This window comes from Legionella lytica (genome assembly GCF_023921225.1).
Classification (GTDB): Bacteria; Pseudomonadota; Gammaproteobacteria; order Legionellales; family Legionellaceae; genus Legionella; species Legionella lytica.
Genome location: NZ_CP071527.1, coordinates 630,001 through 1,077,500 on the forward strand (window position 1 = coordinate 630,001; position 447,500 = coordinate 1,077,500).

A 447,500-nucleotide genomic window follows, 5' to 3' on the forward strand; every position below is an offset into this window, starting at 1 on the left:
TATCGACGGCGGTGTTTGGCACCTCGATGTCGGCTCATCACATCCTGGGGCTGAAGCAGGTCCCAAGGGTATGGCTGTTCGCCATTTAAAGTGGTACGCGAGCTGGGTTTAGAACGTCGTGAGACAGTTCGGTCCCTATCTGCCGTGGGCGTAGGAAAATTGAGAGGAGCTGCTCCTAGTACGAGAGGACCGGAGTGGACGAACCTCTGGTGTACCGGTTGTGACGCCAGTCGCATCGCCGGGTAGCTAAGTTCGGACGGGATAACCGCTGAAAGCATCTAAGCGGGAAGCCTCCCTCAAGATGAGTTTTCCCATGAAGCCCGTTGAAGACTACGACGTTGATAGGCAAGGTGTGGAAGCGCAGTAATGTGTGAAGCTAACTTGTACTAATTGGCTGATTGTCTTGACCATATAATCTGAGTTGCTTTGGGAACAAAGCACTACAGAATAGCGAGTGTTACGAAGCGCAAAAAAAAAGCGCACTCTTTATTTACCTAATGCGAAATTGCGGTATAATGGCTGCAATGAGCATAAAACGAGTTTTCCTGGCGACAATAGCGGTCTGGAACCACCTGAATCCATCTCGAACTCAGAAGTGAAACAGACATGCGCCAATGATAGTGTGAGGTCTCCTCATGTGAAAGTAGGTCATCGCCAGGGTTTTATTAAGAACAGAGAAGCGGCTTTTAGCCGCTTTTTTTGTTTCTGAACCATCAAAATCAAAAAAATCAACACCAACACAATTTAATTCCTTTTGACACCACACGACGCGACAATGACGTGTAGGTTCGGCCATGTCTCAACATAGATATCCCATACGGCACATAACCCCATATGGCTGAACGCAATTAAAAGAAAATCCCGCTCATAAGGAAAACCTGGTTGCAAGCAACCAGGCCACCTTTTGCCAATAATCCAGAACCTCCGTCATGGCAAACACAGGGAAGCAATCCAGAGTACGGTGCCTCAAGCTATCTCTAATAAACGAAATAATAATCAGGTTGCAAGTTATATTGATTTAACACCAGGCTATACGAACCACCCCAGGCAGAAAAATACTGGTTGCACGCAAGTAGAGAATGCTAAAAAATATTAATAGTTAATATTTGTATGTCTGTAAACTAATTAAAATAAGCGTGGAATGAATTGCCAATAATCAAGGACATAGTTAAATGAAAGTCTATCTATTCCATATTTGCTCAATTAGTTGATTGTAAAGTCATTTTATCAATCAAAAGTTGATTTTTTTCCCCCTTTAGTTTAAGTTATTTCCATTTAGGATAAATAATAAATTTTATGAAAGTCCAACGAGTATCGGAATGTCTTAATGAACTACGCGAAGAAGCGATCCAGGCTGAAGGTGATGCCGTTCTTCTTGATAAAATTAACACATATTTTTTCAGTAAACCTACGGAAACGCTTCTTGATAGGTCAGATATTGTTTTTTTACTAGAGTGTTTTACTATGCGTTGGGAGGCTGTGCGCGGCAAGGATCATGATTACACTCTAAGCAATTCACCAATAGAGCTAAAATGGGTTAGTCTGGCAAAAGAACTGGGTAAACATGCTGGTATTCCATATTTAAAAATTCTAATGAGTACGATTACCAATGATAAGGATCCTCATGATGGCTCAGCATTAACCCAGACGGAAACAATGACTAATTTTTATTTAGCAAATAACGGGACTGTTCTCTGTCGTAAAAGAAGCCTTTGCGATTACTTATTAGATCATGAGCTTAAACTTGTAACAAGCAAGAATGTAGAGGCGGCGGTTGTTTTTACGTTGGATGAATTAAGTAGTTTAAAACGTTGCAAAGTTAACTCGATTTTTTCTATCGTAACTGACATTGAGGATAGCCCAACTCAAACAAATGAGAGACAAACAGTAACAGAATATTTCACAAGTTTTTGGGATTTCCTACAAAGAAAAGTATTTGCACGCAGTGCTCACGACGGTGAGTTTCCAATAAGTTTTTTAGCTCCCTTATTTGATTTAGTTGAGCACTATATTTGTTTAAAACTTGAGGACAAAGATTTTAGTGCTTTTCAAAATGAGGCTAGTAAATTTTTCGAGCAGCTATACAATAACCCAGTATCGAATGTTAACTCCTTATATGGGCAGCGGGTTTTTTATAAGGGACGAGAACATTATTTACTGGATGTCTTGATTGTAATTTTTGATGCGAACCAATTTAATCTAGAACAAGAAATGTTAGCTATAAGCAAATTATTATTTAGCATTCAGCCGGAGTTAGAATCTAAGAATAATGTTTTAAGAACATTTTATCTTGAAGAACAAAAAAAGGTCGTTCATACACCCGAAAATGAGGTTGAAGCATATATTAACTGTTGTCGGCTGCTAGTATCACTATTTGTGACTAAATTCGATTTAGGTATTTTTGTTTATAAAGGACAAGAAATATTTACCTGGGATCAAGAAAATGAGATTCCGAATGAATTTTCTGGCATCTATACGAAGTTGCTAAAAGTATTTAACTCTGAGAAGCCTAATTATATCCATGCATATTATAATGTCATCAAGAATGAAATTGTATCGTTAGTAAAAGAGAATGCTCATTGGGCACGAAAAATTAGAACAGGCACCTCCCGTGATTGGCTGAAAAAGGCTCATATTTCTTCTTTGGCAGAGATTGATGGCTATTGGTATCCTCCAGAATTAATTATTCATCGACTCTTAAAATTCATTCAAACTGATACTCCGTTTAAAAAGCAAATTGCAAACTTTTTGGATGAGTTAGTGACTACATATACTCAGGAACAGGGGGATTTTAGAAAAGAGTTACGCGTTAATATATTATTTTCACAATTTCTTTCGAAACTAAGCGAACAGCAATGCCATACTGTAGTGATGTTCATGACTTCAGGTGATGACGTATCGGCTGATGGAATTGAGTCAGATTTTTTAAATAATTGCATAGTCCATATCAACAGCCGTTTGGTGGAATTGGGTTATCATCAACCGATTGACAAATCCCTTGCCTTTTTCCAAGCGGAGCCTTGTTATGATATTGATCCGGCACTTATTTTGGGCGCAACTCATCTAATCGAAGTAATTGAACAATATGCTACTAAATTGGAGTTAGGACATCTAGATAATGAGGTACAAGGAAAAATCCGACGCTTCTTATTTGATTTGAAAAATCCAATTTTAAGCTGTGCAGACAAGAGTGAAAGTATCAAAGACTCTGAAACTAGGGTTGATCCCATAGGGCAACCAAGTTAATCACAGCAAATAACAGGCCTCAGCGATGAGGGCCTAGGTATTCACCTCTCTGGATTGCTTTGTCACTATATTTCTCGCACGGAGTATTATTTGAGTATTCTTCCTCCCTCATTGTGGACGGAGTGAAGCAATCCAGGGGGCTGTGCTTTGTGTTTCTTGATTGCTTCCTTGTTATGCTCCTCACGAATAGAGAATTAACATATTCCATAAAGAGGAGAGGGTTATTCTTTAGATGTATATTGTGCACAAAGTTTAAGAAAGTTTTCATACCTTTTTTTCGCAATGAGGCCATCTTGCATTGCCTTTATAATTGCGCAGTGAGGTGTATCCTTATGGGTGCAATTTCTAAATTTACATTGTGATAAAAATGGCCGGAATTCGCTATAACCACGGGCAATCTCTGCCGCATCGATATGCCATAAACTGAACTCTCTAACACCGGGCGAGTCAATTAGGGCTCCACCACTAGGGATATGATAATAGCGTGAATTACTGGTGGTATGTCGTCCTAATTCAGAAACCTCAGAAATAGCTCCGGTCGCGATGTTTTCCTCGTGGGGTAAAATGGCAGAAATTAACGATGATTTACCAACCCCGGATTGTCCTACAAAGACACTTACTTGGTGATCTAATACTTTTTTTAATTGAGCGATACCCTCAACATCATCTTGGCTAGTAAACAGGAGTGGATAACCTAATTGATGATAGTCTACTAGTAATTGTTCTTTAAGTTCTGTGCACGGCAAATCGGTTTTATTTAAAAGTATGATCGCCGGTAATTGTAGTGTTTCTGCCATCACTAAATAGCTATCCAGAAGTGGCCAGGAAATTTCGGGTTTCGCTGCAATAACAACAATGATCTGAGTAATATTGGCTGCCACCGGTTTTACTACACCTGCCCCCGTTGGTTTGGCAAGCACACTTTTTCTTGGGTAAAGGCTTAAGACCACCCCTTGAGCCGTTCCTTCGTTTTGCCATACCACGCGATCACCTGCAACTAATGTTTCAAGATTAGGCCTAATAGAGCAGCGAGTGTGCGCGCCCTGATTATCTTCAACTTCTACGTGACGACTGAAACGAGTAATAACCAGACCATCCATTAAATTATCATGGTTTTCTTTATTCGTTTGATACGTTTGTTGAATTTTTTCAATACGCGCAGACTGTTGTTTGTTAATACGTCTTTTACTCATGATTGCAATCTATATTATAATTAGTGTAGTTTTTTTTAATTTTGTGCATTATTGGATAATAGAACAAAATTCATTACCATTATTGCAAATTTAAAGCGCAAAATTAACAAATACTTTTATTCAAACAGTATGAAGGTAAATTACATATAATGAAAGTCTACTTAGTTGGTGGCGCTGTTCGCGATCAATTGTTAAATCTGCCCGTAAAAGAGCGGGATTGGGTGGTAGTTGGTGCTAGCCCTGATGAATTACTAAAAAAACGATTTAGACAGGTGGGGAAGGATTTCCCGGTATTTTTACATCCTGAAACTAACGAAGAGTATGCTTTAGCGCGAACCGAACGCAAAGCGGCGCCCGGTTATTATGGGTTTACCTGTGACTTCAGTAATACGGTTAGCCTAGAAGAAGATCTGGCTCGTCGCGATCTTACGATTAATGCCATGGCTATGGATGAACATGGACAATTAATTGATCCTTATCAGGGGCAGCAGGATTTACGTGATAAAATCTTACGACATGTTTCCCCTGCGTTTGTTGAGGATCCTGTACGTGTTTTACGTGTCGCACGCTTTGCGGCGCGATTTCATCATTTAGGTTTTAGGGTAGCAGATAAAACGCGTTCTTTAATGTATTCTATGGTGCGCAATGGCGAGTTAGCGCATTTAGTCGCAGAACGAGTTTGGCAGGAATGGCAACGAAGCTTGGAAGAGCGAAATCCGGAACAATTTATTAGTACTTTACGTGCTTGTGATGCATTGCGTATCATTCTCCCAGAACTACATGCTTTATTTGGGATTCCTAATCCTTATCGTTATCACCATGAGGTGGATAGTGGTGTGCATACGCTCATGGTCTTACAAGCGGCGGTTGCTTTAACAACGGATCCAGTGATTCGTTTTGCTGCCTTAGTTCATGATTTAGGGAAAGCCAGCTCACCTATGTCGAATTGGCCTAGCCATCATGGACATGAAGAGCGCGGTGTTCCAATTATTGATGCTTTATGTACGCGTTTGCGAATTCCAAATGAATATCGTACATTGGCAATGACCGTTTCCCGGTTTCATTTAACTATTCATCGCTTATCGCAGTTACGTGCAGCGACTATAGTAAAAGTTTTAGAGCAAGCGGATGCGTTTCGACGCCCGCAGCTTTTTTATAATATGCTCATTGCCTGTCAGGCGGATGCCGAAGGATGTGGACGGAAGGTTGATTATCGACAAGCTAAGCTATGGAGCGGCATATTAGCAGAATGTGCTAAGGTAAATGTACAAACTATAATAGCGCAGGGTTATACTGGTGAGGCGATTAAACATGCTTTACACCAACATCGAGTAGCCTGTGTTGACTTAATATTAAACTCCTGGAATACAAATGAAAAACAATCATAATTTAATCTGGATTGACTTAGAAATGACGGGTTTAGATCCGGAAGCAAATCGCATTATTGAAATTGCTACAATCGTGACGGATCCGCATTTAAATATTATTGGCGAAGGCCCCGTTTTCGCAGTTTCACAACCAAAGGCTGAATTAGATGCGATGGACTCATGGAATACCCGGCAGCATGGCCAATCTGGTTTGGTGGCGCGAGTTCTAGAAAGCACCGTTGATGAGAAACAAGCCGAGCAAGAGACTGTTAATTTTCTAAAACAGTTCGTTGATAAAGGAAAATCACCGATGTGTGGTAACAGTGTATGCCAGGATCGCCGGTTTTTATATAAATACATGCCTGAATTAGCAGCCTTTTTCCATTATCGTAATTTAGATGTAAGTACTCTTAAAGAATTAGCAATTCGCTGGAAACCTGAATTATTAAATGGTGTTAATAAGCAATCAAAACATCTTGCTTTAGATGATATTAAAGACTCAATTGCCGAATTGGTTTATTATCGCCAGCATTTTATAAATTTACCGGAAGTAACACCATGATAGAAAGAGAACGATTGGAATTGCCTAATGGAGCAGATAAATTATTACTGCATTCCTGCTGTGCACCTTGTTCTGGTGAGGTAATGGAAGCTCTGATCAGTTCAGAAATTAATTTTTCAATATTTTTTTACAATCCTAATATTCATCCTGTTCAAGAATATGAAATTAGAAAACAGGAAAATATAAAGTTTGCCGAAAAACATAATATCCCATTTATTGATGCGGATTATGATAAAGATAATTGGTTTGAACGTGCCAAAGGCTTAGAGTGGGAACCTGAACGAGGTAAACGTTGCTCCATGTGTTTTGATATGCGTTTTGAGCGTACGGCTTTATATGCTCATGAGCATGGTTTTCCAGTGATTAGTAGTTCCTTGGGCATTTCCCGATGGAAAGACATGAACCAAATTAATGATAGTGGTCTGCGTGCAGCCGCTCATTACCCCGAACTGGTTTATTGGACTTATAATTGGCGGAAAAATGGTGGTGCAGCGCGTATGTATGAAATTGCTAAGCGTGAGGAGTTTTATAAGCAGGAATATTGTGGTTGTGTCTATTCATTAAGAGATACCAATGCTTGGCGCCGGCAAAAGGAACGCAATCGCATTAAAATAGGGATTAATTATTACAATGCCGCCGAGGCAGAAAATAAAGAGGATTTATGAGTACACATTCACACGGTGACGGCCATGATCATCATAGCCATGCTCATTCGCATGGTCCAGTTACCTATGATCGAGCTTTTTTAATTGCAATTATTGCGAATGGTCTATTTGTTATTTTGCAAATTGTGTTTGCTTACTTATCAAATTCAACCAGTTTATTAGCTGATGCATTCCATAATTTAGGGGATGTGTTGAGTTTGGTTTTAGCGTGGGTTGCTACAAGTCTAATGAAACGAGCCCCTACGATGAAAGCTACCTATGGACTGAAAAAAACCTCTATTTTATCTGCTCTAGCCAATGGAATTCTGTTAGTTTTCACTTGCGGTATTATTGCTACAGAAGCAATGTATAAATTATTTTCTCCTGCGGAAATTCAAGCGGTATCAGTTATGATCGTGGCCGGTATTGGTATTGTCATTAATTTTTCAACCGCGCTTTTATTTATGCGTGGCACAGATGATCTTAATATCAAGAGTGCTTATCTGCATTTATTTTATGATGCATTAATTTCCGTTGGTGTCGTGGTTTCGGCTGCCTTGATTTACTTTACGGGCTGGCTCTGGATTGATCCTGTTGTCGGCTTATTGATTGCGGTGATTATTTTAAAAGGGACTTGGTCTTTATTTGTTAATAGTTTCCGCCTCATTATTGATGGAGTACCAGAGAATATTTCCTGGTCTGCCGTGAGCGAGTTTTTGCTAGCGAAACCAGGGGTTGATGGTTTCCATGATTTGCACATATGGGCAATGAGCACCCAGGAAAATGCAATGTCTGTGCATTTATACATGCCCGAAATCGAATTAAATGATGAATCACGGATGGAGTGGACTGAACAGTTAAGACACGAATTTAGTATTCAACATGTAACCATTCAAGTAGAAAAGACACAATCAGCGTGCAATGACAATTGTCATAACCCTAATTTTCTATAAACTCCTCTGACTAGCGCTTGAACTACTAGGAATCCCCGCGACATGGATGCGGGGATTGAGAGGCGGTTCATGGATATTCACACCAATACATGATGCGTTGTTAACGCCAATCCCTTTTTATAACTATCACAAGCTTGACTGGCATCACCTAATTTTTCCTGTAGCTTGCCTAGCGTCATATATGCTAAAGGTGTGGGGTCGATTTCATTCGATTGTTCAAGATAATATTTCGCCTTACCCCATAGCTGACGATTAATACATAATTGTCCTAAGCATAAATAAAGTTCAGCTGAGTGTGCATGTTTTTTTAATAGGCTTTCGGCAAAGGCGAGTTGACTATCATCACTGGGTAATGAGCCATAAAGGGTAACGAGTTGAGGATTAAATTCCTTACGCAGGTTGCGGCGTAATAATTCTTTGGCCTTGGTATGCTCATTGTTTTTGAGTAAGAAACGTACATACTCTGTAACAATATTGGGATCCGCGGCTAATGGTTTTGGCAATGATTTAAATAACTCAGTTACTGCCTCAGGCTGATTTTGCTTTGTTATATCCACTAGTGCTTGCAAATAAGCACTATGCTGTAGAGCTTCAAACTCTTGTGGCTCAATCACATTATATCGTTTCAAGCGAGGTAGTAAGGCTATCAATTGAGGCCAATCACGAACTTCTTGATACAGTTGTACGAGTAGTTTTAAAACATAAGGATGACGTGGAGCAATATCATGTAAGTGTCTTAGCGTGGCTAATGCCTGTTCCCATTGATGATTTGCCAATTGTAATTGTGCTTGGGTAAGCTCAACGGCAATTTTTGCTTCGGGCATGGATTGTTGTGCTTCACGGAGAAAGTCATCACGTAATTGACTATCTCCCATCTTTTGCGCCGCACGAGCGGCAGTTAAGTAATTTAATAGTGGGGTATCTGTGTTTGGCAGGGCCTGAATTAAATGATTCTTCGCCTTATCCCAATATCCTTCACTGTATTCGATTAATCCTTTACGCGTAATAGCTTGAGCTTTTTGTGCTAAGCGCTTAGAGTGCCAACGACTCATCGCCTTAGGGGCACGAGTCACTTTGTGGCATAAACGGACAACTAAATAGACGATAAGAAATGCAAGAATTAAACCTAAAATCATAATCCACAAAGTAGTTTCAACGGTCCAATGATTTATAGCAATTAATACATAGCCCGGATCTTTATTGAGCTGTACTCCTAAAATGATCGCGGCTAGTAAGATGAAAAACGCAATAAAAAGACGCATCATTGTGCGGTTCCTCCCTGTGCTTCATTATCGGCCGGCTTGGCAGCCGGCTCTTTGGAATCAATTAATTGATTTAATAAGGGCAAGGAGTTAATACCAACATCAGGTCTTTTTTGTGTTAACTGAATTTGTTGGAGTTCATTTAGTTTTTTTATTAGTGCTGCGGTATTGGCGGCATTTTCATTAAAGTTCTTTTTCAGGGTTTTTATTGCCTGATTGAGCACCAATTGATATACCTCTGTATTATTATTGAGCACAGCCCATTGTGCCTGTTGCAGATCTAGGCGAATGTTTTCCTTGAGTATTGCTTCAAGAGCGGGGGAGATCAATGGTTTAATCTGTTCATCGTTACGACGAATAACTACCAGCTTACTTAAAACATCCATACTATCTTGCCAGCGAAGACGCCAGACCGATGGTTTTTTTTCAGGGTTAGACGGTGTTTCTGCTGCTGGAGACGCGGGTTTCATATCACTTAAAGTTGAAGCAATACTTAAATCCACAAGGCTATTTTGTGCTGCATCTAATTGGCTTAGTGTTCCTGCAATGTCCATTTTGGGAGTTGCTTTTAATTCAGCGATGTCTTTAGCTATTGCTTGTCTGATCTCAAAAATTTTAGGATCATTTAATTGCAGTAATAACTGGTCTGATTGTTGCAATAAGCTAATGGTTGCATCAAAGCTGTTGTTCCAGTGGGCATTGATTTGCGCTAACTCGAGATAATAACGAGCTTTGAGTAACAGCCAATTTTGATTCTGATAAAATCGCTCGCTCATAGCGGCTTGCAATTGTTTGTTTAATTCGCCAAATTGCTTTTGTAGCGTAGAGCGTGTTTCTTCAAGCATATTGCTCTTAGCTTCAAGTTGTGCTTGAGTCTTATCTTCATTTTGTTCTAACTTATCTAATTGCCTGTTTACTTGACTATTTTGACGACTCTGATTAATTAATTGCGCTTGCAATTGCTTATTAAGTGATAACGTATACAGTGATGAGGTAAGAGCACCTATAGCAATTACCACCGCTCCAACGACCATGGTCGATTTTGTTTTTGCAGGGGCGCTTTGGTTTTTCATTGACGGGCTATTTGTTTGCTCCGTAGTCTGTTTGGGTTGTGTTTCTGATGCTTTTTTTTGTTCTTCATTGCCATTGGTCATAAATTAATCCTTGATAACAGAGTCAAACAATGCATTCATTATCCCCTCGGGATGGCTACGAATAATATGTTTTATTCCCAATGAGGAGGCACTTTGAGCCAGGCGTTCACTAATAACCAGGCATGTTTTATTGCGCAGCCAATGATGAGCATCTTTAGGAAATAACTGAAAAAGATGGTGCATGGACTGCTCACTAGTTAACAGTATAATATCCACTAAATCATCGCGCCATATTGATTTTATAAATTGGGCATTTATTTTTGGCAGGGCACGTTGATAAACATTTAATGCAATTAAATCAGCGCCTTGTTGCAACAAGCTTTCTTCAATAAGTGGTCTCCCACCTTCCCCTTTAAATAAAAGAATCGTTTGTTTTTTGGGGTGTTGTAGGCTAGGTAATGCCAATAAATGTTCACTATCTGGCATTAAGGGCGTGGCATGTACCTGTACCTTAAATTGCTTAAGTAGTGTTGCGCTACCGTTACCTATTGCAATGACTTCGATGGTTGATGGCCAATGAATTTGAGCTTGTTCCAGTTGCATAAAACAGTGTTTAACGGCATTGGCACTAATGAAAATAGCTTGTTGTACGTTGTGTAAATCGGGCAATTGGCGGAGCCAATCAGTTATTGCTCGAATTTCCAACGTGGGTAATTCGATGGCTATGCCTTGTGCTGCCCGAATGCTCTCACTTAAGTGCAAAGCTTGTTCTTGAGGGCGCGTATTTAATACGCGTAACCCATGGAGTGAACGGCTCATTTAGGAATCGACGCCAGAAGTTCTGCTCCACCTTGAGCAAGTAGTTCTTGAGAACAACGCTTGGCTAATTGTGGTGCATCCTCCAGTGCTCCTGTTTGTTGATTGCTAAGAATTTGCGTACCATCCTCGTTTAATATTTTTGCACGCAACATCACTTGATCGGTTGCGACTGGCGCACAAAAAACAGCTAAAGGCACATGGCAGTTTCCTCCCAATAATGCATTCACCTGGCGTTCAGTGTGTACACAAATAGCGGAGGTAGGGTCATTAAGTCCAGCGATTAGGGTTTGGGTTTCCAGGTCATCGGTTCGACACTCAATAGCCAATGCTCCTTGACCACAAGCTGGAAGCATAATATGTTCAGGAATTTGTTCGCGAATTGCCTCAGTAAATCCCATGCGCTCAAGGCCTGCGGCCGCTAATACAATGGCTTGATATTCTCCGGATTCTAATTTAGCGAGACGGGTATTGATATTTCCACGTAAGGGTTTGATGTATAAATCAGGTCGGTACGCTAGTAATTGTGATTGACGTCTGAGACTTCCTGTTCCCACAATGGCTTGGGGGGGAAGATCTTGCAGGCTACTGTATTGTTTACTGACTAAGACATCAAAGGGATTATCGCGTTTACAAATAGCCACCAGGCTTAGGCCTTTAGGAAATTCTGCTGGCATGTCTTTTGATGAGTGAACAGCGATATCTGCTCTTTTATCCAATAATGCCTCTTCTAATTCTTTCACAAATAAACCTTTGCCTCCTACGGCAAGTAGCTTATCTTTCAGAAATTTATCTCCAGATGTGGTCATCGGCACAAGCTCAACTTTTAGCATGGGCCATTGTGCTAATAGCAAATCACGCACATGGTTGGCTTGCCATAAAGCAAGAGGACTTTGGCGTGTTGCAATACGTAGCGTTTTGATATTCATAGATAATTAGAACGACTTATTTAATGATGCGCTATCATAGCATTTTATTTGCATGAGCGTGAGTTTGACGTCAAGAAATGTAACCTGGATTAGGGCTGCGCCTTCTCCAGGTTAAGAATTGCTTATTTTTTATAACCAGCACGTAGTGCAAGGGCCATGAAAATATAAGTCCAACCACTAACAATCATGTCAATAGCAATGAACATACCAATAACCCATAAACTACTCATCGGCCATTTGATGAGGATTAAAACTCCTAAAATCAGTGAAGTAATACCAGCAAATAATATCCAGCCCCAACCTTCAGTATCTCTTAAAGAAATAGACATTGAGATGCGAGTTACGCCGATGATAATGAGTAGCCAGGCTAGCATGGCAGTAATTACTGCGGAAGCAAGAATGGGATCGTACAACACAACACCGGCCGCAATAACGTATAACAGCGCGATAAGAATTTGCCAAACAGCGCCTTTCCATTTTTGGTATTTGAACGCATCTGCAAAATGCGATAAACCTGAGACTAACAGCATGGCCGCAAAGAAATACATGCTTACTAAGGTCAGCATAATGTCCATGCCTAAACCAATAGTACCAATAATCAGAAGTATTATTCCTAGTCCTAACAGCCATCCCCAATGACGTTGTAATGAATCAGCCATTGGAATCTGCATCTTTTCTGTGTTGTCCATATCAGTTCCTTTTGATTGTACTATTTTTAATATAGCCTATTTTCAGCAACTGTTGACCTTAGGTCCTATAAATGAATAATTATCCGGTATGCTGGAAAAAAAGCTTACTTATAGGTATGATTTTTAAATTGTGTTTTAGAGGTGTATGGGTATGAAATGGTCTGTTGTGATGTTATTGTCTTTTTTCTCATTTGCAGGGTATGCAGATAGTGATACAGAGCGACAGGAAACGCAATTAAGAATTCAACCCGTAGGTCAAGTTTCAGTGCAAGAACAACCCGGCTCGGAACATAAAACGGTGGCAACGCCCGCCAAAAAAGAGCCTGGTGCAGAAACTTACGAGCAGTATTGCATTGTATGCCATAAAGATGGATTGGCGGGTGCTCCTAAGTTTCGCAATGAACAAGATTGGAAACCTCGTTTAGCCGGTAGAACATTAAGTGATTTAGTTGCTTCTTCAATAAAGGGTTTAAATGCGATGCCTACAAAAGGAACTTGTTTTAAGTGCAGTGAGGATGATCTGAACGCTGCAATTTCTTATATGTTGCCAAGATCATGACAAAATTAAATTTCAGAAGAATTCAAACGTTCAATGCAATAGTTACTTTATTCGTACTGTTCGCCTCATTGTATTTTCAATACGTTGTGGGTTTGGTGCCTTGTCCCTTATGCATGATGCAACGCCTTTGTGTGTTTTTCCTGTTGGCAGTTATGAGCCTAAGTTTTCGTACTCAAAAGAGGGCACATGCAATTAGCGGATGGATGATCTTTTTTGCCGCTTTAGGCTTATTTTTTGCTTCACGCCAGCTATGGTTACAATCATTGCCAGCAGGAAATGTGCCTGCTTGCATGCCTGGTTTGGATATTATGATTCGTTATTTTCCATGGAAAACTGTGGCGCAAACCTTGTTATGGGGTTCTGGGGAATGTGCTGAAGCTACTTGGCATTGGCTAGGTATTTCTATGGCAGGTTGGAGTGCTATGTATTTTATTTTTATGATTGTTATGGGGCTGTTTTTGTTTTGGAATACCCATCGCTCTCGTTTTGATAGGATGTATTCAAGAATGTAACTCGTATCTGCGTCGCGTAATAGGGGGATTTTGCACTAGGCTATCCCGTATTTCGACCTTGTCTAATACGGGCTATGGATGGTGTTATCGATATCTCTTAAATTTCTACCGTCTTATTAAACGCATCATTAGGTCCCGCAATAATCTGAACTTCATCAACAGATTCTTTCTCATACAAGGAATAGGGTGAAATATGGCTTTTAGAAAAACGGACCATTTGTTTTTTGAATGCGGTAATGCGGGCAGCAGATTCAGGTGTCTGTTCAACAGAGAGGGAGCGCATCAATTCCAATAATAATTCGCGAGGTTGGTGGCATACGATCAACATATCACATCCCGCCTTAAGCGCACGTTCTGCTCTAGTTTTTAAATTACCAATGTCCGCGCCTTTCATACTTAAGCAATCACTTAAGATTAAGCCTTTAAATCCTAACTTAGTGCGTAGAATATCGTGCAACCAGATCTTGGAAAAACCAGCAGGGTTATTTTTATCAATAGCCTCATAGGTTACATGAGCAGGCATCACCGCGGTTAATAAGCCTTTATTGATTAGTTCACTAAAGGGCTTTAAATCGTTTGCTTCTAATTCCTCTAGTGATGCTGAGGATGTAGGCATCGCAATATGTGAATCTGATACAATCGAGCCATGGCCGGGAAAATGTTTTCCAACAGCAGGCATGCCAGCATCGTTCATGCCTTGAATAAAGGCGCCGGCTAAGTCTGTAACGGCATCTGGAGATGAATGAAATGCTCTATCTAAACCAGCAATTATACGACTGTTTCCTTCTAGATCTAATATGGGGGCGAGACTCAGATCAATATCATGCGCTAAAAGGTCTTGCGCCATGATTTTTCCATATTCGTGAGTATGGGCTAAACCGACCTCCCGATGCAGATCATAAACCTTCCCATAGGAGCGGGCAGCAGGAATAGAGCTAAATCCTTGACGTTGAAACCTTTGAACATTGCCTCCCTCATGGTCTACTGTAATAAAAAGAGCGGGATTAATTCTTCTTATCTCACCCGTCAACTGTGCGAGTTGTTCCGGATTAATAAAATTACGGGTAAACAAAATTACTGCACCTACATTAGGGTGCGCTAAAAGCTCCCGCTCTATATGAGATAGTTCAGTTCCTTCTATATCAACCATGAATTGCGATGGCATAATGATGCTCCTCGTTCAAATTAGCGCATGATTTTATCATAGATTGATGAGGGATTAATATTTCTGAGTATCCTTTACTGGTAATCTGAGGTCGAGTTAGCTATCATCGCCTTCTTTTGAATTATTTTTGACACAATGAAAAGCTTTTCTTGCGAAGTGCTGTATCGGCATTCGGCCACCAAAGCCCGAGTTACCCGTGTTACTACTGCCCATGGTGAATTTATTACACCTGTATTTATGCCTGTTGGTACTCGTGCAGGGGTGAATAATATGATGCCAGCTGAGTTACAAACAGCTCATAGCCAAATTATTTTAGGTGGTAATACCTATCACATGTTGTGTGCTCCAGGCATGGAGGTCATTGAAAAGGCCGGTGGAATGCATCCTTTTATGGGATGGCATGGCCCTATGTTAACGGATAGCGGCGGTTTTCAAGTTTTTAGTTTGTCCAGAAATAAAGAAATTTGTACCATTGATGAAGAGGGTGCTCATTTTGTCTTGCCTGGCAAACAGGGGATAATCCATATGACTCCGGAAATGTCTTTAGAGACTCAGAAGATTATTGGTGCCGATATTATTATGGCTTTTGACCAATGTACGCCAGATAGCTGCACTAAAGATGAAGTGAGTCATATTATGACGCGTACACATCGCTGGTTAAAACAATCAATTGATTATCATCAGCAATACCCCGAATCACGTTATGGTTACCAGCAAGCGTTATTTGGCATTATTCAAGGGGGCACGTTTAAGGATTTACGACGTGAAAGCGCTGATTTTGTTGCATCTATGAATACTGATGGACTTGCTATTGGCGGTGAGACCATTGGTTTTGACATGAACACAACGGTTGAAGTAATTCGTTGGGTACGCGATTATTTGCCTGAGAATAAACCGCGTTATACCATGGGGGTGGGTATGTCCCCTCAAGATCTTTTGGATGTAGTTGCAGAGGGAATCGATATGTTTGACTGTGTTGCGCCAACGCGTAACGCACGACATGGGGCTTTGTATTGCGGTAAGTTAGTACAAGAAGGAAATTGGTTGCGTTTTACCAGTGAGTATGAGAATGAGCGTATTCAAATTAAGAAATCATGCTTTGCTGATGATATGTCACCGATTATGCCGGACTGTACGTGTTATACCTGTCGTAATTATTCACGCTCTTATTTGCACCACTTAATAAAACAGAAGTCTAATCTTTTCACTGCCCTGGCGACGATTCACAATATCCATGTGATGCATGATGTTTGTGATAAAATGCGCGAGTTGGTAATTAATTCACAGGAGAAATAATGGTAGTTATTAGCACATCTAAAGGTGACATTCGTCTTCAGTTAGATACAGAAAATACTCCAGTTACAGCAGAGAACTTTTTAAGTTATGTGCGTAGTGGGTTTTACGATACCACAATTTTTCATCGCGTCATTTCTGGCTTTATGATCCAAGGCGGTGGTCTTGATTCCAATATGGAGCAAAAGCAAACACAAAGCCCAATAAAAAATGAAGCAAAAAATGGCAAGCCAAACAAGCGTGGCACGATTGCTATGGCAAGGACGATGGACCCACATTCTGCAACAGCACAGTTTTTCATTAATGTCGCTGATAACGCGTTCTTAAATTACACGGCTGATTCAATGCAAGGTTTTGGCTATTGTGTATTTGGTGAAGTAGTTGAAGGTATGGATATTGTCGATGCGATTGCCAAAGTAAAAACTGGACAAAGCATGGGCCATGCCGATGTTCCAGTTGAAGAAGTAAGTATTCTTTCCGTTAAAGAAGTAGAGTAATTTCGTATTGCCGCAAATTTTCGCGGCTTGACCTATTGTCATTGCCAGCGAGGTGAAGCAACCTCGGGTTCGGTGCCTCGCACTCCCAGGTTGTTTCGTCACAGTGCTCTTAGCAACGGCGAAATGGCTTAATGTAATCCAGAAAAAATTCTATTCGCTTCGGCGTTTCTTAATACTTTCCGAATAATCAAAAATGGGTATTTCAATATGGAAGAAAATAGCTAAAAGACGCGCAATAAAGATACTTATCAAGGTAATAATCACACTGAGGTTTTCTGCAACTTGAAAATAATTCAGTGTAATAAAGAGTAAGGCCCCACCAATAGCGATAACCGCATACAATTCTTTTCTTAGCACCAACGGAATATCATTGCATAAAATATCGCGCAGCATCCCACCACAAATACCGGTAATAACACCACTAATGACCGCAATACTTGGGGATAAGCCATGATTTAATGCTTTTTGAGTGCCAATAATAACGAAGGTCGATAAGCCAAGCGCATCAAGGATTAAAAAGAGTTTCATAATTTTTATCAGTGAATGGGCAATAAAAATAGTGAGAAATGCGCATAAGGACGTGTATAATAGGTACTCTGGATGAAGTACCCACGTCAATGGGTAGGTATTAAATAGCGAGTCTCGTACAGTGCCACCACCAAGTGCTGCAATGCATGCAATGAGCATGACACCAAAAAAATCCATTTTTTTGCGGCCAGCGGCTAATGCACCTGTAACCGCCTCGACACAAATGCCCATGATGAAAAGAAAATGTAACAACATACAACTCACTGCCTGCAAAAAGGCCAATGATAGCATTGTTGAGTCAATTGGCGGAAGAGATAAACGTGCGAATTCTTATCCAGAACCTACATTAAAAAGTATTTTTTATTTGGAGCGTATTCATGAAGATAGGTATGCCGTTTTTCCTAAATGAAATTGATACAGATACACGTAAAAAAATTCTTGAACTTGATCACAAATTAAAGACGTTACGTGCCGAGGTAGAATTGAAATTAAATGAAGCGGAAGAAAGCCATTTGCCTCATCTAATGCAAGATATTGAGCAAGCAATCAAAGCAATAACCCCTGTAGTCTCATTAGTTGTTGATGAATAATTAGTATAACCAGGTTTGAATCCGCTGGCTTCATGGAATCGTAGCCCGTATTGGCACAGCCTAATACGGGAGTAATGCTCAATTATACTGAATACTAAACACTGGCGACTCATCCTTGATGGACGTACTCGCATATTGGTTTTTACCGAGACGATATCGTTGTGCCAAAATTTTAATATTGGTTAATACTATAGCCGCCAACACAATAATGATTAGGCTGGGGGAGCTTGGCATTTTGGTTGTGCGCGCTAAATAATCGGAAAGTAGTGGCGGCACTCCTGCAGCTAAGCTTGCTGCAATTGAATAGACAATCGATAAAGCCGTACAACGTATTTGCAGTGGAAATAATTCGGTTAGTAATACCGTTGCAACACTATAATAACATGCACAGGGAATGGAGATGAGCAGCTGCATTAAAATATAATAACCTGCACTTCCATAATTAATACCGTACATAAATGGATAAGCAAGCACTAATAAACCACTGCTGGCAAAAGTGAGCATTTTTAAACGGTCTTGCTTATCAGAGAGCCAACCAAAAATAGGGATTAGTATCGTTACTAAGGCCAGAGCCAGGGTATTTGACGTCATAATTAATGAACGAGAAAGATGTGCGTATTGAATTGCGTGCAGCGGAATATAGAGATAAAAAAAGAAGCCAGTGGTTACTGAAAGAAAACTAGAGAAAAACGCATAATGGAACATAAAGGGATATTTTTTGACGTAGTTTAACGATTGTTTGTAAATATCTCGGGTCGTAGGTTTAGCTCGATTCGCATAATAGACAATATAGGCCAGACTTTCTGGCATCTTAGCTCGGATCGCAAAACCAATAATTGTTGTCAGCAAGGCAAATAAAAATGGAATACGCCAGAGGTAATCTATTTCTGGATGAGCATCAGCAAAATAGCGCATACTTTCAACAACTAAACATGCAAGTAAATAACCTGCTTTTACACCAACAGAAGACCAACAGCCACGAAAACCACGTTGTTGGTTGTCGCCACTTTCAACTAATAATGACGCTGAGTTCAAAAACTCAGAACCTAAAGCCATACTTTGGATGATGCGCAAGGTTAATAATAAGCCTGCTGCGGCAAGACCTATGTGTTGATATCCTGGAATAACACCGATTAGAGCAGTGGATATCCCCATAATCAGGATTGATACCATAAGGACATTTTTACGCCCATATAAATCGGAAAATAAACCAAGGATGAATGCGCCTAAGGGTTTGGCTAAATAAGCAATAAAGATTAAAGATAAAACAACAGTAAGACTGCCTTTGTTATCGCCAATAAGGTAGCGAGACATCTCCGTTGCCATAAAATAACAGATAGACATGTCATAGGCTTCTACGACATTCCCCATAAGGCCGCCGAGTATTGATTTATTTTGGTGTTTCATAGTTCAACCTGTAATGGGTAGTAGGGATGTGGATGAATGATCATAGGTATTTAAAAGAGGGATTAGATTGTTTGAACAATATTGCCCAATTTTATAAAAGTCTTCATGTTGATTCGCAAATAGTTCACGAGTATGCGCACAGGATTTTCGACTGGCCAACGAATAGATAAGATATTCTTCGCCCATTTTGGCCGCAAGGCTTAATCCTATTGGATAAGCGTGTTTGATTTGTTTTAAATAATACAGCTCATCGTAACGCGTATAGTCGTATAAGTTTTGCCAATAATCCTGTACACATAATTCAAACCATTGATGCCTATAACTTTTATCATAACGCCAAAGTGGACTATTAAATAAATTAAACTCCATCGCGGGTGTTGAGGATAAGGTTAGTAGTTGATTATGTTTATTGATGCGGGCAAAGGCGATATGATCAATTTCATGTATGCCTAAAACGTCTCGGAATACCGAAGATACTTTGCTCCTAAATGCAAAAAGGACTTCCAGTAACTCTGGATGACGCGTTACTTCATTACGACAATTTTCCATAAAACCATTCTTATTTTCAAGTTCCTTGCGGCCGGCTAAAATGCTTCACTGAAGCTAAAGCCAGATCAATAATTTTTTTTGACTGCTCTTCATTGGCATTGATTAAACTTACGTCATTTATCAACTCCATTAAGAAGTCAGAGACTTCTTGTTCCATAAGCGAGCTATTATATAGATTTGCTGCCTTGGTGAAAATATAGTGCAGTAATGTTTTACTAATTGATACCTTATCTTGCTCTAAACCGCGATCATCATGAGAGTCACCAAATAATAACCAGCCTGGCGAAACATGAAGTTTCGTAGCGATTTCAACCAGCTTTAATGGCTCAGGTATGGTTTCGCCGCGAAGGTATTTTCGACAAATTTGTAATGAATAACCGGTAATTTCTGATAATTTATGAATGCAAACGCCAGAAGTAGAGCGTTGCGAGTTAAAGCCTGCAGCGATCATGGCATCACGTAAGCGGTATGCAAATTGTTTTGTTAAATCAACTTTTTCCATGGGCGCGCAATAAATTTATAGAGTAGAAACTGTGCTGAATTGTAACAAAGACTGGCTCATCCTGCAAATTTTTATATTGAAAGGAAACTTTTGGTTTCGTTTAGAAATTAAGTGTTGACATTGGAAACTTAAGCGTTATAATGGCTCTGAAATTTACGGAAATATTTCACCAAAGTCCAAAATACATGGAAAAATATGGCACCCGATGGAACATCGTGTCATGAACAGTTCAACAAACAGGAATAGTGGTTTAACCATAGCGGTTAACCTCGCAAAATCAAGGCCTGAATGATAGGAATCATTCAGGCCTTTCTTTTTTATTAACTTAGGTTTCATTAATACGAAAAAAACAGTTAAGACGGCGCTTAATAATTTGTATGATGCGCTAAAAATCTATTGCGATAGGTCTAATCCGACAATAAGTGATTGGGAGTTCCTCCTGGCTGCAAAGGGAGAGTATGGCAAGAATCTGACCCCTCAATATAAAAGCACCGAATTAGAGTATTTAATTAAGCAACTTGATGCAAATAATCAAAAATTTAATGATATAGGCACTGGTTTAAAACAAATAAAAAACCAAATAAACATCGCGATTCAATCTTATTTGAATAGATATGATAAAGGATCTGATACCGATGCTCTTCATCAACCCAAAGTGGCTGTTATGAAAGTTATCCAAGCCTAGGTTAATGAACCAACTGAGACAAATTGGGGGGCGCTGGAAAAGGCCAGTGCAGATAATCCAGGTTGGGATAAAGGATGGTTCTCAAAAGTTAGATTTTTTATGTCTGAGGTGAGGTCGGCGCGTAAAGAACCGGAAGATGAAACAGAACGTCTTTCTGCTGGTCATCGGATTTAGACTGTTTCTGAACCTAACATTATTCTATTTAATTTGATTGCTGTTTAAGGAAGCCCTGGTTGCGAGCAACCAGGCTACTTAAATATTTAAGTGGTTTTTATACACCCATTCCTAATATGCGTATAAATTCACGATGAATTTCCGTCATACGATCTAGTTCGGTACCGCCTGGTTGTTGCCAGAAGGTAAGTCCTACTTTGCTGTTAGAGTGTTTTTTGGTTTCTTTTGGTGCGGTGACTTCTGGTTTGGGGGCGAGTCCAGAATCAAGTGATTTACTGCGCTGTCTTTTATGTCCTTTTTCTTCAACCATCGGTTCAGTTTTCTTTTTAGGAAGTTCTGCATCGGCAGAATTTCTTCGTGGTCTTGTCGTTGGTTTTGCGTTCTCGTTCGCTAAACGGTCGTTACGTTGCTGTAACTCCGCTTGTGCAAGATATTGCTCTTCAAGAATTTTATAAGTTACTTGTAAATGAGAGGGTTGCTTTTTAACTTCTGTGCTTTGTGTAGCAACAAATTGGGCAAGAATCTCTTCTTTTTTCTTAATGTTTTCATAGCTTTCATGAGTTGTTTTGATTTCGGAACTCTTCAGGTTTTTATGTTTTCCTAGAGTCTCATTGAGAAACAATATGTCTTTTGACAATAAAAAGCTTGGTCTAAGCACTTTCGGATCATTATTGTCCTCCATATGCTTTCTTAATTGTTTGAAGTTTCCAAGAGGGCTTATGTATACCCGAAGCGCATCATAGGTATCTCTGGAGCTATCTGCTAAGCCTACTAAATTTTTTAAATCAGTTTCTACTACAGATAAGCGCAACATAACTAAGGTGAATGCCTCATAATTTTGATGTTGGTTAAGAAGAATGTTGGCAACTTCTACCCAGCGTTCGAAGGCATGCAGTTTCGTCGCTCTTTTAGCATGTCCGGTAATATCAGCCTCAATGAATTTATCCATTACATTGTAGCACTGAAAATAATTTTGCATGTTGATACTGCCGTGGCTGATGTCAGAAAACCCAACCGGGTTTGCTATGTCATTTACTTCTAGTTTTTGAAAAGCGCTTCTTAACTGAATATCTAACAAGTCTGCATAGTCTTGTGCTAGACGGGTTTCAACTTGTTGGCAAAGGACGGTTTTTTCGGTGCTGGTAGCAAGTGCTTTTCGGACTCGTACTTTAGAAATCTGTTTATCCCACTCTTGGGATGCGAGGGGAGTATCTAGGAAGGAGTTATTTTCTTGATACCAATTTGAAAACGATCGTAAGGTTGTGTTTGTGCCTCTGAACCAATTTACAATAGTACTTATGGGGTTAATTGCCATGATTATTATTCTTATAAGTTAGACAACAGACGATCACTATGTATTTTCTTTGTCAAAAAGTCAAATGGTTAATTGCTTCAATAGTGTAAATAATAGGTTGCTTTGCAACAAGCACTATTATATACTGCCTAACTATGCTTTATGCAGGTCTTTTTATAGGCACGTAGCTCAGTGGTAGAGCACCACCTTGACATGGTGGTGGTCGGTGGTTCGATCCCACTCGTGCCTACCAATATAACAGAATTCTTTTAAGTTTATTAAGTGTAGAATATATTGCGCTTAGATTGTAGTTATTTTCAGATTATGTTAAGCCCTGCTCTGCAGGGTTTTTTTTTGAGATACAGTGATCGACGGACATACGGATACTAATCATGCCAAACATTAAATTACCTGATGGAAGTGTAAAACATTTTGAAGCGCCTCTGACTGTTTATGATGTGGCTCACAGTATTAGTCCTGGGTTGGCAAAAGCAGCTTTAGCTGGTCGTGTTGATTCAAGTTTGGTTGATACTTCCTATCTTCTTGAGAATGACTGTTCTTTAGTTATCATTACTGAAAAGCAAGAGGATAGCCTAGAGGTTATCCGCCACTCTACTGCGCATCTATTGGCGCAAGCAGTAAAAAGTCTCTTTCCTACAGCCCAAGTAACCATCGGTCCTGTGATTGAAGATGGCTTTTATTATGACTTTGCATTCCAACGAGCATTTACGCCGGAAGACTTAGAGCAAATTGAAGCGAAAATGATGGAGTTGGCTAAGGCTAATTATCCTGTGAGCCGCAGAGAGTTGCCACGCGATGAGGCAATTAGCTATTTTAATAGTATAGGCGAGGAATATAAGGCGAAGATTATTGCTGACATTCCCGCCGATGAAGTGCTTTCTCTTTATAAGCAAGGTGATTTTGAAGATTTATGCCGTGGCCCCCATGTGCCTTCGACGGGTTTCTTGAAAGCATTTAAATTAATGAAAGTAGCTGGCGCCTACTGGCGTGGCGATTCCAATAATGAAATGCTACAGCGTATTTATGGTACGGCTTGGGCAGATAAAAAATCTTTAGCAGATTATCTGTTCCGCATTGAAGAAGCTGAAAAACGTGACCATCGTAAATTAGGTAAAAGTCTTGAGCTCTTCCATTTTCAAGATATCGCTCCTGGGATGGTTTTTTGGCATCCTAAAGGCTGGACTATTTATCAAGAGCTTGAGCGTTACATGCGTTCACGCTTAGTGGATTTTGGTTATCAAGAAATTAAGACGCCACAATTAGTTGATCGCGTTCTCTGGGAAAAGTCAGGCCATTGGGCTAACTTTAGAGATGAAATGTTTGTTACCGAAACAGACAATCGCCATTATGCAGTAAAGCCTATGAACTGTCCTTGCCACGTGCAAGTGTACAACCAAGGCTTGAAAAGCTACAGAGATTTACCTTTAAGATTATCTGAGTTTGGTAACTGCCATCGTTGTGAACCATCAGGTTCATTACATGGTTTAATGCGAGTACGTAATATGGTGCAAGATGATGCCCATATTTTCTGTACCGAAGATCAAATTCAATCTGAAGTAGATATGATGTTGCAATTGGTGCAGTCAGTCTATGCTGATTTTGGTTTCCATGAAATTAAATACCGCCTCGCATTACGACCCGAAAAACGAGTCGGTAGCGATGAGGTTTGGGATAAAGCTGAAGATGCTTTAAAACAGGCGATGAAAGACCGCAATATCGAATGGGTTGATGCTCCGGGCGAGGGTGCTTTTTATGGTCCAAAGATCGAGTGTTCGCTTTCTGACTGTTTAGGCCGAATCTGGCAATGTGGAACGATACAAGTCGATTTCTCGATGCCTGGCCGCTTAGACGCGAGCTATATAGCTGAAGATGGCAGCAAGCAAACCCCAGTAATGGTGCATCGCGCAATTTTAGGATCTTTTGAGCGCTTTATGGGAATCCTTATTGAGCATTATGCTGGCAAATTACCTCTATGGTTGTCTCCAGTACAGGCCGTAGTTTTAACGATTAGTGAAAAACAAAACGCATATGCTGAAAAAGTAACCCAAATTTTACAAAAAAGAGGGGTTCGTGCCAACTTTGACTTGAGAAATGAGAAAATTGGTTTTAAAATTCGCGAACATACTTTACAAAAAGTCCCTTATCTTTTAGTGATCGGGGACAAAGAAGTCGAAGCAAACCAAGTCGCTGTGCGTACCCGCGAAGGTGCAGACTTGGGTGTGATGACAATAGATACAATTTGTGATACCTTAATGCAAGAAATTGCCCATAAGGGATCAATATCCAATTAACCAGTAGGGGAGATTAAGCCATTAGTGCACCGACTAAGCGTGAAAGTGATCGCGCACGAATTAACGAACAGATCAATGTACCTGAGGTACGCTTAATTGATGTCGATGGTAATCAGGCAGGAATTGTATCAACACGTGAAGCCCTGCGCGCTGCGGAAGAAGGCGGCTTGGACTTGGTGGAAATTTCCCCAACAGCCAAACCTCCTGTATGCCGTATTATGGATTATGGAAAGTTTCTCTTTGAACTGAGTAAAAAACAAGCTGAAGCTAGAAAAAAGCAAAAGCAAATTCAGATTAAAGAGCTGAAATTCCGTCCTACGACGGAAGATGGAGATTATCAGGTCAAGCTACGCAACCTGATCCGTTTCCTCAATCATGGTGATAAGGTCAAGATTACGCTGCGTTTTCGTGGTCGTGAGATGGCGCACCAAGAACTTGGTATGAAGATTCTGGAGCGTATTCAACGGGATACTGCTGAGTTTGCTGTTGTTGAACAACATGCAAAACGCGAAGGAAGACAATTACTGATGGTATTATCACCCAAGAAAACTAAGTAGCAGAACAAATGCGGAGTAATATGTTATGCCGAAGTTAAAATCACATCGTGGAGCGTCCAAACGCTTCATTAAAACAGCAAGTGGTCGAGTAAAACGCCGTGGCGCTTACAGAAACCATATTCTCACCAAGAAGTCTACAAAGCAAAAACGTCAATTACGCGTTGGAGCGAGTAGTTTGAAAGCATGCGATGCACGTTTAGCAGAACGTATGTTGCACGGTAGTTAAGGGGAGAATAGAAAATGCCAAGAGTTAAACGTGGTGTGACTGCCAAAGCGCGTCATAAGAAAATAATGGCCCAAGCGAAAGGTTACTACGGTGCCCGTAGTCGTACCTATCGTGTTGCCAAACAAGCAGTGATTAAAGCGGGTCAGTATGCTTACCGTGATAGACGCCAGAAAAAACGTCAATTCCGTGCATTATGGATTACTCGTATTAACGCACAAGCTCGTGAATGCGGATTATCATACAGCCGTTTAATTGATGGTTTGAAAAAAGCATCAATTGATCTAGATAGAAAGGTTCTAGCTGATCTAGCGGTTCACGACAAAGTTGCATTTGCTGCCGTTGCTGAACAAGCAAAAGCTGCATTAGCAAAATAATTGTTTTAGCGTGACTGTAACAACAGTTAACTAGAGCAACTATAAAATGTAATTCCTAAGGAGGCTCAGGCCTCCTTTTTACTTGTGGGTATAATTATGCAGGATATCACCGCCATACAAGAACAAGCTTCAGACGCAATTAATCATGCACAAGATGTTGCTGCGTTAGAATTAATTCGCGTTGATTTTTTAGGTAAAAAAGGCCGATTAACTGAAATCCTAAAAGGATTAGCTCATTTATCTGCTGAAGAAAAACCTAAAGTAGGACAATTAGTCAATCAGGTTAAACGCGATATTACCGCGCTGATTGAAGCGAAAATGTACGAGCTCAAAGAAAAGCAATTATTAGAAAAGCTTACGGCAGAGCAAGTTGATGTTAGTCTTCCTGGCCGTAATAAAGACAGCGGATCATTACATCCTGTAACCCAAGTAAAACATCGAATTAATGAATTTTTTAGTCGTTTAGGATTTGACATTGTTGATGGTCCTGAAATTGAGACTGAGTTTTATAATTTTGAAGCATTAAATATTCCTGGACATCACCCCGCACGTGCAATGCATGACACCTTTTATTTTGGGGATGGTCGTCTATTACGAACACATACGTCACCGGTACAAATCCGGACGATGGAGCAACGTACGCCACCATTTCGTTTGATCGCCCCAGGGCGAGTTTATCGTTGTGACTCTGATTTAACGCATACGCCAATGTTCCACCAGGTAGAAGGTTTGCTCATTGATAAGCAGGCTACTTTGGCTGGACTAAAAGGTCTTTTGCAAGACTTTTTCGCTCATTTCTTTGGACGCGAACTCGCATTAAGATTCAGACCCTCTTATTTCCCGTTTACTGAGCCTTCCGCTGAAGTAGATATTGAGTGCACTCAATGTGACGGTAAAGGTTGTCGTTCATGTAAGTTCACTGGCTGGTTGGAAGTATTAGGTTGCGGTATGGTTCATCCAAATGTTTTAAGAGCCGTCAACATTTCTCCTGATGAATATCAGGGGTGGGCGTTTGGAATGGGAATGGATCGATTAGCCATGTTGTATTATGGAATCGATGACTTGCGTATGATGTTTGAAAATGATTTTACTTTCTTAAGTCAATTTTAATTAGGTGGTAAGGACTATAAATGAAATTAAGTAAATTATGGTTACGTGAATGGGTTAATTTCACATTAACAGAACAAAAATTAGCCGATCAATTAACAATGGCAGGTCTGGAAGTCGATGCAGTAAGCCCTGTAGCTGGAGAGTTTACCCACGTAATCGTTGCTGAAGTTCTTAGTACTAAGCCTCATCCTGATGCAGATAAATTAACTTTATGTGAAGTAAACATTAACACCGATACACCTTTACAAATTGTTTGTGGTGCATCCAATGTGCGTGCTGGACTAAAAGTTGCATTGGCAATGATTGGTGCGGTTCTGCCTGGCGGCTTTAAAATTAAAGAATCAAAGTTGCGTGGTCAGTTATCTCAGGGGATGCTATGTTCAGTGGCTGAGTTGGGAATGGCGGAGCAATCTGATGGCATTCTGGAGTTGGAGCCCGAAGCGCCAGTGGGCATGGACTTACGTGAGTACTTGGCTTTAGATGACTATGTTTTTGATGTTGATTTAACCCCTAACCGCGCTGATTGCTTTAGCGTATTAGGAATTGCTCGCGAAGTAGCGGTACTAAATAAACTACCATTACTTGAGAAAGCCATTCCTGAAATTATTCCTAGTATTGATGATGTTTTGTCAGTGAAATTACAAAATCCCGAGGCTTGTGCACGTTATTGTGGTCGTGTTATTCGTAATATTAGTCCTCATGCAAGTACGCCTGTTTGGATGGGCGAGCGTCTACGCCGTGCAGGCATTCGTTCCTTGCATCCAGTTGTTGATATTATGAATTACGTCATGCTGGAACTTGGGCAACCAATGCATGCTTTTGATCTGAGTACGATTAACGGTGGAATTAATGTTCGCTTTAGTAATGAAAACGAACAATTAGAATTACTCGATGGACAAGAACTTCGCTTCAACGAGAATGTTTTAGTTATTGCCGATCAAGAAAAACCTTTAGCAATGGCTGGTGTTATGGGAGGAGCGAAAAGTGCTGTGCAAGAGCAGACAACAGATGTGTTCCTTGAAAGCGCCTTTTTTAATCCCATTACTATTGCTGGTGTTGCCCGGAAGTTTGGCCTGTTTAGTGATTCGTCACAGCGTTTTGAGCGAGGTGTTGATCCTTATTTACAAAGAAGGGCGCTGGAGCGTGCAACGGAGCTTGTTCTGTCGATTGTTGGCGGAAAAGCAGGACCTGTAATTGAAGCGAATAACAGCACGCATATACCTGCTACAGTTAACTTTGCTTTTGATACTGATAAAGTGAAGCGATTGACTGGCCTTAATATTTCACGTGAAGAAATGAAAAGTTTATTGCAGGGTATTGGTATTACTATTGTTAATGAACACAATTCGATTCTTGATGTGACTGCTCCTTCACACCGTTTTGATATTCAACAAGATGTTGATTTAGTAGAAGAAATTATTCGCCTCTATGGCTATGATAATTTAAAAGCAGAGCCGATGTTGGCTTCCGTACAAGCGGGAACAACGTGTGCCAATGAAGAGATTGCTACACGTGTGGCTCGTTGGTTTAGCGCTAATGGATATAATGAAACCATCAGTTACAGCTTTGTGGATCCACGGTTGCAAGAAGAACTTTACCCGCAATACCAAACCATGCAGTTATTGAATCCTATTTCATCGGAATTATCGCAAATGCGTGTGGGAATGTGGCCGGGTTTAATTGCTTCAATGATTCATAATGTTCATCGCCAACAACAGTCAGTAAAGTTTTTTGAAGTTGGGGTGGTTTTTGACATTAAACAGCAACAATTATCTGAGCGTCCTTGTGTTGCTGGGCTTATGATGGGCTCACTTGGGGATGTAAATTGGAGTGAAACCAGCCGGACCTTTGATTTCTTTGATTTGAAAGGTGATTTGCAATCGTTGTTTGCTGCATTAAAATTAAACCGAGTTGAGTTTATTGCGGCATCACATTCTGCATTGCACCCCGGACAATCCGCTGAAATTCTAGTGAATGGGGTATTTGCAGGATGGCTCGGCGCATTGCATCCACGTTTGGTTGATGCCTTAGATTTACAAGATGATGTGTTTTTGTTTGAGTTAAATTTAGATGCGCTCATTGGCCATGGTGCGCCTCGTTATAGGCCAATTTCAAAATACCCTCAGATTCGCCGAGATTTGTCGTTTTTAGTGGATAAGCAAATTAGTGTTATGCAGATTGAGTCGGCAATTAGAGCCGTCATCAAAGAAAATTGGTTAAAAGCCTTTGATGTATTTGATGTATATACTGGCCAAGGTATTCCAGAAGGTAAGAAAAGTTTAGCTGTTGCAATGACGTTACAAGATGATAGTCGTACATTAGTTGACGCTGAGATCAATTCTCTAATCGGTGCTATAATCAAAGCGTTAGAAAATGAATTTTCAATCATATTGAGGGAATAATCGTGAATGCACTTAGCAAAGCAATAATGTCTGAAACCTTGTGTGATGAATTAAACATGTCCAAAACTGCTGCAAAAGAAATGGTCGAAAATTTTTTTGAAGTGTTAAGGCATGCACTGGAACATGGTCATCATGTAAAGTTATCTGGCTTTGGTAATTTCACCCTAAGGGATAAGCCACAAAGACCTGGTAGAAACCCGAAGACTGGTGAAGAAATACCAGTTGTTGCCCGCAGGGTAGTTACATTTAAATCCGGTTTGAAGTTGAAAACCAAAATTGAAGAAATAGGAAAGTAGTTCGTTGACTTATTATTCGAAACATGTACTTTTATGCACTAACCAGAAGGCTGCAGGCAAGCAATGCTGCGCTAACTCTGGTGGTGAAGAGTTTTTTACTTACATGAAATCACGCTTGTCGGAACTGGGTATGCATGGCCCGGGAAAAGTTCGTGTGAGTAAATCAGGTTGTCTTGGACGTTGTGATTTAGGGCCTTGTGTTGTTATTTATCCTGAAGGTGTGTGGTATACCTATTCATCCTTTGCTGATATTGACACAATCATTGATTCACATTTAATTTCTGGGGTTATTGCCCAGGAATTAGCTATTGATCCTGAGCACGTATAAATCACTTTATATGTGCCTACGATGTGCGTTTAATCGCATCAATTAAGGAAAAATCGTAGGCTGGGCTGTAAAGCCCAGCAATAATTCTTTGATGCTACTCCGTTGCTGGGTTTTACAGCCCAGCCTACTGTTGAGTTCCAAGATATTTTCTTTGAGCCGATGTTATGATGTGAAAGCGTACATTGTTTTAGTCCAGTAATTAAACAATAGTATTATTGTTTCTTTAACTGAACAATATTTTTATAGTGGTTTTATCTCACAGAATTTGTTATATTTACGCGGATTTATTTATTTGTTTGTAAATTTTTATCCTTTTTACTTGTAGGATGTTTCTGTTTTGGTTAAAATCGCCCGTCCATGATAGAAGATTACTAATTTAGGCAGTTCGGAGTTCATTTAATGAAGACATTTAGTGCCAAAAGCCATGAAGTCAAACGTGACTGGTTCGTGGTTGATGCCAGCGATAAAGTTTTAGGTCGCTTAGCTACTGAGATTGCCCGTCGTTTACGCGGAAAACATAAAGCTGAGTATACCCCCCATGTTGATACTGGTGACTACATTATCGTCACAAATGCAGAAAAAGTTACTGTGACTGGTCGCAAATTTAAAGACAAAATGTATTACCGTCACACAGGTCACCCAGGTGGTATCAAATCAGATAGTTTTGAAAAATTACAGGCTAGAAATCCTGCTCGGATTATCGAATTAGCTGTAAAAGGTATGTTACCAAAAAATCCTTTGGGTCGTGAGATGTATCGTAAGCTGAAAGTATATGTTGGCAGCGAGCACCCACATACTGCACAACAACCCAAGCAACTTGATATTGAGGAATAAGTATTATGGCTGAAATGAAGCAATACTATGGCACTGGCCGTAGAAAAAGTTCAACAGCTCGTGTGTTTTTGCGTCCAGGTAAAGGTGAGATCAAAGTTAATGGTCGCACTTTGAAAGAGTATTTCTGCCGTGAAACTTCTTGCATGGTTGTGATGCAGCCACTAGAAACTGTTGAGTTAGTTGACAAGTTTGACATCTACATTACTGTTGTTGGTGGTGGTGTTTCTGGTCAGGCTGGTGCGGTTCGTTTAGGTATCGCAAGAGCTCTAGTTGCTTATGACGAGCATGGTTTAGCTGAAGATGCAGAGCCAAGCCCGGATTCATTCCGTAGAAAGCTTCGTGCTCGCGGTTTGCTAACACGTGATTCACGTCGTGTTGAAAGAAAGAAAGTGGGTCTACACAAAGCACGTCGTGCTACTCAGTACTCCAAACGTTAATCGTTTACTGGACACAAAAAACCCCGCAACAGCGGGGTTTTTTATTGGTGTAGGCTTTTTGGCTGCAGTAGTGTAGGCTAGGCCCATGGCTCAACCTATAATATAATCCTTAACTTAATTGTAGTGGCCAGGGCGAGTCCGGCTTACTTGTGCATTAAACGCCCGTGTACTCTAATATCATTTTGAGGTGCCCTCATAATGGATGAAGTTAGCAATCCAGAGCCAAATCAAAAAACAGATGATTCTGTAGATGAAAGCAGACGTCGCTTTTTACTAGGTACTACTTGTGTTTTAGGTGGTGTGGGTGCCTTATGTGCCTTGACTCCTCTTGTGTCGTCTTGGTTGCCAAGTGCTAAAGCACAAGCTGATGGTGCCCCTATTCAGGTCGATTTAAGTAAAATGGAGCCTGGTGAGCAAGCGGTTGTCGAATGGCGTGGAAAACCGGTATGGATTATTCGCCGCACTCAAGAAATGTTACAAAAACTTAATGAAAATGTAAGTCAATTAAGGGATCCTCAATCCTTCACTGCCCAACAACCAACTTATGCGCAAAATATACATCGCTCAATTAATCCTGAGTATTTAGTATTAATTGGTATTTGTACCCATCTTGGTTGCTCACCAAAATACAAGCCGACACTTGGGGAATTGGGGCCAGATTGGCCTGGAGGTTTCTTTTGTCCCTGTCATGGTTCTACCTTTGATCTTGCGGGACGCGTTTTTAAAAATGTGCCAGCACCTATAAATATGGAGGTGCCACCTCACTATTTTATTGATAAGCATACTTTAGTAATTGGTGAGAATAGTAAAACGTAGCCGTATTAGACGTAGTCGTAATACGGGAATTGGTACCGTACCTCCGTATTTGGACTTCGTTTAATACTGCTTCGTTCGTGATGACTTTAGAGACCTAATGAATGAAAAGATTATTTAAATGGTTGGATGCGCGTTTCCCATTGCTAAATACCTGGAAAGAATATTTTAGCGCTTATTATGTCCCCAAGAATTTAAATTTCTTCTATTTTTTTGGTTCTATTGCACTAGTTGTTTTAGCAAATCAGTTTATTACTGGTTTATGGCTTACAATGTTTTATACACCTACCGCTGAGCAGGCTTTTGCTTCCGTGGAGTACATCATGCGCGATGTCAATTACGGTTGGCTACTGCGTTATATGCATTCTACAGGGGCGTCCGCATTTTTTATTGTGATTTATTTACATTTATTTCGTGGTTTACTTTATGGCTCTTATCAACGGCCACGTGAACTAGTGTGGCTGTTAGGTATGCTATTGTATGTTTTGCTTTTGGCCGCTGCTTTTTTAGGATATTTGTTACCCTGGGGACAAATGTCCTATTGGGGCGCAGAGGTGATTACCTCATTGGTTGGTGGCATTCCTTACATTGGCAACAGTCTCGAAATTTGGCTAAGAGGTGATTACTCAGTAACGAATGCAACGCTACAGCGCTTTTTTGCTTTGCATGTTATTGCCATCCCCTTGCTTTTACTGCTCCTGGCTTTTTTACATATCGTTGCCCTGCATCAGGTCGGTTCAAATAATCCAGAGGGTATCGACATAAAAAATAACTTAGATCAGAATGGAAATCCAGTTGATGGTATTCCTTTCCATCCCTATTACGTTGTAAAAGATTTGGTGGGAGTACTGTTCTTTTTATTTCTCTTTTTTGCAGTAGTATTTTTTGCCCCAGAAATGGGGGGCTACTTTTTAGAACACAGTAATTTTGTTCCCGCCAATCCGATGGTGACCCCGGATCATATTGCCCCTATGTGGTATATGTCGCCATTTTATGCCATCTTGCGTGCTATTCCTGACAAACTTTTGGGGATTATAGGTATGGGAGCCGCTGTTGCCATATTGTTCCTTTTGCCCTGGTTGGACCGAAGCCCAGTACGCTCGATGCGCTATAAAGGCCGTTTTTCACGTATTATGTTAGGCCTCGGAGTCGCATCATTTTTAATTTTGGGGTACTTAGGTACCATTCCTGTTAATCCTCCACGTTTACTTCTCTCCCGTATTTGCGCCGTCCTTTATTTTTCATACTTTATTTTTATGCCTTTTTATACACGCTGGGAAGTGACACGCCCTGTCCCGCTTCGGATCGAGGGTTAATTATGTTAAAGCAACTAGTATTAGTAGTAGGGATCTTAGGATGTGTACTGGCCCCAATATCGGGGGCACAGTCTTTTGCTATTGATAATAAGCCTAGTTTGCAACGTGGGGCTAAGTTGTTTATGAATTATTGTTCCGGCTGTCATTCATTAAAATATTTACGTTACAATCATATGGCAGACGGTTTAGGCCTTATAGGCTTTGATGGACGTGTTGATGAGGATTTACTTAAAAATAATCTTATTTTTACCGAAGCCACGGTAAATGATCCTATTCGCATCGCATTGCCCCCAGAAGATGCGAAGCAATGGTTTGGGGTAGTACCTCCTGATTTATCTTTAGTCGCGAGAGCAAAGGGTGCCGATTGGCTATTTGCCTATTTTAAAAGTTTTTATACGGATAACTCCAGACCTTTTGGGGTAAACAATTTATTAGTGCCAGGGGTGGCTATGCCGAATATTTTAGAACCCTTAATCGGTGAAATGATCTTGGTGCGAGAGACAAAGGAGCATGCGACACACTTATCATTGGTTAAAGAAGGGGAGCTATCTTCCGCTCAACTTGATATTCTACTGAACGACCTGGTAAGTTTTCTTGTTTATGCCGGTGAGCCTACGCAAGTTGCTCGCCATCGGCTCGGGTTCTTTGTATTGGCGTTTTTGCTGGTGTTTTTATTAGTTGTATTCGCCTTAAAACGTGTGTATTGGCAAAAAACATCATAGTTTAGATAACAAAGTAACCCAAAAGGTTAAAAATATGGTAAAATATCACGTTTGTACTGTAGGGTAGGGATTTGAGTAATAGCTCAGTATCTCCTTCGAGAATTATTATCCCTAGGTGCCTTACCGTTTTTCATGAAATGATAGGAGTTGCTCATGGCAATTGTTGCAAAGCGCACTATAATGTCTTTATTTTCTGATATCGATGATGTGTATAGTCATCAGGTTCGTATCGTTTTGGCGGAAAAAGGAGTGAATGTTGAAATTCTACCTGCCAAGCAAAATGAACCCAGTGCTGATCTTTTAGCTCTGAACCCTTACGGAACAGTGCCAACTCTGATTGATAGAGAGCTTGTACTGTATGAACCACGCATTATTATGGAATATTTAGATGAGCGTTTTCCTCATCCTCCACTATTGCCTGTATATCCGGTTGCACGTGCAGAAACACGTAAAATGATGCATCGCATTGAACATGATTGGTATTACTTAATGAACCAAATTTTAAGAGATACTAATGTAGAACAGGCAAGAGCAAACTTGTTTGAAAGTTTAACTAGCTTAGATCCAGTTTTTGCTGACAAGCCTTATTTCTTAAGTGATGAGTTTTCGTTGCTAGATTGTGCATTAGCTCCTTTATTGTGGCGTTTACCTCGTTTAGGTATTGAGATTGGACCTGAATATAAAGGATTAATCGCATACATGCAGCGCTTGTTTAAACGTGAGTCGTTTCAAGTTAGCTTAACTGATGCTGAGCGACAATTAAGAGCGGCATAAACATGACTATGACATCAAACAAACCTTATTTAATTCGTGCTTTTTACGATTGGATTGTAGATAACGGATTAACACCTTATGTTCTGGTTAATACAGCCTACGTAGGTGTACAGGTTCCTCACGAGCACATTGTTGAGGCACGGATTGTGTTAAATATATCTCCAGCAGCCACCCGAGGGTTGCTATTAGAAAACGATCGTATCGTATTTACTGCACGCTTTTCAGGAAAAACAGAGCAAATTTTTGTTCCTCCTAGTGCAGTATTAGAGATTTATGCCAAAGAAAATGGTCGAGGAATTGCGTTTGAGCTTGAAGAAGAGCCTCCGTCTTCTCCTCCTCCTGCAACCGCTGGTGGAGATGTCACTGCGGCTATGGCTAAAAGCAAACCGTCGTTAAAATTAGTTAAGTAATATGTAGCCTGGATGGAGCGCAGCGCAATCCGGGATCGGCGCTTTATTCAAGTTCTAGATCTCGGGTTGCGCTGCGCTCCATCCAGGCTGTATTATTTTCAGTTCAAACCAGGGTCTGTTACCAGCCCAATCGTTATCGGAGCACACAGGTGATTAAACCAGAAAATGCCCTTTATCGTTGTGAACACATCAGAGCTTGCGAACAACAAGCAATGTCCTTATATCATCTAGATGAAAATGAGTTAATGTCTCGAGCAGGGGCAGAAGCTTTTGCGTACATTAAAAAACTTTATCCTCAGGTGAAACATCTCGCAGTATTTTGTGGTTCAGGCAATAATGCTGGTGATGGCTATGTAGTGGCGCGCTTGGCTCATGAAAACGGATTAACTGTTACGATTTATCAGGGCAAGGCTTTAGCTGATCTTCCGCATGCGGCGCAATACGCGGCATTAATGGCTATAGATGCCGGAGTTGAGTGCCAACCTGTTGACGAGCCTATTGATAGTGAGGTTGAGCTCATTGTTGATGCATTGCTAGGTATTGGCTTGCAAGGCCCTGTTCATGGGTTAATCGCTTCGGCAATTAATCAGATTAATGACAGCGGCATACCCGTGGTGTCTTTAGATATTCCATCAGGGCTTAATGTTGATACCGGTTGTGTTGAAAATCTTTGTGTTAAAGCGTCAGTTACTTTGACCTTTATTGCGCTTAAAGCTGGGCTGTATACAGCGGATGCTCCTGATTATTGTGGTGATATTTATTGTTGCCCTATCCAATTGGATGCTTGTGTTGCTAAACACCAACCTGCAGCTCGCTTGTTGGGACCGTCTAACATTGGATTGCCTTTAGCTGCGCGCAAAAAAAATTCCCATAAAGGCGATTACGGCCATGTTTTGGTGATTGGTGGCGGGTTGGGCATGCCAGGGGCGATTAGCTTGGCGGCTAAGGCTGCCATGCGCACTGGCGCCGGTAGTGTCAGTATTGCAACCTTACCAGAACATGCGAAAGGCGCTTTAGCCTTAATCCCTGAAGCGATGGTCTGGGGAGTTAATTCCGCACAAGAGTTGCAACCCTTGCTTGCCCGAGCAAGTGTTTGCGTTATTGGTCCTGGTTTGGGAGATAGTGATTGGGCGGTTAGCTTATTTTTAGCTGCGATTACGTCGCAATTGCCCATGGTTATCGATGCCTCAGCATTAAGACTCTTGGCAGAACATCCACAGTTGGATGATAATTGGATATTAACGCCACATCCCGGCGAAGCCGCTGCATTACTTTCTTGCTCTACAGAGCAAGTACAAAAGAATCGGTACCAGGCTGCTGCAAATATTCAAAAGCAGTATGGGGGAGTGGTCGTATTGAAAGGTGCTGGTTCAATAATTCAAGCCCCTGAACAAAAAACCTTTGTTTGCCCTAAAGGCAATCCGGCTATGGCGAGTGCGGGTATGGGGGATGTTTTAAGCGGCATTATTGCCGGTCTTTGCGCTCAAGGTATGTCATTACCTGAGGCTGCTCGGTGTGGGGTATATGCGCATGCAGTAGCTGGGGACAAAGTTGCTTATGCGCAGGGAGGAGCGGGGTTATTAGCTAGTGATTTGTTTGACGTTTTACCTTATGTATTAAATTATTGTGAATGAATTAAATAAAGTGGTTATTTTAGATTTGCCTGATGAGCAAGCCAGTGAGCGGTTTGCAACCCAATTGGCCTCTTGTCTTAGCCTTCCCCTTATTATCACCTTGAGTGGTGATTTAGGGGCAGGAAAAACAACGATTGTACGTGCTATGTTACGTGGTTTAGGCGTGACGTCTGCAATTAAGAGCCCAACTTTTTCGCTTGTAGAAAGTTATCCTTATCAGAATGAAGCCATTCATCATTTTGATTTATATCGTATTCATCACGAAGAAGAATTAGAATATTTAGGGTTTCGCGATTATTTTACGAAAGAGAGCATTTGCTGCATTGAATGGGCTGAAAAAGCAGGAAGGGCATTGCCTAAAGTAGATATTCGTTTTAATTTAAGTATAAAAGGGGTTGGACGCGAGATGCAAATTACTGCATCAAGTGATGCTGGCCAAAGAATTTTAGCCTGCCTCTCAGGGGAATTATGATCTTACGTTCATGGTCTTTATTGCTCGTACTGTTTTTTAGCTCGGTAGGAGCCTTCGGTGGCCAACTCAAGGCAATTGCTTTAAAACAACAAAAGAATCAAACGTCTCTTTTTTTCTCGCTTGATGGGCCGTTTATGCATAAGCTATTTGTCTTGTCTCAACCTGATCGTGTGGTTATTGATTTAAAAGACACGCAATTAGCAACTAATTTAAATCATCCAAGTTTAACTAATGCGCTTATTCAACATATGCGTACGGGGAATGCTGATTTCAGAACCTTAAGATTAGTTTTGGATATAACTCAAAAGGTACAAGTTCGTTCCGTTCCTTGGCAACCTCCTGGTGGTACGTATGGAGTGCGCGTTGATTTAATGTATACGAAAGAGCCAGTTACCGTGGCTGCAGTAGCCACACCTGTGCTTGCTTCTCCGGCTCCAGTTGCAGTAAAAGCTTCAGTGAAACTGCCGGTAAAACCTATTCTAGCGCGGCAAGCCCCTGTTAAAGTAAGTACTGGTTCAACCAAGGCATTACGTGACGTGATTATAGTGTTAGATGCTGGGCATGGGGGGAAGGATGCGGGGGCTCGAGGCCCGCATGCGTCTAAGGAAAAGGACGTGGTTCTGGCCATTACTCTTAAATTAAAGCGTCTTATTGATCAACAGCCAGGAATGCGTGCCGTATTAACCCGTTCTGGTGATTATTATGTGGGGCTTCGAGAGCGATTGGACATTGCCCGCAAATATAATGGAGATATCTTTGTCGCGATCCATGCGGATGCGTTCCATAATCCACACTCTAATGGCGCCTCGGTATTTGCTTTATCTCAACGAGGGGCAACCAGTGAGGCGGCACACTGGCTGGCAGAAAAAGAAAACTATTCTGAATTGGGTGGGGTGAATTTAGGCGAGTTAGATGATCGAAATGGTGTCGTGCGCTCGGTATTAATCGATTTATCACAAACCGCAACCATTAATGCAGGCTTAGAGATGGGTAAGCGCGTTTTGAATCAGTTAGGTGGTTTCGCAACCTTACATAATTCGCGTGTGGAGCAGGCTCGTTTTGTGGTGCTGAAGTCCCCTGATATTCCCTCCATTTTGGTGGAAACTGGATTTATTTCCAATCCTCGAGAAGAGCGCAATCTTACGAGTCCTGCCTATCAGTTGCGCTTAAGTCAGGCAATTTTTCAAGGGATAAAAGGTTATTTCTGGGAAAATCCACCTCATGGTTCGCGCATTGAGGCAATGATTACGAACAAGTTTCATTTAGTGCGGGCGGGGGAAACATTGCCAGCAATTGCTGCACGTTATCGGGTGACAGTGAATGCATTGCAGGCAGCGAACCATTTACGCGGCATAACACAGCTTAAACCCGGTCAAAAATTGATGATTCCTGCGACATGGGCATGAGAATACACCAATTACCGCCACTGATTGCAAACCAAATCGCTGCCGGTGAGGTCATTGAACGACCTGCATCTGTAGTAAAAGAATTGCTGGAAAATTGTTTGGATGCGGGCTCTGATGCGATTACGATTGAGATTGGTTATGGAGGACTGAATCAAATTAAAATCAGTGACAATGGCATTGGCATTGTTGCGGATGATCTTCCCTTAGCGATTGCGGCTCATGCTACTAGCAAGATTAATACCTTAAATGATTTATACGCTATAGAGAGCATGGGGTTTCGCGGTGAGGCTTTAGCCAGCATTGCTTCTGTGGCCAAAGTAACGATTAGTTCTAAACCCGCAGCGCAAGATACGGCGATGGCACTACGGGTGCAGGGCACGGAAGTATCCATTACTCCCTGCGCACGTAACCAAGGTACCACCATTGATGTGGTTGATTTATTTTTTAATGCACCGGTGCGGAAACGATTTTTGAAAGGTGAAAAATTAGAGTTCCAGGCTATTGAAACGGTGGTTAAACGTTTTGCCTTAAGTGCTCCAGGCATTGCTCTAACCTTAAAGCATAATGGAAAACAGATTTTAGCTCTACCCGCAGCAAGCAATGAACAAACCCGTTTAACCCGAATGACGCGCATTATGGGCGGCACGTTTATGAAGAATGCTATTTATTTGGATGTGGAACGTGGTGCTATGCGCCTGTATGGGTGGATTAGTGGTACAGGATTTCAGCGTAGTCAAAATGACCGTCAATGGGTTTATATTAACCAACGCATGGTCAAAGATAAGTTAATTACACATGCAATTAAGCAAGCCTATGATGATTTGCTATACCCCGGACGTTTCCCTGCTTGCGTGCTGTATTTTACTATTGAGCATGCTGAAGTGGATGTTAATGTGCATCCAACCAAGCATGAAGTGCGCTTTCAACAGCCGCGCTTGGTTCATGATTTTTTTACTTCCCAGCTTGCAACTGCATTGCGGTCGGTGGCAATTGAAACTGAGCTAGAGAAAAACTATAAACCAAATGATGAGGTCCTAGCTCCCCTTGCAAAAGAAATCTGTGAGCCCTATCCGAAATTGGAATTATTAAGTAGAGAGCGTACGCTCGTAGAAACGGATGTATCTTGGGTTATTTTAAATAATCAGTACATCCTTCGTTTCGTTCAGCATAAGCCCTATCTCATTAACCTTTTAGCCTTGCATCAACATGCGGTGCGGGAGCGTTTGGCACAACAGGCGTTACCTTGGGCGAGCCGCCCTTTGTTAGTACCTATTCGTTATACTTTACAGCAAGACTCAGCGCACAAGGTTACCGAGTTCACTCAAATCCTTGAACAATTGGGTATTCGGTGTGAACTTTCAGGCATACACGAAGTGCTGATTCGAACTATTCCTGTAAGTGTTCCCTATTTGGATTTGCGCTTATTTTTGGATGCTGTGGTTGCTTTAGATGAATGGAATTTGGAACGGCTTAGTGAATTAATGAGTCAGTCCCAAGTTTTTGACCCTCGATTATTAAGTCGTGAAGAAAAAATAGAATTGGATCAGGTCTTTGTTATGCTTCATGGAGGAGATGAGAAACGAGTTGGGCTCTTTAAAGCCTTAACAATTGCACATTGTCAGAGTTTGTTACATGTCTAAATTGATTTTTTGTTTAATGGGACCCACTGCATCAGGAAAAACGGCGCTAGCGATGGAGTTAGTTAAGCAGTATCCTTTGGAAATTATTAGCGTTGATTCTGCTATGATTTACCGGGATATGGATATTGGTACAGCTAAGCCCACCCCGGAAGAGTTACTAGTCGCTCCACATCATTTGCTCGATATTAAAGACCCAACGGAAACCTATTCAGCTGCGCAGTTTTGTACAGATACAACCTCTTTAGCGCATACAATTATCCAAAAAGGTAATATTCCCTTATTGGTCGGTGGAACCATGATGTATTTTAATGCATTACAACAGGGATTATCGGCCTTACCGGAAGCGAACTCAGAATTGCGGCAGCAATTAGAGGCGGAGGCCGCTCAGTATGGCTGGGAGGCTTTGCATCAAAAATTAACGCAAGTAGACCCTAAAGCAGCGTTACGTATTCATGCTAATGATACACAAAGGATCCAGCGTGCTTTAGAGGTTTATTATTTAACAGGAACGTGTTTATCTGATTTTTTAGATCAACAACAAAGGGAAGAATCTGCTTATACCTTTGTCAATTTAATCCTTTTTCCGGAACAGCGGGCCTGGTTGCATGAGCGGATTGCTTTGCGTTTTGATCAAATGTTGGCGCAAGGTTTTGTTGATGAGGTACAGCGATTGCAGCAGAAATGGAGTTTAACGACCAATATGCCTTCAATGCGTTGTGTTGGCTATCGCCAAGTATTGGACTATTTACACGGCAATGATGATTATCCTACGATGCGTGAAAAAGGCATAGCTGCTACTCGGCAGTTAGCGAAACGGCAATTAACTTGGTTACGGCATTGGGAAGAGGGAATGCGTTTTGATCCACAAAATACAGCTTTTGCTGACGAGGTTATAGCGAAAACTGGGGAAATATTAGATAATCGCTAAATGCTTCGTGGTGCATTGCACTTGATTCTTTGCCCCTTCGAATCAATAAGGGGTATTTTTTAATTGAGGAACACAATGTTAAAAGAACAACTAGAACCAGCAAGTACGAAAAAAAATTATGTAGTACATCGTGATCAATTACCTTTAAGCTGCCCTACAGATGATATGGTGTTGTGGAATGCGCATCCCAAGGTTTATCTACCCATAGATAAAACCGGTGTAGAAGTATGTCCTTACTGTGGTTCGCGATTTGTATTACAGAATGATTGATTCTATTTGTATTGTTCGATTATCTGCTTTAGGTGATGTCCTAATGGCGGTTCCGCTCATCAGGACATTGCAAGCCAGTTTACCACATGCCAAATTGACTTGGATTATATCCCGGCCTGCTTTTGATTTAGTTGAAGGGATGGATGGTGTTGAGTTTATCGTAATTGATAAGCCTCATCGTTTAGCAGATTATTGGCGTTTTAAAAAACAAATGGATGGTCGGGTTTTTGACGTACTGTTGGCTCCACAAGCCAGTTTGCGCACTAATTTTTTGTATCCATTTATTAAAGCGAAACGTAAGATTGGCTATGATGAGCATCGTGCTAATGATGCCCATGGCTGGTTCGTTAATGAGCGTATTACTCCGGGCTTTGAGCATACTTTGGATGGCTTTTTAAAGTTTGCTGAGGCTTTGGGTATCAAAGAAAAAGTGATTCGCTGGGATTTACCGATTACTCCTGAGGATTATGCATGGGCTGATCAACACTTGCCAAAAAGTGGGCCTATTTTGGTGATTAACCCTGCTGCAAGCAAGCCAGAGCGCAGTTGGCCTGTTGCTCGTTACATTGAGGTCTTACGCCTGGCTCAGGAAAAATGGCAGGTGCAGGTGGTGATTACCGGCGGTCCTGGCGATTTTGATAAACAATTGGCCGAGCAAATTCTTCAAGAGATTCCCGCCATTAATTTGGCTGGAAAAACAAAACCAAAGCAGTTATTGGCATTGATTAGCAAAGCAACGGTTGTTCTTTGCCCAGATACTGGCCCATCACACATGTCCACTGCGGTAAATACGCCGGTTATTGCTTTGCATGCTGTAACTAATCCGCTTATTTCGGGTCCTTACCTTTTCCAGCACTTGGTGGTGAATCGCTATCCAGAGGCTGCAGAGAAAATTTTAGGTAGTGCATCCATTGAGGATGTATGGGGACAGCATGTGCATGGCGAGGAAAGCATGCAGTTAATTTCGGTTGACGCGGTAATGGATAAGCTTTCTGAAGTGCTATCGTAAAGATACATAAGAGTAATGATTCAGAGCTGCAGGTTGGGCCTCTTGGCTGAGGTATCGACTGGTTTTATTTGAACAGTTTTTTGAATGAACTATTTTCAAATAGAGAAAGTTTCATCCTCTAGAACGCGGAAAACCATCCATAATTAAGCCATATTGTTAAATATGACACGTGGATCCTGCCTTCATGAGAACGATAACAAAAACGAGTCGATACCTCAGACCAGGAGCGTACCTATACTACCTAGCCATTGAATGGCTTAGATGAGTGTATCGGCGTGCTTGAACTGTCTTTGGGTGAGGTCGGTTCTGTCGTAAAGAGCGAGAAAATACTCGTTTTTTCTTCTTTGCGTGGGCTTGTTACCGCCCCATCTTTCCGGAAAGTTAACCCAGAGAATTCCTCCGTCATCAAAAGTTCACTTAATTGTTTTATTGTAGCAGAATAATTCAGTGATACTATTTTGTTGTCATTATGGGTAGGCGTTATCCCTTCTAGTAGCTGCAATTGTAATCCATCTTTAACAGCCGCATAGAGACTCATTCGGAAGTCTTCATTGTGTACGACACTATTAAAGAGAGCCGATGCTAATGATTGTTGCTCAAGTTTTTGCTCAACGCGGGAGGCTTGTTGTTTAGATTGTTCAACACTAACTAACGGTGCAGCAATTCCTTGAAGGGCTGAGGAGAATACGTGTATATACCAGATTTGTAGATTAAGCAGTTTCCCATCGAAGAATTCTTTTTCATCTGTTTGTAAGTTAATGATCCCCAATGCATTTAAATTATCTAATGTTAAATACTCTCGCGCTTCTATCTGAATAATTGCATTGATAAAGCGTAAGGCAATAAACGATATTAGGGAGCGTATTACCGAATCATTATTCGTTATATCATTTCGGTTCACTAAATCATGGTAGCCACGTTTTATAATTTCTTGCATGAGAGGCGGGAAGTTTTGCGGGTCAAGTAGTTGTGTTAACACCGAGGTGAATGATTGTTGCAGAGCTTCAATATCTTTTTGCTCTGCAGAAAAGCTTGCTGGTTTAAATTTATCGTCTAAGGAGGGGTGAAGATTAATCTTGGCAAAGAGTTGATTTAGCGTAAAAACGGTATTCCAAATGAATTTTTTAAAGTCATTCATACTTGGCTGAGCAAAGTAATGTTGAAGTAAGGTATAAATGAGTTGATTGCCACGGCACCAAGTGCTTTTGTATTCTAGTTTGAATAATTCAACAAAAACATGCATTAATTCTGACTCACTTAGATTTTCAAATAATGTTTTAGTGATGTCTAGATGACGTTTGTCGCTTGCCGCATTTAGGGCACGAATTCCCCAGGAATACTCTCGTGTTGCCAATGCAATTACAAATTGAGAAGCCTTTTCACGATCGCAGGCGAATAAGTCATCAAAATAAGTTTCCAGGTTATCTTCAATCTGCGATGGTCGTGGTGAAAGCGGGGATTGCTTGGCATTTGAAGAGGATGCTACCGAGATATTAAGAGACGGCACCTTGTAAAAACTAATGTTTCTTGGGCGTTGCTGCGCGTATTCTTCTCTTAATTGAGCGCTGTTTGACGAGCCTGGTTTTTTTTCTTTAGGTGATATATCCAATACCGGTATTTGCGGAATTGACGATTCGGTGAAGGAGCGCTGGCGGCCATGCTGGGCTTTTTTTGGTGTTTTCGTTTTTAGTTCCGATGAGCTTGATGAACTCGCTTCATAGTTGTTCTGGACATTAAGAGCATCGATTAATTGCTTTTGCACATAAGCCACAATGTCAGCGAAGGAAAACTGTATACCTTTACTTTCTTTTATTTGCTTAAAAGTTTTCTCACTGGGCTTAAAAAGTTTTTCAAAATCGACTTTTGAGTTCAATTTGCTGAGTAACGTGATTAATTCTTTTTTTACTTGAGTGTAGGTTGTTTTAAACGATTCCTCTGATGAGCTTTTCGATTTGCTATTAAGTTCGCTGGTTATTTGTGCTACATCAACAAGTTTTTTCAGTGTTTCTAGACGTTTCAGTTCAAGTTTATCATTTTGTTTTGCCGCATCAGTAGCTGTTTTTATAATAGCAACTAAGAGTTGGTATTTTTCATGGATGTTCAGGTGCATTGAGAATCTCTGTGTACTAGGCTAAAAGGTTGTATTATATATCAATAAGGTTAAAAAAAGAACGGATCATTGGTTGTTCAGCCATCATGAAAAATACATCATCTCTATTGACGTAATCTAGCTAAAACATTATTGATTTATCGAAAGATTTTATGTGATTCCTATCCCTGTAGCTTAGTTGTACGATAAGAGTTAAGCAATTCAGTTGCTTTATTACGCATGATTTACTTAAAGGAATTCGCTGTGCTCATGAGTTTCCGGATTGCACTACACTACATCCACAACTATGCTCAGCTATTTAGATGGTGCGGGCAGTGCGTCTAAGGCTTCTTGGTATAGAGTATGAACTAATTGGCTTGCATCCATGCGGCGAATTAAATTAACCCCTTGCCCTGCCCATAAGGATAAATACTCTGCTTTGCCCAAATCCGCTGCTTTTTTCCTGATATCGCGTGTAAATACATTTTGTGCAGGGAAGGGTAGAATCGGTGAATCTTCCATTTCCAGCATAAAACGATTTGGAATTCCACGTGCCCAGCGGCCGGAAAACGCACGAGTAAGCCGTGTGTCTTTGTCTTGAGCATGATTTAATGCATCTCGATAAGCGGCAGATGTTCCTGCCTCATCACATAAAAGAAAGGCAGTCCCTAATTGTGCTGCTTGCGCCCCTAAGGTTAGAGCGGCAACAATACCGTGACCATCCATAATGCCGCCGCTCGCGATTACGGGGATTTTTAGGCTTTGTGATAAGAGGCGGGTTAAGGCAAAAGTTCCAATTAATGAGTCATGCTGCTCTGGAGTAAATGTACCACGATGTCCACCGGCTTCCGCACCTTGAGCAATTACCGCATCTACCCCATATTCTTGGAGGGTCAAACCTTCTTCCACGGTGGTTGCTGTGCCCATGGTAAAGATTTTTTGTTGGTGGCATTCTTGCAAAAGTTCTTTGTTTATGAGGCCAAAGGTATAGCTTAATGCCGCGGGACGACATCGCAAGACACTGGTGAATTGTTCCTCAAAGTTTTCGGCAAAGGGCGCTTGTAATGAGGGCTCAAGAAGGTCTAGCTCCTGCCGGTAACCTCGGGTGGCGTCGCAGGCGGCGTCAATTGCTTCTTGATTCAATATAGGCGTATTTGCAGGTGCAAAGAGATTAACACTAAAGGGATGCTGGGTAAGTCTTTGTGTCTCTTTGATTGTTTGTTCAATACTTTGGGGAGTTAGATAGGCTACCCCTAAGGAACCTAAGCCTCCGGCATTGGAGACCGCAGCAACTAATGCTGGAGTTGTTGGGCCCCCGCCCATAGGGGCTTGGATAAGGGGCCATTTTATATCCAATTGTGCACAGAATGAGTTGTGGAGTAGGGGCTTGGGCATAATGTGTCATCCTTTTCATAAACCTTTAGTTTGTTTTTCTTCTAACCAGTAACTCATTAAAAAAGCCATTTATACGTTGTTCTAACCAACATTTAGCATGGTGTTTATTTTTGCCTGTAATAAAGCCTACATGACCACCATGTTTGCTTAATTCCAGTACTACATTCTCGGATAACTCTTGAACTCTGGGAATTGTGGTTGGCGTCATAAAGGGATCATCTAGGGCGTGAATAATTAAGGTGGGGACTGAAATGCCGCTGAGGTATTGTCGAGAACTCGCTTTTTGATAATAGTCTTCTACACTGGCAAATCCATGTAAGGGGGCGGTGATTTGTTGATCAAAATCATAGAGGGTTTTTAAGCCAAGTAAGCGCTCCTCAGATATAGGCAGTTGGCAGTTAACGATATCTAGCTTTTGCAAAAATACCGCCCGTAAGCGCTGCAATAAGTTTGCTTGATATACTCGTGCAAACCCCTTATTAATGTGATTCACCACATCATGCAATTGAAAGGGTACGGAAACCGCAACCGCCGCATCAATTAACGCTTCGGAGCCTGACTCACCAAGCCATTTTAGCAGCACATTGCCTCCTAGTGAAATTCCAACGGCGGCTTTTTGGGTTTTAGGTTCTCGGGCTTTTAACAGTTCAAGGACATAGGATAAATCTTCGGTATCCCCTCCATGATAGGCGCGAGGCAGGCGATTGGGTTCGCCACTCGCTCCCCGAAAATGCATGAGCATTCCCCGATAACCGGATTTATTAAATGCAGCCAGTAGCCCCGCTACATAGGCAGAATTAACACTTCCACCTAAACCATAAAGTAAAACTACCAGGGGGGCTTCGGAACTGAGTCCATTAATTGCCCAGGCGATATCAATAAAATCTCCATCTGGTAATTCAATGCGCTCGTGGAAATCAATTGGTGCCTGTAAACGATTAGTTAATGTACGATACAATGTTTGGCCATGTTTATTTGTTAGCCACCAAGCAGGTTTGAATTCACTATGAATAATCACGATACAACTTCCAAAAAGTTATTCTTATCTATTTAGTATAAATTTAAAACAATAAGAAATAAAATCCGTAGTGGCTCATTGGGGCTATTCAGAGGTAAATTTGCAATCCATCAATGGGATAGCCTTCGTTTTATTTATCCACTTATGCCCCAACCAAATGCATAAAAACAGGGGAATACAGATATAGGAAATCAGTAAACCATACCAATCAATAGGATTTGCTATGAGTGCCGAGTAGTTTTGTCCACCAATGACAATCGTGCATAAAACAAAAGCACAGATAGGACCAAAAGGATACGCTTTGGCGACATAAGGTAGTTTTGACAGGTCTTTTCCTTGACTTACATAAGCTTTGCGAAAACGATAATGGCTAACGGCAATACCCATCCAGGCAATAAATCCAGAAAGACTGGTGGCATTGAGTAACCAAAAATAAACCGTGCCATTGCCAAATACTGAAGATAAAAAAGCTAAAATAGTCACACTACTGGTTAAGGCTAGTGCGTAAATCGGTATGCCCCGACTATTTACTGTGGAAAAAACTCGTGGCATGTGGCCTTCTTTGGCTAGATACCACATCATTCTGCTGCTTATATACATGCCAGTATTTGCGGTTGATATAATGGCAAGTAAGATAACGGCATTAACTATGCTTGCAGCAAAAGTTTCGTTATATTGCTTGAGCACTAAGGTAAAGGGACTGGTTATGACATCTTCACTAGCAAGTTGCGGTGCATTATAAGGCAATAACAGGCTAATAATGAAAATGGATAAGATATAAAATATTAAAATTCGCCAGAAGACCATTTTAATGGCCTTGGGGATATTTTTACGTGGGTTGCTGCTTTCTCCTGCGGCTATACCAATGAGCTCTGTACCTTGAAACGAAAATCCTGCGACTACGAAGGCTCCAATTATTCCGCTCCAACCCCCGTGAAAAGGGCCATCACCAATGTACCAGTTGTGAAGTCCCCCTGTGTGTTGACCGGTCATACCTGTAACTAAAAGAAAACCCGTGATAATAAAGAGCACTACCACCGTAATTTTGATAAATGATAACCAGTACTCTACCTCACCAAAAGTTTTCGTTGAGATGGCATTAAAACCAATGATTAAAAAGGAAAAAATAGAACACCAAATGAATGGGGAACTATCAGGAAACCAATAGCGCATAATCAAGGCTGCTGCTGAAATTTCGGAAGCGATGTAAATGGCATAGCTATACCAATAGTTCCATCCTAAAGCATAGCCTAATGAAGGATCACAAAATTCTGAGGCATAAACATAGAAGGACCCTGTTGTCGGCATCAGCGCGGCCATTTCACCCAGGCCAGTCATCAAAAAATAAACCATAATGGCCATGGTACTGTAGGCTAGCAAGGTGCCTCCTGGGCCTGCTAAGGCTAAGGCATTGCCACTGGCTAGAAAAATCCCAGTACCAATTGAGCCCCCCAAGGTAATCATAACTAAAACACGAGCGCTAAACTGTCGTTGTAGGGTGGGTTCTTTGGCTAATTCCTGCATTATCAATCCTTGTATCTTGAGAGTAAACAAATGCTCATTATTTTGGTGGTCACCAGACTCTAGTCATTAAGAAACTCACACAGCAAACGCTGGAAATGATGTGTTCCTTGTTCTTTGGTAGGGGAGAAACGTCCGGTATCATAAAAGCGAGAACGCACCCCTTTTTGCACTGCTTCCACTACAGCTTCATCTTCACGTTCGACCTTATCCAGATCGCCTCCAGCTCCTTTGCCTAATTTTTCCTCATCCAAAACATAGGTTAAAAATGAAACTTTAGTTAGCTCTGGTCCCAGGGGTTTGACTACGTTAACCGAACATCCCCACGGATAGAAGTTGAGCATGGTATTGGGAAATATCCAATAGTAATATGCGGCTACTTGCTTGCCATAGTCAGGGGAGTCTTTAGGTAAATCAAAGCTCTCTTCGCCAGGGCTAGCTAAGGCCAGTTGCAAATTACAATAGGGGTACAACTCAGTGGTGTAGGTTGTGCAATCAATTACTTTTCTTAATGAATGGTGTACGAAAGGAATGTGTAAGGCTTCGAGATAATTTTCACAATATAAGGCCCAATGTGCTTTGACCAGATAGTCTCGGGAACGATTGCTATCCAGGCGCATTTTTTCCATAGGTAACCAGTAAAGGCGCTCCTGTATTTCTTTAAATACTTCATTGAATGGTATTTTGGGAGTTAATGAGGCGAAAAGAAAAGGGGATAATTCACCAAAGGGGATTTGCGATAAGTTATCTTTTGCGGAGGGAAAATTGCAGGCTTTTTCAAATTCAGGCATATGCAAAAACTCTCCGCGTAAACTAAAGCGGCGGCCATGGTAGGAACATTTAATTTTTTCGGCAGTACAGGGGGCGTCAATGAGAATATTTCCGCGGTGGGTGCAGACATTGCTTAAGCAATGGATCGTATCATCATGATCACGCACAAATAATAAGGGTTCATCCAAAAGCCCAGGGAGCAAGGTGAAGGGAATTAATTTGGCATCTAATTGCAAGTCTTCAGTACTTAAGCAAAATTGCCAGGTCGTGGGGAATATCTTTTCTTTTGCCTGTTCGTACCAGTCTACAGAAGTATAGAACTCGGCTGGTAGAGTGGAGGCTTTTTCAATGTCCGGGTCAACATACAATCTATTCATTACAAAAATCCCTTAATTAATACTGTATCCAATTCTTCTCGGGTATCTTTTCACCAGAAATTGTTTCATAAGATTTAAAAATATCCCCATCTTGGGACAATAAAATGGCAATAGGACGAGTTGCTTCGAAATGCGCAAATATGATCATCATCATCACGGTAATAGGAACGGAAAGAAACATTCCTAAGACACCCCAGATGGTGCCCCAAACCGTTAATGAGAGTAAAATTGCTAAAGGGCTTAAATTCAATGAGTTACCCAGAAAACGCGGTTCAATTATGTTGCCAACAAGAAATTGTATCGACCCCAGACCGATAATAATTTCTAGAAAATGGAGCCAGTCAGCAAACTGTACTATGGCTAAAGTGGCTGGGAAAAAAATGGCGATAATTGCCCCGATATTGGGAATAAAATTGAGAAAGAAAATGAGCAGAGCCCAAAATTCGGCGAAATCGACTCCTACCCATTTCATAATGAACCAACTTGCCATTGCGGTAGCAATACTTAAAAGCGATTTTAAGCCTAAGTAAATTTGGGTGTCGTTAACTATATGGATCAAAATATTATTAACTAATTGTTGATTCTCTAGCGAGGGGACTAGGGCATCGATTTTTCGGAGGAAGTAGTGTTGCTCTACAAATAAAAAGGCAACATACAAGGCGATGAGAACAGTGGAACTGGCGAGAGTAGTAAAAACACCAGAGACTTTTAGAAGCATCGTTTGAATATTAATGGTTTTTATAATGTTATTAACGTTAGTTAATACTTCAATGTGATATCGCTTGTCGATGCCATCAATAATAGACAATAGATGATCTTGGTAACGTCCAGAAGCATAAACAACATTACTGACATTATTCGAAATAATATTTATGAAGATACTGATAAAAATCGCAGCGACACCAAAGGCTAAAATCATACTCAGCCAATTAGGGAGTAAAGCGCCGTATTTAGGAATGCGTTGGATAATACCTTGAATGGTATTGAGAATGTGCCAAATAAAGATTGCCAAAACAACTGGAATAAAGATGTTGCTGCCAACGATAAGAAAATAACCGACTATCCATACGATAATTAAGCTGGCTGCAAATCCAATAACGCGCCCCATTGCTTTATCTCTTTTAAAGTGAATTCACGTTAATATACCTACTTTTTTTGAGCTGTGCTATGCCTATCTGCAGTGGTAAGCAAAACCTTTCATCCCATATTTTATTTTCGTACACGGCTGTGATTCCGTCAGCAAGAATTACGAAATAAAATTTTTAAAAATCAATTGGTTAGTTACTACCAAAAACTCGATAGGAAGTACCTGGGAGTGATTTTGCTTCATACATCGCTGCATCTGCTTGTAATAAGACCGATTCACTGCTGATATAACGGTTATTATGACAGTTTACAATGCCAATGCTGAGTGTAATGGGGAGTTCATTTCCAGATAAATTAAAAGGTGCATCCATAAGCGAGGCAATTTTTTTTGCCACGATTTCACTTTGATGAGGATCGGAAAGATTTTCAAGCAGAATAGCAAATTCATCTCCCCCAAAACGAGCTACAACGTCATAGGAGCGCAGAGATTGTTTCAACCGCGAGCTTACTTCCTTTAGTAGTTTATCCCCAGCAATGTGCCCATAGGTGTCATTAACTTGTTTGAATTTATCGAGATCAAGTAAGAGCACACTAATTATGCCTCCAAGTTGCCTCATTTTTGCGAGAGCAATTTCCAGGCGATTTTCAAAGAGCATACGATTGGCAAGCCCTGTCAGCATATCGAAATTAGCTCGGATAATGAGTACATCTTCGAATTGTTTTCTTAATACGGCATATTGGATCGCACGTTTAATTAAGTTAGCATCTAATTGATCTTTAAATAAATAATCTTGAGCACCCTGCTTTATGGCTTCAAGTGCTAAACGCTCATCTTTATAACCAGTTAAAAAAATAATAGGTAGTTTGGGGGACATATTCTGAATGCTATGTAATCCATTAAAGCCGTGAGAATCCGGTAGGGTGCGATCTAATAATGCAACATCAAACTCCTGCTCAGAGACAATTTTTAGCGCCTCGCTAATTGTTGAGGCTCTTTCCAATAGGTGAGCTTGAGGCATAGCCTGCTGTAACACCTTACTAATAATCATTGCATCACCGACAGAGTCTTCAATGAGCAAGATTTTTAGAGGATTAGAGGCAGATGAATCGTGCATCATTTTTTCCTATGTTATTTAACATATCTCTACGTGCCGTTACTGCGAGGACATCAAAGTATTTTACCTGCTATTATAATACTAGTCTTCTTATTCAGGCATGTAAAATGTTATCATGTTTTGGAAGGGTGAGGGTAAAGTTGCTACCAAATCCTAGCCTGGATGTGACTGATAAAGAGCCATTGTGGTTTTCGGCAATTTTTTTGCAAATGGATAGACCAAGTCCACTTCCTTTAATTGAATCCCATGCATGTAGGCGCCGAAATGGTTCAAAAATTTCTTTAATAAATTGCTCATCAATTCCTAGTCCGTTGTCTTGGACCGTGATTTTCCAATAGGGATCTGCATCTTCTACACCAATATGAATAATAGGGACATTACCAGGAGGTTGATATTTTATAGCATTGGTAATTAGGTTTTGTAGGACACGCATAATCTGCATGGGATTACCATAAAGCAGTGGGATGGGGTCATGAGTTATGTAGGCTTTTTGTTCCTCGATTAATGTTTTGATGTTTTCTAATGCACTTTTTAAGATGCCCTCTCCATCAAAGCAGGTATTTTTAGAGTCTTCATGCACACGAGAATAGGCAAGTAAATCATTAATCACTGCACGCATACGTAGGCCTGCATCGGTCATAATTTTCAAATATTCTTTGCCCTCATCGTCAAGTTTATCTCGTTTTTCAGTTAATAATAGTTCGCCGAAGTTATTGATCATGCGTATTGGTTCTTGTAGATCATGGGAGGCCACATAAGCAAATCGCTCCAATTCAGCATTTGAACTTTCTAAGGCTTGCAGGAGTTTTTTATTTGCTGCCTCTGCTTTTTTGCGATAGGAAATGTTTTGCACTAATGAAACAAAGTATTTGGGGGAACCATCATTATCCCAAACTAAAGAGACGCTCAATAACCCCCAGACCAGATGGCCATCTTTGTGAATATATCTTTTTTCCATTTGATAGCTGTCAATTTGTTTATTGAGCATCAAGAGCACATTTTCCAAATCAGTTTCTAAATCATCAGGATGCGTTAATGTTTGAAAATCACTTTGTAGCAATTCTTCCTCACTGTAGCCGAGCATGGTGCATATTGATTGATTCACTATTAACCATTTTCCTGTAGGCGAGATTAAGGCCATCCCGGTTGAGGCATGTTGCATGGCTGAACGGAATATTTCTTCACTGGCTTTGGTTGCATCCTCTGCGGCTTTACGTTCGGTAATGTCGCGCGCAATGGTGGTAAGGCAGACAGGTTCTCCCATCACATTTCTATGTAAGGTTACTGATTGTAAGACCGGGATTTCCCGGCCACTACGATGTAATAAAGCCAATTCCCCAGTCCAATATCCTTTTTCAAAGGCGGTGGGTATGACTTCATTAATTATTTTTTGTACCGCCCACTGAGGATGCATGTCGGAAATTTTCATCGGTGACAGATCGTAATCTTCGGGTAAACCAACCATCTGTTTAGCACTTTGGTTATGGTATAATAAATTTCCTTGTAAATCGGCAATTCCTACGAAATCAGAGGATTCTTCGATTAGGGCGATTAGTCTTGAATGTTCTTCTTCCATTTTGCGGTTTTCAGTCACATCTCGGGTTATATTAATAAACCCTGATAATCTTTGTTTGTCATTATATATAGGCTCCATTAAAATGCGCGCCCAAAAAGGTTGGCCATCTTTACGTATTCGTATCGCCTCACCCTCAAATTTGCCTTGCTTTTTGGCAATGGTTATTGTGCTTAAAGGAATGCCTTTTGCGGCATCCTCACGGGGATAAAACAGGGAGAAATGTCTACCCACTATTTCTTTTTCTGAATATCCATAAACGCGTTGTGCGCCAATATTCCAACTTTTTACATGTCCTAAAGGTGTTAGGGTGAAAATGGCATTGTCTTTGATGCTGTCTAGAATCATTTTATAGTGCTGTTCATTATCAAAGAGTGACTTACTTTTTTCGTGTGATTTAAGTATCAAATACATGCAGGCCGCCATTAGAACGGTTATCAGCAAGCAAAAAGTAAAAATAAGCATTACAACATGGAAGGCAGCAGAAGGTTCCCCTATCCAACGATGTAGAGTAATTAATGCAAAACTCATTACAATAATCAGGCATAAGAAGATGATCCACATCCATGCGTTGAGCTTTTTATAATTTATTTCTGTCATCATTTTCCAAGGATTCATAAGAAATTATTTTTATACATTGGGGGGGCTGTCTCCAAAATTTCCACTGACTATGGACGTTAACTATGGAGAGGCTCCTCTTTTAATCTTAGCAGAATATTAACTGCGCATTTTAATCAAAAGATGGTCTATATTTACTTAGGTAAACCACGGATATGGAGTTCCAAATGAAGAAGAATAATTTAGCAGGAAAATGCAGCAGTTTAAATCATCTTGTTATTGCCTTGTTTTTATTTGCTAGCCCATTAGCAGGAGCTTATGCTGCGTGTTGCGCAGGCCATGGAGGGGTCGCTTCGTGTAACAAGACTACAGGGGTTCAGATGTGTAAAGATGGCACGGCTTCTCCAACCTGTACTTGTCCTAAGTCAAAAAATACGAAGAAGACTGAGACACCTAAAACGACCAATACCACTCCAGCAACTACAACAAAAAATAAAGCAACAAAAACTGTTCCTGCAACAACTAAGAGCACAACCAAGTCTACAACTACTACAACAACAAAACCCAAAAGCAGCTGGTGGGGTGGTAAATCAAAAACAACAACCCCAGAAACTACAAAGGGAGCTTCAACTTCAGGTAGCACTAAAGGTTGTTGTTCTAATCATGGTGGTATTGCCCAGTGTGACAAATCTACTGGCCACCAATTGTGTAAAGATGGTACTCAATCACCATCATGTACTTGTCACTAAATATAATATGCTTGTTGTGGTACTCGTGCATCTGTATCGTGTGAAACTCCTGACTCTACGAGACAATTAGCGTTGGGAGTTCTATCATCTCGAGAACAATACGACTGATAATCTGAGGTACAGCCTTCAGTGTTTTCATTGGAAGGCATTCGTCTCAACATGTGGGTATGGGATACCGTGTGCGATGCTTGTGTTTCCTTCGCTTCTTCTGTCAAATGGTTGAGTGGTTGATTTTTAAATCGGTAAACATTCAATAAGATAAGACAAGCTTGTGACATCATAAGAACAACGCCAATCGCTGGGGGAATTGTGAGGCCTGCGGTAATAAATAATACTCCCGAAGTCCCGACCATACCAAAATTGTAGGCAAAACTCCCAATCATGTTTTGATTAATATTCGCGACCGTTTGTTTGGAAATGGCAAACAATGAGGCAATCGCCATTAATGCACCAGGATGAATTACAGCATCAGCGGCTTCCTGAGTTACCTGATCTCCAGAGGCAATGGCACCACTAAAATCGCTTGCAGCCATAGCTTCTGCATCATTTCCTGCATCGCCAAACATCGCTACTTTACGGCCTCTACTTCTTAGCTCATTGATATAAATTGTCTTTTGGTTGGAAACACACTCAGCGTACACATGGTTAAGGTTGATGCCAAGCTCTTTTGCATAGCGAAGAGCCGTTTCTCTAGCTGCCCCGGTGCATAGATGAATTTCTTTGCCCATACTTTTTAAGGCATTAAGCGTACGAAGGGCATCCTCACGCAGAGGGTCAGTCATCACCATATAGCCAATGATGGTTCTGTCACGGGCAACCAGGACTAGATCATCACCGCTGTCTAGCTTCGGTAATGTTTCATTTTCAGGAAGAGTTATTCCTTGTTTTTGCATTAGGGATCGGCTACCTATGATATAGCTCGTTCTATTTATTTCTCCAATGATCCCTGAGTGGTGCTTTCTATTGAATTCGGTTACATCTAATTCATCTGAATTATCGTCTTTAGTATATGCATAAATTGCCTTACCGGTCGGATGAGCCGAGGTTTTTTCCAAGGCAGCACAAATTTTGCGGAGTTGTGATTCAGATAGTTCTTGTTCATTGAGCGCTTTTATCTGCTTGACTTGGGGAACTCCGGTAGTTAGGGTACCATTCAAATCAAAAATAACCGTGTCTATTTGTTCTGCATTTTGTAGCACTTTGGTGCTTTTAAATTGTACGCCATTTTCCGCTGCTTTATGCATTCCCGAGGTCACTGCAAGGGGAATAATTAAGCCTAATGTACAAGGGCAAGCGCTTACCAGAATCGATGCTACACATTGAATTGCAGATGCCATCGAGAAGAACAGACCAATGGCAGCTCCTGCCGTTAATGCGAATAAGAGCACCAGGGGAATGAAGTATTCTAAAAGCTGTACTGCTTGCAGCTCTATAGGGGATTTATCTAAAGCTGCCTTGATAATTTGGGCATCGAGTCGGGAAAGGTAGGAGTTCTGATAGTTTCTGCTAACGCGAATTCTTAACGGGGCTGCATTTTCTGCAAGGCGCATTCCGGCGAGCACTTTAGCGTCGGGCATAAAATGGCGTGGAAGAATCGCACCAGTAGTAATCGTATTATAAATAGTGCTTTCTGCAAGACATGTTCCATCTAGGGGAATAATTTCTCCTGGGTTAACGAGGATGATATCACCGGGTTGAATCTGAGTTAGCAGGGCCTGTTCTTCACGGTCTGCCGCTTCGTCGTCAGTGTCTATGCTAATTTTTCGAACTATTTTAGCGGCTCGGTCTTGGAATTTAGCTGTGCCTATTCGTGCTTTAATGCTGTCTTCGATGCCAAGGCCAATATGTCTAAAGCCATAGATAAGCAGGGCAGCATCGAACATCATAGGTAGCCACGGGGCATATAAAGAGGCAAGAGAAATAACCAGGATCAAGCTCGTACTTAGTGCGAATAGGCTGTCCATAGTTAGGGCGCGGCTTGCTCGCCATTTTTTCCATGCATCAGCATAGGAGTTTGCACCTAATGCTAAAGTTAGCATGGTACTTAAACCTGCAAGTGGCAGCATCACTGCAAGTGACATGGCAGCACCGCTCAAACAAGCGATTAATACAATAACGCCCGCACTACATCCGAGAAATCCCTTAAACCAATGTGACGAAAAATATTTTTTTGCTTGGTTAAGGATAAGCGCGCTGAGTTGAGGCGATGGCTTAGAGTGAGGCTCTGTAGTCGTGGTCACTCCAGCAATTGGAGGTATTTCTGTTAACTGTTCCAAATTTTGGCGGGGTTCTGTTGCATACTCCAAGGGGTGGGGTATTGATGAATGCTCTTCAATTGGGATTATTGGTAGAAGTTCTGCATCTGGGTCGTAATCATAGTCTTCGCAAGTAAATCTTAGGTCTTCGATGTATGCTCTTATTTTTTGCCAGCTTGCACGTTTTAATTGTTCTTCTATCAGCACACGTTCTTCGCTTGTTTGTGCTTGTTCTAATAGTTGTATTTCTTCAGGGGTTTCCGAAATAACCATAGTGGTTCTTTTGGGGTCTTTAAATTGAGAAAGATCGGCATTAAATGCTTCAAGAGTGATTGATTCTGAAGCGAGATTAAGGCCTACAATACGTTGAATGCTGCCACTACAACCACCACAAGTCATTCCGGAAACATAAAAAGTTAAAGTCTTAGACATATTTACCCGCTAAAATTTGATTTATATTTTGCCTGTTAGTTTATTTTGTGAGTCACTAGATGAAATTGACTTAAAAACAGCATGTTACAATTTGAATGAAATCATATCACATATGACATTTTTTGCACCCTTTTTTTGCAAAATTGTTAATTTATATTTACAGAGGGAGGTAAAAAGGCCTTTTCTCTGTATTTTTATAGTTCTAATTAAATCAATTGAGTATTAATGAAGCAAGGAACAGCACCAGCATTTTCTTATATAGATGAAAAATCGGATGACAGCATTATTACTTATCGTTATGCTTGAACCACTTTTTAGCAACAGCGGAACATTAAATTTTGAGTTCTTTATCATCGAGAAAAGAAAGTTGGCTAACAATTATTTTTGCCGTTTATTGTACTTATTATTTAATTGTTTCCTTGGCGGCTGCGTGGGGATTTACTACCGATGATGCCTACATCACTTGGCTTTATGCGCGTCAGTTGGCTGAGGGTGAGGGGATTAGTTGGCCTGCGCTTTTACCTCGTGTTGAAGGATATTCAAATTTTCTTTGGCTTTTAATGGCCTCTTTAAGTTTTAAGTTGCATTGGCCTGTTGTTCTTACCATGAAATGGGTCTCTGTTGTTAGCTTAGGATTGGGGCTGGTTTTTTTATATCGTTTGAGTCGGCTTTTTTTAAGCCCTTTATTGGCAATGATCCCTGTGTTCATTTTTAGTCATTATACTGGGGTGGTCTGGTGGACGGTTAGTGGATTAGAAAGTACTTTTTTCTGTGCTTTATCACTCTTATTAATCTGGCAATGTGCTGTGGCTTTGGGGTTTTCTCCTGTTGTAGAGACGTCTCCAGGGGAGAGTCGATTATCTACACGGGCTTGGACGATTGCCAATATTAGTTTGCTATTACTTGGGTTAACCCGATTTGAAGGAATCATTTGGGGCATCCCAGTTGTCTTATTTATTTTTTGTCAGTGGAAATCAAAACATCTAGGCATGATACTACCGAGTAAAAAAACAAGCTATTTATGGGGAGCCATTACGCTGGTGTGTTTAGCACTTCCTTATACCATTTATTTCTTTTGGCGTGTGCATTATTTTGGACATTGGATTCCCAACAGTTATCAATGTAAAGCTTTTCTGGCTGGGCAGGGTGGGGTAGTTGATCTTGATTATGTCCGAGTCATTCTTCCTTTAATTGTGTGTGCCTTACCCTATTTGTTAGCCCCTAAAGATTGCCGTCATATCCTCCTGTGGTTACCTTCCCTGCTTTATGGAGTGATGTTGTGGGGGGCGGACCCGGTTTTAGCACATATGCTACGCTTATTTTTAGCTCCGTTCGCTTTGTTTTCTCTGTTGGCAGTTTTGGGAGTATTTGAGTTTTTAAGTCATTTTAATTTAGCAAAAGAAGATGTAAGACTCCTCAGTTGTTTTGTATTTATTCTCATAACATTTTTATTAATCCCTAGAAATAATTTGACCACTCTACATGTATTGGCTACTAATTACCAAAGTAGAAATCAAAGCCGATTATTGATTGCCAGACTCTTGAATGAGCAAGCAGCAAAGGGAGATACTATTTTATTAGGGGATTGTGGGGTAATTCCTTTTAATGCTCGTTCTGATTTACGTTTTATTGATAGCCAATGCTTGAATAATGCGGAGTTAACACAACCTCCTTATAATCGTAATTTTGCCTTGTATGCCTCCTATATTCGCGACCAGGTCAAACCCGATTGGGTTATTATTAGTAAGCCTGTTTTAGAGGCTCGTGTTGATTTCTTAATCAGCCTACTCCAAGGTAGCGACTTTTTAACTCATTATCAGTTTATTGCGCGGTTTGAATCGGGACCTGTTGCTCATGATGTAAAAGGGCATTCGCAAAAGACGATTGATAATGTTTATTTAGTGTATAAAAGAGTGAGCTAGTCGTTATCTCGATACTTGCCAAAATCCCGCGTCTTTGACCTCCATGGATGAACTCGCTGGAGTCTGTGGTCAAGTTATGGTGTTCAGCCGAGGTAGTTTTTCTTAACTTAAAGGTCTGTCGACTTAGTGTCCTGCCTACGCTTCGACGCCTTTGAACTAGAGTAGGTTTCCGATGAGCATTTTTGTAAGTACAGGCTTTTGTTGATGTTCAGATTGGAAAAAACTGTGGGTCCTAAGACCCACACTATATTTTATTGAGAGTTTGTTGCTGAGCCACTGGTGAAATTGCCGCTAGGTTGAGTTGAGCGGGTATTTTGTAAAAGCATAATGCTGTTTGTAAGTAAAATACGTTCTTGTATTTGGCGATCTAGGTACATTTGATAACTAATTTCAGCCAATAAGGTTGCAATTTCTTTTTCGACTGTAGCTGGGGAAGCACTATTAATTTGATTGATCCATTGATTATTCTGGCTCATATCCGCATTAAATAATCTCCAGGTTGCCATTTTAAATTCACTTAATGCTTGGCTTGCAGGGGCTTGTCCAGTTGTACTTTGGTTTTGTGGTAGCCTTTTTGACATGATGAAATATAAGTTACTTAGCCCTACGGAGTATTGCGCCGCATAGGTACGTAGTGAAGTAAAATAATTATTGAGCGTGGATTGCGCTTGTATTTGTTGGAGTGTTGGTTGCTGGGTACTGCTTCCTGATGTTGCGGTACTATATAAGGTATCATAAGATTTAAGATTAGGTAATTGTAATGGTGTTACAGAGCCAGAAACATAGCGAATAAAGTTCGCAGCCTGTTGCGCTTGGTTTTGTGCACTTAAGCCTTGATTTTGTGAGTTAGAACCTGAATTAGGTATGCCTAAGATTGAATTACTTGAACCCGTATTATTTGATGTACTTTGGGTTGAATATAAAAGTGGGGCAGTTAGGTTATTGCTGTTTAACTGACTTAAAAATTGTTGATTATATTGAAACGTAAAATATTGGTACGTCGAAGGAAGCTCCCCAATGATGTTTGCAGAAACCACGCTTCCTGGTACTAGATTACCATTGGCATTAGAGGAACATCCAACCCACTCTGTGCCATCATAGTTCATACAATAGCTATTATCTGGGGTGCCGAGTATATTTAATAATCCCTGGTTCACGGGGTCTGGTTGGAATGTCTGTTGGTCGATATTATTGACCACGGAGACCTTCCCTTGTTGTTGGGATGCAGGATTACTGAAATTCTGTGCATTAAATGTGTTATTGGCCCAAGCGTTTATTGATGATGCACCAGATACCTCTCCGGGAACGATTTGTGCTAGAGCCGTATTGAACGCGTTAACGGGAAGCGCACCTAAAAAGGTATTAAACATATAGGTTTGCACAACCTGAGTTGCAGTTGCATTAAGTAGAGTTTGACTGACTGTGCTGTTATTCTTAGTGGGTGATTGAGTAATGTTATATCCTAAATAGCCCCCAAGGTTTACTAAATATTGTACTAAGTTTTGTGTGTTGGCCGCTGTTTGCTGGGTGCTGTACTGGGAAATATCATCTGCTACCGCAGGCAGAGTTGTCCAGCAAAACAAATTAATCACAGCGAATTTTGATAGTCGTTTCATCATTCATCCCCTTCAAGTGCGCGCAAAACGAGTTTAAGTCGATATTGACAAAAAACTCGTGACAATAAGCGTAAACGTTCAAATACAATGTTTCTCTTAAGAAAAACTCCTGCAGGATCATGGCTTCCAGTACTCGTTTCTTCCGCATGAATTAGCACACGTGAAGCGCTTCCCGGATGAACTGTATCGATTGCTTGCAACAAACGTAGTCCTCTCCCTGATTTAATATTTCCTACGATACGAATGAACTTTTCCTCTTCAGACAGAAGCCCTAAATCGATTTTTTCAATGTCATCAAGCTCCTTACCCAACTGCGTCATAGCAGCTTCAAATTCGGGATTTCCATCGAGGGTCCAGTCCTCAACACTTTCCATAAAAGTAATAACGCGGTAGATCATCGGGTCAATATATTCAAACCAATATTGGGAGGATGCTTCATGGCTAAGATCGGGCATGATTTACTCTTTTTTTACTGTGTTAGATTAATGGACGAATTCATTACTTACTACTATAGTATATTATGAAGGGTAAAAGATAGATTTCTAATTTAAAGAAGTAAAAAATATGAAGAAACAATCGAGAATTGTAAAGCTTGTTGGCAGCATTCTAAATGTTCGCGCATGGTTTGATTGGGAACGAGTGAGATCTTTTACTCTATACCTATCTAATGGATTTAAACGACTGTTTGTACCACAACAGAATAAGGAGGTTGAGTCCTTTGATGAGGCTGCAACCAAATTAAATCTGAGTGATGCAGCTTTAATGACAAAGCAAAAAGCGTTGTTTCGTTTAAGTATCGTAATGTTAATCGCTGCTGGCTTAATTTTAAGCTATGCGGGTTATCAGCTTTTTTATGGTTCATTTCCGGCCGTTATAGTGAGCTTAATAGTCACTTTAATCGCTTTGACATTGGCTTTTCGCTACCACTTCTGGTACTACCAAATTAAAAATCGCAAGTTAGGTTGTACTTTTGACGAATGGTTTAAGCAAGGATTATTAGGGGAGAAAAAATGAACAATTTTCTTACAAAGACTTTATTCCTCTTCCTCTTTCCTTCCTTGGCATTGGCGGATAACTCGCTAACCTTTGCACCGCCGGCCAGTGACTATTCAATGGTCTTTTTAGGTAACTTGTTTGGTATCGTAGATGGCGTTTTAAGTGGAACAGGCAGCCAAATAATGGGAAGCATGTTTGGAGTGTTTAACTCTGCCGTTTTAGCCTTAGGCGGTATGATTATCATGTACACGCTGCTTGTCTCCACGATGAATACGGCCCATGAAGGACAAATGTTAGGGCAGAAATGGTCTTCCATTTGGATTCCAGTACGCTCCACCGTAGGCTTATCCTTATTAATTCCTAAAGCATCTGGTTATTGCTTGATGCAAATTTTTGTTATGTGGATTGTGGTGCAAGGGGTTGGTGCTGCAGATAAAGTATGGAATGCGGCATTAAGCTATTTGAATCGGGGTGGGGTAATTATCCAAGCCCAGCAAATAAATCCTGCTTCAGCGCTGGTTAATGGTTCTGCTGGAATGTCTGGTATTGCTTCTGGCGCGATGAACATTCTTGCAGGGCAAGTGTGTATGCTGGGTTTGCAAACACAATTACAAAATCAGCGCCAAAAGTATTTAGATCAAAAAGCAAGAAGCTCAGGACCTTGTTCTGGAACCCCTTCTGGAACTATGGCCACATTTTGTAACACCTCCGTGCCTGATTTTCTTGGCTCCGTAAATGCAGTGACTACGCAAAATGGTAATCCCACCGCTAGTTATTGGACGGTGTCTATGCCTAATTTTGATTCTGGCTCTCCTTATAATTTCTTAAATGGTATTTGCGGACAAATCCGCTGGAATAAGATTGATACACTTGCTTCAACCTCTACTACTGGTACTACCTCTGCTAATTCGGTGTGGGGAGCTATTGGAAAAACTTTTGGTTTCTCTGCGAGTGGAAATGGCAACCCTCTGGCGCAAGCCGCGGGGCAAGGTTTGGGTTGGACCCAGGGTTCAACAACCATCTCAAATAATGTAAGCGGTAACTCAGCTGCTTTAGCTTCTCAAACAGGACAAGTTGGACAGACAACAAGTATAGGAGGTGTTTCTCTTACCGCGGATGAGTTGCAAACAGCACAGATGTCACGGGCAATTGCTATTCAACAAATGTTTGTGGATTTGTCTAATGTAACCCAAACTATAATTGGGAATGCCCCTGGATTTTCGCCACCTGGCTCGAATAACTCCAGCAACTCTAAGCCCTTTATTCCTAATTTGGCAAATCAGCAGTTTGGAGTGCCTTATACTCAAAACTCGACAGTATGTACGTCTTATAGCCAAAACTGTCTGATTTGGGGGCCTGCTGCGGGTAGCAACGGTGGCGGTACATTGTTTAATGGAACAGAGTTTATTAATGCCCTAAATGATTACAGTGGTATTATGATGCCAACGCTAAATCTATTAACACAAATGAACGATAGTTCTAATGCTAATAATGCTCGCGCCTTCATTGCCCAAGCATCTGCACAAGGCTGGATTATGGCAGGAGCTTACTTCTTTAATCTCGTGCAAATCCAGGGTAGTTCAACTCAAAGTGCGGGCATGACTGATAGTAATACTGGTTTGGACCAAAGCTCTTTTGATGCAACCCAGATTACTTCGCCTTTTGGCGATAATAACAGTTGTAGCGGAGGCGCTTTCTCAACCTTATGTACTTGGTTTGGAGGAGATCGTACCGCCGTAGCAATGGTGCAATCCTTAATTGATGGTTCTGGTATCTCAACGCCTACTTCTACTTCTGCAAGTAGTCTAGTACCTAAACCTAACCTGACGGCAAACCCTAATAGACCTGCTGTCGCTGGTTCACAATCATCGACTGTCTATGGATTTATCAATAACTCAGTCATGATGCAAACCCCTGGTCAACCCGGGTTAAAACCATTGACTTTTGCGAATACCATTAACTTCCATGTTGATACGACCCTGTATACGTTACAACAACAAAGCTTTTCATGCGGTAAGGTACAGATTTTATTCTTCTCTTTCTGTTTGGGGCAATTGTTGGGTAACCTGTTCTATAATGTGATCTTCCTCTTCATCTATAACACATTAATGCAGGTTTTTGGGCAGATAATTAACCAGGTAGTCATGGCGTTTCTGATGATTCCTCTTAGTGGTATGGCGGATATCTTTAAACAAGGGGTACAAGTTCTAGCTGCCCCAGGCGTTAACCCTATTGTTGCTTTAGCAAATATGGGAGCACAATACATTAACTTCTCTGGTAACTTATGGCTCATGTTGTTAAATATGGCAGTTACGAGTGCGTTAATCCCTGTGTTTGGTATCTTTATCTTTGCGTTGATGTCTTTGGCTCTGCCTCTTTTACTCGCTTGGGTAGGGGTCATGACAACCGTAGGATTTACAACGGCATATTATATTCCTATATTGCCTTACATGATCTTCACCTTCGGTGCAGTGTCATGGCTGATTTCGGTGATTGAAGCGATGGTGGCTGCGCCAATAGTGGCCTTAGGGGTAACTCACCCTGAAGGACATGATGCTTTTGGTAAAGGTGAAGCGGCAATTATGATCTTAATCAACGTCTTTTTAAGGCCTTCGATGATGATTATTGGATATATTGCGGCTATTGCTTTGTCTTATGTTGGCGTATGGATTCTTAACTCTGGATATGATACGGCCATTGCCTTTATTCAACAGGAGAATACGAGTAAGAGTGGCCTAGGTACCGCGATTTCTACCTTAGGTGGTGGGGTCAACGATATGGCCTCAGGAACTGGAGGCTATTCTGATTGGGCCGGTATTTATGCCTTCTTCTTTTCGATTTTGACCTACACGTCAATGTATTTAGTGTTAATACAAAAATCCTTTACGTTAATATCCTACTTACCTGATAAAGTGTTACGCTGGATTGGTGGTAACCCTGAAAGCTTAGGGCAAGAATCTGCACAATGGGCAGGTGAGGTGCAAAAACAACAAGCTGAAGGTTATAAACCAACTCAGGATGCTCAAGGTCAAATTGACAAGCAACTTGGTGGCTACGGTATGAAAGGACTTAATAAAGCTAAAAGTGCCATAGGCAGTGGTGGCGGTGGCAGCGGTAACGTTGAGGCTACTGGCGATGGCGGCAAAGGCGGCGGTAAAGGTGGCGGTCTTGGCGGCAAAGGCGGCGGTGGTGGCGGCAAAGGCGGCGGCAAAGGCGGCGGTCTTGGCGGCAAGCTTCAAGGTCTTGGTGGGGAAGGCGGTTAATAATAGGATTATTTACATGATTAAGGTCTGTTTACATCTCGGTGGTCAAGCCGGGGGTACACAGGCCTTAGTATTTTAATGAGTTGAGGATTAGTGTGATCGTAACGGATGAAATAAATTATAATGACGCGAATACAATCTGCAAAGGTTTCATCGCATACAACAACGACTTTTCATCACCACGACCCACTGTGATGGTCGCCCATGATTGGGGGGGGCGGGGGAATGATGCCTGTAATAAGGCCATACAACTTGCTAAGCTAGGTTATGTTGGCTTTGCTCTTGACATGTATGGGCAGGCTCAAGTGGTTTTTGACAAGGTAGAAAAACGAGCGCTAATGACCCCCTTTATGAATGATCGGCAAATGCTGATTAAGCGTATTCAATCGGCCTTTAATTTACTCACGGAATTACCTCAGGTTGATAAAAACAATATTGCGGCTATAGGTTATTGTTTCGGTGGTTTATGTGCCTTGGATTTGGCGCGTTTTGGTGTTGATGTTAAAGGTGTGGTTAGTTTTCATGGAGTGCTTAAAGCCCCAGAAGAGGAATTATTTGCTCCAATTAAAGCCAAGATTTTGGTGTTACATGGTTATGATGATCCTTTGGTTAAAGTGGACCAGGTAAATCAATTTGCAATTGAAATGAGTGCTCGTAAAGCAGATTGGCAAATCCATATTTATGGCAATACGGCTCATTCATTTACGAATCCGTTAGCGAATGATGATGAGATGGGTTTACATTATAATGAACAGGCAGATCAGCGTTCTTGGCAGGCAACAGAGGCCTTTTTGAAAGAGATTTTTGAGGAGTAGATTAGTATTTGAACGCGGCAGCGTGCAAATAATGCTCACCAATTTCCGCGGCTTGACCGCTGCGGTCTTCCAAACCGAGTAAGGCAAATAGGATGCTGGTAATTATATTATGAAAGTAGCTTAATCACATGCTCTCGCAGCAGCTCACTTTTCCTTTGTTCCGATAGATGCAACTCGGTAAATAACTCAGCAGAATAACGAATCCAATCTTTAATGTCCATCTGCGTTGTTTGCCCGAGATCTGAGCTATAAATAACCCGAGGAATGGCTTGTAATACCGTGCTAAAATCTTCCTTATCCTGATGTCCTAAGAGATAAGTCAGTGCAGTTTGCTCAATCCAGACAAATTCATGTTGAGCTAGCTCTTTTAAGGCTGGTGCTTTTAAATTAACCAATGGATGAGCTGGTTGATTTAAGATTAATGCTGGTACTTTATAGCGAATACACGCATCCACTAAGCAGTAGACTTCTTCTTTGGATGCATGTCCTGTAGTTAAAACAATTGGATAGTCATTTGCCATTTTTAAAATATCAATCACATTTTTACCTAATTGCTGTTTGCTATTAAAGAGGGTTTCGCCGCGTTGGCTAAATGGGCTTAAATGTGGATAGCTCAATTGACGTGACAATTTTGAGGGATAATTGCGACCTGTAATGGTAGGAAAGTGTACCAAAAGTTTTGAGGGGCTAAGTGGTTGATATTCATTCAATGCTTGCATAATGACGCGATAATCAATTCCTCCCGCGAGCTGATTTAATATCAATGAAGGAAAAACCGGTAATCCTTGTTGCTGCGCTAAGGTGGCTTGAATGCTGGTTGCGCCAAGATGACTGGTTAAAAAAACCGCTCCGCGCAAGGATTGATAGATTTCTCCTGCTTGCAATGCATTCCAGCGACGAGCATAGAGATCTGGACTGGCATGGTAATGAATATCGATAAATTGATAATCAGCTAACTGGTTCATTTCTTTTTAGCACCTAGCCAGGGTTGGTCATAACGATAATCAATTCGTGCTTGTTCCAATGAGGAACCCTCTTGAATTGCTTTTGCGATATTGAGCTCGGTGAATTTTACTTTTTCGGCTTTCTCTATGACCTCAGACATTAATTGTTTGGGGATGACTAAAACTCCATTATCATCCGCAAAAATAATATCGCCTGGATTGATTGTAATCTCATTAATGACTATGGGGCATTGTTCAGCCACTTTATGAATGCGATTTTTGCCTGAGCGCATGTAGGTTCCTGCGCAAAAAAGTGGGTAGTTGGCTTCACGAATAAAGTCTACATCACGAACAGCGCCATTGACGACGGTGCCTGCTATATTCATATGTAGGGCCATTTTAGTAAGTATGGCTCCCCAGGCCGTGCAATCAATGCGCCCATTATTATCAATAACAATAACCGAGTTCTCTGGCACTGCATCGATGTAATTTGCTGCATTTTTAAATTCGGTGATTTTTTGCTCATTAGTGGCATAGCGTACGGTATAGGCGGGCCCTGCCATCTTCATACCTGGTGCTAATGCTTTTATGTGTAGCAAGGCGCCTTCTATCTGACAGGCATCTAATGCATCCGAAATTTCGGTAGTATTAAAGGAATATAGTTTTTTCAGACAGGCATCCATGGAGTTTTCTTCACTTAGAGTTGGGATTTGATGCAGGTTTTGAGTGGCGCGTAGGCATTGGTCGATAATTGCATTGGCCATATCGGTAGTGCTTGATTTGCCTCCCACATCATAGGTCACAAATCGCTTTTTATTGATAATGGTACGCACTGATTCATTAATCAGTTTAGCTTGTTCTTCATAACCAAATTGTTGCAGGAGCATGCTGATTGTTAAGAACATAGCGGTTGGGTTCGCGGATTGGGGGGGCATTTGTGGCCCGCTGCCGTGAACCGGCTCAAAATAGCATTGTTTTTTGCCAATATTGGCGCTGGGTGCAAATCCTAAACCGCCCATAACCCCAGCTCCTACATCCGATAAAATGTCGCCAAACATATTTTCTGCGACAATAACCCCAAATTCTTCAGGGCGGCGAATTAGCCACAGACCAACGGCATCAACATTGAGGATGTCGGCATGAATATGTGGGTATTTCTGAGCTACAGACTCAAAAATTTCGCGGGCAAAATGACCACTGAGACGTAAAACATTGGGTTTATCTGCAAAGGTGACCCGTTGCATTCGCTGTTTTTCTGCATGGTGGAATGCAAATTCAAATAGACGTGTTAAGCCTGCGGTCGATTGTAGACGTAGTGCGCAACTTAGCTCCTCGGCAGGCACTTGCTGCCAGTTTTTTTTCTTGGCAAGTAATCCAAGTATTGCCTCTGGAGGTGGGGCATAATCAAAGCCGGCATAGAGGCCCTCAGTATTTTCGCGGATGATACAAAAATTAAAGGGTTTTTCCCTGGTTTGAATTGAAAAACAAGGACGGACATTGGCATACAAATCTAAATTTTGTCTCAGCAAAATAATCGGTGAGATGTAGCTCAGCTCGCGATCGTGTAGTGTCAACGCCAACTCTTGCTGTGCTTCGCGTTGAGGTTTACTGGTGATTGCTCCTAATAGGACCGTATCGCACTCATGGATCAGCTCCCAGGTTCTTTCCGGAATAGGGGTCCCCTCGTTTTGCCAACAGGACCATCCGATATCGCCTATATGTAAGCTGATGGGGAGATCGAGCGCAGTAAATAGAGGTAGCGCAGCTTCAGTAACCTCAATGCCAATGCCATCGCCAGGAAGGACGGCAATTTTCAGCTTTTTATTGAGAGCCACTTAAAACCTCCAGAATGATTTTTTGACAATAGGTGGGGTTATCTTGTAGTACTCGCATGCTAGAATGAGGCACGGTCACTAATTGGCCGTTTGCGGCTGCAATAACATTTTTATTATTAACCAGATTTGAGTATTCACCGACCAAATGTAAATGAGGAACTTGGTTGGTTTGTAAGATGGGCCTTGAGTCTGTTTGTAATACCCGGTTTAAACCAAAAATTAGCCGTTTGTAGGCTTGATCACGGTTAAGACTAATAGTTGACTGGGGTGGCATAGGATTCGGGTAAAAAACTGGCTCATAGAGCGCTTGGAGCGCTTCTTCAAGTTTATCCTCCTCACATAAATGAACCACCAGCCCGAGTTTTTGGTTTAAGGGGCCATCTGCAAAACTTGGGGCTGAAAATAAGATAATTGGTTTCTTCAGGGAGCGGAACAATGAAAAACATTGTTGAATGACGACACCACCAAATGCAAATCCAAAAAAGGCATCATAATCATTGAGGCAGGTTGCTAACTTTTGTTCCCAAAGTTTGTAATAAGCAGCATTGGGTAGTTCTTCCATAATGGACAGAGAGTCAAGATAGTCAATGGCATAGTCCTCAGTGAGAAATGTCAGCGTTTTGGCAATTGACGCCATGTCTTCAGGGTGTGCGGAAACCGGCCCAATGACTAATATTTTCTTTTTTTGCATGCTGCTGTACCTCTAGGACAATTTATTTTTTTCTTTATATGCTTTGAGATCCGCGGTGGAGAGGTCGGTAATCCCGCGAATAAATTCATCCATCTCAATGGCTTCATGTCCTATTTTTAGCACATCTCGTACGTAATTGGCAGCATTCAATACATCTTGTAAGTTATATTTTTTAATATCAATTGCATGAAGGTATGCTGTAAAAAATTCGGTTCTTAAATTACCTATGCCTTTACCCATTCCTGCAAGAGAGGCATCAATAAAACGAACACCTGAATTGAGAGCCGCCAGCGCATTAGCTTGAGCTAAACCAATATTATCATGGGCGTGGAAACCAAAAGGAATCGAACTCTCCCCCAGATAGCGGTCGTAGATTTCTTTAGTGCGCGAGGGTAATAAGCTTCCATTGGAATCAGCAAAATAAATAATATCGGGTTGATGGCTGCTGGCTAGGCCAACTACGTCATCTAATTCAGCATTCGTGTAATAAGAAATGTGAATGAAATTAACTGAGACCATCATACCGAGATCTTGAGCCATTTTTATTAAGGGGAGAGCAACGGGGAGTTCGCCTCGGGCAATACAGATTCTTAATAAGGCAACACCACAATTTTTGAGCTCTCGTAAGTCTTCCTGCGTGACATTGTGCGGATGGGCCATGACTGCCATTTTAGAATTTTTAATCAAGCCTTGACAGAAAAGTAAATAATCCTTGTGGCACCATCCAGCGCGCCCTAAATCTGGAATAAAATGCAAGGAGCCATTACGATAGCCAATTTCAATATATTCAATGCCAGAATGGTCGAGAAGGGGTAGAAAACCTTCTAATTCATTGTCTTTAAAATGAAAATTTGTTCTATGTCCACCATCTCTTAATGACGCATCCAACAGTTGTATGGAATTGTTCATATAATGCCTTTTGTTTTAAGTAATGGATAGAGCACAGTGATAATTACGGCAATAATCAATGTCCTAATATAAAATGCTGTGCGTTTATTAAAGTATAGCGAACATAAATAGGCAAAAGGGTGCCGATAGATAAAATGACGCATTATTTTTCGGGTTACCAGATTAGCCGGCCCATGCATAGGAATTTCATGAATGCGTATGCTCGGGATTTCATTGGCTTCAATAATAACTCCCTCAGGGTATTTTATGGGTTTATTTATGTCTTCACATTGTATATCAATGCCAACCAATTTTAGGTTGAGGGTATTAGCAACTTGAATCATAAGTTTGCGATTTTCTTTGCATATATTTTTACTGATATTCTCATAGCTGCCTCCTCGCGTAGCATTACTCGTGTAGCCTAAGCTTATTTTCTCACCGACTCGAGGAATATAGTCTTCTTTTAGACCTTGTTCTCTAAGGCAAATAGATGCTTCAGCATCCAGGCTAATCGGGCCTAAAAATTCATTGATTTGTTTGCGTTCTTTATTGGTTTGCTCAATTAAGTCGGTAATGTTGTGCTTCCCATCGCCAAGCACAAAGGATGGATGGCGTAATACCACCCCAATTACTTTTTGATTAAATACTAGGACTCTATAAGATTTTAAATTACCATGAAATTCTTCCACAATGATTTGTTCATAGGTGGAAAAGGCTTCGGTTAGTACGGCTCTTAATTCATCCAGGCTTTGGATGTTACATAAAACGCCTCTTCCTTGCCGCTCGTTGAGCGGTTTTATAACCAACGGAAATTGTAGCTGATCGGTCTGTTCGGTGAAGGCATCATTTTCCAGCTCTTCTTTATCAACTAAAACTGCGCTAGGAACAGGGATTTCTGCTTCTTCTAATAAGCGGTTTGCAAAATATTTATGTCTGCCGATGCGGGTGCTACTAGAATAATTTATTGGCGGTTCGGCACCACAGAAAAAATAACGATGTTTATGTAGGCGAAGCTCAAAACCATCTAACTCTTCGATAGGTTTTACTGGTAAAAATAAGGCTTGAGCACTTTTATAATATAGTAAGGCATTCCCGTTAATAGCTGTACCCCTCTAATTGAATTATTGCTGATAATCTTTTGCCCCTGCAATAATCAGTTTATAGACGCGTTCGCTAATTATTCCTTGTTCGAATTTATTTTTTGCATCCCAAGTCATCAGTTGCCCTTTTTGTCGTACTAATTTCCGTGTTGCTGCAGTGACATCATTGGGATCACTTTCTAATAAAATATCCCGCACCTCTTCGTCAAACACAAGATATTCACGTAATGCCACCCGTTTTTCATCAACAGTAGGGACTAGTTTTTGCCAAATACACAGTCTAATAGTTTCCAGAATATCAATGGTGCGCCCCAAGCGTTCTTCCCCTGAGAATGAGGTAACAAGACGGCGCATGGTTTCTGCAACCCCTGAGGTATGCAACGTAGTATAGACTGGATGTCCAGTGAGTGCTGCCTCAAGTGCGGCACTAATGGTTTCTGCGTCACGACACTCCCCAACCATGATTAGGCGAGGCTTACGTCGTAAAGCGTTTCTTACTCCATCCGCGAAACTAGGTAAATGACGAGGGATTTCAGACTGGCTTACTACTGAAGAAATCGTTTCAATTTCATCGTAAACGAATTCAATAGGTGATTCATAAGTTAATACTTTTCGGTGTGAATCTTCTTTTTCAATTAAATCACGAATAATCGACGCCAAAAGAGTTGATTTACCTGAACCCGTTGCTCCCGTGATAAAAACAATTCCTTCCTGAGGCGCTACGGCTTCAAGCACGATGTCAGGAAGATTCATGGTTTCTAGCTTGGGAGGGGTGGTAGGAATGGTCCTCAGGGTGATTTGAATCGCATCATGGCCCTCAACGAGACAAGCAGTACCATTGACCCGATAACGATAACGTACACCGCGATTCGGACGGAATTCATAGTGCGTATCGATATCCTTTCCAGAAAGGAGCTGGGTTGTTGCGTTAGGCCCATAAATAGAATTAATTAAATCGCCAAGCTCAGTATTGGATAAGCGGCGATTTGTAATGCGGAGCAATTTTCCATAAACCTCAGCATAGATAGGTTCACCAGTTTGAATGGTGATATCTGAGGCGTTTAGTCGCTCCGTATGTTCCAACATTTTATCCATGAACAATGGCGTAAAACGTGTTGGTTCATCAGGCATTAAATGGTCTGTAGTCATAATTAAATTATCAGTTCGTCGTTGGTGTAATAACAGGCTGCCAAGATTTGTCTGTTATGATAATTTTAGACTGACTTGCCAATTTTTCCATATTCTTAAATTGTTCCAACGCATTTTCATCTTTGGCTACAGCTGCTCGCCATTCATTGCTGTTGATATTCAAGGCTGGCAGTGCCGTAATACGTAAGACGCGATCATCAATACGAATTTCAGAGGCATCCCCAGTAACCCCTAAATCGGTATGGGATACATAAGGAGGGGAAACCATATTCATTGCTAATAATTTGCGATAAAGAATCATACCGCCAAAGTCTTCTTTGATACGAGCAATGTTTTCTTCAAGAATCGTATTGGCTTGCTCAATACCGTTTTTCCAACCTTTAGCAACATACATGCACCAAATTTTCTTCTCTAGTCGAGTTTTTGGTAGCAAGGTATGGTTTGGATATTCTGGCTTAACATAATCTAGCCATAAATATTGGCGCCACGTAGGAGGAGTCGTCACAAAGTGGGCTTGTTTCGCTACTTTATAAGTGCGATCCGCGACACGAATATTTTGTGCATCAGCTAGATTTAAGGTGTTTCGTCCTTCCAATAGTACGGGAGGAAGAATGTTATGTTCCAGAGTCAGCGAATTAAAATCATAAATTGTATCTAAAGTACGTGTTTGCTTTGCCAATTGTTCATCAATAGCTTTAGCTCGCCATGCCAAGCCTGCTTGAGCCCCAAGACTGAGCGCAGTTTCTTTAAGAGCCATTTGGCGAAACTTACCAGATTGTCTTTTGGTTCGTTCCTTGGCCGTTGTATTGGCCATAGCTTGTAAACCAGCTAATGAACCGGTATCACCTATATAAGCTGATTTGTGACATGATGCCAGCAATAAGGCAGACACCAGAACAGTGAGACTAAGAGTAAATTTTGGCATAACGTAATTCAACAACCTGACTGTTAGGGTAAACGTGAATAAAAGCTTTTATTCCAGCTTGATAATCTATATCACGCAGGATTTCAGCTAAGCTTTGATCTTTAACGGTAAGACTAATAAGTACGGGTATCGCTGGAGATTTTCCTAGGATACGCATTCTATAATGCGCCGCTTTAGCGATGCGCTCGGTCAATTCTTCAATTGGACCTGACCAGTCTACGCTTGCACGAGCTTGTAAGTTATAAGCATTAGGTATCGTTAATGTATTATCTTTGTGTGGTGGCACGACTACTTTTTCTATACGAGCCATTTCATGCATCGAATCACTAACAGAAACTGCAGCTTCCGCCAGTTTAATTGTGGCATCATCACTGGGGTTATTTACGGGTGGTTTTTTAAAAAAGACGCCCGTAGATTTACAACTGGCAAGCAGGATTGAAGCAATTAACAGCGTGACAAGCTTGTTGTTCATTCAAATTCTTTCGATCTAGATAATATTGGAATGATTGAAACAGGAGCCACGCTCCTTGTCAAGTCATAACGTAAATTCTGGAAAAGAATCACCGAAAATCTTTGTTAAATCAATTTGCTTTTTACTAAGGCAGGTGGGTTTATCCATAAAAAAAGCACTTCGTTTGAGCATTGGCTATTACGGCACTAACGACGCTGGCAGGAGGAATCCGTTACGCTTAAAATGTATAGGTTGGCGTTGCCCAATATGGGGGGGAGTTATGCACTGTTTGTATACCTGTAGGTCGGGCTCATGGTCGGTATTCTCAATCTTTTTAAGAATTTCTTTTTTGAGTAAACGGATGGAGTATTGCCCGTTTTGTGGCTTTGTAAAGGATTGGAGTCTTTGAGGAAATGTCGGGCTATGGGCCCGACCTACGCTCTTTATTTAAGGAAGTCCTGGTCACAGGTAGTCAGATTTATTATATTTTTTCAAATAAACCGTAAACTACTTGGCCTGCTTTTTTAAGTTTGACTGTTCGCCAGGATTGCTCATCTAATTCGATTGCAGTTGGCGATTCCAGGTAAACTAAACCTCCGGGAATTAAAATATCCTTCTGAGTCAGTTCCTGGATGCATTGAGGAAGGTAGTCTTGTGCAAACGGGGGATCGAGGAAAATAATATCAAATTGCTCTTTGCTCGATTGCAGATAAGCGCGGGCATCCATCTTTAAAAGCTTTAAAGTTGGGCTATTAAATGAACTAATTATTTTGTGCAAATTTGCATGAGCCTGAGGCGAGTGCTCAACAAAGACGACTTGTGCTGCACCACGCGAAAAAGCTTCTAAGCCCAACGCGCCGCTGCCAGCAAAGGCATCTAGGCAGCGTGCGCCTCTAATGTCGTGCATTAACCAATTAAATACGGTTTCGCGTACCCGGTCAGGGGTGGGTCTTAAACCTTCAATATCGGGGAAATGTAATTTTTTTCCACGATATTGGCCTCCTATAATACGAATTTCCTGTTTCAAGATTGCCCCACTGTCACGAGAAGTAATTTATCTGGGTTTAACTGTTGTTGGAATGCCTGTTTTATTTCGTCTTTGGTTACGGCCTTGATGCGGGCGACATAAGTATCCAAATAATTATCTGGCAAACGGTAAAAGGTCATACGCAACAATATGGTTGCAATGCTGCGATTGCTTGCTAACGAGAGCGGAAAACTACCGGTAAGATATTGTTTTGCCGCATCCAGCTCTTGTTCGCTGGGACCATTATTGATGTAGGTATGTAATTCTTTTTGAATGATATCCAACGCTAGCTTAGCTTGCTGATTACGAGTTGATAAGCTGATGAGAAATGGTCCTTCCCCCGGCATGGGTGAAAATTGACTCTCAACACCATAAGTTAATCCTCGTTTTTCTCTTACTTCAACAGCCAGTCGTGAAACTAAGGAGCCACCACCTAAAATATAATTACCTACCATGAGTGGGAAATAACGGGGATTCTTATGATCAATTCCTATTTGACCAAGACGAATCATGGTTTGAGAAGAAGGAAAGGCAGTATTCACATGCTCTGCTTGAGCTAATTGTGCTGCTTGAGCAACAGGCTGAGCGGGAGTTCCTTTAGCTAAGTTGGCGGTAAACTGCTCTGCTAATTGGTGAGCCGTTTCGCTACTAATATCACCCACCATGACGAGCACCGCATTTTGTGCCACAAAATAACGGTGATAAAAGTCCGTTACTTGCTTTTTCGTAATTGCATTGAGTGATTTTTTGGTGCCGTTAACTGGATGAGCGTAGGGGTGCTGCTGATACAAGGCCTTGAAAAACGCGCGATCCGCAACGTCTTCTGGTGATTCGTGGCTTTGCTCAATAGTCATTAGTAATTGTTTTTTTTCTCTAACAAATGCCTCATCTGGAAAATCCGGTTGATTAATAATTTGGGCAAATGTTTTACCTGATTGAGCTAACGCATCCTTACTGACCAGTGAGCGCAGGTTTAAAACAACCATGTCTCTACTGTTTTCCACACTGACTTGTGCTCCAGTATCCGCCAATGCTTCAGCAATCGCTGTTGCATCTTGGCCCGCACTACCCTGATTTAACAGACGTCCAGTTAATGAGCTTAAACCATAGGATTCTTCATCGTAGGAGGAGCCTGCTGCAAATGCGAGACTAACATCCAGCATAGGTACTTCTTTTGCTGGGTAAAAAACTACGCGTACGCCATTCGCTGTTTGCCATTTTTCCGTTTTAAAGCTAGTTGCGTGGGCCGGCTTGTATAAGCCAATAGTTAACGCCATAAGGCAAGTAGTTAAAATTTTCATGATTTCACCTTAGGAGTTGTTTGTGGCTCTAATTTGGCGACGGTCATATTGTTTTCTTGAAAATAACGTTGAGCCGTTTGTTGAATTTGCTCCGCAGTTACCGCATTAATTGCCTGAGTATATTCATTGGCCTTATTCCACCCAAGTCCTACGGTCTCTAACAACCCCAGCTCCATTGCTTGGCTAAAAATCGAATCCTTTTCATAAGTTTTTTGGGCAATTATTTGATTTTTAATGCGTTTTAACTCTTTGTCGCTGATGGGATTTTTTTTCAAATCGTCTAATTGTTCAACTAAACCTTTTTCCAAAACATGAACGTTTTGGTTTTGGCTGGGGGCGCCATAAACGATAAATTGAGTTTGATAGCGAGTATAAAGGTTATAATAGGTGCTGGCTCCTGTGGCGATATGTTGTCCACGGATGAGATTTTTCGCAAAGCGAGCTCCCTCTCCGGCATCTAAAATACCGGCAATAATTTCCAGAGCATAAGGTTCATAGGCTGCTTTTGCCGTCTTAATTCCAGGCACTGAATAACCAATCATGACCAGTGGCAGTTTTGCGGTGCTTTGCACACTAATTGCCTTCTTGCCTAATGCAGGTGGTTCTTGTTGTGGTTTACGTATGGGGATTTTTCGTTGGGGCAGGGCTGCAAAATAGTGTTGAGCTAAAGCACGGACTTGCTCAGCATTCACATCGCCAACGACTACTAGCGTTGCGTTATTAGGGGCATAATAACGCTTATACCATTTTCTTACATCGTCAACACTCATTTGCTTTAGATCACTCATCCAACCAATAACAGGATGATTGTATGGAGCGGCTAAATGTGCTGTTGCTAAAAAGCGTTCAAAAGCCAGAGCTTGGGGGTTATCGTCAGTTCGTAAACGACGCTCCTCCTGGATTACCTTAATTTCTTTGGCAAACTCATCAGCACTCAGCAGCAAATTATTCATGCGATCAGCTTCTAGCTCAAAGCTGGTTGCTAAGCGTGAGGCATCGGTTTTTTCAAAAAAAGCGGTGTAGTCATTGTTGGTAAATGCATTTGATTGGCCGCCAATTTCGGCGATTGTCTTAGAAAAAACACCTAATGGGTATTTTTTTGTACCTTTAAACATGATATGTTCAATGGCGTGGGAAACCCCTGTAATACCACCAGGTTCGTCTGCGGAGCCTACGTTATACCAAATCATAGATACCGCAATAGGAGCTCTATGATCTTCTTTAACCAATATTTTTAATCCATTATTCAAGGTATACTCTTGAACTTGGCTGAAGGTCTGGCAAGATAGTACCATAAGTAAGGTGATTAATATTTTGCGCACAAATTAACCTCTAAGCAAAAAGATGATAGAATTCCACATTTTTTAGGATTTGTATACTAATATGATTAAATGGTTTAAACGAGGCCAAAGTGAAGCTCCGTCCAAGAGCAATGAGCAGCAGGAAATCGAAGAGTCTATTTCTGAGGTGGCTCCACGTCCTGTAGAACCGGAACCCGAAGTCACCAAAGAAGGTATTTTTGCTCGTTTTCGCAAGGGCTTAAGTAAGACTCGTCACCAATTAGGTGATGGTATTGGACGGCTTCTGTTAGGTAAAAAAGAGATCAGCCAAGAGCTGTTGGATGAGTTAGAAACTGTGCTCATTACCGCAGATCTTGGGATTAATACGACGCAGAAAGTATTAAAACAAATCACCGAGGGCTTAGAGCGTAAGCAATTAGCTAATGGCGAGGCCGTTTATGATGCACTTAAAGAGCATTTACAATCTATTTTAACTCAAAACGATACCCCTCTTACTTTAGAGACTGGCGATCATTCGCCTTTTGTGATTTTAATGGTGGGTGTCAATGGCGCTGGAAAAACCACCACAATTGGTAAATTAGCGAAACAGTTTCAACAACAAGGAAAAAAGGTCATGTTGGCTGCAGGCGATACCTTTAGAGCCGCAGCTGTAGAGCAATTACAAGTTTGGGGTGAGCGAAATGATATTCCTGTTATTGCCCAGCATACTGGCGCTGATAGTGCTTCAGTAGTTTTTGATGCGTTGCAAGCAGCAAAAGCACGTAAGATGGACGTACTCATTGCGGATACTGCCGGACGTTTGCATACTCAAGGCAATCTGATGGATGAGTTGAAAAAAGTAAAACGAGTCTTGCAAAAACTGTGTCCTGAAGCACCCCATGAAACGATGTTGATCTTGGATGCAAGCATAGGTCAGAATGCATTAGTGCAGGCACGGCAATTCCATGAAGCAGTAAATTTAACGGGCATTACGATGACCAAGTTGGATGGAACTGCTAAAGGCGGAATCTTGTTTGCAATTGCGAGTGAGTTGGGAATACCCTTTCGTTATATAGGGATTGGTGAAGGGATAGAAGACTTACGTCCCTTTGGTGCTGAACAATTTGTTGGTGCATTGTTTCATGATCACATTTGAGCAGGTGAGTAAACGTTATCCTGGTGGCTATGAAGCCTTAAGCAATGTTAATTTTTCGTTACAAAGGGGCGAGATGGCGTTCCTTACTGGTCATTCGGGAGCTGGTAAAAGCACTTTATTGAAGCTCATCGCGCTTTTAGAATGGCCTACCTCTGGGCAATTAACGGTGAATGGCGCGCGTTTAAATCATTTGAAACGTCGTGACGTAGCGACACACCGCAGCCAATTAGGTATTACCTTTCAATCGCCGTATTTACTGAATGATCGTAGCATCTTTGATAACGTTGCCTTACCCTTACAAATTCAGGGTACTCCATATCCCATGATTGCAAAGCGAGTTCATGCTGCATTAGACATGGTTGGTTTATTGAGCAAGGAAAAAATGCTTCCTTCCCATTTATCTGGGGGAGAGCAACAACGGGTTGGTATTGCACGTGCTGTAGTACACAAGCCCGCTTTATTATTGGCCGATGAGCCAACTGGAAATTTAGATCCCAAGCTGTCTACAGAAATTATGTCTCTATTTGAGCAATTTAATCAGGTTGGTGTGAGCGTATTAATTGCCACCCATGATTTGCCTTTAATTGCTCGCATGAAACACCGAATTGTCATGCTTAAAGGAGGCCGGGTGTGCTAAAGAAATTACAATCGTTTTTTGCCTATCACGTCCAGGCAGCTACTCAAAGTTTGAATTATTTATGCAGCAAGCCGGTGGCTACTTTAATGACATCAGTGGTGATTGCAATTGCATTGGCATTGCCGGCCCTTTTTTGGGTGTGTACTGATAATGTGAATAAACTGACGGGTGATTGGAAACGTGGTGGTCCTATTTCTATTTATCTAAAACCTAATTTAACGGAAACAGAACAGCAACAACTTGTACAGAGAGTACGTGACACCGAAGGGGTTGGCCATGTTTCATTAAAATCATCTGCAGAAGGGCTTGCAGAATTAACAAAACAAGAGGGAATGCAGGACATCATGCATTATCTTCCTGAAAATCCATTGCCTGCGGTAATAACTGTACAGCCAGCTGTATCGGTTGATTCCCCAGTTAAATTAGACCAACTTGCCCAACAATTGCAAACCTTAGCTGGTGTTGAACAAACAAAGGTGGATATGGAGTGGATTAGCCGACTCGATGCACTGATGCGATTTGCCGCTCATTTTGCGGATGGCTTATTATTATTGCTCGCTTTAGCGGTAGTGCTTATTATTGGCACTACATTGCGTTTAGCACTACACAGTCGCCAGGAAGAGATTCAAGTGTTAAAGTTGATTGGTGCTAAAGACCCCTTTATTCTTCGGCCTTTTCTGTACACAGGGATTTGGTATGGGGTTATCGGGGCTGTTTTCGCTGCTTTTTTAGTTAATATTTTTATTTTGAGTTTAGCAAGGGCGGTTAATCATCTAGCATTTGTTTATCAAATGCACTATTCGGTTGATCTTCTTTCAATGCGGCAAATCTTGCTACTCATTATATTTGCTATTATACTAGGTTGGTTAGGGGCCTGTTTGTCGGTAAAACGGCAATTAGCTTCTATAGAACCTCAATTGTAGTTTTATTCCAAGAGGAAAACGTATGAGTCAACAATTGCAACTTGCTGCTATGAATTTACCCATAGGCAGTCTTGATGCGTACATTCATAGAGTTAATCAAATTCCTATGTTAACTTTGGAGGAAGAGCTTGCCTATGCTGAGCGTTTTCATTCTGAAGGGGATCTTGAAGCAGCTAGACACCTGGTTCTTGCTCATTTACGTTATGTTGTTCGAGTTGCTCGAGGTTATTTAGGTTATGGTTTGCCTTTGAATGATTTAATTCAGGAAGGCAATGTTGGGTTAATGAAAGCCGTAAAACGATTTGATCCTAAAATGGGCGTACGCTTAGTTTCTTTCGCGGTTCATTGGATTAAAGCGGAAATTCACGAATTTGTATTACGCAATTGGCGTATTGTTAAGATTGCGACTACTAAAGCACAGCGCAAGTTATTTTTTAATCTTCGTCAGATGAAGAATCGCTTAGGCTGGTTTAGTAATGAAGAAGTTGAAGCCGTGGCAAAAGATCTGGGTGTAAGTACTAAAGATGTTTTGTTAATGGAGCAACGCTTGAATGCGATGGATTCCCCATATGATGCCCCTGATGCGGATGATGGTGATGAGTTCCATAATGCACCAGAGCGCTATTTGTTTAATGCAGATGATGATCCTGCTTTGACATTAGAAAAAGAAGACACTGGCGATCAAGGCCGCGAGAAATTAATGTTGGCATTAGAACAGCTTGATGAACGTAGCCAAGACATTTTGCAACAACGTTGGTTAGCAGATGACAAACTGACTTTGCATGACTTAGCAGAAAAGTATGGCGTATCTGCTGAGCGTGTGCGACAGCTTGAAAAAAATGCGATGAAGAAACTGCGCCAGTATATTGAAGCTTAGGGAGCGTTCTTTTCTATTCGGTGTAGCCTGGTTGCTTGCAACCAGGCTACACTTTTTATATTTTATTCGCGCGTCCCACTTGCTATTCTAAAAAGTCCCGTACCAAGCTTTCTACTCGCTCGTCCATCAACACACTTACATGATTCGCATCAGTCAAAATTCGTAAATCAGCATTTGGGTATTGTCTGCAAAAGCGAATAGACTCTTGTGTGCTCACGGTTTGATCTAAATCACCATGAATGCATAAAAAAGGAATATTCGGTGATTGAGATATAAAATGATTAAGTTGTATTCGATTTAAGGCAATTTTTGCTTGTCCTTCCACCAGATGACGTAAATGAATGTATCCACGCCCACTAAGTTTGAATTTTTTGGCGACGTGATTTACTGGGCCACGCATGTGGGTGGGGGAGGCAATTAATATGGCACGTTCCGGTTTATGAAGTAATCGCCATTCAGGAAGTTGTCCGGATAAATTTAAAGTATTAAGCAACATGGAGCCACCAAAAGAATGGCCAATTGCTCCATGGAAAGGACCGTACTGGTTTAAGGTTTCCTTAATTACGCTGGCCGCATCCATCCATGGTAATTGTAGCCCTTTGGCTTCCCCATGAGCGGGGAAATCAATGGCGTAGACTTCGTAGCCTTGCTGCTGCAACGTATCGATAATTCGCATCATATAAGCAGCTCGAGATATCCAGCCGTGAGTAATAAGAATTTTTTTATCTTTAGTTGTTTGGGTAGGTGTAAACCGATGTAATACGTGATGACGGGGATATTCCTTATGAATTACTTCAGTACGCCTTTTCTCCATAATTTCACAGGCTAATTTTGCAAAACTTCGATATTCTTTTTCTAGGGGGAAATGGATGGGCGTAATAAAAACTTGATAGCAGAATTGAGCATGTAATAAATCCCTAACGTGTGTTAATGATGTAGTTAACATGATACTAATTCCTTTTTTCTTTTAGTGTAGACCAATTTTTATTAGTGGTTAATAATTCTTTTATTATCAAATAACTATATATTAAAAAACTCCTTAGCTTTACTGGCCCAAACCCCAGTATTTGTATGCACGACCCCGGTTAAATTACTGGACATTTGATTAGATTCACCTAGACTATCGTTACCGTTTATTTCAGGGATAGTGCATGCATACTTCAAACTATATTTATCATCAGGATGAACTGGAACTTCATGGTTTTCTGGCTTATGACGCTTCGAAAGAAGGCACTCGGCCTGCAGTAATTGTAGCTCATGATTGGTCAGGGCGTAATGAATTTGCTTGTCAAAAAGCAACGATGCTCGCTGATATAGGCTATATTGGCTTTGCACTGGATATGTTTGGTAATGCTCAGATTGGCACAACGACTGAAGAAAAATCAGCGTTAATACAACCATTGGTTTCTAACCAGGCATTGCTTCGTCGACGTCTAGATAGTGCTTTAAATACGCTGCTCTCTATGCCTGAAGTCGATAAGGGGCGTGTTGCGATCATTGGTTTTTGCTTTGGCGGTATGTGTGCTTTAGAGTTAGCACGTTCAGGGGCTGATATCAAAGGTGCGGTTAGCTTCCATGGCTTGCTGAATAAGCCTGGAATGATGAAGTCAAATGCGATTAAAGCAAAGGTTTTAGCTTTACATGGTTATGAAGATCCTTTGGCAAATCCTGAGCAAGCGAATGCTTTTTGCCAAGAAATGACCTCAGCAAAAGTTGATTGGCAGCTGCATATGTATGGTCAGGTGCAACATGCATTCACTAATCCTAACGCTCATGATACCCAATTGGGTTTAATGTATAACGTTGCTGCTGCGAAGCGTTCATGGCAGGCAATGACTAATTTTTTACAAGAAATTTTTATGTAACAGATGGTACGTCATCCTTGGTCGTAAATTCTTCAAGATGACGTGCTGCAGCGCATGACTTGGTAAAAATCAATGTGTCTATTTTGTTATCGATAAGTGGTGTGGAGGTACAGAAATTACTGCATGGTATGCAGTCTATGATTTTTAAAAAAATTTATATCTTGGAGTGTCGCTTGTAAGATAAGAAAGAATTATAATCCTTCAAATTAAGCTCTGCTTCTGTGTTTTTTCCATAAGCCTTTTACTATTGATGCTAAATATAATATATTTAAAGTGCGGGGTTTTCTGTGCTTTTTTGTCAGCAAAAATCAATGAGTTTGTGGGGAATGATGCGTTTAGTAGGAGCAAGCCAACTTGAGTTTTTCATCCGGTAATAACACTATGCAGTTGCATCATTTTTTTGAGCGATCAGTCGATAGCTTTTCGAGCAATATTGCCTTAATTTGCGATAATGCCTTTATTTCATACCAAGAATTAGAATGTCGTGCGAACCAGTTAGCTCATTATCTTGTGGAGAACAATGTATCAAAAGGCAGTGTAGTCGGTATTCTTTTAGAACGTTCAGTTGAATGTTATATTGCTATCCTCGCTACATTAAAAGCAGGTGCTGCTTATGTTCCCATCGAAGTGGATTATCCTGAAGAGCGAATTAATTATATTTTTTCTGATCTGCCGTTTACTGCAGTATTGACCTCCTCCCTTCAGTTAGAGCAAAAAAAACTAGCATGGCCAAAGGTTTTTGCTCTTGATGAGCTTAGTGAAGAGCTTTCACAACAGCCCACTAAAAGATTGATTTCCGCTCTAAATGAACAGAATGCAGATGATTTATGTTATGTTATTTACACTTCGGGTTCCACTGGTAAGCCCAAAGGTGTAGAAATCCCGCAAAGCAGTATTTGTCACTACGTAAGAGAAGCAAGTACCCTTTATGCGATAACCAGCAATGACCGTGTTTATCAAGGTTTTTCTTTAGCTTTTGATGCTTCGTTGGAAGAGCTGTGGATGGCTTTTGCCAATGGTGCGGCTTTAGTTGCCTGTACTGCAAAAGAAGTTCGCTCAGGACTTGGTTTAATTTCTTTCTTACACCAACATCAAGTCACTGTACTGTCTACCGTTCCGACTTTGTTATCTACTCTAGAAGGGGAGTTACCTGATTTACGTTTATTAATTTTAGGCGGTGAAACCTGTCCTGCCAGTTTGGTTAAAAGCTGGAGTCGTAAAGGACTTAGAATTATTAATACTTACGGTCCAACAGAAGCGACCGTTATTGCAACTTATGCCGAATGTCATCCAGAAAAAGAAATTACCATAGGCAAGCCACTTAATGGTTATGGTGTTTTGATTGTTGATGAACATTTAAACGAAGTAAATGATGGGGAAGAGGGCGAATTATGCATTAGTGGCTTGGCTCTGGCTCGTGGCTATGTGAATCGTCCAGAAAGTACTGCGGAAAAATTTGTAATTAACCCGGCAAATCAGCAGCGTCTGTATCGTACGGGGGATTTGGCGTCTAAAACGGAACATGGCGAGATACGCTTTGCCGGGAGGATTGACGACCAGGTGAAGTTACGTGGTTTTCGTATTGAGCTCAATGAAATTGAAGCGGTAATGATGCAGTATTCAGGGATTAAGCAGGCGGTAGTTTCTTTGCAAACGCTGGATCAACCAACCTTAGTTGCGTATGTTTTACTTGAGAAAAATGCAAAATTTAATGCCAGCGAACTCAAGTCCTTTTTAAAGACTAATTTACCAGATTATATGATTCCCGCGATTACCGAAGTTCTGGAATCTTTTCCTGTCTTATCAAGCGGCAAAGTAAATCGTAAGGCCTTACCTAAACCAACTCAAACCAGGCCTGAGATTGTATATATTGCACCCAAATCAGAGTTAGCAAAAGAAATTGCTCATGTCTGGGAGAAGGTGCTGGATTATCCTAAAATTTCAGTGGATGCCGACTTTTTTTATGATTTAGGAGGACATTCTTTACTGGCTGCAAAAGCGATATCTAGCTTACGTAGGATTCCTGCATTACGAAATATATCCATTTTGGATTTATATAAAAATCCAACAATTAGCCAGCTGGAGCAAAAATTCAATAATGCGAATACAATCCAGCAAGAGGAAGTTCAGCGCAAGCCTAAATACCGTGCTCCGCAATGGAACTATTATCTATGTGGAGTAGGGCAGTTTTTCGGTTGTTTATTGCAATATGCGGTTGGCACCTTTCAATTGTTGGCGGTGGTTTTATGCTACAGTTGGGTGACTGCAGAATATTCAATTATTTCTCGTGAATCACAATTAGCCTTTTTAGCTTTATTTTTATCCTTGCCGATTATCTCGTTACTGATTACGGTCGCGATGAAGTGGATTTTATTAGGGCGAGTGAAGCCGGGAGAATATCCGCTTTGGGGTTGGTTTTATTATCGTTGGTGGTTAGTACAGAAACTACAAAAGAACTTATTTTTGGCTAAGTACTTAGTAGGTTCACCCTTAGCTAGAATTTATTACTGCCTGTTAGGGGCAAAAATAGGTAAAAACTGTCATATCGGCTCTATGCAGATTGCAGCTCACGACCTGTTAATTATTGGTGATAATACATCCATTAATACGGATAGCCGACTTTATGGATATATTGTTGAAGATGGTTGGCTGAAAATAGGGACCATTACTATTGGCAATAATTGCTACATTGGTGCACGGTCTGTAATTGGTTTAAATAGTGTTGTTGAAGATAATTCGGTCTTGGATGATATGTCCATGCTGCCTGAGCAAAGTTATGTAGCTCAGGGCGCTTATTTTTCAGGCTCTCCAGCAGTTCCTGGAATAGTTCCAGCCGATCACATCACCAGGAAAAAGGTAGCAGCTGAAGAGTCAACAATGCTGGAAAATACAATGTTTGGTATTTTGCACTATTTAGGCATTGTCTTTGTTATGGTCATGTTCTATTTATGCTTGGTTCCTGCACTTTCTTTTATCAGTTATTATTATGATGAGGGCAGCTATTTTACAACGATTTTCTTTGCGGTTCCTTTGGGTTCTGTGGTTTTCTTAAGTTTGTATTATCTTTGTGTCATTGTCTGTAAAAAAATTATTATGGACAAGGTAAAACCTGGCCAATATTCATTGAAGAGCTTTTATTATCTTCGCCATTGGATCATCGTAAAAATGCTCGATGGCGATGAAATATCCGTAATGGCCGATACTCTTTATTTGCCGGCTTTTTTGCGACTGCTGGGTGCTAAACTTGGAAAAAGCGTGGAGATGGGAGAAACTCCCCACATCATTCCTGATCTAGTAACGATCGAAGAGGGTGGTTTTACGGCAAGTTCCGTTGCTTTAGCTTGGCCCCATGTTTATCAGGGCGCAATTAACTTTGCTCCAGTATCTGTCGGGCGTCGTGGGTTTGTAGGTAATGTGAGTTTACTGTCCGCGGGTAAAGAACTGGGAGAGCGCGCCTTACTTGGATGTTTGTCAATAACCCCTCCAGGAGATAAGGCGACCGAGGTCAATTCTGCTTGGTTAGGTTCTCCAGCCGTGTATCTGCCAAAACGCGAAGTATTTGTTGGGTTTTCTGATAAAGAAACCTTTTATCCATCGAAAAAACTATATTGCACACGTTTGCTAATCGAGTTTTTACGGATTATTTTACCTACCTCGTTTTCTTTAATTGTTTTGTTTAATTTGCTTTATATTCTGGACTACATGTTAGCAACCTATTCTTGGGGCCTGACAGCGCTTGTATTACCTATTTCTGAGCTATTCCTGACTGTATGTATGGTTGGTGTTTTAGTCGGCCTAAAATGGATGCTTTTGGGTAAATTAAAGCCCTTAACCAAACCTATTTGGGATCCTTTCATTTGGAAAAATGATGTAATTGAATATTCCTATAATTATTACACCAATCCTCATTTAACAAATAAATTGTTAGGTACTCCATTTGCACTGTGGATTCATCGTTGTTTAGGTACTAAGGCTGGAAAACGTGTATTTACTGATAGCGCCGAGTTTTCTGAGTTTGATTTAATCACTATTGGTGATGATGTGTGTATTAATGCAGAAACCATAATTCAAACTCATCTTTATGAGGATCGTATATTTAAGGTTTCTAACGTGACGATTAACTCAGGTTGCAATGTTGGTACCGGATCAATCGTACTTTACAACACGGTAATGGAAGATAATTCTACTTTGGGAAGCCTCTCTTTATTAATGAAAGGTGAGTGTTTGCCTGAAAATACTCAATGGGCCGGTATCCCTGCTCAATCAACCTTAGTTGGGGGCGGATATCAACAAGCACCTCAAGTTGCGACGGTTGGAGATGCGGTTCAACCGGGAGCAATACCAGAGTTATTGTAGGTAGGGAGTTAACCCTAATGTAGCCTGGATGCAATGTAGTGTAATCCAGGTGTTATGAGCGTAGCGAACTCATTAAAGCAAGTCCTGGTTGCAAGCAACCAGGTAGCTGACTTAAAAATTACAAACGATAATTATCAATTAAACGAATATCGCCAATGCGTACCGCTGCAAAACGGCGGTTTTCGTATTCTTCAATGTATTCAACAGCTATATTTTTCGCGGTTATCTCTGTTTGAATTTGTTCGCAAGTCTTCTCTTTTTGCTGGAATAGCTGAGCAAAAATCTCGGCTAAAGCTTTTTCTTCTTTGTTTAACCGGTTATTGCGTGAGCTATAAGCTAAACCACTGGATTCACGAATAATAGGGCAGGGTATAATATCTACGTCTATAAAAAAGGCTTTAACCATTTCACGGATTAATAAATACTGTTGATAGTCTTTTTCGCCAAAATAGGCTTTATGAGGCTTAACCAGATTCAGTAATTTCATAACAACGGTTAACACGCCATTAAAATGGCCAGGGCGGTGAGCTCCTTCCATGAGTTGGCAAAGCTGCTGTTCATGAACTTGATAATTATATTGGTCAGGATACATTGCCTTTTCTGTAGGCAAAATACAAAAATCTACCCCTGATTCTTTCATAATAAGAATATCGGCCTCTAATGTTCGAGGGTAATGTTTGTAATCATCTGCTTGATTAAATTGGGTAGGGTTAACAAATAGAGTGGTGGCCGTATAATGATTTTCTCTTTGGCTGGCTAAAAATAAAGAGGCGTGGCCTGCATGTAAATTACCCATCGTTGGCGCAAAACCAATAGTCTGCTCGGTTGGCAGCTGTTTTCTAAAGTTTATCCACTCGTGAAGATCATGAAAAATTTGCATGAATTACTCCTGCATGTTGCTCGTAAGTGTTTTAGATAGTGCCAAGTATTGTTTCTACAGCGATTTTTCTTGTAGGCTAGGTTAAGCCCAGCATTTATAGCATGTATTGTATTTGCTGGGCTTAACAGCCCAGCCTACGTGTATCTTTGGCACATATAAAATGTGTTCAGGCTCTGTAAATTCTGCCACCTAAAATGAATGCTCAGGTGTTGGGAAATTCACTTGATGTACCTGCCGTGCGTAAGCATTAATTGCTTCAAGCAGTACTTCCTTGCCTTGAGCATAACGTTTAACAAATTTAAGATTAAGGCTAGTTTGCAGGCCTAACATATCATGCCAAACCAGGACTTGTCCGTCGGTATCTGCACCGGCTCCAATCCCAATCGTGGGAATGCTCAATGCATCAGTAACGCGCTTGGCAACCTGTTGTGGCACACATTCAATGACGAGAGCAAAGCAACCTGCTTGTTCTAATTCAAGTGCTTGTTGCAGCAGAATGTCTGCTTGCTCCTGGCTTTTTCCTTGAACCTTAAAGCCACCTAATTGGTGAATCGATTGAGGTGTTAGACCGATATGACCAATTATCGGAACGCCAGCAGTCACAAGATGGTTAATGGTTTTACAGGTATCTGCATCACCACCTTCAATTTTTACCGCATGGGCTCCTGCACGTAAAAGGCGAGTTACGTTTTCAACCGTTTGCGCCAGAGAAATTTTATGGCTTAAGAAGGGAAGGTCGGTAATTAAAAATTGTTGCTTTAGACCACGAGCTACTGCTTCAGTATGCAGAGCCATCATGTCCATGGTTGCCGTAATAGTCGTATCATGTCCGTGTACTGCCATTGCAACTGAATCACCAACAAGAACACAGTCAATCTCAGATTCAGCAATAGTGCAGGCGGAGGGATAATCATAACAAGTAAGCATGGCAATTTTTTGCTGCTCTTGTTTTTTACGTTTAAAATCATGAATTTTCATGCGGCACTCCTTCGCAGGCTAAGTTGCGCATGACTAATGAAATATATTTCAGGTACCTGTCGCATGGATCAAGTCCTCCATAAATTGAAATGATAAGGGGTCGCTGCCGAAGGTCAACGCGCCATGAGGCTGATAATTCTATTATTTCAAGCAATTAACAGCCTTAGGTATCATAGTTCAAATTCAGGTAATTTAGAAGGCGTTTCTTCCTTGTCTTTCTTAGCTGGAGCTTTTAAAAGGAATAATAATGGTAAGGCACATAACACGAGCCACATCATAAAGCGAAAATCCTGCAAATAAGCCATTAAGACGGCTTGGCGTGTGACTTCTGCGTTAAGGGAAACGAGACCGCTAAGTGAATTTAAGGGATAAATACCAGACTGGCTAGCCTGTTGTAAATTCATATTAAACGGGGTAATAAAGTTCGCATAGGCGGAATGATTTATTTGTGTGCTTTGGGCTAATTTGGTCATGACAATGGAAATTCCAATGCTGCTGCCGATGTTTCGTAATAGGCTAAATAAAGCCGTGCCATCATTCCGATATTGAGTCGGCAAGGTAGCAAAAGACAGGGTAGAAAGAGGCACAAAAATAAAACCTAAACCAAGCCCTTGAATGACGCCGCTGAAGACAATGTCATGGCCACTAATATCGGCATTGAATAGGGTCATCATCCATAAGGAGTAACAGGTAAGAATTAGGCCCAGAAAAATTTGGTAGCGCGTATCTACTTTCCCAGAGAGTTTACCTACAATCATCATGGCCGTCATGGTCCCTAGTCCGCGCGGAGCTAAGAGTAGTCCTACATCAATTACTGGGTAATTTAATAAGCCTTGCATGTAAGGTGGCATTAGTGCCATGGTCGCCAAAAGAATAATGCCGATAATAAAGATGAATACTAGTCCCACACTGAAGTTACGGTCTTTAAACATTGCGGGCTCAATAAATGGGCTGCGTGAGGTAAGGATATGGGCTACAAACAAGTACAAACAGATTAGCCCTATTAGTCCTTCAATGATAATTTCATCACTATTAAGCCAATCTAGAGATTCGCCACGATCTAAGAATAACTGTAATGCACCAATAGCAATACTTAAAAATGCAAAGCCCATTATGTCAAAATGCTTGCCAAGTTTGAGTTTATTTTCTTGTAGGTACATGGTTAAGCCTAACCAAGCAAAAATACCGAAGGGTAAATTAATATAGAATACCCAACGCCAATTGTAGTACTCCGTTAGCCAACCGCCTAATGATGGGCCAAGAATTGGGCCAACCATGACTCCCATGCCCCACATTGCCATAGCCGAGCCATGCTTTTCAGGGGGATAAGTATCCAGCAAAACCGATTGAGATAATGGTACTAAACTTGCGCCGAAAATTCCTTGCAGTAGACGGAATAAAATAATTTGCGGCAATGTTTGTGCTGCCCCACACAACATAGAGGCAACAGTGAAGCCAATAACTGACCAAATGAAAATACGCCGACGGCCGAAATGATCGCCTAAAAAACCAGTTAGCGGGGTGAAGATTGCTGCGGCAACGATATAGGAGGTAAGCACCCAAGAAATCTGTTCTTGCGTCGCTCCCATACCTCCTTGCATGTGAGGCAAAGCCACATTAGCAATGGTGGTATCTAGTGACTGCATTACGGTGGCAAGCATTATTGATAACGTAATGAATAGCCTATTTGTTGTGTTTGGGGTGGGCGTATTTTCTAGCATGATTATTTAAGCGCATAGCGTTTATGCTCTGTATCAATTTCTACCCAGGAACTCAACCCTGAGCGTAATTGAAGGCTCTTCTTGCTTTGATCCAATTGAATGCGTACCGCAACTCGCTGAGCGATCTTAACCCAGTTTCCCGTAGCATTTTGTGCTGGGATGATGGAAAACTCAGAGCCAGTCGCGGGACTTATACTTTGAACGATACCAGTCCATTTTTGCCCAGGGTAAATATCTATCGATACGGTTGCTTTTTGTCCTGGGTGTACGTAAGTTAGTTCTTTTTCTGTAAAATTAGCTTCAATCCACGGATGCTCATGTGCCACTAACGACATAGCAATGGCTCCTTGAGTTACATACTGCCCTTTCTTTGGGGGAATATTGATGGTTCCTGAAACAGGGGCTTTTACTTTGGTGTGTTCTAAATCAAGCTGCGCTTGTTCCAGCTCAGCTTTGGCCACCAGATACGTGGGATGTTGCTCTACTGGGGCATTAATGCTGCCTGCAAGTGACTCTGCTAGGCTTTGCAGGCTATGTTCTGTCGTTACAATTTGTTGCGCTGCAACTTCAGCACCTTCACTAGCTTCATCAAGGCTGGATTGAGAAGCAAAATGTTTTTCTGCTAGGTCTAATTGACGCTGCTTATTACGTAAAGAAAAATTATATTTGGTACGTGCCAAAGCGATTTCAGCCTTCTTTTCCAGATAATTAGCTTTGAGTGCTTTAATATCGATACTTACTTGGGCCAATTTAGATTCTGCTTTAGCTAGGGCAACTTTATAAGGGCGTTGATCGATGCGGTAAAGTAGCTGCCCCTTTTTCACCCTTTGGTTTTCTTGGACAAACACTTCTTGGATGACTCCTGAAACTTGGGGGCTAAGTGGGATCAGATCGGCTTTGACGTAGGCATTGTCTGTTGAAACATAACGACCACCGAAAAGGTATAAAACCATTCCTGAAACAAGTACAGTGGCAGGCACTACGACTAAGAGAATAAAGCGCTTAGACCAGAGTGTAGCCTTGGCTTCTCCTGGGATAGCAGATTCTTTTTGTGCGTTATGCATTTTCATCATATTTGATTCTGAGTTATCATTTATGTTCGTTATAATAACAGGTTTTTTATGCAAATCACTGAAAAATTAGCTGTCCCCGGCGAGCATCTTTTAACTTTACGCGGTGTGGTTGGTCAATTGGAAGCTGTTTTGACGGTTCCAGAGCAACGTGTTGCTAATTACATTGCTTTTTTGGGACACCCTCATTCGTTGCAGGGTGGGACAATGACCAATAAAGTAGTGACTACTTTAGCACGTACATTCAAGGACTTAGGCGTTCCCTCGTTGCGTTTTAATTTTCGCGGTGTTGGTAAGTCTGAGGGGGCGTACGATGCAGGGATTGGTGAAAGCGAAGATATGCTTTCTTTGGTGCAAGCCTGGAAAAAAGAGCAGCCTGAAGCACAGTTTATTTTTGCTGGTTTTTCTTTTGGTTCTTATGTGACTTATCGCGTGGCAGCGCAATGCGCACACCAGATTTTGATTAGCGTTGCGCCAGCTGTGCACCATTACGACTATAAGGAGTTTCGTTCCGCACCTTATCCTTGGCTAATTATTCAAGGCGAAGAGGATGAAGTGGTACCAGCGGATATGGTTTTTGATTTTGCGGCACAAGCTCAACCTGAAATACCGGTGATACGCTTTGCTGAGACAACTCATTTTTTCCATGGAAAGTTAATTGAGCTTAAAAATAAACTCACAGAGTATCTGCGTACACAGGTAACGCTCGTATGACATTGACGGCTTACTATGATGCCGCGATTGAACGTGGTGAGATTAATGATGATCCTTTGCAACGCGATATTTTGGCGCATATGGAGCGGCTTGCTCAGGATTTAGAAAAGGCAAACTCATCCTGGTTTTCCTGGATTCGCAAGCCTCATATTCAGGGTTTGTATATTTATGGACCTGTAGGTGCGGGAAAAACGTATCTGGTTGATCTTTTTTATGATCATATTGCGGAAAGTAAAAAAGCGCGTTTTCATTTTCATCATTTTATGCAACAAATTGATGCTCAGTTACGACGTTTACAAGGTCAAAAGGATCCCCTACGGCAGATTGCTAAAAACCTGTCTAAATCAATTCGAGTGTTATGTTTTGATGAGTTTTTAGTGCACGATGTAGCCTATGCTATGATTTTAGCGGAGCTCTTACAGGCTTTAATCTCGCATGGTGTCATCTTAGTTATTTCCTCGAATACTAAGCCTGACGATCTGTATAAAAACGGAGTGCATCGGAAGCGATTTTTGCCTGCGATTACGGCAATTAATAAAAATTGCCAGGTTTTAAATCTCAATGAGCTAAGAGATTATCGAGTAGGACGTGAACCATTAGTTGATGCTTATTTGTTTCCGTTGAGTCTGCAAACTCAACAAAAGATGGAGCAGCAATTTGTAAGCTTAGCGACGCCCACCCAAGGACCTGGGGTGATTTCGATCCAAAATCGTGATATTCCTTATTTGGAGCGGGGAGATAAATCCATTTGGTTTGACTTTAATGTATTGTGTAATTTGCCGCGCAGCCAGTTGGACTATTTAGAACTTGCAGATAAGTTTGATTCTATTTTTATCAGTGATGTGCCGGAGTTAACGGAGAATCATACTTTACAAGCAATTATGTTTATTCATTTTATTGATGTAATGTATGACCGCGGGGTTAATATTATTATTACCGCGGCAGTTGCTGTGGAGCAGCTGTATCTAAAGGGCGAGCTGCTGGAGATGTTTAAACGCACCCGTAGTCGACTGATGGAAATGCAATCGGTTGATTATTTAAGTCGCCATCCTAAGCGAGAAGTGCAGGAGATGGGGTAGGGCGTTAAGAGTATTTATGGGTTGGGCCCATGGCCCAACATTTAGTTCTAGTGTGACTCAAGGACTTGTTGCTCTTTTTGCTTCGCATAAATCATATGATGGTTAAAGCCCAGTCGTTCCATCACCGGGCTTCGGTATATTTTTATCTCATATCCTTTTTCTTCGAGAAAGGCGGCCATATGCTCAACGCGATGCTCAATATCATGAACCTCTATTGCCAACTGTTTTATGTTAGAAAACTGATGTGGGAAAATACTTTTAATGACTTCAAATTCAGCCCCCTCAACATCTACTTTTAAAAAATCGATGTGATTAATATTATGTTTCTCAATAAAACGTCCTAGAGATTCAAGTCGACATAGGACTTTGTGCGACGTTGTTCGCTTCTTATAATTCTTTTTAATAAAATACTTGCGCAGAAAAGGCAGATATTTTAATAGATAATATAATTTACGATCTCGCCGACTTGAGAGTTTCAACAAGGTGTCATAATTCAATTGAGGTTGAAAATTTGAAATAATTTTATCTTCAGGCCGATACGTTGCGGTAGCTGTTGCAGCCCCAAAAAGGGTAAATTCAACCGTGCATTCCTCAGCAACATTACCAATTCCCATATTATAAACCTGCACCTTTTCGCCAAAAGATGCTAAATTATTACGCAAACACTCAAATGTAGCAGGGATTGGTTCGAAGCTGTAGATTTTTACTTGTTCATCACATTGATATAAGGCATATAACGAAAAAATACCTATATTAGCACCTATATCAAAGACCACTGAATTGGGTTCTAAGGTTAAAAAATCTCGTAAATAAGCATCTAATCCATATATCTCTCTAATTAGGATAGAAACTTCAAGCTCATTTATATAGTACAACTCACCAATTGCGAATTCCTTTTTATTAGTCATTTTTTACTCTAAATGAGGATCGACTACATCGGATACATCTGTCGGTCTTTGGGTCATGCCAACTAATATTACGCGCTTACCTGTATGAGCTGTTTTTCCATGCAAGCAAGAGTAGTTATCAACAATCATTACATCACCTTTTTGCCATGGCGTCATTACTTGCTGCTCAAGCATTAATTGATTAATTATACTGATTTCATTTTTTGAAAAATGCTCTTCATTACCAAAACGAGCCATCAACGGTGATAAGCTAGGTAGTTGCATAATATAACGGGCAATGGGATTTTTAACCTTCAAACGAATAAAATTGGTGTTCGTGCTGTAATAACGATTAAGATTATGGCATTGATTAAACCAAACGACCTTATCTGATATTGGATGTTGACGATAAGGGGGCATTATTTTTTTAGTGATTAAGCCATTTCCTATAGTCCATTGATGTTGGTAAATTGTATCGGCAAGTATCTCATCAACGACGTTTTTTTCCTGCGTATCAAACTGTTCCATCCATGTTCTGCAATTAATTCCTCCTCCTATTTTGCGGATTAATTTCAGTTTTATTCCTTCGCCATAAAAATAGCGACAATACATAACACCATGAAGCTCCAATTTATTCTTTAGGGGCTCAGGAAGAGAAAGCCATAATTTATTACCATCAATTAAGGGGGTGAGGCCGCCTGTTTCAGAAGGTTGCGTGCAATTAAAATAGATATGGCTTGGCGTATCGTAGTCATAAGCTTTTTCATTATGCATCGGAATGCTTTTTTGAGTGTAATTGATGGAGGTATAAACGCCAGGTTGAATTTTTGTGCGAAGAACAGTACAAAAATCATAATTAAAAACAGTGCCCAGAGCACAGGCATTAATTACGTTTAAAAACTCATCAGGAGAATTGACTTGAAAATTACGTAATAATACGGCGCCATACTGCAATAACTGCTCCTGGAATAAGGTATTTTCCTCAGTAAGAAATTGCACTAGATGCTCTGCACTTAACTCTTTTTGGTCCTGAGGTTGTATAATTAAGGGGAGTTTCTCTTCATTCACAAAGCTGAAAGATACCTTAATTTTTTCCATAAAATCACCCTTATTGATGAACGATTACTAAAATTTATCTATATGGTTTCTGAGCGATAACAACGACACCTTCTCGGCCATCAAGAGTAACTTTTTTTGATAAATCTTTACGTGGATATAATTTAGCTTCTTTTATTATAAACCCTACATGCATTAATTCTCGACTTAATACTTTGTCGTCTAGAAAGTGTAATGTATCTGCTGCAGCATAACGGGCGAGTCTCCCGCTAATTAGTTGTTTTATTTCTTTAAAATAACCTGGCCATTGTTGATGTTCTCGAACACGTTGTTCATATATAGGGAGAAGATCTTTATAGATGGCACGATATGGGGAGGAGGATAAAATAAATAATAAGGCTCCGGGTTTTAGCCAACGATAAACTTTCATAAACCCTATAGGTAAATCCTCGGGAGCCAGATAGCCGAGCATATGGGCAATATAACAGCCAGCAATACTTTCATTAGCTAAATTAATATCTTGAGGAAATTCACCTGGTAATAAAGTTAAACGTGAACGACATCCTTCAGGAGTATTATTGTATAAAATATTGAGATGCCGTGGATCCAAATCATTAGCAATCAGTGTGGCCCCAGCTTTTAACGCTTCAATTGCGACAAAACCATAGGCTGCTCCTAGCTCTAAAACGGGATCTTTTTGGGACGCAGCATAGTGAATAAATTGTTTTGCATACTCATCAATATATGTTGAAGATGGTCCTTTCTTATTTAATGTTTTTACAAGATAACTGTTAGGATAACGATAGGGAGTTAAATCATCGTGCATGCAAAAACCTATTGATATGTATAATTTAAATGGTGAGTTAAAAAAATATCATTGTCAAATGAATAGGGTTTAGATAATAATTATTTTCATATATTTTACATAAGGATAAACCCTGTTGTCATCCATGAATAAAAATACGGAATGTTATCTCAAACATGCTTTGGAGATGCATTTTCCTGTTACATATAATTCTGAATTAGGCACATTAGAACTTGCTTTAGGTACAAAACACTATTTTTTTTTCGTGCTGTTACCCCTTTAAATAGTTACACCAATGCTTTTGTTTCCAAAAATAAATATGCCACTAATTTACTTCTGGAAAACGCTGGTATACCTGTACCTAACACGACGGTCATTTACCAGTCTCAATTTCAAAATGGAGAACTTGAAGAGATAATTTCCGAGTTGTCCTTTCCCTTGGTTGCCAAACCAGTCACCGGAGGCTTGGGGGAGGACGTGCTTTGCAACATACAGAATTTCACTCAGTTGGAAGAACATTTACGTGAGCAATTTTTGAAGTATGAGTCTTTATTGATTCAAGAATATCTTGGCAACTTACAATCTTATCGCGTTTTGGTATTAAAAAATAAGGTGATTGGCGTTGTCTTACGCCATCCAGCCCATGTAATTGGCGATGGCAAACATAATTTGCAAGAGCTCGTAGAAATAACCAATAAGCAACGGCAAAAAATAAATGACACTCTTGGTCCGATTTGCATTGATACAGAGTTTAATATTCGCTTAAATGAGCTAAATATTGATTTGAGTTATATTCCACCGACAGGGGAATGGGTTACTGTAGGTTATACTTCCAATGCGACTCGTGGTGGAACTTATATTTCCTTGGGAAAAAAGATTTGCAAGGAAAACAAGAATCTTTTTGTCCGCGCAGCCAAGGTATTGGGGTTGGCGTTAGTTGGTTTTGATGTGCAGTGCGCTGATATTAATGTGCCGCTTGACCACTCCAACGGAGCGATTATTGAGGCAAACCACGGACCCAGTGTGCGCATTCATGAGCAAGCAATGGATGGAATTCCTACCCCGGTTTGTAAAAAAATATTACGTACCTTAATTTACAAGCATCCTTTTGCCTACCTGTATAATTTATACCTAAATGCACCTATTGCCGTTTATATGAAAATTGGCTTTATCTTGGCGTTAGGTTATGGGCTTTATAAATTGTTATCCTGAGCAGGGAATGGGGCAATTGTTCAATGAATTATTTTTCTTAAATGAGAATGATTCTCGATATCATCTGTGTTAGAATATATATAACGTTTTTACCTCTTTTGATGATTCCATGACCAGAATAACTGAATTAGCCCAAGGTGACCGTGCTCGATTAGTGAGCTATGGGAGCACTGATGTGCAATACAGGCGTAGGCTTCTGTCTTTAGGAGTTACTTGTGGAACTGAATTTAGTGTTGTCCGAATGGCGCCTTTAGGCTGCCCCATCCAAATTGAAGTACGAGGCACCGCATTGACTTTGCGCAAGGAAGAGGCAAGCCAATTGATTTTGGAGCGTATATGACCCATGTTTTATTGGTAGGTAATCCGAATTGTGGCAAAACCACTTTATTCAATGCATTAACTGGTGATAATCAGCGTATTGGTAATTGGCCGGGCGTTACCGTCGAAAAGAAAACGGGGTCTTTTTCTATAGGAAAACAATTAATTAACATCACTGATTTACCGGGAGTTTACTCTTTAGTGGCTAACTCGGGTGGTGTGAGTCAGGATGAGCAAATTGCCGCCCAATCTGTTGCAACTATGCAGGCAGATTGCATTATTAATGTGGTTGATGCATGCCATTTAGAGCGCCATTTATATTTAACCAGCCAGATTTTAGAGCTGGGAAAACCAGTCATTATTGCTTTAAATATGATTGATATTGCCGAGCAGCGCGGTATTTCCATTGATGTGAATGCTTTAGCACAGCAGTTAGGTTGCCCGGTCATTGCGCTTCAGGCACATAAAAAAGTAGGGCTAGCTGCTCTAGAACAGACTTTGCTTAAAGTACCGCAAGTCATTTTGCCTTGGAGTCTTCCTTTAGCATCTTCAGTACAACAAGGCTTAATGGAGATAGAAAAGGCCTTAATCGCTGAAGGTTATAGCCAAGCACTCGCGTACTATTTTTCACGAAGAATAGCTGAGGGCGATGTGATTTTGGTCAATGAGCGGGTAACTCAGGCCTTATCTGCATTGAACAATAACGATTCGGGGCTTGATGTTTTATTGGCAGATGCTCGTTATCAGAAAATTCATGAGTTAGTTACTGCTGTGCAAAAAAAACGTAGTGATGCGAGTGAGAATTTTACCGCTAAGCTAGATCGTATTGTCTTGCATCGTTTTTGGGCTTTGCCAATCTTTTTTGGCATGATGTACCTCATGTTTTTATTTGCTATCAACATAGGCGGAGCATTCCAAGACTTTTTTGATATCAGTACCGATACCATTTTTGTGCAAGGGGTTGCTTGGCTAATGCAACAAATTCATGCGCCAAACTGGCTCATTGCCATTCTGGCAAATGGAATTGGAAAGGGGATTAATACCACGTTAACCTTTATTCCAGTAATAGCTGCTATGTTTTTCTTTTTATCTTTATTAGAAACATCTGGATACATGGCTCGAGCCGCTTTTGTTGTCGATAAAGTCATGCGTGTGTTGGGATTACCGGGTAAATCGTTTGTACCCATGATTGTTGGCTTTGGTTGTAATGTTCCTGCAATTATGGCTGCTCGTACTTTAGACTCAGAGCGCGATCGCCTCCTAACGGTTATGATGAGCCCCTTTATGTCATGCAGCGCACGCTTGGCCATTTATGCCGTATTTGTTGCTGCTTTTTTCCCTTCTGGCGGCCAAAATATCGTATTTTCGTTGTATCTGGTTGGTATTTTAATGGCGATTCTCACGGGATTTATTTTACGTAAATCCATGCTTAAAGGGCATTCTTCACCACTGATTTTAGAGTTGCCAGCATATCATAAACCGTCAATACGCCGCTTGTTCAAAGAAACCGCCATGCGGCTTCGTTTTTTTGTTCTGCGTGCAGGTAAATTAATTATTCCCATCTGCGTGATCTTAGGTGCTTTAAATGCAATGACCTTAGGTAGTGGTATTAATGCTACTGAGGGAAATAGCGAATCTTTATTATCGATAATGGGGCAATGGCTTACTCCTATATTTACCCCAATGGGGATTCATCCAGACAATTGGCCGGCGACGGTGGGCTTATTAACGGGAATGTTAGCTAAGGAAGTTGTGGTTGGTACGCTAAACTCTCTTTATGCACAAGCAGGACACTTAGGTGAAATTGCTGCAGCACATTTTGATTTTTGGAGTGGTATTAAGGCTGCTTTATGGTCTGTACCACAAAATTTATCACAACTAGGTAGCGCCTTTGCAAATCCTGTATTAGCGAGTGCTGCTGATAATTCTGTATCGCAGTCAGTCTATGGCATTATGGCTCAGCGTTTTGATGGACAAATTGGAGCTTATGCTTATTTGTTATTTGTTCTCCTATACATTCCATGTGTTTCCACAATGGCGGTTATTCGTCAGGAAGCAAATAAAAAATATATGTGGATGTCGGTTATTTGGTCCTTTGTTGTTGCTTATGTGGCTGCGGTCGGGTTTTATCAGGGAGCCAAATTTATTGAGCATTCGCCACACGGTTTCTATTGGCTTTGGATATCCATACTGATGTTTTTCTTGATTCCAACTTTATGGTATTTCAATAAACGTATAATGGGAGGGCGAAATGTTATTGCAAATACGTGATTATATTTGCCGCCAGGGAGTGGTCAGCACACAACAGTTAACTCGTGAGTTTCACCTGGATTTACCTGCCTTACAGCCAATGTTGGATCTTTGGGTTAAAAAAGGGGTAATTCGTAAATGCCAGGAAAAAGCGAATTGTCAGAGTACTTGTTTTAAATGTCGTATCAACGCACCTGAATATTATCAATATCAGGCGTAATGTATCCTTCAAGGCTTTTTTAATTTTGGCTTGAAACCGCATAGCCCGTAATACAGTATGAATTAGGCTTCACACCCGTATTACGCTGGGCTAATACGGGCTGCATAATCTTTGTCTTGACGACATACTTTGCGGCCTAATTACTGTTTTTATTGTTTTTTTACATCTTTTTTACCACTATGTAATTCAACTTTGATGCTCATTCTTGAAATTTGGGCTAATATATAATCATAAACAGAAGCATTACATTGGGTACTCATACATGGCCAATGAACCAGATGAAAGTAACATTGATCCTTTAGATAATATGCCCGAAGAGCGCAGCATTGATGTGCGCAAATTGGAAATGGAAGCTGATCTTAATGATCCCGTCGCCTTAGTTGAGCGGGTTTATCAGATTTGGTGGCACTGGGCTGATTTCCACCTTTATATTATTTCTCCTACTATTCCACCTGTATCTCCGCCTGTAGTGATTAAACCGGAACTTATACCAGGGACTCAGGAGTATGAATTTGTTTATGATATTCATGACTATGGCTCAAAACTCTCGACCTCGAAAGGCGAAGACATGATTAATTCAGGCATGTCCATGTGTAAGTTATTCTATACCATAGAAAAAATGATTTACATTCTGGTAGAGCGATTGAAGTCTGGAGGCGTGAGTACTGAAGTTGAAGTACAAGTTGCTTTTGGTGGGCACTTGTTATCACAAAGAAAAGCTTTTGAATCAATTATTAACTTGAATTATAACGTAGTTGTTACTAACTTCGACCCAGGTGCTTGGGGCGAGCGTTATCTGCAAATTGTAAAACAAAATGCCGAAAAATATGGTTACCCTCCAGAGGCACCACGGTCAACCTTTAAACAACCACATAAGTCTCCTGGTATGAAGATTTAAGAACCGCCCTCATCTTTTTCGCACTCTCGAATTACCTTGGTTTAACCACGGTAATTCGGTCTTGCATATTTTTATAAGCTCATTAGCCAAATAACTGAGAAAGTAAGTGCCATTTGTTGTTTCCAGCCAGGAGCGTGGTTAATAACATGACCTCTTAAGCGAAAATCTTCGTTGTAAGTAACCAGGCTACGCAAGCATATGGGTTGTTTCCCCTAATTCCGGTTAAATTTTAATCATTTAAACCGTTATATCTCCACACATTATGACTTAATCTTGCGTGATAAAAACAGAGTGCTATACTTCGCATTCGTGCGTCCTTTATCTAACTTTTCAAATTAAGGAAGAAACTAACAGTGAACAAAAAAAGACCCGTTAATCTTGATTTGGGTAGTTTAAAATTTCCCCCTATGGCAATCGCATCGATATTGCATAGGATTTCAGGGGTGGTTTTATTCCTATTATTGCCAGTAATGTTGTTTATTTTTGGTCAGTCAGTGCAATCAGCAGAGACTTTTGCTCAGATGAAGGCATTATTAACACATCCGTGCTATAAGTTGATCTTATGGGCCTTTGGGGCTGCATTGATTTATCACGTGCTCGCAGGTATCCGCCATATGATTATGGATTTGGGATTTGGTGAGCATCTTAGTGCTGGTCGGCGTACTGCTGTTTTAGTAATAGTTTTTGCCGTTATTTTGTCAATTTTACTAGGATTCTGGATATGGTAACTAATGTCACCAGCTTAACAGGCAATGGGTTAAAAGATTGGTTAGTTCAACGTGTTACAGCAGTATATTTCGCTGCGTATGTGTTTTTCTTTTTTGGATTTTTATTGTTGCATCCGGGATTGAGTTATGAACAATGGCATAGCTTATTTACCAATCCAGTGGTGCAAATTGCAACTGCTTTAGCATTGTTTGCATTAACGTTGCATGCCTGGATAGGTATCTGGACAGTAACTACCGATTATATGAAATGTACTGTTTTACGTTTATCAGTACAGATGTTGGTTCTTTTATGGCTCCTTAGTCAATTGATTTGGGGCTTCTTGATCCTTTGGGGGCGGTAAGCATGGCTATTGCACGGAATACATTTGATGCAGTAATTATTGGTGCTGGCGGTGCTGGAATGCGCGCTGCACTACAGATGGCAAACTCTGGTTTAAAAGTTGCACTTTTATCTAAAGTATTTCCAACGCGTTCACATACAGTTTCAGCTCAAGGGGGTATTACTTGTGCTTTAGGAAACTCGCATGAAGATGATTGGCGTTGGCATATGTATGACACTGTAAAAGGGGCTGATTACATCGGCGACCAAGACAGTATTGAGTATTTATGTAAAACAGGCCCAGAAGCTGTTTATGAATTAGAACATATGGGCTTACCGTTTTCACGCATGGACAATGGTAAAATTTACCAACGTCAGTTTGGTGGACAGTCTAAGAATTTTGGTGGCGAGCAAGCGGCTCGTACCTGTGCTGCTGCAGACCGTACAGGGCATGCCTTACTTCACACCTTATACCAACAAAATTTAAAAGCGAAAACTCACGTTTTTAGTGAGTGGTATGCTTTAGATTTCGTTAAAAATGCAGCAGGTCGTATCTCTGGTGTTACGGCAATGAGCATTGAAACTGGTGAGGTGGTATTTTTCCAATCCCGCGTATGTATTTTAGCTACTGGTGGTGCGGGTCGTATTTATCAGTCGACTACAAATGCCTTTATTAATACAGGCGATGGTTTTGGTATGGCATTAAGAGCCGGCATTCCATTACAAGATATGGAAATGTGGCAGTTCCATCCTACAGGAATCGCTGGTGCTGGTACTCTAGTCACCGAAGGTTGTCGTGGAGAGGGCGGATATCTTATTAACAAAGATGGCGAGCGTTTTATGGAGCGTTATGCGCCTCGAGTTAAAGATTTGGCGTCACGTGATGTAGTTGCCCGTTCTATGTCTTTAGAAATGCGTGCAGGCAAAGGTTTTGATCCAGGCGGTGTTGATTACGTTAAGTTGAAGTTGGATCATTTAGGTGCGGATTTGATTATGTCGCGTTTACCAGGAATTCGCGAATTATCGATGAAATTTGCCGGTGTTGACCCAATTGTTGAACCAATTCCTGTAGTACCAACATGCCATTACAGTATGGGTGGTATACCGACTAATGTGCATGGTCAGGTTATTAGTAAATCGAATGGCGAAGAACATATTGTCGAAGGCTTGTACGCGGTAGGTGAGTGTGCTTGCGTGTCTGTGCATGGGGCTAACCGTTTAGGTGGAAATTCTTTATTAGACTTAGTCGTGTTTGGTCGTGCTGCTGGAATTCATGTTGAAGAATTATGGCAATCCAATAATTTACCTGATATGGCTTACATCAGTGATGAAGACGTTGCTGCATCTTTGGTTCGTTACAACCGTTGGAATGAATCTAAAGAGGGTGAGAGCATTGCGGTGATTCGTGCTGACATGCAACGCGTAATGCAAGAAGATTTCGGTGTATTCCGTACTGGTGAAGTTATGGAATCTGGCTTAAAACGTTTAGAAGCATTACGTGAGCGTTTGAAGCATGCGAAGCTGGAAGATAAAAGTCAGGTCTTTAATACCGATCGTGTGAGTGCTTTAGAGTTAGATAACTTAATGGCTACCGCTTATGCGACAGCACATTCTGCAATCGTTCGCACCGAAAGCCGTGGAGCACACAGTCGTGAAGACTACCCACAGCGTGATGATGCCAATTGGATTAAACACATACTGTACTTTGAGGAAGGTGAAGTAATCGATTTTCGTCCGGTTAATGCATCACCTAAACATATTGCGCCTTTTGAGCCGAAAGAACGCGTTTACTAAAGAGGATATATCAGAATGTCAGATAATAGAAATTTGACTTTATCAATTTATCGCTATAATCCTGATGTGGATGCTAAGCCTTATATGCAAGATTATCAGTTAACGATACCGGCTAAAAGCGATCCGATGTTGTTGACCTTACTTGAGCGTTTGAAAGACGAGCAGGATTCTACCATTACCTACAGAAGATCATGCCGTGAAGGGGTATGTGGTTCTGATGGTATGAACATTAATGGAACCAATGGCTTGGCCTGTATTACTCACGTCTCTCAGTTAAAGACGGATAAAATTGTTATTCGTCCTTTACCTGGCTTCCCAGTGATTCGGGATTTAGCAGTTGATATGTCTCAGTTTTATCAACAATATGAGCGTATTGAACCTTATTTACAAAATGATCAGGTCGCTCCAGCTCAAGAACGTTTGCAATCTCCGGAAGAGCGAGCACAACTTGATGGACTCTATGAATGTATTTTGTGTGCATGCTGCACCAGTTCATGTCCTTCTTTCTGGTGGAATCCAGAGAAATTTGTAGGCCCTGCAGGATTATTACAGGCCCGCCGTTTTTTAGCAGACAGTCGCGATACTGCAACAAATCATCGTTTGGAAAAATTACAAGATCCATTCAGTGTGTTCCGTTGCCGTACCATTATGAATTGTACGAATGTTTGCCCGAAGGGACTCAACCCAACTAAAGCGATTGCAGAAATTCGCACGCAAATGTTGAGACAGGAAACCTAATCGCAGTAATGATTCAGTAACTACCCCTTCGATAACGAAGGGGTGGAGTCGTTACATAAACCTTTAGCTACACCCTTTGGAGAACGATAATGAGCAGTTCCAATCTGCAAAATGAATGGGCTTCTTCCTACTTGTCTGGTGGAAGTATGGCTTACGTTGATAGTCTTTATGAAGATTATCTTGCTGACCCTGATTCGGTTCCTGCCGATTGGCGAGCAGTATTTAGCGCCTTACCTAAGGTTAATGGTTCTAATCAAGAGCTATCTCATCGTGATATTCGCGAATATTTTTTGCAGAATGCGGACAAGAAGGCTGCTCATGTTGTTCAATCTGGAGATAGCCACCAATATGAAGTGGCTAGTTTAATTAATGATTTCAGAGCGTTAGGGCATCTTGCTGCAAGCCTCGATCCATTGGAAATGACTGAGCGCCCAGTCGTCCCTAATTTAGATTTGAATTATCATAATTTGACCAACGTAGATAAAAATCGCAAGTTCTTTGCGGGCACTTCCTTTAACGGTCCAGAAATGGCGTTAAATGAAATCTATGACGCTTTACGCGAAACCTATTGTGGTAGCATTGGTATCGAATACATGCACATTTCTGACACTGCAGAAACTTCATGGCTACAAAAGAAAATGGAATCTGTACGTGGACGCGCTACTTTTGACGCCGCAAAAAAAATGGAAATTTTAAAGGACTTAATTGCCGCTGACGGTTTAGAGCGTTACTTAGGTACTCGTTATGTAGGACAAAAGCGCTTTTCATTAGAAGGGGGAGATTCTTTAATCCCAATGATGAAAGAAATTATTAATTGCGCTGGCAAGGATAATGTAAAAGAATTGATCATTGGGATGGCACATCGTGGACGTTTAAACGTATTAGTGAACGTCTTAGGTAAAGAACCTAATGTGCTCTTCCAGGAATTTGAAGGCAAAATTAAATACGAGCGTACCGGGGATGTGAAATACCATCTTGGTTATTCTTCTGATATTAAAACAGCTTCAGGCAATGTATTGCATTTAGCTCTAGCCTTTAACCCATCTCATTTAGAAATTATCGGCCCAGTAGTTGAGGGTTCGGTGCGTGCACGTTTAAATCGCCGTAATGACTTAGAGAAGAAAGATTCCGTAGTTCCTGTGGTAATTCATGGGGATGCTGCTTTTGCCGGTCAAGGCGTGGTGATGGAAACCTTTAACTTTTCTCAGGCCCGTGGTTACTCAACTGGGGGTACGGTCCACATCGTCATCAATAACCAGATTGGTTTTACGACCAGCAATCCTTTGGATGCTCGTTCTACACTTTATTGTACTGATGTTGCTAAGATGGTTCAGGCGCCAGTCATCCATGTGAATGGTGATGATCCTGAAGCAGTTGTGTTTGCCACCCAAATCGCCTTTGATTTCCGTATGAAATTTAATCGCGACGTGGTTATTGATCTTGTATGTTATCGTCGTCACGGCCACAACGAGGCTGATGAACCCGCAGTAACACAACCCGCAATGTATAAGAAAATTAAATCCATGCGCCCATTGCGTGAATTGTATGCAGAAAAGTTAATTCAACAAGGTTTGTTAACTGCTAAAGATGCAGAGCAACTCGTTGATGCTTATCGTGACGGCCTCGATCAAGGTAAGCCCGTAGTTAACCTAGTGCATGGCGATTACGAAGGTAAATACGCGATGGACTGGAGTCCTTTCATTAATGGCAAGTGGACTGATAAAGCAGATACCACCATTACTAAAGGTGACTTACAAAAACTCACCAAGCAATTAAATGATTTGCCGGAAGGTTTCTCTTTGCATCCCGTAGTACAACGTTTATTAGGTGAGCGTGACAAGATGACTGCAGGTGAATTACCGATGAACTGGGGTTATGCAGAGACTCTGGCTTACGCAAGTCTAATTCAAGAAGGTTATGGTGTTCGTTTGTCAGGTCAAGATTGTGGCCGAGGAACCTTTGCACATCGCCATGCTGTATTACATGATATTGAAACCGGTGACTCATTTACACCTTTAGAGCATATTTCGAATGGACATGGTCGTGGTTTTTCTGTCATTGATTCCGTGCTATCTGAAGAAGCAGTATTGGCATTTGAATACGGTTTCGCTTGTTCCGAGCCTAACTATTTAGTGCTTTGGGAAGCTCAGTTTGGTGACTTTGCTAATGGTGCACAAGTTGTTATTGACCAATTTATTAGCTCTGGTGAGCAAAAATGGGGTCGTTTAAGTGGTTTAGTGATGTTATTACCCCATGGTTACGAAGGCCAAGGACCGGAGCATTCATCTGCACGCTTAGAGCGTTTCATGCAACTTTGTGCGCAGCATAACATACAGGTTTGTACACCAACTACCCCGGCGCAGATCTTCCACTTATTAAGAAGACAAGTGATTCGTGATTTCCGCAAACCATTGATTGTGATGACACCAAAGAGCTTATTACGTCATAAGTTAGCTGTATCACCTCTAGAAGACTTATTTAAAGGCAAATTCCATACGATTATTCCGGAAATTGATGCCTTAGATGCAGAAAAAGTAACGAAAGTGGTGCTTTGTGGTGGAAAGGTTTATTATGACTTATTACAAATGCGTCGTGATAAAAACTTGGATCATGTTGCGATTGTACGAATTGAGCAAATGTATCCATTCCCTAAAAAAGCACTTATTGCCGAGATTAATAAGTATCCAAATGCTAAAGATGTAGTCTGGTGTCAGGAAGAGCCACAAAACCAAGGTGTTTGGTTCTCTTCTCAGCATAATATGAAAGATTGTTTACGCCCTGAGCAATCATTGCAGTATGCAGGACGAGAATTTGCTGCGGCACCAGCCGTAGGTAGTCCCGCCTTGCATGCACAACAACAATTGGCATTAGTTGAACAAGCGTTGTTAGGATAGTTTTTAGACTATTGCTGTCTGGTGTTTGCTCCAGGCAGCGCTCTCTTAAATGAATTTAATAAAATAAGAAGGTATAACCATGTCCATTGAAGTTAAAGTACCTGTACTGCCTGAGTCGGTTGCTGATGCAACTGTAGCTGCTTGGCATAAAAAAGTAGGTGATAAAGTTACTCGTGATGAAAATCTATTGGATCTGGAAACAGATAAAGTAGTTCTTGAGGTACCAGCTCCTGCTGACGGCGTGCTCAGTGAAATTCTTTTCCAAACTGGAGACACTGTAACTTCGGGCCAACTCCTAGCAAAAATCACTGCAGGTGCCACAACTCCTGCGGCTGCTGAGACTACTAAGCCTGAAGAAAAAGCTGCTGCAAGCAGCGCTGAGGTTAGTGCTCATGAAGATAAATCAACCAGTCCAGTTGTACGTCGTATGATGGCAGAGCATGATTTACAACCAGGTCAAATTCCAGGAAGTGGTAAAGACGGTCGTATTACCAAAGACGATGTTCTTTCTTATATTGAATCCAATCGTGGTAAAGCTGCTCCAGCAGCCAGCAAATCAGCCCCTGCCCCAGTAGCGGCAATGGGAGCTCGTGAAGAGCGTCGTGTACCAATGACTCGTTTAAGAGCAAAAATTGCTGAGCGCTTACTAGAGGCGCAACATAATGCCGCGATGTTAACTACCTTTAACGAAGTTAACTTAAAAGCGGTAATGGATATGCGCGCTCAATATAAAGACGGTTTTGAGAAGAAGCATGGCGTTAAACTTGGTTTTATGTCGTTTTTCACTAAAGCAGTGGTTGAGTCATTAAAGCGTTTTCCTGCAGTGAATGCATCTATTGATGGCCAAGATGTGGTTTATCATGGCTTCTATGATATTGGTATTGCCGTATCTACTGAACGCGGATTAGTAGTACCCGTGATCCGTGATGCAGATCAAATGAGCATGGCTGAAATTGAAATGGCAATTAACGATGCCGCCAGCCGCGCGCGACAAGGTAAATTGTCTATGGAAGAAATGCAAGGTGGTACTTTCACCATTACTAATGGTGGGGTGTTCGGTTCATTATTGGCAACGCCTATTATTAACCCACCACAAACAGGTATTCTTGGTATGCATAAAATCGAAGACCGACCTGTAGTTGAGAAAGGTGAGATTGTTATTCGTCCAATGATGTATGTCGCTTTATCTTATGACCATCGTTTAATTGATGGAAAAGATTCCGTACAGTTCTTGGTGAGTGTTAAAGAGTTATTGGAAGATCCTGCTCGTCTTTTACTTAATGTTTAATAATCACAATTAACAGCAAGCCCGTGTTTGCGGGTTTTGCTTTTTTATAAAGGTAATTGCAATGAATTTACATGAATACCAAGCCAAACAATTATTTGCTAGCTACAACTTACCTGTACCAAATGGCCAAGTAGCTTATACAGTTGAAGATGCACTACAAGTTGCTTCTCAATTATCAACGAAACGTTGGGTTGTTAAAGCACAAGTACATGCGGGTGGCCGCGGAAAAGCGGGCGGTGTTAAATTAGTTTCTGACCGTGATGAATTAGCTGCAGCAGTTAAAGCATTACTTGGAACTCGTCTGGTAACTTATCAAACAGATGCGCATGGACAACCGGTTAATGCCGTATTGGTCGAAGAAACATGTGACATTGATCGTGAATTATACCTTGGTGCGGTTGTGGATAGAGCAACACGCCGTGTAGTCATTATGGCGTCTACTGAAGGTGGCGTTGAGATTGAAAAAGTAGCTGAAGAAACTCCAGAGAAAATCTTCAAAGTAGTTGTAGACCCATTAGTTGGTGTTATGCCATTTCAAGGTCGTGAAGCTGGATTTAAATTAGGCCTGAAAGATGACCAAATCAAACAATTTACTCAGTTAATGATGGGCTTGGGTAAAATGTTTGTTGAATGTGATTTAAGCTTATTAGAGATCAACCCATTAGTTGTTACTAAATCAGGACAATTACTGTGTCTGGATGGAAAAATCAATATTGATGGCAATGCTTTATACCGCCAACCAAAATTAAAAGGCATGCGCGATACATCGCAAGAAGATGAGCGTGAAAACCGCGCTAGTGATTGGGAATTAAACTACATTCCTCTTGATGGTTCAATTGGTTGTATGGTTAATGGTGCAGGCTTGGCAATGGCGACTATGGACGTGATTAAGCTTCACGGTGGTGAGCCAGCAAACTTCCTGGACGTAGGTGGTGGTGCAACCAAAGAGCGTGTTAGTGAAGCATTAAAAATTATTTTATCTGACGATAAAGTTAAAGGTATTTTAGTGAATATTTTCGGTGGTATCGTTCGTTGCGACCTTATTGCTGATGGTATTTTGGCTGCAGTAAAAGAAGTCGATGTTAAGATCCCTGTAGTCGTTCGATTGGAAGGAAATAACGCTCAATTAGGCGCTGACATTTTAAATAAGAGTGATTTAAACGTAATTGCTGCGACCAGTTTAACTGATGCTGCGAAGAAAATTGTGGCAGCTGTTGCTTAATTAATTGATTGCTATAGAGCGATTGCCTGCAGCATTAGTCTGCAGGCTTAAACTAAATTTCGAGGTCAACAATGAGTGTATTAGTTAATAAAGAAACCAAAGTACTATGCCAGGGATTTACTGGTAAGCAAGGAACCTACCATTCAGAGCAAGCAATTGAATATGGAACGCGTATGGTTGGTGGGGTGACCCCAGGTAAAGGTGGCCAAACACATTTAGGCTTGCCTGTGTTTAATACAATGCGTGATGCGGTAGAAGCAACCAATGCTGATGCAACAGTGATTTATGTTCCAGCACCATTTTGCAAAGACTCTATCATTGAAGCCGCTGATGCAGGAATTAAGTTAATTGTTTGTATTACTGAAGGTGTTCCTGTTCTTGATATGTTAGAGGTTAAAGTTTACTTAGAGAACAATACTCAAGCTCGTTTAATTGGACCAAACTGCCCAGGAATTATTACTCCAGGTGAATGTAAAATTGGTATTATGCCAGGTTCAATTCATTTACCAGGTAAAGTAGGTATTGTTTCTCGTTCAGGTACTTTAACTTATGAAGCCGTTAAGCAAACTACTGATAAAGGCTTTGGACAAAGTACGTGTATCGGTATCGGTGGCGATCCAATTCCAGGAACTAACTTTATCGATGCATTAGCTTTATTTGAAAAAGACCCACAAACTGAAGCGATTATTATGGTTGGTGAAATTGGTGGTTCTGCAGAAGAAGAAGCTGCTGAATACATTAAATCTAATATTAGCAAGCCGGTTGTATCGTACATCGCTGGTGTTACAGCACCTGCGGGTAAGCGTATGGGCCATGCTGGTGCGATTATTTCTGGTGGTAAAGGTACTGCCGCTGAGAAATACGCTGCGCTAGAAGCTGCTGGCGTAAAAACTGTTCGTTCTCCTGCCGATTTAGGCGATGCAATTGCAGAGGTAACTGGCTGGTAAGGTATCTTGAGCTGTAGGTTGGGCCATCGGCCCAACCTACAGCAATAAATAGGCTCCTTAACCCATCCAGGCAACAGTGTTTTTCAAAATGGATGTAACACCATGACAAATTTTCGAAGTATTGCTGATATAAGACGTGATTATGGTGAATTAAAACTGCAAGACCAGAATATCCCTGATGATCCGATTGAACAGTTTCACTTATGGTTCGCCGATGTTTTAAAAAATGAAACCAATGATCCTACTGCAATGGTACTTGCTACGGTAGATAGCAATGGCCACCCTGACTCCAGAGTTGTTTTATTAAAAGGTTTGGAGGATGGCAATTATGTTTTTTACACTAACTATCAAAGCAGCAAGGCAATCCAGCTGCAACATAAACCTTACGCAGCACTTAATTTTTATTGGCCACAAATGGCTAGACAAGTTCGCATACGAGGGCACGTACAGAAAGTAAGCCAGGAGCAATCCAATACTTATTTTTCATCAAGACCCATAAAAAGCCAATTTAGCGCGATTGCATCACCTCAAAGCCATGAAATTTCCAGCAGGGAAATGTTGGAACAATCATTAAACGATTTAATTCAACAATATGGGCAGGAACCTGTATTGCGACCTGAATATTGGGGGGGGTATATGGTTATCCCTGAAGAGATTGAGTTTTGGCAAGGAAGAGACAACCGTTTACACGATCGAATTCATTACTACCGGCAAGAAGGACGCTGGCAGCACCATCGCCTGGCACCCTAACGGCAAAATTTGTCGGCAACGTAATTTTGCCTGTCGATTCACTTTAAGGAATTCGCCGTCTCCATAAATTCTCGGATTTCGCTTCGCTGCCTCCAGGCTTCGAGTAGGTCGGGCCCATGGCCGGAGGCAGAACAGAGGCTTTAATGCTCAGAGCAATTGGAAAATATCGGCCTATGGGCCTGACCTATACTCAGATAAAACCCCTACTATTCAATATCTTAAAAAATAATTTCATAAAATAAAAAAGTTGGCCTGCTAATTGCATCTATATATATAGAAATCATAAAACAGAATTAAGTACATAGTTTTTGAAGAAATTGTCAAAAATGAGTAAAGGTTTCTAATTTGGCTGTTACTAGTATTTTAAAGTCGTAAAATTGCTTTAAGTGCAGAAATTATCGACATGAAAAGATAAAGAATTGCACACAGCTTTAATAATAATACAACTTGGAGTATCACAGTTGAGCTTGGGAAAATACATACAGGATACATAAATTGAGGGTACAATCATGAACGACATTACTGCCTTACTACCACATATTAAATTACGTTTTAACATTGATCATCCAAGCCATGAAGAGAGCTATGCCTTAGGATATGAGTGTGCGTTAGCTTATGCGGCAGAGGAAGATAATCCTTTTCCTAAGGGATCTAAAGAAGCCGAGCATTGGTTAGAAGGATGGTGGGATGCGTTATCTGGTGATGAGCCTTTATTTGATATTAGTGCGTATTCACAAGAAGAAGATTCATTAGAGCCAGAAATAGCTGCAAACGATCAGCAATATTGCCAAAAGCATGGGTTCTTATCACTGGTAATTGAAATCAGTGGGGCAATAGCCGCCTCTGCGTTCGTTGGCTATCAATTATTTGAGTTAGTAGCCTAATCAGGCTACTAACTCAGTTGAGAGCTATTCATCAGCGGTAGACTTGGTTATAATTTGCCTTTTACCGGATCAAATCACTCTGATGAATGCACTCGACAATGCCATAAAAGAAGCGCTTAATACTGCTGGAGCTTCAAAAGAAGCCAATAAAGCCTATCTGGAATTTATTAAAGCCAACTTCATTATCCCTGTAGAGAAACATACAGAAGGCGAAGAGCCTCGGGTATTATTTTTTCAAGAGGGGAATGAGCTATTTCTTCCTGTATTCACTGAGAAAGCTTATCTTGATGCATGGGCTGAGGAAATTGCCACTGAAATTAACTTACTTAAATTATCCGGAGTTGATTTACTCAAAGGGCTTGGTGAGCAGGTTACCGTGTGTTTAAACATCGGTAGTGATGTTTATAAAGAGTTTAATCCATCTGAAACAGCAAGAATGCGTTCTATGGTCTTAAAGTTTTTTAAAAATTAGGGGGAGCTTTATTTTGCTCCCTTTTCTGCACTCAGTAACGTAGAGCTTTTACCACGAGATGAGACGTGCTTATGTTTGATTTTAAATTACATAGCAAGAGTTGAAATAAACAGCGAACACGCGATTAAATGCATCTAGATAGTACCATCTTGTTTCATATCCAAAACTGTTTAAACCCCTCTTTATATAAATCCAGGAAAGTTCCTGCCTAACCCAATCTTCCGCGCCATACAATATGGCGCAAAAGACGATTAAAATAACAGTGATTAATTGATATTTTATACGATTTATTCGAGGCTCTTTTAAGCCTTTAAAGTGTTGGTGAATGCTGATTTTATTCATAATTAATGTTCTCAAAAAACAGAAATAGGTCAATTAGTTAGAGTTCTTTTCAGTAATATTTTATGAAATTTAGATGAGACTGCTTCATGGTCTGATTGACATTCCTATATCTAATGATTAGAATTTTGGCAGGAGTCCCTCTTAACTTTATACTAGGGGGAATTTTCTTAGTTTAGGTATTTTTTGGAGAAAAGCATGGATTTGTCAATTTGGTATCAAACCGTACGTATGAGTAGTAAACTGAGAAAGTTAATAACATCAAATAGTTCACTGGTATCTCAATCTTATATTGTTATTGAATAGTTGCCGCAAATCTTTGATTGGGGACGACAAAGTTAAGTTTTAGCGGGGTGTTTGGGAGTAAATGTTTTGGATCGAATTTCAAATCATCAGTCATCATGTGTCAATTTCAGTTATTATTTAAAATATCAGTTACCTAATGAAAAAAGTAATAAGATAATTGTTGCATATGAAAAAAAATATCATTCAATTATTAACGAACTTCGCCCTTCACTTATGAACGAGTTTGATGTGCTCGGATTTTATGACATATCAGAGGATCAATCACAGATAATTGATGGTTACTCTGAAGCTGACAGAGTTTTATTTTTCTATGACCATTTTACACGGCAAAACTTGCAGCCAGGATTTTCTAAAGAAATGCAGGCTTATTCACAGCATTTCTCGAAAGACCCTTTAAAAGTCATTTTCATAAATGATATGTATGAGCAGTTTCCTGATATTTATTCTGTAAATCCACAGCGTATTAAATCGTTAAATAAGAGTTTAATTAGCCTGGCTGAAAAATCAAAAATATTGACTATCACCGATAATATTGGAACGAACGTAACTGTCGATCTTGCAAAGACCAATCCGTGGACAAGTATTGATGGCACTACTTACGGTGAAATAATACCGGGAGAAATCGCCTCATATTCGCCCGGAATTAACGGGGTCTTATATTTTACAGGTTCATTTCTTTCTATGATTCCTATTGGATTAAAATATGGAGTAATAGAAGATCCCATAAAATTTGTTTTTAAAAACAGTAAAGTAGAATCATTTTCAAGCTCAAATATTGAATTAAGCAATGATTTAAATTATTTTTTTGAGTATTCAGAAGATCATCTTCAAATTCATGAAATTGGAATAGGTACCAATGAAGGAATAAAAAAACTATTTGGTAAAAATGCCAGTTTTGAAGAAAAACATTGCGGGATACATTTTGGGTTAGGCGGGAAAGCAGATGATACATTCCATCTGGATATGATGATGAGTCACAGTATATTTAAGTTTGATGATCAATTGGTTTATAATGGAGCTTATCAACTCTAGTTCTACTCTTTTCAGCATATAAATAATATTTGCTTGGATGATTGTTGTTAAAATAAATTTATTTCGTGTTCAACGTATATTATAACATATGGCATTGTTCTGATTTTTGGAAGAGGTCAGTTTTTTCTTAATAGTCAATTAGTGTTGACATGATGTAAAAATAACGATTTCAAATAATTAATTAGTTATTTAATATCAAATGATCTTCTTATGATTTGCAGTAGTATGTTTTTATGTATTTTAATTTGTAATTAAGAGGGTAAATATGACTTTACGAAAGGTCAATTATGGAAAGCCTTATGTAGTATGGTTTTTAGGCGCTTTTTTCTTTTTTATTGATTATGTTCTTCGTGTTTCTACTAGCGTTCTGACCCCGGTTCTTATGGAGAAATTTCAAGCGACTGCATTTGCAATAGGTGGATTCTCTGCATGTTTTTATTATGCTTATATTAGCATGCAAATACCGGTTGGTATCTTGGTCGACCGTTTTAGCCCCAAATGGCTGCTTATTATGGCCTCAGTAATTTGCGCGGTAAGTGCACTTATTTTTGCAGAGATGAATAATTTATATATTGGTTTTTTTAGCCGATTTCTTACGGGTTTTGGTGCTTCATTTGCATTTGTTGGTACATTGAAATTAATTTCACTTTGGTTTAAGCCTGAGCGTTTCGCTTTCCTCGCCGGATTAACCCAGGCATTTGGAATGCTGGGAGCTATGGTCGGCCAAGGCCCCATGGCTGCTATCTACCATTCTTTCGGTTGGCGTGCTAGTATGTATGGTTTTTTCGTTTTATTTTTACTGATTTCACTGCTTATGATTATATTTATTAACAATAAATATAATCAAATTGCCCTCAAAAATTCCAATGCACATCATGAAGTGAACACTTGGCAATCCATCAAATTAATTTTATCCAATTCACAATCTTGGTTGAATTGCTTATTTATTGGTCTTTTATATGCTCCGAGCGCTTGCTTCGGCGAGCAATGGGGAGCTAGCTTTCTCAGTAGATGCCAAGGCATATCGATTGAAGCGGCTGGGCATGAAGTAGGGATGATGTTTATAGGTCTGGCGATAGGCTGCCCGATTTTAGGATGGGTTTCTGATCGAATGCAGAATCGTTTGATAGTCATGCGTGTAAGTGCTATAGCATGCTTTATCTTTTTAACTATCATTATTTATGGTGGCTCTTTGTCTATGCATGAGTTACTAAGCCCCACAGTTTATACGGGCATTCTTTTTTTATACGGATTTTTTAATAGTGGTATCGTTGTCTCCTATGCATTAGCCTCTGAAATAAACCCACGGCAACTTACTGGCATGGCTTTAGGAGTGACGAATATGGCCTCTGTAATGATTGGGGCAGCTATGATACCTATCGTAGGGTTTATACTTGATAAATTGAGAGCAGATATCCTGTTTAATAATGTACATGCTCTTGGGGTACAAGAGTATCAAATAGCTTTTGCCACTCTGCTGGTTGGATTGCTTATTTGCTTTTTCATTACGTTTTTTATAAAGGAAACATATTGTAAACCTCAATACCTACTTGATGGCAGCGTTCTTAATAAACAGCTCGGCATTTAATTTATTATGAACAATTTGGTGTTAAGCGAAATCATTAACGAAGAGGAGGAACGCTTATTTTTTCATTGGAATGAAACGCAGCATAATTTCAATATTACTCGTTGTATTCACCAAATGTTTGAAGATATCGTTCAAAAAATTCCTCATGAAATTGCTTTAATATATCAAAATGAGAAATTGACTTTTGATGAGTTGAATAAACGTGCCAATAGGTTTGCTCATTTTTTGCTGACCAAAGGAGTAGGGCCTGGATGTTATGTAGGCGTTTGTACATATAGAAACATTGATCTTATAGTAATTTTACTCGCAATTTTAAAGACAGGCGCGGCCTATTTGACATTGGATCCAAGATCTCCTGTCAAGCATTTGCAGTATCAATTAAATGACAGTGGCGCGATGCTTCTTGTGACTACATCATTTCTTCAGGATAAATTAAATAGTTATCCGAACGTAATTGTTAATTATAACGTAAATTATTTTTTAAATTTCCCAGACGTAAATATTGAAAGCGTGGCTAAGGTACAAGATATTGTCGATATTTTTTATACTAGCGGAACAACAAGTCACCCCAAGGCAGTTTGCAGCTCCCATTTGAATCGATTAAATCGTTTTTTTTGGATGTGGAAACATTATCCGTTTACAAAAGATGAAACTGGGTGTCAAAAAACCTCTCTAGTTTTTGTTGATTCTTCCTGGGAAATTTGGGGTTGCTTATTACAAGGAGTTAAACTGGTTATCATTCCAGAAGAGTTAATTCTAGAGCCTGGAAAATTCATTGATAGCCTGGTTCAGCATAATGTAACTCGCCTTGTTGTTGTACCCTCTTATCTTGAGATGTTATTAAAGAATTGTTATCAAGAAATTAATAAATTGACTGGATTGAAAATTTGCTCGATTAGTGGAGAAAAGCTTACTTCCGCTTTGGCAAATAAAGTAACGTCTCTTTTACCAAATTGCATTTTCTTAAATTTATATGGCCAAACGGAAGGAGGAGGAGACAGTCTTTTCTACCAGGTGCCTTCAAAAATCCATTTGGGGAGTGTAATTCCCATTGGCAGACCAATAGCTAATATGAAAGCATATGTTTTAAATAAGACATTATCTTTAGCTAAAATCTTGGAGGTTGGAGAATTAGCTATAGCTGGTTATGGATTGGCTGAAAATTATCTTAATAATCCAACCCAGACAGCAACCCAATTTATGCTAAATACTTTTTGCAAAGAACCTGGATATGAAAGGCTGTATCTTACAGGAGACTTGGTAAGATGGCTATCGGATGGCAGTCTTGAATACATAGGTCGCAAGGACAATCAAATAAAATTAAGAGGTTACCGAATAGAGCCTGGTGAGATAGAGCATGCTATATCATCTTATGATGGTATTCAGCAAAGCGTGGTATTGGCGAGAGAGAAACGGGCCAGCGAGAGTACGTATAAATATCTGGTAGCCTATTATACCTGCGACAAAGATATAGACGAAGTCAAGTTAAGGGGTTATTTATCTGAGCAACTTCCTGATTACATGATCCCTAATGTTTTTGTATCGATGAGTTCTTTCCCTTTAACTCTGAATGGTAAATTAGATAGAGCGTCATTGCCAGCTCCTGATGTTACGATGGAAAGCGCTTTATATGTGGCCCCCGGAACAGAACTTGAGCAAGGGATGTGCTCAATCTGGCAAGCCATTTTGGGATTGCCACGTGTGGGTATTCATGATGATTTTTTCAGGCTGGGTGGGAACTCAATTTTGGCGATACAGGCGTCTCACCAGATAAGCCAATTAACTGATAAAAAAATTTCAGTTATTGATATTTTTTATTACAAAACCATTGATGGCCTGAGCAAAGTACTTGCCACAAAAGAACAGCGCTTGGTTATCCCCGCTTTAAGAAGCAACCGAGCTGTACTCTCTTTTGCTCAGGAACGATTATGGTTTATTGAGCAATATGAACAAGGCACAAATGCTTATCATGTTCCATTTGCTTATGAGTTGACTTCGTCAATTAAATTATCTTCATTAAAGAACGCACTGAACTCTGTTGTAGCTCGCCACGAGATTTTTCGGACTCTGATTGTTCAAGCCCCCTCAGGCGTGAGTTATCAGCAAGTAGAGGAGGTTGCATCATTTCCGCTTATGGAAGAACAAATTAGTGAGCGAGAATTATCTGCCAGGATGGATAAGGCCATTAATACGCCATTTAACCTTGAGCGTGAGTATCCAGTTAGAGGATATTTGTACACCCTAGATGAAAATAGTCGTAGGTATTTGTTGATTATTATTCATCATATTGCTTTTGATGGCTGGTCTATCGAACTCTTGATGAAAGAGTTAAACCAATATTATCAACAGGATGTAAATGGTTTGGTGGTTGATTTACCTGCGCTCTCTATTCAATACAAAGATTTTTCCGTATGGCAACGGGCTTATTTGACAGAAGCTAAGCTGCGGCAGGAAATAAGCTATTGGCAAAGTAAATTGGCTGGTTATCAGCCATTAGATTTACCAACAGACTCCCCCAGACCCAATGTAATTGATTATCGTGGAGAGAGCTTTAATTTTACTTTAAGTGAAGATGTTTCTTTTAAGCTTCGACAATTAGCTAAATCAAAGGGTGTGACTTTATATGCAGTGTTGTTGAGTGGGTTTTACATTTTACTCTCAAAATATACGGGTCAGGACGATTTGATTATCGGCACTCCGTTTGCGAACAGGCATTATGAGCAATTGGAGGATTTAATTGGATTTTTTGTTAATAGTTTACCTATAAGAGTGCAATTAAAACCTGAGCAGACGATCGATGAATTTATAACACAGGTTTATCATGAAATAATTGATGTGCAGCGGCATCAGGATTTGCCCTTTGATAAACTTGTATCCAGTATGAAAATTGAACCGGACCAATCAAGGCACCCTATTTTTCAGGTCATGTTTGGTATGGAGCGTGTTAACATTCCGCAGGCTATGGAGCAATTATTAAAACCAATCGAGCTGCAAGACTATTACAAGATTGCCAAATTTGATTTGAGTTTGTTTGTTGATGATGGTCATCCGGCTTTAAGGGGGGGGATCGATTATGCAAAAAACCTATACAAACAAGAAACAATTCAGCGATTCATGGAACATTATAAATGGATTTTAGAACAAATTTCAGACAATCCCAGTATACCAATTCTGGAATATGAGGTATTAAGTTCTAAAGAATATACCGAAATAGTGTATGAGTGGAATGCTACTGATAAAGAGCACTCTTTTGACAAAACTCTGCATCAGTTATTTGAAGAGCAGGCGGCTCGAACACCAGATAATATTGCTGTAATGTTTGAAGGGCAGCAATTAACTTATCAAGAGCTGGATGAGCAATCAAATCAGTTGGCAAGGTACATTCGACAACAGTATAAAATGGAATCTGAAGCTCATGAACTCCCTAAAGATACCTTGATAGCCATATTCCTGGACAGATCTTTGGATATGATTATTGCTATTCTTGGAATTCTAAAAGCTGGCGCCGCATATGTGCCTATAGATTTGAAGTGTCCTACTGAACGGCTTGTATATATGTTAGAGGATACAAACAGCATTTTCCTTCTGACCCATTCTTATTTGATTAATCAATTACAGACAAATAAATACTATAAAACAAGACTGATTTTTCTAGATGATAACTTTTATCAATTAGAGGCCAAAAGTAAATTGCCGATTTACAGCCGAATATCCGATTTGGCTTATGTGATGTACACATCAGGTACAAGCGGTTTTCCAAAAGGGGTAATGGTAGAACATTGTGCTATCAGTAGCAAGATACAGAGTTTGATAAGATATTATTCATTAACAGCACAATTTCGTTGTTTGTATTATGGCTCGTGTGGTTTTGACGTTTCAATAGAGGATATTTTCCTGCCATTGTTAACTGGATCCACATTGTGTGTTGCTCCCTCTGGTGTGCAAACTAATATTGAAATTCTTGTGGAGTTAGTAGTTAGGCACAAAATTAATATTATTAATTTTGTGCCATCATTACTTAGTGTTTTTATTGATTATATTTCCAATAATAAAAAATTAGACTGTAGTAGTCTGCAATATATTATTTCTGGGGGAGAGGCATTAAATTCTGATATTTTGCATCGCTATTTTAAACATATCGATGCGCTACTCTTTAATGCTTATGGGCCTACAGAAAATACTATTGATACTACCATAATGAAATTTTCTTCTAGGGTGAATCTACCCATTTCAATTGGTTATCCTATAGCTAATACTAAAGTTTATATTCTAGACAAACATAAAAAACCTGTACCCATTGGAGTTGTAGGCGAGCTATACATTGGTGGAGCTGGTTTGGCCAGGGGGTATTTAAATAATCCTGAGTTGAACGAGAGTAAATTTATACTGAATCCCTTTGCTACCGAGTCAGATAGTGTCAAAGGTTATACCAGATTATATAGAACAGGGGATTTAGTAAGATGGCTATCGGATGGCAGCCTTGAATACATAGGTCGCAAGGACAATCAAATAAAATTAAGAGGCTACCGAATAGAGCCTGGTGAGATAGAGCATGCTATATCATCTTATGATGGTATTCAGCAAAGCGTGGTATTGGCGAGAGAGAAACGGGCCAGCGAGAGTACGTATAAATATCTGGTAGCCTATTATACCTGCGACAAAGATATAGACGAAGTCAAGTTAAGGGGTTATTTATCTGAGCAACTTCCTGATTACATGATCCCTAATGTTTTTGTATCGATGAGTTCTTTCCCTTTAACTCTGAATGGTAAATTAGATAGAGCGTCATTGCCAGCTCCTGATGTTACGATGGAAAGCGCTTTATATGTGGCCCCCGGAACAGAACTTGAGCAAGGGATGTGCTCAATCTGGCAAGCCATTTTGGGATTGCCACGTGTGGGTATTCATGATGATTTTTTCAGGCTGGGTGGGAACTCAATTTTGGCGATACAGGCGTCTCACCAGATAAGCCAATTAACTGATAAAAAAATTTCAGTTATTGATATTTTTTATTACAAAACCATTGATGGCCTGAGCAAAGTACTTGCCACAAAAGAACAGCGCTTGGTTATCCCCGCTTTAAGAAGCAACCGAGCTGTACTCTCTTTTGCTCAGGAACGATTATGGTTTATTGAGCAATATGAACAAGGCACAAATGCTTATCATGTTCCATTTGCTTATGAGTTGACTTCGTCAATTAAATTATCTTCATTAAAGAACGCACTGAACTCTGTTGTAGCTCGCCACGAGATTTTTCGGACTCTGATTGTTCAAGCCCCCTCAGGCGTGAGTTATCAGCAAGTAGAGGAGGTTGCATCATTTCCGCTTATGGAAGAACAAATTAGTGAGCGAGAATTATCTGCCAGGATGGATAAGGCCATTAATACGCCATTTAACCTTGAGCGTGAGTATCCAGTTAGAGGATATTTGTACACCCTAGATGAAAATAGTCGTAGGTATTTGTTGATTATTATTCATCATATTGCTTTTGATGGCTGGTCTATCGAACTCTTGATGAAAGAGTTAAACCAATATTATCAACAGGATGTAAATGGTTTGGTGGTTGATTTACCTGCGCTCTCTATTCAATACAAAGATTTTTCCGTATGGCAACGGGCTTATTTGACAGAAGCTAAGCTGCGGCAGGAAATAAGCTATTGGCAAAGTAAATTGGCTGGTTATCAGCCATTAGATTTACCAACAGACTCCCCCAGACCCAATGTAATTGATTATCGTGGAGAGAGCTTTAATTTTACTTTAAGTGAAGATGTTTCTTTTAAGCTTCGACAATTAGCTAAATCAAAGGGTGTGACTTTATATGCAGTGTTGTTGAGTGGGTTTTACATTTTACTCTCAAAATATACGGGTCAGGACGATTTGATTATCGGCACTCCGTTTGCGAACAGGCATTATGAGCAATTGGAGGATTTAATTGGATTTTTTGTTAATAGTTTACCTATAAGAGTGCAATTAAAACCTGAGCAGACGATCGATGAATTTATAACACAGGTTTATCATGAAATAATTGATGTGCAGCGGCATCAGGATTTGCCCTTTGATAAACTTGTATCCAGTATGAAAATTGAACCGGACCAATCAAGGCACCCTATTTTTCAGGTCATGTTTGGTATGGAGCGTGTTAACATTCCGCAGGCTATGGAGCAATTATTAAAACCAATCGAGCTGCAAGACTATTACAAGATTGCCAAATTTGATTTGAGTTTGTTTGTTGATGATGGTAGATCTACCTTAAAAGGTACTATCAGCGGTGCAACAAGCTTGTTTCATCATGAAACAATCAGGCGATTAGCTTTGTATTATCAAATTGTCCTTGAAAAAATGTCTGAAAACTTGGATATAATGACACGCGACTGCAATATTTTAAGTCCTGAAGAATACAATAAAATTGTGTATGAGTGGAATGAAACAGAACAAATTTATCCATTTGATAAACCAGTCCATAAATTATTTGAAGAGCAGGTAGAGAGGACTCCAGATAAATTGGCAGTGATTTATAAAGAGCAGTTGCTTAATTACCAGCAATTAAATGAGCAAGCTAATCAACTAGCGCATTATCTTCAATCTCTTGGTATTAAACCCGAGACACATGTTGCGATTTCAATGGATATATCTATTGAGATGATCATTGGACTTATGGGGATTTTAAAATCAGGAGGAGCGTTTGTTCCTTTCGATCCTAACCTACCTAAACAGCGGCTACAGGCATTATTAAACGAGACGAACGTAAGATTTATTATTACACAATCTTTTCTTAATGAAAGATTTAGTGATAGCAATATAATATGTATTAACCTAGATCATAAGAATCTTTTTATTGAAGAAAAAAATACCAATATTGAACTGTGCGTTTCCGGCAATAATTTAGCCTATATAATGTATACCTCCGGCTCAACCGGTCATCCCAAAGGTGTGGAAATAGAGCACCATTCATTAACCAACCTATGTGTATATTGCAAAAGTCAATTTAATTTAAACATTGACGAAACGGATAGAGTAAGTGTCTATGCCAAGTTTGGTTATGATGGTTTTGCATCAGAGGTGTTTCCTTATCTCATTTATGGAGCATCATTACATATAGTACCTGCGGATATTCGCTATGATCCAGAAAGGCTAAATAATTGGATGCACCAACAACAGATTACAACAGCATCCTTACCAACTAAAATAGCCGAGGAGTTTTTTAATAAACCCAATGAAACATTGCGTGTTATACATACGTCTGGCGAACTTCTAAAAAAGGTTTACAGTAATAAGTATAAAATAATTAATAATTATGGCCCTACAGAGGGGACTATTTTAACAACGAGCTACTTGATAGAAAAATCAGAAAATTTACTTATTGGAAAGCCAATAAGTAATGTTAAAGTTTATATATTGAATAATAATCTATACCCTAATCCAATCGGAGTTGTTGGAGAGTTATATATTGGTGGTGTTGGTCTTGCAAGAGGGTATTTAAATAGTCCTGAATTAACAAAAGAAAAATTTATACCTAATCCTTTTGTAACTGCTGAAGATTTAAATGAGAATCGAAATCTGAAGCTATACAAAACAGGTGATTTAGCTCGGTATTTTTCAGATGGTAATATTGAAATCATAGGCCGGATTGATGAACAAGTAAAAATTAGGGGATATCGCATTGAGTTACCCGAAATTGAACAAGCTTTATCAACTTATGATGGTATATTTCAAAGCGTTGTCTTAGCAAAGGAAAGAACACTTCCTCAAGGAAATATCAAGTGTTTAGTTGCTTATTATGTAAGTAAACAGTTTATCAACGAAGACATTTTGAGAGACCATTTGTCTAAATATTTGCCTGATTACATGATTCCCATTTCATTTATATTTATGGCTAATTTACCTCTAACAAGAAATGGAAAGTTGGATAAAAAACGTCTTCCTTCACCTGACTTCTCTATCAAAAATATCCCGTTTATTGCTCCTGAAACTGATTTGGAAAGAAAAATGTGCTTTATTTGGCAAACGGTTCTTGGGATTAATCAGGTAGGAGTTACTGATGATTTTTTTAGATTGGGAGGAGATTCAATTTCAGGAATGCAACTAACCGCAAGAATGAACCAATCATTAAAAATGAATATATCTGTTTCTGATATTTTTAGTCAAAAAACAATTTTAAATATTGTGAACAGTTGCGTTGGAGATAGAAATAAAAATCCATTGATCAAGAAACTTAATACTAAAAACCATTTTTTGCCAATTATATATTTTGTACACCCAGCATCATCTGGTTGCGAGGTATATCAATCTTTAGCCGACTTGCTAGATTGTCAATTTCAATCTATTGGGGTGGATAATTATAATATGAATAATAAGGAAAAAATTGATAATTTAGCAGAGATTTCTAACTACTATATTCAGGAAGTCAATCAACTATTTCCTTTCTCACAAGAGATTTTTTTATGCGGTTGGTCTTTGGGGGGGCAAATTGCGTTAGAAATGGCGTACAAACTTGAACAGAAAGGATTTAACAAGATCAATGTTTTTTTACTGGATACGGTTTTGTATTATGATGAAAGCTTGCGAGATATAATCGATACATTTGATGATAATTCATATGAGGAATTTAAAAACTACTTGCTTAGACAGAATTTGGATGAGCAGGATGTTGAGAGGATGTGTGATGCATATAATGCAGAAGTATCGATAAGTTATAATGAAATTTCTGGGAGGTTGAGCAATACTAACATTACGTTGTTTAAGGCCCTGGAAATTAATAATACATTTAGCGATGCTCATCACCTGAGATTGGAAAAATACAAGTGTCTAATTGAAGATAATAATATACAAAAAGTTTCAGCCCAAAAAATAAAAGTCGTAACACTAGATTGTCATCATGGCAATATAATGAAGAAAGCAAATGAAATTAAAAAAATCATACTGGAGTCTGTTGAAGACCTGCGGTGAGTAAAGGCGATTCCTCACTAAAAGAAAGAAATCAGTGAATAAATAAAGGGCTAAAAAATAAAATTAGAGCGTTAGCCCAGATATATAGCAGATAAAGAGCGAATATTGAAAGGTTATTGCTTTGAGTAACCACTTAATACTATAACTTATGGTATCTATTAAGTTAACGTTAAATTATTTGTCTGGAGAGTGTTCATTTAACTGTGTCACCTCATTGCTTATCTAAGCCCCAAAGTTAGTCTGTCTTCAAAATAGATTTGTAGTTGGGACACGATAAGCGCCCAATTGTGCATGGGCTGATTCCATTTTTCCAGTACTTTCTGAGCAGCACAGTAAATGAGTTTGATAAGGGCGTTTTCGCTGGTGAATACGCCTTTATTTTTAGTGTATTTGCGAATTTGTCGATGAAAACCTTCGACAATATTGGTCGTATAAATGATACGTCTGAGCTCTTCTGGATATTTAAAGTACTGTGATAGAGCTTCCCAGTGATTATTCCAAGACTTTATTACAGCAGGATATTTTTTTCCCCATTTCTCTTCCAGCTCAAGCAGATGATGCTCCGCTAAGTCTTTGCTTGACGCTTTATAAACAAGTTTTAAATCAGCCATAAAGGCCTTCTGGTCTTTGCTGACCACATACTTCAATGAGTTGCGAATTTGATGAACAACACAAAGCTGCACTTCAGTATGAGGAAATACTTCGGTTGGCATCAGGAAATCCCTTAAGCCCATCGATGCTGGCAATAAGAATATCTTCTACCCCGCGAGCCTTAAGGTCATTTAAGACACCAAGCCAGAAACGAGCGCCTTCTGCCTCAGATAAATAGAGTCCTAGAATATCCTTTTTACCTTCTGAGTTAACAGCGAGAACCGTGTAAAAGGCTCGACTGATGACCTTGCTGTCAACACGTACTTTAAAGTGCATGGCATCAAGAAATACGATGGGGTATACCGATTCTAAGGAGCGATTGCGCCATTCAGTAATCAGCGGTAAGAGCTTACGGTTATTAAACTGATTTTAGCGCTGGAGATTTCTAATCCATACATCTCCGATAAATGCTCGCTTATTGCCTCGTAGCTCATGCCTATCGCATAAAGTGCCAAGACTTTATTATCGAGTGACTCGTTGAGTACTGTTTGACGTTTTTTGACTATCTCAGGCTCAAAACTACCATCCCTATCTCGAGGCGTTTCCAAGTCAAAAACGCCAGTGGTCGATTTAATCGTTTTAGTCGTTTTACCGTTACGACGGTTGACGATACCTGTCTCAGAGCAGTCCGTCATATGAGAATCCATTTCTCCTTCTAAGGCAGACTCTAATAACTCTTTAATTAAGGGGTTAATGATTCCGTCTTTTCCTGTGAGCGATTGTCCTGATTTTAACTGCGCTAATGCTTCTGATTTGAACTCGTTGAAATCAAAATTCGATAAATCGATTGTCTTCTTACTCATATGCACCTCTTTTAAGTGTTAAATTATAACAAGTTAAAAGAGATGACACAGTTATTTAAACACTACCTTTGTCTGGAACAAATTGAGTAACTTAGCTATATTGTTAATAGTTATTATACCTTCCGATGACTTGTCCGCGACAACTTACTGCCTCAACATGAGCTTGTTAACACAACACTATATATTTACATATAATACTCTGACGTTTTGGGTTAGGCTTAGTGTAGCTCTGAAGTTGTTCTCATCAATCGCCATGTTTTTTAACTTTGCTGCTAGTTTTTCTACCCAACTCATAAATTGATTGTGGTACAACATGTTTCATATCAAAAAAACTGTTTAAACCGCTCTTTACGTAAATCCCAAAAGTGTTTTATCTAAGCCCATCTTCGCATAGACAATTAAAATAACATTGATTAATTGATATTTTAAAGTACGATTTATCCGAGGATCTTTTAAGCCTTTAAAGTGTTGGTAGATACTGGCTTATTTCATGGTTCCTGTTTTCAAAAAGCAGTAATAGGTCAATTAGTTAGAAATTTGTCAATAATATTTTATGGAGTTGAGATACGATTACCCTGAATAAATGGTTGCAGTAGTATAATCCTAGGATAATTTCAGTTATTCTGAGGAGAGACGCGCTGATTCTTTGTAGCCTGATCTACGGAAATTTGTGACTTTGTACAATTCAGATAATCTGATAACTACATTGTTGAATGTAATGGGGGTTTAGAGCAAAGTTACCATGAATCAGGTAATTAGGAGTTTTTTTGGAGTATCTAGCCCAGCAATAATTCTTTGCTTATGTTTATAAAACAAGGCGAATTAGGGCTTTATTGAGTAGAGATTTATGAACAAAATGCATAATGCTAAAGTAGATATCTATAATTGCAAGAGTTATTTAGGGAGGGCTTGGTTAGTTTGGGGGCTAGCAGCTGCTTTTTATTTTTCCGAATACATGGCGCGTGTTGCACCAGGCGTAATGCACCGTTATCTACAAATGGAGTTCAACATCAGCGAGGTTGGATTCGGTATTTTAACTGCTTCGTTCTATATTCCTTATATACTCATGCAGATTCCAGTGGGGCTGACCGTTGATCGCCTAAGTATACGAGGGTTGTTAACCGTGATGTCTCTGGTCACTGCTTTTGGTTGCTGTGTTTTTGGCCTAGCTGATGGGTTACTTATGGCTTCAGTTGGTCGAATGCTCATAGGCTTTAGTGCGGCATTTGCGTTTATCTGTTCCTTGCGATTGGCTACTTCTTGGTTCCCACCAACCATGTTGGGATTATTAGCCGGCTTAACTCAATCTTTAGGGATGTTAGGAGCTGCGGCTGGAGAAGCTCCGGTATCCTTTTTAGTAAGTAATGTAGGCTGGCGTCATAGTATGCTTATTATCGCCTTTTTATTTATTGCCCTGACAGGTCTTCTTTATCAGTTTGTTCAAGATACTCCAGCGGGACATCGCAGTGATTCGCATTCGATTAATCGGATTAGCATTTTGCAAAGCTTAAAAATCATTTTATTCTGCCGACAAACTTGGATTAACGCGCTATATGCAGGGTTTTTATTTGGGCCTACCGCAATAATTGGCGAGGCAATTGGACCTGCTTATTTACAGTTTGGTCATGGTTTGGGGGCTCATGCTGCTGCCTTTGCAACCGGTTTGATTTTCATTGGCTGGGGAATTAGCGGCCCAATTTCTGGGTGGCTGTCTGATAAAATGGGGCGTCGTAAACCCTTAATGATCATTTCTGCTTTATGCGGAATGGTACTGACTTCTATCTATGTATTTAGCCCGTCTTTAAGTCAAAACTACGCTTATTTTATTTTCTTTCTTTTCGGTTTGACTAATACTGGGGTTGCTATTGCCTATGCAGTATCAACGGAAATTCATCATCGCAACGTGGTTGGTACTTCAATTGCCTTTACGAATATGATTTCAATTTTTGTTGGTGCATCCTTACAGCCTTTGGTTGGGCGTTTGGTCGACATGGTTTCTGGCGCGCGTGCGTACAATGTAGAATCTCTGCTATTGTCTGACTTCCAAGCCGGTTTAAAAATATTGCCAGTATGTTCTTTCATCGCACTTATCTTGGCGTTGCTGGTTAAAGAAACTTATTGCAAGCCTGTTGAGCACGCATAATTTCTTTCACGTTGCGGCTGCTTCTTCGTCACATCTTCCTACGCACGGCTTGTCAGTGGCGTAGGAGTATAGAGTAGGTCTGTCTCGGTAGAGACATAATCAACAGTCAGTTATTTGCCTGGGTTCTTCCTAAACGGCAAAAAATCGGATTGCACAAGGTCGTTCATGAGGGCAAGTAATTCTGCCTATTGTTCAATTTTTTTCTTTGTTTTCAATCACTAGTTTGTCGCACAATAAGACTATTTACTGTTATACTTTATGTTGCATTTCGAATTACTAACATGGAGAGCATAATGAAAAAACTGACAGGATTAATAATTATCCTGGCCGCTTTGGTTCTAGGCGGATATTATGGTATGGGCATTCTTACTGAAAAAACAATCAGAAAGAATATTGAGGTAATTGACCAATCGAATGGATTGCGAGCAGAGATTAAGCAATATAATCGCGGCCTATTTAGCTCAGAGGCTCAGATCCAATGGCAACTACATATTCCTGAACATGTGGCCGATGTAGATGGCGCTGCACAAACTGTTCCGGCACAAGATTATTCCATGGAAATGCCTTTAACGATTCATCATGGTCCAGTTATTTTTGCTAATAACTCCGTACGATTTGGACTTGGATATGCTGAAGCTGTTTTCCCATTCCCTAAACAATATGTTGATCAATTCAATGCGAACTTCACTGCTGATTCAACTAAGCCACAATTAGACTTAAGTATTTTTGTGAATTATTTTAATCAAAGCACCTTGGATTTTAATGTTCCTACATTTAATTTGACCTCTAAAGACGGTGGCCGTTTTAACTGGTTAGGATTGAATGCGACCACAACAATGTCTCCTGGAATGAAAAAAGTTGGTGGTACGGTGGTTGTTGATGGGGTTCATCTTGCTAAAGGTGATGCACAAGTTGATTTGGGCAAAGTCTCTAGTGATTATGATTTACATGAAACAGATACTGGCTTGTATTTAGGTGATGCAAACTTCACTTTGCCTGAGTTTAATATCCAGGTTAAAGGACAAAAAATATTCGAAGTTTCAGAATTACTCTTTAAATCAAAGAGCGATATTGAACAGCATTTATTTAACACAAGCTTTACTATGACCATTAAGTCAGTTTTGGCAAATGCACAAAATTATGGTCCAGGTGAAATCAATATATCGGTAAGAAATCTTGATGCGGATGTATTAGCGAAAATTAACCAGCAAGCCAATACAATGCAAAATGGTACTGAAGAACAGCGCCAACAAGCAATGATTGCTTTACTTCCTGAACTACCTAAGTTATTCAACAAAGGGGCAGAGTTAGAAATTTCTAAGCTCAATTTCAAATTACCTGAAGGCATAATTGATGGTACTTTGCTTATTTCTCTACCTAAAGATGAAAATGCTAATCCATTCCAATTGATGCAAAAAATTCGTGGGAATGCCAAATTGAGTGTTCCAGCTGCTACCGTAAGAGAATTAATGAAGCAGACAGTAGCCCAACAAATGGCGAAACAACCTAATGCTCAACCATCAATTGCGAAACAGTTGGGTGCTCAGCCGGCGGCTCAACAACCAGGACAAGCTGCTGCGGTACAACAGCCTGCACAAGCGGCACAGCCATCGGTAGAGCAGCAAGTTGATCAGCAATTAAATGCGCTGAAACAGGCGGGTTTAATCGTCGAAAAAGGCACTGATTATTTCATTGAGGTAAGCTTAGATCAGGGTAAATTTACTGTGAATGGTAAGCCATTTAATGACTCGATGTTGAAGTTTTAATTCGAATCTGCTTTGTTTAAAAAAGGGGAAATTGTATTTGCAATTTCCCCTTTTTTATTTTTCAGCAACTTTGGGATATTACGGGCTCCAGTATTGGTTATTCTATATTGATTTAACGTAGTTTTTTCAATTCGACCCTTGTCTGACACGGTTTGATTCGGTAATATACTGTTTTTAAAAGGAGGAGCTAATAATAATGACAACAATCAGTAATGAAGTAGTGGATAACACCGCTTCACTGGCCGAGAGCGTAACACATTCAGTACAAAAATATTTTTCAGAGCTTAAGGGAACTGATCCTGTTGACTTATACCAGTTTGTACTTGAAGAAATTGAGACACCTTTATTTCGAGCAGTAATGGAACACTGTAAGTACAATCAGTCACGAGCTGCAATTATGCTGGGAATTAGTCGTGGAACATTGAGAACTAAGTTACGACGTTATTTTGATGACAAATATGTTGGTACGCGTGATTAATTACGCTGGATCAAATAAAAAAGGGAGCTAAGGCTCCTTTTTTTATTTGAGCCATATTTTGGTATCAATTGACCATCAAGTCTGGTAAAAGCGTTTGCGCTATTCTGAGGCTGAGCTTGACTATCCAGCCTACATTTAATGACATCCTTCGCTTAGTTGAAGTGCTTAATTTGCTCCTGGCCCTTTCGTAACAATCAATGGATTGCTATCAGTATGCTCCGAGGAGCCAAAAGGCCCAATATTTTTCCCAGTGATTCGGTACTTAATATAATCAATAAGATGTAGGATAATATTGAGTAAGTTTTTAGTGTTATGCTTTTCAAATTGCATCCACGTTCTTTTCCTACCTTCAGCATCCTCGGTTACACCGAAAAGAACCTCTTTTGAGATTGGATAGGAAAGAGAATATTGCTGGGCTACAGAATGATGAGAGGAGATTCGTTTACTGATGCTGGAGTTAAAATTCTTAACTAGCTCATCATAAAATTTACCACCATCTTCCATATTCAGATGTCCACCATTTAACATTTCTTGCAGTATATCCTGAGTACGAACGGGGTTCGCTTCATGATCTGAATTCAGGTGTAATGCAGAAATTAACCTAAGTAAAAAGTTAACTTCTTCACAGCTAGTCTCAATATGATGCTGTTCCTTTCGTAATCCTGCCTGTATGTGTTCGAGCATGTCCGTATATGTATTTTCCACTTTATCGAAAAATCTAAATAGGTTGGTATATTTAGACATAGTGCTCTCTTTTTTTATTAACTGCGCTAATTGTAGCAGCAATAAATTAAGAGACTATTAATATGTGTCTAAGTAAATAAAATACGGAGGTTTTTTAGGGTTGTTTACAAGCAACGAAGGACACTTACTAAAGGAATGTTCTGAGCGTAGGTCGGAACTATGACCTGACTTTTTCTCGGGTTCTCCAGCCTTTTGCAACGGAGCTCTTAAAAGGATTGGAGAGGTAATGCTGATTTAATCTATTCGATTTTGGCGGTAAACGATGAAAAGCGTCGGGCCATGGGCCCGACCTACGATACGAAAGGGATTATTCGGCAAACATAGAACTAACAGATTCTTCTATGTTCACGCGTTTCATTGCCTGCGCCAGCATGTCTGAAAGACTGACTACACGGATTTTATCGCAAGCACGTGCTTCTTCTGATAAAGGAATCGTATCAGTAATTACTACCTCATCAATTTGAGAGTTTTTAATGTTTTTGAGGGCAGGGCCTGATAAAACGGGATGGGTAATATAGGCTCTCACACTTTTCGCGCCGCATTTCTTTAATTCATGGGCAGCAGAACAAAGAGTTCCTGCAGTATCAACAATGTCGTCAACGATGATACAGTCCTTATTTGCTGGTTCACCAATGATATGCATTACTTCGGATTTATTAGGTCCACTGCGACGTTTATCAATGATAGCCAGTTCCGCATGTTCGAGGCGTTTGGCAACAGCACGAGCGCGGACTACGCCACCAACATCTGGTGATACAACCATAATGTTTTGCAGATTTCGTGTGGCAATGTCCTCAAGTAGCATGGGCGTTGCATAAACGTTATCTACAGGCATGTAGAAGAAACCTTGGATTTGATCCGCATGTAAATCAACGGTAAGAACACGACATATTCCTACAGAGGCCATCATATCAGCTACAATTTTTGCCGTAATAGGCACACGTGCAGAACGTACCCGTCTATCTTGTCGCGCATAACCGAAGTAGGGAACTACGGCGGTTATTCGGGCTGCAGAAGATCTTCTTAGAGCATCTGCCATAGCCAGTAGCTCCATCAAGTTATTATTTGATGGGGCACAAGTCGATTGAATAATAAATACATCCCGTCCGCGAACGTTCTCAAGGATCTCGACCATGGTTTCGCCATCGCTGAAAGTACCAACGGTTGCTTTGCCTATGGGGATCTGTAAGTGGGAGGAAATTTTTTGTGCTAGTTCCGGATTCGCGTTACCGGCAAATATCATCATTGTGGACATGTGTAAAAAGCCTTAGACCTAGTTCATCGTTTAACTTAAACACATAGCAGAAGACAGCCAAAAAGATATTATTATTATTTGAGCATCAACTAGGATGCATCCTTCTAGGTTATCTTCTGCTGTCTGTTTACTTGTGAATCAACAAGAAAGTGGCAGGGGTGCTAGGATTCGAACCTAGGTATGCAGGGATCAAAACCCTGTGCCTTACCGCTTGGCGACACCCCTAAAAAATTGCAGATTCTATATAAAAGCTTCCATAAATTATAATAGCTTCCATCCTTGCGATGTGGGGGTATTTTGCAGTGGTTTTATTAACATGTCAACTTTGAAAGCAATAAATTTTATAAATTTTTTAAATTTATATCTTTGGTAGGTTCTTGCTTGGCAAATTAGTTCAATTTGAACGCAAGAGTTTCATTTAATGGGAGGTTGGCGTTGAGTGTCGCTCAACAAAATTTCTTGAGCGAACTCAGAATATAGTGCTTCGCGGTATTCAGCGCCAACCTACGTTAATCAAATAGCCCAATTTTTTATGACAACTTTCACCATCACCCCATTTCCGTCTAAACGAACGATGCCAGGGAGGGCGACTCCTTTTACAATTGTGTAGTTTGCAAAGGTAACGGTATAGCCACTTTGTCTTAACATAACCAGATTATTCGCGGCATCACGTTTTTCTGAACTTACCTTACCGGGAGCAGGCAGGCCTCTAACCCAATAGTAAAGATTGTTCACCGGAAGCCTAACCCCTGTTTGTTGCAGTAATAATTCATCCGCATTGGTTGAGGTAATTCTTTTGGGGCCATCTTGGAAGGTAATTGCGCTCCCTTTTTTATTAATTAGAACAGCTCCGGCCCCTAAAGGTCCCATTAAACGGATTTGGTATGAGCTTGGCCCATTTTGCGCCCAATGCATTGCTGCCGACCAACCTTTCGATTTATTTTTGGTTGCTAAAGCACCACGAACTTCCCAAGAGGAAACTGTTTCGGCTTTGCCGGTTGCATGTTGTTTTTCTGCTGGCGTTTCGTTAGGAACGGCTTTTGCTATTTTGCTTGGTTGTTCTGGCATCATTGCAGGTCTTGGTGGAGCACATGCCGTTAACAAGAAAATAGGAAGCACAATAAAACGTTTTAAATTATCCATACTCACCTCGGTCCGTGATCTGGTAAAGCACCGCATCCTACTGTTTTACCAGGATTATTGTAGTTTTTTGTACAACAATACGCTAGACTGGTCTTCTTAGCAATCAGTCTTAAATCATATGAAATCAAAAGCAATATATCCAGGCACCTTTGATCCGGTGACCAATGGTCATGTGGATATTATAGGACGAGCTGCGAAAATTTTCCCTGAACTTATTGTTGCGGTTGCAACTAATAAGGCCAAAAAACCTTTTTTGCCTTTGGAAACTAGAATACGTCTTTTGCAGGAAACCTTAGCTGATTTGCCTAGTGTGCAGGTCATGGGCTTTGATAATTTACTAATCGATTTTGCACAGGAACAAAAGGCAACGGTAATCCTACGCGGTTTGCGCGCTGTTTCTGATTTTGAGTATGAGTTTCAACTTGCAGGAATGAACCGTAAGTTATATCAGAATATTGAAACCATATTTTTAACACCATCAGAACATGCTATGTTTATTTCCTCCAGTTTGGTACGTGAGATTGCGAATTTAGATGGAGACATTTCTCAATTTGTTCCTCCTTGCGTCGCTCAGGAATTAAAAAAGAGATAAAGAATAATGATTTTCAATAGAAGAAAACCCAGGCATTTATGGTCTGCGGTACTAGTTTTCAGTTGTTTTCTTTCTGGTTTTAATACCTATGCAAAACAGACGCTTAATCATCCCCCTGGATATGCAGTAGCTACGGCTAATCCTTTAGCGACTAATGCTGCATTAGATATTTTAGCTCATGGTGGAAATGCCTTCGATGCTGGTGTTGCCGCAGCTGCGGTATTGGCTGTGGTTGAACCTTATCATTCCGGCTTGGGTGGGGGGAGTTTTTGGTTATTACATCAAGAAAGTACTCGCTCTAATGTTTTTATTGATGCCCGTGAAACAGCCCCAGCCGCGGCTCACAAAGATATGTATTTAAATGCAGATGGAGAGGTTGTTTCGGATTTATCCCTAAATGGTGGCTTGGCTGCTGCGATTCCAGGGCATCCCGCAGCTTTGGTTTATCTTGCAAGGCATTATGGTCGCTTACCCTTGAGTAAAACGCTAGCCCCGGCAATCAAACTAGCCCAAGAGGGATTTTTAGTGGATAAGCAGCTTAATCATTTTTTCAAGATGGAAGGTCGAATTGAGCAGCTGAAAAAATATCCGGCAACAGCCGCGATATTTTTAAAAAATGGACAGCCGTATGAAATTGGTGAGCGTTTCGTCCAAACCGATTTAGCGAATACCTTAAAGCGAATTGCTGAACAGGGCGAGAAGGGGTTTTATACTGGGGAAATTGCGCAGCGTCTCGTAAAGGGGGTTAATGCTGCGGGGGGGCGATGGGCTTTATCGGATCTCACCGATTATCAAGTGAAGCTTAGAGAACCCTTAGTTGGTGCTTATCATAATATGCTCGTGATTACTGCTCCTCCTCCTTCTGCTGGTGGAGTTGCTTTATTAACCATGTTAAATATTTTATCTCATTATTCCTTATCTTCCCTGCCTAAGGTGCAATGGGTACATTATTTGACTGAATCTATGCGTTTGGCCTATTGGCAACGCGATGAGTTTTTGGGCGACCCGGATTTTGTGTCTGTACCTGTAGAAAAATTGATTTCTGCTGAGAATGCGAAGCAATTAAAAGCATTAATCCCTGAGAATAAAGCAATCTCGAGTAAAGTGCTGCAAGGATCTAGTCAGAGTTCTACTAAGGAAAGCAATACTACCCATATCTCAATCATTGATGCAGAGGGTAATCGTGTTGCGGCAACTATGACCATTAATTTTATTTTTGGTTCCAGCGTGGTCGCAGAAGGAACTGGTGTTTTACTTAATGATGAAATGGATGATTTCACCGCTAAAGTAGGGGCGTTAAACGTATTTGGGGTTGTGGGAAGTGATAAAAACAGCATCGCCCCGGGTAGACGTCCGGTATCAACCATGACACCAACCTTTCTTGAGTTGCCTGGACGTGTCGCAATTTTAGGAACTCCTGGTGGTAGCCGTATTGCTACGATGGTTTTGCTTGCTTCATTGGTGTTTCACGATGATTTTGGGGCAATTAGCATGGTTTCGGCAATGCGTTTTCATCATCAATTTCTTCCTGATTTACTACAGTTTGAGCCGGATACTTTTTCTCCAGAAATTCAAGAAGCACTCAAGGCTATGGGGTATACCCTGATGCCTTTAGGACAATATTATGGCGATATGCAAGCGATTACTTGGGATAAGGATACTAATATTCTTACGGCTGCCTCAGATCCGAGAGCGATAGGACTAGCGGCTAGTGTTGTCACTAGCACTCGTGGGTATGGGGTAAAATATTAGAGGGTATTTTTTAATTTGTAGCCTAGTTACTTGCAACTAATGACAGGTACTTAAGGAGTTCACCCGGTTGCAAGCAACCAGGCTACTTCTAATGGATGCAGCGAAATCATGGTTATATCGCCTTATTTGCCAATTAACGCTTTAATTGAATCATAAGTTTGCTGAATTAACTCAGCCTTGTTATCCATAGTAAATTCTGTTGTATCAATAGGCTTACCTATATGTATTTCTGCTTCCTGATTCAGGTGAATATTAAAGGTACGCGCTGGCAAAATATTATTAGCGCCTCGAATACCTATAGGGATGATGGTCGCACCAGACTCAATTGCTGTAATAAAAGCCCCTTTCTTAAAAGGTGCCAGTTCTCCATCTTTAGAGCGTGTTCCTTCTGGAGCGACCCAAAGAATAATGCCACTTTCCATTAATTTTTTTGCAAAGGCTAAATCTTTAATCGCTTGATAGCGGTTTTTTCGATCAATAAATGGAAACTCTGCTGCTTGCATGGCTTTACCCATCAGTGGAATTTTAGATAATTCCTTTTTCGCCAGCATACGGATTGAATGATTAGGAAATGCTTTAAAACCAAGAGGAATATCATAGGCACTGGAATGGTTACACATAATAATTGTGGCTTTTCCCTGCTCGGGTTGGACCTTATATGGATTAACTACTTTATACTTTACCTGCACACCATTGAGTAATTGATCAACCCAATGATGAAGTGTTTTATCAATCCATGCTCGGGTGGTGTTACCGAAATAGTATTTGCCAATACAGCGGAGACTGGTTACTGCTGTATAAAAAAACAAGGAACCAACGACCCATGCTGTTCTTATCTGGTTTATTTTCATTATTATTCGGTTAAGTTAAATGAGGCGCTAATATAACTTAAGTCGCTACAATTGCCCAGATGCTGCACGATCAGGAGCTAATATTTGGCAGTTAGGACAAAATGCGGAACTGCGACCTCCGATCATAACGGTTTGGATCGAGTGTTGGCATTGCATACACGGTTGATTTTTACGGCCATAAACTTTAAGCGAGATGCTGAAATAACCTGGTTTCCCATCAAAGGCATAAAAATCGCGCAGTGTCGTTCCCCCACTTTTTATCGCTTGTTGTAACACGGATTTAATGTGCTTTGCCAAAAGATGATAAGAGGTTTCATCAATATTTTTTGCTGGGGTGGAAGGGTGAATATTTGATAAGAATAAGCTTTCAGTAGCATAAATATTACCTACGCCAACAACGATTTCATTATCCATAACAAATGATTTTATGGGTTTATTTTTATTTTGAGCTCGTTGGTATAAGTAATGCCCATCGAAGGCTTCAGAAAGTGGTTCGGGGCCTAGGTGAGTCAGTAGTTTATGCTGATGGGGGTTTTCATCTATATAGATGAATAGACCAAAGCGTCGAGGATCACAAAATCTCAGTGCTTTTCCATTAGTTAAACATAACGTAATGTGATCATGTTTTTCCGGTAAGCTGGTGTCGGATACAATGCGTAAGTGTCCTGACATTCCTAAATGAATTAAAAGATATCCTTCACTTAATTGGAGCAGAATATATTTGGCTCGGCGCGTTACAGCGAGGATCTTTTTTTGGGCACAAAGCTCATTAATATCGAAGGGCACTGGAATTCTAAATCCATAGTTACGGACCTCAATGTTCCGAATGCTTTGCCCTTCGAGATGAGGTTTAATTCCCTCTTTGGTTGTTTCTACTTCAGGTAATTCAGGCATTATTTCTTATCGTCATGTTCAATGATACGACCTTGCGTTTTTTTAATAATGGTTGTTGTTTTTTTTGTATTTGGAAAAAGTAGTTCTTTAACTACCGATATGAGCCAAAGAGTTCCGCCAATAATTAAGCCCCAAATAACAACATAGGAAAACATAAACAGCAGACCAACAAATAAGGCAATGGCAATTCCGGCAATAATAAATGGAATTAGAGTCTCAAAGATCTTTGGTACTTGAAATTTATTGTTCATAGCATTATTCCAAAATGTGTATATGATGAGATAAGGTTAATTATCGACTACATCACGAAATGTTGCAACGGAATGAGTAAAAATGTGTTATCCTTATACTATACTTGAGGGATCTGATGTAAAACACCGCTACAAGCGAAGTGTTTTGCCTACGGAAGTGGCTTTTTCATAAACTAGCATTAGACGCGGAGTGATTATGCTTTTTGGTTATCTAAACCTGTCTTTTTGGGGGTATGTGGTTGCAGTTCTGGTTATGACGCAAATTACCATTGCCGCAGTAACGCTTTACCTACATCGCTATCAAACTCATCGAGCCTTAACGTTACATCCTGTTGTGAGCCATTTTTTCCGCTTATGGTTATGGTTAACTACTGGAATGGTTACTGCAGATTGGGTTGCTATTCATCGTAAACATCATGCAACGACTGACGTTGAAGGAGATCCACATAGTCCTGTAGTTCTAGGCATTAAAAAAGTATTTTGGGAGGGGGCTGAGCTTTACCGTACTGCGCGTAAAGATCGAGAGATGGTTGCTAAATACTCTCATGGCACACCAACTGATTGGATAGAAAGAAATATTTACTCGCGTTATTCTGCCGGGGGAATTGCATTGATGTTTTTCATCAATTTATTCTTCTTTGGTCTTCCGGGAATTACCATTTGGGCCCTTCAAATGATGTGGATTCCTTTCCATGCAGCAGGTGTGATTAATGGAATCGGTCATCACTGGGGCTATCGAAATTATGAATGCCGAGATGCTGCAACCAATATAATTCCTTGGGGATTTTGGATTGGTGGCGAAGAGCTGCATAATAATCATCATACTTTTGCCTCATCAGCCAAGTTTTCAGTGAAGTGGTGGGAGTTTGATATTGGTTGGATGTACATTCGTATTCTGTCGTTCTTGGGTTTGGCACGAGTTAAAAAATTACCACCAAAGTTAGCTATGGAGGCAGGTAAGTTGCACGTCGATATGGATACTGTAAAAGCAGTTATTTCGAATCGTTTCCAAGTGATGTCTAATTATTATAAAGGCGTGATTCGCCCGATATTAAAGCAAGAACGAATTAACAGTGATGACAGTAGAGAAACGAAAAAGATGTTTGCGCGAGCAGGCAGTTTATTACGTCGTGAAGATTCTTTACTCAGTTCTAAAGCCAAAGCGCGTTTGTCTGCTTTATTAGAGGCTCGTGAGCAATTACGTGTTGTTTATGCATACAAACAATCATTGCAAAACGTTTGGTTAAAAACAGCGGCAACGCAAAAAGAATTGATTGACGCGCTGCAACAATGGTGCCGTCAGGCTGAAGAGTCAGGTCTTGAGGTGCTCAAGCAGTTTGCACAGCAATTAAAAGGATATGTTCCTGTTGCTCAAACAATTTAGTTAATTCCTCTAACCTGGTTGCTTGCAGCTAGGTTCCTCCAGTTTGCAATCAAAGTAGGTCGGGTCAATGGCCCCGACTTACAGCATGCGAGAAAATTCTTTTATAATCCATTTGCTTACCTAAAAACTTCTTCTATACTCAAAAGCCTTAGAAAAGGTATTTTGAGGTTTTTGAGAATAGTAGTACTATGATGATTGGAGTAATAACAGGGAGTTATTTATGACTAAGAGTGTTGCAATCGTTACTGGTGGTACCGGAGGAATTGGTAGTGCAATTTGTCAGCGTCTGGCTGCAGATTATCAAGTAGTTGCTTGTTATTTTAAACATGGACGACATGAAGAAGCCAAACAATGGCAAGAAGAACAAAAAAAACTAGGTTTTGATGTCGACATTATCTATGGTGATGTAGCGCAATTTGCTGATTGTGAAAAAATAACAGCACAAATGATGGAGCGTTATGGACGCATTGACGTGTTGATTAATAATGCAGGCGTTACTCAAGACTGTAGTTTAAGAAAAATGTCTCCAGAACAATGGCAGCAAGTTCTTGATGCCAACTTAACTAGCGTTTTTAACATGACACGCAATGTCATTCCGCATATGTTGGATAAGGGATATGGCCGTATCATTAGTATTTCTTCGATTAATGGACGTAAAGGGCAATTTGGCCAATGTAATTACGCTTCTACCAAAGCCGCATTATTCGGTTTTACCAAAAGTCTTGCCTTAGAAGTAGCAAGCAAAGGAGTTACCGTAAATACTATATCTCCTGGCTACATAGAAACCTCGATGCTCTCAGGCCTTAAACAAGAAATTCTTGATGCAATTATTGCTAATATTCCTGTCGGGCGTTTGGGGCGTCCCCAAGAAATTGCTGATGCGGTTGCTTTTTTTGCTTCCCCAGACAGTGGTTTTATGACTGGAGCAAATTTAGACATTAACGGCGGCCAGTACATGTAGTTCCTTTCATATATTGATGCAGTAATCGCCTAAATTAGAAAAGAATAGCTCCCAAAAGTTGTTACTCTTGGGAGTTAAGTCTATGCTTAATTAAGGTAAAACAACAGTAGAGAGTCCTATGCACAGTCACAACGTCGTATTAATTACTGGGGGTACCGGTGATATTGGTACTGCAATCGCAAAACAATTAAATGCATCCTCTAAGCATGTATTTGCCCTTGATCTTGCTACTAAAGAGCATGGAATAGCCTGGGAAGAGGAGTTGCGAGAGACAGGGTACCGAAATATAGCGTTTCGACATATGGATGTGAGTGATTATGATCAATGTGAGAAGGTCATCTATTCCATTATAAAAGAGTTCGGTGATGTTGATGTTTTAGTAAATAATGCGGGTATTACACGAGATGCGGTATTTACTAAAATGACAAAACAGCAATGGGATGAAGTATTGCGAGTTAACCTTGATGGAATGTTTAATGTAACCCGTCAGGTTGTCGAAAATATGAGAGAACACGAATCAGGACGAATCGTTAATGTTTCTTCCGTAAATGCACAAAAAGGCCAGTTTTCTCAGGCAAATTATGCGGCTTCTAAAGCAGGTATTTATGGATTTACCAAGAGTCTGGCACAAGAGTTAATGAGTAAAAATATTACTGTAAACAGTATTTCTCCTGGTTATGTGGATACTCGTTTAATGAAGGGGATTCGCCCTGATATTTTGGAATCAATTATTGAGCAAATTCCGGCAAAGCGTTTAGCACAACCTGAAGAAATTGCTTGGGTAGTTGATTTTTTAGTTAATGAGAAGAGCCGATACATTACAGGTGCAAATCTGAGTGTTAACGGTGGACTTCATATGTATTAGTTGGCATTCACGAGTTATCTGTTCTTCACAATACGACTTTTTGATAAGATGGAGTATTGGGCTGAGACAGATAACTCAGACTATATCAATATTCATGAGAACGCTATGACTCGATTAATAAAAAAATATAAAAATCGTCGCCTTTATGATACAGAAACCAGTCAATACATTACTCTTGAAGAGCTACAACGTTATGTCGTGGATGGGGTACAATTTACCGTTGAAGATTCAATGACAGGAAAAGATTTAACAAATACCATTTTGTTACAAATTATTGTCGAGATGGAGGCGGGAGCAAATCAATTTTTATCATCGGCAATTTTGCGACAGATCATTTCCTTAGCGAATCATCCGATGCATGCATCGCTAAAAAAAATGATGGAGCAGATGTTCGTGGCTATGGAAAAACCCCTGCAAACCAATCCTTATACTCAAGCTACTGAAAACTGGAATCAGCAAATGCAAACGATGATGCAGCAGTGGCAGTCTTTATTTAAATCGTAACACGATTCATTAATTACTCCCCTTAAGTTAAGGTTTATGCTTATAAATTATAGGTTGGTCTTATAGCCCAACAAGATCTCGAGCCACGCAGGTGCTTCAGGTTGAGCGATCGGTTCAACCTACGGTGGCTCTATATGGGGCGCCGAATTATGCTGCACTGCAAAAAAATAATTTTTTAATGCATTGACAAGAATGTTCCCCATGTACTATTATTAAATTGTGCGATGCAACATAATAGTGGAGAATATCATGAATCAACCCAATTTTGAAAAATGGAGCGATCTGGCTAAGAAATTACAAGAGCCTTTCCAAGCCATCGCTGAATTAAATGTTAAAACATTGCAAGGTATTACTTATATTAAACCAGAAGAACTTGCTAGTATAAAAAAGCCTGAAGAATTATTAGAAAAGCAAATTAATTTGGCTGTGGAAAATGGTCATAAGGCTTTGGATTATATGCAAAAATCTTTTCAAATTGTTGAAAAGGCAATGTTAAGTCTGGTTGAAGAAGCTAAAAAAACCGGATCTGATAAGCATTAATTATAAGTTTCTACCTACTTTAAAAAGCCGCTATTTAAGCGGTTTTTTTATTTTTATCCAAAAACATACTTATCCTCAATTAAGTTTTTAGGACAAAACAATTATTTTGCTGCGGCGCACAAAAATAATTTGTTAATCTATTGACAAAAAAAGAGATAATGTACTATTATTAAATTGTGCAATGCAGCATAATAGTGGAGGATACTATGAACCAACCTAATTTTGAAAAATGGAGCGATGTGGCTAAGAAGTTACAAGAACCACTCCAAGCCATTGCTGGATTAAATATGAAAACAATGCAGGGCATTACCTACATGAAACCAGAAGAGCTTGCAAAAATTAAAAAGCCTGAAGAGCTATTAGAAAAGCAAATTAATTTGGCTGTTGAGAATGGTCATAAGGCACTGGAATACATGCAAAAATCTTTTCAAATTTATGAAAAAGCAATGTTAAGCCTACTTGATGAAGCTAAAAAATCAGCTTCATAAATTAGAAAAAGATGTAGCCTTGGTACCACCCTGCGTAATCAAGGCTACGGTTTTTTATATGTAGATCTACAATCCCCAATAAAGAATATCTTTTCTCAGCTCCGAATGAGCATAGACGCCAGGAACATCAATAAACACACCATTAGTAACTAGTTTGTCACTCATTTTTTGTGCGCCAATTTGAATAAATTCTTCATGTGCTTGGCAAAGAACTATCGCGTCGCAATGTTCTAGTTCTTCTAAATCAATCCAATCCATATCTATTTTTTCCTGAATGACTAAGGGGTCGCAGGCGAGGACATTAATACCCATGGATTTAAGATTATCGTATAAATTAATTGACAAGCTGTGACGGATATCATTTACATTTGCTTTAAAGCTCATACCCAAAAGGGCAATTTTGGCATTGGATATCACTACTTTCTGTTTAATCAGCAGCGTGGTTAATTTATTAATTATAAAATAATAAAATTGTTGGTTTGTTTGATAGGCACAGCTTATTAAATTATGGATGCAATCAGAGGTGCTGGCTTGGTAAATTAAGTAATATGGGTCTTCGGGAATGCAATGTCCTCCAACTAAACCTGGAGTATATGGGTGGAAATTAGATTTTGTTTTTGCAGCATCTAAGACATCGTGAAATGGGATTTTCAGTTTATCCATTATCTGAGCAAATTCATTCATCAGGGAAATATTAACGCTACGTTGAATGTTTTCCAGAAGTTTACTTGATTCAGCTACCTCAAGACTTGATGCGCTATGCACTTTTATTCCGGGAATTAATTGGTACAACTGTTCTACTTTTTTTAATGCGTGTTCGTTTTGTCCTGAGATAACCCGGACTGAGGTATTGAGTTGAGTCAAATGCTCATCTCCTGGAACGATGCGCTCAGAAGCATAGCCAACAAAGAAATCAGTACCACTTGTTAATCCACTGCGTTTATTAAGAATAGGGATTAACAATTCACGAGTTGCTCCGGGGAATACGGTTGATTCCAAAATAACGAGATCTCCTTTTTTTAAAACCGAAGCCACAAGTTTTGATGCAGCTTTTAAAGGGCGAAGATCGGGTATTTTGTGGGAGTTTATGGGGGTTGGCACAGAGATTAAATAATAGTTTGCTTCTTTTAATTGTTCAGGGTCATGGGTGAACTTAATATTTTGGGTATAGACTGTTGTAATTTCCATATTTTGGTCAACACCAGAAGCAAGTTCGTTAATTCGTTGTTCATTGATATCAAAAGCAATGACTTTGATTCCTGCATTGGAGAGGGTAAGTGCGCTATGTAACCCAACATAACCAACCCCTATTATTGCAACGATTTGCGTCATAATATCCCTTTGGTATGCAGTTCGTCTTATAGGAAGTATAGATTATATTTTGCATATTCTGGGTATTTAATGGTGTAAATTAGCAAATCGGTTACGGTTATTGCTTTAAGAAAAAATCGATGGTTTCTTGCAATCCAGTAGAGAAATCATATGTTGTTGTAAAACCTAGGGCTCGCATTTTCTCTACGCTGCCGACAGAATGCATAATATCGTAAGAGCGTTTAGGATGATGTATATGATTTATATTTTTCCCCATAAGTTTCGCAATTTCAAACGCCAATTGATTGATGCTAATTCCGCTACCAGTACATATATTAACAACATCGCCATCGGTAGTTACTTTGTTCATTGCATTGACTAAGGCGTGGACTACATCTTTCACAAAAATAAAATCTCTAGTTTGATTCCCATCACCAAAAACTATCGCGGGGATGTTGCTTTTGAGCGCATTAATAAACTTAGTGATTACTCCTGAGTAGGGTGATTGTGGTACTTGTCTTGGGCCATATAAATTAAAGAGGCGTAAACCCAAGGTTGGTAATTGATAATTTTTTCCTAAAGCATAAGCATTTAACTCAACTGCTAATTTGTCACAACCATAGGAGGAAAGTGGTTTAGCTAATTGGTTTTCTTGAAGTGGAAGCTTTAGGGGCTCACCATAAACAGCACAAGAAGAAGTATAAACCACGGGGATTTTTCCTGCCTCAATGGCTAATTTAAAAACAACTAAACTTCCTTGCATGTTTGTCGCATGAAAGTGAAACCAATCCTCCATAGTCATAATTACCGATGGAATGCCAATTAAATGGAAACAGCCGTCAATATTTTGGAAATAAGGACGAACGAGCTCTACATTAAGTATGTTGGTTTTAATCGTTCTCGCTTGTGGGTGTTCATAAGTTCCGGTAGAGAAGTCGTCGATGACCGTAACTTCATGCCCTGCGTCAATTAAATAATCAACCAAATGTGATCCTAAGAAACCAGAACCGCCTGTGACTAAATAACTTCCCATTGTTGGTGTCCTTTGAGATAGATCTATATTGGGAGTATAGCCTAAATAAAATGCTTGTTTTTTAAATAAAAAATATAGTTTATTAGGCTTAACGAGAAGAATTTTCTATTTTTTTTCTGTATTCTCATCCAGACAAATCGCCTCAATACTCGTTAGATTGGTGATGCATTTACCCCCATCTTTCAAGTCATAATGCCAACGATGTCTTGGACAGACTAAGCAGCCATTTTCAATCCAGCCTTGTGATAAATCGGCTCCCTGATGTTTGCAATATCTTAAAATAGAATACTGTTTCCCTTCATAATGAACGATGATGCGTTCGCGACGCTCTAAATACGATTTCATTAGTTCACATAGCCTACCGATGCTGCTTGCATCTAAAGTAATAAATCCATGAATAAGCGTACTATACAAATCGGGTTTGCGAGACAGTTTTACTCTAAAGGTTAAAGCAAAATCAGGCCAGTTGATTTCTTTTTGTAATACCTTATGCACTTGCCAGGCAGGGGCCTCAATTAGGTAATAATGATGGGTATCGAGGATAGTTTTGACCGTGGTTACGGTTTTTTCCTTAAAATTAACTTGATACATCAAGTCATAATCTTGAATTTTCCAATAAAGAGGAACCGTTACTTCTTCATGGACTAATTTTAAGCATTTAACTTTTTCCTCTAAGTCCTTTTGCAAAGCCAAAAAAACTTGTTGTGGATTTATCTTATTATTTTCCAGCTCACGTTTATAAAAATAATCAGTATAGTCATTCGCATAGGATTGCACGGTGTGATAAAACTCAGCATCGTTAAGTCGATTAGGCGCTAAATGAAGCCATTGAGATGCAACCACATCTAAAGCATCTCCTGGCATCAGCTCTGGCCATTTTGTATTTGAATCGTTGCAACGCTTATTTAAATACTCAATGAGTTCGGGTGCTCTGGGGAAAATATTAATTGGCTCAAAATTTTTATGGATGAGCATCGGATCTAAAAAGCAGGGGGGGCCTGCGGAAGGAAAATAAAACGTAGGTTTTACTGTTTCAATTGCTCGTGCCGTCAGTTCAAATTTCACTGTTTTTTTGCTTAAGGAAATTTTTTCATAAGTAAGTAGATCATAGTCATAACAGGTAGGATGCCAGATGGCTCCGGAAAATTGAGCTGCGAATACATCTATTGGTCCGTATTCTTTGGTTATGGCTTCTAAGCGCTCGTTAATCTTACAATCATTAATATTGAGAAATGTTTTCGCATTGGCTTTGATGAGGACACCTGAGTCGCATTCAAGCTCTGAATCAATAACAAACATGTTGAGGCTGGAACCATCTTGAAAGACTAGGCTTTCCTTATCTTTTAATTCAAGGATTTGTTTACACTGATAATCCATTTGCATTAAGTCATCTTTGACTATGGGATGCTGAAATTCGGCCAAAATAAAGGAGAAATCTCTATTTTCTAGTGAGTTTAAAAAAGCAGGATCAAAATGGTCCTTGTGCTCATGGCTGATGTAGATGTATTTTTCTTTTTTGCTTTTGTTAAATAAATCAATAATATAATGAGCCATATGATGGTTTCTTGGATATTGAAACCAGGAGGAGTCAAACGCCCCAAAGGGGGACAACCAAGGATCTAAAACGATAATGGTTGACGTGGTTTCTACACAAAAGCCCGCATGCCCTAAGTAAGTAATTATCATTTTATACCTATTTGTTTAAAGTAGGCTGCAATATCCGCAATGGTTGTGTCTATATTCCATTTATAAGTATAGTGGGTCAGGTTCAATAATTTGCTGATGTCTGGTTTGCGATCAGCGATGTAGATAAAGTCATTATGATAAACCTCACTAAAAGGAATATGAGTAATCGGTGATTTGCTTTCGCAAATTTTTTTTATTTTTTTTGCTAAGGAATTAATGCTGATGTCTTCATTGAAACCAACATTCACGATTTCTCCAACAGATGCTGGATTATTGGCGAGTAGATTAATTAAATTAACGGAATCTTCCACATTGCAGAAGGATCTTTTTTGCGTTCCATCACCAAAGACGGTAATGGGTTCATTACTCAGTGCTTGTTTAATTAATCGTGGTACTACCATGCCATAGCGCGATAATTGATTGCGCCCAACGGTATTAAATAATCGTAGAATAATAGTTGGAATTTGATGTTTGTGCCAAAATGCTAAGGCGATGGATTCATCACTGAGTTTGCTAATTACATAAGAAGCATGACTGGTGATGCTGCTTTCAATAATTAACGGGGTATGCTCGCTCATGGTTTTATGCTGATTCCCATAGACTTCGGAGCTGGATGCGATGATCACTAAGGGGGGGCTCTCTAGAGAAAGAATGGTTTCCATAAGTTTTAGGGTAGCAAAAATATTGCATTTTAAGGTTTCAACCGGGTGATTTAAAACATGAAACATGCCAACAACGGCAGCCATATGATAGATTCTATCAACACCAACAAGTACTTGGGCAAGCCCCTTCCATTTGAGCAAGTCTTTTTTGTAGAAGGTAAAGCCTGGTTTTTGTTGTAAGGCTTTGATGTTTTCGATCCTACCGGTTGATAAATTATCAACAACAATGACTTCATCACCTTTTTGCACATGATATTTTGCTAAATTCGAACCTATAAATCCCGCACCGCCAGTTATTAGAACACGCATCATGGTCTCCAACGCTTTTTATCCTTTTTATTGAGCCTCGAATTCCGCAGAATTTCGGTGAAGATGTTTTTTTCTTTGCCGCGTTTTTAAATAAGCTTCTTAAATTATAGTCGAAGGTTTTTTAAAATTAGTAGCATAAAATTGTTAGAGTCGTAGCCCGTATTTGCGCAGCGTAATATGGGCTACGCGCTAGCTTCATTATTCGGCCCTCACCCCCAAGACAAGAAAAAACTTTTTTAGTTGCGGACTAGAGGTTACAATGTATCTTTTATCAGGGAAGGTGTTTCTCTTTACTAAGGGCTGTTTATATCCTCGATACAGGGGCATTGAGTGATCATTTTTCGTTATTTAGCTAAAGAAGTGTTTGTCACTTTGATTGCGCTAACATCTATACTCGTTTTAATTTTTTTGAGTAATCAATTAATTCAATATTTAAATCGGGCTGCTTCTGGAAGCATTCCCGGGGTTATTATTATGAAATTAATGATGCTTGAATTACCAACTTTGTTAAGCTTGTTGGTTCCTTTAGGCTTTTATATTGCCATGCTTGTCGCTTATGGACGTTTGTATGCCGAGAGTGAAATGACCGTATTAAGAGCCTGTGGTTATGGCTCAGGCCAATTACTAAAACACAGCTTTATTATGGCATCATTCGTTGCGGTTATTGTCGCTGCGGTGATGATCTGGGCTAGTCCATACATCTATATTGAGCGAGCTAAATTACTCCGTACTACTGGTATTCAAACTTTAGTCCAAACAATTATGCCGGGACGATTCCATGCGATTAATGATGGGCAGCAGGTTTTTTATGTGCAATCAATGAGTCGCGATCATACAAAGGCGGAACAAGTCTTCTTGGCAAAACGCAGCACTGAAAAGGAGAAGACTCGTTGGGATGTCTTATGGGCTGATAAGGCTTATGCAGAAACTGACGCAAAAACCGGGGAAGACTATATTATCTTGCAAGATGGTAAGGAGTATCAAGGAACCCCTGGGCATGCTAATTATCAAATTGCTGAGTTTGGTGAATATAAGGCACGTTTACCGCACCCTATTGTCAAAATAAGCGATGATTTGCGTACCTTCAGTACCGCAAGTTTATGGCCATTAAATAACGTTGATCGAGGTAAGGCTGCGGAGTTGCAATGGCGTTTATCCGTCCCTTTAATGGTACTCACGCTTACCCTAGTTGCGGTGCCCTTGAGTCGTATTAATCCACGTTCAGGTAAATATGCTAAATTATTTCCGGCAATTCTTATTTACATTCTCTATGCCAACTTGATGTTCATTGGGCGTAATGCCGTAGTTTCTGGAGCGATCCCTCAATGGATAGGCTTATGGTGGATACATCTTCTCGTAGCGGCTCTGGGATTATTCCTAATCTGGCGTAATCAGGTGAAATTAGCATGAACATTCTAGATCGTTATATTGCAAAAACTGTCCTTATGTCCATTGGGATGGTTACCTTAATGCTGGTTGGGTTACAGATTTTTATTTTATTTGTTGACCAGCTTGGCGATTTAGGGCGGGTTGATTATGGGATTATGCAAGCGGCTTTTTTTGTTCTATTGCAAATGCCTTATCAAGTTTATTTATTTTTTCCTATGGCCAGTTTATTAGGTTGCTTGATTGGCTTGGGGATTATGGCGAATCATAGTGAGTTAGTGGTGATGCGCTCCTCTGGGAAATCGATATTACAGATTACCGGAGCGGTTTTAAAAGCATCAGTCTTCTTAATTGTACTCGTTACCATCCTCGGAGAAACGGTTGTTCCGTTTTTATCTCATTATGCCCATGATTATAAAACGGCGGCGGTGAGTGGTGGTCAGACATTAAGAACCTCCAAAGGGTTTTGGTTACGTAATAATAATGATTTTATTTCTGTAGGCCAGGTTTTACCTGATTATGTATTGCATGATATTTATCAGTTTCGCTTCGATGAGCAGCGTCATCTAAAAGTAGCTCGTTTTATTCGCGAAGCCAAATACATCGACCAAGCCTGGATGGCTTATGATGTGCAAGAGACAGAGTTTCAGGGCGACAGCACAAACGCTCAAACTTTTGCAACTATTCTTTGGGATGTTCCAGTAAAGCCTAAGATCTTAACTATTAGCAGTATTGATCCGGACGAAATGACCTTACACGAGCTTAATCGTTATATTCGCGAGCAGAAGCGTAGCCATCAAAATGTGCATACCTACCAGTTCGCATTTCTGCAACGAATAGTGCAACCATTTACTACGATGGTAATGATGGTCTTGGCTATTCCCTTTATTTTTGGTCCCTTACGTTCGTCGACTATGGGTTCCAAGTTATTGGTTGGTGCTGCGGTTGGATTCGGTTTTCATATATTAAGTCGCTTTTTTGGTCCAGTAAGCACTGTATTCCAATTACCACCAGCATTAGCTGCTTTAGGTCCTACCTTTATTTTTGCTGTATTGGGAATTTATTTGATGACTCGGGTGAGGTAGCTTCGAAGGATGGTTATTAAAAAATATGCCGACATTGCGAGAATTGTATGATGGAGATTGAACAGACACCCTTTGAAAGAGGACCTACAGAGCCTTGAAACAATTAATCCTACACAACTTGCCCGGCTGCCCATCCTGAAGACCAGGCCCATTGAAAATTGTAACCACCAAGCCATCCGGTTACATCTAAGGCTTCGCCAATGAAATAAAGTCCAGAGACTTCATTCGCCTCCATCGTTTTTGAGGAAACTGCATTGCAATCAACACCACCAATGGTTACTTCGGCAGTGCGATAGCCCTCAGTCCCATTCGGCTTTATTTGCCAGGAGTTAATTTGATTGGCTATCAGCTCTAAATCACGATTGGCTAAATCGGCTAGTTTTTTTTCTGCTAGCTGTGGGGGGGCAAACAGTTCAACAACCCGCTTAGGTAGGTAATTGGCTAATACGGAATTTAATTGTTTATGTGGGCTGGTAGTTCTTGCCGTTTTTAAGGTTTCTAACAGATTGATTTCTGGGAGCAGATTAATATCAATGTGTTCTCCGGCATGCCAATAAGACGATAGCTGTAGAATTGCGGGGCCACTTAAGCCGCGGTGCGTGAATAGGGTGTTTTCGCGAAACGCAATGCGCTCGTTTTTGGCAATGCTATCGACGCTCACTCCAGAGAGTAAGGCTATTTTTTCTTTTTCGGTAACATCTAAAGTAAGAGGGACTAAGCCTGCACGTGTAGGCCATACTTTCATACCAAATTGCTCTGCCACTTTATAAGCAAAAGGGCTAGCTCCCATGGTGGGAATGGATAGGCCACCACTCGCAATAACCAATGATTGGCAATGGAATGTTCCTTTTGTGGTATACAGCTTAAATTGTTCGCCTTTTTGTATTTTCTCAATACTCGTTTGCAACTGGATTTTGCTTCCCGCTTTATCACATTCCTTTAAGAGCATGTCGACAATGTCTTTTGATTTATTGTCACAAAACAATTGTCCTAAAGTTTTTTCGTGAAAGGGAATGGAATGCTTTTGAACTAAAGAAATAAAATCCCATTGTGTATATCGTGATAAGGCGGATTTAAAGAAATGGGAATTGTGGGAGTTATATTTTTCAGGCTCGATGTAATAATTGGTAAAATTACAACGGCCGCCACCAGACATTAAGATTTTTTTGCCGACTTTATTGGCATGATCAATAACTAGTACTTTTCGACGGCGTTTGCTGGCTTCAATAGCGCACATGAGGCCTGCAGCCCCTGCACCAACAATGATGACATCTACTTCTTCCATACGTTAAGGACTACTCTAGTTCTAGGGAGACTTCTACTTTTCTATGCCAAATAACCTGGGCTAATTCAGTAATTTCACAATTGAGTAAGAATGGCGACGTCGAGCTCGTGTCTAAATTAGTACAGATTAAATTATAATGTCCCTCTTCTGAACTAGGTCTTAGCTTTCTCACCAGGGTTTCTCCAGTGATTAACTTAACAATACAGAAGGTGCCAATATAACGATCGGCGTAATCGACAGGAACTAATTTACCGCCAACATAATCTCCAATTGCATAAAATGGTTGCATAGAGTCATCGGTAATTACTGTAATAATTGGGTTTTTATTTTCTGTTTCAAAGAAGTTAATTTCTCGTAGGATGGCATCTTTTTCGGCAATAGAATTGAGCGAAAATTTATTAATTGGCCTTGGTGGGAGGCCCTCGCCATTTATAAACCATTCTGGAGATGTGATCAGGCCGCAGTCAAATAATGTTTTTACATATTTGATCATGCTTTTTTTAGGCACAGGATATCTACCGTCTTCCCACGCTTGAAGTGTTGCAGCTGAAAAACCACACTTATCTGCAAACTCGCGCCTGGAAAAACCCAACTGCATCCTTACGCTTTTAAGGCGTTCTCCGACAATTTTATAAAGTTCTCTATTCAAATCAAATTCAAATTTTAACATGGAAAGAATATTAAATATTAACGATAAAACCGAATCAACTTAATTTTATTTTTAATATTTATCCATTACAGTACATTAGCTATTGTAATAAGTGGGCTCTCGATGTCAATTTTTTTAAATAAAAGATTACAGAAAATCACATTCTGCGACATAAGTATAGACTATTTTTAAAAACAAAGGTTATTTTGTATATAAATTGTACCATTGTAAAGAAAATTAAGTAACTCGCATCATATTAAAATTTTATATTTTAATATAATCAAATATATTGAATTTAATTGATAAATGGATATTCTATTCCTTTAATCAAAAATTCAGTTGGATCTACCCATGCTGAAAAGGCTGTCGCGTTTGTATTAATGTGTTCTAATTTCATTGCTGGAGCTACTTCAGGATTTGCTCCCATCGGAAAGAATTCCATGATGAAGATGGGAGGTGCGTTAGCAAACTACCTTGTGGTATTTAGTTAAATTTTCCAATTTGAATGGAATTTTTTTAGACATTCATTAATACTTGATATTAATGAATGTTTTTTGATTTAAGGTGATTATTGTGAATGAGCTAGATATTTTAAAGTTATTTTATGATGAGATGAAACTTTTAGGGGTTACTCGCGATCAAGTGTTTTTAACGATTGAAGAAGAAGCTGCAGCTGTATTAACGCAGAAACTTAAAACTCCTGTTTCTGTAGAAGAGGCGCAAAAATTAACAGATATTTGTATTGCCAATGAATGGTTAGAGCGTACCACTGCAGACCCCTATTATAAGTATTTGTCCTTGACTGAGGCAGGCCTCCAGATGGTTTTGGCGAATGAGTACAGTTAATTTATTAAAGAATGCCAATCAAAGGTATAAACTTTAAGCAAAAATCGGTAAAATACATCACTTTATTTTTTTAGTTGTTGCCATGCCAAAACGAACTGATATTAAATCCATATTAATACTTGGTGCAGGGCCTATAGTTATTGGGCAAGCCTGTGAATTTGACTATTCCGGCACTCAAGCAGTACGGGCGCTTAGGGAAGAGGGGTATCGCGTTATTCTGGTTAATTCTAACCCAGCAACGATTATGACGGATCCAGAATTAGCTGACGCAACTTATATTGAACCTGTTTCCTGGAAAGAAGTAGCACGGATTATTGAAATTGAACGTCCTGATGCCTTATTGCCTACGATGGGAGGGCAAACGGCTCTAAACTGTGCTCTGGATCTGGTTCGTGAAGGTATTTTGGCAAAATACTCCGTAGAAATGATAGGTGCTACCCGTGAGGCGATTGATAAAGCGGAAGATCGCGAAAAATTCCGACAGTTAATGATTAAAATTGGTTTGGAAATGCCACGCTCAGCCATCGCTCATTCAATGGAAGAAGCTTTTCAGGTACAAGCACAATTAGGTTATCCTGCGATTATCCGTCCTTCATTTACCATGGGTGGAAGTGGTGGCGGTATTGCTTATAACCGTGAAGAGTTTGAAGAAATCTGTACTCGTGGTTTAGAGTTGTCACCTACCCATGAATTACTCATTGATGAATCTGTACTGGGTTGGAAAGAGTATGAAATGGAAGTGGTACGTGACAAAAATGATAATTGCATTATTGTCTGTACCATTGAGAACCTTGATCCTATGGGGGTACATACTGGTGATTCCATTACGGTAGCGCCAGCACAAACCTTAACCGATAAAGAATATCAACGCATGCGTGATGCGGCAATTAAAGTTTTGCGCGCAGTTGGCGTGGATACTGGCGGCTCAAACGTACAGTTTGCGATTAATCCTGAAGATGGGCGCATGCTGGTGGTTGAAATGAATCCCAGAGTTTCGCGAAGTTCCGCTCTTGCCTCTAAAGCGACCGGTTTTCCGATTGCTAAGATTGCCGCAAAATTGGCAGTTGGTTACACGCTGGATGAATTGAAGAATGAGATTACTGGTGGTAAGACTCCCGCCTCATTTGAGCCGAGCATTGATTATGTGGTTACTAAGGTGCCACGTTTTAACTTTGATAAATTCCCACAAACTTCGGATACCTTAACGACGCAAATGAAGTCGGTTGGTGAGGTGATGGCGATTGGTGCTAACTTCCAAGAATCTTTACAGAAAGCGATTCGAGGATTGGAAACTGGGCGTTGTGGTTTACACCCAATATTTAAGAATGACGATTTGGCTGAGTTACGAGGCCATTTACGTGAACCTACCCCCGACCGTTTATGGTATATAGCCGATGCATTTCGCCACAATTTGTCACTTGAAGAAATTCATATGGAGAGTCGGGTTGACCCTTGGTTCTTGGCACAAATTGAAGAGTTGGTACAGCTTGAGCGTTCGATTCAAGACAAGAAACTGAATGAACTGGATAAGACAACACTAAGACTATTAAAACGCCGAGGTTTTGCTGATGCCTATTTGGCACAACTATTAAGTTGTTCGGAAGATGAAGTACGTGCTTGGCGTAAGGAATTAGGTATCTTGCCCGTGTATAAGCGTATCGACTCCTGTGCGGGTGAATTCCCCAGTGATACCGCATACATGTACTCTTGCTATGAGAGTAGTTGCGAGGCACGTCCAGACAGTGATAAGAAAAAGATTATGATTCTTGGTGGCGGGCCTAACCGGATTGGCCAAGGGATTGAATTTGATTATTGTTGCGTGCATGCGGCAATGGCATTAAGAGACGCTGGATGCCAAACCATTATGGTAAATTGTAATCCAGAAACGGTTTCTACTGATTTTGATACTTCCGATCGCCTGTATTTCGAACCAGTAACACTAGAAGATGTGCTTGCGATTGTGGATGTAGAGAATCCAGATGGGGTCATCGTTCATTATGGTGGACAAACACCATTAAAATTGGCGCGTGCTTTAGAGGCGAACGGCGTGAAAATTATAGGTACTTCACCTGATGCAATTGACCGGGCCGAAGACCGGGATCGTTTCCAGAAATTGGTTACGGAATTACGTCTACATCAGCCAGAGAATGGCACTGTGCGTAGTGAAGCAGAAGCCATTGTTTTGGCGAATAAAATTGGTTATCCCTTAGTCGTTAGACCTTCTTATGTACTCGGGGGAAGAGCCATGGAAGTGGTCTATCAAGAAGAGGATTTACGGCATTATTTATCCCATGCAGTAGAGGTATCCAATGATTCCCCCGTATTGCTGGATAGATTTTTGAATGATGCCATTGAAGTGGATATTGATGCAGTCTGTGATGGTAAGGATGTATTGATTGGTGCGGTCATGGAGCATATTGAACAAGCAGGTATCCACTCAGGTGATTCGGCTTGTACATTACCACCTTTTAGCTTGAGTGTGGTGGTGCAACAAGATCTGATGGAGCAAATGCGTCAAATGGCATTGAAATTAGGTGTAGTTGGTTTAATCAATGCGCAATTTGCAATTCAAGCGGATGATATTTATGTATTGGAAGTGAATCCGCGTGCATCGCGCACGGTTCCTTTCGTATCCAAAGCGACAGGCTTTCCTTTAGCGAAGATTGCGGCACGTTGTAAGTTAGGTATGAGTTTAAAAGAGCAGGGTTTAAGTCAAAATCATCATATGCCGGCATTTTACTCCATTAAGCTGCCGGTTTTCCCTTTTATCAAGTTTTCTGGCGTCGATTCGATTCTTGGTCCTGAGATGAAGTCGACAGGAGAGGTAATGGGGATCGCGAGACGTTTTGGACAAGCATTTGCCAAAGCACAATTAGGTGCAGGGTGTAATATTCCCAAACGGCGGCGTGCTTTTGTTTCAGTACGTGATGCGGATAAGACCAGGGTGGGAGAGATTGCAAAACGCTTAATTGAATTAGGTTTTGAAATCATTGCCACTCGGGGTACGGCTTTAGTATTACAAGCGGCAGGAGTTGATTGCCGCAGGGTATTTAAAGTTACTGAAGGGCGTCCCCATGTATTGGATTTCATTAAAAATAATGAGATCGATTTCATTGTAAATACTACTGAAGGCAAGCGAGCGATTGCAGATTCTTTTGCAATCAGACGTAATGCTTTACAGCATAAAGTGAGTTATACGACGACTCTTTCTGGTGCTGAGGCAGCATGTCTTGCAATGAAATATGAAGACCGAGAGACTGTAACTCGTTTACAGGATTTACATTAACTATTGGTATCATTTATTGGGGGGCGTTAGTTCCATTGCCCCTAAACAATCTTCATTCTGGTCTAGGGGAGACAACTGGAATGGAGGTTCAATGAGGTATCTTTACCAGGGAATTACATTTAGAGGTTGATATGAATAAACATCCCATGACAATACAAGGTGCAGAAGCACTGAAAGAAGAATTACAACGTTTAAAGTTTGTTGATAGACCACGTATAGTAGAATCAATAGCTACGGCACGTGCACATGGTGATTTAAAGGAAAATGCTGAGTATCATGCTGCGCGCGAACAACAAAGTTTTAATGAGGGGCGTATTCAAGAGTTGGAAGCGAAATTATCTAATGCGCAAATTATTGATATTAGTAAATTAGCTAATAATGGAAAGGTGGTATTTGGCTCAACCGTGACGGTTTGCCATCTCGCAACAGAAGCTCAGATCACTTATCAGATCGTTGGCGAAGATGAAGCCGATATTAAACTGCATAAAATTTCATACAGCTCACCAATTGGTCGTGCACTTATTGGGAAAGAGTTGGATGATGTCGTAACCGTCAATACGCCAGGTGGCATGGTTGATTACGAAATCATTGACGTACAATATGTTTAAACTCTTCTGCTTTTTATTTTGTAGTTTACATACGTTTATATCACCATCTCATTAAACATCCCTGAGGTTGGGTTTTACAACCCAGCCTATTATCGTGAAAGTGACGGTCATCATTATTGAAAAAACTAAAGTACTATTCATTCTCTTAGTTAGTTGATCCTATTAAGAAATAGACTTTACATGCGAACAAAAGAAGAATTTTTTGCTGTCAAAATTTATTTTTTTCGATTAATATGGCTTTTTTTTGGCCTTTCATGGGAGGCAGATAATGACTCAACGATGCTATGTAGTTTTACGGGGAAACCTTGCTTTTAATTTTCGGAGCATTGACCTTCAAACAATTAGTGCAAAAGATTTAACAGACTTAATATTTTCACAGACAATAGATGCTACGTTAGTATACGAGTCACACGATGAAAATAATGCAAATAAAGAGCTTGGGCGTGAGGATGCTTACTTACCCGTTAAAAGTGCAAACCTTAATGTAAAATTTACGCTCCATTGCAGTAAAGAGGCATTTGTAGAAAAGCAAAAAAAATACCAACAACAAAAAGCTCTTTCCGTTGAGAACCAAGTATCATTACCTATAGATCCTACTATAGGCGTCAAGAGGCAGGAGAGACCGGCGGGACGACTGGCCATCAACGTAGTTGAAATTATCAATAATGAGTTAAATATCTTAACTCAAAAAGGCAATGGTACTCTGATAAGTCAGCACTTTTCTGTTCATAAACGCTATAGTCCCAGCATGTTTTCTGGAAATTTAGCCGATATTTCTATTGTATTTGGAGGAAGTCATCAAGATGTGCCTACTGACGAGGAGCAAGATGCGCGGAAAAGATGTTGTGTCATAGCTTAATGACTACGCCATATTACTACCTATCCCGTATTAGACTAGGTTAATACGGGATAGGTAATGCTTAAGATTGAGAGTCGTTTTGCTGAATACCACCAACAACCCAAGCACTATTGCCATCAAATTGGCGGAAATGCCAAATTTCATCTAGTTGCGTTATTGGCTCATCATTTTCTTTAACGGAACCCGTAAAGTGTACGCTGGCAATATAGGAATTAGTTTGTCTGGAGATATCCAATAATTCCGCTTCTAGCGTAATTACTTCCGTTTTATTGGGCTCATTGCCAAGCTCATCCAATTGCATTTTTATTTCAGCAAAGACTTCGGGAGCGGTAAACTCTCTTAAATCTTGAGTATTTTTTTCATCATAAGCTGCTTGCAGGCGATTAAAGGTTACTTTGGCTTCGCGCAAAAAGCTTGCTGGTGAAAAGCCGGCTGGAACGTCTGCCGCACTGCTACTGCTGGGAGTAGAGTTGTTAAATGCTTGAGTAAAATTGTTAAACGGACTCTGCTGCTGGTTAAATGCACGGTTTTGCTGTCCAGCTTGCATTCCCGGCTGCATGCGTCTGCGGAAAAAGTTAACGGCAAAAAATATGACCGCTCCAACGATTAACCACGTCAGTATGCCAGTACCGAATCCATGCCCCATAAATAGGCTTGTTAATAGACCGCCAATTAATAAACCACCTAAGAGTCCACCCCATTTGCTGGTATTGTTAGTACGTTGTCCCAAGGGTTTTGCACTTTGAGCTTTATTAGGGGAGTACATACTGCTTTGTGAGCGCTGCACGCCAAAACTTCTGCCACCTCCAAAACGCTTGGCTGCTGCTTCATTAACTAACAGACCAAAGCTTAGTATGGTGATAAGTAAACATGAAATGAGAGTACGCATAGTATCTGACCTTTCTTTAAATAGGGAGTAACAGTATATATGAACTAAGGCTATTTTTCCTCTATGTGGATAAAAAATAAACTATAATTAATAAAGTAGTTATTGAAATTAATTCTTTTACGACCAATAAATACACAGACTTCTTGAAGTTAGCTTATTTTGAGTCCTTATTTTCCATTGCTAGTGTTGTGCTAAACCCCTTACACGAAGTGTCACCAGAGCATTTTATATTGCAGCCTGAGGAAGTATTTGCACTGACTTCTATGGGTATCGCGATGGATGAGTTTCTATCTTGTCAACCTAAAAAAAACATGGTTTATTCTACCCAGGATAAATTGGAGGCTTTACAGGATTTGGTTAATCGTATTGAGGATGAAATCGAACATTGCCAAAAAGAAAAAGTAACAAATCTTAAAATGGCCCGGTATGAACATAAGATTATGGTGTTAAATGCAACAAAGAATTATCTATGCGACAATATCGATATTGATATTTTAAATGCGTATAAGCGGCAATATCCTAAGTGGAATAAGGGCTTAGGTAAATCAAATACCGAGGCTCTTGTTGAGGAGGCATGTGACTTGAAAGGAACGGGCCAGTCATTGGGAATAACGTATAAGTTAGCAATGGTGCCTTGATTAGGTTGTGCGCTGCATCAAGGCTGGTTTCAGGCAAAAGCGTGTATTATATGGGAATATAATGACCTTTATTTTCTCATAAAACAACAAAAAAATACAACTTTTGTGCTTTTATCATTATTCATAATGTTCTCTTAATGTTTCATTGTTATAATTCTCCAACTTTTTAGTCCAATATCATTTCCTTGTTTATGGAGAGTAATTATGCCTGGTTTTTTTAAGCGTCCCGATCCTGAGAAAAATTTCTTTTACAATTATTTTGATCATCTTAATGCTTTAGGAAAAGGTGCAGATGCTCTTTATCATCGGTTTAGCGAGTTGAGAACCGTGGATGAGCAGTGGGATTTTCTTGAGAAAGTACTCAGTGACCGCAACCTTATATTGCAACCTCTACGCGATGGTTATGATTATATGGATGAGGTTATTGGGGCTACAGTTTTACCTACAGCAGGTGCGCTGACTTCGCTTGGTCTTCTTGTGTTTGCGGTATGGGAAGTGGCTCAATCATTAGCTATTAATTTGGGATTTGCTAGAAATGACCGAGAAGCACATGCAGATAACGCGCTTCAGTATTTCCTAGGAGCAGCACTAGTACTCGCATTTTCTGCTATGTCTTTTATCAAGTCATGCATTAGCTTGATAAGCCGTCCTATAGCTACGGCAGAACATGGCTTTGCAAAACAAGATAAAGATCGTTTTTATAATGAAGATAAAGAGCCAGCTGTTGAAGCAGCTAGAGAAGGTATTAAAGAGGCTGTTGATGGTGCTGCGAGTGTTTTAAACCGCATGTTTAACTTTTAACTAGCTAATTATTTAAGCTGGGCTGTTAAGCCCAGCCTTTCCACTCTTCGATAATTAACTTCAGACAATCGCCTCATTTAACACAAAGCCATTTAAAATTCCTGGAGTAAATGGGTTTACCTGATTATTGGTTTTTAATAAATAACGGCCTGAATTACTATTCACTTCAAAAAGAATTTGCAAACTTGAGCTGTCTTGCTCGTCAATTAATACATTTACTTTTTCCAGAAGTTTAAATAATGCCCAATTACCTTGCTCCGCCAATTCATAGTGATTGCCATCAATAGAATCTAATGCGAGTTTGACATTAGGTTGAGGCCAAATAAAACGAATATGCGATTCACTACTTTGATTATCTGAAATTTGAGTATGTCCAATTTCCAGAACCAGGCTTGCAATTACGGGATCCAGATTTATTTTTTGCAGACTAAAGTCGATCCGGCTCTCATTACCGCCGTTGGGGAAAAACATATTTGTAATTATATTTGCCCGCATAAGTGCATCCAGTGTTTCCGTGGCGATAGGGAGGACCGAGTCATTAACCGCCTTTGGTTTCCATTCTGCGGTAGCTGTGTCTAGAAACGGTTTAACAAATTGCTCCGTAAAGACGTTTAAGGAACCATTGGTTGCGAAAAAGTGGTTAAAATCAGCAATGGCAATTTCTTCGGATTGATTTGCATCCAAGGGATAGCGTTTGGCAATTCGATGTTGGAATTCCTGATAAATCGTTTGTTGCCATTGCTGATTAATGTACTGACGACTGTCTTTGAGCAATAGCCCCCAGGTTTCACCGGCTAATTGCTTCGCCCAACTACTTAAGGGTTCAGGTAATTGTTGCCCTTGATTAAAGAGTAAGCTGACCGGATCAGAAGCTGTATCACTCATAAAACGGGAGCGAGTAATATTAAATGCTGTTTTTCCCCCATCATTAATCATCGATAAAGTTGAAATGAAGCGATCTAGTTCTTCTATTTTGATACTTAATTCTTTAGTGCCTGAGAGGCTCATTAAATTTAAATCGGTAAACTGGCTGGCAATTGCCTGGTTAAATAAGGATGATTCATTGCTTAAATCGGCCTTGGTTTCTTGTTGTAATAAGCCAACTAAAGTGGTGACAGCATGGGATTGTTCCAAGCGTTTAGCCACCTGGCGACCTTCCTGATAATTCTGATAATGTGCTGGTTGCGAGCGACGCATAAAAGTTTGCCACCAGGTAACATAATCGTAGCAATAAGCTTGAGTGAGCATATTAGGCAGGTCTGATATGTCCTGACGTGCCAGCACCCAGTTTTCTTTTTGCAGATTTTGGCTCATTTCAGGGATTTTCTTTATTATTTCGTTAAAACCTGCTCGGGTGTAATAAACAGGCAATTCATCAGTAGCTAAAATAAATCCATCAGCGGTAATTTTTTGTCGCGTGCTGGGGAAGGATTCTTTCGCGATAGAGTAATAAAGATAACTGCTGGGCAAGGCATTTAAATAATTACGTGCATCACTAACCACTTGCGATTTCATTAACATATCTTTAGGTGGTTTGCTTAAAGATTGTTTCAGTAATGCCATTTGCTTTTGCAATTCCGCAGCGGGCAAATTACGCCATTGAGTACTAAACCAGTCGTGAACCTGTACTGCAGAAAAATGCTCAGGCTGTCCTAACATCAGATACACTTTAAGGGCATTATAACGAGCAATAGGAGTATTGCCCGGGCTATTAATTACGGTTTCCAATTCCGCTGTGATTGCAGGTAAAAACTCACCTTGTAAGCGATGCTGCGTATTATTATGCAAGTTCGATTTTAATTGATGTACTGTAGGCAAAGATAAGGAGTTACTGGATACATGGGCTAATTTTTTAGCTGCATTCGACAGATGATACAGTGCTTGCTTGCCCTTATCTTTTTGGCTAATTAGCGCATCATATGCCAGCAATTCTTTACTTGCCGCATCTAATAAATGCACCGCTTTATAATGATGGTAACTTAAAATACATAAAGTAATTCCGGCAATCCCGGCAATAAGTGCAACCAATGGTTTTTGGGAAAACTTACGTGATTGTGGGACTTGGCTACATTGTTCCTGTATGGACTTTAAAGCGCCCTCAACAAAATAGGCTCTAAAATTAGTCGCCTGAGGAAATGTATCTTGTACCACCAATGCATATTCATGCTGGATTTTCTTATTTAAGCGGTCAATACTGACCCCACTTTGTTCCGCACTGGTAAAATAAATCGAGTGTAGCTGAAATAATTTGGGTGAAATTCCTTGCAGTAGGGAATGAATAGGCGGGCGCAAGCCTGCCATTTGAATAGGGAATTCACGAATTAAGCTTCGTCGCATTGTTGAACGAGCAGGATGCATTTTGGGGATTACTTGTTGCCCTAAAGTTTCAAGAAGTTGATTGAATTGTGAGGTAAAGGTTTCTATTTTTTTGTGTAATTCATTCACGCAATCTAATGAAAAACCTAGTGGTTTTAAGAGCTCAGAAGCATGATTCGATTGATAAAACTCAGTAAAGCCGGCCAAGGTGTCCATTTTTGTGAAAACTAACGCTAATTCCACGGGATAACCTAGGTTAACTCCCCAGCGCTCTAAGAGTTGTAAGTGAGCTTTTCTTTTTTCGCCAAATTGATTACGGTCACTAATAAGTAAATCTTCAACATCAATACACAGTACTACCCCGGTAATTTTAAGGTAACTACTGCAACGATTGAGTTGTTTTAAGGTATTTTGCAGCAAGGTTTTACTGTTGGTAAACCAGCCTTCACCAAGTTCGACAATAATACCGCGTGGATTAAAATAAACTTTGGCATGTTCTTCACTAAAGACAGGCATTTCTTCCATATTGCTTTGCTTTAATAAAGAAGATTTACCTTGAGCATGTTTTCCGGTGATCACGATAAACGACAATTGGTTGCTTTGTGGTTTTAATCGCGAGAGTGTTTTTTTAATTGCATCACATAATGCATGTAAAGAGTTGTCCATTATTTATCCAGTGCTGCAAGTTGGGTATGTCCAAACAAAACGGCTTTTGCTTTATTTTCTAATAAAATGTGACTGGTAAAAAAAGCAAGGGAAACAATAGCTGCAGCAATAGCTGCAGTTAATATGGCTGTTTTATAATTTTTTTTCACGATTTTGGGCATGGGGTTTTCATTGAATAAACGCTGTGGTTTGTGAAAACGATGCTGTTGGGTGATTTGATATAGATCTTCAATATAATTATCTAAAACTTGTCGTCCATCTGCTGTAAGATGGTAGCGCCCTTCAAATCCAAGTATGAGTAAGTAATATACCAATTCGATCAGATCGAGATATTGATTTGGTCGCTCTTTAATGTAGTCGACAATCTCAAAGAAACGGTCTTGAGGTTGGGCATTATCGTTGGTTAGTGGGGTAAACGCGTTGAATTCAGCCGTGATATTATAGACACGCATGTAACTTTTACCGAGCACTTCATCGATTGTTGCTGACACTAGGTAGTATGCAATACCAATTAATGCCTCTGGGTATTTTGAAGCATGGAGCTTGCTGTGAAAGGCTAATAGTTCATGTTCAATGTTATCCCTGATATGGTCAACCGGGGGGAGGGCTGGACTCAAGCACAGGCGTTCTAACAGTGATAGCAACGGTCCGGTTGCTGCAACCAACGTATTGGTAGAAAAGGGGGCAATAAATAATTTAGAGCGATAATAGCCTTGCGGGGCAGGCAACGGACCCGAATTCGTGATGGGATTACTGACAAGTGAGGTGGAATAAAGCTCAGCTGCCATCGTTTAGCTCCTAACGGTTTTTTGCTCTGTCATCCATTCTGATGTGCAAAAACTCTAAATTTAAAAGAGAAGATAATACGTTATGTAATTGGGATTAGCAATTGCCTCGTGTTGAGCACTATAAGGCCCATGGCCCAACAAGGCATCGTGCCGCATCAGAACACATGGGGTTAACCTACATGTCGCGGCTCAAATCCCTGTATTGTACTGTGCTAATACGGGCTACGATGTGGAATTTCCAAACATCTCTAACTTGCGCCAACCCACTATAATAAGGTACCATTCGCCTGTGCCGCATATAGAACTATTTTAGTACTATATTTAAAGTAAGAATAACAATAATTATGCACCGGCTTTGTCTTTAATTAAGACTTATTTAGTACTAGATTATTTGGCTTTGGAGTGTTATGCTGCGCATCAGCAAATTGGCCGATTATGGAACAGTTGTGATGGTGTACCTTGCCAGGCACCCACAAGATTTATGTAACGCCCGTGATATCGCCTTACATACTCATTTGACTGTTCCGACGGTAAGTAAAATTTTAAAACGTTTAACCAGTGCAGGCTTGCTCACCTCCGTGCGAGGAGTAACCGGAGGATATCGGTTACGTAGGCCTGCTACTGAAATTTCCGTGTCGCAAATTATTTTTGCGTTGGAAGAACATCGTGGTTTCACCGAATGCAGTTTGCAACCTAATGACTGCTCGTTACAAGGAGTTTGTACGATTCAGGGCAATTGGCGACTTATTAGCCAGGCGATAGAGACCGCGTTGGATAGTGTGAGTTTGGATACCTTGGCAAAACCAACTCTACAGGTACGCGATATAGAGCGTATCCGACAATTAGCAAGTGGAGTCAATCGTGGCTAAAAGCAGTGAGCAACTTAATTCTCTGCTCGATAGAGAATATCAACATGGTTTTATAACCGACATTGAAGTAGAAACTTTTGAACCCGGACTGAATGAAGACGTAATTCGTCGTTTATCAGCCATTAAAGGGGAGCCCGAGTTTTTACTGGAATGGCGTTTGCAAGCATTCAGGCACTGGCTAACTATGCCACATCCTGAATGGTCTAGTGTGCATTATCCTCCAATCGATTATCAGGCTATTTCTTATTATTCTGCGCCTAAAAGCAAAAAAGATGCGCCTAAGAGTCTAGATGAGGTTGATCCTGAATTATTAAGAACCTATGAAAAATTAGGGATCCCTTTAAAAGAACAAGAGTTATTGGCTGGTGTTGCGGTTGATGCTGTATTTGATAGTGTTTCTGTAGCGACGACCTTTAAAGCTAAATTGGCTGAGAAAGGGGTAATCTTTTGCCCATTTTCAGAAGCAGTACACACGTATCCTGATTTACTCATGAAGTACTTAGGTTCTGTAGTGTCTTATCGTGATAACTTCTATGCTGCGTTGAATTCAGCAGTATTTAGTGATGGCTCATTTGTATACATTCCTAAAGGCGTGCGTTGTCCTATGGAGTTATCTACTTATTTCCGTATCAATGCTGCATCTACGGGACAGTTTGAGCGTACTTTGATTATTGCTGATGACGACAGCTACGTTTCCTACCTTGAAGGGTGTACCGCTCCGATGCGTGATGAAAATCAATTGCATGCGGCTGTAGTTGAGTTAGTGGCTTTAGATGGCGCGCAAATTAAATATTCTACCGTACAAAACTGGTATCCTGGTGATAAAGAAGGTAAGGGCGGTATTTATAATTTTGTAACCAAACGCGGTGCTTGCCGTGGTAAACGTTCTAAAATTTCTTGGACTCAGATTGAAACCGGCTCTGCGATTACCTGGAAATATCCTAGTGTTATCTTACAAGGTGATGATTCGGTGGGTGAGTTTTATTCGGTTGCCTTAACCAATAATTTCCAACAGGCCGATACAGGCACGAAAATGGTTCATATTGGTAAAAACACCCGTTCTACCATTATTTCTAAAGGAATCAGTGCGGGTCGTGCTCATAATGCTTATCGTGGTCTAGTACGCATTGCGCCAACGGCAACGAATGCACGTAATTACACTCAGTGTGACTCCATGTTGATGGGGTCTGAATGTTCAGCACATACATTCCCATACATTGAGGTGAAAAATCCAACCGCACAAGTAGAACATGAAGCAACAACGTCAAAAATCAGTGAAGAACAATTGTTTTATTGCCAACAACGCGGCATCGACACTGAAGATGCAGTTTCTATGATTGTGAACGGTTTTTGTAAGCAAGTATTGAAAGAATTACCCATGGAATTTGCTGTAGAAGCCACTAAATTGCTGGGTTTAAGTTTAGAAGGGGCAGTAGGCTAATATGTTAAAAATTAATGAATTAAATGTTGAAGTGAACGAACAGTCGATTTTAAAAGGCATTAACCTTAATGTTAATCCTGGTGAAGTTCACGCCATCATGGGCCCTAACGGTTCAGGAAAAAGCACCTTATCTAAAGTCTTAGCTGGTCATCCTTCGTATCTGGTAACCAGTGGCGAGATGATGTATTTAGGTAATGATTTAGCGCCCTTGTCTCCTGAGGAACGTGCGCGTGCTGGAATTTTCCTATCGTTTCAATATCCAGTAGAAATTCCTGGGGTAACCAACATTAATTTTCTTAAGGCTTCTGTCAATGCCGTGCGTAAAGGCCAAGGCAAAAATCCTTTAGATGCTATTGAGTTCTTAAGCTTCATTCGTGAAAAGTGCGAATTATTGGATATGGATGAAAGCTTTTTATATCGCAGCATCAACGAAGGATTCTCCGGCGGTGAGAAAAAGCGCAATGAAATCCTGCAAATGGCGGCATTAGAACCTAAATTAGCAATCCTTGATGAAACTGATTCAGGCTTGGATATTGATGCATTACGTATCATTTCCCATGGCGTAAATGCTATGCGTTCACCTGAGCGTTCAATTGTTTTAGTAACGCACTATCAACGCCTATTAGATTATATTGAGCCTGATTTTATTCACGTGTTAGTGAATGGGCGAATTATTATGTCTGGTGATAAAACCCTAGCACTCGAATTAGAGAAAAAAGGGTACAGCTGGCTTGAGGAAACGGTGTAGTGATGAACGAGATTCTGGATTTTTATCAGCAACAGGCAGCAGCCAGTTTATCAACGACTCCCTGGCTTGCACAGTTGCAAACAAAAGCGTTAACGAATCTAAACCGCCGAGGTTTTCCTACTCGTCATGATGAAGAGTGGAAGTACACGAATGTTGATGCCTTATTAAAACAGTCGTTTACGCAGTATAAGCGCGATGCAGTTGCGGTAAGCCCGCAAGTTGCCGGTTTGCCTATCGCGCAACAAGTGCTTATTCATAACGGATTAATTTCTGGGATAGAGCAGGTTGCCAAAGCAATGCCAGCAGGTGTTTTAGTATTGCCTTTAGCGAGCGCATTAACTAGCCATGCTGCATTAGTACAGGCGCATTTAGGCCACAGTTTAAACGAAGAACATGGGTTCCATTTCTTAAATACCGCCATGATTCATTGTGGAGTATTTATTTATATTCCCAAAGGTGTCTGCGTGGATGAGCCGATTGCATTAACACATGTCCAAGACCAAGCCAATCAGGCAGTGCACTTGCGACATTTAATTATTGCTGAAGCAGACAGCCAAGCATCGATTATTGAAGATTATCAAGGTGTGGAAGGCACGTGTTATTTAACCAATGTGGTCACTGAAGTTTTTCTAGGTGCTCATGCCAAACTTACTCATTATAAACTCCAGCGCGAAAGTAAAATGGCTTATCATTTAGGTCATGTTTCGGTGAAGCAAGGAGCGAGTAGTGATTTTGCGAACCATTCATTAAGTTTAGGTGGGAAATGTGTACGCTCTGATTTAAGCCTGTATTTGCAAGAAGAGAAAGCTCATTGTTTAATGAATGGGATTTATGCCCCTGCTGAAGGACAGCATGTGGATCATCACACAACAGTACACCATTTAGTGCCGAACTGTACGAGTGAGCAAGACTATAAAGGTATTTTAACCGGTCGTTCACGCGCAGTATTTAATGGTAAGGTGATTGTAGCGAAAGATGCACAACATACCAATGCCAAGCAGCAAAATAAAAATCTAGTACTTACTGCTAATGCGGAGGTTGATACCAAGCCGCAATTAGAGATTTTTGCCGATGATGTACAGTGTTCACATGGTGCAACAGTTGGCCAATTGGATGAAGAGGCACTGTTTTACTTAGCAACGCGGGGAATAGGCCGTGTGGAAGCATCCCATTATTTAATACATGCTTTTGCTCAGGATAATTTGCGGCTCATTCCGCAAGCTAAGTTGGCGGAAGTTATGGGTCATTTATTAATACAACAACTGGGGTAAGCACATGGACACGATTGACTCATTAGTTGACACTTTAAATATCAAAGCGATCCGTGATGACTTTCCGATTTTGCATCAGAAGGTCAATGATCATGATTTAGTGTATTTTGACAATGCTGCGACGACGCAAAAGCCGAAAGCGGTTATTGATGCAATTAAACGTTATTATGAGTTGGATAATTCCAACGTGCATCGTGGCGTGCATACCTTAAGTGTTCGTGCAACCGATCTTTATGAAGTCGCACGTTCGCGGGTGAAGCATTTTATTAATGCTCGTTCTGCACGTGAATGTATTTTTGTGCGTGGCACTACTGAGGCAATAAATTTAGTGGCGCAAAGCTACGTTGCTCCCCGTTTGCTCCCAGGTGATGAAGTATTAATTACCCATATGGAACATCATTCGAATATTGTTCCTTGGCAAATGATTTGTAAAAAGGCTGGTGCCAAATTACAAGTAGCGCCAATTACTCAAGAAGGGGAGGTTATCCTCGAAGAGTTCGCCAAAAAATTAAATGAGAAAACGCGTTTTGTTTCACTTAATTATGTGTCGAATGCCTTGGGCACTATTAATCCAGTTAAAAAAATGATTGAAATGGCCCATGAGTACGGTGTGCCTGTTTTATTAGATGGCGCACAAGCAACGGCACATCTACCGGTAGATGTACAAGCATTAGACTGTGATTTCTATGCATTTTCTGGGCATAAAATGTATGGCCCAACAGGAATCGGGGTATTATGGGGTAAAGAGGCACTTTTAGAAGAAATGCCTCCTTATCAAGGTGGGGGTGAAATGATTAATTACGTCACTTTTGATTCCACTGAATACGCACCGTTACCGCAAAAATTTGAAGCAGGTACTCCAAATATTGCTGGGGCAATTGGTTTGGGTGCTGCTATAGACTATTTATGGTCTTTGGATTTAGAAACTATTGCTGCCTATGAGAAAGAGTTGCTTGATTACGCAACGGCAGGGGTCCTATCTTTGGGCGGCTTTAGAATTATTGGTACAGCAAAGCAGAAAGTTCCTGTGGTTTCATTTGTTCATGAAAGTATTCATGCGCATGATATCGGTACCATTATGGACAGTAGGGGCGTTGCTTTACGTAGTGGCCATCATTGTGCCATGCCCTTGATGGATTTCTACGGCGTTGCGGCAACATCGCGTATTTCGCTGTCGTTTTATAATACCAAAGAAGAAATTGATCGTTGTATTGAGGCGTTAAACCAAGTTAAAGAGGTATTTGCATGAGTGCTGATTTGCGTGAGTTGTATCAGGAAATCATTATTGATCATAATCGCAACCCTCGACACCATTATGCGATGGATGATGCAACCACTCAAGCCAATGGGTTTAATCCCTTATGTGGCGACAAATTAACTGTTTATGTCAAATTGGATAAGAATAAGATTTCCGAGTTGAGCTTTTTAGGCTGTGGTTGTGCGATTTCACAAGCTTCTGCTTCATTGATGACCGATACCATTAAAGGAAAAACGGTGGATGAGGCTCATGAGCTTTTTCATCGCTTTCACCATATGTTGACGCAAAATGAAGATGGACAATTACGGATAATGGATAAACTCACGGTATTGGCTGGAGTTAAAGCATACCCCGCGCGCGTAAAATGCGCGACTTTGGCTTGGCATACCTTGGAAGCGGCATTGAATAAAGACTGTAATGTCGTGAAAACTGAATAGATAGAGCAGGTACCTGTATGTTTGGCTTAAAGAAAAAACAAGATCCTGAAATGATGAAAGAGGCGGTAATTACTGCACTCAAAGGCGTCTTTGATCCTGAAATTCCCGTCAATATTTATGACTTAGGACTTATCTATGACGTCTCTATTGATGAAGAGGCGCATGTGGCCGTACAAATGACGCTAACCACTCCTGGCTGCCCGGTTGCTCAAACCTTCCCTGGAACCGTAGAGCAAGCCGTAAATCAAGTTGAAGGAGTACGTGATTGCACGGTTGAGTTGGTATGGGAGCCACCCTGGACGCAAGAGCGAATGACGGAAGCGGCACGACTTGAGTTAGGGATTTTTTATTAAAATGTGGCAACCTTCCGCTTCCATCGAATCATTGCGACAACGCGCGCAGTTTTTAGCTAATATACGTGATTTTTTTAATAGCCGTAGCTATTTGGAAGTAGAAACACCCGTAATGGCGCGCTATGGTACAACGGATGTTTATCTAAGCAATGTCAAAGCTTTATTTCGTGGAGAAACCTACAATCTACAAACTTCCCCTGAGTATCACATGAAACGCTTGCTTGCTGCAGGCAGTGGTCCTATTTTTCAACTAGCTCGGGTGTTTCGTGATGATGAATTAGGGCGCTGGCATAATCCAGAATTTACTCTTTTAGAATGGTATCAGTTAGGCATAGACCATCATGCGTTGATGGAAGAAATGGATTTATTTTTACAAACAGTAATGCATGCGCCGCCGATGCTTAAAAAAACGTATCAGCAAGCTTTTGAAGAGGCTTGTGCACTCAATCCATTAACTGCATCGATAGAACAATTGCGCCAGGTTTTAGTACGTCATGATTTGGATAATGTACTCCCTCCTGAAGAGCAGGATCGGGACCAGTATTTATTCTTACTCATGAGCCATGTGGTTGAGCCATTTTTAGGTAAAGAAAATGCCCCCGTTGCGGTTTACAATTTCCCTGCATCTCAAGCTGCTTTAGCTAAAATTAATGATGGGGTGGCTGAACGCTTTGAAGTGTACTACCAGGGCGTTGAATTGGCGAATGGTTTTCATGAATTGACGGATGCCACCGCGCAGGCAAAACGTTTTACTTTGGATCAACAAATTCGCCAAAAGAAGGGATTCCCGGATGCTCAGGCAGATCAGTACCTTATACAGGCTTTGGAACATGGGTTACCGGCATGTAGTGGGGTGGCATTAGGTGTGGATCGTTTATTAGCTGTGGCATTAAAAAAACCGGAGTTGGCGCAGATTATTTCTTTTGATTTTGCTCGGGCTTGATGCGTGTTATTGGATCATGGTTGGGCGTAGGGGAGAGCACATCATCCACTTAACATTCCCCATCGTCGTTCTCCTTCATAATCAACACTCACATTCATATTGATATCAAAATAAGATAATGATTCCTCCTCACTAGCATTATATCCATACAACCCATAATTTTCTGATTCAGAGCCATCTTCGCAAAGATCAAACTCAAACTCTTTTTTATAATATGGAGCAGAGGATAATTTTGGCCCCAGTCGTTGCAAGCTTGGATGTACCATGCCTTTTTTAGCAGCTAAATTTTGCATATAATTTTCTTTTTGAACAATATCAAGAGCGTCAAATTCACTAATTTTTGCTTTAATACGCCGAATAATGATTTGCTTATACTCCGTATAATTCTCTGGTAAGGCCACATAATCCTCAGGAGAATCCAGATAATATTTAACCATAGAAACTCGTTCTTCTATATATTTTGGCAGCGCTGTGGGTGGTGGTGTAGGAAACAGAATGTCTTTCACGTAGCTCCAAATGCCGTAATCAGGAGGAATAAGTCTCTGTAGGGCGGAGCTTATTAGGCCATATTCTTCAAGAGTATTAATAGCAATATTATCGAGCTCATCGTTGATTAACTCGGTATAGTCTGCTACTAATTTATTATCAAATGGCATGATTTATGTCCTTGAAAGTAATATTTTATTCTCAGTGTATTAGATAAAAACAAGAAATACCAGTGTAAGAGTGCAATAACTCCATGGGGGTTCTATGGCCCAACATGGAGCTATTGTGTGGCTCAATGTTTACAAGTTATAAATGCGAAGAGCTATTCATATTAATTACAAATCCACTTACTCTCAGCGATAATCGAATACACCTCATTATCACCAATAACAATATGATCTAACAAACGCGCATCGACCAATTCGAGTGCATCCCGAATACGTTCCGTTGCCGCAATATCTTGTTGGCTTGCATCGGAGACTCCCGATGGATGATTATGTGCCAGAATAAGGGCTGCAGCATTAAGCTGTAATACACGTTCTACGATAGGCCGGGGATGAATGGTTGCGGTATTAATGGTACCCGAAAAAAGTTCTTCATAAGAAATAATACGATGTTGATTATCTAGAAAAATAGCGGCGAAGGTTTCATTTTTATAGTCACGTAATCTTTTCTTTAAGTATGCATAGGTTTGTTTGCTGTTGGTAATTTGGCTTTCCTTTTGCAGCTGGATAAAATCACTACGCCGGCAAATTTCTTTAACTGCTTGTAATTGAGTATAGCGAACCTCTCCAAGCCCTGGGACTTGCTGAAAGTGCTGTTGATTGGCATTGAGCACTCCACGTAAATCCCCCAAATGTCGGAGCAGATCTGCAGCTAATTGCAGGCAGGAACGTTTCCCACTGCCGGAACTAATGAAGATAGCTAATAATTCGGTGTCAGAAAGGCTTTGTACACCATTGGTAAGTAACCGTTCACGCAGATTTAACTGCCGTGTTGTTTGGACAAACGTCATTATTTATTCCTTTATTGCGAAGTTTTGCGGGGCTATTTTTATCAAAAATAGAAGGAGTTGCAATATTTTTATCAAAAATAGCCTATTTGATTGAAATAAGGCGGCTGTAAACGGCTTTTAATAATTTTGTATTTCTTTATTGCATGGTTTATGTTTTGATCAGCATCATTTTTTTCAAAACGGTAATCATGCAAGATTTTACAGGTAAAAAAATTCTTTTAGGCATCTGTGGTGGAGTTGCGGCTTATAAGTCGGCATACCTAGTCCGCGATTTAACCCGTTTAGGGGCTGAGGTTAAGGTGGTTATGACTGCATCAGCTCAACAATTCGTGACTCCTTTACTGATGCAAGCATTATCCGGTAATGAGGTGCGCACCGATTTGTTTGATGCGCAGGCTGAACGGGCTATGGGGCATATTGAGTTGGCGCGCTGGGCTGATTATTTAGTGATTGCCCCTGCTTCTGCCAATTTTATGGCAAAAATGGCCCATGGTATTGCGGATGATTTATTATCTACTTTATACCTGGTTGCTGAAGTTCCCGTTTTTGTGTGTCCGGCAATGAATCACAGTATGTGGTCGCATCCTGCAACCCAAAGCAATTGTAAGTTATTACAGACTCGCGGCGCTATTTTGGTAGGGCCTGAAGAGGGCTCCCAAGCCTGTGGTGAATTTGGCTTGGGGCGGGTTAGTGAGTCAGAACAAATCATTAGCGCCTTGCGTTTGTATGAAGTGAATCAATTATTATCCGGAAAAAGAGTCCTTATTACGGCAGGTCCTACACGGGAGCCTATTGATCCAGTACGTTATATTAGTAACCATAGTTCCGGAAAAATGGGTTATGCGATGGCTGAAGCTGCAGCAAGGGCAGGGGCGCAAGTAACTTTAGTTAGCGGACCTTGTGAGTTATCCGTATCTGCTGGAATTAAACGGTTAAAAGTAGAGTCAGCTCAAGAAATGTTGGATGTGGTCATGCAAGAATTGCAGGTTGGTAGCATTTTTATTGGCACTGCTGCTGTAGCCGATTACCACATCCAATCACCAGCGACCGAAAAAGTAAAGAAAACCGAGCATGCTGAACTTAGTTTAACGTTAACGAAAAATCCCGATATCTTAAGCTCAGTAGTTGAAACGGGAAAAGCCTCTTTTGTGATGGGATTTGCTGCGGAAACTACGGATGTTATCCACTATGCTCAAGATAAATTAAAGCGTAAAAAATTGGACATGATTGTGGCGAATGCCGTAGGGCGGGGGCTTGGCTTTGAAAGCGAGTTAAATCAAGTGACGGTAATTACTCCAAGCAAACAAATTGATTTGCCTTTAACCCATAAAACACGATTGGCAGGACAAATTATTGCAATTCTTGCCGCATCTCTGCACAATGGCGCCTGAACATAACGCGACATTACGATTTAGGAACAATGATAATGCAAGTAATTCAACTAAAAATTCTTGATTCACGTATTGGGGAGAGTATCCCTTTACCTACTTATGCGACTGATGGCTCTGCGGGCTTGGATTTGCGCGTGTGTATTAATGAGCCAATACAAATTGCTCCTCAAGAAACGGTCTTACTTCCTACAGGGATTTCTATTTATATAGGTGATCCAAAACTGGCCGCGGTGATTTTACCTCGCTCGGGATTAGGTCATAAAAATGGTATTGTTTTAGGTAACCTGGTTGGTTTGATTGATTCAGATTATCAAGGGGAATTAAAGATTTCCTGTTGGAATCGCAGCAGTGAGCATTTTACTATTAATCCCGGTGAGCGCATTGCCCAATTAGTATTTATTCCTGTAGTGCAAGCTGCATTCGAATTCGTTAATGAGTTTACGGAAAGTTCTCGTGGTGAAGGCGGCTTTGGCAGCTCAGGGAGACATTAATGAGCTACCAGCAACGGCCAATTTCTCGTTCTGTTTTTCGGGCTTATGACATCAGAGGTATCATTGGCCAAGAATTGGATGAGGATGCTTTTTACAGCATCGGTTTGGCCATCGCCTGTCGTTTGCATGCGTTGCAACGCCAACAGATTTTTTTAGCGCGTGATGGGCGATTAACGAGTGCCGCTCTAGCTTTAGCACTTAAACAGGGTTTGCTTGAAAGTGGCATTGATGTGGTTGATCTTGGCATGGTTGCAACCCCTGTTATGTATTACGCAACGCATACTCAAGGAATTGATTGCGGTTTGATGGTTACTGCAAGCCATAACCCTGCAGATTATAATGGCATCAAAATGGTCTTGGCAGGCAAAACGCTGATACAAGAAGATATTGAGATTTTGTACCATTTGATTGCGCAGCAAAAGCGAGAGCTGGGTGTGGGCAAAGAGTCTGCAGTCGACATGCTACCCAAGTACATGCAACGTGTTAAAAGTGACATCCAGATTAAACGTCCAATAAAGGTTGTTGTTGACTGTGGGAATGGTATTTCAGGCCCGGTGGTTCCTAAAGTGCTTAGTGACTTAGGTTGTGAAGTAATTCCCCTGCATTGTGATGTCGATGGAAATTTTCCTAATCATCATCCTGACCCCAGTATGGCAGAGAATCTGAATGATTTAAAAGCAGCAATTGCACAGCATCAAGCCGATTTAGGCTTAGCCTTTGACGGCGACGCAGATCGCTTAGGTTTAGTTACCAATACGGGCGAAATAATCTGGCCTGATCGCTTGATGATGTTTTATGTGCGTGCGTTGCTTGCTACCCAGTCTGGTGCCACCATTGTGTTTGATGTTAAGTGTTCTAGTCATTTAGAGGCTGAGATTCTGGCTGCAGGTGGCGTGGCTAAAATGTGCCCTACAGGTCATTCCATTGTGAAACAAGTGATGCGTGAAGAGCAGGCAATTTTGGCCGGCGAGATGAGTGGCCATTTGTTTTTTAAAGATCGTTGGTATGGATTTGATGATGCCTTATACAGCGCATGCCGATTATTAGAAATCATTAGTGCTTCAGAGTTAACAGTAAGCGAGCAATTTGCCTTAATTCCTAATAGTGTAAATACCCCAGAACTCAAAATATATATCGCTGAAGAAGAAAAGTTTTTATTTATGCAGCGTTTTGTCGAACAGGCCGAGTTTGCGGGGGCAAAAATTATTGCGATTGATGGATTGCGTGTTGAGTTTCCTATGGGATGGGGATTATTACGTGCCTCAAATACTTCCCCCTGCTTGAGTGCGCGTTTTGAAGCGGTTGATTTAGCTTCGTTGGAACAGATAAAGCAATTATTTAAAAATGAGATATTGAGGGTAAATCCGGATTTAGAATTGTCCTTCTAAAGGAAGCCTTGATTACGCTGTACTGCATCAATGCTGCGTTTGTTATAAAATTACGTCCTATTCTGCACTACATACAACATCACTTCTAACTGCTGTTGATTTTGAATGCGCGCCGGTACTTTTTCATTTTGGATTAATTGCAACTGATTTTCTTCTACTAATTGTTTTACATAATCCAGGTGATGACTAAAACGGGCGCTGGTTTGTAAAAACCATGGCTCTTTTTCACTAATTTCGGTGGTAAAAATAAAATAACCTTCTGGAGTTAAATGCTGTTGTACGCTATGTAGCAAAGTATCTAATTCACCGAAGTAGGGAAGGACATCTGCGGCGACAATCAAGTCATAATGTTGTTGATTACTCTCTAGAAACTCATTGAGTTCTGATTCAACTAACTCATCATAAATATGTTTTTCTTTGGCTTGGGCCAGCATTTTCGGGGCAATGTCAACTCCTGTGAGGCGTTTGCTTAACTCGCGAAGCACTATCCCTGTCAAACCAGTACCACAACCTAAATCTAGTGTTTGGGTATTTTTTGGTAGTCCGAGTCGGTGAATAATACGTGTAATATGCTGGGGGATTGAATAATGCAAAGTACCTTGCATGTGCTGATCATAATAAAGAGCATAGTTATTAAATAAATTCTGAGAATACTCGGGAGTTGTTTCTGCCGTTGAGTCCCCCTCAATCGCATGCAACATGTAACTACTTACTCGATCATCAGGATTAATGTTTAAAGCTTGTCGCAAATATTCACGCGATGTTTCTCGTTGGCCCATGCGCAAATAAATTGCGGATAAATTATTTAAAGAGGCTGTATGGGTCTTATCTAAACGCAGTATATGATCAAAAAAGATAATGGCTTCGTTTAAATGTCCTAGGGCCATTTGAGCTACCCCTGAATTGTAGAGGTATTCGATGTTGTCAGGATCTTTTTGTAACAACACATCATAGTGCATGAGTGCATTTTCAAAGCGGTCATGATGCATAAAGGTTGCTGCTAAATTATTGCGGGCATCGACATTATCATTATCTAGGGCGATTGCTTTACTGAAATAGTCTACAGCTAATTGATTTCGCTCTCTTTTTAAAGCCACCACGCCTAAGTTGGTGAGCGCTTGTATTTGTTCACTATCTTGTTCTAAAACACGTTGAAAGGCATGTTCTGCTTCATCAAGGGTATTGCTTTCTAAGTGCAAAATTCCTAAATAAAAATGGGCTTCAATATGGTCTGGATTCAAGGTAATGACGTTATTAAATTGAACTTTTGCTGCTTCTAACTGATTGTTTTGCAGCAAGAGTAAGCCGAGATTAAAGTGTGCTGGACTAAAATCAGGCTCAGCATGAACAGCCTTAGTATAATGCTGTAGGGCTTGGTGGTAATTATGTTGCAAGGCATAAATGGTGGCTAAATTATTATGGGCTTGGGCATAATCAGGGCTTAATTCAATGGCTTGCAAATAATATGCAACCGCTTTGTCCAATTGATGGGTTTTTTTATAAGCATTTGCCAGGTTATTCAGTACCGTGGCATCTTGGGAGTTCATGGCATGGGCTTGGGACAAATAAAGAATTGCATTATGCATGTCTCCAGCTTGGGCATGCGCTAATCCTAAAAAATTCAGGGTATTAAAATGCTGCGGATCTTTAGCCAATATTTGTTCATAAATACAAATGGCTGAGGGTAATTTTCCCTCGTGTTGGAGCTTATAGGCTTGTGCAAAGAGTCCTTCTATTTCTGCGTTCATGATTGATTCTGAATAAGTGTGCGCAATTGTTTTAATGCGTGTGCGCGATGACTGATATTATTTTTAAGTTTAGCAGGTAACTGGGCTGCTGTGCATTGGTATTCATCAACATAAAAGATAGGGTCATAGCCAAAACCGCCATCACCTAGTGTGCAGGTATGGATTGTCCCTTTAAAAATACCGGTGGCAATCACGGGGGTAGGGTCTTTCGCATGCAATACGAAAGCCATGGCGCAATAAAAATAGGCTTGGCGTCGTTCGCCTTGTAAATGCGCCATATTTTTTAATAACAAGTCGATATTTTCTTGGTCAGAGGCGTTGTTGCCGGCATAACGTGAGGAATAAATTCCTGGTGCTCCATTTAACGCGGGAACTACTAATCCTGAATCATCCGCTAGAGCGGGCTTTTGCGCATGCAGGCTGGCATGGCGCGCTTTAATCAGCGCATTTTCTATAAAGCTTAAGCCATCTTCCACGGCATCGGTTATCCCTAAAGTTGTTTGTGAGATGCATTGGATAGGGGCTAGAAGCGCGTTTAATTCGTTAATTTTTCCCTGGTTACTGGTGGCTAGAACCAGTTCGTTCATTGGAATGATCATGAGTACTGAATTTGAAGGTATTTGATTTTATTGTGAGTTTAACCTGTTCACTTGCAAAGCGGAACTGAATTTTTTTATAGTTAGGTATATAATTCACAAGACAGGCCCCTTCAGGGATCATTAATGCGTTTTCTCATTTTAATACTAGGATGTTTTCTTATGAATACTACAACATCAGCGGATGCACCTAATCTTCATGATAATGCTTATGATTACGCGTTTCATACATTGGTTGGCGACAAAGAATTACCTCTAGATATGTTTCGAGGTAAGGTGGTAATGGTTGTGAATACTGCGTCAAAATGTGGTTTTACACCTCAATATGCTCGCTTAGAAAAGCTTTATGAAGACTATAAAGATCAAGGTTTTGTCATTTTAGGTGTGCCTTCTAATGATTTTGGTAGCCAAGAGCCAGGTGCAGCGGAAGAAATCGCTACTTTTTGCCAGATTAATTATGGAGTTTCTTTCCCTATGGCGGCAAAAGAAGTTGTTTCCGGTAAGCAGGCACATCCATTTTATTTATGGGCTAAGCAAAAATTGGGTTTTGGCACCGCACCTAAATGGAACTTCCATAAATATGTAATTAATCGCAAAGGCGAATTGGTTGATTATTTTTATTCAACTACGTCACCTGATGCCCCACGGTTGATTAAGGTAGTGGAAAAGGCACTTAAGGAAGACGCGTAAAGCACCTTGCTTAAGAGAGCCGTAGCCCGTATGAGTGTAGCTAATACGGGCTACGGCTCCTGAGTGTATCCTCTTATATTTCCATACTGAATTTCCTCATTTTTTACACGATGAAATGTATAAAAATTAAACTTTGTATCTAGCTTTGTTACAGCTTTTACGCTAAAATAAGGTTTTAATTTGTTGTGCCTAAAAATGCCAATCCCTCATGTATTGTTAGCGTTGGTTGTCGTTCTCGTTTGGGGAATAAACTTCCTCTTTGTAAGCATTGGGCTTACCGAGATCTCTCCTTTATTGCTTTGCGCCATCCGATTTCTCGTTGCCAGTGTTCCTGCCATATTTTTCGTTAAATTTCCTAAGAAATCCTTCAAAATGGTGGCTTTATATGGTTTGGTGATGTTCGCATTGCAATTTGCACTGCTTTTCCTCGGTATGAGTTTTGGTATGCCCGCGGGTATTGCTTCAATCCTTATCCAGGTACAAGTCTTCTTTAGTATGTTTTTTGCGGTTATCCTTTTAGGAGAGCAACCAAATATCGGGCAGATCATGGGGGCTTTGGTTTCTTTTTCTGGGATTGTTTTAGTCGCCATGCACTTTGACCATGATATTTCTTTAGCCGGCTTTATTTTTATTCTTGCTGCTGCTGCGACTTGGGGAATTGGCAATTTAATTACCAAACAAATTAAGGGCGAACACGTTAATATGATCGCACTTATTGTTTGGGGTAGCTTTGTCGCCTGTATTCCTATGTTTTTAATTTCTTTAATGGTGGAGGGGGTGGATAATTTCACTTCTACCTTTGCTCACGTAACCTGGAAAGGAATAGGAGCCGTGTTTTATATCGTTTTCGCTTCAACCTGGGTGGGTTATGGCTTGTGGAATTGGTTAATGGCTCGCTATCCTGTAGGTATGGTGGCTCCATTCACTTTGTTAGTTCCTGTAGTGGCTATGGTAAGCTCGGTGTTCTTTTTGGGTGAACCGTTTTATATGTGGAAACTGGTGGCTGGATTATTGGTAATTAGTGGTTTATGTATCAATATCTTAGGCTCTCGATTCTTTGCAGTAAAACCCAGATCAATGTAGATGCGGAAGCGGCCTGATTTTCTTATTGAGATGCGTTATCATAGGTTTTTCTCAGAAAATAGGTGTGGGTGGTGAGCGAAATAAAAAGCATTAGGCTATGCGCTGATGACTTTGGATTAAATCCTGGTGTGTCCCAAGGAATTTTAAAACTAGCAAAAATGGGGCGTTTATCCGCGGTAAGTTGTATGGTCAATATGCCCTCATTCCCGGCCTATGCCCAAGAATTATTGGCTTTACACGAGCAGGTGCAGATTGGGTTACATTTTAATTTAACCGAAGGCAATTTCTTATCAATGCCTGATCGGCCTTGTTTTTCACTCAATGAATTACTTATTAAGAGCCATTTAGCCTCAATTAAATTATCCTTTATTGCCCAAGAGTTTAAGCAGCAATTGGCGCAATTTGTTCATGTGATGGGGAAGCTCCCTGACTTTGTTGATGGGCATCAACATGTTCATCAATTTCCCCGCATACGCCAAGTGATTGTTGACCTTTATGATGAGCAATTAAGGCAGCATGGGACATCTATTCGTTCTACTTATCCTACTGTTGATGTGAAGCAATATCGGTTGAAAGCGAAAATTTTGGCGTTTACAGGGGGTAGGGCCTTGCGTGCGACTTTAGCTAAGGCTGCGATTCCACACAATATTTTTTTCTCTGGTATCTATGATTTTGCAGCGCATACTGATTATCGCAGTTTATTTCGTAGTTGGTTGCATTCCATATCGGGTCCTACCTTAATCATGTGTCATCCAGGTGAGCACTCGAATGAACCTGATGTCATCGCCGCTACTCGTACCATTGAAATGAATTACTTTTCCAGTAATGAATTTTTACACGATTGTCAGGAGTATGGAGTGGCTTTAGGTGTACTATAATTTGAATCTTAAGTTCGTCCTGCTTGCAACAGGATAACTGACTCCCATTATAAGGATATAAATCATGAATACTGACGCATCTATTCTATTTACTCCATTTGATTTAAGAGGTCATCAATTAAAAAACCGTTTGGTTATGGCGCCGTTAACCCGTAATCGCGCTCTGCATGAGATTGATGCCCCACATGCATTAAATGCAGAATACTATGAGCAACGAGCTTCAGCAGGGCTTATTATTTCTGAAGCAACCCAAATTTCACCAACTGCTAAAGGTTATGCTTGGACCCCTGGCATTTATTCTCCTAAGCAAGTCGCCGGATGGAAACTGGTAACCCAGGCGGTGCATGAACAGGGCGGGACTATTTATGCTCAATTATGGCATGTAGGACGCATTTCTCACCCAAGTTTACAGCCTGGTGGGATTGAGCCTGTAGCCCCTTCGGCATTAACGCCTGTAGGGCAAAAAACCTTTATAGAATCTGGTACATTTACTGATATTGGACAGCCAAGAGCATTAAGGTTAGATGAACTTCCTCTAATTATTGAGGATTACCGTAGGGCAGCACGTAATGCGATGGAGGCTGGATTTGATGGGGTTGAAGTTCATGGTGCAAATGGCTATCTTCTCCAACAATTTTTATCGGATGGAGCGAATCATCGTACGGATAATTATGGTGGCTCTGTTGCCAATCGTTTACGTTTTCCACTAGAAGTGATGGAAGCTGTGGCTAATGAAATTGGTGGACAGCGCACTGCAATTCGCTTATCGCCTGTGGGCTCTATGAATGGAATTACAGAAACCTCACCCCAGTCAGTTTATTTTCCCTTAGTGCGTGAATTAAATCGCTTAAATTTAGCGTACATTCATGTTATTGAAGGAACAACGGGAACCTCTCGTGACTTTTTAGGATTCGATTTTCATGCCTTACGCGATGAGTTTCATGGCCCTTGGATGGTGAATAATGGCTATACACGCGAATTAGCGATAGAGGCTATTGCTTCAGGTTATGCTGATTTGGTCGCCTTTGGTAAAGACTTTATTGCCAATCCTGATTTAGTGGAGCGTTTTCGTCTTAATGCACCGCTTAATCAATGGGACCGAGGTACTTTTTATGGTGGGGATGAAAAAGGGTATATTGATTATCCCGCTTTAGGATAATTTGTGCGCCTATGACCAATACTAAGGATTTTAATGAGAATTTTACTTTTAATGCTTCTTTATACTCCCCTAATTGCTATTGGCAATGAGGCACCTAATGAAAAAACCTTATCTCGATTGCAAAAGTTATGTCGTGAGGACACGACCCCTGAGCTGCGTAAGTTGTATTGCCAATTAGCTAAAGATTATCGTAGAGAGATTAAGCGGGTGGATACAGTTGCGAAAAAGGATGATAAGAAGGAAACAGAAAAGACTAAGGTAAAAGAAAAGGCTTAAAAAAATACGCATGAGGAAATATTGCAAGGACGTGTAGGTTGGGGCCATGGGCCCAACCTACAATTTTTACCTATTCACTGCCCTTATCAAGAGCATAAGTACCTGTAAAGTTAAGCGTTACAATTCCAAGTTGTCTACTCGACCCATTTGAGCTTGTAGTAGTGTTATTATTGTTGCTAGGATTGAAGGCTGAGGTATAACGGATATCTATACCTATGGTTGCAAAATCATCTAAATAAGAACCAACTCCAATAATTCCTTGAGCAGCAAAACCATTATTTGAGGTGCTTACTGTCGTAGAAAAGGTGCTACCAAGAGCATTATATTGATTACTGGCAAAGTTGGCTTTATTTTTGATGATGGCCCCACCTAAACCAACACCAATATAGGGAAACATCTTAGTATTCGGATCACTGGAAAGAAAATCATAAAATACGTTAAACATGCCATAAATACCGGTGGTATTACCATTAAAACCTAAACCGATACCTTGGTCATTACTGATTGCAGCAGGACAAGTGCCCTCGGGGCCCATAACATTCGGACTAATTAGGGTACATGAACCAACTTTTAATTCCCCATAATTATTAATATTAAAAAGGAATTGCCCTTCCAATCGCACTGTATTTATTCTATATCCCAGAGAAAAACCGGCACCGCCACCAACTGGGCTAAGCGTAACAGGACTTGAGTCTGCGAGGGAGAACTGACTATTACCAATATTAAAATTAACATTGGGGTTGGAAATCGTACGGCTGATTTGCCCTAAGAGCCCTAAATAAATACCTTGAACGGGGTCTGAACTAAATGCCTGAGAACTGAGGGTTAGCCCTACTATGAATCCAAATTTAATGAAGTGTTTCATTAGAAAATCCTAATCTATCCTGATAATAAAAAATAATAATCCTTTAGTCTATCGTTCTTTTAAGTGACCAAGGAAGGCTATTCTTAATTTATAAGGCAATGGCCGTGAAATGGAGGCTATACGAAAGTTTATTTAGATGCAAGCTTTTAATTTTATGGATATCTTTTTATTTTGTATGCAAAAATCAGTGAGATGTTTGGCATTATTTTTTATACTAACTTCTGTACATTAGAATATAGGGCATAGGCCCACAATACATAGGAAGGGACATCTTGATTGATATTTTATGGATCTCCATGGGGGCGATTATTGGCGCTAATTTGCGTTATTTTGTGAATCGTCTTTCGCTGCGTTATTTATCTTCAGGCGTTCCTTATGGAACATTTATTGTTAATTTAACCGGAAGTTTTATCTTAGGTTTTTTTCTAGCTTGGAGTTTGGGGCGAATCGAACTTGATCCTAAGTGGCGTGCTTTTGTTGCTGTTGGATTTTGTGGCGCCTATACCACCTTTTCAAGCTTCAGCTATGAAACGTATGCTTTAATTGAGCAAGGGGATTATGGCCTTGCTGCTATGAATTTTATCTGTAATAATCTTTTTTGTCTCATTGCCGTGATTGCGGGAGTTAGCCTTGCGCGAGCAATTTAGATTTGCTCTCAATAAATAGAGCCAAACGTAAGGATACGTCTATGAATTGTATGAAAGTTTCTATCTATATTAATGAGTCTGATAAATGGAAGCATCGTCCATTGCATTTAGAACTCATGTCTATGCTGGATGAAGAAGGAATTGCAGGGGGAACCGTCTTACGTGCCATCGCAGGTTTTACTTATAGAGAGCCGGTTGAAACGGCTTCATTTGTTGATATTGGCGCTCGCTTACCCTTGGTTGTGCAATTTGTTGATACTGCAGAGCGTGTGGAGTCCGTCTTACCTAAGATAAAAGAAATGTCGGGAACTCGTTTGATTATTCGTGAGCCTGTAGAAGTTGTGCAGGGAATGTTAGCGACAGGCCCAATATCTTGAGAGTAAGAAGCTATACACGGAAACTAAAAATAAAACTAAACCAAGCGCAAATAGATAATTTAAATGAGTGGAGCGTAACACTAGAAAATAAAGGCCTTCGTTAATTGCACCTGCAGATGCTGCTACCAGAAAAAAATGGGGTAAGCGCAATACTTTTTGATCATGCAGTTGTGAAAAAGTAAGGTATTTGTGGCCAAAAAAACTGACGTTAAATGCAGTAAAAAAGGCAAAAATATTGGCTACTAGTGCGTGCATATGCGCAAAGTTTACTAGTAAAAAGACAATACTAAGATGTGTGGCTGCCGCTGTGGCTCCAATTCCTGCGTAATAAACCAGTCGGTGTTTTAACTTAAGTTGTACTTTCATCAAAACTGGCTTCCTCATCAATAATGTAATGCGGTCTATGTTTTACTTCATCAAAGACACGTCCTATATATTCGCCGACCACTCCTAAAGCAAAAAGCTGCAAACCACCAAAAAAGGTAATTGCAGTGACTATGGTTGCCCAACCTGGTGTTTTAATGCCAAAAATTAAGGTGCTTATGATAATCCATGCCGCATAAAGTATCGCTAAGGTCGCTACTCCAATACCTCCGAGAGCAATGAGGCGTAGAGGAAAGGCTGTAAATGAGGTGATTCCCGTAATCGCCAAATCGATTAAGGAGTAAAAGTTCCATTGCGAAGAGCCCGCTTTTCGTGGTTGTACCTCAAACGGAACCGCGGTTTGTTTAAAACCTACCCAGCTGTATAAGCCCTTCATAAAACGATTTCGCTCGGGAAGCTTTTGCAATTCGTCGACTATTTTGCGGTCTAATAGCCGAAAATCTCCGGCATTAGCTGGAATATTAACGCGGTTGATTCTGGAGGTGAATTGATAGAATGTTTTTGCACAAGTACGTTTTAGCCAGGATTCATCGGCGCGATTTTGGCGTACCGCATAAACCATGTCGTAACCTTCCTCCCATTTGGCAACAAATTCACTTAATAATTCGAGTGGATGCTGAAAGTCACCATCCATTAAAATTACCGCATCACCACGCGCATAATCTAATCCTGCACTAATCGCTTTTTCTTTGCCAAAGTTACGACTAAAACGTAGGTAACGAAAAGAATATTGGCTTCTTAACTGTTGAATGATTGCTTGGGTATTATCTTGGCTGCCATCATCAACAAGCACTATTTCATAGGAATAAGCAAGTTGCTTGAGTGTTGTGTCTAGGGCGGCAATAAACTCCGCAATAACGGTTTCTTCATTATAAACCGGGACAACACAGGAGATTTGTTTGGTTCGAATTAGTGAATTGGGCATGTCGTTGAGTAATGTCTAAACTTCTTATTTGCTTGGGGCTTATTTTAACCTGAATCTGTTGTTCTCGTAAGTAGATTTGTAAAATTACTCTGTAATTTATTCATTAGATCAAAAAAGAGAAACTTAGATGTATTGCTGATCATGTTTTTAACGTAAAATCGCACATATTTTGAGTTTTGGTAGACGAGTAATGCCTTTTATTGATTTAAGCTCATTAACTAGACTGCAACCAACACCTTTTTTACTTGATAAAAAGGTCGCCAAATTTTTGCATGAATGCAAAAAAAACAAGTTGCTGCCTCCATTGTCTATGCCTATAAAAATTGCTAAAGACGATTTTGTATTTAGCCATCAAATGGTTAAATCAGCAGAGAATCAATGGCATATCTTGGAGTCTGAGCCCGTAGGAGAGGGCCAATTTGGCGTATCTTATAAGTCAAAATTTAAAATTACGATAACGAAAGTTAAACATGATTATCAGGCAGAGGTTACTGCAACAAATGATATAGCGAAAATACAACGCGTTGGTACACGCCAGATTTCCCATCAAGAGTTAGTACGAAGTACTGTGTATGAAGCACATTTGCAAAGACAACAGCACGTACGGGTGAGTTCGGTAATCGATACAAAGCAGGAAGTGATTACGGTAGTTGAAGATTGTGGTCCTAGTTTTGATAAATTACTTCCCTTTAAACCGGGAGATGTGCTCTTTCCTTTTCTGAAGCGCGTAGAAGTTGCATTACATATTGCCAATGAAATGTTCATTCTACAGCAACGAGAAATGGTGCATTGCGACATTAAGCCATCGAATATTTGTTATAAAGAAATTCCTGATGATCCTCGGCGTGGCATTCCTCCCGGACAATTTCAGATTATTTTTATTGATTTTGGCTTGGCGAGAAAACAAGCATATCAGAGTGAGTCTGTTGTAGGTTCCATAGGCTACATGGCTCCTGAGGTACTCACTGGAGCAGAGTATAGTTATGCATCAGATATGTATGCTCTGGCAGGAGTTTTTGCGGAGCTTTTTGGCTGCACGAACATACTTCGTAATAAAGAGGTGTACTCTCTTGCACCATTGCTTGTTAATGCGCCTTATTGTTTAGATGGTATATTTACTGACTACGATGTTTCTGATGTTGATCCGTTTTTATTGGAGGACATTAAAACCTTGATTAATCAGATGCAAGCTAAAAAACCTGAGCTGCGTCCAAATATTAGTGTGGTTAGTAAGTTCTTCACTTCATTGCGAGCACGGATGGATGCGTATAATAAATTTTGCGCTGACTGGTTTTTACTGACGGAAGAATTTAAGCGGTTGGAAAGTCACTACTTGAATTGGCATTTATTAAAAGAAAGGCATCACTTAGAGTCTAATATGCCAAATCGGCTTAATGTTTCGTGGCCTGCAAGTAACTTATTTAACCGAGCTATGGTCCGATCGAAAGAAGAAATTTATCAGCTACTTTCTACATTGACTAAAAAACCTAAGTCTCATTATGTGTTGGCAAAGCAATTGGTTAATGAAAACCGCTTAGTTGATTTTGAAGGAGAAGATTGTCCATATCCTCTATTAGACAAAGCGATTGCCACCTTGAATGCAGAAAATCTAAAGTTGGATAGGGCTATAAATTGTTTTAATCACCATGCGCAGATCCTTGGTGATGAAAATAAATTTCGGGGAAGCAACAGTTCGGGTATTTCCTATATTTTTAAGATTTTAAATTCTGATAAATCACCCATAGAAAAATTGTGTGAATTAAAAGCATTGGGGCATCAGAAAACTGAGAGTAGTTGGGCAAATTATTATAGTCGCTCGCGCTTTTTTGGTAAGGGGCGCCATGAAAATATGGAAGAGCTATATCAAAAATTGAATCGATTGACTTTGGTTCAAGATTTACGCCAGAACGCGTATATAGAAGAGAGGCAGTTGGAGGAGCTCAATCAATTTATTAGTGAAAATAGGTTTACACATTCTTAATGTGTAGGGCGTTTTGCAATGACGTGTAGGTTAGGCCCATGGCCCCAACCTACAATTTAGAAATATAATTATTAAAATCCATAACCATAAGGATTGCGTTTTTTTCCCTGCGCTCTTTTTTCAAAATGCTGGTAATCTTGTAAATCAAACCAGCCACCAGCCCAATCCCAACCGTGTTTGATAAAGGTTTGATACACAATATCACCATTAACTATTTGTCCTGGGTCAGGATGAGCACGCTCAACATAAACTGTTCCTTCCGGAGGTAAGACGAGGTTTCCTTTGACATAGGGGTTCATTAAAGGATTAATATCAATAGCACGCCCATAACTATGCTGTGAATATTCTCCAGCGCGTCCGGTAACTTCACGGCAATTAAACGCTGAAGTGTTATTCGCCACCATAGATGCGGCATCATCCCCATAAAAAGTATCCATAAGTTCCATACGTTGGATGGGGAAGTGATGGTGGTAAAGCTCTTTAAAAATATCAACGACTTCATGTGCCAGTTCTTGGTTGACGATTAATTTTCCCGTATGAGTTTTATTATCAAAACCCCAGTAGCTGAGTTGGAGGTAAGCTAATTGCTCTAGTGGTACAGGGCAGCCTTCATGCCAAGTATAGTTTTGCATTTGCGCAGCAATGGTTGGGGGAATAGAACTTATTTCGCTATGAAACACAGGATTTTCCTCAGTTGCTGCGAAAACAAGTGATGAAACGATCAGTGTTACGCCCGGAAGATAACGTATTTTCATGATTTAATTAGCAAGCCAATTAAAACAAAGAGATAAAACAAGTATAGTCTAAGTTTTTGTTTTTAATTTATAGGCAATGAAAAGCGAAAAATCGTTCCTTTGCTTGGAATATTTTCTACCCAAATCGTCCCTTGATGTGCGGAAATTATTTTCTCACAGATGGATAAGCCTAATCCTAGGCCATGCTCCTCAAGAGCCTCCTTACTGCGGTAGAATTTTTTAAATAATTCGGCTCGTTCCTCAGCATCAATTTCCAAACCAATGTCTTCAATACTCACAATCAAATTAATCGTAGTAATTTGTGCAGAAAGGCGAATTTGTGATTTTGGGTCAGAAAATTTAATGGCATTATCGAGCAAATGCATGAGTACCTCTTGAATGTATCGCGGATCCACATTAATTAAGGGCATATGCTCGGGAAGAGTTAATTTTATGGGTCTTTGCTCAAAGAGAGCACTGGAAATTTTGAGAGCTGCATGGATAATTTCCTCTAAGGCACAGGGGGTTTTTTTCAGACTGATTCCCTCGGTTTCAAGACAGATCATTTGATAAAGGTTATTGTTTAAGTGATTTAATTTATTTATCTCATGATCGATGTTGCTTTCAATAAGACGAAGATTTGCTTCTTGATTACTTTTTAAACCATTTATGGCATTAATCACGCTTTTCAGTGGGAAACTTAAATCATGATAAATTGAGGTTAATAATGAGGTTCGTGCGCGATCTCTTTCTATTTCCAGTTCTTTCTTGCGATTTTTTTCATGTAATAAATCAATTTCCAAGGCTAGGGACATTTGATTCACATAAGAATCGAGCAATCCACGTTGTTCAGGAGTAAGTAATTGTTGGTCTCGGGATTGCACCCTTATTACGCCAATGACTCCAGAAGCGCTGGCTAATGGCAAATAAAGAGCGTTAGATAAGGATAGGGTATCTGTACCCATTCCTGCAGGTTGCCCCATATCAAATACCCATTGAGCAATACTTTGTTCTTTTGCATCCAGCCTCATTGATGAGGGAAAACTGACTTGAACTGCGAGATGATTTTTTTTAGGCATTAACGCCATAACATCACTTTCAAAAGTATGAGCAATATACTCGACGCCAAAACTTAATAGCTTATTAATGCTACGTGAACGGATAAGTTGACGACTGAATGCATACAAGGCGGTTGTTTGGTGTTGGGTAAAGCGAGAAGATTCTTCCTGATGGCGAATGAGGATAGTTAAATAGCTAATAGTCTGTGAAACCAGTAGCATGATGATCAGGGTAATTGAAAATTGGATGTCGCTGATTGCAAAACTATATCGTGGTGCAACGAAAAAATAGGCACAAGCAAAAACACTCAATATCGAAGCAAAGAGCGAAGGCCCGCGATGCCCGCATAAAGAGATAAGGATAACTGCCAACAAATAAATCATAATAAGATTCGCAGTGTCGAGAAATGGTTCTAAAGCAAAATTGAATAGGGTCACAAGAGGCAGTACTAGGAGGACTAATCCATACACTTTCCATGGGTATGTTCGCGTTGGTGCTTTTGTTTTTTTTCGCGGTACTTTGTCGCTGCGTCCAGTAATGATGTACACATCAATATCACCGCTTTGACGAACAATCTCATCAGTTAAATTTCTATAAAACCAATCGCGAAGGCGGGTTCTAATATGTTTCCAAATCATAATTTGCGTGACGTTTTGTTCATGTGCAAAACGCAAAACCTCTTTGACAATGTCAAATCCGGATAGTACGTGGGTCTGCGCACCTAGCAGTTCGGCCAAACGTAAATTTTTAATTGCAAGTGTGCGTGCACCATGATTTTTTTGTGGAACATCAATGTATACAGCGATCCATTCTGCCTGTAGGTGTGTTGCCAGTTTTTTGGCTGCGCGAATGAGTTTCAGCGTTTCTGGATTCGGGCCGACGCAAACCAGTATTTTATCTTTTACAGGCCAAATCTCTTTAACACCTTCCCCATGCCGGTACCATAAAACATCAGAACCTACTCGTTCGGCTGTGACACGTAATGCTAATTCGCGTAAGGCAATTAAATTACCTTTACGGAAAAAATGTTCACGGGCAAATTCTGCTTGTTTGGGGATGTATATTTTCCCTTCCTGAAGTCTTTTTAATAAGTCTTCAGGAGGTAAATCAACGAGCTCAATGGTGTCGGCACGTTCAATCATTGAGTTGGGAACGGTCTCGATAATTGGAGCATGAATAATTTGTGCCACATCATCTTTTAAACTTTCAATGTGCTGAATATTTAAGGTGGTATATACATCAATGCCGCGTTCTAAAAGCTCTTTAATGTCTTGCCATCGTTTGGCATGCCGTAATCCTGGGGTATTCGTGTGGGCCAGTTCGTCTACTAAAATTAGCCCCGGATGTCGTTGAAGTGCGGCATCAAGATCAAATTCATAGTAGGTTTTCTCACGATAAGGTACTCCTTTACGAGGAATAATCTCAAAATTATTAAGAAAGCTATCTATTTCCTCACGGCCATGAGATTCGGCAATGCCAATAACCACATCAAGCCCTTGCTGTTGCTTCTCATAGGCATCGTGGAGCATTTCATGAGTTTTACCAACACCAGGTGAGGCACCTAAATAAATTTTGAGTTTTCCATGATGCTCTTGACGTTCTTCTTCCGCTATTCGTTGTAATAAATGGTCTGGGTTAGGGCGATTTTGGGGCATTTCTGCTCCTTAAATTATCCAAAGCAAGATTTAACTCCAAAACATTAACACGCGGCTCACCTAAGATTCTCAATGTTCGTGGCTTGCTGTATTGTTCCACTAGTTGATAGATATCCGCTTCAGGAAGCTTACGTATGTTGGCAATTCGTGGCACTTGGTATCTTGCAGCAACGGGGCTAATCTCAGGATCGAGACCACTACCTGATGCGGTAACCAAATCGATAGGTACAGCTTGTTCATTCTGTGGATCTGCTTGCCTTAAGTGGGTCATCCTTTCTTTCACTATAGACAAAAAATTAGGATTTGAAGGGCCAAAATTTGAGCCGGAGGATGCGGCGCCATTATAGGCATAAGGTGTTGTAGCCGATGGTCGGCCCCAAAAATAGGCTCCATCGGAGAAGGGTTGTCCAATTAATTGTGAGCCAACAAATTGATTATTTTGCTTTATTAAGCTGCCATTAGCTTTCCACGGGAAAAAAATCTGTGCTAATCCAGTTACGGTAAGTGGATAAATAAAGCCAGTTAAAACACTAAGTAAAATAAGCAATATCAACGCAGTTTTCATTTGATTTATTGCTTCTTTTAGCATGATATGTCCTTATATTAAATTGGGCTTAGGTGTATTGCTTTGAGTGCTGATAACATCAAATCAATGATCTTAATGCCGATAAAGGGAATGACTAAGCCTCCTAAACCATATACTAGAACATTACCGCGCAGCAGTTTGGCTGCTTCCACATGGCGATATTTCACTCCTCGTAAGGCTAGAGGAATAAGAAAAATAATAATGAGCGCATTGAAAATCACTGCAGACAATATGGCACTTTCAGGAGTGCTGAGTCGCATAATATTTAAGTTGTTTAAAGTAGGGTAGGTGCTGGCAAATGCTGCGGGTAAAATAGCAAAATATTTGGCGACATCATTGGCAATGCTAAAGGTAGTCAGTGAGCCGCGAGTCATTAACAATTGTTTACCAATTTCAACGACTTCAATTAGCTTTGTGGGATTAGAATCTAAATCAATTAAGTTTCCTGCCTCTTTGGCTGCTTGAGTACCCGAATTCATAGCTACCGCAACATCTGCTTGTGCCAAGGCTGGGGCATCATTTGTTCCATCTCCAGCCATAGCAACCAAATGGCCTTGTGTTTGTAATTGACGAATGAGGTTTAGTTTTTCTTCGGGCTTGGCATTGGCTAAAAAGTCATCGATACCTGCTTCCGCAGCGATTGCGGCTGCGGTTAAGGGATTATCTCCCGTGACCATAATGGTTTTAATACCCATACAGCGTAATTCGGCAAAGCGTTCACGAATCCCTCCTTTGACGATATCTTTAAGATGCACGACACCTAAAATTTTTTTATTTTCAAGAACAACTAAAGGAGTTCCTCCTTGACGGGAAACCTGTTCAACAATTTGATGAGCTTCCTTAGGGAAACTGCCGCTAATTTCTTGCAGATACAATTCAATTGCTTGGGTTGCCCCTTTTCTAATTTGCCGTCCAGGCAAGTTAGCACCACTCATTCGGGTTTCAGCGGTAAAGGGGATAAAGCTTGCTTTTAATTCGCTGATGTCACGGCCACGCAAGCCATATTGTTCTTTCGCCAAGATAACAATACTACGTCCCTCGGGAGTTTCATCAGCAAGTGAAGACAGTTGTGCGGCATCAGCAAGTGCTTCAATGGATACACCTTCTAAGGGGATAAATTCAATTGCTTCACGATTGCCTAAGGTAACCGTACCGGTTTTATCGAGCAGTAATATATCAACATCTCCTGCAGCCTCTACTGCACGGCCAGACATGGCGATGATATTTGCTTGAATCATGCGATCCATGCCTGCAATACCAATGGCGGATAGTAAACCACCGATGGTCGTTGGAGCCAGACAAATAAACAGGGCAACTAAGGTCGTGATGCTGATTACTTTTCCGATGCCTGCACTCGTTACACTGTAAATAGAAAAAGGAAGTAGCGTGGCACAAACTAAGAGAAAAACGATGGTTAGGGCGGCAAGTAAAATGGTGAGCGCTAATTCATTGGGGGTTTTTTGACGTTGTGCTCCTTCAACCAGGGAGATCATTTGATCTAAAAATGTTTCTCCTGGATTGGAGGTAATCCGAATAATTAACCAGTCAGATAGTACCTGAGTTCCTCCGGTAACGGCACTGCGATCGCCGCCACTTTCACGAATTACGGGGGCGCTTTCACCGGTAATAGCGCTTTCATTGACGGAGGCAATCCCTTCAACTACTTCTCCGTCACTTGGAATAAAATCCCCCGTTTCTACTAATACAATATCGCCAGCACGCAAACACCCCGAGCGGATGTGGGTAATTGCCGCATCTTTTTTAGGTTTTGCTAATTTTTTTGCCTGAATTTCATGGCGTGCTTTTCTTAAGGCTTCAGCCTGAGCTTTTCCACGTCCTTCCGCCATGCTTTCTGCAAAATTAGCAAAAATAAGGGTAAACCAAAGCCATAAAGTAATCGCTAAAATAAAGCCAGTATCCGCTTCGCCCTGGCCCAACCATGATTGAATAAATAAAGCGGTCGTTAATAGTGAGGCAATATAAACCGTAAACATAATCGGATTACGAATTTGATATTGTGGAGTCAATTTTAAAAATGAAGCACGTAGGGCAAGTTTGACAATATCACTACCCCAAAAGGATAATCGATGCATTTTAAGATCCATATTGGCCCCACAAGGTTAGATGTTCTACTATTGGCCCTAGTGCTAAGGCGGGTAGAAATGAGAGTGCACCGACCAGAAAAATGATGCAAATGAGCAGGATAATAAACAGAGGGGTATGGGTAGCTAGCGTTCCTGTCGTTTGAGGAATTATCTTTTTTTGTGCTAATGAACCGGCAAGGGCAACTGTGGGTATGGCTATCCAGTAACGAGAAATCAACATGATGAGACTACCAAGCAAATTATAAAATGGCGTATTGGCATTAAGCCCTGAAAAAGCGCTGCCATTGTTGTTGCCTATGGAGGTGAATGTATACAGAACCTCAGTAAATCCATGCATTCCAGGGTTACTAATCGCACTTAACCCACTTTGAGTTACTACTGCTAATGCGGTGGAAACAAGAACACTAAGTGGCATGACTAAAACGGCCACGGATGCCATTTTCATTTCATAGGGCTCAATCTTTTTGCCTAAATATTCAGGCGTTCGGCCGACCATTAACCCGGTTACGAATACGGTAAGAATGACAAACATTAACATTCCATATAGTCCAGAGCCAGCTCCACCAAAGATTGCCTCGTTTAAATGCATCATCCATAAGGGAATTAATCCGCCTAGAGGTGTGTAGGAGTCGAGCATTGAATTTACCGAGCCATTGGAGGCTGCAGTCGTCGCCATACTCCATAGAGCAGAGCTGGTGATTCCGAAACGCGTTTCCTTACCTTCCATATTACCTCCAGGATAGCTGCTGGCGATAGCCGTTGGACTAATACCCATAGAGGTTAACGCAGGATTTCCTTTTTGTTCTGCCATGATTCCGAACATCACAAAAGGAATAAAAACAATAAACATAGCTGTAAGAATAGCCCAACCCTGGCGACGGTCATGGACCAATTCTCCGAAGGTATAACAAAGAGCTGCAGGAATTAATAGAATCGCGAGCATCTCTAAAAAGTTGCTTAAAGGCGTCGGATTTTCAAATGGGTGCGCTGAGTTGGTATTGAAAAAGCCGCCGCCATTAGTGCCTAATTGTTTGATGGCAACTTGGGAGGCAACTGGGCCCATGGGAATAACTTGTTCTGTTAGTGGCTTTGTGGCTGTCTGAATAGTATTGCTCTTGTCTTTAATAGGTTGTCCTGATGCATCAATGAGTGACTGTTGGTCGGTTTGTACAAGGTGGATGGTTTGATTGGGTTTAATATTTTGAATGACTCCTTGCGATACTAGAATTAAAGCAAAGATAAAGGATAAGGGCAGTAGAATGTAGAGGATGCTTCGTACCATATCTACCCAAAAATTACCTAGGTTTGTGCTTTCGTGTTGAGCAATGCCACGACTTATGGCAACCAATAAAGACATCCCCGTTGCTGCAGAAATAAAGTTTTGGGGGGTTAACGCGAGCATTTGTGTAAAATAACTCATGGTGGTTTCACCCGCATAAGCTTGCCAATTGGTATTGGTGGCAAAGCTTACTGCGGTATTTAAGGCTAAATCAGACGTGGGGGAGGGGAATTGGTGTGGATTTAAAGGAAGATAAATTTGCAAACGTTGAATGAGATAAACCGCGAGTAAGCCGAGGAGGTTAAAAATAAGCATGGACGTTAAATAACATTTCCAATCCATGGCTTGGCTCGTTTTAATGCGGCATGCTCGATAAATGAATAGTTCAAGTCGATCCCCAATACGATTCAACCAGAAATGTTTTCCTTCATAGACTTTAGCCATGTACCAGCCTAATGGCTTTACCGTGGCTAAGAGGACTAAAAGAAAAACTATGGTTTGCAATGAAGCGATTAACGTAATCATAGAATCCTTTCTAAGAGCTTGTTTTTATCGGATTAAAAAAATTCTGGTTTAAATAAAACAAACAGCAGATAAACCAGCAAGCCAACAGCAATTATTCCTGCAACTAGATAGGTAATCATTGCTCACTCCGTGACAGTTTATAATAGAAATTGATTAGTCCTAGGCTCAAAATAAAAAACAGTACGGTCACGCTAATTAATAGTAAATCGTCCATAATGATCTCTGTTATTAGGTAATTACGTCTTTTTATTATTCAAAACAATAGCATATGAATGGACATTTGACGATGTTTTTGAAGATGCTTTAAGAAGGGAGTAATTTTTTTATCAAAATGGATTTAATTATTCATTTTTATTTTATAAAATGCCATTTTTGATTTTTTATTGAGCAATAAGATGAAAAAGTACCTGACTCAGTTACACCATGCCATGAGCATTCTTCGTCAAAGACTGACCAATGACAACATGAAAGCGCGCCTGATACTAGCAGCCAAAGTAGAAAAGGAGTTGCAGATTTTCGATGACGAATTTGGTGAGCGAGTAGCTGAGGCCCAAAAAATAGAGGCAGGACGAATTCGCGTCGCAATGGCAAAGACGAAAACCACTGATCCGATTCATGAGCAAAAAGCTGGATTATTAAAGACAATGAGCGAGGTGGGGCATTCCCTGGTTCGAATGAATTTTGATTTAAGAGTCAGCAGCTTATCCTTAAAAGAAGGTTTTAATGGTTGCACGGAACATGCAACATTGATGTTTCTTATTTTAAATAAAGAGTTTTTGTTCGATTCCGATGTATTGATTGAAAGTATTTGTGTCTACGATAAGCTAAATCCAATGATTAACCATAATTTCTTAGTGATTAATCGACGCAGTGGCGATTACCCGTTAACTGATGTCGCCGCATGGGGGGACGATTGTCTCGTAATTGATACCTGGCTCGGTGTGATTGCTGCTCCAGGCGAAATGCCCACAGGTTCGTCTGTTTATGCTTTTCTTCAGGGAAAAGATTTTTGTACGATGGAAGTAATATATAGTAATCGATTGGGTAGGGAGCTTTGTGTATATCCTGAAAACCATTTATTTCATAAAATTGAGCGTGATACCCAACAGGTTATGCAGGCCGAATTTAAAAAAATCATCGATAAATATATTGATGTATTAGATTTACCATGGCTTAAGTCAACCCCTACAGCGATGGCCGGTTCAAGGGCGCTATCTAGGCATGGCCTGTTTCCTTCTAGTAGCGACGCTGACTTAAAAGAACCGCATGAACAATTATATAATGAAATCAAACAACACTGTGCGGGCAAATATCAGCCGGTACTAGAGGCCGTTGAAGGTAAACAATATGCTTTGGCATTACGCAAAGTCAGTGCCATTGGTCAGATAGAACTTCTGAACATATTATTGAGCTATAAGGATTTATTAGGTTTTGATATTAATGAACCCTCAAAGAGTAATGGCAAGACTGCTTTTGACTGGGCTGCTGAGTGTGATAGCACTGAAGCCATGGCTTTAATTGAAAAGCATGGTGGAAAAAGTGGTTTTGTCGAAAATTTATCCCCAAAAATCGGGCAATGATTTTAAGTTTTGAAAGTAATTATAACTCAATAGGTTAATAACAGTGGCGGTTATAACGCCACTACTTATTGAAAGAGTTATGCCCACTTAACGCATTGCTATCAGGTAGGGCACGTTCGTCTTGGCATCGTGTTAGGGCTAGTGCCTAGTTTATTTTCCCTCAATTTATGTTATACCTTAATTAATAGACCACAAAAATTCTCTAATATGTCTCTGCGACGAGGCCACCTATGAAAAGTCGTTATTGGTATTTACTGGTTTTTATCTTTCCTCTTTCCGCAATCATTGGTTTTGTGTTTAGCGGGGTTGCCAGCTATGCGACATTTTTCTTTTTTAGCATGATACTTCCTGCTGCTGAATTTTTTTGTGGTGAGGATTATGTAAACCCCCATACCCTTGAAACGGATTCTCGTACTTACTATAGAGGGGTATTGTATGGGGTGGTTATCAGCCAGGTTATTTTAACCTTTTGGGGGGCTTATGCTGCCAGCCATAGTCAGTACTTATTTGAGGCGATTGGCTATGCGGTTGCTGTTGGTATCAATGGCGGGATTGCCTTTTGTGCAGCTCATGAATTAATTCATAAAAATAATCGTTTTGATAATTGGATGGGGAATATTGTTTTAATTTTTACGGCTACAGGCCATGCTCCTATGGAGCATGTGTTGGTTCATCACGGTCCTTTTATTACGGGAACTCCTGCGGATCACGTACATGCTCCAGATGGGATGAATTTTTACACTTATTATTTAAAGTCTATGGTAGGTCTACGTACCTCAGCTTTTGCTGCAGAAAAGAAATTAATGCGGCGTAAAGGGTATTCTCTATTCAGTTTGCATAATCGCTTAGTGACATTAAATCTCGCCACATTTTTATTGGCTTTATTCTTAACCATCTTTTGGGGGTATGTGGCACTTTTTTATTTCATTGGGGTGGTGCTTGTTAGTAGTATCGTTATTCTGGGGGCCGCCTATATTCAACATTATGGATTGGAACGATTTACGTTGCCGGATGGAAGTTACGAAAAGTTTAGTGCCATGCATTGTTGGAATTCCAATTATATTTTAACTAACTATCTCTTGTTTCAGTTACCTCGCCATTCGATACACCATCTGCGTCCAGGCCGTGATTATGAGGTTAGTGTGGATAGCCCTGAAAATCCGCAATTACCTTATGGATATTTTGTATGTAGTTTGCTCATCTTCATTCCGGGCTGGTGGCGCAAGTTGATGGAGCAACCAGTTCAGAAAAATTTGGAGTTGCGGCGACGGGCAGTATTGTAGTTGGGCCCATGGCAAGCTAAATTTTATAGTCTTTTTTCCATTGTGCATGGGTTAGAGGATCAACTAAGGATAGATCGACATGGTCGGCAGGATTACGAATCCAATAGGCGTAATCCGCGGCAGCCAGAATATAACGATCACTAGCACTATCACCATAAGCATAGACAGTCCCATGTTCTTGGTTATGTAGGAGCTCTCTTAATGCGAGTAGTTTTTTTTCTCCGACAAAGCTATGGTTGGCAATGTTGCCGGTTAAGAATCCTTCATCCGTTACTTCAAGTTGAGTGGCAATCATGTCATGGATTTCGATTTGTTTACCCCATGGCCTCATATAAAGATCTAAAGAGCGGGTAATAATGATGTTACGATGCCCTTGTTCTTTATGCCACACCAGTCGTTGTACAATTTTTTCATAAAGATGATTGGGGATTATTTCTTTGGAAAACTCATCAGCAATCTGGGTTAGCTCTTCCAGTTTTCGCCCTTTAAAGACGGAGTGGACCATTTTATTTAGCGCGTATTCATCACTGAGTCTTGATAAAAAAAGTAAGCTCCAGAATGCGTTACGGAAAATGAATTGGCAATAACCCATATTGCCTAGTAAATAACGAAAAAATCTAAGGCCACAAACCCCGTTGCTGAGCGTGCCATCAAAGTCAAAAACAGCTATAGGTTGTTGCATAAAATCCCCTAACTGTGCGGGAGCATAATAATAAGCCATACTATAAGTGCATTGAGTATTGCCAGCATGACGGCGGCAGAACCAATATCTTTCGCTTTCTTGGTTAATTCATGCCAACTTCGATCAATACGATTTAATGCAGTTTCTACGGCGGAATTGAGTAGCTCAACTATAGGAACTAATAAAAAAGAGCTGATTAAGGCTATACGTTCCAATGCTGAATCTCCTATCCAAAAGGCGGCAGGCAAGGCAATAAAGCTTGTATAAACTTCTAAGCGGAATGCAAACTCCTCTTTGAATGCAACTTTTAATCCGTCTAACGAATAAAATGTTGCTCTTTTAATTTGCAACCCTACTTTTGCCAGAAACTTTAGCATTCAATGTACCTTTAAAAAATAAACCTAGTTTGACCTGAATCCTTGCTTAATTCTGGACCAGACCCTTGTTTTTTTCAAATTGCTAACCAATAGAAAATTGCCAATCATCTTGATTATTCAATCTATTTTCCTTCTTTATGCTAGCCCGTTTTTGACAAACTATTTATCGTTTGCTAGCTTTTTAATAAGATCAGCAGAGCTATTAAACCGTGGTTGTAACCATTTATTGTTCTCCGAGGGATCGATGTATGAGCAGCCGTTACAGTAGCTTAGTCAGCTTATTAGAAGCAAAAGCGCAGTCAAAACCTGATTTTCCTCTGTATACTTTTCTAAGCAGAAACACGGACGAAAACAGGATTCTAACGCTTGAGGCCTTAGCAGAACAAGCAAGAAAAATAGCAATCCTCTTACAAAAGAGCACTCATCCCGGTGAACGCGTTATTATTATCTATCCCCCGGGGCTGGAATTAATTGCTGCATTTTTTGGTTGTTTGTATGCAGGTGTCATCGCGATCCCGGTTTATCCGCCCCATACTAAAGCGTTGGTGACTAAACTGCACCATATTATGCAAAACTCTGGGGCCAGAGTTGCCTTAACTACAGACGAGATTTTATGCAAAATTAAAAAGTTAAGGCTAGTAAAATTATTAAATAAAACACCCATTCTCGGCAAAATGGTCAATCATCTTGCCGGTCCATCTTTTGAACGGCATAGTCAATTGCTGGGCTGGGATTTTGAAAAAATGCATTTTCTTGTGACTGACTATTTATCAGATTATTCAGCTGATGGTTGGAGTAAGCCATTAATTGCTACAGATTCGCTTGCTTTTTTACAATATACCTCTGGGTCTACGGGAAAACCCAAAGGAGTAATGGTTAGTCATGGAAATTTATTAAATAACTTAGCGGTAATGCAATTGCGGAATCGCTCATCTGAAGATGATATTTGTGTCTCATGGTTGCCACCGTACCATGATATGGGGCTTATTGCTGGAATTTTGCAACCTCTTTTTACTGGCTATCCAGTAAAGTTAATGGCACCCATATCTTTTTTACAGCGTCCGGCCGCTTGGTTAGAAGCAATGTCCCACTTTAGAGGAACAATTACCGGAGCACCTAATTTTGCTTATGATTTATGCATCGATAAGATTACCGATGATGAAAAAAGTCATTTGGATTTAAGTTGCTGGAGAATAGCTGCCACAGGCTCTGAACCGATTCGTTGTTCAACTATAGAAAAGTTCACCCATCTTTTTAAAGGCTGTGGCTTCCCAGCAGATGCTTTTTATCCTTGTTATGGTTTGGCAGAGTCCACATTAATGGTCACGGCGATAGCTCCTAACGAAGGAGTCCAAAGCCAGTTAGTCGATAATAAAGCTTTGAGTTTAGGGCAGGTGCGTTATTGTGATGCAAGCTATCCCCACGCGCGCCGTTTGGTAAATTGTGGAAAGCCGGCGGATGATTTTCATGTCATGATTGTTAATCCTGAAACTTTACAGGTATGTACTGAGCGGAAAGTTGGGGAAATATGGGTGACCAGTAAAAGTGTTACTCAGGGCTATTGGCAATTACCTAATGAATCAAAATATTGTTTTCATGCAAGAATTCCGGGGGATGAGCGTACTTTTCTGCGAACAGGTGATTTGGGATATTTGGCAGAAGAAGCCTTGTATGTTACTGGGCGGCTTAAGGATATGATTATTATTCGTGGTTGTAATTATTATCCTCATGATTTGGAGGATACGATTAATGGCTGCCATCCTAAGGTGCGGGTGAATTGTTGCGCCATTTTTTCTGTGGAGGAGAATGAACGGGAATATTTAGTCATCGTTCAGGAAGTAAAGCAGCATATAGAGGCTGAGGTGGCCAGAGAGATTATTAAAATAATCCGCAATAGAATTTTAAAAGAGTATGGGATTACTGCCGATATTGTGGTGCTTGCAGCACACAAAGCAGTTCCTAAAACAACCAGTGGCAAAATTCAGCGTTTATTATGTAGGAAAAATTATTTGGAAGGTTCATTAGAAATTTTCTATATTGATAGTATCCATGATTCAAGTTCTATATCGAAAATACTGAAAAATGTTCGATTTTGTGTACTGTGAGGGGTGGGGAATTGTGTATTAATCCATCACAAGGAGGGGATGATGTTGGCGTTACGACAAAAAGTGCCCCAAAAACAAGAGATTCAGCAAGGTTTGCTGCCTCTCCTTCATCGCTTGCATCGGGTTGATTCCTCATCTGCTCTGTTGGGTTTAGATTCTTTGGCAAAAATTGAATTGCTAACGGCGATTGAAAAAAAATTTGGCATTCGTTTAGAGGATCATGAAATTGCTGCGGCAAATACTCTAGATGATTTAACGGAAACTATAGTAGCTAAGCAAAAGCAGTACAAACATTCTGCTGCCTCGATAATTGATCCGATAACACATACCCAAATTTCTTTTAAAGCATCGCAAATGCGCAGCACAGTGCATCGACACATGGCAGGGTTTGTTCGTAAGCGCTTTGGTATTGAGGCTCTTGGGGACGAATTTTTACCCTCAGATGGCCCCTTTATTATCGCGGCAAATCATAGCAGTCATTTAGATAACCTGGCATTGATGGCGGCGGCGGGAGGTACTTTTAATAATTATGTCTTATTGGCCGCCAAAGATTATTTTTATGAACGTCGCTCATGGGCTCTTTTTTTACTGAAAAAGCTATTTAATCTGATTCCTTTTGATAGAAGTTCCGAACCATCAGCAATGTTAAATAATATCAATAGGTGTAAGGCGGCAATTAATGCCGATAAAATTTTAATTATTTTTCCCGAAGCAACACGCTCTTTAAATGGTGAAATCCAAGTGTTTAAAGGTGGTTGTGCGATGTTGGCTTGGGAATTACAAATTCCTATCGTTCCTGCGTATATTAAAGGCGCGTATGAATGTTTACCTAAAGGAAAAACCTGGCCTAAGAAAGGAAAAATTACGGTCAGTTTTGGCCCGCCAATCGTCATGAGAAATTATGTATCTAGTGTATCTGAGCTAAACTGTCAACTATATAAAATGATTACGCAAGAGCTTGAACAGCAGATCAAAAAGTTGGGAAATGATCTGTACGTTAAGGAGCAACCATAATGAGAATCGCAGAATTAATTTCTATACCAAGTGATGAATCCGAGGTTCATTTTGAGAAAAAAGAACATGATTTTGCTCTATTGGAGATGCAAGGGTTACGCCCAGCCCAAGAGGATGCCGCGGTAGCTTATTGGTACACCGCAGGCTCTTTTAATGAATTAACCGCGCAGGATATTGGCCATCGTTTATGGACCAGTTATAAATTGATTAATCAGCATTGTCTCAAGCCGGGGTTTGGCGGATCTACCGCATCGACCACCGTTTATGATGGGAAAGGTAATTTAATTACAGCCACGTTAGGGGATTCAGTAGTTTTTGCTGTGGTTTATTTTCCCAATGGACATGTGGCTTCAGTCGTGCGGTTAAATAGTGTTATTCATCATCCTGATCTCGATCAAGAGCGGTTGATCCAAGTGCGAGGTCTTGTAAAAAATGGACGCCTGTTGGGTCGATATGGTTCTTTGGCTCTATCAAGGGCGTTAGGGGATTATGATTTTATCGAGTCTGGAGTTTGTGACGATGCGCATATTGATATAACACCAAGCGATTTTACCCATGCTTCTGGGATGAAAACCCAAATTATTACTACTTGTGATGGGTTTACGGAGCCTGTTCTTGGCCAAGCGAAAGAAAATCAGGAGCAATGGTTTTGGCAGCAGTTGCGGGCTATTGATAATCCAGGCCTACATTCGGAATCTGAGTTGGCGCAGTTGCTTGCTTATAAGGCATTTCATGCTGGCTCAAGGGATAATATTTCTGTTTCAGTGCAGGTTTTAGTAAAAAATAAACCTTTTTTAGTTGGCATTTATGATGGGCACGGGGGGAACTCAACCTCGACGTATATTGCGAACAGCATTGGTACGGTATTTGAGCAACAATGCAGTTTGCATGCACAAGCCTATGCAGAACAATCATTAAGTGTTGATCAGAGTTGGTCGATTTATTCTCGAGATAATAATTAACCAAATAGATAGATACCGTCATATGTTTTCAGATTTTTTTATCAAATTTATTTGTTTTTACTGCCTTACTAACTATAGTTAAAGATAGGAAAACACTAGAAATACTATAGGAGAGCTATTATGGATAATACAAAGCGTAGTGAGAAATCGCATGTTTCTGAAGCGGCTAGTGAATTGTTAAATGAAGGAAAAAAATGGGCTAATGAGGTGCGTGAAGAGGGTATAAATCGTGCCTGCCAAGCAGAAGAGAGCCTTAAAGAATGCTCTGATCAACTAATGAAAAAAATACAACAAAATCCATTGTCCTCTGTCTTAATTGCTGGCGGAATAGGCTTTTTATTATCTAAGATTTTGAGAAAATAATGGAAGCCTTAAAGCAGGTAGAAGAACTTGTTTCTACAAGGATCCATCTTGTAAAAACGATATTTTCAGTGATGCGTTTAGAGGCGCGACTGGCGGGGCTAAGTGTGTTTCCGCTGGTATTGAATATCTGCCTGCTGCTCATTGTTTTAATGACTTTTTGGATAGGCATTTCATTATTACTTGGGTATGAGTTTTTTGTAATTTCTAATAATTTTTTACTCTCGCTGGTATTAGTTGTTCTATTTAATCTGGGGGTATTACTTGGCTTAGCTAAGTACCTTACTTTTAATCTGAAAAATATGAGCTTTGAAAAAACCCGATCCTATTTTTCCCAAAATAAGAGTATGGATGATGAGCAATTCAAGGAAGCAGTTACGAGCGCAAATAACCGCAATGGACAAGATGGTACATCTACAACGAACTCTTGTGGCACAGAATAAGCGATATTTGGGATTACATCGGATAAATTATACGGTTGTTTTGGTGATTACTGTATTAGTACCTTGTATGTGGCTGGGTTGGAAGCTTAGTGAAGAAAAATGGTTTGACAGAATAACCGCGCAGCTTGCGGAGTTGCTTACTTTAACGTTCTTCACCTATTTTCGTAAACAATTGATGAACTTGTTGATGCCCGACCAAATAGATCAATAAAATACAATTTTACTTTAAAATTACCAATGCGGTTTAATTGCCCAAATTAATTTTATGGGGCAAGTCACTGGCTTGCTTTTTTCTCTTCATGGTCGGCAGGTTCAGATACCGAGCAGGGGCAAACTTCTTCCTGTATTATCTCATAAAATTCTAAGCTCACTTAACCTTGATTACACTGCATGGTGTAATCAAGGTTTTCAGATTAAGCGTGCTGGTAACTCTTGGTAGATGCCAATTCATCATCATTCGATGGGGGGGGGTGCAGCAGGGTATGCGCTCTATTAATACATACCTTTGCATAACCTGAAGAGTTCAATATATTTTTCTGGCAACTTTCTGCCATTCCTAAGGCAACCTCATGACATTTTTCAAGTAATGCCATAAATCGGGGATCATTTTTTCCTTCACTTTCAATGCATAACTCGCCAAACTCCTGCCACAGCCTATCTATCACCATGGCTTGAATGGCATTCCATATTACATTTTCCCCCTTAAATTTCAGGAGCTTCATTTGCTCTGCTACTTTACGGTACTCTTCTTCTGTAGAGGGCAATGAATAAGCTTTTGCTTCTTCCTCGATAATGGTGTTCATTTGATTGAGCACGAGTTCACTATTAAATAGCTTTTCGACGGCTTGTTCATAGGGTAAAAAATGTTGCGTGTTGGGTTCATAAATAAAAAATTCACCTTCTTCAATGTCATAATACCAGGCATGAATTTTTAGTTTATTTACTTCCACACGTTCTCTAACAATATCCAGAGTATGTAAGTGTTCTATTTGTAAAAGTATATTTTCTTCAGTAAGACATTTTAATTTTTGTTTTGAATCATGCTGCTCAGGATGTTTTTCATGTACGCGCTCCAAAGCGGGGAGGGCATAAGCTTCAAGGAATTCGGCAACTAATGGTAAACTCTCCGCAAGATTAGGGTTTAATAAGCCTTTCATCGCACCGCAGTCTGAATGCCCACAGACAATAATTTCGCTTACATTGAGTACTTTCAATGCATATTCAGCTGTTGCTCTTTCCCCTGTAGGGTAAGGTACTTTCGGTGGAAAAATATTTCCTGCATTACGAATAACAAACAGCTCGCCGGCATCTGCATTGGTGACGTATGAGGGAACTATGCGAGAGTCAGAACACGTGATCAAGAGCGTATCTGGTGATTGTCCCTTGATTAAGGATTGAAATAAGTCACGCTTTTCAAGAAAACCATTATTTTTAAAATGGCGGATTCCTTTGAGTAGCTTTATGGGCATATTTTTCTCCAGTTTTTTTCATCAACAAAGATTCCTCCTTAAGATAGATTAATTTCCTTTATTTTTGAACACTTATTAAATAAATAAGAACTTAAAATATGCAAAGGGTCATACTGTTTTTTTAACTCAAGCCATTCGGAGTATCGCGCTCCATAATGATTTTTCCAGTAGTCGGGCTTTAGCGATTCCCCTAAATACCCAGAGAGATAACGTTTGCCTCCTAAAGGTAAAAAAAGCGTATCCAAATGTTTGATAGCTTCTACACAGCTTGGAGTGAATACTTTAGGTAAGCCGGGATTGATAATCATAAAAGAGAAGATGTGCGGTTCTTCAGGAAGCATTAAGAAGCCCGTTGCTTTACGATTAACGATGGGGATTAAATGGACTAATGATGCATAATGGACGGGTAGGGTATCCAAAATTTCTTCTAATTTATTTAACGGAAATTTGGGGATAAAACATTCATACCAAGGATGCTCTAACTCCCATTGGCCACTCATTTTCATGATATTTAAACGTGCGTCATGGCGATGTAAATAAGAGTGAATCGTCTCATCTTGAGTATGGAGAACTTTCCAAGGTTTTAAGGACAATTCATGAAACTCAGGTGCATGATGGTCGTATTCAATTGAGACATGTAATGCATAAAGCCATTGCGCGAAAGGAGTACGTTCACTTGCTATGAGCTTAGCTCCTTGTATTGCTGGAGTACAAAAGGACTCAACATAATCCGCATAGTTCTGACATTGATGTAAATCATGCAGCCAGCTCTCTTTATCCAGATAAGTTAAATAGAATGTTCGTACCGATTTTTTGCATGTTCTTAAGGCAATGCGGGCTTTGGTAATTACGCCAAAATGACCTTGTCCACCTAAACAGGCTTGCATTAAAGGTGAATGCCTATCTACGTGTACTAATTCGCCATTGGCAAGAATAACTTCCAATTCGCGTACATGCGCAATGACACTGCCGTATTTAAATGATGATGCGCCTATTCCTCCAGCGGAAAGCACACCACCAATCGATAAATTGCAGTTATATGGTAGTACATAAGGAGTCAGTGAGTGAGGCAATGAGTGTTTGAGCAAATCGGCCCAGGTGCAATTTGCTTCCATCCAAATGGAATGATGTTCTGGTTCCTGGGCTTGATTAAAATGCTTCATGTTAAGGATTAATCCTCCAGGAGCTGCCAGCGATTGCCCATTTTGGCTCATGCCATTACCACGAATAGTGACCGGAAGTTGATGCTCATGAGCATATTTGAGTAGGGATTGCAGCGCTTCACGTGTTTGCGGCTCGCAGACTGCGGCAGGTTGGGAGTGCACCAACCCGCCGAAATCGCGGCCGAAAGGAACCAGCGCCTGCTCATTACTTAGAATGTTTTGTTCTGGCTTTTTTTCCCATTGCATGAGATGTTGGCTGTTCCACTGGTTCACAGTTTGCGGCATGTTTTCGGTTCCTCTTTTGAGCTAATTCCAGTTTACGGTTGCATGCAATGACTAATCCATCAAACATTTTAGTAAAGGCATCATAGCAACGATCAATCATTTGTAGTGCGTCACGTCTTACGTCGATAGGGATTTTTCTGGAAAATAACTCACGTTCCATTTCGGTCTCAAATAATGCGTGCGCTTTTTCTACTTCCAGATGTGTCTTGGAAAAATATTTTAAATGTGCCTCCTCGCCGGTTTTTCTCACTTGATCGGAAACTTTTTCAAAAAATACGTGTCCTGAAGATTCAAGGGTTAAGAGTAGGGCGATGTTCACAATATCATTTTTAGCATGGAATACTTCGGCAACAAGTGCATAGGCCGCATCACGCGTAGAGCGAGTGTCTCGACTGTAGAGCCAGCTAACTCCATTTTTATTACAGGCCTTATTAATGCTGGTTGTTCCCATATATTTTTTATCTTGTAAGAACCAACGATCATGGCCTGCGTCTTCGTGCCGATGATGGCGTGCTATTTTTTTGAGGTAGGGATCGGTTACTCGTTCCTCATTGATGCGTAAAATATCTTGGAAGGTCATAGTCCAAAAAGTTAATTCTGGGACAAAATAGCTGATTTCCTCGAGGCTATTTAATTGCTCTAAAAGATTAAAAAACGGATGTTTTTTAAATTCACTTTGTTTTGAATCAATATAATCTTGAATAAGTCGCATCATCTCTCCCTGTTTTTTTACGTGCTCTAATTCATTGAATGTGCCAAGTTCTTGTCATGTTGATGGATGAGTTTGTCTACTTGCTCCCAATCAATAGCTTCAAGGCTGGTTACTTTTTCGCAAATTTGATTTAAAAACGCGGTTTGTTTTGCGCCAATTTTTAGTGCTTCTGCATACGGTGTATTACTAAACATAACCAGTACGTGTTTGGAAATGTACTGTCGGGGGTAACGTTGCATGAGCAATTGTTCTACTTGTTTTTTTAAGTTAAATTGAGAATCACGAATGTTGGTTTGAATTTCCTGGAAGTTATCCATAGACATTTGTGCCACCGCATCCGTATTTGGTTTTCTGGATTGATAAAAGGCGGGCATTACTTGGGTCCAATCATCCTGATATTTATCCAACAACATATTTAAAATACGACAATCCTCAAAAGCGCTATTCATGCCTTGGCCGAAAAAGGGAACAACGCCATGTGCCGCATCACCAAGTAACAGGCAGTGATCTTGATAATGCCATGAGTCACATTGAATGGTGCTCATGTTGCCTGTTGGGTGTTCGGTAAACTCATGCAGTAAATTAGGCATGACCTCATAGGCGTCAGAAAATTCTTCCTTAAAAAAGGCATTAATTTTTACTTCATTTTCTAATTCAGCAAAGCTATTTTTTCCTTCATAGGGTAAGAATAAGGAGCCTGTAATGGAATGATCGCGATTAGGATTACCCAATAATAAAAAGGCATTCCTAGGCCATAGGTGTAAATATTCATGTGCAAATTCTTGCTGGCCTGGAGCGCCAATGGATAATTCCTTATAGCCGTATGATAAAAAAGTTCGGGTTGCCTTGATCAAACCGCGAGTACTTAATTGCTCGCGCACGCAAGAATTAACGCCATCGGCACCTATTAAATATTGGTAGGGAAAACTTAAGAGCTCATCATGATGGGTTTTAAAATGCATGACTTTCTTTTCAAGATCAAGATGAGATAATTTGCTATTAAAGCTAAAACGTACATTAGGATATTTTTCTGCTTCATTCAGTAGGAGTTTATTTAATTCATTACGTTCAACGGCATTAATGTATTCTTCATGGTGACGGCCAAAGGATTGGTATTTAATTTGCCCTTGAGTATCATGAATTGCTCGAGCCCGCATAGGGACCATCAACTGTTCTACTTCCGGCATAATATCGACCCCGGCAAGACCTGTAATTCCCCGGCAAGATAAGGCAAGATTTATGGAGCGTCCATCATGGCTTTGGTTTAATCGGAGATCGGGTCTTGCATCAAAGACATGGAGTTTGTATCCACGTTTTGCTAGGTAGAGTGCAAGTAGAGTTCCGCATAAACCAGCTCCAATAATGCTTATCTCCTTCATTCCTATCTCCCTGACTCATGAACTCTATATATAGGTATGGGAGCAAGAATTGTGCCTGCTTGAGGAAATATTGCTGTGGGATAATCGTCTTGAATTACCGTGGCTTGAGCACGGTAATTCGGCTGTCCGTTAGGTGTCGTCGCTTACAAATAATCGCTCAAAAACTGCTCCAAATCTTCAGCCTTTTGTGGCGGCGAAAAGTAATAACCCTGAGCATAATCACAGCCATGCGTCATAATAAACTCACGCTGTAATTCGGTTTCTACTCCCTCGGCTAAGACTTCGAGATTTAGGCTATGGGATAAGTTAATAATCGCGCGGGCGATGGCCGCGTCATTTTCTTTATCCACTAACTCGGTAATAAATGAGCGATCAATTTTTAATTTATCCACGGGAAATTGTTTCAGATAGGCCAAACTGGAATAGCCCGTACCAAAATCATCGATGACCACTTTAATTCCCATATCTTTGAGCGCATACATCGCATCAACTGCATGCTTTATATTATCTACCAATAGGCTTTCAGTTAGTTCTAACTCGAGGAATTTAGGCGATAAGCCTGTTTTTTTAAGAATTTTACCAATCATTTCTGGCATTCGTGGCTGCCGTAATTGTCGGCCAGAAATATTCACCGCCATGGTTAAATGAGAATAGCCTTGTTGATGCCAGCGAACGAGTTGTTTACATGCTTCTTCCATAGCCCACAAGCCAATTTCTAAGATCAAACCATTTTCTTCTGCAATGCCGATAAAATCATTTGGAGGGACTGTGCCTAAAATGTGGCTATTCCAACGCAATAACGCTTCAAAGCCAATCAATTTATTTTCTGATAAATTGATTAAGGGTTGATAGAGCAAATGAAATTCGTTTTTTTGCAGTGAATCACGTAAGGCATTGTTAATTTGCATGCGATTAACAATTTGTGTATTCATTTCCTTGTCATAATTATGGTAGGTATTACGTCCATTGTCTTTGGCATGATACATCGATAAATCAGCACTTTTCATCAAGGATTCATAATCATTACCGTCCTTGGGAAAATAGCTAATGCCAATGCTTCCGGTTATTTTTAAATGATGTTCGTCTATTGGAAAGGGCAGTACTAAGGCGTTGAGTATCTTGTCGGCAATTTGATGTGCTTGTTGCTCCGTATGGATGTCTTGCAATAATATAACAAATTCATCTCCACCTAGACGGCTGACGGTATCAATATCATTAGTTGCTAGAAGTAATCGGTTTGATACTGCCTGCAAAAGCCGGTCCCCCATGCTATGCCCTAAGGTATCGTTGGTTAATTTGAAATGATCCAAATCCAGGAATAAAAAGGCTAACATGGAGCCTTTCTTTTTCGCTTGTAAAATTGCTTGATCAACGCGGTCGATTAAAAGCACTCGGTTCGGTAATTCGGTTAGGGAGTCATGTGTTGCTTGTTTGATTAACTGTTCTTCCATCTTTCGGCGTTCAGTCACATCATTGATAAGGCAAATATAGTGTTTCACTTTGTCAAAAGAATCACGAACTGGGGCTACACTGATTTCGCACCAAAAAACCTCACCATTTTGTTGGTAACTTTCCAGCTCAACTGTTTCTTCACGTAATTCTTTTATTGCTAAGATAATGCGTTTGTGGTTCACATGTTGGGTTTTATTTGCATGTAAGAAAGTAAGATCCTGGCCTAAAAGCTGTTCTTCGCTATAGCCAGTAATACGTTCAATCGCACGCTCACGAATACGCAGCTCATCTTCATGCATTAATTTTTTGGTGATGTCTCTAAAACTATATACGCGTCCGACAATCTCGGCGCCTACCCGTTGTGGTTGCGTATAACGCTCGAAAATACGCCCGTCTTTAAAATGTAATATGGGTAATTCACCTTGCCAATCGGGGTTTTCATAAAGAAAATTGACATCGGAAATTAAACCTTCTGGGTTAATTAATTGCTCCAGAATGTATTCGAAACTAATGCTTTCAGTGCCTACCTCTAACATAGAGGTGGGAATACGCCACATTTCTACGAATTTTTGGTTCCAATCGACAACCTTACCTTGGCCATTGACCATCATGATGCCATCGGCGGTTGACTCAAGTGTGGCACGGAGCAGGGAGAGTGATTTTTCTAGCTCAATATTTTTTTCAAAAAGGTTAACTGCTTTTATATTAATATTCTCTGAAAGTGGGGCCTGGACTGAGCGTTGAAATTCTGGTTGAGTATGAAACCATTGTTCTAAAAATGCAGGCAGATTGGGCGTTGGTGAAATCATACCCAGTTCTTCACATACATTTGTAATTGAGGGGATTTTTCCTTTCTTTTTAACTGAACCTGCCGCTTGCACAACTCTTGTGTAGTCTATTTCTTTTAAAGCCATACGCTATTAACTATCCACCACCGTTAGAAAAATTCAGTTTAAATCATATACTTCTTAAATAATACAGTTTATAACTTTTTTATTCATTAACTCGAGAGTGGAAGTGGATGTTTAATTTGCTCCCTGCAAGGCGTAGTTTTTCTTGCAGCGCCCCAAGCATACTGGGGGCCTCTTTAATTGAATTGGTCATATTAATTGCTTGTAATGACTTGGGTAATGCCGTAAGCAATTCAAAATTTTGCTCTAAAGAATAATCATATAAGCGATTATTGCTAAAATCTAAATGGCTGATTGGTAACTGAATCTTAGAGAAAAAATCGAGTAATTGCTGAAAACCTATCTCGCTAAATTGATTAAAACTTAAATTGAGTTGGGGAATTTGCACCTTAATGGCATCGGGTATGCTCATCAGGAATTCCATGGCGTATTGAGTTGGTGGGTGGTAAGGTCTGTCGCACTTAGAGGCTTATCATTGCCAATTAAGAATGGTTTATATTCGGTTTGTTCAGAATGTTTCAGTGGCGTGATTCTGTATTGCTTCCTTACTGCATACCCACGTACAGCGCTCTGTAATCTTTTGGGCTCTCCTCTTTACTTGTAGTCATGAGAAGGTCCCTTAAAAATGACGAGTGTATATAGTTAATTTTAGACTATTTGTTGTTTACGTGGTCTTTTTTTAGTCTATTTTGGGGAATTTAATAGTAAAATTGGTGTATTCGCCCAGTTTACCTTGACAGGCGATGGAACCGCCTGCAGCGTTCATGAGTAGTTTGCAATAGGCTAAACCAATGCCTGTGCCACCCTGTCTTTCAGAATAAAAGGGTTCAAAAATCAGCTTAGCTTTTTCTGTAGAAATGCCTTTGGCAGTATCCTTAATATGCAGATAATTAAAATTATCCTTTTCTTGTCCTTCTGCCATACTAATTGATACCTCACCTTTACCTTCTTTTTCAATAAAATCAAAGCTATTGTTCAGTAGGTTCCAGATTAGATTTCTAAAGGCGATTTTTTCAATCCAGATTACAAAATCGCATTCGATAAGGAGATCGATGAGTTCATGTTGATTATGTTTAAAAGGATAATCTTCTAAGGCATGTTTTAAGAGTTCATTGATGGAGTAAAACCCAAATTTGCAGGTATCAAATTTATCGTGACGGATGTTATTTAATTGCGTACTAATAAGTTGATTTACACTATCAATGCCACGTTCGATTTTCGCAATGCTTTCGTTTAAATTTTGTTTTACTTCCTTATTACCAGACAGAGTTTCAACTTGTGATTTTTGCATTTTGGCTTGCAGGTAAATACTGGACAACGGTGTACGTAAGTCATGCGCTAAACTCCCGGCGAGTAAGCGCATGCCTGAAATTTTAGCACTATAAATGAGCTCTCTATCCCGGGCAAAAAGAGCCCCGATGATAATGGCTGCGGTAAAGGTAATTCCTAAACCAAAAATAGATACATCACCAGGAACATACTTAATTATTTTATCGGCACCATAAACATAGGAGAAATAGGCTAAGCCGCTACCTAAAATAAGTAATATTAACGAGTCTAAGGCGTTAGTTACCAGGAAGAGGAAAAAGGTTGCAGACATGCAATTCATTAACCACAAGGTTGCGCCATCATTTAATAAGGTTAGGTAGGTGAAAAAGTAGGGCAGGCAAAAGAGCAAGCTTAGATACCAGAGAAATGGGAGCACTCTTAAGAACTTGGGAGACCAAAATCGGTGCAGCGCTAATAACGCACAAAGAATGGTCGCGATTAATCTGAGGAAAAATTCCTTATTTACTTGAAAATTTTGTAATTTCCATAAAATTCCAAAAAGGGGGAAGTTGATCATCATCACAATACCAAATAAGGTGATTTGATGGCTGGCCTCAATGGTTTTTTCCATCAGATAATTATAAACAGCAAACATTCCTTTTTTGAAAAAATATAATATCAATTAGCTGCCCCTCTTTGATGACTTAGGGCAAAAATTTCATCGGATAATTTTTGCCACATTTGAATTTGATGTGAATAAATAAACTCAAAGGCTTTTTTTATTTTATCGCTGGTGTGTTCCCAAATGGGTTCTAACTTTTCAATAACAGAGCTAAAATGTTCTACATGAGTATGAACTTTGAAAAAAATCATTCCTTGAGTGGAGGTATTCATCGATAAGGCACATTCACTCAGATAGATGTAATCAATATTATCGAGGCGCTCATAAGCGGCAAATGCAGCGATTTGAGCTTCGGCATCATGGGCTGCAAGCCAAGCTAGGTGACCTTTGTTAAATTGTTTAGCAAATGGTAGATAATGCGTTTCGTTGACAATTTCATCGTGAATATCCACGCCATATTCTTGCGCAAAACTCGCATAAAGTTGTTCATGAGAAAGCCTGTTTTCCGTACCAAATTCTTCATTAATATTGTTTAAGATAATTGATTTCGATAGCGAGTCAGCAGAAAAATTGGCGATAAACCACATGAAATTAATAAAATGGCCTCTTAAATGATAAAAAATAGCGGCAAACAAGCGCTTTTGATCTTTATCCCAAGCTCTGGTTTTTTCGCTATTAAACAAAGGAATAGAGGATAGTTTTTTGCGATACTCATTATCGGCCTGCTGTAAAAACTGACTGAATGTTGAAGATGGTGTTTGCATATTAAACTTTTTATTCAAATGAGTTGTGTTTATGTCTAAATGAGAGTGCAATTAAAATCCTACCAATGTACTTGTATCGAGATCAAATTGTATATTATTTTAACACAAGGTGATTTAAATTGAAAATATTTGGCAGAGATGAAAAGGAAGAAAATCGCTTGAAGCCTTATTTCAAGCGATTTTATGGTGATGATTTATGGGTAAAAGCGCTGTTTCATCCGTTCGCAATAGGCAATCAACTGGGGTTGGGTTTTCGCATAATCGTGTAATGGAGAGGCAATCGGTACTTCCAATATATTGGCCAGAAAGGCATAAGCACTGGCATCGATACTGGTGGGTTCATCACCCAGCAAAAATGCGGAAGATTTTAAGAACGTACTTAAGACGCTTAGATCCTCGATACCTAATTGATAAATCTCTGCCGTACTATGTCTGCCAATTCCTTGTTTGTAGAGATCAGCACGGATCTTTTTTTGCAAAATTATAGGAAGAATTGCTCGTAGGGGCTGTTTCAAATGGCTGAAAAATGTATCTCGGGTAATTGGCCAATAACGCTCATCTATCCAACGTGAGTACACCATGATCCAATATAAATGCTCTTCAAGTAAACGTTGTACTGCTAGGGCTTGAGCCTTTTGTTCGCTTGATAAGTGGCTATCCAAAGGGTCACCATATTTTTCTTGTAGATAGTTAATGATGAGTCCGCTATCGCCAAGTATTTTGCCTTCATCATTAATGGTAGGAAGTTTTTTCTTTGGGCCTTTTGCTGGGTTTATAACATATACGGATTCAAAAGGCAGTTTTGCCATACGCAAATAAGTTTCCAGTTTCATGCAAAATGGGCTGGGATTTGGTAAGGACCATTGGGGTGGAAATTGGTAGAGTTTTATCATCGCTTTTCTTTCCTTGTGATCGTAAATTTCGTAGGCGGGACCTTGATCGCCCAGCCTATATTTATAGAACGTGTATTAATGCATGTAATAAACCATCCAAATGCTTATATTGAGATACAAGATATCCGGACGGGCTCATACATATTCATACCTACCTCGCCACCCACACAAAAAATAGAGTTAACAAAGCCTGCTTCAATTGCCGGTATTAACGTAGGTAAAGGATTAACCATCCAATGTTTACAAATGCTTCCTTTCAAGCCTAAGGATTGTGCGTAAGTAGGCTACGGGCAAGAAAGTCAACTTGTTTTTGGTTGTCCCCTTCGAGAGAAACCTTGTCGTAGGGCTTAATCGCGGCTTCCAGTAAAGGGACAATGTTTTTTGCTAAAACGATTTTCCCATTTAAAAAAGGCTTAATATTTGTCAGCCGCTGCTCATAATCTTGGCGATCTTTATTCCAGTCCATAGTCATCTCGGCAAAGAATGAATTTAATCCCTTAATGAAAAGAATGTAGCACAATTATTGCTGAGAAACCTAGAGACTCAATTCTGAGCGCAAATATTTGGTATCAAGGGGAAGGGAAGGCCTAATGGTTAAAAATAAATGGTAAATGCTAACAATAATCATTTGCATTTAATATGAACGGGTTGTTACCATGCGCATTCCCTTTATATCAATATGGATTATTTATGAGGAATTTTGCTGGAACGCTAACCAATGCAACTGGAAATTTGGTGGATTTTTATAACCTTGGGGGATTAGTAGCACAAAGGACTAAAGAGTCATTGTGGGGGTTATGGACTTATTACAGCTGGCGAGAACTAGCTATTCGTGCCAGTCTTTTAACGGCTACGGTACTGTGTGCTGCGGTTGCTGCGAATACGTGTGAGAATGAGCAATGTTCTTCGCTGTTAAGAGGAGCAGGGGGCGCGGCTGCTGGTTTTTTTGTAGGGCATGCTGTGGTTATGGTACCTACACTGAAACGCCGCCTTAAATTAAAAAATGATGCTTATGCATTTCAAGATCAAACTAGAGAGTTGCTGGTTTCCTTGAAAACAGCGGATGCTACAAACAGCGTGCAAATAGAAGCTATTGTCGAGCACGTTAGCCAATTCTGTTCTTATCTGAAAAACGTATCTTTGCCTGTAACTAAACGAGGTGATGCTGTACTCAATTTATTAAAAATTAAGCGAGTATCCGGTGCTGCTTATGAGCAACTTAATGATTTGGTAACTGCATTGGAAGGTTGTGAGGAGCATGAGCGCGCACAACTTTTGGAGGACGCTCAGCGTTTTTGGGGACAAGATCATCCGTCCTTATTCAATGAGCTGACCAATAAAAAAGATGATGCAAATGTGACTTATAGTGGTCCCAGAATGTAACAACAAATATAGCCCGTATTAGCCGCAGCGTAATACGGGATTTGTGTCCACAAACAAGGAAAACCTTAATAGATTTTCAAGGAAAATTGAACCAGTATTTTAGAGCTATTTAATCTTACTTAATAATGAAAAATAAGTAATAACCTAAGTAACAATAAATTTCATCAACGCCGTTCTATGGCCTGTTTTTTTTATTTTAATGGCTAGGCATTAACAATTATAAGGAAAGCAAACATGGAAAATCGAGGGACCGAGAAGTTAGGTGAAATAGTGTCCCAATTTACCACGCTAATTACTAATTTTTATACTATTCAGTAGGGTGAAAGCAGCTGAATATTTAATCAAGGAATAATATGTCTGAAAAAATAAAAGGAACCGTTAAATGGTTCAATGAGCGCAAAGGATTTGGTTTTATTCAAAGTGATGGTAAAGATTACTTTGTGCATTTTAGCTCTATTCAAGAAAGTGGTTTTAAAACACTGCGAGAAGGAGAGCTGGTTCTATTTAAGTACGGACATGGGCAAAAAGGACTTTGCGCTGAAGACGTTCAAGTTGTTGCTCAGTAATCGCGTGGAAAGGGCGCTTAAATAGAAGCAAGGTGTTGTGAAGTAACCCCAAACGAGCTTAGGGTTACTTCGACATGGCCCTCAATTAACGAATGTTATTTAGGTCAATTTTCGCGTGCATCGAATTAAATGTGTTACATCTTTTACGTCAAAGTGTGTAACGCTACTGGAGCCATCAAAGTATTGATGCCATGCCCAAGTAGTGTCCATCATTCCACTCTGTAGATGCCCAATAGTTACCACTTAAGCAAGAAGAGCCTATGCCTAAAAAAAATAAAAGAGAAATGAATCCGATTCGCGTTTTTTTATTCATTAATTTATCCTTAAATTACAGTTAGCCGCGAACTAAATTTGATGCGCTTTTTATTGTAAATTCTCAAATAAAATAAATAAATTCGTTGGCTTAGCTTGTGATGGCATTATTATTCGTGCCTAATTAACCAACTTTTAATTAATTCAATCTCATCGTGCTTCATCAAGGACACAGGGTGACCAATATCAGGAATCTTTACGGTTTGTAAGCTGGGTTGCAATTGTTGCATTTGGGCTACGGTATCATCTGATAAAACATCAGATAATGCGGCATGCAATAATAGCACAGGGCATTGAATTTTGCTCCATAATGCCCATAGAGGGATATTGTTTTGGGTTGCTAAGATCACATTATCAATTATTTTAGGATCATACGCTAATTGGTAATGCTTATTGGGGCTTTCCCATACTCCAGCTACGACAAGTTGTTGCCATTGTTCTGGGCTTAATTGTGCATAGCTTGAATAGGTTTTTTTAAAATATGTTTCTACTTCCTCTAGGGTTTTAAAGGAATGTTTGCTTCCTTCTTTTCCATAATCAATAATTCGTTGCAGAGCTTTGGTGTCAACCTGGGGACCTATGTCGTTAAGCACCAGTTTTTTAATCGGTGAATTGTTCATTGCAGCCATGATCATGCCGATCATTCCTCCCATCGAGGTGCCAATGTAATCAATTTCGGTTACACCCAGTTGGGCTAATAAAATAGTGATGTCAGCAATGTATGTCGGCGCCGAATAATCGTTGGCATTAGTTACTTTATCACTTAAACCACGACCTACCATGTCAGGACAGATAACGCGATAATGGGAAGAAAGTGCCTGAGCCAGCTCATCAAAATCTCGAGCGTTACGAAATAGGCCATGAACACAGAGTAATACCTTGGGATTGTTCGGATTTCCCCATTCATAATAATTCATTTGATGAAAAGATTGGCTGTCTATTCCCATAACCTGGTGTTTTTGCATGAACTCATCGCTCCTTGTTCCCTATGTTCTATATTATAGACCAGCTAATTCAAAGACAGTCATGAAACTATTTGATTATAAAAATCAAAATAACCCCGTACACCAATGGATTAGGCAAATTGCATTTAAAAGTATTACGTAATGTAAGAAGGGCAAATTACCGTGGCCAAACCACGGTAATTGAAGAATTACTTTACGCCAATATAAATGGTCACCTCATCAGAGCCTTTATATGCTTCAAAATCGCTAACAAAGCTACGCTGAAATTCAGGGTTTCGCTCAAAATAATTCCAAATGCGCTGCCAGGTTTCCACCACTGTGGCAGGTATGGGCCCTTTCCCTTGGAAAACAAAATAGCTCCCTGTTTCAATAGTAACTGAATTCAATTGAGCTGGGGTTTCATCGGAGGGAATACCTACAGTAACCGTGTAAAGCCCGTTGGCATCAGATTCATAGTCGGAATAAACAGCTACGAGCGTTGCATTCGCAGCTAAACCACTGGAATGAACTTGTTGCCAAAGATTAGGCAGTTTCGCGGTACTTTCCCCAAACTCATCACTATTTTGAGTTCGAGTACTTAAGCCGGTTACTCTAAAACTATTTACCTGTTTTAGGCTTGGTAGTATAGAGGACATTTGCATTACTCCTATTTAGTCGGTGGTTTTTCCAACAGAAACAACCCGTAGTCGATTCGCATCGGGATCTTGGGCAAGAAAAGTATAACCATAGGGTACACCAGTTGGTGGATGGATTATATTTATTTCTTTAGCTTGCCAATGAGCAAAAAGCTCATCGACTTTTTGATGATCACCCACCGTAAATGCCAATTCGCCATTACCATTATTTTTATCCGTAGATGGCTCCACCGTATGTTTCGCTTTCAATGCTAAACTCATTCCATTTGATAATTTAAACTCATGAAATGTTGGTGAATGTTCTTCTGGCATTATGCCAAGTAAATCACGGTAAAAATTGCTGCTTAGAGCAACCGTCTCAACATACAGTACAATAACACTAGGCTCGAATATCATGTTTTCTCCTTCAATTGATAAGTGATATGAACGGGCCTAGTTTACTGATCTACACTGACAGTTTTTGTCAGTAGTGAGTAGCTACTGTTCAGGAATATTATGAGCTTCACGCCATTTTTGTAAGAGCGTTTGCCGTCGTTTGGGATAGCGGATTTCTAACGGTGCTAATGTGACAATTCTATCCGTGCGAAAATGGCGGAAATCTGAGCGCAATTCGCACCAGGCAACAATAACATGGACTTCTTCAAAAAAACCAAGAGCCAATGGCCAGAGTACACGTTGCGACTCATCTCCTTTGACATCAACATAGGTCATTTGCAGCTTGTATTCTTTACGGATTGCATGACGAATTAAGGCTTCGTTTTTGTCATTATGTTCTATTGCTGTTTTGGCAGGTCCAATCAGTAAGCCTGAAAACTCAAGCTGGTGTCGCAGATCCTCTGGAAGGACTGCAGATATTTTAGCCAGGACATTGGTTGCTGCAAGCCTTAATTTCTTATCGGCTCTACGGGCTACCCAGCGTGAACCCAGTACTAAAGCTTCAATTTCTTCTTCAGAAAACATAAGGGGAGGCAACATAAATCCCGGGCGTAATACATAGCCCATACCCGGTTCTCCTTCGATGGAGGCGCCTTGGGTTTGTAACGTAGCAATGTCTCGATAAATTGTCCGTAGACTTACATCAAGCTCATCAGCTAATTGTTGCCCACTAATGGGATATCGGTAGCGCCGCAATATCTGGATTAGATCAAAAAGTCGTTGGGTTCGAGACAAAAGAAAAACCTCTCTATCGTTTAATACTAACATATTTTGGCAGTATTAATCTAAATTTTCTATAGGTGTTTTTTATATCCCCACAGTTTTCAGTATGTTGCTCTTTAGTCTATTTATCGCCCAATAAGATCTAAATATGTTAAAATAATTTTATTTTGTTGCCTGGAGGATTTAATGCAGCATTCATTGGTGATTTTGTCTCTTGATGAGCAGGAATTAGTTTTTTTATTTCCAGAAAAGAATAGTTGGAAAACATCCAATACTCCTCAAACACCTGCCTGTATTGCGGCAGAAACATTGCTTAATTTTGTCCACATGAATAGACAAACAGATTATCAGGTTTCTAATTCAGACCATGAAACGCAAACTCAAGATCAGATAAAAGTACTAGGTCGCGTTAATGTGATTTTAGCTTTAGATCTTTTTTTAATCCAAAGTGCTCATATGTTTTATCTTCAGGATTCGCATCGAGAGTACTATATGCGGGCGTTGAATCGTTTTCTTGTAAACGGCATGCAGGAAGATTTTTTAACCACATCAGAGAGGCAACTTCTTAAACCAATACTCAAGAAAATATTAGACGCTGCGTCTAATGAATTGCAGGCAGAGCCTGCGTTGAGTGAACGCGGTAGTACTCTTTTGGTTGAGGTGCAAGAAGATAATTATTTAACACATCCTTTTTATCAAGTATTAGCTCAATGTTTTGTTGCTCAAAAACAACAATTGACGCTGCATGAACAAGGTAACTCTATTCAATGGATGTGGTGGAGAAGGAAAACCGATTTTGCTACTAAACTTTTGGAAAAATATCAGGAAAAAGGCTTAATTCCACCTTGCTTTGTTCTGTCAAAAGAGAAACATACTGTGGATGGCGAAGCATTGTTAAATGCGATCAAGCCTGAAGCAAGTTCTTCCGTAGCATTCCCTTCAAATTAACAAAGCTAGATTGCAAGTAATTGATGGCACTTAGACTGAATTACCACAGGCAAGCTGTGGTAATTCAGTTTTCTACAGGCCATGCGGTACTGCGTTTCATCTAATCTGTGTGATTAATTAATCCGCGTTCATTCTAGAGAACTCCAAAAATCCGAGCATTGACTAGGGTTTTTGTTTATAAATCAAAGAGTTTATGATATGTGATTTTATTTAGGTATCTTATCAGGGGATGGAATATCAGAGCCCTACAGACGAGTTGGATTAAATTTTGTTGATGTTTGGATCAAGGCTATGTTGGTTAATAAAATATAGTCTTGATGCTAAGTAACATATATTATCTGATCTTAACTTCATGAGTTGTGCTAAATTTAGTTTTATGCATTGATTATTTCGGTCTTAGGATGAGGAGTTACTATGAGCAAGGTTGCTGATTTTTTACTCATCGGCGGGGGATTAGCTGGTGTTTTTGCCGCAAATGTTCTTAGACGAGAAGGCGAAACAGGTAAAATTGTCATACTGTCAACAGAAGAGTATCTTCCTTATTTTCGCATGCAAATTCCCAAAGCGTTTCTTCTTGGAAAACAAACAAAAGAGCAATTATATATATTCGATGAGCACTACTATCAAAAGAATAATATCGAAATTATTTTGAATACCAAAGCACAGGCCCTTGATACAAAAAATAAACGTGTCAAAACGGCGCATGCTGGAGAATTTCACTATAAGAAGCTACTTATTGCAACAGGATGTAGTCCTAAAAAAATTACCATCCCAGGTGCAAAATTACCGGGAGTACATTATCTAAGAACAATTGACGATGCTGAAGCAATTATTAAAGAAATGGAGGCCGCAAAAAAGGTCATTATTTATGGTGATAGTTATCTTACGATAGAGCTTGCTTCTACTTTGAGCCAAAAAGGGATCAGGGTAACCATTATTACTCCAGAGTTTGATACAGGAAATTTCAAAGTTTGTACGGAGATTGCTCATTTTCTTACGAACAATGGAGTAGAAGTTATCCTCGGGGAAAAAATTACCAAAATTGAGGGTAGTGAGCGTGCTCAATCAGTAAAAACGAATACAGGAAAAAAGGTCTCTTGTGACTTTATCATTGTCGACATGGGCTTAAAGCCGAACACAGACTTTCTTAATGAGAGCGGTATTGAGCTTGATACTGATCATAGCATTTTAGTGAATCAGCATATGCAAACCAACATCCCTGATATTTATGCGGCTGGTGATGTAGTTACATTTTATGATCCAATCTTCGAAAAATTTCGTAAAACGCGATATGGTGATACGGCAATTAAGCAAGGAAAAATTGCCGCAGCGAATATGTCAGGTGCCAGACACTACAACCGTACCGCATCCTATTTATTTTTCTATGCCTTTGGTACTGCAATTATCATTATCGGCGATGCAAGTGACGCTACTGAGCTTTTAGTAAGAGGTTTTCCTAAAGAGAAGAACTTCGCCAATCTTTATTTAAAAAATAACATACTTCAAGGCGCCATTTTAATTGGACGTCCTACGACTGAAATTAAAGCGGCCGAATCACTTATTGAAAATCACACCGATTTAAAACCAGTTAAAGAGCAACTTATTGATCTCTCATTTCCTCTGGAACCTCTTGCAACCCAAACGCTTATTGCGCTTCAAGGTGGCGGTGCCTTTGGTGCTTTTGAGTGTGGGGTAATTAGGGCAATGGAAGAATTGGAAATTTATCCTGACATTGTGGCAGGTATATCAATAGGTGCATTTAATGCAGCGATTGTTGCAGGGAATCCACGAAATGCAACTGCGGCATTAGAAGCATTTTGGAATGATCTTGCATTAGAGACTCCCGAAATTTTCGATGAGCAATCAAGAAGATTTTTATCCTATTTGCAAGCCATTATTTGGGGCTCACCAAATTTTTTTCATCCACGATGGCTCTCTCCTTTTATGAATTTAAATGAGATTTCTGCGCATTGTACTAGTTTTTATGACACCGATCCGGTAAAAAAACTCCTTCATAAGTACGTTGATTTTAAAAAACTAAAGAGTAGTCCGGTTCGTTTGCTCGTTATGGCAGTGAATGTCGAAACCTCTGAGTTTGAAACTTTTGATAGTTATACTGATGATTTTACCCCTGAGCACATTATTGCTAGTGGAAGTTTGCCTCCAGCATTTCCATGGACAACCATTGGTGGAAAACATTATTGGGATGGAGGAATTGTTACGAATACTCCTCTTGATTCCGCCCTTGAAATTTGTGGCTGGAGCGGTAAAAAAGTTTATGTGGTTGATGTGTATCCAAAAAAACGAGGTCTTCCGAAAAATATCGTTGAAGTGCTTTCTAGAAAAAACGAGATTTTATTTGCTGAAAAGATGAGAAAAGATTTTCGCACTCAAGATCTAATTGGTGATTATAAAAAGCTGATTGAGTTTATTTTAGCTTATTGCGATCCGGAGGCAATTAAGGAAATTACGGAATTACCTATATTTATTCAAATAATGGGCGATCCCGGTGTATTGTCCGTCACCAGGATTATGCTGCAAACAGAAAAAGAAGGTTTGTATTCATGGGATTCCGATTTCTCAAGAAAAACAATCGAAGAGCTTAAAGTCAAAGGTTATGACACGGCTAAAAAAATACTTAATCAATAGTGTACTCATAGCGAGATAAATAATTTTTATAAAATCAAACCTGATTGCTTGCAATCAGGATCTCTTTAAGTGGCAACTAAATTAGCCCATGGATCCCAAAAGTAAATGAGGACATAGAGACGCCCGATAAATTAAAATTTGTACAATTTGGTTTGTTGTTGTAGAATGAAGAAAATTTACATGAATTAGGTTTTATGAGTTCTCTTTGTTCTGAATTGATGCAGAAATCCGCTGAGGATAAGTTTGAATTTCTCTATGGTTTGTTTCTCGAACTCAATGCAGAGGTAAAAACTATTCTTTCATTTGGACCCTGCAATACGGCGCTGGTCCAAAAGACCGATGATTTATTCCATTTTTTAAAGAATAAGGGAACATTTTTCCCATTTCATCTGCAAAAAGATGAATTAGCTATAATGCCAACCATATTTGCGAAAAATTTGCTTTATTCGGCTAAAGAGGACAAAGAGAAAACAGGGAATATTTATGAACACTATTTGCAATTGTCTTTACAATACGGAACGGGGACTTGCGAATTTTTTTCCATAGTTGGAGCCTATTTTCTGGCTAAAAAATACAACGTTGCTCTATCCATTGAAACGATTTTTTCTCAGGAAAGTCATACCTATATCAGGCTATACACCCAACCTGAATACATTCTGGATTTCTGGGCGGAAATGGTATGTGAATATAATGATGATGTTACCTGGCTTGAAGTTCTGGGGCCGAGTTATCAGCGAAGGGATGCTACTTATAGAACTGACTTGGTATTGAATAGTAAAGATTTAATCGCCATGGGAGACCGTGTATTTACAGAAGCAAATGCGAGTGTTCGTTCAAAAACATTACATGAGATCGAAAATAGAGTGGCTCAGTTTTTGCACTCGGTGGCCAGTATTTCCCCTGAAAGAAAACAGGCTTCGATTTTGAAGTAGGCTTGTGGCATCTTAAAAATGCGGCGCAAAGTATCGCTCTAGTGCTGCGTCAAGGTTTTGTCAGACAATTCCTTATTCAAGTTCTTTGTGTAGCGATTTTCCCATTAAAAAATTAGTTAATTCTACTCCACGAATCTCGACTTGTTGTTCTTTAACTGTAGTAAAACCGTATCTTTCAAAAAAAGGTTTTGCTGTAATGCTTGCTTCTACAGCAATCTCTTGAATATTCATTTCATACGCGCAAGCTTCTAGCTTTTTTACAATAGCTGCAGCAATTCCATGTCCTTGATATTCATGATGCACAAATAATCTGTCTAGGTACCCTTCATGTGTTAAATCGCCAAATCCAACGATATCCTGATTATATTCAGCAACATAAGCCACATTTTTTAATAAGGTTTTCCAACGATCAGTGACCTCCAGAGTTGTTTTAGGAGCCCAGGCTTCGAGTTGTGCGGCAGAGTAATCCCTTGCATTAATGTTGTGGATTGTATTTTGAAAAAGTGAAATACATTCAATTAGATCGGCTTCTTTGAGCTTGCGTAACGTGATGGGTAATTTAGACATGATACATATTAGTTCGGATGCGGTGCGAAGTATTGTATTATCACGAGATAATATTTAATAGGAAAAATAATGAAAAGATGTGGCTGGGTGGACGAAAACAAACCTCATTATGTAGAGTACCATGACACGGAGTGGGGTGTTCCGGTACATGATGATATTAAACATTTCGAAATGCTCACCTTAGAAGGAGCCCAAGCAGGTCTTTCTTGGGAAACGATTTTAAAACGACGAGATGCCTATCGACAGGCTTTTAAGCAATTTGATCCCAATACCGTAGTACAAATGACCGATAATGAGCTGGAGGCACTACTAACCGATTCAAACATTATCCGCAATCGCCTCAAAGTATTTTCCGTACGAAAAAATGCCCAAGCATTCCTAGCAATTCAAAAGGAGTTTAGTTCCTTCGACGCCTATGTTTGGAGTTTTGTTAACAATACGCCCAGAATTAACCACCCCAAATCCTTAAAAGAAGTCCCCGCATCAACTCCTGAATCCGATGCCTTATCTAAAGATTTAAAGAAACGAGGCATGAGTTTCGTAGGGTCCACCATCATCTACGCCTACATGCAAGCAATCGGCATGGTCGACGATCACATAACCGACTGCTTCCGCTGTTCGAAATAAACGTAGCCTTGATGCAGCGTAATCAAGGCTTCAGTTATATTTAATTAGTATCAGGAATATCTTTCGCGATATTATTATTGAATAAATTGTTTACTGAGCTGCATGATGAGTCTTTTTTTAGAAACGAAAAACTTAATTATTAATACGCCAGCATTATCTGATTTTAATGATTTATACGCCTTACAATCTGACGCTGACGTGATGAAATATATTGGTCAGGGCGTGCGTACGGAGGCTGAGGTTCTGAGTGGTTTAGAGAAGGCTATTGCGCATTATCAGAAACACAATTTTAGTCTGGGCAGTGTATTTGCAAAAGAAAGTAAGGTATTTGTTGGGCGGGCAGGTTTAATTTATCTGGCGTATGACGATAGCCAACCAGACATAGAAGTGGGGTATGCTCTAACGAAAAATGCATGGAATAAAGGTTATGGTACAGAGTTAGCTCGGGCTCTGATTCATTGGGGATTTGCACATCTCGAAGTTGAAAAACTTGTTGGGGTTATTAATCCTAATAATGAACGTTCACAGCGAGTGTTGGAAAAAGCAGGAATGAATTATGTTGGCTGTTCGCGGTATTGGAATAATGAAGTAAGCTTATATGAGATTCAAAAGGCAGTGTGAATAGGTTTCTATTGAATGAAAATGCTGAGGCAAAACATAACAAATATTTATGGTTCGCAAGGAACGGAGTGGATTGCTAATTTACCTGCTCTGATTACGTCACTTACAAATCATTGGGGCTTAAGAGAGGTAACTCCTGTTGTTAACATGACCTTTAATTATGTTGCTAAAGCCATCTTAAATAATGAGGAGCCAGTTGTCTTAAAAATTAGTTACGATAGGCAAAGTATTTTCAACGAACAACACGCTTTAACCAGCCTGGGGCCCCGTGGTTCTATTAAACTAATTGATTATAACTGCAAGTATAATGCTTTATTATTACAACAAGCAGTTCCTGGGATTACGCTTAAATCCTTATATCGAGAGCAACCAGATTATGTGATGGATTGTTATGTCGAGACAATGCAGCGACTCCACCAGCATCAACCACAGCTGAAACAATCCCCCCATCCTCAAGTTGCCGATTGGCTTAAAGTACTTGAGAGCCCTACGTTGCAACAAATACCTATTACTATGTTAGATAAGGCGGTTGCGTTAAGAAATAAACTCCTTGCCTCACCAAAGCCGCTTATTTTCTTACATGGCGATTTACATCATGACAATATTTTAAAACATGATAATAAATGGCTAGCAATTGATCCCAAAGGGGTTATTGGCGAGCCAGAGTTTGAAATTGCCGCTTTTGATTTTATGTATATTCACGAGCTTACAACAACCCCTGATGTTAAAAGTCTCTTTGCTAGGCGGGTTGAACTGCTTGCAAAAAAATCAGGGCTTGATGCGCAGCGGATCAACGATTGGGTATTGGTACGCTTAATTTTGATGGCTGCATGGTTTATTGAGGATCATGGTGATCCAAGTTCAGCAATAAAATTAGCTGAGCTTATACTGTCTTGATGCAGCGCTGCGCTGCATCAAGCTACATTTAGTTAATTAACTAATTTTACGAACATGGATTTTGCGGCCTTTTAATTTCCCATTTTGTAAATACTGATAGGCTTTGTCGACATGGTTGCGGTGAATTGCAACATAGGAATGCATGGCCGTGACATTAATTTTACCGATCGTAGTTCCTGCCAATCCAGCATCTTTGGTCAATGCACCCAGAATGTCTCCCGGACGAATTTTATCTTTCTTACCAGAAGCAAGGCATAGGGTAACCATTTCTGGCACTAGCCGAGTAGAGTTGCTATTGGCAAACTCATTCGTGTTTCCCCAGACAATGGGGGCGGGTTGGTTTTCTTCAATAGCACAAAGTCGTTGTGCATCTGCTGGCGTGGTAATGCTTAAAGCAATACCTTTATTTCCAGCCCGTCCGGTTCGGCCAATACGGTGAATATGCACGTCATGATCAAAAGCAAGATCAAAATTAATAACAGCAGGAAGCTCCTTAATATCAAGCCCGCGCGCGGCTACATCCGTTGCAACTAGGATAGAACAACTTTGATTGGCAAAACGTAAGACTGCTAGATCACGATCTACTTGCTCCATATCGCCATTTAGCGCAATTGCACTAAAGCCTTCATGAATAAGTTGGTCGGTCACGTCAGCTGTTTGCTGTTTAGTATTACAGAAGATTAATGTGGAAGCGGGTTGATGATGCAGTAACAATGATTTTAATACGGAAAACTTCTGAGCTTGTTTTGCTACTTCATAAAATCGTTGTTCGATATCAATTTCATCTTCTGGGGTTTCCACAACAATTTCTTTCGGGTTCTTCATAAACTGCTTTGATAGTTGTTTTATTTCTTCAGGATAGGTCGCAGAAAAAAGTAAGGTTTGGCGTTGTTTGGGAGTCGCTGAAATGATACTGGTGATGTCATCTAAAAATCCCATATCAAGCATGCGATCCGCTTCATCTAAAACTAAAGTTTTTAGCTGACTCAAATCTAAGGAGCCACCTTTTAAATGCTTAAGGACTCGCCCCGGTGTTCCTACAATGATATGTGCTCCATGCCTTAATGAATCCAATTGGGGTTTCATTGGTATGCCACCGGACAAATTAATAATTTTAACATTGGGCATCAAACAGGCTAAGCGACGAATTGCCTGGCTTACTTGCTCTGCCAATTCACGGGTAGGGCAAAGAACCAAAGCTTGTGCACCAAAAAACGAAATTTTTAAATTATTTAATAGGGATAAACCAAAAGTAGCAGTCTTTCCACTTCCGGTTTTTGCCTGAGCAATAATATCCTCATGGTTAAGGATTATGGGCAGACTTTGCATTTGGATGGGAGTCATATTTTCGTAATTTAACGAATTAAGACTCTTTAATAATTCTTCGCGCAGCGGTAGCTGAGAGAACATGGGGAGGTCAGATTGGATCATTGAAGGCACTTATGTCTTATAAAGAGGGCATAGATTAACATTTTTTAGTTCAATATTAAATCAATTTGTTTGGTGAAATTGGATATTTATCAGCTCCATAGCCAATTTAAATCTCCTAAAAATGCTAAGGTGCATGCTTATTGTCACAAATAATGTTAAAATTGCACAAAAAGAACAAATAGATTCAATTGTGAACATCCTGTTTTGAGAGGCTGGGTTAATGTTAGAAGTAAAAAGCTTAAGTATGTTGTTTGGACCAAAATCGTTATTCCAAAATGTGGATTTGACCTTACTGCCTACGCAACGTTATGGTGTAGTCGGTGCCAATGGCACTGGAAAGTCTACTTTTTTAAAAATATTATCAGGCGAAGAACAAGCATCACAGGGTTCCGTTGAAAAAGCAAAAATGCATAAAATAGGCTTTTTGAAGCAAGATCATTTCCGTTATGAGCAAGATCGCCTAATTGATGTGGTAATTCGTGGAAATCCTGTTTTATGGGATGCACTTACCGAAAAAGAGAGTTTGTATTCTAAAGAAGAGTTTACCGAAGAAGATGGCTTTCGACTCAGCGAATTAGAAGAAATAGTGATGAATCAAGGAGGCTATGAAGCCGAAGCTACCGTAAAAAACTTATTGCTTGGTTTAGGTATCGCCGAAAAATTTCATTATGGTCCATTGAGTGCGTTATCAGGCGGTTACAAATTACGTGTTTTATTGGCACAAGTTCTGTATCAGCAACCCGATATTATGTTGCTTGATGAACCAACCAACCATTTGGATATTGTCTCGATTGCTTGGCTGGAAGAGTTTCTAAAAACTTCATTTAAAGGATTATTGATATTTATTTCGCATGACCGAAGTTTTCTCAACAATACTTCCACGAACATCCTCGATATCGACTACGACACGATCCTGGATTACCCAGGTAATTATGACAAATTTTGTTTTGCTAAAGAGGAACGCTTACGCTTGAAACAAAGTGAGCTGAAAAATCAGGAAAAACGAATTGATGCATTGCAAGGCTTTGTTGATCGCTTTGGTGCAAAAGCAAGTAAGGCCAGTCAGGCGGCTTCACGACAAAAAATGATCGATCGCATTGAATTGGTCGAGATTAAAGACTCGAATATTTTCAAACCTTATTTTAACTTTCAGCAGAAGAAATCTTCAGGCAAAGTAGTCGTCACAGTAGATCAGTTGCACAAAAAATTTGATGAACGCGTTTTATTAAAAAATGTATCCCTTACCATTCAACGTGGCGATAAATGTGCCATTATCGGGCCCAATGGTATTGGCAAATCAACATTCCTAAAAATTTTATTAAAAGAATTACATGCCGATCAGGGGAATTTTGAATGGAGTGATACGGTAAAGGTTGGTTATTTTGCCCAGGATTATCGAACACAACTGAATCCAGAGCAAACTATTTTGCAATGGATGGAAGATCATATAGCCGCCCCTAGCCAGGAAATTAGAAAGGTGCTGGGGCAAGTATTATTCCGCGGAGCGGATGTTGATAAGAAAATTGGCGTATTAAGTGGCGGGGAGTCCGCTCGCCTAATTATGGCCAAATTAATTTTGGAAAAACATAATGCGTTGATCTTTGATGAGCCAACTAACCATTTAGATCTTGAATCTATCGATGCATTAATCGAAGCCATTCAGCTGTTTCCTGGTACTGTATTATTTGTCAGTCATAATCGTTATTTTATTGATGATATCGCAACACGTATCATTGTCTTGACTGAACAATATGGGGTTCAGGATTTTCTCGGTAATTATAATGATTATTTAGAACAGTATGGTAAGGATTATCTGGCAACGGCATAAGCTTCTCAGCCTGCCTCTATTCGCTCTAGGAGTTGGTTTGATTAAAATATATGCATATTTGTTAATCAACTCCAGTAAAGCAACAGTCTATTTTGCACCGCTTATTGAGTTCAATAAGCCTATCAGCTTAAGATATCCGTTTTAGTAATTTTAAAATACCGAACGGTTATTGCTCACAAGTGGATTTACAATGCAATCAGACGAACTAACAAATAAAATAGTAAATGAAGAAACCTCAAACCTCTCCGATGAAGAGCTACATGCGCAAGCGAATCAATATATAGGTGAATTTAATCAGCTTATCTCTCAGAGCCTTCCTTCTGTAATATCTCAGATTATTACACGAGAAGTTTGGAGCAAAAGAGCAAAGGCCTACGAAAACTTTGGTGAATATGCTCTTGATAAATCATCTGATGGTCTAGGTATTACTAACAATGAAATGTTGTGGTTCTTGCGCTCTGCCATGAATGTAAATACTCAGCATGTCGCTCATTGGGGGGAGGTTCTTACCCGGGTGGATCGCTCCGTTAGGACCTATGCCAAAGAAAATAAAATCTCTATTAAAGATTTGAATAATGATCTTAGAGAACAAGATAATGCTAATCCAGACCTGTACCAGGAAAACACGATTACGTATTTACCTTCCCATTCGCGTTCGGTTGATGGGCAGCTGTTGAAGTTAATGAAGAAAGATCCTGACGCCTATGAAAATGTGGTGCAAGGAAAAATGAATATTAACGAAACTTATGTGAAAGCACCAAGAAAACAATACCAACCAATTGAAACAATTAAAAATAAATTTTCTAGCTTGTCTAAATCAGATCGCGAAGCCTTTTTGGAGTGGCTTGAACAAGAAAAAGAAAATCTTGTAGATTAATTGACACAAAGGTAGCCTTGATGCGTCGCGTAATCAAGGTTTCGACGCATATCTTCCTACCAGTTGAGCAATAAAAATGGCTAAATAGGCTTGGCCGCAGAAGGCTTCCATCCAAGACAAGCATTGCATAATAGGAGCGGTAGCTACCACATCGCCGTATCCTACGGTAGTTAAGGTGATGAATGAGAAATAAATTGCTCTGGTGTCGGCATAGGGCTCTAAACCGGTGATTGCTTGGGGATATATTAAATAAACAAGTAAATATAAATAGGCAAAAGTTAAACCGATAAACAGATAAGCAGAGAGGGAGCCAAATAAGGTCGTTACACTAATTGTCTTATCCTGTAATGTCAGTTTGATGCAAGTAACTGTCATTAAGAGGAAAAAAAGTAATCCGAAGAGTAATTTTAAAAAATGATCCGGAAAACTGATTAGCCACATGCTCACGGCAATTAGAACTATTTCTAACATGCCTAAAATAAATAAGCCGTGAATCAGTCTTTGTTTATGCTCCGCGATTGCTAGCAAACTTACAATAATTAGCGCCACTAAAAACAAATCTGCAAGTGACTGCTTGCCTGTTTGTGCTTCAATGGCTTTAAATAAGCAAAAAACTAAAATAACAAAGAATAAAAAAAGGAAACGCCATTTTTTTATAAGAGCCATCATTAATCTTCTTGTTGTTCTTTCTTGGGTTTAATCCGATACAAAATACAATAAAAGGCTGGAACTAAAAACATAGTAAGAATCGTTCCAACAGTTAATCCAAACATAATAGTTACTGCAAGAGAAACCCAAAAGACATCTTGTAGTAAGGGTATCACGCCTAATATAGTGGTCACGGCCGCATTAACTACTGGCGATAAACGGCTCAATCCTGCAGACACCACGGCATCATATGGCTTCATACCATTGGCTAAATTTAAATTCACTTGATCCAAGAGCACCACGGAGTTTTTTATCATCATGCCCGATAAACTCATCGCTCCTAACAAGGCAATAAAACCAAAAGGTACTCCGGTAAGCAGCAAGCCGAAGGTAATCCCGATCATCGCAAAAGGAATTACAGCAATAATGATAATCGGCGGACGATAAGCATTAAATAGCATGACAATAATTAACAGCATAATGACCACGGCGGGAAACAGGCCGGGTTTTAACGCATTCGCCGATTCGGTGCTGCTTTTATATTCCCCATCCCAGGTCAAGGTGTAGCCTGGTGGTAATTTAATTTTTTCGAACTGTGGCAAGATACTCTCACGAAGAGTATTGGCGGTAACTTCATAGGGTGAGCATTGTACGGTAATCGCTCGTTTACGATCCCAACGCCAAAGTATAGGGTCTGTCCAGACAAGCTTTATCCCATCAACTACTTGTGAAACAGGTGTGGTTTTCGTGCTTAATTGTGAATTGACTTGTAATAAGGGCAGCTCAACAGCAGCGGTATCCCGTTCACTCAATGGCTGACGTAATATAATGGGAATCAAACTCTCTTGTTCGCGATAAAGCCCTACAGAAATTCCATCACTCGCTCGTTCTAAGGTTTGGGCTAAATCAAGCCGTGAAATACCTGCCCAACGCGCGCGCTCTTGTTGATATTCAGGAACAATTTGTAATACCGGTTCACGCCAATCAGTGCGTACATCAATTGCATGAGGACTTGCTCTTAAAATTTCCACCGCTTGATTTGCAAGATGACGTAAAGTTTTTGGATCGGCATTGGCGGGTCCACTAAATCGAGCAGCGATTTTCCAGTTATTAAATGCGCCAACGGCATATTTACGTACTCTCACCATGGATTGTGGGTAATTTTTATCATTCCATTTTGGCAGGGTCGCGACTAATCTATCGACATCCTTCAAGCTGTTCATATTCACGATCAATTGCGCATAAGAGGAATAAGGGAATTCCGATTCCACTGGCAAGTAAAAGCGAGGAGGCCCTTGACCAATAAAGGTGCTTACACTGGTAACACCTGGGTCAGACAAAAGCTTTTTCTCAAGTTGTTCAAGATCCGTGGAGACCACCTGGATGCGAGTACCTTCAGGCGCCCAATAGTCAATCATTACTTGTAAGCGCGATGAATCGGGGAAATACATAATAGGGACGAAGCGAAAACCAATAACGGACAGTATCAACAGTCCACACATGCCCAGGCTAAAAAGTATTCGATAGCGTATCGCGGATTCAAGTACGAACTTATATCCTTTATAAAATTTGCTATTATATGCTTCTTCTTGCCCCACTGTTTTCTTGGGATCAGGCATAAATAAAATACACAAAAGGGGAGTGGCTGTTTGGGAAAGCACCCAGCTTAAAAGAAGCGATACGGCAATGACTGTGAATAAACTTCCAGCATATTCTCCGGTATCGTAGGTTGATGCAAAAATGGGGTAAAAAGCCATTGATGCAACAACTGTTGCCCCTAATAATGGCCAAGCAGAAATTTGAGCGGCCTCTTCCGCGGCTTTTTCTCTCGGCATACCTTGCTGCAAACGATGAATAAATCCATCGACTACTACAATGGCATTATCCACCATCATCCCCATGGCAATAATCAATGCCCCCAGAGAGACACGTTGCAAATCGATACGCAGCAATTGCATGACAATAAAGGTGCCCAAAATTGCTAAGATTAAGCCAGAAACACCAATGATCATTCCTGCTCTGAATCCCATGGTAAACGCTAATACCAGTAAAACGATTACTACCGCTTCGAGTAAATTAATGAGGAATGCGTCTATTGATTCAGCAACAATATCGGATTGCCATGAAATTTTATGAATCTCAATTCCTCGGGGAAGTTTGTCCTGCAATTCCTCAAGGCGTTTGTCTACATCTTGGCCCACTTTTACGGCATTAACTCCAGCAAGAGGCGCCAACGCGATTCCAATAGCGGGTAAGCCAGAATAGCGCATTAATTGCTCGGGAGGATCGATATAGCCTTCTTTAACCTCCGCAAAATCCCGAATTCGGATAATTTCATCATTGTTTTGTGGTTTGTTGGGTTTTAATTGGGGGGTAATTGCTAAATCACCAATAGCTTCTGCCGTATTAAACTCACCAGTTGGCGCAATTCGCATCCGTTGCAGCTGATAATTGACGTGTCCTGCATTCACTACTTGGTTTTGCAATTTGAGGGTTTTTTCTATGTCTGCAAGCGACACCTCCAATTGCGAAAACTGAGTATTGGAAATATCCAAATAAATTCTTTTTTGCTGCACACCCCATAAATCAACTCTGGCTACTCCGGGAACAATGTTGAGTTCTTTTTGAATTTCCTTGGTGTAATTTTCAAGTTCAGCATAACTAAACCCATCAGCGGTTACTGCCAAGAGAAAACCAAAGACATAACCAAAATCATCTCCAACCACTGGTGTATCTGTTCCTGGGGGTAAACTGCTCTGAATATCCTGTACTTTCTTGCGTAAGTTATCCCAAACTTGGGGGAGGCGATCGGACCAATATTCGTTTTTGATGTTCACCTTAATGATGGAAAGTCCGGGTCTGGAAATAGACGAGATATCTTTTACTTCCGACATTTCTTGAATTTTTTTCTCGATACGATCCGTAACTTCTAATTCAACTTGTTCTGCGCTAGCGCCTGGATAATGCGTTGTGATCGTTGCTGTCTTCACGGTAAATTCCGGATCTTCCAAACGCCCAAGATTAAAGAAACAAATTGAGCCGGCAATAACGAGTAACAATAAAATAAACGAGGTGACTGTTCTGTTTTTAATGGCGCTGTTTGCTAGTGAAGCCATTTTAATTTCCTTGTTCATCTAAAATGGTGACTTTTTCCCCTTCTTTTAGGCTATGAATGCCTGCGGTCACCACCCATTCTTTTTCATGCAATCCTTGAATAACCGAAATTCCAGTCGGCGTGAGCTCGCCAATGACCACTTCACGTCGGTGCAGTTGTTGTGTTTGTGGATCGATTATCCAGACATAAGTTTTTTTTTCTGAATCGGTGGTCAAAACTGAAGAAGCAGGGATCGTTACTTTATTTTGAATCTTTGCTTGTTCCACACGTCCAGTAGCTTTACCAGCCATGCCAGGTAATATCTCAATATCCGTAGGTTGTTGCATAAGGAGTGTAACAGGGTAGGTACGTGTTTCCGGAGATGCTTCATTACTTATTTCTTTTACTTGTGCGGTAATTGGGTGATTGGGAAATGGGTCGAAACGTACAATAATATTTTTTACCAATGGAATGTAACTTATCAGTCCCTCGGGAATCTGAATGACCATTTCAATTTGCGAGGTATCTAATAAGCGAGCGATGTTTTGCTTACTCGCAATGGTTTGATAATTTTCCACATATAAGTTTGATATTTTTCCATGGAATGGCGCTAGGAGTACACTGTCTTTTAGTGTTTTCTCTGCTAAATCTTTATTTGCCTGTGACACGGCAAGCTTGGCTTTTAACAGATCATAATCTGCTTTGGAAATATGTCCTTTACCTACGAGTGCTTTAGCCCGTGTGTAATTTTGTTGATCACGAATAAACTCTGCTTGAGCTGATTGTATTTTTGCTTCAAATTCTCGCTGATCAAGTTTCGCAATTAAGGCGCCTTTTTTAACTTGGTCCCCAATTTTAACAGGTAATTCGATTAAAGAGCCGTCCACATTAAATGATAGATTAACTTGTTGAAAGGCTCTGGCTCGGCCTGGAAACGCTCGGCCATTGAGTTCATTTGAGTTGCCTATTTGAATTGCTTTAACCGGTCTGATTTGGGCAGGGGGACGAGTATTATCATTTTGACTACATGAAATCCCTAGGGCTGTAATCAGGATTAGAATAAAATAATAAACGCGTGATGGAGCAAGCTTTCTCATAAACATCATCCTTGACTATAGAGATTTTATTATTAGTTAATAGTGCATTGCCATTTTCAGTATAGTTTAAAAAAGCATAACAACTCATACAATTTTATCCCTAAATCGGCTAAGTTGTTTTTTCTACATAGCTATTTTTTTAATCCATATCCCGTTTTAAAAATCCAGCCAATAATAGCCAGACACAGCACGGTAAATGTTAAAATCATGGTGACGCTAATCGTTATACTTACATCACTGTGTTCATAAAAGCTCCAGCGAAATCCGCTCACTAAATAGACGACGGGATTTGCCAATGAAATTTTATACCAGAGTGGGGGAAGCATATGGATTGAGTAAAAACTGCCGCCAAGAAAAGTGAGGGGGGTAATGATGAGCAGTGGAATTAATTGTAATTTCTCAAAGCCATCAGCCCATATGCCGATGATAAAACCAAGCAAGCTAAAAGTCACACTGGTCATAATTAAAAAGAAGGCCATCCACATCGGATGTGCAATACGTAATGGTACAAAAAACCAGGCGGTAGCCAGCACAATCACCCCAATGATCACGGATTTAGTCGCGGCAGCTCCCACGTAACCTAACATGACTTCGACAAAAGAAAGAGGGGCAGAGAGGATTTCATAGATGGTGCCGGTAAAACGAGGAAAATAAATCCCAAAAGATGCGTTGGATACGCTCTGCCCCAAGATGGTCAGCATAATCAGTCCAGGAACAATAAATGCACCATAGGGGATGTCATTAATCGCTTGCATGTGAGAACCAATAGCCGAGCCAAACACAATAAAGTAAAGGACCGTTGAGATAACAGGTGAGGCAATGCTTTGTCCTAGTGTACGAAACATGCGTGCCATTTCAAACTGATAAATTGCACCAACACCACGTAGATTCATTTTTCCCCCAATAAGCCAATGAAGATTTCTTCTAAACTACTTTGATGACTATAGATATCTTTCGGGCGGATGCCATTTGATTTTAGATTATCCAATACATCGGAAATATCATTATCGGCTTCAGTATCGTAAGTTAAAATCAATTTACCACCATTGTCATCGTGTTCTAATGTTAACGGATAATCTTTTAAACCGGCAGGTATGCTGGCTAATGGTTCGCGTAACAGGAAAATCATTTGTCGTTTACCCATTTTGTGCATTAAGGTATTCTTATCTTCAGTGAGAATTAAATTACCTTTATTAATAATTCCCACACGGTCAGCCATTCTTTGTGCTTCCTCAATATAGTGGGTGGTGAGAATAATGGTAATTCCGGTTTCACGTAAGGCCCGCACTTGTGCCCACATGGATTTACGCAGCTCCACATCGACACCAGCGGTAGGTTCATCAAGAAAAAGGATTTGCGGCTCATGGGAGAGCGCTTTGGCGACCATAACGCGACGTTTCATCCCGCCGGACAAATGTTGCAGCTGTGAGCCTTTTTTATCCCACAGTGAGAGCCGCTTTAATAGTTCTTCAATATATGAGGGATTCTTGGGTTTGCCAAACAAACCGCGACTGAAACTAACGGTATCCCATACCGTTTCAAATGCATCTGTCGTAAGCTCTTGGGGTACTAAACCAACCGCAGTACGTGCCTCGCGGTATTGGCGGATGTTGTCATAACCGGATATGGTGACTGTCCCATGAGTAGGTTGTACAATGCCGCAAATCGCATTAATCAGTGTTGTTTTGCCCGCACCATTAGGTCCAAGCAAAGCAAAAATTTCCCCTTGACGAATTTCAAGGTTAATATCTTCTAATGCTTTAAAACCATTTTCATAAATCTTTTGCAGTGCATTAATTGAAATAGCAATATCATTTGGCATGAAGAGCGTCGCTCCTTACATCTTAAGGATCATTTATGAATAACAGGTACTGCTATGTTACCCTCAAATGGGGCTAGTCGTCATCTAACTTGCTTATAACAAAAAAATTTATACTCACTTCGCTTCGTATGCCAAAAGGGTGTTAAGGCAGGTAGGGCCTACTTTCATAGGTACTTCGATGCGAAAAAATAAACTACTAATTTATGATTTTCCTCTAATTATCTTGAAATTAGCCCCAACAATCCTTATATAGTTCTTATCTCTTAATTTAAATTGCAGTGTTAATTTAACAATAAGAGGATTTAAGTTATGTCATCAGTTCAAATATTTCGTTCTGTTTCATACTCATCGGCAATGGAAGTGCCGCTCTAAATAAGAAATTTTATGGAAAGGTAAAAATTGTCGATTGCTAATCGATGTTCCGTTTTAACTATGTGAGACAACCACGGGTTGTAGGCATAAATTAGATGCGAAGGGTTATGAAAGAAAATAAGAAAATTAGAAATCAATATGAATATCCTAACTTTATGGATTGTGCGCTTGCCATTCATGGTTCGGTTACTCCCAGGGTATTTAGCAAGGTTTTGGCAGTATTTGTTTATGCCTGTTTTATTTCTGCGCTAAGTATTTTTATTCCCGATTTGGCTTTGCCAATAAGCCCTTTTGAATACGCAGGGGTAATTATGGGATTAATTTTAGTTTTTCGGGTCAATGCGGGATATGATCGCTGGTGGGAGGCAAGAAAACTCTGGGGTACTGTGGTTAATTGCAGCAGAAATATGGCAATTATCATAAAAAGTTATGTAGATCCTGCAAATAAAGGCGAGATAGAAAAAATGCTTGGTCTGGTTGCAGCAATGCCCTTCCTGATGAAGAATAGTCTGCGGGGCAGTGATTCTGTCGAAGAGGTAAAACATTTATTGAGTGAGGAAACTTATGCTGAAATGCAGGAGTGGCAGCATAAACCTAATTTTATTTCAGCAAAACAAGCCTCAATCTTGTCGCAAATGCAAGAAAGTGAGCAGTTAAATCAGTTTTCTTTTTTGAAAGCAGAAGAGGTGCGGGAAACAATTATTGATTGCCAAGGCGCATGTGAGCGGATATTAAAAACGCCTATGCCTTTTGTTATGGCAATTAAATCACGTCGATTTATTTTGCTCTTTTTGCTCATCCTTCCGGCGGCTTTAGTTAACTATTCTCCGTATATTAGTCCTATGGTCGTGACTTTGGTTGCCTATGCGCTTTTTTCTCTGGATCAAATAGGAGTGGAATTACAAAATCCCTTTTCTATTGATAATTTGAGTCACTTACCTTTGAATGATATTTGCAAGACCATCGAGAGAAACGTCATGGAAATTAAAAAAAACGATATAAATAATTAAGTTAATGGATTGGAGTATTTATGAAAACAATTGGTAAAAAAGAACAACATAATATCACCCCAGACCAAGCAATCGATTTGCTGCACAAGGGAAATCAACGGTTTATTCAAAACTTGCGATTTAATCGAAATTTACTACAACAAGTGAATGAAACCGCGGACGGACAATTCCCATTTGCTACCATTTTAAGTTGTATTGATTCACGCACACCTGCAGAGCTGATCTTTGACCAAGGCTTGGGAGATGTTTTTAGCGTTAGAATCGCAGGTAATATTGTTAATGAAGATATTATCGGCAGTTTAGAGTTTGCCTGTAAAGCAGCTGGGTCTAAATTAATTGTCGTACTAGGCCATACCAATTGCGGTGCAATAAAAGGTGCATGTGACAATGCCCAGCTGGGATCTTTGACCCAGTTGTTAGAAAAAATAAAACCAGCAATTCAACAAGAAAAAACATTTAAAGAAGACCGAAATGGGAGTAATCTAGCTTACGTTAATGAAGTTGCCAAAATTAACATCAACAATAGCATTCAAAATATTTTAAATAAAAGCAATATTATCAAAGAACTAATCGAGCAAAAAACGATTAAAATTATTGGTGGTTTGTACGATGTGTCTTCGGGCGAGGTCTTATTTTTTGAAGAGTAAATAAAATAGTGGCTTGCCTATTTTGCTTAGAGAAGAAGTAATAATTGGTTTGAGTACTCGGTTGAATCGCGATTACTCGAACCTTTGTCCTAAAGCTTTAATTTTTGCAAAGGAGATTTATATGAAAAAGAAGCTCATTCCTATTTTAATCTCTGTCCCTTTTATCACTATGATATCAGGAGGAGCCGTAGCGCTTGAGGCCAAACCAAATACTCAAGTGCAAAATAACAATCAGCAAGCAGCTTTAGATCCGTTTGGCAGCGATCCATTCTTTCAATCACCGGATGATATTTTAAAACAAATGGCGCAAATGCAACGAGCTATGGCCCAGTTGATGAAAAGCCAATTTTCACGAACGCATCAACCTAATCAATTACCCTTTGGTAGTCCAAATACAGTTGAAATTAAAGAAAATAAAAATGAGATTGTCTATAAAATAAAATTACCCAAAGAGGGAAATAGTAAGGTGGACGTTTCCGTGAAACAGGAACAATTAATAGTGAGCTCAAATATAACCCAACAAATTACCCGAGAACAGGATAATAGCAAAAGTGTAAGCTACTCTCAGAGTAATTATAGTCAGGCATTTCAACTACCTAAAGGCTATGATCCTAATTCGATGACGACCAAGACGATAGATTCCAATTTGATTGTTACCTTCAAAAAGTCAATTGCGAGTTCTTCTGTTCTTTAGCCGTTGTCAGCCCGTCCTTGAGTAATGCTACGAAATGACGTTACTCAAGGAGGGTTCTTAAATAAATTATGTTCTCAGCGAAAAGGAAGGTAAATGAACCCGATTTTTTTTATATTTGGTTTTGGCTACACGGCTACTTGGCTTGCTCAAAAACTCACCTCGCTGGGTTTTGAGGTGGTTGGAACAACACGCCAAGAAAACAAAAAATTAATGAATCATTCTTCCACGATCAGGCTTATTGATTTTGATGCTTCCGATATTGAGAGCTACCTTAGTAAAGCGACTCACCTTTTAATTAGTGTTCCACCATTGGAGGGGGATGGAGATTCTGTATTATCTTCTTATTCCCAATTAATTAGCAGGCATGCTGAGCATATTAAGTGGTTAGGTTATCTTTCTTCTACAGGAGTTTATGGAGACTATCAGGGAAATTGGGTTGATGAAGAAAGTATTTGCATCCCTCAAAGCGCTTCTGGAATTTTACGTATGGAGGCCGAAAACGCATGGTTTGCTTATGCAAAAAAAAATCAACTTCCTTTGCACGTTTTTAGATTAGCGGGAATTTATGGCCCCCAAAGAAATCCGCTTGAACGACTGCACGCGGGGAAAAAATACAGTATTTATAAAGAAGGACAGGTATTTTCACGTATTCATGTTGATGATATTACCTCTGTACTTTTGGCTTCAATAAAGAACCCTCATCCTTTATCCATCTATAATGTGGCTGATGATGAACCTGCAGCCCCTCACGAGGTGGATGCATATGCTTCCTTCTTACTTAAACAACCCCCTTTACCCTTAATCGCCTTTGATCAGGTATCATTATCACCAAAGGAACGAGATTTTTATTTAAGTAATCGTCGTGTATCTAATGCAAAAATAAAAAAAGAACTTAATATTGTTTTAAATTATCCTTCATTTCGAGAGGGATTAACAAAAATCTGGAGGGATGATTTTGAGCAAAAAAAACGGGATTAAATTAATTCTTTGGATTTTATCTTTTGAATTAATCGGGTTTTTTTTAGGTTTATTAACGCAAGCTAATATTCTTTCTTGGTATGAAGGGCTTAATAAATCAATCCTAACGCCTCCTGGCTGGGTTTTTTCCATCGTCTGGCCTCTATTGTACGTATGTCTCGCAATCGTGGGGTTTCATTTATGGCAACATCACAGTCAACCTCGTATTGCAAAGTTATTTAATCTTTATCTAGTACAACTTCTCATGAATTGGCTATGGACCCCATTCTTTTTTCAATTCCATTGGTTAGGATTCAGTTTTTTATGGCTTTTAGTAATGGTTGTTTTGAATGCATTTCTAATTATTAAAATTAAGGAAAGAATGCTGAAGTTATTATTAATACCCTATTTTTTGTGGCTTAGTTTTGCAAGTTATCTTAATGGGGTCATATGGGTTCTTAATTCATAGGCATTACTCAGGCAAGGTGGAAATTTTAATTAAAGATAAAAGAAATTTTCCCTCCTCGTTCAAGTGTTGCGCACTTTACGGATTTAATCGATTCCATACTGTGTTGGATTCGTAAAGATTGCAAGACATCATTTGCAGTTAATCGACAGCAACGCATGTTTTTTTCAATGTACCTCCCTTGTTTAATTATCCTAACTTTTTGCCCCTTAATGTATTTACCGAATTTATGGTTTTTATAAGATAAATAAGCTAAAAAACGATGAATAATAACGATTAATAAGCATACCACCATGGAGGGAAGTAACGGGATATTATTAACTATGGCCTCTCCTAAGATTGCACCTAGGATGATGTAAATAATAAAATCTAAAGGGGAATGTTCGCCATAGATCGCATTGGAGTTTGTTCTAAATAATACAATTGCATATAAGGTGATGAGAATCCCTCTTGTATAAAGACCATATTCTAAAAGTTGATTCCAACCCAAAAACTGTTCCATGTTTTTCTCTTTGAAATTAGATTTAAAATCAGGACTGACACTCAAAAAAGCTTTTCATCTTATAACTATTTTATGGTGAAAATCTAGTAGTGCTTCTCCCAAGCTTGTTTGTGGGTCTCTATTTTTGCGTGGTACTTCCTTGGCCAATGTTACCAACAAGGCAACAGGCCTTCATGAGGAATATGAGTATAAAGCGATTAAGCTCAGTTTGCTTTTTAGACTAGCTCTCTTTTACTTTTTGATTTTTGTGGTTAATCCAAGACTCATCCTTCTCAAAAATATACTGGCAAGCTTGTTGAATAAAATAATCTTTGTATTGAATACCCGCCCATTCACAATAATCTTCAATTTCTTTAAAGACAGAGGCTTTAATTCGAACACGAAACTGGATTTTATTTTCATCTTTTTCTGGACTGATTAGCATAGGATACCTTTGGACGATTATGGATTAATACTCAAGCAACACTTTGTGCTTGAGTATATTCTATTAAAATTAAAAGCTCTACTTACCGGGGGAACAGATCAATTTAATAAATTCCTCGGTGTCATTAGTAATACCTAAATGAGCGCCTTTTTTTAGCTCTATCGTTAATTTACCCTGTTCTAAAGAGTGAAAGGATAGGCTCATAATAGTGCCCTCGGGTAAAACCAGGTTATTTACAATACTGGTACCGCTTTCTGAGATAAAGCTCAATAAATGATAGTTTTCTTCTTCATCTGCCTTAACTAGACAAGTTAAGGGCTTATTTTGTAGTAAATCTTCATCAATCATTATTAGTTCATTAGGGGGCAATGCGAAATGGCGATCCGCTGTATTTACTGAAACACTAATTGCCAATAAAAAAAGGCCTAAGATAATGTAGGGATATGATATTTTTATTTTCATTAAAAAACTCCTGTACGCAAAATAATGCGTCCTCTATTGATGTAATCAGTCAAATAAAATGTGACTGAATTGCGAAATTAATTGTTTCGCAAAAGGGCTTCTCAGATATTCTCCAGCTGGTTTCGGTGAGTTTATTATAATGCCACAAGATTTTATTGTCAAAAAAGCGGTGACAAATTATTACTTATTTTGTGTCAAATAAATTTGCCATTTTATTTTGTTCTTGTTATTATTTTTTTGTCATTAGGTATTTGACGAAATTAATTATTATTTGGTAGTGAAACTACTGCCTTCGCATTATGAAAAAGGAGTAGCATGTGAACAATAATAAATTTATTAAAAGTAAAATAATAAAAATCATTGATAATTTGTATCGATTGTCGGGACGGAGTGAGATTCCTGATGTAAAACAAATCTGTTTGGAAACTAAGGTAGACCGTCAAACAGCAATGAAGCTTCTTTGTACATGGTGGGATAAATGCTATATCAAAGAACATCAGGGAACAGAGCATAAAGATTCTATCTCACCCAATGAGCTAAAAGAGAATTTGAGCAAAATTATTACCTTGATTGAATGTTTATCGAAAGAAGTAGCCTTGTATAGCGAGTTGTTAAATAATGCTCCTTCTACTTTTCCTCTTGGCAATCATATCCTAAACACTTTACAAGTAATCGAAGACCAAATTTTACTTGATTTTAATCAGTTAGAAAGTAACAAAAACTTAATCCAAAGTGAACTTAAGAACGCACTAGAGGAAAATAATCATCTTTCCTTAGCTTATCTTGAGTTAGAAAATAAAAGCTCAAAAGAATTGCGGGAGTTACAGGAAAAGTTGGACGCGAATAAGCGAGAGGTATTAGCCGCAACTCAAAAGATTAAGTCGTTAAAAAGAGATAAACGAAAAATTTCCTTTAAGAACGTTGTGGGTGAAATTTATTAACCTAACGTTATTACCCATTAAAAACCTGCCTAGGTGGTGCATGCCCCGACCTAGGCAGATTTAATAACAGCAATGCCTTATTTATTGTGACGCGCTTAAAAGGGCACTGGTTTCTGATGTGGGAGTGTAATCATTCTTATCCGTACTTTCTTCTATTTCTCCTGTATCAAAAAATCTTAGCCCAGCTTGTTTGCCATGAGAATTACTCGCTGAAGGTGATTTGGCTATGCTTGATACCACAGTATTATTGGGAAGTAGATCTAGGCTGTGGTTTAGGCTGCCGTGGTCTATTAAAGGCTCTTTCGGTGAAGAATCTTGAGGGGCTTTTTTGTTATGAAACACGGCAGGCCATGTAAATGCTATCGATACAAATACCAATACCACTGGAGATAATATGGCCATAGTAACCGTTAAGGCAAATTTTTCCCCTATTGCCTCACCCAACGTTTCTCCCACATGAATACCGCTTCGAATCCCTCCGGCAACAGAATAAGCGAGCGAATCACCGATGAGAGCACATAATTTGAGGAGATTAACCACGCTATGCTTTATCTTTTGCGCTTTGCTGAGGTTTTCTTCAGGTGGTTGATATATGGATTCAAATTTGTCTTTGAGATCAACATAGGTTTTTGGGTTAAACACTTTATAAACTTGTGAAAAAGTATTAATAACCATGGTGGTCGAAGTACATATTATTGCTAGAACATGTGCCAAGAGGGTACCAGAGTTTGCGCCTATCGCATCGAAAAACCGATTAACCCCCGATACTGTAGTAAACCAGGTTAAGGTCGCATAAACAGCTAAAAATACCGTACTTACCGCCCCTAATAAAACACAGTGCAAAAAGCCATAGGGTTTTTGATATGCGTCAATAAAGAGGTTTTTAAATTTGGCATAATTTTCACGTATACCTATCGCTTGAAATGAATAGAAAGAGATTGCTGCAACCACTGATAAGCCAATCGTAGCCGCTAAAACAAGAGGAGTAGAAGCGAGAGCGCCTAGCCCCAAAAAGTTGAGAAGTCCTACCAGGCCAGCATATCCAGAAATACCCGCAGAAATACATGCTAACAAAGTTACGATACCAAAAAATAATTTCTGGCCTTTATCAAGCAGCGTTTTTTCTTTTAGATTGTCATCAAGGTTCTGAACTGCTTTTTGTTTTTTAGGCTGAAAGCCCGCGCTATCCAGCATCGCTTGCCCACGACTTAACAAACAGACCACACCGTTACAGCATGAAAGTACGATGGCTAAGCCAAGACTAAGTACGAAGGGAGCGCCTAAGGTGCTTAGTAATCCTAAGCAAAATACCATACAAAGCGCCATGGAGGTGACGACCTTGCCTATGACTAATGGTACGCCCTTTAAGAGCCTGTCTCTATCTTGAGCGGGAGTTCTTTTAAACTCCTGACCTTTGCTCGAGTAGGTGGCAATTTGTAAGACCTGTTGTTTCGATAATTGTTTCCCACCCGCAAGTATCTCTCCCCATTTAAAGGTAAGAAAACTCCACAAATGATGGGACATAGACCGTTCTAGAAGATCGGTTACGCGAAGGTCCCCATTAAGAATAGCTTTTTGGACTGTAGCCGATTCTTCTTCAGTAAATTGATATTGGTCGAATGACGCAATAATCCAATCTTTTTGAGTACGAAATTTTCTTCTTAAAACCATTAAGACTTCAGGACGTTTATGAATAGAAAAATCGATTTGTTCTTGTTCTAATAAAGTTACAATTTCTTTCATTCCGATAAATCCCTTTTTAATGCAAATCGCTTATTTTATTTATAAATTGGCAAGAATTCCATTTAAATTTTTAATTAATTACCACTAGGCATGATTGACATACAGTGCAAGTTACATTCTAATCTTGTTTTTTTATCATGATATGGACAATCATGTCATTTTTGAATTTTTTAAAACCGGCTCCTTATCTTGATGAGATTCAAGATAAAAACATTGTTAAGCAGCAATATCGTTATTGGCGTATTCGCACTTTTTATGCAATGTACATAGGGTATGCTTTGTTTTATTTTACGCGAAAAAGCTTTACCTTCGCGATGCCTGCATTACAAAGCACCTTAGGAATGACCACAACTGAACTGGGAATGATTGCTAGCATTTTGAGTTTAAGTTATGGCATCAGCAAATTTTTGAGTGGAATTCTTGGCGATAAGTCAAATCCTCGTTATTTAATGGCGATTGGGCTAATTTTGACAGGGGTTTGTAATATTCTGTTTGGATTGTCTTCCACTTGGTGGTTATTTGCTATTTTTTGGGGATTGAATGGTTGGTTTCAAGGCTTGGGATGGCCTGGGTGTACTAAATTATTAACACATTGGTACTCTCAATCCGAACGTGGTCGTTGGTGGAGTATTTGGAATACTTGTCATAACGTTGGCGGTGCATTAATTCCATTGATTGTTGCTATGTGCGCACAGTATTTCGGCTGGCGTTCAGCTATGTTTGTGCCGGGGATCATCTGCATTTTAGGCGGGTTCTTTTTAATCAATCGGTTAAGAGACACCCCGCAGTCGCTTGGTTTACCAGCGATAGAGCAATATCGGGAAGACTCTTCTGCCTCATCAGATCAGCCCCAAGAAAAAATAGAACTCTCAGTCAAAGAAATTCTTTGGACTTATGTGTTAAGTAACCATTATATTTGGATACTGGCTATTTCTTATGTGTTTATTTACATTGTCCGAACCGCTCTTAATGATTGGAGCATGCTGTACTTAACGCAAGAGAAGGATTACTCTTTAATTACAGCAGGTAGTTGCGTCATCTGGTTTGAAGTTGGTGGTTTTTTCGGAAGCCTGGCTGCTGGTTGGCTTTCTGATAAAGTATTTCAGGGTAAGCGCAATCCAATCAACGTTCTCTTTACGGCAGGTGTATTTGTCACCTTGCTGTTATTTACATTGACTAAGGCATATACTCCATTCCTTGACTCGTTGTTCCTCTTTTTCTTTGGTTTCTTTATCTTTGGACCACAAATGATGATTGGCATGGCCTGCGCTGAATTATCACATAAAAAAGCAGCAGCGACAGCAACGGGCTTTGCCGGATTTTTTGCTTATTGCGTAGGCGCTGTTCTGGCTGGTGCTCCTTTAGGGATAATTATCAAAAACTACGGCTGGGATAATTTCTTCCTTACATTGTTTATTTGCTGCTTAATTCCATTATTGATGATGCTGCCACTTTGGCATGTGAAATCTCATTCCAAAGATGGTAAGCAAGAATTTTCAGGCAAATCCGAATTTGCTTAAACAGGAAAAAAATCAACGTAGGCTGGGCTGTAAAGCCCAGCAAAGCATATTGAATTCCGCCCCTAATTTAGTTTTATAAACATCAAAACGGAATACGACAAGAGTCCAATTTATGCATTACAGAAGGGTGCTAATACCTGACGCCCCGTATTTTTTCACATTAAATTTGCAAAACAGAAACAGCAGGTTACTTACAAACCAAATCACAGCCTTAAGAGATGCTTTCAAAAGCGTTCAGCAGATACATCATTTTTATATCGATGCCATTTTTATCTTACCGGAACACATGCATATGATAATGACCTTACTGCCCAATGATCTTGACTATTCCAAACGATTAACCGAATAAAAGTGATTTTTTCTATGCAAATACAATTTTATGAATCACTTTTTGGATAACAGCGGGTATGTTGGTCAAAATCCCACATACTTGCTATTTGGGCAAATGATTCCAATACGTGCTGAAATAGTACAGATAGAAAATATATCTGCACACGCGGATTCTAAAAAATGCTGAATTGGTTGGTGCATCTAAAAAAGCTCCCCGTAAACTAATTCACCCCACATGCTGAACCAGATGCGTTGAGAGCACTACAATTTCAAATAGAAAAAAGGTTTCACTCAACATGTGATACCATTGTATTTGTAACATTATGCAAGGATGAACCTTAAATGAAAATGCAGGCTAAGCTGAGATAGTCAGGAAAAATTAATCTATACTCAAATTGAAAAACCACTCCTAGGGCGTTCCAAATTCTAAAAGTTACTGCTTGTATATGTAGAACTGATTTTTATGTTGTTGATGGCGAATTGAAGTAACGAAAATCTCCTCTGTGGCTTGGCGATCTTCGACATGGGCGATTTACTGCATCTGTTGTTACTATTAATTGAGGCATTGCTAATAAAATGAAGAGTAAGAATTTAATAGCCGTAGTAAATTTTTTAACATCCAAGTGGCAATTGGTTATTGTTTTTCTCTCTGTTGTCGTTATTGTCATCTATCTTATCTTGAATATTACAAATGCGTCCTTCGCCGATCTTCCTTTATTATTTTTAATTCTCACTGGAGGAGTGCCATTATTTTTACAAATTATTTTGAAACTACTAAGAGGAAATTTTGGTGCTGACTCTCTCGCTGCAATTGCGCTAATTACAAGTGTAATCTTGCAACAATATTTAGCTGCATCGCTAATTATTCTAATGTTAGCCAGTGGTCAAACATTCGAGCACTATGCATTACGAAAAGCCTCTGGTGTGTTATTGGCACTCGTAAAACGCATGCCCACCATTGCTCATCGGAAGCGCGATAACCAAATTGAAGATATTTCATCGGCCTCTATTAAGATCAATGATAAAATTGTTATTTATCCCCATGAAGCTTGCCCTGTGGATGGAATTGTAATTGAAGGCAATGGCACTATGGATGAGTCTTATCTTACGGGAGAACCTTATCAAATCTCTAAGGCACCAGGAGCCTTGGTTTTATCAGGTGCTATCAATGGGGAAGCAGTACTCATTATTAAAGCAACCAAACTAACAGTGGATTCAAGATATGCGGTTATTGTAAGCGTATTAGAAGAAGCCGAACAAAAACGTCCATCAATTCGTAGGTTAGGTGATCAAATTGGAGCTATTTTTGCACCTATAGCCTTATTATTTGCCGCTGCCACTTGGTATTTTACAAACGATGCGGTTCGTTTTCTTGCAGTACTCGTTATTGCAACACCTTGTCCTTTGTTAATCGCCATTCCCATTACAATTATTAGTGCTATTTCGCGAGCTGCGAAACAAGCCATTATTATAAAAGACCCTGTTGTTCTGGAGCAATTACCTACCTGTAAAACGGCTATTTTTGACAAAACAGGTACACTAACCTATGGAAAGCCCACGTTAACAGAAATTTATACAGCTTCAAATTATACACAAGAACAAATATTACAATATGTAGGTAGTCTTGAACGTTATTCAAAGCATCCCCTTGCTAGCGCTATAATTAAAGCAACACAAGAGAGACATATTGATTTAATAGAATCAACGAACGTATCGGAAAAGCCAGGACAAGGTTTAAATGGCATTATTAATCAACGAAAAGTAAATGTAACGAGCCGAAAAAAATTATTAGATGTAATACCTGATTGTAAATTATTACTCCCCCCAGTTACTCAAGGCTTAGAGTGCGTTATTTTATTGGATGATCAATATGCGGCTACTTTACATTTTCATGATGCACCACGCGCTGAAAGCAAATCATTTATCAGTCATTTGATGCCGGCACATCAATTTGAGAAAATTATGTTAGTTTCTGGGGACAGGGAATCAGAAGTCAATTATCTCGCTGAATTAGTCCCTTTTACAGAGGTATATGCATCGCAAAGCCCCGAACAAAAGTTAGCTATTGTTCGCAATGAAAGAAAAAAAGCCCCCACTGTATATATGGGCGATGGAATCAACGATGCGCCTGCTTTAACCGCAGCCACTGTAGGCATTGCTTTTGGACAACACAGTAATGTTACGGCGGAAGCCGCAGGGGCTGTTATTATGGAAAACACCTTAAACAAAGTAGATGAGCTACTTCATTTAAGTATTAGTACGAGAAATATTGCAGCACAAAGCGCTATTGGTGGAATGATCTTGAGTCTTATCGGTATGGGATTTGCGGCGACTGGCTTTATAAGTCCGGTCATGGGGGCAATTCTTCAAGAGTGTATTGATATTCTTGCTATTGTTAATGCATTACGTTTGGCGATGGGCTCTCAAATTAAAACTGATTTGCCGAATAATTAAATAGACGTCTTACTTAACAGGATGCTTCTGAACAATAGCATTACTTTTCATTTCCTGGAAAATATCTGCTCATTCTTTAGAAAAGAAACTGCAGAGGCTCGCTCTTTATAAAGATATTTCCCGATGGTAGATCTCGCACTGCGCGGTGAATTTCAATGTTAGAATAATAAGATAGAACTATCTAATATCTCTGAGCGCGCTAACATTTAATCCTTTATCATATTTATTCCAACAAGTGTCATTTTAACAAGCCAATCGATATTTTCTAATTTCGCATCTCTTTTTCTTTGATACAGATTTGAATCCAAAACTAGTACGATATGGGTAAGAATCAGTTGCATCGATTTTTTTAACCGTTCATAAAGGTTGCTTGTGCTATTGAAATATTAGTTTTTACTAATATAATGGATTTATGAATACATTAATAAACAACAGCCTTGATGTGATGAAAAAGAATGCTTCTAAGGCTGAGCAGTTACTTAAATTATTAGCCAATTCCAAAAGGCTTCTCATTCTATGTTATCTCCTCAAACGAGAATGTACGGTCGGTGAGCTCGAGCCGATTGTGGGTTTATCTCAATCGGCGCTGTCACAGCATTTAGCTAAAATGAGGCTTGAAGGCGTACTTTCGGTAAGAAAAGAGGGGACTCGAGTTTATTATTTTATTAGTAAACCGGAAGTGGAAGCGGTTTTGTCGACGCTGTATTTAATTTATTGCAAAGAATAAAAACCGCTCTATTTATTAGGATTGTCTAATGTTTTATTTAAGGATTTCCGTCATGTCATTAAATAGTATTATCCTAAGAAAACACATGGCCTTTATTATTGTAACTAGTGCGCTGGCGACTTCTCTTTACGCAGGATCGGTACCTATCCCATATTCTAAAGCGATTCAGCTAGCACTCGTTAATAACCCTAAAATCCATGCAGCAAAAGCCTCAATAGAGGCAGCGACCGGAGCCTCAAAGCAAGCAGACAGTATGAGTTGGCCGCAACTAGGTCTTGAAGTAAGTGGGGCACGCACTGATAATCCGATGTCGGTATTTGGCTATAAATTAAGTCAGGGAAATGCCAGTTTTGCTGATTTTGGCGCGAATCAATATACGGGACTAAACACCCTATATACCAAGCCCCAAGCCTTAAACCACCCAGGATATTACAATAATCTGGATACGGCATTTAAATTAAGCGTTCCTATTTACTCTGGTGGGCGAATAAAAGCGCAGCAAGTACAGATGCGTGCTTTAGTTGCATCCGCACAACGAGGTAATCAACAAGCTCAGAATCAGCTGGCATATGAGGTCTATGCATCCTACGAGCGCTTTCTAACTGCCAATCAGCTAGTAGGTGTCGCTCAAAGACAGGTTGATCGAGCAAGAGCGTTTCTATCAACAACAAAAGCTCTAAAAAAGCAATCAATTACCTTGGAGAGCGATGTATTAATAGCAGAAGCTTATTTAAACAGCTCCCTTATTGGTTTATCTAATGCGAGAATCCAAACAGAGGATGAACTTGATAGTTTTCGGACTCTGCTTGGTGCTCCTGGAAGCTCCTTTGTTCCAAGTCGGCATACGAACTTAAGCACAAAGATAAAGCTCAACACCTTATTGATAAAGCAAGCATTGAAGGACAATCCCTCTATTAAAGCTCTTCATGCGCGCCTTTACTCCGAAAAGGCGGCAATCGCGGCTTCTCAGGCACTGTATAAGCCCCAAGTGTCAATGCAATTAAGACATGATTGGAATGGCAATACGATAGGCTCAGGTCTTCCGTCAGATACGATTGCGCTAGGTGCTAACTGGACTTTATTCAGTGCAGGTGAACGTGCCGGTGCAGTACAAGTGGCAAGTGCAAATGCCAAAAAAATTCAATTTGAGCTTGATGAGCAACGAAATCAGCTGCGTTTGCAATTAAAACAAATACAGCGTGCCGAGCGACAAACTCGATACGAATTGCAATTAAGTCGACAAACAGCAGATAAAGAAGAGGCGATCATTCAAAAACTAAAGCAGCGCTTTGGTCGGGGACTGGTGCCTCTAAGTACCTTATTGGAGAGTCAGATGAAGCTAACACAAAGTAAAGCACAAGAGTTGCAAGCGCTTCATCAATTGAGAGTGTATGAAGCCCACTGGCTGATGCTCAGTAATCAACTCATTCCTAAAGCGATAACAAGCGCATAATCGAATGTATATCAGGAGACTATAGTGAAGGATGTGTTTTACTCCAAAAATAAGCTCAATAAAGCAGGGCAATTAGTCAGGATTTTTATTCAATCCAAGCTGACTCTTCTGCTGATTATTGGGATTTTGTTATTCGGTATACTGGCCCTGGAGCGCACCCCGCGAACTTATAATCCTGAAATCATTGTGCCTGCAGTAACTATTTCTGTAAGTCGACCTGGCAGTGACAGCCAAGAAATGCTTCATCAAATTGTTCGTCCGTTAGAGGGTCTAATGGCCTCTATTCCTGGTGTTGAACATACTTACGGGATGGCTATTGATGATAGCGCTATGGTTACGGTTCGCTTTAAAGTTAATGAAAATGAAGAGGCAAGCTTGGTTAAGGTCTATAACCAAATCAACAGCAATATGGATAAAATGCCCCCAGGTACTTTAATGCCGTTGATTCGCTCTATCAGTTTGTATGATGTTCCACTCGTGACATTGACTTTACATGCTAAAGACACAAATCCAGTGGACTTACGTACTCTTGCTAATAAGGTCTTGGAGGAGTTGCGCGCTGTACCTCATGTGGGGAAAAGCTGGGTAATTGGCGCATCACCTCAAGCTATTCGTGTCTGGCTGAACCCAAAGCATATGGCAGAGCACGCTATTTCAATTGCCAACATTCAACAAGCCTTGTCTATTAATAACATCAGTCTTGACGCAGGAACATTAGAGCATGAATTAATTGAAACACCTCTTCGCATCGAGGGCTCACTCATTTCCAATCAAGACTTAGCCAACATTATTATTGGAACTGATGGGGCCAAACCGATTTTATTAAAAGATATTGCGACTATTGAAAAAGGTCCTCAAGATGAGACGATTGCCTCCTATTTTGCTTTTGGAGCCAAAGACCCATCAAAGAGTACAGATATAGAGCCTGCAGTAACCATTGCTCTTGCACGGCAAAAAGGAAGCAATGGTGTTGATGTGGCAAAAGCGATTTTGAATAAACTCGAGCAATTACAAAACAGCCAGCTCATTCCAAAAAACATCGATATTTCAATTACTCGTAATTATGGCGATGAGGCTAATGATGCAGTGAATACTTTGGTCGAGCACTTAGGGATTGCGATTCTAAGTGTCGTGGTATTGCTGATGGTGTTTTTAGGATGGCGTGAAGCATCAGTGGTTGTTTTTTCTATTCCCTTAATTTTGTGCCTGGTGCTTGGTATTGGCTGGCTATCAGGTCAGACTATTAACCGAATTACTTTATTTGCGCTTATTCTTTCGTTAGGCCTTTTAGTAGACGATAGCATTGTGGTGATTGAAAACATTCACCGTCATATTATTAAGGGAGTACAAAAAAACGTTACCCGCTTGATTATTTATGCAGCCAATGAAATTGGCAAACCGACGATTATTGCTACCTTTACGGTGATGCTGGCGCTACTGCCAATGGCTTTTGTAGGTGGAATGATGGGGCCGTTTATGGCGCCTATACCTTTTAATGCTCCATTGGCAATGATTGTATCTCTTTTTATTGCCTATAGTGTGGTTCCTTATCTTGCTTACCGTTGGTTAAGAAATAAAGCTAAAAAACAAATGAATGAGCATCATAAGAACCATAGCTCATGGTTGCAGCGAGCGTACCTTGTATTATTCAACGGATTACTTAACTCCTCGAAAAAAAGACATCTCTTTTATTTGAGTATTGTACTATTACTCTTTGCGGTATTGCTCCAACCTGCCTGGCAATTTATTCGCCCTGGAGGCTCTAATGGGCCGCTAAGCTTGCTTGGGGTTGAAATTAAAATGCTACCTGATGACAACGTGAATACTTTTTTAGTGTCAGTTGATGCTGGAGCGAATGCTAACTTAACAAGAACAAACGAGTTACTCAGCGAACTCAGTGCAGCCATCCAAAAGAATCCTTACGTCACCGACTTGGAGTTGTATGTAGGAGAGGCGGCCCCAGAAGATTTTGCCGCTCTGGTGCGAGGTGATAATCTATTAAGAGGGAGTCAATACGGGCAAATACGCGTGAATTTGGTGAACAAACATCATCGTTCTATTGGCTCGCACCAAATTGCATCAGAGATATACCAGGGACTAGTGCCTGTGCAAAAACAACATCCACAAAGCCATATCAAGCTTTTTGAAAGCCCTCCTGGGCCGCCTGTTCGCTCGCAAATGGAGGCAGGGCTCTATGGACCTAACTACAATGAATTGCGGTCTGTTGCCAATAAGATAACCTCTGAAGTGTATCCCCAAATATACGGCATGATAAATATTGATAACTCGGTGACTCAAGACACTAGTCAATACCGCATTGAAATCAATCATAATGCAGTAATGCTAGCAGGCTTAGCCCCACAAACGGTAGCGCAGGAGGTAAGTGCTTTGTTTAAGGGTATTTCCATCGGAAATGGCCATGAACCCAATTCCAGAGAGCCCGAGCACATCATCTTACGTCTTCCGCAAAAGGCACGTGAAGATGCTCAGGTACTTAATCAGCTGTATCTAAAAAATCAGCAACAACAACTCATCCCTCTGGCACAAATTGCAACCTTTCATGAAGATAAGGAGGAAAAACCCATCTTCACTAAAGATCAAACGCCTGTCGTTTATGTAACTGGTGAAGTGTTGGGCTCGAGTCCCGCATATGCAGTCAATTCTGCAACAAAGATGCTTAACAAACCTCCTTTTTCATTGGAGGTTGAAAATTTAGGATTTCATGAATCACAGCCTAATCGCTTTGCTGCAAATCAACTTTTTTGGCTTGGTGAAATGCGCCTGACGTTGGATGTTTTTCGTGATTTAGGCTCTGCCTTTATTGTGGCTATAGTCTTGATTTATATTTTACTAACGGCTTTTTATCAGTCATTTTTTATTCCCCTTATTATTATGGGTGCTATACCGCTAACCATCATTGGCGTTTTTCCTGGGCATTGGTTAATGAACCAACCGTTTACTGCGACGTCCATGATAGGGGTCATTGCTTTAGCCGGAATTGTTGTTCGAAACTCGCTTTTACTCATCGATTTTATTTTAGAACACCAACATCGAGGTTCTTCTATAACAGAAGCCGTTATTGAGTCAGGTGTAGAGAGAATTCTACCGATTGTCTTAACGGCACTTGCTATTATTCTGGGATCCGCTGTGATGTTATCCGATCCTGTCTTTGGCGGCCTTGCCATTTCTTTGATATTTGGTTCATTTGCCTCAACAGTACTTACCTTGTTTTTAATTCCATTGCTCTATTTAAGTTGGTGGAAGCGTACCCATTAAATTAGTATTAGGAGAATAGATGATGACTATTGAAGGTATTATTCGAATTGTCGCTGGTGCCTTAGTTTTGATATCACTCGCGCTTGGCGTGTCGACCAGTCCAGTGTTTATAAGCGCTAATTTTTTATGGATTACTGTATTTGTAGGGGCTAATCTTTTTCAAAGTGGATTTACAGGATTTTGTCCTCTGGAGATGATTTTAAAGAAGTTTATTGGGTAAGAGTTAGCATTCGGATATAAAAAATTAATGAAGTAAAATAAATAGGAACTAATGTTATGAGTGATTCAATCCATATTGTTTGTCCTCACTGTCAGACAACAAATCGTTTGTTTTCTACGCGATTGGTTGAGAACCCCAAATGTGGGAAGTGTCAAAAAGCACTCTTCGATGGAAAGCCTGTTGCTTTAGACGCAGCGCAGTTCGATCTTCATCTCAAAAAGAACGATATACCATTGCTTGTTGATTTTTGGGCTGAATGGTGTGGTCCATGTAAAATGATGGCACCTTATTTTGAGGCGGCTGCAAAGCTTCTTGAGCCCGGAATTAGGTTTATTAAAATAAATACTGAAACACAACAAGCGTTAGCTGCTCGCTACCAGATTCAAAGTATTCCTACTCTAATAATTTTTTCTCATGGACAAGAACACGCTCGACGCTCCGGGGTGATGAGTGCTCAAGATATTGTTCGCTGGGTTAAACAATATTTTTGAATTTTGCATCAGAGCACAGGTTCCGATGTGTTAGGTCTCATAGGCCTGAATAGATATAGTACTTATTTACAAAACTCAAGCGGAGAAACTAAGTCTGTTCGGCTTTCTAAGCCGTTGTTATCATGACCACTTGTAGCACTCGTCGCCTTTCATTTTTAGATAGATATTTAACTTTATGGATTTTCATGACGATGGCTGCTGGGGTCGTTATCGGCTCATTTTTTACCAGCGCACCACAATTTTTAAACTCCCTGTCAATTGGCTCCATCAATGCTCCTATTGCGATTGGTCTGATTTTAATGATGTATCCTCCATTAGCCCGCGTAAAATATGAAGAATTACCACTGATATTCAAAGACTGGCGAATTCTCCTGTTGTCACTGATTCAAAACTGGCTCATCGGACCATTTCTCATGTTTGGTCTCGCCGTTTTATTTTTATGTGGGTATCCCGAGTACATGACAGGGCTTATTCTTATTGGGCTAGCTCGCTGTATTGCCATGGTAATTGTCTGGAATTAGTTGGCAGAAGGGGACAATCAGTACGTTGCAGCCTTAGTGGCATTTAACAGTATTTTTCAACTGCTTTTCTTCAGTGTCTATGCCTGGTTTTTTCTAACAGTCTTGCCACCTATTGTTGGCATGAGTGGACAAATAGTCCACATCAATTTTATGACGATTGCCCAAAGCGTCTTTATTTATCTGGGCATTCCTTTTTTTGCAGGATTTCTGACTCGTTTTGTATGGATAAAAAGAAAAGGGTTAACCTGGTATGAAACTATTTTTTTACCAAAAATTTCTCCCATTACTTTGATTGCTCTGCTTTTTACAATTCTTGCGATGTTTTCTTTGAAAGGCGCTATGGTGTTGCAACTTCCACTCGATGTCCTACGTATTTCCATTCCATTGACCATTTATTTTGTGGTGATGTTTTTTGTCAGTTTTGCGATGGGGAAGCTCATTGGTGCTAGTTATGAAAAGACAACAGCGGCATCCTTTACTGCAGCCAGTAATAACTTTGAATTGGCTATTGCTGTTGCAATTGCCACCTTTGGACTTAATTCTGCCATTGCTTTTACAACGGTCATTGGGCCACTTGTTGAAGTACCAGTTCTTATTTTACTTGTGAATGTTGCATTTTGGTTACGAAAGCGCTGGTTTTTAAGAGCAACTATTAAGTAAGCGCTCTAATCTAATATTGAAATCATTCAGTGGCTGCTCCAGCAGTGGTTATTGAAACAGGGAGGCAAACTGATGAAGATTCTACAACAACCCCCGCGCTTCCTATTCGTTACTGGTAAAGGTGGAGTAGGAAAAACATCGATAGCTTGCGCCACTGCAGTTCTACTTGAGCCGTTGATAAAAGTAAAAAGCCCCATTAAGGGGCTCAATAAGAACCTTATTTATAAAGCAATAAGAGAATCATAGTAGAGGCAGCAAACAATGTGGCTGAAGATGCCAATGCAAATCTACTAAATTGCTGTGTCTTTTGTGTGAAGGAGTGAGCCTCAATCGATGAATCAGAGATCAATTTCTGCATAGCTTGAACCGATTCTTCGCAGATAGTCTTGAGCTACCTGCTTGCTCATGCATTAAAGCGACTTCTTAATCATAAAATGAATAATGATGTAACCGCTGGGTATATCATGAAAGACGTTGAGCGGTTGAGGAAACCCATACAACAAGTAGCTAATTTTATACTTAAGCATATGATTGAGACGACTGCGGATATCAGTTAATCAAAAAAATTTAATCGCTTGCACCGTTGCTCTAGCAATTCGAGATATTTTTCCTGCATCGGTTGAGATAAGAAACTGAAACCAATCAGCTCTTGCCATTTTGGTATTACCTGATGGAACTCTTGTACGATCCCATCGATGACGTTCTGGTTTAATCCTAATTTTTCAATGGCAAAATATTTCAGAAAATCATTTTTTGTTAAATTATTTTTTTTTCCTTTTAGAGGTAAAGCCAGTTCTTCTTTAGTATTTTTTTGAGCGATGGTTGAGTTAAGTAAATCGTAGGCTGGTGATATGGAAGTTTTTCTATCCTTAGTAATCAGGGAAAAATTTTTTAGATGCATGTCTTCATTGCCGACCAGGAAGTTAAATAACGTCAGCTTAAATAATTTCACGAATTCAATTTTTGGGAATGTACAAAACTGCTGTATGACTGCAATTACTTTTTCCATAGAGCTATTATATTTTGTATGTCGATCTTCACCTGATAGCTGTGCAAAATCTTCTAAAGCTAACTTTTTATTATGGCCTATTCTATCAAAGCGTTTAATGAAGTAGGTCAAACTGTTGTCTTTAGAATAAACCAAACCATGAACCGGAACTTCGAGGCCAATGGCCTTTGCAATGGTCATAGTAATGGCTTCATTTTCCGGCAATTCTGGGTAAATATCACTTTGTGGTTTTAAAATGTACTGCCCCTTTTGATCAACGATTTCAAAACCTCCTTCCTTAATCTTTAGTTTGGCACTTAGTTTCTTTTGGACACCTTGAACAGACATCTTTCCTACTCGAGCAATTGCTTCCTGACGTTGCTCAGCAGCAGTTAAATCTAATGGGCTAAGATTTTTTAATTGAGGAGAAAGCAAATGCAATCCACGTTGCGAATAGTTTTCTTGGTCACTAATCTTTTCATAAGTAATAGGGCAGTGTTTCATCTTATTTCCTCAATAGTCACTGCACCTACGACATCTTGGCCCACTAGTATCAACTGACCAAAATAGTCATTTTTATCAATTTTATATTTACGTAATAGTGCTTCAAGCATAATGCCTTCAGGAAGTAATCCTTCAAAAAAGGGTGGAAATACGCCAAAATCATAGATCTTATTGTTCAACGGCATAGTGAGCGAAACAGGTGCGCCCTGATAATCTTCAAAGTAAGTAAATTGATATGCTCCACCTTGTAATTCTTCTAATATTCCAGCTTTAATCCCATTCACTGATACGTATGCTTTTCTCATGTATTATTATCCGTTGTTTGAGGAAAAGGCGTTTCAAATTTCATTTGGATATTTAAAACATCGAACACTTTTAGCAAGGTGTTCAAGCGCACCGATTCTTTCCCTTTTTCGATATCATAGATAACCGTCTTACCGACACCCGCTAACCGGGCTAACTCTTGCTGCGATAAGCCGCTTTGCTTACGGTAGTAATGGACTAAATTGGCAATCTCGTTTGTGGGCATGGAACACCATAAATTAATCATATATTACTGTTATAGCAGTAAAAGCAATAAAAATAAATTTATTATTACATTTTTTTGTATTAATTAGCTATAAATTACTGTTATGGCGGTAAATTTGATGATTTCCTGATGTTACCCATATTTATTTATTATAAATTCCTGAAAATTACTGTTACCGCAGTAAATTTATGTGGGAATAATAAAAAGTCATGTTCAGCCTCAAAAATTCGTCCAATAAAGCTAATTAGCAGGGAGCTAAATTAAGCTAAGGAGAGGGGAAGAACAATGTTTTGTTTTGGCTTGTTCAACAAAAGAAAATTTAAGATTATTTGCATGGGCTACCTGGCCATTTTGAGCATGAAGACGCATTGCAAGAATATTTAATAGAGTAGATTTTCCACAACCATTATGCCCGATAAGACCTACTTTTTCTCCTTCACAAAGTACCAAAGAAAGTTGTTCAAATACGTAGTTATGTACACTATGATAACAAATACTTTCAGCAGAAGTTAGCGTAGAGCCTTTGCTATTTATTGTTTGTGGGTTCGATAACATGTTCTTTTACCATTAAAATAATCACAATTGCACATAAAGCTATTATTGCTTGGAAGTTATACATTTTTTGGATATCAAGAAGTTCAGTATGGAATGTAATGAGCAAGTATATTGCGAGAACTCCTAGCCCTGAAATACTATTAAAAGTTGATTGCAAACGTCCTTGAAATGTCTTATCGGCAAGAAGCTGAGCTTGGGTTAGAGATAAGGCCCAGCTTGATAAACCAAAACCAATAATAAAATAGAATATATAACTGATTATTATATTCTCATTAATTGAGAATATATGCAGACCTAATGCTATACCAATCATGAGTAGTAACAGGGTTCGTTTTATTTTAATTAATCTGCATAATATAGGTGATATCAGACAACCAATAAAAACCCCCATAGAGAAAAGGGCTTCTAAAATTGAAAATTTATCTGCGCCTACTTTCAGCACTTCTTTTGTGTATGGAAGAAGAAGGATGGGGATAGTCATTAACAGTATCATGATGCACGTTTGGATTGCGTAAATTCCAAGAAGGCGCGGATTGTCTTTCAGATAGTGTAAGGAGCTTACATAGTCATCTACAAAACTACTTTTTTCTTTATTAGGTGTTCCATAGCAGTGTTCTGGTTTGCATTGCATGAGCCAATTAAATATTCCAGCCAATAAAAATAATAACCCACCCAGGGCAAGAGTGTTCATCAGTCCTAAATATAAAACCAAAAATCCGCTTACTCCCATTCCAATGATTGTTCCTAGCTCATAAAGCATATCTACAGTTGCATTGGCATTCATTAAATCATTTTCTGGAACAATACTACTTATCATGGGTACTGCTGCTGGCATATAAAATGAGACAAAAATACCCAGACATATGGCCAGGACAAAAATATTTGTTGATAAGCCTAAGTAATAAAGTATCACAAAAACAATAACAGCCAGCCCACGAACCATATTGGACATAATCATTAAATTTTTACGGTTATATTTATCTGCGCATACACCAAAAAAAGGACCAAATAGTATTGTGGGTAACCAAATACAAAACATCATTAAGGCTATCCCACTAATAGAATGCATTTTCTCATAAGCAAGCCAGGATACTGTAATATAAATTAATCCATTGCCTAAGGTCGCTAAAATGCCACTTAAGGCAAAATAGAGATAAGGCTGAATAGAAAAAAGCCTAAAGCGCGCCTTTAATTCATCTATAATCATATTAATAATTCTCTATAGAGTAATGAGTTTTCATTCATTTCTTCCAAAAGCATCTTTGCTACATTCGTAAGAAATGGTGCATTATTTAGTGTGTCCAATGCAGCTATAAGGTTCTGGTAATTATTTGGCTCTACCCCAACGAAGGGGGCACTTTAATTAAATTAGTCTAGACTAAGTCCTTGATTTAGCGGTCAAAAGGAAATTAAAGTGCCGAAATATAATCTTATCCTAAATTTACCTGGATTTACTATAGTAAAAGTGAGTGGTTATCAACCTTTACTCTTAGATGTTCGCTATAGTGGTTTAACGCGTTGTGGTCATTGTCAAAGTAAACAAGTTAGAAAGAAGTCGGCTTATACTCGAGAGGTTCATCATGAGCTGATAGGTCATCGAAGAACTATCTTAAGATTTAAAGCGTATAAGTTGTATTGTCATGCGTGTAAGCGTTGTGGTAATCAACAATTCCCTGGAATAAATAAACACCAACGTTCGACTTGGCGAGCCCAAGCGGCAGTATTTCATGAGCACAGCCGAGGGGGCTCTCAAAAAGACCTATCCGAGCGCTATAAGAAAGGTAAAGCGACAATAGAACGTTGGTATCAACGCCATTATGAGGAACAACATCGAGAGTTAATCAATAAACCCTGTCCTACAGTACTGGGTATTGATGAACACTTCTTTAGTAAAAAAGAGGGATTTGCCACTACCTTTTGTGACCTGAAAAAACCATAAAATATATGATGTGGTAAAGGGACGAAGTGAAGGCGACTTGAAGGATTATCTAGAGCGGTTACCTGGAAAAGAACGAGTAAAAGTAGTTTGTATGGATTTAAGTAGCACGTATCGTTCGATAATAAAAAAGCACTTCCCTAATGCCCTGATTGTGGCGGATAGATTTCATGTAGTTCGTTTAATTCACCATCAATGCATGATGACTTATCGAGAACTATCCAGTCAGATAAAAAGCAATAGGGGTATCTTGGCTCTGCTTAGAACCCGACCAGATAACTTAAGTGCAGAAAAGAAAGTTAAACGAGACGCGTTTTTAATTCAGAACCCCGCGATTGATGCCATCTATCAATTTCAGCAACAGCTTCATGTTCTATTAATGAAACGAGCATTAACTCAGCGTGCTTGTCGCCAAGTGATACCTACCTTCTTGGGTATGCTGGATGAATTAAAACAAAGTGGATTTAAGGCATTAGTCTCATTAGGAAGGACCTTAACCTCTTGGAAAGATAAGGTGGCTAGAATGTGGCGATTTAGCAAATCTAATGGAATAACAGAAGGGTTTCATCGAAAGATGAAATTGATTCAAAGAAGAGCTTATGGGTTTAGGAATTTTGAAAACTATAGAGTCCGTGTTAAGGTCCTCTGCGGGTGATTATAGCTGCCCCCTTAAATGGGAAAGAGCCAACTTACTCCGAATGCTGTTGGGGTATCAAGAAGGGCTGCGAGACGAGTTTCTTTTAAGATTATCCAGTCTCGTTCTTCAGTTGCTCGGATTTTTATAGTCATTTTAAATTTGTTGCAAGATGCAATTTTTGTTGAATACTGTGGTGAAGAGTTGCTGTTTGTTATTATTAAGTGCCCATCAGTGCCCCTCAGAGGTCTTTTATTTTTTCGAACTACACGTAACTACTTGATTTTATTGGTGGGCCCACTAGGACTTGAACCTAGGACCAACGGATTATGAGCCCCCAGCCTTAAAATTAACTCGTTGATTTTAAAGTAATAATTTGCAACGGGATACCACTACAAATGTCGTACAGAGTATAACAGTGTCGTACTCAAACACGCAAATCTCACGCAAGGATATTTTTGCAACTTTATTGGCATTTTACTGGAAAAGTCATTTGGTTTTAATAAAAATGACTATTTGAGACGTAATGATGAATAAGATAAAATGTAGATCATTTGATACAAATATTCGTTATTTATTTGTAATTAACGAAATTATGTATCATACTTTAAATATGAAGACTGAAGCTACCTATAAACAAAAAGTACTCCAGATGGCTAGTAAAACCGGCATTGTTCGAATGTCCGATCTAACCGAAAGGGGGATCACTAGAGCGACCATTTCAAGGCTTGTTAGCGAAAACAAACTTGAAAAACTCGCTTCTGGGCTCTATTGCTTGCCCGAGACTGAGTTTTCAGAAAAAGAAAGCCTAGTTATTATAGCAAGCCGAGTACCTCAAGCAGTGTTTTGCCTGCTAACTGCTTTGCAGATTCATGATCTAACAACACAGCTACCTCGAAAAGTATGGATAGCTATGCCAAAAGGGAGCCATGCGCCAAAAATGGATTATCCTCCGCTAAAAATGGTGCAATATTCCGATGAAGCCTTTAGTGAAGGAATTGAAATTATAGAATCAGATAATATTAGACTAAGGGTGTATAACCGTGGCAAGACTATTGCAGATTGTTTCAAACATCGCAATAAAATTGGACTTGATGTAGCCATTGAAGCACTTAAAGAGGCTTATACAAAGAATAAAGTTACAGTTGATGAACTATGGCATTATGCGAAAATTTGTCGCGTTGCAAACGTAATGCGTCCTTATATTGAGGCAATTCAATGACAAAAAATATTGGTGAGTCTGTACGCTCACGTTTGAAAAATATAGCTGTTAAAGAAGGTTCTGATTTTAATGCGGTATTGACTCGTTACGGGCTAGAGCGTTTGTTATATCGGATTGGAGCATCAGACTTTTCTAATCAGTTTTTATTGAAAGGTGCTTTATTGTTTAACCTTTGGTATGACATGCCCCATCGACCCACTAAAGATATTGATTTATTGGGGTTTGGTGAAAATGATCTAGCGTATATTAAACAAACGTTCAGGAAAATCTGCAGCATCTCTGGAGATGATGGAATAAATTTTTTATCTGAATCAGTGACGGTAGACACTATAAAAAAAGAAGGAGGATATACTGGAGCAAGAGTTGAATTATTTGGGGAATTAGCTAAAGCAAAGATTAAAATACAAATTGATATTGGTTATGGTGATGCAGTTACACCTGGTCCAATAGATGCCCATTATCCCGTGCTTCTTAATGATCTTCCTGCCCCTAAGATCCGTACTTATCCAATTTATACGGTGATTGCAGAAAAATTGCATGCTATTGCATTATTGGGTATGGCGAATAGTCGATTAAAAGACTACTTGGATCTTTATGTGCTATTAAGTAATGAGCAGTTGGATAATCATGTTCTAGCTCAAGCCATACAAGCTACATTTACTCGTCGAGGCATGACCGTTCTTGAAGAGCTACCTATCGGCCTAACCGATGAGTTTGCCAATGACCCAACCAGAGAATCAATGTGGAAAGCTTTTTTGAGAAAAAATGAACTAGAGCAGAGGCCATTGACTGACATTATTATTGTTATCAGGAATTTGGTTCAAATCCCATTATCTTTAGCAAAGTAATATTTTATTTGACTAACAAACGCCAGATATCTGCAGCGATAATTATTCAGACACATAATGTAACACAAATGGGTTTTAAGAATGAATCATAACCCGCCATGCCTCTACGATCCTAATGATTCCCGATGTATCTAATTCAAAGTATCTCAAGTTTTTGATCAAAAAGAATATCTGTTGATCAAGCTATTATTTATAAAATATTTTAGGTGAATCAATTGACATATACCCATGCAGGGTATATACCTATAGGGGTATAGGAGAAAAATATGAATAAACACTCAACTCATGAAAAAGAATTGCACGGTCTAAATCGCGCAATTGGCCAACTTGAAGGCATTAAGCGAATGATTGAAGAGAAGCGCTACTGTATTGATGTCTTAACACAAATTCGTGCGGCGCGCAGTGCTTTAAAAACCATCGAACTAAGTGTTTTAGATACTCATATTAAGGGTTGCTTAGGTCACATTGCCACATTAAATGATGAGAACACGCGTGACCAAAAATTGAATGAAATTATTGAGTTATTAAAAAAATACGAATAGGTGCATTATGAACAATCATCATCACACGGGACACCATACTGCAAAAGCAGAGTCTGCTTCGTGTTGCCATACGCCTAAAATACCAAACGATGCAGAAATAAGGGACTCAAGTGGTTTTTATATTTGCCCCATGCATCCAGAGGTGCGTCAAAATAGGCCCGGTAATTGCCCTATTTGTGGTATGGCTTTAGAGCCAGAAACAATGAGTATTGAAGCAGAGGTCAGTTCAGAATATCGGGATATGAGACGCCGTTTTTGGATAGCACTCATTTTGACGTTACCTTTATTTCTCTTGGAGATGGGCGGTCATTTTCTAGCACATACAATTCCTGCAGGGTTATCTACTTGGTTGCAACTAACCTTGGCAACCCCGGTAGTTTTATGGTGTGGCTGGCCCTTTTTTCAACGTGGATATTATTCTCTTAAAACACGTCAACTAAATATGTTTACCTTAATTGCTATGGGTATTGGCGTGTCCTGGATTTATAGTGTGGTTGCAACCTTAGTACCCAGCTTGTTTCCAGCTGCATTTCAAACAGCAAATGGACATGTCGCTGTTTATTTTGAAGCTGCTGCAGTCATTACGACCTTGGTTCTATTAGGTCAGGTTCTTGAGCTAAAAGCACGAGAGCAAACTGGAAGTGCAATTCGTGCCTTATTGAGCCTATCTCCGGAAACGGCTCATCGTATTGGAAAAGAAGGCTCGGAAGAAGAGGTTTCATTAGAAAAAGTTCAAGTTGGTGATTTATTACGTGTACGCCCAGGCGAAAAAGTACCCGTAGATGGTGAGGTAATGGAAGGACAAAGCTACATTGATGAATCAATGGTGACGGGTGAGCCGATGCCTGTGAGTAAAGAGGTGGGTGCCAAAGTCATCGGTGCTACGATGAACCAAACGGGAAGCTTTGTAATGAAAGCTTTACATGTGGGAAGCGATACTATGCTCTCACGCATTGTGCAAATGGTGAGTGAGGCGCAAAGAAGTCGTGCTCCTATTGCGCGTTTAGCGGACAAAGTATCGGGCTGGTTTGTACCTATTGTTCTTTTGATTGCAGTTTTAGCGTTTATTGTATGGGCATTAGTAGGACCACAACCTTCACTTAGTTATGGTTTGATTGCCGCAGTATCGGTTTTAATTATTGCATGCCCTTGTGCTCTTGGTTTAGCAACACCAATGTCAATTATGATTGGTGTAGGGCAAGGCGCACGAGAAGGGGTTTTGATTAAAAATGCTCAGGCCTTGGAACAGATGGAGAGGGTCAATGTGTTGGTTGTGGATAAAACAGGAACATTAACAGTCGGACGTCCCACACTTACCCGTATAGTAACTATTGATGTATTCAAAGAACAAGAAATACTCGCCATGGCTGCCTCAATTGAGCAGCTGAGTGAGCATCCAATAGCTCGTGCAATTGTTGATGCCGCAACAAAGCAGAAATTATTTTTTGAGTCTGCAGAGGAGTTTAATGCCCCTACGGGAAAAGGGGTTACAGGTAAAGTAGGTAGCCATCAAATAACCATTGGTTCTCATAGTTTCATTCATGAATTGGGTATAAAGGATAATCCTGGGTTAACCAAAATTGCTGATGAAGAGCGGGCTAGAGGTGCAACTGTGGTGTTTGTAGCAAGAGATAAAGAAATAGCTGCGATTTTGGTTGTGCAAGATCCTATTAAATCAAATACCCGAAGGGTTATTGATGAACTTCATCTAAGTGGGATAGAGGTCTACATGCTGACCGGAGATAGTAAAAAAACAGCCGTGAGCGTAGCAAACACACTCGGCATCAAGAATGTAATAGCAGAAGTAATGCCTGAAGAGAAGAGTCGGCAAGTCCGCGCATTAAAAAATAAAGGGTTCGTGGTTGCAATGGCTGGGGACGGAGTTAACGATGCTCCCGCACTTTCTGAGGCAGATATTGGTATTGCGATGGGAACAGGAACCGATGTTGCAATTGAAAGTGCCGGGATTACTTTGTTGCATGGTGATTTGGAAGGAATTCTTAAAGCCCGTCATTTATCGGCAGCGACCATGCGAAATATTCGTGAGAATTTATTTTTTGCTTTTGTTTATAATGGGTTAGGAGTACCGCTTGCCGCTGGCGTTTTATATCCAATAACAGGTTTATTATTGAGTCCTATTATTGCAGCGGCTGCTATGTCGTTGAGTTCGGTTTCTGTGATCGCTAACGCACTGCGATTACGCGGTCTTAAATTAAACGTTCTAAGTGAAAGAAAATGAAAAAACAGGATGCATTATGCACAGGGATAATTTTAATAATGGTGTTTTTGGTAAAGCCCACTCTTATGTGGGCAAAGTCCGGCGAGCTTACTTTAAAACAAGTGACTCAAATGGCTTTGTGTGCAAACCGTGATTTAAAAGCAGCACGTTTAAATGTATCTATAGCGCAGGCACGTCTGGTTCAGGCGGGACTCTGGTCCAATCCCAGCCTTAATCTCAACAACAATGATGATAGAATCTTTAATAATGAAGGGGAGTACTCACGAACCGTAGGATTTACACAGGCCTTTCCGATTTCGGGACGTATTGCCCGACAAAAAAAGGTAGCGCGGATTGATGTGGCTAAAGCCATGGTTGAAATTAGAGAAGCTGAGCGTCAGTTATCTGCTAATGTGGCCAATGCGTTTTATAGTTTAGTTGTTACCGAAGGTCGGTTAAAACAACAGGACTATTTACTTCATTTAAACAGGCAGTTAATTGCCGTCACGCAAAATCGTTATCAGGTTGCTGAAGTCTCTGAGTTAGATCTCAATACCGCACAGCTCGAATATCAGCGCATCCATCAAGAAAAGCATTTGTTAGAAAGCACCAAAATCGCACAAGTTGCGCAGCTCAATCAATTATTAGGGCGGCCCTCTAATGCCCTTTTAAGACTGGACTTAAATCCTCCAAAAAATAATTCCTGGCCAAACGTGAATGCCCTAATAGCAATTGCCTTAAAAAATAGGCCTGATCGCCAGGCATTGCTCTTAACTATTCATCGTTCTAATGCGAATGTCCAGTTGGCTCGTGCTGAGCGTTTTGCTGATTGGACTGTAGGCTTGGGTGTTCAGCAAGATAAAATTGTGGTTGAAGGTGGTGAACCTCAATCTGCAGATCGCACATTAGGGGTGAGCCTCTCGGTTCCTTTGCCTTTGCTTAACCAAAATCAAGGGTTGATTGCCGAAGCAAGTGCCACAGGAACTCAAGCCATTCTGGCCTTACGTGCTTTAAATTTAAATATCGAAACACAGGTGAGTAGTCAATTGGCACAATTAAAGCTTTTGCGGCATACGATAGACCAGACTCAAAAACAGTCCTTACCGCTCACATTAAAAAATGTGCAATTGGCCAATACAGCTTATAAAAATGGGCAATTGTCATTATTGAATTTAGTACAAGTTCAAAGGCAACAAAATGACGTGCAATTGGCTTATCTCACCAATCTTGAAAAGTACTTACAAAACTACGTGGCATTGTGTACTGCGATTGGAACAAGTGCGGTAAAACCCTGCAACTATTTATCTTAAAAAGGAATTGACATGACACGAGGTGTGCGAAAGATATTTGGAATGCAAACGCTTTTAATAGCTTTGTTGCTTGGCGGTGGTTCACTTCTTTGGGCTCATGGTGATGAAATTGAGGTCAGTGATGTAGGGGCTAAAGGGCCTGTGCAGCTTACCAAAGCGCAAACTGACATGTTGGATATCAAGGTTGCTGAAGCGACTAACCGCCCCATGGCACAATTACTTAATTTGAACGGCCAAATTCAGCTGTGGCCGGATGCTCAATCAGATGTCAGTGTTCGTATTAGTGGGGCTATCAGTGCGATTGATGTTAATTTAGGGGATAAAGTTACTGTGGGTCAACGTTTGGCAACAGTACAATCACGATTAATTGGTAATCCTCCACCCAGTGTCGTGGTAAAAGCACCTATTGCAGGAGTGATTGATGTACGTAATGTCAATTTAGGACAAGCAGTTGAACCTAATACCGTTTTATTTCACATCAGTAATCGTGACCAATTATTGGTGGTTGCACAAGTCTACGAAGAGGACATAGGAAAAATTAAGACAGGGCAAGCTGTTACTATTCATCCTTTAAGTTATCCCAAAAAAAACTTCCCTGGAAAAGTGCTTCTAATGGAGCCTAACCTTGATGCATTGACACGTACGGCTAATGTGCGCATTAGTCTTTCTAATCCACAAGACCTATTAAAGCCTGGAATGTTTGTTCGTGCCAGTGTGGTTTTAAGTCGCAATGAAGCCTCTCTGACGGTCCCTAACGAAGCTCTGTTGCAAGCTGATAGTCAGAGTTTTGTTTTTGTACGCAATGGGATGACGTATGACCGTGTTGTAGTTCATGAAGGTGCCAGTGATGATGAGTACACGGAAATTCTTGAAGGTTTAGTTCCGGGAGATGAGGTGGTTATTCAGGGAAATCGAGAGCTATATACTATGTGGCTCAGTGGCAGTGGCAAACTTAAGGAAAATACTAAGGAGAGCCATTAATGTTTACACGTCTCATTGCTTGGTCATTGCATAATCGCCCCTTGGTTTTAGCGCTTACTCTAATTCTTTGTATATTAGGTGGTTATACTTTAAAGCAAATGCCAGTCGATGTGTTTCCAGAGTTTGCGCCGCCACAGGTGGTGGTACAAACACAGGCTCCTGGCATGGCAACACAAGATGTGGAAACCTTAATCACTTATCCTTTAGAAAGTGCTATTAATGGCACTCCTGGAGTTGCTAGCGTGCGCTCTAAAACTTCAGTGGGACTTTCTACGATTACAGTGGTCTTTGATGATCAAACCGATATTTACCGTAATAGGCAGTTAGTGAATGAGCGTATTCAACAGGCAACGAGTGCATTACCTCCGGGAGTTACTCCACCGGTTATGTTGCCAGTAACCTCTGCTGTGGGTTGGTTGGTAAAGTATGCCTTAGTCAGCAAAACAGACAGCCTTGAGACCTTACGTACTTTGTCGGATTGGACGATTCGACCTCGTATTCTAGCACTTGGTGGTGTTGCCTCGGTCGTGTCTATTGGCGGTGAGGTAAAGCAATATCAGGTACGACTTATTCCTGAGAGGATGTTAGCCTATCGCATCAGTGTTGAAGACGTGCGCCAAGCACTGACTACAGCCAACCAAAACGTACCGGGTGCTTTTTTACATCAAGCAGGAACAGAGCTTGTTGTTGGCACATTGGGACGTATTCAAACGCTTGAGGACATTAAAAAAACGCTGATTACTGTGCGTAATGGTGTGCCAATCACTATTAATAACATTGCAACCGTTGCTTTTGGCGGTGAAATAAAACGCGGTGATGGGGCTTACAATACAGAAAAAGCAGTTGTTGGCACCATTTCTAAAGCCTATGGCGCTGACACGGTGACGACCACTGCGAAAGTTGAAAAGGCACTGTCCGATATCAAAGCTTCTTTGCCCAAAGGCGTTACCCTAATTACTGATGTATTTCGCCAGGCGAATTTCATTGAGTCAGCCATTCAAAATTTAACAAGGGCTTTGTTAGAAGGAGCCATCATTGTTATTGCTGTACTGTTTCTCTTTTTAATGAATTGGCGTGCTTCATTTATAACTTTTTTGTCGATGCCTGTCTCGTTTGTTGTTGGAATTATGGTGCTTCATTTTTTTGGTATTGGTATCAATTCCATGACCTTAGGTGGGATGGCGATAGCGATTGGTGAGGTTGTGGATGATGGAATTATCACCGTTGAAAACGTGGTGCACCGCTTACGCATCAACCGACAGGAGAAAAAACCGCTTCCTAGTATAGAGGTTGTTTTTGATGCGGTATTAGAAATTCGAAGCTCTGTCGTGTATGCCACGGTTATTATTAGCCTTGTTTTTTTACCTATTTTCTTTTTGTCAGGTATTGCTGAGAGAATTTTTAGCCCCTTAGCAATTGCATATATTGCCTCTGTTTTAGGCTCTTTAGTGGTTTCCATTACCATGGTTCCAGCACTATGTTATTTGCTATTGGTTCGCAGCTCAGAGAAAAAAGAGGATGAAGGAGTCAGCTTACATGCATTATCACAAACGGAACGCCATTATGAAGTGGCAACACAAGAAGAATCTCATGAGCAAGAAACGCGTTTTGTGATTTGGCTCAAGCGCCATTTTTTAGTCGGTTTGGAATGGGCTTTAGCGCATTGTAAGGCGGTAGTTTTGATGTCATTAGCAGCCTTTGTTTTTGCATTAGCATTATTACCTTTCTTTGGCACTTCTTTTTTGCCTGAGTTTCATGAAGGTAATTTTATTGTGGCGATGACCACGCTACCAGGTACCTCTCTTGATGAATCGGTACGACTAGGCACACAAGTACAAAAGGCGTTGCTACGTTACCCACAAGTTATATCTATTGCACAACGCGCAGGACGTAGCGAATTAGACGAAGATGCCCTGCCACCGAATGTCAGTGAATTTGATGTGCGCCTTGATTTTGATAAGGATAAGTCGATGCCGCCCGATGAGCTGTTACGTCGCATACGTCAAGATTTAGCCAATATTCCAGGAGCAGTATTTAATGTGGGTCAGTTTATTGCGCACCGTATGGATGAAGTGCTCTCTGGAGTCAGAGCGCAGGTGGCGGTTAAAATTTTTGGTGATAATCTCTCCACATTAAATGAATTAGGTCAGTCACTAGAAACGGTACTGAAAACTATTCCGGGTGTTGTAGACGTCAATAAAGAACAACAAATTAAAGTGCCGCAATTGGTGATTCAGCTTGATCGGGAAAAAGCCGCACGCTATGGGGTTAATGTGGGTCAAATTTCGGAAGATATACAAGTTCTCTTAAATGGGGTAAGTGCATCGACTGTCTTGGAAGGGCAGCGCACTTTTGATTTGTATCTGCGCATGGAAGCGCAAGATCGCGATAGCGTAAAAGCCATTCAAAACATGCTCATTGATGCCCACGGTACCGGCGAAAATAGCGCGAGCCAAATTCCCCTGCGCGCGGTAGCGGATATTAATGTTCAGCCTCAGCCTTTTGCTATTAATCGTGAGAACGTACAACGTTTATTAGTTATCGGTTTTAACGTGCAGGGACGTGATTTAGGAAGTGTCATTCGTGATGTTCAGCTTGAAGTTCAGGAAAAAATTAAATTGCCAGCAGGTTATTTCATTCAATATGGTGGGCAGTTTGAGAGTCAGCAACAGGCATCGCGTGTCATTTTAATCTTTGGCGGCTTAGTTATTTTTGTAATGCTCATATTGCTGCATAAAGCTTTTGGTACCGTACGCGAAGCTTTATTGGTCATGTTCAATTTACCACTCGCTCTTATTGGTGGGGTCATTTCCTTATTCTTAGCCAGTGGCGAGATGAGTGTCGCTGCGATGATTGGTTTTATTACGTTATTTGGTATCGCTGCTCGTAATGGAATTATCTTGGTCAGTCATTACAATCAATTGCGCTTACAAGGCAAAACACGTAACGAGGTGGTTATTTACGGAACCCTTGATCGATTAGTTCCTGTTTTAATGACAGCAGCCACTGCCGCATTGGGTTTATTCCCCCTATTGTGGGGCTCTCCTGCAGGCAAAGAATTGGAGCGACCTTTAGCACAAGTGCTTTTGGGAGGATTATTTACCTCCACGGTATTGAATATGTTTGTAGTGCCTACGGTGTACAACGCCATCGAACATTGGCGGGAACAAAGACTATCGCTTAATCAAACCAAAGAAGGAGCTTAAAATGAGACGTATTATGACGGGTACATTGTCTGTGGTAAAAAAAATGATGCATGCTGCCGTGTTGTTTTGTTTATTAAGTCCCGCACTTTACGCGCATGGCGATGAAAAAACTCAAAAGCCTACAACCATTCCAGCAATTTGGCAGGCTGTCGATAAAGAATTATCTGATATCAATGATGCAATTACCAACAACCAGTTAGGTGAAATACATCATCATGCCTTTGCCATTAACGAGCTCATGAATAGTTTACTGCCTTTAAGTCAGTCCTTATCTCAAGTGCAACTTACAACGGTCAAAAAGCAAATGGGCTACATTGATGAGTTAGCAAAGCGTTTGGATAAAACAGGCGATGCTAACGACAAAGAGGGTTCACTCGCTAACTTTGCAAAAATGCAAAAAATCATAGCTCAGATTCGTGTTCCATACAGTGCTGAACTCAAACAAAACCAATAATATCGTTTCTAAAAGGATGATTATGCTTAATACTTCACCAAGCCGCCTCATTGTAGGCGGTATCCTAATGGCCTGTGCTGGGACTGTTTTAGCTAAGGAAACTGTACAATCGACTGTGTTAACTATCAAAAAATACCCTATTACGGTAGATGGTAAAAAAACACAACTGTTTCGTATCGAGCAGCCTGATGGCACCTGGGGTTATCATGGCGTGGAGGGGGACTTTTTTGATGCAGTGGTAAAAAACACAACAGACAAGCCTACTGTAATCCACTGGCATGGTCTTATAGTACCTAATAATCAGGATGGGGTTCCTTATGTAACACAACAGCCTATTCCTCCCGGTGGCGAATATCATTATCGGTTCAAACTCAAGCAATCAGGAACATACTGGATGCATTCACATCATGACCTACAGGTGCAACAATTTCTATCCGCACCGTTTGTCATTAGCGAACCGCAAGAGGACAAAACAACGAAACAAGTCACGTTATTTATTGGCGATTTCAGTTACAAATCTCCAGAGGCTATTTTTTCTGAATTAAAAAAAGGAAACATGACTCATTCTGATGCTCATATGAATCACAACGCCATGGCGAACATGGATTCGATGAAAATGGATAAACCTGCCGCTGATTTGAATGATGTGACTTATGATGCGTTTCTTACCAATTATCATACGCTAAAAAATCCAGAAATTGTCACTGTAACTCCGGGGCAAATAGTTCGTCTTCGTCTGATTGCAGGTTCTGCAATGACTAATTTTTTTGTAAACACGGGAGCCTTGGAAGCTCAAGCGATTGCTGCTGATGGGCAAAAAATAACACCGTTTAATGGCACTGAGTTTCAGTTGGCTGTGGGACAACGCATGGATGTGTTAGTCACAATTCCTAAACAAGGAGGAACTTATCCTATTCTTGCTCAAGGAGAGGGCACATCAATGCAAACCGGATTAATTCTAACGACAGATAAAACAAAAATAAACACGCTATCAGAAACAACAAAGAATACAGCTGGTGCTTTAAACTATGATCAGGAATTTAAGCTTCATGCTCTCGCACCACTTAAGAAAATGAATCCAGGACAGACATTGACTGTCAATTTGGAGGGAGCAATGAGGCCTTATTCCTGGACTATAAACAAACAAGCCTGGCCTGAGATTAAGCCCTTACTTGTAGCCCCCAATAAACGAATAGAGATGGTATTTGTCAATAAAACCGCGATGGCGCATCCCATGCATTTACATGGGCACGTGTTTCAGGTGACTGAAATTGATGGAAAACAATTATCAAATGGGGCTATGAGAGACACTGTTTTAGTACTGCCTAAGTCTACGGTTAAAGTTCAATTTGATAGTGATAATCCCGGAAATTGGATGATGCATTGTCATATGCTCTATCATCAAGAAAGTGGCATGATGACTTTAATGTCTTATGATGGAGTAAAATTACCTGATTTAAGCTCTCATCATATCAGTGAATTATAATTTGGATATATTGATAGAAGGATAGTCACCTAATAAAGAAGAAATGCACTTTATGATGAAGTTATAAGTAAGAAATTACATTATGGATAATTCAACTGGTATCGTCTTACTTGTTCATGGAGCATGTTACATTTATAAACTAAGTCAAATAGTGGATTATTATCATTAACCAATGGTTTGATTAGCAGATTTTTCGTTTGACGGGGCAAATAAATTAAATCGTACCAAACAAATAATTTGAGGCCAAATTAGTGGCCTCAAGTCAGTATTTACTAGTCAATACCAAAGTAAAACACAATTACATTACAGCATTTTCGTACAGAATAAGAAAATCATACAAGAGGCAATAAAAAATGTGGCAGATGATACCAATGCTACCCGACTGAATTTTTGTGTCCTTTGCGTTAAGAATTGGGCTTCATTCAATGAGTCGGAGATCAATTTTTTAATAGTTTGAACCGATTCTTTAGTAGATTCATGCAGCAATCTGGTTATTGCTTCTTTACTACTAGCCAATGCCGCATTGAGAACCTTTTCAGATTTTTCTTTGGCATCATCTTTCCATCGTGAGGAAATGTCTTCCATTTCCTCTTGGAACAGTCTCAGCAGATCCTGTTGGGCTTTTCGATTTTCCTCAATCAGTTGTTCATTCATAGTCTGAAGCATGAGGATTGGATCATCTTTACCCAAAAGTACACCATGTTTGACAGCGATGTCTTGAACGATTTTATCAAGTTTCTCTGACATTAGATCACCCTGGCGCTATCCAGCTGTTCAAATAGTTGATCGCGAACGATTTTTAAACGTTGACGGGTCATAATGCTTTTCTCTGGCGTAGCCAGGACTTCATCGAAGGTCAGCTTTTGTTGAAGCATTTCGGTTAGATCTCTGCCGTATGTTTCTTTTTTTAGATCGGGGATTTGAATCAAGGCTGATATTCTGTCTTTATTATCTCGGTAGGCTTTCAGTTGTTCAAATGCTTTTCCTTCATGCTCTATGGCTCCCCAATAGGGATTGAGCCAGACTACAAACTGAGCTTCATTTGCAAACTGGTCAATCAGTTGTGCAAAGCCATTAATGGTATCGAATAAAGCCTGGCCTCCGGTGATGACAGTATGAATCACCATTTCATGGCCTAGTTCCTTTAACAACGCGGGAACTTGGTTGCTGATGAGGTAATGAGATAGCGGTACAAAAGAACTGGCACCGTTGTCAATGACTACATCATTGGTTGTGGAGGCAATTTTTTCAATGAGAGCATCAAAAAGACGGGGGTTAATTTCATCACCACTCATAACTTGAATATGATCGACGTTTAGAGCCTTAAAGCCATGAAAGGTTGAATTGATAGGGTCGGTGTCAATACACAGCGGAGTGTGACCTTTGTGTTGTTTGTATTGTGCGGTTGTTGCTGAAATAAATGATTTGCCGACACCGCCTTTTCCCTGCAGTGTGATATGTATTTTTGCCATTACAAGAGTTCCTCCAAGTTGGGTTTGGGATTAAAAGTAAAACCGCGAATTTCAGTTTTTGTTTTACTTTTAGCCTTTTCATCTTCCTTGGTGTTTTCCTGCATAGATGGCTTTTTTTCTGCAGCAATCAAACGTGCTACATAGCCACAAAAAGTTTTATATGAAAATGAGATTTTGCCTTCCTCAACTAATGTTTCCCAGACAAGCTTTATAGACCAGCCGTCAGCTAGCGCTGAAGCGATATCATTTTTTAATGCAAGAAATGCGGCTTTATTTACAGATTTAGCAGAGGCTTTTCTTAACATTTGCTTTGCTGCGATTCGTTCGCTGAGGGAGTTTCCCATGTCATACCATCAACTTATTATTATTCTCTTTCTGATGGTACAAATTATTTTGTTGCCGTGCAATGAGTTAAGTTATTTTATTTCCTTTTGGCGTAATTAAATATCCTATTAAACGCATAAATATGTAATTTATCGTAATTATTGGTAATTATTAGAAATTAATTTGGTTTTAAAACAAATAGCCTTGAAATTACATAAAATTACCTGATAGTATGCTATTAGATGAACTTAAAACGCAGGGCAAGATAGGTGAAGTTAGCTAACCAGCAGGCTGGCTACCAAACTTCACAAATCTTATTCGCACCTTCGGTGCTCAACGAAAAACCTGTGTTTTGAGGTCAAATCAATACCCAAAGGATTGCATAACCACTTTATTAAGAGGTCAGCATCCTTATGGACGATAAAAGCAAATCCCCCACTCGAAAAAACGGGCGCCATCTCCGTGTGCCAGTTCTTCCCAATGAAGAAAAACAAATTAAAGCCAATGCCGCCAGTGTTGGTTTGTCGATTGCCGAATATTTAAGACGAATCAGCCTTGGTTACCAGTTGCAAAGCGCTATAGATAAAGACCATATTCTTCAGCTTGCCAAAATCAATGCCGATGTTGGCAGGCTTGGTGGCTTGTTAAAACTCTGGTTGACTCAGGATAAGCGTGTTGCCCATTTTGACTATGCTACGGTAATGACGCTGCTCAAGAAAATCAGGGTGTTGCAGGAAGCTATGTTCGATGTGGTGAAAAAGTTATGATTATTCGTCATATCCCTATGAAGACAGCGCGGTTAAGTAGCTTTGCCGGTCTCGTTCAATACATCACTGATCCCCAGGATAAACAGGAACGGGTGGGCAAGATTAGCCTGACTAATTGTAACAGCATCGATCCGGCCTGGGCTGTTCAGGAAATATTGGCGACTCAGGCCAAAAATCAACGGGCTACCGCAGACAAAACATATCACTTATTGATCTCCTTCGCCTCAGGGGAAATCCTGTCTGATAATCTGTTGAATACTATCGAAGATCGGGTTGTGTCCTCTATTGGGTTTAAAGAGCACAAAAGAATCAGTACCATCCACCACGACACGGATAATCTTCACATCCATGTTGCCATCAATAAAATCCATCCTAAAACCTTCAACATGATTGAGCCATACAGAGCCTACAGAACATTCGCTGAAGTGGCCACCTGCCTGGAAATTGAGTTTGGACTGCAAACAACCAACCATCAAACTCGAAAAGGACGGTCGGAAAATATAGCCGATGATATGGAACAGCATGCCGGTATAGAAAGCTTGATCAACTGGATGAAACGCCATTGCAAGGATCAAATGGAGGCAGCTGCGAGCTGGTATGAGTTACACCGAATATTGGAAGCGCATAGCCTAACCATAAAACTCAGAGCTAATGGATTTGTTTTCTGTGACAAGAAGGGACTTATAGTTAAAGCCAGTTCTGTTTCCCGTAATTTTTCCAAAAAGAACCTGCTGGCCAAACTGGGGGAATTTATACCCGTCTCATTTCAAGCTAAGACTGCTTCGCAAAACACTTATCGTTATGAACCGCTTAATAAGACCCAATCTAATTCCGAGCTATATGCCCGTTATCGTGATGAACGGCTTAATAACAAAACCATCCTTGCAGACAAGCTCAAAAACCTGCGGACAGCCAAGATCTGTGCCATTGAAAAAGTCAAAAAGCGAGCCAGGTTAAAACGAAAGGCCTTGAAATTAATGAGGATGCCGAGCATTCAGAAAAAAATTCTGTATGGGCAAATCAGCAAGACTCTCCTGGAGGAGATTGCGAAAATCCGCAACAACTATTCCGCTCAACGCCAACAGCATATTGATGGACATCAAAATCGAACTTGGGCTGATTGGTTGAGGTATAAGGCAGAGAATGGTGATCAAGATGCTTTGACCGCAATGCGTTCTCAAAATCGAAAGAACAAAGGCAAATACTCCATATCCGGGGGCAGGGCAGATACTGCTTCAGCCGATTTTAATATTCTTGATTCAATCACCAAGGAAGGTACAGAAATATACAAATATGGCAAAACGGTCATCAGAAATAATGGCCATGAAATCAAAATTTCCAGAGGCGCTTTTATTGACTCATTAAAAAAGGCGCTAGAAATGGCTCAACGACAATACGGCAATTGCATTCGGGTCAACGGCTCACCGCTATTTAAAAAAATCATCCTGCAAATCGTGATCCAACACAACCTGCCAATCACCTTTGCTGATCCGGATGTGGAAGCCCAACGAATTAAACTCAAACAGGGGACTGATAATGAACATCCAAGACGAAACCGATATGGCCATGGAAGAAGAATTGCTGCAAACGATGAAACTGTTGGAGCAAGAGGCAGAAAAAAGCGAGGCAAAACAAGAACAAAGCCCAACTCTCACCGTGCTCGACGCAGCTCGCCGGCCGAAAATCAAAACGGCATGCGAGACCTGTCCCAACTCGATGTGGTTCAGTTCGCCGAACGAGGTGAAGTGTTATTGCAGGATCATGCACATGATCAGTTGGAGCGGGAAAGACTCAAACCTGATAACCATGTGCGATGGTAATTTTTAGGCTAAATGGCTTCTTTGAAGGGGCATCAGTATTAGAGTCTTTTGACCTCTACTGTTAATTTGTGTCAAAGTAATCATCTTACGATGAGTTGCTTATCATTATTTTTAAGGAGGAAACTATAGATGTCATCTGAGCTATTAAATCGCCGAAATTTTCTTAAAAAAGCGGCTCTAGTGGTTGGTGGCTCATTAATAGCCAGCCCCCTGCTTTTAGCAAGCCCAATCCTCAATCTTGATAAAAAAGAGGAAGAAGAAGTCTCCCCTAATGAGGACTTAATGAGGGAGCATGGTATCCTGCGCCGCATCATTCTTATTTATCGGGAAGCCATTCATCGAATGAATGAAAAACAGGAGTTAAATCCTGCCCTTATTAATAAATCAGCCACCATCATTCGGCATTTTATTGAAGAGTATCATGAAAAACTTGAAGAAAATTTTCTGTTTCCACGGTTTGAAAAGAAAGGTCGGCTGGTTGATTTGGTAAGCACCCTTAAAATTCAGCATCAGGCAGGAAGGAAATTAACCGATTACATTTTAGAAGCATCAAGTTCGAAACACTTTAAATCCCATAATAAGAATTTTATCGAAGTCTTATATCAATTCATTAACATGTATGAGTCACATGCGGCAAGAGAGGATACGGTTCTGTTCCCCGCTTTCAAGGCTATTGTTTCAGACAGCGAATACCAGGAAATGGGTGAGCAATTTGAAGAAGAAGAGCATAAACGATTCGGTAAAGATGGATTTGATGGGATGGTGTCCCAAGTAGAAGCGATTGAAAAGGAATTACATATTTATGACCTCGCAAAATTTACGCCCCAATCCATTTTCGGAGAAAAGATTTGATTGTTTTTTGGCCGAATAACTTTTAATGGCAGGGCTAATATTAGTTTTATATTTTCCTGAAAAACTGGTGAAAGGAGTAGTGGGAAACTTTGGTCAGTTTTGTAATTTCTACCTTTTTCATCAATGTTGTCTTCACTAAAGAAAAATAATGAGGAGGTTAAGTCTAAAATGGAGCATCTAAACTTCAATTGGTTTCATCAAATTAATGCCAGTGAAAACATATCCAACTATCAGTTGTGGGTTGGTATTTTTACCGCGAAATATCTCGTCTTTTTTATTGTGATAGGGCTTGTGTTCATATGGGTACTAGGTGACTCAAAAAAGCGCTATACTCTATTTTTAGCATTTGGCGCTAGTTTATTTGCATTACTCATTAATTGGGGAATTAGTCTCCTATGGTTTCATCCGCGACCATTTATGTTGGGTATTGGACATACTTACCTTCCTCATGCCCCAGATAGTTCATTTCCCAGTGATCACTTTACAGCTCTCTGTGCTATTTGTTTCGTTTATCTGTGGCGGGAATCAACGGAAGCTATAACAAGTTTTATACTTGTATTGTCGTCTTTTTTGGTTGGTTGGGCTCGTATTTATGTGGGTGTGCATTTTCCTTTTGATATGTTAGGAGGTGCTATTGTTGCTTTGCTTTCTGCAAGCATCATAATTTATATTTCCCCCCTAATTCATCAATATGTATTTCCACTTTCTGAGCAACTTCACGAAATAGTATTTGTAAAACTAATACGTAAACAAGTGAAGTGATAAAAAGTTAAGAGTTATTCGATTAGATAAACAATTATTAATCTGGTTTAATGCCATCCTAATCCGGCCGATACTGCACAAAAAAGGACAACAATCCATGCTGGAACCCGCCAAAATTGGAGCAAAAGAAAAGCAGTCATTGCTAACAAATAATCATTTAACGAAAAAATAGCACTGGTCCAAACGGGTTGGTAAAATGCGGTTAATAACAAACCTACCACTGATGCGTTTATTCCCAGTATGGCTCTTTGCATGGAAGGATGTTGGCGCAGGTTTGCCCATAAAGGTAATGCTCCAATTATCAATAAAAATGAAGGCAAAAAGATAGCAACTAAGGCAATGCTCGCGCCAAGCCATCCATTTGGTGTGCTTGTCGACACCGCACCAAGGAATGCTGCGAATGTAAAAAGAGGCCCAGGTAGAGCTTGAGCAGCCCCATATCCTGCAAGAAAAAGAGAGTTATCGACCCAACCATTCGGAACAACCTTGGCTTGCAACAGAGGTAAAACCACATGTCCCCCACCAAAGACCAAAGAACCAGCTCGATAAAAGGATTCAAATAATTGCATAGGATAGCTTGCGATATAAAAAGACAAAATCGGTAGCAAAGTGAGTAAAATAAAAAAAGTAAGCAACACAATAATCCCTGTGCGTCTACTAAGATTAATTCTCAACTCACTGGTAGGAAGTGATTTTTCAGGAGAAAGAAAAAACAAACCAAAAAGACCGCCAAGCACTATCATCGCTATTTGTCCACTGGCATAAGGAATGATGCTTGAACCAATGCAAGCCAACACTGCAAGGCTTGCTCTTGTTTTGTCAGGACATAAAGAAACGCTCATGCCCCAAAGTGCTTGAGCAACAACTGCCACAGCAACTACTTTCAAACCATGAATCCAGGGAGGATTATCATGAATACCCATCTTGATAAGAGCAAGGCCAAATATCACCATCAGCAAAGCAGAAGGTAGAGTAAATCCAAGCCAGGCAGCTATGGCACCTCGAACGCCACCTTTTGACAGGCCAAGTGCAATACCCACTTGGCTACTCGCTGGTCCTGGCAAAAATTGACATAATGCAACCAAATCAGCATAGGCATGGTCACTCAGCCATTTTAATCGACCTACAAACTCATCACGGAAATAACCAAGATGCGCTATGGGACCACCAAAGCTAATGCATCCCAATTTTAAAAAAATCAGAAAAATGCTCGTTATGGTTACCCGTTCCTTTTTATACTTTTGGTCAATCAATGATTTCTCCATTAGCACAGGGGCTTTTCTCTTCTATTCAATAGGAATAGCTGTTTATAATAATTTAGTCTCAAGAGGCAAAGTCTACAATAAAAATATCATTAAATGATGAGGTTGCACAGAAACCAATATCTCCTCCATACTAAACGATAATTTTTGCAACTGTTTTTCATAACGACCATAAAAAAGGAAATGTAACGAATGGAATTTCGAAAATTACAATGGAGTTTGATAAAAACAGAAGATTCTTCAGTAACTATTTTAATCAGGCTCTTGGTGAGTTTTGTATTTCTTCCAGAAGGAATACAGAAATTGATATTCCCCGCTATTTTAGGCAGTGGGCGATTCGCCCAGATTGGAATTCCCTTCCCCGATATCATGGGGCCATTTGTAGGAATAACTGAAATAACATGTGGTTTATTAATTCTATTGGGTTTAGTCACTCGGCTGGCAGCTATCCCTCTAATTATTATTATGATAGTGGCTATTATTTCAACTAAAATACCTATTCTGCTCGGACACGACTGGTGGATGTTTCATGTCGCCAAATTTTCACGTTATGGTTTTTGGAGCATGATGCACGAAATCCGTACGGATGTGTGTATGCTTTTAGCTTCTATTTATTTGTTGATTAGGGGCGGAGGACGATGGGCAATTGACGCATGGATTTTTACTGAACAAGCATTCTTAGACTGAGATTGCAAGCAATTAAGCAAAAGTAATGTCATCTAAAATGGTTTTCTTCATAGATTTTATACTTCAAGCAAAATTTCAACCACTCCAAAGTTGCAATATCTTTCAGCAGAATGAGATCTTGCAACTTATTGTAAAAGCATCAAAGTCGTTAATGTATCTCTATAGCTTGATTTTAACTGATGTGAACAACATTACCCCGCCATGAATAGCATGGCAGATTGTGTTTTTTAGCTAGTTTTTCAACTTTCGGCTTGAACTGTCGTCTTACACCTCCACGCCCAAACGGCTAAGCCTGGCCATATCATTAAAATCGCTAAATTTTTTAGGGTTTTCAGACTGTTCGCCAGGCGCAAAGGTAGGAAGGATAATCAGGCCATTGACGGCCTTGGCAGCTTCTGTGGCCTTTTCTTTGCCCGGGTTCACGCCCTTGCTTAGCTCTAGATGCTTATCGTCATCAGCGGCAATTATGATTGGGATATGGGGGTATTTTTCATGCAAGGTTTTGGCGACTGCTTTGAGGTTGCCTGAGTCTAATGCTGATACAACGGCTGGTAATTCTGTGGCCTGTTTTATGGTTGCGGCGGTGGCATAGCCTTCAGCGATGACGATCACAGGGACATTGACTAGTTTATCCAGACCTCCCAGGACATGAAAACAGCCTTCTTTTCTTGCATTTTTGGCAAAGCGTTTTGTACCATCCTCGGCAATATACTGAACTGTCCATACGTTACCCTCAATGTCGGTGGCAGGGATGTAGGTTAAGCGCTTGTCCTCATCAGTGTAGATACCGGAGTGAACCTGAATTCCTTTGGCTGTCAGGTAAGGCGTGGGTTCGGTTAACTCGTTCATCAGGGATAGCTTTTCCTTAAGCCTGACTGCCGTAGTTCTTTGTAATTCTTCAACCTTAAGTTCCCGATTTTTTTGATTCTGCAGGGCTTGGGACTTAAGGGTAGCCTTTTGTTCATCAGTTAAGATATAGCCTTTGCTCTTCCATTTCAGTTCTTCCCCTGTACGATTGTTTTTGATGTAGCCAGCCGGGATGCCATCTAAATGTGCCACGTAGAATCCAGCCTTTTCACCTTGTTTATCTCCATCCATTTCGATTCGATGCGGCTTGCTGTCCATGATGGGGTGTTTGCCTGTGGCGATTGCTCCCATGCTAATCAGCGCTTCTTTGAACTCATCTTCTGGTGAGATGGCTTTGTCTTGAGCTAATGCTTGTGGATTGGGTAGCCATGTCTTGATTGTATCTAAAGGGACACCGGGATTTGCATACCAGCATTTCTGGGCTTTATCCCAGGCGATGGCCGCGGTGCCATCGGGCAGTTTGCCTGTCTGGGTTTTTGCGGTTTCTTTGTCTTTGAAGGGAATGCTTAGCCAGATCTTTTCAGTGGTGTGTTGTTTATTTTCCATAACGGCTCTCTCAATGGCGCTGTCTTCTCTGATGTTTATCCGCTGTGCCTGCTGTATTTCCTGAACTTGATCAAGAGCACAGATGTGATTGACTATCTTTTCAGCGTCCGCAGAAGCTTTGAAGATTTCGAGGGGCTCATTTTCCAAAACACGAATCCATGATTTGATATAAGCAGTGTGTTGCGATGGATCATGGCCTATACCAAGTTCGGCACCTAACAGCATGCTTGCAATTTCTGCTCTCAATTCTTCTTTTGCATCAAAGGGATGGCCTAAATCTCTATCCAATCTTGAGGGATGACCACTCCAATGTCCTAGTTCATGCAAAGCAGTAGCATAGTAGTTCGCTGCGGATTTAAATTGCTCTTTTGGTGGAAGATGGATGCTATCAGTCGATAATCTGTAAAAAGCTCTGTCTGCTTCAGAGTGTTCAATGTTGGCGCCAGATTTATGTAATAGCTTTTCTGCTCTTTCAATTAAGGACCAATCAGACTCTTTTGCATTAAGCTCTGGCATATTATCAATTTGAGAAGCATGAAATACCGTTGCATAAAATACCTTAGGTCGTTCAAGATTCACCTGCACTTTTAATGGATTACCATGCACATCAAGCACAGGTTTACCAGCATCATCGTGTTTGGTTTGTTCTTCATGAAATTTCCAATATTGGATTGTGGTACCTTTTTCTCCCTTGCGAACTTGCCCGTCCATATTTTGTGCTTGCTTGTAGGTTAACCAACGGTTGTCATCACTTTGGTTCAGCATTAAATACAATGCATTAATTCCTCGATAACGCTTTCCTGTGATCGGATTATATGGAACTTGACCATTGCCTATACCTGGCTCCCATGGTTTCAACCAGGGAGCGGTTCCTGCTTTCAGGCTTTCAATAATTTGATTGGCAACAACTTGATGGTAGGGTATTTTAGTCATACATGGCCTCCATCGCATCTTCTTCATTGAGTGCATCTTCAAAAAATGCGCCCATGATTTCAGCTTCTATTGGACTGACTTCGACAAGAAAGCCAGGGATTACTAAATCCTCGTATTTTTCTGAAATCACATCCATTAACTCGGTTTCATGACTCATGTGTATTCCCCCGTTTATTAATAACCCATATGGGTGTGATCATTCCTTTGATTTGTTTCGTATGAACAAGACCATAATATCGACCATCAAATGACCATTCGCTTTGACTGGTCATAGTCATCACTTCATCTTTTTGGAGTTGGTAATTCATTACTTGCCATTGAGGTAAGTCACGCTTCATCCCATCCTGTAGTTTTGGTTTTGAATAGGGGGTTAGTATGTGATTAACAAATACCCCTTTATTGGTCACAGAGAGGATATCGCCAGAAACAGCCACCACTTTTTTCATTAAGTAACCATATCCATCACAGTAAAGACCATGGTCTATATAACCTCTATCCCTCGCTAACCCAAATGACTCTCTGTTATCAGGACAAAAAATCACATAAGTATTTTTGATAGGGGCTTCGCTGGTAACGCGATATAAGCCTATAGGAATGGATTCAGTCAGGTTTATCCTAAAACCCATGGCATGAAATAGTGTGCCTACAACAATAAGGCTGATCAAGAAAATAGAGATGATGGCTGACAGTTTTTTCATAACCTGATGACCTCATCTTCACTTAAACGAGTACGTAAAATATCTGAGTGGACAGGAGCCTCAACGGATGCTCTTGCCATGAAGATCGGATCTTTAAAGTAAAGAGGTTGTTTACCATAAATAGCAGGGAAGCCCGCTGCATATACAACCATATCCCCAGCCTCAATAATCAGGCCATTAGCATCTTTTTTAGGTCCTGGCATACGTAGACACTCATCAATCGTTAAAAGAGGTCTTGATATTTCCTGAACGGTTTTTGATATTTGATTTAAGAACGTAGAAAAGCGTTTGCCACTGGTGGTAATGTGTTCTTTAACAATAGTTGTTTGACCTGTCAGCTTGGACAGATGTTCTGCGGTTTCAACTCTGTTGGGAGGATAAGCATTTTGGATATGACAATTTGAAGTGATGGTTTCATCGGGGCCATAGCCTCGTTCACGGCTTTTAAGCTGATTAATGTCCTGACAAATTAAGTAAAACTTTAAACCATAGCCGGCAACAAAAGCTAATGACTCTTGTAGTATGTCGAGTTTCCCAAGGCTTGGAAATTCATCAATCATGCAAAGCAGTCGATGTTTATACGTTTTTTTAGCACTAACATAAGATAATCCTTTGTCATCGGACACACGCTCAAATTCCATTCTGTCGGCCAATAGTCTCACTATCATATTTATCATGACTCTAACCAGAGGCTGAAGCCTTGCCTTGTCATTGGGTTGAGTAACGATATAGAGGCTCACGGGATTTTCATGATTCATTAAATCGCGGATACAAAAATCTGATGCAGATACGTTATGCGCAACCACTGGATCGCGATATAACGCCAGATAAGATTTTAAAGTAGATAACACAGAGCCTGCTTCTTCTTCCGGTCTATCTATCATGTCACGAGCCGAGGCTGATATAACAGGATGGGTTTTACCCTCAACATGCGGGTATTGGGTCATTTCAATGAGCAGGTCAGCAATGTTAATATTGGGATCAACCAGCATGCGGTCAATGTTAGGAAATGTGGCTGGCTCTCCCTGGTTGTTCAGTTTATAAATCGCATGTAGAATAAAACCAACTAGAAGGGCTTGAGAGGTTTTCTGCCAGTGGGTTTCCAACCCCTTACCATCGGGATCAACCACAAGTGTTGCCAAATTTTGTACGTCACCCACCTCTGATTCCGTACTTACTCTTATTTCATCCAGAGGGTTCCAGCGTGCGCTTCCTTTTAACGTTGCAGGTTCAAATCGAATGACCTTGTTGGTAGCATGTTTCTGCCTCCATCCAGCAGTCATTGCCCAAAGCTCGCCTTTTAAATCAGTGATGACGCAAGAATGTTTCCACGATAGAAGGGTGGGAATCACAAGACCAACACCTTTGCCTGAGCGCGTTGGTGCATAAGTTAAAACATGCTCTGGCCCATTATGGCGTAGATAATGAATTGCTCCTTTGTCATCTTCAAACGCGCCAACATAAACTCCTTCATCATGTCCAATGAGGCTTGCATTGTTTAAGTCCTCCCAATTAGCCCATCTGGCTGAACCATGGAGGTAGTCACTCACATTGTTCTTTTTAAAATACTTGGAGGCCAACACTATCATCATTAAAAACAGACAACCCATCATAACAATGAGGCCAAAGGCAGCATTAAAAGAATCTGGGTAATAGGGTTGATACTTAATAGCCCAGATAAAAATCTGCCAAGGCATATAAATAGGTGCAAATGCCCCTCCAAGGGCATCAGTATAGTGAAATTGATGCGCGAAAAACTGAGTTCCAATTTGCATGCTGAATAAGAAAGAGCAAATCACTAATAAGACTAACGTTCTATTTATCTTGCCGTGATTTTTTTCTCTGACTTGAGGACCTATAGCTTTATTAGGTTTGTTTTGGCTCATTGGCTCTCTCCAGATGCCTTTTGGTTCACAAATTGGCTCACCTCATCTGAAGCTTCAACTCCTGAACTAAGGCTACCCGCAGGCGTGCCCATGGATAAAATATTTTGCGCATTGGATTCTTGTGATTCAGAAGTGGATGAATTCGCATTACTTTGTATTGCCTCCGCAATTTTACCACCCGTTGTGTCCGCGATTTTCTCAGCAATCGATTCTTTAATTGAATTCGCTTTCTCGCGAGCAACATCCATAGTGCCTGAGGCTAAATGTTGCCCAAATGAACCTGCAAATTTGGCAGCAGTTCCCATTGCTTCAGCTAAACCACCAGTTCTGGAACCTTTATCCATTCCTGACAGTGTACTTGTTTCACCAGAATTGGTTGATTGACTGGCTGCTTTAAACGCGGCATTAAGTGCGGATAATCCACCACCACTTTGGGCAAGTGCGGTGCCTGCTGCGCCTGCCATGGCAGCACCTGCAATTCCAGCGGCTCCCATAGCTCCACCAAGACCGAGTCCACCGCCAGAACCACCTCCGGACACAATGCCAGCTAAAGCAGGCGGAATTTTGTCAATAAGAACCAATAACAGTACGGCAACAACCAGCATGACAAACATTTCTTTAAGCATGATGTTTTCAGACATCGCTGCGTAATATTGATCTACAAAAGATTTACCGATACCAATAATCAAAATCATGGCAAAAGCTTGCAATGCGATACCCAATACGGTTTTGTAGTAGTTAATCGCAATATCCTGCGTCCAACGGCCACCACCAAACCCTAATAAAACAATGCCACCATAGGTTAAGATCCAGGCGGTGATTAAGATAATGAGCATGTTAATACTGACTAAAGCTAGAATAATCAGAATGACCCCGGCAACGAGCAAACCAACTGTAGTTGCTGCAGGGGACCAGATGGATGAACTGTCTATAGCTTTTGAGACAATATCAAACCCAACATCCACAATATCAGAAGGAGAGACATGCTCATTAATTCCAGAAGCCTTTGCTGCAAGTTGCCGCATGGAGTCTATGATTGCTTTTGCAATTGCAGGTCCATTGTCTAAAATCCAATAGAAAAAACCGACAACCACAAAAAATCGTACCGTTTCGCTCAAGAATTCTTGAATGTCTGCTTTTCGCAATGCCATCAAGCCGTAAGTCCACACCATACTGATTAATGCCAAAGACCAGAACAGATATCTGGCATAACTCAACATGGTTTTGCTCCATAGCGCGGATGTGCTGGCAAACCGTTGTAAAATATTATCCAGCAAATCACGACTATCCATGCCATGCCCCTGAGCATGGCAGCAAGCAGAAAACCCAAGTAAGCAAAAAAGAATAAAATAGGGAGTTATTTTTTTATTCATACCATCACCACTTTTTGCCAGAACTTTTGGAATAACTACCCCCTCGGAAACATGCATCGCCAATCGCTTGGAGTTCTTCTTTAGTACGACCTTCTCTTGAACTGTCACATCTTAGCGAAGCCAAATGATCAGCTTTTTTTTGAGCTGTGGTTTCAGCACTGTCGCAACCTGACAGGACACAAGTAAGAACCAAAATTGATAAACATAAAATTTTCATTTCCTCTCCTTTTTATGATGGATTACCATTTTTTCCCTGAGCTTTTATGGTATGCCCCAGATCTGAAATGCTCATCTCCTGCAGTCTGTATCGCTTCCTTATTGGCACTTGCTGCATCTTTGACTGCCTGTGCATTTTGTTGCGCCAATAACACGCCTCTGATTTGGAGCAATTGATGGGATTGATTACTTGCTAATTGAGAAGCGGCTTGGAGAGCCTGTTTTTGGCCTGCAGCACTTTGTGCTTGAGATTGCAACGTACGCAGCTTTGCAGAATCATTTTTTAAGCTCTGTTGTTGTTTATCAATCCCTTTGAGCATGGCATCATTGGAGCGTTTTTCAGCAACAGAAGCCGCTAATCTGCTTTGTTTGATTTTTCTAAGTTCTTCAGCAGAACATTGACCCGTGCCATTAAAACACGGGGTCTTTTGGTAGTATTCCTGACTTTGGAATCGGTCAAGATACCCTTGGAGGCTGCCAGCTTCCTGCTTGTAGTAATCAATGGTATCAGTCGACTCCAGCAAATTATTAATAACCGAGTTGGCATTATCCCATTCAAAGGAAGTCAGTGATTTGGTGTTGTCTAACATGTTTTGATATTGATCCATCTGATTTTTGTATTGATCGACTTGCGTTTTATACTCGCTAAGCTGAGTTGCAATCATTTTTCCATTTTGAATCCAGTTCGCAATGTCAAACACAGGCGCACCACCCGCGAATACTGGTAAAGCAAAGCAATAAATAATCATGGATTTAAATTTCATAATGCTCTCCTTCATTGATAAGCAAATTGCTTATATGATTGTTTAAACGTTAAATCTTTCACTACGATGATATTGAAACGATAACCTGGACGGACATTGATAGTAGGAGACACATTCAGGTTTTTTGAAACCAGTTGCGAAGTAACCTCGCCCAACTGTTGCCCTAAAGCCTGACTCATCACACTGCCAGCTGTGGGCTGAGCGTAACCCAATTGGTTAGATTGATTGGTATTTTGGCTATAAGTAATACCCGCAATAATGCCTGACATTAAAAGCGCTGAACCATAAATTCGCGCATAATGATGATCTACCTGATCGCGAAAACCACCATATCCAGCACTATCAGCACCCGGCATAGACCCAATATCCAAAGCTTTACTGTCTGGAAACACTAGGCGTTGCCAAGCCACTAATACGGAAGACTGACCAAAAGGGACATCACTGGAATAAAGTCCCAATATCTTCGTTCCTTGAGGTATTAAAAGATATTTTCCGGTAGCGGTGTCATATACGTTTTGTGATACTTGAGCGATGATTTGGCCTGGTAATTCTGAAGAAATACCACTAATCATTACCCCTGGAATCACGCTGCCAGCTCTTAGTTCGTATCGACTGTTTGGATTTTGCAGCGTTGAATTTAAATGCCAACGCATTTCATTTTCCTCGCCACCTAATGTTTGTGGCATAGGTTTGGCCTGTCTTCCTTGTAATAATGCGAGCTGCTCTTTAAATGCTGATGAAGGGTCGATGTTTAATGTCATCTCAGTGCTATTCATAGATGTTTTAGTAGTGTCGCGATTATTTAATCGTGGGTTATCGACCATTACGGATGACTTAGCTTTGACAGCCTCTTCAAATTCTTGAGTTTTTTCCTGACGAATACGCTCGATTTCAGCTTCAGATACCTCTTGTGTCAGAGTATCTTCTTGATGAGGAAGTTGTTCAGGAATGGGCAAAGGACCTGTTTCATTATTAGCTATCGTGTCACTCTGGGAAGGAATCACTGCTGTTTTATGATTTCCTACCACATCATTGGCAAGGCTCATGGTATTTTTCTTAGGGTTCTTAACCTTTACTATTTCTGATGGCTGGTTTTGCGCATTAGCCCGTTTATTGGCAACTAATGCGATGAGCACCACAAAAAGAGTTAAAATACCAATTGCAATTATGAGTGGCACATTATTTACTCGTTTTACACCTGTGGTTTGAAGCTTTTGCGGTGAATTGTCTGGTGACAAATAATCATTATTTCGATTCATCGTTCTACTCCTTATGAGTCCATGCGCTGACAGGGATGATATTTTCATTGTTTTTTGCATACAGCCGGCTCAATGTTTGTATTCCTACAAAAAGGCTTATTCTGTAACTTTGAGGTTTAAGCTCATCAAGAACGTAGAAAAAATTAGCTTTATTCTTAGGGCATTGATTTTCATTGATGCCATAGCCCTTTTTTCTCAAGTTTTGAATAAGACTTAAGCCAAAGCCATCGTTGACTGCCTGACCAATACAAAATGTATTTTGAGCAGGTGGATAGACTCGGATTAATTGAGTGGCTGCATCTGCCGCCAAATAAGCATCTTTACCCTGAGGCATTTGGGTGAAATTGCCATAACGCATGCTGGCACAGCTTGATAACAAGACAGCGAGCAGTAAAACACTTAATTCTTTCATCTTCAGCACCTTGTAATCGTAATTTTTTCTTGAGAGGAACCGCTGCCGATAACCAATACGGCTTTATCAAAAACACCATCCACGATGTAACGACAACCCTGAAGGCGATAATTGACCATGACGGACTCTGATTTTTTAAATAGCCCTCGACTTCTTAAAACTAGCAGCGCGGGCGCTTCACTTTGAGCCATGGTTCTTGGCATCTCAATAATCGTTTTGACGCCATTGTTATAAACTCTAACTGGCTTAAATCGGGCATTGCCTTGAATGCGATAATTGAAGTTAAGATCGCCTAGATATTCATTGGTTTCTGGTAAGGTATCTACTTTTCGTCTTTCAGCCTGGATGCGTTGTAGTAACTGCCATTTGGCTTTAGCTTCATCAGGATAAGTAAACGAAATGTAAGGCATAAATTCGGTTCTATCTGACTTTAATCTAAAGTGATATGTTCTTCTGTCTGTGGTGACTACCAAAGAAGAATCAAGCCCTACATCTTTAGGTTTTATTAGCAGATGGATTTGTTGCAGTGCCCCAGATCCTGTGAGAGATGGTTCAACAACAAAGCGTGGGTCACCGACGTTCATGTCGTTAAATTGCTCACCTGGTTGAAGGGCAATATCACACACTTGTAAAGGGGCACAAACTACCCTAATTTGCCCTGATCCATAAATAAAACTGACTGAACCATCAGCAGAAGCAAAGGGTATACTTGTTTTTTCTCCTTGTTGTGTACGCTCCGCAATATCTAAACCTTGTTTTTCCTGACTCGATAGCATGGGTACAGTATCCGAAAAATAATGCTCGGCCAGAATAGTGTTATCCAATGCAAAACTTGTGAGCGGTGTTAATAAACAAAATACCTGCATTATTCTTTTCATTGCTGTTCTCCATGCTTTAATTCGTAGGACCAGTTAAAATCACGCACATAAATCAGGTGGGGATTTTTTAAAATGGATTCACTGGTGGCATCATTGATTTCATTCTCTTGATACAGAGTAATCATCGCTTTCATCATGCGAGGCTTTTCTTTAAGCGATCCATCACGATTTCTCACCGTTTCAATCCAGTCGACTTGCCAGGTCTCATCGGACTCTTGAAGCACTGAACGAATGTCTATGCTCACAATCTCAAAGGCAGCTCTTTCAAAGGGATTAGATTGCTGTTTGTCGCTGTAGAACTCTTGAATCTTGGCCAAAGCCGCATCATTGGCATTTAAATAGGAATACACCTGAAAAACTGCTTTCTTTTGCAGTTCGGTATCAAGGCTTACCATGCGAACGTTTTCAATAAAATGAGCAGCTGCAGCACGATAATCATCAATGCTTGCCTCACCAACCTTATCAGCACGGGTAACTGATAAGGTATTGCCATTGGCATCTTGTTGAAACACCAAAGGGATAAATTTGGATTGGCTACCTATCGCGATGAGCCCACCAACAGCCGCCAATGCGATTAACAGACTACCTAATCCCACCAATTGCCAAAGGTGTAGTGATTTCATCAGTCCTGCGGTATGAACATTCCAGGCGCGTCTGGCGTTGAGATAAGGGTTATTCGTTATACTTTTTTTCATGCTGCTTCTCCGTACTGAGCCAAAGGAATACCTTTTTCTGAAAGCCATTGAGAGACCCACTCACTTTCATACTTCGATTCTAATTGCTTCATACGCGCAATCGAATCGGGATCTGTTGCACCAACAAACGCCAAGGCATAAGGTCCTAACGCCAATTGATAAAGTCTTTGGCCTTTTTCACTGACGTAGTAGTAATCACGCTTGGGTTGAGCAGATGCTATGATGTCTATCTGGCGTGGATTTAAGCTCATGCGCTCATAAATGAGTCGGGTCTCAGGATCTCTTGCATACAGATTGGGTAAAAAGATTTTAGTGGCAGTTGATTCAACAATAATATCTAAGATTCCAGAGTTGGCTGCATGAGATAAATGTTGGGTTGCCATAAACACCACACAGTTTTTCTTAGCCATGGAATCAAGCCATTCAGCAATCTTGTTTTTAAACACAGGATGCGCCAGCATTAACCAGGCTTCATCAAGCAAGATTAAGGTGGGGCGACCATCTAATGAGGTTTCAATCCGCCTAAAGAGATAAAGCAACACAGGCAATGCAAATTTTTCACCTAAGCCCATTAAATGCTCGATTTCAAAAGTCATAAAGGAAGACAAACCAAGCCCATCACTTTCTGCATCCAATAAATGTCCCATCAAACCATCAATAGTGTACTGCTTTAATGTTTCTCTGATGGGTTCATCCTGAATCGTCATGACAAATTCTGATAAGGTTTTAGAGCTACTTTGATGCATGCTTAGAATGGCATGACCGATTTCATTGCGCTGAGCTGGTGTGGTATTCAAACCATTCAAAGCTAGAATCGTATCAATCCACTCCATAGCCCAGGCTCTATCCGCTTTAGTTTCTAAAAACTGCAAGGGCGCAAAGGCAAGGCGAGAGTCTTTGCCTGCGATAGTGAAATGCTCCCCACCTGTTGCCTTACAGGTTGGATACATAGACATGCCTTTATCAAAAGAATAAATACGTGCATCTTTATATCGACGCCAGGACAATGCCAATAAACCAAGATGGGTTGATTTCCCAGAGCGTGTTGGACCAAACATAATGCCGTGACCTAAGTCTCTGACATGAAGATTCAAACGAAATGGCGCATTACCACTGGTGACACAGTGAAGCAGAGGCGGTGATTGAGGTGGAAACAGGGGACAGGGTGCTTTATTTTCACCTGTCCAAATGCTGGATGTTGGCAACAAGTCTGCCAGATTCATGGTATTCATCAGAGGTCTTCTGATGTTTTCAACACCATGGCCTGGTAGACTACCCATGTAGGCATCCATAGTATTAATGGTTTCTGTTCGTGCGCTAAAGCCTAAAGCGTTGATATTCTTTTCAATAAATAGGGCGGCTTTCTCAACGCTCGTTCTATCCTCATCCATTAATACAACGACGGATGTATAGTAGCCTTGACCCACCATTCCTGAATTGGTTTCGGCAATGGCTGCTTGCGCGTCATTAACCATGCTGAGTGCATCTTCATCAACGATACCGGAGCTGGTATTAAACATTTGGTCAAAAAAGCCTCTGACCTTTTGTTTCCACTTTTTACGGAACTTAGTGAAATGAGCTACAGCTTCATGGGGATCCATGAATATGAAGCGAGAGTTCCAGCGATATTCCACAGGCAATTGAGTCAACAGCGTTAAAATACCTGGGTAAGATTCCATGGGGAATCCTTCAATAGCAACACATTGAATGAACTTTCGGCCAATTTTGGGTGTTATACCTGGAATTAATTCCTGACCACCTATGAGTGCATCCAGATAAATTGGATTTTTAGGCAGATTTACGGGGTGGTTAATCCCTGTGACACAATATTGAATGTGTCTTAAAAAGTTATCCTGAGTGACTTTATTGTTTTCATTGATGAATATTTCTGAGCCTAACCTTTCGAGGTGAAGCGCAGCGCTCATACGAGATTCAAAGTTTCTGCATGATTGCTTGAATGTTTCAATTAATTGATGGGTTTTTTCTTTGTGGTTTAATTTCTCCCCTGAATCATCAAACATCAATTCAACAAAACGCTTTTGAGCCAATACAGGTGGATACCAGGTTAGGGTGATAACAAAATAACCTTCATACAAAGCACCAATACTTTCAAAGTATTGCCTTCTTTCCTCGTCAACAGCCTTCGACACGAGATCGGGGAAGTATGAAGCACTAGACTCACTATAACTAGGAGCAGCACGTCTTATGGCATCTACATGAATCATCCAGCCATTACCCATAGAGGACATTGCCTGATTGATTCGAAAAGCCATCATTTCACGCGCTTCATCGGTAGTGTTGGCAATATCCTCACCTTGATAAAGCCAGGCTGCCATAAACGATCCATTTTTACCGATAATTACGCCATCATCGACAACTGCCGCATAATTCAGTAAATCAACCAATCCTGCTGTATGACTTCGATGTTTTTTGACATGATGTTTACGACTTTTCATTTGAGCTGTGCTAAACAAAATACCTAATAGCAATAGCCCCGTGATACTGATTAAAAAGGTAATGAACTGGATCATAAATAACCCCCTTTATTATTACGAAAAGGGGTTGAACGAGCTGGGTAATATGCCTGATAGCCTCTTTGTCTCAGATAAACTGCTCTCATATAAGGATCAGCCTTTGCCATAAGCCTTAGACCTTTTAAAGATAAAAACCAAAGGGCAAAACCAAAAATAGCGGCAAGCCAATCCTGAGCTGCGAATACTAAGATTGCTGACAGTAAACCTGAGAACATAACCAGCTCGCGGTCACCACCCATAAAAAGACTTGGGCGGTTACCACATCTGCGTATAGGAATGGTGCGAAGACTCATGGCTGTGTCTCCATAGCTATTTTTGAGACTGAAGGTTTAGCAATTTCGGCTCCTTTGCCTGTAATTGCTGTCATGGTATTTTGTGCTGCAACTAAGAATGCAAGCACCAGTACAATAAAGAGAAGGGTTCGCAAAAAGCCATTCATTTCACCACCAAAAATCAGCGTGGCTCCTGCGCCAACCAAACCAATAATTGCTGCGGTAAATGCAAATGGGCCTGTTATGGATTTTTGTATTTTGGTCAGATACGAGTCAAAAGGTAATCCTCCACCTGCGCTAGATGCACATGCAGGGTGTGTTATTAACAGAAGCAATAAAACAATCGCTCCCATCATCAATAGACTTCGATAATTTATATTAACTGCTTGGTTCATACCTATTCTCCTTAAATAAGTTGTTCGATGTTGTAATGACCGTTTTCATACCCTTTAACCGATATGATTTCTTCAACTCTGCGTCCTTGCGGTGTTCTTGTGATATGCACCACACAATGAACCGTTTCACCAATCAAAGGTTCAATTTCAGCAGGTGCTGCGGGGTTACGAGTAATCAGTGATTTCAAACGATGAAGTCCTGCAAGACAGTTATTGGCATGCAAAGTGGCAGCACCACCCTCATGACCAGTATTCCAGGCATCGAGTAAATCCAATGCTTCACTGCCTCGCACTTCACCGACAAGGATTCGATCTGGCCGCATCCTAAGTGTGGTTTTCAAAAGCTGGGTAATATTGACATCAAGAGTAGTGTGATATTGAACGCAATTCTCAGCTGCACATTGAATTTCACCAGTATCTTCAATGATGAAGACGCGCTCGGATGGTGAACTTCGAACCATTTCATTGATAATGGCGTTCACTAATGTAGTTTTCCCAGACCCCGTGCCACCAATAACTAGAATGTTTCGATGTGCAATAACAGCTTTTTTAATCACTGCACATTGTGCTTCTGTCATAATTTCTGATTTTACGTAGTCGTCCAGTGTAAAAACCGAAATGGCTTTTTTACGAATTGCAAATGTTGGCTTTGAGACCACTGGTGGCAGCTGCCCTGCAAAACGTGATCCATCCAGTGGCAGCTCACCTTCCAGTATCGGATTAAAACGGGTTATTTCCTTACCATGAAAGCCTGCAACAGTTTTAATGATGGATTCAGCACGAGCGTCATTGATACTACCTATACAACGCATTGTTTCACCAAGACGTTCCTGCCAAAGTTTGCCATCCGCATTGAGCATAATTTCAACGGTTTTAGGATCACTTAGCGCCTGTTCAATCATGCCACCCAAATCACGCCTTAGCTTTTCACGGGCGCGGTCTTTAACCGTTATCCCTTGTTCTTCTTGTGCTTTCATACGAATAATCCTCGATGTTTTTATGCTGACTTCAAGCCGTGTTTGAATTTGCTAATTAAACGGTCAACAATGCTTTCCTTATTGGAAGGAGAGTCGCTGAACCATTGATCTTTTTGGCGTTCTCGATAAATACGTCTTTGGATTTCATCACGGTGAACAGGAATTGATTGAGGGGCATCGAAAGCAAGGCGAACTTCACCATCACGATAACCCACTACAGTGCAGTAAACTTCCTCACTGATAACAACAGATTCCCCAACTTTTCTTGTTAAAACCAACATATTGCTTCTCCTTCTATTATTTAAATAAATAGGCTTTGCACTGCCTGATATTCTCTTCAACCACTTCTTTGCTGGCTGGTTGATATTTTTCTGGTACGACATTAAAAGAATTTCGTCTTTTAATATCACGACAAAATCCAATCATTTGCGGCAGGGTAGGAGGCATTTCGCAATGATCTCGGCAATCAATAATGACCTGATTCAAAATCTCATCACTGAATTGACTTAAGCCTTCCAGCCACTCCTTCTTGGCAAACTCCAAAAAACCATCGCTCTTGAACTGACTGCGCCACAAATGTCCGTAGTAAACTGCAAAGCGAGTAAACAAGTTTTCAATACATTTTTTTCTACTGTCGGTAGCATTGCAGGTTGATGACGTTTGACTGCTTGTATTCGTCTTCATCGGTGATTGCTGCGTCTCCTGTTTCTGGGTTCCAGAATGGATCAATGGCTCCGCTCTTAGTATTTGTGCCGCACTTCTCATTCCTTTTCTCCTGCGTTAATTCGACTTTGACTTCATCTTCCCAACATTTTTGAGACAACCAATTGGCTGGAAATTTCCATGCTGGAACCCATTCCCCATGGGCTTCTTTTGCTGTACGGGTTTTGATTTGTTGATCCAGGGCTTGCAGCATGCTTTGCAGCAAAGGCTCATCTGGATTGATTTGTTTAAAGATTTCAAAGGCACGTTCACGTGACTTTTTCTCGGGGTACATACCCCAGAAATGGTCGAAGCGTTGTAATAAATAAATATAATTATTTTCTTCTATTAGAGGTGTGTCGGCTTTTAGGATTTCATCTGTGTCGGCTTTTTCCTTTACACCTTCAGAATACCCTGTATTTACAGGGAGTTTTGCATACGGCTTTGTGTCGGCTTGCTGTGTCGGGTTTGTGCCGGGTTTATTTTGGACACAATAACTGATATCCGCCAGAAGACATTTTAAAATAAGATGTTTATCGAAAGACTGAATGACAATAAGACCGGAGCGTTCAAGACCTTTAACGGCTCGTCGAATTTGCTGGCGGCTAGGACTCCCAGATTCTGTAATGCCTTGATGGGGTTCAATATAAAGAACCTCAGCTAGCGATTGGTAACTAATACGTCGTTTAATCCCTACTATGAAGGTATTGCGATCCATGTAAGGTCGAATACCTCTTATGTAGGTTATTTGCTGTATATATGAAAGCCCACTGAGCGCATCCAATTCATTGTCATTCACTGTAAAGTACATAAATAGTCCGTTATTCCTTAACTAAAAGTCTTAGCACCCTAGGAAACTTGTGGTACCATTTTGAGAACTTAAGACGTTTAATAACTCTAAATGTATTTAATTACTCAAAACGAGTAGTTAATAAATCTCAAAATAACACATAATGAGTTATAGTCAATATATAAATGGATTAATTTATTAACCAAACACCGTGGAATAGGTATGAACATCAAAGAGAAAATCGGCCAAAGAATCATGAATGAACGAAAGGCCAAAGGATTGACGAGAAAAGCATTGGCTGAGTTGACCAGTGAGCTGAAAATTTCTCGTATTAATAATTATGAAAGAGGGGACCGAACTCCTGGTCCAACAGAAATTAAATTGTTGGCAGATGCACTGGAAGTTTCAGCTTCTTATTTGATGTGTTTAACTGATAACCGTGAAGGGAAGATGACGAAATCCCTTGGCATGGGGGCATTGATTCCTGTCTTGGATTACAAACAAGCAATTGATCCAGCTGCTTTCATCCAGAAAATTAAAGAAGATGTTGATACTAAAATTGAGTTTATTCCTGTCAGTACAGCTGTTAGCGATAGCATTGGAAAAAATGCTTTTGCACTGCAGATTAAAGATGAAAGCATGATGCCCGAGTTTCGGATTAATGATGTCATCATCGTAGATCCAGATACAAGCCCCAAACCTGGAGATTTTGTAGTGGCCTTGATGGAAGGGGATCAGGAAGTAATTGTTCGCAAGTATAAGCAATTATCGGCCTCCAAAGAGACTCACCAGTTTGAGTTAATCGCACTTAATGGGGATTGGGCTGACATTCGTGTTGGTTACAGTGAGATGCAAGCCCAGATTATTGGATGCAGTTTTAGTCTGGTTAGAGCATTAAAAAGCTAAATACTTAGGAATGTTCCACCGCAATCCCGATAGTCATTGCCATGACATGTTAAGAGTATAATTTGATGTTTTTTAGATGCACGGTGCAGAATTTGTTTCATTTTCTCGCGTCTGAGATCATCAGAATTAACTAATGCGTCATCGAGAATTACTGGAACAGAAGCTCCTTTTTCAGCCAGTAAGTCTGCATAGGCTAAGCGTAACAAAATGGCAAGCTGCTCCCGAGTACCTATACTTAAGTTTTCAAAGGGTTCTCTAACACCATCCCGCAATATATGCTGAAGTGAAAACTCTTCATCGATTACTGGCTCTGAATTAGGGAATAAAATTTTTAAATAGGGTGTCATTGCCTCTGTTAAAGGTTTAACCAGCATTTCTTTGGCGGATTGGATGTTCTCTTTTATCAGTTGGCACAATAAGTTTAATGAACCAACGTGCATACCTAGTCGTTTGACTTCTTTGCTAATGTCTTTTAGCTCCTGTTCAGCTTGCTCTTTTTCTTCAGCCAGTCCTCGATGACCACTCGTTTGCAGCTCAATAGTTAAATCTCTAACTTGCTGCTTTAGGTCAGTAATTCTGTTTTTAGTAGAATTTAAAACGCCCTGACGTCTCTCGACTTCAGATACAGCACCCTCATGATCGAGGTCTTTTAATGTACTTTCAAAAGATTCCAGTTTGTTCTTTAGCTGTTGCTTTTCTTTAGCGATAGACTGTTCAGCACTTTTCAGTTCTTCATCTGAATGATCATTTCGTGCTGCGTCCAGTTTATTATTAATTGCAGTCAAAATTTCTTTTGTTGTTGATAGTGCTGTTTTTGCATGTTTAAGCGCAGCATCTTTTATTAGAAACTGATCATGTGCTAGTCGTTCATTATCGCTGCAATTAGTAAGTTCGTTAGAAGATATTTCTTCCTGTTCTTCGGCTATTTTTATAGAAACATGTGCTGATTCGCCCAATAGTTTTTTTAAACTCGCTTCCTCTAATTGGTTCTCAGTTAATTCTTGTTCTAATGATTTGATACCGTTAGACGCAAGAACATCAATTTGGGTTTTTAGTGAGGTGATTTCATTTGAAAGGGAATTTTTCTTATCTAGCAGATCCTCTGCTTCAGTCATTGAAGTAATCTGGTATTTTTCAAAAGCAGCAAAGAGCTGTATCTTTGCTTCTTCTAATTTTGTTTGTACCGCACTTAGTTCTTCTCCACCAGGGATAATGAAAATATGACTATTACCAAAAGTTATTGTCGACTTATTGGAAATAAGTAATTCCCCCTTACCAGCAACAGATTGATCATTTATTTTCACTGAATCATTTTTAATTGAATATTCAATTCGGGTGGCTATAGTGTCAAACTTCATTTGCAGTGAACTAACTTGTTCAGTAAGCTGTTTGAGATTTTTTAAGACGATAGCATCTAGTTGTATTTGTGATAGATTGTTCTGTTTTATTGTAATGTCACTATTCAGTGCTTGTATTTTTTTAAGTTGCTCATCAATGCGTTTGATATGACTTTGAACTCCGACCAGTTTTTGATAATCTCTTGCTTTTTTTATAGCTAACTGACTTTGCTCATGTTTTTTTCGAGCTGTAGCCAAAGCTTTTTGGGCAGTGTCCAAATTTGTTTTGAGCTGATTAGTTTCAGCTTCTAATTCCTTGATCTGTGACAGAAAGGCATCATGGCTTTTGGTTTCTTTATCCAGATTATCAATTAGTTTACTTCGTTCACCTAAGGCAGTTTCAGCAGTTTGATGCTTAAGTACAGCGAGTTTCAGATCTTGCTTACATTGTTCATATTCTTTATTAACTTCTTCCACATGCTTTAAATGCTTTTGTGCTTGTTCAAGTTGTTCTTTGTCATTTTCTTCAATCTTATCCTCAACTAGAGAGGCCAGTTCCTGTTGATAGTCAGATAGTTTATCCACTTTTTTCTGGTAGGTATTTAATTCATTTATCAGGTCTTCCAATTTTTGTTCAGCAACAACTTTGGCATCCAGTTTTTCTTTATATTTACCCCGTGGCTTTCCACCTTTCTCAGTTTGAAATTCATTCAGTTCATCAGTAAATTTGTTCAAAAGGATTTCACCTTTCCCCTGGCTCAGCATATCGGTTAATTCATGACTGAGTACATTTTGGATGGTCTGACTGGCTTTGGTGTTATTTGATATGGAGACTTGGTGCCAGGCGTTACCTTGCTCAACCCATAATACCCCATAAATCCCTTGTTGCTCCGATTTGGCTAACCCTCGTTCTACATTATCGAATTTTAATAGTTCAGCTAGCTGAATTTCAGCCTCAGAACCAGTCCATTGAACACCCTTTTCATTGGTCAATAAGGCTCGTCCATCTTTTTTCTTAGAAAATATCTTTTCAAGGGTATAACTGTTACCAACTAGTTCAAACTCAATCTTAATTTCTGGGCTACCCCCTTTGTAACCAGCAAAGTCATCAGCGCCCATGCCGTTAAATCTGTCAAATAATATGGCTCTCAATGCACGTAAAAGGGTGGATTTTCCTGCCTCATTATCGCCATAAATGACATTTATACCGGAAGAAAGTCCTGTTAGTTCAAAAGGCTTTTCATACTGTTGAAAATTTTCAATTGCAATCGATTTTAGCAACATAATTTAACCAACCCCTTTATTTGATTGCAGCTCTTGCCAAAGCATTTGGATAGCTCTATCAGCAAAGGGATGCTGTTCATTTGATTCATTCTCTTTGATCGCTAAAAGTTTCTCTAAGGTATTACTTAAGAATCCTGCGGATTGAAAAGCCTGTAAATCCTGTTCAGAAGGACTTAGCTTTAGATTTGTATCGTCTATTTCCAGCATTGCGAACTTCGCTTTCCAGCTGTCTAGCAACTGTTCTAATTTCTGACGATTCTCCAAAGATAAATTACCATCTAAGCTCAATGATATTACCTGGTTTTTAGCAGATTGAAACTTTGAAAAATCATCATTTAGAGCTTCGATATCATTTGCCGTAAATATAGCAAATTGAATTTTATGCCATTGGTATTTTCCAGTATCTAAGGATTCAACCCTTGGCATGTGGTCATTTTTATTTAGTGTCACCAATAAAGCCTTGCCCGGCTCGTTATCTTGAAATCGATCTTGTTCTGGCGTTCCGGCATACCATGCTTTAGTTGAGACCTTCATTTGGCCATGCCAGTCACCTAAAGCGAGATAGTCCAATTCTGCTTTTTCGGTTCGCTGATAAGATATCATATTATGAATTTCAGCAGATTCAGGTAGGAATCCTTCAATCGAACCATGTGCCAGTCCCACTTTAAAAGCTGATGAAGGGGCTTGGAATGTATCATACCATTCTGTTAAATCTTTATATTCATGGCGTAATTTTAATGGTGCCGGCAATATTAGAAGTTTATCATTAGCAACTGATATAGGTTCAGGGTCCAAAGCCAAAATAATATTATCTGTTTTTTCAGGTAAGTTTTTCATTCTTGTCCAAACACTTTGCGCCAATGCCGGATCATGGTTACCTGGCAATAATATCCATGGTCCTTTGTATTCCTGCATGGCGTTGAGTGTTTTTCGGATGGTGGTATCACTAATTTCGTTGGCATCAAATACATCACCTGCAACCAAAATGGCGTCAGCTTTATGTTGATTTGCAAGGCTGCCAAGGGTCTTAATGACATCGAATCTTGCTTCGCGAAGGAAGGCGGCAATGTCACCTTTTATATTGGCGAATTGTTTCCCGATTTGCCAGTCAGCTGTGTGTAGGAATTTCACTGGACCTCCTGCAATATCTTATTACATTCATCTACAATATACTCAGGTATTAGATCAAACTTAATAGGATCTAGCTGACATATAAATTCATTCTCTATGTGATAAGTTTCATTAATAAATTTTTGAATAATCGAATTTTCAATTTTTGTACCAAAAAGCCTAAACACTTGTAACTTTTCGTATCCGTTTTGGCAACTCTGATAAAGAGTTTTTAAGCTGTTCTCATCTGATATGCAATTCAGCATATTCTGGTAATCAAAGTTCGTTACTTTTTTTCTAATTTCATCAATACCTTGAGAAAACTTGATAGGGTCCATCTCTGGGTGTCCACTCGATGTCTCTTCTCGTGAATCAAAAGCCTTTTCTCTTTTGTGAAAAAGATTTGATAAAACCTGATATGCATCACCATGATCATCCATAATCTCATAGTGGCGCCTTAGATATATAAGTTTGATGACATTGTCACAATCTGATTTGATAACATTTCCGCATATCTGGGCAAATGTCTTAATATCATTTTCGCAGATTGACTGCTCAAACACTTGGCCTTTTTTATATCTTAGATAAGAGGCCGAGACCTGATTATGAAACTGTTTTTTCACCGATTTAAGGGTGTCAATTATCGGCTCAATGTCATGCGTTAACATTAGTACGGTTTTGCCTTTAAGACATGATTTTGAATCCCTTCGGAATAACATTTCTAATATTGCAAATTTTTTATTTTTGTCAAAGGACGATATGGGATCATCTAAGATTATTAAATCGGATTTTTTAGCCAAACACTCATACATAAATAACACAATAGCAAAAGCATTTCTCTCGCCAAAGCTTAGATGCTGGTTCCCACCACTAAGATGTTTACTATGGTCAATATGCATTAGCTTAAGTTGAGAGTTTCCCTCTTTTCCTGATATTTTTACTTTATATCGATAACCAGCATATGACAAAAAATTATTAATATCAGTCTGATGCTTTTTAATGAGTTTCTGCATTTCCTTCCGTTGGATATTAATCTTCGCTTGTAACTGACCACCTTTAACTATTAGTTCATCAATCGAAGTATTGATTGATGTGATAGCCTCTTGGGTTTTAACTGACTTAAGATTAGAAAAAAAATCAAGGCTCAACTTATAGGATGGTAATTTCTCCTCAACCTTTTCACCTTCTTTAAAGTGGAATCCTGATAGTGTTCTGAGGTGTTCTAGCTTTTCAATGAAAATATCAATTTGTTCTTTAACATTAACGATAAAGGCCTCATGTTCTTTTTCAATTCCATCCTTTAATTTTGTGATGGAGATGAGCTTTTCTCTAGCTTCATCTGAAAAATAATCACCAAGCTTATTCACCATATCGATTATGCCGGTGAGGTTTTTTATCAAATTTTTATCGTATTCTTTACTGACTCTACTAATTTGTTCTTTCTTGCTGGTTGAATCAGTTGAGCAAAAAGGACAAACGTTAGCCAAGTTTGAATATTCTGCATGCCCTTTTGTTTGCCAATCTATCCAGTTGACGTTTTTATCACTTTGAATGAATGGAGTATATGATTCCAGTCCTTGAGGAATGTGTGTAATCTTATTTCCAACCGACAGCCCCTTTGATCCGGTTGAAGACTTTGAAAGTTGGCCTGAACTTGTCAGTTTAAATGCCCCGCTTAACTCCTTAAGATTATAGATCAATGTTTCTAATTCTGGGTTGTTTGTAAATTGATGCTGTATATTTTTGACGATTTCCTCAATTTCTTGCTCTGTTTTTTTATATGCATCAGTTCTGATGAAAATGTCGAAACTGTTACTAACAAGTTCTTCGGGCTTAAAAATAAACTGGTTGACGTAATCCTCATTAAAACACATTACATTTTTAACATTATCCGCACCGATTACTTTTGGTTGTACATTGCTTGGATTGTCATCCCTATATTTAAAAGGCATCAAGCCTTCTAAAGTACTATTATCTCCAGTTGAATAGCATTGTAAGGCTTTGGCAATAGTGCTCTTCCCTGTTCCATTATATGCAAATTTTATATTTATTATGTTTTCAGTAATCGATAATTTTGCTGAATCGATGTTATTACAGTTTTGGATTTCAACATTCATCTAAGTGTCTCTTTTAAATCTATTTTATCAGTCCGACAAGTACTGCTCTGAAGCTGTTTAGACCCGCTTCAAGATTTTCGATGATCTCCTCAGCGAGGTCATCTGGCTCAGGCAGGTTATCCAGATCAGTCAAACTTTTGTCCTTTAACCAGAAAATATCAAGGCTTGTTTTGTCTCGCGCAATTAATTCTTCATAGCTATATTTGCGCCAGCGTCCATCTGTGTTCTTTTCAGGGTGCCAAGTTTCTTTGCGTTCACTTGGATTATTGGGGTTATAACATTCAATGAAATCTGCCAGATCGTCAAATCGCATGGTTTTTTTCTTGAGTGTATGGTGGATATTTGTACGGTAGTCATAGAACCAGACATGTTTAGTCCAAACATTTGGGCTAGCGGGTTGGTTGTCAAAAAATAGGACGTTTGCTTTAACCCCATTAGCGTAAAAAATACCTGTTGGTAAACGCAGGATGGTATGTAGGGTGGTATTTTCAAGCAGCTTTTTTCGGATAGTCTCGCCAGCGCCACCTTCAAATAACACGTTATCTGGTACCACAACTGCTGCCTTACCCGTGGTTTTTAGCATGCTGCGTATATGCTGTACAAAATTAAGTTGCTTGTTCGAAGTGGTTGCCCAAAAATCCTGGCGGTTATAGGTTAGATCATCAGTTTCTTGTTCGCCCTCTTCATTGGTAAAACTCATTGAGCTTTTCTTACCAAAGGGTGGGTTTGCTAGTACATAATCAACGCTGACATCGCTTGCTGCTATCAATGCATCATTCGGGGAAACCAGACTATCGCCATCAATTTCGCCAATGTTATGTAAAAACATATTCATTAAACACAAACGACGGGTGTTTGCGACGATTTCATTACCATAGAATGTATGGTGTTTCAGAAACTGCTTTTGCTCTTTGTCGAGTTGATAGTTTTCGGGGTTTGTTAAAAAGTCATAAGCTGCAAGGAAAAATCCACCAGTACCGCAAGATGGGTCGGCTATTGTTTTACCTGGTTCAGGTCGCACGCACTCCACCATTGTGCGAATCAATGCCCTCGGAGTGAAATATTGGCCCGCACCAGATTTTGTATCTTCCGCATTCTTTTCCAGTAATCCTTCGTAAATATCACCTTTAACATCTGAACCCATCATGATCCATTGGGTACTGTTTATCATGTCTATCAGGCGATATAACTTGGCTGGATCTTGAATCTTGTTTTGCGCTTTCGTAAAAATTTGCCCCAGCATGCCTTTTTGTCTGCCAAGCTCACGTAACAACTCAACATAAAGCACTTCAAGCTCAGCACCTTTCTTGTTGGTGAGTGTTTGCCAGTTATACTTTTCCGGGATACCAACATCACGATTGTAGGGTGGTTTGGCATACTCATCCGCCATTTTCAGAAAGATTAGATATGTGAGCTGTTCAAGATAATCGCCGTAGCCTACACCATCATCGCGTAGAGTGGTACAGAAGCTCCAAACTCTGGAGATGATAGAAGAAGTATTCATCAAATTTGTTCCTTAAATTTAAACTTAAATGTATATATGGGCAATTTTTACTTTCAAGCCTCGCTGCTAACTTTTTTTCGGCTGTGTTTGATTGCTGATTTATTAGCTGGCTTTTTTTTGTGTTCTTTCTCGGCTCTAATCCGTGCTAATAATTCGCTGGCTGATTCATCACTTGGGTCTTGGGGTACAAGCCTACCGGAAAAAGCTTTTTTCAGGATCGATTGACGGAGGGTTTCCGCTTTTAATAGTTGTATCTCAATTTCCTTAGAAACTTGAGAAATAGATTCAAGTTTTTCATTGATGATAGTATCTATCAAATCCATTTCCGAACTACCACAAACAGGAACAACGATGCTTTGAATCCTGTCTTGTCCAATATTGCGCATAGATTCTTGATTTCCAGTACTTCTCTTCATAATTTCATTGCGACCATAGTGTGAGCGTAAGTACTGAAGTACATATTTTTTATTTATACTGCTGAGGTTAATTCGCAATGTTTTATCGCTTAACATTATGGGTTTTGTGACTTTTCTAGAGATTACACAAGCACCTACTAATTCAATGGTATTTGCACGGCTAAGAATAAAATCACCACTTCTTATGAAGTAATCCGGATTTACCCTGGCCGTATCAAGACAGGTTTTACTTTCAGATTCATCATACTCACCCCATGTTACTGCACTAACTTTCGCAACCCCAATTTCACCAGCAATTGGTTCGCGCTCATCGCATTTAAAACTTTTACCGGCATCGATTTTATCAATAAAATTACCTAACCTTAAAAATACCCATCCTTCTGGTAGCTTATACAGATTCTGAACCTCAGATATCAATAATGAAGTTATTTGTTCTGGCTCTTTTGGTTTAGTCGGTTTACGTTTCGCTTTCCACTCATTCAGTTGTTGCTGATAATGAGTGTTGCGCTCATGTTGGATGCGGGTGAGTAGTTGTTCTTGGGTTTCCAGTTTCTCGAAATTTTCCTCACGCCACTTGGCGGTAAGTTTGCCTTCAAAGGCATGTTTGAGTAAGGCTTGGCGGTACCCCTTGAGTTGTTCGCGGGCTTTTTTGAGTGCAATGATGCCGTTATCTAGCTCGGAAAAAAGTTCTTCGATTTTAGCAACAATACGTTTTTGTTCGTTCAGAGGAGGCAAATCTAGTAATTGTATTTTAATTTGTTCCTCTTTTACGGCTGGATAACTAACTCCATACTGCTTACCTGAAACCAAATTAATGAATTCACCGGTCAAGACCTTAAAGAACAAAAATTTTTCGTCAAGACCAAATGATGGTCTTAAAACGCAAAATCCAGTCGAGGCAATTTGGTTGTTTAAACGGGATGGTACAGCGGCTATATTTTTTAAATATGGCCTAACCAGTGAAAAAAGAACATCTCCAGCCTTGATTACTTGCTTGGCTCTAGACGGAGCATCCTTAAGAAGGAAGGTTTTAGTAAAACCTATAGTATTTTGCTGGTTGTCAATTGCAGAAATATCTACATACTCAATTTGAGTATCTTTATCCCAATCTCCTCCAATTTTTCTAACGTCAGTGACAAGATCGGATAGGCTACACGTAATCCATCCGCTTGGAAGTTGATTTTTCATTATGCTACTAACTCCCGATTCAATTCATCTATCACCCAATCCATGCGACCACCAAATAGCTGGTGCATACGCCCTAAACCACCTTGGGCATTAAAAGGTGCCATATCCAGATCGTCGTGCTCAAAGTGGCAGGAGCTGGCCATATGATCTCGAATTAAATGCAGCCAAGCCATTTGTTGCTCGTTAAATTTGTCACTGTTACCGGAATGATATTTCATAATCCAATCCTGAAAGTTCTTTCTAACAATTTTGTTAAATGGGGTGATGCATTTGTCGATACCACAAACACGGCGAATCAGTGCCACCAAGGCGGTCAATTCACTTATGGGGTTATCACCGTGATAGTTGTCGATATGTGCATAAGCATGCCAGATGCGCAGCGGGGCAAGTTTTGGTCGATCTTGCTTGAGCTGTTCCAGCAGGGCTTTGATTTGCGGATATGTGATTTCAGAGCGCCGTGCCGGAGTATGAAAATAAATACTCAGTGCATCTATTTCGTTGGCTTGCTCTTGAAGGTACTGAGCAAACTCTTGGGTTAAGGCATTGGCATTTTCGGTGGTTTCACCAGCCCATTCAGCTTTAAGTAGGGTATCCAAATCGTCGTGAACAATAGTTTGTTCTTTGTCACGGCGAATCGTGTCAATTAGCTCAATGAGTTCACCATTAAACATATTGGCCACTTTACGCACCAAATCTTTTTGTGCCTTATCGCGGGCGATCTCCCCTGGATCGGTGCCCACTGGTTGGCCCGTTATTTCTAGTGCTTTTTGTTCCACTCGGTCACCATCAATGGCATTAAATAGCTCACCGACAATCATCAATAATGGTGTGCCACCAGCTTTTTCAGCTATGCGGGCGCGTTCTTTGTCGTCTAGTTGTTTATCGAGCCGTGCCAGGCGACCAGCAAGCGAGGATACTGTATCGTTGTCACTTGCACCCATCATGACACCCATTGCCAAATCTTTGAGTGATACTCCGGGTTTGGTGATTAAAGGTTGACTGGCAGTTTTCAACGATTGGGTGACACCAATGGCATCGACAATCACGTAATGCGTTTTTGCACTTTGTGCTGAAGGTGTGACCTTTTGCAGACTGTCTTTTTCCAGCGTTCGGGTGCCGCGACCTTTCATTTGCTCGAAGTAGTTTCTGCTTTTCACATCTCGCATAAATAGCAGACATTCCAATGGTTTGACATCAGTTCCGGTGGCAATCATATCTACGGTGACAGCAATACGCGGGAAGTAGTCGTTGCGGAACTGGGCTAACACCGATTTTGGATCTTCACCTTTTTCTATGATGTTGCCATCAGCATCGGTTTTGTCGTTAGCTACTCGATAGGTGACCTTTTTACAGAATTGATTGCTCTCCCCAAATTCTTCACGCACAACTTGGATGATGTCGTCAGCGTGACTATCAGTTTTGGCGAAGATCAGCGTCTTAGGTACTTCCTTGCGACCAGGGAATATAGAGGGTAAAGCATCTTTAAATGTATGAATTACAGTACGGATCTGGTCAGGGTTAACTATGTTTCTATCCAGTTGCTTGTTGGTGTAAGCTTCCTCTTCGTCCTGGGTTTCCCAACGTTTACGACGGGTAGTGCGCTCGCGTTTTTCCACCTGCTGTTTAGCGGTAATCATTCCACCTTGTTTGGTTTTTTCGGTTTCAATTACAAAGATCTCATTACCGACGTTTACACCATCGGCTACAGCTTTTTCGTGGTCGTACTCGCTGACCACATTCTTACGGAAGAAACCATAGGTACGATTATCGGGCGTTGCAGTCAAACCTACCAGATAAGCATCAAAGTATTCGAGTACCTGTCGCCACAGGTTGTAGATGGAGCGGTGACATTCATCGATGATGATGACATCGAAAAACTCGGGTGGAATTTTCTTGTTATATACCACTGGTAAGGGCTCTTTAGGGCGGGTGTACTGTTCTGCTGGGTTTTGTTCTTCCAACGTTTCATCAAGTGGTTCATCTTTTAAGATGGAATACATACGCTGGATGGTACTTATACAGACTTGGGCATCTTTGGCGATGTACTGATTTTTTAGCCGTTGCACGGTGTATAGTTCTGTGAACTTGCGGTTATCGTCATTGGGTAGAAAACTCATAAACTCCTGTTCTGCCTGTTCCCCCAAGTTTTTTGTGTCTACCAGAAACAAGATGCGATTAGCACTTACAGGCTCTTTTAACAAACGATAGCTAGCGGTGATAGCGGTAAAGGTTTTGCCAGAGCCAGTGGCCATTTGCACTAATGCTCGTGGTTTATCTTGCTTAAGCGAAGCTTCTAAATTGGCGATTGCTGTAATTTGGCAATCGCGTAGACCATCGGTTTTTAATAGTGGGAAATCTTGTAGGCGGCCGCGCAGACTTTTGCTCTCACGCATCCATTTGGCTAATGTTTCAGGGCAGTGAAAATTAAAAACTTCACGTGAACGAGGATTAGGGTCTAAGTTATCTGTAAAACGTGTGATCACTCCAGTGCTTTCATATATGAAACGCAATGGTTTTTCGTTATTGACCCACTTTAGTTTCGCGCTTGCATAATTAAAGGATTGCTCTTCAACGGTAGTTATTTTTTCGCCCCAATACTCCGGCTTGGCTTCAATGACTCCTACTGCCTGTTTGTTCACGAACAGCACATAATCAGCAGGGCCAACATCTGTTTGATATTCACGCACGGCCACACCCAGAGAGGCAGAAAAGTCTATTTTTTTCTTATCTTGCACATCCCAGCCTGCTTTTCTGAGTCGAGCATCTATCTCATCGCGGGCTATTTGTTCGGGATTCTGGTTAACCATTTTTCCTTCCTGGTGAATGAGCCACGCTCTTAATTATTCATTTCGGTTTGCTGTGTGCTTCCAGCTTCTATCCAAGCATCAACTTGAGAAATCTTAAACTTCCAAAGTCGTCCAATTTTATGGGCTGGCATTCCTTTATCATTAATCCATTTGTATACAGTATCTCTCTTAACCCCGAGATACTCGCCAATTTCATCAACCGATAACCACCTATCATTCATTGCTCTTCTCTTTTAATTGTTTGCAATATAAAAACAAGTATAGCCAATGAAAAAGGGATCACATTAGGCTAAAAAGGTTTAAAACCGGTTATGTTAATGAATTTATCTTGATTAATCAATTTTTAAGCATGATTATATTCAAAGTGTTCTAGTCTTGATTTATTTGCGGGGTGGGTCTGTTCTATGAATTATTAAATTCATAGAACAGACTCGGCATCACAGAAATTAAAAATATTAATGGCCAATCAGCATAGTGAAATAATCAAATAGGCTGTGTGCCTTCGAAGGTCCTAAGAACTCTTTTCCAGCTAATACCTGGCTGAGCATTAATGGGCTAGCTTCAAGTATCTGAGCTAGCTCCTTACAGTCCAATTCACTGTAGGACAAGATATAATCAATTAAATATTTCTGGGTATCTTTTTTTAATTGAAACTTAACATTAATAACAGGTTCCGAAACCTCGATAAAACATTCCATGTAAAACATCCTCGCTTTCATATTATTACGGCATAGTCCAGTCAAAAAACAGTAAACCATAGCCGTGATATCGATAAAATTAGTTTTTTTACATGAAAAAGATCAGAGGTAAAATGCAATTTTGATTAATTTGTTACCTATTGAGGCTTTTCTCTTAAGCAGCTGTTACAACCTTCGAGAGTTCTGAATCTTTCGTTTGCTCGATAACAGGTCTGATTCTTTTTGCGATCAAGTAAAGGAAAACAGCACCTAATATTGCCCACATACCCAGCTGGTTAAATACATGCAGGTAATCACCATTAGATAGCAATGGATTTGTGGATTCACCTTGGGTCATCGCATTGGAAAAGTAATGAGATAAAGAGGCTGATACGCCTGATACCATCATCCAGGTGCCCATAAGTACACCTTGTAAATGTGGAGGGGAAATTTTGCCAATCATGGCGTAACCGACTGGTCCTATTAATAACTCTGCAATCGCTTGCGAGGTGAAATGGAGCATTACCCAATAAACACTAACATATCCATGCTTATTAGCTGAGAGAATACCGCTGGATAAGCAGAAGAAAGAGCCCGCTAATATCAGGAATGCCCAAACAAATTGTTTGGTTATTGATACATTGTATCCTTTTGCTTGCAGTCGTGTGAGCACAATCGATAACAACGGAGCACCGATAATGATCACCATGGCATTGATATTCAAAAGCCATTGGGTCGCCATTTCATAATGGAATAAATGTTTATCAACATTGTTTTTAATAAATAGGGTTATGCCCATTGGGCCTGTGAAGTAGATCATCCAGAATAAGATTGATGTTACTGTCAGTATTAGAAAAGTCATTATCTTTTGTTTATCCAAAGTCGATTTTTGTTGGTAGCCAAGATATAAGATGACAAAAAACATAATAACGCTCAGGCCTACTACAACTCCATTGCTGAACTGAGCTTTATGAAAACAAAGCAGAGTGAATGGAATAAGAGATAATATAATTCCCCAGCCAATAGCTTTTTTGAAGTTTAGTGAAGTTTTGCTTTTAACATTGAGCAACGGAGTGTCGCGATCATTTAAGTTTGTCCAGTAACCCCACATTAGCAAAAGCGTAATTACGTTTGGAATGATGCTGGCATAGAGAAGCGTTTGATATTGATTGGAGTAATCAAAAAAGCCACTGATGATGTAACCCGCGCAAAAGCCTACATTCATGTAAGAATAACTTAAGAAAAAGGCTTTATCTCTGCGGTTATCATTCGGCGCAAAACGTTGTGTCAGTATACTGTTGTATGCAGTAGTGTTTAAGCCACATCCTACCAGAAATAAACTCAGTCCAAGATAAAGCAACGATTTAACTGAAAGTGCTAAAAGTAAAATACCGATCGTTTGTATGGCTGTGGTAATTAAAAATAAGGCTCTGTTACTTAGATATCGTCCACCAACCACTCCGCCGAGTAAATGCAGAATATAGTTAAATGCTAGAAATAACCCAACAATGCTGTTTGAAAGGGTATTCGTTAATCCTAATTGTTTAGTGAGAAACAGAGATAATGAAGAATATAGAATCGCATAGGAAAAGGTTGAAAAGGCCTGTATTAAATAAAGAGGCATTATTCCTTTAGGCATTTTTTCTGACAACATAATTTTTCCCTAAAACTATTTTTGAAGGTGACTCTAACATTTAAAATGGATAAAATTAATCCTTTTCTGCTATTATCCTGTTTTGAAGATAGGATAATTAATATTTAATTTGTTGTATGGATGTTTAGGAATGAACAGTATTACTAAAGTTTCATGGGATGAAATCAAACACAAAGTAAAAAAAATAAACAAGTCAATGTATCGTGTTATTGAAGAAATTAAACCTGACAAAAAAATACCATTCTTTGTAGCTCGTTATAAATTTGGTGAACATTTCGGCATTAAAAATCATGCTTATCTCCCAACCACCAACGGTCAAATGGAAAAAATTGACAGCAAGCACACCGATAATTATTTATTCAACCATCTTGGTTATGGAAAAAATAGTTTGCCCTTGGGCTTAATACTGGATAAGTTTTGCGAGTGGCATTATTTTGGTGAAGATGAGCGCATCTTTCCTGACTGTGTACAGGGTCCTGGTGCAATTTTTAATATGCAGGTTATTTTTGATGAGGATCAGACCGTCGATAACAATGTGCTCTCTGTTTCTTCTGGGGCTCTTTCGTCCTTTTTATTACCGAATATCGGTTGTAAAAGAAAGCATACAAGAATTCAAAAATATTTTAATGTGGCTGTTCCTGCACCTAAATCTCCTTATGAGCATTACCTTGTATTTAAAGAAATATTGAAGGATAAAAATACTATAGATAACTGGTATAGCGAGATTCTTTATTTTTCAGAGCAATTTATCAATGAAGTTAAACATAATGATAAATGGCTTAAGCTGAAACTGTATTTCTCGGAGTCGTTAAGGAAAAAGCTGACGCAAAATACTTACGATGCTTCTTGTAATGATCTATTTCTCAGTGCCAAGAGCATTAATCGTTTCAGACCTACGCCATTTATCATGGATACAGCAAAATACATTTTTAATATTTGTATGGGCTCAGGTATTGGCGTTAAACCGGCAGTTGATGAACAGTATTTTCCAGTTAAGACAATTCAGAAAATTTATAATGAATGTTATGACTTGGAATACACAGCGACAGTTATGGTTCCGTCAACTTTGAATGGTCAAGCTGATAGTGTTTATTATCCCTTACAGTGTCCCTTTGCCAAGATTAATACGTTTAAAACCAATCAAAGCAATAGTGCTTATAGTGAACTGGAAATGCTAAAAAATGTGCTGTTGGCTTATCAGTCGGAGTTTACTGCGGATAACAGTTCCGCTTTTGGAAGCCTTCTTTATCATGTAAGCAAACAAACGGAGTTTTCTTTTTACCACTATAAATCCTCTAGTAATAAAAGCATTAATAGTTCTGAAGAACTAGAGGGAACAGATAACAGATTTGCTTTTTCTTATTGCAGCGATAAAACGCAATTTGCCAGCGATGCGAAGTTATTTAGAGGTTGCGTTAGATTAAGAAAACAATAAGGTTATATAGATGAGAATATTAGAAACAAAACGATTATTTCTACGAACTTTTCAAGAAAAGGATGTGGAATCATTAATTGCCATTAACCAGGACCCAAAAGTAATGCAGTTTTTCCCAGCCATACCCACGCGGGAAGAAACCATTGCATTCATAGATAAAATCATTTCTCATCAAGAAGAAAAAAACTTTTCCCTATATGCTGCTGAAATTAAAAATACTGGTGAAATGATTGGTTTTGTAGGTTTATTTACTGCAACATTTCAAGCTCATTTTACTCCTGCGGTTGAAATTGGTTGGCGTTTATCCTCAAAACACTGGAACCAAGGCTATGCAACAGAGGCCGCCAAAGCGGTGCTTGATTATGCTTTTAGGAAATTAGATTTGGGTGAAGTAGTTTCATTTACATCGGTATTAAATAAACCGTCTATTCGAGTAATGCAAAAGATTGGCTTGCATACTACTTCAGAAGATGATTTTGACAATCCAAAGGTACCGTTAGGGAGCCCACTTATTAGACACGCGTTGTATAGATTAAAACGAGCGGAGTATTTATCAACTTAGTGTTAAATCGTCAACTGTCAGATCGAGCAGCTTCAGGTATTCGTTGCTAATAGTCTTTTTTTCGATTGGTGGGATGTATACTGTTGTTATTGAAGAAATAATTGATAACTCAAGGTTACAAAGTTGAATCCATTCAATTCGGGGGGAACAAGTAGGCAGGGAAGGGGCTTCATAAAGACATATAGAGTAATTCGCTTGATAGTAGCCACTTAGATAATCTTTTAAAATTGCTAGATAGTTAGTTTTTTTCCCATCAGTTCTACCAAAGTTTGCAACTTGCCAAAGTATTAAATGCGCATGAACATCAATGAACCGTTCAAATAATACCAGCTCTGTAGCTTCAATTGAAAAACATCCCTGATCACCTGGGTCAATTTCAAGATCACTAAATAAGCAGTCTTGGGTAGATACTGCTGGCAGAATGATGGCGTCACCACCATCTTTCTTAATTTGTCTCACGGCATTAAGTGCTGAGTCTGCAAAAACGGTAGGGTGGCCGTAAAAAACAACACATAAAATTGAAACTTTCTTATATTCTTCAATAATATGATTTGTTAATGCTTGATAAGCTTCAATACGTTTTTCGCTGCTAAAGTAGATAGAATCCAACGATTCAGAATTTTTTGCTTCTCGTTGAATCCATTGTTTTAGGTTATCTTCATTGAGAAGGTAGAGTACCTTATCAGCGTTTTGAATAACTCGTTTAGTTTCTTCGGTCAGATGGGAAATCGATTTAATTCCCGACCCTACTACTATAAGCTTATGCATTAAATTGTTTTATGTTCACTATTTTATTGCTATCAGGCTGGTACTGTTTTTGTATTGAAACAATTTTATTAGAATTAGCCTGGCTCTGTTTGTTTTGATTTATATCTAACAATAAATCTTTGTGGCTGATCAAATACTCATTCCCTACAGCATATTCAAGTTTGTCCATTAAACTCATTTTGATGTCACCTTATATTAAATTCTGATAGCCATTGTACAAATAAAATTCTTATAGGTATAGCCTAAAAAAATATTTGCAGTGAAGTGCTCAATATGCTCTAATAAATACTCGAAACGAGTATTTTGATTTATGAGTTACAGGAGTTGAGAAATCATGGGTAATATTCACCTAATCCCCCGACTAATTCGCTTAAGAGATGCCCCAACCTATGTGGGTATGGATCGCCATCGATTTAATAAAGATGTCAGACCTAATTTGGTTGAAATCCCTATGGGAGTTCAGGGAGTTGCATTTGATCGACTTGATTTAGACGCCTGGGTGGACGATTATATACAGTGTAGTGGTCGTCCTGCGGTAACCAAGCAGAGGAGTTTGGAACAATGGGACGAAAAAAATCGCCGGGTCTCTTCAAAAGAGGTGACTATTGGCACATCGATAAAGCGGTCTTTGGATGCAGAATTCGAGAAAGCACTGGTACGGGCAACCTCGAAGAAGCAGAAAAATACTTTGCAAAACGTTTAGAAGAAGTAAGGCAGGCGAGTGTGTTTGGTGTAAGACCCAAACGTACGTTTATGGAAGCAGCCATTAAATTTTTGGATGAAAACCAACATAAGCGAAGCATTGATTCTGATGCAGGGCGTTTACGTGTTCTGGTTCAGTATATTGGTAAAATGCCTTTAGATTCGATTCACATGGGAACTTTACAGCCATTTATTGACGGGCGACGTCAGGATCAGGTTAAAACGAGAACGATTAACCATGGTCTAAAAATAGTACGTCGTATCTGTAATCTGGCTGCAACCGAGTGGATTGACGAATTTGGACTAACTTGGTTGCTGAATGCACCTAAAATTAAATTATTACCAGAAGATGATTTGCGTAAGCCTTATCCGCTAAGTTGGGATGAACAACACAAGCTTTTTTCTGAGTTGCCATCGCATTTAGAGCAAATGGCGCTATTTGCGGTAAATACGGGATGCAGAGAGAGTGAAGTGTGTCATTTGCAATGGGATTGGGAAATTAAGATCCCTCAATTGTCACACTTATTGGTGTTCATCATACCGCCTGAAATGGTTAAAAATGGTGAAGAGCGCTTAGTTGTCTGTAATCAAACGGCAAAATCGGTAGTTGATAACCAAAGAGGCAAACATAAGCAGTTTGTGTTTACCTTTAAAGGCAATCCGGTTACCCGTATAAATAATACAGGCTGGAAAGAGGCTCGTAAGAAAGCTGGTTTGGAGTTTGTGCGTGTTCATGATCTGAAACACACCTTTGGCAGACGCTTGCGTTCTGTTGGTGTGAGTTTTGAAGACAGGCAAGATCTGCTTGGGCATCGTTCAGGTCGTATTACAACGCATTACTCATCAGCCGAATTGCAGAATCTATATGAAGCTGGAAACAAGGTTTGCGAAAAGCAACAAAGTGGGGTAGTTCTCACGTTGCTTCGTAATCCAAATAATAGGAAAGAAAAAGATACATCTCATGGACGTAAGGTAGTTAGTTTATGAGTTTGTGTCTACTGTTCCCCACAAAATCCCCACAATGGTTTTTGAGGGGGCGGAATAGTCGATTGCAAGTTGTTGATTTTACTAAATTTAATTGGTGGGCCCACTAGGACTTGAACCTAGGACCAACGGATTATGAGTCCGCTGCTCTAACCAACTGAGCTATGGGCCCGGAAGAGGAGTTTATTTTAAACTTAAATTGATTATTGTGCTAGTTTTTTTCGTAAGTTTTTATAAGCAATTGGTTTTATGTGTTTTAAATGCATTTTTGCATGTGTTTTTGTGGGGTGGTATGTTACTTTGAATGATTATTTTGTTTGAGGTAAATATCTATGTCGTATGTTCGTCTTTCTAATAATGGTACGACTCCTTTTGAGCGTTTGTTGGGCCATGCTCCGCATATCTTGGCGGAGTGGAACGATTTGGAAATGGCTTTTTTTAAGAGTCCAACGTTGGGAGCTGATTTTTTAGAGCAGGTGCGACGGGCTTTGGCTTTTACGAATCAGTGTCAGTATTGTATGGCGAAAGCAGGGCCTCCTGATAAAAATGTGGAAGAGGCTCGGTTGCTTGTGGCTTTGCGGTTTGCTAATAAATTTGCCATCGATCATAATTCGGTTAGTGAGCAAGATGTGAATTATTTAAAGGATTATTTTTCTGAAGCGGAAGTTATTGAGTTGATTGCTTTTTGTAGCTTTATTTCGGCTTCACAGCGCTTTGGGGCGGTTTTGGGGTTGCAGGAGGCGGCTAAGTATAATAATTGATAGAAGGGACGTTTTTAGTTCTTTAGGCGTTAAGTTAAGGAATTGTAGGTTGGGCTCATGGCTCAACAATGGAATTGAGCCACAGCGGAACTTAATGTTGGGCCAAGGCCCAACATTAAGTGATGGTGGTGCTCATTTTCCGAAACAGACTAGCCTTCGTCACCTTCTAGGAAGCTTCTTAGCTTCTCTGAGCGTGATGGGTGGCGTAGTTTGCGTAGAGCTTTTGCTTCGATTTGGCGGATACGTTCGCGGGTTACGTCGAATTGTTTACCAACTTCTTCTAGAGTATGGTCGGTATTCATTTCGATGCCAAAACGCATGCGTAGTACTTTGGCTTCTCTTGGGGTTAATGTTTCCAAGATTTCCAGAGTTGCTTCGCGTAAGCCTTCGGCAGTTGCCATATCGATTGGTGATTCGATGTTGTTGTCTTCAATGAAATCACCTAAGTGTGAATCATCGTCGTCACCAACAGGTGTTTCCATTGAAATAGGCTCTTTAGCAATTTTTAGAACTTTACGAATCTTGTCTTCGCTAAGTTCCATTTTTTCTGCTAACTCTTCCGGAGTTGCTTCACGACCAGTTTCTTGCAGTATTTGTCGGGAAATACGATTGAGCTTGTTAATGGTTTCAATCATATGTACCGGAATACGAATGGTCCGTGCCTGATCCGCAATCGAGCGGGTAATTGCCTGGCGAATCCACCAAGTAGCATAGGTAGAGAATTTGTAACCGCGACGGTATTCAAACTTATCTACCGCTTTCATCAAACCAATGTTCCCTTCCTGAATTAAGTCTAGGAATTGTAGACCACGGTTGGTGTACTTCTTAGCAATAGAAATTACCAGACGTAAGTTTGCTTCAACCATTTCTTTCTTGGCGCGGCGAGCTTTGGCTTCGCCAATCGACATTTTACGGTTGATGTCTTTAATTTCACTAATGCTTAAGCCGTATTCAAGTTCAAAAGAAACCAGGCGCGATTGGATGCGTAGAATTTCTTCTTTGTATTCTTCAATACGAGGCATATCTAATTTTTTAGCATGCTTCGCTGTGACGTTTCCTAACCATTCAAGATCAGTTTCTTGTCCTGGGAATGTATCAATAAATAACTTACGTGGGATACGCGCTTTTTCAATACAGAGACGCATTATATTACGTTCGTATTCACGAATATGATTACGTAATTGACGGAAATGGCGGGTTAAACGATCAACCTGGCGTGAAGTTAACTTCAGCTTTAAGAATGACTCGGACATTGCATCTAAAGCTTTTAGGGTTTTAGCATGCGCTCTGCCGTGTTCATTTCCAACGTTAATTGCTACCTCAAGACAGGCACGAAGCTCATCAAAGTAAATTTGTGCTTGCTCAGGGTTTGGGCCATCATCAACTTCGGCCATAGTGCCTTCACCATCGCTCTCTTCGTCTTCTTCATCCGATAAGATCATAGCTTCTTGCTGTACTTCATCGAGCATAGAGCCAATGCTTGCAGCAGGAGCAACTTCTTCATCACCGTCAGCAAAGCCGCTAATGATTTCGTTAAGGCGAATTTCTTGAGTGCTGACGCGTTCGTAGTCATCAAGAACTAATTGAACTGTTTCTGGATAGTGAGCCAGAGATTTAAGAACTTGATAAATCCCTTCTTCAATGCGTTTCGCAATGCGGATTTCACCTTCGCGAGTCAATAGCTCAACAGTACCCATTTCGCGCATGTACATACGTACAGGATCGGTGGTACGACCGGTTTCTTTATCGACGGACGCAAGTACCATCGCTGCTTCTTCAATATCAGGTACTTCTTCAGTATTAAGAAGAAGAGCTAATTCATCATCGCCTGGCGGGAGTTCAAATACTTTGATGTTCATCCCTTCTAACATGCTGATAATGACATCGAAATGTTCGGTATCAACGATGTTAGGTAATAAGTCATTGATTTGACTATAAGTCAAATAGCCTTGTTCTTTTCCCAGGCTAATGACTTTGGTTATCTGTGAGCTTTGCTGTTCTTGATCATTCATGGTCATAGGCACTTCTTTTTAAGGACAATTAAGCATTACAAAATGTTCTGATTATAAACTGGCTAGCAGGAACATGCCAGTAGTTTATTGAACTATTTGCACTGATTTGTTCTACCCCCGCGCCAGGCGTGGAGTAGGGGTTGTTTACATTTCGCTGCTCGCGCCATTTTGGATCAAGCCAGCGAAATGTAAACAGCCCCGATAAGTTTTTTATGTTTACACGTGTCGCTCCTGTAACATTTTTTGCAAACTCATTCGCTCGGCTTCGGTTAAACCCTGTTGACGGGATTTTTCAATTAGTCGGCGTATAATTAATTCTTGGTTTTGTTTTTGCAAAAATAAGATTATATCGATAAATTCTTTTACTAGTTCTGCTTCAGGAACTTGATGATTCCATGCTGCTAGCCGGTTAATAAAGTCAAAATAAGAATGGTTGCGCCAGGTTTCAATTAATGAAGCAGTATTGGCTTGTGGATTTGCTGCAAGTTGCTGGAATAGTTGTAATAAAATTTCATGCTCGTTGGCATCTAATAAACTCGGATTAATTTGCTCTTTACACTTGGCATAGATTTCTGGGTGTTGTAAGAGTAGGGCCACTGCAATACGCATTGGGGTGCGAGCGATGCTTGTTGTTTGTTCTTTGGGTGCTGGCGCAGGGGCTTGATCGGTTAGCAAAAGGTTGAGTCGATGGCTTTCGATATGAGTTAGGCGAGCCAGTTCATCAATCAATAATTGTTTATATGATCCTTCTGCCATTTTTTGTAAAAAAGGTTTGACCAAGTTGATTAGCTGCGTTTTTCCTGCGGGGTTTTGCAAATTAATATTTTTCGCTAGAGTATTGAGGAAAAAACGGTGCAAAGGTATTGCCTGTTTTAGCCGGTTTAAAAAATTCTCATTGCCTTCTGCGCGAACCAAACTATCTGGATCATGTTCTTCAGGAAGGAAGATAAAACGTGCATCTAATCCTTCATTTAAGTAAGGCAAACTGCTTTCAAGAGCGCGCCAGGCAGCTTGTTTTCCTGCATTATCCCCATCAAAACAAAACACTAGGGATTTAGTATGTTTGGCAAGCAGTTGAATGTGATAGCTGCTAGTAGCTGTGCCCAGGGTTGCCACGGCATTCATAATGCCGTGTTGCGCTAAGGCAATCACATCCATATAACCTTCAACAATAATGATGTAATCAATGGATTTTTTTTGTTGTAAAATTTGATGTAACCCATAGAGTTCTTTGCTTTTTTGAAAGATTATCGTCTCAGGGGAGTTCAAGTATTTAGGCTTTTGGTCATCGAGTACGCGGCCACCAAAACCAATAATGCGTCCATGACGGTCATGAATCGGGAACATAACTCGATTGCGATAACGATCATAAATTTTGCCTTCATCATTTTTTATAAGCATACCTGTAGTGATCAATTCTTTTTGATCACGCGGGAACGCTTTTTCCAGGTTATGCCAACCTTCATTGGCAAAACCTAATTGATATAATTTTGCTATTTCGCCACTTAAGCCTCGACCACGTAAGTAGTTAACGGCTGGTTGTCCTTCGTGTTTGAGTTGTTTTTGGTAGTAAAGGTTGACCGCAGACATCAGTTTATATAAATCCTGCGATACATTATTTTTCTCGTTTTGCCCATCACGAGGAACAGTAAGTCCTACACGTGTTGCTAAGGTTTCAACAGCATCAATAAAGCCCTGGTTGAGATAATTCATCACAAAGCTAATGGCATTACCTGATGCTCCACAGCCAAAGCAATGGTAGAACTGTTTCCTGGCAACTACGTTGAAGGAAGGGGATTTTTCATTGTGAAATGGGCAGCACGCAGTATAGCTATTTCCCCTTTTTTTAAGGGGAACATAGCTATCAATTAACTCAACCAGATCAGTGCGTTGCAGGAGATCGTCAATGAATGGCTGCGGAATTAAGCCAGACATAGATATCCTCAGCTTAACTTGGCCTTAATTAGAGTACTCACTTGCGACATATCAGCACGGCCTTGCAAGCTTGGCTTTAGTTGCGCCATAACTTTGCCCATATCTGCCATTTTTTCAGCGCCAGTTGAGGCAATTGCGTCTTGAACTAGTTTTTCTATTTCAGCGGCAGACAATGGCTCAGGTAAGTATTTAGCAATTACGGAAAGCTCAAATTGTTCTTGCGCTACTAAATCGTCACGATTTGCTTTTTCGTATTGAGAAATAGACTCTTTACGTTGTTTGCTCATTTTATCCAAGATCGCTAACATGCGTTCTTCATCGACATCAATACGTTCATCAACTTCAATCTGTTTTACTGCAGCAGTAATTAAACGTAATGTGGTTAATAGATTTTTATCTTTTGCACGCATTGCGTCTTTAATATCATTGTTGAGACGTTCTTTAATAGTCATGATCTAATCCTTAGGTGAAGGAAATGAGGCTTGTACAAAAACCAAAAGGCCACAAAAATGTGACCTTGGTCAATATACAGAATGAAAAACTTTATTTACGGCGACGTTTTACATTTTGTCGTGAAGATGTGTCACGAGATATTTTCTTTAGGTGACGTTTTACTGCAGCAGCTTGTTTACGTTTACGCTCAGCAGTTGGCTTTTCATAAAATTCACGACGGCGTAGCTCGGTTAAAATTCCGGCTTTTTCACAAGAGCGCTTAAAACGGCGCAGTGCGTATTCTGGGTTTTCGCCTTCTTTGACGCGAACTGTAGGCATTAAGTTTATCCTCTAACAATTTATTCTCAGTAGGTGGGCAATTCTAGTTCGACTTGAAGCCCTCGTCAAGATTATAGCACGAAATTATTTTGTTTTTATTTTATGTTATAATTTTGAGTTGATTTATTATTGTCAGGTTTGCCATGTTGGTATTAGGTATTGAGTCGTCTTGTGATGAAACTGGAATTGCTATTTATGATTCGGATGCAGGCTTATTAGCGCATGCTCTACACTCCCAAATTGACACTCATCGGGTGCATGGTGGTGTCGTACCTGAGCTCGCGTCGCGAGACCATGTGAATTACCTTATTCCCTTACTTGATGAAGTATTGCAGCGAGCTAATCTTAAGAAACAGGATCTTGATGGCATTGCTTATACCGCAGGCCCAGGTTTAATTGGTGCTTTATTGGTCGGGGCTTGTTTTGCTAAAAGCTTGGCTTATGCATTAAATATTCCCGCTCTGGGTATTCATCATTTGGAAGCACATTTACTCGCAGCTAAAATGGAAACTCCTTCTTTGGAATTTCCTTTTATTGCTCTTCTAGTGTCTGGTGGCCATTGTCAGTTAATTGAAGTTAAGGCATTAGGCCAGTATCGATTATTAGGGGATACCTTGGATGATGCAGTGGGGGAGGCCTTTGATAAAACCGCTAAATTAATGGGAATTCCTTATCCAGGTGGCCCAGTCTTAGCCGCACTTGCGGATCAATGTGAATCAACTCCATATCGTTTTCCACGCCCGATGACGGATCGCCCTGGTTTAGATTTCAGTTTTAGTGGCTTAAAAACCTTTTCACTGAATACTTGGAATCAGAGTAATAAAGATGAGCAAGCACGTGCAGAAATTGCCAAAGCATTTCAACAAGCCGTTGTGGAGACCTTAATTATTAAGTGTAAGCGTGCGATCCAAGAGTCTGAATGCAAGCGTTTAGTGGTTGCCGGTGGTGTAGGTGCTAATAAGGCACTGCGTTTAGCTTTGCAGCAATGGATGCAGAGCATTGGTGGGGAGATTTATTTTCCTGCGCTTGAATATTGTACGGATAATGGGGCCATGGTTGCCTATGCGGGGTGTTTGCGTATGTTGTCTGGGGAAAAGGATTCACACGTTGGGGTTGAGGTTAAGGCGCGGTGGCCATTAGCTTGAGTGCTCTTTTGTCTTGAATTTTTTTGATGAGTTCACGGATATGGGCCTCAAAGAGCTCAATGTCTGCTTGGAGCTGTTCGCAGCGTAGCAGATAGGGCGCCAATTTTACTGGTGCCTCGCTGATAAATCGCAAGAGCTGTGCTTGTTTTTCGCGTAGTAGCTGTTGTTCGTATTCATGAGCTATTTGCACATTTAATTGAGCAAGCTCTTGTTCTTTGAGCGCTATTAGTTCACGATAGTGCTGTATTAATTGCGTAGATTCCTTTAAGCACTGCTTTGCAGCCAGCAGATGATTTTTCTTATCTGCCAGCTGCCGCTGGTACGGTTTGGCAGGTTCTACCTTACCCACTCGAAATAAACTTGATTTAATCGTCATATCAAATTTTCGGTTGATTATTATTATTATTATCTTCTGGGCTCTTGGGCTCGACCTCATGTGTCACTGAGAGGTCTTCTTGGGGTAATTCCACCGTAATTTCCGAACCGTTAAGAAGGTGTTGTTCACCAGCATCTAGTGTTTGGTCAATTAATGATAATAACCCTTCATCATCTGTTGCCTGTACGTGTATTTCTTCCGGTACTTCAACCTCTACAATCGCCTTATTAACGTTTTGTTTTTGTCGGGGTAACTCTAGTTCTAGTGCCGCTAACCGAGCATTTTTTTCAATAATTAAACTATTTAACCACGATGTGTATTTATTATATGAGGTCGTTGCTGAATCAAATTGTTTTTTGCGTTTTAGCTCATCATTGGCAATGTTTACTTCCGTTCCAAGAGCTAAGGCTAATGTACTCGCTGCTCCCACTATCGTAGCGATTAAGGCCAGGCCTGTAAGTGTGATAAAGAGTCCAGAAGCCACTAAAAAGAGTCCGATGCTGAGAAGTGTTGCTGTTGTAGCGACGCTAAGGCTTGGCCAATTACGACGGAAGAAATTCCGGGGCTCAACTACCGGTTTTTCAACGACCGGAATACTTTGGGTTTTGATATTTATTCTCTCTTCAATGGTTTGCTTTGCTTGCCGTTCTGCAGTCAAAAAAATATTGTCAATCAGTTCATTAAAGGATTGATTCTGAGCTGCTAATGCATTTGTGGCTATTTGTTGGTCTAGCTCCTGGGCTTTAGCGGCAAAGGCTTCACGCAGCAATAGTCCTAAATAATCAGAGGATTTATCATTGCTTATGGTTGCTGCGAGTTTCAGCTTAGCCGACCATAAGTTTAATTGATTAATTACTCTAAGGAAGGGTTGTCTGGGCCCCTCAACACCGTTTATTGCGTGTTCTATTTGTTCATACAGTTTGTTGACCACGTGAATAAACTGCTCATCTTGGTAATTGCTTTCACTAGGGGCTGGTAGCTGAATCTGCGCAATGCTGGCTGCTAGAGTTGGAGCGGTAGATAGATTATCAGCAGCGAATTGATAAGAGCCTTTTAACGCGTTGAATTTTGCTACCTGAGTAAGCTGTTTTTCATGGCCTACTTTTTCTTGTTCGAGTGCTTGTGCCTGCAGTTGGCTTGCCCACAGATTTAAATTATTGAGTGTCTTAAGGAGGGTTTGTTTTGGTTCTGGAAACTCTGCAATTGCTTGTGCAATTCGCTCATGCAATGTTTTAAGCTCATTTTCGAACTGCTGTTTTTGGAAGAAATTGGTTTCGTTAGCGAGCCGTAGTTTTATTTCATCTACATCGGCTTGAAGCACTAGGTCGGTAGATAAATTATGAGCAATAAATTGAAAAAAATATTCTAATTGGTTTTGTTTATCATCGCGATAATCAATGTTTCTGTTTGAGCCCAGGCGTTTTGATAAGTCATTAAAATACTCAAGTGAAATTTGGGTACCATTAAACACATTCGTAACTAACTGCTTTAAATGAGTTGAGCCTAGAGCTTGCTCTAATTCAGAACCGAACTCATCATCGCCAATATCTTGGCCCAAAGCAATAGCCTTTCTATCGAGCAGAGTCTCTGGGGCAAAATAAGTTACCTGCCGTTCGTCGGGAGCAAAATGAGGATTCTGGATAATTGCCACCCCAGTATTTAAGGGGCGCTCTGCTAAGGGTATATCTAAATTCGAATCATCGCGTATGTAATAGATGCAGAGTGCCATCAGTTCGTTCTTATCATTCGTGTAACTAATGCGCAGCTGTTTGGAGTCGGGGATGGGTACCGCATAAATTTGCTCGTCTAGAGCCTCAATTTGCTCATCAAGTGCCAGGCTTTCTTCGGGAGTTGCGGCCGATTTTTTTTGTTGTAGAAGAGTTTGTTGTTCACTTAGTCTCTCTATGTGTTCTTGCATTATCTTTAGCGCATTTGTGCTCGGTATCGCAGAAAAAACGCCTGCGTCAAAATTGCCTTGAGTATATGAAAGGGTTTTTCCTTCCAAGTGCTCTGTAGCGCTAAGGCGCTGCTGCATTTGTGCAACAGTGGATGTATAACTTAAATAACCTGTGCGGTTTCGATCGGCCTTAATAATGCGATTATAGGCTTCAATATCTTATGCTTGATAAAAGTTTTTTGGATAGAATAGAGCGTCCATTACAGAGATATAGGTACCCGTAAATTTTTTTAATGACATGCTTGCTTCTCCATTATGGGCGTATAAAGGCATTATGTTATGCGCCAAATTTTGTCATAAAATAAGACAAATTGCTATTAATTATTTCTTCGCATCTAAGCAAGGAGGGGGAGGCAAAAAGGTAGATTGAAGTGCCTTCTGCTGCAAAAAGTTCTTGATTTTTATATGCATCTGATTAAAGATAGCCCACCTCAAAAAGTATTGAGATATTGAGGATTTATTGATGTCTTTAGCAGATATACATACAGAAATGGAACGTGATTTCAATAGGCTAGTGCAAGCAAGATTAAAGGATGCAAAAACAATTCTGTCTAAGTATCCTCAGCAATTCGATGATGACTTTTTAACTGATGTTATTAAGGCTATTTTCCGCGAGCACAAAATCCATGCGGATAGTGATTTATCAGACGTAGAATGGATGCGAGTAGTTAATGAAAAAACATTAGTTCATGCCATCCTGTCATGGCATATCCAATTACTATACGAGCAGGTCACACCTCAATCCAGATGGCTTGGTAGCAATGATGTAATTTCAACGTCTACCCAATGGGATAACCGTAGCGAATTTTTGGGTGAGCTTATCCACATCCTTTCACAAGAATCTGAGGCCAAAACCATAGAGGAAAAATTAACATCTAAATTAAAAATAGCGAAACAATTAGGTGATAAAATAGCCAGTACCGACATCGATGCACTTAAAGATGCTCAGACGTTAGGTTTACTCGCGATAATTAGTAGCTTACTCAAATATTGTTGCATACTGATGCCCGTAATTTTTCCTTCTTATAAAGATCCTATTGTTGCCAACAAATGCACTATGGGAAACGCATGGCATACCTTGTGGTCTGGGAAATCATTGCATACGGTTTATCTTGAACATGTAGAGGCAACGCTAGCTAAGATTGATGAAATTCATTGCTTAATTGAACGGAATGTGGATATGAATCTAGACGAGGAAGACGTGCTGCGACCATTAATAAGTAGTGTGTAGAGTAAGAGAACAAATGTAGGCTGGGCTGTTATGTTCAGCAAACGGAATTCGTGTTTATTTTTAATCTGATGCTGGGCTTTACAGCCCAGCCTACATTCTTTAGGTGCTTTTGAGTTTAGAGTTAAAGGTTATCTTTGGGTTCATCATCTTTAGGCTTTTTCGCCTTTGGTGTGGCAGGTTTTTTTTCCGCATTATCTTCTTTAGCAGCAGTCTTTTTCGCCGTTTTTTCTTGTTCTTCTACTGGTGTATCTGTAGCTCTGTTTACCGCCGTTTTGCGTGCGGAAGATAATTCGATGACTTCAGCAGTTTTCAGGTGTTCGTCTGCGGTAATATCAGCCGAATTAGCAGGGGGAGGGGGATCATCCATTACTTCTTCCATGACACTTTTTTGTTTGAATTTAACTTTAGATTCCGTGCCATCGATTAAACGAAGAATATTGTCTTTATGTTTGATTAGTATTAATACGGCCATAAAAAATATGGGAGGAAATATATTGATACGGCCGATAATTAGTATCGAATAGAAGGGGGCCAAGCCGATGGAAACAATTGAGGCCAGTGAGGAGAATCGAGATAATCTAACAACCAATAACCAGGTTGCGGTCACCATCATTCCTACAATAAATTGAAAGCCTAAAAGGGCACCAATAGCAGTAGCAACCCCCTTTCCACCTTTAAAGCCGAAGAAAAACGGGTACATATGACCAATCACTGCAGCTAAGGCAACATAGCTGATAAGCGTTGCGTCAGCGCCAAACATTTTCGCAATTAGAACGGGAATAGTACCCTTGAGTAGGTCCGTAACGAGAACAATGATAGCGTATTTTTTGCCAGCGAGTCGTAATACATTCGTTGCACCTGGATTTTGAGAGCCCTCTGTGCGTGGATCAGGCAAAGCAAAAGTTTTACATACAATAACCGCAGAACAAATTGACCCCATTAAATAGGCCAGTATGATCAAAAAAGCAGCTAAAATCACGGATTACTCCTTTATTTAGACTATTAACGTCAGTTTTGGAATAAGAATTACCTAAAACATTTAATAAATCAATGTCTTTTTCGTTAAAAAATCCCCTAACAGCCCTGCTTATTTTGCACTTTCGGAGTCTTAAATCGTAATAGAACTGATTTCCTTATATTCTAGGCGATCCTTGGCTAAAATTCGTGTATTACTGCGCTTCCGGCAAAAAAAGTGCTTGCAAGTTATTGGTGTATCTCCTGCCAAAATCGGTAACTTGCCAATGCGTATCTGTCAGATGGACTAGTTTTTTTTGGGCAGCCATCTGTAAGGGCCCCAAGAGTTCCGCTAGCGCTAATCCGGTTCGCTCAGTGAATAGTTCCAGGGGAATGGCTTGTTCCAAACGCGTTGTATTCAGCATGAATTCAAAAATTAGCTCATTACTCTCTACTTGTTCCATAGCCGCAAGAAAAGGTTTTTCCACATTGAGGTAATCTTTAGGTTGGCGATGTTTCCGTGTTCGTAAAACACGACCCTCTTCGGTTATTTTTCCATGAGCTCCAGCACCAATCCCTAAATAGTCGCCAAATAACCAATAATTCAAATTATGGCGTGATTGTTTATTTACTTTAGAAAAAGCAGAAATCTCATAACGAGTAAAGCCGGATTCATTTAACATGGCTAGACCTTGCTCCTCTAGGATGCAGGCATCGTCTTCGGAGGGCAGTGGGGGATTTTCTTTGTAAAAAACGGTATTCGGTTCTATGGTTAATTGGTACCAGGAAAAATGTTCGGGCTGATAGGATAGGGCTGTACGTAAATCATCCATTCCTTGAGCGATACTTTGTTGCGGTAAGCCGTGCATAATATCTAGATTTAGATTATCAAAACCGGCATTGCGTGCGGCGGCAATAGCTCGATGTGCTTGTTGCTCATCATGAATTCGTCCCAGAACTTTTAAGTGCTCGGGATTAAAACTTTGAATGCCTAGAGACAGGCGGTTAATTCCGCTGTGTCGATAATCAGTAAAGCGTTGTTGCTCTACCGTTCCTGGATTTGCTTCCATAGTGATTTCAATATCTGGAGCAAAAGGCAGTATTTTTTTTAGTTCGGAAAATAAAGTGTGATAGGCTTCCGCTGATAATAGGCTTGGGGTTCCTCCACCGATAAAAATGGAACTGATTTCACGATACTGGAATTCCAGTAAATCAGTTTCTAAGTCGGAAAGAAGTGCCTGAATGTAATTTTGCTCGGGCAAAATTTCCGGACTTTTATGGGAGTTAAAATCACAATAAGGGCATTTTCGAATACACCAAGGAATATGAATATACAACGATAAAGGAATCATTACGCTTTTAGACTGGCTTGTTTGGAAATGCAATAGTATCATGACATACGTTTTGTCACAAAAATGAATAAGAAAAAAAGGGGATAACATGGCAAAAAGACGAGTTAGAGTCGCTGTTACAGGCGCAGCAGGACAAATTGGATACGCATTACTATTCCGTATCGCTTCTGGACAAATGTTTGGTGCGGATACTGAAGTGGAATTAAACCTATTAGAGCTTGAGCCAGCACTGCAAGCATTAAATGGGGTTGCCATGGAGTTGGATGATTGCGCATTCCCATTATTGAAGCGCATCGTTTGTACTTCTGATTTGAATAAGGCAATGGATGGGGTTAATTGGGCTTTATTAGTCGGCTCGGTACCACGTAAGCAAGGTATGGAACGTTCTGACCTGTTACAAATTAACGGCGGAATTTTCACCAAACAAGGTCATGCGATTAACGATAATGCTAGTGATGACGTGCGTGTGTTTGTAGTGGGTAACCCATGCAATACTAACTGTTTAATTGCTATGCATCATGCACGTGATGTTCCTAATGATCGTTTCTTTGCGATGACTACTTTAGATGAATTAAGAGCACGTACTCAATTAGCACAAAAAGCAGGTGTTGATATTACTGCTGTGAGTCAAATGACTATTTGGGGTAATCATTCTGCAACCCAATACCCAGATTTTTATAACGCGAAAATTAATGGCAAGTCTGCTGCAGACGTAATTAATGATGATGCTTGGCTGAAAGATACGTTTGTTTCTACAGTGCAACAACGTGGAGCAGCAGTCATTAAAGCACGTGGTCTTTCTTCAGCTGCATCTGCTGCAAATGCGATAATTACTGGCGTAAACCATCTTGTTTTTGATACTCCTGCTGGTGAGACGTTCTCTATGTGCCGTCACTCAGAAGGTGAGTATGGCGTTGATAAGGGCTTGATTTTCTCCGTTCCTTGTCGTCGTGAAAATGGAGAGCTAAACGTTGTTGAAGGTTTAACAATGAATGACTATGGTCGTGAAATGTTTGATAAAACTTTAGATGAGTTGAGACAGGAGCGTGATACTGTTAAATCTTTAGGGTTATTAGATTAGAATGTTAGTTTAAACTCTCCTTCTTCCAATAAAGAGGGAGAGTTATCCGACACCGGAAGCGTGTTTTTCGATGATTTCTTCGCCAATTCGACTGTTTGATATCGTTGTATTAGTTCTGAGCTGTCCAAAATAAATTTTGCTTCTGCATTACGTAATATGGTTGATATCGAACGACCATTAGACAAAATCTCATTAAGTTTTTCCACCAGCTGGGCCGCTTTGGTAATCGGGTCAGGATTGTTTTGTACAAAGTGAGGAATGTGTTTAATGATGGCTTCTGCTAATTGCCTATCAGTTAAATAAAGTACTAGACGTGTGCGTACAATTTGCACGAAGTTATCTTCTGATTCCATAATCAGGTTCGTTAAAAATTGCGGTTCTTTTTTCAGTTGAGCACTTAATTTTTGACTAAAACCAAAATGCTCTCGGTACTCCAACAGCATGGTAATAATTGAGTTTGGGCTATCGTGTTTAATGGTAGTCCCTGATTTATGAGTTAGCCAGGTTAATAAGTCTGCTTCTTGGGGTCTATGATTTAATGCACTGAATTGGAATTTGAGAGAGGCACTAGAATGGGACAGGTAATTATCCCACTTCATCGGCGGCAAATTAAGGGTCTTCGTCAAGCAATCAATTTGTGCTTTAATGACACCAAAGTCCAGGTGCCATTTTTCCAGATGAGGGATAACCGCTCTTAGAAATTTTAGCAACTCAATAAACTTTCTTTGTGGAATAGGATGATAATTATCCAAAGATTGTTTTAGTTGTTGAATCTCAGAGTAAATAAAACGCTCATTTCTCATAGGTGCTCTATGAAAAACTGGCTGTAAGGCGTCTTTTAGTGCTGCAAAAGGATCCTTCATAAATCTATCCCCAATAAGCCCTCTTTAGTAGTATAGTTTATTAAAATGCAAATGTACATAAATTAATCTAATTGGTTTTGTTTTTCTGGTTTGTTTGAGGGGGAGATCAGACTTGCAAATCTTTCCCTTAGTTTGCAAGAACGACCAAGTAGTTATGTTACAACTGAGGTATGGGGCGTTTTCATGAAACAAAGCTAGGGTTTTGATTTAAGCCACTAATAGGTCAGTGGGCGAGCTTTCTTTTAAGAAGTTAATGCGCAGCTCTAACTTATCAATAAGTTCTACTAAGGTATATATAAGTTATTCCTAAGGTAGCGTAATGGTTAATCAGTTAATTACGCATTAAAAGACCAGGTGGCTCAATATTTTTTCTCTTCTGGGGCTAATTTTAAATATGAAACTCTCCTTGGTTCCTGAACGAAAAATATTTACAGTGAAAAACACGGTGACCCGGTTTATACTTTTGATTTTACAGCCTTATAGTGAGAGCGCTCATGGATTTGAGAATTGACAATACCCCATTCAAAGCCTTATTCCAGCCTTTAGATTTAGGCTTTACTCAATTAAAAAACCGTTTATTAATGGGTTCAATGCATACGGGCCTTGAAGAGGATAAGAGAAGTTTAAATCGCTTAGCGCAATTTTATCGCGAACGTGCGTTAGGAGGGGTTGGCTTAATCACCACGGGTGGTTTTGCTCCGGACAGAGCTGGGCGTTTAGCTCCTTTCTCTGCAAAATTGACCAATAGCAAAGAACAGCAATTGCATGAGTTGGTTACGCAGACTGTCCATGATGCAGGCGGAAAAATTTTGCTTCAGGCTTTGCATGCAGGGCGTTATGGGTTTCATCCTTTTATCGTAGCCCCTAGTGCAATTAAATCTCCCATTAGCCCGTTCAAACCTTGGGGTATGAGCAAATACCGAATTAAAAAAACCATCAAACATTTCGCGCGTTGCGCACGTCTGGCCCAATTTGCTGGGTATGATGGGATTGAAATCATGGGGAGTGAGGGCTATTTAATCAATCAATTCATTGTTACCCATACCAATCAGCGTACGGATGAGTGGGGCGGTAGTTATGAAAATCGGATGCGTTTTCCTGTTGAAGTAGTGCGTAGTGTGCGTGAAGCAGTAGGTGAGAAATTTATTATTGTTTATCGTCTATCTATGTTGGATCTTATCAACGATGGAAGTAGCTGGGAAGAAGTGGTGCAATTGGCTAAAGCCATTGAGCAAGCAGGAGCGACCATAATTAATACCGGTATAGGATGGCACGAAGCGCGTATTCCAACTATCGCCACGATGGTACCTGAAGCAGCATTTACTCCGATAACCAAACACTTAAAGCCTGAAATCAGCATTCCTGTAATTACCTCGAATCGCATAAATACGCCAGAGCTTGCTAATCAGCTGATTGAGTCAGGAGTGGCAGATATGGTTTCTATGGCAAGACCCTTTTTAGCCGATGCGCAATTTGCCGAAAAAGCTAAACTCGGGGAAAGCAGAGCGATTAATGTATGTATTGCCTGTAATCAGGCATGTTTGGACCGTATTTTTGTTAATAAAACTGCTTCTTGCTTAGTCAATCCTCGAGCATGTAATGAAAGTGAGTTGATTTATGAAGAAACCTCTGAACCTAAATCAATTGCGGTAGTTGGCTCTGGGCCTGCTGGTTTAGCCTTTGCTGCAGTTGCCGCTGAGCGTGGTCATAACGTCACAGTTTTTGAGAAAGCCGAGCAAATTGGTGGGCAATTTAATTTAGCGAAAAGAATTCCAGGTAAAGAGGAGTTTCAGCATACTTTGGATTATTTTAAGTATCAGTTAGAAAAATATGAGGTAAACGTGCTTCTGAAAACCGAGGCAACCGTTGATAAATTGAAAGATTTTGATGAGATTGTTTTGGCAAGCGGTATTAAACCGCGTACTCCAGATATTCCCGGAATAGATCATCCAAAAGTTGTAAGTTATATCGAAGTGATCAGCGGTCAAAAATCAGTAGGAGAGCGTGTAGCGATTATTGGGGCTGGTGGAATTGGTTTTGACGTTGCTGAATTTTTAACACATGAATCTCATACTTCTGCAGCAGAATTTTATGATGAGTGGGGCATTGATGTGACAGGGATGCACCGAGGAGGCATTAAACCTGCGCAAGTAGCTCCAAGCCCACGAGAAGTTTATTTATTGCAACGTAAAAAAGAAAAATTGGGTAAGCGGTTGGGTAAAACTACAGGCTGGGTTCATCGCCTGAGCTTGAAACATAAGCAAGTCCAAATGCTTTCCGGGGTGACTTATGAACGGATAGATGATGAAGGCTTGCATGTGCAGATCGACGAAGTGCGCCAGCTTTTAGCTGTAGATAACGTGGTAATTTGTGCAGGCCAAGTTGAGTTTGCTGCATTGCAGGGTCCACTAAAAGAAGCTGGTAAAATAGTGCATTTAATAGGTGGTGCTTATAAAGCTTTAGAACTTGATGCACGTCATGCGATTGATCAAGCTTGTCGTTTAGCCGCGTTAATATAACGGTTAGGTGTAACCTGGTTCCTAGCAACCAGGTCACACCATTACTAACTTGCAAAAGTTAAACCTCTCGTATTCAACGAAGTCATAATACAGGTGATTGGGAGTTAATGGATAACATACCCGCTGATTGTATTACTATTTGCGTTAATAACATAAACAAATAAACCATTAGGAGTCACGATTATTGCCGAGGGTCCATTGGCGGTGGCATAAGGGCCGTAGGGTAGAATTGATAATAATCCCGAAGTTGGATCAACACTACTGGCAATGATTAAGTCATCTTGATAGCGTGTATCATAAGTAAATTTATCATCAGGCGTTAAAGCAATGCCTGATGCTGCGGTATCTGGCATGATGGGAGTTACATCAGTTAAGGCTCCCGTTGTAGAATTTGCTGAATAAATCCAAATTGAGGTGTTAAACTCAGAGGTTTTCAAGCCAGGTCCATTACCTGCTGCCACATAAATAAAAGAGCCTGTAGAGTTTGTAATAATTGATGTAGGGTAGGTTCCTGTTTGATATGGGCTACCAGGGAGAGCAGTTAATGCTCCGGTACTTTGATCAATACTAAAGGCATCAACTTTACCACCGCCGAACGCACTAAAATAATCAATTACATAGAGGAACTGGCCATTAGGTGACGAGGTGAGGCCTTGGGGTTGAGAGCTGCTTGGGGGGACAGAAAAAGGACTTCCTGCAATTGCTGTTAATACTCCAGTCGTGGAGTTGACAGTATATGCTGAAACAGTGTGTCCGTTTAGGTTGGCTACATAGGCAAATTGCCCATTTGGGGTGAATCCAATAAACACAGGGGTTGATGATCCCGTAGGGTAGCTATTTACAAATGTTAGAACACCAGTAGTTTGATTAATAGCAAATTGTGCAACAAGGTTATTTGTAGAGTCCGTAGTATAAACATACTGACCATTAGGGCTTACAGCTATGCCAGCATAATTATCACCTGGATTGTAAGGGCTTCCTGCTAGTGGGACTAAGACACCTGTGGTGGGGGTAATTAAATAACCTGTTACACCACTCCCATAGTTTGCAACGTAAAGAAATTTACTATTTGGTGTTGCGGCAAGATTACTTGGATTTCCGGTTGGAAATGGACTTCCAGGAATAGGTACTAATGCTCCTGTTTGTGGTGTTGAACATTGAAGTGCATTAATGTTAAAAAAGGTCGCGTTTGTATTACTTCCTTTAACCACTACATTAGGCACATAATATGCACTTGGGGTATTCGAGGTGAATGATATAGTGCAACTAGCGTTAGGTTTTAATATTGACGGACAGTGGTTATTTTGTATTACGGAACTTAAATAATTTGTATCTGAGGAAGAGGCTGCTATATTTCGTGCGTTCACGATGGAATTATTAGTAACAGTAACGAAACCAGGGGGGTTGACGCAACTTGTCGTGCCAATATTGATAGTACAGTTTTGAACGAAATTGGAGCAGATGGTTGCGCTTCGATCGTTAGCAGCTACCGATAATTCAGCAATGGCGTCGGAGCCTTTGTTGTCTAATGTTTTAGCTAAAGTAGGCACTTCGGCAGAAACGTATTGTGTAAATAGGAGGAGCAACCCAAATAACCCTTTGTTTATCATGATAAAAATCCCTAGTTTAATGTTACTTTGTTTCCTAATGAACGTAACAAGGAGTAAAGTAAAGACAAAATATAATTCATAAGCCCGATGAATATTAATAATAATTTCAAATTTTTAATAGTTAAATTTGAATTAAATGTAACAAATATAGTGCATCACACTGGTTATTTTGTTATTATACTGAGCAAATTTTATATAGCTCGGCCTTTTTAGGCTATGCATTACACGATTAGGAAGTTTATGATTCAAGATATACCAAACTTTGCCTCCTTTAATTTTTCAGATGCTATAAATAAGGCACTGGAGGATATGAAGTTTACTATTCCATCACCCATTCAAGCTCAAACTATTCCACTTTTGTTGGAAGGAAAAGATATTATTGCCTTGGCGCAAACAGGAACTGGTAAGACAGCAGCTTTTGCTCTACCAATTTTACAAAGCATATCTCCAAGTATTCAAGGTACTCAAGCGTTGATTTTAGCGCCTACTCGCGAATTAGCGATTCAGGTTGCTGAGCAATTCGAATTATTAAGTGCCAGACAACGTGGCGTGACTGTTGCTACCTTATGTGGTGGACAAGAGTATGGCCGTCAGTTAAAACAATTGCGTGCTGGTGCGCAAGTGGTTGTAGGTACGCCTGGTCGTATTTTAGATCATATTGATAAAGGCACTTTGGTTTTAAATAACTTACGTACGTTCATCCTTGATGAAGCTGACGAAATGTTACGCATGGGTTTCATTGAAGATATTGAAACCATTATGGCAAAACTCCCAGAGAAAAAACAAATTGGTCTGTTTTCAGCAACAATGCCACATCGTATTCGTCAAATTGCCAATACTTATTTACAAGACCCTGTTTCAGTTGAAATTCGTGCAGAAACTGCAACAGTAAAAAGCATTGAACAGCGTTTCTTGTTTGCTGCGGGTTATCAAAAACCAGATGCATTATTACGTGTTTTAGCGGTTGAGGAATATCAAGGCGTAATTATTTTCGTGCGTACCAAGAGCAGCACGGAAGAAGTTGCCGAGTTACTGCAGCAGCAAGGTCTGCGTGCTATGGCAATCCATGGCGATATTACTCAAGCCTTACGTGAGCGCATTATTTCTCAGTTCCGTCAAGGAGCAATCGATATTTTAGTAGCGACTGACGTTGCTGCTCGTGGTTTAGACGTTGAACGTGTTACTCACGTAATTAACTACGATTTACCACATGATAACGAGACTTATGTTCATCGTATTGGCCGAACTGGTCGAGCAGGTCGTTCTGGTGTTGCTATTTTGTTTGTTACACCAAAAGAATCACGTTTAATCAGCAGTGTTGAGCGACATACGCGTCAGCGTATTACGAAAGTAACCGTGCCGAACGATCATATGATTCAAGTTGCACGACAACAGCGATTTATGGCAAATATCACGGCGCGTTTAGAGAGTGAACATTTACATTCATACAAAAAGATTGTTGAAGAGTACATTAAAGAAAACGAAGTCTCTGCTGTTGATGTTGCCGCTACCTTGGCCTTATTAATTCATAAGGATCAGCCATGGCAGCAAAAAGAACAATCATTGCCTAAAGCTGCTCGTCCTGAAAGAGAAGGGCGTGGAGAGCGGGGATCTCGATTTGACCGTGAGCGTTCATCCTCACGTTCTGATGATCGTCGTTCTAATGACCGAAAAGGTTTTGGTGAAGGCCGTAAGAAATTTAATGATGAGGGTGGTGCTGAGCAGGATTTATTCCGTATTGACGTGGGTAAAGTCCATGGCGTAAAACCAGGCAATATTGTAGGTGCAATTGCGAATGAAGCAGGCTTACAAAGTCGTCATATTACTGGTCTTAAAATTCATGACGATCATTCTACTGTTCGCTTACCCAAAGGTATGTCTAAAGACGTAGTGAATGATTTAACCAAAGCATGGGTTTGTGGCCGTCAATTAAAATTAACTTTAATTAGTAGTGGCGCTTAATTAGCTATAGAGTGACTCTTCTCCTAATTAAAGGAGAAGAGTTGTTTCTATTTTGCTGCAAAATAGAGTGTTGCTGCCGCTGCGAGTGATGCAGTGAGAATCAAACCTGCCGTTGTAGTTTCAGGAGTAAAAAATTTATAGGGATGGGCTGTTGGTTTCTCTATAACTGGATTACTGTCTTCCGTGCCAATCTTATCAAACTTTATTTGTGCTAGCGTGTTTATAATCGAGCTAATTCGTTGCTTCGGGGTGGTATTAGACGTTATTAAGCTGAAATAGTCTTTTTCAAATAATGTGATTGCTGCATCAATTTGTTGAGGACTTATCGTGGTGTCTTGGCTATAGGAACAGATGGTGCGAAATAGAGTCTCAGAATAGGCTGCACTTACTTGAAGTAATTCAAGCTGCTCCCAATCATTGGCATCAGCGATTTTTGAATTGAGCTGATAACGATGATTATGTGGATCATTTTGAGTAAATGCATGAATTGCATCAGCTAATTTTGTTTCGCAGGAAAGAATCTGATGGAGCAGATTGAGGGATTTTTCGATGAACTCTTGTTCAAATATGGTCATTTAAGGTTTCCTTACCGTAAAAGAAATACTATAAGGATCTTTCGAAATTAGGGCAAGAAGAGGAGCACAGGGTATTTCCTTATGGATAAAGATGTGTTCTTATGTTGGGCTCAGAGGTATTGGGGATCGGTAATGCGAATTAAATAAACAAAAAGATTATTTAATGATATAATTATCGATAAATTTTGTTTTTAAAAACAATCAATTATAATTAAGGGTATACATGAGACTGTTAGCAACTTTAGCTGCTTTTTTATTTTCTGGAATTGTTCTAGCAACACCTCTCCATAATATAGTTGTCTTTGGTGATAGCTTGTCGGATAACGGCAACCTCTACGAATTCATGAATCAACAATTGCCTCCATCTCCTCCTTATTTTAAGGGCCGTTTTTCTAATGGGCTTGTATGGGTAGAACATTTAGCTGCCTCTTATTTTCCTAAGGATCCAGGCGCACATTTATTAGATTATGCTTATGGTGGTGCCGGTGTTTCTTCTGATGAAGAAGATGATGATGTTTTGTTTACTTTAAGAAGAGAAGTAAAAGATTACCTCGCTTCCCACCAAAATAAGGCGAGTGCAGATAGCCTTTATGTGGTGTGGATTGGCTCCAATAATTATTTAGCATTGCCTACCGAAGTTGATAAAACTCTACGTGATGTAAATGAGGGAATTACCGAGAGTTTACAACGTTTGGCTGATAAGGGAGCAAAACATATTTTAGTAGTTAACATTCCCGATTTAGGAAGTACTCCTGCGGCTATTGAATTTGACGCGATTGAAACCATGTCTTACTTTTCGCAAGAACATAACTCGCTATTGAATAACACTCTAGTTAATCTAAAGCAGAAGTATCCTGATGTTGAATGGTTGTTTTTCGATATGAACCAATCGTTTAATGATGTTGTTGCTAATCCACAAGTGTATGGATTTAATAATATTAATGGTTCTTGCATCGATTTAATCAACGATAATTTCGCTAAGAAGTCAGTGCTAAATCTGGTTAGAGCAGCGAAGCCTCAACAGATGAAGAGGGATGCTTGTGACGGTTATTTATTCTTTGATTTAGTGCATCCAACGGCATTAGCTCATGAATTGTTAGCAGATAAAGCTAAAAAAGCACTTGATGAAGCGGGTGTTACGTTTACAGAATAGAACACAATGTAGCCCGTATTTGCTGCAGCGTAATATGGGATCGCTCTTGAATTAGGTCCCGATCCCGTATTACGCTATGTTAATACGGGCTATAAATTTTTTCAGGGACGATATGTATTACATTTTAAGAGCAGTTTTAGCATTTTTCCTCATTATTTCCAGCGCTCAAGCAGAGCAGTTTGAAGTCAAGCTTAATGGCAAGAGCATTCAATTGCCTTATTGGTCTGCATTAAAAGATCCGCATGGTGCCATTGTTGTCGTTCATGGTGGTGAACAGGCGCAGTGGTCTGATTTTTTAGAGTTCGCAGCAAAACATTTATCAGACTATGGTTGGTCTACGGTATTGTTGAATTGTGATCAAGGTAGCACCGAGCCATGGGTCAAAGCACTTCCAGAAGTAATCAATACATTACGCCAGCAAAAAAATAATCGCATTGTGGTTCTTCATTACGGAGAGCAAGTAGGGCAAACCTTAGCTGCCTTTGATAAACAAGGGGGAATTGAGGGCTTGGTGTTACTTTCTGCATATGATTTATCCAACGCAGATGCTAAAAAAGAGGATAAAAAAATCGAGATAAAAGTTCCTTTATTCGATATTGCGGGTCAATTTGACTATGCTGCGGTCCTTGAGCAAATGAAGGAGCGCCAAAGGACGTTTGCACAAAATAAATATACCTCTATGCAAATACCCGGAGCGAATCATGACTATGAATACAATCAACCTATGGTGATATCATTTATCAGCGGTTGGATGCAAAAACTAACTGAAAATAAACCTAAACCTCCACCAGTACTGGTTTCTTATGTTGCATCTATAGCGGCCCTTATTCCTAAAGAAGAGGTCGCTTTGGATGACGAACCAGAAGATTGGACAGGCTACAATAATGATCCTTCAGAACCAACCCAAGAGATTATTGTAGAGAAAAGTTACTAAGGCGTAGCTTGCAACCGTATCTTATGCATATCTCTTAGATGGTACGTGACTTTTCGTGGGCCCAACCAACAATTGGAAGGGCTGAGAAACCTGTCACCATCCTTTACTTTCACAAATCAATTCATAAGCCTTCACAATTTTCTGGGTCTTTTCATTTGCAACTTTAATCATTTCCTGCGGCAAGCCTTTAGCAATTAGCTTATCAGGGTGATTACGACTTAATAAACGACGATAGGCTCGTTTAACTTCTTGCTTGCTCGCACTGGGTGATACTTCCATTAAAGCATAGGCATAGTCTAAATTTGATTTTGAAGGCTTATAGTTATCTTTGCTGTATGACGAATAAGAGTCAGATGAAGACTGATGAGTTTCTTGTTGTTTATGAGCGGAACCAAAATCCTCATAAAAGCGATATTGTTGATGAAAGGGCATAAAACCCAGATGAGAGAAAATAATATCTAAGGTCTGTATTTTTCGAGTAGTCAGACCATCAATTTGTGCTGCCTGATATTGAATGTCGATAAAGACTTTTAATAAATCACGATTATCGTTGCAGGCACGTCGCAGTCTTGAAAGTACACCCATGAGATCAAAATGAGCCCCTTTGCCTTCATTAAATAAACGCATGGCGAGTATTTTTTGTTGTTGGCCCAAATGCATTTCATTCATAATTGAACGTGCCATGTTCAACTCTTCTTCAGTAACACGGCCATCTGCTTTTGCCAGATAACCCATAATTGAGAAGGTTGCCTCAAAAAAGGTCGTTTGTACATTGCTGCGTTTTTCAGTCAAATACAACAAGAGTGGATTTGAAAAATGATTAGCAAGGCCTCTGTCAAAGATATTCCCTACTAAAATACCAAAGATTGCACCTGTGGGACCTGCGGATAAAAAGCCAAAGAATGCCCCGAGAAGTTTTCCCCACCATGTGCTAATTGTAAAAAATTCCTTAAAATTCATTATAGAGAATTACCTTAAAATTAATGCCCGTTCCATTGTATATGGGGGTGAAGCCCTCATCTGCAATAGCCTTATCGCTTTATACCACATTTTAAGTATATACTGTCGGCTTTTAGGTTTGGCTTTATATGCGATTTTTTTACTCTTTTTTAATGTATTTACTTACACCATTTATTGTAGTCCGTTTATGGTGGAAAGGGCGTCGCTTACCAGCCTATAGGGAGCGTATTGGTGAACGTTTTTGTTTGGGAATAAAAGAACACCAGCCAGTTGATGTTTGGGTGCATGCGGTTTCTTTAGGGGAAGTGATTGCAGCGATTCCGTTGATTGATGCCATGTTAGAAAGAAATTGGTCCGTATTTGTTACGACCATGACACCGACAGGTTCTGGGCGAGTGCAAAGTCATTATGGTAATAGGGTAGGGCATCAGTATGTACCTTATGAACTTCCTCTAATTCTTAAACGTTTTTTCAAACAAATTAAACCGCGAGTTGGTTTGATTATGGAAACGGAACTATGGCCTAATTTAATTTATGAGGCACGCGCCGCCAATGTCCCCTTATTACTTGCTAATGCGCGTTTATCTGATGGGTCGATGCAAGGCTATAAGTGGATTAAATTTATTATAAAACCGCTGCTTAATCGCTTTTCGGCTATTTTGCCCCAAGGTGAAGAGGATGCACTGCGCTTTATTGGCTTAGGGGCACAAACAGAGCGAGTGCGGGTTTTGGGTAATATCAAATATGATTTAAAAACGCACAGTATCGATCGCCAAAAATTTATTGAATTAAAAAGTCATTGGGGAGCTGAGCGAGTAGCGGTTATTGCTGCCAGTACTCATGATGATGAAGAAGCACAGATTATTGCTCAGTTACGGCGTCTGCAAGAAGCGATCCCTGATGTAGTCTTACTTATTGCACCAAGACATCCTGAGCGTTTTCAAGAGGTGTACCAGCAGAGTATTCAGGCTGGCTTTAATACCGGATTACGCTCTAATTTAGCTTCGTTAAGTACTGAGAATGAGATTGTGGTATTGGATAGCTTAGGTGAGCTATTAGGAATGTATCAGATAAGTGATTATGCTTTTGTAGGGGGGAGCCTTATGCCTGTTGGTGGGCATAATGTGCTTGAACCCATTGCGGTGAATATTCCTGTTATTAGCGGTACGCATGTTCATAATTTTAAGTTAATTTGCTATGAATTAGAAAAGGCAAAAGCAATAGTCTTAGTGCAACAGGCTAATGAGGTGATCGATGAATTGATTAAGTTGCATACGGATCCTTCTTACCGTCAACAGCTTATTCATAATGCAACCACAGTATTTGAAAAAAACAAAGGTGCGGTCTTAAGACACATACAACAAATAGATAGTCTTTTGCTAAAGCCCTAGGTTGTTCCTGATAAGCAAATCTTCGAATTACCACCATTAAGCTGTGGTAATTCGCTCGATGTACATCTTATTTTAATCCTTAATACACGGTCCTCTATATGCTTCTTTGCTTAACTCTTGAGGTGCTTGTAGAGCTTCATATTCGTCGGTATCAGAATCATCTTCAACCGTAATGTCTGAATCATAATTGGGTATTGATATAATGTTTAATAATGAATTAGGATTCTTTGGATCGTTAAAAGTGATTGCTGCCGGTTCATCACGGATGAAATACTTCTCCAGTGGTTTATGTGCAATTAAGTTGAGAAATATTTGAATACGCATAAAATAATCATGGCTTGCTGGTATTTGTTGCAAAATCATCTTTCCAAGAGGTAAGAGCCAATCATATTCCATGGAAGTACCATCAATTGCCTGTCCGGAAATTAGAGTACTTAATACTTGAAAGATTTTATAAGGGTCAAGATTTGTCGGTGCTTTTCCGGGGTTAATGATCCACTGAGCATTCGGATGCAATTTGCCACGCACACATTGTTGCTGATGATAACAAATATTAGCAAACATCCCCCAGGGAGCTTTTTGGAACGAATTAAGTAATTTATTCAACACGTCCTCAGAATCATCGAAGAAATACGACTGAGCTTCTTTGAATAAGGTTGCCACCAAGCTTAATTGCATATAAATGATGGGAAACTTCGATTCGTAATTGGGTATTCTACGTAGGGCATTGCATGCAGCTACTTGTCCTTCATCATAACTGCCATTATAACAACGCATAATTTCTTCATAAGTTGTTCCAACAGGTAGCTTCTTTACTAAATCATAAAGGGATAAAGGAACTATTTTTACTTCTAAATCTGCAGAGCAGCTCTCAGACGATTTTATCTGCTTGGCAAAATCCAACAAATAATGAAATGCTGAACCATTCTTATTTCTCACCGCGTTGAACATGTCTACATTGCTCGTTTGGCGAGCACTGGATACAAATAACAACAGTAAGTTAGTTCCAGCAGCTTTTTTTATCAATTCATCGATTAATGCCTGATTAGTTTGCGTTACTCTATTATAACGAATGCCAATACACCCATCATAATCTAAATGAACACTCGTCACTTTATTTTGTGAATGTGTTTTGACATCATCCTCGGTAAGAATATAACCTTCCAAATCTTGGTAGGAATAATTTTGCTCACCAGGGTAATTACTCATTTGTTCTTCAGTGATGACAACTTGGTTTTCTTCTTGAGAGGAGAAAGGTACAGCAATACTTGAAAAAAAGCTAAGTCCTGTTTCGAAATTTTCTTCCATTTGTTTTGGTCGCTTATTAATAGAGTTAGATGCTTCTAAATAATCTTGTTTACGTTTCATCGTTGAGCAGTGATAGAAAAAAAGATAGCCATAAAAGTATTTATCTTAAATAAACATTAAGCTAATGGGACATAAAAAAAGTCCGCGTTTTATGTCGCGGACTTTGGATGGATGCGGACACATGTAGATATTAAGAGCCTTGATTTTGTCGCTCTTTGATTTCAGACAATGTTTTGCAGTCGATGCAAAGAGTAGCTGTTGGTCTAGCTTCTAAACGTTTAAGGCCTATTTCTATACCACATGCTTCACAATAGCCGAAATCATCATTTCTCAGTCGTTCCAACGCATCCTCAATTTTTTTAATAAGTTTGCGTTCGCGGTCACGAGTACGTAATTCAATGCTGAACTCTTCTTCTTGACTTGCTCTGTCAGAAGGATCTGGGAAGTTAGCTGCCTCATCTTTCATATGAGTAACTGTGCGATCGACTTCTTCCATTAATGATTGACGCCACGCTAGCAAAATCTTTTCAAGATGGGCTAGCTGCTTTTCATTCATATATTCTTCCCCTTCGCTTTCAATGTAAGGAGAAATTCCCATGCTACCTATCGTGTCATTTTTCACGTTGTATAGTCTCTCATTATTTTTATCAATTAATTGTTCGGTCATTTTAGTCTCCATCCCACTGTCCGCTGGTCTTCTAAATAGTAAACCAATCAAGACGATTTTTACTTATTTGGGATCTTTTCAGAAGGCGGTAGGTATACCAAAAAACTGTTGTATCATCAACAACATTTATCGCCAACCCCCACTTACTCTGTCATGACCCTGTAAATCTTTCCAGCATTGTACGTTTTTGTAGCCTAGTTCATTAAGTATAGCTCTAACTTTTAACTTTTGATCATAACCATGTTCGAGTAAAATCAGGCCATTAGGTAAAAGATAATCATAACCTTGTTCGATAATCAAGTGAAGATCAGCTAATCCATCTTGAGCACTAGCTAAAGCACTTCGTGGTTCAAAGCGTAAATCGCCTTCTTGTAAATGGGGATCTTGCTCGGCAATATAAGGTGGGTTGGAAATAATGGCATGATATTGTCGCTTGGGAAGGGCACTGTACCAATTTGAATGATGGAAGCTTAGGTTTGGCACTTGATGCCGTTGAGCATTTTCTTGGGCGACTTGTAATGCTTCCTGACTAAAATCACAAGCAATAACATTCCAGTTTGGCCTTTCTTTCGCAATAGCAATGGCGATTGCGCCACTTCCTGTCCCTAGTTCAAGAATCCATGCTTGGCTATCCTGAGGTATTTTTTCTAAAGCCAGTTCAACTAATAATTCGGTTTCATGGCGCGGGATTAGCGTATGTGTATTAACCTTTAAATTCAGTGACCAAAATTCACGCTCACCGGTAATGTAGGCAATAGGAATACCTTGAGCTCGCTTTACTAAGAAGCTTTGATAGGTTTCATATTGCTCTTTAGTGAGTAATTCTTCAGGGTGAGCAAACAAATACGCTCTGTTTTTACCCAAGACGTAACAGAGTAAAATCTCGGCCTCGAGCTCAGGGTTATTACCCAAAGCTGCGCGTATGCTAATCATTGCGTCCCAACTCTGCGAGCAGTTCCGCATGGTACTCACGTTGTAATGCATCAATAACCAGGGATAAATTACCTTCCATTACGTCACCAAGTTGGTAAATGGTTAAATTAATGCGGTGATCTGTCAGACGGCCTTGGGGGTAATTGTAGGTGCGAATGCGCTCAGAGCGATCTCCCGTTCCCACAAGTGATTTACGTGTTTGTGCCTGCTCTTGTCGTTGCTTACTTTGTTCCGCATCCAATAGGCGTGTTTTTAACAAGGACATCGCTTTCGCTCGGTTTTTATGTTGCGAACGTTCATCTTGGCATTCAACAACAACACCCGTTGGAATATGAGTGATGCGAATCGCTGAGTCGGTTTTGTTAACGTGCTGTCCTCCAGCTCCCGAGGAGCGGTAGGTATCAATGCGTAAATCATCAGGACTGATTTGAATCTCATCAATTTCATCAACTTCCGGCATAACCGCTACAGTACATGCTGAGGTATGTACACGGCCTTGAGATTCCGTTTCTGGAACTCGTTGTACACGGTGAGCCCCTGACTCGAATTTAAGTTGCGAATAAACTGCAGTACCACTGATGCGGGCAATAACTTCTTTGTAACCCCCATGCTCACCATGACTGGCACTGATTAACTCCAGTTGCCAACCTCGATTCTCGGCATAACGGCTGTACATGCGATACAGATCGCCTGCAAAAATTGCTGCTTCATCGCCACCTGTTCCAGCACGTACTTCAAGGTAAATATTACGCTCATCATCAGGGTCTTTAGGAATCAAATGCCATTGCAGTTGCTCATCTAATTCTTCAATTTGTTTTTTGGCATCATCAAGTTCTTCTTCGGCCATTGCCGCAAGTTCTTGGTCGTTCCCCTCCAGCATCTCTTGTAGGGAGGTCAAATTATTTTGTGCCTCAATATAGGTTTCGTAACAGGTGGCTACAGGTTCTAATTGCGCATATTCTTTGGATAAGGCTTTAAACTGATTCTGATCTGCAATCACCGAGGCCTCAGATAATAATCGCTCCACTTCCTGGAAGCGTTCCAGCATTTGCTGCAGTTTTAACTCAAGAGATTTCTTCATATGATGATTGATAATTTGTTGTATTAAAGAGGTATTGCGCTAGAACAAATAAATCTTCACGCCCATCACGTGCTATTTGTTTTAAGCCGGTAGTGGGGGTATGCGTTAATTTATTAACTAAGCGCTCGCTAAATTCATTTAAAACCGACTGTTGGCAATGTCCTGCAGACAGTTTTTTCAATGCACGTTGTAATTCTTTTTGGGCTAGATGCTGCATCTGTAAGCGATAATCACAAATGACTTTTTTGGCTTTTAGAGAACGTTGTTTGCGCAAGTAATTACTTAACTCTTCGTCGATTAACTGCTCTGCATGCAAGGCTGCCTGGCGTCGTTCTTCCATGCCTTGTTCAATTTTATTTTGTAAATCGTCAACATTATACAAATGCACCTGTGCCAGCTCGGTAATATTGGCTTCAATATTACGTGGAACTGCCAAATCTAAAAAGAACATGGGGGCGGATGCTTTTTGTTGCAAGGCATGAGCAACTAAATCTTTATTGATAAATGGAATGGGGCAGGCTGTTGCCGTGATGACCACATCAACTTCGGGCAAATGTTGCGCCAGGTTGCTGATGGGAATCGTTTTGCCTCCAAAAGTCTGGGCTAGTTTCTCAGCATTTTCCCGAGTACGGTTAGCAACTAGAAAATGGTGCACTCCTTGCTGATGTAAATATTTAGCAACGAGAGCTGCCGTATCTCCTGAGCCAATTAATAAAATACGTAATGATTTATATTCTGCAAAAAATTGGCCAATTTGTTGAACCGCCGCATAAGCTACGGAAACAGGATTGATACCGACACCACTTAAGGTTCTAATCCTTTTTGAAGCATTAAAAATATATTCAAAAATGGGGAGTAATTGAGTCTTTATCGAGCCAAGTTGATTTGCATGTTGATAGGCTTGCTTCATTTGCCCAAGAATTTGGGGTTCACCAATCATCATGGAGTCTAAACCAATAGCAACTCGCAATGCATGTTTTATAGCTTGCTTGCCTTTATGAATATATAAATAAGGGGTTAATTCCTCTGGAGCTAATTGATGTTCACCTGCTAACCAATCAATAAGTACCTGCGTGTCTTTGGCATCGCAATAAATTTCAGTACGGTTACAGGTAGATAAAATCGTGGCTTCACTGACTTCGGGCAGGCTTATTAAGCTATTAAGCAATGAATCTTGGGTAGCCGGAGATAGCGCAACTTTTTCACGCACGTTTATTGGAGCAGTTTTATGATTGAGTCCGCAAGCAACAAACACCATAGAAATATGAATTAGTCTATATTTAAAGTAATCGGGGGATTGTAAACGATTAGTCGCTAAATTTGTAGGGTTTAGCAACAATTCTGCTGTAATGGCAGCAATTAATTGCTTTTCGTAAAGGCAACGGGTTGCGATAAAAGGGATTTAGGAAATGTTTTGTAAAATTAAAGTACAAAATTATTTAGCCGCTAACATACAGTAGAATGCTTTTGCACTATATGTGCTAACTGATGGGGAGACGGTCATGGATATAATCCTTCAAGGCGAACATAGCGGCGATGAGGCAGCGCAAAGTTTAGAACGCGTTTTGCAACTCTTTAAAGAGCGCTATCATATTGCTGCCTTTCGTGAAATTCACCTAACAGTAACATTAATTGATGAGCAGGGAGATGACGTAGAGTTAGTGGATAGTGAATCCAACCAGGCTTATCGTGTTTTTGAGGTGTATCGACAAGGATATGAAATGGGAAGAAGAGGCACTCCTATACTACAATTAGTGGTTGATAATACAAAATAAAGACTTAGTCTATGCAATAGACATCAGCTATGAGCGCTGTCATCCAGACCCCTAGGTTCGAAATGACGTAGGCTTGAGTGCGTTTTTATTGTGAGGCAAGATACCTAGGCATTCTGAAATTAATGTGGAGAAGGAGCTAATTATGTTTTTGGCTATTATTGCCATAATCCTGACCTTACTTTTAGTCATAGGCATTCATGAAGCAGGGCACGCCTTAGTTGCTCGTTATTTTCAGGTTAAAATTAAAAAAATTTCAATTGGCTTTGGTAAGCCATTATTGCGTTGGCAAAGTAGTAGTGGATGTGAATGGGTTTGGGCCATGTTTCCTTTAGGCGGTTATGTACAATTAGAAAACACGCGCATTAGCCCGGTGGAACCCGCCGAATATTCTGGATGTTTTGATAAAAAGCCTATTTGGCAGCGAATTACGATTTTATTGGCCGGAGCCGTAGCGAATCTTATTACGGCGTGGATTGCATTGGTCTTGGTTTACAGCATGGGTCTTTCTTATACCTTGCCACAAGTTAAAACCGTACAACCGAATAGTATCGCTGCTCAAGCAGGAATTGCGGTTGGTGATCAATTTATTTCGATTGGGAATAAGGCAACACCTACTTGGAATGATGTCGGAATGCAAATGGTTATCCTTTGGGGGCAAAAAGATATCCCGATGGTTTTAAGCCATGGCACTGAATTAAAAAACGTGACTATCAATTTGAGCCAAGTAAGTTTTCGCGGAACTAAGTTGAATTTGTTAAGTCAGTTGGGTATAGAGGCTAATCTTTCTGCACCCCGCGACACCTTGCGAGCTTCCTCTTTGGGCGCAGCAATGCATCAAGCGAATGCAGCAATCGCAAGTATGTTGTATTTCTTCTTAATGATTTTCAAACAGCTATTTACTGGAGTCATCCCATTTTCAATGCTTCTTGGACCTTTGAGTGTTTTTGCTGCTTCTGTTGCTTCATTGACGCAAGGAATTGTGGTCTTTATGTTTTTCATTGCTACGTTAAGCTTGGCTGTTGCCTTGGTTAATTTATTTCCTATACCTGGTTTGGATGGTGGTTCCATTGTCTATGCGGTGCTGGAAAAGATTCGTGGCAAGTCAATTTCGGTTGCGATGGAACTATTGGTGCATCGTTTGGTATTTATTGTGTTTTGCGTGATGTTGGTGCATTTGTTAATGAATGATTTGCAACGAATTTAAGACTGACTGTGGCCATATCTCATACGTAGCAACTGTCTTGAATTAAAATTCAGGACGGTTATTACGCATTGATATTAACCACTGCCCGTGCACAACACCATAAATCCACTTGCTCAACCCCGGCTTTTTTGAGCGTTAACGCAAGCTCGTTGGCGGTGGACCCTGTTGTAAGTAAATCATCAATTAAGGCGATATGTTGAAAGGGAAGTTTTTTGCTATTGAATGCATTACGTAAATTTTTTTGTCTTTGTTCTTTATCCAGGCTGGCCTGTGGTGCTGTATTTAGAGTTTTTTGACAACTGGTTAAATCGTAGGGAAGATTTAACTTTTTAGCTAAGTCACGTGTTAAAACTGCGGCATGGTTGAACCCTCGTTGTTTTATTTTTTGCGCATGCATTGGGACAGGAATGAGGCATTGGGGCAGATTACTGCTAGGTAAGCCGCTCAACATTAAGTGACTTAAAAAAGAATGAAGATAGAGTCCATTATGGTATTTAAATTGATGCAGCAATCCACGTAATGGTTCTTCAAACTTATAAGCAACATATGCCTGTGTAAATTGCGGGGGGTTTTTAATACAGCCACCACAGATTAGCGAGCCGGAATCAGCTAAAGGGGTTGCGCAATGCTGACATGTCAGGCCTAATTTAGGCATGAATTCAATACAACGCTCACAGACCGCATGATTACTTTTATGAAATTGACTGCAAAGTGTGCATATAGAGGGCAAACGTAAACTCTGTGTTACAATGAATAGTTTCTGGCGCACGCGTGTTGGATTCCATATTATATTGAATAATTTTTCCTGGTTCTCATAATGACTCGTACACATGAAATTAGCAAGGCATTTAACCAACATGCTGCAGAATATGAGCTTGCTGCGAAAGTCCAGCATGAAATTGGGACTCGTTTATTAGAGCGGCTCCATTATTTAAAAATGGCTCCCCAGCGCATTCTTGATTTAGGTTGTGGCACGGGAATTTTTTCACGCGAATTAGCACAGATGTATCCTAAAGCGCAGATCGTGGGTTTGGATTTGGCGCACTCCATGTTATTGCAAGCGCAGAAAAAACACAGCTGGCGACGTAAATGGCCATTAGTAAGTGCTGATATGAAGCAGCTTCCTTTTGCGACTGGAGCTTTTGATTTGGTTTTTGCGAATCAAGTAATTCACTGGGGAGAGTCTTTAGAGTTTGTTTTTCGTGAGTTGAATCGGGTAATGAAGCCCAATGCGTGCCTTATGTTCACCACCTTAGGTCCTGATACCTTCAAAGAATTAAAACATGCTTGGTCTGGTGCGAATGATTTTGCGCATGTGAATGAATTTCCTGACATGCATGATGTTGGGGATTGCCTTATGGCGGAGCATTTCTTGGAACCGGTTATGGATATGGAGTTGCTGTCTGTTCATTATGAATCTCTGCCTAAACTGGTACATTCTTTAAAAGCTCAAGGTGTAAAAAATATTAATTCAGGGCGCAATCAAGGTTTAACTGGTCGTGATTCGTGGAAAAAATTCGAGCAAAATTATACATCCTTCCAAACAGATACCGGGCGTTATCCTCTAACTTATGAGGTCGTTTATGGACATGCATGGAAAGGAGAACAACGAAAGACGGAGCAGGGAATTGAGACCTTAATTCCTATTTCACAAATTATCAGATCTAAGCGTTAATATTGCTTTAAGATATTGTTGATATAATTTAATCAGTTGAATTAAATTGGATCAGTTGATGCTTCATGACTTGGCGAAACAATTTAGGGTTTCTTTAATAAACTACTTAAAACAGCCCTCGAATAGTGAAAATCAAAAAGCGCTGACTGCCGCGTCCTTTGCCATTTACGCTGATGCAATCGCTAAGCGCGGTATGGAACCTGATAAATATATGGATTATATCGACGCAATGATTGCTCCAGCATTAAAAGATATTCGAATTCACCCATATGCTGGAACGTTATTGGATTCATTTGCTCACGATTTGTCTTGGTCCGATTTACGCAGTGAAAATCAGGCATTTCATGTTTTAACGCTTGCTTATCATCATTACCTATTAAAAAACTTGCTTGATCCGAATCAATTGGCGCAAAAAAAATTAGAACGCATCCAGGGTGTAATTCAGCAATTAGCCGCTGAAAATAATCCTTATACAAAAGAATTAGGCGCTGCCTATGGGAAATTGCAGATGCTGGTTAACGAGTATGCCCAACAGTCTCCACAACAACAATTTACTAATCAGGCTATATTTGAGCAAAAATTACATAGCGTTTGTTTGCGACATAAGGCAGCTATTGAAAGTGATGTACGTATTAGAACAGTGGTTTATGATTTTTTAGCGACAGTCTCTAGTTTTATTCTCTTTATCGGAAAAACAATTTCAAATACGTTCCATAATAAAAGTAGATTTTTCCAGGATGTTTCTGCTCAACCGACTAGTATCTTAGATAATTTTTCTATTACTGCTCCCAATGTTGAGAGCGAACCGGATGATGAGGGACAGGACTCTACTCCTGGAATCTAATCCTAAGTTTTAGTAGTTGACCAGACTCTCGAAATTATTGCGGCCAAGCTGCAGTAATTTATTGCTCTAAGAATTATTCTCCCATGAAAAAACATGCAACGTAATAAATGCTATGATATTTTCAATGATATTCTTTGGTGAAGGGAGTCACGATGTCTACGCAAAAATTACATGCGGGTGAGCGCAAAATCATATTTTTAGCTTCTTTAGGGGGAGCGTTGGAGTTCTATGATTTCATCATTTACGTTATTTTTGCACCGATGATTAGCCAGATTTTTTTTCCTGAAACGGACAAACTGGCTTCCTTAATGAAAATATATGCAATTTTTGCGATTGGTTATTTAATTCGCCCTTTAGGGGGAATCGCGTTTAGCCATTTCGGTGACAAATATGGCCGTAAAAAAACATTTATTTTTTCTGTAGCATTAATGGCGGTGCCTACAGTGATTATTGGACTTTTACCTACCTATCAGCATGTGGGCGTGTGGGCTAGTGTCTTACTCGTGCTGATGCGTATTTTACAGGGCCTTTCCATTGGCGGTGAAATTCCTGGAGCAATTACCTTTACCTGCGAGCATGTAAATCCACGCTTTCGAGGATTAGCCTGTGGAGTAATTTTTTGTTTCCTCAATTTAGGTATATTTTTAGGTGCAGCAATTAGTTTACTGCTAAGCAATTTGTTAACAAAAGAACAATTATTATCTTTTGGTTGGCGTATTCCATTCATTATTGGTGGTTTACTTGGGGTATTTAGTTTTTACATTCGCAAACAAATGACTGAAAGTCCTTTATTTATGGTATTTAAGGAGCAGCAGGAGCGAGAACGAATCCCCTTTATTGAGGCCATAACACGTTATTGGCGGCAAATAATACAAGGAGTAGGCATCACCAGCCTTGGCTCAGTCGTCATCAATTTATTATTTTTATATATGCCTACCTATCTTTCAACAATTCTTTCTTATCCCAAACAAGAGGCGAGTCTATTTAATACAATCAATTTATTTTTCTATTCATGCTTGCTGGTCTTTTTTAGCTGGCTTGCGGATCGTGTTGGACGTAAAGCCGTATTATTGACTGGAGCAATAGGTTTCATTTTATTTGGCTATATTTTATTTTCAATTTTATCGATACAAACAACTCAGGCATTGGTTAGTGCTTTATCCATATTAGCTATTTTAAGTAGTTCAATTATGGTTTATCCAAGTTTGTTGGCAGAGCTTTTTCCAACATCCATTCGTTATACGGGCATTGCTATTTCATATAACATTGCTTTTGCTTTTTTTGGCGGCTTAACCCCACTGATTGTAACTTATTTAGTAGAGTCCTCTGCTAATGTACTGGCTCCTAGCTTTTACCTCATTTGCAGCGCCATACTGTGTGCAGTCGCTGCAATTACAATTAAACAGCTTTATGCAGAAGGAGTTGACCGTAATGACCGTAGCTTATAGCTTACCACTCATTCGAATAATCACTAGGTATTGATTCCAGATTTTGTTCTCTTATTTGTTCCGTTCCTGGATCATTTTTACGTATAGTTCCCCTCATCAATGGATCGCGTGGGTTAATATAATTGATGTTTTTATAAGGGGAGGAGTATGCGGTTGTTGGGTTTTCGTCAGTATAGCTGGGTATATCAGCGACCACATAAGTTTTTTTTCCGGGGTCGATTACGAAACCATTTGAATCAGTGGTGGCACAGTTCGTGAGCAACAGCATTAGACCCAGACTGCCTAGAGTGAGTTCCGTCTTTCTCATACAATGCTCCTAAAAGACAAGCCCATAATTGTATAATTATAGTACAGTTGGTGTGTTCTGATTGGTACCTAATTCTCTTTATGCTATAACTTAAAAAATTCTGGAGGAGTTACTCAAGGAGTACCAATGAGCGATCTCATGATTAAAGCTCAATTATCGGATTCAAAAGATTGTCCTGTGTTTTCCACAAAACCAGTCCATCAAATGATTAAAACACGCCAGGCTTTATTAGGAGAAAAACTAATAATTAGCCGTGCCTTACCCACTCGCGAACGTCGTATGATAGGGGCGTGGTGTTTTCTCGATCATTTTGGGCCTTTACGCTTGCAGCAAGGACATGAGTTTGATGTTGCACCGCATCCACATATTGGCTTGCAAACATTTACTTGGATGATGGATGGAGAAATTCTGCACCAGGATAGTTTGGGATCCAGGCAGCTAATCAAAGCCAGACAAGTAAATCTCATGACAGCAGGGCGTGGAATTGCTCATTCAGAAGAGTCAATACATTCGGGAGGAGCATTACAGGGAGTACAGTTATGGATTGCTTTGCCTGATTCAATGCGGCATATGGAGCCTGATTTTAAGCATTATTCCGAGGTGCCAGTAATCGAACATGAAGGATTAGTTATTGATCTTATGGTTGGTGAATTATTGGGGGTTAAAGCCCCGGTTTCAGTTTATTCGCCGCTTATTGGATTGGATATTAATGCGACAAAGCCCGTGCACACTAAGCTTCCATTGAATCCCGGTTTTGAATATGGGATTTTGCCGCTAGAGAGTGAGATTAATATAGAAGGTACCTTAATTGATCAGCATAAGTTGCTCTATCTTGGTTGTGGGCGCACTGAATTAGAACTTAATATTACTGACAAGGCGCGTTTATTATTGATTGGGGGAGAACCGTTTAACGAAGAAATACTTATATGGTGGAATTTTGTTGCGCGTAACAAGCAAGAAATCATCGAGGCTACTAATAACTGGAATAATCATACTTATTTTGAGGAAGTGCGGGGGTATGTAGGAAAGCGAACTGCTGCTCCGATAATGCCGTAATTAGTTGGCCCTGGTCCGAAGGACATGTTCTAAAGGAATTGGCTGTGCTCATGGCTTCCGGACGCTACTTCTAAATGTTGGACCATAGGCACAACCTACAATTATTCAGCGGCAGCTACTTTTGTTAAATCACTACGCGCTTGCAATATGCGCGTCAACGAAATCAAATCACCTGCTTTATCACCAAACAACTGGAGCTCATCTAAGGCTATTTGATAATGACTATTTATTTCTGCTTCTAATTTCTCTTGAGTATATAAAGAGGCAAACGTAATTTTATCATTAGCTAGATCAGAAGAACGTCCTTTGCCTAAAAGTTCTGTTGGTGCATAACGATCCAAATAATCATCTTGCAACTGGAATACCAGACCAATGTGGCGAGCATAGGATCTTAATGCTGCTTTGCTTTGCTCAGTCGTAGAATTATCTGCAGCTAAGACCATTTCAATACAAGCAGAAATAAGTCGGCCAGTTTTCAGATGATGTATTTCACAAAGGAGCTCTTCACTAATCGACGATTTACCTAATTCGGATAGATCCAGGCTTTGTCCACTCACCATTCCTGTAACACCGCTGGCTCGAACTAATTCTTGAGTGATGGCTATTACTTGGGCTGGGGGGAGGAGCTGGGATAAATGAGAGAGAAGCACTTCGATTGCTAGCGCTTGCATTCCATCACCCACTAAAATTGCAGTAGCTTCATCAAAAGCTTTATGACAGCTGGGCTTGCCGCGGCGAAAATCATCGTTATCCATCGCGGGTAAATCATCATGAATTAAAGAATAACAATGAGTTAATTCTACTGCAGCAGCAATGACATCAAGAACCTGGAGGTCTAAATTAATTAAACTACCGGTTAAATAAACAAGGATGGGTCTAATTCTTTTTCCACCAGGAAATAGAGAATAGGTCATTGCTGTATAAATTTGTTCCGCAGGTATCGATACTTCTTTAGTAATCTGCGTAAGAAATTGCTCTTGGCGTTCGAGATAGGTTTTAATCACTTAATTCTTCATCCGAAAAGGGTTCTGCAGAGGATTGTGCAGTAGTTAGCATTTCAATTTTTTGCTCCGCTTGCTGTAATACATCCTGACAGCGTCTGGCTAAGCTGATTCCCTTTTCAAATTGTTTTAGCGAGTCCTCAAGAGTTAATTCCCCTTTTTCCAGCTGTCTAACAATTTCCTCTAATTCCCCTATAGACTGCTCAAAGTGGATGTCTTTGCTCATAGACTTTGCCCTGTTTGTGCAAAAAGTTGTAATTATACATTGAGTTGTTTTCTGGATTCAATCATTAAATTAAAACTCAATGTTGGCGCTGAGTGCGGTGCCAAGATGTAGGAATTTTTTTAGAGTTCAGCTATGATGCCTGCACATTAATCAAGGTCAGTCACTATGAAAACCAAAACCCAATTTGTATGCAATCAATGTGCCGCAGTCTTTAAACAATGGGCTGGACAATGCACGCAATGCGGGGCATGGAATTCAGTCGTTGAAGAAGGTGTTGTTCCTGCCAGCCGCAATGCTCGCGGGGGCTCTTGGGTAAATCAGCGTTCAGTTATTACGGCTGTAGAAGATGTGGTGATGGATAAAGAAGTCCGTATGGATTGTGGATTATCTGAACTAAATCGTGTCTTAGGTGGCGGTCTTGTTTATGGTTCGGTAGTGCTTATTGGGGGTGACCCAGGAATTGGCAAATCAACCCTACTGTTGCAAACCTTAGCTAATCTTTCCATGCAAGAAACCGTATTGTACGTTACTGGTGAAGAGTCTTTGCAACAAGTCGCTATGCGCGCTAAGCGTTTAAGTCTTCCCTTAGCAGGCCTAAGACTTTTAGCGGAAACACAGGTTGAATCAATTATTGCTCATACGCAAAAAGAAAATCCTAGGATTATTGTTATTGATTCCATCCAGACTATTTTTACCGAAAGTATCAGTTCCGCTCCGGGAGGGGTTAGTCAGGTACGTGAGTCTGCTGCACAATTAGTACGCTTTGCCAAAATGACTCAAACTGCAGTGTTTTTAGTAGGTCATGTTACCAAGGAGGGGGCCTTGGCAGGTCCGCGGGTTTTAGAGCATATGGTTGATAGTGTTTTATATTTTGAAGGGCAAAGTGATAGTCGCTTTCGCGTGATTCGTGCGATTAAAAATCGTTTTGGAGCCGTCAATGAATTGGGTGTATTTGCTATGACTGACAAAGGGTTAAAGGAAGTTGCTAACCCGTCTGCTATTTTTTTATCGCGCCAGCCAGAGCCAACCCCAGGGAGTGCTGTTATGGTTACTTGGGAAGGATCTCGTCCTATGCTTGTTGAAGTGCAAGCATTGGTTGATGAGGCGCATGGCCAACAATCCAAGCGAGTCACTGTCGGTCTTGAGCATAACCGTTTGGCCATTTTGCTTGCTGTTTTGCATCGTCATGGTGGAATTGCAACTTATGATCAGGATATTTTTATCAACGTAGTAGGGGGCGTTAAAGTTACAGAAACGGGCTCTGATTTAGCCTTGCTGGCTGCAGTAGTTTCCAGTTTACGTAATCGTGTTTTTGATAGCGAAACTATTATTTTTGGTGAGGTTGGCTTAGCCGGTGAGATTAGGCCTGTGCAAAGTGGCCAAGAGCGGTTAAGAGAAGCCGCCAAGCATGGTTTTAAGCGTGCGATTGTTCCTTTTGCTAATGCTCCAAAACAACAGAATGGTTCCATGGTGATTGAACCAGTAAAATATTTACATGAAGTTTTAGAAAAAATGTGATTATTAAGATAGAAGTAGTTGAGATATTACTCAATACCCCTTAGTATTGCCGCCATATAGCCTATAAGTGGTTAGGGCTGCTAAAAAGCACGTCATTGTGTCGAGATGACGTATCTATTATGAATTATTATATTTATTTTCTGATTTGATAAATTATTAGCAAGGGTAGTTGTTTTTTTTAAACACTGTATTAATATTGAACAAATCATGCTGTCGGGAATGGTTTTTAATGGGTGCTGCTTTTTATAACATTAAAGATATTATTTTAGGTCTTCCTTCTCATTCTGGGCATGAGGCGTATCTTAGTGCCCTACATAGACTTGATAATCAAAAAATCATATATAAAAAAAATAAATATGGCATTGCTTCTTTTTCTCGCTTAGAAGTAAGTTTCAGCCAGCTTGCAAAATTATTTTTATCTCCTGATTTAACGCCTTCACAGCGACTCGTTGTGGACGATGAGAATCAAGTTGTTGGGGTGGCGGTTCAGCATCTTTGTTATGCTGTTGAGAACAAAGAGGGCTTAGAACATGCATTCTATACCTTAAATAATCCTCACTCTAATTGTAAAACCACGAAGCATCGGATTTCAGATCTGGCAAAGATTCCTATATATTTCTTAGACAAATTACCGCAGGGTTTTTATGCCCAATTGCTTAAAGCAGAAAAAGCGGGGCAGTTAACTATTGATTATGATTCTTTGGCAAGTATCCTGGCAACCTCTTATACTATGGAGGAGGATGATTTGCATAAAGGGAATTTTGGTTTTTATCTGGTAGAAAAAGAAGGAAAGCCTCAAGTTGAGTTTTTTAAAATCGACCATGATTTGATGTTTGTGGATAGTATTATGGGATTCCACACTCGCAGGCCATTTCATTTATTTCATGGTCCTAGTGCCTTTGATATTTTTGCGGAAGACTTATTATCATTTCCAAATTTGAAGCGCTCAGCCAATTCGTATTGGCCTACAAAATTTGGTTATGTAGCCAATCCTTTTGATAATAAGGAATACCATAATTTTGCCGAAATATCTGCTTTTTCACGCTTGGCAACAACTCCTGCATTTATTCGTTCAAAGTGGAAAACCTTTTTTAAACATTGTTCTATTCCAAGAACGTTAATTGAAACGACTTTAAATGAATGTGCCAATATTCAAGATTCAGCTGATCGTGCCCATATTGCTTTAATAACCCAAGCTATGGTTACTCGACTTGCACATTTACGAGCCGTATTATTTTCAATCAAAGAATTTCGTGATTTTGTTATTAGTATGAGTGATGAGGAAAATGATGAACTCCTGCGTGAAATTATTCCCACCAATGATGCATTAGAACCGCAAATCACACAAACATTAGCGCGATTTCATACCCTATGTGCTGAAAACGGCTTTGCAGAGGGAGATACGCCGTTACATGCCGCGATTAAATTGGGTGAGTATCGTTATGAAGAATCCATACGCATGTTTGGTCAATTTATTAATGTAAAAAATAAAGAAGGCAAAACACCTTTGGATGTCGCTTTGGATCAAGTTAATGCATTTGCCCCTGATGTGGAAAGCAATGTGAGTGTTGATATGCGATTTGTGATGAGGCATTTGTTAGAAAATGGGGCACAAAAGACAGAGACATTTAATCGCGCAGGATTAGATCACGAAATCAAACACTATGTTTTTGCAAACCCGTTTAAAACGAACATCGCAGCCACAACCTCTTATACTGATTTGCAACAGAATTTAAGAGATATTGGTGAGGCGCATCAGTTTTGTCTGAAATATAAAAAGAATATGGCCATTGACTGTATTAGGGAGTGGATTGATGTGAGAAAGTCTCATCCTGACTTTCCACAGGAGTTAGAGCAATTAAAACGAGATGTGAATGGTCAGTCCTCCGAGGCGGAGGCCGCACCATTAAAATACCTTCGCCAGTTACGAAGTCGATTATGGATTGTGCGTCAGCTAAGAGGATTATATGGTTTGACCTCAACGCAGATGGAAATTAATCAACTCATTAATCAGACAAAGAATGAACTTAACCCTCAAGGGTCGAGTTACTTTTCATTTTTCAGCGGGGTTAACTCAGGTGCCGCGCCACAGCCTGACGCGACTAATTTGCCATCCACCTCAATGAGTTTGCATCTCTCCTAGGCGGAATGGATAGGTATGACGACAGCGCGCATAACCTTCGCCTATTTTTCTGGGATCATTGTAAAAGGCATAATGAGTTGCATTATATTCGCAGCAGGGTATTGAGCTGATAAAGCAACCACGCTTGGCATTCCAAACATAACCTCGGGGAGTGAGTTCCAGAGTTCTGCCATCGTAGCAAATATAACGCGGTTGTGATGGTGTATTTCCTACAATGCATCCTTGCGCATGAACAAAATTTGCCATGACTAATAAACCCAACAGAATAATTCGCATTAAATGACCCTAAACTTGCTATACTAAATATAAACTTAATTCATCTTATACCAAGTATTCAATAAAAATGAGGCTTTTCTAGTAATTTAAGGTTAAATTAATAATTTAAGTTTAAAATGAATACATAATGGTTTTCGGAGTGTGACTATGGCTAAAAATAAAGAGTTGTGGAATATGTTGAATAACCCACAATGGGCTAGTTTAGATGAACCTGCCAAGACGAAATTATTAGCTGCATTTGATGATTTATTAGCCGTAGATCCTAAAGACACTAACAAGTTCATGGCAGCGGTAGCTGCACATGCAGAGACCTGGGACATTTTTGATGACGCTGAAGAATGGGCGAATTCTGGTTTCGGTCTTGTCCACTATGATGCCTGGGAATATTACGAGTCAGATGATTTTTTAAATCCAAGGGATTCATTTAACTTTGTTAAGCTCCATCAAGAGGCAGCTGCCCAGCGCGTTAAACTTAGTTTGAATACAGTGGACGATCGAGATGTCTTGTTGGGAATTATGCAAAACAATTCCGATACCTTAAGAGAATATCTTGCAGGTATTGAACCTAAGATTGCAGTGGGAGCTGGTTGGGATCCGAAAAAACCGTCAAAAGATAATGTTTTAACTGATGAGGCTTTAGTCGATATTCAACAAGACGCAGTAGCTCGTTGGGTTTTATTGGCAATAGAAGATGTGGATCTCGATGTATTAGAGCGATTAATTGCTAAAACGGCTTTTGATTTTGATGATGAAATAAAAGCTTTACCTGGCTTTCCTAACGAGCAGGCTGGTCTGATCGAGAGGGAGCGCATCTGGGGCTTAGTGGAAGAACGAGTTCGCGCACGTCAAAAAGAATTATCAGTGGTCGCTGTATTTGATGATTATACCCAATATTTTAATGATCTAAGTGACGCCGAGGTTTTGCGGATGGCGCCTCTTTTGATGGCAGATGAAGCCAATTTCCGCACTGATTTGCCTGATGATGCAAGCCCATATAGCGCTCATAAAGGCGATCTAAATTCTGATGATGTTAATGCGCTTAGAGAGCAGTTAGGCGAACGTTATTTGAAGCTGGCTGTAGCTCGCCGTATCCAAAGGGGTGAGGCTTTGGATCAACTATTTATGGCGGACACAGACGTTGCGTTTCGCGCCGAATTAAAAAAACTGTTCCCTGCTCATGCTTATATTGACCAAGTGGCTACCCCGCAATTCATGACCGAATGCAAAAAGCAAATGGCTGCGCAAATGATTTCAGTTATCGCCCAAGAAATCAGAGGGCACGGGGAGGATTTTAATGAGTTGATTGCTCTAGCATCTCAATCTGACGATGCGTTTAAAAAGGTTATAAAAGACAGAAAAACCACCGATGCTGCTCTTACCGAAATTTTTCCTGGTTTGGATCTAACCGATGAGACTGCAAAAAACCAAGCGAAAGAGCAAGTATCTAATATGGTAGATGCTCTTTTTGCTGGTGAAAATCGAGAAAAAATGGATGAGATACGCCAATTGGCGCGTACTAGAGCGTTCGAGCGGGTGGTGGCATTTGTTGCTGGTGTACCCGGACCCGGAGCACATAAGAGTTTGGTTGATGCGTTTTCCAATATGAGTGTCGAGGCGCAAGAGAAATTACTGCTTCGAAATGACCGCGACCAAGAACGAATGGCTATTATAAAACACTTAGTGAATGCGCAGGATATAAGTGTGCTTAAACACTATATGCCTGAAGCAGATGAAGCTGATTTACAAGCGGTATTAGACTCTTCTGCACAACGTGCTTTATCGAAACAAATTCAGAATCCTGGAATTTATAAGGTATTGGCTGCCAGATATCCAGTTGACTTAACCGAAGAGCAAATTGAGGAGATCAATGCGACGTTGGCAAGGAAGGATTGGAATGATGAAGCCAGTTATATACAGATGGTTGCTGAGATAAAGGTTATTTGTGCTGTTGCAGGAGCGGAGCATGAAGTGGCATTTAACCGAGCCTTTGGACTTGCCGATGATGGGTTAACTAAAAATGATACCCATGGATTTGCCAAAGCAATCCATGAGCATAATAAAAAGTATCAAGAGCTCTTTAATGCATATCAGGATGAAGATAGTGCTATTAATAAAGATTTTTTGGGAGCTATGCTGGCCCTTCCTCTTTCACAGGGCACTCTTCCTCAAAAACCTGAAGCATTTATGGCTTTGCAAAGGCAAGTATTAAACTTTGCCGACCGAGAACTTTTTATCGATGTATGTGTTAGTATGGGAAGTACAGGATTAACAGAAACAGCGAAAAAGCAATTTAAAGCATCTTTAGATCAAGCAATCTCGCCCACATTGTTTCATCAGATGCAAGCTGATCTCGTAAAAAATGCGTGCACGGAGCAAAGACCTGAAGAGGCAATAAAGGCAGTAAGCAACGTAGAAAAAATCTTAGCGAAAATGCAACAAGCTCAAGAAAAGATTGGTAAGCATCTTGATAGCGCAAAGTTTGTTTTTGATGTCAAAGAAATACATATAAACAATCTTCATATTAGAGAACAAGAGAAAAAGTCGAAACCAGGAGAAAGTTTAAGAGAAAAATACGCGGCTTTGGCAAAAAATTGTGACGCCAAAATGGACGAGCTAAGACATGATCATGCTCGATTAAAAAGTATGATTGATGCTTTACCTGATTCGGTTGAAATAGCTCAAGCCACAGTAGGAGCTAAAGTTGAGGCATTGAAAAATAAATTGCAGACTCAACTAGCTCAAATTGATCAACAATTAGAGAAATATGGGCAAATAAAAGAGCGCATTGAGGGCCCTGATGGTATCCTCGATATGATTCATCGAGTAAAGCAGCGTCCTTATTGGTTTTATAATCGTGCCGAGATTACCAGCGGAGTTGTTACTCGGGATGAATTAAGCGCATTGGCTATTCAAGAAGGTGGGGTCAATCCAGATAATAGTCAGAGGGTCGCTATTGATAGCCAAGATCCAGGTGCAGCAGCTAAGTTTCAACTTGCAGATCCGCTAGGAAGTTCGCAAGTACATTATTTTGATATAGTTCAGAAACGCCCACAGACGAGTGATCGGAGCCAGATAGTTACAATTGAAAGTCGTTTTACTTATGATACGAGCAAAAGCGTTCCCACAACAGCTACAGATCGGGGAATACATAGAGCGAATGCTGGATGTGTTACTGTTGAGAAATTCCCGGATTATCAAGAAGGAAGTCCAACAGACCCTGTACTGCTTGAAAAAGCGAAAGTTGATTATGCTATGGTAGTGGCCACTCAGCTTCTTGCTACGATGGATAGACCACCAAGTAAAGATAACCCTCTGCGTTTGCGTGGAGCAAATGAAGAACAATTAAAGTACATATGGACTGCTTTGGTTGTTCTTGGTGAAAAGACACCTAATATGAAGTTTGGTCCAGATGCAATCAGAGTGGTTAATGACCATATCTTTAATCCGAAAGCTCAATTAGGCTGGGGATGGAGTAACTTTTCTAAAAGCTCTCTTTATGAAACCGTGTTTAAAAAACATAGTGAGAGTGTTAATTCAGCAATTGAGGCATCAAAAGAGCATGCTTCTGATCGCTTGAATCGAAAAGGAACGCCTAAGTCTGAAGAGCAAATGAAAGAAACAAGCCAGCTTTATAGAAGCACCGTAAATACGAACAGGGAAGAGAGGGTAAAAACACACGGGGTGTCCGCAGAGACGGAAGCGGAACAGGAAAGGCGTCCTAGTTCTCATTCTTAATCCTATTTATTCAATTTCCCGCGGTTTGGCCGCGGGATCTTAATCTAGCCGTAAAATGCCGTAATTGTTGTGAGTTCTAGCCTGAGTTGCTATTTCTATACTATTCTAGCTAAAATGGACTTATTTTGGCCTAAATAATAAAGGGGATATAATTGGATTCTAATCAATTAGCTATTGGGGTATTTGATTCAGGGATGGGGGGACTGACCGTTTTACGTGTATTGAAAGAATGCTTACCTCAAGAGTCATTTATTTATTTAGGTGATACTGCTCGCCTTCCTTATGGTACCAAGAGCCCGGATACCGTAAAACAATATGCGATGCAAATGGCGAAGTTACTTGTAGAGCGGCGAATTAAAGCCTTGGTAATTGCTTGTAATACGGCAACAACTGCCGCGTTGCCTTATTTGCAATCCATGTTGCCTGATATGCCCGTGCTCGGGGTGGTTATGCCAGGAGCTCAAGCTGTTGTTGCTGCCACCAAAAATCAGCGTGTTGCTGTTTTAGCTACGGAAACGACGATTGCGTCTAAAGCATATCAAGAGCTTATCGTACAACAGTTGCCTGATGCTGTAATTAGTACACGTGCATGTAGTGTTTTAGTGGCGTTGGCAGAAGAGGGAATGACGGATAATCAGGTAGCTCGTGAAGCGCTAAAACATTATTTAGATGGTTTTAAGGATGAAGACACCGTATTGCTTGGCTGTACGCATTTCCCAGTATTTAAATCATTATTAACCGATTTATTGCCAAAAGGGGTTACTATTGTTGATTCGGCCCATGCAACGGCCCATTCATTGTGCGCTTTACTGGAGCAGAAAAAATTACTTAATGATTCATCTGCGGCTGCAAGCGTTAATTATTTAGTAACTGATTCAATTAAACGCTTTCAGTCTGTTGGTGAAATATTTTTAGGAGAGACTCTAAGTGCCGCAGACATTGAATTAGTCGACGTGCGTTAATGACCATAGCAACCGTCCTGAATTTTAATTCAAGACAGTTGCTATGGTCGCTGTAGCTAGTGTAACGAAGCCAATATTAGGGCTAACAAAAGATACAGTAACCCGTATTTTCATTAGATTGCTTATGAATACAAGGATAAATTAACAGCGCATTTTGTAATAGGCCATTAGCATCTTCCCATAAGCGAGTATCATTATTCTTGACTGACGCTACATTCCGCAGCAAATTAACACAACTAGCCTGTTGTCTGTTGATTATTGCCTGGGCGAAGAATGAACCTTTAGGTGAGGTTGGTGATGCATCAACACAATCCAAATCCACAATATAGCTAATCAACATTGGTAATTCTGGTTGATTTAACAGATAAAGCAAACTGGGCATGTTCGGATGAGATAGTAAATTTTCTTCGCAGAGAAGCTCTAAAAGCAATTTTAATAAGTCAGCATTAGCCACAGTGAGTTCAATGGCACTTACTTTTTTAAGGACAGACTGATGCAAACAAAAAAGAGTTTCTTCTAATTTAGCATTCATAATACAACCCCAGGAGCAAATCATTTAATAATGAGTTATTCTTCCCTGGGGGGACGGCTCATTAAACTATTAACAGCCTCTTTAACACTAACGTTCCCTTGTAGCAGTGCGTTAATATGCTCACAAATGGGCATTTCAATTCGGTTTTGTTGGGCTAGAAAACACACTTGTGCAGCGTTACTTTTTCCTTCTACAACTTGACCAATTTGTTTCTCTGCTTCACTTATACTGGTATTTTTGCCTAGAAGCAAGCCAAAACGACGATTACGAGATTGATCATCTGTACATGTTAATACCAGGTCGCCTACACCTGCTAATCCTAGGAACGTATCGGCGTTCGCACCTAAGCTTAGGCCTAAACGACTCATTTCTGCTAAGCCGCGAGTAATCAGAGCTGCTTTAGCATTTGCCCCATAACCTAAACCATCACTAATCCCACAACCAATCGCCAATACGTTTTTAACCGCACCACAGACTTGTAAGCCAATTAAGTCGTCGCTGAGATAAACACGAATATTATTATGATGAAGTAATGCGCGAATACTTTTTTGAAACGCTAAATTATTTCCGGCAAGAGTCAATGCAGTTGGCAAAAAACGAGCTACTTCTTTGGCAAATGACGGGCCACTAATCATGGCAACTGGTAAATCTGGGCCAAAACGTTGTTCGACTAATTGGCTGAGTAGTAAATGGCTTTGGGGATCAATTCCTTTAGTAATCCAGGCCAGGCCTTGAGCTGCCGTAGGTTTATTGATTTTAGAAAGAATCTCGGCAAATGCATGGGAAGGAACGGCAACAATGACATGGTCTGCCTCGCGCATGCATTGGCTTAAATCATCAACCGGAATTAAAGTCTGCGGGAAACCAATATCAGGTAAATAACGAGAATTAGCTTTTTCTTTAGCCATAAGGGCTACGTGCGCAGGGTTATGCGCCCATAGCAAAACACGATGCCCTATCTGGGATAAATGAATTGCAACAGCGGTGCCCCATGAGCCGGCACCTAATATGGCAATAGTTTTTTTATCCATATGTCTTAGTGAGTAGTAGATTCTTCTTGAGTTTGGGCGCTTTGTTGTTTTTCTGCAAGTTGTTGCATGTACAAAGCATCAAAATTAATTGGCGCTAATACGAGTTGTGGGAAGCTGCCACGAATAACTTGTGATGTAATTGCTTCACGAGCATAAGGGAATAGAATGCTTGGGCAGAAACTATTAAGCAAATGGTCTAACTGCTCAGTTGGAGCGCCTTGAATAGTGAAAATACCAGCTTGTTTCACTTCAACCAAGAATGCAACTTCTTTTTGGTTGTTTACAGTAGCAGTTACGGTTAAAACTACTTCGAAAACACCAGCTTCTAATTGGTTTGACGTAGTATTAATATCAAGAGTTAACTCAGGTTCCCATTGTTGTTGGAATACGGCAGGAGTATTTGGCGTTTCAAAGGATAAATCTTTAACATAAACGCGTTGGATCATGAATTGAGTTTCAAGGTTTTGTTGTTCTTGGTTTGCTTGTTCAGCCATGATGTTTCTATCCTCTTAGTAATTGATCTAATTTTCCCTGAGCTTCCAGGGCATGCAAATCATCGCAGCCACCAACATGATGACCATTAATGAATATCTGAGGTACTGTATGCCTGTTACTTTTTTGCATCATTTCTTCACGAAGTTCGGGCTGTAAATCCACACGAATTTCTGTAAATGCAGCATTTTTCCTGTTTAGAAGGTCCTTGGCTCTGATGCAGTAAGGACAATAACCGGTGGTATAGATAATAACCTCAGCCATAATTACTTCCCTTTTACGATGGGCAAGTCAGCATTTAGCCAGGCATTCATTCCACCGTTGAGTACCGAAGGTTTATAACCTTGAGCGCTTATTTTAGTTGCGATGGCTGGAGATTGTAAGCCACGTTCACAAACTAAAATAATGGGTTGATTTTTGTACTTATCCATTTTTTGTTGTTCGAAATCGTCATTTTTAGCATGAATTGCGTCAATGATATGTCCTTTTTTAAAGGCTTCTTTGTCGCGCAAGTCGATTACTACGGCATTTTCGTTATTGATTAGATCAACTGCTGCTTGTGGTGATAGTTGTTTCGCTTTTTTCTTTTGTGTGATTAATTCATTAAGGAAAGTTAGAAATAACACGATGATGAAAAGGAGCCACAGTTGCCAGTGATTTGTAATAAATTGACCTAATTGTTCCATGTTGTACTCATGATTTTTAATAATGAAGCGAATTATCCTCAGAATACGGTGTTAACGCAAGTAAAGGAGTTTGTTTCGCAAATTTATAGCTGATTAATGGGGATGCGTATAAAAAATTCAAGTGTTTAGAGCCTGTTTCTTTTTAATAACACATAAACAGCTCCCGTCCCACCATCTTTGGGCTGAGCGCTATGAAAGGCAAGCACATCATCTAATTGAGGTAACCAACGGTTAACTAAATTTTTAATAACAGGCGGTGCTCCCAGATGACCACCTTTGCCGTGAATAATTAAAAGGCACCGTTTGCCATTTTCTGCTTGGCTATGAATAAATCGGCACAATAAATCGCGTGCGTTATCCGCTTTTAATCCATGTAAATCTAAACGACCTTCCCAGGGGATCTTGCCATTTTTTAGTTCTTTGAAACGCTGATTAGTTAATCCCGATTGAGCATAAGACAAGGTGGTTTGTGACAAAACCGTCTCTTGGATGGTATCTGATAAATAATATTCGGTTCTTTCTTCAATTATGGGTTCTATTCTTTTTTTCCGTGGAATAGGGGGCTTGGAGACTGATTCGGTCTTTACCCGCTTGCTCTTTTCATTTAATGGTTTGACGCTACGCATGTGTTCGCGAAACAAGGCTTTGTCTTCATCAGACAGAAAGTCATCAACCATTTTTATCAATATTTGAGAGTTATGCCTGAAGTATACTTAAGATCCTTCAAAATGCCAGATTTACGAGGTACAATCTGTATCTTTTCTGCATAACAGCCACATCCTAGTAACATGGAGTAGGAATGAGTAATTATATTCTTAAAGAAACGGAAGAATTATCAACAGTTTTGGATTTTTTACGTTTTAGTTTGTCTTGTGCTATTGACGCACAATTGTATTATGGCCATGGCACAGACAATGCCTGGGACGACATGCGATCTTTAATATTGAGAAGTTTATCTCTTCCTTATGATATTGATCCGATGCTATTAAATGGTCGCCTGACGACTAGTGAAAAAAAATTCTTATGTGAACAATTGGAGAAACGAATTAATCAACGTGTTCCTGTTCCTTATTTAATTAAAGAAGCTTATTTTTGTGATTTGCCATTTTATGTGGATGAGCGCGTATTAATTCCTCGCTCTCCTATAGCTGAATTGATTAATCAGCAATTTACTCCTTGGATTGAGGCGGACAAAGTTGGCCGCATATTGGATTTATGTACGGGAAGTGGTTGTATTGCCATCGCTTGCTGTTATGCCTTCCCTGAAGCTCAGGTTGATGCAGTAGATATTTCTAGCGAAGCACTGGCCGTTGCTGCCATCAATTGTGAAGAGCTTGGTGTTGACGAGCAACTTACTCTAATTGAATCGGATTGTTTCGCCAAAGTGCCTAAGGCCCGCTATGATTTAATTGTGAGTAATCCTCCTTATGTTGGTAAGGAAGAAATGCAGACCTTACCGGATGAGTTTCGACATGAACCAGTGTTGGCTTTAGAGACAGGAAATAACGGTTTGGCCATTGTAGAAGACATCTTAAGAAATGCTCATGAATACCTTAGTGACCATGGAATTTTAGTTGTGGAAGTGGGTAACAGTGAAGAAATACTAAATGATGCTTATCCACATGTTCCATTTACCTGGTTGGATATGAGTCATGGCGGGCAAGGGGTGTTCTTGTTAACGAAACAGCAATTGGACGAATACTTCAATGTCAGGTAATACCTTTGGAAGCTTATTTACCGTCACAACCTTTGGTGAAAGTCATGGCCCGGCTATTGGGTGTATTGTCGATGGTTGTCCTCCAGGCATGGAATTACGCGAGGAGGATATCCAGCCTTTTTTAGATAAGCGTAAACCGGGGCAGTCTAAATACACCACGCAACGGAGAGAAGACGATAAGGTGCAAATTCTTTCCGGTGTTTTTGAAGGAAAAACGACCGGAACACCAATTGCTTTATTGATCCCAAATATGGATCAGCGTTCACGTGATTATGAGGAAATAAAGGAGCTGTTTCGCCCTGGTCATGCTGATTTTACTTATCACCATAAATATGGCCATCGTGATTATCGCGGCGGCGGACGTTCTTCCGCGCGTGAAACCGCAGCTCGAGTTGCTGCTGGTGCGATTGCGCGCTTGTATTTACAGCGCCATTTGCAAGTGGAGATTGTTGGTTATCTGGAGCAAATGGGTGATTTAGTCTTGCATTTTGATCATGAGCAGGAAATTAATAATAATCCATTTTTCTGCCCGAATAATCAACAGATTGAAGCACTGGCAGAGTATATTGATCGTTTGCGTCGGCAAGGTGATTCGGTTGGTGCCCGAGTTAAGGTTGTTGCCAAAAATGTGCCGGTAGGCTTGGGAGATCCGGTATTTGATAAACTGGATGCGACCTTAGCTTTTGCTATGATGTCGATTAATGCAGTCAAAGGTGTTGAGATTGGGGCAGGTTTTACCGCGGTTAACCAGTTAGGTTCTGTTCATCGCGATCAAATGTCAAAAGAAGGTTTTTTAAGTAATAATGCGGGTGGAATTTTAGGTGGGATTTCTACTGGGCAAAATATAGAAGTCAGTATGGCTTTAAAACCCACCTCGAGTATTACCACTCCAGGCAAAACAATGAATGTTTCTGGCGAAGAGGTGGCTGTTGTGACTAAGGGGCGCCATGATCCCTGCGTGGGAATTAGAGCAGTGCCTATCGCTGAGGCAATGATGGCATTAGTGCTGATGGACCATTATCTACGGCAAAAGGCAATACAATAAAAGAGGGCATAATGAGCATAGAATTAAATGTAGCTATAGTAGGTGTTACGGGGGCTGTTGGCGAAACCTTTCTAACTGTTTTAGAAGAGCGTCAGCTTCCAATTAGGAACCTTTATCCTTTAGCTAGTTCTCGTTCAGTGGGTAAGACCATTACGTTTAATAAGCAACAATTCGATGTTTTGGATTTAGCTGAATTCGATTTTAGCCAGGCAGATATTGCTTTGTTTTCTGCGGGGGGTGCGGTATCTAAAGAGTATGCTCCTAAGGCTGCGGCAGCAGGTTGTATTGTTATTGATAACAGTTCATGCTTTCGTTATGAAGAGGACATTCCTCTAGTGGTTCCTGAGGTTAATCCACACCGTATTGCAGATTATCGAAATAGAAACATTATTGCGAATCCTAATTGCTCCACGATTCAAATGGTGGTTGCGCTAAAACCGCTTTATGATGCAGCAGGGATTTCACGAATTAATGTAGCTACTTACCAATCAGTTTCTGGTACTGGGAAAAAAGCAATTAGTGAGCTTATTTCACAAGTAGGGGATTTGCTCAATGGCCGACCAGGGAAAGTTGGTGTTTATCCCCAGCAGATCGCCTTTAATGCGATTCCTCACATTGACCAATTTGAAGATAACGGATATACCCGTGAAGAAATGAAGATGGTTTGGGAAACACGCAAAATTATGGAAGATGCAGAGATTTTAGTGAATCCAACTGCGGTGCGTGTACCGGTGATTTATGGTCATTCAGAGGCAATTCATGTGGAGTTAAAACGCCCCATGTCTGCGACTGAGGCACGTGCTCTTCTTTCTAAAGCTCCCGGGGTTCAGGTAGTTGATAATCCCGCTAAAGCCAGCTACCCCACGGTGCTAAAAAATGCAGTAGGGCATGATGATGTATTTGTCGGCCGTATTCGTGAAGATCTCTCTCATCCCAATGGATTAAATTTGTGGGTGGTTGCGGATAATATCCGTAAGGGCGCTGCATCTAATGCGGTGCAAATTGCGGAGATTCTGCAAAGGGAATATTTGTAGCGAGAGGATAACTCCTCACTTCGCTCCCCTGATTGCTTCGCTGCGCTCGCAATTGCGAGCGCAGCGAAGCAATCCAGAGGCGACAGCGTGAAAAATTTAATTACCAGCAACATCTTGAAAAAGACAGCCGACGCCCACATTAAGTTAATAGTGACATTTTGCTTAACACCAGATACATTTAACAGAATGTACTGCAATTAGCCATAAAGTTTTTTTAGGTATATACTCAGTAATTATGAGCACTAAAGTAACGATTCCAGACACCAATTTGCCCACAACCCGAAGGGTTGAGAGTAGTTATTTTGCCGCCGAAACCAAAGATATGGAGCGCAGAAGGCGCCTTATGGAACAAGATGGCGAACGCAGAATAGCTCGTGTCAATGCACGTGAACATAACACCAATGATAATATTGGGGATACCCCTGAAGAAGCAGCAGATAACGGTATGCTTCAACATCCTTATCTAAATAATCCGCGTTTTGATGGAATTGATCCGAATGTTAATCCGGAACCTCCGCTAAATAGTGAAGCGCGCCGCGAATATGATAATAAGCGCCGTGAGCAAGAAAAAGAGAAGCAATTACGCTTGGGGAACATGCCTAAATATAGTAATGCACCTACACCTAGAGGGCCTTACTAATGACGATTGCTAATGACATTATCAGTCATCGCATGCCTGATTTTGATGCTTATGTACGCGCTGGCGATTCTTTAGACGATATTGACGAATATGGTTTTACGCCACTTATTGAATGTGCCATCACCCGTCAACCTAAAATTGCAGCACAATTGCTTGCACGTAAAGTTGATGTGAACGGACTCGATGTGGCTGGGAATACGCCTCTGCACTGGGCTGTTGATAATAATGACATGGATATGGTGCGTTTATTATTAGAACATGGTGCTAATGCCAATGCGTATACCCGCAGCGGGCTTTCCATCTTGGTATATCCTGTACTGCGTGGCCAAGATCCATTAAAACATCTATTATATCAATACGGTGCGCGACTTGATTTTGCTTTAGATTTCATCAATGGCAAGCTTTTAGGTCATCGTTTTGAATTACAAGGTGACGTCGATATAGTCAATGCTCAAGGCGAATTTATTGAGTTGGATTATGAAGGCTTTATGCTGGAGTTTACCGTTGCTGTACTTAAAGACTCCTTAAGACGGTTTACCAGCAGCTATTCAACGCGCCATTTACGCGATTATTTTCCTCTATTGTATGTAATTATTGATGCCTTTAATGATGCGGCAGAGTTGTTACAATTCCAACATATTCCCATGTTACAAGATCAGCATTTTGCCCGCATGCAGCAAATATTACAGGCGCCCATGTTGATTCTTCCTGCAGCAAGCCGAGGACATGCCATGGGTTTTATCCGTTTTGGGCAGTGGTGGGCAAAAATAGATCGGGGTGAAAATAGTACAAAAGAAGGCACGGTTAATATTTATCAAATTACCCGTCCTGAAGCAATTAACTTAAACTTCTTACAAAATTTTATGTATAAGAAGCAAAGCCGACGTTATTTCCATCAGCAAATTAATCAGCAGTTAGGCTTAATTCCTGTCGCACGCATGCCAATTAGTCCTCAGATTGCTGGGAACTGTTCTTGGGCCAATATACAAGCTATAGTCCCTGTCGCTTATGCCATTCAAGGAATTATTACGCAAAATGCCTTTAATCCAGCACCTGCGATGAAACTCTATGATGAATGGGTGGAATGGGACAAAGATCGTGCGTTGGATGAATGCATACAACGTTTTTATTTGGCAAATCCTCAACGAAAGGCAAGTATTGCTGCGATGTTGGGTGGGGTGTTATTTCAAGCTTGTGAATTTAGTCAAATCAAGCACTTAGAACGAGCGGAGAAAATACTCCATATTTTAATGTTGGATGATTATTATTATATTTTAAAAAGTTATCTAACTGAGTATTGTATTAATCGTTTCACTAAAAAAGGTAATAATTTACTCAAGATTCTTGATGATTGTGGCATTAATCCCAATATCGGAGTCAATCCAATTGCTGCTGAGTAGTTATTGCAACCCGCCGCTCAAAATAATCTATACTTAAAAAGCATATTATGATGCTGTATCAAACAATTGGCGCGAACCTTTAGCACCTATTGTGTAATTAATAAGGAGATTGTTATGTTACATTGGGCGGTCATATTCTTGCTGATTGCAATTGTTGCAGGTTTATTCGGTTTTAGAGGTGTTGCTTCAACTGCTACAAATATAGCTAAAGTCTTATTCTTTTTGTTTATTGTCATCTTTATTATTATGCTGGTTATGAGTTTATTTGGAGCTAGTCCAAACGTCGTACCTTAATTACCTTTACCCACCACATGTAGCCCGTATTAGACGGAGTCGTAATACGGGGGGGTGTGGCCGCTACGCATAATACAGATGAGCTACAGTGCTTATAGCGAGGCCATATCAATCACAAAACGGTAACGCACATCACTTTTTACTACGCGCTCATACGCCTCATTAACTTTCTGCATGGAGATTAATTCAATATCAGAAACAATATTATGTTTTCCACAAAAATCGAGCATTTCTTGGGTTTCTTTTATACCACCAATCAATGAACCAGCCAAAGTCAGACGCTTACCAATAAGAGCGAAGGCATGTATTGGAATTTCATCTGATGGTACGCCGACCACAACCATCGCCCCATCACGTTTTAGCAGGTTTAAGTATTGAGTCCAATCTAATTTAGCGGAAACTGTGCAAATGATAAGATCAAAATGGTTCGCTAGTTTAGTAAAAGTTTGCGAGTCGGAGGTTGCATAGAAGTGATCAGCTCCTAAACGTTTCGCATCAGCTTCTTTGTTCATTGAATGGCTCAACACAGAAACCTCAGCTCCCATTGCGTGAGCGAGTTTTACTCCCATATGCCCTAAACCACCTAAACCTAAGATAGCGACACGTTTTCCAGGGCCTGTATTCCAATGTCTAAGTGGCGAATATAAGGTAATACCCGCGCAGAGAAGGGGAGCGGCTGCATCCATCGGTAAGTTTTCAGGAACGCGTAACACATAATTTTCATCCACAACGATTTTTGTGGAGTATCCACCTTGAGTTGCCTCACTACCATCACGAGTTCTACCGTTATAGGTCAGTGTTGCTCCTTCGTCACAATATTGTTCTAAATCTTCTTTGCAATTAACGCACTTGCGGCATGAATCAACAAAACAACCCACGCCAACACGATCTCCTTCTTTAAAACGGCTTACCCCTGGACCAACTTTACTCACAGTTCCAATGATTTCATGTCCTGGAACCATCGGAAAAGCAGAACCACCCCATTCATCACGAACTTGGTGAATGTCTGAGTGGCAAACTCCACAATAATGAATATCGATTAAGACATCATTTTTTCCTACTTCACGCCGGTTAAATTCATAAGGTGTTAGTGGTGATTTGGGATCATGGGCAGCATATCCTTTTACAGGTATCATTTTTAGTCCTTTAAGAAGTGATAATGAATCTAAAAGATAGGGTGCTTTGACCTAACCGTCAAGCATTGTGATTATATGGTAGGGGGGAAATTTATGACACTTGCTTACGTATATTTGGCCGAATCACCGCGGTCAGACCGCGGTAATTCGAACAAAAAATTATTTTTCGACTTGTTCTTTAGGTGTAGATTCTCTTTTTTTATTGCCTTCACGTGGCGCAGAAGAACGGGAACCTTGTTGGTTGGTATTTGATCTGCGGCGTTGTTGTTGCTGCGGTTGTTGGCCGGCATTCGCATTACCCGGATTGGCAGCCGCATTTCCTGTACGTTGCTGTTGATTACCGCTTGGACGACGTCTACGTTGTTGTGGCTTACGCTCACCACCTGTACCACGGGGGTTTGATTTCCCTTGGTTTTGATTACGAGGATGTGTTTTCTTCGTTTGGCTAGGTTCCGCGGTTGTTGATGTTTCAGTAGGCCCACCAAATAAACTTGACCACAAACGTTTAATCAAGCCGTTATGTAGGTTTTTAGGTGTAGGATGACCTGCAAATGGTTTTACTGCCGGTTCATCGCGAACAGCTGTCTCTTGCTCATTACTTGTAACCTGTAACTCAGGTTGCTGAATTAAGCTATAACTTGGTTTTTTAGTCTTACCTACGTTATCTTCTTTCAGGCGAGTAATTGTATATTGAGGTGAATGCAGGTAAGGATTAGCAATAATCATTACTGAAACACTATGTCTTTTTTCAATTTCTCGGATGAAACTGCGTTTTTCATTCATAATGAAGGTAGCCATTTCAGGAGGAAGCTGGACTTGTATTTCAGCGGTCTTCTCCTTTAGTGCTTCTTCTTCAATAAGACGGGTAATAGAAAGTCCGTGTGATTGAATATTACGTACAGTACCGCGGCCTTCACAGCGAGGGCAAACTTCTTGAGCGGTTTCACCTAAAGATAATCTTAGGCGTTGACGTGACATTTCTAATAAACCAAAGCGAGAAATACGACCAACTTGGATGCGTGCTCTATCTGCTTGTAATGCTTCTTTTAAGCGGTTTTCAACATCACGTTGGTTTTTGCTAGAGCTCATATCGATGAAATCGATAACCACTAGGCCACCTAAGTCACGCAGACGTAACTGACGTGCAATTTCATCCGCTGCTTCAATATTAGTGTTGAATGCAGTTGCTTCAATATCAGAACCACCAGTAGCTTTCGCTGAGTTAACGTCAATTGAAACCAGAGCTTCAGTTCTGTCGATAACCAATGCACCACCAGAAGGTAGCATTACTTGGCGTTGGTATGCTGTTTCTATTTGGCTTTCAATTTGATAGAAATTAAACAGTGGAATGCTGCTATTGTATAACTTCAAATTAGGTAAAAACTCAGGCTTTACGCGCTCAATATATTGTTTTGCTTTGATGTAAGAAATCTGATCATCAATAATAATTTCACTAATTGATTTACGCAGATTATCGCGAATAGAACGAATAATTACATCGCCTTCCTGATGGATTAGACAAGGTGATAATTCTGTATTGTAAGCTTGTTTGATGGATTGCCATTGATTACATAACATATCTAAGTCGTCTTGTAATTCTTCCTGGCTTTTACCCACGCCTGCAGTACGGATAATAAGACCCATATCATCAGGAAGCGTCAAGGCATTTAAGGTTTCACGTAATTCATCACGCTCATCCCCTTCAATCCGTCTGGAAATACCGCCCGAACGAGGATTGTTTGGCATTAATACCAAATAACAACCCGCTAAGGTAATAAAGGTAGTTAACGCAGCACCTTTGTTTCCGCGCTCTTCTTTGTCTACCTGAATTAATAATTCCTGGCCTTCGCGAATTAACGAAGTAATAGGTGGCTTATCATCGCCAAAATCATCAGGATTTTTACTTAAATATTCAGGTGCAATTTCTTTAAGAGGTAAGAAACCTTGGCGTTTTGAACCATATTCTACGAAAACTGCATCAAGACTTGGCTCGCGACGGGTAACGGTCGCTTTATAAATGTTACCTTTTTTCTTTACTTCTCCTGGGCATTCAATGTCCAGGTCAAACAAACGATTGTCTTTAATAAGTGCAACGCGAACCTCTTCAGTTTGCGTGGCATTAATTAACATTTTTTCCATCTGTAACCCCATGTTTAGGGCGCTTTCATTTAAGTTACGATAGTGTAAGGCTCAATATATCTTAGAGGTTCATCTTTTGAACAGTAAGAGAAGTGATCTTTAAGCGAATCCGCAGCCGTGTGGACAGACTTTACGCATGTTCCCTGAATCATTGGAGGTGCATACTGGGTAATATACTGAATACGAACCAAACACGTAAAAAGGAGACGTGTAAAAGTCTTAATGTAATTCGCAGTCGGTATAAAGCATGTCTGGCATGCGTAGGTTTCTGTCAAGTATGTGATCAATTTGTCTCTGGCATATTGGTTCGCTTCCTTATATCTCTAAGCTTAAATGGAAGCGCGATTTTTCTGTAACTAGTTGCCTTATACCCTGTTATCCTTGTGCTGCGCTGTGTTTGCAGACTCAAAATTGGGCCTGCTGATAAGTTCACCTTCTTAGCCAAAAATGGCCTGGAATAGCGAGTTATAAACAGATACCCTGGTAGTGCGGTAAATAGTTACGCTTTTTTTATATTTATGCGTTATAATTCGGTTGCATGGAATCATTTCCACGCTACAGGCGATCATATCAAAAAAAACACGCCCAGAAAACAGGTTTATTGACAATGAATGAAGTAAGTTATAGAGAAATAAGTAATGAAGAAGAAGGACAACGTCTGGATAATTACTTAATCCGAATTTTAAAGGGCGTACCTAAAAGCCACATTTACCGAATTATTCGGGGTGGTGAGGTTCGTGTTAATAAGAAGAGAGCGCAGGTTAGTTCTCGCTTGCATGCCGGAGATATGGTTCGTATTCCACCAATTCGTATTTCAGAATCAAAAGAAGTATTTGTTGGTGATGCCATGGCAAAACGCCTTAAAGAATGCGTTATTTTTGAAGATGCCTGTTTTTTAGTCATAAATAAACCTTCGGGGATAGCAGTGCATGGCGGCAGTGGTTTAAGTTTAGGTGTTATTGAAGCATTAAGAAAAACTAGACCAGATCTGGCTTATTTGGAATTAATCCATCGTTTAGATAGAGAGACCTCAGGCTGTCTTTTGCTGGCTAAAAAGAGAAGCACTTTAAGAGCAATGCATGCTTTGCTGGAAGCTCGTGAAGTGCAAAAAACCTATTGGGCCCTATTAACGCATCGCTGGGAAGGAAAAAAACAATTAACCGTTCACGCAGCCTTAGAAAAAAATACTTTGAAATCTGGTGAGCGTGTGGTGTCCGTCACTGATGAGGGCAAAGCTTCAGAAACCGGATTTAAATTACTTGAGAATTACCAACAGGCATGTTGGGTTGAGGCAAGCCCTAAAACGGGGCGTACTCACCAAATTCGAGTTCATAGTGCACATTTAGGGCATGTTATTGTTGGTGATGAAAAATATGGATCTGTTGCAGGAGAAGTAGAAGGCATAGATAATCGACATCATCGTCTTTATTTGCATGCACGTTCTATCCAATTTGAATTGAATGGGACTAAACATTTCTTTCAAGCTGATGCAGATGAAGTCTTTTCTAACACACTAAAACAATTGCGTGCGAGGAGTGTAGTGAGCAATGAGCAATCTTTATGATTTGGTAGTGTTTGATTGGGAAGGCACTATTGCAGACACTTTAGGCGCAGTATTTCATACTGTTGCTGTAGAAGCAGATTTACTCGGTTTTGGTACTTTTGAACCTGAAGAAGCAAGAAAACATGTGGACCTGGGCTTAGAGCGCGCATTAATAAAAGCATACCCGCATTTGTCTGCTTTAGAACATGAGCAGTTAATCCATGCGGTGCATCGTTCAATGCACACTCGTTCACTTGAGGTTTTTTTAATTCCTGGAGTCCGCGAATTTATTCATCAACTACATGATGCTCATATAAAGATGGCCGTAGCCACGAATAAGGGGCACCAGTCATTAACTCGGGCGTTACAGACTACCGGCCTTGATGAGTTCATTAAGGTTACACGTTCAGCAGGACAGGTGCCTGCGAAACCGCACCCACAGATGCTTGAAGAAATTATTGATGAAATGGATGGACGTATCGCGACGACATTAATGATCGGTGATTCCGTTACCGACATAGAAATGGCAAACAGCATCCAGGTTAATGCCATCGGCGTCGATTTTTATCATCAACAAGAAAGCGCATTAAAAGCAGCAGGTGCTTTGGCTGTTTTTGATGATTATAAATTGCTTGCTGACTATTTACATTTATAAGATATAACGGATTATTTAGGCTATTGTCCGTAAGTTAAAGATGATTGACACCGCCATCAAGTTAAGGAAATTTGTAATGACGTGTAGGTTGAGCTTATAGCCCAACATTAAGTTCATGCGTGGTTAGATGCCTTGTTGCGCCATGGGCCCAACCTACATAATCCTTAAGTTGATGGCAGTGAATACGGGGTGAGGCCTAATTCCTATCTGGCTCCCGGTTTACCATGCGCTCTATTCATGTAAGAGAGCATTACAATTTTTCGTTAATATTATCCTCAGAACATCTGCGGATGTTTGTTGGGATTATGTCTGCAAAGGGAGTATTAAGCATTGAGTACATTGACTATACCTAATTTATTAACCTTGCTTCGTATCGTATTGATTCCGGTATTAATTGTTATTTTTTATTTGCCTGTTAAATGGGCGGGCGCTGTATCTGCAGGTATTTTTGCTGCGGCCAGTTTTACGGATTGGCTCGATGGTTATTTGGCACGTAAGTTACACATGATGTCTCCCCTGGGAGCGTTTTTAGATCCGGTGGCCGATAAACTTTTGGTTTCGACCAGTTTATTGCTTTTAGTGGGGGTAAAGGATCTTAATTACATTACTATTCCGGCAATTATCATTGTAGGTCGAGAAATTGTAATTTCAGCATTAAGAGAATGGATGGCAGAAATTGGTAAGCGAGCCAGTGTTGCGGTTGGCTATGTTGGAAAAGTAAAAACATTTTTACAAATGGCAGCTTTGTTTCTGTTATTAGCATTTAATCCAGTAAACTCCTGGTGGGGCATTTTTGGCTTTATTTTGCTATACGTGGCCGCAATTTTAACGATTTGGTCTATGGTTATTTACCTCTCTATAGCATGGCCAGAATTATCGAAAAAAAGTTAAATTTATTGTTGACAGGTCATGATAATCCTGTAGAATGCACACCCATGGAGACGCGGGAATAGCTCAGTTGGTAGAGCACAACCTTGCCAAGGTTGGGGTCGCGAGTTCGAGTCTCGTTTCCCGCTCCAAATTAAGCGACGACACAGTCGCTTTTTTTTTAGAGCAGCATACAAATGGTACCTGCGTTGCAGTATCAGTTGGCTGTGTGGCAGAGTGGTTATGCAGCGGCCTGCAAAGCCGTGGACGCCGGTTCGATTCCGGCCTCAGCCTCCAAATAAGAAGAAAAGCCCAGGTGGCGAAACAGGTAGACGCAAGGGACTTAAAATCCCTCGGTGGTAACACCATGCCGGTTCGATTCCGGCCCTGGGCACCAATCACATATTTTCTAATTGTTCTCAAGAGTTAAAATTAGTACGTAACTGACTGATTGATAAATAATAGAGTAACACTGACTTTTCTCTCTAAAATTTTTCTCAACGATTCGTTAATCTTCGTATTTAACTGTGCATACTTTGGGTAAGATCTTGGGTAAACTTTTTTACTTCTTCTCTCCAAGGTCACTGCTTCGTTGAGGTGATTACAATTTTATCAGATACTCAAATCAGATCTTTAAAGATAGACGCTGAAAACGCCACGCTGATCATAATGGATTAGTGTTAGAACTTAGGCCCAACAAGAAAAAACTCAATAAAGCCTACATTTTTCGTTTCCAGTGCGAACGAAACTAATGCCATTATCTATATTAAAAAAATCTCGCCCTTGAAGATAAATTGGATCTTTTTCATCCATTTCAGACCAGAGAAAATAGCCTGTAGGAAGTAAATGTTCTATATCTATGGTGCCAACAGAATTATAAAGACCATTTTTATAAAAATGATTTATCCAATCGGCATTATTAGTTAATAGCTCTCTTGAACAGTCATTATTGCATATTTTAATGTAATTAAAATATGTTATCGACTGCAATAAAGGATCGCAAATATCCTTTACCAAACTACTGCTGCTGAGAGAAAAATGTTTTTCCAGATTAATTCCAGACATGCTTAATCCTTAAATAAACTGTGGCTGCCCCATATCTATTGATGGATTTGTTACTTCAATTACTTCTTTTGAAGGAGGAATAATTTGAGCTAGAAGCGAAGGAACGTTTGGCTGCACTATAGGGATATTCGCGTCTTTTTTCAATAATAACCCGTTTTGCTCACAGGTTCCTATAAATGAGAATAATCCATCGAAATATCCATTTATATTCAAAAATCCAATACTTTTCTTAATTTCCCCAATTTTTATTGCATTCCACGTCTCAAATGCCTCTTCTAGCGTACCAAGGCCACCTGGCATAACAATAAAAACATCGGCCATTTGTTGCATCATTCTTTTTCTTTCTTGCATCGTATCGACAATATGTAATTCATCTAATAGGTCTAAAGGCTTTTCTTTCTCAATAAGATTTTTGGTTATTATGCCGATTGTTTTTCCACCATGTTCTTTAACGGTAGTAGCTAAAAGCCCCATCATTCCTAAGCTTGAACCACCATATATCAGAGTAAGCCCCATAGCGGCTAATTCTTTCGCTAATAAAACTACTGCTTCACTAAATTGGTTATTATTGCCAGAGTTAGCACCTAGATAAACACAGACTGATTTCATTAATATCTCTATTTGTTTTAAAAAGACTAAGGAGGATAGATTATAAATCCAAATGATGTAATACGTAAAAAATACTCAGGCTAAGATATTTAATTTAATTCGTATCTTTTTGCAATCATTCAAATCAGTTATCACACAGCACGTTGGGTAAGATTCGAGTCCTTATTGTTTATATTATTTAAAATCATAAAGTTATAACAAAGTTCGATTCCGGCTCTGGCACCAAATCTTCTTTCTCGAATTACTTGTTCAAAATTCATATTCAAAGATATCTCTTAAACTTCATTCATATTTATTTATAAATTTCTTAGACGTTCACGTATATTGCTAATTAGTCAGGATTTTTTATATCGCTGTAGGTTGGTGCTGAGTGCAACGAAGCCCAACAACGGAGCGTCCATATTACCACCATGCTGGGCTTCGTTGCACTCAGCACCAACCTACAAGTTATAAGCAATAATACCCAGGTGGAATTTTATTCTGTGCATGCTCACTATATTCCTCTTGCTTTTATATAGTTAAATGATTAACTTCCATCCTTTTGACAGGTGGTGAGTGTAGTGAGAAGAAATATGACTAAGAAACAAGTTGAAAATCAAGAAGATGAAATGGATTTTATGTCGCTTTTTGAGGAAGAGGGGTATAGCGAAGATATGATGGTTGACGTAATGAGAGATACAATTGCTGCCTGTAATAATCAAATGCAGATTGCCGTTGAACTTACAAAACTTATTATTGAGGGCAGCATAACTGAAAATAGGGAAGAACAGGTGTTTTCTGTTTTTAAAAAAGCAGTTAGCGTGGTTAGCGAAAGTTTCCCATTAAAAAATATTATGTCGTAATTAGGTCTATAACGAGTTTAGATGCCTTTTTGGTGCCTGAGGAATGGAAGGCTGAATTACCGTGGTATGACGCGGTAATTCGAAGGTATTATTTGGTAAGCAATCTTTGAAGTAGTGCCATTAGGTGCTTGTAACCGGCTACGCAAACGCACTAACGCATAGATGCTCAGTGATTTTTTCTTCATTTTCTTAATACTCCATAAAATTTGGTAATGTGGATACCTTTATATGTTTGAATTAACTCAGGTAGATAGGGATGTTTTTGAGCAGCATTTTCTCAAGTTTCGTTTAAAGTATTACTTTACTGAAACGAAGGAGTTTCTTGCTCGGCACAAGTTATTGTCTGTCTTTATCATTTGCTTATTGGCACCTGGAGTAGAGCATATTCAAGCACTAGGTATGCCATTCTATGCTCTTATTGATCCATCGATTACCTTAAAAGAGAAACTTATTTATTTAGTCTCGTTGTTACTATTTTTGTTGGCTATGACTAAAACCCAATTACCCTTTATAAAAGGAGGGGAATTCAGGGAATATTTGCATACTTTGTATATACCTTCTCGTGTTTATAAAAAAGCAGATTTTATTCTTCTTTTAGTGTCGTTAAATATTGTTTGGTTGGCTGTTTTCTTTGGGGCCGCAAACATTCTTCACCATTCTAAAGGGCCATGGTTTGTTTCATCTCAATACAGCCTTTATGCTTCTACTTTATTGGCAATAATTACTTTATTATGGAATTGTCTTTATCAAAAAATAGCGAATGGTATTTTATTGTTTTCAGTATTGATATTCGTTGTTTACAGTTCGATGCAGGGGAGTTGGCTTGTAAATTATAGTGTGAGCTGTTTTGTAGTATTTCTAAGCGGATTAATTATTTGGACCGTGCAACCTTTTGTAGCCAAAAAAAATTTTAAAACAGGTTCTCTTCTGGTATTGAATAACTATAAGGGTATGAGTGTTTTCCTGATGCAATTAGCCGTTTTAAGAGAAAGTAAAAGAGCCCTTATCACACGACTAATTCTGTGTTTCGCGGTATCAGGATTGCTTATTCAAGTATTTTCTTCTCAGGAAGAGCTAGAGAATCGTGATGCGATCGTTCTTGTCTTGGTGAGCTTGCAAACTTATATTTTATCGACACTTTTTATTCTTTTTGAAAAGGGAAAACTAGATTACTCCTTATTTCATCAGGTTTTTCCTTATCAGTGGAAAGTGAACTATGTAAAGGAAATAAGCATTATTTTTATATTATTGAGTGTTATTTTGTTTCCTATTTTTTTGTTTTCCCTCTTTAGTTTTAAAAACTATATTTTCTTGCTTTGGGCTATTTTGATGATGAGCGCTATTGGTTTAATAATTAATCGAAGTCTTTATGCCCTATCATTACGTTTTTGTTTATTTTCCTCGTTGCTTAGTACTTTGGGTAGTGGCGTGGTCCAATATAAGGTTTTGGGGGCTTATTTTGCAACGTAGCATTCAACTTCAGAAGATTAATAAATCTTTCGCTAAGAAGGTTTTGTTTACTGACTTATCTTATACCTTTCATCAACAGGTGTATCATCTTACTGGGCAAAATGGTGTGGGAAAATCTACCTTGTTACGTTTAATTGTAGGCTTGGATTCTCCTGATTCTGGTACAGTAGTGCTGAATAATAACTACGCCATAAGAGATCATAGTGTTAATGCAAAAAGATTGTTTTATGTACCAGATGATTTACCTATTTATCCTTTTTTAACAGGACATGAGTTTTTGTCTTGGCTTGCCACAGTAAGAACAAAAAATACGGCGGAAATTAATCAGCTCCTTGAACAGTTTGAGTTACAAGCGCACGCATATACTAAAATTTCTGATATGTCGTATGGTACGAAAAAGAAATTCATTTTAAGTTCTGCACTGATAGGGACGCCTGATTTCATCATTTTAGATGAGCCTTTAAATGGTTTAGATAAGAAATCACAGCAGGTGTTATTCTCGTTGCTGGCAGAAAAGGCGGCTTATTGCGGTGTTCTATTAACAACGCATCATGATGTTCAACTTGAGCAATTAAATCCGATAAAGGTTGAGCTGTTGGATAGGCAGTTGGTGTAGGGGAGAGAATTCTTTTATTTTTGGAATGGAGCCTGCTATGAAAAAACGTTATTTATCTTGAAACACTAGGAGTTTGTACATCCTTTAATAAGAATAAACGCGAAGGTTTTTTTAGTAATCCACGATACAATACAGAAGACTTAGCCGCTTCCTCAATAAACACAAACTCGTCAGAATTAATCCAAAAAGGGCTCCAGGCAAGCGTGCCTTTAGGACTAATACGCGTAGCTTTACCGGAATCAAAATCGAAGGTCCATAAGGCTGAGGGCGGTCCCATCCAATCTTTTACAGGAGATGGCTCGTCCATGTCGACATCCATAATCAGCATGTTTCCATTGGGTGAAACATTCAGTCGAGAAGCACTGCTCATACCTCCTTTCGGAATAATTGTATCAATCTTCCATTTTTTGATGAGCCTACCGTCTAAATCCAGCCAGTAAATTGAATCCAGATCATGGCTAAAAAAAGAGGTTCCATTATTAGCCCAAGTAGGCCTGTATTCATTCTTAGTATTTTTAACTGTACGATATCCACTGCCATCGCTATTGATTAGCCCTAAATGCCATTCATTGTTAATAAAGGTGTTAAACAATAGCTTTTTACTGTCAGGAGACCACACGGGATTAAAGTTATTTTGGGATGGGATATTTTTTAAGCGAGAGATTTTTCCAGACTCAAGTGCCAATAATACCAGATAGCGATTTGTTGCATGGTTATTATCCATTATATTGTAGGCAATGTATTTTCCATCAGGGGATACTTCCGGCACATAACCCTCAGCAACTTTTTTTGCATTACTACCATCAAGATTTGCCGTCCAAATAGAGCCCGCACGTTCAAAGGCAAGGATCGGTTTTGCTTGAGCAAGGCCACAGCAGATTAAGGTTAAGAGGAAAAAATAGGCTTTCATAACGACTTCCAATTTATTCGGTAGCAAACAAAATTAAGGCAACAATGGCAAAGCCCATGCCCAATACCTGTTTTAAGGTTAAACTTTGTTTTAGGAACACCATACACAGTATAAGTGTGATCATTGGGTACATGGAGGTGACTAAAACCACCGGCATGGTTGGCCCATTTCGTAATGCTAAAATGAAAAAAATACACGCAATGCCACTCGCTAAGCCATTAAGTAGTCCGTAGAGTCCACCTTTAGCATGTAAATCAGGTCGAAACCCAAGCAGTATTAGGGCAATAATTCCTGAAATAAGCACTCCAAGACTGGAGTAAAAGGTAATTGAAAGTGGGCTAATAAAATTGGATGCTCTCGTTCCACAATATCCCCAAGCTCCGTAGAGGAATAGGGCAATTAACGATGGAAAATACCATGAACTAAAATTCATTCACTTTACCTTATTGGATGAGTGCTTCTAGTTTGTGCAGAATACCTGTTAGTTTATTAAATTAATACTGCTAAATAGAAAAATATATGTCTCTATTGCCAATATGAGCTAGAGATATCCACAAATTCTGTGGATAAGTATGTGAGTTAGCTGATAATGAAATAATTAATTTGGGATGGGGTATTAACTATATCGCTGGGCGGTGTTTTTCTCTACAATAAGTCTTTAACTAAAATTCAAGCAATTATGTTTAAACCACTAGCCCTGTTTATGGGGTTGCGCTACACGCGTTCTCGAAAGAAAAATCACTTCGTCTCATTTATTTCTTTAAGTTCAATGCTGGGTATTGGCATCGGGGTAATGGTGCTGGTTACGGTATTATCTGTAATGAATGGTTTTGATGAGCAAATACACAACCGTTTTTTTGGTATGGCTCCTGAAATTACCGTAACTGGTCCTAATGAGCGTTTAAGTAATTGGCCAGCCGTTGAGGAAAAAATCCGAGCTATTCCTGAAATTAAAGCGGTTGCACCCTATGTGGGTGGTCAAGGCCTGTTAGTCCATGATGGCCAAGTTTTACCGATTGTATTAACTGGCGTACTTCCTTCTGTAGAAGAGAAGATTACCCATTTAAAGGATAAGCTGTTAGGTGGTAGCGTTGAAAACTTAAACCATTTTGGCATCATCTTAGGTAAGAATATTGCGGATACCATGGGGGCCATGATTGGGGATAAAGTGACGGTGATGATTCCTCAAGCAACAGTGAATCCAACAGGTATGATTCCTCGCTTTAAACGATTTACGGTTGTTGGCGTCTTTTCCGCTGGTTCTGGGTTTAATTTTGATACTCGTTTAGCCTTCATCAATATGGAGGATGCGCAAAAGCTTTTTCAAATGGGTGATGATGTTACTGGCCTGAAAATGAAGATTAATAACGTGTATCAGGCTCCTGAGTTATCTATGCGCTTATCTCATTTATTAGGTGATGAGTACCAGGCGGGGAATTGGACGGAACAGTATGGTGCATTTTTCGAAGCAGTGAAGATGGAAAAAACCATGATGTTTATGATCTTATTGCTGATTATTGCGGTAGCTGCGTTTAATTTAGTATCGTCCTTAGTGATGGTAGTGAATGACAAGCAAGCGGAAATTGCTATTTTAAGGACAATTGGAGCAACACCCTCAACAATACTTTGGACATTCATCGTACAAGGGATGATGGTAGGTGTGGTGGGAACGATTTTGGGTTTAATTGGTGGTCTGCTCTTGGCTGAGAATGCCACTACTATTGTGAATCATTTACAAACCTGGTTCCATGTTAAAGTCTTGTCATCCAGCATTTATTTTGTGGATTACCTACCCTCGAAAATTATGTTTAGCGACATTTGGAAAGTGTGTGTTATGGCATTATTAATGAGTTTCTTGGCAACTATTTATCCGGCCTGGCGTGCTTCAAAAACGGTAATTGCGGAGGCTTTACATTATGAGTGATATTATTTTAAGCAGTAAGCAACTTTATAAATCCTATAATGATGGCGCTTCGAAAGTAGAGGTATTGCGAGGAATAGATATTTCCATTGCCCGCGGTGAGCGGTTGGCTATTATTGGCCCATCAGGTTCAGGGAAGAGTACGCTTTTGCATTTATTAGGCGGCTTGGATAAGCCCAGCAGTGGTGAGGTGGTGGTTAACAACGTGGATTGGCAGAAGATTAGTGAAAAGAGACGCTGCCAATTACGCAACAAAGGTTTAGGGTTTATTTATCAGTTCCATCATTTGCTACCCGAATTTACCGCACTTGAAAATGTATGTATGCCATTATTATTGGCGAATAGCTCTATCAGTGAAGCTCAAGACAAAGCAACTGCGATTCTTGAGGCCGTAGGCCTTGGTGCCAGAAAAGAACATAAGCCGTCGCAACTGTCTGGTGGGGAGCGCCAACGCGTGGCTATTGCACGTGCATTGGTTCATCAACCTTATTGTGTATTGGCGGATGAACCTACAGGTAATTTGGATCAGGCAACAGCGACCAAAGTTTTTGATTTGATGTTGGATTTAAATAAAGAAATGAATACCGCCCTGGTTATTGTGACGCATGATCAACAATTAGCACACCGTATGGATAGAGTGCTAGTTTTGGGAGAGGGGACGTTATCTAGTTAATATATTTTTAATCGATAGGGAGTAATCAATATGGGTCTTAACGATGGAAAAGCAAAAAGCGAGAAGTTACGCAATATTACATTGAATGGAGCACAACGGAAACGTCCTGTATCAGAGGGATTTGATCGCGCGCAGTATGATTTGATGGATTTTGGTGCTGTAGTACCCGCTCCAGCGAAATCATCAACATATGGTTTTTTATCGCAGAAAAGAGTGCCTCCTGCTCCAGTTAATTCGCCAGAACCCGAATGCAGTCTTAGAAGCCCTTTTTAGGGAGAGGTAAAAACTGTAACCCGTCTTAGACGAAGTCATAATACGGGTTACATACACTTAGATCTTAATAATCAGCGTGTCCTGGTGTACGAGGGAATGGAATTACATCACGCACGTTCGCTAAACCAGTTACATAGCTAACTAAGCGCTCAAAACCTAAGCCAAAGCCAGCATGGGGAACGCTGCCATAACGGCGTAGATCTCGGTACCACTGATAGCTTTCTTTATTGAGGTTACACTCTTCAAGACGTCGGTCAAAAATCTCTAGACGGTCTTCACGTTGACTTCCACCAATAATTTCCCCGATTCCAGGAGCTAACACATCCATTGCGGCAACTGTTTTACCGTCATCATTAAGGCGCATGTAGAAGCTTTTTATTTCTTGTGGGTAGTTGGTCAAAATTACTGGCTTTTTGCAGTGAACTTCAGCTAAATAGCGCTCATGCTCAGATTGCAAATCAAGCCCCCAACTGACTGGGAACTCAAATTTCTGTCCTGAGTTTTCTAGAACTTTAATTGCATCCGTATAAGTCATTACTTCGAAATCAGAGTTAACGATGTGCTCAAGACGTTCTATGCATCCAGGGGACACGAATTGGTTGAAAAACTCCATATCATCAAGACGCTCATCCAATACCACTTTGCATAAATAGCGCAGCATATTTTGACTTAGATCACAAATATCATGAAGGGTTGCAAAAGCGACTTCAGGCTCAATCATCCAAAACTCAGCTAAGTGACGGCTGGTGTTGGAGTTTTCCGCGCGGAAGGTTGGGCCAAAGGTATATACTTTCGACATTGCTAAGCAATATGCTTCCAAGTTCAATTGCCCTGATACGGTTAAGAACGACTCTTTACCAAAGAAATCTTTGCTGTAATCAATCTGACCTTGAGCGTTTTTAGGTGGATTTACTAAGTCTAAAGTCGATACACGGAACATTTCTCCCGCGCCTTCACAATCGCTTGAGGTAATAATGGGGGTATGAATCCAAAAATAGCCTTGTTCATGGAAAAAGCGATGCACTGCCTGGGACAAGCAATGACGAATACGTGTCACAGCACTAATGGTATTGGTACGAGGGCGTAAGTGAGCTACTTCACGCAAGAATTCCAGAGTATGACGTTTGGCCTGAATAGGATAAGTATCTGGGTTTTCGACCCAGCCAACAACAGTAATATGCTCAGCTTGAATTTCAAAGGATTGACCTTTACCTTGAGAGGCAACTAATTTTCCGCGAGCAATGATGGAGCAACCCGCATTAAGTTTGGTAATTTCATCCTGATAATTTGACAGCGCATCAGTAGCTACAATTTGAATCGGCGCAAAACAAGAGCCATCATGTAAGCTAATGAAGGATAAACCTGCTTTTGAATCGCGACGGGTTTTAACCCAACCTCTTACAGTAACTTGCTCATCTACGTTGACTGCACCATCTAAACATTCTTTGATGGTAAAAACTTCTGCCATTTTTTATTCCTGTAATTGAACATAATATGCGATGATACACTAAATAAAATCGGTGAGGGAGCATTATGAAGCAAAGAGTTTTATTTGCCTTATTATTTTGTTGCTCGACTTTGGTGCAGGCTAAAGATACTGTATTGAAACTATACAGACCTTATGGTGATGCTACCGGTCAAGTAATGCCAATCGTAAAACAAACTTTAGCAGGGCGCTGTCTGTCCCAATCACGTATTATTGTGCGTGAAGATGCCTGGCGTTGTGAAGCAGAGGGCAGAACTTTTGATCCTTGTTTTGTTAAAGCCGGAACGAATCGCAAAGAGGCTTTATGTCCGCAATCACCTTGGGTTGGAGATAGCGTGCAAATTAATGTCGCTATTCCTTTAAACAATGCGCAAAATGAGACGCTTGATATGTCGCGGACTTATCCTTGGGGAATAGAATTAGTTAACGGTGAACGCTGTTTAGCGGTTTATTCCAGCGAGGTTTATGAAGAAATGCCGGTGCGTTATCGCTGTGCTAATGAAAACCTATTGTTAGGGTATTTGCAGCGTTGCAAAACCACTTGGAGTATGTTGGAAAAAACACCTGAGGGTGTGGTCACGTCCGAGTTAAAGAAGGCGTGGTTTTAAATAGTTTGGTATAAGAACGTAGGCTGGGCTGTTAAGCCCAGCAACATTGTTCTTCCTACACCCGATGCTTGGCTTAACAGCCTAGTCTACGCTTCTTTCGGAGCGGCATCCTGAAAGGCTTTTAATGTTAAACAATGAGCATCAATTTCACGGATTAATGGATAATCATCTAAGGCAAAATTAAAACGCTTCGCATTAAAGACCTGGGGAATAAGACAAAGATCGGCCATTGATGCGTTATCTCCCATACAAAATGGTTGCGTACGCTCGATGGTGTGTAGCTTCGCTTCAAGTGCATCGAATCCCTTTTTTAACCAATGATGATACCATGCGGTAACTTGAGATTCATTGGCATTAAATTCCGCTTTCAACTGATTTAACACCCGTAAATTATTTAATGGGTGCATGTCACAAACGATCATTAATGCCAGCGAACGCACGGTGGCTTTGGCAATGGGCTCGTGGGGCAGTAAGGCTGGGGTTGGGTGAATTTCGTCTAAATACTCAATGATGGCCAGGGATTGATTAATCGTTTCTCCCTCAACTTCCAAACAAGGTACCAGTCCCTGTGGATTGACCCTGCGATATTCGGGGCGATGTTGTTCACCGCCATTATTAACTAAATGCACGCCAATCTTTTCATAATTGATGCCTTTAAAATTCATCGCAATACGTACACGATAGCTAGCGGTAGAACGAAAGTAATCGTAAAGTTTCATCATGATTTTGGCTTACCCCTGCTTCACGGTTTGTTCGATGGCACCAAAAAGACTCTTGCCCTGTTTATCTAGCATTTCAATGCGAATCGTATCTCCAAAATGCATAAATGGAGTTTTTGCTTTGCCTTCCTCGATGATTTCTAACATTCTTTTTTCTGCAATACAGGAAGACCCTTTACTGCGATCCAGATTGGATACGGTTCCTGAACCAATAATGGTTCCGGCACCTAAAGCTCTGGTTTTTGCCGCATGTTGGACTAATTCAGTAAATGAAAAGGTCATGTCGATACCTGCATCAGGCTGGCCAAAGAGTCTGCCATTTAAGTGACTGATAAGAGGTAGGTGTACTCGTTGACCATCCCAAGCATGAGCAAGCTCATCAGGAGTAATGGCTACTGGCGAAAAACTACTTGAAGGTTTGGATTGGAAAAAACCAAAGCCTTTTGCAAGTTCTTCGGGGATTAAATTACGCAAAGAAACATCGTTAACTAACATGAGTAATTTAATATGTTTGCCAGCATCCTCAGCATCGATACCCATTGGTACATCATTGGTAATTACGGCTACTTCTGCTTCAAAATCGATTCCATAGGCTTCATCCGCGGCCAGGATTGGATCTCTAGGCCCAAGGAACGTATCTGAGCCACCTTGATACATCAAGGGGTTCGTCCAAAAATCTTCGGGCATTTCTGCGCCGCGAGCTTTGCGGACTAATTCAACATGATTCACGTAGGCGCTCCCATCAGCCCACTGATACGCACGTGGTAAGGGAGAGGTGCATTGTTGGGGATCGAATGCAAAGGCATCATCCAATCCCTGTTCGTTTAACTGCCCATATATTTTTTGCAATTCAGGTTCAACCTGCTGCCAATGATCCAGAGCATATTGCATATTCGCAGCAATGTGCGGAACGCGTATGGCGTGGGTCAATGCTTGATTGACCACACATAATTCACCATCTCGTGAAGAGGCTGATTTTAACGTCGCTAGTTTCATAAAGATTCCTACTGAACTTCTTTTAAAGTACCACGTTTGATTTGGTCACGTTCAATTGCTTCAAATAACGCCTGAAAGTTCCCTTCCCCAAATCCTTGATTGCCTTTACGTTGAATAATTTCAAAAAATACTGGGCCAAAAATATTTTCAGTAAAGATTTGCAGTAATAAACCATGTTTGGGATCCGTTTCACCATCAATCAATATTTTTTCCTGGTGCAGTTGTTTTACTGGTTCTTGATGCCATGGGAGACGATCTTGCAGCATTTCATAATAGGTGTCTGGAACATCAAGAAATTGAACCCCTTGCTCTCTTAGACTATGCACGGTGTGATAAATATCGTCCGTAGTTAAGGCCATATGTTGTATGCCTTCGCCATGATACTCATGGAGGAACTCTTCAATTTGCGATACGTCATCTTTGGATTCATTGAGAGGAATCTTAATTTTCCCACAGGGGCTACCTAAGGCACGGCTAAGCAAACCAGTCATTTTGCCTTTGATATTAAAATAACGGATTTCCTGGAAATTAAAAATCCGCTCATAGAAATCAGCCCATTTATCCATATTACCGCGAAAGACGTTGTGAGTTAGATGATCAATCAGTAAAAGACCATTGCCCACAGGAGCATCCGATTTATTTGTCCAGTGTTGGGCAAAAGGTTGATGCTGGTCATCAACAAAATAAATTACGCTCCCGCCAATCGCTTGAATTGCTGGTAAGCCATGATGAGCATGCTCACAATCTTCAAAAGCAGTTGCCCCATGTTTAATGGCATGCGCAAAAGCAGCTTTAGCATCACGTACTTTAAATCCCATTGCACAAGCTCCAGGGCCATGAGTGGCTGCATGAACGGCTGCTTGGCTGTGTGTTGTTGCATTGACTATGAATTGAATTTGCCCTTGTTGGAATAAGGCAACGTCTTGATTTTTATGGGTTGCGGTAATTTGAAAGCCCATATCAAGAAATTGTTGATGCAGGCGTTTTTTGTCTGGTCCTGAGAACTCTAAAAAAGCAAAGCCATCTAATCCACATGGGTTCTCATTTGTTTGCATTCGTTATACTCCTTTATAAATTTCCTTATTCGGCTTGGGCTTAAGTTAGCAAACTTAAGCCTATACTAAGTGCACTAAAAACAATCCATCGGCTATGGGGAGCATGCTCGTAAATACCCGCTGGTCATTTTTAATTAAATCATTAAGTTTTTTTATTTCTCGGGTTTGGCCGTTGCTGTCTTGCTCATCGATTACTTTACCATCCCAAAGCACATTATCAATAGCAATGATGCCTTTAGGCTGGATCAGCTTTAATGCCAATTCATAGTATTGAACGTAGTTGGTTTTATCTGCATCAATAAAGATAAAATCAAATTTTTGTTCCCAACCTTCGTCAATGAGTGCATGGAGCGAATCTAGAGCGGGGGCAATACGTAGTTCAATCTTTTGACCTTGCTTCGCTTCTTCCCAAAAAAGATGAGCTTTTTTAGTCCACTGGGCACTAATATCACAGGTGATTAAGCGACCATTCTCAGGCAGAGCTAGAGCCATGGCCAAGGCGCTATAGCCCGTGAATGTACCTAGTTCTAATACATTTTTGGCACCGATGGTGCGTAAGAGAAACTGCATGAATTGCGCTTGTTCTGGCGCAACTTGCATGTTTGCCAGTTCCATTAAGGACGTGTCCTTGCGCAAGCGTTCCAAGGTAGGATGCTCGCGCAATGATTTATCCAAAATGTAGTCATAAAGCTCTGGAGTCAGGCTTAATTGTTTCATTATGCTAACTTCTCTTGAGCCATCGCATCGGCAATTTCATTTGTGGGTACATTTTCTTTTGCTGAACGAGCAAAAATTTCAGTTAAATGTTCACGAATGTTATCGATTTGCTCATTGATTTTACTCTCAGGAGTATGCAGATATTTAGATGCTGCGAAAATTAATCCGCCGGCATTAATTACGTAATCTACTGCTAAGAGGATTCCTTTTTCATGTAATATTTTACCATGATAAGTATGAGCAAGTTGGTTATTTGCTGCACCAGCGACAATGGTCGTTTGCAACTGAGGAATAGTAATATCATTGAGTATTGCACCTAAAGCACAGGGAGCAAATACATCACAAGGAACCTTGTGAATTTCTTCAGTTGTTACAGGTTTAGCACCGAATTCTTTAATTGCTTTTTCTACTGCGGCAGGAGAAATATCAGCAACAGTTAGGGTTGCGCCTAACTCATGTAAATGTTGAGCCAGTAGATAACCCACATGGCCTAAGCCTTGAATGGCAACATGAACACCCTTAAGATTATCTTTGCCTAGCTTATACGCAACAGCTGCTTGGATACCACGTAAAATTCCACGTGCAGTTGAAGGAGATGGATCGCCATCATACTTAGATAAACTAGCAACATGACTGGTATGTTCGCCAATAATGTCCATATCGCTTAAGAGCGTACCACTATCTAGAGCAGTGATATAACGACCATTTAACTCGTTAACAAATTGGCCAAATTTATGCATGTAACCAGCACGGTCAAAGGACCCACGTGGTTTGATAATTACTGATTTACCACCACCTAAAGGTAAATTCACTGAAGCCGCTTTATAACTCATGCCACGAGCAAGGCGCATTGCATCGTTAAGAGCAGCGGCAGTGCTAGGATATTCTATAAAACGACAACCACCTAAAGCAGGGCCTAATTTGGTGTTATGTATGGCAATGATCGCTTTCATGCCGGTTTCCGGGTCTACTTTAAAATGCAAATCACCAAACCCGTGTGCTAGGGCGTATTCAAGAAAATCATCATCAGCTCGTGCTGAGCTGTCAGTGCTTATATTTTCAACAGACATCATTACCTATACTCCTGTGACGAATATTTTTTTGCAAAGTTATAGTCCTATTTAAAAATTAAATCAATGATAATTTGGTTTCTGATGAGTTGCTGGTATAAACTAACTTGAGTTCTACATTTATTAAATTTGGAGAAGATTATGCGACAGGCAGTTGCTAAGGTACTTGCTTTGATGGCAATTACTCCATTTGCTTTTGCAGCAGATGCAGTGTTTCCGCCTCAGATGGTTCTCGATAAGGTTCTTTTTCAAGTTTCGGCAAAGCAATGGGTGACGACTCAATCGGCATTATTGGGCGTTAACATTAATGTTACTTTGTCGAGCGCGGATTTGGTAAAAGCTCGCGCTGACATTATGGAGCGATTAGGTAAGATCGCCGCGGGAGATTGGCATTTAACAGCCTTTGAACGTTCACAGGATAGTTCAGGATTGGAAAAGCTCTATGTTCAAGCCCAGGCTCGGGTGAACCAAACGGCATTAACGGCTATTTATCAAAATGCCAAATCAGTAAGTGTTCCTGGTGCTAAATATGAGATTGCTAATGTGGAGTTTAAGCCTAGCCTGGAAGAGGTTCAGGCCGTTTTGGTTAAAGTGCGCGAGCAATTGTATCAGCAAGTGAATGATGAGCTAGGGCGATTGAACAAGGTATACCCCACACAAAACTACAGTGTGAGCAATTTAGTTTTTGTTTCTGGTGATCGTGCTCCAGTACAACCACTAAGAGCTTATAAAGAAAATACCATGATGGCTGTAGGAGCTGCTGCGCCTATGCCTGAAGTGTCAGTAAGTAATGAGCTTACGTTGACTGCTGTGGTTGAAGCAGCATCAAATCGAAAGCCTTAGAGGTTGAGTTAACGCTTATATATTAAGCCGCGGTAATTCGACCTTCTAAGAGTGATTATTTAAGAATGAGGAGTAAATCTCTTGGTTGTTGAACAAGTTATTGGCCATCGCGGCGCATCGGCATATGCCCCTGAAAACACCTTGGCTGCATTTAACAAAGCATTGGAAATGGGCTGTCGCTTCATTGAATTTGATGTTATGTGCAGCGAGGATGGTGAGCCATTTATATTCCATGATGATAAGTTAAAAAGAACAACTAATGGGCGCGGTGACATCGGGGGGGTTAACGCTGATTATTTAAGTTCTCTAGATGCCGGCTCCTGGTTTTCTCGACAATACAAAGGAGAGCCGATCCCTCATTTTCAAGCGGTTTTGGAATGGTTGGTCAGCTCAGATGTACAGGCGAATATAGAAATTAAACCTTACCCGGGAACTGATGAGCAAACCGCAGTGACGGTGCTGACTCATATCAATCGATACTGGCCGGAAGGAAGAGCTTTACCATTGATTTCCAGCTTTTCCTGGGATGCCTTAGTGATGTGCCGTAATTTAGCGCCAGAAATGCCTTTAGGATTGCTCTTTCACGAATGGGATGAGCAGTGGTTGCAAAAAGCGAAACAATTAGAGTGTTTTTCAATTCATTTTAATCGGAAAATATTAACTGCCGATCGAGTGAACGCCGTTAAAGAGCAAGGATATGTTGTATGTGCTTATACGGTAAACCGTAAACGCCAAGCAAATAAATTATTCAAGTGGGGCGTTGATGCTATTTTTAGTGATTACCCAGATCTTTTAGCATGAATAAATTGCTCATTGGTTTATTGGCATTCTTTTGCACCTTAACCCTGCACGCAAAACCTGTTGAGCTGCTGCTGTGGCATGGTATGGCTGGGCATTTAGGCGATGAGGTTAAGTTGCTTGCTGATGATTTTAATAAGAGTCAAACGCAGTATATTATTAAGCCTGTTTATAAAGGTAATTATGTTGAAACATTAACGAGTTTTGCGGCCGCATTTAGGGCTCATCAACCACCGGCAATCGTACAAATTTTTGAGGTGGGTACGGCAATCATGCATTCAACTCAGGGAGCGATTAAGCCTGTTGATGCCTTAATGCAGGAACAGGGAATGAGTTTGCCTAAAGACGATTTTATTCCTTCAATTCGTGAGTTTTACAGTAAAAATGGAACGTTGCAGGCTTTGCCTTTTAACCTTTCCGTACCGACCATGTACTATAATGCGGATGCTCTGGCTAAAGCGGGGTATAGCCACAGTAATTTTCCTCAGACTTGGGAGGAAATGGAAGTATTAGCCCAAAAGCTTAAAAAGGTTGGTTATGATTGCACCTATACTACGGCTTATCCTGGTTGGGTACTTTTCGAGTCGTTTTTAGCAATTCACGGTCTACCACTAACTCAAGGGAAACCACAGACGGCAGTTTTTAATACGCCTCAATTAGTTAGTCATTTTAAACGTTTGCAGCGCTGGCATTCGCAACGTTATTTTCGTTATGCTGGGCGGGTAGATGATGCCACCATTTTATTTACCAGCAATATTTGTCCATTATTTAGTCAATCCTCTGGAGCTTATAATAGTCTTGCTGCCTTAGTGCCTTTTCGCCTAGGAGTGGCGACCATGCCATTGGATACCCAAATTAGTAAGGTACGGCATGCGAATGTCGCAGGTGGGGCTGCTTTATGGGTTGTAGCTGGGCAAGATGAAGTAAATTATAAGGGAATAGCCCAATTCTTTGCATTTATTGCCCAGCCCCAAAACCAGCAGCGTTGGCATGAGCACACCGGTTATTTGCCCTTAGGCCTACAAGGTCAGTATGCGGATATTGTGAAGGCTAGTCAGCATCCCAATTTGGTATTGGCGCAAGCAGATTTAAACAGCAGCATACAAGAAAAACCACTAAAGTATCTCGGCCCACAAAATCAAATTCGCAGTATTAACGACGAGGTCTTGGAAGCGATGTTTGCTGGTTTAATCAGCCCTGAGGCGGCGGTACATCAAGCATCAGTGCGCGCTAATCACGTATTGTTGCGTTTTGCTCGAAATGTACAGGTGAATGATGATGTCCCCTGTTGTAAGTGGGGCTATTAGTAGTGCCTTTCATATTTTTATGATGATTCTTGGTGTGCTTATTTATTTGACTATTAAAGATGAATAGCTCATGGTTGGGGCGCTGACCCAACAGTAAATTATAGTGTGATTCGATGTCTTGTTGGGTCTGGGGCTGAAACCCATAACTTAATGGTTGCGGGGGATAAGTGGAGGCTCCTCCATTCCTTCTAACACAATCACATCATCTTGATTTTTCTTATAAAAAAACTTTGGTGAACGTATCATTGATGTGGCTTGTTGGGTAAGGGGCTGAGCATCTAATTCAGGAGGTAATATAACTACTGGCAAAGAATGTGGTAGTTGAAAAAAATTACCTTCGTAGTCTGAGGAACTTGCAGTATTATGCGGCTCATCAGACAATAGCTCCAGAGCCATCACATTTTTTTTCACCGCAGGCGATAGCCGGTCCCATAAATGTGTTAGTTGTATATTTGCCTGCTCCATATCAAATTGCTGCACTTCTTCATCAAGATAACTATAACGAAAACCACTAAAAGGGATTTTTAAAGATTCTAAAGTGAGCTGCATTCGTTCTAAGTGTTTCTTTTTATCATCAATCATCGCGACATGGCCAGGAATACATTCCAGCTGAGTAATAATCTCTTTTAATTTTTCACCTTTATCTTTGCCATCACAAAAGATGATACCGCCTTGGCAAGAAGAATGATTATCCGGAATAATACTATTTTGAGAGAAATCTACTCCTACGTCGGCAAGCTGTCTTATCGTTTGTTGACTGATGGAATACCCACGAGCTGTTAATCCAATTACGGGTATCCCAATATCTTGCAGGGCTTTAATGATAAGAACTATATTTGATTCTACAGCAGACGTACGCACAAAATTTTGCACCGCATTATAAACGGAGAGTAGGGCGATTTGATAAATTGTTGGTGCAATATTATGTTGTAGGCAATGCGTAAATAATCCCTCAAACCAGGCATCACCTCCTAAGGACAGGCGAGGTTTCATAACGGTGTTATCTAAATCTAAAACTAACCAGCTGTTAAAATGAACTGTTTTTAAGGCATCACGAAAATGCTTTATTTCTTTAATCGTGTGGGGCATTACTTTTTCTCCAGATAAAAAAGGCGCCAGGTTGTAAACCATGGCGCATGATATAGGATGATTATTTTAAAAAGAAATTGTGACTTGTTTTTGCGGGGGGAGGATCCACATCCATAGATGTTGATTGGAAAAATACATGGCGGCGCGGACCTGTTGGGGCTCGTCGCGGTGGCTTCACTTCCTCAATTGCTATCTCTTCTTCATCGGATTCGATTTCATCCTCTTGAGTTATACTATCAGTGTCCTCATTGCTTGCTTCATACGTAGCACTCTGACTTGACTGATCTGAAAGCTCACTGAGGTCATCAGAGCTAGCCTCAAATTCTTCGCTGTCTATTTCTTCTTCATCGAGATCAGAAGCATCTTTATAACGCTCGCTCATCTCTTGAATTTTTTGCATGTAACTTCGCATACCAGGGGTTATGCCTGCACTAAATAGATCATCCTCATCCTGTTCTGATTCATCCGATGATGACTCGGCAAGTATGCGTCGACTAGGAGTACGCAGGTCCACATGTTTTTTTTCTGGTTTTCCAAGCAAGCCATGAGGAAAAAACTTTTGTGGGACTGGAGAACGCATCAAATTATCTTTTGGTATTGCTACTTCTTCAGCTGAAGCTCTTATGTCTTGAGCTGCAACTAAATCTACAGAGCGATCATGAGAAATATGATGACGTTTTAGTAGCCGAGCATGTTCTTGAGCAGACATATTCGGGATGACAATTTTAGATTTTGAACCGAGAGTAATGACGTGTTGCTCTCCTTGATGTTGCCCCATAGCCAGAAGAACATCATGGATGTTGTTAATTGGTTTACCATTAATCTCTTTAACAATCGCCTGAATATGCTTCTCGTAGCCTTGGGTTTCATTACATTTCAGGATGGTATTGATAACGATTATTTGTTCATTTGGGCTTTTTTTCGGAGCATCAGGCAATGAGCAATTTTCCTCAACTAAATGCATGTCTTCAAAAGCAAACCCTTCTCCGTTCATGTAATTTCGGGTTAAGGGAACAAAGCAAATTCCAGAATTAATATAATAAGTTGGCATTTTGTCGTGTTCTTCAACAGAGACTTTTTCGGTATCACCCAAAATAGTATCTAAAACAACTTCAATATCTAATTCTTCGGTGCGGTTATTTATTTGGTTTTTGCGTAATACCCTCAGCATAACTGTGTCACCAATAAACTTTGACTGAGTTACATGACAAAAATCAATACAATTTCCGATTCCAGGAATATCTACTGTACCTTCATTCGAAATAGGTAAACCATCAATGGCAAGTAAAATATCATCTCTTTTTAATTTACCATAAGCATCAGATAAATTATCAATATTAGTGATACGCACCCCTGTTCTTTTCGCCATTTTGTAGTATGCGCGCTCGTTGGCATTTTCAAGCTCTTCGGTAATCATCGGTATAGTGGGAAAGCCACGATACTCTTTATTGCTTAATACTTCATCGAGGAAATGTTTTATGATTGGCACAGGAATAATATAACTTAACCCTTGATGACCACCATAGCCTTGAAACGCAACACCGACAACCTTGCCATCAGAAAAAACTGGTCCACCGCTGTTCCCAGGATTCACTGCTGCATCAACTTGTGCCTGCAATAAACGTTGGTCGCTCATCGAATAACTATCAACTTGAATACGTGAAACAATTCCTTTGGAGATAGACAGTTCGGTGCCGCCCATTGGATAACCAATAACGGTTATTTTTTGTTGTAATTTAACCATTTCGCCAAATTCAACAGGAACTATAGATGCTTGAAATTCTGGATCAGCAACCGACAATAGGGCTAAGTCACATTGATAGCCTGGAAGGCTACCTACAAGTTTTGCCTCATATTTTTTATGGCTATTACCTAAACGTAATTGCATATAAGTCGCATTCTCAGCTACATGAGCATTGGTCAAAACGTATTTTTTCCCAAAGCGTTCAACAACGAAACCTGAACCTGAGCATGAGGCTGATTTTGGGCCTAACCAAGGATTATCATAATCGGGCACAAAAAACTCAGTAAAAATTTGGGTTACTGATTTGTCATGCTTGTGATTCGTAGGGTATTTGGACTTTTTGGTGCTTGGAGAAGCTGCGGCCTCTTCTTCTGTAACCTCGTCTTCATGCTTTCTTTTTTTGCGATTGCCTTTGCTCGCACTTAAAAGGGGGATTTTTTGCTGCGAGCTTTCAGGACGTGCTTTGGGACGTTTTATCTGGGGAATACTAATCAAATCATCTTCTGTATCAGAGCTATTTGCTAGTTGACGACTGCTGGTAGCGGATTTGGGTTTTGTTTTGGTTACTGAACCGCTGGATTCATCCATCCGCGCCTGGGTTAAAATTGATACGGAAGAACTTGCTTGCTCCTCTTTTTGAGGGCGGTTTCTTGTCGACATTCTTGGCGTTCTTTTTACCACTTGCTCACTGGTTGGAGCGTGATGGTGCAGGATACTATGAGTTATTCCAGTACCTTGAGCTAGATCAGATGCTTTCGGAAACATTGGATATGCCAGGAAAGGATCGATTGATTGAGTCAATTCCACAAAGCGTTCTTTTATTTGAATTTTAACTTTGAAATCAATGTGCTTAATTAATTCTGAATCAAGCAGCATGTCAAATTTAGGTTTGATACTTAATAGTGATTCAGGCGCGTGAAGAGCAAACCATTTAATAATCCGCTCTAAAATCATCATTTGCGTATTAGCCCATTTAGGTCCTGCGCCTAAATTGTCTTTAGTTTGTGGATCGATGCTCATAGGCATTAATGACCAGCCTTTGGCATGTAACCATTCCGGGCGATAGCTATTTTTATGAAAAGCGTCTTTTAGATCCGCAGAAAAAGCACGTTTTAAGCGCTCCTTCATTTCGGGATGGAGTTCATCAACCATGTTGTTAAAGAAGTTTTCATAAGCATCACGAGCTGATTCACCCATAACGGTATTTTGATCAGGATTTCTTGTTTTGTACTGATCCCGTCGTGGTACAGAAGCATGCTCAACCCTTAATGCCTCGCCACCTTTAGTGACTGGTTTGATTTCTTTGAGTTCTTTTTCTAAATCTTTTCTCACAGTTTCAGAAAGATCCGTGCGAAATAAAGGTGTTTGTCTTGTTGAGCCCCAAAAGGGTGGTTTCCCTTCTTGTGGTCCAGGGGAAAAACAAGCTATTTGAATAGGATTTTCATTATCTTGTTCACCAACTGTGCCAGAAATAATGCGTTTAGAATACATAGAGGTGCCTTGTGGCGTATGGGCACGATAACGATGCATTCCATGGAATGGTTCTATTGCTTCGATATCTTCTAATGGGCGGACAGTCGGTGCTTTATCTTTGGTTGAGGAGGGTAGTCCGTACTGCAGTGCAATTGTTTGATGGCCTTGTTCTACAATAACAGCATGTCCTACTTTTTTACTATTTGGTGCATAACGGGCATGCTCATTATCATTCAGAAAAACAAAATCCTCTGCAGTGAAATCAGTGGATGGGCTGCCGGATGGGGGTGGGGTAGCATTATTGTGTGGCTCTTTTATTTTTTGTTTTTTCTTGGTGGTTTCTTCTTGAGAACTGATCGGGGGCTGAGATGCCGTACCAAATTTATCTTTTGGCATAATTAAACTCCTTGTATTAAAAATGCTTACATCATGTAACGACAAGCCGTCTTACTGACGGGCGAATTATTGTTAACAGAAACAAATTTTGGTGTAAAGAGTTTTATTGTTGTATTATTTTAAAGTTAATATAATCAAATAGTTACAAGAAATGCCCATTGATTTGTCAATGGGCTTGGGAAAAAAACATCCTGAGCGTTATTGTGATACAAGCACCGGAGCATTGTTTCAACTTATTGATAAGTTGCAATACTTATTGGCTGAGTGAATAGGTTGTCCTGTCTGTTTTTTGATCATTGGATCTATTTGTTGACGTTTGTTGCATGAACAATAACGTTGGTGCATTAATAGCGGTTGTTACCAATTTGTTTATTCTATTGCTCTTCTCATCTAGAGAAGAAAAATCACGCAAATCGGTTTGAGGCTGATCAAGTGCCTCCCATATCTCATTCATGAGTTGATCATAATTTTTAGTTGATGCCCAATTTTCTGCTTCTAGATCACTCGCGACGCGGTATTTAATTGCATCAAAATGAGTCTTGTCGCCTCCTTTTGTTTGTAATATGTATATCATTTCCGTTACTTCTATACAGTCTTGATAGGTCTTAATTGCTTTAATTTTTTCTACACAATATAGCTCTAAGGCTACAGCCACTTGGGTGGCACTCTTCGTTTCTGTAAGGTATCTCTGACTACAAGGAATCGGGCGGAACTGTGCTAAAAAATTAAAAAATGTTCGTATTCTATTTTCCTCATCCTTCACATTATAAAGTTGCTGAATGAGCTGATTTGCATGTTGAGGGAGTAATGGTTCATCGGGGATGGTGTAATCTGAAAAAGATCGGAGCCGTGCATCAAAAATGGTTTGACATAAAGGGTTTGCAAGTACTTTGGTTAACACACTGAACATTGGTAAAAGCTCTTCGTTGTAAACAAAACTACTAAGATTAAATAATGTGAGTGCACGGCTTAATCCATCTGCAGCAATGGATTGTGAGAAAAGGGTAGGAACAATCTCAATATTTATTCCAGCTTTTAGCATGTTTGTTATAAGTTCAAGATATTCAGCAGCATGGGCGGCATTATCCAAGATACCATTGATTGACTGCTCATTTAATAATTTTAATGCATCAAGTTTCACCAAGAGTTCAGATAGTACTTCTTGTTCTGAATACGTTAATTCGGTAAAAAGGTTTGGATGTTCTTTAAAGCTTTGTGGAAATTTTTTTTGCCAGTTTTTTAACATGATCTATATCCATATGGTGAAAAAATAGTCAAAAGATTAACCTCTCTCTGTATATAGTCAAGAGGGGTTAAAATAAAAAATATTGGAGCTAATTTAAGAATTATATTCATAAATTGTCGGTTGGACCCATGCCCCAACAATGCATCGAGCCGGATCTCAACTTACACCTCATTAAACAATTTCCTAAACCTTATAAAGGTTCTAAGAAACGAGCAAGATTTGGTTTTTGATTTAACCTATATTGATAGACCACATAAAATGCCATCACGTTTTTCAAGTAGTTACGTGTTTCTTGCCAAGGCAATGTTTCAATCCAAACATCAATTTCCTTTGGAGGATGAGTTTTTAACCAATGAACTACTTGTTTCGGACCTGCATTATAGGCTGCTGCCATGAGAATTGGATGATTATCAAATCGTTTGGCCAATTGTTTTAAATAGGCCACGCCAATGTTGATGTTTTTCTCAGATAAAAACAATTGATCCTTATTTTGGTAGGTGATTCTATCTGCTTTAGAAACCACTCCTGCAGTATATGGCATGACCTGCATTAACCCCCGTGCGCCAACAGAGGAGGTGGCATCCTCTCTAAATCCGCTTTCCTGGCGGATAATAGCATAAATAAATTCTGGGGATACTGCATATTTTTTTGAGTATTGTTGGATCGCGGTTTTATAAGCGAGGGGGAATCGCAAGATAAGCTGGTTATTCAACTGATCTGTATTGCTCAGGTACACTGATTTGCCATGCCATTGCAAATTCGTATCAATCCAATAAACCAGAGCGCTCGCTTCGTCCTTTGGCAACTCGCTAATAAAATCATTTAATAAGCGTGATGCAGGTAGGGTGTTTTTGCTTAGATACAGCGTTTTTACCTGATCTAGAAATGCTTGATAGGGTTTTAATACATCCAAGTTTTGCACGGGTGCTTCATTAACAAAGTTTGGAGTTTGTTTAATACGTAAGCTGGCAAGGAAACCATAATATTGTCTGCTCTTTGCTAAAGGCTCATAAATTGCTCGTGCTTCAGCGGTTTTACCCTGTTCTTCCAATGAACGCGCTAACCAATATTGCCAGCAGGGTGTTTCTTTATTTTTAGAGTTATTAATTAAGGTGTTTACCTCTTTCCAGTTTTTACGTTTTAAGGCATAACGTATTTCCCAGTCAAGCAGTGTATCGTTGTAATACTGCGGGGTAACTTTCGCAAACCATTCAGATGTGTCTTCACTGTTGCGCATTGCTTTATACAAAGCAACATGGGCGAGAAATTCTTGCTGTTGTGCTTGGTTTAAAAGTTTCGATGTTTTGTTTTGTTGCCATAATTGCAGCGCTTTATCCATATTGACGGAAACCATACGCTTTAAACCATAAAGGTAAAATTCGCCGTTTAGCCCGCCAGAACTAAGCTTGCTAATCGCGCTTGGGTTTTGTACTACAGTATTTAGGGCTTGAATATCTGCTGGATGTGGGGCTTTGTATTGTTTTAATAAATAACGTGCTAACTGGATATTGCGTCGGTCTAAAGCGAGGGCAATCCGTTGGCTAATTAAATTTTGATCAAAATTCTCATCATGCATTAAGAGATCAAACAAGTTATTACAGGCCGCAGGTCTGGATTCTCCACTAAGCCATACGGGAATTGAATCGTTTAAGGCTTCTTGATGAGCACCTAAGTTGTACTTTGCAATTTGCTCATAACAGACGAGATTTAAATCATTTGATGGTTGATAATATTGATTATAGGTGGTCCAATCTTTCGTTCTGGCTAACTCATAAAGCCAACGTTCGCGTAATTTATTGGAAAGGGGAGTGGTTCCTTTAACAAATTCAAGGAAGATGGGCGTTGGGGTAATTGGTAATTTCTGACTTAAAGTAACATAGGTATTAAAGCGCTCCATATATTCTGCGCCAGTAAGGGCCTGGCTTGTTTGCGCGCTGATAAGTCCATATAGTAAGATGAGTATTTTTTTCATAAATGATCTTTCGTTGGCATTAAATTGTAGTTAATTGTTCACGCATGGTTGCGAGCGTTTTTTTATAGTCATCGCTGTTAAATACGGCAGAACCAGCAACAAACTGATTGGCTCCTGCACGCGCTAAGTCCGCAATGTTTTGGATGCTAACACCGCCATCAACACAGAGATCGAGTTGTGGGTAAGATTGACGGATTTGTGTTATTTTATTAATAATTTCTGGAATCAATTTTTGCCCACCAAATCCAGGATTTACCGTCATAACCAAGACAAAATCTAATTTATGCGCACACCAGGTAAGTACATCAATCGAGGTGGCAGGGTTTAGTACTAGGCCGGCCTCACACCCTAAATCGTGTATTAGTTGTAGGCTGCGATCCAAATGAATGGTGGCATCATGATGGATACTGATTCGTTTTGCTCCCTCTTTAGCAAAAGCTTCGATTAAGGCATCTACAGGTTCAACCATGAGGTGAACATCAATAGGTAAATTGGGGAAACGTTTTAGTAATGCACTACAAAATGCGGGCCCGAAAGTTAGATTGGGGACATAATGATTGTCCATGACATCAAAATGAATAAAGTCGGCCCCGGCTTGCATCACTGCGTCTACCTCTTCGCCAAGACGAGTTAAATCAGCAGAGAGCATGGAGGGTAATATTTGATAAGTCATGTTGTGCTTTTTTAAGTTTGGTAATGGCATATATCATATGCTGTTCTAGGAAAACATTCTATATGGAAACTAGATAAAGTCAGGTTAATCCGAGCTTATATACTTATTTTTGCTAACCGATTAATCGCTCAAAAATTAATCTCAATATTGAGTATTTGCTCAAGATATGGGATAATGCTTACGCATTTCTGCTCGTGTAATTTGAATATTACTGAGACCTAATCATGCTTTTTAGGAAGAATAATATGAGTCAAAATTGGCCTACCAGAGACAGAGATTTAGATACTGCACGTGTAATTATGGAAGAGTATGCTAGTGAGCGAGATAGCAATTCATTAGGGCTTTTTGAAATTGTTGTTGATACTGCGGAAAAGCGCATGAATTTTTGCCTATCCGGATGGGTTCTTAACTTAGCAAAGCATTTTTACCTATTGTATGGGGAGAGTCAGGGGGATTTCGTGACTCGCCAGGTGATTACGCGCTGCATTACCCAGGGTAATACCTTACATTAAAATTAGCACTCGTGTAGCCTGGTTGCTTGCAACCAGGAATTTTTACCCTGGTTACAAGCAGCAGCCCTTTACACATCTGAACCTTCAATGTTGATATCCTCATCACTCTTTTTCTTTTTACGTTTTGCCCACAGCCAAAATGCTAGAATCATAGCTATAATCAAAATAATAATTACTGATACGATAATGATTAATACACGTTTTGCGTGTCGCTTTCTTTTTACCTCTTCTTCTAATAACTTTTTAGCATCTACTGTAGCAGCTGGTGGCTTATAATCTGGGGAACAAACTTTTCCATTGAGCAGAAATTTAAAAAGAACGTTGCGGCCACCTACCATCTGGGCGCTAATTTGCACGATAACGTTGTCTTCGGAAAAACCACGTCGTTCACATAAATAATATAAATCCGCGACCCAGCCTTCTTTAGTCATCTTGAATGACGTTCTTGTCGGTTTATCTTTGTAGATAATTTTGAGCTTGACACTTTCTGGATTGATCACGTCAGGATGTTGCAGCTGAATCATCAATGAATCATGCTTTGCATTTAGCATTTGCTCGAAGGGAGAGGGTTTGATAAACGCTTGGTATTCATTTTTTTGGTTAATGTAAGTTCCTTCGGTCTTGAGAATTGCTTTGTAAGTTCCCTCAGGAATATTTAAGATAAAGGCATTTGAAAACACGCCATTTTTGTCATAGGGAATTACATAAGGGAAATTATGTTCGTCATTAGTAAATTGAAAATTCATTTTTAGGTCTTGGGCAGCCATATCGGATTTAATGGGCTGTCCCTCTTGCTCAAGGTAACCGTTTAAGGGGAGTAGCTCGCCAATAAAATAGGTTCCACTGGTAAAGTTAGTTCCTATATTAGGATTGGTTAGTATAAAGACTTGCTGTAATTGTTCTTCTGGACCAGATAAAATCCATTCTCCCGCTGTAGGGGTTTTCATTTGTACTACTTCATAATTTACAGTAGCTAAGATTCCATTATCCTCTTTAGCTAGCGAATATTTGCTGCCACCGGGTGCTGTTAAGTACAGGTCTTTAATATTTGCTGTTTTTTTAAAAATTAAAGTAAAGTGATGTACTTTACGAGGAATTATAATCGAGCGTTTGGACGTTGTATCTTTGCTGAGATTAATTTCTTTTGAGGCAGCAGAATCAGCCGTGCTAGGAACGCTGAGTAATAAATAAAAACAAAAAACGATGTAAATTAAGTACCAATATTTTTTCATGAGAAGTCCTTTTCTCAACTGTGCTTTTTCTAAGCAAAAATACAGTTAAGATACTGAAAAATGCTAATAATTGTATCCTAATTATTAGGACAAATACATTTTACCGGTGAAATATGATTGCAAAAAATAACTAGCATAAAAAAAGGTCTTGATGTATAAATCCTGGTTTGTAAGTGGTCGTGATCTGGTCACAGTGAAAAATGACTAATAGTCGGTAGTTGATTATGAATTTCAAATCGAGGACGGAAGCTTATTCGTACGCTATTTTATTGCTAACGCAGTTAAGCAAACGACATGTAACTAGCGCTTCTGATGTAACAAATACTACCTTTAGTCTGTTCAATGCTTGCATTGGTCATCTAAAAATTGCTATGGAAAATCATGAGCAAGATCTAAATTTTATCGCAGAACTTATTGAAGAGCTTATAACTCAAGACGATATTTTTCTGGATGAGGATGTTTTACTCAGGAAACTAAGTTCGGATATTCTAAATAATGCGTATCAACAAACGATTAAAGAAAAATTTGATAATCCATTGGCGCGGCGCTGGGAGTCTGAGCTAGCTATAATTTTGTTTCGCAAGCCAACCAAGGCAATGATGGAGGCGATACAAGCAGTTTCTGAGCAAATTCTTCGTGTTATCGAGCAATTAAGCTTGCTTCAAGATAAGTTTGATTGGTCTTTTTACATTGACTTATTCAGTCGAAATTATCATGTTATTTCTTTTGGTGCAGAAGAAAATCCCACCCTTGAAGACATAAAAAAAATATTGGTAGATAATAAACCTGAACAATTAGCTGAAATAATGCATATTCATTATAAATTTGCTCAAGGCATTATACGCAAGTTTCCTATAACGGGAATAGAACGAAAGCCTGTAGGAAAAATGGCTGAAATTGTAGCCAAAATTTGGCGCGGACCTATGGAAACCTTTTTTTCTGAGGGGTTAAAGGATCCTGTTCTGGGGACGTTCTGTAGAGGTTATATTCCCGACGTTCTGATGTATAGCTCTCCCTTATACAAAGTACTTGATAATCGCGGGAAGATGCCTAATGCTTTTGATGAGGAAGGGACACAGCAATTAGGTTTATTGGGTCGGGGGCAAGAGGAATATGAAATTGGCCTACCTACACATCATTCGATTTGGACTGCCGATTGCAAGGCACAAGGAGCTAACCTTAAGTCTCAATATGTTCTTGATCTCATCGAAAATGATGCGGTTTACGTTTCAGGCCCCTCGGGCATGACGAGTGTGCTTTTAGGACAAATGGAAATTCTAGCTAATTTTCCCACTGAGATTTTAAAAAAGAATTATTTAACTGCGATAATGGTTTATATTGTTGCTGCGGGATTTCACAGTATTCATGAGGTGATAGCTCCTGCACACTATGCATTAGATTTGGTGCCAGGTTATGAGGTTCATGTTCCACAGCAAGGTAAATTAGCTCCCCCGCCAAACTATCATCAATTTTTTGCTCAGCAAGAACGTATTGATCCTGATTTTGCAGCACGTCATGATGCAGCATGGGAGAGTTATCTGCATTATTTCAGCCAGCATTATGTGCCTCATTATTTAGATAAGCCATTAGAGCGGAAAAATTCTTTACCTAAATCCAGTTTATCCCACTTAGGCAACGCGCTCATTGATCCGGCATTGCTAAATAAGGTTAGGTTGGAAATGAACCGATACATCAATGCCCGAGGCAGTAATAATGGTGGTTTAAACTTTATCAGTAGAGCGTTCCGCAATAACCATTTAACTAAAGAGAAATTGTCTTTGGCAATAGAATTTAATCATCAAGTAGAATTGGTGAAAGCACCCGATGAGCTAGAGATTTTGGTTGCTAATACGGTGAATAAAAATTTAGATTTAGAAAAGAAAATGGGTAAGACCTATGGTGTTTTAACCCAAAGTGGTTTGAATCGTAGTTTAGAGCATATTAAAACGATAATTAAAGACCATGCTTCTCCTCATGAAGTGAAGTATGGATTAACGTAGGAGCTATTTATGTCTGAAAAACAGGGGGGCTTCTTTGATAAGAAGCCTATGACTGGAAAGCAGCGCTTATTCAAAATGTTGGAAGATGGAGACAGCGGAATAAAAGTAGCTGAATTTGATACCTTTCCCATGACCCACGATGATGTTGTACGATTAGAGAAAATTATAAGAAAAAATACCTCAGTGGAGGTTATTTCATTAATAGACTGTAATTTGAGCTCTGAGCATCTGGAAATATTAGCCCGGGCGGTATTAAGTAATCAGACATTGCAAAAGTTTCAGGTGGAATTATTTCATGATTGTAGTGCAAGGGTATGTAATCTAATGAGTTTGGTCCAATCTCATCTTATGAAGAATATGAGTTTGATACGAAGGTCGGCTAGCTCCGAAGATGAGCAATTAATGAAAACTATTTGCGTGTGAGACATCCCTTAAAATAAAATAGCCTGGTTGCCAGCAACCAGGCTATTTTTGAAAATGGCAACTAAATCAAATTGGAATGAGCTGTTAAAACTCCAACAAATATTTATCATAATTTTGTTTATATTCAGGCGAACCTTGGTATTGTAACAAGGCTTGATTGAGCGCTGTTAATAATGCCCCTTCCCCTGGATTTACTGCAATACCAAGTCCATAGCCATACATATACGGTGGGCCAGCTAACTTGAAGGTATCGGAGGAATTCGCAGCCCAATAATTCGCCGTTGGGTTATCCAGTAAGATAATGTCTACTTCACCTCTATTTAAACCAGTGAGTTGGTCTGATACGGTTATATAGTATTTGATCTTCGGGTTTTTAACTCCCATGGTATTTAATTCTTGTTCAAATATCGTTCCAGTTTCCAAACCAATCCTTTTGCCATGTAGAAACTCTAAGGTAAAAGGTTCGGTTTTTACCTTGGGGGTGGTGACAAAGCGCGAATAACTAAGCAGATAAGGCAGACTAAAGTTTACTATTTTGGCTCGCTCTGGAGTGATGGTAATGGAGCTCATGGCCATATCAATTTGTTTTCTGGCTACCGCATCTAAAAGTGCATCAAAACGCATGATGTGATAGCGACAGGTGCGCCCCATTATTCTGCACAAGGCATTCATTGAGTCGATGTCAAAGCCATAAATTTCATTTTTTGAACCTCGCATTACAAAGGGCGGGTTAAAGTTTTCAGTTCCAATATTTAAGACGGGCAGATCGTCTGCAAATAATGCTGAAGAAAAACTAATGCTGGCAAGCAAAAGACGACGAAAGAAATTCATTTTAATTCACTGAATAATTATTGATTTTTATAGATTATAACGAGATATTAGTTTTGGGAATGAAAAATTTCATTATTAATGTGAATTCAGGATAAGAATCCAATTTATGTCAATAGATACTTCCGAGTTACGCGAATCTAAATCATGGTTTATTGAAAAGCATTTTTCGGATTTATCACATCCGTTAATCGATGTGGTAAAAGAACTGGTTGTGGTAAGCGATTATGCAGGTAAGCAAGTAGCGCTGCTAAAGCAACTTTTAGCTACTGATAATTGTGCTGCACCATTAATGCGTGAAGAATATTTTCAAGCCATTGACAATATATCCCTAACCTTGCCGCAAGCTCATTTTGCACGAGAATTGCGCCAATTTCGCCATACTCATTTATTACGATTATTATTGTTGGAACTCTCCGGGCTCTGTAGCACTGAACAGGCTATACGCTCCTGGTCCGATTGTGCTGATGCGCTCATTTTACATGGATTGAATTATTGTCAGTATGCTCTTTCCTCTCGTTACGGTATACCTAGAGATAAAGAGGGAAATCAAGTTACTTTATTAACTTTGGGAATGGGGAAGTTAGGGGGAAGAGAATTAAATTATTCCTCCGATATTGATCTTATTTTTGCCTACACTGCGGCTGGTGAAACTGATGGTGAAGAGCCTGTTGAAAATCAGCAATACTTTAATAAGGTAGCGCAACAATTTAGCCAACTATTTCAAACGATAACCTCAGAAGGGTTTATCTTTCGTGTGGATTTAAGATTACGACCTAATGGGGATAGTGGGACCTTAGTTCCAAGTCTTGCGGCAATGGAGACTTATTATCAGGAACAAGGACGTGATTGGGAACGTTATGCTATGGTGAAGGCACGTGTAATTTCTCCATCCCTTGATGAGGTACATCCTTGGTTTGAGCGTTTGATAACCCCTTTTGTTTATCGACGTTATGTAGATTTTAGCGTGATCGAATCATTGCGTAGCATGAAAGCAATGATTGAGCGAGAAGTGCAGCTTAACCCTCGTTTGGATGATATTAAGCGGGGGAGAGGAGGGATTAGAGAAGTAGAATTCATTATTCAAAATTTTCAGCTTATTCGTGGAGGCCGCTTACCTCAACTACAAACACAAAGCACCTTAGAAGCGCTTGCGGTGTTAAAACAAGAGGGCTTATTGCATCACAGTGATGCGTTAAAGCAGGCTTATTTATTTTTACGACGGCTTGAAAATATACTGCAAAGCCAAAATGATCAGCAGATTCATTCCTTACCTGAAGATCCCGTAAAAAAAGCACAAGTAACTTTAGCTATGGATTTTACATCTTGGGATGAGCTTTTGGAGAGGCTTCATCAATATCAACGTATTATTAGCTACGCGTTCCATGCGGTAATGGGAAAGGTTGATTATTATGAAGATGAGAAAAGATTATTAGCGAATCAATTAGCAAGTCTTTGGCAAGGGCATGTTGAAACGGGCATGGCGATTAATTTATTAATCAGTTTAGATTTTGACAATGCAGAACATTGTTATCAAATGATCCATGCGTTTCGTCATGGTCCTCGTTGTCGCCGCCTTCCCCAAGGCGCGCGTATGCGTTTGGATCGTTTTATGGTTCTCCTGTTAACCGAATTAACGCAGGTGGATCATACCGAGAAGGTTCTATTACAAGTTTTGCATTTATTAGAAAATATTGTGGGGCGTAGCGCCTATCTGGCTTTATTAACTGAAAATCCGCATGTTTTAACTGAGCTACTTTTTTGGTTTGCACATAGCCCCTTTATTACTTCCTTGCTGGTAAGCCAGCCATTTTTATTAGAGGTATTGTTAGATCAAGGGCAAGAATGGCGTCCGCTATCACGTTCGCAATTGCAGGAGTTGCTTTGGGAAAAATTGAAGCATTATCCGGATATGGAGGCTAAAGAGGAGCTATTGCGCCAATTTAAGTTAACTAATTGGCTGATGGCTGCACGCGCAGAACTTTACGGTTTTTGTAGTTCGGTACGCATTGCGCGTTTTTTAACCGATGTGGCACAAGTCATCGTGAACGAAGTTTTGAGCTTAGCCAGTGAGCAATTAAGCCTGCGTTATCCGGAAATGGAACAAATGCACTCACATTTTGCCATCATTGCTTATGGCAAATTGGGTAGTCGGGAGATGAGTTATACATCAGATTTGGATTTAGTATTTTTGCATACGGTAAAACCTGAGGATGAGGCATTAGTCACACGCTTAACTCAGAAAATTTTGCATATGCTGACTACGCGTTTGCAATCAGGGGTTTTATATCCAGTTGATACTCGATTGCGTCCTTCTGGTTCTGCTGGTTTACTCGTGAGTCATATGGATTCTTTTGTGGAGTATCAAAAAAAGCAAGCGTGGACTTGGGAGCATCAGGCTTTATTAAAAGCGCGCATCTTAACGGGTAATACCGCAATTAAACAGACATTTTTACAATTAAAAAGGCAAGTATTGTCTGTATCACGAGATAGGGGCATCTTGCAGAGCGAAGTCATTGCCATGAGGGCCAGAATCGAACAGCATCAGGAGTCTTTGCCTTTGAAGCATATCCCTGGAGGCTTATTGGATTTAGAATTTTTAGTGCAGTTTTTAGTGCTAGATTCTAGTTGTCCGGAATTGGCACGTTCGACTCAAACCTTAGGGCAATTAACACGGTTATATGCAGCGAATATTTTAAGCAGAGAACAATTCTTGATATTAAAAAAGGCATATCGCTATTATCATCATATATTGCATTTGCAATTGTTACGCCCTGGAACTGAGATTGATGAGGATATTCCTCATCAGGTTGCCGCTATTTATCAGCAGTATTTATTCCGTTGACAAAGTTATAAGTTGTAACTATCTTTGGATCGAGCCTAACATATAAAGGATTATACAAATGAATGCACTCTATACTGCAACAGCTAAAACCCATGGTGGGCGCAATGGGCATGTAGAAACAACAGATGGTCTTTTAAAATTAGATTTGGCAATGCCAAAAGAGCTAGGTGGAAACGGTAATGGGAATAACCCTGAGCAATTATTTGCTGCCGGTTATGCCGCTTGTTTTGAAAGTGCTATTCGCTATGTTGCTCAAATGCAAAAAATTCCATTAAGCGACGCACACATGCAAGCAACTGTTTCCTTATACCCAACACCAGAGAAGGGTTTTAAACTCGGTGTCGTATTAGAAGCTACTATTGCAGGTTTAAACCAAAAGGACGCTGAAGAACTCGTTGAAAAAGCACATCATGTTTGTCCTTATTCCAATGCTACCCGCGGTAATATTGAAGTAACGCTAAAAGTGCATGCGGAATAACCGTAGCCTTGATGCAGTGCTGCATCAAGGCTACAATTTAATCTATATCTCTTACTTGCGTTAAACGTTCAATCATCGCATTAAATGCATCTGCTTTGTTGCGATAGATATCATCGTAAGATACATGAAAAGTATTAAATTCATCTTCACATTCAACCTGATCTTCTAAAAGTTCAGTAATCGTCTGCTTAGCTAACAAATAGAAATCATTTTCGACTTCAAAACTGATAATCCATACTTCTTCGCCTATTTTTAAGTCCGTCATTTATTACCTACTTTTTTAATTGAATTCTGCGAATAAATCATAATCATCACTGTCAGTAATGCGTACCTCAGCGAATGAACCAACTTTCACTCCTGGAGTGGGAGGTAAAATAACTAATCCATCAATTTCGGGGGCATCACTTTTACTACGCGCAATGATGTGCTCTGGTGTAATTTCATCAATCAGGACGGTTTGGACGCTACCAATTTTTTGCTCTAATTTCTTACGGCTAATTTCAGCTTGTAATTGCATAAAGCGGTGATAGCGCTCTTCCTTAATTTCTTCGGGCACCTGATCTGCTAAATCATTTGCTTTTGCACCTTCAACTGGCGAGTATTTGAAACAGCCTACGCGATCTAATTGTGCTTCTTCCAAGAAGTTAAGCAGCTCAGTAAACTCTTCTTCTGTTTCTCCTGGGAAACCAACAATAAACGTGGAGCGTAACGTAATATCAGGGCATATCTCACGCCATGCTGCGATACGCATCAAGGTATTTTCACTGCTTGCAGGGCGTTTCATTGCTTTTAACACGCGTGAACTTGCATGCTGTAGTGGAATATCAAGATAAGGTAAAATCAAACCATCACGCATTAATGGGATGATTTCATCTACATGCGGGTAAGGATAAACATAATGCAGACGTACCCAAATACCTAATTCGCCGAGCTGTTTGCATAAATCATAAAAGCGGGTATTGATAGTTTTTCCTTGCCAGCTAACCTCTTCATAACGCGTATCCACGCCATAGGCACTAGTATCTTGGGAAATTACTAAAATTTCATTAACCCCTGCTTCTTTTAATTTTTTAGCTTCTGATAACACTTGAACTAAAGGATAGCTTTGCAATTTGCCACGCATGGTGGGGATAATGCAAAATGTACATTTTTGGTTACAGCCTTCAGATATTTTTAAATAAGCAAAATGACGGGGTGTTAGTTTAATTCCTTGAGGAGGCACTAATTGCATGAAGGGATCTGCTGGAGGCGGAAGATGTTCATGTACCGCATTCACTACTTCTTCATAAGCATGGGCGCCACTGATATGTAATACATCGGGGCAAGCTTCTTTGATAATATCTGCTTTCGCACCAAGACAACCGGTCACAATAACACGACCATTTTCTGCCATGGCTTCTTTAATCGTATCTAAAGACTCTTTAACCGCACTATCAATAAACCCACAGGTATTAATAACAACCACGCCTGCATCGTCATAGTTGGATACCAACTCATAACCTTGAGCGCGTAATTGAGTAATGATTCGTTCTGAATCTACTAATGCTTTAGGGCAACCTAAGCTAACAAAACCGACTTTATGATTCATAAAACTCTAACTGTAAAAAAAATGAACGAATTATACCCTTTCTCTATAGGAATGTCGACTGTTTAAGAAATTTTACTTTACTCTTGCTTTCACTCGTACGTATTTGTAAGAAATAAGTAAAGAAAAAAAGATTACGCTCATCAAGTGATAAAAAATTGCGTATTATTAAATAGAAATTTTTGCTTTGGAGAAATTATGGGTAATCGAAAAGAAGATTTGAAGCGTTTAATTGAATTAAAGAAAATAACAGAAGCATTGACGGAAGAACAGGAGCAAGAACTTAAGCGATTGAAGTTCAGACGCATTAAGGATGCTGAATTACCTGTTTCCGAGCTAGAAGCTACATTAATTGAACTTGATACAACGACTGTCTCGGTGAGCGCCGAAAATATCGAGGAGCTTATTGCCGACTACAACGAAGCATATGCAGGTGAGGAGCATTATGAAGCGCCTAAGGTCGAGGATGATGGTTCAGTTCGTTTTAAATTTAGTTCACAAGATGAATGCAGTAAATTTTTCATGAAGCAAGCTGAAAAAGGCGATTCTTTTATTATGTTTGATCCCGTAACTAAAAATGTTACTGCTTATGCAAAGGATGGAAAACTATACCATCATGATGGCAAGGAATTTAAAGCAGGCGAAGCATTCACCCAATCTGAAGTTAAACAAGAGGATTTTGAAATCCCTGGTTTATCACGCGGACTGGATATGCATTAAATTTTAACCTGTTCTTCTTTTCACCGCTTCCCTGACTGCAACGATCAGGGGGCAGTGCTCAATATCCTTCCTCCCCAAATAGAAAAATTAACCAATTCATTCTCTTAATATTTTATTAATCTAAATGTATTAAAATAAGACGAATTTATTTTATAGGAATGGATATGCCCGCTTATAAACTTGATAGCCCCGTTGTTTTATTTAATCACCATGAATATGGTCAAAGACTATTATTTAAGAATGGTATAACTAATCCGCGCGATGTGCTTGGGAAAAATGGCGTTACCTTTCATAGTTCTTTTGCTTCTCTGTTTTATAAGACCATTAAATTTCAAGCAGAAGTAGTTAACGAATTAGGAGCATATGAGCTTCGTGAGTTTCGTATTAATCGTAACAGTTTGATTAAATATCTCGGTGAAGAGGCTCATAAAGACCTTCAAGATGACGCATTGTCAGCGGCACTTAATCGGCAATTATGGGCTAGTGACAGTAATGATGATATGGAGCAAAAGAAACGGCAAATTAAAGCCGGAACAGAAGGGCTACGCCATGCAGGAAGATATAATCAGCGTTTAGTTGATAGCTGGTCTAACCGTTTTAGTGATTTCTTTAAAGGCTCTTTTCTGAGCTGGCTTTACCAAAAAACCATAGTTAGTACCAAGTTAATTAATATACGCTTTCTTTTTTTAGGTAAAGAAGCAGAAATTTTAGAGGCAGGGGAAGTGCTTGCCAAAAAACGTTTTCATGAGGCATATAAAGAAGTCCCTGCTTATAAAAATCATCTTGTCCGCTTTAACGGAACGCCAACATCTGAAACTGAGTTTCGACAAATTCCTGAAACGACAAAAGATAATTATATTAAATTTCAGCAAAATGATTCAGATACTCATTTACGAGGAAAATATCCGGTTGCCCATAAAACAGATACCTCAACAGGAACTACGGGGAAAGCTACAGAGTGGGTTCGTGGAGAGCAAGAACTGGAAACAGTTAAAAAGTCTTTGCAGTTGGCTGCTAGAATCCAATTTGGAGCGCGCCGTTTATCCTATATTAATGCCTTTGCTCTTGGGCCATGGGCGACAGGTTTAACTACTTATGAGTTAATGCGTGAGACTGGAAGCGTCTTTGCTACAGGTCCTGATAAAGATAAGATTCTTGATAAACTAGTAAGCAATGCACGTTATGAGCGCCATCAATTGGAGCTTGCTGTTGATGCGTTCATGCGCAAACATCCTAGTTTAATGGAGGAGGACAAACAAGGAATTATTACTTTAATTGAAACCACCTTAAAAGCGATGTTAAAAAAACGGACTTCAACGTTTACCGAGGAATTTGATTTAGCAGTATCTCAATTGGAGGGAGGTGCTCAGCTCATAATTCGACGCTATCGATCAGAAATTAAGGCAATCGCGGACGCATTAAATAAAGAAAAGAACCAGATGATTATTGCGGGTTATCCTCCATTCTTGAAAGATCTTACCGCTTATGCCCAAGAGAAGGGATATAATTTTGATGAGTTTTCTGTGATTGGGATTGTAGGCGGCCAAGCTATATCTGAAGCAATGCGCGATCAATTAATTAATCATGGTTTTAATCAAATCTATTCTTCTTATGGTGCTTCAGACCTAGATATTAATTTAGGTGTTGAAACGGAATACGAAATATCAGTGCGTAAAGCGATTGAAACGAATCCTGGTCTTGCTCGAGAGCTGTATGGCGAAAACAAAGGCTTACCCATGGTGTTTCATTATGATCCTATGAACTATCATGTGGAATGTGATAATGAAGATAACTTATTATTTACCTGTACACGAGATGATCGTTCTTCTCCGCGTATTCGTTATAATTTAGGCGATAAAGGTCGTGTGTATGCATCAAGCGACATCCAGGCTCTTTTAGCTAAATATGGGATGTTCCAGAAACCCAAAACCAATCTTCCATTAATGTTTGTATGGGGGAGAGATTCAACGGTTGTGTTCAATGGAGCTAACTTAGCGTTTACCGAATTAGAGCGCGCAGTCACAACAGATGAACAGTTAGAGCAAATTGTTTTAAAGAAAGCTTTTTATTCCTACCAAGATGAAACTGGTGCGGATAAATTAGAAATCTGGCTTGAGTTAAATGAAGATGAAGAGCTGCCAAATGAGAGCCAGCAGAAAGAATATGCTCATTCCTTGTTAAATAAATTGGTTAGCCTAAACCAAGACTTTCGTTATCAGGTAGATCAATTAGATGAGGATACCCCACTACCACTGGTGCGTTTCTTTAAACGTAATCAAAGCCCTATTAGCGAGGCAGGCGGGCATCGTAAACAAGTTCTAATTTTCCAAAAGAACGTTAATTTACCTGAAGATTATCAATTTCCTGATGCAGAGCAATGCTGCGGATATGCACTTCCTAAAACAGCTAGTGTATTGCAAGAACAAGCCAGTAGTTTTGTTCTCGCTCACTAAAAAATAATAATTGTAAGTCGGGCCATGGGCCCGACTTACAGTACTTGCTTAGCTATTTAGATTCTTGAACCACTTGATTGAGCTTCGTTAAAAACTCATCTGTAGATACTTCACCAACCACAAGTAATTCATCATGTTGCATGCCCTTGGCATCAAAAAATATAAAGGTTGGGGGGGCGATTACATTAAAATAATTTAGTATTTTTTTATCATGAACACTATTCTTAGTGACATCTACTTTCAGAACGACAAATTGTTCTAATGCGGTCTGCACATTGGGATCTTGAAAGGTCGTAGCGTCCATAACCTTACATGCAGTGCACCAATCCGCATAAAAATCCAACAGCACGGGTTTCCCGCGAGCAGCGATAATCTTCTGCTTTATTTGGTTTAAAGACAGTTCTTCATGAGGCTCTATCTTAGATGGTATTACGCTCGCTGCCTGGGAAACGTTTAAGGGTTGTAGGGGATTTGTTGCGCCCATGCTCGCCCCAATTAGAATGAGGATGCCATAAACTAATAAAATAATTCCTACACTTTGACTAAATTTTTCCTGGTTGCTTGAGGAATGAGCTAATGCTCCACAATAAATACCTGAAAAAATAAGTAAACTCGCCCATAGAGCCATGCTTACTACCGCTGGAGCAATACGTGAGATCAGCAAAATGGCAACAGCGATGAATAGAACGCCAAAGAAGGCTTTAATCGTATTCATCCAGCCGCCGGTTTCTGGTAACCACTTTCCGGCAGACGTACCGATTAGAAGTAGGGGGGTTCCCATACCAAATCCTAAAACTAAGAGTGTGAGGCAGCCTAAAAGAACATTTTTAGTTTGAGCTATGTAAGTTAATACACCGATTAAGGGGGCGGTAACGCAGGGGGACAAGATCAAAGTTGATAAACAGCCCATGATTGCTGCACCAAGATAATGCCCTCCGCGTTGGTTGCGACTGGTATTGCCAATTTTTGCTTGCCAGGAATTGGGTAGTTTAAATTCATAGAATCCAAACATGGATAAGGCAAGCAGAACAAAAATTATGCTTAAGAAACCAATAGACCATGGCGATTGCATACTGATTTGCAGATTCGAGCCTAACAGAGCAACGACTGCCCCTACGATGGCATAAGTAACGGACATGCTAAGTACATAACTTAAGGAGAGAAAGAATGCTTTTCGCGTCGTAATTTCTTTTCCATGGCCAATGATAATTCCTGATAAAACAGGAACCATAGGTAAAATGCAGGGCGTAAATGATAACAGTAACCCTAAGCCATAGAATGTGAGTAAGATCATAGCCCAGTTTTGGCTTTCAAAAACTTTGCTAAGTTCACTTTGGGATTGGCCAGGGATTGTTGTTGCTGCTGGCTTATTTTCTGTTTTGGCCAGGTTTACGTGGCTCAGCTCTAGTTTGTCATTAATAACGAGCTGAATTTTTTGCTCTTCTGGAGGATAACAAAAGCCATCATCAGAGCATCCCTGATAACTTAATAGTAGAGATGTTTTTCCAGGATTATTACCCAATATGGCTATAGGAATGGAAACTTTATCTCGGAAAACAGTGTATTTTTGCCCGCGCTTATCTGTTTTTTCTAGGGTGGGAGGAAGACGCAGGGGGCCTAATTGCATGATGTTATTTTGCTCAGGCTCCAATTTAATGCTATTAGAATATAAGAAATGCTGTGGTTTGATCTTGAAATCGATTGTAAAGGTGTTGAGATCAACGAGGTCTACCTTGACCTGAAATACTTGGACAGGAGGAAGAGGGGCCGTATATCCAATAATGGTAGTAAAACAGCATATAAAAAAGAGCAACCATTTTTTCATTTGAGACCTTGATAACAGCAATGCAATTTCCTTCATTGTAGTTCGAATAAAGACAAAACGTAACTCTTAATATGCGATTTATGGCCAGGAGTAGCAATTATTTAAATTGGTGTAGCCTTGATGCAGCGCAGCGTAATCAAGGTTTTCTAAAGGCTGCATAACCCTTGATTACGTCATGCTGCATTTAATGGGACTTTTAAATTTTCCCCATTAAATGGTCATCTTCTAGCACTAAATCAGCATTTGCCGCTATAGGTTGTAATTTTATTTCTGCCTGCTTCAAATTATCCCCATGAATCAAACTTAGATCATAATTCATCACGAGTTCAGCGATAAACGTTTGAAAAATAAATTCCGTTATTAAATTCGCAGGACAACGACGTTTGCCGTAGGAGAAAATGGTGAGCACGGTTTTTTCACGTGTTTTCTTCTCATCATTTGCAAATCTATTCGGGTCGAAACGTTCGGGTTCGGGCCACATTTTAGGATCAAAGCGGGGGAGGGCATTTAAAATTGCAAGCATCGTTTGCGGGGGAATTTGTGCTACCTCTTCTTTATCTTGATTTTTGAGACTAATACCATGTTCGCTATAGCGTAGAATAACTGTTTCAGCTTCCAAATCTTCCGGTTTCTTCTGCTGAAAATCTCGTCTTAAAGCCTCTAAGAAAATACGATGCAGCAAGCCATTATTTTGTTTGTCTTGTAAAATATCTTCACGACGTTCTTCTGCCGTTTTATTTTTAAAGTTTCGTTTTTCTAGCTCACTTCTTAATGCAAGCAGTAAGGTTTCATTCTGTGCCAATTCAGTCATCGCACTACAGGCGGGGATAACAATCATATCTCCTGGCAAAGGAAGTACAGGAAGAGTTTTGATATAGGCTTCTTGTAAGTAAGGCTTTAAATCTTGCTCGGTCATGCACGATAAATAATCGAGCAATTCATATGAGTCTAAATCCGGATAAGTTTCTTTAACTCGTTGAGCAATAAAACGCGCCAATGCATTGGTGATGTTAAATAAAGTTTTTTGATTGTCTTGTTTTAATTCTTGAAAGTGGGCAATAACGGCAGTGGCTTGCTCTGCTAAAAATTGCTCACTAGCTGCCAAGTAGTTTTGTTTTGCCTGCTGATATTGCGGAATGAAATAAAATAGCCAAGAATAATACGCGGTCATTAATTTAACCGATAAGGTTTTACCAAAACTTTCTAATTTGTCTTGCACTAAGTCTGAAAACCCTTGCAACGCCTGATGTAGATTAGGGGGGATTTGTTCAATATCAAATAATCCTCGTGCTAAGCTATTCCTTAATGGGGTAGTTGCTAACTCCAGTAAGGGAACTGGTTGTTGGGCATGCTTGTCCAAATATAAATGAATTGATTGCTGAGTGTTTTCAATGAAGGCTGCAGGCCTGGACAAGAGGCCAGATAATAAATAATGATGGCTTAACGCGGTATATTCTTTATCATCTTTAGCTCGGGTGCTAATGAAATCGCCACCAACAAAAAAACGTAGCCCCATTTCTCCTCGTCGTCCTTGCGGTTCTGCATCGAGTGTATCCAGTAGGTGGGCCATGTCTAGTTCTTGGGGATTTATAAAGGCAACATTCCCTCCCAATAAACCAAAATTCACGAAATGCACGGGCTGAGCCGAGTTTTTTATTTCACTAAACAGTGATGGAGAATTAACCTCTCCCCAAAGAACACGATTAACAAATGAACGAAAATGATTAACAAAATAAAACATCACAACGATCCCTATAAATGTTTTAAGAAAGATAACCTAAAAAAGTAGACTTCAGTCGTAGTGGTGAGAGCAGTATTTTAGGCCTAAGTAAATTCGGCACGATCAATGTGCTCGAACAGAAACATTACAACAATAGGAAAATATTTTGTCAAATATGGGATTGTTTTTGACTATTAATCCACGAATTACCGCAGCGTGGGTGGTGAGATGTAAGATAATCTGGACTCTGTAGCCTATATGCTAAGTAGGTGAGGTGGGGCCCCTAGGGCCAACAAGAGATGAAACCCCGAAACTCAATGTTGAGTCAGGCTACGTCAAATAGAAGGTTTTATAAATTAATTAATCTAAAATCAAAAGCTTAGATCTAACTCATTACTCTTAATTAACCCCACACCCAACTGCTTTAACTCGCCCCGAATACGTTTAAACACGCCTTCATTTAAAGGATGGGTCGCATCTTCAATTAAATAATTTTTAAATCCTTCCTGCATCGCATCTTTGAGACTATAATACACACAGATATCCGCGCATAAACCACAAAAATAAAGTTCAGATGCTCCTTTTGCACGCAAATACGCGGTTAACCCGGTGCTTTTTTTATGATCATTCTCATAAAAGCCGCTGTAACTGTCTATTTCTGGATCCATCCCTTTACGAAAAATAGCCGCGATGCGTGTGGTGTCTAATTGTGGAAAAAACTCAGCCCCTTTGCTTCCTTGCACACAATGGTCAGGCCAAAGAGTTTGTTCCAGACCATGGAGCTGGATTTTTTCAAAAGGTTTTTTACCCGGATGGCGGGAGGCAAAACTTTTATGGTTTTTGGGATGCCAATCTTGAGTAGCCACAATTAAGCCAAAATGGTTCATTACCTGGTTAATCACGGGAACAATCACATCACCCTGGGGAACTGCTAATGCACCTCCAGGCATGAAATCATTTTGAACGTCTAGAATGATTAATGTTTTCATTTATCCCATTGCTCATGTTCTTGAATCAGCTGAGCACGCTTTGCGTTCAACTCATTACTTAGGCCTATTTGATATGTTTTAGGATGCTCAATGCACTTGTATTCGTCAGGTAATTGCGACAACCGCAAGCTAGAGTATTCTTTGATTTGTTGTAAAGATTTGGTTGGTATTAATGTTTTACCCTGGCTCATCGCTTTATGAAGTAATGGTTCTTTAGGGTAATTTTGCAGTGAGCTCGATGTTACCTTACCTAATGGTGAATATAAGGTATCAATGTGTTGCTCTTCCGCTAAAGCGATAACATCAGCTCCTAAAAAAAGCTGTTCATTAGTCATAACACGATAAACCTGCTTTTTATAGGGGATTGTTATTTTGGCGGTATTTTCTGAAAGCTTAATACGTGGCTTATGATTGGCAACCGCCAATTTATATACCCCATCTAAAGCCGCATCTGGCATACCAACAATTAAATTTGAACCCACTCCAAATCCATCAATCGGTGCTTGTTGCTCGCGTAAGGCTTTAATACTGTATTCATTCAATTGATCTGATGCAACAATTTTGACATAGGGCATTCCAGCTTCATCCAGCATATGGCGTGCTTTGTGAGCTAAATAATTCAAATCGCCACTGTCTAAGCGTATTGCCTGCAAACGCTGTCCACGCTGCGCCATTTCTTTACCTACTAAAATGGCGTTGGGAACTCCACTTTCTAAGGTGTTATAGGTATCAACCAGTAGGGTAGAATGCTCAGGCCAAACTTCAACGAAAGCACGAAATGCTGCAAGTTCACTATCGTAGCTTTGAATAAATGAATGCGCCATGGTGCCTGAGACAGGGATTTGATAATCACGGCCAGCACGTACATTGCTGGTGGCATCAAAACCACCAATGATCGCTGCTCGACTGGCATAATAACCACCGGGGCCTTGGGCTCTACGTAAACCGAAATCAATCAACGTGCTGTTGCCTGAAACGTGTCTTATACGGCTTGCTTTAGTGGCAATAAGTGTCTGAAAATTTAATATATTTAAGAGAATGGTTTCGATTAATTGGGCTTCAATAATATTCGCCTCAACGGTAACAATCGGTGCGGTAGGAAATACGAGGTCGCCTTCAGCAACAGCATAAATGTTTCCTGTAAATTGAAAGTTTTTCAGATAATTCAAAAACTCGGGATGGGCGCCATTTTTTTCTAAAAATTCAATGTCTGCCGCATCAAAGCGAAGATTTTCCAAAATACTTAATAGATCCGCCAAACCAGCAAAAACGGCATAACCCGAACCAAATGGTAGTTTCCGAAAAAAATAATCAAAAATAGCTTGTTGCTTGTGTTGCCCTTGCAAAAAATAAACTTGAGCCATGGTCAATTGGTAGAGGTCGGTATAACTTCCCGTAAAATCAAACATTTAACTTATACACCCTATGGCTAAAAATTATTTTGCTGTGGATTATAAAAGAGACTTTGCTGCAAATAATAGCGAAAAAATGCTAATTCATAAAAAAACATTTTAATTTTTTTTTATTTTGCCCCTTGAAAGTATATTCAACGTCCCCATATGTCTATTCAGCGTCATTACAGTTTAATTAAATTCAGGAGATATATGTTATGAAAATTCGTCCTTTACACGATCGCGTAGTAGTTCGTCGTATGGAAGAAGAGCGTACCACAGCGGGTGGTATTGTGATTCCAGATAGTGCTACTGAGAAACCAATGCGTGGCGAAATCATTGCTATCGGCGCTGGAAAAGCCTTAGAAAACGGTGATGTCCGTGCATTGGCTGTTAAAGTTGGTGACATTGTATTATTCGGAAAATATTCTGGTACTGAAATTAAATTGGATGGTATCGAGTATGTAGTGATGCGCGAAGACGACATCATGGGTGTAATCGAGAAGTAATTGAATTGATTCATTAGGAGATAAAAGAATGGCTAAAGAATTACGTTTTGGAGACGACGCGCGTTTACAAATGCTTGCTGGTGTTAATGCATTAGCTGATGCGGTTCAAGTGACAATGGGTCCACGTGGTCGTAACGTTGTATTAGAAAAATCTTATGGTGCACCTACTGTAACTAAAGACGGTGTATCTGTTGCTAAAGAAATCGAATTTGAACACCGCTTCATGAACATGGGTGCGCAAATGGTAAAAGAAGTTGCTTCTAAAACTTCTGATACTGCTGGTGATGGTACTACTACTGCTACAGTATTAGCTCGCTCTATCCTGGTTGAAGGTAACAAAGCAGTTGCTGCTGGTATGAACCCAATGGATCTGAAACGCGGTATTGATAAAGCGGTTCTAGCTGTTACTAAGAAATTACAATCTATGTCTAAGCCATGCAAAGACAACAAAGCAATCGCTCAAGTTGGTACTATTTCTGCTAACTCTGACGAAGCAATTGGTTCAATCATTGCTAGCGCTATGGAAAAAGTTGGTAAAGAAGGCGTTATTACTGTTGAAGACGGTAATGGTTTAGAGAATGAATTATCAGTTGTTGAAGGTATGCAATTTGATCGCGGATACATTTCTCCATACTTCATCAACAACCAACAAAACATGAGCTGCGAATTAGAGCACCCATTCATTCTGTTAGTTGACAAGAAAATCTCTAGCATCCGCGATATGTTATCTGTATTGGAAGGCGTTGCAAAATCTGGTCGTCCATTATTGATTATTGCTGAAGATGTTGAAGGTGAAGCTTTAGCTACTCTAGTTGTTAACAACATGCGTGGTATTGTTAAAGTATGTGCTGTTAAAGCTCCTGGTTTCGGTGATCGCCGTAAAGCAATGTTACAAGACATCGCAATCTTAACTCATGGCCAAGTTATTACTGAAGAAATTGGTAAGAGCTTAGAAGCTGCTACTTTAGAAGACTTAGGAACTGCTAAGCGCATCGTAGTAACTAAAGAAAACTGCACAATTATTGATGGCGAAGGTAAAGCTGCTGAAATTAAAGCACGTATTACTCAAATCCGCGCGCAAATCGAAGAAACTTCTTCTGATTACGATCGTGAAAAATTACAAGAGCGTGTTGCTAAGTTATCTGGCGGTGTTGCAGTAATTAAAGTAGGTGCTGCTACTGAAGTTGAGATGAAAGAGAAGAAAGCTCGCGTTGAAGATGCTTTACACGCTACTCGTGCTGCAGTTGAAGAAGGTATCGTAGCTGGTGGTGGTGTTGCTTTAATCCGTGCTCAAAAAGCTCTAGATGCACTGAAAGGCGATAACGACGACCAAACTATGGGTATCAACATCCTACGTCGTGCTATCGAGTCTCCACTACGTCAGATCGCTACTAACGCTGGTTACGAAGCTTCTGTTGTTGTAAACAAAATATCTGAAAACAAAGATAACTACGGTTTCAACGCAGCTACTGGCGAGTACGGTGACATGGTTGACATGGGTATCTTAGATCCAACTAAAGTAACTCGTATGGCATTACAAAATGCTGCTTCTGTAGCTAGCTTAATGTTAACTACTGAGTGCATGGTTGCTGACCTACCTAAGAAAGACGAACCTGCTGACATGAGCGGCATGGGTGGAATGGGCGGTATGGGAGGCATGGGCGGCATGATGTAAGCTGTCTACTCAAGACCCGAAAAAACCCGCCTGATGGCGGGTTTTTTTTATCTCCATATGAGCCTGCAATGGCTCTGGTTAATTGTTACATGAGGTTTATTTTTAAATTAAATCTCAAAATGGAGATAATCCTGTATGAGTTTGTGGTGATGCCATTACTGATTGAATGGATTCTTCATAATAGGCCAATAAACTAATGGCTGCACCAAGCATCATAGCTGCAATACCTCCCACACTACCCGCTAAAATAAACGAAGTACCAATGCCAACACTAATTAGAAATCCAAGCCCCATTACCTTTTCCAAAGAGGAGGCAGGGGTTTTATAATCGAGAGCAGCTTTTATAACTCCAACACCTAAACCAACACTGGTTCCAAGCAATGCCCCTAAAATTATGGCAACAGGAGCAGCGAAGCCACCCATTGGCCCTGTGCCTACTATACCCCCAGAACAGACTTGCAATGTAGGAATAGCAGTACCAATACCAGCTCCCATCAAAGAATAAAACCCAATTCGTGCTATAGAATCAAACATAAGCCTCTTCCTGAATGAATTATTCTTATTAGGCTACAGATTCATATTGCAATTTACAAGCAGCAGCTTACGCTTATTTGTTTTTACTTAACTCTTCCGATGCCCCAGGCTTCATCACGATGATACTGATGCGACGGTTCACTGCATTTAACGGGTCTTTCTTATTGAGTGGAGCTGTTGATGAAAAGCCTGTAACAGACAATACTTTATTTTCATCCATACCCGATTTAACTAAAGCTCTCCGTGCAGCATTCGCTCTTTGTGTAGACAATTCCCAGTTCGTATAGTCCAGCTCTTCAGGATTATGGTAGGGGTGGGAGTCCGTATACCCTTGAATGGTTACCTTGTTAGGAACCCCATTGAGTAGTTTAGAAATTTTCAGGAAAACAGGTTCAAAATCAGGATTTAATTTTTCTGAACCTACATTAAACATAGGATGCTTTTGATCGTCAATGAGTTGAATACGTAAACCATCATGTACGATTTCCATTAACATATGATCCTTTAATCCGCTTAGTGCAGGATCACTTTGAATACTTTGATTAATTTGTGATTTTAGCTCTTCAAGTTTTTGCGTTTCATTTTGCGATGATTGAATAATTTGGGTACTTTGTTGCTGTTTTGCCAGTTTCGCTGCCGCTTTGTCCGTAGTGGAAACAGAACCATTTGTGTCTTCCACTTTTGGTCCACCACCTTTAATGCGAACTTGCTGGTTACCGACGTTTTCACCACCAAAAAAAGATACGCGTAATGGCTGTTTGAAGTATTCAGAAATACCATCCTTTTGGGCTTTATTTAATGAGGCAATAAGCCACATTAATAAGAAGAAGGCCATCATTGCTGTTACAAAATCAGCATAGGCAATTTTCCAGGATCCTCCATGATGACCATGCCCATGCTTTTTTACTTTCTTAATAATAATCGGTGCTGTCTTTTTATCTTTGTTACTATTATTGTTATTCGATTCACTCATAATTTTTCTCTAGCTTGTTGCTGTACTTGCGGCAGAATCAGTTTGTTTTACATTCTTTATTTCATCACTTAATTGTGAGAAGGATGGCCTTTGGGCGGAGAATAGGACCTTACGACCAAACTCAACAGCAATTAACGGTGGGTTGTTATGCAAACTTGCTAAAATTGTCGCTTTAATTGATTGCAGCATCAGCTGAGTTTGATTGGCTCTTTGTTCCATTGCTGTGGCAATCGGGCCAATAAATCCATAACCTAACAAAATACCTAAGAAAGTTCCTACAAGCGCATGCGCAATTAGTACTCCTAATTCAGATGGTGGCAGGTTAATTGATTCCATGGTGTGTACAACTCCAAGAACCGCTGCCACGATACCAAAAGCAGGCATTGCATCCGCGATTTTAGTAATTGTGTTTGCAGGAATTAACTCTTCAGCATGATGTGATTCAATCTCCATATCCATCAAGGCTTCTAATTGGAAAGGTTGCAAGTTTGACGTAATAATTAAGCGGAAATAATCACAAATAAATTCAATGATGTGATGCTCATTCATTAATGCTGGATAATTGGTGAAAATAGGGCTGCTTTCTGGCTCTTCAATATCTGATTCAACAGACATCATTCCTTGCTGGCGAGCTTTATTTAATAAGTTATACAATAATCCTAATAAGCTGATGTAGGTTGCTTTAGATGTTTTTTCACTGCGAAATACTTTAGGCAGGGCCTTACATAGTGCTTTGAGGACACTCATACTATTACCTACAATAAGGGCTCCTACAGCAGCTCCTCCAATAATCAGTAATTCTATGGGTTGATATACGGCAGCCAGATGGCCGCCGCCTAATGCAAATCCACCAAAAACACAAACTAAGACCACAACATAACCTAATAAAATTAACATTTTTATTCCATCTCCACATCACAGCCTTAACTTAAGTTTGGCTTTATCATTTTTATTCTTGCTTATTGAGCGAGGTAATCATGCACCACTCGTCCATAAGGCAGGGTTAAATCAGTTAATAGATGAACAGCTTTTACAATTCGGCGTACTGGAAGGCTTGCTACAGGAGCTAGAGCATGATGCGCTAACTCTAATTGTGCAGGACCTTGCCATGCTCCTTTGACGACAACATCAGACAACATGATTTCGACTAGCTCACAGATTTGTGGGCCGCCATTCACATGCGGAATAATTTTTAATAAATAAATAGGGGTGTTTAGCGCATCGGCTACTTTTTTTAGATCCAGAGCTTCATATTTATACCCCATGGTTGCCGTTGCAACACGGCAGGGGCCATAATTAAGCGTCCCTAAAAAAGTATCACTTACGACTTCTAATTTGGGTTGGGCAAGCTTTTTAGGATAACCCCATATTTCACGTCCAGCAGCAATGGGCGCTAAATCATCCAAATACATGGCGTGAGTATAGCTACCCATTTTTCCTTTATAGCGCACCGGAATTACTTGTCCTGATTCCGTATAATCACCAAACCCGGTCGAGTCTGGCATGCGAATAAATTCAAATTGAACCAAGGGTTCCACCACCTCTAAAGGCTCAGGAACTATTTCACGGAGTAAATCCATATCTGTTTCATAGGTTACCGTCAAAAATTCCCTATTAATAAAGCGATATGGGCCACGTGGATATGCTGAACTTGTAAGTGGCATAGCAAATGCTTTTTCTTTAACGTCTGATTCTTTCATTTTCGGCCTCACTTAAATAGTTGTATGTGAATACAGCTGTACCTGGGTTATTCCATGAACCATCCATGACTAACAACCAGGGATTGGCCGGTCAACGCATTCGTGTCAAATGCAGCAAAGAATAAAGCTGTTTGTGCTACGTCATCTATAGTGGTGAATTCCCCATCTACAGTATCTTTTAACATGACTTTTTTAATGACGTCTTCTTCGCTAATTCCTAGTTCTTTAGCTTGCTCAGGAATTTGTTTCTCAACTAAAGGAGTACGTACAAAACCAGGACAAATCACATTGGCTCTTACATTATGAGCGGCCCCTTCTTTAGCAACCACTTTACATAGGCCAAGTAAGCCATGTTTTGCAGTGACGTAGGGGGCTTTAAGTACGGATGCTTCTTTGGAATGCACTGAGCCCATGTAAATGATGCTTCCACCATTACCTGCAGCATACATATGTCTAAGCGCGGCCCGGGTCGTTAAAAAGGCACCATCTAAGTGAATAGATAATAATTTTTTCCAATCGGAGTAGGGGAGTTCATCAATCGAGTTAATAATTTGAATTCCAGCATTACTTACTAGAACATCAACACTGCCAAAGTGTTCTACTACGGCATCAACCCCTTTATTTACTTCATTTTCATCGGTGACATCCATGGCAACGGCCATTGCTTGTCCACCTTGGGATTTGATTTCTTCTGCGGCAAGGTTAGCTTGATCTAAATTAAGATCAGCAATAGCAACTTTTGCTCCTTCTTTTGCGTAAACTAACGCAATTTCCTTACCTATACCACTGGCGGCACCTGTGATTATTGCAACCTTATTTTTTAAGCGCATGATTACAATCCTTGTAGTGTTTTTCCGGTTAATCTCAAAAATTATTGAGAACAATCAAAAAATTAATCTTTTAGAGTATAGCAACGTAAATTTGATATTGCTGTATTTCACTATATTTTTTTTCAGGAACGGGGTAAACCTGGACTGAAGATCCAGGTTTTTAGGAGTTGTGGTTTATTAGGTTAGTAATAATAGCCATGACGATAATAATGTCGATAATAGGCCCGTCGGTCTTGATCTCGGCCAATAGCATTTCCTACTAAGGCACCAGCACCTGCTCCGATCACAGTTCCTACGGCGCTACCACCAGTTACTGCATAACCTAAACCTGCGCCTGCGGCCCCTCCGACTCCTGTGCCTATTTCAGTATTGGTACAACCACCCAACATCAGGCTAGCAAGGCTAATTCCACATAATGATGAGATAATTTTATTCATAGTAGACTCCCTTTTTTTATTTAGGTATTTTCCTAAGCGATGTTTCACTTTGGAATAAACAACCAATACGATTCTTCATTATCAATATTAGTACAAAAATATCATTATGTGTTGAATTGTTGATCACTATTGATTTGTAATTAGCAGTTTTATCATTGGGATTTTACTCTGACCTAGGTTTTCCAGTAGTATTAGATAATTAGAATAATAATAAGAAGAGGACGCTATGTTCAGAGGAAGTATAGTGGCTTTAGTTACGCCAATGCAGGATGATCAAGTTGATGTAGCCCGATTGCGCGAATTAGTAGAGTTTCATATTGAAATGGGGACTCATGGTATTGTTGCTGCAGGTTCTACTGGTGAGGCAGGGACTTTATCGCATGAGGAAAAACTCTTAGTTATCAAAACAGTTATAGATCAAGCTAAAGAGCGCATACCGGTAATTGCTGGCACGGCGATGAATGCAACCCGCGATTGCATCACATTGACTCAAGAAGCGATGGAATGTGGTGCGCATGCCGCATTAATTATGACTCCCGCATATATAAAACCAACTCAAGAAGGTTTATACCAACATTATTGTGCTATTGCTCAATCGGTAGCTATGCCGATTATTCTTTATAATGTTCCTGGGCGAACTGCATGTGATTTGTTACCAGAAACCGTCGCACGTCTTGCTAAGATTTCCAATATTATAGGAATTAAAGAGGCTACCGGCCAAATGACGCGTTTGCAGCAAATTCTGCGTCTTTCTGAAGGCCGTATTGATGTTTATAGTGGGGATGATCCTACTGCTGCCTCATGGATGTTAGCGGGTGCTAAAGGTAATATTTCTGTAACCGCTAACGTGGCGGCTAAGTTAATGGCAAAAATGTGTGACAGTGCCTTAGATGGTGATCATGCGGTTTGTTTACGTATGCATGAGCAACTCATGCCATTAAATGATTTATTGTTTATTGAAACAAATCCTATTCCAGTGAAATGGGCCATGTATAAAATGGGATTAATTGCTAATGAAATTAGAATGCCTCTAATTCCATTGTCTGCAGAACACCATGCAGCATTAGAACAGGTAATGACGCGTTTAGAATTGATTTAATTGGGGAATGTTGTGAAAAAGTTGAGTTTTATTGTTTTTAGTTTGTTGGTACTTACTGCCTGTTCTGGACGCTATTCAAGCAATGGAGAGAGTCTATACTTAAAAAGTAGGAATGGTGTGCATTTAGTGGTACCACCCCCATTAACAAAAGAAAATATTAGTGATTTTTATAATTTACCTCCACAAAATCAGGATGCACAAGTTAGTATTGCGCCGCCGAGGTAATAAGGGGTTATCATGACATCTGAGTCGGATGAGTTACTCATAATACAAGAATTATCCAAACGCATTGTGGATACACAACGCAAGATCCGGATTCTTGATAGTATTAAATGGGATGACGGAATAAAAAAGGAATTTTTTAAACACAAAGGACAGCGACTCCCAGCAGTGGATAAGGAATATTATGAAAAGAAACCACTGCCTTTCAATGTTCATGATAAACAAGAAGAGTTCCGCTTAATTTTACGAGATGCTCAAAATCAATTAGGACAGTACTCCACTGTGACGCGTTTGATTCGTCGTCAATGTGACGAATACAGTCGAGCATCTCAAATGCTTGCTGCACGAGGCACACCTGCTTTTAGTGAGTTGGCCATGGAGCTTTATGGTAGCCCTAATGACGTATTTTACGCAGGCGGGCCGCGCATGTCGCAAATGGGAACCTTGCTTTTTGATGTGCTATCTGATTTAAGTGTGCAATTGCAATCAGATGCTGATGTTAAGCACTATACACCGCAACAAGCTCAGGAAATTTTGCAGGCACGGCTAGGTGCATTTTTTGATAAGCATCCAGGGCGGGTAACCGTGATGGTAAGCGATGACATGGTTGCTGATGCATCTGCTGGTGCTGATAGCATTAAACTAAGTCAGCAAGCTATGTTTAGCGAGCGCGATTTGCGTTATTTAGAGGTTCATGAAGGGTGGGTACATGTTGGTACTACTTTGAATGGTTCTATGCAGCCTAATTGCTTTTTTCTGTCTAAGGGCTCTCCTTCCAGTAGCGTAATTCAGGAAGGGCTCGCAGTGATTACTGAGATTGTCACTTTTTCTTCCTATCCTGGGCGTATGTTAAAAATCACTAATCGTGTTATTGCTCTGGATAAAGTGACTCAGGGGGCGAATTTCGTTGATATATACCGTTATTTTATTGAGTGTGGTCTAACGCCTGAAGACAGTTACAATCAAACTGTACGAATTTTCCGTGGTAGTACGCCAACGGGAGGGCCTTTTACTAAAGATTTATCTTATGCCAAAGGGTTTATTCTCATTTATAACTACATTCGCTTTGCAATCAGCCAAAAACATGTGGATTCTATTCCATTGCTTTTTACCGGTAAATTAGTTTTGGATGATCTGCCTTTATTGCGTGAATTAAAGGAACGCGATATTTTAACGAGTCCTGTTTACTTACCTTCACCATTTAGAGATTTAGCCGCATTAAGTGCTTGGATGAGTTTTTCATTGTATTTAAATCAATTCGATTTAAATGAAATACAAAGGAATTTCCGCTTTTTATTAATTTAGTGTAGTCCGTATATCAGACGCAGTCGTAATACGGGAGCTACACTGAATCGAACACCGTCCCCGTATTACAACTGTGTCTAATACGGGCAAAGCGCCTATTGATTAGGGTTGAAAACTGTTTTGACTGTCCAGCACAGTATCAAGAGCTTTATTCTCTGCCTTAGCAAAAAATCGATGATTAGCTGTCGCAGCATTAGTGACCACTGTAGCTTGTACCGTTGTAGTAGCCGCTAAATGAGGATGCTCAGCTATCAACTCTTTACCATGTTTCATAATGAAACTATCTTGCGAACGCTCAATTTCCGCCAAAAAAGACGTAGCTTTTTGCTGATCTTCTGGTCTTTTAGACTCAGCTAAAAACTTACACGCAGCAAGCATGGCATTAGTACATCCTAGTTCTGCTGACTTGAGAATCATATTTCTATACTGAGGAGACTTTTCAGGAAAAACATGAGCCAAGTGATAAAGGGCCAAAGGATTCTTTTTAGCTAACTCTTGCATGTATGGCAAGTATTTAACTACCTTTTGCTTCAAGTAAGGGTCTTCAGGTGATTGTTGTAATTGACTCACCAATGCAGCAAAATCACCGCTTGAAACGTATTTATTTGCCATAACCATATACCTATTTACAAAATAATATAGAGCTAGGATAGGTGACTCAAATTAAGGCAATGTTAAGTTAGCGCTACTTTACACTTTTTTTACGAATTATGCCGGTGGTGTATTACTTTTGTTAAATGTTGAGTTATAAAAAGCCCAGCCTAAGTGAAAGAGCATATGCGATATAATGGAGCAAACTAGCCCATATTGCCAAAATACATAACCAAATATAACTGACTGCGAGGCACTAAGCAGTGTATGGGAATAGATGAATTTTCGACTCGAACTACATCCTGCGGCTAGATAGGCTGGGATTTGTCCTGCAGAGAAAATTAAGGCACTTACTAGAATCGAGATCCAGATAATTAAGTTAGTAGTATGTTGCATAAAGATAATAGCGAAAAAAGTCGCTAAATTCATGAGCCCCCAGCGACCGATAATTTCTTCCACTACCCCACCATAAAGAACGCAACCATCAAGGCCTAGAGCTATTCGTAAGTTATGCATTATTTGCAGACTTTTTTCATCGATTAGGCGTTTGGCTAATACATGATAAAGGCCCAAAAAAATGACCAAGCTTAAAAGAGCGTACCCAATAGCAGGTAAAAGTATGGGGAGGAGGACACTTATTCCAGCTTTACCATATAACATGGCATCAAGGTGTGCCGCACGTAATCCTGTATTTTGCGAAAGAATAGCCCCTGCAAGACATAAAATAAATACAAGAACTAAGGTTTGGATAACGGCAAAACGGCCAATACGTTTTTTTAATTCCTCGGAGTTCTCGGGGAGCAAAAAATAGATAAGGCGCTTAATGGCAATAAGTACGCCTGGGATTGAAAGACAAAATAAAACTATAACTAAGGGCCAATCGATTATCATTTTTTATCCTTAAAAATGTATCTCTATATCTATTGTTTTAGCAAAACCGTATAAAAGAATCCATCCATACCCTGTTCTCCGGGCAATATTTGTTGCCCATGTCCTGTTGCATGCCCCCACTGCCAGTCTTCGCGAATCGCTTTGCAGTCAGGAGTTTTAGAAACAAAATCAGCAACTTGCTGTTCGTTTTCAACCGCCATTATGGAACAGGTTGCATAAACCAGCAAGCCGCCTTTCGCGAGCAGAGGCCATAATGCATGCAACATGTTTTGTTGGGTTTTGCTGACTGCGATAATTTCTTCAGGGGTTCGTAACAATTTGATGTCTGAATGACGGCGTATTACTCCAGTCGCAGAGCAGGGTGCATCTAATAATATGCGATCAAACAATTGACCGTCCCACCAAGCCATTGGTGTGGATGCATCACCTTGCAGCAAGGTTGCATTCAGTTTAAGACGATTTAAATTTTCTTTTACTCGCTCCAATCGTTTCGCATCAACATCCAAAGCAACGCATGCCGCTAAATTAGGTTCTGTCTCGAGAATATGACAGGTTTTGCCTCCTGGGGCGCAGCAGGCATCAAGTACTCGTAATCCTGGCTCTAAAGATAATAATGATGCGGCTAATTGCGCTGCGCCATCTTGCACTGAAATACAGCCCTCGGCAAATCCTGGTAGTTGGCGAACGTCACAAGGCTCATTAAGTGTAATGCCCTCTGTGGCGACAGCGTGTGCTTGAGCCTTAATGCTGACTTTCTCTAAGATATGTAAGTATTCTTCGCGCGAATTTTTTTGCGCATTAACACGTAAGGTCATCGGCGGATGCATGTCATTTGCTTGAGCAATTGCTTGCCAGTGCTCAGGCCAATCGGCTTTAAGGCGTTTTAAAAGCCATTCGGGTTGACCATAAAGGAATAAAGGATCCTTTTTAAGTTTTTCTAATAATTCTTGCTGTTGCCGACAGAAATTACGTAATACCGCATTGACCAAACCTTTAGCCCAAGGCTTCTTTATTTTTTCTAATAAAGCGACAGTCTCTTTCACTACGGCATAATCGGGTTGGTTCATATAATGCAGTTGATACAGACCAATTAATAAGGCAATCCAGATTTCAATTTCTTTCGGCTTTTTGGCCACTAAACAATTCGCTATGGCTTGCAAGCGATAATAATGGCGGCAGAAACCAAAACAGATTTCTTTAGTCATTGGAGAAACTTCTGCAGCGGAGGGCATAAGTTGTGATAAAGACGACTTATCAACCAAGAGCGTAGTTAAAATTTTTAAAGCGTGCAGTCGTTCGTTTTTATTCATGAATAATGATTCACAGACTTAGATGAATTAATAAAGCCCCTGAGCTTAAGACTCAGAGGATAAGGCTAAACCGACGTGTAACGGTGATTTAGAGGAATTTAAGCAATCAGCAACAGTAATTACTTTACCGCCGGGGAGTTGTATTTTTTCAACAAGCAAGCCTTGATGGGCTGTGGCAACAAGCATGCCTTTTTTATCAAGAGCTACCACGGTTCCTGGAGCTTGGTTTAAATCCATATCAACCACTTGAGCTTGATGAATACGTAACACGTCTTCATTTAAAAGAGTATAGGCAACAGGCCAGGGATTAAAGGCACGAATTTGGCAATCAATTTCTTTGGCAGTGCGCTGCCAATTAATCAATGCATCTTCTTTGTTAATTTTTCCGGCATAAGTAGCTAAAGAACCATCCTGCACTTCAGGTTTCGCCGTATTATTGGCTAATTCCTCTATTGTTTTCAGGAGGGGCTGTGCAGAAATCGCGGCTAATTTATCATGCAATGTTGTTGCAGTATCTGTATCTGTGATCGGACAACTTACTTTACGCAGCATATCTCCAGTGTCCATTCCTACATCCATTTGCATAATGGTCACTCCTGACTCAGAGTCACCATGCAAAATAGCATGTTGAATTGGAGATGCTCCACGCCAATAGGGGAGCAATGAAGCATGCACGTTAACACAACCTAAACGTGGGATTTCCAATACGGCTTTAGGCAGAATCAAACCATAGGCAATAACAATCAACAAATCTGGTTTTAATGCAGCTAATTCGGCAATCGCTTCAGGGCTTTTAAAATTAAGCGGCTGATAAACAGGTATATTGTGCGCTAAAGCCCATTCTTTCACTGCGGAGGCCTGCAATTTACGGCCACGGCCCGCAGGGCGGTCGGGTTGGGTGTAAATTGCCTGGATCTCATGCGTTGATTGAGCTAATGCGTCAAGACAAGGTAAACCAAAAGCTGGGGTTCCAGCGAAAACAATCTTTAAACTCATGATTTACGCGCATTGTGGCGTTTGAATTTATCTAGTTTTTTTCGTGCCATCGCTTTTTTGAGCGGAGACAAGAGATCGATAAATAACTTACCATTCATATGATCAATTTCATGCTGCAAGCATTCCGCAAGCAAACCATCGGCTTGGATTTCAAAAGGCTTGCCGTGGCGGTCTAGTGCACTAACAGTGACTTTTTCTGCACGAGTCACAGTATCATAAGCGCCAGGAACAGACAGACATCCTTCATCAAATTTCTTTTCGCCTTCAGATGCGATGATTTCAGGATTGATAATAACGATCTGATTCTTTTTATCACCTTCCACATCAATTACAGACAAGCGTAGGCCAATACCAATTTGTACGGCAGCAAGTCCTACTCCACGTGCATCATACATAGTGTCAAACATGTCTTCGATGAGCGTTTGTAATTTGTCATCAAAGGTGACAACAGGTTTAGAGGGCTCTCTTAAACATGGATCGGGTAAATAACGGATTTTGTGAATAGCCATTGTTAATCTAGTTCTCTGTGTAAAATTTGTGATATTATCCTTGATCTAGCGTAATGCTGCAAGATCCAACAATGTACAAAGGACTGACTTCAATGAATAACTTACCCTATTTTCTTGCATTAAACCGTATGGATAAAGTAGGTCCGCGTACCGTAGCTAAATTGTATAAACGGTGGCCAGATTTACATCAGATGTTCCAACTCTCTGCTTCAGAGCTTGAGCAGGCCGATTTACCGCCGCTATTGGCCCAAAAAATTGCCAGTTTTGATATAGAGCAGATCCAAGCTGATTTGCATTGGCTTAACTTGGCAGAAGATCATCACTTATTAACATGGGAGTCACCCGATTATCCCGCTTTATTAAAAGAAATCTCTGACCCACCCATAGTCTTATATGCTAAGGGGCAACTCTCTGCCTTTTTACAACCGCAATTAGCTATCATTGGCAGCCGTAATCCATCGGTAACCGGGATTGAGAATTCTTATGCTTTTGCTAAAGAAATTGCCGCTCAACGCGTGACCATTGTAAGTGGCTTGGCTTTAGGAATTGATGCTCAAGCTCATTTTGGATGTTTGGATGCTGGAGGGCAAACCATTGCAGTAATGGGGACTGGAATTGACTGTATTTACCCTCGTCGTCATGTAAAACTTGCAGAGCAAATCACACAAAAGGGCTTGATATTAAGTGAATTTCCATTAAAAAGTCCGCCAACCTCTGGACATTTTCCGCGCAGAAATCGTATAATAAGTGGCTTGTCATTGTGCACATTGGTTATCGAGGCGGCAATTCGGAGTGGATCTTTGATTACTGCGCGCATGGCGTTAGAGCAAAATAGGGACGTTTTGGCAATACCTGGATCCATACATAATCCGTTGGCTCGTGGTTGTCATTATTTGCTACAACAGGGTGCAAAATTGGTTACTTCAGTTACCGATGTTTTTGATGAGCTCAGAATTGAGCCACAACGCATTATGGAGAAACCTATTTTTCCTCTTGCCAGTGAGAATGAAAACCTAGTAAAGTTCATTGGCTTTGAAATGACGACTGTCGATCAGATCATTTTGCGTAGTGGATACACCGTTGAGCAAGTGATGTCCGAGCTTGCAGAACTAGAATTAAAAGGGGCTGTCAGTACAGTACCCGGAGGCTATATGAGGTGTGAGTATGAAAGATAACTTATTTGAAATGTTGCTAAATCTATTTGAAACAAGTTTAACGCAGCTGCAAAAAAGTCAAAAGTCCGCTGATGCTGAAGCAGCAGCTCAACTGGATGAAGAAGGCAGTGCTGATGAGCAAGTAGTTCATGTTCGACCACAGCAACAAACGTCAACTCGTGTGTTTACTTATGATGAACAAATGAAGTTGACTAAAGCAAGTTATCAATTTCTGATGCGTATGAAATTATGGGATGTTATTAACGCAGAATCATTTGAAACGATTATTAACCAATTACAGTTTTCTGATTCACGCATTGTGACTCTAGAAGAAACTAAATGGACTATTAGAAATGTATTGTCTGCAAATTTAAATGAAGACGAATTAACCTTCCTTGATCTAGTACTTTATCAAACAGAAGAAGAATTAACATTGCATTAGTTCTAATCATCAGCTATAACACCACAAATACTGTTGCCCAGTTTGCACACTGGGCATATATCCAAGATATTCCAAATATGATGCTTGATTTTTTATAGGCGCGAAAAGTAAATTAGTAGAACAAATAGTTTTTTTGAGTATCTGAATATATTATTACTATTTGAATAATCTATTAAAAAGGAAAAGGTTAACTTTACTATGAGTAAACACTTGGTGATCGTGGAGTCACCCGCTAAAGCTAAAACAATTCAAAAGTACCTGGGTAATGACTATGAAGTTCTTGCCTCCTACGGTCATGTCCGTGACTTGCCTGCCCGTAAAGGTTCTGTGAATCCTGATCATCAATTTTCTATGACTTATGTGCCACTGGAAAAGAATGCACGGCATATTGAAACCATTGCTAAAACGTTAAAAAAATCAGACTCATTATTACTCGCAACCGACCCTGATCGCGAAGGTGAAGCTATTTCCTGGCATATTTTTGAGTTGATGAAGGAAAAAAATTTAGTTAAAGATAAACAAGTACATCGTATTTTCTTTAATGAAATTACCAAGGCAGCCGTTGAAGAGGCAATCAACAACCCACGTGAAATTTCTATGGACTTGGTTAATGCACAACAAGCACGTCGTGCCTTAGATTATTTAGTGGGTTTTAACCTTTCTCCTCTTTTATGGAAAAAAGTGCGCCGAGGATTATCGGCTGGCCGTGTACAAAGCCCTGCACTGCGGCTTATTGTTGAACGAGAAGAGGAAATAGAACGCTTTGTTTCTCAGGAATATTGGAAGATATTGGCTGAGTGTCTTCATGAAAAGCTTCCTTTTGAAGCGCGTTTAACGCACTATAAAAATGAAAAATTACAACAATTTACAGTGGTTAACCAAGAGAATGCACACCAGATCCGAGATGATTTGATCAAGCAGGCTCAGGGTTCGTTAACTGTGACCCAAATTGAAAAGAAGCAACGTAAACGCAAACCGTCCCCCCCATTTATCACCTCAACCTTACAACAGGAAGCGGCACGTAAATTAGGATTTACTGCACGTAAATCAATGATGGTTGCTCAACAGTTGTATGAAGGTATCGATATTGGTACGGGTACAGTGGGTTTGATCTCGTATATGCGTACTGACTCAGTGAATTTAGCTGTTGAGGCGGTGGATGAAATCCGCCAATACATCAGTGAACGTTACGGTGCCGATAATTGTCCTGCAACTCCACGACAATATAAAACAAAATCGAAAAATGCCCAAGAGGCACATGAAGCGATTCGTCCTACCTCAGTTAAACGCAGCCCAGAAATGGTGCAGTCGGCTTTAACTGCAGATCAGTTTAAGCTCTATAGTTTAATTTGGAAACGTACCATTGCTTGCCAAATGGCTGATGCTTTAATGGATACCGTGGCCGTGGATTTAAGTTGTGGTGAAGGCAATGTATTTAGAGCCAATGGTTCTACCGTTACTTTTCCAGGCTTCCTTGCGGTGTATGAAGAAGGGCGTGATGATTCCAAGGATGATGACAACGATGGTTCTTTATTACCTGTACTTGCTGTAGGTGAAAAAGTAAACATTAAAGACATCCAGGCAAATCAGCATTTCACTGAACCACCACCAAGATATTCTGAAGCGACCTTAGTAAAAGCACTTGAAGAGTATGATATTGGTCGTCCTTCTACATATGCCTCGATTATTCATACCTTACAACAACGAGAGTATGTAATTGTTGATAAAAAGAGATTCTTCCCAACGGATGTTGGTCGCATTGTGAATCGCTTTTTAACCGGTTATTTTACTCGTTATGTAGATTACAAGTTTACTGCGCATTTAGAAGATACCTTAGATGCGATTGCACGTGGAGAGAAAGAGTGGATTCCTGTGTTAGAAGAGTTCTGGCAGCCATTCATGCAACAAATTCAAACCACGGATCAGCAAGTACAACGTAAAGACGTTACTTCCGAAGTTCTTGATGAAAAATGTCCTAAATGCTCTAAGCCTTTATCGATCCGTCTTGGCAAGCGTGGACGTTTTATTGGCTGCACCGGTTATCCTGAATGCGATTATACTCAAGATATGGCGGGACAAGAAAATGATAAAAACGAGCCAGAAGTAGTTGAAGGCCGTGAGTGTCCTGTGTGTTCAAGTGCATTGCACATCAAAACTGGAAAATATGGTCGTTTTATTGGCTGCAGTAATTACCCACAATGTAAGCACATGGAGCCTTTAGAAAAACCAGCGGACACAGGTGTTGAATGTCCTAAATGCCACGAAGCAAAAATATTGCAACGTAAATCAAGAAAAGGAAAAATTTTCTATTCTTGTGGTAATTACCCTAAATGTGACTACGCATTATGGAATGAACCCATCGCACAACCTTGTCCGAAGTGTTCGTGGCCAATCTTAACTGTAAAAGAAAGTAAACGATTCGGTCGTCAAATCCTATGTCCGCAAGAGGGATGTGGGTATTCAAGCAAGGAAGAGTAACAAGGGTGGATTGACCGAGATATCGCATGCGTCCGGGCTACAGTATAAAAGTAGTCTGGTTGCTTGCAACCGGGAACCCAGGAGCGCAGCGAATTCCTTAATCTCTTTATTCGTAGAAGTACATTACTCAGAACAGAAAATACCTTCTTAAGAAGCCAAAAAACTCCCAACATCAAACCACTTAATAGTATCTTAAGCATTTTAAGCTAATATTTTGGCCAATATGTTTGTATTAGCAAAGGTACGTTATGCCAGTGATTGTTCCAGTAAGAGAAGATGACGCGATCCAATATACGCTTGGCCAAACAAAATATTATCAGCTAAAGCCCCACTTCGATCAGCAACTAACGGATGTATCAGAACCAGCTTACCGCGAAGTAAGTTTTGAACCTGAAGAGCCCGTAATCTTGTGCGCACAAACGATACATCACTGCCATACAGTTATAATCAAAGATCGTACCTACAATAATTATTTTATGTTACATGTGTCACCGCAATCACTTCGTAAGTCTTACGATGCAACTTCAAAAAAGGCATTCAATACCACAGGTTTAGGTTATTTTGGTTTATTTAGCAGCGAAGATGGTTTGTTCACTAGCTTAAGAAAACCAGCCTATATTGACCTGGACCCTCATCATTATAAAGATATAGCACTTGGTACCCATGATGATTCCCAATTAGATGTCATTATTGTAGTGAATAGTCAGCATTGGAATGAACCACTTGTTCAAACAGATATTTTAAAAGTTATAAAAGAAAGAGTGCCGGGTACAATTAAGCATACTAATATTATAATGAATCAAGCGCTAGAACATGCTTA

The 447,500-nt window shown here is 40.1% G+C and carries 407 protein-coding genes, 6 tRNA genes, 2 rRNA genes and 5 pseudogenes (2 of these 420 only partly in view); 216 read left to right on the forward strand and 204 right to left on the reverse strand.

Annotated elements, in window-relative coordinates; translation table 11 throughout:
- The 3 genes from J2N86_RS02765 to J2N86_RS02775 form a co-directional block, all read left to right on the forward strand.
- Positions 1-411 (forward strand): 23S ribosomal RNA (locus J2N86_RS02765) (it extends 2,489 nt beyond the left edge of the window).
- A gap of 133 nt (positions 412-544) precedes the next feature.
- Positions 545-660: ribosomal RNA gene (gene rrf / locus J2N86_RS02770) — 5S ribosomal RNA — on the forward strand.
- Between the two features lie 636 nt (positions 661-1,296).
- Positions 1,297-3,246: a hypothetical protein gene (locus J2N86_RS02775; protein WP_252580832.1), complete on the forward strand. Its 1,950-nt coding sequence runs from the start codon at positions 1,297-1,299 to the stop codon at positions 3,244-3,246.
- A gap of 221 nt (positions 3,247-3,467) precedes the next feature.
- Here J2N86_RS02775 and rsgA read toward each other — a convergent pair whose 3' ends face one another.
- A complete protein-coding gene (gene rsgA / locus J2N86_RS02780; RefSeq protein WP_252580834.1) occupies positions 3,468-4,439 on the reverse strand; it encodes a small ribosomal subunit biogenesis GTPase RsgA in 972 nt (323 codons plus the stop codon).
- 149 nt (positions 4,440-4,588) lie between these two features.
- On the opposite strand from rsgA, the gene J2N86_RS02785 reads away from it, so the two are divergent.
- Genes J2N86_RS02785 through J2N86_RS02800 form a run of 4 tightly spaced genes read left to right on the forward strand, consistent with a single transcriptional unit; the run spans position 4,589 to position 7,965 of the window.
- Positions 4,589-5,827 carry a multifunctional CCA addition/repair protein gene (locus J2N86_RS02785; RefSeq protein ID WP_252580836.1) on the forward strand — a complete coding sequence of 413 codons (1,239 nt, stop codon included), beginning with the start codon at positions 4,589-4,591 and terminating at the stop codon, positions 5,825-5,827.
- Positions 5,811-6,368, forward strand: a complete 558-nt coding sequence (gene orn, locus J2N86_RS02790; RefSeq protein WP_252580837.1) for an oligoribonuclease — start codon at positions 5,811-5,813, stop codon at positions 6,366-6,368. Before J2N86_RS02785 ends, orn begins: the two co-directional genes overlap by 17 nt.
- Entirely contained in the window at positions 6,365-7,033 is a 669-nt protein-coding gene (locus tag J2N86_RS02795) for an epoxyqueuosine reductase QueH (protein WP_252580839.1), read from the forward strand. The genes orn and J2N86_RS02795 overlap by 4 nt, the downstream gene beginning before the upstream one ends.
- Positions 7,030-7,965, forward strand: coding sequence for a cation diffusion facilitator family transporter (locus J2N86_RS02800; protein ID WP_252580840.1), 936 nt, complete (start codon positions 7,030-7,032; stop codon positions 7,963-7,965). Before J2N86_RS02795 ends, J2N86_RS02800 begins: the two co-directional genes overlap by 4 nt.
- Positions 7,966-8,042: 77 nt before the next feature.
- Here J2N86_RS02800 and J2N86_RS02805 read toward each other — a convergent pair whose 3' ends face one another.
- The 5 genes from J2N86_RS02805 to J2N86_RS02825 form a co-directional block, all read right to left on the reverse strand.
- Positions 8,043-9,230 carry a heme biosynthesis protein HemY gene (locus J2N86_RS02805; protein ID WP_252580842.1) on the reverse strand — a complete coding sequence of 396 codons (1,188 nt, stop codon included), beginning with the start codon at positions 9,228-9,230 and terminating at the stop codon, positions 8,043-8,045.
- Complete coding sequence (locus J2N86_RS02810; RefSeq protein ID WP_252580843.1) at positions 9,227-10,381, reverse strand: uroporphyrinogen-III C-methyltransferase; 1,155 nt, start codon at positions 10,379-10,381, stop codon at positions 9,227-9,229. Before J2N86_RS02810 ends, J2N86_RS02805 begins: the two co-directional genes overlap by 4 nt.
- A gap of 3 nt (positions 10,382-10,384) precedes the next feature.
- On the reverse strand, positions 10,385-11,140 hold the full coding sequence (locus tag J2N86_RS02815) for a uroporphyrinogen-III synthase (protein WP_252580845.1): 756 nt from the start codon (positions 11,138-11,140) through the stop codon (positions 10,385-10,387).
- A complete protein-coding gene (hemC, locus tag J2N86_RS02820; protein ID WP_252580847.1) occupies positions 11,137-12,066 on the reverse strand; it encodes a hydroxymethylbilane synthase in 930 nt (309 codons plus the stop codon). Before hemC ends, J2N86_RS02815 begins: the two co-directional genes overlap by 4 nt.
- 122 nt (positions 12,067-12,188) lie before the next feature.
- The gene (locus J2N86_RS02825) at positions 12,189-12,755 is read right to left on the reverse strand and encodes an HdeD family acid-resistance protein (protein WP_252580849.1); all 567 of its coding nucleotides are present in this window, start codon (positions 12,753-12,755) and stop codon (positions 12,189-12,191) included.
- Positions 12,756-12,906: 151 nt separating this feature from the next.
- Here J2N86_RS02825 and J2N86_RS02830 point away from each other — a divergent pair, with 151 nt between their 5' ends.
- Both J2N86_RS02830 and J2N86_RS02835 read left to right on the forward strand, forming a co-directional pair.
- Positions 12,907-13,314: a c-type cytochrome gene (locus J2N86_RS02830; protein ID WP_252580850.1), complete on the forward strand. Its 408-nt coding sequence runs from the start codon at positions 12,907-12,909 to the stop codon at positions 13,312-13,314.
- On the forward strand, positions 13,311-13,826 hold the full coding sequence (locus J2N86_RS02835; protein WP_252580852.1) for a disulfide bond formation protein B: 516 nt from the start codon (positions 13,311-13,313) through the stop codon (positions 13,824-13,826). The genes J2N86_RS02830 and J2N86_RS02835 overlap by 4 nt, the downstream gene beginning before the upstream one ends.
- A gap of 97 nt (positions 13,827-13,923) precedes the next feature.
- Here the strand turns inward: J2N86_RS02835 and nagZ are convergent, their stop codons facing one another.
- A complete protein-coding gene (nagZ, locus tag J2N86_RS02840) occupies positions 13,924-14,991 on the reverse strand; it encodes a beta-N-acetylhexosaminidase (RefSeq protein WP_252580854.1) in 1,068 nt (355 codons plus the stop codon).
- Between the two features lie 135 nt (positions 14,992-15,126).
- Here nagZ and tgt point away from each other — a divergent pair, with 135 nt between their 5' ends.
- Both tgt and J2N86_RS02850 read left to right on the forward strand, forming a co-directional pair.
- Entirely contained in the window at positions 15,127-16,287 is a 1,161-nt protein-coding gene (tgt, locus tag J2N86_RS02845) for a tRNA guanosine(34) transglycosylase Tgt (RefSeq protein WP_252580856.1), read from the forward strand.
- The gene (locus J2N86_RS02850) at positions 16,287-16,781 is read left to right on the forward strand and encodes a peptidylprolyl isomerase (RefSeq protein WP_252580858.1); all 495 of its coding nucleotides are present in this window, start codon (positions 16,287-16,289) and stop codon (positions 16,779-16,781) included. The genes tgt and J2N86_RS02850 overlap by 1 nt, the downstream gene beginning before the upstream one ends.
- Before the next feature lie 150 nt (positions 16,782-16,931).
- On the opposite strand, the gene J2N86_RS02855 is transcribed toward J2N86_RS02850, so the two are convergent.
- Complete coding sequence (locus J2N86_RS02855) at positions 16,932-17,564, reverse strand: trimeric intracellular cation channel family protein (protein WP_252580860.1); 633 nt, start codon at positions 17,562-17,564, stop codon at positions 16,932-16,934.
- A 122-nt stretch (positions 17,565-17,686) separates the two neighbouring features.
- Here J2N86_RS02855 and J2N86_RS02860 point away from each other — a divergent pair, with 122 nt between their 5' ends.
- Positions 17,687-17,899 carry a hypothetical protein gene (locus J2N86_RS02860; RefSeq protein ID WP_252580862.1) on the forward strand — a complete coding sequence of 71 codons (213 nt, stop codon included), beginning with the start codon at positions 17,687-17,689 and terminating at the stop codon, positions 17,897-17,899.
- 78 nt (positions 17,900-17,977) lie between these two features.
- Here J2N86_RS02860 and J2N86_RS02865 read toward each other — a convergent pair whose 3' ends face one another.
- The 3 genes from J2N86_RS02865 to J2N86_RS02875 are packed head-to-tail and all read right to left on the reverse strand — an operon-like array spanning position 17,978 to position 20,357.
- Positions 17,978-19,306, reverse strand: a complete 1,329-nt coding sequence (locus J2N86_RS02865) for an MFS transporter (RefSeq protein ID WP_252580863.1) — start codon at positions 19,304-19,306, stop codon at positions 17,978-17,980.
- 3 nt (positions 19,307-19,309) lie between these two features.
- Positions 19,310-19,855, reverse strand: a complete 546-nt coding sequence (locus tag J2N86_RS02870; protein ID WP_252580865.1) for a hypothetical protein — start codon at positions 19,853-19,855, stop codon at positions 19,310-19,312.
- 16 nt (positions 19,856-19,871) lie between these two features.
- Positions 19,872-20,357, reverse strand: a complete 486-nt coding sequence (locus J2N86_RS02875) for a helix-turn-helix domain-containing protein (RefSeq protein ID WP_252580866.1) — start codon at positions 20,355-20,357, stop codon at positions 19,872-19,874.
- Between the two features lie 373 nt (positions 20,358-20,730).
- Between J2N86_RS02875 and J2N86_RS02880 the strand changes: the two genes are divergently transcribed.
- Complete coding sequence (locus J2N86_RS02880; RefSeq protein ID WP_252580868.1) at positions 20,731-21,042, forward strand: hypothetical protein; 312 nt, start codon at positions 20,731-20,733, stop codon at positions 21,040-21,042.
- Between the two features lie 271 nt (positions 21,043-21,313).
- On the opposite strand, the gene J2N86_RS02885 is transcribed toward J2N86_RS02880, so the two are convergent.
- Complete coding sequence (locus tag J2N86_RS02885; RefSeq protein ID WP_252580869.1) at positions 21,314-22,531, reverse strand: RasGEF domain-containing protein; 1,218 nt, start codon at positions 22,529-22,531, stop codon at positions 21,314-21,316.
- A 157-nt stretch (positions 22,532-22,688) separates the two neighbouring features.
- Between J2N86_RS02885 and J2N86_RS02890 the strand changes: the two genes are divergently transcribed.
- The 23 genes from J2N86_RS02890 (at position 22,689) to J2N86_RS03000 (ending at position 42,780) form a co-directional block, all read left to right on the forward strand.
- Positions 22,689-22,763: transfer RNA gene (locus tag J2N86_RS02890), tRNA-Val, on the forward strand.
- 139 nt (positions 22,764-22,902) lie between these two features.
- Positions 22,903-24,822: a threonine--tRNA ligase gene (gene thrS / locus J2N86_RS02895; RefSeq protein ID WP_252580871.1), complete on the forward strand. Its 1,920-nt coding sequence runs from the start codon at positions 22,903-22,905 to the stop codon at positions 24,820-24,822.
- A 20-nt stretch (positions 24,823-24,842) separates the two neighbouring features.
- Positions 24,843-25,379, forward strand: a complete 537-nt coding sequence (gene infC / locus J2N86_RS02900; RefSeq protein WP_252582328.1) for a translation initiation factor IF-3 — start codon at positions 24,843-24,845, stop codon at positions 25,377-25,379.
- Positions 25,380-25,404: 25 nt separating this feature from the next.
- Positions 25,405-25,605, forward strand: coding sequence for a 50S ribosomal protein L35 (gene rpmI, locus J2N86_RS02905; protein ID WP_252580873.1), 201 nt, complete (start codon positions 25,405-25,407; stop codon positions 25,603-25,605).
- A 14-nt stretch (positions 25,606-25,619) separates the two neighbouring features.
- Entirely contained in the window at positions 25,620-25,979 is a 360-nt protein-coding gene (rplT, locus tag J2N86_RS02910; protein WP_133136559.1) for a 50S ribosomal protein L20, read from the forward strand.
- Positions 25,980-26,075: 96 nt separating this feature from the next.
- Positions 26,076-27,089: a phenylalanine--tRNA ligase subunit alpha gene (pheS, locus tag J2N86_RS02915; protein WP_252580875.1), complete on the forward strand. Its 1,014-nt coding sequence runs from the start codon at positions 26,076-26,078 to the stop codon at positions 27,087-27,089.
- Positions 27,090-27,109: 20 nt separating this feature from the next.
- Positions 27,110-29,491 (forward strand): phenylalanine--tRNA ligase subunit beta, encoded by a 2,382-nt coding sequence (gene pheT, locus J2N86_RS02920; protein ID WP_252580877.1) that lies wholly within the window; start codon positions 27,110-27,112, stop codon positions 29,489-29,491.
- A 2-nt stretch (positions 29,492-29,493) separates the two neighbouring features.
- Positions 29,494-29,787 carry an integration host factor subunit alpha gene (locus J2N86_RS02925; protein WP_165485130.1) on the forward strand — a complete coding sequence of 98 codons (294 nt, stop codon included), beginning with the start codon at positions 29,494-29,496 and terminating at the stop codon, positions 29,785-29,787.
- A gap of 4 nt (positions 29,788-29,791) precedes the next feature.
- Positions 29,792-30,115 carry a (2Fe-2S) ferredoxin domain-containing protein gene (locus J2N86_RS02930; protein ID WP_252580878.1) on the forward strand — a complete coding sequence of 108 codons (324 nt, stop codon included), beginning with the start codon at positions 29,792-29,794 and terminating at the stop codon, positions 30,113-30,115.
- Between the two features lie 399 nt (positions 30,116-30,514).
- Positions 30,515-30,949 (forward strand): 50S ribosomal protein L13, encoded by a 435-nt coding sequence (gene rplM, locus J2N86_RS02935; protein WP_252580880.1) that lies wholly within the window; start codon positions 30,515-30,517, stop codon positions 30,947-30,949.
- Between the two features lie 5 nt (positions 30,950-30,954).
- Positions 30,955-31,386 (forward strand): 30S ribosomal protein S9, encoded by a 432-nt coding sequence (gene rpsI, locus J2N86_RS02940; protein WP_252580882.1) that lies wholly within the window; start codon positions 30,955-30,957, stop codon positions 31,384-31,386.
- 198 nt (positions 31,387-31,584) lie between these two features.
- On the forward strand, positions 31,585-32,202 hold the full coding sequence (gene petA / locus J2N86_RS02945; RefSeq protein ID WP_252580884.1) for a ubiquinol-cytochrome c reductase iron-sulfur subunit: 618 nt from the start codon (positions 31,585-31,587) through the stop codon (positions 32,200-32,202).
- Between the two features lie 101 nt (positions 32,203-32,303).
- Positions 32,304-33,515: a cytochrome b gene (locus J2N86_RS02950; RefSeq protein WP_252580886.1), complete on the forward strand. Its 1,212-nt coding sequence runs from the start codon at positions 32,304-32,306 to the stop codon at positions 33,513-33,515.
- A 2-nt stretch (positions 33,516-33,517) separates the two neighbouring features.
- Positions 33,518-34,237, forward strand: a complete 720-nt coding sequence (locus J2N86_RS02955; protein WP_252580888.1) for a cytochrome c1 — start codon at positions 33,518-33,520, stop codon at positions 34,235-34,237.
- 153 nt (positions 34,238-34,390) lie between these two features.
- Entirely contained in the window at positions 34,391-35,011 is a 621-nt protein-coding gene (locus J2N86_RS02960) for a glutathione S-transferase N-terminal domain-containing protein (protein WP_252580890.1), read from the forward strand.
- A gap of 2 nt (positions 35,012-35,013) precedes the next feature.
- Positions 35,014-35,421 (forward strand): ClpXP protease specificity-enhancing factor, encoded by a 408-nt coding sequence (locus J2N86_RS02965; protein ID WP_252580892.1) that lies wholly within the window; start codon positions 35,014-35,016, stop codon positions 35,419-35,421.
- 212 nt (positions 35,422-35,633) lie between these two features.
- Positions 35,634-37,055 carry an NAD(P)H-hydrate dehydratase gene (locus tag J2N86_RS02970; protein WP_407658981.1) on the forward strand — a complete coding sequence of 474 codons (1,422 nt, stop codon included), beginning with the start codon at positions 35,634-35,636 and terminating at the stop codon, positions 37,053-37,055.
- Positions 37,048-37,527, forward strand: a complete 480-nt coding sequence (gene tsaE / locus J2N86_RS02975) for a tRNA (adenosine(37)-N6)-threonylcarbamoyltransferase complex ATPase subunit type 1 TsaE (RefSeq protein ID WP_407658966.1) — start codon at positions 37,048-37,050, stop codon at positions 37,525-37,527. The genes J2N86_RS02970 and tsaE overlap by 8 nt, the downstream gene beginning before the upstream one ends.
- Entirely contained in the window at positions 37,524-38,933 is a 1,410-nt protein-coding gene (locus J2N86_RS02980; RefSeq protein WP_252580895.1) for an N-acetylmuramoyl-L-alanine amidase family protein, read from the forward strand. Before tsaE ends, J2N86_RS02980 begins: the two co-directional genes overlap by 4 nt.
- On the forward strand, positions 38,924-40,573 hold the full coding sequence (gene mutL, locus J2N86_RS02985) for a DNA mismatch repair endonuclease MutL (RefSeq protein ID WP_252580897.1): 1,650 nt from the start codon (positions 38,924-38,926) through the stop codon (positions 40,571-40,573). The genes J2N86_RS02980 and mutL overlap by 10 nt, the downstream gene beginning before the upstream one ends.
- Positions 40,566-41,501, forward strand: a complete 936-nt coding sequence (miaA, locus tag J2N86_RS02990) for a tRNA (adenosine(37)-N6)-dimethylallyltransferase MiaA (protein WP_252580899.1) — start codon at positions 40,566-40,568, stop codon at positions 41,499-41,501. The genes mutL and miaA overlap by 8 nt, the downstream gene beginning before the upstream one ends.
- Before the next feature lie 75 nt (positions 41,502-41,576).
- Entirely contained in the window at positions 41,577-41,771 is a 195-nt protein-coding gene (locus J2N86_RS02995) for a zinc-finger domain-containing protein (protein WP_133136772.1), read from the forward strand.
- On the forward strand, positions 41,764-42,780 hold the full coding sequence (locus J2N86_RS03000; RefSeq protein ID WP_252580901.1) for a glycosyltransferase family 9 protein: 1,017 nt from the start codon (positions 41,764-41,766) through the stop codon (positions 42,778-42,780). Before J2N86_RS02995 ends, J2N86_RS03000 begins: the two co-directional genes overlap by 8 nt.
- Before the next feature lie 241 nt (positions 42,781-43,021).
- Here J2N86_RS03000 and J2N86_RS03005 read toward each other — a convergent pair whose 3' ends face one another.
- From J2N86_RS03005 to J2N86_RS03040, 8 genes are all read right to left on the reverse strand, one after another.
- A complete protein-coding gene (locus J2N86_RS03005; protein WP_252580902.1) occupies positions 43,022-44,890 on the reverse strand; it encodes a hypothetical protein in 1,869 nt (622 codons plus the stop codon).
- Between the two features lie 294 nt (positions 44,891-45,184).
- Positions 45,185-46,264, reverse strand: a complete 1,080-nt coding sequence (locus tag J2N86_RS03010; RefSeq protein ID WP_252580904.1) for an NAD(P)H-dependent flavin oxidoreductase — start codon at positions 46,262-46,264, stop codon at positions 45,185-45,187.
- Positions 46,265-46,289: 25 nt separating this feature from the next.
- A complete protein-coding gene (locus J2N86_RS03015; RefSeq protein WP_252580905.1) occupies positions 46,290-47,282 on the reverse strand; it encodes a hydrolase in 993 nt (330 codons plus the stop codon).
- An 84-nt stretch (positions 47,283-47,366) separates the two neighbouring features.
- Positions 47,367-48,806, reverse strand: coding sequence for an amino acid permease (locus J2N86_RS03020; protein WP_252580907.1), 1,440 nt, complete (start codon positions 48,804-48,806; stop codon positions 47,367-47,369).
- 59 nt (positions 48,807-48,865) lie between these two features.
- Complete coding sequence (locus tag J2N86_RS03025; protein ID WP_252580909.1) at positions 48,866-49,951, reverse strand: SRPBCC family protein; 1,086 nt, start codon at positions 49,949-49,951, stop codon at positions 48,866-48,868.
- 16 nt (positions 49,952-49,967) lie between these two features.
- On the reverse strand, positions 49,968-51,059 hold the full coding sequence (locus tag J2N86_RS03030; protein WP_252580911.1) for an AI-2E family transporter: 1,092 nt from the start codon (positions 51,057-51,059) through the stop codon (positions 49,968-49,970).
- Positions 51,060-51,228: 169 nt separating this feature from the next.
- Positions 51,229-52,155, reverse strand: a complete 927-nt coding sequence (locus tag J2N86_RS03035; protein WP_252580913.1) for a diguanylate cyclase response regulator — start codon at positions 52,153-52,155, stop codon at positions 51,229-51,231.
- A 91-nt stretch (positions 52,156-52,246) separates the two neighbouring features.
- A complete protein-coding gene (locus J2N86_RS03040) occupies positions 52,247-54,328 on the reverse strand; it encodes a PAS domain S-box protein (protein ID WP_252580915.1) in 2,082 nt (693 codons plus the stop codon).
- 182 nt (positions 54,329-54,510) lie between these two features.
- Between J2N86_RS03040 and J2N86_RS03045 the strand changes: the two genes are divergently transcribed.
- Positions 54,511-55,032: a hypothetical protein gene (locus tag J2N86_RS03045; protein ID WP_252580917.1), complete on the forward strand. Its 522-nt coding sequence runs from the start codon at positions 54,511-54,513 to the stop codon at positions 55,030-55,032.
- Here J2N86_RS03045 and J2N86_RS03050 read toward each other — a convergent pair.
- Positions 55,029-57,719, reverse strand: a complete 2,691-nt coding sequence (locus tag J2N86_RS03050) for an HAD-IC family P-type ATPase (protein ID WP_252580919.1) — start codon at positions 57,717-57,719, stop codon at positions 55,029-55,031. The two genes, J2N86_RS03045 and J2N86_RS03050, sit on opposite strands and share 4 nt — an antisense overlap.
- Positions 57,720-58,057: 338 nt before the next feature.
- On the opposite strand from J2N86_RS03050, the gene J2N86_RS03055 reads away from it, so the two are divergent.
- A complete protein-coding gene (locus tag J2N86_RS03055; RefSeq protein WP_252580921.1) occupies positions 58,058-59,641 on the forward strand; it encodes a protein LphB in 1,584 nt (527 codons plus the stop codon).
- A gap of 251 nt (positions 59,642-59,892) precedes the next feature.
- Here J2N86_RS03055 and icmX read toward each other — a convergent pair whose 3' ends face one another.
- Together icmX and icmW are read right to left on the reverse strand one after the other, a co-directional pair.
- Entirely contained in the window at positions 59,893-61,257 is a 1,365-nt protein-coding gene (gene icmX / locus J2N86_RS03060) for a type IVB secretion system protein IcmX (RefSeq protein WP_252582332.1), read from the reverse strand.
- Positions 61,257-61,712: a type IVB secretion system protein IcmW gene (gene icmW, locus J2N86_RS03065; RefSeq protein ID WP_252580922.1), complete on the reverse strand. Its 456-nt coding sequence runs from the start codon at positions 61,710-61,712 to the stop codon at positions 61,257-61,259. The genes icmX and icmW overlap by 1 nt, the downstream gene beginning before the upstream one ends.
- Before the next feature lie 109 nt (positions 61,713-61,821).
- Here icmW and icmV point away from each other — a divergent pair, with 109 nt between their 5' ends.
- The 3 genes from icmV (at position 61,822) to J2N86_RS03080 (ending at position 66,331) form a co-directional block, all read left to right on the forward strand.
- Positions 61,822-62,271: a type IVB secretion system protein IcmV gene (gene icmV / locus J2N86_RS03070; RefSeq protein WP_252580924.1), complete on the forward strand. Its 450-nt coding sequence runs from the start codon at positions 61,822-61,824 to the stop codon at positions 62,269-62,271.
- Positions 62,268-65,516 (forward strand): type IVB secretion system protein DotA, encoded by a 3,249-nt coding sequence (dotA, locus tag J2N86_RS03075; protein ID WP_252580926.1) that lies wholly within the window; start codon positions 62,268-62,270, stop codon positions 65,514-65,516. The genes icmV and dotA overlap by 4 nt, the downstream gene beginning before the upstream one ends.
- Before the next feature lie 95 nt (positions 65,517-65,611).
- Positions 65,612-66,331, forward strand: coding sequence for a dienelactone hydrolase family protein (locus J2N86_RS03080; RefSeq protein ID WP_252580928.1), 720 nt, complete (start codon positions 65,612-65,614; stop codon positions 66,329-66,331).
- 107 nt (positions 66,332-66,438) lie between these two features.
- On the opposite strand, the gene J2N86_RS03085 is transcribed toward J2N86_RS03080, so the two are convergent.
- The 11 genes from J2N86_RS03085 to J2N86_RS03135 all read right to left on the reverse strand — a co-directional run bounded on the left by J2N86_RS03085 (position 66,439) and on the right by J2N86_RS03135 (position 77,964).
- Positions 66,439-67,296 (reverse strand): DUF6282 family protein, encoded by an 858-nt coding sequence (locus tag J2N86_RS03085; protein ID WP_252580930.1) that lies wholly within the window; start codon positions 67,294-67,296, stop codon positions 66,439-66,441.
- Positions 67,293-69,110 (reverse strand): isocitrate/isopropylmalate family dehydrogenase, encoded by a 1,818-nt coding sequence (locus tag J2N86_RS03090; RefSeq protein ID WP_252580932.1) that lies wholly within the window; start codon positions 69,108-69,110, stop codon positions 67,293-67,295. Before J2N86_RS03090 ends, J2N86_RS03085 begins: the two co-directional genes overlap by 4 nt.
- The gene (locus J2N86_RS03095) at positions 69,097-69,801 is read right to left on the reverse strand and encodes a hypothetical protein (RefSeq protein ID WP_252580934.1); all 705 of its coding nucleotides are present in this window, start codon (positions 69,799-69,801) and stop codon (positions 69,097-69,099) included. Before J2N86_RS03095 ends, J2N86_RS03090 begins: the two co-directional genes overlap by 14 nt.
- 12 nt (positions 69,802-69,813) lie before the next feature.
- Entirely contained in the window at positions 69,814-70,710 is an 897-nt protein-coding gene (locus tag J2N86_RS03100; protein WP_252580935.1) for a beta/alpha barrel domain-containing protein, read from the reverse strand.
- A complete protein-coding gene (locus J2N86_RS03105) occupies positions 70,707-71,789 on the reverse strand; it encodes a UDP-N-acetylmuramyl peptide synthase (RefSeq protein ID WP_322790915.1) in 1,083 nt (360 codons plus the stop codon). Before J2N86_RS03105 ends, J2N86_RS03100 begins: the two co-directional genes overlap by 4 nt.
- Before the next feature lie 21 nt (positions 71,790-71,810).
- Positions 71,811-72,920 carry a Dot/Icm type IV secretion system ATPase DotB gene (gene dotB / locus J2N86_RS03110; RefSeq protein WP_252582338.1) on the reverse strand — a complete coding sequence of 370 codons (1,110 nt, stop codon included), beginning with the start codon at positions 72,918-72,920 and terminating at the stop codon, positions 71,811-71,813.
- Between the two features lie 28 nt (positions 72,921-72,948).
- Positions 72,949-73,863, reverse strand: a complete 915-nt coding sequence (locus J2N86_RS03115; protein ID WP_252580937.1) for a type IV secretion system DotC family protein — start codon at positions 73,861-73,863, stop codon at positions 72,949-72,951.
- Entirely contained in the window at positions 73,844-74,335 is a 492-nt protein-coding gene (gene dotD / locus J2N86_RS03120; protein WP_252580939.1) for a type IVB secretion system lipoprotein DotD, read from the reverse strand. Before dotD ends, J2N86_RS03115 begins: the two co-directional genes overlap by 20 nt.
- Positions 74,336-74,795: 460 nt before the next feature.
- On the reverse strand, positions 74,796-75,341 hold the full coding sequence (rsmD, locus tag J2N86_RS03125; RefSeq protein ID WP_252580941.1) for a 16S rRNA (guanine(966)-N(2))-methyltransferase RsmD: 546 nt from the start codon (positions 75,339-75,341) through the stop codon (positions 74,796-74,798).
- The gene (locus J2N86_RS03130) at positions 75,338-76,642 is read right to left on the reverse strand and encodes a M16 family metallopeptidase (RefSeq protein WP_252580943.1); all 1,305 of its coding nucleotides are present in this window, start codon (positions 76,640-76,642) and stop codon (positions 75,338-75,340) included. The genes rsmD and J2N86_RS03130 overlap by 4 nt, the downstream gene beginning before the upstream one ends.
- Positions 76,639-77,964 carry a M16 family metallopeptidase gene (locus J2N86_RS03135; protein WP_252580945.1) on the reverse strand — a complete coding sequence of 442 codons (1,326 nt, stop codon included), beginning with the start codon at positions 77,962-77,964 and terminating at the stop codon, positions 76,639-76,641. The genes J2N86_RS03130 and J2N86_RS03135 overlap by 4 nt, the downstream gene beginning before the upstream one ends.
- A gap of 61 nt (positions 77,965-78,025) precedes the next feature.
- On the opposite strand from J2N86_RS03135, the gene ftsY reads away from it, so the two are divergent.
- Genes ftsY through rpoH form a run of 4 tightly spaced genes read left to right on the forward strand, consistent with a single transcriptional unit; the run spans position 78,026 to position 81,515 of the window.
- The gene (ftsY, locus tag J2N86_RS03140) at positions 78,026-79,078 is read left to right on the forward strand and encodes a signal recognition particle-docking protein FtsY (protein WP_252580946.1); all 1,053 of its coding nucleotides are present in this window, start codon (positions 78,026-78,028) and stop codon (positions 79,076-79,078) included.
- Positions 79,065-79,715 carry a cell division ATP-binding protein FtsE gene (ftsE, locus tag J2N86_RS03145; protein WP_252580948.1) on the forward strand — a complete coding sequence of 217 codons (651 nt, stop codon included), beginning with the start codon at positions 79,065-79,067 and terminating at the stop codon, positions 79,713-79,715. Before ftsY ends, ftsE begins: the two co-directional genes overlap by 14 nt.
- Positions 79,709-80,638, forward strand: coding sequence for a permease-like cell division protein FtsX (gene ftsX / locus J2N86_RS03150; RefSeq protein WP_252580949.1), 930 nt, complete (start codon positions 79,709-79,711; stop codon positions 80,636-80,638). The genes ftsE and ftsX overlap by 7 nt, the downstream gene beginning before the upstream one ends.
- 22 nt (positions 80,639-80,660) lie before the next feature.
- Complete coding sequence (rpoH, locus tag J2N86_RS03155; RefSeq protein WP_252580951.1) at positions 80,661-81,515, forward strand: RNA polymerase sigma factor RpoH; 855 nt, start codon at positions 80,661-80,663, stop codon at positions 81,513-81,515.
- An 82-nt stretch (positions 81,516-81,597) separates the two neighbouring features.
- Here rpoH and J2N86_RS03160 read toward each other — a convergent pair whose 3' ends face one another.
- A complete protein-coding gene (locus J2N86_RS03160; RefSeq protein WP_252580953.1) occupies positions 81,598-82,461 on the reverse strand; it encodes an alpha/beta hydrolase in 864 nt (287 codons plus the stop codon).
- A gap of 205 nt (positions 82,462-82,666) precedes the next feature.
- On the opposite strand from J2N86_RS03160, the gene J2N86_RS03165 reads away from it, so the two are divergent.
- Together J2N86_RS03165 and J2N86_RS03170 are read left to right on the forward strand one after the other, a co-directional pair.
- Positions 82,667-83,380: a dienelactone hydrolase family protein gene (locus J2N86_RS03165; RefSeq protein WP_252580954.1), complete on the forward strand. Its 714-nt coding sequence runs from the start codon at positions 82,667-82,669 to the stop codon at positions 83,378-83,380.
- Between the two features lie 354 nt (positions 83,381-83,734).
- Positions 83,735-87,736: a Pls/PosA family non-ribosomal peptide synthetase gene (locus tag J2N86_RS03170; protein ID WP_252580956.1), complete on the forward strand. Its 4,002-nt coding sequence runs from the start codon at positions 83,735-83,737 to the stop codon at positions 87,734-87,736.
- Between the two features lie 118 nt (positions 87,737-87,854).
- On the opposite strand, the gene panC is transcribed toward J2N86_RS03170, so the two are convergent.
- The 4 genes from panC to J2N86_RS03190 form a co-directional block, all read right to left on the reverse strand.
- Positions 87,855-88,616: a pantoate--beta-alanine ligase gene (gene panC, locus J2N86_RS03175; RefSeq protein ID WP_252580958.1), complete on the reverse strand. Its 762-nt coding sequence runs from the start codon at positions 88,614-88,616 to the stop codon at positions 87,855-87,857.
- Between the two features lie 189 nt (positions 88,617-88,805).
- Positions 88,806-89,594 carry a 3-methyl-2-oxobutanoate hydroxymethyltransferase gene (gene panB, locus J2N86_RS03180; RefSeq protein ID WP_252580960.1) on the reverse strand — a complete coding sequence of 263 codons (789 nt, stop codon included), beginning with the start codon at positions 89,592-89,594 and terminating at the stop codon, positions 88,806-88,808.
- Between the two features lie 170 nt (positions 89,595-89,764).
- The gene (locus J2N86_RS03185; protein WP_252580962.1) at positions 89,765-91,255 is read right to left on the reverse strand and encodes a DHA2 family efflux MFS transporter permease subunit; all 1,491 of its coding nucleotides are present in this window, start codon (positions 91,253-91,255) and stop codon (positions 89,765-89,767) included.
- Between the two features lie 62 nt (positions 91,256-91,317).
- Positions 91,318-92,388, reverse strand: coding sequence for an HlyD family secretion protein (locus tag J2N86_RS03190; RefSeq protein ID WP_252580964.1), 1,071 nt, complete (start codon positions 92,386-92,388; stop codon positions 91,318-91,320).
- A gap of 48 nt (positions 92,389-92,436) precedes the next feature.
- On the opposite strand from J2N86_RS03190, the gene J2N86_RS03195 reads away from it, so the two are divergent.
- Positions 92,437-93,099, forward strand: a complete 663-nt coding sequence (locus J2N86_RS03195) for an alpha/beta hydrolase (RefSeq protein ID WP_252580965.1) — start codon at positions 92,437-92,439, stop codon at positions 93,097-93,099.
- Positions 93,096-94,178 carry a cell division protein ZapE gene (gene zapE / locus J2N86_RS03200; RefSeq protein ID WP_252580967.1) on the forward strand — a complete coding sequence of 361 codons (1,083 nt, stop codon included), beginning with the start codon at positions 93,096-93,098 and terminating at the stop codon, positions 94,176-94,178. The genes J2N86_RS03195 and zapE overlap by 4 nt, the downstream gene beginning before the upstream one ends.
- Positions 94,179-94,225: 47 nt before the next feature.
- On the opposite strand, the gene J2N86_RS03205 is transcribed toward zapE, so the two are convergent.
- From J2N86_RS03205 to J2N86_RS03215, 3 genes are read right to left on the reverse strand one after another with little or no spacing between them, the layout of a single operon-like run.
- Entirely contained in the window at positions 94,226-95,086 is an 861-nt protein-coding gene (locus J2N86_RS03205) for an FkbM family methyltransferase (protein WP_252580969.1), read from the reverse strand.
- Between the two features lie 3 nt (positions 95,087-95,089).
- The gene (locus J2N86_RS03210) at positions 95,090-96,163 is read right to left on the reverse strand and encodes a TauD/TfdA family dioxygenase (protein ID WP_252580971.1); all 1,074 of its coding nucleotides are present in this window, start codon (positions 96,161-96,163) and stop codon (positions 95,090-95,092) included.
- A 34-nt stretch (positions 96,164-96,197) separates the two neighbouring features.
- A complete protein-coding gene (locus J2N86_RS03215) occupies positions 96,198-96,947 on the reverse strand; it encodes a class I SAM-dependent methyltransferase (protein WP_252580973.1) in 750 nt (249 codons plus the stop codon).
- Positions 96,948-97,277: 330 nt separating this feature from the next.
- Here J2N86_RS03215 and J2N86_RS03220 point away from each other — a divergent pair, with 330 nt between their 5' ends.
- The 19 genes from J2N86_RS03220 to J2N86_RS03310 all read left to right on the forward strand — a co-directional run bounded on the left by J2N86_RS03220 (position 97,278) and on the right by J2N86_RS03310 (position 126,071).
- A complete protein-coding gene (locus tag J2N86_RS03220) occupies positions 97,278-98,138 on the forward strand; it encodes a UDP-N-acetylmuramyl peptide synthase (RefSeq protein WP_252582341.1) in 861 nt (286 codons plus the stop codon).
- Positions 98,139-98,247: 109 nt separating this feature from the next.
- Positions 98,248-98,478, forward strand: coding sequence for a FeoA family protein (locus tag J2N86_RS03225; protein ID WP_252580974.1), 231 nt, complete (start codon positions 98,248-98,250; stop codon positions 98,476-98,478).
- On the forward strand, positions 98,475-100,727 hold the full coding sequence (feoB, locus tag J2N86_RS03230; protein ID WP_252580975.1) for a Fe(2+) transporter permease subunit FeoB: 2,253 nt from the start codon (positions 98,475-98,477) through the stop codon (positions 100,725-100,727). Before J2N86_RS03225 ends, feoB begins: the two co-directional genes overlap by 4 nt.
- The gene (locus J2N86_RS03235) at positions 100,708-100,926 is read left to right on the forward strand and encodes a FeoC-like transcriptional regulator (RefSeq protein ID WP_252580976.1); all 219 of its coding nucleotides are present in this window, start codon (positions 100,708-100,710) and stop codon (positions 100,924-100,926) included. Before feoB ends, J2N86_RS03235 begins: the two co-directional genes overlap by 20 nt.
- A gap of 262 nt (positions 100,927-101,188) precedes the next feature.
- Positions 101,189-101,824, forward strand: a complete 636-nt coding sequence (locus J2N86_RS03240; RefSeq protein ID WP_407658967.1) for a virulence factor — start codon at positions 101,189-101,191, stop codon at positions 101,822-101,824.
- A 353-nt stretch (positions 101,825-102,177) separates the two neighbouring features.
- Positions 102,178-102,552, forward strand: coding sequence for a succinate dehydrogenase, cytochrome b556 subunit (gene sdhC, locus J2N86_RS03245; RefSeq protein ID WP_252580977.1), 375 nt, complete (start codon positions 102,178-102,180; stop codon positions 102,550-102,552).
- A complete protein-coding gene (gene sdhD / locus J2N86_RS03250; RefSeq protein ID WP_133136622.1) occupies positions 102,546-102,893 on the forward strand; it encodes a succinate dehydrogenase, hydrophobic membrane anchor protein in 348 nt (115 codons plus the stop codon). The genes sdhC and sdhD overlap by 7 nt, the downstream gene beginning before the upstream one ends.
- A 2-nt stretch (positions 102,894-102,895) precedes the next feature.
- Positions 102,896-104,665 carry a succinate dehydrogenase flavoprotein subunit gene (gene sdhA, locus J2N86_RS03255; RefSeq protein WP_252580978.1) on the forward strand — a complete coding sequence of 590 codons (1,770 nt, stop codon included), beginning with the start codon at positions 102,896-102,898 and terminating at the stop codon, positions 104,663-104,665.
- Positions 104,666-104,680: 15 nt separating this feature from the next.
- Positions 104,681-105,403, forward strand: coding sequence for a succinate dehydrogenase iron-sulfur subunit (locus tag J2N86_RS03260; RefSeq protein ID WP_252580979.1), 723 nt, complete (start codon positions 104,681-104,683; stop codon positions 105,401-105,403).
- Positions 105,404-105,492: 89 nt separating this feature from the next.
- Positions 105,493-108,297 (forward strand): 2-oxoglutarate dehydrogenase E1 component, encoded by a 2,805-nt coding sequence (locus tag J2N86_RS03265; RefSeq protein WP_252580980.1) that lies wholly within the window; start codon positions 105,493-105,495, stop codon positions 108,295-108,297.
- A gap of 79 nt (positions 108,298-108,376) precedes the next feature.
- Positions 108,377-109,585 (forward strand): 2-oxoglutarate dehydrogenase complex dihydrolipoyllysine-residue succinyltransferase, encoded by a 1,209-nt coding sequence (gene odhB / locus J2N86_RS03270; protein WP_252580981.1) that lies wholly within the window; start codon positions 108,377-108,379, stop codon positions 109,583-109,585.
- Positions 109,586-109,646: 61 nt separating this feature from the next.
- A complete protein-coding gene (gene sucC, locus J2N86_RS03275) occupies positions 109,647-110,807 on the forward strand; it encodes an ADP-forming succinate--CoA ligase subunit beta (RefSeq protein ID WP_133136627.1) in 1,161 nt (386 codons plus the stop codon).
- Between the two features lie 71 nt (positions 110,808-110,878).
- Positions 110,879-111,754 (forward strand): succinate--CoA ligase subunit alpha, encoded by an 876-nt coding sequence (gene sucD, locus J2N86_RS03280; protein WP_252580982.1) that lies wholly within the window; start codon positions 110,879-110,881, stop codon positions 111,752-111,754.
- Positions 111,755-111,856: 102 nt separating this feature from the next.
- Positions 111,857-112,504: a pyridoxamine 5'-phosphate oxidase gene (gene pdxH / locus J2N86_RS03285; protein WP_252580983.1), complete on the forward strand. Its 648-nt coding sequence runs from the start codon at positions 111,857-111,859 to the stop codon at positions 112,502-112,504.
- Positions 112,505-113,013: 509 nt separating this feature from the next.
- Entirely contained in the window at positions 113,014-113,388 is a 375-nt protein-coding gene (locus J2N86_RS03290; protein WP_252580984.1) for a transmission trait enhancer LetE, read from the forward strand.
- Positions 113,389-113,470: 82 nt separating this feature from the next.
- A complete protein-coding gene (locus tag J2N86_RS03295) occupies positions 113,471-113,860 on the forward strand; it encodes an SseB family protein (RefSeq protein ID WP_252580985.1) in 390 nt (129 codons plus the stop codon).
- A 711-nt stretch (positions 113,861-114,571) separates the two neighbouring features.
- Positions 114,572-115,537 carry a M29 family metallopeptidase gene (locus tag J2N86_RS03300; protein ID WP_252580986.1) on the forward strand — a complete coding sequence of 322 codons (966 nt, stop codon included), beginning with the start codon at positions 114,572-114,574 and terminating at the stop codon, positions 115,535-115,537.
- A gap of 265 nt (positions 115,538-115,802) precedes the next feature.
- Complete coding sequence (locus tag J2N86_RS03305) at positions 115,803-117,125, forward strand: MFS transporter (protein ID WP_252580987.1); 1,323 nt, start codon at positions 115,803-115,805, stop codon at positions 117,123-117,125.
- Positions 117,126-117,131: 6 nt separating this feature from the next.
- Complete coding sequence (locus J2N86_RS03310) at positions 117,132-126,071, forward strand: non-ribosomal peptide synthetase (RefSeq protein ID WP_252580988.1); 8,940 nt, start codon at positions 117,132-117,134, stop codon at positions 126,069-126,071.
- 218 nt (positions 126,072-126,289) lie between these two features.
- On the opposite strand, the pseudogene J2N86_RS03315 reads toward J2N86_RS03310, so the two are convergent.
- A pseudogene (locus J2N86_RS03315) lies at positions 126,290-127,525 on the reverse strand (IS256 family transposase).
- An 847-nt stretch (positions 127,526-128,372) separates the two neighbouring features.
- On the opposite strand from J2N86_RS03315, the gene J2N86_RS03320 reads away from it, so the two are divergent.
- From J2N86_RS03320 to J2N86_RS03330, 3 genes are all read left to right on the forward strand, one after another.
- Positions 128,373-129,668, forward strand: coding sequence for an MFS transporter (locus J2N86_RS03320; RefSeq protein WP_407658968.1), 1,296 nt, complete (start codon positions 128,373-128,375; stop codon positions 129,666-129,668).
- Positions 129,669-129,961: 293 nt separating this feature from the next.
- Entirely contained in the window at positions 129,962-131,434 is a 1,473-nt protein-coding gene (locus tag J2N86_RS03325; RefSeq protein ID WP_252580989.1) for a YdgA family protein, read from the forward strand.
- A gap of 196 nt (positions 131,435-131,630) precedes the next feature.
- A complete protein-coding gene (locus J2N86_RS03330) occupies positions 131,631-131,912 on the forward strand; it encodes a helix-turn-helix domain-containing protein (protein WP_058476721.1) in 282 nt (93 codons plus the stop codon).
- Between the two features lie 165 nt (positions 131,913-132,077).
- On the opposite strand, the gene J2N86_RS03335 is transcribed toward J2N86_RS03330, so the two are convergent.
- The 4 genes from J2N86_RS03335 to lolB all read right to left on the reverse strand — a co-directional run bounded on the left by J2N86_RS03335 (position 132,078) and on the right by lolB (position 135,054).
- Positions 132,078-132,656, reverse strand: coding sequence for a hypothetical protein (locus J2N86_RS03335; RefSeq protein WP_252580990.1), 579 nt, complete (start codon positions 132,654-132,656; stop codon positions 132,078-132,080).
- 307 nt (positions 132,657-132,963) lie between these two features.
- Positions 132,964-133,911, reverse strand: a complete 948-nt coding sequence (locus J2N86_RS03340; protein ID WP_252580991.1) for a ribose-phosphate pyrophosphokinase — start codon at positions 133,909-133,911, stop codon at positions 132,964-132,966.
- 150 nt (positions 133,912-134,061) lie between these two features.
- Positions 134,062-134,136 (reverse strand) — tRNA-Gln (locus J2N86_RS03345).
- A 288-nt stretch (positions 134,137-134,424) separates the two neighbouring features.
- Positions 134,425-135,054, reverse strand: coding sequence for a lipoprotein insertase outer membrane protein LolB (lolB, locus tag J2N86_RS03350; protein WP_252580992.1), 630 nt, complete (start codon positions 135,052-135,054; stop codon positions 134,425-134,427).
- Between the two features lie 118 nt (positions 135,055-135,172).
- Between lolB and coaD the strand changes: the two genes are divergently transcribed.
- Both coaD and ggt read left to right on the forward strand, forming a co-directional pair.
- Entirely contained in the window at positions 135,173-135,646 is a 474-nt protein-coding gene (gene coaD / locus J2N86_RS03355; RefSeq protein WP_252580993.1) for a pantetheine-phosphate adenylyltransferase, read from the forward strand.
- A gap of 6 nt (positions 135,647-135,652) precedes the next feature.
- Entirely contained in the window at positions 135,653-137,398 is a 1,746-nt protein-coding gene (ggt, locus tag J2N86_RS03360; RefSeq protein ID WP_252580994.1) for a gamma-glutamyltransferase, read from the forward strand.
- A gap of 122 nt (positions 137,399-137,520) precedes the next feature.
- Here ggt and J2N86_RS03365 read toward each other — a convergent pair whose 3' ends face one another.
- From J2N86_RS03365 to J2N86_RS03375, 3 genes are read right to left on the reverse strand one after another with little or no spacing between them, the layout of a single operon-like run.
- The gene (locus tag J2N86_RS03365) at positions 137,521-138,249 is read right to left on the reverse strand and encodes a lysophospholipid acyltransferase family protein (protein WP_252580995.1); all 729 of its coding nucleotides are present in this window, start codon (positions 138,247-138,249) and stop codon (positions 137,521-137,523) included.
- Between the two features lie 45 nt (positions 138,250-138,294).
- Entirely contained in the window at positions 138,295-139,143 is an 849-nt protein-coding gene (gene mutM / locus J2N86_RS03370; protein WP_252580996.1) for a bifunctional DNA-formamidopyrimidine glycosylase/DNA-(apurinic or apyrimidinic site) lyase, read from the reverse strand.
- A complete protein-coding gene (locus J2N86_RS03375; RefSeq protein ID WP_252580997.1) occupies positions 139,143-139,394 on the reverse strand; it encodes a hypothetical protein in 252 nt (83 codons plus the stop codon). The genes mutM and J2N86_RS03375 overlap by 1 nt, the downstream gene beginning before the upstream one ends.
- Before the next feature lie 196 nt (positions 139,395-139,590).
- Here J2N86_RS03375 and J2N86_RS03380 point away from each other — a divergent pair, with 196 nt between their 5' ends.
- The 6 genes from J2N86_RS03380 (at position 139,591) to J2N86_RS03405 (ending at position 144,136) form a co-directional block, all read left to right on the forward strand.
- Positions 139,591-140,778 (forward strand): DesA family fatty acid desaturase, encoded by a 1,188-nt coding sequence (locus J2N86_RS03380; RefSeq protein WP_252580998.1) that lies wholly within the window; start codon positions 139,591-139,593, stop codon positions 140,776-140,778.
- A 220-nt stretch (positions 140,779-140,998) separates the two neighbouring features.
- On the forward strand, positions 140,999-141,739 hold the full coding sequence (gene phbB, locus J2N86_RS03385) for an acetoacetyl-CoA reductase (RefSeq protein ID WP_252580999.1): 741 nt from the start codon (positions 140,999-141,001) through the stop codon (positions 141,737-141,739).
- A 118-nt stretch (positions 141,740-141,857) separates the two neighbouring features.
- Positions 141,858-142,604 carry an acetoacetyl-CoA reductase gene (gene phbB / locus J2N86_RS03390; protein ID WP_252581000.1) on the forward strand — a complete coding sequence of 249 codons (747 nt, stop codon included), beginning with the start codon at positions 141,858-141,860 and terminating at the stop codon, positions 142,602-142,604.
- A 105-nt stretch (positions 142,605-142,709) separates the two neighbouring features.
- A complete protein-coding gene (locus J2N86_RS03395) occupies positions 142,710-143,108 on the forward strand; it encodes a polyhydroxyalkanoate synthesis regulator DNA-binding domain-containing protein (RefSeq protein ID WP_252581001.1) in 399 nt (132 codons plus the stop codon).
- Between the two features lie 249 nt (positions 143,109-143,357).
- Positions 143,358-143,648 carry a phasin family protein gene (locus J2N86_RS03400; protein ID WP_252581002.1) on the forward strand — a complete coding sequence of 97 codons (291 nt, stop codon included), beginning with the start codon at positions 143,358-143,360 and terminating at the stop codon, positions 143,646-143,648.
- Positions 143,649-143,854: 206 nt separating this feature from the next.
- Positions 143,855-144,136, forward strand: coding sequence for a phasin family protein (locus J2N86_RS03405; RefSeq protein ID WP_252581003.1), 282 nt, complete (start codon positions 143,855-143,857; stop codon positions 144,134-144,136).
- 66 nt (positions 144,137-144,202) lie between these two features.
- Here J2N86_RS03405 and J2N86_RS03410 read toward each other — a convergent pair whose 3' ends face one another.
- The 4 genes from J2N86_RS03410 to J2N86_RS03425 all read right to left on the reverse strand — a co-directional run bounded on the left by J2N86_RS03410 (position 144,203) and on the right by J2N86_RS03425 (position 149,140).
- Positions 144,203-145,468 carry a nucleotide sugar dehydrogenase gene (locus J2N86_RS03410; RefSeq protein WP_252581004.1) on the reverse strand — a complete coding sequence of 422 codons (1,266 nt, stop codon included), beginning with the start codon at positions 145,466-145,468 and terminating at the stop codon, positions 144,203-144,205.
- A gap of 97 nt (positions 145,469-145,565) precedes the next feature.
- Positions 145,566-146,480, reverse strand: a complete 915-nt coding sequence (locus tag J2N86_RS03415) for an NAD-dependent epimerase/dehydratase family protein (RefSeq protein ID WP_252581005.1) — start codon at positions 146,478-146,480, stop codon at positions 145,566-145,568.
- 105 nt (positions 146,481-146,585) lie between these two features.
- Complete coding sequence (locus tag J2N86_RS03420) at positions 146,586-148,166, reverse strand: Rieske 2Fe-2S domain-containing protein (protein ID WP_252581006.1); 1,581 nt, start codon at positions 148,164-148,166, stop codon at positions 146,586-146,588.
- Positions 148,163-149,140 (reverse strand): NAD-dependent epimerase/dehydratase family protein, encoded by a 978-nt coding sequence (locus J2N86_RS03425; RefSeq protein WP_252581007.1) that lies wholly within the window; start codon positions 149,138-149,140, stop codon positions 148,163-148,165. Before J2N86_RS03425 ends, J2N86_RS03420 begins: the two co-directional genes overlap by 4 nt.
- A gap of 327 nt (positions 149,141-149,467) precedes the next feature.
- Here J2N86_RS03425 and lptF point away from each other — a divergent pair, with 327 nt between their 5' ends.
- A complete protein-coding gene (gene lptF / locus J2N86_RS03430; RefSeq protein WP_252581008.1) occupies positions 149,468-150,547 on the forward strand; it encodes an LPS export ABC transporter permease LptF in 1,080 nt (359 codons plus the stop codon).
- Positions 150,538-151,608: an LPS export ABC transporter permease LptG gene (gene lptG, locus J2N86_RS03435; RefSeq protein ID WP_252582348.1), complete on the forward strand. Its 1,071-nt coding sequence runs from the start codon at positions 150,538-150,540 to the stop codon at positions 151,606-151,608. The genes lptF and lptG overlap by 10 nt, the downstream gene beginning before the upstream one ends.
- Before the next feature lie 109 nt (positions 151,609-151,717).
- On the opposite strand, the gene J2N86_RS03440 is transcribed toward lptG, so the two are convergent.
- From J2N86_RS03440 to J2N86_RS16100, 3 genes are all read right to left on the reverse strand, one after another.
- A complete protein-coding gene (locus tag J2N86_RS03440) occupies positions 151,718-152,893 on the reverse strand; it encodes a BaiN/RdsA family NAD(P)/FAD-dependent oxidoreductase (protein ID WP_252581009.1) in 1,176 nt (391 codons plus the stop codon).
- Between the two features lie 10 nt (positions 152,894-152,903).
- Complete coding sequence (locus tag J2N86_RS03445) at positions 152,904-153,563, reverse strand: helix-turn-helix domain-containing protein (protein ID WP_252581010.1); 660 nt, start codon at positions 153,561-153,563, stop codon at positions 152,904-152,906.
- Positions 153,564-153,837: 274 nt separating this feature from the next.
- Positions 153,838-153,969: a hypothetical protein gene (locus J2N86_RS16100; protein ID WP_289781841.1), complete on the reverse strand. Its 132-nt coding sequence runs from the start codon at positions 153,967-153,969 to the stop codon at positions 153,838-153,840.
- Positions 153,970-154,115: 146 nt separating this feature from the next.
- Here J2N86_RS16100 and J2N86_RS03450 point away from each other — a divergent pair, with 146 nt between their 5' ends.
- The 4 genes from J2N86_RS03450 (at position 154,116) to J2N86_RS03465 (ending at position 159,141) form a co-directional block, all read left to right on the forward strand.
- Entirely contained in the window at positions 154,116-154,388 is a 273-nt protein-coding gene (locus tag J2N86_RS03450; protein WP_252581011.1) for a hypothetical protein, read from the forward strand.
- Between the two features lie 82 nt (positions 154,389-154,470).
- Entirely contained in the window at positions 154,471-157,674 is a 3,204-nt protein-coding gene (carB, locus tag J2N86_RS03455) for a carbamoyl-phosphate synthase large subunit (RefSeq protein WP_252581012.1), read from the forward strand.
- Between the two features lie 131 nt (positions 157,675-157,805).
- Positions 157,806-158,282: a transcription elongation factor GreA gene (gene greA, locus J2N86_RS03460; RefSeq protein WP_252581013.1), complete on the forward strand. Its 477-nt coding sequence runs from the start codon at positions 157,806-157,808 to the stop codon at positions 158,280-158,282.
- Positions 158,283-158,550: 268 nt separating this feature from the next.
- Positions 158,551-159,141: a hypothetical protein gene (locus tag J2N86_RS03465; protein ID WP_252581014.1), complete on the forward strand. Its 591-nt coding sequence runs from the start codon at positions 158,551-158,553 to the stop codon at positions 159,139-159,141.
- Positions 159,142-159,202: 61 nt separating this feature from the next.
- Here J2N86_RS03465 and J2N86_RS03470 read toward each other — a convergent pair whose 3' ends face one another.
- Positions 159,203-160,030, reverse strand: coding sequence for a Tim44 domain-containing protein (locus J2N86_RS03470; protein WP_252581015.1), 828 nt, complete (start codon positions 160,028-160,030; stop codon positions 159,203-159,205).
- 188 nt (positions 160,031-160,218) lie between these two features.
- On the opposite strand from J2N86_RS03470, the gene J2N86_RS03475 reads away from it, so the two are divergent.
- Positions 160,219-160,668 carry a hypothetical protein gene (locus tag J2N86_RS03475; RefSeq protein WP_252581016.1) on the forward strand — a complete coding sequence of 150 codons (450 nt, stop codon included), beginning with the start codon at positions 160,219-160,221 and terminating at the stop codon, positions 160,666-160,668.
- 204 nt (positions 160,669-160,872) lie between these two features.
- Positions 160,873-161,469 carry a hypothetical protein gene (locus tag J2N86_RS03480; protein ID WP_252581017.1) on the forward strand — a complete coding sequence of 199 codons (597 nt, stop codon included), beginning with the start codon at positions 160,873-160,875 and terminating at the stop codon, positions 161,467-161,469.
- Between the two features lie 60 nt (positions 161,470-161,529).
- On the opposite strand, the gene icmF is transcribed toward J2N86_RS03480, so the two are convergent.
- Together icmF and icmH are read right to left on the reverse strand one after the other, a co-directional pair.
- Complete coding sequence (gene icmF / locus J2N86_RS03485; protein ID WP_252581018.1) at positions 161,530-164,451, reverse strand: type IVB secretion system protein IcmF; 2,922 nt, start codon at positions 164,449-164,451, stop codon at positions 161,530-161,532.
- Complete coding sequence (gene icmH, locus J2N86_RS03490) at positions 164,451-165,239, reverse strand: type IVB secretion system protein IcmH/DotU (protein ID WP_252581019.1); 789 nt, start codon at positions 165,237-165,239, stop codon at positions 164,451-164,453. Before icmH ends, icmF begins: the two co-directional genes overlap by 1 nt.
- Positions 165,240-165,646: 407 nt before the next feature.
- On the opposite strand from icmH, the gene J2N86_RS03495 reads away from it, so the two are divergent.
- Genes J2N86_RS03495 through epmA form a run of 8 tightly spaced genes read left to right on the forward strand, consistent with a single transcriptional unit; the run spans position 165,647 to position 172,559 of the window.
- Positions 165,647-166,108, forward strand: a complete 462-nt coding sequence (locus J2N86_RS03495; RefSeq protein WP_252581020.1) for an SUF system Fe-S cluster assembly regulator — start codon at positions 165,647-165,649, stop codon at positions 166,106-166,108.
- Positions 166,101-167,549: a Fe-S cluster assembly protein SufB gene (gene sufB, locus J2N86_RS03500; protein WP_252581021.1), complete on the forward strand. Its 1,449-nt coding sequence runs from the start codon at positions 166,101-166,103 to the stop codon at positions 167,547-167,549. The genes J2N86_RS03495 and sufB overlap by 8 nt, the downstream gene beginning before the upstream one ends.
- A 1-nt stretch (position 167,550) precedes the next feature.
- Complete coding sequence (gene sufC, locus J2N86_RS03505) at positions 167,551-168,297, forward strand: Fe-S cluster assembly ATPase SufC (RefSeq protein WP_252581022.1); 747 nt, start codon at positions 167,551-167,553, stop codon at positions 168,295-168,297.
- A gap of 2 nt (positions 168,298-168,299) precedes the next feature.
- Entirely contained in the window at positions 168,300-169,568 is a 1,269-nt protein-coding gene (sufD, locus tag J2N86_RS03510; protein ID WP_252581023.1) for a Fe-S cluster assembly protein SufD, read from the forward strand.
- Between the two features lie 4 nt (positions 169,569-169,572).
- Positions 169,573-170,817 carry a cysteine desulfurase gene (locus J2N86_RS03515; protein WP_252581024.1) on the forward strand — a complete coding sequence of 415 codons (1,245 nt, stop codon included), beginning with the start codon at positions 169,573-169,575 and terminating at the stop codon, positions 170,815-170,817.
- Complete coding sequence (gene sufU, locus J2N86_RS03520) at positions 170,814-171,263, forward strand: Fe-S cluster assembly sulfur transfer protein SufU (RefSeq protein WP_252581025.1); 450 nt, start codon at positions 170,814-170,816, stop codon at positions 171,261-171,263. The genes J2N86_RS03515 and sufU overlap by 4 nt, the downstream gene beginning before the upstream one ends.
- Positions 171,264-171,280: 17 nt before the next feature.
- Entirely contained in the window at positions 171,281-171,616 is a 336-nt protein-coding gene (locus J2N86_RS03525) for an SUF system Fe-S cluster assembly protein (RefSeq protein WP_252581026.1), read from the forward strand.
- A 1-nt stretch (position 171,617) separates the two neighbouring features.
- Entirely contained in the window at positions 171,618-172,559 is a 942-nt protein-coding gene (epmA, locus tag J2N86_RS03530) for an elongation factor P--(R)-beta-lysine ligase (RefSeq protein ID WP_252581027.1), read from the forward strand.
- 41 nt (positions 172,560-172,600) lie between these two features.
- On the opposite strand, the gene J2N86_RS03535 is transcribed toward epmA, so the two are convergent.
- Both J2N86_RS03535 and radC read right to left on the reverse strand, forming a co-directional pair.
- Positions 172,601-173,215, reverse strand: a complete 615-nt coding sequence (locus tag J2N86_RS03535; protein WP_252581028.1) for a hypothetical protein — start codon at positions 173,213-173,215, stop codon at positions 172,601-172,603.
- A gap of 161 nt (positions 173,216-173,376) precedes the next feature.
- The gene (radC, locus tag J2N86_RS03540; protein WP_252581029.1) at positions 173,377-174,060 is read right to left on the reverse strand and encodes a RadC family protein; all 684 of its coding nucleotides are present in this window, start codon (positions 174,058-174,060) and stop codon (positions 173,377-173,379) included.
- 188 nt (positions 174,061-174,248) lie between these two features.
- Between radC and coaBC the strand changes: the two genes are divergently transcribed.
- From coaBC to J2N86_RS03555, 3 genes are read left to right on the forward strand one after another with little or no spacing between them, the layout of a single operon-like run.
- A complete protein-coding gene (coaBC, locus tag J2N86_RS03545) occupies positions 174,249-175,451 on the forward strand; it encodes a bifunctional phosphopantothenoylcysteine decarboxylase/phosphopantothenate--cysteine ligase CoaBC (protein WP_252581030.1) in 1,203 nt (400 codons plus the stop codon).
- Positions 175,452-175,483: 32 nt separating this feature from the next.
- Complete coding sequence (dut, locus tag J2N86_RS03550) at positions 175,484-175,942, forward strand: dUTP diphosphatase (RefSeq protein ID WP_252582350.1); 459 nt, start codon at positions 175,484-175,486, stop codon at positions 175,940-175,942.
- Entirely contained in the window at positions 175,942-177,330 is a 1,389-nt protein-coding gene (locus tag J2N86_RS03555; protein WP_252581031.1) for a phosphomannomutase/phosphoglucomutase, read from the forward strand. The genes dut and J2N86_RS03555 overlap by 1 nt, the downstream gene beginning before the upstream one ends.
- Before the next feature lie 50 nt (positions 177,331-177,380).
- Here J2N86_RS03555 and J2N86_RS03560 read toward each other — a convergent pair whose 3' ends face one another.
- On the reverse strand, positions 177,381-179,078 hold the full coding sequence (locus tag J2N86_RS03560; protein WP_252581032.1) for a tetratricopeptide repeat protein: 1,698 nt from the start codon (positions 179,076-179,078) through the stop codon (positions 177,381-177,383).
- Positions 179,075-179,665 carry an RdgB/HAM1 family non-canonical purine NTP pyrophosphatase gene (gene rdgB / locus J2N86_RS03565; RefSeq protein WP_252581033.1) on the reverse strand — a complete coding sequence of 197 codons (591 nt, stop codon included), beginning with the start codon at positions 179,663-179,665 and terminating at the stop codon, positions 179,075-179,077. The genes J2N86_RS03560 and rdgB overlap by 4 nt, the downstream gene beginning before the upstream one ends.
- A 171-nt stretch (positions 179,666-179,836) precedes the next feature.
- On the opposite strand from rdgB, the gene J2N86_RS03570 reads away from it, so the two are divergent.
- The 5 genes from J2N86_RS03570 to J2N86_RS03590 all read left to right on the forward strand — a co-directional run bounded on the left by J2N86_RS03570 (position 179,837) and on the right by J2N86_RS03590 (position 183,760).
- The gene (locus J2N86_RS03570) at positions 179,837-180,364 is read left to right on the forward strand and encodes a glutathione peroxidase (RefSeq protein WP_252581034.1); all 528 of its coding nucleotides are present in this window, start codon (positions 179,837-179,839) and stop codon (positions 180,362-180,364) included.
- A gap of 195 nt (positions 180,365-180,559) precedes the next feature.
- A complete protein-coding gene (locus tag J2N86_RS03575; protein ID WP_252581035.1) occupies positions 180,560-181,447 on the forward strand; it encodes an EamA family transporter in 888 nt (295 codons plus the stop codon).
- 71 nt (positions 181,448-181,518) lie between these two features.
- Entirely contained in the window at positions 181,519-182,325 is an 807-nt protein-coding gene (locus J2N86_RS03580; RefSeq protein ID WP_252581036.1) for a ChbG/HpnK family deacetylase, read from the forward strand.
- A 64-nt stretch (positions 182,326-182,389) separates the two neighbouring features.
- Entirely contained in the window at positions 182,390-183,484 is a 1,095-nt protein-coding gene (locus tag J2N86_RS03585; protein WP_252581037.1) for an alkene reductase, read from the forward strand.
- Positions 183,485-183,517: 33 nt separating this feature from the next.
- Complete coding sequence (locus J2N86_RS03590; RefSeq protein ID WP_252581038.1) at positions 183,518-183,760, forward strand: hypothetical protein; 243 nt, start codon at positions 183,518-183,520, stop codon at positions 183,758-183,760.
- A 70-nt stretch (positions 183,761-183,830) separates the two neighbouring features.
- Here the strand turns inward: J2N86_RS03590 and J2N86_RS03595 are convergent, their stop codons facing one another.
- Positions 183,831-184,625, reverse strand: coding sequence for an LBP/BPI/CETP family protein (locus J2N86_RS03595; RefSeq protein WP_252581039.1), 795 nt, complete (start codon positions 184,623-184,625; stop codon positions 183,831-183,833).
- A gap of 272 nt (positions 184,626-184,897) precedes the next feature.
- Between J2N86_RS03595 and crcB the strand changes: the two genes are divergently transcribed.
- Positions 184,898-185,272, forward strand: coding sequence for a fluoride efflux transporter CrcB (gene crcB, locus J2N86_RS03600; RefSeq protein ID WP_252581040.1), 375 nt, complete (start codon positions 184,898-184,900; stop codon positions 185,270-185,272).
- 41 nt (positions 185,273-185,313) lie between these two features.
- On the forward strand, positions 185,314-185,649 hold the full coding sequence (locus J2N86_RS03605) for a DUF190 domain-containing protein (protein WP_252581041.1): 336 nt from the start codon (positions 185,314-185,316) through the stop codon (positions 185,647-185,649).
- On the opposite strand, the gene J2N86_RS03610 is transcribed toward J2N86_RS03605, so the two are convergent.
- Positions 185,626-186,015: a GtrA family protein gene (locus J2N86_RS03610; protein WP_252581042.1), complete on the reverse strand. Its 390-nt coding sequence runs from the start codon at positions 186,013-186,015 to the stop codon at positions 185,626-185,628. The two genes, J2N86_RS03605 and J2N86_RS03610, sit on opposite strands and share 24 nt — an antisense overlap.
- Entirely contained in the window at positions 185,999-186,958 is a 960-nt protein-coding gene (locus J2N86_RS03615) for a glycosyltransferase family 2 protein (protein ID WP_252581043.1), read from the reverse strand. The genes J2N86_RS03610 and J2N86_RS03615 overlap by 17 nt, the downstream gene beginning before the upstream one ends.
- 190 nt (positions 186,959-187,148) lie before the next feature.
- On the opposite strand from J2N86_RS03615, the gene J2N86_RS03620 reads away from it, so the two are divergent.
- Positions 187,149-188,939 (forward strand): protein kinase domain-containing protein, encoded by a 1,791-nt coding sequence (locus J2N86_RS03620; protein ID WP_252581044.1) that lies wholly within the window; start codon positions 187,149-187,151, stop codon positions 188,937-188,939.
- Between the two features lie 71 nt (positions 188,940-189,010).
- Here J2N86_RS03620 and J2N86_RS03625 read toward each other — a convergent pair whose 3' ends face one another.
- The 6 genes from J2N86_RS03625 to kdpF all read right to left on the reverse strand — a co-directional run bounded on the left by J2N86_RS03625 (position 189,011) and on the right by kdpF (position 197,001).
- On the reverse strand, positions 189,011-189,619 hold the full coding sequence (locus J2N86_RS03625) for a M15 family metallopeptidase (protein ID WP_252581045.1): 609 nt from the start codon (positions 189,617-189,619) through the stop codon (positions 189,011-189,013).
- 137 nt (positions 189,620-189,756) lie between these two features.
- Positions 189,757-192,387, reverse strand: coding sequence for a sensor histidine kinase (locus J2N86_RS03630; protein ID WP_252581046.1), 2,631 nt, complete (start codon positions 192,385-192,387; stop codon positions 189,757-189,759).
- A complete protein-coding gene (kdpC, locus tag J2N86_RS03635) occupies positions 192,368-192,976 on the reverse strand; it encodes a potassium-transporting ATPase subunit KdpC (RefSeq protein ID WP_252581047.1) in 609 nt (202 codons plus the stop codon). Before kdpC ends, J2N86_RS03630 begins: the two co-directional genes overlap by 20 nt.
- 14 nt (positions 192,977-192,990) lie before the next feature.
- Positions 192,991-195,078 (reverse strand): potassium-transporting ATPase subunit KdpB, encoded by a 2,088-nt coding sequence (gene kdpB / locus J2N86_RS03640; RefSeq protein ID WP_252581048.1) that lies wholly within the window; start codon positions 195,076-195,078, stop codon positions 192,991-192,993.
- Positions 195,068-196,882: a potassium-transporting ATPase subunit KdpA gene (gene kdpA / locus J2N86_RS03645; RefSeq protein WP_252581049.1), complete on the reverse strand. Its 1,815-nt coding sequence runs from the start codon at positions 196,880-196,882 to the stop codon at positions 195,068-195,070. The genes kdpB and kdpA overlap by 11 nt, the downstream gene beginning before the upstream one ends.
- Before the next feature lie 32 nt (positions 196,883-196,914).
- The gene (gene kdpF / locus J2N86_RS16205) at positions 196,915-197,001 is read right to left on the reverse strand and encodes a K(+)-transporting ATPase subunit F (protein WP_207387355.1); all 87 of its coding nucleotides are present in this window, start codon (positions 196,999-197,001) and stop codon (positions 196,915-196,917) included.
- A 276-nt stretch (positions 197,002-197,277) separates the two neighbouring features.
- On the opposite strand from kdpF, the gene J2N86_RS03650 reads away from it, so the two are divergent.
- Together J2N86_RS03650 and J2N86_RS03655 are read left to right on the forward strand one after the other, a co-directional pair.
- On the forward strand, positions 197,278-198,462 hold the full coding sequence (locus J2N86_RS03650; RefSeq protein ID WP_252581050.1) for a hypothetical protein: 1,185 nt from the start codon (positions 197,278-197,280) through the stop codon (positions 198,460-198,462).
- Positions 198,463-198,692: 230 nt separating this feature from the next.
- Entirely contained in the window at positions 198,693-199,745 is a 1,053-nt protein-coding gene (locus tag J2N86_RS03655) for an alkane 1-monooxygenase (RefSeq protein WP_252581051.1), read from the forward strand.
- Between the two features lie 16 nt (positions 199,746-199,761).
- On the opposite strand, the gene J2N86_RS03660 is transcribed toward J2N86_RS03655, so the two are convergent.
- Together J2N86_RS03660 and J2N86_RS03665 are read right to left on the reverse strand one after the other, a co-directional pair.
- Complete coding sequence (locus J2N86_RS03660) at positions 199,762-200,427, reverse strand: HAD-IB family hydrolase (RefSeq protein ID WP_252581052.1); 666 nt, start codon at positions 200,425-200,427, stop codon at positions 199,762-199,764.
- 8 nt (positions 200,428-200,435) lie between these two features.
- Positions 200,436-200,804: a diacylglycerol kinase gene (locus tag J2N86_RS03665; protein ID WP_252581053.1), complete on the reverse strand. Its 369-nt coding sequence runs from the start codon at positions 200,802-200,804 to the stop codon at positions 200,436-200,438.
- 248 nt (positions 200,805-201,052) lie between these two features.
- Between J2N86_RS03665 and J2N86_RS03670 the strand changes: the two genes are divergently transcribed.
- The 6 genes from J2N86_RS03670 (at position 201,053) to J2N86_RS03695 (ending at position 205,899) form a co-directional block, all read left to right on the forward strand.
- A complete protein-coding gene (locus J2N86_RS03670; RefSeq protein ID WP_252581054.1) occupies positions 201,053-202,909 on the forward strand; it encodes a fatty acyl-AMP ligase in 1,857 nt (618 codons plus the stop codon).
- A gap of 39 nt (positions 202,910-202,948) precedes the next feature.
- On the forward strand, positions 202,949-203,923 hold the full coding sequence (locus tag J2N86_RS03675; protein ID WP_252581055.1) for a 1-acyl-sn-glycerol-3-phosphate acyltransferase: 975 nt from the start codon (positions 202,949-202,951) through the stop codon (positions 203,921-203,923).
- The gene (locus J2N86_RS03680) at positions 203,923-204,885 is read left to right on the forward strand and encodes a PP2C family serine/threonine-protein phosphatase (RefSeq protein ID WP_252581056.1); all 963 of its coding nucleotides are present in this window, start codon (positions 203,923-203,925) and stop codon (positions 204,883-204,885) included. Before J2N86_RS03675 ends, J2N86_RS03680 begins: the two co-directional genes overlap by 1 nt.
- A gap of 120 nt (positions 204,886-205,005) precedes the next feature.
- Positions 205,006-205,248: a hypothetical protein gene (locus J2N86_RS03685; protein WP_252581057.1), complete on the forward strand. Its 243-nt coding sequence runs from the start codon at positions 205,006-205,008 to the stop codon at positions 205,246-205,248.
- Positions 205,248-205,688 (forward strand): hypothetical protein, encoded by a 441-nt coding sequence (locus J2N86_RS03690; protein ID WP_252581058.1) that lies wholly within the window; start codon positions 205,248-205,250, stop codon positions 205,686-205,688. The genes J2N86_RS03685 and J2N86_RS03690 overlap by 1 nt, the downstream gene beginning before the upstream one ends.
- Positions 205,675-205,899, forward strand: a complete 225-nt coding sequence (locus J2N86_RS03695) for a hypothetical protein (RefSeq protein WP_252581059.1) — start codon at positions 205,675-205,677, stop codon at positions 205,897-205,899. The genes J2N86_RS03690 and J2N86_RS03695 overlap by 14 nt, the downstream gene beginning before the upstream one ends.
- A 202-nt stretch (positions 205,900-206,101) precedes the next feature.
- On the opposite strand, the gene J2N86_RS03700 is transcribed toward J2N86_RS03695, so the two are convergent.
- From J2N86_RS03700 to J2N86_RS03750, 11 genes and pseudogenes are all read right to left on the reverse strand, one after another.
- On the reverse strand, positions 206,102-207,157 hold the full coding sequence (locus J2N86_RS03700) for a carbonic anhydrase (RefSeq protein ID WP_252581060.1): 1,056 nt from the start codon (positions 207,155-207,157) through the stop codon (positions 206,102-206,104).
- Positions 207,158-207,195: 38 nt separating this feature from the next.
- A complete protein-coding gene (locus tag J2N86_RS03705; protein ID WP_252581061.1) occupies positions 207,196-208,605 on the reverse strand; it encodes an FAD-binding protein in 1,410 nt (469 codons plus the stop codon).
- Positions 208,526-209,317, reverse strand: coding sequence for a hypothetical protein (locus tag J2N86_RS03710; protein WP_252582352.1), 792 nt, complete (start codon positions 209,315-209,317; stop codon positions 208,526-208,528). The genes J2N86_RS03705 and J2N86_RS03710 overlap by 80 nt, the downstream gene beginning before the upstream one ends.
- Positions 209,318-209,343: 26 nt before the next feature.
- Positions 209,344-210,696, reverse strand: coding sequence for an FAD-dependent oxidoreductase (locus J2N86_RS03715; protein ID WP_252581062.1), 1,353 nt, complete (start codon positions 210,694-210,696; stop codon positions 209,344-209,346).
- Between the two features lie 143 nt (positions 210,697-210,839).
- Positions 210,840-213,062 (reverse strand): sensor domain-containing protein, encoded by a 2,223-nt coding sequence (locus J2N86_RS03720; protein WP_252581063.1) that lies wholly within the window; start codon positions 213,060-213,062, stop codon positions 210,840-210,842.
- A 79-nt stretch (positions 213,063-213,141) separates the two neighbouring features.
- Positions 213,142-213,471, reverse strand: coding sequence for a hypothetical protein (locus tag J2N86_RS03725; protein WP_252581064.1), 330 nt, complete (start codon positions 213,469-213,471; stop codon positions 213,142-213,144).
- A gap of 267 nt (positions 213,472-213,738) precedes the next feature.
- Positions 213,739-215,010 carry a sensor histidine kinase gene (locus tag J2N86_RS03730; protein ID WP_252581065.1) on the reverse strand — a complete coding sequence of 424 codons (1,272 nt, stop codon included), beginning with the start codon at positions 215,008-215,010 and terminating at the stop codon, positions 213,739-213,741.
- On the reverse strand, positions 215,007-215,714 hold the full coding sequence (locus J2N86_RS03735) for a hypothetical protein (protein ID WP_252581066.1): 708 nt from the start codon (positions 215,712-215,714) through the stop codon (positions 215,007-215,009). Before J2N86_RS03735 ends, J2N86_RS03730 begins: the two co-directional genes overlap by 4 nt.
- A gap of 194 nt (positions 215,715-215,908) precedes the next feature.
- Complete coding sequence (locus J2N86_RS03740; RefSeq protein WP_252581067.1) at positions 215,909-216,607, reverse strand: glutathione S-transferase family protein; 699 nt, start codon at positions 216,605-216,607, stop codon at positions 215,909-215,911.
- A 137-nt stretch (positions 216,608-216,744) separates the two neighbouring features.
- Positions 216,745-216,891 (reverse strand): annotated as a pseudogene (locus tag J2N86_RS03745) (malonate decarboxylase subunit alpha); the annotation flags it as partial.
- Positions 216,870-217,079 carry a malonate decarboxylase subunit alpha gene (locus tag J2N86_RS03750; protein WP_407658982.1) on the reverse strand — a complete coding sequence of 70 codons (210 nt, stop codon included), beginning with the start codon at positions 217,077-217,079 and terminating at the stop codon, positions 216,870-216,872. The gene J2N86_RS03750 and the pseudogene J2N86_RS03745, both read right to left, overlap by 22 nt.
- 218 nt (positions 217,080-217,297) lie before the next feature.
- Between J2N86_RS03750 and J2N86_RS03755 the strand changes: the two genes are divergently transcribed.
- Together J2N86_RS03755 and J2N86_RS03760 are read left to right on the forward strand one after the other, a co-directional pair.
- On the forward strand, positions 217,298-217,990 hold the full coding sequence (locus J2N86_RS03755; RefSeq protein WP_252581070.1) for a hypothetical protein: 693 nt from the start codon (positions 217,298-217,300) through the stop codon (positions 217,988-217,990).
- A gap of 353 nt (positions 217,991-218,343) precedes the next feature.
- Complete coding sequence (locus J2N86_RS03760; protein WP_252581071.1) at positions 218,344-218,556, forward strand: cold-shock protein; 213 nt, start codon at positions 218,344-218,346, stop codon at positions 218,554-218,556.
- A gap of 422 nt (positions 218,557-218,978) precedes the next feature.
- On the opposite strand, the gene J2N86_RS03765 is transcribed toward J2N86_RS03760, so the two are convergent.
- The 4 genes from J2N86_RS03765 to J2N86_RS03780 form a co-directional block, all read right to left on the reverse strand.
- The gene (locus tag J2N86_RS03765) at positions 218,979-219,833 is read right to left on the reverse strand and encodes an alpha/beta fold hydrolase (RefSeq protein ID WP_252581072.1); all 855 of its coding nucleotides are present in this window, start codon (positions 219,831-219,833) and stop codon (positions 218,979-218,981) included.
- A gap of 188 nt (positions 219,834-220,021) precedes the next feature.
- A complete protein-coding gene (locus J2N86_RS03770) occupies positions 220,022-220,468 on the reverse strand; it encodes a GyrI-like domain-containing protein (RefSeq protein ID WP_252581073.1) in 447 nt (148 codons plus the stop codon).
- Between the two features lie 15 nt (positions 220,469-220,483).
- Positions 220,484-220,864, reverse strand: a complete 381-nt coding sequence (locus J2N86_RS03775; RefSeq protein WP_252581074.1) for a VOC family protein — start codon at positions 220,862-220,864, stop codon at positions 220,484-220,486.
- Between the two features lie 81 nt (positions 220,865-220,945).
- Positions 220,946-221,638 carry a helix-turn-helix transcriptional regulator gene (locus tag J2N86_RS03780; RefSeq protein WP_252581075.1) on the reverse strand — a complete coding sequence of 231 codons (693 nt, stop codon included), beginning with the start codon at positions 221,636-221,638 and terminating at the stop codon, positions 220,946-220,948.
- A 174-nt stretch (positions 221,639-221,812) separates the two neighbouring features.
- Here J2N86_RS03780 and J2N86_RS03785 point away from each other — a divergent pair, with 174 nt between their 5' ends.
- The 3 genes from J2N86_RS03785 to J2N86_RS03795 all read left to right on the forward strand — a co-directional run bounded on the left by J2N86_RS03785 (position 221,813) and on the right by J2N86_RS03795 (position 226,155).
- Positions 221,813-222,574 (forward strand): hypothetical protein, encoded by a 762-nt coding sequence (locus J2N86_RS03785; protein WP_252581076.1) that lies wholly within the window; start codon positions 221,813-221,815, stop codon positions 222,572-222,574.
- 414 nt (positions 222,575-222,988) lie between these two features.
- Positions 222,989-225,223, forward strand: a complete 2,235-nt coding sequence (locus tag J2N86_RS03790; RefSeq protein ID WP_252581077.1) for an FAD-dependent oxidoreductase — start codon at positions 222,989-222,991, stop codon at positions 225,221-225,223.
- 194 nt (positions 225,224-225,417) lie between these two features.
- The gene (locus J2N86_RS03795) at positions 225,418-226,155 is read left to right on the forward strand and encodes a hypothetical protein (protein WP_252581078.1); all 738 of its coding nucleotides are present in this window, start codon (positions 225,418-225,420) and stop codon (positions 226,153-226,155) included.
- Positions 226,156-226,227: 72 nt separating this feature from the next.
- Here J2N86_RS03795 and J2N86_RS03800 read toward each other — a convergent pair whose 3' ends face one another.
- On the reverse strand, positions 226,228-226,722 hold the full coding sequence (locus J2N86_RS03800; protein WP_252581079.1) for a GNAT family N-acetyltransferase: 495 nt from the start codon (positions 226,720-226,722) through the stop codon (positions 226,228-226,230).
- A gap of 69 nt (positions 226,723-226,791) precedes the next feature.
- On the opposite strand from J2N86_RS03800, the gene J2N86_RS03805 reads away from it, so the two are divergent.
- The 3 genes from J2N86_RS03805 (at position 226,792) to J2N86_RS03815 (ending at position 228,867) form a co-directional block, all read left to right on the forward strand.
- Entirely contained in the window at positions 226,792-227,349 is a 558-nt protein-coding gene (locus J2N86_RS03805; protein ID WP_252581080.1) for a DNA-3-methyladenine glycosylase I, read from the forward strand.
- 102 nt (positions 227,350-227,451) lie between these two features.
- Positions 227,452-227,970: a GNAT family N-acetyltransferase gene (locus J2N86_RS03810; protein ID WP_252581081.1), complete on the forward strand. Its 519-nt coding sequence runs from the start codon at positions 227,452-227,454 to the stop codon at positions 227,968-227,970.
- 15 nt (positions 227,971-227,985) lie between these two features.
- A complete protein-coding gene (locus tag J2N86_RS03815; protein ID WP_252581082.1) occupies positions 227,986-228,867 on the forward strand; it encodes an aminoglycoside phosphotransferase family protein in 882 nt (293 codons plus the stop codon).
- A 36-nt stretch (positions 228,868-228,903) separates the two neighbouring features.
- On the opposite strand, the gene dbpA is transcribed toward J2N86_RS03815, so the two are convergent.
- Positions 228,904-230,298: an ATP-dependent RNA helicase DbpA gene (dbpA, locus tag J2N86_RS03820; protein WP_252581083.1), complete on the reverse strand. Its 1,395-nt coding sequence runs from the start codon at positions 230,296-230,298 to the stop codon at positions 228,904-228,906.
- Between the two features lie 220 nt (positions 230,299-230,518).
- Here dbpA and J2N86_RS03825 point away from each other — a divergent pair, with 220 nt between their 5' ends.
- Positions 230,519-232,126 carry an ABC-F family ATP-binding cassette domain-containing protein gene (locus J2N86_RS03825; protein ID WP_252581084.1) on the forward strand — a complete coding sequence of 536 codons (1,608 nt, stop codon included), beginning with the start codon at positions 230,519-230,521 and terminating at the stop codon, positions 232,124-232,126.
- 190 nt (positions 232,127-232,316) lie between these two features.
- Positions 232,317-233,003 carry a hypothetical protein gene (locus tag J2N86_RS03830; RefSeq protein ID WP_252581085.1) on the forward strand — a complete coding sequence of 229 codons (687 nt, stop codon included), beginning with the start codon at positions 232,317-232,319 and terminating at the stop codon, positions 233,001-233,003.
- A gap of 33 nt (positions 233,004-233,036) precedes the next feature.
- Here J2N86_RS03830 and J2N86_RS03835 read toward each other — a convergent pair whose 3' ends face one another.
- From J2N86_RS03835 to J2N86_RS03855, 5 genes are all read right to left on the reverse strand, one after another.
- Positions 233,037-233,672, reverse strand: coding sequence for a potassium channel family protein (locus J2N86_RS03835; RefSeq protein WP_252581086.1), 636 nt, complete (start codon positions 233,670-233,672; stop codon positions 233,037-233,039).
- Entirely contained in the window at positions 233,672-236,767 is a 3,096-nt protein-coding gene (locus J2N86_RS03840; RefSeq protein WP_252581087.1) for an efflux RND transporter permease subunit, read from the reverse strand. Before J2N86_RS03840 ends, J2N86_RS03835 begins: the two co-directional genes overlap by 1 nt.
- Position 236,768: 1 nt before the next feature.
- A complete protein-coding gene (locus J2N86_RS03845; protein ID WP_252581088.1) occupies positions 236,769-237,842 on the reverse strand; it encodes an efflux RND transporter periplasmic adaptor subunit in 1,074 nt (357 codons plus the stop codon).
- Positions 237,843-237,973: 131 nt separating this feature from the next.
- Complete coding sequence (locus J2N86_RS03850; protein WP_252581089.1) at positions 237,974-238,735, reverse strand: ABC transporter permease; 762 nt, start codon at positions 238,733-238,735, stop codon at positions 237,974-237,976.
- On the reverse strand, positions 238,732-239,664 hold the full coding sequence (locus tag J2N86_RS03855; RefSeq protein ID WP_252581090.1) for an ABC transporter ATP-binding protein: 933 nt from the start codon (positions 239,662-239,664) through the stop codon (positions 238,732-238,734). Before J2N86_RS03855 ends, J2N86_RS03850 begins: the two co-directional genes overlap by 4 nt.
- A gap of 479 nt (positions 239,665-240,143) precedes the next feature.
- Between J2N86_RS03855 and J2N86_RS03860 the strand changes: the two genes are divergently transcribed.
- From J2N86_RS03860 to J2N86_RS03880, 5 genes are all read left to right on the forward strand, one after another.
- On the forward strand, positions 240,144-241,046 hold the full coding sequence (locus J2N86_RS03860; protein ID WP_252581091.1) for a bestrophin family protein: 903 nt from the start codon (positions 240,144-240,146) through the stop codon (positions 241,044-241,046).
- A gap of 20 nt (positions 241,047-241,066) precedes the next feature.
- Complete coding sequence (locus tag J2N86_RS03865) at positions 241,067-241,693, forward strand: carbonic anhydrase family protein (RefSeq protein WP_252581092.1); 627 nt, start codon at positions 241,067-241,069, stop codon at positions 241,691-241,693.
- 121 nt (positions 241,694-241,814) lie between these two features.
- Complete coding sequence (locus J2N86_RS03870; RefSeq protein ID WP_252581093.1) at positions 241,815-242,387, forward strand: Hsp20 family protein; 573 nt, start codon at positions 241,815-241,817, stop codon at positions 242,385-242,387.
- A 93-nt stretch (positions 242,388-242,480) separates the two neighbouring features.
- Complete coding sequence (locus J2N86_RS03875) at positions 242,481-243,365, forward strand: SDR family oxidoreductase (protein WP_252581094.1); 885 nt, start codon at positions 242,481-242,483, stop codon at positions 243,363-243,365.
- Complete coding sequence (locus tag J2N86_RS03880) at positions 243,337-243,813, forward strand: TspO/MBR family protein (protein ID WP_252581095.1); 477 nt, start codon at positions 243,337-243,339, stop codon at positions 243,811-243,813. Before J2N86_RS03875 ends, J2N86_RS03880 begins: the two co-directional genes overlap by 29 nt.
- 25 nt (positions 243,814-243,838) lie before the next feature.
- Here the strand turns inward: J2N86_RS03880 and J2N86_RS03885 are convergent, their stop codons facing one another.
- The 3 genes from J2N86_RS03885 to J2N86_RS03895 form a co-directional block, all read right to left on the reverse strand.
- Positions 243,839-244,312, reverse strand: a complete 474-nt coding sequence (locus tag J2N86_RS03885; protein WP_252581096.1) for a DUF421 domain-containing protein — start codon at positions 244,310-244,312, stop codon at positions 243,839-243,841.
- Positions 244,313-244,532: 220 nt separating this feature from the next.
- A complete protein-coding gene (locus J2N86_RS03890; RefSeq protein WP_252581097.1) occupies positions 244,533-244,736 on the reverse strand; it encodes a hypothetical protein in 204 nt (67 codons plus the stop codon).
- 78 nt (positions 244,737-244,814) lie between these two features.
- Positions 244,815-245,198 (reverse strand): hypothetical protein, encoded by a 384-nt coding sequence (locus J2N86_RS03895; protein WP_252581098.1) that lies wholly within the window; start codon positions 245,196-245,198, stop codon positions 244,815-244,817.
- 317 nt (positions 245,199-245,515) lie between these two features.
- On the opposite strand from J2N86_RS03895, the gene J2N86_RS03900 reads away from it, so the two are divergent.
- Complete coding sequence (locus J2N86_RS03900) at positions 245,516-246,139, forward strand: hypothetical protein (protein WP_252581099.1); 624 nt, start codon at positions 245,516-245,518, stop codon at positions 246,137-246,139.
- A gap of 81 nt (positions 246,140-246,220) precedes the next feature.
- Here J2N86_RS03900 and J2N86_RS03905 read toward each other — a convergent pair whose 3' ends face one another.
- On the reverse strand, positions 246,221-247,882 hold the full coding sequence (locus J2N86_RS03905) for a hypothetical protein (RefSeq protein WP_252581100.1): 1,662 nt from the start codon (positions 247,880-247,882) through the stop codon (positions 246,221-246,223).
- A 152-nt stretch (positions 247,883-248,034) separates the two neighbouring features.
- Between J2N86_RS03905 and pgtP the strand changes: the two genes are divergently transcribed.
- The 9 genes and pseudogenes from pgtP to J2N86_RS16160 all read left to right on the forward strand — a co-directional run bounded on the left by pgtP (position 248,035) and on the right by J2N86_RS16160 (position 259,780).
- A complete protein-coding gene (pgtP, locus tag J2N86_RS03910) occupies positions 248,035-249,402 on the forward strand; it encodes an MFS transporter (protein WP_252581101.1) in 1,368 nt (455 codons plus the stop codon).
- A gap of 906 nt (positions 249,403-250,308) precedes the next feature.
- Positions 250,309-252,186 (forward strand): heavy metal translocating P-type ATPase, encoded by a 1,878-nt coding sequence (locus tag J2N86_RS03915; RefSeq protein WP_252581102.1) that lies wholly within the window; start codon positions 250,309-250,311, stop codon positions 252,184-252,186.
- Between the two features lie 412 nt (positions 252,187-252,598).
- A complete protein-coding gene (locus J2N86_RS03920; RefSeq protein ID WP_252581103.1) occupies positions 252,599-252,913 on the forward strand; it encodes an ArsR/SmtB family transcription factor in 315 nt (104 codons plus the stop codon).
- A 52-nt stretch (positions 252,914-252,965) separates the two neighbouring features.
- Positions 252,966-254,366, forward strand: a complete 1,401-nt coding sequence (locus J2N86_RS03925) for a TolC family protein (RefSeq protein WP_252581104.1) — start codon at positions 252,966-252,968, stop codon at positions 254,364-254,366.
- 24 nt (positions 254,367-254,390) lie between these two features.
- A complete protein-coding gene (locus J2N86_RS03930; RefSeq protein ID WP_252581105.1) occupies positions 254,391-257,642 on the forward strand; it encodes an efflux RND transporter permease subunit in 3,252 nt (1,083 codons plus the stop codon).
- A gap of 19 nt (positions 257,643-257,661) precedes the next feature.
- Positions 257,662-257,862 carry a YgaP family membrane protein gene (locus J2N86_RS03935; protein WP_252581106.1) on the forward strand — a complete coding sequence of 67 codons (201 nt, stop codon included), beginning with the start codon at positions 257,662-257,664 and terminating at the stop codon, positions 257,860-257,862.
- 56 nt (positions 257,863-257,918) lie between these two features.
- Positions 257,919-258,353, forward strand: a complete 435-nt coding sequence (trxC, locus tag J2N86_RS03940) for a thioredoxin TrxC (protein ID WP_252581107.1) — start codon at positions 257,919-257,921, stop codon at positions 258,351-258,353.
- A 302-nt stretch (positions 258,354-258,655) separates the two neighbouring features.
- A pseudogene (gene arsB, locus J2N86_RS03945) lies at positions 258,656-259,534 on the forward strand (ACR3 family arsenite efflux transporter).
- Between the two features lie 72 nt (positions 259,535-259,606).
- Positions 259,607-259,780, forward strand: coding sequence for an ArsA-related P-loop ATPase (locus J2N86_RS16160; protein ID WP_322790907.1), 174 nt, complete (start codon positions 259,607-259,609; stop codon positions 259,778-259,780).
- 307 nt (positions 259,781-260,087) lie between these two features.
- On the opposite strand, the gene J2N86_RS03960 is transcribed toward J2N86_RS16160, so the two are convergent.
- The 5 genes from J2N86_RS03960 to J2N86_RS03980 all read right to left on the reverse strand — a co-directional run bounded on the left by J2N86_RS03960 (position 260,088) and on the right by J2N86_RS03980 (position 263,317).
- Positions 260,088-261,026 (reverse strand): lpg2370 family Dot/Icm T4SS effector, encoded by a 939-nt coding sequence (locus J2N86_RS03960; RefSeq protein ID WP_252581108.1) that lies wholly within the window; start codon positions 261,024-261,026, stop codon positions 260,088-260,090.
- A complete protein-coding gene (locus J2N86_RS03965; protein WP_058474576.1) occupies positions 261,023-261,331 on the reverse strand; it encodes a HipA N-terminal domain-containing protein in 309 nt (102 codons plus the stop codon). Before J2N86_RS03965 ends, J2N86_RS03960 begins: the two co-directional genes overlap by 4 nt.
- Positions 261,328-261,555: a helix-turn-helix transcriptional regulator gene (locus J2N86_RS03970; RefSeq protein ID WP_252581109.1), complete on the reverse strand. Its 228-nt coding sequence runs from the start codon at positions 261,553-261,555 to the stop codon at positions 261,328-261,330. The genes J2N86_RS03965 and J2N86_RS03970 overlap by 4 nt, the downstream gene beginning before the upstream one ends.
- A gap of 255 nt (positions 261,556-261,810) precedes the next feature.
- Positions 261,811-262,110 (reverse strand): ATP-binding cassette domain-containing protein, encoded by a 300-nt coding sequence (locus J2N86_RS16105; RefSeq protein ID WP_289781842.1) that lies wholly within the window; start codon positions 262,108-262,110, stop codon positions 261,811-261,813.
- Positions 262,082-263,317, reverse strand: a complete 1,236-nt coding sequence (locus tag J2N86_RS03980) for an MFS transporter (protein WP_252581110.1) — start codon at positions 263,315-263,317, stop codon at positions 262,082-262,084. Before J2N86_RS03980 ends, J2N86_RS16105 begins: the two co-directional genes overlap by 29 nt.
- 207 nt (positions 263,318-263,524) lie before the next feature.
- Between J2N86_RS03980 and J2N86_RS03985 the strand changes: the two are divergent.
- The 10 genes and pseudogenes from J2N86_RS03985 (at position 263,525) to J2N86_RS04030 (ending at position 276,947) form a co-directional block, all read left to right on the forward strand.
- A pseudogene (locus J2N86_RS03985) lies at positions 263,525-264,701 on the forward strand (ISL3 family transposase).
- A gap of 505 nt (positions 264,702-265,206) precedes the next feature.
- Positions 265,207-265,902 carry a type IV toxin-antitoxin system AbiEi family antitoxin domain-containing protein gene (locus tag J2N86_RS03990; protein WP_238584207.1) on the forward strand — a complete coding sequence of 232 codons (696 nt, stop codon included), beginning with the start codon at positions 265,207-265,209 and terminating at the stop codon, positions 265,900-265,902.
- Positions 265,899-266,750 carry a nucleotidyl transferase AbiEii/AbiGii toxin family protein gene (locus tag J2N86_RS03995; RefSeq protein ID WP_059428259.1) on the forward strand — a complete coding sequence of 284 codons (852 nt, stop codon included), beginning with the start codon at positions 265,899-265,901 and terminating at the stop codon, positions 266,748-266,750. Before J2N86_RS03990 ends, J2N86_RS03995 begins: the two co-directional genes overlap by 4 nt.
- A gap of 266 nt (positions 266,751-267,016) precedes the next feature.
- Positions 267,017-267,292, forward strand: coding sequence for a metal-sensitive transcriptional regulator (locus J2N86_RS04000; protein WP_059428260.1), 276 nt, complete (start codon positions 267,017-267,019; stop codon positions 267,290-267,292).
- A 7-nt stretch (positions 267,293-267,299) separates the two neighbouring features.
- Positions 267,300-269,531, forward strand: coding sequence for a copper-transporting P-type ATPase (locus tag J2N86_RS04005; protein WP_059428261.1), 2,232 nt, complete (start codon positions 267,300-267,302; stop codon positions 269,529-269,531).
- Positions 269,528-270,820: a TolC family protein gene (locus J2N86_RS04010; RefSeq protein WP_127057525.1), complete on the forward strand. Its 1,293-nt coding sequence runs from the start codon at positions 269,528-269,530 to the stop codon at positions 270,818-270,820. The genes J2N86_RS04005 and J2N86_RS04010 overlap by 4 nt, the downstream gene beginning before the upstream one ends.
- A gap of 42 nt (positions 270,821-270,862) precedes the next feature.
- Entirely contained in the window at positions 270,863-271,801 is a 939-nt protein-coding gene (locus J2N86_RS04015; protein WP_127057527.1) for an efflux RND transporter periplasmic adaptor subunit, read from the forward strand.
- Positions 271,801-275,007 carry an efflux RND transporter permease subunit gene (locus J2N86_RS04020; protein WP_059428265.1) on the forward strand — a complete coding sequence of 1,069 codons (3,207 nt, stop codon included), beginning with the start codon at positions 271,801-271,803 and terminating at the stop codon, positions 275,005-275,007. The genes J2N86_RS04015 and J2N86_RS04020 overlap by 1 nt, the downstream gene beginning before the upstream one ends.
- Before the next feature lies 1 nt (position 275,008).
- Positions 275,009-275,461 (forward strand): hypothetical protein, encoded by a 453-nt coding sequence (locus J2N86_RS04025; protein WP_059428266.1) that lies wholly within the window; start codon positions 275,009-275,011, stop codon positions 275,459-275,461.
- Between the two features lie 22 nt (positions 275,462-275,483).
- On the forward strand, positions 275,484-276,947 hold the full coding sequence (locus J2N86_RS04030) for a multicopper oxidase family protein (RefSeq protein WP_233588865.1): 1,464 nt from the start codon (positions 275,484-275,486) through the stop codon (positions 276,945-276,947).
- A gap of 303 nt (positions 276,948-277,250) precedes the next feature.
- Here J2N86_RS04030 and J2N86_RS04035 read toward each other — a convergent pair whose 3' ends face one another.
- The 3 genes from J2N86_RS04035 to J2N86_RS04045 are packed head-to-tail and all read right to left on the reverse strand — an operon-like array spanning position 277,251 to position 278,763.
- On the reverse strand, positions 277,251-277,694 hold the full coding sequence (locus tag J2N86_RS04035; protein WP_059428714.1) for a conjugal transfer protein TraM: 444 nt from the start codon (positions 277,692-277,694) through the stop codon (positions 277,251-277,253).
- Complete coding sequence (locus J2N86_RS04040) at positions 277,694-278,419, reverse strand: ArsA-related P-loop ATPase (RefSeq protein WP_059428715.1); 726 nt, start codon at positions 278,417-278,419, stop codon at positions 277,694-277,696. The genes J2N86_RS04035 and J2N86_RS04040 overlap by 1 nt, the downstream gene beginning before the upstream one ends.
- A complete protein-coding gene (locus J2N86_RS04045) occupies positions 278,419-278,763 on the reverse strand; it encodes a TraK family protein (RefSeq protein ID WP_059428716.1) in 345 nt (114 codons plus the stop codon). Before J2N86_RS04045 ends, J2N86_RS04040 begins: the two co-directional genes overlap by 1 nt.
- Positions 278,764-279,156: 393 nt before the next feature.
- On the opposite strand from J2N86_RS04045, the gene traJ reads away from it, so the two are divergent.
- The 4 genes from traJ (at position 279,157) to J2N86_RS04065 (ending at position 282,944) form a co-directional block, all read left to right on the forward strand.
- Positions 279,157-279,510, forward strand: a complete 354-nt coding sequence (gene traJ, locus J2N86_RS04050; RefSeq protein ID WP_127057524.1) for a conjugal transfer transcriptional regulator TraJ — start codon at positions 279,157-279,159, stop codon at positions 279,508-279,510.
- The gene (gene traI, locus J2N86_RS04055; protein ID WP_127057523.1) at positions 279,507-281,330 is read left to right on the forward strand and encodes a TraI/MobA(P) family conjugative relaxase; all 1,824 of its coding nucleotides are present in this window, start codon (positions 279,507-279,509) and stop codon (positions 281,328-281,330) included. The genes traJ and traI overlap by 4 nt, the downstream gene beginning before the upstream one ends.
- Positions 281,331-281,459: 129 nt before the next feature.
- Positions 281,460-282,182 (forward strand): hemerythrin domain-containing protein, encoded by a 723-nt coding sequence (locus J2N86_RS04060; protein WP_127057522.1) that lies wholly within the window; start codon positions 281,460-281,462, stop codon positions 282,180-282,182.
- 168 nt (positions 282,183-282,350) lie between these two features.
- Positions 282,351-282,944, forward strand: coding sequence for an undecaprenyl-diphosphatase (locus J2N86_RS04065; protein WP_158616438.1), 594 nt, complete (start codon positions 282,351-282,353; stop codon positions 282,942-282,944).
- Between the two features lie 47 nt (positions 282,945-282,991).
- Here J2N86_RS04065 and chrA read toward each other — a convergent pair whose 3' ends face one another.
- A complete protein-coding gene (gene chrA, locus J2N86_RS04070; protein WP_233588864.1) occupies positions 282,992-284,197 on the reverse strand; it encodes a chromate efflux transporter in 1,206 nt (401 codons plus the stop codon).
- 201 nt (positions 284,198-284,398) lie between these two features.
- On the opposite strand from chrA, the gene J2N86_RS04075 reads away from it, so the two are divergent.
- On the forward strand, positions 284,399-284,893 hold the full coding sequence (locus J2N86_RS04075) for a DoxX family protein (RefSeq protein ID WP_127057519.1): 495 nt from the start codon (positions 284,399-284,401) through the stop codon (positions 284,891-284,893).
- 172 nt (positions 284,894-285,065) lie between these two features.
- Here the strand turns inward: J2N86_RS04075 and J2N86_RS04080 are convergent.
- From J2N86_RS04080 to J2N86_RS04165, 18 genes and pseudogenes are all read right to left on the reverse strand, one after another.
- Positions 285,066-287,239 (reverse strand): annotated as a pseudogene (locus J2N86_RS04080) (zincin-like metallopeptidase domain-containing protein).
- Entirely contained in the window at positions 287,232-287,396 is a 165-nt protein-coding gene (locus tag J2N86_RS04085; RefSeq protein WP_199737858.1) for a hypothetical protein, read from the reverse strand. The pseudogene J2N86_RS04080 and the gene J2N86_RS04085 overlap by 8 nt, the downstream one beginning before the upstream one ends.
- Positions 287,386-287,937, reverse strand: a complete 552-nt coding sequence (traF, locus tag J2N86_RS04090) for a conjugative transfer signal peptidase TraF (protein ID WP_252581111.1) — start codon at positions 287,935-287,937, stop codon at positions 287,386-287,388. Before traF ends, J2N86_RS04085 begins: the two co-directional genes overlap by 11 nt.
- Positions 287,934-289,823, reverse strand: coding sequence for a type IV secretory system conjugative DNA transfer family protein (locus tag J2N86_RS04095; protein WP_252581112.1), 1,890 nt, complete (start codon positions 289,821-289,823; stop codon positions 287,934-287,936). The genes traF and J2N86_RS04095 overlap by 4 nt, the downstream gene beginning before the upstream one ends.
- Entirely contained in the window at positions 289,820-291,196 is a 1,377-nt protein-coding gene (gene trbL / locus J2N86_RS04100; protein WP_252581113.1) for a P-type conjugative transfer protein TrbL, read from the reverse strand. Before trbL ends, J2N86_RS04095 begins: the two co-directional genes overlap by 4 nt.
- Before the next feature lie 4 nt (positions 291,197-291,200).
- Positions 291,201-291,413, reverse strand: coding sequence for a hypothetical protein (locus J2N86_RS04105; RefSeq protein WP_252581114.1), 213 nt, complete (start codon positions 291,411-291,413; stop codon positions 291,201-291,203).
- Between the two features lie 22 nt (positions 291,414-291,435).
- Entirely contained in the window at positions 291,436-292,176 is a 741-nt protein-coding gene (gene trbJ, locus J2N86_RS04110) for a P-type conjugative transfer protein TrbJ (RefSeq protein ID WP_252581115.1), read from the reverse strand.
- Positions 292,177-292,187: 11 nt separating this feature from the next.
- Entirely contained in the window at positions 292,188-293,435 is a 1,248-nt protein-coding gene (locus J2N86_RS04115; RefSeq protein WP_252581116.1) for a TrbI/VirB10 family protein, read from the reverse strand.
- 4 nt (positions 293,436-293,439) lie between these two features.
- On the reverse strand, positions 293,440-293,847 hold the full coding sequence (locus tag J2N86_RS04120) for a conjugal transfer protein TrbH (protein ID WP_252581117.1): 408 nt from the start codon (positions 293,845-293,847) through the stop codon (positions 293,440-293,442).
- Between the two features lie 2 nt (positions 293,848-293,849).
- Entirely contained in the window at positions 293,850-294,725 is an 876-nt protein-coding gene (gene trbG, locus J2N86_RS04125; protein WP_252581118.1) for a P-type conjugative transfer protein TrbG, read from the reverse strand.
- Complete coding sequence (locus J2N86_RS04130; protein ID WP_252581119.1) at positions 294,722-295,420, reverse strand: conjugal transfer protein TrbF; 699 nt, start codon at positions 295,418-295,420, stop codon at positions 294,722-294,724. Before J2N86_RS04130 ends, trbG begins: the two co-directional genes overlap by 4 nt.
- Positions 295,417-297,951 carry a VirB4 family type IV secretion/conjugal transfer ATPase gene (locus tag J2N86_RS04135; RefSeq protein WP_252581120.1) on the reverse strand — a complete coding sequence of 845 codons (2,535 nt, stop codon included), beginning with the start codon at positions 297,949-297,951 and terminating at the stop codon, positions 295,417-295,419. Before J2N86_RS04135 ends, J2N86_RS04130 begins: the two co-directional genes overlap by 4 nt.
- Positions 297,948-298,247 carry a conjugal transfer protein TrbD gene (locus tag J2N86_RS04140; RefSeq protein ID WP_038839093.1) on the reverse strand — a complete coding sequence of 100 codons (300 nt, stop codon included), beginning with the start codon at positions 298,245-298,247 and terminating at the stop codon, positions 297,948-297,950. Before J2N86_RS04140 ends, J2N86_RS04135 begins: the two co-directional genes overlap by 4 nt.
- Complete coding sequence (locus J2N86_RS04145; RefSeq protein ID WP_289781843.1) at positions 298,244-298,621, reverse strand: TrbC/VirB2 family protein; 378 nt, start codon at positions 298,619-298,621, stop codon at positions 298,244-298,246. The genes J2N86_RS04140 and J2N86_RS04145 overlap by 4 nt, the downstream gene beginning before the upstream one ends.
- A gap of 11 nt (positions 298,622-298,632) precedes the next feature.
- Positions 298,633-299,598: a P-type conjugative transfer ATPase TrbB gene (gene trbB, locus J2N86_RS04150; RefSeq protein ID WP_252581121.1), complete on the reverse strand. Its 966-nt coding sequence runs from the start codon at positions 299,596-299,598 to the stop codon at positions 298,633-298,635.
- 20 nt (positions 299,599-299,618) lie between these two features.
- A complete protein-coding gene (csrA, locus tag J2N86_RS04155) occupies positions 299,619-299,879 on the reverse strand; it encodes a carbon storage regulator CsrA (protein ID WP_018576443.1) in 261 nt (86 codons plus the stop codon).
- A gap of 16 nt (positions 299,880-299,895) precedes the next feature.
- Positions 299,896-300,207 carry a vir region protein gene (locus J2N86_RS04160; RefSeq protein WP_018576444.1) on the reverse strand — a complete coding sequence of 104 codons (312 nt, stop codon included), beginning with the start codon at positions 300,205-300,207 and terminating at the stop codon, positions 299,896-299,898.
- A gap of 19 nt (positions 300,208-300,226) precedes the next feature.
- The gene (locus tag J2N86_RS04165) at positions 300,227-301,111 is read right to left on the reverse strand and encodes a hypothetical protein (RefSeq protein WP_252581122.1); all 885 of its coding nucleotides are present in this window, start codon (positions 301,109-301,111) and stop codon (positions 300,227-300,229) included.
- Between the two features lie 201 nt (positions 301,112-301,312).
- Here J2N86_RS04165 and J2N86_RS04170 point away from each other — a divergent pair, with 201 nt between their 5' ends.
- On the forward strand, positions 301,313-301,996 hold the full coding sequence (locus tag J2N86_RS04170; protein ID WP_252581123.1) for a helix-turn-helix domain-containing protein: 684 nt from the start codon (positions 301,313-301,315) through the stop codon (positions 301,994-301,996).
- Here the strand turns inward: J2N86_RS04170 and J2N86_RS04175 are convergent.
- The 9 genes from J2N86_RS04175 to J2N86_RS04215 form a co-directional block, all read right to left on the reverse strand.
- Positions 301,993-304,617 (reverse strand): AAA family ATPase, encoded by a 2,625-nt coding sequence (locus J2N86_RS04175; RefSeq protein ID WP_252581124.1) that lies wholly within the window; start codon positions 304,615-304,617, stop codon positions 301,993-301,995. The two genes, J2N86_RS04170 and J2N86_RS04175, sit on opposite strands and share 4 nt — an antisense overlap.
- Positions 304,618-304,620: 3 nt before the next feature.
- On the reverse strand, positions 304,621-305,748 hold the full coding sequence (locus J2N86_RS04180) for a metallophosphoesterase family protein (RefSeq protein ID WP_252581125.1): 1,128 nt from the start codon (positions 305,746-305,748) through the stop codon (positions 304,621-304,623).
- A complete protein-coding gene (locus J2N86_RS04185; RefSeq protein ID WP_252581126.1) occupies positions 305,745-307,844 on the reverse strand; it encodes an AAA family ATPase in 2,100 nt (699 codons plus the stop codon). The genes J2N86_RS04180 and J2N86_RS04185 overlap by 4 nt, the downstream gene beginning before the upstream one ends.
- Before the next feature lie 19 nt (positions 307,845-307,863).
- A complete protein-coding gene (locus tag J2N86_RS04190; protein WP_252581127.1) occupies positions 307,864-309,348 on the reverse strand; it encodes a class I SAM-dependent DNA methyltransferase in 1,485 nt (494 codons plus the stop codon).
- 53 nt (positions 309,349-309,401) lie between these two features.
- A complete protein-coding gene (locus J2N86_RS04195) occupies positions 309,402-310,952 on the reverse strand; it encodes a restriction endonuclease subunit S (protein ID WP_252581128.1) in 1,551 nt (516 codons plus the stop codon).
- On the reverse strand, positions 310,952-313,759 hold the full coding sequence (locus J2N86_RS04200; RefSeq protein ID WP_252581129.1) for a type I restriction endonuclease subunit R: 2,808 nt from the start codon (positions 313,757-313,759) through the stop codon (positions 310,952-310,954). The genes J2N86_RS04195 and J2N86_RS04200 overlap by 1 nt, the downstream gene beginning before the upstream one ends.
- Before the next feature lie 29 nt (positions 313,760-313,788).
- Positions 313,789-313,980, reverse strand: coding sequence for a methylation-associated defense system helix-turn-helix domain-containing protein MAD1 (mads1, locus tag J2N86_RS04205; RefSeq protein ID WP_252581130.1), 192 nt, complete (start codon positions 313,978-313,980; stop codon positions 313,789-313,791).
- Between the two features lie 234 nt (positions 313,981-314,214).
- A complete protein-coding gene (locus tag J2N86_RS04210; RefSeq protein ID WP_252581131.1) occupies positions 314,215-314,457 on the reverse strand; it encodes a hypothetical protein in 243 nt (80 codons plus the stop codon).
- 154 nt (positions 314,458-314,611) lie between these two features.
- Complete coding sequence (locus tag J2N86_RS04215) at positions 314,612-316,090, reverse strand: peptide MFS transporter (protein ID WP_252581132.1); 1,479 nt, start codon at positions 316,088-316,090, stop codon at positions 314,612-314,614.
- A 130-nt stretch (positions 316,091-316,220) separates the two neighbouring features.
- Between J2N86_RS04215 and J2N86_RS04220 the strand changes: the two genes are divergently transcribed.
- Together J2N86_RS04220 and J2N86_RS04225 are read left to right on the forward strand one after the other, a co-directional pair.
- Positions 316,221-317,525, forward strand: a complete 1,305-nt coding sequence (locus J2N86_RS04220; protein WP_252581133.1) for a hypothetical protein — start codon at positions 316,221-316,223, stop codon at positions 317,523-317,525.
- Between the two features lie 10 nt (positions 317,526-317,535).
- A complete protein-coding gene (locus J2N86_RS04225) occupies positions 317,536-318,087 on the forward strand; it encodes a GNAT family N-acetyltransferase (protein ID WP_252581134.1) in 552 nt (183 codons plus the stop codon).
- On the opposite strand, the gene J2N86_RS04230 is transcribed toward J2N86_RS04225, so the two are convergent.
- Positions 318,079-318,855, reverse strand: a complete 777-nt coding sequence (locus J2N86_RS04230) for an SAM-dependent methyltransferase (protein WP_058522552.1) — start codon at positions 318,853-318,855, stop codon at positions 318,079-318,081. The genes J2N86_RS04225 and J2N86_RS04230 overlap by 9 nt on opposite strands.
- Positions 318,848-319,033, reverse strand: coding sequence for a hypothetical protein (locus tag J2N86_RS04235; protein WP_252581135.1), 186 nt, complete (start codon positions 319,031-319,033; stop codon positions 318,848-318,850). Before J2N86_RS04235 ends, J2N86_RS04230 begins: the two co-directional genes overlap by 8 nt.
- 156 nt (positions 319,034-319,189) lie before the next feature.
- Here J2N86_RS04235 and J2N86_RS04240 point away from each other — a divergent pair, with 156 nt between their 5' ends.
- Both J2N86_RS04240 and J2N86_RS04245 read left to right on the forward strand, forming a co-directional pair.
- Positions 319,190-319,558 carry a hypothetical protein gene (locus J2N86_RS04240; protein WP_058450423.1) on the forward strand — a complete coding sequence of 123 codons (369 nt, stop codon included), beginning with the start codon at positions 319,190-319,192 and terminating at the stop codon, positions 319,556-319,558.
- Positions 319,559-319,578: 20 nt separating this feature from the next.
- The gene (locus tag J2N86_RS04245) at positions 319,579-320,544 is read left to right on the forward strand and encodes a tyrosine-type recombinase/integrase (protein ID WP_252581136.1); all 966 of its coding nucleotides are present in this window, start codon (positions 319,579-319,581) and stop codon (positions 320,542-320,544) included.
- Positions 320,545-320,636: 92 nt separating this feature from the next.
- On the opposite strand, the gene J2N86_RS04250 is transcribed toward J2N86_RS04245, so the two are convergent.
- Positions 320,637-320,713, reverse strand: a tRNA-Ile gene (locus J2N86_RS04250).
- Positions 320,714-320,873: 160 nt separating this feature from the next.
- On the opposite strand from J2N86_RS04250, the gene J2N86_RS04255 reads away from it, so the two are divergent.
- Positions 320,874-321,302, forward strand: a complete 429-nt coding sequence (locus J2N86_RS04255; protein ID WP_252581137.1) for a carboxymuconolactone decarboxylase family protein — start codon at positions 320,874-320,876, stop codon at positions 321,300-321,302.
- A 149-nt stretch (positions 321,303-321,451) separates the two neighbouring features.
- Here J2N86_RS04255 and rpoD read toward each other — a convergent pair whose 3' ends face one another.
- The 4 genes from rpoD to rpsU all read right to left on the reverse strand — a co-directional run bounded on the left by rpoD (position 321,452) and on the right by rpsU (position 326,020).
- Positions 321,452-323,320 (reverse strand): RNA polymerase sigma factor RpoD, encoded by a 1,869-nt coding sequence (gene rpoD / locus J2N86_RS04260; protein WP_289781844.1) that lies wholly within the window; start codon positions 323,318-323,320, stop codon positions 321,452-321,454.
- A 210-nt stretch (positions 323,321-323,530) separates the two neighbouring features.
- Positions 323,531-325,249 carry a DNA primase gene (gene dnaG, locus J2N86_RS04265; protein ID WP_252581138.1) on the reverse strand — a complete coding sequence of 573 codons (1,719 nt, stop codon included), beginning with the start codon at positions 325,247-325,249 and terminating at the stop codon, positions 323,531-323,533.
- A gap of 8 nt (positions 325,250-325,257) precedes the next feature.
- Positions 325,258-325,701, reverse strand: a complete 444-nt coding sequence (locus J2N86_RS04270) for a GatB/YqeY domain-containing protein (RefSeq protein ID WP_252581139.1) — start codon at positions 325,699-325,701, stop codon at positions 325,258-325,260.
- Between the two features lie 91 nt (positions 325,702-325,792).
- A complete protein-coding gene (rpsU, locus tag J2N86_RS04275; RefSeq protein WP_058533547.1) occupies positions 325,793-326,020 on the reverse strand; it encodes a 30S ribosomal protein S21 in 228 nt (75 codons plus the stop codon).
- Between the two features lie 143 nt (positions 326,021-326,163).
- Between rpsU and tsaD the strand changes: the two genes are divergently transcribed.
- Positions 326,164-327,165 carry a tRNA (adenosine(37)-N6)-threonylcarbamoyltransferase complex transferase subunit TsaD gene (gene tsaD / locus J2N86_RS04280; protein WP_252581140.1) on the forward strand — a complete coding sequence of 334 codons (1,002 nt, stop codon included), beginning with the start codon at positions 326,164-326,166 and terminating at the stop codon, positions 327,163-327,165.
- On the opposite strand, the gene J2N86_RS04285 is transcribed toward tsaD, so the two are convergent.
- Both J2N86_RS04285 and J2N86_RS04290 read right to left on the reverse strand, forming a co-directional pair.
- Positions 327,140-327,541: a hypothetical protein gene (locus tag J2N86_RS04285; protein WP_252581141.1), complete on the reverse strand. Its 402-nt coding sequence runs from the start codon at positions 327,539-327,541 to the stop codon at positions 327,140-327,142. The genes tsaD and J2N86_RS04285 overlap by 26 nt on opposite strands.
- 1 nt (position 327,542) lies before the next feature.
- Positions 327,543-329,576, reverse strand: a complete 2,034-nt coding sequence (locus tag J2N86_RS04290; RefSeq protein ID WP_252581142.1) for a hypothetical protein — start codon at positions 329,574-329,576, stop codon at positions 327,543-327,545.
- Positions 329,577-329,961: 385 nt separating this feature from the next.
- Between J2N86_RS04290 and J2N86_RS04295 the strand changes: the two genes are divergently transcribed.
- Positions 329,962-330,729, forward strand: a complete 768-nt coding sequence (locus tag J2N86_RS04295) for a hypothetical protein (protein WP_252581143.1) — start codon at positions 329,962-329,964, stop codon at positions 330,727-330,729.
- A gap of 121 nt (positions 330,730-330,850) precedes the next feature.
- Here the strand turns inward: J2N86_RS04295 and plsY are convergent, their stop codons facing one another.
- On the reverse strand, positions 330,851-331,708 hold the full coding sequence (gene plsY, locus J2N86_RS04300) for a glycerol-3-phosphate 1-O-acyltransferase PlsY (protein WP_252581144.1): 858 nt from the start codon (positions 331,706-331,708) through the stop codon (positions 330,851-330,853).
- 190 nt (positions 331,709-331,898) lie between these two features.
- The gene (gene hemW / locus J2N86_RS04305) at positions 331,899-333,035 is read right to left on the reverse strand and encodes a radical SAM family heme chaperone HemW (RefSeq protein ID WP_252582358.1); all 1,137 of its coding nucleotides are present in this window, start codon (positions 333,033-333,035) and stop codon (positions 331,899-331,901) included.
- A gap of 88 nt (positions 333,036-333,123) precedes the next feature.
- Here hemW and J2N86_RS04310 point away from each other — a divergent pair, with 88 nt between their 5' ends.
- The gene (locus J2N86_RS04310; RefSeq protein ID WP_252581145.1) at positions 333,124-334,116 is read left to right on the forward strand and encodes a malate dehydrogenase; all 993 of its coding nucleotides are present in this window, start codon (positions 333,124-333,126) and stop codon (positions 334,114-334,116) included.
- Here J2N86_RS04310 and J2N86_RS04315 read toward each other — a convergent pair.
- Positions 334,113-334,979 carry a hypothetical protein gene (locus tag J2N86_RS04315; RefSeq protein ID WP_252581146.1) on the reverse strand — a complete coding sequence of 289 codons (867 nt, stop codon included), beginning with the start codon at positions 334,977-334,979 and terminating at the stop codon, positions 334,113-334,115. The two genes, J2N86_RS04310 and J2N86_RS04315, sit on opposite strands and share 4 nt — an antisense overlap.
- Positions 334,980-335,473: 494 nt before the next feature.
- Here J2N86_RS04315 and J2N86_RS04320 point away from each other — a divergent pair, with 494 nt between their 5' ends.
- Positions 335,474-337,498: an NADPH-dependent 2,4-dienoyl-CoA reductase gene (locus tag J2N86_RS04320; protein WP_252581147.1), complete on the forward strand. Its 2,025-nt coding sequence runs from the start codon at positions 335,474-335,476 to the stop codon at positions 337,496-337,498.
- A gap of 104 nt (positions 337,499-337,602) precedes the next feature.
- Here the strand turns inward: J2N86_RS04320 and J2N86_RS04325 are convergent, their stop codons facing one another.
- The gene (locus tag J2N86_RS04325; protein ID WP_252581148.1) at positions 337,603-339,108 is read right to left on the reverse strand and encodes a beta-propeller fold lactonase family protein; all 1,506 of its coding nucleotides are present in this window, start codon (positions 339,106-339,108) and stop codon (positions 337,603-337,605) included.
- A 240-nt stretch (positions 339,109-339,348) separates the two neighbouring features.
- On the opposite strand from J2N86_RS04325, the gene J2N86_RS04330 reads away from it, so the two are divergent.
- Positions 339,349-341,070 (forward strand): DEAD/DEAH box helicase, encoded by a 1,722-nt coding sequence (locus J2N86_RS04330; protein ID WP_252581149.1) that lies wholly within the window; start codon positions 339,349-339,351, stop codon positions 341,068-341,070.
- A 47-nt stretch (positions 341,071-341,117) separates the two neighbouring features.
- Here J2N86_RS04330 and J2N86_RS04335 read toward each other — a convergent pair whose 3' ends face one another.
- On the reverse strand, positions 341,118-341,645 hold the full coding sequence (locus J2N86_RS04335) for a hypothetical protein (protein ID WP_252581150.1): 528 nt from the start codon (positions 341,643-341,645) through the stop codon (positions 341,118-341,120).
- Between the two features lie 223 nt (positions 341,646-341,868).
- On the opposite strand from J2N86_RS04335, the gene plaA reads away from it, so the two are divergent.
- Positions 341,869-342,798, forward strand: a complete 930-nt coding sequence (plaA, locus tag J2N86_RS04340; RefSeq protein ID WP_252581151.1) for a GDSL family lysophospholipase PlaA — start codon at positions 341,869-341,871, stop codon at positions 342,796-342,798.
- A gap of 112 nt (positions 342,799-342,910) precedes the next feature.
- Positions 342,911-343,732 carry an alpha/beta hydrolase gene (locus J2N86_RS04345; protein WP_252581152.1) on the forward strand — a complete coding sequence of 274 codons (822 nt, stop codon included), beginning with the start codon at positions 342,911-342,913 and terminating at the stop codon, positions 343,730-343,732.
- A gap of 93 nt (positions 343,733-343,825) precedes the next feature.
- Here the strand turns inward: J2N86_RS04345 and djlA are convergent, their stop codons facing one another.
- Positions 343,826-344,692, reverse strand: a complete 867-nt coding sequence (gene djlA / locus J2N86_RS04350; protein ID WP_252581153.1) for a co-chaperone DjlA — start codon at positions 344,690-344,692, stop codon at positions 343,826-343,828.
- Between the two features lie 128 nt (positions 344,693-344,820).
- On the opposite strand from djlA, the gene waaA reads away from it, so the two are divergent.
- Positions 344,821-346,083, forward strand: a complete 1,263-nt coding sequence (gene waaA, locus J2N86_RS04355; RefSeq protein ID WP_252581154.1) for a lipid IV(A) 3-deoxy-D-manno-octulosonic acid transferase — start codon at positions 344,821-344,823, stop codon at positions 346,081-346,083.
- Between the two features lie 72 nt (positions 346,084-346,155).
- On the opposite strand, the gene J2N86_RS04360 is transcribed toward waaA, so the two are convergent.
- The 5 genes from J2N86_RS04360 to hemA all read right to left on the reverse strand — a co-directional run bounded on the left by J2N86_RS04360 (position 346,156) and on the right by hemA (position 351,330).
- Positions 346,156-347,451 (reverse strand): hypothetical protein, encoded by a 1,296-nt coding sequence (locus J2N86_RS04360; protein WP_252581155.1) that lies wholly within the window; start codon positions 347,449-347,451, stop codon positions 346,156-346,158.
- 130 nt (positions 347,452-347,581) lie between these two features.
- Positions 347,582-348,058: an RNA polymerase-binding protein DksA gene (gene dksA, locus J2N86_RS04365; protein ID WP_058533559.1), complete on the reverse strand. Its 477-nt coding sequence runs from the start codon at positions 348,056-348,058 to the stop codon at positions 347,582-347,584.
- 126 nt (positions 348,059-348,184) lie between these two features.
- On the reverse strand, positions 348,185-348,991 hold the full coding sequence (gene prmC / locus J2N86_RS04370) for a peptide chain release factor N(5)-glutamine methyltransferase (protein ID WP_252581156.1): 807 nt from the start codon (positions 348,989-348,991) through the stop codon (positions 348,185-348,187).
- Positions 348,984-350,072, reverse strand: coding sequence for a peptide chain release factor 1 (gene prfA / locus J2N86_RS04375; RefSeq protein WP_252581157.1), 1,089 nt, complete (start codon positions 350,070-350,072; stop codon positions 348,984-348,986). The genes prmC and prfA overlap by 8 nt, the downstream gene beginning before the upstream one ends.
- Complete coding sequence (hemA, locus tag J2N86_RS04380) at positions 350,056-351,330, reverse strand: glutamyl-tRNA reductase (RefSeq protein WP_252582360.1); 1,275 nt, start codon at positions 351,328-351,330, stop codon at positions 350,056-350,058. Before hemA ends, prfA begins: the two co-directional genes overlap by 17 nt.
- A gap of 244 nt (positions 351,331-351,574) precedes the next feature.
- Here hemA and J2N86_RS04385 point away from each other — a divergent pair, with 244 nt between their 5' ends.
- Entirely contained in the window at positions 351,575-351,847 is a 273-nt protein-coding gene (locus tag J2N86_RS04385; protein WP_252581158.1) for a hypothetical protein, read from the forward strand.
- 142 nt (positions 351,848-351,989) lie between these two features.
- Complete coding sequence (locus tag J2N86_RS04390) at positions 351,990-353,051, forward strand: M50 family metallopeptidase (protein WP_252581159.1); 1,062 nt, start codon at positions 351,990-351,992, stop codon at positions 353,049-353,051.
- A 61-nt stretch (positions 353,052-353,112) separates the two neighbouring features.
- On the opposite strand, the gene J2N86_RS04395 is transcribed toward J2N86_RS04390, so the two are convergent.
- On the reverse strand, positions 353,113-353,820 hold the full coding sequence (locus J2N86_RS04395; RefSeq protein ID WP_407658969.1) for a ComF family protein: 708 nt from the start codon (positions 353,818-353,820) through the stop codon (positions 353,113-353,115).
- A gap of 48 nt (positions 353,821-353,868) precedes the next feature.
- Between J2N86_RS04395 and bioC the strand changes: the two genes are divergently transcribed.
- The 3 genes from bioC to J2N86_RS04410 all read left to right on the forward strand — a co-directional run bounded on the left by bioC (position 353,869) and on the right by J2N86_RS04410 (position 357,018).
- Positions 353,869-354,726 carry a malonyl-ACP O-methyltransferase BioC gene (gene bioC / locus J2N86_RS04400; protein WP_252581160.1) on the forward strand — a complete coding sequence of 286 codons (858 nt, stop codon included), beginning with the start codon at positions 353,869-353,871 and terminating at the stop codon, positions 354,724-354,726.
- Between the two features lie 58 nt (positions 354,727-354,784).
- Positions 354,785-355,570: a hypothetical protein gene (locus J2N86_RS04405; protein WP_252581161.1), complete on the forward strand. Its 786-nt coding sequence runs from the start codon at positions 354,785-354,787 to the stop codon at positions 355,568-355,570.
- Positions 355,571-355,722: 152 nt separating this feature from the next.
- On the forward strand, positions 355,723-357,018 hold the full coding sequence (locus J2N86_RS04410; protein ID WP_252581162.1) for an MFS transporter: 1,296 nt from the start codon (positions 355,723-355,725) through the stop codon (positions 357,016-357,018).
- Position 357,019: 1 nt separating this feature from the next.
- Here J2N86_RS04410 and J2N86_RS04415 read toward each other — a convergent pair whose 3' ends face one another.
- On the reverse strand, positions 357,020-357,325 hold the full coding sequence (locus tag J2N86_RS04415) for a hypothetical protein (protein WP_252581163.1): 306 nt from the start codon (positions 357,323-357,325) through the stop codon (positions 357,020-357,022).
- Positions 357,326-357,451: 126 nt separating this feature from the next.
- Here J2N86_RS04415 and J2N86_RS04420 point away from each other — a divergent pair, with 126 nt between their 5' ends.
- The gene (locus J2N86_RS04420; protein ID WP_252581164.1) at positions 357,452-358,381 is read left to right on the forward strand and encodes a pirin family protein; all 930 of its coding nucleotides are present in this window, start codon (positions 357,452-357,454) and stop codon (positions 358,379-358,381) included.
- Positions 358,382-358,482: 101 nt separating this feature from the next.
- Here the strand turns inward: J2N86_RS04420 and J2N86_RS04425 are convergent, their stop codons facing one another.
- Together J2N86_RS04425 and J2N86_RS04430 are read right to left on the reverse strand one after the other, a co-directional pair.
- Positions 358,483-359,385 carry a polyprenyl synthetase family protein gene (locus J2N86_RS04425; RefSeq protein WP_252581165.1) on the reverse strand — a complete coding sequence of 301 codons (903 nt, stop codon included), beginning with the start codon at positions 359,383-359,385 and terminating at the stop codon, positions 358,483-358,485.
- Entirely contained in the window at positions 359,378-359,608 is a 231-nt protein-coding gene (locus J2N86_RS04430) for an exodeoxyribonuclease VII small subunit (RefSeq protein WP_058533571.1), read from the reverse strand. Before J2N86_RS04430 ends, J2N86_RS04425 begins: the two co-directional genes overlap by 8 nt.
- 165 nt (positions 359,609-359,773) lie before the next feature.
- On the opposite strand from J2N86_RS04430, the gene radA reads away from it, so the two are divergent.
- Positions 359,774-361,126 carry a DNA repair protein RadA gene (gene radA / locus J2N86_RS04435; RefSeq protein WP_252581166.1) on the forward strand — a complete coding sequence of 451 codons (1,353 nt, stop codon included), beginning with the start codon at positions 359,774-359,776 and terminating at the stop codon, positions 361,124-361,126.
- A 229-nt stretch (positions 361,127-361,355) separates the two neighbouring features.
- Positions 361,356-363,269 carry a Dot/Icm T4SS effector AnkK/LegA5 gene (gene ankK / locus J2N86_RS04440; protein ID WP_252581167.1) on the forward strand — a complete coding sequence of 638 codons (1,914 nt, stop codon included), beginning with the start codon at positions 361,356-361,358 and terminating at the stop codon, positions 363,267-363,269.
- Here the strand turns inward: ankK and J2N86_RS04445 are convergent.
- Positions 363,246-363,545, reverse strand: coding sequence for a hypothetical protein (locus J2N86_RS04445; RefSeq protein WP_252581168.1), 300 nt, complete (start codon positions 363,543-363,545; stop codon positions 363,246-363,248). The genes ankK and J2N86_RS04445 overlap by 24 nt on opposite strands.
- 147 nt (positions 363,546-363,692) lie before the next feature.
- Between J2N86_RS04445 and J2N86_RS04450 the strand changes: the two genes are divergently transcribed.
- Both J2N86_RS04450 and murI read left to right on the forward strand, forming a co-directional pair.
- Entirely contained in the window at positions 363,693-367,280 is a 3,588-nt protein-coding gene (locus tag J2N86_RS04450; protein WP_252581169.1) for a hypothetical protein, read from the forward strand.
- Between the two features lie 152 nt (positions 367,281-367,432).
- Complete coding sequence (gene murI, locus J2N86_RS04455; protein WP_252581170.1) at positions 367,433-368,242, forward strand: glutamate racemase; 810 nt, start codon at positions 367,433-367,435, stop codon at positions 368,240-368,242.
- Between the two features lie 82 nt (positions 368,243-368,324).
- Here murI and J2N86_RS04460 read toward each other — a convergent pair whose 3' ends face one another.
- The 6 genes from J2N86_RS04460 to J2N86_RS04485 form a co-directional block, all read right to left on the reverse strand.
- Positions 368,325-368,774, reverse strand: a complete 450-nt coding sequence (locus tag J2N86_RS04460; protein WP_252581171.1) for a hypothetical protein — start codon at positions 368,772-368,774, stop codon at positions 368,325-368,327.
- A 35-nt stretch (positions 368,775-368,809) separates the two neighbouring features.
- Entirely contained in the window at positions 368,810-369,805 is a 996-nt protein-coding gene (locus J2N86_RS04465) for an NAD(P)H-dependent glycerol-3-phosphate dehydrogenase (protein WP_252581172.1), read from the reverse strand.
- A 5-nt stretch (positions 369,806-369,810) separates the two neighbouring features.
- Positions 369,811-370,299, reverse strand: a complete 489-nt coding sequence (gene secB / locus J2N86_RS04470; protein ID WP_252581173.1) for a protein-export chaperone SecB — start codon at positions 370,297-370,299, stop codon at positions 369,811-369,813.
- Between the two features lie 7 nt (positions 370,300-370,306).
- Positions 370,307-370,561 (reverse strand): glutaredoxin 3, encoded by a 255-nt coding sequence (gene grxC, locus J2N86_RS04475; RefSeq protein ID WP_252581174.1) that lies wholly within the window; start codon positions 370,559-370,561, stop codon positions 370,307-370,309.
- 2 nt (positions 370,562-370,563) lie between these two features.
- Complete coding sequence (locus J2N86_RS04480) at positions 370,564-370,983, reverse strand: rhodanese-like domain-containing protein (RefSeq protein WP_252581175.1); 420 nt, start codon at positions 370,981-370,983, stop codon at positions 370,564-370,566.
- A 125-nt stretch (positions 370,984-371,108) separates the two neighbouring features.
- Positions 371,109-371,660: a Smr/MutS family protein gene (locus tag J2N86_RS04485; RefSeq protein ID WP_252581176.1), complete on the reverse strand. Its 552-nt coding sequence runs from the start codon at positions 371,658-371,660 to the stop codon at positions 371,109-371,111.
- Positions 371,661-371,782: 122 nt separating this feature from the next.
- On the opposite strand from J2N86_RS04485, the gene prmB reads away from it, so the two are divergent.
- From prmB to J2N86_RS04515, 6 genes are all read left to right on the forward strand, one after another.
- The gene (gene prmB, locus J2N86_RS04490) at positions 371,783-372,700 is read left to right on the forward strand and encodes a 50S ribosomal protein L3 N(5)-glutamine methyltransferase (RefSeq protein ID WP_252581177.1); all 918 of its coding nucleotides are present in this window, start codon (positions 371,783-371,785) and stop codon (positions 372,698-372,700) included.
- Positions 372,690-373,745 (forward strand): chorismate synthase, encoded by a 1,056-nt coding sequence (aroC, locus tag J2N86_RS04495; RefSeq protein ID WP_252581178.1) that lies wholly within the window; start codon positions 372,690-372,692, stop codon positions 373,743-373,745. The genes prmB and aroC overlap by 11 nt, the downstream gene beginning before the upstream one ends.
- A gap of 11 nt (positions 373,746-373,756) precedes the next feature.
- Positions 373,757-374,779, forward strand: coding sequence for an aspartate-semialdehyde dehydrogenase (locus tag J2N86_RS04500; protein ID WP_252581179.1), 1,023 nt, complete (start codon positions 373,757-373,759; stop codon positions 374,777-374,779).
- Between the two features lie 235 nt (positions 374,780-375,014).
- Positions 375,015-375,419 (forward strand): hypothetical protein, encoded by a 405-nt coding sequence (locus J2N86_RS04505; RefSeq protein ID WP_252581180.1) that lies wholly within the window; start codon positions 375,015-375,017, stop codon positions 375,417-375,419.
- Entirely contained in the window at positions 375,419-376,819 is a 1,401-nt protein-coding gene (gene ankH, locus J2N86_RS04510; RefSeq protein WP_252581181.1) for a Dot/Icm T4SS effector AnkH/LegA3, read from the forward strand. Before J2N86_RS04505 ends, ankH begins: the two co-directional genes overlap by 1 nt.
- Positions 376,820-376,933: 114 nt before the next feature.
- Positions 376,934-377,113, forward strand: a complete 180-nt coding sequence (locus J2N86_RS04515) for a DUF1328 domain-containing protein (RefSeq protein WP_252581182.1) — start codon at positions 376,934-376,936, stop codon at positions 377,111-377,113.
- Positions 377,114-377,205: 92 nt separating this feature from the next.
- Here J2N86_RS04515 and J2N86_RS04520 read toward each other — a convergent pair whose 3' ends face one another.
- A complete protein-coding gene (locus J2N86_RS04520) occupies positions 377,206-378,249 on the reverse strand; it encodes an NAD(P)-dependent alcohol dehydrogenase (RefSeq protein ID WP_252581183.1) in 1,044 nt (347 codons plus the stop codon).
- Between the two features lie 159 nt (positions 378,250-378,408).
- Positions 378,409-380,388 (reverse strand): Rne/Rng family ribonuclease, encoded by a 1,980-nt coding sequence (locus J2N86_RS04525; RefSeq protein WP_252581184.1) that lies wholly within the window; start codon positions 380,386-380,388, stop codon positions 378,409-378,411.
- 607 nt (positions 380,389-380,995) lie between these two features.
- Between J2N86_RS04525 and J2N86_RS04530 the strand changes: the two genes are divergently transcribed.
- From J2N86_RS04530 to J2N86_RS04555, 6 genes are all read left to right on the forward strand, one after another.
- On the forward strand, positions 380,996-381,952 hold the full coding sequence (locus J2N86_RS04530; RefSeq protein WP_252581185.1) for an RluA family pseudouridine synthase: 957 nt from the start codon (positions 380,996-380,998) through the stop codon (positions 381,950-381,952).
- Positions 381,936-382,586 (forward strand): HAD family hydrolase, encoded by a 651-nt coding sequence (locus J2N86_RS04535; RefSeq protein ID WP_252581186.1) that lies wholly within the window; start codon positions 381,936-381,938, stop codon positions 382,584-382,586. Before J2N86_RS04530 ends, J2N86_RS04535 begins: the two co-directional genes overlap by 17 nt.
- Positions 382,587-382,916: 330 nt before the next feature.
- The gene (pgsA, locus tag J2N86_RS04540) at positions 382,917-383,477 is read left to right on the forward strand and encodes a CDP-diacylglycerol--glycerol-3-phosphate 3-phosphatidyltransferase (protein ID WP_252581187.1); all 561 of its coding nucleotides are present in this window, start codon (positions 382,917-382,919) and stop codon (positions 383,475-383,477) included.
- A gap of 52 nt (positions 383,478-383,529) precedes the next feature.
- Positions 383,530-383,605 (forward strand) — tRNA-Gly (locus tag J2N86_RS04545).
- A gap of 71 nt (positions 383,606-383,676) precedes the next feature.
- Positions 383,677-383,750: transfer RNA gene (locus J2N86_RS04550), tRNA-Cys, on the forward strand.
- A 13-nt stretch (positions 383,751-383,763) separates the two neighbouring features.
- Positions 383,764-383,850: transfer RNA gene (locus J2N86_RS04555), tRNA-Leu, on the forward strand.
- A 311-nt stretch (positions 383,851-384,161) separates the two neighbouring features.
- Here J2N86_RS04555 and J2N86_RS04560 read toward each other — a convergent pair.
- Together J2N86_RS04560 and J2N86_RS04565 are read right to left on the reverse strand one after the other, a co-directional pair.
- Positions 384,162-384,518, reverse strand: a complete 357-nt coding sequence (locus J2N86_RS04560; protein WP_252581188.1) for a hypothetical protein — start codon at positions 384,516-384,518, stop codon at positions 384,162-384,164.
- A 9-nt stretch (positions 384,519-384,527) separates the two neighbouring features.
- Positions 384,528-385,127, reverse strand: coding sequence for an LOG family protein (locus J2N86_RS04565; protein WP_252581189.1), 600 nt, complete (start codon positions 385,125-385,127; stop codon positions 384,528-384,530).
- Between the two features lie 572 nt (positions 385,128-385,699).
- On the opposite strand from J2N86_RS04565, the gene J2N86_RS04570 reads away from it, so the two are divergent.
- From J2N86_RS04570 to J2N86_RS04580, 3 genes are all read left to right on the forward strand, one after another.
- On the forward strand, positions 385,700-385,969 hold the full coding sequence (locus J2N86_RS04570) for a hypothetical protein (RefSeq protein WP_252581190.1): 270 nt from the start codon (positions 385,700-385,702) through the stop codon (positions 385,967-385,969).
- A gap of 228 nt (positions 385,970-386,197) precedes the next feature.
- Positions 386,198-387,439 (forward strand): DUF6136 family protein, encoded by a 1,242-nt coding sequence (locus tag J2N86_RS04575; RefSeq protein WP_252581191.1) that lies wholly within the window; start codon positions 386,198-386,200, stop codon positions 387,437-387,439.
- Complete coding sequence (locus J2N86_RS04580; RefSeq protein ID WP_252581192.1) at positions 387,429-388,055, forward strand: ABC transporter ATP-binding protein; 627 nt, start codon at positions 387,429-387,431, stop codon at positions 388,053-388,055. The genes J2N86_RS04575 and J2N86_RS04580 overlap by 11 nt, the downstream gene beginning before the upstream one ends.
- Positions 388,056-388,107: 52 nt before the next feature.
- Here the strand turns inward: J2N86_RS04580 and J2N86_RS04585 are convergent, their stop codons facing one another.
- Complete coding sequence (locus tag J2N86_RS04585) at positions 388,108-388,965, reverse strand: TolB family protein (protein ID WP_252581193.1); 858 nt, start codon at positions 388,963-388,965, stop codon at positions 388,108-388,110.
- Between the two features lie 13 nt (positions 388,966-388,978).
- Positions 388,979-389,398 carry an EamA family transporter gene (locus J2N86_RS04590; RefSeq protein ID WP_252581194.1) on the reverse strand — a complete coding sequence of 140 codons (420 nt, stop codon included), beginning with the start codon at positions 389,396-389,398 and terminating at the stop codon, positions 388,979-388,981.
- Between the two features lie 246 nt (positions 389,399-389,644).
- Here J2N86_RS04590 and J2N86_RS04595 point away from each other — a divergent pair, with 246 nt between their 5' ends.
- The 3 genes from J2N86_RS04595 to J2N86_RS04605 are packed head-to-tail and all read left to right on the forward strand — an operon-like array spanning position 389,645 to position 391,832.
- Complete coding sequence (locus J2N86_RS04595; RefSeq protein ID WP_252581195.1) at positions 389,645-390,889, forward strand: lipoprotein-releasing ABC transporter permease subunit; 1,245 nt, start codon at positions 389,645-389,647, stop codon at positions 390,887-390,889.
- The gene (gene lolD / locus J2N86_RS04600) at positions 390,882-391,559 is read left to right on the forward strand and encodes a lipoprotein-releasing ABC transporter ATP-binding protein LolD (protein ID WP_252581196.1); all 678 of its coding nucleotides are present in this window, start codon (positions 390,882-390,884) and stop codon (positions 391,557-391,559) included. The genes J2N86_RS04595 and lolD overlap by 8 nt, the downstream gene beginning before the upstream one ends.
- A gap of 30 nt (positions 391,560-391,589) precedes the next feature.
- Positions 391,590-391,832: a hypothetical protein gene (locus tag J2N86_RS04605; protein WP_252581197.1), complete on the forward strand. Its 243-nt coding sequence runs from the start codon at positions 391,590-391,592 to the stop codon at positions 391,830-391,832.
- A 64-nt stretch (positions 391,833-391,896) separates the two neighbouring features.
- On the opposite strand, the gene asnS is transcribed toward J2N86_RS04605, so the two are convergent.
- Entirely contained in the window at positions 391,897-393,300 is a 1,404-nt protein-coding gene (asnS, locus tag J2N86_RS04610) for an asparagine--tRNA ligase (RefSeq protein ID WP_252581198.1), read from the reverse strand.
- Between the two features lie 65 nt (positions 393,301-393,365).
- Here asnS and J2N86_RS04615 point away from each other — a divergent pair, with 65 nt between their 5' ends.
- Positions 393,366-393,926, forward strand: coding sequence for a hypothetical protein (locus J2N86_RS04615; protein ID WP_252581199.1), 561 nt, complete (start codon positions 393,366-393,368; stop codon positions 393,924-393,926).
- A gap of 86 nt (positions 393,927-394,012) precedes the next feature.
- Here the strand turns inward: J2N86_RS04615 and maiA are convergent, their stop codons facing one another.
- The 5 genes from maiA to J2N86_RS04640 are packed head-to-tail and all read right to left on the reverse strand — an operon-like array spanning position 394,013 to position 398,486.
- A complete protein-coding gene (gene maiA / locus J2N86_RS04620) occupies positions 394,013-394,645 on the reverse strand; it encodes a maleylacetoacetate isomerase (RefSeq protein ID WP_252582364.1) in 633 nt (210 codons plus the stop codon).
- 12 nt (positions 394,646-394,657) lie between these two features.
- Entirely contained in the window at positions 394,658-395,641 is a 984-nt protein-coding gene (locus J2N86_RS04625) for a fumarylacetoacetate hydrolase family protein (RefSeq protein ID WP_252581200.1), read from the reverse strand.
- 8 nt (positions 395,642-395,649) lie between these two features.
- Positions 395,650-396,696, reverse strand: a complete 1,047-nt coding sequence (gene hppD / locus J2N86_RS04630) for a 4-hydroxyphenylpyruvate dioxygenase (protein WP_252581201.1) — start codon at positions 396,694-396,696, stop codon at positions 395,650-395,652.
- A gap of 60 nt (positions 396,697-396,756) precedes the next feature.
- The gene (locus J2N86_RS04635) at positions 396,757-397,413 is read right to left on the reverse strand and encodes an O-methyltransferase (RefSeq protein ID WP_252581202.1); all 657 of its coding nucleotides are present in this window, start codon (positions 397,411-397,413) and stop codon (positions 396,757-396,759) included.
- On the reverse strand, positions 397,413-398,486 hold the full coding sequence (locus J2N86_RS04640) for a Leu/Phe/Val dehydrogenase (protein ID WP_252581203.1): 1,074 nt from the start codon (positions 398,484-398,486) through the stop codon (positions 397,413-397,415). The genes J2N86_RS04635 and J2N86_RS04640 overlap by 1 nt, the downstream gene beginning before the upstream one ends.
- 138 nt (positions 398,487-398,624) lie before the next feature.
- Here J2N86_RS04640 and J2N86_RS04645 point away from each other — a divergent pair, with 138 nt between their 5' ends.
- The 3 genes from J2N86_RS04645 to J2N86_RS04655 all read left to right on the forward strand — a co-directional run bounded on the left by J2N86_RS04645 (position 398,625) and on the right by J2N86_RS04655 (position 401,431).
- Entirely contained in the window at positions 398,625-399,326 is a 702-nt protein-coding gene (locus J2N86_RS04645; protein ID WP_252581204.1) for a hypothetical protein, read from the forward strand.
- An 81-nt stretch (positions 399,327-399,407) separates the two neighbouring features.
- Complete coding sequence (gene ugpQ, locus J2N86_RS04650) at positions 399,408-400,127, forward strand: glycerophosphodiester phosphodiesterase (protein WP_252581205.1); 720 nt, start codon at positions 399,408-399,410, stop codon at positions 400,125-400,127.
- Positions 400,124-401,431: an extracellular solute-binding protein gene (locus J2N86_RS04655; protein WP_252581206.1), complete on the forward strand. Its 1,308-nt coding sequence runs from the start codon at positions 400,124-400,126 to the stop codon at positions 401,429-401,431. The genes ugpQ and J2N86_RS04655 overlap by 4 nt, the downstream gene beginning before the upstream one ends.
- Before the next feature lie 147 nt (positions 401,432-401,578).
- Here the strand turns inward: J2N86_RS04655 and J2N86_RS04660 are convergent, their stop codons facing one another.
- From J2N86_RS04660 to rpe, 5 genes are all read right to left on the reverse strand, one after another.
- Positions 401,579-402,520, reverse strand: coding sequence for a DUF2608 domain-containing protein (locus J2N86_RS04660; protein WP_252581207.1), 942 nt, complete (start codon positions 402,518-402,520; stop codon positions 401,579-401,581).
- Between the two features lie 61 nt (positions 402,521-402,581).
- Positions 402,582-406,133 carry a S1C family serine protease gene (locus J2N86_RS04665; protein WP_252581208.1) on the reverse strand — a complete coding sequence of 1,184 codons (3,552 nt, stop codon included), beginning with the start codon at positions 406,131-406,133 and terminating at the stop codon, positions 402,582-402,584.
- Between the two features lie 253 nt (positions 406,134-406,386).
- Positions 406,387-407,379 (reverse strand): hypothetical protein, encoded by a 993-nt coding sequence (locus J2N86_RS04670; protein WP_252581209.1) that lies wholly within the window; start codon positions 407,377-407,379, stop codon positions 406,387-406,389.
- A 190-nt stretch (positions 407,380-407,569) separates the two neighbouring features.
- On the reverse strand, positions 407,570-409,351 hold the full coding sequence (locus J2N86_RS04675) for a transglycosylase SLT domain-containing protein (protein ID WP_252581210.1): 1,782 nt from the start codon (positions 409,349-409,351) through the stop codon (positions 407,570-407,572).
- A 19-nt stretch (positions 409,352-409,370) separates the two neighbouring features.
- Entirely contained in the window at positions 409,371-410,024 is a 654-nt protein-coding gene (gene rpe / locus J2N86_RS04680) for a ribulose-phosphate 3-epimerase (protein WP_252581211.1), read from the reverse strand.
- Positions 410,025-410,269: 245 nt separating this feature from the next.
- Here rpe and J2N86_RS04685 point away from each other — a divergent pair, with 245 nt between their 5' ends.
- Entirely contained in the window at positions 410,270-410,536 is a 267-nt protein-coding gene (locus tag J2N86_RS04685) for a hypothetical protein (RefSeq protein WP_252581212.1), read from the forward strand.
- A gap of 68 nt (positions 410,537-410,604) precedes the next feature.
- Here the strand turns inward: J2N86_RS04685 and J2N86_RS04690 are convergent, their stop codons facing one another.
- Complete coding sequence (locus J2N86_RS04690) at positions 410,605-411,768, reverse strand: hypothetical protein (protein WP_252581213.1); 1,164 nt, start codon at positions 411,766-411,768, stop codon at positions 410,605-410,607.
- A gap of 224 nt (positions 411,769-411,992) precedes the next feature.
- Here J2N86_RS04690 and J2N86_RS04695 point away from each other — a divergent pair, with 224 nt between their 5' ends.
- Both J2N86_RS04695 and J2N86_RS04700 read left to right on the forward strand, forming a co-directional pair.
- Complete coding sequence (locus J2N86_RS04695; RefSeq protein ID WP_252581214.1) at positions 411,993-413,768, forward strand: hypothetical protein; 1,776 nt, start codon at positions 411,993-411,995, stop codon at positions 413,766-413,768.
- A 9-nt stretch (positions 413,769-413,777) separates the two neighbouring features.
- A complete protein-coding gene (locus tag J2N86_RS04700) occupies positions 413,778-414,191 on the forward strand; it encodes a FimB/Mfa2 family fimbrial subunit (protein WP_252581215.1) in 414 nt (137 codons plus the stop codon).
- An 84-nt stretch (positions 414,192-414,275) separates the two neighbouring features.
- On the opposite strand, the gene J2N86_RS04705 is transcribed toward J2N86_RS04700, so the two are convergent.
- The gene (locus tag J2N86_RS04705; protein WP_252581216.1) at positions 414,276-415,022 is read right to left on the reverse strand and encodes a transporter substrate-binding domain-containing protein; all 747 of its coding nucleotides are present in this window, start codon (positions 415,020-415,022) and stop codon (positions 414,276-414,278) included.
- Between the two features lie 106 nt (positions 415,023-415,128).
- Between J2N86_RS04705 and glnE the strand changes: the two genes are divergently transcribed.
- Positions 415,129-417,864: a bifunctional [glutamate--ammonia ligase]-adenylyl-L-tyrosine phosphorylase/[glutamate--ammonia-ligase] adenylyltransferase gene (gene glnE / locus J2N86_RS04710; RefSeq protein ID WP_252581217.1), complete on the forward strand. Its 2,736-nt coding sequence runs from the start codon at positions 415,129-415,131 to the stop codon at positions 417,862-417,864.
- 58 nt (positions 417,865-417,922) lie between these two features.
- Positions 417,923-418,342, forward strand: coding sequence for an organic hydroperoxide resistance protein (locus tag J2N86_RS04715; protein ID WP_252581218.1), 420 nt, complete (start codon positions 417,923-417,925; stop codon positions 418,340-418,342).
- A gap of 37 nt (positions 418,343-418,379) precedes the next feature.
- Here J2N86_RS04715 and J2N86_RS04720 read toward each other — a convergent pair whose 3' ends face one another.
- Positions 418,380-418,607 carry a hypothetical protein gene (locus J2N86_RS04720; RefSeq protein ID WP_252581219.1) on the reverse strand — a complete coding sequence of 76 codons (228 nt, stop codon included), beginning with the start codon at positions 418,605-418,607 and terminating at the stop codon, positions 418,380-418,382.
- Positions 418,608-418,622: 15 nt separating this feature from the next.
- Positions 418,623-419,930: a 30S ribosomal protein S12 methylthiotransferase RimO gene (rimO, locus tag J2N86_RS04725; protein WP_252581221.1), complete on the reverse strand. Its 1,308-nt coding sequence runs from the start codon at positions 419,928-419,930 to the stop codon at positions 418,623-418,625.
- 195 nt (positions 419,931-420,125) lie between these two features.
- Here rimO and J2N86_RS04730 point away from each other — a divergent pair, with 195 nt between their 5' ends.
- Together J2N86_RS04730 and J2N86_RS04735 are read left to right on the forward strand one after the other, a co-directional pair.
- Positions 420,126-420,647 carry a hypothetical protein gene (locus J2N86_RS04730; RefSeq protein WP_252581223.1) on the forward strand — a complete coding sequence of 174 codons (522 nt, stop codon included), beginning with the start codon at positions 420,126-420,128 and terminating at the stop codon, positions 420,645-420,647.
- A 164-nt stretch (positions 420,648-420,811) separates the two neighbouring features.
- A complete protein-coding gene (locus J2N86_RS04735) occupies positions 420,812-423,100 on the forward strand; it encodes a phenylacetate--CoA ligase family protein (protein WP_252581225.1) in 2,289 nt (762 codons plus the stop codon).
- Positions 423,101-423,152: 52 nt separating this feature from the next.
- Here the strand turns inward: J2N86_RS04735 and dsbD are convergent, their stop codons facing one another.
- The 4 genes from dsbD to J2N86_RS04755 all read right to left on the reverse strand — a co-directional run bounded on the left by dsbD (position 423,153) and on the right by J2N86_RS04755 (position 429,043).
- On the reverse strand, positions 423,153-424,925 hold the full coding sequence (gene dsbD / locus J2N86_RS04740; protein ID WP_252581227.1) for a protein-disulfide reductase DsbD: 1,773 nt from the start codon (positions 424,923-424,925) through the stop codon (positions 423,153-423,155).
- Positions 424,926-425,121: 196 nt separating this feature from the next.
- Positions 425,122-426,666, reverse strand: a complete 1,545-nt coding sequence (locus J2N86_RS04745; protein WP_252581229.1) for a cytochrome P450 — start codon at positions 426,664-426,666, stop codon at positions 425,122-425,124.
- Positions 426,667-427,016: 350 nt separating this feature from the next.
- Positions 427,017-427,634, reverse strand: a complete 618-nt coding sequence (gene pncA / locus J2N86_RS04750) for a bifunctional nicotinamidase/pyrazinamidase (protein ID WP_252581231.1) — start codon at positions 427,632-427,634, stop codon at positions 427,017-427,019.
- Positions 427,631-429,043, reverse strand: coding sequence for a nicotinate phosphoribosyltransferase (locus J2N86_RS04755; protein WP_252581233.1), 1,413 nt, complete (start codon positions 429,041-429,043; stop codon positions 427,631-427,633). The genes pncA and J2N86_RS04755 overlap by 4 nt, the downstream gene beginning before the upstream one ends.
- A gap of 200 nt (positions 429,044-429,243) precedes the next feature.
- On the opposite strand from J2N86_RS04755, the gene groES reads away from it, so the two are divergent.
- Positions 429,244-429,534: a co-chaperone GroES gene (gene groES, locus J2N86_RS04760; protein WP_133137811.1), complete on the forward strand. Its 291-nt coding sequence runs from the start codon at positions 429,244-429,246 to the stop codon at positions 429,532-429,534.
- Positions 429,535-429,562: 28 nt separating this feature from the next.
- On the forward strand, positions 429,563-431,209 hold the full coding sequence (gene groL / locus J2N86_RS04765; RefSeq protein ID WP_289781845.1) for a chaperonin GroEL: 1,647 nt from the start codon (positions 429,563-429,565) through the stop codon (positions 431,207-431,209).
- 114 nt (positions 431,210-431,323) lie between these two features.
- Here groL and J2N86_RS04770 read toward each other — a convergent pair whose 3' ends face one another.
- The 6 genes from J2N86_RS04770 to J2N86_RS04795 form a co-directional block, all read right to left on the reverse strand.
- Positions 431,324-431,743 carry a hypothetical protein gene (locus J2N86_RS04770; RefSeq protein ID WP_252581235.1) on the reverse strand — a complete coding sequence of 140 codons (420 nt, stop codon included), beginning with the start codon at positions 431,741-431,743 and terminating at the stop codon, positions 431,324-431,326.
- 73 nt (positions 431,744-431,816) lie between these two features.
- On the reverse strand, positions 431,817-432,716 hold the full coding sequence (gene motB / locus J2N86_RS04775; protein ID WP_252581237.1) for a flagellar motor protein MotB: 900 nt from the start codon (positions 432,714-432,716) through the stop codon (positions 431,817-431,819).
- Positions 432,717-432,725: 9 nt separating this feature from the next.
- On the reverse strand, positions 432,726-433,613 hold the full coding sequence (motA, locus tag J2N86_RS04780; RefSeq protein WP_252581238.1) for a flagellar motor stator protein MotA: 888 nt from the start codon (positions 433,611-433,613) through the stop codon (positions 432,726-432,728).
- Between the two features lie 62 nt (positions 433,614-433,675).
- Positions 433,676-434,416 carry an acetoacetate decarboxylase gene (locus J2N86_RS04785; protein ID WP_252581240.1) on the reverse strand — a complete coding sequence of 247 codons (741 nt, stop codon included), beginning with the start codon at positions 434,414-434,416 and terminating at the stop codon, positions 433,676-433,678.
- A 47-nt stretch (positions 434,417-434,463) separates the two neighbouring features.
- Positions 434,464-435,246: a 3-hydroxybutyrate dehydrogenase gene (locus J2N86_RS04790; RefSeq protein WP_252581242.1), complete on the reverse strand. Its 783-nt coding sequence runs from the start codon at positions 435,244-435,246 to the stop codon at positions 434,464-434,466.
- A gap of 182 nt (positions 435,247-435,428) precedes the next feature.
- A complete protein-coding gene (locus J2N86_RS04795; RefSeq protein WP_252581244.1) occupies positions 435,429-435,683 on the reverse strand; it encodes a glycine zipper domain-containing protein in 255 nt (84 codons plus the stop codon).
- Between the two features lie 226 nt (positions 435,684-435,909).
- On the opposite strand from J2N86_RS04795, the gene dapA reads away from it, so the two are divergent.
- From dapA to J2N86_RS04810, 3 genes are read left to right on the forward strand one after another with little or no spacing between them, the layout of a single operon-like run.
- On the forward strand, positions 435,910-436,782 hold the full coding sequence (gene dapA / locus J2N86_RS04800; RefSeq protein WP_252581246.1) for a 4-hydroxy-tetrahydrodipicolinate synthase: 873 nt from the start codon (positions 435,910-435,912) through the stop codon (positions 436,780-436,782).
- A gap of 12 nt (positions 436,783-436,794) precedes the next feature.
- Positions 436,795-437,007, forward strand: a complete 213-nt coding sequence (locus J2N86_RS04805) for a hypothetical protein (RefSeq protein ID WP_252581248.1) — start codon at positions 436,795-436,797, stop codon at positions 437,005-437,007.
- A gap of 9 nt (positions 437,008-437,016) precedes the next feature.
- Positions 437,017-438,309 carry a flavohemoglobin expression-modulating QEGLA motif protein gene (locus tag J2N86_RS04810; RefSeq protein ID WP_322790917.1) on the forward strand — a complete coding sequence of 431 codons (1,293 nt, stop codon included), beginning with the start codon at positions 437,017-437,019 and terminating at the stop codon, positions 438,307-438,309.
- Between the two features lie 102 nt (positions 438,310-438,411).
- Here the strand turns inward: J2N86_RS04810 and J2N86_RS04815 are convergent, their stop codons facing one another.
- From J2N86_RS04815 to def, 5 genes are all read right to left on the reverse strand, one after another.
- Positions 438,412-438,921, reverse strand: a complete 510-nt coding sequence (locus J2N86_RS04815; protein ID WP_252581251.1) for a hypothetical protein — start codon at positions 438,919-438,921, stop codon at positions 438,412-438,414.
- 96 nt (positions 438,922-439,017) lie between these two features.
- Complete coding sequence (locus J2N86_RS04820) at positions 439,018-439,791, reverse strand: CPBP family intramembrane metalloprotease (protein WP_252581253.1); 774 nt, start codon at positions 439,789-439,791, stop codon at positions 439,018-439,020.
- Positions 439,792-439,820: 29 nt separating this feature from the next.
- Entirely contained in the window at positions 439,821-441,101 is a 1,281-nt protein-coding gene (rsmB, locus tag J2N86_RS04825; protein ID WP_252581255.1) for a 16S rRNA (cytosine(967)-C(5))-methyltransferase RsmB, read from the reverse strand.
- Positions 441,102-441,146: 45 nt separating this feature from the next.
- Positions 441,147-442,097, reverse strand: coding sequence for a methionyl-tRNA formyltransferase (fmt, locus tag J2N86_RS04830; protein ID WP_407658970.1), 951 nt, complete (start codon positions 442,095-442,097; stop codon positions 441,147-441,149).
- Positions 442,094-442,606: a peptide deformylase gene (gene def / locus J2N86_RS04835; RefSeq protein ID WP_252581257.1), complete on the reverse strand. Its 513-nt coding sequence runs from the start codon at positions 442,604-442,606 to the stop codon at positions 442,094-442,096. Before def ends, fmt begins: the two co-directional genes overlap by 4 nt.
- Positions 442,607-442,698: 92 nt before the next feature.
- Between def and dprA the strand changes: the two genes are divergently transcribed.
- The 4 genes from dprA to J2N86_RS04855 all read left to right on the forward strand — a co-directional run.
- Positions 442,699-443,781, forward strand: coding sequence for a DNA-processing protein DprA (gene dprA, locus J2N86_RS04840; protein ID WP_252581258.1), 1,083 nt, complete (start codon positions 442,699-442,701; stop codon positions 443,779-443,781).
- Positions 443,771-444,202 carry a DUF494 family protein gene (locus J2N86_RS04845; protein ID WP_252581260.1) on the forward strand — a complete coding sequence of 144 codons (432 nt, stop codon included), beginning with the start codon at positions 443,771-443,773 and terminating at the stop codon, positions 444,200-444,202. Before dprA ends, J2N86_RS04845 begins: the two co-directional genes overlap by 11 nt.
- Positions 444,203-444,400: 198 nt before the next feature.
- Entirely contained in the window at positions 444,401-446,680 is a 2,280-nt protein-coding gene (topA, locus tag J2N86_RS04850; protein ID WP_252581261.1) for a type I DNA topoisomerase, read from the forward strand.
- A gap of 248 nt (positions 446,681-446,928) precedes the next feature.
- On the forward strand, positions 446,929-447,500 hold the beginning of the coding sequence (locus J2N86_RS04855; RefSeq protein ID WP_252581263.1) for a hypothetical protein. It continues 922 nt past the right edge of the window; only the first 572 of its 1,494 coding nucleotides appear in the window; the start codon lies at positions 446,929-446,931; the stop codon falls past the right edge of the window.

Bases quoted from the DNA above. Each gene is read 5' to 3' on its own strand.
- secB (WP_252581173.1), bottom strand. From the start codon at position 370,299: ATGGCTGAACAAGCAAACCAAGAACAACAAAACCTTGAAACTCAATTC.
- J2N86_RS03825 (WP_252581084.1), top strand. From the start codon at position 230,519: ATGTTAGAAGTAAAAAGCTTAAGTATGTTGTTTGGACCAAAATCGTTA.
- J2N86_RS03935 (WP_252581106.1), top strand. From the start codon at position 257,662: ATGATGACTATTGAAGGTATTATTCGAATTGTCGCTGGTGCCTTAGTT.
- J2N86_RS03665 (WP_252581053.1), bottom strand. From the start codon at position 200,804: ATGCTAAAGTTTCTGGCAAAAGTAGGGTTGCAAATTAAAAGAGCAACA.
- J2N86_RS02965 (WP_252580892.1), top strand. From the start codon at position 35,014: ATGACTATGACATCAAACAAACCTTATTTAATTCGTGCTTTTTACGAT.
- J2N86_RS03685 (WP_252581057.1), top strand. From the start codon at position 205,006: ATGGATAATACAAAGCGTAGTGAGAAATCGCATGTTTCTGAAGCGGCT.
- J2N86_RS03085 (WP_252580930.1), bottom strand. From the start codon at position 67,296: ATGAACCAGTTAGCTGATTATCAATTTATCGATATTCATTACCATGCC.
- pheT (WP_252580877.1), top strand. From the start codon at position 27,110: ATGAAATTAAGTAAATTATGGTTACGTGAATGGGTTAATTTCACATTA.
- J2N86_RS04685 (WP_252581212.1), top strand. From the start codon at position 410,270: ATGAGTCAAAATTGGCCTACCAGAGACAGAGATTTAGATACTGCACGT.
- J2N86_RS03675 (WP_252581055.1), top strand. From the start codon at position 202,949: ATGATGTTGGCGTTACGACAAAAAGTGCCCCAAAAACAAGAGATTCAG.
- dapA (WP_252581246.1), top strand. From the start codon at position 435,910: ATGTTCAGAGGAAGTATAGTGGCTTTAGTTACGCCAATGCAGGATGAT.
- J2N86_RS03800 (WP_252581079.1), bottom strand. From the start codon at position 226,722: ATGTCTAAATTACCCATCACGTTACGCAAGCTCAAAGAAGCCGATCTA.
- J2N86_RS03895 (WP_252581098.1), bottom strand. From the start codon at position 245,198: ATGAAAATAAAAATATCATATCCCTACATTATCTTAGGCCTTTTTTTA.
- J2N86_RS03305 (WP_252580987.1), top strand. From the start codon at position 115,803: ATGACTTTACGAAAGGTCAATTATGGAAAGCCTTATGTAGTATGGTTT.
- trbB (WP_252581121.1), bottom strand. From the start codon at position 299,598: ATGAAAGCACAAGAAGAACAAGGGATAACGGTTAAAGACCGCGCCCGT.
- dotA (WP_252580926.1), top strand. From the start codon at position 62,268: ATGAACAATTTTCTTACAAAGACTTTATTCCTCTTCCTCTTTCCTTCC.
- J2N86_RS03005 (WP_252580902.1), bottom strand. From the start codon at position 44,890: ATGCACCTGAACATCCATGAAAAATACCAACTCTTAGTTGCTATTATA.
- J2N86_RS04505 (WP_252581180.1), top strand. From the start codon at position 375,015: ATGAGCACTAAAGTAACGATTCCAGACACCAATTTGCCCACAACCCGA.
- J2N86_RS03525 (WP_252581026.1), top strand. From the start codon at position 171,281: ATGTTTGGCTTAAAGAAAAAACAAGATCCTGAAATGATGAAAGAGGCG.
- sucD (WP_252580982.1), top strand. From the start codon at position 110,879: ATGAGTGTATTAGTTAATAAAGAAACCAAAGTACTATGCCAGGGATTT.
- fmt (WP_407658970.1), bottom strand. From the start codon at position 442,097: ATGAGTTTAAAGATTGTTTTCGCTGGAACCCCAGCTTTTGGTTTACCT.
- J2N86_RS04085 (WP_199737858.1), bottom strand. From the start codon at position 287,396: ATGAGTCATGAAACCGAGTTAATGGATGTGATTTCAGAAAAATACGAG.
- J2N86_RS03165 (WP_252580954.1), top strand. From the start codon at position 82,667: ATGCATACTTCAAACTATATTTATCATCAGGATGAACTGGAACTTCAT.
- dbpA (WP_252581083.1), bottom strand. From the start codon at position 230,298: ATGATCCAATCTGACCTCCCCATGTTCTCTCAGCTACCGCTGCGCGAA.
- J2N86_RS03870 (WP_252581093.1), top strand. From the start codon at position 241,815: ATGAAAAAGAAGCTCATTCCTATTTTAATCTCTGTCCCTTTTATCACT.
- asnS (WP_252581198.1), bottom strand. From the start codon at position 393,300: ATGGCAGAAGTTTTTACCATCAAAGAATGTTTAGATGGTGCAGTCAAC.
- mutM (WP_252580996.1), bottom strand. From the start codon at position 139,143: ATGCCTGAATTACCTGAAGTAGAAACAACCAAAGAGGGAATTAAACCT.
- J2N86_RS04585 (WP_252581193.1), bottom strand. From the start codon at position 388,965: ATGAAAGCCTATTTTTTCCTCTTAACCTTAATCTGCTGTGGCCTTGCT.
- coaBC (WP_252581030.1), top strand. From the start codon at position 174,249: ATGCAAGATTTTACAGGTAAAAAAATTCTTTTAGGCATCTGTGGTGGA.
- J2N86_RS03995 (WP_059428259.1), top strand. From the start codon at position 265,899: ATGACAAAAAATATTGGTGAGTCTGTACGCTCACGTTTGAAAAATATA.
- sucC (WP_133136627.1), top strand. From the start codon at position 109,647: ATGAATTTACATGAATACCAAGCCAAACAATTATTTGCTAGCTACAAC.
- J2N86_RS03765 (WP_252581072.1), bottom strand. From the start codon at position 219,833: ATGCAAAAACACCAGGTTATGGGAATAGACAGCCAATCTTTTCATCAA.
- J2N86_RS04755 (WP_252581233.1), bottom strand. From the start codon at position 429,043: ATGTTTGATTTTACGGGAAGTTATACCGACCTCTACCAATTGACCATG.
- J2N86_RS03045 (WP_252580917.1), top strand. From the start codon at position 54,511: ATGAAGAAGAATAATTTAGCAGGAAAATGCAGCAGTTTAAATCATCTT.
- J2N86_RS03905 (WP_252581100.1), bottom strand. From the start codon at position 247,882: ATGAAAGAAATTGTAACTTTATTAGAACAAGAACAAATCGATTTTTCT.
- J2N86_RS03790 (WP_252581077.1), top strand. From the start codon at position 222,989: ATGAGCAAGGTTGCTGATTTTTTACTCATCGGCGGGGGATTAGCTGGT.
- kdpA (WP_252581049.1), bottom strand. From the start codon at position 196,882: ATGATTACGTTAATCGCTTCATTGCAAACCATAGTTTTTCTTTTAGTC.
- J2N86_RS03710 (WP_252582352.1), bottom strand. From the start codon at position 209,317: ATGCGACTTATTCAAGATTATATTGATTCAAAACAAAGTGAATTTAAA.
- J2N86_RS04565 (WP_252581189.1), bottom strand. From the start codon at position 385,127: ATGAAATCAGTCTGTGTTTATCTAGGTGCTAACTCTGGCAATAATAAC.
- kdpF (WP_207387355.1), bottom strand. From the start codon at position 197,001: ATGATTACCTATCTAGTTGCAGGAATAATTGCTGTTGGCTTGCTGGTT.
- panC (WP_252580958.1), bottom strand. From the start codon at position 88,616: ATGCAAATTTTTCATGATCTTCACGAGTGGATAAACTTTAGAAAACAG.
- J2N86_RS04845 (WP_252581260.1), top strand. From the start codon at position 443,771: ATGAAAGATAACTTATTTGAAATGTTGCTAAATCTATTTGAAACAAGT.
- topA (WP_252581261.1), top strand. From the start codon at position 444,401: ATGAGTAAACACTTGGTGATCGTGGAGTCACCCGCTAAAGCTAAAACA.
- J2N86_RS04500 (WP_252581179.1), top strand. From the start codon at position 373,757: ATGAGCATAGAATTAAATGTAGCTATAGTAGGTGTTACGGGGGCTGTT.
- J2N86_RS04215 (WP_252581132.1), bottom strand. From the start codon at position 316,090: ATGTTGTCAGAAAAAATGCCTAAAGGAATAATGCCTCTTTATTTAATA.
- def (WP_252581257.1), bottom strand. From the start codon at position 442,606: ATGGCTATTCACAAAATCCGTTATTTACCCGATCCATGTTTAAGAGAG.
- J2N86_RS04325 (WP_252581148.1), bottom strand. From the start codon at position 339,108: ATGATAAACAAAGGGTTATTTGGGTTGCTCCTCCTATTTACACAATAC.
- icmH (WP_252581019.1), bottom strand. From the start codon at position 165,239: ATGGCAGCTGAGCTTTATTCCACCTCACTTGTCAGTAATCCCATCACG.
- J2N86_RS03130 (WP_252580943.1), bottom strand. From the start codon at position 76,642: ATGAAAATTTTAACTACTTGCCTTATGGCGTTAACTATTGGCTTATAC.
- J2N86_RS03700 (WP_252581060.1), bottom strand. From the start codon at position 207,157: ATGCCCATAAAGCTACTCAAAGGAATCCGCCATTTTAAAAATAATGGT.
- J2N86_RS03925 (WP_252581104.1), top strand. From the start codon at position 252,966: ATGTCATTAAATAGTATTATCCTAAGAAAACACATGGCCTTTATTATT.
- radA (WP_252581166.1), top strand. From the start codon at position 359,774: ATGAAAACCAAAACCCAATTTGTATGCAATCAATGTGCCGCAGTCTTT.
- J2N86_RS03880 (WP_252581095.1), top strand. From the start codon at position 243,337: ATGATTTTGAGCAAAAAAAACGGGATTAAATTAATTCTTTGGATTTTA.
- J2N86_RS03020 (WP_252580907.1), bottom strand. From the start codon at position 48,806: ATGCAGGAATTAGCCAAAGAACCCACCCTACAACGACAGTTTAGCGCT.
- J2N86_RS03970 (WP_252581109.1), bottom strand. From the start codon at position 261,555: ATGCCCACAAACGAGATTGCCAATTTAGTCCATTACTACCGTAAGCAA.
- J2N86_RS03480 (WP_252581017.1), top strand. From the start codon at position 160,873: ATGCCTGGTTTTTTTAAGCGTCCCGATCCTGAGAAAAATTTCTTTTAC.
- J2N86_RS03025 (WP_252580909.1), bottom strand. From the start codon at position 49,951: ATGAATAGATTGTATGTTGACCCGGACATTGAAAAAGCCTCCACTCTA.
- J2N86_RS02995 (WP_133136772.1), top strand. From the start codon at position 41,577: ATGTTAAAAGAACAACTAGAACCAGCAAGTACGAAAAAAAATTATGTA.
- J2N86_RS02885 (WP_252580869.1), bottom strand. From the start codon at position 22,531: ATGGCAATTAACCCCATAAGTACTATTGTAAATTGGTTCAGAGGCACA.
- J2N86_RS04045 (WP_059428716.1), bottom strand. From the start codon at position 278,763: ATGGGAAACTCCCTCAGCGAACGAATCGCAGCAAAGCAAATGTTAAGA.
- djlA (WP_252581153.1), bottom strand. From the start codon at position 344,692: ATGAATTTTAAGGAATTTTTTACAATTAGCACATGGTGGGGAAAACTT.
- J2N86_RS03260 (WP_252580979.1), top strand. From the start codon at position 104,681: ATGTCAGATAATAGAAATTTGACTTTATCAATTTATCGCTATAATCCT.
- mutL (WP_252580897.1), top strand. From the start codon at position 38,924: ATGGGCATGAGAATACACCAATTACCGCCACTGATTGCAAACCAAATC.
- mads1 (WP_252581130.1), bottom strand. From the start codon at position 313,980: ATGAATGATAGGTGGTTATCGGTTGATGAAATTGGCGAGTATCTCGGG.
- dnaG (WP_252581138.1), bottom strand. From the start codon at position 325,249: ATGTCTGGCTTAATTCCGCAGCCATTCATTGACGATCTCCTGCAACGC.
- J2N86_RS04200 (WP_252581129.1), bottom strand. From the start codon at position 313,759: ATGGTTAACCAGAATCCCGAACAAATAGCCCGCGATGAGATAGATGCT.
- kdpC (WP_252581047.1), bottom strand. From the start codon at position 192,976: ATGCTAAAAGAAGCAATAAATCAAATGAAAACTGCGTTGATATTGCTT.
- J2N86_RS02860 (WP_252580862.1), top strand. From the start codon at position 17,687: ATGAAGATAGGTATGCCGTTTTTCCTAAATGAAATTGATACAGATACA.
- J2N86_RS02825 (WP_252580849.1), bottom strand. From the start codon at position 12,755: ATGGACAACACAGAAAAGATGCAGATTCCAATGGCTGATTCATTACAA.
- J2N86_RS03875 (WP_252581094.1), top strand. From the start codon at position 242,481: ATGAACCCGATTTTTTTTATATTTGGTTTTGGCTACACGGCTACTTGG.
- J2N86_RS03215 (WP_252580973.1), bottom strand. From the start codon at position 96,947: ATGCACGATGATTTAACTCCCTATCGTTATCCTAACAGTTATCTTGTA.
- J2N86_RS03035 (WP_252580913.1), bottom strand. From the start codon at position 52,155: ATGATGCACGATTCATCTGCCTCTAATCCTCTAAAAATCTTGCTCATT.
- rdgB (WP_252581033.1), bottom strand. From the start codon at position 179,665: ATGAACGAACTGGTTCTAGCCACCAGTAACCAGGGAAAAATTAACGAA.
- J2N86_RS04290 (WP_252581142.1), bottom strand. From the start codon at position 329,576: ATGCAGCAGCGCCTTAGCGCTACAGAGCACTTGGAAGGAAAAACCCTT.
- bioC (WP_252581160.1), top strand. From the start codon at position 353,869: ATGACTCGTACACATGAAATTAGCAAGGCATTTAACCAACATGCTGCA.
- J2N86_RS02875 (WP_252580866.1), bottom strand. From the start codon at position 20,357: ATGGAAAAAGTTGATTTAACAAAACAATTTGCATACCGCTTACGTGAT.
- J2N86_RS04015 (WP_127057527.1), top strand. From the start codon at position 270,863: ATGCAAACGCTTTTAATAGCTTTGTTGCTTGGCGGTGGTTCACTTCTT.
- J2N86_RS04385 (WP_252581158.1), top strand. From the start codon at position 351,575: ATGGATATAATCCTTCAAGGCGAACATAGCGGCGATGAGGCAGCGCAA.
- J2N86_RS03240 (WP_407658967.1), top strand. From the start codon at position 101,189: ATGGCCAATGAACCAGATGAAAGTAACATTGATCCTTTAGATAATATG.
- J2N86_RS04605 (WP_252581197.1), top strand. From the start codon at position 391,590: ATGGGTCTTAACGATGGAAAAGCAAAAAGCGAGAAGTTACGCAATATT.
- greA (WP_252581013.1), top strand. From the start codon at position 157,806: ATGAATAAACATCCCATGACAATACAAGGTGCAGAAGCACTGAAAGAA.
- hemA (WP_252582360.1), bottom strand. From the start codon at position 351,330: ATGGTGTTTGTTGCTTGCGGACTCAATCATAAAACTGCTCCAATAAAC.
- J2N86_RS02870 (WP_252580865.1), bottom strand. From the start codon at position 19,855: ATGGAAAATTGTCGTAATGAAGTAACGCGTCATCCAGAGTTACTGGAA.
- J2N86_RS03865 (WP_252581092.1), top strand. From the start codon at position 241,067: ATGAAAACAATTGGTAAAAAAGAACAACATAATATCACCCCAGACCAA.
- prmC (WP_252581156.1), bottom strand. From the start codon at position 348,991: ATGATTAGCATACGCGCAGCTTTGGGTAATAACCCTGAGCTCGAGGCC.
- J2N86_RS04450 (WP_252581169.1), top strand. From the start codon at position 363,693: ATGGCTAAAAATAAAGAGTTGTGGAATATGTTGAATAACCCACAATGG.
- J2N86_RS04220 (WP_252581133.1), top strand. From the start codon at position 316,221: ATGAACAGTATTACTAAAGTTTCATGGGATGAAATCAAACACAAAGTA.
- J2N86_RS02800 (WP_252580840.1), top strand. From the start codon at position 7,030: ATGAGTACACATTCACACGGTGACGGCCATGATCATCATAGCCATGCT.
- J2N86_RS04330 (WP_252581149.1), top strand. From the start codon at position 339,349: ATGATTCAAGATATACCAAACTTTGCCTCCTTTAATTTTTCAGATGCT.
- dotB (WP_252582338.1), bottom strand. From the start codon at position 72,920: ATGCCTGATGAACCAACACGTTTTACGCCATTGTTCATGGATAAAATG.
- J2N86_RS04625 (WP_252581200.1), bottom strand. From the start codon at position 395,641: ATGAAACTAGCGACGTTAAAATCAGCCTCTTCACGAGATGGTGAATTA.
- J2N86_RS04730 (WP_252581223.1), top strand. From the start codon at position 420,126: ATGGGTAATCGAAAAGAAGATTTGAAGCGTTTAATTGAATTAAAGAAA.
- J2N86_RS16100 (WP_289781841.1), bottom strand. From the start codon at position 153,969: ATGGGAGCAAATCCTGAAGTAGCTCCAGCAATGAAATTAGAACACATT.
- J2N86_RS03210 (WP_252580971.1), bottom strand. From the start codon at position 96,163: ATGGAAAAAATTAAGGTATCTTTCAGCTTTGTGAATGAAGAGAAACTC.
- traF (WP_252581111.1), bottom strand. From the start codon at position 287,937: ATGAAAAAACTGTCAGCCATCATCTCTATTTTCTTGATCAGCCTTATT.
- J2N86_RS04255 (WP_252581137.1), top strand. From the start codon at position 320,874: ATGTCGTATGTTCGTCTTTCTAATAATGGTACGACTCCTTTTGAGCGT.
- sufD (WP_252581023.1), top strand. From the start codon at position 168,300: ATGAACGAGATTCTGGATTTTTATCAGCAACAGGCAGCAGCCAGTTTA.
- J2N86_RS03830 (WP_252581085.1), top strand. From the start codon at position 232,317: ATGCAATCAGACGAACTAACAAATAAAATAGTAAATGAAGAAACCTCA.
- J2N86_RS04520 (WP_252581183.1), bottom strand. From the start codon at position 378,249: ATGATACCTGTAAAAGGATATGCTGCCCATGATCCCAAATCACCACTA.
- J2N86_RS04410 (WP_252581162.1), top strand. From the start codon at position 355,723: ATGTCTACGCAAAAATTACATGCGGGTGAGCGCAAAATCATATTTTTA.
- J2N86_RS04645 (WP_252581204.1), top strand. From the start codon at position 398,625: ATGCGACAGGCAGTTGCTAAGGTACTTGCTTTGATGGCAATTACTCCA.
- J2N86_RS02815 (WP_252580845.1), bottom strand. From the start codon at position 11,140: ATGAGCCGTTCACTCCATGGGTTACGCGTATTAAATACGCGCCCTCAA.
- trxC (WP_252581107.1), top strand. From the start codon at position 257,919: ATGAGTGATTCAATCCATATTGTTTGTCCTCACTGTCAGACAACAAAT.
- rpsU (WP_058533547.1), bottom strand. From the start codon at position 326,020: ATGCCTACAGTTCGCGTCAAAGAAGGCGAAAACCCAGAATACGCACTG.
- J2N86_RS03980 (WP_252581110.1), bottom strand. From the start codon at position 263,317: ATGATTATAGATGAATTAAAGGCGCGCTTTAGGCTTTTTTCTATTCAG.
- J2N86_RS03770 (WP_252581073.1), bottom strand. From the start codon at position 220,468: ATGTCCTCTATACTACCAAGCCTAAAACAGGTAAATAGTTTTAGAGTA.
- epmA (WP_252581027.1), top strand. From the start codon at position 171,618: ATGTGGCAACCTTCCGCTTCCATCGAATCATTGCGACAACGCGCGCAG.
- J2N86_RS04270 (WP_252581139.1), bottom strand. From the start codon at position 325,701: ATGACTATTAAAGAACGTCTCAACAATGATATTAAAGACGCAATGCGT.
- rplM (WP_252580880.1), top strand. From the start codon at position 30,515: ATGAAGACATTTAGTGCCAAAAGCCATGAAGTCAAACGTGACTGGTTC.
- ankK (WP_252581167.1), top strand. From the start codon at position 361,356: ATGGGTGCTGCTTTTTATAACATTAAAGATATTATTTTAGGTCTTCCT.
- J2N86_RS03575 (WP_252581035.1), top strand. From the start codon at position 180,560: ATGCCAATCCCTCATGTATTGTTAGCGTTGGTTGTCGTTCTCGTTTGG.
- J2N86_RS04135 (WP_252581120.1), bottom strand. From the start codon at position 297,951: ATGATCCAGTTCATTACCTTTTTAATCAGTATCACGGGGCTATTGCTA.
- J2N86_RS02795 (WP_252580839.1), top strand. From the start codon at position 6,365: ATGATAGAAAGAGAACGATTGGAATTGCCTAATGGAGCAGATAAATTA.
- J2N86_RS03295 (WP_252580985.1), top strand. From the start codon at position 113,471: ATGAATGCACTCGACAATGCCATAAAAGAAGCGCTTAATACTGCTGGA.
- J2N86_RS04345 (WP_252581152.1), top strand. From the start codon at position 342,911: ATGTATTACATTTTAAGAGCAGTTTTAGCATTTTTCCTCATTATTTCC.
- J2N86_RS04230 (WP_058522552.1), bottom strand. From the start codon at position 318,855: ATGCATAAGCTTATAGTAGTAGGGTCGGGAATTAAATCGATTTCCCAT.
- J2N86_RS03920 (WP_252581103.1), top strand. From the start codon at position 252,599: ATGAATACATTAATAAACAACAGCCTTGATGTGATGAAAAAGAATGCT.
- J2N86_RS04515 (WP_252581182.1), top strand. From the start codon at position 376,934: ATGTTACATTGGGCGGTCATATTCTTGCTGATTGCAATTGTTGCAGGT.
- glnE (WP_252581217.1), top strand. From the start codon at position 415,129: ATGTCAATAGATACTTCCGAGTTACGCGAATCTAAATCATGGTTTATT.
- panB (WP_252580960.1), bottom strand. From the start codon at position 89,594: ATGAAAATTCATGATTTTAAACGTAAAAAACAAGAGCAGCAAAAAATT.
- J2N86_RS03410 (WP_252581004.1), bottom strand. From the start codon at position 145,468: ATGACGCAAATCGTTGCAATAATAGGGGTTGGTTATGTTGGGTTACAT.
- J2N86_RS03740 (WP_252581067.1), bottom strand. From the start codon at position 216,607: ATGATAAAACTCTACCAATTTCCACCCCAATGGTCCTTACCAAATCCC.
- J2N86_RS04815 (WP_252581251.1), bottom strand. From the start codon at position 438,921: ATGGCAAATAAATACGTTTCAAGCGGTGATTTTGCTGCATTGGTGAGT.
- J2N86_RS03735 (WP_252581066.1), bottom strand. From the start codon at position 215,714: ATGCAAACACCATCTTCAACATTCAGTCAGTTTTTACAGCAGGCCGAT.
- J2N86_RS03590 (WP_252581038.1), top strand. From the start codon at position 183,518: ATGAGAATTTTACTTTTAATGCTTCTTTATACTCCCCTAATTGCTATT.
- J2N86_RS03795 (WP_252581078.1), top strand. From the start codon at position 225,418: ATGAGTTCTCTTTGTTCTGAATTGATGCAGAAATCCGCTGAGGATAAG.
- rpsI (WP_252580882.1), top strand. From the start codon at position 30,955: ATGGCTGAAATGAAGCAATACTATGGCACTGGCCGTAGAAAAAGTTCA.
- J2N86_RS03330 (WP_058476721.1), top strand. From the start codon at position 131,631: ATGACAACAATCAGTAATGAAGTAGTGGATAACACCGCTTCACTGGCC.
- rsmB (WP_252581255.1), bottom strand. From the start codon at position 441,101: ATGAATAAAAACGAACGACTGCACGCTTTAAAAATTTTAACTACGCTC.
- J2N86_RS03290 (WP_252580984.1), top strand. From the start codon at position 113,014: ATGAACGACATTACTGCCTTACTACCACATATTAAATTACGTTTTAAC.
- pheS (WP_252580875.1), top strand. From the start codon at position 26,076: ATGCAGGATATCACCGCCATACAAGAACAAGCTTCAGACGCAATTAAT.
- J2N86_RS03670 (WP_252581054.1), top strand. From the start codon at position 201,053: ATGAGCAGCCGTTACAGTAGCTTAGTCAGCTTATTAGAAGCAAAAGCG.
- J2N86_RS04060 (WP_127057522.1), top strand. From the start codon at position 281,460: ATGTCATCTGAGCTATTAAATCGCCGAAATTTTCTTAAAAAAGCGGCT.
- J2N86_RS04040 (WP_059428715.1), bottom strand. From the start codon at position 278,419: ATGGCAAAAATACATATCACACTGCAGGGAAAAGGCGGTGTCGGCAAA.
- J2N86_RS03755 (WP_252581070.1), top strand. From the start codon at position 217,298: ATGAGGAATTTTGCTGGAACGCTAACCAATGCAACTGGAAATTTGGTG.
- hppD (WP_252581201.1), bottom strand. From the start codon at position 396,696: ATGCAAACAAATGAGAACCCATGTGGATTAGATGGCTTTGCTTTTTTA.
- lolB (WP_252580992.1), bottom strand. From the start codon at position 135,054: ATGGATAATTTAAAACGTTTTATTGTGCTTCCTATTTTCTTGTTAACG.
- J2N86_RS02805 (WP_252580842.1), bottom strand. From the start codon at position 9,230: ATGATGCGTCTTTTTATTGCGTTTTTCATCTTACTAGCCGCGATCATT.
- J2N86_RS03960 (WP_252581108.1), bottom strand. From the start codon at position 261,026: ATGAAACACTGCCCTATTACTTATGAAAAGATTAGTGACCAAGAAAAC.
- J2N86_RS03720 (WP_252581063.1), bottom strand. From the start codon at position 213,062: ATGGCTTTAAAAGAAATAGACTACACAAGAGTTGTGCAAGCGGCAGGT.
- J2N86_RS04670 (WP_252581209.1), bottom strand. From the start codon at position 407,379: ATGTTAAAAAACTGGCAAAAAAAATTTCCACAAAGCTTTAAAGAACAT.
- J2N86_RS04745 (WP_252581229.1), bottom strand. From the start codon at position 426,666: ATGTTTTATTTTGTTAATCATTTTCGTTCATTTGTTAATCGTGTTCTT.
- tsaD (WP_252581140.1), top strand. From the start codon at position 326,164: ATGTTGGTATTAGGTATTGAGTCGTCTTGTGATGAAACTGGAATTGCT.
- sufU (WP_252581025.1), top strand. From the start codon at position 170,814: ATGAGTGCTGATTTGCGTGAGTTGTATCAGGAAATCATTATTGATCAT.
- J2N86_RS04715 (WP_252581218.1), top strand. From the start codon at position 417,923: ATGAATGCACTCTATACTGCAACAGCTAAAACCCATGGTGGGCGCAAT.
- J2N86_RS04695 (WP_252581214.1), top strand. From the start codon at position 411,993: ATGAATTTCAAATCGAGGACGGAAGCTTATTCGTACGCTATTTTATTG.
- prmB (WP_252581177.1), top strand. From the start codon at position 371,783: ATGAGTAATTATATTCTTAAAGAAACGGAAGAATTATCAACAGTTTTG.
- J2N86_RS04785 (WP_252581240.1), bottom strand. From the start codon at position 434,416: ATGAAAGAATCAGACGTTAAAGAAAAAGCATTTGCTATGCCACTTACA.
- J2N86_RS03425 (WP_252581007.1), bottom strand. From the start codon at position 149,140: ATGATGCGTGTTCTAATAACTGGCGGTGCGGGATTTATAGGTTCGAAT.
- J2N86_RS04335 (WP_252581150.1), bottom strand. From the start codon at position 341,645: ATGACCATATTTGAACAAGAGTTCATCGAAAAATCCCTCAATCTGCTC.
- waaA (WP_252581154.1), top strand. From the start codon at position 344,821: ATGCGATTTTTTTACTCTTTTTTAATGTATTTACTTACACCATTTATT.
- J2N86_RS03185 (WP_252580962.1), bottom strand. From the start codon at position 91,255: ATGCTTGCCACCGTAATGCAGTCACTAGATACCACCATTGCTAATGTG.
- J2N86_RS03535 (WP_252581028.1), bottom strand. From the start codon at position 173,215: ATGCCATTTGATAATAAATTAGTAGCAGACTATACCGAGTTAATCAAC.
- carB (WP_252581012.1), top strand. From the start codon at position 154,471: ATGCCAAAACGAACTGATATTAAATCCATATTAATACTTGGTGCAGGG.
- J2N86_RS04320 (WP_252581147.1), top strand. From the start codon at position 335,474: ATGGATTTGAGAATTGACAATACCCCATTCAAAGCCTTATTCCAGCCT.
- J2N86_RS03595 (WP_252581039.1), bottom strand. From the start codon at position 184,625: ATGAAACACTTCATTAAATTTGGATTCATAGTAGGGCTAACCCTCAGT.
- J2N86_RS03335 (WP_252580990.1), bottom strand. From the start codon at position 132,656: ATGTCTAAATATACCAACCTATTTAGATTTTTCGATAAAGTGGAAAAT.
- J2N86_RS04225 (WP_252581134.1), top strand. From the start codon at position 317,536: ATGAGAATATTAGAAACAAAACGATTATTTCTACGAACTTTTCAAGAA.
- zapE (WP_252580967.1), top strand. From the start codon at position 93,096: ATGACATTGACGGCTTACTATGATGCCGCGATTGAACGTGGTGAGATT.
- J2N86_RS04460 (WP_252581171.1), bottom strand. From the start codon at position 368,774: ATGAATGCTAAATTAGAAGAAACTCTTTTTTGTTTGCATCAGTCTGTC.
- J2N86_RS02855 (WP_252580860.1), bottom strand. From the start codon at position 17,564: ATGTTGTTACATTTTCTTTTCATCATGGGCATTTGTGTCGAGGCGGTT.
- J2N86_RS04035 (WP_059428714.1), bottom strand. From the start codon at position 277,694: ATGTCAGAGAAACTTGATAAAATCGTTCAAGACATCGCTGTCAAACAT.
- J2N86_RS03620 (WP_252581044.1), top strand. From the start codon at position 187,149: ATGCCTTTTATTGATTTAAGCTCATTAACTAGACTGCAACCAACACCT.
- pdxH (WP_252580983.1), top strand. From the start codon at position 111,857: ATGACAAATTTTCGAAGTATTGCTGATATAAGACGTGATTATGGTGAA.
- maiA (WP_252582364.1), bottom strand. From the start codon at position 394,645: ATGAAACTTTACGATTACTTTCGTTCTACCGCTAGCTATCGTGTACGT.
- J2N86_RS03560 (WP_252581032.1), bottom strand. From the start codon at position 179,078: ATGAACGCAGAAATAGAAGGACTCTTTGCACAAGCCTATAAGCTCCAA.
- J2N86_RS04025 (WP_059428266.1), top strand. From the start codon at position 275,009: ATGAGACGTATTATGACGGGTACATTGTCTGTGGTAAAAAAAATGATG.
- J2N86_RS03465 (WP_252581014.1), top strand. From the start codon at position 158,551: ATGACTCAACGATGCTATGTAGTTTTACGGGGAAACCTTGCTTTTAAT.
- rpmI (WP_252580873.1), top strand. From the start codon at position 25,405: ATGCCGAAGTTAAAATCACATCGTGGAGCGTCCAAACGCTTCATTAAA.
- J2N86_RS04185 (WP_252581126.1), bottom strand. From the start codon at position 307,844: ATGAATGTTGAAATCCAAAACTGTAATAACATCGATTCAGCAAAATTA.
- J2N86_RS03605 (WP_252581041.1), top strand. From the start codon at position 185,314: ATGAATTGTATGAAAGTTTCTATCTATATTAATGAGTCTGATAAATGG.
- J2N86_RS04170 (WP_252581123.1), top strand. From the start codon at position 301,313: ATGAACATCAAAGAGAAAATCGGCCAAAGAATCATGAATGAACGAAAG.
- J2N86_RS04190 (WP_252581127.1), bottom strand. From the start codon at position 309,348: ATGAATACTTCTTCTATCATCTCCAGAGTTTGGAGCTTCTGTACCACT.
- J2N86_RS03050 (WP_252580919.1), bottom strand. From the start codon at position 57,719: ATGTCTAAGACTTTAACTTTTTATGTTTCCGGAATGACTTGTGGTGGT.
- sdhA (WP_252580978.1), top strand. From the start codon at position 102,896: ATGGCTATTGCACGGAATACATTTGATGCAGTAATTATTGGTGCTGGC.
- orn (WP_252580837.1), top strand. From the start codon at position 5,811: ATGAAAAACAATCATAATTTAATCTGGATTGACTTAGAAATGACGGGT.
- J2N86_RS03375 (WP_252580997.1), bottom strand. From the start codon at position 139,394: ATGAACAATAAATTTCAAGTACCAAAGATCTTTGAGACTCTAATTCCA.
- J2N86_RS03030 (WP_252580911.1), bottom strand. From the start codon at position 51,059: ATGGGGCGCGTTATTGGATTTGCAGCCAGCTTAATTATCGTATGGATA.
- J2N86_RS04635 (WP_252581202.1), bottom strand. From the start codon at position 397,413: ATGAAACAATTAAGCCTGACTCCAGAGCTTTATGACTACATTTTGGAT.
- J2N86_RS04105 (WP_252581114.1), bottom strand. From the start codon at position 291,413: ATGAAAATTTTATGTTTATCAATTTTGGTTCTTACTTGTGTCCTGTCA.
- J2N86_RS04770 (WP_252581235.1), bottom strand. From the start codon at position 431,743: ATGTTTGATTCTATAGCACGAATTGGGTTTTATTCTTTGATGGGAGCT.
- J2N86_RS04360 (WP_252581155.1), bottom strand. From the start codon at position 347,451: ATGAAACGTAAACAAGATTATTTAGAAGCATCTAACTCTATTAATAAG.
- kdpB (WP_252581048.1), bottom strand. From the start codon at position 195,078: ATGGATCTTAAAATGCATCGATTATCCTTTTGGGGTAGTGATATTGTC.
- J2N86_RS02980 (WP_252580895.1), top strand. From the start codon at position 37,524: ATGATCTTACGTTCATGGTCTTTATTGCTCGTACTGTTTTTTAGCTCG.
- miaA (WP_252580899.1), top strand. From the start codon at position 40,566: ATGTCTAAATTGATTTTTTGTTTAATGGGACCCACTGCATCAGGAAAA.
- J2N86_RS03690 (WP_252581058.1), top strand. From the start codon at position 205,248: ATGGAAGCCTTAAAGCAGGTAGAAGAACTTGTTTCTACAAGGATCCAT.
- groL (WP_289781845.1), top strand. From the start codon at position 429,563: ATGGCTAAAGAATTACGTTTTGGAGACGACGCGCGTTTACAAATGCTT.
- J2N86_RS04295 (WP_252581143.1), top strand. From the start codon at position 329,962: ATGTCTTTAGCAGATATACATACAGAAATGGAACGTGATTTCAATAGG.
- J2N86_RS03445 (WP_252581010.1), bottom strand. From the start codon at position 153,563: ATGTTAAAATTTGAATTTGATTTGAATAGAGAACTTTATAAAATTGTC.
- J2N86_RS03715 (WP_252581062.1), bottom strand. From the start codon at position 210,696: ATGAAGGAGATAAGCATTATTGGAGCTGGTTTATGCGGAACTCTACTT.
- J2N86_RS16160 (WP_322790907.1), top strand. From the start codon at position 259,607: ATGAAGATTCTACAACAACCCCCGCGCTTCCTATTCGTTACTGGTAAA.
- J2N86_RS03885 (WP_252581096.1), bottom strand. From the start codon at position 244,312: ATGGAACAGTTTTTGGGTTGGAATCAACTTTTAGAATATGGTCTTTAT.
- J2N86_RS04000 (WP_059428260.1), top strand. From the start codon at position 267,017: ATGAATAAACACTCAACTCATGAAAAAGAATTGCACGGTCTAAATCGC.
- odhB (WP_252580981.1), top strand. From the start codon at position 108,377: ATGTCCATTGAAGTTAAAGTACCTGTACTGCCTGAGTCGGTTGCTGAT.
- J2N86_RS04445 (WP_252581168.1), bottom strand. From the start codon at position 363,545: ATGCGAATTATTCTGTTGGGTTTATTAGTCATGGCAAATTTTGTTCAT.
- J2N86_RS04145 (WP_289781843.1), bottom strand. From the start codon at position 298,621: ATGAACCAAGCAGTTAATATAAATTATCGAAGTCTATTGATGATGGGA.
- J2N86_RS02955 (WP_252580888.1), top strand. From the start codon at position 33,518: ATGTTAAAGCAACTAGTATTAGTAGTAGGGATCTTAGGATGTGTACTG.
- J2N86_RS02830 (WP_252580850.1), top strand. From the start codon at position 12,907: ATGAAATGGTCTGTTGTGATGTTATTGTCTTTTTTCTCATTTGCAGGG.
- radC (WP_252581029.1), bottom strand. From the start codon at position 174,060: ATGACGTTTGTCCAAACAACACGGCAGTTAAATCTGCGTGAACGGTTA.
- J2N86_RS04560 (WP_252581188.1), bottom strand. From the start codon at position 384,518: ATGTCTGGAATTAATCTGGAAAAACATTTTTCTCTCAGCAGCAGTAGT.
- J2N86_RS04720 (WP_252581219.1), bottom strand. From the start codon at position 418,607: ATGACGGACTTAAAAATAGGCGAAGAAGTATGGATTATCAGTTTTGAA.
- J2N86_RS04795 (WP_252581244.1), bottom strand. From the start codon at position 435,683: ATGAATAAAATTATCTCATCATTATGTGGAATTAGCCTTGCTAGCCTG.
- J2N86_RS03610 (WP_252581042.1), bottom strand. From the start codon at position 186,015: ATGAAAGTACAACTTAAGTTAAAACACCGACTGGTTTATTACGCAGGA.
- J2N86_RS04655 (WP_252581206.1), top strand. From the start codon at position 400,124: ATGAATAAATTGCTCATTGGTTTATTGGCATTCTTTTGCACCTTAACC.
- J2N86_RS03850 (WP_252581089.1), bottom strand. From the start codon at position 238,735: ATGAATCTACGTGGTGTTGGTGCAATTTATCAGTTTGAAATGGCACGC.
- traI (WP_127057523.1), top strand. From the start codon at position 279,507: ATGATTATTCGTCATATCCCTATGAAGACAGCGCGGTTAAGTAGCTTT.
- pncA (WP_252581231.1), bottom strand. From the start codon at position 427,634: ATGAAAACATTAATCATTCTAGACGTTCAAAATGATTTCATGCCTGGA.
- J2N86_RS03190 (WP_252580964.1), bottom strand. From the start codon at position 92,388: ATGATGAAAATGCATAACGCACAAAAAGAATCTGCTATCCCAGGAGAA.
- J2N86_RS04030 (WP_233588865.1), top strand. From the start codon at position 275,484: ATGCTTAATACTTCACCAAGCCGCCTCATTGTAGGCGGTATCCTAATG.
- J2N86_RS04095 (WP_252581112.1), bottom strand. From the start codon at position 289,823: ATGAGCCAAAACAAACCTAATAAAGCTATAGGTCCTCAAGTCAGAGAA.
- J2N86_RS03785 (WP_252581076.1), top strand. From the start codon at position 221,813: ATGCAGCATTCATTGGTGATTTTGTCTCTTGATGAGCAGGAATTAGTT.
- tgt (WP_252580856.1), top strand. From the start codon at position 15,127: ATGAAAAGCTTTTCTTGCGAAGTGCTGTATCGGCATTCGGCCACCAAA.
- J2N86_RS03195 (WP_252580965.1), top strand. From the start codon at position 92,437: ATGCAAATCACTGAAAAATTAGCTGTCCCCGGCGAGCATCTTTTAACT.
- J2N86_RS04235 (WP_252581135.1), bottom strand. From the start codon at position 319,033: ATGAGTTTAATGGACAAACTTGAATATGCTGTAGGGAATGAGTATTTG.
- J2N86_RS04065 (WP_158616438.1), top strand. From the start codon at position 282,351: ATGGAGCATCTAAACTTCAATTGGTTTCATCAAATTAATGCCAGTGAA.
- J2N86_RS04595 (WP_252581195.1), top strand. From the start codon at position 389,645: ATGTTTAAACCACTAGCCCTGTTTATGGGGTTGCGCTACACGCGTTCT.
- J2N86_RS04175 (WP_252581124.1), bottom strand. From the start codon at position 304,617: ATGTTGCTAAAATCGATTGCAATTGAAAATTTTCAACAGTATGAAAAG.
- J2N86_RS03570 (WP_252581034.1), top strand. From the start codon at position 179,837: ATGAATACTACAACATCAGCGGATGCACCTAATCTTCATGATAATGCT.
- J2N86_RS03835 (WP_252581086.1), bottom strand. From the start codon at position 233,672: ATGATGGCTCTTATAAAAAAATGGCGTTTCCTTTTTTTATTCTTTGTT.
- petA (WP_252580884.1), top strand. From the start codon at position 31,585: ATGGATGAAGTTAGCAATCCAGAGCCAAATCAAAAAACAGATGATTCT.
- coaD (WP_252580993.1), top strand. From the start codon at position 135,173: ATGAAATCAAAAGCAATATATCCAGGCACCTTTGATCCGGTGACCAAT.
- J2N86_RS02960 (WP_252580890.1), top strand. From the start codon at position 34,391: ATGGCAATTGTTGCAAAGCGCACTATAATGTCTTTATTTTCTGATATC.
- J2N86_RS03235 (WP_252580976.1), top strand. From the start codon at position 100,708: ATGTTATTGCAAATACGTGATTATATTTGCCGCCAGGGAGTGGTCAGC.
- sufC (WP_252581022.1), top strand. From the start codon at position 167,551: ATGTTAAAAATTAATGAATTAAATGTTGAAGTGAACGAACAGTCGATT.
- J2N86_RS03115 (WP_252580937.1), bottom strand. From the start codon at position 73,863: ATGCCAAAATTTACTCTTAGTCTCACTGTTCTGGTGTCTGCCTTATTG.
- J2N86_RS04485 (WP_252581176.1), bottom strand. From the start codon at position 371,660: ATGGTTGATGACTTTCTGTCTGATGAAGACAAAGCCTTGTTTCGCGAA.
- J2N86_RS03725 (WP_252581064.1), bottom strand. From the start codon at position 213,471: ATGAGCATACCCGATGCCATTAAGGTGCAAATTCCCCAACTCAATTTA.
- J2N86_RS04535 (WP_252581186.1), top strand. From the start codon at position 381,936: ATGAGCAATCTTTATGATTTGGTAGTGTTTGATTGGGAAGGCACTATT.
- J2N86_RS04285 (WP_252581141.1), bottom strand. From the start codon at position 327,541: ATGACGATTAAATCAAGTTTATTTCGAGTGGGTAAGGTAGAACCTGCC.
- J2N86_RS03810 (WP_252581081.1), top strand. From the start codon at position 227,452: ATGATGAGTCTTTTTTTAGAAACGAAAAACTTAATTATTAATACGCCA.
- J2N86_RS04165 (WP_252581122.1), bottom strand. From the start codon at position 301,111: ATGTACTTTACAGTGAATGACAATGAATTGGATGCGCTCAGTGGGCTT.
- ggt (WP_252580994.1), top strand. From the start codon at position 135,653: ATGATTTTCAATAGAAGAAAACCCAGGCATTTATGGTCTGCGGTACTA.
- J2N86_RS04575 (WP_252581191.1), top strand. From the start codon at position 386,198: ATGTTTGAATTAACTCAGGTAGATAGGGATGTTTTTGAGCAGCATTTT.
- J2N86_RS04315 (WP_252581146.1), bottom strand. From the start codon at position 334,979: ATGAAGGATCCTTTTGCAGCACTAAAAGACGCCTTACAGCCAGTTTTT.
- J2N86_RS03205 (WP_252580969.1), bottom strand. From the start codon at position 95,086: ATGACTAATAAAAAGGAATTCGCAATTGGTGAGTTGTACTATATAAAT.
- J2N86_RS03365 (WP_252580995.1), bottom strand. From the start codon at position 138,249: ATGAAAATAAACCAGATAAGAACAGCATGGGTCGTTGGTTCCTTGTTT.
- J2N86_RS03010 (WP_252580904.1), bottom strand. From the start codon at position 46,264: ATGCCCAAGCCCCTACTCCACAACTCATTCTGTGCACAATTGGATATA.
- nagZ (WP_252580854.1), bottom strand. From the start codon at position 14,991: ATGCCATCGCAATTCATGGTTGATATAGAAGGAACTGAACTATCTCAT.
- J2N86_RS04665 (WP_252581208.1), bottom strand. From the start codon at position 406,133: ATGCCAAAAGATAAATTTGGTACGGCATCTCAGCCCCCGATCAGTTCT.
- J2N86_RS04115 (WP_252581116.1), bottom strand. From the start codon at position 293,435: ATGAATCGAAATAATGATTATTTGTCACCAGACAATTCACCGCAAAAG.
- J2N86_RS03680 (WP_252581056.1), top strand. From the start codon at position 203,923: ATGAGAATCGCAGAATTAATTTCTATACCAAGTGATGAATCCGAGGTT.
- plaA (WP_252581151.1), top strand. From the start codon at position 341,869: ATGAGACTGTTAGCAACTTTAGCTGCTTTTTTATTTTCTGGAATTGTT.
- J2N86_RS03860 (WP_252581091.1), top strand. From the start codon at position 240,144: ATGAAAGAAAATAAGAAAATTAGAAATCAATATGAATATCCTAACTTT.
- phbB (WP_252581000.1), top strand. From the start codon at position 141,858: ATGCACAGTCACAACGTCGTATTAATTACTGGGGGTACCGGTGATATT.
- rplT (WP_133136559.1), top strand. From the start codon at position 25,620: ATGCCAAGAGTTAAACGTGGTGTGACTGCCAAAGCGCGTCATAAGAAA.
- J2N86_RS04590 (WP_252581194.1), bottom strand. From the start codon at position 389,398: ATGAATTTTAGTTCATGGTATTTTCCATCGTTAATTGCCCTATTCCTC.
- J2N86_RS03775 (WP_252581074.1), bottom strand. From the start codon at position 220,864: ATGATATTCGAGCCTAGTGTTATTGTACTGTATGTTGAGACGGTTGCT.
- csrA (WP_018576443.1), bottom strand. From the start codon at position 299,879: ATGTTGGTTTTAACAAGAAAAGTTGGGGAATCTGTTGTTATCAGTGAG.
- J2N86_RS02835 (WP_252580852.1), top strand. From the start codon at position 13,311: ATGACAAAATTAAATTTCAGAAGAATTCAAACGTTCAATGCAATAGTT.
- J2N86_RS04130 (WP_252581119.1), bottom strand. From the start codon at position 295,420: ATGAAAAAAAGTATAACGAATAACCCTTATCTCAACGCCAGACGCGCC.
- J2N86_RS04570 (WP_252581190.1), top strand. From the start codon at position 385,700: ATGACTAAGAAACAAGTTGAAAATCAAGAAGATGAAATGGATTTTATG.
- dksA (WP_058533559.1), bottom strand. From the start codon at position 348,058: ATGACCGAACAATTAATTGATAAAAATAATGAGAGACTATACAACGTG.
- J2N86_RS04210 (WP_252581131.1), bottom strand. From the start codon at position 314,457: ATGGAATGTTTTATCGAGGTTTCGGAACCTGTTATTAATGTTAAGTTT.
- J2N86_RS02810 (WP_252580843.1), bottom strand. From the start codon at position 10,381: ATGACCAATGGCAATGAAGAACAAAAAAAAGCATCAGAAACACAACCC.
- J2N86_RS03100 (WP_252580935.1), bottom strand. From the start codon at position 70,710: ATGAACAATTCCATACAACTGTTGGATGCGTCATTAAGAGATGGTGGA.
- dsbD (WP_252581227.1), bottom strand. From the start codon at position 424,925: ATGAAAAAATGGTTGCTCTTTTTTATATGCTGTTTTACTACCATTATT.
- J2N86_RS04700 (WP_252581215.1), top strand. From the start codon at position 413,778: ATGTCTGAAAAACAGGGGGGCTTCTTTGATAAGAAGCCTATGACTGGA.
- J2N86_RS03000 (WP_252580901.1), top strand. From the start codon at position 41,764: ATGATTGATTCTATTTGTATTGTTCGATTATCTGCTTTAGGTGATGTC.
- J2N86_RS03515 (WP_252581024.1), top strand. From the start codon at position 169,573: ATGGACACGATTGACTCATTAGTTGACACTTTAAATATCAAAGCGATC.
- J2N86_RS04420 (WP_252581164.1), top strand. From the start codon at position 357,452: ATGAGCGATCTCATGATTAAAGCTCAATTATCGGATTCAAAAGATTGT.
- traJ (WP_127057524.1), top strand. From the start codon at position 279,157: ATGGACGATAAAAGCAAATCCCCCACTCGAAAAAACGGGCGCCATCTC.
- J2N86_RS04005 (WP_059428261.1), top strand. From the start codon at position 267,300: ATGAACAATCATCATCACACGGGACACCATACTGCAAAAGCAGAGTCT.
- J2N86_RS02850 (WP_252580858.1), top strand. From the start codon at position 16,287: ATGGTAGTTATTAGCACATCTAAAGGTGACATTCGTCTTCAGTTAGAT.
- J2N86_RS04120 (WP_252581117.1), bottom strand. From the start codon at position 293,847: ATGAAAGAATTAAGTGTTTTACTGCTCGCTGTCTTGTTATCAAGCTGT.
- J2N86_RS03705 (WP_252581061.1), bottom strand. From the start codon at position 208,605: ATGCCGCAAACTGTGAACCAGTGGAACAGCCAACATCTCATGCAATGG.
- J2N86_RS03760 (WP_252581071.1), top strand. From the start codon at position 218,344: ATGTCTGAAAAAATAAAAGGAACCGTTAAATGGTTCAATGAGCGCAAA.
- ftsY (WP_252580946.1), top strand. From the start codon at position 78,026: ATGATTAAATGGTTTAAACGAGGCCAAAGTGAAGCTCCGTCCAAGAGC.
- J2N86_RS04790 (WP_252581242.1), bottom strand. From the start codon at position 435,246: ATGCGCTTAAAAAATAAGGTTGCAATAATCACAGGTGCCGCCAGTGGT.
- J2N86_RS04465 (WP_252581172.1), bottom strand. From the start codon at position 369,805: ATGGATAAAAAAACTATTGCCATATTAGGTGCCGGCTCATGGGGCACC.
- J2N86_RS03630 (WP_252581046.1), bottom strand. From the start codon at position 192,387: ATGCCCCAAAATCGCCCTAACCCAGACCATTTATTACAACGAATAGCG.
- J2N86_RS03650 (WP_252581050.1), top strand. From the start codon at position 197,278: ATGAAAAAGTACCTGACTCAGTTACACCATGCCATGAGCATTCTTCGT.
- J2N86_RS03660 (WP_252581052.1), bottom strand. From the start codon at position 200,427: ATGCAACAACCTATAGCTGTTTTTGACTTTGATGGCACGCTCAGCAAC.
- J2N86_RS04010 (WP_127057525.1), top strand. From the start codon at position 269,528: ATGAAAAAACAGGATGCATTATGCACAGGGATAATTTTAATAATGGTG.
- pgtP (WP_252581101.1), top strand. From the start codon at position 248,035: ATGTCATTTTTGAATTTTTTAAAACCGGCTCCTTATCTTGATGAGATT.
- J2N86_RS03815 (WP_252581082.1), top strand. From the start codon at position 227,986: ATGAAAATGCTGAGGCAAAACATAACAAATATTTATGGTTCGCAAGGA.
- J2N86_RS04640 (WP_252581203.1), bottom strand. From the start codon at position 398,486: ATGATGTCTGTTGAAAATATAAGCACTGACAGCTCAGCACGAGCTGAT.
- sdhD (WP_133136622.1), top strand. From the start codon at position 102,546: ATGGTAACTAATGTCACCAGCTTAACAGGCAATGGGTTAAAAGATTGG.
- J2N86_RS03855 (WP_252581090.1), bottom strand. From the start codon at position 239,664: ATGCCAAATGATATTGCTATTTCAATTAATGCACTGCAAAAGATTTAT.
- hemC (WP_252580847.1), bottom strand. From the start codon at position 12,066: ATGAATATCAAAACGCTACGTATTGCAACACGCCAAAGTCCTCTTGCT.
- J2N86_RS03965 (WP_058474576.1), bottom strand. From the start codon at position 261,331: ATGAGAAAAGCATACGTATCAGTGAATGGGATTAAAGCTGGAATATTA.
- J2N86_RS03495 (WP_252581020.1), top strand. From the start codon at position 165,647: ATGCTGCGCATCAGCAAATTGGCCGATTATGGAACAGTTGTGATGGTG.
- J2N86_RS04195 (WP_252581128.1), bottom strand. From the start codon at position 310,952: ATGAAAAATCAACTTCCAAGCGGATGGATTACGTGTAGCCTATCCGAT.
- J2N86_RS03160 (WP_252580953.1), bottom strand. From the start codon at position 82,461: ATGTTAACTACATCATTAACACACGTTAGGGATTTATTACATGCTCAA.
- motB (WP_252581237.1), bottom strand. From the start codon at position 432,716: ATGAGTGAATCGAATAACAATAATAGTAACAAAGATAAAAAGACAGCA.
- ankH (WP_252581181.1), top strand. From the start codon at position 375,419: ATGACGATTGCTAATGACATTATCAGTCATCGCATGCCTGATTTTGAT.
- ftsE (WP_252580948.1), top strand. From the start codon at position 79,065: ATGATCACATTTGAGCAGGTGAGTAAACGTTATCCTGGTGGCTATGAA.
- J2N86_RS04240 (WP_058450423.1), top strand. From the start codon at position 319,190: ATGGGTAATATTCACCTAATCCCCCGACTAATTCGCTTAAGAGATGCC.
- J2N86_RS04390 (WP_252581159.1), top strand. From the start codon at position 351,990: ATGTTTTTGGCTATTATTGCCATAATCCTGACCTTACTTTTAGTCATA.
- phbB (WP_252580999.1), top strand. From the start codon at position 140,999: ATGACTAAGAGTGTTGCAATCGTTACTGGTGGTACCGGAGGAATTGGT.
- groES (WP_133137811.1), top strand. From the start codon at position 429,244: ATGAAAATTCGTCCTTTACACGATCGCGTAGTAGTTCGTCGTATGGAA.
- J2N86_RS02865 (WP_252580863.1), bottom strand. From the start codon at position 19,306: ATGAAACACCAAAATAAATCAATACTCGGCGGCCTTATGGGGAATGTC.
- J2N86_RS03750 (WP_407658982.1), bottom strand. From the start codon at position 217,079: ATGACTATGGACTGGAATAAAGATCGCCAAGATTATGAGCAGCGGCTG.
- J2N86_RS03340 (WP_252580991.1), bottom strand. From the start codon at position 133,911: ATGTCCACAATGATGATATTTGCCGGTAACGCGAATCCGGAACTAGCA.
- J2N86_RS03400 (WP_252581002.1), top strand. From the start codon at position 143,358: ATGAATCAACCCAATTTTGAAAAATGGAGCGATCTGGCTAAGAAATTA.
- J2N86_RS04310 (WP_252581145.1), top strand. From the start codon at position 333,124: ATGGCAAAAAGACGAGTTAGAGTCGCTGTTACAGGCGCAGCAGGACAA.
- J2N86_RS03380 (WP_252580998.1), top strand. From the start codon at position 139,591: ATGCTTTTTGGTTATCTAAACCTGTCTTTTTGGGGGTATGTGGTTGCA.
- lolD (WP_252581196.1), top strand. From the start codon at position 390,882: ATGAGTGATATTATTTTAAGCAGTAAGCAACTTTATAAATCCTATAAT.
- icmV (WP_252580924.1), top strand. From the start codon at position 61,822: ATGAAGAAACAATCGAGAATTGTAAAGCTTGTTGGCAGCATTCTAAAT.
- J2N86_RS04405 (WP_252581161.1), top strand. From the start codon at position 354,785: ATGCTTCATGACTTGGCGAAACAATTTAGGGTTTCTTTAATAAACTAC.
- J2N86_RS04140 (WP_038839093.1), bottom strand. From the start codon at position 298,247: ATGAGTCTTCGCACCATTCCTATACGCAGATGTGGTAACCGCCCAAGT.
- icmW (WP_252580922.1), bottom strand. From the start codon at position 61,712: ATGCCCGATCTTAGCCATGAAGCATCCTCCCAATATTGGTTTGAATAT.
- J2N86_RS03555 (WP_252581031.1), top strand. From the start codon at position 175,942: ATGAGCTACCAGCAACGGCCAATTTCTCGTTCTGTTTTTCGGGCTTAT.
- J2N86_RS03265 (WP_252580980.1), top strand. From the start codon at position 105,493: ATGAGCAGTTCCAATCTGCAAAATGAATGGGCTTCTTCCTACTTGTCT.
- J2N86_RS04075 (WP_127057519.1), top strand. From the start codon at position 284,399: ATGGAATTTCGAAAATTACAATGGAGTTTGATAAAAACAGAAGATTCT.
- icmF (WP_252581018.1), bottom strand. From the start codon at position 164,451: ATGGACAACTCTTTACATGCATTATGTGATGCAATTAAAAAAACACTC.
- J2N86_RS03915 (WP_252581102.1), top strand. From the start codon at position 250,309: ATGAAGAGTAAGAATTTAATAGCCGTAGTAAATTTTTTAACATCCAAG.
- J2N86_RS04820 (WP_252581253.1), bottom strand. From the start codon at position 439,791: ATGATAATCGATTGGCCCTTAGTTATAGTTTTATTTTGTCTTTCAATC.
- trbJ (WP_252581115.1), bottom strand. From the start codon at position 292,176: ATGAAATTTAAATCCATGATTATTTATTGCTTTGCTTTACCAGTATTC.
- J2N86_RS16105 (WP_289781842.1), bottom strand. From the start codon at position 262,110: ATGTTATCGAACCCACAAACAATAAATAGCAAAGGCTCTACGCTAACT.
- trbG (WP_252581118.1), bottom strand. From the start codon at position 294,725: ATGAAAAGAATAATGCAGGTATTTTGTTTATTAACACCGCTCACAAGT.
- J2N86_RS03585 (WP_252581037.1), top strand. From the start codon at position 182,390: ATGAATACTGACGCATCTATTCTATTTACTCCATTTGATTTAAGAGGT.
- J2N86_RS04675 (WP_252581210.1), bottom strand. From the start codon at position 409,351: ATGAAAAAAATACTCATCTTACTATATGGACTTATCAGCGCGCAAACA.
- J2N86_RS03040 (WP_252580915.1), bottom strand. From the start codon at position 54,328: ATGATGACAGAAATAAATTATAAAAAGCTCAACGCATGGATGTGGATC.
- rimO (WP_252581221.1), bottom strand. From the start codon at position 419,930: ATGAATCATAAAGTCGGTTTTGTTAGCTTAGGTTGCCCTAAAGCATTA.
- J2N86_RS03890 (WP_252581097.1), bottom strand. From the start codon at position 244,736: ATGCTAATCAGTCCAGAAAAAGATGAAAATAAAATCCAGTTTCGTGTT.
- aroC (WP_252581178.1), top strand. From the start codon at position 372,690: ATGTCAGGTAATACCTTTGGAAGCTTATTTACCGTCACAACCTTTGGT.
- J2N86_RS03395 (WP_252581001.1), top strand. From the start codon at position 142,710: ATGACTCGATTAATAAAAAAATATAAAAATCGTCGCCTTTATGATACA.
- J2N86_RS03225 (WP_252580974.1), top strand. From the start codon at position 98,248: ATGACCAGAATAACTGAATTAGCCCAAGGTGACCGTGCTCGATTAGTG.
- J2N86_RS03420 (WP_252581006.1), bottom strand. From the start codon at position 148,166: ATGATAATTACTTACTTAGGGCATGCGGGCTTTTGTGTAGAAACCACG.
- dprA (WP_252581258.1), top strand. From the start codon at position 442,699: ATGAATAACTTACCCTATTTTCTTGCATTAAACCGTATGGATAAAGTA.
- J2N86_RS03415 (WP_252581005.1), bottom strand. From the start codon at position 146,480: ATGGGAAGTTATTTAGTCACAGGCGGTTCTGGTTTCTTAGGATCACAT.
- motA (WP_252581238.1), bottom strand. From the start codon at position 433,613: ATGTTAATTTTATTAGGTTATGTTGTGGTCTTAGTTTGTGTTTTTGGT.
- J2N86_RS04660 (WP_252581207.1), bottom strand. From the start codon at position 402,520: ATGCCCCACACGATTAAAGAAATAAAGCATTTTCGTGATGCCTTAAAA.
- J2N86_RS03615 (WP_252581043.1), bottom strand. From the start codon at position 186,958: ATGCCCAATTCACTAATTCGAACCAAACAAATCTCCTGTGTTGTCCCG.
- J2N86_RS04430 (WP_058533571.1), bottom strand. From the start codon at position 359,608: ATGAGCAAAGACATCCACTTTGAGCAGTCTATAGGGGAATTAGAGGAA.
- J2N86_RS04735 (WP_252581225.1), top strand. From the start codon at position 420,812: ATGCCCGCTTATAAACTTGATAGCCCCGTTGTTTTATTTAATCACCAT.
- feoB (WP_252580975.1), top strand. From the start codon at position 98,475: ATGACCCATGTTTTATTGGTAGGTAATCCGAATTGTGGCAAAACCACT.
- grxC (WP_252581174.1), bottom strand. From the start codon at position 370,561: ATGGCTGAGGTTATTATCTATACCACCGGTTATTGTCCTTACTGCATC.
- trbL (WP_252581113.1), bottom strand. From the start codon at position 291,196: ATGAATAAAAAAATAACTCCCTATTTTATTCTTTTTTGCTTACTTGGG.
- J2N86_RS03470 (WP_252581015.1), bottom strand. From the start codon at position 160,030: ATGCGTACTCTCATTTCATGTTTACTTATCACCATACTAAGCTTTGGT.
- rpoH (WP_252580951.1), top strand. From the start codon at position 80,661: ATGAGTCAACAATTGCAACTTGCTGCTATGAATTTACCCATAGGCAGT.
- J2N86_RS03320 (WP_407658968.1), top strand. From the start codon at position 128,373: ATGAACAAAATGCATAATGCTAAAGTAGATATCTATAATTGCAAGAGT.
- J2N86_RS03440 (WP_252581009.1), bottom strand. From the start codon at position 152,893: ATGGAAGAAGTAGATGTCATCATTGTTGGTGCAGGGGCTGCAGGCCTC.
- J2N86_RS02775 (WP_252580832.1), top strand. From the start codon at position 1,297: ATGAAAGTCCAACGAGTATCGGAATGTCTTAATGAACTACGCGAAGAA.
- J2N86_RS04415 (WP_252581163.1), bottom strand. From the start codon at position 357,325: ATGAGAAAGACGGAACTCACTCTAGGCAGTCTGGGTCTAATGCTGTTG.
- J2N86_RS04530 (WP_252581185.1), top strand. From the start codon at position 380,996: ATGAATGAAGTAAGTTATAGAGAAATAAGTAATGAAGAAGAAGGACAA.
- J2N86_RS04480 (WP_252581175.1), bottom strand. From the start codon at position 370,983: ATGGAACAATTAGGTCAATTTATTACAAATCACTGGCAACTGTGGCTC.
- prfA (WP_252581157.1), bottom strand. From the start codon at position 350,072: ATGAAGAAATCTCTTGAGTTAAAACTGCAGCAAATGCTGGAACGCTTC.
- thrS (WP_252580871.1), top strand. From the start codon at position 22,903: ATGCCAAACATTAAATTACCTGATGGAAGTGTAAAACATTTTGAAGCG.
- J2N86_RS03990 (WP_238584207.1), top strand. From the start codon at position 265,207: ATGATGAATAAGATAAAATGTAGATCATTTGATACAAATATTCGTTAT.
- J2N86_RS02950 (WP_252580886.1), top strand. From the start codon at position 32,304: ATGAAAAGATTATTTAAATGGTTGGATGCGCGTTTCCCATTGCTAAAT.
- J2N86_RS04690 (WP_252581213.1), bottom strand. From the start codon at position 411,768: ATGAAAAAATATTGGTACTTAATTTACATCGTTTTTTGTTTTTATTTA.
- J2N86_RS03095 (WP_252580934.1), bottom strand. From the start codon at position 69,801: ATGCAAAAAAAGAAAATATTAGTCATTGGGCCGGTTTCCGCACACCCT.
- rpe (WP_252581211.1), bottom strand. From the start codon at position 410,024: ATGACTTATCAAATATTACCCTCCATGCTCTCTGCTGATTTAACTCGT.
- J2N86_RS02785 (WP_252580836.1), top strand. From the start codon at position 4,589: ATGAAAGTCTACTTAGTTGGTGGCGCTGTTCGCGATCAATTGTTAAAT.
- J2N86_RS04615 (WP_252581199.1), top strand. From the start codon at position 393,366: ATGAAGCAAAGAGTTTTATTTGCCTTATTATTTTGTTGCTCGACTTTG.
- icmX (WP_252582332.1), bottom strand. From the start codon at position 61,257: ATGAAACGACTATCAAAATTCGCTGTGATTAATTTGTTTTGCTGGACA.
- J2N86_RS03405 (WP_252581003.1), top strand. From the start codon at position 143,855: ATGAACCAACCTAATTTTGAAAAATGGAGCGATGTGGCTAAGAAGTTA.
- J2N86_RS03840 (WP_252581087.1), bottom strand. From the start codon at position 236,767: ATGGCTTCACTAGCAAACAGCGCCATTAAAAACAGAACAGTCACCTCG.
- dotD (WP_252580939.1), bottom strand. From the start codon at position 74,335: ATGAACAACAAGCTTGTCACGCTGTTAATTGCTTCAATCCTGCTTGCC.
- J2N86_RS03805 (WP_252581080.1), top strand. From the start codon at position 226,792: ATGAAAAGATGTGGCTGGGTGGACGAAAACAAACCTCATTATGTAGAG.
- rpoD (WP_289781844.1), bottom strand. From the start codon at position 323,320: ATGACCATGAATGATCAAGAACAGCAAAGCTCACAGATAACCAAAGTC.
- J2N86_RS03310 (WP_252580988.1), top strand. From the start codon at position 117,132: ATGAACAATTTGGTGTTAAGCGAAATCATTAACGAAGAGGAGGAACGC.
- J2N86_RS03655 (WP_252581051.1), top strand. From the start codon at position 198,693: ATGAAAAGTCGTTATTGGTATTTACTGGTTTTTATCTTTCCTCTTTCC.
- J2N86_RS04020 (WP_059428265.1), top strand. From the start codon at position 271,801: ATGTTTACACGTCTCATTGCTTGGTCATTGCATAATCGCCCCTTGGTT.
- J2N86_RS03325 (WP_252580989.1), top strand. From the start codon at position 129,962: ATGAAAAAACTGACAGGATTAATAATTATCCTGGCCGCTTTGGTTCTA.
- J2N86_RS04525 (WP_252581184.1), bottom strand. From the start codon at position 380,388: ATGGAAAAAATGTTAATTAATGCCACGCAAACTGAAGAGGTTCGCGTT.
- hemW (WP_252582358.1), bottom strand. From the start codon at position 333,035: ATGATTCCTTTATCGTTGTATATTCATATTCCTTGGTGTATTCGAAAA.
- J2N86_RS03845 (WP_252581088.1), bottom strand. From the start codon at position 237,842: ATGAGAAAGCTTGCTCCATCACGCGTTTATTATTTTATTCTAATCCTG.
- rsgA (WP_252580834.1), bottom strand. From the start codon at position 4,439: ATGAGTAAAAGACGTATTAACAAACAACAGTCTGCGCGTATTGAAAAA.
- J2N86_RS02970 (WP_407658981.1), top strand. From the start codon at position 35,634: ATGTCCTTATATCATCTAGATGAAAATGAGTTAATGTCTCGAGCAGGG.
- J2N86_RS04705 (WP_252581216.1), bottom strand. From the start codon at position 415,022: ATGAATTTCTTTCGTCGTCTTTTGCTTGCCAGCATTAGTTTTTCTTCA.